At 68.9% G+C, this 456,455-nt stretch carries 396 protein-coding genes, 2 tRNA genes, 5 pseudogenes and 1 riboswitch (2 of these 404 only partly in view); of the genes and pseudogenes, 213 read left to right on the top strand and 190 right to left on the bottom strand.

Annotated elements, in window-relative coordinates:
* On the top strand, window positions 1-138 hold the 3' end of the coding sequence (locus HDC36_RS16040; protein ID WP_179569195.1) for an NAD-dependent epimerase/dehydratase family protein. 786 nt of this gene lie to the left of the window's left edge; only the last 138 of its 924 coding nucleotides appear in the window; its start codon lies beyond the left edge, outside the window; the stop codon is at window positions 136-138.
* 28 nt (window positions 139-166) lie between these two features.
* Here the strand turns inward: HDC36_RS16040 and HDC36_RS16035 are convergent, their stop codons facing one another.
* Window positions 167-649, bottom strand: a complete 483-nt coding sequence (locus tag HDC36_RS16035; RefSeq protein ID WP_179569193.1) for an Mpo1-like protein — start codon at window positions 647-649, stop codon at window positions 167-169.
* A 195-nt stretch (window positions 650-844) separates the two neighbouring features.
* Here HDC36_RS16035 and HDC36_RS16030 point away from each other — a divergent pair, with 195 nt between their 5' ends.
* From HDC36_RS16030 to HDC36_RS16015, 4 genes are read left to right on the top strand one after another with little or no spacing between them, the layout of a single operon-like run.
* Window positions 845-1,423 (top strand): sigma-70 family RNA polymerase sigma factor, encoded by a 579-nt coding sequence (locus tag HDC36_RS16030; protein WP_179569191.1) that lies wholly within the window; start codon window positions 845-847, stop codon window positions 1,421-1,423.
* Between the two features lie 4 nt (window positions 1,424-1,427).
* The gene (locus HDC36_RS16025) at window positions 1,428-1,745 is read left to right on the top strand and encodes a hypothetical protein (RefSeq protein WP_218848428.1); all 318 of its coding nucleotides are present in this window, start codon (window positions 1,428-1,430) and stop codon (window positions 1,743-1,745) included.
* Window positions 1,742-2,041 carry a 4Fe-4S dicluster domain-containing protein gene (locus HDC36_RS16020; RefSeq protein ID WP_179569189.1) on the top strand — a complete coding sequence of 100 codons (300 nt, stop codon included), beginning with the start codon at window positions 1,742-1,744 and terminating at the stop codon, window positions 2,039-2,041. The genes HDC36_RS16025 and HDC36_RS16020 overlap by 4 nt, the downstream gene beginning before the upstream one ends.
* Window positions 2,038-3,294: an MFS transporter gene (locus tag HDC36_RS16015; protein WP_179569187.1), complete on the top strand. Its 1,257-nt coding sequence runs from the start codon at window positions 2,038-2,040 to the stop codon at window positions 3,292-3,294. Before HDC36_RS16020 ends, HDC36_RS16015 begins: the two co-directional genes overlap by 4 nt.
* A 104-nt stretch (window positions 3,295-3,398) precedes the next feature.
* Here HDC36_RS16015 and HDC36_RS23540 read toward each other — a convergent pair whose 3' ends face one another.
* On the bottom strand, window positions 3,399-4,436 hold the full coding sequence (locus tag HDC36_RS23540; RefSeq protein ID WP_255432785.1) for a peptidoglycan-binding protein: 1,038 nt from the start codon (window positions 4,434-4,436) through the stop codon (window positions 3,399-3,401).
* Between the two features lie 72 nt (window positions 4,437-4,508).
* Here HDC36_RS23540 and HDC36_RS23535 point away from each other — a divergent pair, with 72 nt between their 5' ends.
* Window positions 4,509-4,835: a hypothetical protein gene (locus HDC36_RS23535; protein WP_255432788.1), complete on the top strand. Its 327-nt coding sequence runs from the start codon at window positions 4,509-4,511 to the stop codon at window positions 4,833-4,835.
* Here the strand turns inward: HDC36_RS23535 and HDC36_RS23530 are convergent.
* From HDC36_RS23530 to HDC36_RS15995, 4 genes and pseudogenes are all read right to left on the bottom strand, one after another.
* Window positions 4,791-5,066: pseudogene (locus HDC36_RS23530) on the bottom strand (lytic transglycosylase); the annotation flags it as partial. The gene HDC36_RS23535 and the pseudogene HDC36_RS23530 overlap by 45 nt on opposite strands.
* Before the next feature lie 139 nt (window positions 5,067-5,205).
* Complete coding sequence (locus HDC36_RS16005; protein ID WP_179569183.1) at window positions 5,206-5,601, bottom strand: hypothetical protein; 396 nt, start codon at window positions 5,599-5,601, stop codon at window positions 5,206-5,208.
* 256 nt (window positions 5,602-5,857) lie between these two features.
* The gene (locus HDC36_RS16000; RefSeq protein WP_255432764.1) at window positions 5,858-6,340 is read right to left on the bottom strand and encodes a hypothetical protein; all 483 of its coding nucleotides are present in this window, start codon (window positions 6,338-6,340) and stop codon (window positions 5,858-5,860) included.
* 252 nt (window positions 6,341-6,592) lie between these two features.
* Complete coding sequence (locus HDC36_RS15995; RefSeq protein WP_179569181.1) at window positions 6,593-7,519, bottom strand: phosphoribosylaminoimidazolesuccinocarboxamide synthase; 927 nt, start codon at window positions 7,517-7,519, stop codon at window positions 6,593-6,595.
* Window positions 7,520-7,662: 143 nt separating this feature from the next.
* Between HDC36_RS15995 and HDC36_RS15990 the strand changes: the two genes are divergently transcribed.
* The 13 genes from HDC36_RS15990 to HDC36_RS15930 all read left to right on the top strand — a co-directional run bounded on the left by HDC36_RS15990 (window position 7,663) and on the right by HDC36_RS15930 (window position 19,149).
* Window positions 7,663-7,995 carry a DnaJ domain-containing protein gene (locus HDC36_RS15990; RefSeq protein ID WP_145704749.1) on the top strand — a complete coding sequence of 111 codons (333 nt, stop codon included), beginning with the start codon at window positions 7,663-7,665 and terminating at the stop codon, window positions 7,993-7,995.
* Between the two features lie 10 nt (window positions 7,996-8,005).
* Window positions 8,006-8,674 (top strand): ribulose-phosphate 3-epimerase, encoded by a 669-nt coding sequence (gene rpe / locus HDC36_RS15985; protein WP_179569179.1) that lies wholly within the window; start codon window positions 8,006-8,008, stop codon window positions 8,672-8,674.
* 1 nt (window position 8,675) lies between these two features.
* On the top strand, window positions 8,676-9,158 hold the full coding sequence (locus tag HDC36_RS15980; protein ID WP_179569177.1) for a GNAT family N-acetyltransferase: 483 nt from the start codon (window positions 8,676-8,678) through the stop codon (window positions 9,156-9,158).
* Window positions 9,159-9,483: 325 nt separating this feature from the next.
* On the top strand, window positions 9,484-10,422 hold the full coding sequence (yegS, locus tag HDC36_RS15975) for a lipid kinase YegS (protein ID WP_179569175.1): 939 nt from the start codon (window positions 9,484-9,486) through the stop codon (window positions 10,420-10,422).
* 444 nt (window positions 10,423-10,866) lie between these two features.
* Window positions 10,867-12,342 (top strand): anthranilate synthase component I, encoded by a 1,476-nt coding sequence (gene trpE, locus HDC36_RS15970; RefSeq protein ID WP_179569173.1) that lies wholly within the window; start codon window positions 10,867-10,869, stop codon window positions 12,340-12,342.
* Between the two features lie 2 nt (window positions 12,343-12,344).
* On the top strand, window positions 12,345-13,415 hold the full coding sequence (locus HDC36_RS15965) for an aminotransferase class I/II-fold pyridoxal phosphate-dependent enzyme (RefSeq protein WP_179569171.1): 1,071 nt from the start codon (window positions 12,345-12,347) through the stop codon (window positions 13,413-13,415).
* Window positions 13,416-13,436: 21 nt separating this feature from the next.
* A complete protein-coding gene (locus HDC36_RS15960; RefSeq protein ID WP_179569169.1) occupies window positions 13,437-14,213 on the top strand; it encodes an SIMPL domain-containing protein in 777 nt (258 codons plus the stop codon).
* A 10-nt stretch (window positions 14,214-14,223) separates the two neighbouring features.
* Entirely contained in the window at window positions 14,224-14,808 is a 585-nt protein-coding gene (locus HDC36_RS15955; protein ID WP_179569167.1) for an aminodeoxychorismate/anthranilate synthase component II, read from the top strand.
* Window positions 14,805-15,155: a hypothetical protein gene (locus HDC36_RS15950; protein WP_179569165.1), complete on the top strand. Its 351-nt coding sequence runs from the start codon at window positions 14,805-14,807 to the stop codon at window positions 15,153-15,155. The genes HDC36_RS15955 and HDC36_RS15950 overlap by 4 nt, the downstream gene beginning before the upstream one ends.
* Window positions 15,156-15,171: 16 nt before the next feature.
* A complete protein-coding gene (trpD, locus tag HDC36_RS15945) occupies window positions 15,172-16,230 on the top strand; it encodes an anthranilate phosphoribosyltransferase (RefSeq protein WP_179569163.1) in 1,059 nt (352 codons plus the stop codon).
* Window positions 16,231-16,547: 317 nt separating this feature from the next.
* Window positions 16,548-17,363: a hypothetical protein gene (locus HDC36_RS15940; RefSeq protein ID WP_179569161.1), complete on the top strand. Its 816-nt coding sequence runs from the start codon at window positions 16,548-16,550 to the stop codon at window positions 17,361-17,363.
* 269 nt (window positions 17,364-17,632) lie between these two features.
* Window positions 17,633-18,430 (top strand): indole-3-glycerol phosphate synthase TrpC, encoded by a 798-nt coding sequence (gene trpC / locus HDC36_RS15935; RefSeq protein ID WP_179569159.1) that lies wholly within the window; start codon window positions 17,633-17,635, stop codon window positions 18,428-18,430.
* A complete protein-coding gene (locus tag HDC36_RS15930) occupies window positions 18,427-19,149 on the top strand; it encodes a haloacid dehalogenase-like hydrolase (RefSeq protein ID WP_179569157.1) in 723 nt (240 codons plus the stop codon). The genes trpC and HDC36_RS15930 overlap by 4 nt, the downstream gene beginning before the upstream one ends.
* A gap of 4 nt (window positions 19,150-19,153) precedes the next feature.
* Here the strand turns inward: HDC36_RS15930 and HDC36_RS15925 are convergent, their stop codons facing one another.
* Window positions 19,154-19,912 carry a sulfite exporter TauE/SafE family protein gene (locus tag HDC36_RS15925; RefSeq protein ID WP_179569155.1) on the bottom strand — a complete coding sequence of 253 codons (759 nt, stop codon included), beginning with the start codon at window positions 19,910-19,912 and terminating at the stop codon, window positions 19,154-19,156.
* A gap of 48 nt (window positions 19,913-19,960) precedes the next feature.
* Window positions 19,961-20,650 (bottom strand): cAMP-activated global transcriptional regulator CRP, encoded by a 690-nt coding sequence (gene crp, locus HDC36_RS15920; protein WP_046979198.1) that lies wholly within the window; start codon window positions 20,648-20,650, stop codon window positions 19,961-19,963.
* A 149-nt stretch (window positions 20,651-20,799) separates the two neighbouring features.
* On the opposite strand from crp, the gene speD reads away from it, so the two are divergent.
* Entirely contained in the window at window positions 20,800-21,594 is a 795-nt protein-coding gene (gene speD / locus HDC36_RS15915) for an adenosylmethionine decarboxylase (RefSeq protein WP_003476431.1), read from the top strand.
* Between the two features lie 119 nt (window positions 21,595-21,713).
* Window positions 21,714-22,031: a multidrug efflux SMR transporter gene (locus tag HDC36_RS15910; RefSeq protein WP_003470247.1), complete on the top strand. Its 318-nt coding sequence runs from the start codon at window positions 21,714-21,716 to the stop codon at window positions 22,029-22,031.
* Window positions 22,032-22,125: 94 nt separating this feature from the next.
* Here the strand turns inward: HDC36_RS15910 and HDC36_RS15905 are convergent, their stop codons facing one another.
* The gene (locus HDC36_RS15905; protein ID WP_241093113.1) at window positions 22,126-22,641 is read right to left on the bottom strand and encodes a hypothetical protein; all 516 of its coding nucleotides are present in this window, start codon (window positions 22,639-22,641) and stop codon (window positions 22,126-22,128) included.
* 193 nt (window positions 22,642-22,834) lie between these two features.
* The gene (gene coq7, locus HDC36_RS15900) at window positions 22,835-23,479 is read right to left on the bottom strand and encodes a 2-polyprenyl-3-methyl-6-methoxy-1,4-benzoquinone monooxygenase (protein ID WP_179569151.1); all 645 of its coding nucleotides are present in this window, start codon (window positions 23,477-23,479) and stop codon (window positions 22,835-22,837) included.
* Between the two features lie 214 nt (window positions 23,480-23,693).
* On the opposite strand from coq7, the gene rplM reads away from it, so the two are divergent.
* Window positions 23,694-24,122: a 50S ribosomal protein L13 gene (gene rplM / locus HDC36_RS15895; RefSeq protein ID WP_003470250.1), complete on the top strand. Its 429-nt coding sequence runs from the start codon at window positions 23,694-23,696 to the stop codon at window positions 24,120-24,122.
* 2 nt (window positions 24,123-24,124) lie between these two features.
* A complete protein-coding gene (gene rpsI, locus HDC36_RS15890; protein ID WP_003470251.1) occupies window positions 24,125-24,517 on the top strand; it encodes a 30S ribosomal protein S9 in 393 nt (130 codons plus the stop codon).
* Between the two features lie 450 nt (window positions 24,518-24,967).
* Here rpsI and HDC36_RS15885 read toward each other — a convergent pair.
* Window positions 24,968-25,042: transfer RNA gene (locus HDC36_RS15885), tRNA-Gln, on the bottom strand.
* 44 nt (window positions 25,043-25,086) lie between these two features.
* Window positions 25,087-25,163 (bottom strand) — tRNA-Met (locus HDC36_RS15880).
* 120 nt (window positions 25,164-25,283) lie between these two features.
* On the opposite strand from HDC36_RS15880, the gene HDC36_RS15875 reads away from it, so the two are divergent.
* The 3 genes from HDC36_RS15875 (at window position 25,284) to bfr (ending at window position 26,768) form a co-directional block, all read left to right on the top strand.
* Window positions 25,284-25,895, top strand: coding sequence for an RNA pyrophosphohydrolase (locus HDC36_RS15875; protein ID WP_179569149.1), 612 nt, complete (start codon window positions 25,284-25,286; stop codon window positions 25,893-25,895).
* A gap of 79 nt (window positions 25,896-25,974) precedes the next feature.
* On the top strand, window positions 25,975-26,184 hold the full coding sequence (locus HDC36_RS15870) for a (2Fe-2S)-binding protein (protein ID WP_179569147.1): 210 nt from the start codon (window positions 25,975-25,977) through the stop codon (window positions 26,182-26,184).
* Window positions 26,185-26,297: 113 nt separating this feature from the next.
* Window positions 26,298-26,768 carry a bacterioferritin gene (gene bfr, locus HDC36_RS15865; protein ID WP_145704796.1) on the top strand — a complete coding sequence of 157 codons (471 nt, stop codon included), beginning with the start codon at window positions 26,298-26,300 and terminating at the stop codon, window positions 26,766-26,768.
* A 183-nt stretch (window positions 26,769-26,951) separates the two neighbouring features.
* Here bfr and HDC36_RS15860 read toward each other — a convergent pair whose 3' ends face one another.
* The 3 genes from HDC36_RS15860 to HDC36_RS15850 are packed head-to-tail and all read right to left on the bottom strand — an operon-like array spanning window position 26,952 to window position 31,977.
* Window positions 26,952-29,366 (bottom strand): ATP-binding protein, encoded by a 2,415-nt coding sequence (locus HDC36_RS15860; protein WP_179569471.1) that lies wholly within the window; start codon window positions 29,364-29,366, stop codon window positions 26,952-26,954.
* A 35-nt stretch (window positions 29,367-29,401) separates the two neighbouring features.
* Window positions 29,402-31,303, bottom strand: a complete 1,902-nt coding sequence (locus tag HDC36_RS15855) for an EAL domain-containing response regulator (RefSeq protein ID WP_179569145.1) — start codon at window positions 31,301-31,303, stop codon at window positions 29,402-29,404.
* Window positions 31,304-31,344: 41 nt separating this feature from the next.
* Entirely contained in the window at window positions 31,345-31,977 is a 633-nt protein-coding gene (locus HDC36_RS15850; protein ID WP_179569143.1) for a DUF4126 domain-containing protein, read from the bottom strand.
* A 181-nt stretch (window positions 31,978-32,158) separates the two neighbouring features.
* On the opposite strand from HDC36_RS15850, the gene HDC36_RS15845 reads away from it, so the two are divergent.
* Genes HDC36_RS15845 through HDC36_RS15825 form a run of 5 tightly spaced genes read left to right on the top strand, consistent with a single transcriptional unit; the run spans window position 32,159 to window position 35,702 of the window.
* Window positions 32,159-32,893, top strand: coding sequence for a DUF6776 family protein (locus tag HDC36_RS15845; protein WP_179569141.1), 735 nt, complete (start codon window positions 32,159-32,161; stop codon window positions 32,891-32,893).
* Between the two features lie 7 nt (window positions 32,894-32,900).
* A complete protein-coding gene (locus HDC36_RS15840) occupies window positions 32,901-33,356 on the top strand; it encodes a polymer-forming cytoskeletal protein (protein WP_179569139.1) in 456 nt (151 codons plus the stop codon).
* 31 nt (window positions 33,357-33,387) lie between these two features.
* Window positions 33,388-33,774: an iron-sulfur cluster insertion protein ErpA gene (gene erpA, locus HDC36_RS15835; protein ID WP_053836095.1), complete on the top strand. Its 387-nt coding sequence runs from the start codon at window positions 33,388-33,390 to the stop codon at window positions 33,772-33,774.
* Between the two features lie 48 nt (window positions 33,775-33,822).
* Entirely contained in the window at window positions 33,823-34,755 is a 933-nt protein-coding gene (gene nudC / locus HDC36_RS15830; protein ID WP_179569137.1) for an NAD(+) diphosphatase, read from the top strand.
* Window positions 34,756-34,805: 50 nt separating this feature from the next.
* A complete protein-coding gene (locus HDC36_RS15825; protein ID WP_179569135.1) occupies window positions 34,806-35,702 on the top strand; it encodes a hypothetical protein in 897 nt (298 codons plus the stop codon).
* On the opposite strand, the gene HDC36_RS15820 is transcribed toward HDC36_RS15825, so the two are convergent.
* The 7 genes from HDC36_RS15820 to HDC36_RS15790 all read right to left on the bottom strand — a co-directional run bounded on the left by HDC36_RS15820 (window position 35,703) and on the right by HDC36_RS15790 (window position 40,811).
* Complete coding sequence (locus tag HDC36_RS15820; RefSeq protein WP_179569133.1) at window positions 35,703-36,110, bottom strand: DUF2752 domain-containing protein; 408 nt, start codon at window positions 36,108-36,110, stop codon at window positions 35,703-35,705.
* A gap of 5 nt (window positions 36,111-36,115) precedes the next feature.
* Entirely contained in the window at window positions 36,116-36,451 is a 336-nt protein-coding gene (locus HDC36_RS15815) for a CD225/dispanin family protein (RefSeq protein WP_179569131.1), read from the bottom strand.
* Between the two features lie 95 nt (window positions 36,452-36,546).
* Entirely contained in the window at window positions 36,547-36,966 is a 420-nt protein-coding gene (locus tag HDC36_RS15810; protein WP_179569129.1) for a DUF2752 domain-containing protein, read from the bottom strand.
* 85 nt (window positions 36,967-37,051) lie between these two features.
* Entirely contained in the window at window positions 37,052-37,336 is a 285-nt protein-coding gene (locus HDC36_RS15805; RefSeq protein ID WP_179569127.1) for a CD225/dispanin family protein, read from the bottom strand.
* A 55-nt stretch (window positions 37,337-37,391) separates the two neighbouring features.
* Window positions 37,392-37,691, bottom strand: coding sequence for a CD225/dispanin family protein (locus HDC36_RS15800; RefSeq protein ID WP_179569125.1), 300 nt, complete (start codon window positions 37,689-37,691; stop codon window positions 37,392-37,394).
* 94 nt (window positions 37,692-37,785) lie between these two features.
* Window positions 37,786-39,708 (bottom strand): MFS transporter, encoded by a 1,923-nt coding sequence (locus HDC36_RS15795; RefSeq protein ID WP_179569123.1) that lies wholly within the window; start codon window positions 39,706-39,708, stop codon window positions 37,786-37,788.
* Between the two features lie 215 nt (window positions 39,709-39,923).
* A complete protein-coding gene (locus tag HDC36_RS15790) occupies window positions 39,924-40,811 on the bottom strand; it encodes a LysR family transcriptional regulator (protein WP_179569120.1) in 888 nt (295 codons plus the stop codon).
* A 103-nt stretch (window positions 40,812-40,914) separates the two neighbouring features.
* Between HDC36_RS15790 and HDC36_RS15785 the strand changes: the two genes are divergently transcribed.
* Entirely contained in the window at window positions 40,915-42,126 is a 1,212-nt protein-coding gene (locus HDC36_RS15785) for an MFS transporter (RefSeq protein WP_179569118.1), read from the top strand.
* Here the strand turns inward: HDC36_RS15785 and yccS are convergent.
* From yccS to purH, 7 genes are all read right to left on the bottom strand, one after another.
* Window positions 42,071-44,359 carry a YccS family putative transporter gene (yccS, locus tag HDC36_RS15780; RefSeq protein WP_179569116.1) on the bottom strand — a complete coding sequence of 763 codons (2,289 nt, stop codon included), beginning with the start codon at window positions 44,357-44,359 and terminating at the stop codon, window positions 42,071-42,073. The two genes, HDC36_RS15785 and yccS, sit on opposite strands and share 56 nt — an antisense overlap.
* Before the next feature lie 82 nt (window positions 44,360-44,441).
* Window positions 44,442-46,559 carry a TonB-dependent receptor gene (locus HDC36_RS15775; protein ID WP_179569114.1) on the bottom strand — a complete coding sequence of 706 codons (2,118 nt, stop codon included), beginning with the start codon at window positions 46,557-46,559 and terminating at the stop codon, window positions 44,442-44,444.
* Window positions 46,560-46,656: 97 nt separating this feature from the next.
* Window positions 46,657-48,750, bottom strand: a complete 2,094-nt coding sequence (locus HDC36_RS15770) for a TonB-dependent receptor (RefSeq protein ID WP_179569112.1) — start codon at window positions 48,748-48,750, stop codon at window positions 46,657-46,659.
* 235 nt (window positions 48,751-48,985) lie between these two features.
* Entirely contained in the window at window positions 48,986-49,660 is a 675-nt protein-coding gene (locus tag HDC36_RS15765) for a uracil-DNA glycosylase family protein (RefSeq protein WP_179569110.1), read from the bottom strand.
* 124 nt (window positions 49,661-49,784) lie between these two features.
* A complete protein-coding gene (gene purD, locus HDC36_RS15760) occupies window positions 49,785-51,074 on the bottom strand; it encodes a phosphoribosylamine--glycine ligase (RefSeq protein ID WP_179569108.1) in 1,290 nt (429 codons plus the stop codon).
* Between the two features lie 28 nt (window positions 51,075-51,102).
* Window positions 51,103-51,909, bottom strand: coding sequence for a hypothetical protein (locus HDC36_RS15755; RefSeq protein WP_255432784.1), 807 nt, complete (start codon window positions 51,907-51,909; stop codon window positions 51,103-51,105).
* A gap of 70 nt (window positions 51,910-51,979) precedes the next feature.
* Complete coding sequence (purH, locus tag HDC36_RS15750; RefSeq protein WP_179569104.1) at window positions 51,980-53,566, bottom strand: bifunctional phosphoribosylaminoimidazolecarboxamide formyltransferase/IMP cyclohydrolase; 1,587 nt, start codon at window positions 53,564-53,566, stop codon at window positions 51,980-51,982.
* A 78-nt stretch (window positions 53,567-53,644) separates the two neighbouring features.
* Between purH and HDC36_RS15745 the strand changes: the two genes are divergently transcribed.
* The 8 genes from HDC36_RS15745 (at window position 53,645) to HDC36_RS15710 (ending at window position 61,643) form a co-directional block, all read left to right on the top strand.
* Window positions 53,645-54,259: a CDP-alcohol phosphatidyltransferase family protein gene (locus HDC36_RS15745; protein WP_179569102.1), complete on the top strand. Its 615-nt coding sequence runs from the start codon at window positions 53,645-53,647 to the stop codon at window positions 54,257-54,259.
* A gap of 89 nt (window positions 54,260-54,348) precedes the next feature.
* Window positions 54,349-56,103 carry a bifunctional alpha/beta hydrolase/class I SAM-dependent methyltransferase gene (locus HDC36_RS15740; protein WP_179569100.1) on the top strand — a complete coding sequence of 585 codons (1,755 nt, stop codon included), beginning with the start codon at window positions 54,349-54,351 and terminating at the stop codon, window positions 56,101-56,103.
* The gene (locus HDC36_RS15735) at window positions 56,100-57,437 is read left to right on the top strand and encodes a phosphatase PAP2/dual specificity phosphatase family protein (protein ID WP_179569098.1); all 1,338 of its coding nucleotides are present in this window, start codon (window positions 56,100-56,102) and stop codon (window positions 57,435-57,437) included. The genes HDC36_RS15740 and HDC36_RS15735 overlap by 4 nt, the downstream gene beginning before the upstream one ends.
* Window positions 57,434-57,868, top strand: a complete 435-nt coding sequence (locus tag HDC36_RS15730; RefSeq protein ID WP_179569096.1) for a hypothetical protein — start codon at window positions 57,434-57,436, stop codon at window positions 57,866-57,868. The genes HDC36_RS15735 and HDC36_RS15730 overlap by 4 nt, the downstream gene beginning before the upstream one ends.
* Before the next feature lie 13 nt (window positions 57,869-57,881).
* The gene (locus HDC36_RS15725) at window positions 57,882-59,390 is read left to right on the top strand and encodes a TIGR04222 domain-containing membrane protein (protein ID WP_179569094.1); all 1,509 of its coding nucleotides are present in this window, start codon (window positions 57,882-57,884) and stop codon (window positions 59,388-59,390) included.
* Window positions 59,390-60,043 carry a CDP-alcohol phosphatidyltransferase family protein gene (locus HDC36_RS15720; RefSeq protein WP_179569092.1) on the top strand — a complete coding sequence of 218 codons (654 nt, stop codon included), beginning with the start codon at window positions 59,390-59,392 and terminating at the stop codon, window positions 60,041-60,043. Before HDC36_RS15725 ends, HDC36_RS15720 begins: the two co-directional genes overlap by 1 nt.
* Window positions 60,040-60,672 (top strand): lysophospholipid acyltransferase family protein, encoded by a 633-nt coding sequence (locus tag HDC36_RS15715; RefSeq protein WP_179569090.1) that lies wholly within the window; start codon window positions 60,040-60,042, stop codon window positions 60,670-60,672. The genes HDC36_RS15720 and HDC36_RS15715 overlap by 4 nt, the downstream gene beginning before the upstream one ends.
* On the top strand, window positions 60,669-61,643 hold the full coding sequence (locus tag HDC36_RS15710) for a phosphatidate cytidylyltransferase (RefSeq protein WP_179569088.1): 975 nt from the start codon (window positions 60,669-60,671) through the stop codon (window positions 61,641-61,643). The genes HDC36_RS15715 and HDC36_RS15710 overlap by 4 nt, the downstream gene beginning before the upstream one ends.
* Window positions 61,644-61,895: 252 nt before the next feature.
* Here HDC36_RS15710 and fis read toward each other — a convergent pair whose 3' ends face one another.
* The 3 genes from fis to HDC36_RS15695 form a co-directional block, all read right to left on the bottom strand.
* Window positions 61,896-62,168 (bottom strand): DNA-binding transcriptional regulator Fis, encoded by a 273-nt coding sequence (fis, locus tag HDC36_RS15705; protein ID WP_003471008.1) that lies wholly within the window; start codon window positions 62,166-62,168, stop codon window positions 61,896-61,898.
* Window positions 62,169-62,282: 114 nt separating this feature from the next.
* Window positions 62,283-63,206: a DUF3426 domain-containing protein gene (locus HDC36_RS23525; protein ID WP_255432763.1), complete on the bottom strand. Its 924-nt coding sequence runs from the start codon at window positions 63,204-63,206 to the stop codon at window positions 62,283-62,285.
* A 173-nt stretch (window positions 63,207-63,379) separates the two neighbouring features.
* Window positions 63,380-63,748: a helix-turn-helix transcriptional regulator gene (locus HDC36_RS15695; protein ID WP_179569086.1), complete on the bottom strand. Its 369-nt coding sequence runs from the start codon at window positions 63,746-63,748 to the stop codon at window positions 63,380-63,382.
* Between the two features lie 186 nt (window positions 63,749-63,934).
* On the opposite strand from HDC36_RS15695, the gene HDC36_RS15690 reads away from it, so the two are divergent.
* Window positions 63,935-64,402, top strand: coding sequence for a hypothetical protein (locus HDC36_RS15690; protein ID WP_179569084.1), 468 nt, complete (start codon window positions 63,935-63,937; stop codon window positions 64,400-64,402).
* Window positions 64,403-64,450: 48 nt separating this feature from the next.
* On the opposite strand, the gene prmA is transcribed toward HDC36_RS15690, so the two are convergent.
* Entirely contained in the window at window positions 64,451-65,371 is a 921-nt protein-coding gene (gene prmA, locus HDC36_RS15685) for a 50S ribosomal protein L11 methyltransferase (RefSeq protein WP_179569082.1), read from the bottom strand.
* 204 nt (window positions 65,372-65,575) lie between these two features.
* Here prmA and HDC36_RS15680 point away from each other — a divergent pair, with 204 nt between their 5' ends.
* The gene (locus HDC36_RS15680) at window positions 65,576-66,523 is read left to right on the top strand and encodes a hypothetical protein (RefSeq protein ID WP_179569080.1); all 948 of its coding nucleotides are present in this window, start codon (window positions 65,576-65,578) and stop codon (window positions 66,521-66,523) included.
* On the top strand, window positions 66,520-66,876 hold the full coding sequence (locus HDC36_RS15675) for a hypothetical protein (protein WP_179569078.1): 357 nt from the start codon (window positions 66,520-66,522) through the stop codon (window positions 66,874-66,876). The genes HDC36_RS15680 and HDC36_RS15675 overlap by 4 nt, the downstream gene beginning before the upstream one ends.
* 68 nt (window positions 66,877-66,944) lie before the next feature.
* Here HDC36_RS15675 and HDC36_RS15670 read toward each other — a convergent pair whose 3' ends face one another.
* Window positions 66,945-67,706, bottom strand: coding sequence for an SDR family oxidoreductase (locus HDC36_RS15670; RefSeq protein ID WP_179569077.1), 762 nt, complete (start codon window positions 67,704-67,706; stop codon window positions 66,945-66,947).
* Window positions 67,707-67,806: 100 nt separating this feature from the next.
* Between HDC36_RS15670 and HDC36_RS15665 the strand changes: the two genes are divergently transcribed.
* Complete coding sequence (locus HDC36_RS15665) at window positions 67,807-68,700, top strand: AraC family transcriptional regulator (RefSeq protein WP_179569075.1); 894 nt, start codon at window positions 67,807-67,809, stop codon at window positions 68,698-68,700.
* Window positions 68,701-68,932: 232 nt separating this feature from the next.
* On the opposite strand, the gene accC is transcribed toward HDC36_RS15665, so the two are convergent.
* The 5 genes from accC to HDC36_RS15640 form a co-directional block, all read right to left on the bottom strand.
* On the bottom strand, window positions 68,933-70,300 hold the full coding sequence (gene accC, locus HDC36_RS15660) for an acetyl-CoA carboxylase biotin carboxylase subunit (protein ID WP_179569073.1): 1,368 nt from the start codon (window positions 70,298-70,300) through the stop codon (window positions 68,933-68,935).
* Window positions 70,290-70,724, bottom strand: a complete 435-nt coding sequence (locus HDC36_RS15655; protein ID WP_179569071.1) for a four helix bundle protein — start codon at window positions 70,722-70,724, stop codon at window positions 70,290-70,292. The genes accC and HDC36_RS15655 overlap by 11 nt, the downstream gene beginning before the upstream one ends.
* A gap of 20 nt (window positions 70,725-70,744) precedes the next feature.
* Window positions 70,745-71,224, bottom strand: coding sequence for an acetyl-CoA carboxylase biotin carboxyl carrier protein (gene accB / locus HDC36_RS15650; protein ID WP_179569069.1), 480 nt, complete (start codon window positions 71,222-71,224; stop codon window positions 70,745-70,747).
* 93 nt (window positions 71,225-71,317) lie between these two features.
* On the bottom strand, window positions 71,318-71,764 hold the full coding sequence (gene aroQ, locus HDC36_RS15645; RefSeq protein WP_179569067.1) for a type II 3-dehydroquinate dehydratase: 447 nt from the start codon (window positions 71,762-71,764) through the stop codon (window positions 71,318-71,320).
* 344 nt (window positions 71,765-72,108) lie between these two features.
* Window positions 72,109-72,432: a helix-turn-helix domain-containing protein gene (locus tag HDC36_RS15640; RefSeq protein ID WP_179569065.1), complete on the bottom strand. Its 324-nt coding sequence runs from the start codon at window positions 72,430-72,432 to the stop codon at window positions 72,109-72,111.
* A 142-nt stretch (window positions 72,433-72,574) separates the two neighbouring features.
* Here HDC36_RS15640 and gstA point away from each other — a divergent pair, with 142 nt between their 5' ends.
* The gene (gene gstA, locus HDC36_RS15635; RefSeq protein WP_179569063.1) at window positions 72,575-73,204 is read left to right on the top strand and encodes a glutathione transferase GstA; all 630 of its coding nucleotides are present in this window, start codon (window positions 72,575-72,577) and stop codon (window positions 73,202-73,204) included.
* Window positions 73,205-73,456: 252 nt separating this feature from the next.
* Window positions 73,457-74,854 carry an FAD/NAD(P)-binding protein gene (locus HDC36_RS15630; RefSeq protein ID WP_179569061.1) on the top strand — a complete coding sequence of 466 codons (1,398 nt, stop codon included), beginning with the start codon at window positions 73,457-73,459 and terminating at the stop codon, window positions 74,852-74,854.
* A 150-nt stretch (window positions 74,855-75,004) separates the two neighbouring features.
* Here the strand turns inward: HDC36_RS15630 and HDC36_RS15625 are convergent, their stop codons facing one another.
* From HDC36_RS15625 to HDC36_RS15610, 4 genes are all read right to left on the bottom strand, one after another.
* The gene (locus HDC36_RS15625) at window positions 75,005-75,574 is read right to left on the bottom strand and encodes a TlpA disulfide reductase family protein (RefSeq protein WP_179569059.1); all 570 of its coding nucleotides are present in this window, start codon (window positions 75,572-75,574) and stop codon (window positions 75,005-75,007) included.
* Window positions 75,571-77,841, bottom strand: a complete 2,271-nt coding sequence (locus HDC36_RS15620) for a protein-disulfide reductase DsbD (RefSeq protein ID WP_179569057.1) — start codon at window positions 77,839-77,841, stop codon at window positions 75,571-75,573. The genes HDC36_RS15625 and HDC36_RS15620 overlap by 4 nt, the downstream gene beginning before the upstream one ends.
* 4 nt (window positions 77,842-77,845) lie before the next feature.
* A complete protein-coding gene (gene cutA, locus HDC36_RS15615) occupies window positions 77,846-78,178 on the bottom strand; it encodes a divalent-cation tolerance protein CutA (RefSeq protein ID WP_179569055.1) in 333 nt (110 codons plus the stop codon).
* Between the two features lie 356 nt (window positions 78,179-78,534).
* Complete coding sequence (locus HDC36_RS15610; protein WP_179569053.1) at window positions 78,535-80,304, bottom strand: endonuclease; 1,770 nt, start codon at window positions 80,302-80,304, stop codon at window positions 78,535-78,537.
* 274 nt (window positions 80,305-80,578) lie between these two features.
* On the opposite strand from HDC36_RS15610, the gene HDC36_RS15605 reads away from it, so the two are divergent.
* The 5 genes from HDC36_RS15605 to HDC36_RS15585 all read left to right on the top strand — a co-directional run bounded on the left by HDC36_RS15605 (window position 80,579) and on the right by HDC36_RS15585 (window position 88,566).
* Window positions 80,579-80,866: a co-chaperone GroES gene (locus tag HDC36_RS15605; protein WP_003470504.1), complete on the top strand. Its 288-nt coding sequence runs from the start codon at window positions 80,579-80,581 to the stop codon at window positions 80,864-80,866.
* Between the two features lie 137 nt (window positions 80,867-81,003).
* Window positions 81,004-82,653: a chaperonin GroEL gene (gene groL / locus HDC36_RS15600; RefSeq protein WP_179569051.1), complete on the top strand. Its 1,650-nt coding sequence runs from the start codon at window positions 81,004-81,006 to the stop codon at window positions 82,651-82,653.
* A gap of 600 nt (window positions 82,654-83,253) precedes the next feature.
* Window positions 83,254-86,145, top strand: a complete 2,892-nt coding sequence (locus HDC36_RS15595) for a TonB-dependent receptor (protein WP_255432762.1) — start codon at window positions 83,254-83,256, stop codon at window positions 86,143-86,145.
* A 346-nt stretch (window positions 86,146-86,491) separates the two neighbouring features.
* Window positions 86,492-87,565 carry a 3-deoxy-7-phosphoheptulonate synthase gene (locus tag HDC36_RS15590; RefSeq protein WP_179569049.1) on the top strand — a complete coding sequence of 358 codons (1,074 nt, stop codon included), beginning with the start codon at window positions 86,492-86,494 and terminating at the stop codon, window positions 87,563-87,565.
* A 716-nt stretch (window positions 87,566-88,281) separates the two neighbouring features.
* The gene (locus HDC36_RS15585) at window positions 88,282-88,566 is read left to right on the top strand and encodes a GIY-YIG nuclease family protein (RefSeq protein ID WP_179569047.1); all 285 of its coding nucleotides are present in this window, start codon (window positions 88,282-88,284) and stop codon (window positions 88,564-88,566) included.
* A gap of 405 nt (window positions 88,567-88,971) precedes the next feature.
* On the opposite strand, the gene HDC36_RS15580 is transcribed toward HDC36_RS15585, so the two are convergent.
* The gene (locus HDC36_RS15580) at window positions 88,972-90,216 is read right to left on the bottom strand and encodes a hypothetical protein (protein ID WP_179569045.1); all 1,245 of its coding nucleotides are present in this window, start codon (window positions 90,214-90,216) and stop codon (window positions 88,972-88,974) included.
* On the bottom strand, window positions 90,216-91,736 hold the full coding sequence (locus HDC36_RS15575) for an acetyl-CoA hydrolase/transferase family protein (protein WP_179569043.1): 1,521 nt from the start codon (window positions 91,734-91,736) through the stop codon (window positions 90,216-90,218). The genes HDC36_RS15580 and HDC36_RS15575 overlap by 1 nt, the downstream gene beginning before the upstream one ends.
* A gap of 158 nt (window positions 91,737-91,894) precedes the next feature.
* Between HDC36_RS15575 and HDC36_RS15570 the strand changes: the two genes are divergently transcribed.
* Window positions 91,895-94,096 (top strand): hypothetical protein, encoded by a 2,202-nt coding sequence (locus HDC36_RS15570; RefSeq protein WP_179569465.1) that lies wholly within the window; start codon window positions 91,895-91,897, stop codon window positions 94,094-94,096.
* A gap of 704 nt (window positions 94,097-94,800) precedes the next feature.
* The gene (gene glnE, locus HDC36_RS15565; protein WP_179569041.1) at window positions 94,801-97,629 is read left to right on the top strand and encodes a bifunctional [glutamate--ammonia ligase]-adenylyl-L-tyrosine phosphorylase/[glutamate--ammonia-ligase] adenylyltransferase; all 2,829 of its coding nucleotides are present in this window, start codon (window positions 94,801-94,803) and stop codon (window positions 97,627-97,629) included.
* 89 nt (window positions 97,630-97,718) lie between these two features.
* Here glnE and HDC36_RS15560 read toward each other — a convergent pair whose 3' ends face one another.
* The 4 genes from HDC36_RS15560 to HDC36_RS15545 all read right to left on the bottom strand — a co-directional run bounded on the left by HDC36_RS15560 (window position 97,719) and on the right by HDC36_RS15545 (window position 102,575).
* Window positions 97,719-97,946: a hypothetical protein gene (locus tag HDC36_RS15560; protein WP_179569039.1), complete on the bottom strand. Its 228-nt coding sequence runs from the start codon at window positions 97,944-97,946 to the stop codon at window positions 97,719-97,721.
* A 302-nt stretch (window positions 97,947-98,248) separates the two neighbouring features.
* Entirely contained in the window at window positions 98,249-98,842 is a 594-nt protein-coding gene (locus tag HDC36_RS15555) for a queuosine precursor transporter (RefSeq protein WP_179569037.1), read from the bottom strand.
* Between the two features lie 281 nt (window positions 98,843-99,123).
* Window positions 99,124-100,236: a glycerophosphodiester phosphodiesterase gene (locus tag HDC36_RS15550; RefSeq protein ID WP_255432761.1), complete on the bottom strand. Its 1,113-nt coding sequence runs from the start codon at window positions 100,234-100,236 to the stop codon at window positions 99,124-99,126.
* 41 nt (window positions 100,237-100,277) lie between these two features.
* Complete coding sequence (locus HDC36_RS15545; RefSeq protein ID WP_179569035.1) at window positions 100,278-102,575, bottom strand: TonB-dependent receptor; 2,298 nt, start codon at window positions 102,573-102,575, stop codon at window positions 100,278-100,280.
* Between the two features lie 655 nt (window positions 102,576-103,230).
* Between HDC36_RS15545 and HDC36_RS15540 the strand changes: the two genes are divergently transcribed.
* Window positions 103,231-105,117, top strand: a complete 1,887-nt coding sequence (locus tag HDC36_RS15540; protein WP_179569033.1) for a S53 family peptidase — start codon at window positions 103,231-103,233, stop codon at window positions 105,115-105,117.
* 99 nt (window positions 105,118-105,216) lie between these two features.
* Here HDC36_RS15540 and HDC36_RS15535 read toward each other — a convergent pair whose 3' ends face one another.
* Complete coding sequence (locus HDC36_RS15535) at window positions 105,217-106,188, bottom strand: mitochondrial fission ELM1 family protein (protein ID WP_343204354.1); 972 nt, start codon at window positions 106,186-106,188, stop codon at window positions 105,217-105,219.
* Window positions 106,189-106,318: 130 nt separating this feature from the next.
* Here HDC36_RS15535 and HDC36_RS15530 point away from each other — a divergent pair, with 130 nt between their 5' ends.
* Both HDC36_RS15530 and HDC36_RS15525 read left to right on the top strand, forming a co-directional pair.
* A complete protein-coding gene (locus HDC36_RS15530) occupies window positions 106,319-106,909 on the top strand; it encodes a malonic semialdehyde reductase (RefSeq protein WP_179569029.1) in 591 nt (196 codons plus the stop codon).
* A gap of 86 nt (window positions 106,910-106,995) precedes the next feature.
* Complete coding sequence (locus tag HDC36_RS15525) at window positions 106,996-107,634, top strand: YceI family protein (protein WP_179569027.1); 639 nt, start codon at window positions 106,996-106,998, stop codon at window positions 107,632-107,634.
* A gap of 559 nt (window positions 107,635-108,193) precedes the next feature.
* On the opposite strand, the gene HDC36_RS15520 is transcribed toward HDC36_RS15525, so the two are convergent.
* The 5 genes from HDC36_RS15520 to HDC36_RS15500 all read right to left on the bottom strand — a co-directional run bounded on the left by HDC36_RS15520 (window position 108,194) and on the right by HDC36_RS15500 (window position 113,251).
* Window positions 108,194-108,985, bottom strand: coding sequence for a siderophore-interacting protein (locus tag HDC36_RS15520; RefSeq protein WP_179569025.1), 792 nt, complete (start codon window positions 108,983-108,985; stop codon window positions 108,194-108,196).
* 84 nt (window positions 108,986-109,069) lie between these two features.
* Window positions 109,070-109,630, bottom strand: coding sequence for a PadR family transcriptional regulator (locus tag HDC36_RS15515; RefSeq protein WP_179569023.1), 561 nt, complete (start codon window positions 109,628-109,630; stop codon window positions 109,070-109,072).
* Window positions 109,631-110,454: 824 nt separating this feature from the next.
* Window positions 110,455-110,841, bottom strand: a complete 387-nt coding sequence (locus tag HDC36_RS15510; RefSeq protein ID WP_179569021.1) for an STAS domain-containing protein — start codon at window positions 110,839-110,841, stop codon at window positions 110,455-110,457.
* Window positions 110,838-111,278 (bottom strand): ATP-binding protein, encoded by a 441-nt coding sequence (locus HDC36_RS15505; protein ID WP_179569017.1) that lies wholly within the window; start codon window positions 111,276-111,278, stop codon window positions 110,838-110,840. The genes HDC36_RS15510 and HDC36_RS15505 overlap by 4 nt, the downstream gene beginning before the upstream one ends.
* The gene (locus HDC36_RS15500; protein ID WP_179569015.1) at window positions 111,275-113,251 is read right to left on the bottom strand and encodes a SpoIIE family protein phosphatase; all 1,977 of its coding nucleotides are present in this window, start codon (window positions 113,249-113,251) and stop codon (window positions 111,275-111,277) included. Before HDC36_RS15500 ends, HDC36_RS15505 begins: the two co-directional genes overlap by 4 nt.
* 201 nt (window positions 113,252-113,452) lie before the next feature.
* Here HDC36_RS15500 and aceE point away from each other — a divergent pair, with 201 nt between their 5' ends.
* The 5 genes from aceE (at window position 113,453) to HDC36_RS15475 (ending at window position 119,718) form a co-directional block, all read left to right on the top strand.
* Window positions 113,453-116,143, top strand: coding sequence for a pyruvate dehydrogenase (acetyl-transferring), homodimeric type (gene aceE, locus HDC36_RS15495; RefSeq protein WP_179569013.1), 2,691 nt, complete (start codon window positions 113,453-113,455; stop codon window positions 116,141-116,143).
* 112 nt (window positions 116,144-116,255) lie between these two features.
* On the top strand, window positions 116,256-116,450 hold the full coding sequence (locus tag HDC36_RS15490; RefSeq protein ID WP_058360914.1) for a type II toxin-antitoxin system HicA family toxin: 195 nt from the start codon (window positions 116,256-116,258) through the stop codon (window positions 116,448-116,450).
* Window positions 116,451-116,455: 5 nt separating this feature from the next.
* Window positions 116,456-116,668, top strand: coding sequence for a type II toxin-antitoxin system HicB family antitoxin (locus HDC36_RS15485; protein WP_053841641.1), 213 nt, complete (start codon window positions 116,456-116,458; stop codon window positions 116,666-116,668).
* A 497-nt stretch (window positions 116,669-117,165) separates the two neighbouring features.
* Window positions 117,166-117,945: a hypothetical protein gene (locus HDC36_RS15480; RefSeq protein ID WP_179569011.1), complete on the top strand. Its 780-nt coding sequence runs from the start codon at window positions 117,166-117,168 to the stop codon at window positions 117,943-117,945.
* Window positions 117,946-117,948: 3 nt separating this feature from the next.
* Entirely contained in the window at window positions 117,949-119,718 is a 1,770-nt protein-coding gene (locus HDC36_RS15475; protein WP_179569009.1) for a hypothetical protein, read from the top strand.
* Window positions 119,719-119,786: 68 nt separating this feature from the next.
* On the opposite strand, the gene HDC36_RS15470 is transcribed toward HDC36_RS15475, so the two are convergent.
* Entirely contained in the window at window positions 119,787-120,632 is an 846-nt protein-coding gene (locus HDC36_RS15470; RefSeq protein ID WP_179569007.1) for a Dam family site-specific DNA-(adenine-N6)-methyltransferase, read from the bottom strand.
* A complete protein-coding gene (locus HDC36_RS15465) occupies window positions 120,604-122,937 on the bottom strand; it encodes a DGQHR domain-containing protein (protein WP_179569005.1) in 2,334 nt (777 codons plus the stop codon). The genes HDC36_RS15470 and HDC36_RS15465 overlap by 29 nt, the downstream gene beginning before the upstream one ends.
* Window positions 122,938-123,438: 501 nt before the next feature.
* Here HDC36_RS15465 and HDC36_RS15460 point away from each other — a divergent pair.
* Complete coding sequence (locus HDC36_RS15460) at window positions 123,439-124,038, top strand: hypothetical protein (protein ID WP_179569003.1); 600 nt, start codon at window positions 123,439-123,441, stop codon at window positions 124,036-124,038.
* A gap of 209 nt (window positions 124,039-124,247) precedes the next feature.
* Here the strand turns inward: HDC36_RS15460 and HDC36_RS15455 are convergent, their stop codons facing one another.
* On the bottom strand, window positions 124,248-124,628 hold the full coding sequence (locus tag HDC36_RS15455; protein ID WP_179569001.1) for a DUF4124 domain-containing protein: 381 nt from the start codon (window positions 124,626-124,628) through the stop codon (window positions 124,248-124,250).
* Between the two features lie 195 nt (window positions 124,629-124,823).
* On the opposite strand from HDC36_RS15455, the gene HDC36_RS15450 reads away from it, so the two are divergent.
* From HDC36_RS15450 to HDC36_RS15425, 6 genes are all read left to right on the top strand, one after another.
* On the top strand, window positions 124,824-124,988 hold the full coding sequence (locus HDC36_RS15450) for a hypothetical protein (protein WP_343204353.1): 165 nt from the start codon (window positions 124,824-124,826) through the stop codon (window positions 124,986-124,988).
* 159 nt (window positions 124,989-125,147) lie between these two features.
* Entirely contained in the window at window positions 125,148-125,360 is a 213-nt protein-coding gene (locus tag HDC36_RS15445) for a SymE family type I addiction module toxin (RefSeq protein ID WP_179568999.1), read from the top strand.
* Window positions 125,361-125,466: 106 nt separating this feature from the next.
* Window positions 125,467-126,051: a hypothetical protein gene (locus HDC36_RS15440; protein ID WP_179568997.1), complete on the top strand. Its 585-nt coding sequence runs from the start codon at window positions 125,467-125,469 to the stop codon at window positions 126,049-126,051.
* An 84-nt stretch (window positions 126,052-126,135) separates the two neighbouring features.
* The gene (locus HDC36_RS15435; RefSeq protein WP_179568995.1) at window positions 126,136-126,771 is read left to right on the top strand and encodes a hypothetical protein; all 636 of its coding nucleotides are present in this window, start codon (window positions 126,136-126,138) and stop codon (window positions 126,769-126,771) included.
* A gap of 47 nt (window positions 126,772-126,818) precedes the next feature.
* Window positions 126,819-127,703 (top strand): hypothetical protein, encoded by an 885-nt coding sequence (locus tag HDC36_RS15430; RefSeq protein WP_179568993.1) that lies wholly within the window; start codon window positions 126,819-126,821, stop codon window positions 127,701-127,703.
* A gap of 57 nt (window positions 127,704-127,760) precedes the next feature.
* Entirely contained in the window at window positions 127,761-129,566 is a 1,806-nt protein-coding gene (locus HDC36_RS15425; RefSeq protein WP_179568991.1) for a S41 family peptidase, read from the top strand.
* 263 nt (window positions 129,567-129,829) lie between these two features.
* Here the strand turns inward: HDC36_RS15425 and HDC36_RS23665 are convergent, their stop codons facing one another.
* Both HDC36_RS23665 and HDC36_RS15420 read right to left on the bottom strand, forming a co-directional pair.
* Complete coding sequence (locus HDC36_RS23665; protein ID WP_343204356.1) at window positions 129,830-130,162, bottom strand: hypothetical protein; 333 nt, start codon at window positions 130,160-130,162, stop codon at window positions 129,830-129,832.
* A 54-nt stretch (window positions 130,163-130,216) separates the two neighbouring features.
* Window positions 130,217-131,326 (bottom strand): annotated as a pseudogene (locus HDC36_RS15420) (hypothetical protein); the annotation flags it as partial.
* A 353-nt stretch (window positions 131,327-131,679) separates the two neighbouring features.
* On the opposite strand from HDC36_RS15420, the gene HDC36_RS15415 reads away from it, so the two are divergent.
* The gene (locus HDC36_RS15415; protein ID WP_179568987.1) at window positions 131,680-132,471 is read left to right on the top strand and encodes an SPFH domain-containing protein; all 792 of its coding nucleotides are present in this window, start codon (window positions 131,680-131,682) and stop codon (window positions 132,469-132,471) included.
* 115 nt (window positions 132,472-132,586) lie between these two features.
* Here HDC36_RS15415 and HDC36_RS15410 read toward each other — a convergent pair whose 3' ends face one another.
* Both HDC36_RS15410 and HDC36_RS15405 read right to left on the bottom strand, forming a co-directional pair.
* Window positions 132,587-134,437 carry a glycoside hydrolase family 97 protein gene (locus tag HDC36_RS15410; protein WP_218848404.1) on the bottom strand — a complete coding sequence of 617 codons (1,851 nt, stop codon included), beginning with the start codon at window positions 134,435-134,437 and terminating at the stop codon, window positions 132,587-132,589.
* Window positions 134,438-134,650: 213 nt separating this feature from the next.
* Entirely contained in the window at window positions 134,651-137,128 is a 2,478-nt protein-coding gene (locus tag HDC36_RS15405; protein ID WP_179568985.1) for a YwqG family protein, read from the bottom strand.
* Between the two features lie 324 nt (window positions 137,129-137,452).
* Between HDC36_RS15405 and HDC36_RS15400 the strand changes: the two genes are divergently transcribed.
* Window positions 137,453-138,373, top strand: a complete 921-nt coding sequence (locus HDC36_RS15400) for a hypothetical protein (protein ID WP_179568983.1) — start codon at window positions 137,453-137,455, stop codon at window positions 138,371-138,373.
* 255 nt (window positions 138,374-138,628) lie between these two features.
* Window positions 138,629-139,270 carry a DUF4142 domain-containing protein gene (locus HDC36_RS15395; protein ID WP_179568981.1) on the top strand — a complete coding sequence of 214 codons (642 nt, stop codon included), beginning with the start codon at window positions 138,629-138,631 and terminating at the stop codon, window positions 139,268-139,270.
* 39 nt (window positions 139,271-139,309) lie between these two features.
* Here HDC36_RS15395 and HDC36_RS15390 read toward each other — a convergent pair whose 3' ends face one another.
* Together HDC36_RS15390 and HDC36_RS15385 are read right to left on the bottom strand one after the other, a co-directional pair.
* Window positions 139,310-140,719: a M1 family aminopeptidase gene (locus HDC36_RS15390; protein ID WP_179568979.1), complete on the bottom strand. Its 1,410-nt coding sequence runs from the start codon at window positions 140,717-140,719 to the stop codon at window positions 139,310-139,312.
* Window positions 140,716-141,678 (bottom strand): alpha/beta hydrolase-fold protein, encoded by a 963-nt coding sequence (locus HDC36_RS15385; protein ID WP_255432760.1) that lies wholly within the window; start codon window positions 141,676-141,678, stop codon window positions 140,716-140,718. Before HDC36_RS15385 ends, HDC36_RS15390 begins: the two co-directional genes overlap by 4 nt.
* Window positions 141,679-141,886: 208 nt before the next feature.
* Here HDC36_RS15385 and HDC36_RS15380 point away from each other — a divergent pair, with 208 nt between their 5' ends.
* Window positions 141,887-142,858, top strand: coding sequence for a polysaccharide deacetylase family protein (locus HDC36_RS15380; protein ID WP_179568976.1), 972 nt, complete (start codon window positions 141,887-141,889; stop codon window positions 142,856-142,858).
* Between the two features lie 98 nt (window positions 142,859-142,956).
* A complete protein-coding gene (locus tag HDC36_RS15375; RefSeq protein WP_179568974.1) occupies window positions 142,957-143,172 on the top strand; it encodes a hypothetical protein in 216 nt (71 codons plus the stop codon).
* 175 nt (window positions 143,173-143,347) lie between these two features.
* On the opposite strand, the gene HDC36_RS15370 is transcribed toward HDC36_RS15375, so the two are convergent.
* Window positions 143,348-144,637 (bottom strand): acetamidase/formamidase family protein, encoded by a 1,290-nt coding sequence (locus HDC36_RS15370; protein WP_179568972.1) that lies wholly within the window; start codon window positions 144,635-144,637, stop codon window positions 143,348-143,350.
* Window positions 144,638-144,897: 260 nt separating this feature from the next.
* Between HDC36_RS15370 and HDC36_RS15365 the strand changes: the two genes are divergently transcribed.
* The 3 genes and pseudogenes from HDC36_RS15365 to HDC36_RS15355 all read left to right on the top strand — a co-directional run bounded on the left by HDC36_RS15365 (window position 144,898) and on the right by HDC36_RS15355 (window position 147,226).
* Window positions 144,898-145,521, top strand: a complete 624-nt coding sequence (locus tag HDC36_RS15365; RefSeq protein WP_179568970.1) for a DUF2076 family protein — start codon at window positions 144,898-144,900, stop codon at window positions 145,519-145,521.
* 418 nt (window positions 145,522-145,939) lie between these two features.
* Window positions 145,940-146,128 (top strand): annotated as a pseudogene (locus HDC36_RS23520) (transcriptional regulator); the annotation flags it as partial.
* Between the two features lie 273 nt (window positions 146,129-146,401).
* The gene (locus HDC36_RS15355) at window positions 146,402-147,226 is read left to right on the top strand and encodes an alpha/beta hydrolase (protein ID WP_179568966.1); all 825 of its coding nucleotides are present in this window, start codon (window positions 146,402-146,404) and stop codon (window positions 147,224-147,226) included.
* A 58-nt stretch (window positions 147,227-147,284) separates the two neighbouring features.
* On the opposite strand, the gene HDC36_RS15350 is transcribed toward HDC36_RS15355, so the two are convergent.
* The gene (locus tag HDC36_RS15350) at window positions 147,285-148,466 is read right to left on the bottom strand and encodes a glycoside hydrolase family 30 beta sandwich domain-containing protein (protein WP_179569454.1); all 1,182 of its coding nucleotides are present in this window, start codon (window positions 148,464-148,466) and stop codon (window positions 147,285-147,287) included.
* A gap of 508 nt (window positions 148,467-148,974) precedes the next feature.
* Between HDC36_RS15350 and HDC36_RS15345 the strand changes: the two genes are divergently transcribed.
* The 3 genes from HDC36_RS15345 (at window position 148,975) to HDC36_RS15335 (ending at window position 152,453) form a co-directional block, all read left to right on the top strand.
* Window positions 148,975-151,062, top strand: coding sequence for a beta-galactosidase (locus HDC36_RS15345; RefSeq protein ID WP_179568964.1), 2,088 nt, complete (start codon window positions 148,975-148,977; stop codon window positions 151,060-151,062).
* Window positions 151,063-151,237: 175 nt separating this feature from the next.
* Window positions 151,238-151,999 carry an AAA family ATPase gene (locus HDC36_RS15340; RefSeq protein ID WP_218848402.1) on the top strand — a complete coding sequence of 254 codons (762 nt, stop codon included), beginning with the start codon at window positions 151,238-151,240 and terminating at the stop codon, window positions 151,997-151,999.
* Window positions 152,000-152,132: 133 nt separating this feature from the next.
* Window positions 152,133-152,453 carry a DUF3817 domain-containing protein gene (locus HDC36_RS15335; RefSeq protein ID WP_179569450.1) on the top strand — a complete coding sequence of 107 codons (321 nt, stop codon included), beginning with the start codon at window positions 152,133-152,135 and terminating at the stop codon, window positions 152,451-152,453.
* Window positions 152,454-152,555: 102 nt separating this feature from the next.
* Here HDC36_RS15335 and HDC36_RS15330 read toward each other — a convergent pair whose 3' ends face one another.
* Entirely contained in the window at window positions 152,556-153,089 is a 534-nt protein-coding gene (locus tag HDC36_RS15330) for a hypothetical protein (protein ID WP_179568962.1), read from the bottom strand.
* Window positions 153,090-153,438: 349 nt separating this feature from the next.
* On the opposite strand from HDC36_RS15330, the gene HDC36_RS15325 reads away from it, so the two are divergent.
* Window positions 153,439-153,687 (top strand): hypothetical protein, encoded by a 249-nt coding sequence (locus tag HDC36_RS15325; protein ID WP_343204352.1) that lies wholly within the window; start codon window positions 153,439-153,441, stop codon window positions 153,685-153,687.
* A 29-nt stretch (window positions 153,688-153,716) separates the two neighbouring features.
* On the opposite strand, the gene HDC36_RS15320 is transcribed toward HDC36_RS15325, so the two are convergent.
* The gene (locus tag HDC36_RS15320; protein WP_179569446.1) at window positions 153,717-154,808 is read right to left on the bottom strand and encodes a DUF1615 domain-containing protein; all 1,092 of its coding nucleotides are present in this window, start codon (window positions 154,806-154,808) and stop codon (window positions 153,717-153,719) included.
* Between the two features lie 80 nt (window positions 154,809-154,888).
* Window positions 154,889-155,722, bottom strand: coding sequence for an NAD(P)H-dependent oxidoreductase (locus HDC36_RS15315; RefSeq protein WP_179568960.1), 834 nt, complete (start codon window positions 155,720-155,722; stop codon window positions 154,889-154,891).
* An 84-nt stretch (window positions 155,723-155,806) separates the two neighbouring features.
* Here HDC36_RS15315 and HDC36_RS15310 point away from each other — a divergent pair, with 84 nt between their 5' ends.
* A complete protein-coding gene (locus HDC36_RS15310) occupies window positions 155,807-156,700 on the top strand; it encodes a LysR family transcriptional regulator (RefSeq protein WP_179568958.1) in 894 nt (297 codons plus the stop codon).
* Between the two features lie 275 nt (window positions 156,701-156,975).
* Here HDC36_RS15310 and HDC36_RS15305 read toward each other — a convergent pair whose 3' ends face one another.
* A complete protein-coding gene (locus tag HDC36_RS15305) occupies window positions 156,976-157,812 on the bottom strand; it encodes an SAM-dependent methyltransferase (RefSeq protein WP_179568956.1) in 837 nt (278 codons plus the stop codon).
* Window positions 157,813-158,124: 312 nt separating this feature from the next.
* Between HDC36_RS15305 and HDC36_RS15300 the strand changes: the two genes are divergently transcribed.
* From HDC36_RS15300 to HDC36_RS15290, 3 genes are all read left to right on the top strand, one after another.
* Window positions 158,125-159,000 carry a DMT family transporter gene (locus HDC36_RS15300; protein ID WP_179568954.1) on the top strand — a complete coding sequence of 292 codons (876 nt, stop codon included), beginning with the start codon at window positions 158,125-158,127 and terminating at the stop codon, window positions 158,998-159,000.
* 124 nt (window positions 159,001-159,124) lie between these two features.
* Window positions 159,125-160,504, top strand: coding sequence for a D-serine/D-alanine/glycine transporter (gene cycA, locus HDC36_RS15295; RefSeq protein ID WP_179568952.1), 1,380 nt, complete (start codon window positions 159,125-159,127; stop codon window positions 160,502-160,504).
* A gap of 157 nt (window positions 160,505-160,661) precedes the next feature.
* Window positions 160,662-161,573: a CorA family divalent cation transporter gene (locus tag HDC36_RS15290; RefSeq protein ID WP_179568950.1), complete on the top strand. Its 912-nt coding sequence runs from the start codon at window positions 160,662-160,664 to the stop codon at window positions 161,571-161,573.
* 31 nt (window positions 161,574-161,604) lie between these two features.
* On the opposite strand, the gene HDC36_RS15285 is transcribed toward HDC36_RS15290, so the two are convergent.
* Entirely contained in the window at window positions 161,605-161,964 is a 360-nt protein-coding gene (locus tag HDC36_RS15285; protein WP_179568948.1) for a hypothetical protein, read from the bottom strand.
* Window positions 161,965-162,265: 301 nt separating this feature from the next.
* Here HDC36_RS15285 and HDC36_RS15280 point away from each other — a divergent pair, with 301 nt between their 5' ends.
* From HDC36_RS15280 to HDC36_RS15270, 3 genes are all read left to right on the top strand, one after another.
* Window positions 162,266-163,165 carry an AraC family transcriptional regulator gene (locus HDC36_RS15280; protein WP_179569444.1) on the top strand — a complete coding sequence of 300 codons (900 nt, stop codon included), beginning with the start codon at window positions 162,266-162,268 and terminating at the stop codon, window positions 163,163-163,165.
* 54 nt (window positions 163,166-163,219) lie between these two features.
* Window positions 163,220-163,771 carry an RNA 2'-phosphotransferase gene (locus HDC36_RS15275; protein WP_179568946.1) on the top strand — a complete coding sequence of 184 codons (552 nt, stop codon included), beginning with the start codon at window positions 163,220-163,222 and terminating at the stop codon, window positions 163,769-163,771.
* A gap of 80 nt (window positions 163,772-163,851) precedes the next feature.
* Window positions 163,852-165,945: an NHL repeat-containing protein gene (locus tag HDC36_RS15270; protein WP_179568944.1), complete on the top strand. Its 2,094-nt coding sequence runs from the start codon at window positions 163,852-163,854 to the stop codon at window positions 165,943-165,945.
* Window positions 165,946-166,225: 280 nt separating this feature from the next.
* Here the strand turns inward: HDC36_RS15270 and HDC36_RS15265 are convergent, their stop codons facing one another.
* Together HDC36_RS15265 and HDC36_RS15260 are read right to left on the bottom strand one after the other, a co-directional pair.
* On the bottom strand, window positions 166,226-166,756 hold the full coding sequence (locus HDC36_RS15265) for a DUF4410 domain-containing protein (protein ID WP_255432758.1): 531 nt from the start codon (window positions 166,754-166,756) through the stop codon (window positions 166,226-166,228).
* Between the two features lie 105 nt (window positions 166,757-166,861).
* On the bottom strand, window positions 166,862-167,653 hold the full coding sequence (locus HDC36_RS15260; RefSeq protein ID WP_179568942.1) for a transporter substrate-binding domain-containing protein: 792 nt from the start codon (window positions 167,651-167,653) through the stop codon (window positions 166,862-166,864).
* A 290-nt stretch (window positions 167,654-167,943) separates the two neighbouring features.
* Here HDC36_RS15260 and HDC36_RS15255 point away from each other — a divergent pair, with 290 nt between their 5' ends.
* Both HDC36_RS15255 and HDC36_RS15250 read left to right on the top strand, forming a co-directional pair.
* Window positions 167,944-168,930, top strand: a complete 987-nt coding sequence (locus tag HDC36_RS15255) for a hypothetical protein (RefSeq protein ID WP_179568940.1) — start codon at window positions 167,944-167,946, stop codon at window positions 168,928-168,930.
* A gap of 897 nt (window positions 168,931-169,827) precedes the next feature.
* Window positions 169,828-170,601 carry a lytic transglycosylase domain-containing protein gene (locus HDC36_RS15250; RefSeq protein ID WP_179568938.1) on the top strand — a complete coding sequence of 258 codons (774 nt, stop codon included), beginning with the start codon at window positions 169,828-169,830 and terminating at the stop codon, window positions 170,599-170,601.
* A gap of 499 nt (window positions 170,602-171,100) precedes the next feature.
* On the opposite strand, the gene HDC36_RS15245 is transcribed toward HDC36_RS15250, so the two are convergent.
* The 7 genes from HDC36_RS15245 to HDC36_RS15215 all read right to left on the bottom strand — a co-directional run bounded on the left by HDC36_RS15245 (window position 171,101) and on the right by HDC36_RS15215 (window position 180,402).
* Window positions 171,101-171,796, bottom strand: coding sequence for an AIM24 family protein (locus tag HDC36_RS15245; protein WP_179568936.1), 696 nt, complete (start codon window positions 171,794-171,796; stop codon window positions 171,101-171,103).
* 52 nt (window positions 171,797-171,848) lie between these two features.
* Complete coding sequence (gene treA, locus HDC36_RS15240) at window positions 171,849-173,540, bottom strand: alpha,alpha-trehalase TreA (protein WP_179568934.1); 1,692 nt, start codon at window positions 173,538-173,540, stop codon at window positions 171,849-171,851.
* 479 nt (window positions 173,541-174,019) lie between these two features.
* Entirely contained in the window at window positions 174,020-174,802 is a 783-nt protein-coding gene (locus HDC36_RS15235) for a DUF72 domain-containing protein (protein ID WP_179568932.1), read from the bottom strand.
* Window positions 174,803-174,898: 96 nt separating this feature from the next.
* Window positions 174,899-175,372 (bottom strand): SMI1/KNR4 family protein, encoded by a 474-nt coding sequence (locus tag HDC36_RS15230; RefSeq protein WP_179568930.1) that lies wholly within the window; start codon window positions 175,370-175,372, stop codon window positions 174,899-174,901.
* A 60-nt stretch (window positions 175,373-175,432) separates the two neighbouring features.
* The gene (locus tag HDC36_RS15225; protein WP_179568928.1) at window positions 175,433-175,678 is read right to left on the bottom strand and encodes a hypothetical protein; all 246 of its coding nucleotides are present in this window, start codon (window positions 175,676-175,678) and stop codon (window positions 175,433-175,435) included.
* A gap of 32 nt (window positions 175,679-175,710) precedes the next feature.
* Window positions 175,711-178,611, bottom strand: coding sequence for a pitrilysin family protein (locus HDC36_RS15220; protein WP_179568926.1), 2,901 nt, complete (start codon window positions 178,609-178,611; stop codon window positions 175,711-175,713).
* A gap of 339 nt (window positions 178,612-178,950) precedes the next feature.
* The gene (locus HDC36_RS15215; RefSeq protein ID WP_179568924.1) at window positions 178,951-180,402 is read right to left on the bottom strand and encodes a glycoside hydrolase family 5 protein; all 1,452 of its coding nucleotides are present in this window, start codon (window positions 180,400-180,402) and stop codon (window positions 178,951-178,953) included.
* 295 nt (window positions 180,403-180,697) lie between these two features.
* On the opposite strand from HDC36_RS15215, the gene HDC36_RS15210 reads away from it, so the two are divergent.
* Entirely contained in the window at window positions 180,698-182,356 is a 1,659-nt protein-coding gene (locus HDC36_RS15210; protein WP_179568922.1) for a M28 family metallopeptidase, read from the top strand.
* 14 nt (window positions 182,357-182,370) lie between these two features.
* Complete coding sequence (locus HDC36_RS15205; protein ID WP_343204351.1) at window positions 182,371-182,907, top strand: hypothetical protein; 537 nt, start codon at window positions 182,371-182,373, stop codon at window positions 182,905-182,907.
* A gap of 19 nt (window positions 182,908-182,926) precedes the next feature.
* Here HDC36_RS15205 and HDC36_RS15200 read toward each other — a convergent pair whose 3' ends face one another.
* The gene (locus tag HDC36_RS15200) at window positions 182,927-184,519 is read right to left on the bottom strand and encodes an APC family permease (protein ID WP_179568920.1); all 1,593 of its coding nucleotides are present in this window, start codon (window positions 184,517-184,519) and stop codon (window positions 182,927-182,929) included.
* Window positions 184,520-184,798: 279 nt separating this feature from the next.
* On the opposite strand from HDC36_RS15200, the gene HDC36_RS15195 reads away from it, so the two are divergent.
* The 3 genes from HDC36_RS15195 to HDC36_RS15185 are packed head-to-tail and all read left to right on the top strand — an operon-like array spanning window position 184,799 to window position 185,880.
* On the top strand, window positions 184,799-185,221 hold the full coding sequence (locus HDC36_RS15195; RefSeq protein ID WP_179568918.1) for a hypothetical protein: 423 nt from the start codon (window positions 184,799-184,801) through the stop codon (window positions 185,219-185,221).
* 10 nt (window positions 185,222-185,231) lie between these two features.
* Window positions 185,232-185,681: a type II 3-dehydroquinate dehydratase gene (locus tag HDC36_RS15190; RefSeq protein ID WP_179568916.1), complete on the top strand. Its 450-nt coding sequence runs from the start codon at window positions 185,232-185,234 to the stop codon at window positions 185,679-185,681.
* Entirely contained in the window at window positions 185,662-185,880 is a 219-nt protein-coding gene (locus HDC36_RS15185; RefSeq protein ID WP_179568914.1) for a hypothetical protein, read from the top strand. Before HDC36_RS15190 ends, HDC36_RS15185 begins: the two co-directional genes overlap by 20 nt.
* 258 nt (window positions 185,881-186,138) lie before the next feature.
* On the opposite strand, the gene HDC36_RS15180 is transcribed toward HDC36_RS15185, so the two are convergent.
* Window positions 186,139-187,350, bottom strand: coding sequence for an FAD-dependent oxidoreductase (locus tag HDC36_RS15180; RefSeq protein ID WP_179568912.1), 1,212 nt, complete (start codon window positions 187,348-187,350; stop codon window positions 186,139-186,141).
* A 224-nt stretch (window positions 187,351-187,574) separates the two neighbouring features.
* Between HDC36_RS15180 and HDC36_RS15175 the strand changes: the two genes are divergently transcribed.
* The 3 genes from HDC36_RS15175 to HDC36_RS15165 are packed head-to-tail and all read left to right on the top strand — an operon-like array spanning window position 187,575 to window position 190,071.
* Window positions 187,575-188,864, top strand: a complete 1,290-nt coding sequence (locus tag HDC36_RS15175) for a histidine kinase (protein WP_179569438.1) — start codon at window positions 187,575-187,577, stop codon at window positions 188,862-188,864.
* Entirely contained in the window at window positions 188,857-189,624 is a 768-nt protein-coding gene (locus HDC36_RS15170) for a LytTR family DNA-binding domain-containing protein (protein WP_179568910.1), read from the top strand. Before HDC36_RS15175 ends, HDC36_RS15170 begins: the two co-directional genes overlap by 8 nt.
* Window positions 189,625-189,666: 42 nt before the next feature.
* Window positions 189,667-190,071, top strand: a complete 405-nt coding sequence (locus HDC36_RS15165) for a hypothetical protein (RefSeq protein WP_179568908.1) — start codon at window positions 189,667-189,669, stop codon at window positions 190,069-190,071.
* A gap of 752 nt (window positions 190,072-190,823) precedes the next feature.
* On the opposite strand, the gene HDC36_RS15160 is transcribed toward HDC36_RS15165, so the two are convergent.
* Both HDC36_RS15160 and HDC36_RS15155 read right to left on the bottom strand, forming a co-directional pair.
* Window positions 190,824-192,917: a TonB-dependent siderophore receptor gene (locus HDC36_RS15160; protein WP_179568906.1), complete on the bottom strand. Its 2,094-nt coding sequence runs from the start codon at window positions 192,915-192,917 to the stop codon at window positions 190,824-190,826.
* Between the two features lie 485 nt (window positions 192,918-193,402).
* Complete coding sequence (locus tag HDC36_RS15155) at window positions 193,403-194,020, bottom strand: hypothetical protein (RefSeq protein WP_179568904.1); 618 nt, start codon at window positions 194,018-194,020, stop codon at window positions 193,403-193,405.
* 215 nt (window positions 194,021-194,235) lie between these two features.
* Between HDC36_RS15155 and HDC36_RS15150 the strand changes: the two genes are divergently transcribed.
* The gene (locus tag HDC36_RS15150) at window positions 194,236-195,156 is read left to right on the top strand and encodes an oxygenase MpaB family protein (protein ID WP_179568902.1); all 921 of its coding nucleotides are present in this window, start codon (window positions 194,236-194,238) and stop codon (window positions 195,154-195,156) included.
* A 31-nt stretch (window positions 195,157-195,187) separates the two neighbouring features.
* On the opposite strand, the gene HDC36_RS15145 is transcribed toward HDC36_RS15150, so the two are convergent.
* The 9 genes from HDC36_RS15145 to HDC36_RS15105 all read right to left on the bottom strand — a co-directional run bounded on the left by HDC36_RS15145 (window position 195,188) and on the right by HDC36_RS15105 (window position 204,145).
* Complete coding sequence (locus tag HDC36_RS15145; protein WP_179568900.1) at window positions 195,188-196,108, bottom strand: hypothetical protein; 921 nt, start codon at window positions 196,106-196,108, stop codon at window positions 195,188-195,190.
* A gap of 58 nt (window positions 196,109-196,166) precedes the next feature.
* On the bottom strand, window positions 196,167-197,303 hold the full coding sequence (gene rffA, locus HDC36_RS15140) for a dTDP-4-amino-4,6-dideoxygalactose transaminase (protein ID WP_179568898.1): 1,137 nt from the start codon (window positions 197,301-197,303) through the stop codon (window positions 196,167-196,169).
* Between the two features lie 65 nt (window positions 197,304-197,368).
* Complete coding sequence (locus tag HDC36_RS15135; protein WP_343204350.1) at window positions 197,369-198,976, bottom strand: hypothetical protein; 1,608 nt, start codon at window positions 198,974-198,976, stop codon at window positions 197,369-197,371.
* Complete coding sequence (locus HDC36_RS15130; RefSeq protein WP_179569436.1) at window positions 198,969-199,346, bottom strand: EamA family transporter; 378 nt, start codon at window positions 199,344-199,346, stop codon at window positions 198,969-198,971. Before HDC36_RS15130 ends, HDC36_RS15135 begins: the two co-directional genes overlap by 8 nt.
* 85 nt (window positions 199,347-199,431) lie before the next feature.
* Complete coding sequence (locus HDC36_RS15125) at window positions 199,432-200,100, bottom strand: acetyltransferase (protein ID WP_179568894.1); 669 nt, start codon at window positions 200,098-200,100, stop codon at window positions 199,432-199,434.
* Entirely contained in the window at window positions 200,097-200,732 is a 636-nt protein-coding gene (locus HDC36_RS15120; protein ID WP_179568892.1) for a class I SAM-dependent methyltransferase, read from the bottom strand. The genes HDC36_RS15125 and HDC36_RS15120 overlap by 4 nt, the downstream gene beginning before the upstream one ends.
* Window positions 200,713-201,642 carry a glycosyltransferase family 2 protein gene (locus tag HDC36_RS15115; RefSeq protein ID WP_179568890.1) on the bottom strand — a complete coding sequence of 310 codons (930 nt, stop codon included), beginning with the start codon at window positions 201,640-201,642 and terminating at the stop codon, window positions 200,713-200,715. The genes HDC36_RS15120 and HDC36_RS15115 overlap by 20 nt, the downstream gene beginning before the upstream one ends.
* The gene (locus HDC36_RS15110; RefSeq protein WP_179568888.1) at window positions 201,639-202,334 is read right to left on the bottom strand and encodes a WbqC family protein; all 696 of its coding nucleotides are present in this window, start codon (window positions 202,332-202,334) and stop codon (window positions 201,639-201,641) included. The genes HDC36_RS15115 and HDC36_RS15110 overlap by 4 nt, the downstream gene beginning before the upstream one ends.
* A complete protein-coding gene (locus HDC36_RS15105; RefSeq protein WP_343204349.1) occupies window positions 202,331-204,145 on the bottom strand; it encodes a hypothetical protein in 1,815 nt (604 codons plus the stop codon). The genes HDC36_RS15110 and HDC36_RS15105 overlap by 4 nt, the downstream gene beginning before the upstream one ends.
* Before the next feature lie 499 nt (window positions 204,146-204,644).
* Between HDC36_RS15105 and HDC36_RS15100 the strand changes: the two genes are divergently transcribed.
* Complete coding sequence (locus tag HDC36_RS15100) at window positions 204,645-207,656, top strand: EAL domain-containing protein (RefSeq protein WP_179568886.1); 3,012 nt, start codon at window positions 204,645-204,647, stop codon at window positions 207,654-207,656.
* On the opposite strand, the gene HDC36_RS15095 is transcribed toward HDC36_RS15100, so the two are convergent.
* From HDC36_RS15095 to HDC36_RS15045, 11 genes are all read right to left on the bottom strand, one after another.
* A complete protein-coding gene (locus tag HDC36_RS15095) occupies window positions 207,646-208,659 on the bottom strand; it encodes a Rieske 2Fe-2S domain-containing protein (RefSeq protein ID WP_179568884.1) in 1,014 nt (337 codons plus the stop codon). The genes HDC36_RS15100 and HDC36_RS15095 overlap by 11 nt on opposite strands.
* A 64-nt stretch (window positions 208,660-208,723) precedes the next feature.
* Window positions 208,724-209,878, bottom strand: coding sequence for a GGDEF domain-containing protein (locus HDC36_RS15090; protein WP_255432756.1), 1,155 nt, complete (start codon window positions 209,876-209,878; stop codon window positions 208,724-208,726).
* Window positions 209,879-210,220: 342 nt separating this feature from the next.
* Window positions 210,221-211,330, bottom strand: coding sequence for a hypothetical protein (locus HDC36_RS15085; protein ID WP_179568880.1), 1,110 nt, complete (start codon window positions 211,328-211,330; stop codon window positions 210,221-210,223).
* A complete protein-coding gene (locus HDC36_RS15080; RefSeq protein WP_179568878.1) occupies window positions 211,327-212,508 on the bottom strand; it encodes an ATP-grasp domain-containing protein in 1,182 nt (393 codons plus the stop codon). The genes HDC36_RS15085 and HDC36_RS15080 overlap by 4 nt, the downstream gene beginning before the upstream one ends.
* Window positions 212,501-213,349, bottom strand: a complete 849-nt coding sequence (locus HDC36_RS15075) for an MBL fold metallo-hydrolase (RefSeq protein ID WP_179568876.1) — start codon at window positions 213,347-213,349, stop codon at window positions 212,501-212,503. The genes HDC36_RS15080 and HDC36_RS15075 overlap by 8 nt, the downstream gene beginning before the upstream one ends.
* A 166-nt stretch (window positions 213,350-213,515) precedes the next feature.
* Entirely contained in the window at window positions 213,516-214,493 is a 978-nt protein-coding gene (locus tag HDC36_RS15070) for an NAD-dependent epimerase/dehydratase family protein (RefSeq protein ID WP_179568874.1), read from the bottom strand.
* Window position 214,494: 1 nt separating this feature from the next.
* Window positions 214,495-215,511, bottom strand: coding sequence for a 3-oxoacyl-[acyl-carrier-protein] synthase III C-terminal domain-containing protein (locus HDC36_RS15065; protein ID WP_179568872.1), 1,017 nt, complete (start codon window positions 215,509-215,511; stop codon window positions 214,495-214,497).
* Window positions 215,512-215,620: 109 nt separating this feature from the next.
* Window positions 215,621-216,067: a GNAT family N-acetyltransferase gene (locus HDC36_RS15060; RefSeq protein ID WP_218848390.1), complete on the bottom strand. Its 447-nt coding sequence runs from the start codon at window positions 216,065-216,067 to the stop codon at window positions 215,621-215,623.
* A gap of 82 nt (window positions 216,068-216,149) precedes the next feature.
* Window positions 216,150-216,851 carry a glycosyltransferase gene (locus HDC36_RS15055; RefSeq protein WP_179568870.1) on the bottom strand — a complete coding sequence of 234 codons (702 nt, stop codon included), beginning with the start codon at window positions 216,849-216,851 and terminating at the stop codon, window positions 216,150-216,152.
* Between the two features lie 97 nt (window positions 216,852-216,948).
* The gene (locus tag HDC36_RS15050; RefSeq protein ID WP_179568868.1) at window positions 216,949-217,944 is read right to left on the bottom strand and encodes an aldo/keto reductase; all 996 of its coding nucleotides are present in this window, start codon (window positions 217,942-217,944) and stop codon (window positions 216,949-216,951) included.
* Window positions 217,945-218,185: 241 nt separating this feature from the next.
* A complete protein-coding gene (locus HDC36_RS15045; protein ID WP_179568866.1) occupies window positions 218,186-219,268 on the bottom strand; it encodes an aldo/keto reductase in 1,083 nt (360 codons plus the stop codon).
* A gap of 108 nt (window positions 219,269-219,376) precedes the next feature.
* On the opposite strand from HDC36_RS15045, the gene HDC36_RS15040 reads away from it, so the two are divergent.
* Window positions 219,377-220,279: a LysR family transcriptional regulator gene (locus tag HDC36_RS15040; protein ID WP_179568864.1), complete on the top strand. Its 903-nt coding sequence runs from the start codon at window positions 219,377-219,379 to the stop codon at window positions 220,277-220,279.
* A 91-nt stretch (window positions 220,280-220,370) separates the two neighbouring features.
* Here the strand turns inward: HDC36_RS15040 and HDC36_RS15035 are convergent, their stop codons facing one another.
* Together HDC36_RS15035 and HDC36_RS15030 are read right to left on the bottom strand one after the other, a co-directional pair.
* Complete coding sequence (locus HDC36_RS15035) at window positions 220,371-220,940, bottom strand: flavodoxin family protein (protein ID WP_179568862.1); 570 nt, start codon at window positions 220,938-220,940, stop codon at window positions 220,371-220,373.
* A gap of 108 nt (window positions 220,941-221,048) precedes the next feature.
* Window positions 221,049-221,957 (bottom strand): LysR family transcriptional regulator, encoded by a 909-nt coding sequence (locus HDC36_RS15030; RefSeq protein WP_179568860.1) that lies wholly within the window; start codon window positions 221,955-221,957, stop codon window positions 221,049-221,051.
* A gap of 180 nt (window positions 221,958-222,137) precedes the next feature.
* On the opposite strand from HDC36_RS15030, the gene HDC36_RS15025 reads away from it, so the two are divergent.
* Complete coding sequence (locus HDC36_RS15025; protein ID WP_179568858.1) at window positions 222,138-222,944, top strand: class III extradiol ring-cleavage dioxygenase; 807 nt, start codon at window positions 222,138-222,140, stop codon at window positions 222,942-222,944.
* A gap of 99 nt (window positions 222,945-223,043) precedes the next feature.
* On the top strand, window positions 223,044-224,288 hold the full coding sequence (locus tag HDC36_RS15020) for a putative DNA modification/repair radical SAM protein (RefSeq protein WP_179568856.1): 1,245 nt from the start codon (window positions 223,044-223,046) through the stop codon (window positions 224,286-224,288).
* A gap of 148 nt (window positions 224,289-224,436) precedes the next feature.
* On the opposite strand, the gene HDC36_RS15015 is transcribed toward HDC36_RS15020, so the two are convergent.
* On the bottom strand, window positions 224,437-224,808 hold the full coding sequence (locus tag HDC36_RS15015; RefSeq protein ID WP_179568854.1) for a hypothetical protein: 372 nt from the start codon (window positions 224,806-224,808) through the stop codon (window positions 224,437-224,439).
* Window positions 224,809-224,881: 73 nt separating this feature from the next.
* Between HDC36_RS15015 and HDC36_RS15010 the strand changes: the two genes are divergently transcribed.
* Complete coding sequence (locus tag HDC36_RS15010) at window positions 224,882-226,327, top strand: UdgX family uracil-DNA binding protein (RefSeq protein ID WP_179568852.1); 1,446 nt, start codon at window positions 224,882-224,884, stop codon at window positions 226,325-226,327.
* Between the two features lie 128 nt (window positions 226,328-226,455).
* Here the strand turns inward: HDC36_RS15010 and HDC36_RS15005 are convergent, their stop codons facing one another.
* Both HDC36_RS15005 and HDC36_RS15000 read right to left on the bottom strand, forming a co-directional pair.
* Window positions 226,456-226,992: a fasciclin domain-containing protein gene (locus HDC36_RS15005; protein ID WP_255432777.1), complete on the bottom strand. Its 537-nt coding sequence runs from the start codon at window positions 226,990-226,992 to the stop codon at window positions 226,456-226,458.
* A 368-nt stretch (window positions 226,993-227,360) separates the two neighbouring features.
* Window positions 227,361-228,029: a class I SAM-dependent methyltransferase gene (locus HDC36_RS15000; RefSeq protein WP_179568848.1), complete on the bottom strand. Its 669-nt coding sequence runs from the start codon at window positions 228,027-228,029 to the stop codon at window positions 227,361-227,363.
* A gap of 280 nt (window positions 228,030-228,309) precedes the next feature.
* On the opposite strand from HDC36_RS15000, the gene HDC36_RS14995 reads away from it, so the two are divergent.
* The 3 genes from HDC36_RS14995 to HDC36_RS14985 all read left to right on the top strand — a co-directional run bounded on the left by HDC36_RS14995 (window position 228,310) and on the right by HDC36_RS14985 (window position 231,925).
* Complete coding sequence (locus tag HDC36_RS14995) at window positions 228,310-229,947, top strand: Na+/H+ antiporter (protein ID WP_179568846.1); 1,638 nt, start codon at window positions 228,310-228,312, stop codon at window positions 229,945-229,947.
* Window positions 229,948-230,219: 272 nt separating this feature from the next.
* Window positions 230,220-231,167: an ABC transporter ATP-binding protein gene (locus HDC36_RS14990; protein WP_179568844.1), complete on the top strand. Its 948-nt coding sequence runs from the start codon at window positions 230,220-230,222 to the stop codon at window positions 231,165-231,167.
* Window positions 231,164-231,925 (top strand): ABC transporter permease, encoded by a 762-nt coding sequence (locus HDC36_RS14985; RefSeq protein ID WP_179568842.1) that lies wholly within the window; start codon window positions 231,164-231,166, stop codon window positions 231,923-231,925. Before HDC36_RS14990 ends, HDC36_RS14985 begins: the two co-directional genes overlap by 4 nt.
* Before the next feature lie 334 nt (window positions 231,926-232,259).
* On the opposite strand, the gene HDC36_RS14980 is transcribed toward HDC36_RS14985, so the two are convergent.
* The gene (locus tag HDC36_RS14980) at window positions 232,260-232,502 is read right to left on the bottom strand and encodes a DUF3297 family protein (RefSeq protein WP_179568840.1); all 243 of its coding nucleotides are present in this window, start codon (window positions 232,500-232,502) and stop codon (window positions 232,260-232,262) included.
* A 146-nt stretch (window positions 232,503-232,648) separates the two neighbouring features.
* Between HDC36_RS14980 and HDC36_RS14975 the strand changes: the two genes are divergently transcribed.
* Window positions 232,649-233,194: a hypothetical protein gene (locus tag HDC36_RS14975; RefSeq protein ID WP_179568838.1), complete on the top strand. Its 546-nt coding sequence runs from the start codon at window positions 232,649-232,651 to the stop codon at window positions 233,192-233,194.
* Between the two features lie 784 nt (window positions 233,195-233,978).
* On the opposite strand, the gene HDC36_RS14970 is transcribed toward HDC36_RS14975, so the two are convergent.
* Window positions 233,979-234,263 (bottom strand): DUF4031 domain-containing protein, encoded by a 285-nt coding sequence (locus HDC36_RS14970; protein ID WP_179568836.1) that lies wholly within the window; start codon window positions 234,261-234,263, stop codon window positions 233,979-233,981.
* An 8-nt stretch (window positions 234,264-234,271) separates the two neighbouring features.
* Window positions 234,272-234,808 (bottom strand): hypothetical protein, encoded by a 537-nt coding sequence (locus HDC36_RS14965; RefSeq protein ID WP_179568834.1) that lies wholly within the window; start codon window positions 234,806-234,808, stop codon window positions 234,272-234,274.
* A 290-nt stretch (window positions 234,809-235,098) separates the two neighbouring features.
* Here HDC36_RS14965 and HDC36_RS14960 point away from each other — a divergent pair, with 290 nt between their 5' ends.
* A complete protein-coding gene (locus HDC36_RS14960; RefSeq protein WP_179568832.1) occupies window positions 235,099-235,941 on the top strand; it encodes a hypothetical protein in 843 nt (280 codons plus the stop codon).
* A gap of 239 nt (window positions 235,942-236,180) precedes the next feature.
* On the opposite strand, the gene motB is transcribed toward HDC36_RS14960, so the two are convergent.
* The 3 genes from motB to msrB all read right to left on the bottom strand — a co-directional run bounded on the left by motB (window position 236,181) and on the right by msrB (window position 239,303).
* The gene (gene motB / locus HDC36_RS14955; protein WP_179568830.1) at window positions 236,181-237,407 is read right to left on the bottom strand and encodes a flagellar motor protein MotB; all 1,227 of its coding nucleotides are present in this window, start codon (window positions 237,405-237,407) and stop codon (window positions 236,181-236,183) included.
* 10 nt (window positions 237,408-237,417) lie between these two features.
* Window positions 237,418-238,272, bottom strand: coding sequence for a flagellar motor stator protein MotA (gene motA, locus HDC36_RS14950; protein WP_179568828.1), 855 nt, complete (start codon window positions 238,270-238,272; stop codon window positions 237,418-237,420).
* A 566-nt stretch (window positions 238,273-238,838) separates the two neighbouring features.
* Window positions 238,839-239,303: a peptide-methionine (R)-S-oxide reductase MsrB gene (gene msrB, locus HDC36_RS14945; protein ID WP_179568826.1), complete on the bottom strand. Its 465-nt coding sequence runs from the start codon at window positions 239,301-239,303 to the stop codon at window positions 238,839-238,841.
* Between the two features lie 138 nt (window positions 239,304-239,441).
* On the opposite strand from msrB, the gene HDC36_RS14940 reads away from it, so the two are divergent.
* Window positions 239,442-239,840 carry a hypothetical protein gene (locus tag HDC36_RS14940; RefSeq protein WP_179568824.1) on the top strand — a complete coding sequence of 133 codons (399 nt, stop codon included), beginning with the start codon at window positions 239,442-239,444 and terminating at the stop codon, window positions 239,838-239,840.
* 138 nt (window positions 239,841-239,978) lie between these two features.
* The gene (locus HDC36_RS14935) at window positions 239,979-240,356 is read left to right on the top strand and encodes a host attachment protein (RefSeq protein WP_179568823.1); all 378 of its coding nucleotides are present in this window, start codon (window positions 239,979-239,981) and stop codon (window positions 240,354-240,356) included.
* Between the two features lie 356 nt (window positions 240,357-240,712).
* Here the strand turns inward: HDC36_RS14935 and HDC36_RS14930 are convergent, their stop codons facing one another.
* Entirely contained in the window at window positions 240,713-241,192 is a 480-nt protein-coding gene (locus HDC36_RS14930) for an Lrp/AsnC ligand binding domain-containing protein (RefSeq protein WP_179568821.1), read from the bottom strand.
* A gap of 148 nt (window positions 241,193-241,340) precedes the next feature.
* Between HDC36_RS14930 and HDC36_RS14925 the strand changes: the two genes are divergently transcribed.
* Window positions 241,341-242,648 carry a D-amino acid dehydrogenase gene (locus HDC36_RS14925; RefSeq protein ID WP_179568819.1) on the top strand — a complete coding sequence of 436 codons (1,308 nt, stop codon included), beginning with the start codon at window positions 241,341-241,343 and terminating at the stop codon, window positions 242,646-242,648.
* Complete coding sequence (alr, locus tag HDC36_RS14920) at window positions 242,627-243,700, top strand: alanine racemase (protein WP_179568817.1); 1,074 nt, start codon at window positions 242,627-242,629, stop codon at window positions 243,698-243,700. Before HDC36_RS14925 ends, alr begins: the two co-directional genes overlap by 22 nt.
* Window positions 243,701-243,895: 195 nt before the next feature.
* Here the strand turns inward: alr and HDC36_RS14915 are convergent, their stop codons facing one another.
* The gene (locus HDC36_RS14915; RefSeq protein WP_179568816.1) at window positions 243,896-244,465 is read right to left on the bottom strand and encodes a DUF3016 domain-containing protein; all 570 of its coding nucleotides are present in this window, start codon (window positions 244,463-244,465) and stop codon (window positions 243,896-243,898) included.
* A 207-nt stretch (window positions 244,466-244,672) separates the two neighbouring features.
* Between HDC36_RS14915 and HDC36_RS14910 the strand changes: the two genes are divergently transcribed.
* The 5 genes from HDC36_RS14910 to HDC36_RS14890 all read left to right on the top strand — a co-directional run bounded on the left by HDC36_RS14910 (window position 244,673) and on the right by HDC36_RS14890 (window position 249,404).
* Window positions 244,673-245,143 carry a hypothetical protein gene (locus HDC36_RS14910; protein WP_179568814.1) on the top strand — a complete coding sequence of 157 codons (471 nt, stop codon included), beginning with the start codon at window positions 244,673-244,675 and terminating at the stop codon, window positions 245,141-245,143.
* A gap of 19 nt (window positions 245,144-245,162) precedes the next feature.
* On the top strand, window positions 245,163-245,411 hold the full coding sequence (locus HDC36_RS14905) for a hypothetical protein (RefSeq protein ID WP_179568107.1): 249 nt from the start codon (window positions 245,163-245,165) through the stop codon (window positions 245,409-245,411).
* A 189-nt stretch (window positions 245,412-245,600) separates the two neighbouring features.
* On the top strand, window positions 245,601-247,604 hold the full coding sequence (locus tag HDC36_RS14900) for an ATP-binding protein (protein ID WP_179568812.1): 2,004 nt from the start codon (window positions 245,601-245,603) through the stop codon (window positions 247,602-247,604).
* Window positions 247,605-247,674: 70 nt separating this feature from the next.
* Complete coding sequence (locus HDC36_RS14895) at window positions 247,675-247,965, top strand: DUF3247 family protein (RefSeq protein WP_179568810.1); 291 nt, start codon at window positions 247,675-247,677, stop codon at window positions 247,963-247,965.
* 107 nt (window positions 247,966-248,072) lie between these two features.
* The gene (locus HDC36_RS14890) at window positions 248,073-249,404 is read left to right on the top strand and encodes a sorbosone dehydrogenase family protein (RefSeq protein ID WP_179568808.1); all 1,332 of its coding nucleotides are present in this window, start codon (window positions 248,073-248,075) and stop codon (window positions 249,402-249,404) included.
* A 486-nt stretch (window positions 249,405-249,890) separates the two neighbouring features.
* Here HDC36_RS14890 and HDC36_RS14885 read toward each other — a convergent pair whose 3' ends face one another.
* A complete protein-coding gene (locus HDC36_RS14885) occupies window positions 249,891-250,154 on the bottom strand; it encodes a hypothetical protein (RefSeq protein WP_179568806.1) in 264 nt (87 codons plus the stop codon).
* Between the two features lie 142 nt (window positions 250,155-250,296).
* On the opposite strand from HDC36_RS14885, the gene HDC36_RS14880 reads away from it, so the two are divergent.
* Both HDC36_RS14880 and HDC36_RS14875 read left to right on the top strand, forming a co-directional pair.
* A complete protein-coding gene (locus tag HDC36_RS14880; RefSeq protein WP_179568804.1) occupies window positions 250,297-251,370 on the top strand; it encodes a class I SAM-dependent methyltransferase in 1,074 nt (357 codons plus the stop codon).
* Complete coding sequence (locus tag HDC36_RS14875; RefSeq protein ID WP_179568802.1) at window positions 251,367-252,068, top strand: pseudouridine synthase; 702 nt, start codon at window positions 251,367-251,369, stop codon at window positions 252,066-252,068. Before HDC36_RS14880 ends, HDC36_RS14875 begins: the two co-directional genes overlap by 4 nt.
* A gap of 231 nt (window positions 252,069-252,299) precedes the next feature.
* On the opposite strand, the gene HDC36_RS14870 is transcribed toward HDC36_RS14875, so the two are convergent.
* Window positions 252,300-252,848, bottom strand: a complete 549-nt coding sequence (locus tag HDC36_RS14870; RefSeq protein WP_179568800.1) for a DUF1415 domain-containing protein — start codon at window positions 252,846-252,848, stop codon at window positions 252,300-252,302.
* A 72-nt stretch (window positions 252,849-252,920) separates the two neighbouring features.
* Entirely contained in the window at window positions 252,921-253,403 is a 483-nt protein-coding gene (locus HDC36_RS14865) for a YajQ family cyclic di-GMP-binding protein (protein ID WP_179568798.1), read from the bottom strand.
* A gap of 192 nt (window positions 253,404-253,595) precedes the next feature.
* Between HDC36_RS14865 and HDC36_RS14860 the strand changes: the two genes are divergently transcribed.
* From HDC36_RS14860 to HDC36_RS14840, 5 genes are all read left to right on the top strand, one after another.
* Window positions 253,596-254,492: a DMT family transporter gene (locus tag HDC36_RS14860; protein ID WP_179568796.1), complete on the top strand. Its 897-nt coding sequence runs from the start codon at window positions 253,596-253,598 to the stop codon at window positions 254,490-254,492.
* A 112-nt stretch (window positions 254,493-254,604) separates the two neighbouring features.
* Complete coding sequence (locus HDC36_RS14855; RefSeq protein ID WP_179568794.1) at window positions 254,605-255,612, top strand: methionine ABC transporter ATP-binding protein; 1,008 nt, start codon at window positions 254,605-254,607, stop codon at window positions 255,610-255,612.
* A complete protein-coding gene (locus HDC36_RS14850; protein ID WP_179568792.1) occupies window positions 255,609-256,304 on the top strand; it encodes a methionine ABC transporter permease in 696 nt (231 codons plus the stop codon). The genes HDC36_RS14855 and HDC36_RS14850 overlap by 4 nt, the downstream gene beginning before the upstream one ends.
* A 214-nt stretch (window positions 256,305-256,518) precedes the next feature.
* Complete coding sequence (locus HDC36_RS14845) at window positions 256,519-257,322, top strand: MetQ/NlpA family ABC transporter substrate-binding protein (RefSeq protein ID WP_179568790.1); 804 nt, start codon at window positions 256,519-256,521, stop codon at window positions 257,320-257,322.
* Window positions 257,323-257,335: 13 nt separating this feature from the next.
* Entirely contained in the window at window positions 257,336-257,899 is a 564-nt protein-coding gene (locus HDC36_RS14840; RefSeq protein WP_179568788.1) for a DUF1453 domain-containing protein, read from the top strand.
* 81 nt (window positions 257,900-257,980) lie between these two features.
* Here the strand turns inward: HDC36_RS14840 and HDC36_RS14835 are convergent, their stop codons facing one another.
* Window positions 257,981-258,613, bottom strand: coding sequence for an OmpW family outer membrane protein (locus HDC36_RS14835; protein ID WP_179568786.1), 633 nt, complete (start codon window positions 258,611-258,613; stop codon window positions 257,981-257,983).
* A gap of 188 nt (window positions 258,614-258,801) precedes the next feature.
* Here HDC36_RS14835 and HDC36_RS14830 point away from each other — a divergent pair, with 188 nt between their 5' ends.
* Complete coding sequence (locus tag HDC36_RS14830; protein ID WP_179569430.1) at window positions 258,802-259,335, top strand: DNA-deoxyinosine glycosylase; 534 nt, start codon at window positions 258,802-258,804, stop codon at window positions 259,333-259,335.
* A gap of 11 nt (window positions 259,336-259,346) precedes the next feature.
* Here HDC36_RS14830 and HDC36_RS14825 read toward each other — a convergent pair whose 3' ends face one another.
* Window positions 259,347-260,105 (bottom strand): hypothetical protein, encoded by a 759-nt coding sequence (locus tag HDC36_RS14825; protein WP_179568784.1) that lies wholly within the window; start codon window positions 260,103-260,105, stop codon window positions 259,347-259,349.
* A gap of 245 nt (window positions 260,106-260,350) precedes the next feature.
* Between HDC36_RS14825 and aceF the strand changes: the two genes are divergently transcribed.
* The 3 genes from aceF to HDC36_RS14810 all read left to right on the top strand — a co-directional run bounded on the left by aceF (window position 260,351) and on the right by HDC36_RS14810 (window position 264,414).
* Window positions 260,351-262,111, top strand: coding sequence for a dihydrolipoyllysine-residue acetyltransferase (gene aceF / locus HDC36_RS14820; RefSeq protein ID WP_179568782.1), 1,761 nt, complete (start codon window positions 260,351-260,353; stop codon window positions 262,109-262,111).
* A gap of 131 nt (window positions 262,112-262,242) precedes the next feature.
* The gene (gene lpdA / locus HDC36_RS14815; RefSeq protein ID WP_179568780.1) at window positions 262,243-264,048 is read left to right on the top strand and encodes a dihydrolipoyl dehydrogenase; all 1,806 of its coding nucleotides are present in this window, start codon (window positions 262,243-262,245) and stop codon (window positions 264,046-264,048) included.
* Between the two features lie 90 nt (window positions 264,049-264,138).
* The gene (locus HDC36_RS14810; RefSeq protein ID WP_179568778.1) at window positions 264,139-264,414 is read left to right on the top strand and encodes a hypothetical protein; all 276 of its coding nucleotides are present in this window, start codon (window positions 264,139-264,141) and stop codon (window positions 264,412-264,414) included.
* Window positions 264,415-264,574: 160 nt separating this feature from the next.
* On the opposite strand, the gene HDC36_RS14805 is transcribed toward HDC36_RS14810, so the two are convergent.
* A complete protein-coding gene (locus HDC36_RS14805; protein WP_179568776.1) occupies window positions 264,575-265,402 on the bottom strand; it encodes a hypothetical protein in 828 nt (275 codons plus the stop codon).
* 433 nt (window positions 265,403-265,835) lie between these two features.
* On the opposite strand from HDC36_RS14805, the gene HDC36_RS14800 reads away from it, so the two are divergent.
* The 10 genes from HDC36_RS14800 (at window position 265,836) to HDC36_RS14755 (ending at window position 274,207) form a co-directional block, all read left to right on the top strand.
* On the top strand, window positions 265,836-266,201 hold the full coding sequence (locus tag HDC36_RS14800; protein WP_179568774.1) for an ATP synthase subunit I: 366 nt from the start codon (window positions 265,836-265,838) through the stop codon (window positions 266,199-266,201).
* A 27-nt stretch (window positions 266,202-266,228) separates the two neighbouring features.
* A complete protein-coding gene (gene atpB / locus HDC36_RS14795) occupies window positions 266,229-267,023 on the top strand; it encodes a F0F1 ATP synthase subunit A (RefSeq protein ID WP_179568772.1) in 795 nt (264 codons plus the stop codon).
* Between the two features lie 78 nt (window positions 267,024-267,101).
* Window positions 267,102-267,401 carry a F0F1 ATP synthase subunit C gene (gene atpE / locus HDC36_RS14790; RefSeq protein ID WP_046978353.1) on the top strand — a complete coding sequence of 100 codons (300 nt, stop codon included), beginning with the start codon at window positions 267,102-267,104 and terminating at the stop codon, window positions 267,399-267,401.
* 117 nt (window positions 267,402-267,518) lie between these two features.
* Window positions 267,519-267,989 (top strand): F0F1 ATP synthase subunit B, encoded by a 471-nt coding sequence (locus HDC36_RS14785; RefSeq protein ID WP_179568770.1) that lies wholly within the window; start codon window positions 267,519-267,521, stop codon window positions 267,987-267,989.
* Between the two features lies 1 nt (window position 267,990).
* Window positions 267,991-268,518 (top strand): F0F1 ATP synthase subunit delta, encoded by a 528-nt coding sequence (locus tag HDC36_RS14780; protein ID WP_179568768.1) that lies wholly within the window; start codon window positions 267,991-267,993, stop codon window positions 268,516-268,518.
* A gap of 147 nt (window positions 268,519-268,665) precedes the next feature.
* On the top strand, window positions 268,666-270,213 hold the full coding sequence (atpA, locus tag HDC36_RS14775) for a F0F1 ATP synthase subunit alpha (RefSeq protein WP_179568766.1): 1,548 nt from the start codon (window positions 268,666-268,668) through the stop codon (window positions 270,211-270,213).
* Window positions 270,214-270,323: 110 nt separating this feature from the next.
* Complete coding sequence (atpG, locus tag HDC36_RS14770; protein WP_179568764.1) at window positions 270,324-271,187, top strand: F0F1 ATP synthase subunit gamma; 864 nt, start codon at window positions 270,324-270,326, stop codon at window positions 271,185-271,187.
* A 122-nt stretch (window positions 271,188-271,309) separates the two neighbouring features.
* Window positions 271,310-272,716, top strand: coding sequence for a F0F1 ATP synthase subunit beta (gene atpD, locus HDC36_RS14765; RefSeq protein ID WP_179568762.1), 1,407 nt, complete (start codon window positions 271,310-271,312; stop codon window positions 272,714-272,716).
* A 174-nt stretch (window positions 272,717-272,890) separates the two neighbouring features.
* Complete coding sequence (locus HDC36_RS14760; protein ID WP_179568760.1) at window positions 272,891-273,313, top strand: F0F1 ATP synthase subunit epsilon; 423 nt, start codon at window positions 272,891-272,893, stop codon at window positions 273,311-273,313.
* 321 nt (window positions 273,314-273,634) lie between these two features.
* On the top strand, window positions 273,635-274,207 hold the full coding sequence (locus tag HDC36_RS14755; protein ID WP_179568758.1) for a chorismate mutase: 573 nt from the start codon (window positions 273,635-273,637) through the stop codon (window positions 274,205-274,207).
* A gap of 184 nt (window positions 274,208-274,391) precedes the next feature.
* Here the strand turns inward: HDC36_RS14755 and HDC36_RS14750 are convergent, their stop codons facing one another.
* Entirely contained in the window at window positions 274,392-274,775 is a 384-nt protein-coding gene (locus HDC36_RS14750) for a GtrA family protein (RefSeq protein ID WP_179568756.1), read from the bottom strand.
* Window positions 274,776-274,919: 144 nt separating this feature from the next.
* Here HDC36_RS14750 and glmU point away from each other — a divergent pair, with 144 nt between their 5' ends.
* Complete coding sequence (gene glmU, locus HDC36_RS14745) at window positions 274,920-276,284, top strand: bifunctional UDP-N-acetylglucosamine diphosphorylase/glucosamine-1-phosphate N-acetyltransferase GlmU (protein ID WP_179568754.1); 1,365 nt, start codon at window positions 274,920-274,922, stop codon at window positions 276,282-276,284.
* A 120-nt stretch (window positions 276,285-276,404) separates the two neighbouring features.
* Window positions 276,405-277,361, top strand: coding sequence for a right-handed parallel beta-helix repeat-containing protein (locus HDC36_RS14740; RefSeq protein ID WP_179568752.1), 957 nt, complete (start codon window positions 276,405-276,407; stop codon window positions 277,359-277,361).
* A 370-nt stretch (window positions 277,362-277,731) separates the two neighbouring features.
* On the opposite strand, the gene HDC36_RS14735 is transcribed toward HDC36_RS14740, so the two are convergent.
* The 15 genes from HDC36_RS14735 to HDC36_RS14665 all read right to left on the bottom strand — a co-directional run bounded on the left by HDC36_RS14735 (window position 277,732) and on the right by HDC36_RS14665 (window position 296,839).
* The gene (locus HDC36_RS14735; RefSeq protein ID WP_179568750.1) at window positions 277,732-279,084 is read right to left on the bottom strand and encodes a HAMP domain-containing sensor histidine kinase; all 1,353 of its coding nucleotides are present in this window, start codon (window positions 279,082-279,084) and stop codon (window positions 277,732-277,734) included.
* Window positions 279,081-280,418 (bottom strand): sigma-54 dependent transcriptional regulator, encoded by a 1,338-nt coding sequence (locus HDC36_RS14730; RefSeq protein ID WP_179568748.1) that lies wholly within the window; start codon window positions 280,416-280,418, stop codon window positions 279,081-279,083. The genes HDC36_RS14735 and HDC36_RS14730 overlap by 4 nt, the downstream gene beginning before the upstream one ends.
* 157 nt (window positions 280,419-280,575) lie before the next feature.
* Window positions 280,576-281,748, bottom strand: coding sequence for an FtsX-like permease family protein (locus HDC36_RS14725; RefSeq protein ID WP_179568746.1), 1,173 nt, complete (start codon window positions 281,746-281,748; stop codon window positions 280,576-280,578).
* Between the two features lie 17 nt (window positions 281,749-281,765).
* Complete coding sequence (locus HDC36_RS14720) at window positions 281,766-282,998, bottom strand: FtsX-like permease family protein (protein WP_179568744.1); 1,233 nt, start codon at window positions 282,996-282,998, stop codon at window positions 281,766-281,768.
* A 1-nt stretch (window position 282,999) separates the two neighbouring features.
* Complete coding sequence (locus HDC36_RS14715) at window positions 283,000-284,328, bottom strand: ABC transporter permease (protein WP_179568742.1); 1,329 nt, start codon at window positions 284,326-284,328, stop codon at window positions 283,000-283,002.
* A 39-nt stretch (window positions 284,329-284,367) separates the two neighbouring features.
* Complete coding sequence (locus HDC36_RS14710) at window positions 284,368-285,594, bottom strand: FtsX-like permease family protein (RefSeq protein ID WP_179568740.1); 1,227 nt, start codon at window positions 285,592-285,594, stop codon at window positions 284,368-284,370.
* A gap of 38 nt (window positions 285,595-285,632) precedes the next feature.
* On the bottom strand, window positions 285,633-286,934 hold the full coding sequence (locus HDC36_RS14705; protein WP_179568738.1) for an ABC transporter permease: 1,302 nt from the start codon (window positions 286,932-286,934) through the stop codon (window positions 285,633-285,635).
* Window positions 286,935-286,983: 49 nt separating this feature from the next.
* On the bottom strand, window positions 286,984-288,210 hold the full coding sequence (locus HDC36_RS14700; RefSeq protein ID WP_179568736.1) for an FtsX-like permease family protein: 1,227 nt from the start codon (window positions 288,208-288,210) through the stop codon (window positions 286,984-286,986).
* Between the two features lie 64 nt (window positions 288,211-288,274).
* Window positions 288,275-289,573 carry an ABC transporter permease gene (locus tag HDC36_RS14695; RefSeq protein WP_179568734.1) on the bottom strand — a complete coding sequence of 433 codons (1,299 nt, stop codon included), beginning with the start codon at window positions 289,571-289,573 and terminating at the stop codon, window positions 288,275-288,277.
* A 13-nt stretch (window positions 289,574-289,586) separates the two neighbouring features.
* Complete coding sequence (locus tag HDC36_RS14690) at window positions 289,587-290,828, bottom strand: FtsX-like permease family protein (protein WP_179568732.1); 1,242 nt, start codon at window positions 290,826-290,828, stop codon at window positions 289,587-289,589.
* On the bottom strand, window positions 290,825-292,135 hold the full coding sequence (locus HDC36_RS14685; RefSeq protein WP_179568730.1) for an ABC transporter permease: 1,311 nt from the start codon (window positions 292,133-292,135) through the stop codon (window positions 290,825-290,827). The genes HDC36_RS14690 and HDC36_RS14685 overlap by 4 nt, the downstream gene beginning before the upstream one ends.
* Before the next feature lie 13 nt (window positions 292,136-292,148).
* A complete protein-coding gene (locus tag HDC36_RS14680; RefSeq protein ID WP_179568728.1) occupies window positions 292,149-293,363 on the bottom strand; it encodes an FtsX-like permease family protein in 1,215 nt (404 codons plus the stop codon).
* 16 nt (window positions 293,364-293,379) lie between these two features.
* The gene (locus tag HDC36_RS14675; RefSeq protein ID WP_179568726.1) at window positions 293,380-294,702 is read right to left on the bottom strand and encodes an ABC transporter permease; all 1,323 of its coding nucleotides are present in this window, start codon (window positions 294,700-294,702) and stop codon (window positions 293,380-293,382) included.
* A gap of 28 nt (window positions 294,703-294,730) precedes the next feature.
* Window positions 294,731-295,447 carry an ABC transporter ATP-binding protein gene (locus tag HDC36_RS14670; RefSeq protein ID WP_179568725.1) on the bottom strand — a complete coding sequence of 239 codons (717 nt, stop codon included), beginning with the start codon at window positions 295,445-295,447 and terminating at the stop codon, window positions 294,731-294,733.
* 120 nt (window positions 295,448-295,567) lie between these two features.
* Window positions 295,568-296,839, bottom strand: a complete 1,272-nt coding sequence (locus HDC36_RS14665) for an efflux RND transporter periplasmic adaptor subunit (RefSeq protein ID WP_179568723.1) — start codon at window positions 296,837-296,839, stop codon at window positions 295,568-295,570.
* 377 nt (window positions 296,840-297,216) lie between these two features.
* Here HDC36_RS14665 and glmS point away from each other — a divergent pair, with 377 nt between their 5' ends.
* Window positions 297,217-299,046 carry a glutamine--fructose-6-phosphate transaminase (isomerizing) gene (gene glmS, locus HDC36_RS14660; RefSeq protein ID WP_179568721.1) on the top strand — a complete coding sequence of 610 codons (1,830 nt, stop codon included), beginning with the start codon at window positions 297,217-297,219 and terminating at the stop codon, window positions 299,044-299,046.
* A 170-nt stretch (window positions 299,047-299,216) separates the two neighbouring features.
* Here the strand turns inward: glmS and HDC36_RS14655 are convergent, their stop codons facing one another.
* Window positions 299,217-300,347, bottom strand: coding sequence for an NAD(P)/FAD-dependent oxidoreductase (locus HDC36_RS14655; protein ID WP_179568718.1), 1,131 nt, complete (start codon window positions 300,345-300,347; stop codon window positions 299,217-299,219).
* Between the two features lie 100 nt (window positions 300,348-300,447).
* On the opposite strand from HDC36_RS14655, the gene HDC36_RS14650 reads away from it, so the two are divergent.
* Both HDC36_RS14650 and HDC36_RS14645 read left to right on the top strand, forming a co-directional pair.
* Window positions 300,448-301,176: a TetR family transcriptional regulator gene (locus HDC36_RS14650; RefSeq protein ID WP_179568717.1), complete on the top strand. Its 729-nt coding sequence runs from the start codon at window positions 300,448-300,450 to the stop codon at window positions 301,174-301,176.
* A 323-nt stretch (window positions 301,177-301,499) separates the two neighbouring features.
* The gene (locus tag HDC36_RS14645) at window positions 301,500-301,973 is read left to right on the top strand and encodes a hypothetical protein (protein ID WP_179568714.1); all 474 of its coding nucleotides are present in this window, start codon (window positions 301,500-301,502) and stop codon (window positions 301,971-301,973) included.
* 561 nt (window positions 301,974-302,534) lie between these two features.
* On the opposite strand, the gene HDC36_RS14640 is transcribed toward HDC36_RS14645, so the two are convergent.
* The 3 genes from HDC36_RS14640 to HDC36_RS14630 form a co-directional block, all read right to left on the bottom strand.
* Window positions 302,535-303,485 (bottom strand): copper resistance protein B, encoded by a 951-nt coding sequence (locus HDC36_RS14640; RefSeq protein WP_255432775.1) that lies wholly within the window; start codon window positions 303,483-303,485, stop codon window positions 302,535-302,537.
* Window positions 303,486-303,865: 380 nt separating this feature from the next.
* Window positions 303,866-305,689, bottom strand: a complete 1,824-nt coding sequence (locus HDC36_RS14635; RefSeq protein WP_179568712.1) for a copper resistance system multicopper oxidase — start codon at window positions 305,687-305,689, stop codon at window positions 303,866-303,868.
* A gap of 115 nt (window positions 305,690-305,804) precedes the next feature.
* Window positions 305,805-306,245 (bottom strand): CopL family metal-binding regulatory protein, encoded by a 441-nt coding sequence (locus tag HDC36_RS14630; protein WP_179568710.1) that lies wholly within the window; start codon window positions 306,243-306,245, stop codon window positions 305,805-305,807.
* Between the two features lie 246 nt (window positions 306,246-306,491).
* On the opposite strand from HDC36_RS14630, the gene HDC36_RS14625 reads away from it, so the two are divergent.
* From HDC36_RS14625 to HDC36_RS14600, 6 genes are all read left to right on the top strand, one after another.
* The gene (locus HDC36_RS14625; protein WP_179568708.1) at window positions 306,492-306,935 is read left to right on the top strand and encodes a heavy metal-responsive transcriptional regulator; all 444 of its coding nucleotides are present in this window, start codon (window positions 306,492-306,494) and stop codon (window positions 306,933-306,935) included.
* Window positions 306,932-309,382, top strand: a complete 2,451-nt coding sequence (locus HDC36_RS14620) for a heavy metal translocating P-type ATPase (protein ID WP_343204348.1) — start codon at window positions 306,932-306,934, stop codon at window positions 309,380-309,382. The genes HDC36_RS14625 and HDC36_RS14620 overlap by 4 nt, the downstream gene beginning before the upstream one ends.
* A gap of 41 nt (window positions 309,383-309,423) precedes the next feature.
* Window positions 309,424-309,636 carry a heavy-metal-associated domain-containing protein gene (locus HDC36_RS14615; protein WP_179568706.1) on the top strand — a complete coding sequence of 71 codons (213 nt, stop codon included), beginning with the start codon at window positions 309,424-309,426 and terminating at the stop codon, window positions 309,634-309,636.
* Between the two features lie 132 nt (window positions 309,637-309,768).
* Window positions 309,769-310,872 (top strand): PLP-dependent cysteine synthase family protein, encoded by a 1,104-nt coding sequence (locus tag HDC36_RS14610; protein ID WP_179568704.1) that lies wholly within the window; start codon window positions 309,769-309,771, stop codon window positions 310,870-310,872.
* A 61-nt stretch (window positions 310,873-310,933) separates the two neighbouring features.
* Window positions 310,934-312,958 (top strand): M3 family metallopeptidase, encoded by a 2,025-nt coding sequence (locus HDC36_RS14605; RefSeq protein WP_179568702.1) that lies wholly within the window; start codon window positions 310,934-310,936, stop codon window positions 312,956-312,958.
* A 320-nt stretch (window positions 312,959-313,278) separates the two neighbouring features.
* Window positions 313,279-314,160: an SH3 domain-containing protein gene (locus HDC36_RS14600; RefSeq protein ID WP_255432754.1), complete on the top strand. Its 882-nt coding sequence runs from the start codon at window positions 313,279-313,281 to the stop codon at window positions 314,158-314,160.
* 45 nt (window positions 314,161-314,205) lie between these two features.
* On the opposite strand, the gene fabB is transcribed toward HDC36_RS14600, so the two are convergent.
* Together fabB and fabA are read right to left on the bottom strand one after the other, a co-directional pair.
* Window positions 314,206-315,414 (bottom strand): beta-ketoacyl-ACP synthase I, encoded by a 1,209-nt coding sequence (fabB, locus tag HDC36_RS14595; RefSeq protein WP_179568700.1) that lies wholly within the window; start codon window positions 315,412-315,414, stop codon window positions 314,206-314,208.
* Complete coding sequence (fabA, locus tag HDC36_RS14590) at window positions 315,414-315,929, bottom strand: 3-hydroxyacyl-[acyl-carrier-protein] dehydratase FabA (protein WP_179568698.1); 516 nt, start codon at window positions 315,927-315,929, stop codon at window positions 315,414-315,416. The genes fabB and fabA overlap by 1 nt, the downstream gene beginning before the upstream one ends.
* Window positions 315,930-316,135: 206 nt before the next feature.
* On the opposite strand from fabA, the gene dinB reads away from it, so the two are divergent.
* Entirely contained in the window at window positions 316,136-317,197 is a 1,062-nt protein-coding gene (gene dinB / locus HDC36_RS14585; protein WP_179568696.1) for a DNA polymerase IV, read from the top strand.
* Between the two features lie 52 nt (window positions 317,198-317,249).
* On the opposite strand, the gene HDC36_RS14580 is transcribed toward dinB, so the two are convergent.
* A complete protein-coding gene (locus HDC36_RS14580) occupies window positions 317,250-318,197 on the bottom strand; it encodes an MBL fold metallo-hydrolase (protein ID WP_179568687.1) in 948 nt (315 codons plus the stop codon).
* Window positions 318,198-318,335: 138 nt separating this feature from the next.
* Window positions 318,336-318,971 (bottom strand): NAD(P)H-binding protein, encoded by a 636-nt coding sequence (locus HDC36_RS14575; protein WP_179568684.1) that lies wholly within the window; start codon window positions 318,969-318,971, stop codon window positions 318,336-318,338.
* 103 nt (window positions 318,972-319,074) lie between these two features.
* Between HDC36_RS14575 and HDC36_RS14570 the strand changes: the two genes are divergently transcribed.
* Together HDC36_RS14570 and gph are read left to right on the top strand one after the other, a co-directional pair.
* Complete coding sequence (locus HDC36_RS14570) at window positions 319,075-319,977, top strand: LysR family transcriptional regulator (protein WP_179568682.1); 903 nt, start codon at window positions 319,075-319,077, stop codon at window positions 319,975-319,977.
* A gap of 45 nt (window positions 319,978-320,022) precedes the next feature.
* Complete coding sequence (gene gph, locus HDC36_RS14565) at window positions 320,023-320,676, top strand: phosphoglycolate phosphatase (protein WP_179568680.1); 654 nt, start codon at window positions 320,023-320,025, stop codon at window positions 320,674-320,676.
* Between the two features lie 156 nt (window positions 320,677-320,832).
* Here the strand turns inward: gph and HDC36_RS14560 are convergent, their stop codons facing one another.
* Genes HDC36_RS14560 through HDC36_RS14550 form a run of 3 tightly spaced genes read right to left on the bottom strand, consistent with a single transcriptional unit; the run spans window position 320,833 to window position 322,574 of the window.
* Window positions 320,833-321,672, bottom strand: a complete 840-nt coding sequence (locus HDC36_RS14560; protein WP_179568672.1) for an MBL fold metallo-hydrolase — start codon at window positions 321,670-321,672, stop codon at window positions 320,833-320,835.
* Between the two features lie 21 nt (window positions 321,673-321,693).
* The gene (locus HDC36_RS14555) at window positions 321,694-322,020 is read right to left on the bottom strand and encodes a hypothetical protein (RefSeq protein ID WP_179568662.1); all 327 of its coding nucleotides are present in this window, start codon (window positions 322,018-322,020) and stop codon (window positions 321,694-321,696) included.
* A gap of 8 nt (window positions 322,021-322,028) precedes the next feature.
* A complete protein-coding gene (locus HDC36_RS14550; protein ID WP_179568660.1) occupies window positions 322,029-322,574 on the bottom strand; it encodes a sugar ABC transporter in 546 nt (181 codons plus the stop codon).
* A 140-nt stretch (window positions 322,575-322,714) separates the two neighbouring features.
* Between HDC36_RS14550 and HDC36_RS14545 the strand changes: the two genes are divergently transcribed.
* Window positions 322,715-323,614, top strand: a complete 900-nt coding sequence (locus tag HDC36_RS14545) for a LysR substrate-binding domain-containing protein (RefSeq protein ID WP_179568658.1) — start codon at window positions 322,715-322,717, stop codon at window positions 323,612-323,614.
* A 199-nt stretch (window positions 323,615-323,813) separates the two neighbouring features.
* Here HDC36_RS14545 and btuB read toward each other — a convergent pair whose 3' ends face one another.
* The 3 genes from btuB to HDC36_RS14530 all read right to left on the bottom strand — a co-directional run bounded on the left by btuB (window position 323,814) and on the right by HDC36_RS14530 (window position 326,945).
* Complete coding sequence (btuB, locus tag HDC36_RS14540; protein WP_179568656.1) at window positions 323,814-325,685, bottom strand: TonB-dependent vitamin B12 receptor; 1,872 nt, start codon at window positions 325,683-325,685, stop codon at window positions 323,814-323,816.
* Between the two features lie 109 nt (window positions 325,686-325,794).
* Window positions 325,795-326,012, bottom strand: a riboswitch (cobalamin riboswitch).
* A gap of 26 nt (window positions 326,013-326,038) precedes the next feature.
* Window positions 326,039-326,455, bottom strand: a complete 417-nt coding sequence (locus tag HDC36_RS14535; protein ID WP_179568654.1) for a TfoX/Sxy family protein — start codon at window positions 326,453-326,455, stop codon at window positions 326,039-326,041.
* 7 nt (window positions 326,456-326,462) lie between these two features.
* Window positions 326,463-326,945 (bottom strand): GAF domain-containing protein, encoded by a 483-nt coding sequence (locus HDC36_RS14530; protein ID WP_179568652.1) that lies wholly within the window; start codon window positions 326,943-326,945, stop codon window positions 326,463-326,465.
* A gap of 188 nt (window positions 326,946-327,133) precedes the next feature.
* Here HDC36_RS14530 and bioD point away from each other — a divergent pair, with 188 nt between their 5' ends.
* Window positions 327,134-327,829: a dethiobiotin synthase gene (bioD, locus tag HDC36_RS14525; protein ID WP_179568650.1), complete on the top strand. Its 696-nt coding sequence runs from the start codon at window positions 327,134-327,136 to the stop codon at window positions 327,827-327,829.
* Window positions 327,830-328,208: 379 nt separating this feature from the next.
* Here bioD and HDC36_RS14520 read toward each other — a convergent pair whose 3' ends face one another.
* From HDC36_RS14520 to HDC36_RS14510, 3 genes and pseudogenes are all read right to left on the bottom strand, one after another.
* Window positions 328,209-328,580, bottom strand: a complete 372-nt coding sequence (locus HDC36_RS14520; protein WP_179568648.1) for a phasin family protein — start codon at window positions 328,578-328,580, stop codon at window positions 328,209-328,211.
* A 283-nt stretch (window positions 328,581-328,863) separates the two neighbouring features.
* The gene (gene queD, locus HDC36_RS14515; RefSeq protein ID WP_179568646.1) at window positions 328,864-329,223 is read right to left on the bottom strand and encodes a 6-carboxytetrahydropterin synthase QueD; all 360 of its coding nucleotides are present in this window, start codon (window positions 329,221-329,223) and stop codon (window positions 328,864-328,866) included.
* A gap of 179 nt (window positions 329,224-329,402) precedes the next feature.
* Window positions 329,403-330,713: pseudogene (locus HDC36_RS14510) on the bottom strand (DEAD/DEAH box helicase); the annotation flags it as partial.
* A gap of 375 nt (window positions 330,714-331,088) precedes the next feature.
* Between HDC36_RS14510 and HDC36_RS14505 the strand changes: the two are divergent.
* Window positions 331,089-332,078 (top strand): fumarylacetoacetate hydrolase family protein, encoded by a 990-nt coding sequence (locus HDC36_RS14505; protein ID WP_179568642.1) that lies wholly within the window; start codon window positions 331,089-331,091, stop codon window positions 332,076-332,078.
* A gap of 88 nt (window positions 332,079-332,166) precedes the next feature.
* Window positions 332,167-332,826 (top strand): maleylacetoacetate isomerase, encoded by a 660-nt coding sequence (gene maiA, locus HDC36_RS14500; RefSeq protein WP_179568635.1) that lies wholly within the window; start codon window positions 332,167-332,169, stop codon window positions 332,824-332,826.
* Between the two features lie 101 nt (window positions 332,827-332,927).
* Here the strand turns inward: maiA and HDC36_RS14495 are convergent, their stop codons facing one another.
* Window positions 332,928-334,076 (bottom strand): PilT/PilU family type 4a pilus ATPase, encoded by a 1,149-nt coding sequence (locus HDC36_RS14495; RefSeq protein ID WP_179568633.1) that lies wholly within the window; start codon window positions 334,074-334,076, stop codon window positions 332,928-332,930.
* 99 nt (window positions 334,077-334,175) lie between these two features.
* Between HDC36_RS14495 and HDC36_RS14490 the strand changes: the two genes are divergently transcribed.
* The 11 genes from HDC36_RS14490 (at window position 334,176) to HDC36_RS14440 (ending at window position 348,378) form a co-directional block, all read left to right on the top strand.
* Complete coding sequence (locus HDC36_RS14490) at window positions 334,176-334,568, top strand: DUF4398 domain-containing protein (RefSeq protein ID WP_179568631.1); 393 nt, start codon at window positions 334,176-334,178, stop codon at window positions 334,566-334,568.
* Window positions 334,565-335,461 carry an OmpA family protein gene (locus HDC36_RS14485; RefSeq protein WP_179568629.1) on the top strand — a complete coding sequence of 299 codons (897 nt, stop codon included), beginning with the start codon at window positions 334,565-334,567 and terminating at the stop codon, window positions 335,459-335,461. Before HDC36_RS14490 ends, HDC36_RS14485 begins: the two co-directional genes overlap by 4 nt.
* A gap of 337 nt (window positions 335,462-335,798) precedes the next feature.
* Entirely contained in the window at window positions 335,799-336,023 is a 225-nt protein-coding gene (locus HDC36_RS14480; protein ID WP_009575526.1) for a YdcH family protein, read from the top strand.
* A 201-nt stretch (window positions 336,024-336,224) separates the two neighbouring features.
* Entirely contained in the window at window positions 336,225-337,595 is a 1,371-nt protein-coding gene (locus HDC36_RS14475; protein WP_179568627.1) for a pyridoxal-phosphate dependent enzyme, read from the top strand.
* Window positions 337,596-337,677: 82 nt separating this feature from the next.
* Window positions 337,678-338,865 carry a cystathionine gamma-synthase gene (locus tag HDC36_RS14470; RefSeq protein ID WP_179568625.1) on the top strand — a complete coding sequence of 396 codons (1,188 nt, stop codon included), beginning with the start codon at window positions 337,678-337,680 and terminating at the stop codon, window positions 338,863-338,865.
* A 3-nt stretch (window positions 338,866-338,868) separates the two neighbouring features.
* Window positions 338,869-339,702, top strand: coding sequence for an ABC transporter permease (locus tag HDC36_RS14465; protein WP_179568623.1), 834 nt, complete (start codon window positions 338,869-338,871; stop codon window positions 339,700-339,702).
* Window positions 339,703-339,868: 166 nt separating this feature from the next.
* Window positions 339,869-341,059: an ABC transporter ATP-binding protein gene (locus HDC36_RS14460; protein ID WP_255432752.1), complete on the top strand. Its 1,191-nt coding sequence runs from the start codon at window positions 339,869-339,871 to the stop codon at window positions 341,057-341,059.
* A gap of 37 nt (window positions 341,060-341,096) precedes the next feature.
* Window positions 341,097-343,220, top strand: coding sequence for a class I SAM-dependent methyltransferase (locus HDC36_RS14455; RefSeq protein WP_179568619.1), 2,124 nt, complete (start codon window positions 341,097-341,099; stop codon window positions 343,218-343,220).
* On the top strand, window positions 343,202-345,514 hold the full coding sequence (locus HDC36_RS14450) for a glycosyltransferase family 2 protein (protein ID WP_255432751.1): 2,313 nt from the start codon (window positions 343,202-343,204) through the stop codon (window positions 345,512-345,514). Before HDC36_RS14455 ends, HDC36_RS14450 begins: the two co-directional genes overlap by 19 nt.
* Complete coding sequence (locus HDC36_RS14445; RefSeq protein WP_179568617.1) at window positions 345,515-347,839, top strand: glycosyltransferase family 2 protein; 2,325 nt, start codon at window positions 345,515-345,517, stop codon at window positions 347,837-347,839.
* Window positions 347,836-348,378, top strand: a complete 543-nt coding sequence (locus tag HDC36_RS14440; protein ID WP_179568615.1) for a hypothetical protein — start codon at window positions 347,836-347,838, stop codon at window positions 348,376-348,378. Before HDC36_RS14445 ends, HDC36_RS14440 begins: the two co-directional genes overlap by 4 nt.
* Before the next feature lie 44 nt (window positions 348,379-348,422).
* Here HDC36_RS14440 and HDC36_RS14435 read toward each other — a convergent pair whose 3' ends face one another.
* The 13 genes from HDC36_RS14435 to HDC36_RS14375 all read right to left on the bottom strand — a co-directional run bounded on the left by HDC36_RS14435 (window position 348,423) and on the right by HDC36_RS14375 (window position 364,709).
* Window positions 348,423-349,835, bottom strand: a complete 1,413-nt coding sequence (locus tag HDC36_RS14435) for a hypothetical protein (RefSeq protein WP_179568613.1) — start codon at window positions 349,833-349,835, stop codon at window positions 348,423-348,425.
* Entirely contained in the window at window positions 349,832-350,233 is a 402-nt protein-coding gene (locus HDC36_RS14430) for a GtrA family protein (RefSeq protein ID WP_179568611.1), read from the bottom strand. Before HDC36_RS14430 ends, HDC36_RS14435 begins: the two co-directional genes overlap by 4 nt.
* The gene (locus tag HDC36_RS14425) at window positions 350,230-351,534 is read right to left on the bottom strand and encodes an NAD(P)/FAD-dependent oxidoreductase (RefSeq protein ID WP_179568609.1); all 1,305 of its coding nucleotides are present in this window, start codon (window positions 351,532-351,534) and stop codon (window positions 350,230-350,232) included. Before HDC36_RS14425 ends, HDC36_RS14430 begins: the two co-directional genes overlap by 4 nt.
* A 68-nt stretch (window positions 351,535-351,602) precedes the next feature.
* Window positions 351,603-353,837, bottom strand: a complete 2,235-nt coding sequence (locus tag HDC36_RS14420; RefSeq protein WP_179568607.1) for a hypothetical protein — start codon at window positions 353,835-353,837, stop codon at window positions 351,603-351,605.
* Window positions 353,831-356,035, bottom strand: coding sequence for a hypothetical protein (locus tag HDC36_RS23515; RefSeq protein ID WP_255432750.1), 2,205 nt, complete (start codon window positions 356,033-356,035; stop codon window positions 353,831-353,833). The genes HDC36_RS14420 and HDC36_RS23515 overlap by 7 nt, the downstream gene beginning before the upstream one ends.
* A 234-nt stretch (window positions 356,036-356,269) precedes the next feature.
* Window positions 356,270-357,520, bottom strand: coding sequence for a hypothetical protein (locus HDC36_RS14410; RefSeq protein ID WP_179568605.1), 1,251 nt, complete (start codon window positions 357,518-357,520; stop codon window positions 356,270-356,272).
* A 15-nt stretch (window positions 357,521-357,535) separates the two neighbouring features.
* Complete coding sequence (locus HDC36_RS14405; protein ID WP_179568603.1) at window positions 357,536-358,480, bottom strand: NAD-dependent epimerase/dehydratase family protein; 945 nt, start codon at window positions 358,478-358,480, stop codon at window positions 357,536-357,538.
* Between the two features lies 1 nt (window position 358,481).
* Window positions 358,482-359,210 carry an SDR family oxidoreductase gene (locus HDC36_RS14400; protein WP_179568601.1) on the bottom strand — a complete coding sequence of 243 codons (729 nt, stop codon included), beginning with the start codon at window positions 359,208-359,210 and terminating at the stop codon, window positions 358,482-358,484.
* 2 nt (window positions 359,211-359,212) lie between these two features.
* Entirely contained in the window at window positions 359,213-360,517 is a 1,305-nt protein-coding gene (locus HDC36_RS14395; protein WP_179569420.1) for an FAD-binding oxidoreductase, read from the bottom strand.
* 2 nt (window positions 360,518-360,519) lie between these two features.
* Entirely contained in the window at window positions 360,520-361,908 is a 1,389-nt protein-coding gene (locus tag HDC36_RS14390) for a UbiA family prenyltransferase (RefSeq protein ID WP_179568599.1), read from the bottom strand.
* A 107-nt stretch (window positions 361,909-362,015) separates the two neighbouring features.
* Entirely contained in the window at window positions 362,016-363,005 is a 990-nt protein-coding gene (locus tag HDC36_RS14385) for a lysylphosphatidylglycerol synthase transmembrane domain-containing protein (protein ID WP_179568597.1), read from the bottom strand.
* 16 nt (window positions 363,006-363,021) lie between these two features.
* Entirely contained in the window at window positions 363,022-363,963 is a 942-nt protein-coding gene (locus tag HDC36_RS14380) for an electron transfer flavoprotein subunit alpha/FixB family protein (RefSeq protein WP_179568595.1), read from the bottom strand.
* Complete coding sequence (locus HDC36_RS14375) at window positions 363,963-364,709, bottom strand: electron transfer flavoprotein subunit beta/FixA family protein (protein WP_179568594.1); 747 nt, start codon at window positions 364,707-364,709, stop codon at window positions 363,963-363,965. Before HDC36_RS14375 ends, HDC36_RS14380 begins: the two co-directional genes overlap by 1 nt.
* A gap of 236 nt (window positions 364,710-364,945) precedes the next feature.
* Between HDC36_RS14375 and rfbB the strand changes: the two genes are divergently transcribed.
* Genes rfbB through rfbD form a run of 4 tightly spaced genes read left to right on the top strand, consistent with a single transcriptional unit; the run spans window position 364,946 to window position 368,414 of the window.
* Window positions 364,946-366,001 (top strand): dTDP-glucose 4,6-dehydratase, encoded by a 1,056-nt coding sequence (gene rfbB / locus HDC36_RS14370; protein WP_179568593.1) that lies wholly within the window; start codon window positions 364,946-364,948, stop codon window positions 365,999-366,001.
* Between the two features lie 57 nt (window positions 366,002-366,058).
* Window positions 366,059-366,946 carry a glucose-1-phosphate thymidylyltransferase RfbA gene (gene rfbA / locus HDC36_RS14365; protein ID WP_179568591.1) on the top strand — a complete coding sequence of 296 codons (888 nt, stop codon included), beginning with the start codon at window positions 366,059-366,061 and terminating at the stop codon, window positions 366,944-366,946.
* Window positions 366,943-367,500 carry a dTDP-4-dehydrorhamnose 3,5-epimerase gene (rfbC, locus tag HDC36_RS14360; RefSeq protein ID WP_179568589.1) on the top strand — a complete coding sequence of 186 codons (558 nt, stop codon included), beginning with the start codon at window positions 366,943-366,945 and terminating at the stop codon, window positions 367,498-367,500. Before rfbA ends, rfbC begins: the two co-directional genes overlap by 4 nt.
* Window positions 367,497-368,414: a dTDP-4-dehydrorhamnose reductase gene (gene rfbD, locus HDC36_RS14355; RefSeq protein ID WP_179568587.1), complete on the top strand. Its 918-nt coding sequence runs from the start codon at window positions 367,497-367,499 to the stop codon at window positions 368,412-368,414. The genes rfbC and rfbD overlap by 4 nt, the downstream gene beginning before the upstream one ends.
* Before the next feature lie 81 nt (window positions 368,415-368,495).
* Here the strand turns inward: rfbD and HDC36_RS14350 are convergent, their stop codons facing one another.
* Both HDC36_RS14350 and HDC36_RS14345 read right to left on the bottom strand, forming a co-directional pair.
* Window positions 368,496-369,899 carry a mannose-1-phosphate guanylyltransferase/mannose-6-phosphate isomerase gene (locus HDC36_RS14350; RefSeq protein WP_179568585.1) on the bottom strand — a complete coding sequence of 468 codons (1,404 nt, stop codon included), beginning with the start codon at window positions 369,897-369,899 and terminating at the stop codon, window positions 368,496-368,498.
* Between the two features lie 40 nt (window positions 369,900-369,939).
* The gene (locus tag HDC36_RS14345) at window positions 369,940-371,286 is read right to left on the bottom strand and encodes a phosphomannomutase (protein WP_179568583.1); all 1,347 of its coding nucleotides are present in this window, start codon (window positions 371,284-371,286) and stop codon (window positions 369,940-369,942) included.
* A gap of 133 nt (window positions 371,287-371,419) precedes the next feature.
* Between HDC36_RS14345 and HDC36_RS14340 the strand changes: the two genes are divergently transcribed.
* Both HDC36_RS14340 and HDC36_RS14335 read left to right on the top strand, forming a co-directional pair.
* Window positions 371,420-372,157, top strand: coding sequence for a CoA transferase subunit A (locus tag HDC36_RS14340; RefSeq protein WP_179568581.1), 738 nt, complete (start codon window positions 371,420-371,422; stop codon window positions 372,155-372,157).
* Window position 372,158: 1 nt separating this feature from the next.
* Window positions 372,159-372,791, top strand: a complete 633-nt coding sequence (locus tag HDC36_RS14335) for a CoA transferase subunit B (protein WP_179568579.1) — start codon at window positions 372,159-372,161, stop codon at window positions 372,789-372,791.
* A 23-nt stretch (window positions 372,792-372,814) separates the two neighbouring features.
* Here the strand turns inward: HDC36_RS14335 and HDC36_RS14330 are convergent, their stop codons facing one another.
* A complete protein-coding gene (locus HDC36_RS14330; protein ID WP_179568577.1) occupies window positions 372,815-375,646 on the bottom strand; it encodes a rhamnan synthesis F family protein in 2,832 nt (943 codons plus the stop codon).
* Window positions 375,647-375,709: 63 nt separating this feature from the next.
* Window positions 375,710-377,353: an electron transfer flavoprotein-ubiquinone oxidoreductase gene (locus HDC36_RS14325; protein WP_179568575.1), complete on the bottom strand. Its 1,644-nt coding sequence runs from the start codon at window positions 377,351-377,353 to the stop codon at window positions 375,710-375,712.
* A 113-nt stretch (window positions 377,354-377,466) separates the two neighbouring features.
* Here HDC36_RS14325 and HDC36_RS14320 point away from each other — a divergent pair, with 113 nt between their 5' ends.
* A complete protein-coding gene (locus tag HDC36_RS14320) occupies window positions 377,467-378,048 on the top strand; it encodes an alpha-ketoglutarate-dependent dioxygenase AlkB (RefSeq protein WP_179568573.1) in 582 nt (193 codons plus the stop codon).
* Window positions 378,049-378,355: 307 nt separating this feature from the next.
* Here HDC36_RS14320 and HDC36_RS14315 read toward each other — a convergent pair whose 3' ends face one another.
* From HDC36_RS14315 to HDC36_RS14300, 4 genes are all read right to left on the bottom strand, one after another.
* Entirely contained in the window at window positions 378,356-379,024 is a 669-nt protein-coding gene (locus HDC36_RS14315) for an ABC-type transport auxiliary lipoprotein family protein (protein ID WP_179568571.1), read from the bottom strand.
* The gene (locus tag HDC36_RS14310; RefSeq protein WP_179568569.1) at window positions 379,021-379,947 is read right to left on the bottom strand and encodes an MlaD family protein; all 927 of its coding nucleotides are present in this window, start codon (window positions 379,945-379,947) and stop codon (window positions 379,021-379,023) included. Before HDC36_RS14310 ends, HDC36_RS14315 begins: the two co-directional genes overlap by 4 nt.
* Before the next feature lie 3 nt (window positions 379,948-379,950).
* Complete coding sequence (locus HDC36_RS14305) at window positions 379,951-380,772, bottom strand: ABC transporter ATP-binding protein (protein ID WP_179568567.1); 822 nt, start codon at window positions 380,770-380,772, stop codon at window positions 379,951-379,953.
* A gap of 79 nt (window positions 380,773-380,851) precedes the next feature.
* Complete coding sequence (locus tag HDC36_RS14300; RefSeq protein ID WP_179568565.1) at window positions 380,852-381,964, bottom strand: ABC transporter permease; 1,113 nt, start codon at window positions 381,962-381,964, stop codon at window positions 380,852-380,854.
* Between the two features lie 98 nt (window positions 381,965-382,062).
* On the opposite strand from HDC36_RS14300, the gene HDC36_RS14295 reads away from it, so the two are divergent.
* Window positions 382,063-383,322: a threonine/serine exporter family protein gene (locus HDC36_RS14295; RefSeq protein ID WP_179568563.1), complete on the top strand. Its 1,260-nt coding sequence runs from the start codon at window positions 382,063-382,065 to the stop codon at window positions 383,320-383,322.
* A 99-nt stretch (window positions 383,323-383,421) separates the two neighbouring features.
* Here HDC36_RS14295 and HDC36_RS14290 read toward each other — a convergent pair whose 3' ends face one another.
* From HDC36_RS14290 to HDC36_RS14280, 3 genes are all read right to left on the bottom strand, one after another.
* Window positions 383,422-383,898 (bottom strand): H-NS histone family protein, encoded by a 477-nt coding sequence (locus HDC36_RS14290; protein WP_179569418.1) that lies wholly within the window; start codon window positions 383,896-383,898, stop codon window positions 383,422-383,424.
* 283 nt (window positions 383,899-384,181) lie between these two features.
* The gene (locus HDC36_RS14285; protein ID WP_179568561.1) at window positions 384,182-385,876 is read right to left on the bottom strand and encodes a proline--tRNA ligase; all 1,695 of its coding nucleotides are present in this window, start codon (window positions 385,874-385,876) and stop codon (window positions 384,182-384,184) included.
* A gap of 100 nt (window positions 385,877-385,976) precedes the next feature.
* A complete protein-coding gene (locus HDC36_RS14280; protein WP_179568559.1) occupies window positions 385,977-386,369 on the bottom strand; it encodes a DUF4124 domain-containing protein in 393 nt (130 codons plus the stop codon).
* Window positions 386,370-386,449: 80 nt separating this feature from the next.
* On the opposite strand from HDC36_RS14280, the gene pssA reads away from it, so the two are divergent.
* The 4 genes from pssA (at window position 386,450) to HDC36_RS14260 (ending at window position 389,962) form a co-directional block, all read left to right on the top strand.
* A complete protein-coding gene (gene pssA, locus HDC36_RS14275) occupies window positions 386,450-387,226 on the top strand; it encodes a CDP-diacylglycerol--serine O-phosphatidyltransferase (RefSeq protein ID WP_179568557.1) in 777 nt (258 codons plus the stop codon).
* An 8-nt stretch (window positions 387,227-387,234) separates the two neighbouring features.
* The gene (locus HDC36_RS14270; RefSeq protein WP_179569416.1) at window positions 387,235-387,732 is read left to right on the top strand and encodes an alanine acetyltransferase; all 498 of its coding nucleotides are present in this window, start codon (window positions 387,235-387,237) and stop codon (window positions 387,730-387,732) included.
* Window positions 387,729-388,220, top strand: coding sequence for a ribosomal protein S18-alanine N-acetyltransferase (rimI, locus tag HDC36_RS14265; RefSeq protein ID WP_179568555.1), 492 nt, complete (start codon window positions 387,729-387,731; stop codon window positions 388,218-388,220). Before HDC36_RS14270 ends, rimI begins: the two co-directional genes overlap by 4 nt.
* A gap of 590 nt (window positions 388,221-388,810) precedes the next feature.
* Entirely contained in the window at window positions 388,811-389,962 is a 1,152-nt protein-coding gene (locus HDC36_RS14260; RefSeq protein WP_225209903.1) for a pectate lyase, read from the top strand.
* A 63-nt stretch (window positions 389,963-390,025) separates the two neighbouring features.
* Here the strand turns inward: HDC36_RS14260 and HDC36_RS14255 are convergent, their stop codons facing one another.
* From HDC36_RS14255 to HDC36_RS14240, 4 genes are all read right to left on the bottom strand, one after another.
* On the bottom strand, window positions 390,026-390,478 hold the full coding sequence (locus HDC36_RS14255) for an isoprenylcysteine carboxylmethyltransferase family protein (RefSeq protein WP_179568553.1): 453 nt from the start codon (window positions 390,476-390,478) through the stop codon (window positions 390,026-390,028).
* 21 nt (window positions 390,479-390,499) lie between these two features.
* Entirely contained in the window at window positions 390,500-393,352 is a 2,853-nt protein-coding gene (locus HDC36_RS14250) for a valine--tRNA ligase (RefSeq protein ID WP_179568551.1), read from the bottom strand.
* A 125-nt stretch (window positions 393,353-393,477) separates the two neighbouring features.
* Entirely contained in the window at window positions 393,478-393,903 is a 426-nt protein-coding gene (locus HDC36_RS14245; RefSeq protein WP_179569412.1) for a DNA polymerase III subunit chi, read from the bottom strand.
* Between the two features lie 121 nt (window positions 393,904-394,024).
* Window positions 394,025-395,509: a leucyl aminopeptidase gene (locus HDC36_RS14240; RefSeq protein WP_179568543.1), complete on the bottom strand. Its 1,485-nt coding sequence runs from the start codon at window positions 395,507-395,509 to the stop codon at window positions 394,025-394,027.
* Window positions 395,510-395,617: 108 nt separating this feature from the next.
* Here HDC36_RS14240 and lptF point away from each other — a divergent pair, with 108 nt between their 5' ends.
* Genes lptF through HDC36_RS14225 form a run of 3 tightly spaced genes read left to right on the top strand, consistent with a single transcriptional unit; the run spans window position 395,618 to window position 398,113 of the window.
* On the top strand, window positions 395,618-396,703 hold the full coding sequence (lptF, locus tag HDC36_RS14235) for an LPS export ABC transporter permease LptF (RefSeq protein WP_179568541.1): 1,086 nt from the start codon (window positions 395,618-395,620) through the stop codon (window positions 396,701-396,703).
* A complete protein-coding gene (gene lptG / locus HDC36_RS14230; protein ID WP_179568539.1) occupies window positions 396,700-397,806 on the top strand; it encodes an LPS export ABC transporter permease LptG in 1,107 nt (368 codons plus the stop codon). Before lptF ends, lptG begins: the two co-directional genes overlap by 4 nt.
* Window positions 397,807-397,810: 4 nt before the next feature.
* Window positions 397,811-398,113, top strand: a complete 303-nt coding sequence (locus tag HDC36_RS14225; protein WP_179568537.1) for a hypothetical protein — start codon at window positions 397,811-397,813, stop codon at window positions 398,111-398,113.
* Window positions 398,114-398,180: 67 nt separating this feature from the next.
* Here the strand turns inward: HDC36_RS14225 and HDC36_RS14220 are convergent, their stop codons facing one another.
* The gene (locus tag HDC36_RS14220) at window positions 398,181-398,657 is read right to left on the bottom strand and encodes an RDD family protein (protein WP_179568535.1); all 477 of its coding nucleotides are present in this window, start codon (window positions 398,655-398,657) and stop codon (window positions 398,181-398,183) included.
* A 148-nt stretch (window positions 398,658-398,805) separates the two neighbouring features.
* Between HDC36_RS14220 and xerD the strand changes: the two genes are divergently transcribed.
* The 18 genes and pseudogenes from xerD to HDC36_RS14120 form a co-directional block, all read left to right on the top strand.
* Entirely contained in the window at window positions 398,806-399,780 is a 975-nt protein-coding gene (gene xerD, locus HDC36_RS14215; RefSeq protein WP_179568533.1) for a site-specific tyrosine recombinase XerD, read from the top strand.
* Between the two features lie 126 nt (window positions 399,781-399,906).
* Entirely contained in the window at window positions 399,907-400,707 is an 801-nt protein-coding gene (locus HDC36_RS14210; RefSeq protein ID WP_179568531.1) for a DsbC family protein, read from the top strand.
* 210 nt (window positions 400,708-400,917) lie between these two features.
* A complete protein-coding gene (gene purL / locus HDC36_RS14205; RefSeq protein ID WP_179568529.1) occupies window positions 400,918-404,997 on the top strand; it encodes a phosphoribosylformylglycinamidine synthase in 4,080 nt (1,359 codons plus the stop codon).
* 1,069 nt (window positions 404,998-406,066) lie between these two features.
* A complete protein-coding gene (locus tag HDC36_RS14190) occupies window positions 406,067-414,286 on the top strand; it encodes an ESPR-type extended signal peptide-containing protein (protein ID WP_218848347.1) in 8,220 nt (2,739 codons plus the stop codon).
* A 161-nt stretch (window positions 414,287-414,447) separates the two neighbouring features.
* Complete coding sequence (locus tag HDC36_RS14185; protein ID WP_179568527.1) at window positions 414,448-416,337, top strand: S8 family peptidase; 1,890 nt, start codon at window positions 414,448-414,450, stop codon at window positions 416,335-416,337.
* 359 nt (window positions 416,338-416,696) lie between these two features.
* Complete coding sequence (gspE, locus tag HDC36_RS14180) at window positions 416,697-418,427, top strand: type II secretion system ATPase GspE (RefSeq protein WP_179568525.1); 1,731 nt, start codon at window positions 416,697-416,699, stop codon at window positions 418,425-418,427.
* A gap of 121 nt (window positions 418,428-418,548) precedes the next feature.
* Entirely contained in the window at window positions 418,549-419,763 is a 1,215-nt protein-coding gene (locus tag HDC36_RS14175; protein WP_179568523.1) for a type II secretion system F family protein, read from the top strand.
* Between the two features lie 643 nt (window positions 419,764-420,406).
* The gene (gene gspG / locus HDC36_RS14170; protein ID WP_179568521.1) at window positions 420,407-420,841 is read left to right on the top strand and encodes a type II secretion system major pseudopilin GspG; all 435 of its coding nucleotides are present in this window, start codon (window positions 420,407-420,409) and stop codon (window positions 420,839-420,841) included.
* A gap of 79 nt (window positions 420,842-420,920) precedes the next feature.
* Window positions 420,921-421,370: a GspH/FimT family pseudopilin gene (locus tag HDC36_RS14165; protein ID WP_241093847.1), complete on the top strand. Its 450-nt coding sequence runs from the start codon at window positions 420,921-420,923 to the stop codon at window positions 421,368-421,370.
* Window positions 421,367-421,783 carry a prepilin-type N-terminal cleavage/methylation domain-containing protein gene (locus tag HDC36_RS14160; RefSeq protein ID WP_179568513.1) on the top strand — a complete coding sequence of 139 codons (417 nt, stop codon included), beginning with the start codon at window positions 421,367-421,369 and terminating at the stop codon, window positions 421,781-421,783. Before HDC36_RS14165 ends, HDC36_RS14160 begins: the two co-directional genes overlap by 4 nt.
* Window positions 421,780-422,430 carry a type II secretion system protein J gene (locus HDC36_RS14155; RefSeq protein WP_179568511.1) on the top strand — a complete coding sequence of 217 codons (651 nt, stop codon included), beginning with the start codon at window positions 421,780-421,782 and terminating at the stop codon, window positions 422,428-422,430. Before HDC36_RS14160 ends, HDC36_RS14155 begins: the two co-directional genes overlap by 4 nt.
* The gene (locus HDC36_RS14150; RefSeq protein ID WP_179568509.1) at window positions 422,427-423,287 is read left to right on the top strand and encodes a type II secretion system protein GspK; all 861 of its coding nucleotides are present in this window, start codon (window positions 422,427-422,429) and stop codon (window positions 423,285-423,287) included. The genes HDC36_RS14155 and HDC36_RS14150 overlap by 4 nt, the downstream gene beginning before the upstream one ends.
* The gene (locus HDC36_RS14145) at window positions 423,284-424,408 is read left to right on the top strand and encodes a PilN domain-containing protein (RefSeq protein WP_179568507.1); all 1,125 of its coding nucleotides are present in this window, start codon (window positions 423,284-423,286) and stop codon (window positions 424,406-424,408) included. Before HDC36_RS14150 ends, HDC36_RS14145 begins: the two co-directional genes overlap by 4 nt.
* Window positions 424,389-425,174 carry a type II secretion system protein GspM gene (gspM, locus tag HDC36_RS14140; RefSeq protein WP_179568505.1) on the top strand — a complete coding sequence of 262 codons (786 nt, stop codon included), beginning with the start codon at window positions 424,389-424,391 and terminating at the stop codon, window positions 425,172-425,174. The genes HDC36_RS14145 and gspM overlap by 20 nt, the downstream gene beginning before the upstream one ends.
* Window positions 425,164-425,949 (top strand): type II secretion system protein XpsN, encoded by a 786-nt coding sequence (gene xpsN, locus HDC36_RS14135; RefSeq protein WP_179568503.1) that lies wholly within the window; start codon window positions 425,164-425,166, stop codon window positions 425,947-425,949. The genes gspM and xpsN overlap by 11 nt, the downstream gene beginning before the upstream one ends.
* Window positions 425,950-425,960: 11 nt before the next feature.
* On the top strand, window positions 425,961-428,258 hold the full coding sequence (gene gspD, locus HDC36_RS14130) for a type II secretion system secretin GspD (protein ID WP_179568501.1): 2,298 nt from the start codon (window positions 425,961-425,963) through the stop codon (window positions 428,256-428,258).
* 6 nt (window positions 428,259-428,264) lie between these two features.
* On the top strand, window positions 428,265-429,098 hold the full coding sequence (locus tag HDC36_RS14125) for a glycosyltransferase (RefSeq protein WP_179568499.1): 834 nt from the start codon (window positions 428,265-428,267) through the stop codon (window positions 429,096-429,098).
* Between the two features lie 147 nt (window positions 429,099-429,245).
* Window positions 429,246-429,435, top strand: a pseudogene (locus tag HDC36_RS14120) (glycosyltransferase); the annotation flags it as partial.
* A 268-nt stretch (window positions 429,436-429,703) separates the two neighbouring features.
* On the opposite strand, the gene HDC36_RS14115 reads toward HDC36_RS14120, so the two are convergent.
* The 4 genes from HDC36_RS14115 to HDC36_RS14100 form a co-directional block, all read right to left on the bottom strand.
* Window positions 429,704-430,441 (bottom strand): UTRA domain-containing protein, encoded by a 738-nt coding sequence (locus HDC36_RS14115; RefSeq protein WP_179568497.1) that lies wholly within the window; start codon window positions 430,439-430,441, stop codon window positions 429,704-429,706.
* A 348-nt stretch (window positions 430,442-430,789) separates the two neighbouring features.
* On the bottom strand, window positions 430,790-431,371 hold the full coding sequence (pnuC, locus tag HDC36_RS14110; RefSeq protein WP_179568495.1) for a nicotinamide riboside transporter PnuC: 582 nt from the start codon (window positions 431,369-431,371) through the stop codon (window positions 430,790-430,792).
* 209 nt (window positions 431,372-431,580) lie between these two features.
* Window positions 431,581-433,743 carry a TonB-dependent receptor gene (locus tag HDC36_RS14105; RefSeq protein WP_179568493.1) on the bottom strand — a complete coding sequence of 721 codons (2,163 nt, stop codon included), beginning with the start codon at window positions 433,741-433,743 and terminating at the stop codon, window positions 431,581-431,583.
* Window positions 433,744-433,896: 153 nt separating this feature from the next.
* Window positions 433,897-435,045 (bottom strand): phosphotransferase, encoded by a 1,149-nt coding sequence (locus HDC36_RS14100; protein WP_179568491.1) that lies wholly within the window; start codon window positions 435,043-435,045, stop codon window positions 433,897-433,899.
* Window positions 435,046-435,414: 369 nt separating this feature from the next.
* Between HDC36_RS14100 and HDC36_RS14095 the strand changes: the two genes are divergently transcribed.
* The 13 genes from HDC36_RS14095 to wecB all read left to right on the top strand — a co-directional run.
* Window positions 435,415-436,260 (top strand): glycosyltransferase family 2 protein, encoded by an 846-nt coding sequence (locus tag HDC36_RS14095; protein WP_179568489.1) that lies wholly within the window; start codon window positions 435,415-435,417, stop codon window positions 436,258-436,260.
* Between the two features lie 171 nt (window positions 436,261-436,431).
* Window positions 436,432-437,400 carry a hypothetical protein gene (locus tag HDC36_RS14090; RefSeq protein WP_179568487.1) on the top strand — a complete coding sequence of 323 codons (969 nt, stop codon included), beginning with the start codon at window positions 436,432-436,434 and terminating at the stop codon, window positions 437,398-437,400.
* Window positions 437,401-437,449: 49 nt separating this feature from the next.
* Window positions 437,450-439,339 carry a glycosyltransferase family 2 protein gene (locus tag HDC36_RS14085; protein WP_318241329.1) on the top strand — a complete coding sequence of 630 codons (1,890 nt, stop codon included), beginning with the start codon at window positions 437,450-437,452 and terminating at the stop codon, window positions 439,337-439,339.
* On the top strand, window positions 439,287-440,801 hold the full coding sequence (locus tag HDC36_RS14080; RefSeq protein ID WP_179568485.1) for a hypothetical protein: 1,515 nt from the start codon (window positions 439,287-439,289) through the stop codon (window positions 440,799-440,801). The genes HDC36_RS14085 and HDC36_RS14080 overlap by 53 nt, the downstream gene beginning before the upstream one ends.
* Window positions 440,802-440,815: 14 nt before the next feature.
* Window positions 440,816-441,772, top strand: coding sequence for a glycosidase-like protein (locus HDC36_RS14075; protein WP_225209905.1), 957 nt, complete (start codon window positions 440,816-440,818; stop codon window positions 441,770-441,772).
* Between the two features lie 240 nt (window positions 441,773-442,012).
* Window positions 442,013-443,194, top strand: a complete 1,182-nt coding sequence (pncB, locus tag HDC36_RS14070) for a nicotinate phosphoribosyltransferase (RefSeq protein WP_179568483.1) — start codon at window positions 442,013-442,015, stop codon at window positions 443,192-443,194.
* Window positions 443,195-443,410: 216 nt separating this feature from the next.
* Window positions 443,411-443,869: a cellulose biosynthesis protein BcsD gene (locus HDC36_RS14065; protein ID WP_179568481.1), complete on the top strand. Its 459-nt coding sequence runs from the start codon at window positions 443,411-443,413 to the stop codon at window positions 443,867-443,869.
* A gap of 50 nt (window positions 443,870-443,919) precedes the next feature.
* Window positions 443,920-444,342, top strand: coding sequence for a hypothetical protein (locus HDC36_RS14060; protein WP_179568479.1), 423 nt, complete (start codon window positions 443,920-443,922; stop codon window positions 444,340-444,342).
* Window positions 444,343-444,437: 95 nt separating this feature from the next.
* Entirely contained in the window at window positions 444,438-446,588 is a 2,151-nt protein-coding gene (gene bcsA, locus HDC36_RS14055; RefSeq protein WP_179568477.1) for a UDP-forming cellulose synthase catalytic subunit, read from the top strand.
* 47 nt (window positions 446,589-446,635) lie between these two features.
* Entirely contained in the window at window positions 446,636-448,954 is a 2,319-nt protein-coding gene (gene bcsB, locus HDC36_RS14050) for a cellulose biosynthesis cyclic di-GMP-binding regulatory protein BcsB (protein ID WP_179568475.1), read from the top strand.
* Window positions 448,951-450,114 carry a cellulose synthase complex periplasmic endoglucanase BcsZ gene (gene bcsZ / locus HDC36_RS14045; protein WP_179568473.1) on the top strand — a complete coding sequence of 388 codons (1,164 nt, stop codon included), beginning with the start codon at window positions 448,951-448,953 and terminating at the stop codon, window positions 450,112-450,114. The genes bcsB and bcsZ overlap by 4 nt, the downstream gene beginning before the upstream one ends.
* A complete protein-coding gene (locus HDC36_RS14040; protein WP_179568471.1) occupies window positions 450,102-454,643 on the top strand; it encodes a cellulose synthase subunit BcsC-related outer membrane protein in 4,542 nt (1,513 codons plus the stop codon). Before bcsZ ends, HDC36_RS14040 begins: the two co-directional genes overlap by 13 nt.
* 894 nt (window positions 454,644-455,537) lie before the next feature.
* Window positions 455,538-456,455, top strand: partial view of a UDP-N-acetylglucosamine 2-epimerase (non-hydrolyzing) gene (gene wecB, locus HDC36_RS14035; RefSeq protein ID WP_179568469.1) — the 5' portion only. The gene runs 267 nt beyond the window's last position; 918 of the gene's 1,185 nt are visible here — the first part of the coding sequence; its start codon is at window positions 455,538-455,540; the stop codon falls past the right edge of the window.

The following is a 456,455-nucleotide window of genomic DNA, read 5'->3' as shown; positions in this document are numbered from 1 at the left end:
CTGCGCGGCATGAACCGCGCCGCGCTGCAGCGCATGGGCGAGGACCTGGTGTTCGATCTGGCGCCGGCGCAGCGCGATTTCGGCTACGCGCCGCGCGCCTTCGCACCGGATGCGGCGATGCTGGGCGTGCCGCGCTGAGGCGCGGGCAGCAGGCCCGGCGCCAGGTTCAGTAGCGCCAGTCCATGCGCCGATAGAGCTTGGCCAGCACCCAGGCCGGCCCGATCAGCAGGTACACCAGGTCGGTGAGGAAGCTGGGCTTGTGGCCTTCCAGCTTGTGCCCGACGAACTGCGCGATCCAGGCCACCACGAACACGCCGATGGCCAGCCACAGCAGGCCGTGCAGGCCCAGGCGCGCCTCCAGCAGCCGGCACAGGCAGCCGCAGAAGAAGAAGGTGGCCAGCATGCCGTAGCCCAGCTGCCGCGACAGCCGGTTGTAGAACATCCACGCCGCGAACATGCCCAGTGCCGCCCACAGCCCGCTCTGGAACCAGCTGCCGCCGACCGGGATGCACCACAGCAGCGCCACCACCGACCACAGGATCGCCGGCACCGCCAGCACATGGATGCGCTGGTTGGCGGCATTGCGGTGATCGTCGGAATAGCTGGCGAAATAGCGGTCGATCGGGCGCGCGTAGGCGGTGGTATCCATCTTCCCTCCCAGGAATCGGGCCAGCATAGCGCCATCCAGGCAGCGACGCGGAGACAGCGGGCGGCACAAGCCGGCGCACCTCTCGCAGCGGGCGCCGGCGCCTGCGGCCGGGTCCGTTTTGCGACGGCTTGCGGCACGCGCGAAAAAAACCGGCGCCGGCCACAATATCGGCCGCGCTGCCACGTCTGCAACAGCATGAGCCCAACGAACCCAGCGCCCGAGACCGACCGCGCCATCGCCGCGACGGTCCTGCGCGAGCGCTCCAGGCTCGGCAACTTCATCCGCCGCCGCGTGCTCGACCGCGCCGAGGCCGAGGACATCCTGCAGGACGTGCTGTCCGAGTTCGTGCAGGCCTACAGGCTTCCCGCGCCGATCGAGCAGGCCAGCGCCTGGCTGTTCCAGGTGGCGCGCAACCGCATCATCGACCGCTTCCGCAAACGCAACGCGCAGCCGCTGCAGGAGTACCGCGACGACGCCGGCGAGGACGCCGACGACGACACGCTGCGCCTGGATCTGGCGCTGCCGGCGCCCGGCGGCGGACCGGACGCGGCGTATGCGCGCGCGCGCCTGCTGTTGGCCTTGCAGCAGGCGCTCGACGAGCTGCCGCAGAGCCAGAGCGAGGTGTTCGTGGCCCACGAATTCGAAGGCCGCAGTTTCAAGCAGATGGCGGCCGACAGCGGCATCGCGATCAACACCTTGCTGGCACGCAAGCGCTACGCCGTGCTGTACCTGCGCGCGCGCCTGCAAACGGCTTACGACGAACTCGAATCCTGAAGGAGTGAACGAGATGGCATTCAAAGCGAGATATCTGGGCAAGGCGGTGTTCGTGCTGGCGGCGTTGGCCGTCCTCGGCGCGGTGGTCATGCTGCTGTGGAATGCGGTCGTGCCGTTCGCGGTGAGTGGCGCACACCCGATCGACTATCCGCATGCGCTGGGATTGCTGGTGCTCAGCCGCATCCTGTTCGGCGGATTCCGCGGGCACGGTGGCTGGCACAGACACCGCCACTGGGAGAAATGGCAGGCGATGACGCCGGAAGAGCGCGAGCAGTTCAGGCACGCCATGCACCGCCGCCGGCACCGGGGCGAACGCCAATGACGCCTCTTGATAGTGCGCTGACCGTCTGCAGGCAGCCGCCCGGGACGGTGGCGCCGATCGTCGAACTGGCGCGCTGCGAGGGCAAGGGCGATTGCGTGCAGGTGTGCCCGGAGCAGGTATTCGAACTGCGGCGCATCGATGCGGAGCTTGGATGGCGGCCCCGGTTCAAGCTGCGCGTGCATGGCATGCGCGTGGCGTATACGCCCAAGGCCGACGCCTGCCTCGGCTGCGGCCTGTGCGTCGCTGCGTGCCCGGAACATGCCATCAGCCTGCGCCGCCGGATGCCGCAGCCATGAGCGCCGACGCCGCCGTCGTCCCATCCGGCTTCACCGCCTACCAGAAAGTGGTGGCGGGCATGCTGGCGTTCCTGCAGTTCGCGGTCATCCTCGATTTCATGCTGATGTCGCCGCTGGGTGCCACCATCATGCCCGCGCTGCGCATCGGCCCGACCCAATTCGGCCTGGTCGTGTCCGCGTACGCGTTCAGCGCCGCGGCGTCGGGCTTGCTGACGGCAGGTTTTGCCGACAGGTTCGATCGCAAGAAGATCCTGCTGTTCTTCTACACCGGTTTCGTGGTCGGCACCGCGTGGTGCGGCTTGGCGCAGAGCTTCCACAGCCTGTTGCTGGCGCGCATCGTCACCGGGCTGTTCGGCGGCGTGATCGGCTCGGTGGTGCTGGCCATCGCCACCGACCTGTTCCCCGCGCAGCTGCGTGGCCGGGTGATGGGATTGATCCAGACCGCCTTCGCCGCCAGCCAGGTGCTGGGGATTCCGATCGGCCTGTACCTGTCCAACCGCTGGGACTGGCATGCGCCATTCCTGGCGATGGCCGCGCTCGGCCTGGCCGCCGGCCTGGTCGTGGCGTGGAAGCTGCAACCGGTCGCCGGACATCTGCAGGCGCCGCGCGAACACGGCGCATGGCGGCATCTGCTGCGCACCCTCGCCGTGCCGCGCTACCAATTGGCGTTCGCGACGACCGCGCTGCTGAGCACCGGCGGCTTCATGCTGATGCCGTTCGGCAGTGCGTACCTCGTCGGCAATCTCGGCATCGACCTGCACAGTCTGCCCACCATCTATCTGATCACCGGGGTCTGCGCCATCGTGTTCGGCCCGTTGATCGGCAGGGCGACCGACAGCTTCGGCACCTTGCGTGTGTTCACCTTCGGCACCGCGCTCAGCATCCTCATGGTGCTGATCTACACCCATCTTGGCCGGGTCTCGCTGCCGGTGCTGATCGTGGTCAATGTGCTGCTGTTCGCCGCGATCTTCTCGCGCATGATTCCGTACCAGGCACTGGCCGCCTCGGTACCGGCGCTGCAGCAGCGCGGGGCGTTCAACGCGATCGGTGCCTCCGTGCAGCAACTGTCCGGCGGCCTGGCATCGCTGATCGCCGGGCACATCGTCACCATGGGGGCCGACGGCAAGCTGCAGCACTTCCCGGTGGTGGGCTACGTGGTCGTCGCCGTGTCCCTGGTGGCCTGGGTCCTGCTACGCGGCCTGCAACGGAGCATGCCGCGCGAGCCGGCCCTGCAGGGCACTGCGGCAGGTTGAAGCGCGCGGCGCGGCGGACGCGCCGCGCGTCACGCCGAGTACCTGCACGCTGCCGGCGCGCGTGCTGTCGCACGCGAGCGCCGGCAGCGCGGAAGCGACAGGCGTCAGCGCCCGCCCTGCACGATCCGTTGCTGCTCTTCCTGCACGTTCTGCTGTTGCGCCGCATGGCTGGCCAGCAACCGCGCATTGGTCTGCTCCAGCGGCGGCGCAGGCTGTTGCAGGTCCACCACCGCGCGGAAACCGGGCGTGGTGCCGAGCACGTAGGCCTTGTCGTCCTGTACAGTGATGCTGCGCAGCTTGTCGGCGCTGTCGATGCCGCTCTGCTTGGCCTGCAGCGCCACATTGGCGGCGACCTCGGGCGTGGTGCCTTCCGGCATGCGCTCGCGTACCGCCTTGACCAGTGGATCGGCCTCGGCAGGCGTCTGGCGCTGTGGCGCCTGTGCCTGCTCCTGCGGAGCGCGCAGTTGTTCGCGCAGGCTGCCCAGCGTCTGCGTCCCGGCCTTGCCGTCGACCAGCAACCCATGCGTCTGCTGGTAGGTGCGTACCGCGTCGCGCGTGTTGTCGCCGAAGCGACCGTCTTCGGTCAGCGGCTTCCCGTGCGCATCGCGCACGCCAAGCTGGTTGAGTTGCTGCTGCAGCGTGCGGACGCCCTCGTTGTGGTCGCCGTGGACCAGCGTCCCGGTCGCGGCATGGTGCTGGCCACGCTCGCCGGCCTCGACCTGGCGGCCCTGGTTCCACCAGGTTTCCGGGCTGATCGTGGCCCCGTTCGGGCCCTTGATCTGGTAGTGCACGTGCTGGGCGTACTGGTTGGGCCCTTCGGGACCGCGTCCGCCCATCGTGCCGATCGGATCGCCGGCGTTCACCGTCTGGCCCTGGCGCACCGAACGCGAGTCCAGGTGCAGGATCTCGTGCGAATTGCCCTGCGCATCGAGGATCTTCACCGTGCCGTACTGGCCGCCGGAGAAGGTCACCGTGCCGGCGATCGGCGCATGCACCGTTGGGTGCTGCTTGTTGAGTCCGGCTTGCCCGCCTTCGTAGTTGAAGTCGGTGCCGCCGTGCGCGCCGCGGCTGCCGCGGTGCTCGCCGTAGTGGCCGGTAATGTGCGCATCGGTACCACCTTGGCCGGGTAGCATGCGTTCCATGGTCTGTTGGAAATCGCTGCGGGAAGTGCGCGATTCGCTTGGCGGCGCCGTTGCCGCCGGCTGGTTTGGCGCGTGTCCCTGCGTCTGGGCGCGGTGCTGCTCCACGAACTGCTCGTAGCGCTCCAGGTAGGGCGTGATTTCGCGTCGGGACAGGGCAAGGCCGCCATGGTTTTGGGTGGGGCCGTCGTGGTGGTATTTGTAAATGTAGTCCTCGCCCTGGCCACGGCTATGCGCGAGATTGCGGTTTTCGACGAAGTGCTGCACCAGCGCCTGCGACTGTGTCTGCACATCGAAACGATTGGTCCCGTTAATGCCGTAATGGGCGCCGGTGCGATCGATGAACTGGCCCAGGCCAGAAGCCGATGTGGTCCCCGCCGCCGCATCGGGATTGAAGCCTGATTCGACCCGGGCGATTGCAAGCACGTAAGCGGTTTCTCGCGCTGAAAGTCCGGCATCGTGGGAGGCGTCTATCAGGCTATCTATCACCCTGGACTGGGTTTGCGGGCTGGCGTCGCCCCAGCGGCGGGATTCGCCATGAAGTCGGCCATCTTCGCTGTCGATGGGTTCGCGATAGTGGCTCCAGGGTTTGAGTTGGTCGCTGCGGTAGGCGTTGCCGCGCGGTTGCACCATGTCGGTGTAGATCGTGTCGTCGGTCATATCGTGCGTTCCTTTCTATGAGACAGATTCTTCCTTGCGAGGGGTGCTGCTCCATGTACTGCGTACTGCATCGGCCACGTGCCGCCATCGGCGGCGCATGGACATCCTTGGCTCAGGGCTGGAAGGGCATCAGTTCCGGGTGCTTCAGCCCCAGCTCTTCAAGCTTGCCTTCGTACTCGTCGTTGTTCGGGCTTTGCTGGTGGTCCTGTTCGCGCAATGGCGGCGTGGCGTGATTCAGCAGCCGTCCCTGCGTGTCGTAGAGGAAGAACCATTCGCAAAACTCGCAACCGTAGGGCAGTTCGCCGTACTGGACGACGAAATAATCAGTTCCTGTCTTGTCTTGTGCGCAGCCCAGGCCCACCGCGGTGTAGTCCGCCATCTCAGGAGGTGGCGCCAGCGTCTGGCGTTGTCCGCCACGCTCCAGCTCCACACGCGTCACGGTGGGAGCCTGACTCTGGGAAGGGACGGTGGTCAGGTGCAGGCGTGCGCCGGGGCATTCCTTGATCATGCCGGTCTGTCCTTGTATGGCCGATGGCGTCGAAGCAGGGGAGGGCGAACGTGAGGGCGCCGCTGGCGGTGCCTCGGCGATTCGGTCTGCGGCGTCAGGCCTGGCACCGCATGCGGCGAGCCCGAGCCAGGGAGTCAAACCAAGGGCAAGCAGGATGGAGATGGAACTTCGCATCGGATCGCCTCAATGTCGTCTCCGCGCGGGAGACGTCGTACGAAACCGTTCAGCACGAAACCGTCAGGGACGGCGGATAGGCTCACAAGGATTGGTCGTCCACCTTCACCAGCGTCCAGCACGGGCGCTGGGCGAAGTGGTAGACCTGCTGGTCGCCGGTGTCCGCCGTGCGCACCAGCACCCGGCGGCCGTCGGCTTCCTCGGAGACGGTGACCTCGCGGCCACCGTTGCGGGCCGCCTCCAAGTTCGGAATCACCGGCCACTCGACATCGTGTAGCGGGACGGCGCTGGTCACCGGCTTCGGCTCGGGTTGGGCCTCCGGATCGAGCCGGATCATCGTCAGCGGATCAGCCGTGGCCTTTTCCTGCACCGCGATGTCGGCGCTGAAACGCTTGAGGAAGCTATCGAAGTCCGCATCCGGACAGGCAGGCGCCGCCGGTGCCGGCGCGACTGCTGGCGTGGGCGCAGGGGATGCGATGGCTGTTGGGTCGCCCTGCTGCGGCTTGCAGGCGGAGAGCGCCAGGGCCAGGCCAAGGGTGGCGAAGAGAGTGCGTACGATGACCAACGGATCCTCCTGATCTGGTTGGATGGCATGACCACGTGCAGACGGTGAGTCTCGTCAGAGAAGGGTAAAAAGTCGGTGAAATCCATCGCGTTGCGGGGTGCGCTCGAAGCGCCGCTGGCCCTTGGCACGCGGGCGTTCGCGGTCGTGCCCAGATGGGCTGCGAACCCGGTGCAAGCCTTTATCCGCGAGCGGCAGATTGGTAAAGAGGAGGGCAATCCCGCGCCCCCCTCCACCCGGCGGCTATCGCCGGCCTCAGTCGATCGAAATCCCCGCCAGCCGCTGCAGCGCCTCGGCGTACTTGGCGCGGGTACGGTCGATCACGTCCTGCGGCAGGCTGGGGCCGGGCGCGGTCTTGCCCCAGTCCAGCGTCTCCAGGTAATCGCGCACGAACTGCTTGTCGTAGCTCGGCGGGCTGGTGCCCACTTGGTACTCGTCGGCCGGCCAGTAGCGCGAGGAATCCGGGGTCAGCATCTCGTCCATGATGTACAGGCGGCCGTCGGCGTCGGTGCCGAACTCGAACTTGGTGTCGGCCAGCAGGATGCCGCGCTCGGCGGCGAAGTCTGCGGCGAAGCGGTAGATGCGCAGGGTGGCGTCGCGTACGCGCTCGGCCAGCTCGGCGCCGACGGTCTTGACCATCGCGTCGAAGTCGATGTTCTCGTCGTGGTCGCCGACCGCGGCCTTGGTCGAGGGGGTGAAGATCGGTTCGGCCAGCTTCTCGGCCTGGCGCAGGCCGTCGGGCAGCTCGATACCGCTGACCTTGCCGGTGCGCTGGTAGTCCTTCCAGCCGCTGCCGATCAGGTAGCCGCGGGCGATCGCCTCCACCGGCACCGGCTTGAGCTTCTTGGTCACCACCGCGCGCCGCGCGTACAGCGCCGCGTCCACGCCGGCGGGCAGCACCGCGGCCACGTCGATGCCGGTCAGGTGGTTGGGCATCAGGTGCTCGGTCTTCTTGAACCAGAAGTTGGAGACCTGGCACAGCATCTCGCCCTTGCCGGGAATCGGGTCGGGCAGCACCACGTCGAACGCGGACAGGCGGTCGGTGGCGACCATCAGCAGGTAGTCCCCGGGCGGGGCGTCGGCAGGCAGGCGCTCGCGGGGGATATCGAATACGTCGCGGACCTTGCCCCGGTGACGCAACGGCAGGCCGGGCAGATCGGATTGCAACAGCGTGGTGGACACAGGCACTCCTACGGACTTCGCAATGGCGGCTGTCCCGGGACCCGGCGGGCCCGCGGCTCGACAGCGGGCCGCGTAGTGTACGGCCGGAAAGCCCCGCTGTGCCGTAAAATGCGAGGCCTTGTCCGCCGAGCCCGCCCTCGCCCATGCACTGGTACGGAAAACTGCTCGGCGCCATCGCCGGGGCGCTGCTGTTCCGGCCCAATCCGGTGTTCGGCGCGGTGCTCGGGCTGCTGGTCGGGCACGCCTTCGATGCTGACTGGTTCAAGCTCGGCCAGCGCGACGACCCCTACCGCGAGCTGGGCGTGCGCCGCGACGCCACCGACGCCGAGATCGAACTGGCCTATCGCCGGCTGATTTCCCAGTACCACCCCGACAAGGTCGCCGGCGCCAGCCCGGAGCTGCGGGCGCGGGCCGAGAAGAAGGCCAGCCAGCTCAACACCGCCTACGACCGTATCCGCACCCTGCGCAAGCGCTGAGACCTTCGCCATGTCCGACTGCATCATCTCCCCGTCCATCCTGTCCGCCGATTTCGCCCGCCTCGGCGAGGAAGTGGACAACGTCCTCGAGGCCGGCGCCGACTGGATCCATTTCGACGTGATGGACAACCATTACGTGCCCAACCTGACCATCGGCCCGATGGTCTGCCAGGCGCTGCGCAAGCACGGCGTCACCGCGCCGATCGACGTGCACCTGATGGTCGAGCCGGTGGATCGGCTGATCCCGGACTTCGCCGAGGCCGGCGCCAGCCTCATCAGCTTCCACCCCGAGGCCAGCCGCCACGTGCACCGCAGCATCCAGCTGATCAAGTCGCACGGCTGCAAGGCCGGGCTGGTGCTCAATCCGGCCACGCCGGTGGACATCCTCGACTGGGTGCTCGACGACCTGGACCTGGTGCTGGTGATGTCGGTCAACCCGGGCTTCGGCGGGCAGGCCTTCATCCCGTCGGCGCTGGACAAGCTGCGCGCGATCCGCGCCCGGATCGACGCCAGCGGCAAGCCGATCCGGCTGGAGATCGACGGCGGGGTCAAGCCCGACAACATCGCCGCGATCGCCGCCGCCGGCGCCGACACCTTCGTCGCCGGCTCGGCCATCTTCAACGCGCCCGACTATGCCGCGGTGATCGCGCAGATGCGGGCAGCGGTGGCGGCGCGCTGAGATGGCCGCGCTGCACATCCGCCCGGCCACCGCCGACGATGCGGCGCTGATCCTGCGCCTGATCCGCGACCTGGCCCGCTACGAGCGCGCCGAGGACGCGGTGCAGACCGACGAGGCCGGCCTGCGCGCCAGCCTGTTCGGCCCCGGCGCCACCGCGCACGCGCTGATCTGCGAGGCCGACGCGCAGCCGATCGGCTACGCGGTGTACTTCTACAACTACTCGACCTGGCTCGGCCGCAACGGCCTGTACCTGGAAGACCTGTACGTGGCCCCGGAACACCGCGGCAGCGGCGCCGGCAAGGCCTTGCTGCGGCACCTGGCCCGGCAGGCGCTGGCCGAGGGCTGCGGCCGCTTCGAATGGTCGGTGCTCGACTGGAACCAGCCGGCGATTGATTTTTACCAGGCCGCCGGCGCGCAGGCACAGGACGAATGGACCGTGTACCGCCTGCAGGGCGAGGCGCTGGCCAGGTTCGCGGCCGGCTGAGCGGCGGCGCAAAAGAAAGAACCGCACTGTCGCCAGTGCGGCCCCTGGGAGAAATCGGAGGCTGATCCTGCCTCCATCCGTCGTCCTTGCTATGGCCTTCCATGTTCCGGGCGATCGGTGACGCAGGTATGACAGCGCGGCCGACATCGCGCCGCGTGCCGGGCGCTAGGCCAGCGACCGATCGCGGCAGGCCGGCCAGGGCCGATGTCTCACCGTGGCGCGCTCCGGGCACGGCGGGCATCGCCCGCGCGCCGGCGCGCCGCGCATTCACGATGTCCGCATCCGTCGCCGGCTAGGCTGCAGGCCTGATCTCGGGAAGGTCCGCATGGCAGCACCGCACTGGCGTCTGATCCTCAATGGCAAGTCGGCGGGCGACGAGCCGCTGCGCGAGGCCGTGTCCGCGCTGCGCGAGCGCGGCATCCGACTGCAGGTGCGGGTGACCTGGGAGGAGGGCGACGCCGAGCGCTACGTGGCCGAGGCCGTGGCCGACGGCGCCGACTGCATCGTCGCCGCCGGCGGCGACGGCACCTTGAGCGAGGTGGCCAGCGCCCTCGCGCACCATGACGCCGCGGCTGCGGCGCTGCCGGCGCTGGGCCTGGTGCCGTTGGGCACGGCCAACGATTTCGCCACCGCCGCCGGCATTCCCGACACCCCGCTGGCGGCGCTGGAACTGGTCGCGCAGGCGCCGGCGGTGGCCATCGACCTGCTGCGCATCGAGGCCGAGCACGGGCCGCACTGGTGCGCCAATGTCGCCAGCGGCGGCTTCGGCACCCAGGTCACGGTGGAAACCGACGAGGGCCTGAAGAAGATGCTCGGCGGCCTGGCCTACCTGATCACCGGGATGGGCAAGCTGGGCCAGATCGATCCGATCCAGGCGCGGTTCGAGGGGCCGGATTTCGCCTGGGAAGGCGAATTCATCGCGCTCGGCCTGGGCAACGGACGCCAGGCCGGCGGCGGCCAGGCGCTGTGCCCGGACGCGTTGCTCGACGACGGCCTGCTCGACCTGACCATCGTCCCGGAGATGAGCGGCGAAGTCGCCGCGACCCTGGGCACGCTGGTCACGTCCGGCAAGCAGGCCGCGCTGGAGCGGGTCGCGGTGCGTGCGCAACTGCCGTGGGTGCGCATCGACGCGGCCATGCCGCTGACCTTGAACCTGGACGGCGAACCGGAGACCTCGCGGCACTTCCGCATCGATTGCGTCGCCGGCCGCCTACGCATGCACCTGCCGGCCGATTCGGCGTTGCTGCGCGGCCGGGCGGGGTAGCGGCCGCGCCGGGCGCTGGCCTGGACGGGGTGCCGCGTCGCGACTGAAGTCGCTCCTACAAGGACTCGCGACCGGCGTTCTGGTGCGCTGTGGGAGGGACTTCGGTCCCGACTGCATCCAGCCCAGGCAGTGCTTTCGCTTTCCAGGCTGCAGTCGCTCCCGCAATGGGACTTGCGGCGCGGCGGCCGGGTGCAGTGTGGGAGGGACTTCAGTCCCGACTGCATCCAGCCTAAGCAGTGCTTTCGCTTCCAGGCTGCAACAGCCCATGCAGCGCAGCGCCGATGGTCCCTTCTGCAACCGTTGCCAGTCGCCGCAGTTGCGGTAAAGTAGCCGCCGTGTCCAGCCTGACGACCCAGCGTTCCTTCACTTCCGCTCGCCGTGCGTGGCGATGGTGGCCTGTAGCCGTCGTCCGCCCCGCCACCGAGTCCCGGAAGGAAAGTCGTCTTGATCACCCGCGAGCTGTTCCAGCGCTACGCCGCTGAAGGCCACACCCGCATCCCCGTTGTCCGCGAAGTGCTGTCCGACCTGGACACGCCGCTGTCGGTCTATCTCAAGCTCGCCGACGCCCCGCATACCTACCTGTTCGAATCGGTCGAAGGCGGCGAACGCTTCGGCCGCTATTCGATCATCGGCCTGCCGGTACGGCGCGTGTACACCTTCAGCGGGCATACGCTGGAAGTGCGCGATCACGGCGAGCTGATCGAGCGCCGCGAGGTCGCCGATCCGTTCGCCGAGGTCGAAGCGCTGCGCTCGGCGCATTCGGTGCCCAAGCTCGACGGCGTGCCCGGCTTCACCGGTGGCCTGGTCGGCTGGTTCGGCTTCGAATGCATCGGCTACATCGAACCGCGCCTGGCCAGCGGCGACAAGCGCAACGAGCTCGACACGCCCGACATCCTGCTGATGCTGTCCGAAGAGGTCGCGGTCTTCGACAACCTCAAGGGCCGCCTGTACCTGATCGTGCACGCCGATCCGCGCGAGGCCGACGCCTGGGAACGGGCGCAGGCGCGGCTGGACGCGCTGACCGCCACGCTGCGCCAGCCCGGCGCCGGCTACCCGGTACCGCTGGCGCGCGACGTGCTCGACGAAAGCGACTTCGTGTCCGGTTTCACCCGCGAAGGCTTCATCGCCGCGGTGGAGAAGTCCAAGGAATACATCCGCGCCGGCGACATCTTCCAGGTGGTGCTGAGCCAGCGCCTGAGCGTGCCGTTCAGCGCGCGCCCGGTGGACGTGTACCGCGCGCTGCGCGCGCTGAACCCGTCGCCGTACATGTATTTCCTCGACGTCGGCGACACCCAGGTGGTCGGCTCCTCGCCGGAGATCCTGGTGCGGCTGGAAGCCGGCCAGGTCACCGTGCGCCCGATCGCCGGCACCCGCCCGCGCGGCAAGACCGTGGAAGAGGACCTGGCGCTGGAAGCGGAGCTGCTGGCCGATCCGAAGGAGCGCGCCGAGCACCTGATGCTGATCGACCTGGGCCGCAACGATGCCGGCCGGGTGTCGCAGGCCGGCACCGTCGCGGTCGGCGAACGCTTCGTGATCGAGCGCTACAGCCACGTCATGCACATCGTCAGCGAAGTCACCGGCACGCTGCTGCCCGGGCTCAGCTACGCCGACGTGCTGCGCGCCACGTTCCCCGCCGGCACCGTCAGCGGCGCGCCGAAGATCCGCGCGCTGGAAGTGATCCGTGAACTGGAACCGATCAAGCGCAACGTCTATGCCGGCAGCATCGGCTACCTGGGCTGGCACGGCGATGCCGATACCGCGATCGCGATCCGCACCGCGGTGATCAAGCACGGCCGCCTGCACGTGCAGGCCGGCGCCGGCATCGTCTACGACTCCGATCCGCAGAAGGAATGGGACGAGACCATGAACAAGGGCCGCGCGCTGTTCCGCGCGGTGGCCGAGGCGGCGAAGGGGCTGTGAGCGTGTCCGCGCCGAGCCCGCGGATCAGCTTCCGCAACGACTACAGCGAAGGCGCGCATCCGCGCCTGCTCGCCGCATTGGCCGCGGCCAGCGCCGAGCAGAACGGCGGCTACGGCCTGGACCGGCACAGCGAACGCGCGGCGCAGCTGATCCGCCGCGAGATCGCCTGCGCGCACGCCGACGTGCACCTGCTGGTCGGCGGCACGCAGACCAACCTTGCCGCGATCGGCGCCTTTCTGCGTCCGCATCAGGCGGTGATCGCCGCCGCCAGCGGGCACATCGCCACGCACGAGACCGGCGCGATCGAGGCCACCGGGCACAAGGTCCTGACGGTGGCGGCGGCCGATGGCCGGCTGAGCCCGGCGCTGATCGCGCCGCTGCTGGCCGAGCACGGCAACGAACACATGGTGCAGCCGCGGTTGGTGTACGTGTCCAACACCACCGAGCTCGGCACCATCTATCGCAAGCATGAGCTGCAGGCCTTGCGCGACGTCTGCGACGCGCATGGGCTGTGGCTGTTCCTGGACGGCGCGCGCATCGGCAGCGCATTGACCGCCGAGGGCAACGACCTGAGCCTGGCCGATGTCGCCGCGCTGACCGACGCGTTCTATATCGGCGGCACCAAGAACGGCGCGCTGCTCGGCGAGGCGCTGGTGATCGTGAATCCGGCATTGCAGTCGGACTTCCGCTACCTGCTCAAGCAGCGCGGCGCGCTGCTGGCCAAGGGCATGGTGCTGGGCACGCAGTTCGCCGCGCTGTTCGAGGACGGCCTGTTCTACGAACTGGCCGCGCACGCCAACCGCATGGCCGCGCGCCTGCGCGAAGGCCTGGCCGCGGCTGGCGCGCAGTTCGCGTCGGATTCGCCGACCAACCAGCTGTTCGTGACGCTGCCGGCCGACGCCGTCGAGGCCTTGGCGCAGCGCTACGACTTCGAGCGCTGGCAGGCGCTGGCCGACGGCCGCTGGGTGATCCGTTTCGTGACCTCGTGGGCGACGCGGGCCGATGCGGTCGACGCGCTGTGCCGCGATTTCGCCGCGCTTTCGTACCCCGGCGCGCGACGCGCGGCCGGCTGACATTCGCCAAGGAGAGCAAGGATGAAAACGAACACGATCGGTTGCTGGGTCATCGCGGTGCTGCTGGCATTGCCGGCGTTCGCCAGCGCGCAGGTCAACAGCCTGCCGTCGCAGCCGCACCTGCTGGTCAAGGGCGAGGCGCAGCGCGAAGTGGTGCCGGATCGCTTCGGGGTCAAGATCACGCTGAGTGCAGTGGATGCCGACCCGGGTGCGGCGCGCAAGCGCGTGCAGGCCAATGCGGCGAGCGTGCTGGTCGCATTCAAGCAGCAGCATGCGCTCGCCGACAGCGTGCAGGCGACGACGCTGTCGATCCAGCCGGAGCAGCGCTACGAAGACAACAAGCAAGTCTTCAGCGGCACCCGTGTGCAGCGCACCCTGTCCGCCGACTTCGGCACGCTGGGCGAGGTGCGCGACTTGCTCGGCAAGCTGCGCACCAGCGAGGAGCTGCAGGTGTCGGGCATCACGCCGCGCTACAGCGGCGAGGTCGCGCTGCGTGCGGAACTCAAGCGCCAGGCGGCCGAACAGACCCGCACCTCGGCGCAGGCACTGGCAAAGGCCTATGGCGTGCGCCTGGGTGGCCTCTACACCATCTCCGAAGTGGCGCCGAACTTCGCCTACGGCATCCAGGCCGGTCGCTGGCCGACGGAGCGGATCGCCGTGCAAGTGACAAGCAGTCTTGCTGCGCCGGGGTTCAACTTTGCAGAACCACGTGCCGCGGACGGCGTGGCCGAATCCCTCGAAGCCGGCAACCTCACCCTCTCCGAAAACGTCTATGCGGTCTTCCTGATCGCGCAATGAGTCCCCCGCCATGCTGCTGATGCTCGACAACTACGACAGCTTCACCTACAACCTCGTGCAGTACCTGCAGGCGCTCGGCGCCGAGGTCAAGGTGGTGCGCAACGACGCGCTCAGCGTGGACGAGATCGAGCGGCTGGCGCCGGAGCGCATCGTGATCTCGCCCGGCCCGTGCACGCCGAACGAGGCCGGCGTGTCGCTGCAACTGATCGAGCGGCTCGGCCAGCGCACGCCGATCCTCGGCGTGTGCCTGGGCCACCAGAGCATCGGCCAGGCCTACGGCGGGCAGGTGGTGCGCGCCGGCACCATCATGCACGGCAAGACCTCGCGCATCCGCCACGAAGGCCGCGGCGTGTTCGCCGGCCTGCCGGACCGCTACGAGGCCACCCGCTACCACTCGCTGGTGGTGGAGAAGACCACGCTGCCGGACTGCCTGGAAGTGACCGCCTGGACCGAAAACGAAGACGGCACGATGGAAGAGATCATGGGCCTGCGCCACCGCCAGTTCCCGGTCGAGGGCGTGCAGTTCCATCCCGAGTCCATCCTCACCGAGCACGGCCACGCCTTGCTGCGTAACTTTCTGGAGCGTCCGCAATGAACCGATACCTGTCGTTGTTGTTGGCGGCCAGCGCCATCCTGGCCATGGCGCCGGTCCGAGCCGCTGCGGTGCCCTCGACCATGCAGTGCGCCGACCAGGCCGTGGCGCAGGCGCGGCGCCTGCTGAATTTCCATGTCGGCAACGACGAGCGCGCGGAGGTGCCGGGCCCGGCCCGGCCGCTGCCGTCCATCGCCAATCCGGCCAATGCCAAGCAACGCTTCGACGTCCTGGAAGTGATGGGCTACGTCTACAAGGGCGAGTACCGCATGCGCCTGCTCTATTACCGGATGCGCGAAGGCGACTGCGTGCTGATGGGCCAGGAAATCCTCGAGCACGCCAGTCTTTGAACGTCCAGGAACCGCCATGACGCTGACCCCCCAGCAAGCCCTGCAACGCACCATCGAGCACCGCGAGATCTTCCACGACGAGATGGTCGGGCTGATGCGGCAGATCATGCGCGGCGAAGTGTCGCCGATGATGACCGCGGCGATCCTCACCGGGCTGCGGGTGAAGAAGGAGACGATCGGCGAGATCGCCGGCGCGGCCGCGGTGATGCGCGAGTTCTCGCGCACCGTCGAGGTCGCCGACCGCACCCACATGGTCGATATCGTCGGCACCGGCGGCGACGGCTCGCACACCTTCAACATCTCCACCTGCGCGATGTTCGTGGCCGCCGCGGCCGGCGCCAAGGTGGCCAAGCACGGCAACCGCAGCGTCTCCTCCAAGTCCGGCAGCGCCGACGCGCTCGAAGCGCTGGGCGCGGCGATCGAGCTGCAGCCCGAGCAGGTGGCGCAGGCCCTGGACGCCACCGGCATCGGCTTCATGTATGCGCCGGTGCACCACCCGGCGATGAAGGTGGTGGCGCCGGTGCGGCGCGAGATGGGGGTGCGCACCATCTTCAACATCCTCGGACCGCTGACCAATCCGGCCGGTTCGCCGAACATCCTGATGGGCGTGTTCCATCCCGATCTGGTCGGCATCCAGGCGCGCGTGCTGCACGAGCTGGGCGCCGAGCGCGCGCTGGTGGTGTGGGGGCGCGACGGCATGGACGAACTCTCGCTCGGCGCCGGCACCCTGGTCGGCGAATTGCGCGACGGCGAAGTGCGCGAGTACGAAGTGCATCCGGAGGATTTCGGCATCGCCATGTCGGCCAGCCGCAACCTCAAGGTCGCCGATGCCGCCGAATCGATGGCGATGCTGCTCGGCGTGCTCGACAACGTGCCCGGTCCGGCGCTGGACATCGTCGCCTTCAACGCCGGCGCGGCGCTGTACGTGGCCGGCGTGGCGGCCGATATCGGCGCCGGCATCGGCTTGGCACGCACGGCGATCGCCGACGGCCGCGCGCGCGCCAAGCTCGATGCGTATGTGGCGTGTACGCGGCGCTTGGCGGGTCTGCAGGACGCGGCGTCCGCTGCCGGCTGAACGCGACGGAGCGGCAAAACGGTCGCCGCGTCGCCGCCGCGGCCATCCATGCCGTCGGCAATGCAGGCTTGGTGCGCGCCATGTCGTTCGCGCGTCATGCGGATGAGCGAATGTGCCGGTGGCGATGCGGGTGCAGGGCGGTGCGCTGGCCGGCGCGATAAGCTGCTGTCCGCTGCGCATCGGCGGCGCACCCCGACACGAGGATTTGCATGGCCAACCGATCCTATCTCTACAGCCTCGGCAACCGGCCGACGTCCTACTACGACCGGCCCGACACCATTTCCAGCCTCTCGGAGTGGGCATACGACGTGCCGTTCGTGTACCGGCTGCTGATGTCGGCCGATCCCCAGCTATGCGCCTCGCTCGTGGCGGAAGGCCTGGATGACGACGAGGACGATGACGAGAACAACGACGAGGATGTCGTTGAAGCCGCCGATCAGGAGGCCGACGAGGGCGAAGACGAGGGCGAAGACGAAGAGGAAGACGAAGACCAGCCCCCGCGCCTGCATGCGATCAGCAGTCCGTTCGCGCCGGGCCTGGAGCGGGTCAGGCGCTTCGCCGAGATCGTGAAGGTGATCGCGGCGACGGCTGCGCCTGCCGCACCGCCCGCTCCGGCGCCGATCGCCGCGCCACCACCGGTGTCCTGGCTGGGGCGTCTCGCGCGGATGTTCTCGGCGACGCCGGTATCGGCACCGATCGAGGCGCCGGTGCGCGCGCCTGCGACGGTCGAGCACCTGCCGGGCTGGCTGGACGAAACGATCGCGTTCCTGGAAGAGAACCGCGACGCGTTCCTGCTGCTGGAGACCGTCGAGCTGGACATGATGTCGGCGGCCGAAGAAGCGGAACTGCGCGCATGCGTCGAGGAGGAGATCGAACGCTGCCGCGCCGTCGGCGCCGCCTTCGAGGCCTTGCCGGCCGACACCCACGAGGCGGCGCGCCTGCTGCGCCGCCTGGCTGTCGAACAGGGCGCACCGCCGCTCGATGTCTTCCACGGCCTGCGCTTCGACGACGACTGCGACAGCACGCGCACCGGCGCCACCGAGCGGCCGCTGGGACTCACCAACTGGTCCGAGGTGCTGTACTTCGAATTGTCCGACCGGGAGGAGCTCGACGCACGCGAGGAAAGGGACTGACGCCGCAGACCGCGCCGCAGGTTGCGGTGGGCCGCGAATGCGGCGCGGCTGTCGCCGCGGTGCCACGGCAGCAGGCGGTGCCACAACCGAACCGGCGCGGGAGAGGCACATACATCCGCGCGGCAGCTGTCCGCTCGCGCTTGCCGGCCCCAGAAAGCCGATGCCCATGCTGCTGGCCGCGTCCCGAATCCCCAATCCCCAATCCGGCCGCATGACCCCGGCCTTCACCATCTTGACCGATAATGCCCGTCCCCCAGGATCCAAGCCCTATGAGCAGCGACATCCTCCGCACCATCCTCGCCCGCAAGGCCGAAGAGATCGCCGCGCGCAGCGCGCGCGTGCCGCTGTCCGAGCTGATGGCGCGCGCCGAGGCGGCGCCGCCGGTGCGCGGTTTCGCGCGTGCGCTGCAGGCCGCGATCGCCGCCGGCGACCCCGCGGTGATCGCCGAGGTCAAGAAGGCCAGCCCTTCCAAGGGCGTGATCCGCGCCGACTTCCATCCGGCCGACATCGCGGTCAGCTACGAATTCGGCGGCGCCGCCTGCCTGTCGGTGCTGACCGACGAGGACTTCTTCCAGGGTCACGACCGCTATCTGCAACAGGCGCGCGAGGCGTGCACGCTGCCGGTGCTGCGCAAGGACTTCATCATCGACCCGTACCAGGTCTATGAGGCGCGCGCGCTCGGCGCCGACTGCATCCTGCTGATCGTCTCCGCGCTCGACGACCTGCAGCTGGCCGAACTGTCGGCGCTGGCGCTGCAGCTGGGCATGGACGTGCTGGTCGAAGTGCACGACATCGACGAGCTGGAACGCGCGATCCAGGTGCCGGTGCCGCTGATCGGCATCAACAACCGCAACCTGCGCACCTTCGAGGTATCGCTGCAGACCACGCTGACAATGCAGGACGCGGTGCCGCGCGATCGCCTGCTGGTCACCGAGAGCGGCATCCTCGGCCCGGCCGACGTGGCGACGATGCGCGCGGCCGGCGTGCACGCGTTCCTGGTCGGCGAAGCCTTCATGCGCGCCGAGGAACCCGGCGAGGCGCTGCGCCAGCTGTTCTTCGAACCATGAGCGAGGCCTATCCCGCGCCGCGCGCCGATGCGCCGCTGGTGGTGTTCGATTTCGACCACACGCTGTACGACGGCGATTCGGGCAGCCACCTGTTCGCCTGGCTGATCCGGCGCAACCCCGTGCGCCTGGCCGCCGCGCTGCTGGCCACGCCGCTGCTGGGGCCGCTGGTGGCGATGCTGCCGACCCGGCGCACCGGCATCTCCGGCTACGTGTGGATCGCCAGCTTCGGCCTGCACCGCGCCCGCGAGTTCAATCGGGTGATCGACCAGTACGTGCTGCAGCACGAGGCGCGAATCCGCCAGCGCCTGCTGCCGCACGCGCTGGAGGTGTTCGCCCGGCACCGCGCCGCCGGCGACCGGGTGGTGGTCGCCACCGGCGCGCCGCCGGAACTGGCGCGCGCCATCCTCGGCTTCGTCGCCCACCAGGACGTGCCGGTGGTCGGCAGCCTGATCGGCCCGCGGCTGGGTGCGGTCACCGCCACCCGCCACTGCCACAACGAAGAGAAGATGCGCATGCTGCGCGAGCTCGGCTATGGCGAGATCGCCACCGCCTACTCCGACAGCACCGCCGACCTGCCGCTGCTGCACGCCGCCGCGGTGCCGGTGGTGGTCAATCCGAAGGCCTCGGCCGTGGCCCGCTTCCGCCGCGAACTGCCCTCCGGCACGCCGATCCTGAACTGGGGTTGCCGCGACCGCGCTGGCGACGCCTCGCCGCAATAACGGGCTAAGCCCACCAGCGATGCAGCGTGCTGCCGATCTGGTACAGGCTGATCCCGAGCACCAGCAGGCCCACCGCCACCAGCACCCAGCGTTCGCGCACCCGCTTGACCAGCACCGCCGCCAGCGGCGCGGCCAGCATGCCGCCGACCAGCAGCCCGAGCACGATTTCTAGGTGCTGGACGCCCATCGTCAGCAGGAAGGTCAGCGAGATCGACAGCGTCACCAGGAATTCGGCGGCATTGACCGTGCCGATCGTGGTGCGCGCCTGGCCGCCGCGCGCCAGCAGGGTCGAGGTCGCCACCGGCCCCCAGCCGCCGCCGCCGCTGGCGTCGAGCAGGCCGGCGACGAAGCCCAGCAGCGGCACCCGCTGCACCTGCTGCCGCGGCAGCGCACGACCGGCGGCGCGCAGCAGGATCAGCACCGCCAGGCCGAGCAGATACAGATGCACGAACGGGCGGATCACATCGCCCGGCAGCTGGGTCAGTACATAGGCGCCGAGGATGCCGCCGGCCATGCCCGGCAGCGCCAGGCGCAGGAACAGGCGCTTGTCGACATTGCCCAGCGCCAGGTGCGACAGGCCCGAGGCGCCGGTGGTGAAGACTTCGGCGCTGTGCACGCTGGCGCTGACCGCCGCCGGCGGCAGGCCCATACTCAGCAGCACGGACGAGGACACCAGGCCGAAGGCCATGCCCAGCGCGCCATCGACCAGCTGCGCCGCCAGGCCGACCAGCACGAACCAATAGAAGGTCTCGCTCAGAACCATCGCGGTGGACCGCCGCCGCTAGCGCGGCGCGCGGTCGCGGCCTTGCGCTCAGCGCGCGCCGTACAGCACCACGGTTTTGCCACGGGCGTGCAGGATGCCGTCGACCTGCAGCTTCTTCAGCACCCGCCCGGCCATCTCGCGCGAGCAGCCGACCAGCCGCGCCAGCTCCTGCCGCGAGACGCGCAGCTGCATGCCCTGCGGGTGGCTCATCGCCTCCGGCTCCTGCGCCAGGTCGTGCAGGGTACGCACGATGCGGTCGGTGACGTCCAGGAATGCCAGACGGCTGGCCTTGCGCGAGGTGTCGAGCAGGCGCTTGGACAGCTGCACGCCGATCGCGTACAGCACCCGCGGCGCATCCGCCGACAGCGAGCCCAGGAACAGCTGGTGCAGCCGTTCGTAGCTGATCTCGGCCAGTTCGCATGGAGTGCGGGTGCGCAGGATCACCTCGCGCTGGTCCGATTCGATGAACAGGCCCATCTCGCCGACGAACTCGCCGCTGCCGAAATAGCCCAGCACCAGCTCGCGGTCGTCATCTTCCTCGGCGATGATGCTGACCGAGCCGCTGACGACGTAGTACAGGGTGCCGGCCGGATCGCCGGGCCTGAACACGTCGGTCCGCGCCGGATAGCGACGCCGATGGCTGTGCGCCAGGAAGCGGTCGATGGTGGCGGTGTCCAACGTCAGAGGACTTGGAGCGATGCGCACAGGTGTTGCAGTGGAGGTGTTTCCGGGACTCATGGCGGCTTCGCTACTACGTGAGTCCCGAAGCTTAACGGGACGCGTTGTCTGCGGCAAACGAGCGCCAATCCCCACGTTTCGCTACGGGCGCGTTTGGCCCATAATTGCTGCCCTTTCTACCCCATCCATCTTTTAGAGGATTCACGCCCGTGGTCAAGCCGTTGCCTCGCCTGAGGCTGCAAGGTTTCAACAACCTCACCAAGGCGTTGAGCTTCAACATCTACGACGTCTGCTACGCGGTTTCCGAAGAGGAGCGCCAGCGCTACATCGAGTACATCGACGAGCAGTACGACGCCGACCGACTGACCGAGATCCTCACCGATGTGGCCGAGATCATCGGCGCCAACATCCTCAACATCGCGCGCCAGGACTACGATCCGCAGGGCGCCTCGGTGACCATCCTGATCTCCGAAGAGCCGGTGATCGACAAGAAGCTGGCCGGCAAGGAGATCATCTCCGACGCGGTGGTCGCGCACATGGACAAGAGCCACATCACCGTCCATACCTACCCGGAAACCCACCCGCAGCACGGCATCGCGACCTTCCGCGCCGACATCGACGTCGCCACCTGCGGGGTGATCTCGCCGCTGAAGGCGCTCAATTACCTGATCGAGCGGCTGGAATCGGACATCGTGATCATGGATTACCGCATCCGTGGCTTCACCCGCGACGTGAAGGGCAAGAAGCACTACATCGACCACAAGATCAATTCGATCCAGAACTTCCTGGCCAAGAACATCAAGGCGCGTTACGAGATGTTCGACGTCAACGTCTATCAGGAGAACATCTTCCACACCAAGATGCACCTGAAGGACTTCGATCTGGACCAGTACCTGTTCGAGGAAAAGGCCAAGAACCTCTCGTTCAAGGAGCGCATGCGGATCGAGGCGCTGCTCAAGCGCGAGATCGAGGAACTGTTCCACGGTCGCAATCTGGCCGAGTAGCACGTCACATTCGGCGGGACGGCCCGCCCCGCGGCGTTTGCGCTGCGACCCCTGCCGACGGCGGCCCGATGTGCAGACATCGGGCCGTTTTTGTTTTTATTTGTCTACGGAGACAGACAATGCCATGGATCTACCTGCTGCTCGCCGGCCTGTTCGAAATCGGCTTCGCGCTCGGACTCAAGTACAGCGAAGGCTTCACCCGGTTGTGGCCGACGCTGGGCACGCTGGCCGGCGCCGGCATCAGCCTGTGGCTGTTGACCCAGGCGCTGAAGCACATCCCGCTGGGCACGGCGTATGCGATCTGGACCGGGATCGGCGCGTTGGGCACCGCGGCGCTGGGCATCGCGCTGTTCGGCGACAGCGCCTCGCCGGCGCGGCTGGCCTGCATCGGGCTGATCGTGGCCGGGGTGATCGGCCTGAAGCTGGTCCAGTCCTGAGCGCTGCCGGGTTCGCCGCCTGAGAAGCAAGCCCATGCCCTAACGCGTGGGCTGGCGCAGCGGCGCCTGCGCGGCGCGCGCGGTCCGAAACCGCTCAGGCCACGGCGGGACGACGGCGGCGCGTGCCGAGCACGCGTCCGATCAGCACCTGGTGCGCGGCTGCGGCCAGCAGCGCGGCGATCGACAGCGCGATCGCCAGGCGGGTCAGCACGCCGCCCAGGTTGCCGGCGTGCTGCAGCTGGTCGAGGCGGCCGAAGCGCGACGGGTCGGCATTGGCGTAGGCGATCTCCACCGTGGCGCCGTCCAGCAGCAGCGGCGCGGCCTCGGCGCCGCTGGCCTCGAACGTGCCACGGTGCAGTCGGCCCTTGCTCTCGAAGACATAGTGGAAGCGGTAATGCACCAACGGCTCGGCATGCACGCCGAAGGCGCCGTCGGCGATCACCGGCACCGTGGCCACCGAGTGGTCGGACAGGATCGCGCTGGCGTGGCGGTAGTCGCCGAGCAGGTGGTACAGCAATGCGCCGCCACCGAGCGCGAACAGGCTGGCGAACAGCAGGCGCGAGAGCCAGCGGGTCCGTGGCGAGGCAATGTGAATGGAGCGTGCGGGCATGTCGGTCGAAAATGCGCGCGCGAGCGGCATGGCTCGGCGCAGTGCTGCGGCGGAGACGGGCGGTGCCGGGATGGAACCGCCGGTCGCCGGAACAGGGCAAGCCGACGTGGAATCAGTCAGCTTTCGTTCACTTTAACCCGAATGCGCCGGCAATGCCAGCGCGAGCGTCCGCGGCACGCGTGCCACGCCGTGTTCAGAGCCGGTAGGCGACCGCTTTCATCAGCCGCGAGGCCGCGGCCATCAGGCTCGGAATCGGCGCCGGCAAGCGCCGCGCGCCGGCCTGTTCGGCGTGCTCGGCATGGCGCGCCTCGTCAGCCTTCATCACCTTCAGGACGTCGCGGCTGCGCAGGTCGGCCGGCGGCAGCGTCTGCAGGTGCTCGTCCAGATGCGCCTCGACCTGGCGTTCTGTCTCCACCACGAAGCCCAGATTCCAGCCGTCGCCGCGCAGCCCGGCCAGGGTGCCGATCGCATAGCTGCCGGCGTACCAGACCGGATTGAACAGGCTCGGGCGGCTGTCCAGTTCGCGCAGCCGTGCCGCGCACCAGGCCAGGTGGTCGGTCTCTTCCTGCGCCGCCTCCAGCAGGTGCGCGCGGGTCGCCGGATCGCGCGCGACCGCGGCCTGGCCGAAGTACAGGCCCTGCGCGCAGACCTCGCCGACATGGTTGATGCGCATCAGCCCGGCGGCGTGGCGGCGTTCGTCCGGCGCCAGCACCACGTCGGCGGTGGCCGCGGCCGGGTAGGGGCGCTGTGCCGGCGGATTGCCGAACACCGTCTCCAGGGCGCGCTGGGCCTCGACCAGGGCGCGGTCGAGCGGGGTATGCAGGCGGGGAGCCGTCATCGAGGGGCCGGGGGCGGTAGGGGGCTTCGATTTTCCCCTCGGGCCGCCGCGATGCCAAGCGCGGGCGCCGCCCGTGGCGGCTCCGCCAGGGGTGGACTTGCAAGCGGCGGCGGCGGCGCGTAGAATTTCGCCTCTTGCGTTTTTGCAATTCACAACGCGTGGCAAAGTTCAGGCAGCGTGCTGCCGGAATCCGCCCGACCAACCGAGTCTTCTAATGAGCACCTTCACCGCTAAGTCCGAGACCGTCCAGCGCGACTGGTATCTCGTCGACGCCGCCGGCAAAACGCTGGGCCGGCTTTCCACCGAATTGGCCCGCCGTCTGCGCGGCAAGCACAAGCCGGTCTATACCCCGCACGTCGATACCGGCGATTACCTGGTGGTGATCAACGCCGAGAAGATCACGGTCACCGGCAACAAGCTCAACGACAAGAAGTACCACCGCTTCACCGGCTACATCGGCAACCTGAAGACCGAGACCTTGGCGCAGGCGCTGGAGCGTCATCCCGAGCGCGTCATCGAGATCGCGGTCAAGGGCATGCTGCCGAAGGGTCCGCTGGGTCGCGCCATGTACCGCAAGCTCAAGGTCTACAAGGGCTCCGAGCATCCGCATACCGCCCAGCAGCCGCAAGTTCTGGATATCTAATCATGGCTATCACGCAAAACTACGGCACCGGCCGCCGCAAGTCCTCCACCGCCCGCGTGTTCCTGCGCAAGGGCACCGGCAACATCACCGTCAACAACCGTCCGCTGGACGAGTTCTTCGGCCGTGAGACCGCGCGCATGATCGTGCGCCAGCCGCTGGAGCTGACCAAGAACACCGAGAGCTTCGACATCTTCGTCACCGCCGCCGGCGGCGGCACCACCGGCCAGGCCGGTGCGATCCGCCTGGGCATCGCCCGCGCGCTGGTCGAGTACGACGAAACCCTGAAGTCCGAGCTGCGCAAGGCCGGCTTCATGACCCGCGACGCTCGCGAAGTCGAGCGTAAGAAGGTCGGTCTGCACAAGGCCCGCCGCGCGACCCAGTTCTCCAAGCGCTGATCCACCGCGCCTGGCGTGGAATCCTTCGGGATTCCCCTGGGAAACACGCAAAAGCCCGGCTCCGGCCGGGCTTTTGTCGTTTCGGGGAATCGGTGCTGCGCCTTGGTGGTTGCTGCGCGGTCGAAATTGAGTCGGGCGATGGCGGCCGCCGGGACCGCACGCGTCCGAGCGTGGCGTCCAGGGCATGCGTCTTCAGAAGTATCGGCAGTCGGGCACGCCCCCCCCCGCACGAGAGTCGAGGCTTTACCTCCAACCTGCATCAAAGTGTCTGGTGAAAAGCCCCCTTGGAGTCCAAGGGGGCGCGCCGACAGGCGCGGGGATGTGGGGGCGGAAGGGCTGGGGCCCGCATCTTGCGCAGCAAGGTGCGGGGCGCAGGCGCGTAGCGCCTGCGCAAACCCCGCGCCAAACAAAAAAGAAAGGCCGATCAAAGATCGGCCTTTCTTTTTTGTTTGGCTGCCCCGGATGGATTCGAACCACCGAATGCCTGAGTCAGAGTCAGGTGCCTTACCGCTTGGCGACGGGGCAATGTCGCAGATTGCAATTATCGCACGCCTGCTGCGTGGACACCATGGTGGCTATGGGTGGACTCGAACCACCGACCCCAGCATTATGAGTGCTGTGCTCTAACCGGCTGAGCTACATAGCCTTGGTGAACCGCCAATTCTTATAGTAAATGGGGCGGCTGTCAACGGGTTTTTGCCGCGCTTGTGGGCCGGCCGCAGCCATGGCAGAGTCGGAGCCAGTAGATTTTTCAGGAGTCCGCATCGTGATCGATCCGGACGGCTATCGACCGAACGTGGGCATCGTGCTGATGCGGCCGGACGGTCAGGTGTTCTGGGCACGTCGCGTGCGCCGGGATGGCTGGCAGTTCCCGCAAGGCGGCATGAATACCGACGAGACCCCGGTCGAGGCCATGTACCGCGAGTTGCGTGAAGAGACCGGGCTGTTGCCCGAGCACGTCGAAGTGCTCGGCGCGACGCCTGGCTGGCTGCGCTATCGGCTGCCCAGCCGCGCCATCCGCCGTAACGAACGCCAGGTGTGCATCGGCCAGAAGCAGGTCTGGTTCCTGCTGCGGATGCAGTGCGACGAGAGCGAATTGAACCTGGAGCTGACCGAGACCCCGGAATTCGACCATTGGCGCTGGGTCGATTTCTGGTATCCGGTGGAACATGTGGTGCTGTTCAAGCGCGGCGTGTATGCCCGCGCCCTGCGCCACCTGGCGCCGTTGGCGCAGAGCATCGCCGGGCCGGGCATCCGCGCCATGCCGACCCTGGCGCAGGAAGCGTGGATGCCCGGCAACAACGCCGGCCACGAGCGCCCGCGCAAGCGGCCGCGCAAGCGCGGCGGTCCCCTGGTCGCCCGTATTAATAACGATTAACGGTCGGAATTGACAACCATTCTCACTTTGGTTTGAATGGCGGCAGGCGCAGTCCGCGCCGTCCGCCGCCAACGCCATCGTGTACGTCTGCATCTGCAATGGGGTCACCGATCGCCAGATCCGCGAAGCCGCCGATGCCGGCTGCCGCACCGTGTCCGAGCTGACCATGCGCACCGGTTGCGGTGCCACCTGCGGTTCCTGCCTGGACATGGCTGGCGACCTGCTGGAACGCGCGCTGCTGCGCGACCTGCCGTTGCCCATGCTGGGCGGCATGGCCCGCGCCGCCTGAAAGCGGCGTCCGCGCGGCGCGGATGCGCAGCGGGATGATCACGATTCGCGTTCCTTCACGGCCGCGGCCGATTCGCTAAAGTCTGCGCTTTCCACGCATTAGCGAGCACTGCGATGAAGGGCGACAGCAAGGTCATCGAGTTCCTCAACAAGGTCCTCTACAACGAGTTGACCGCGATCAACCAGTACTTCCTGCACGCCAAGATGCTGAAGAACTGGGGGCTGAAGGAACTGGCCGAACACGAGTACAAGGAATCGATCGACGAGATGAAGCACGCCGACAAGCTGGCGGACCGCATCCTGTTCCTCGAGGGGCTGCCCAACTTCCAGGCGCTGGGCAAGCTGCGCATCGGCGAGAACCCGAAGGAAATCCTCGAGTGCGACCTGGCGCTGGAACAGGACGGCACCACCACCTTGCGCGAAGGCATCGCCTACGCCGAGTCGATCCAGGACTACGTCAGCCGCCAGCTGCTGGCCGACATCCTGGAGTCGGAGGAAGAGCACATCGATTGGCTGGAAACCCAGCTCGATCTGATCGGCCGCATCGGCGAGCCGAACTATCTGCTGACCAAGCTCGAGGACTGAGCGGCGCTTCCGCCTGGCCGTGTTGTGGCCAGCATTCGGGCGGGCCTCGCCCGGCGTGGGTAGCCCAAGGGATGCTGGCACCCCTGTAGGAGCGGCTTCAGCCGCGACAGGCCCTATCCGAAGGTACCCATAGGATCTGTCGCGGCTGAAGCCGCTCCTACACAGGCAATGGGTATGGGCCGCTTATGGCGCCGTGCTTTCCGCGGCGTCGCGCAAGGTGTTGCGGTAGCCCTTCAAGGCCAGCCGCGCACGCGCGAATTCGGCGATGACCAGCGCCACCGCGACCGCGGGGCGCTCCAGCTGATGGGCGCGCACGCCGGTCTCGATGCGCGCGGCGGCGGCCGACAGTGCCAGCGCGCCGACGTTGGCGGCCGAGGACTTCAGCGTGTGCGCCGCGTCGCGCAACGGGTCCAGCTGCGGGATCGCGGCGGCCTGCTCCAGGCGCTGGATCAGCTGCGGCGCATCGTCCAGGAACAGGTCGACGATCTGCGCGGTGGTCGCGCTGCCGGCGAGTTCGCGCAATTCGTCGAGCACCGCGATGTCCAGCACCGGCAACGGGGTCGGCGGCAGCATCGGCGCCGTGTCGGCGCCGTTGGCGGCGGGCGTGGGCGCGACGGACGGCGGCGTCGGCGATGCCGCGCTTTCCGTGGCCTCCGCCTCCGCCGGCAGCGCGGCATCCACCGGTGCGGCATTGGCGGCGCGGTGCGGCAGCCAGCGTTGCAGGCATTCCGCCAGCAGTTCGCGGTTGACCGGCTTGGACAGGTAGTCGTCCATGCCGGCCTCCAGGCAGCGCTGGCGGTCGCCGGCCATGGCATTGGCGGTCATCGCCACGATCGGCAACCGCGGCCGTCCCGCCGCCGCTTCGGCCTGGCGCCACTGGCGGGCGGCGGCGTAGCCGTCCAGGACCGGCATCTGGCAGTCCATCAGCACCAGGTCGTAGGGCTGCGCGTCCAGTCGCGCCAGCGCGGCAGCGCCGTCTGTGGCGCTGTCGCTGCGGTAGCCGAGGACGTCGAGCAGCTTCTGCGCGACCAGCAGGTTGACCGGGTTGTCCTCCACCAGCAGCAGGCGGTAATCGGCGGGCAGCGAGGCCGGGCCGGCCGCGATGTCCAGGCCGGGTTCGGTGGCGATGGCCGGGGTTGGCGTTGGTTCGGCGGCGTGCGCGGGGTAGAGCGCGGCATCGGACGGGGCCAGGCCCACGGCGCCAGCGGGGGCCGCCGCAGGCACCAGCGCCAGCATTCCGCGTAAGTCCAGATCCGCCGCCTGCCGCGACAGCAGCGCGCCGTGCGCGCGGATCTCATCGGGAATCTCCACTTCCCCGTACAGCCAGATCAGGCGCACGCCATGCGGCGCCGGCAGGCGCCCGACCGCGCGCTGCAGGGCGCGTGCGCTCTGGCGCAGGCCGTCGAGGTCGCCGATCACCAGGTCGTAGGGCGGGAGCGCGGCGCCGCCGGCGCGCAGCCGCTCCAGCGCTTCCTGGGTCGAGTCGACCTTGCTCAGCTGCACGCCCCAGTTCGGCAGCAGCCCTTTCAGGCGCTGGTACAGGCGCAGGTCGGCGCCGACCAGCAGCGCACGCAGCCGCGGCAGGCCGCCCTGGAGCTGCGGCAGGTCGCCGATCACCTTCAGCAGCGGGATCTCGAACCAGAACGTGGCGCCCTGGTCGCTGCCCGATTCCACGCCGATGCGCCCGCCCATCAGGTCGACGATGCGTTTGCAGATCGCCAGCCCCAGGCCGGTGCCGCCGTACAGGCGGGTGGTGGAGGCATCGGCCTGGGTGAAGGAGCGGAACAGCCGTTCCTGCTGCTCGGCGCTGATGCCGATGCCGGTGTCGCGCACCTCCAGGCGCAGCAGGTGCTGCGCCTGGGTCTCGCCGAGGCGGCGCACGCGCAACTCCACGCTGCCGCGCGCGGTGAACTTGATCGCGTTGCCGATCAGGTTGCTCAGCACCTGCCGCAGCCGCACCGGGTCGCCGCGCACCGGCAGGCGCACCGCCGGATCCAGCTGCAGGGTCACGCGCAGGCCCTTGGCCTCGGCCGAGCGCTGCATCAGCTGCAGCACGCCGTCGAGCAGTTCGCGCAGGTTGAAGCTGGTGATCTCCAGCTCCAGCCGGTTCGCTTCCAGCTTGGAGTAGTCCAGGATGTCGTCGACGATGCGCAGCAGTTGCAGCGAGGAGTCGTTGGCGGCGCGCAGCATCTCGCGCTGCTCGGTGCCGAGCTGGCCGCGCGCGATCAGTTCCAGCATCGGAATGATGCCGTTGAGCGGGGTGCGGATCTCGTGGCTCATGGTGGCCAGGAATTCGCCCTTGGCCATCGCCGCGGCCTCGGCGGCCTGCTTGGCCTGCACCAGCTCCCGTTCCAGGCGTTCGCGCAGGTGCACGTCGCGCTGCAGCGCGTCGCGTTCGGATTCGGCCAATGCGGCGCGCGCCAGCGCCGCATCCAGCGCGCCGGCCTGCTGCTGCGCGCGCCAGCCGGCCACCACCGCCAGCAGCGCGGCGCTGCCGATGCACAGCGGGGCCAGCAGATGCCACGGCGGCGGCGGGGCCAGCAGCGGCACCGCCAGCAGCGCGCCGGCGACCGCGCTCGCCGCGCTCGACGCGGCCAGCCACGGCAGGGGCCGGCGCCGGCGTGCGGGCATCGCTACAGCACCGCGTTCTGGAAATCGAAGTTCAGTTCGTCGCCGACCGACTGCACCAGGTTGCCCTGGATGAAATCGACCCCGCCCATCCACATCGCCGCGGCCGCCTGCGCTTCCTCGATCTGCTGGCCGATGATCAGCAGCCCGGCGCGGTGCGCCAGGTCGATCGCGGCGCGCAACTGGTCGCGCAGTTCGGCATCGGCATGCGCGTTGGCGAAGCGCGCGGACAGGCGCAGGTAGCCCAGCGGCAACTGGTTGAGCAGCGCCTCGGCCTCGGCGCCGGGTTCGAACTGGCTGAGGCAGAACTGCACGCCCAGCGGCATCAGCCGGGCGCAGAACTGCTGCAGCGTCACCGTGTGGATCAGCGCATCGTCCAGGCGCAGGTCGATCACCAGCGAGGTGCCGGTGACGCCGCGGCGGCCGATCGCCTCGACCAGCCAGTCGGCGAAGGCGCCGCGCGCCAGCGTGCGCGAGGACTGCGACACGAACAGGCGCAGCGGCGGCGTGGCGTGCTGGTACAGGTGCAGCAGGCCGAGCGCGTGGTCCAGCACCTGCTGGTCGAGGTCGGCGATGCGCCCGCCGGCCTCGGCCGCGGGCAACACCTGCCCGGCCGACAGCAGCGTGCCGTCGCGCTGGCGCAGGCGCAGCAGGACCTGGTACTGCGCGGTATCGCCGCCGGCCACGGCGACGATCGGCTGGTAGGCCGGCTCCAGCTGGCCTTCGAACATGGCGATGCGGCCGAGGTCCTCTTCCTCGCGCGGCGGCGCGTACGCGGCCACGCCCTGCGGATGCAGGCGCGCCTGCAGCGCGGTGCGTTCGACCGCTTCCAGTGCGCTGCCGGCGTCCTCGAACCCTTGCGCCAGGTCGGCATAGCCGATCGCGCAGCGCAGGTGCACGGCTTCGTCGTCGCGCAGCGGGAACGCATGGCTGGCCAGGGCTTCGCGCAAGGCTTGCGCGCGCTGCCGCAGCGCGTCCAGGTCGTTGTCCTGGGCCAGCAGCAGGAAGCTGTTGTCGTTGAGCCGGGCCAGCGGCTGCGGCGCGGTGACGCTGGCCAGGCGGCGTCCGGCCTGGGTCATCAGGCGTTCGAACGCGGCGTAGCCGTAGCGTTCGCGCAGGCCCAGCGCGCTGGCGATCTCGATGAAGAACAGGCCGCCGCCGGCGCGCGCGCGCAGCGACTCGCCGAGCAACTGCAGCACGTGGGTGCGGGTCGGCAGGCCGGTCTCGGGATTGTTCAGCGGCACGCCGTCGCTGGCGCTCTGCTGCGCCTGCTGGCGCGCGCGGCGGATGCGGTTGGAGACCGCGGCGATCAGGTGCCGCGGCCGGATCGGCTTGGTCAGGAAATCGTCGGCGCCGCTGTCCAGCACTTCGTATTGCAGCTCCGGATCCGGGTCGCCGGTCAGGAACACGATCGGCAGCAACTGGTGCTGCGGCTGCTGGCGGATCAGCGCGGTCAGGCGCATGCCGTCCAGGCCGGGCATGTGCAGGTCCATCAGGATCAGGTCGGGGCGGTAGTCGGCGATCGCCTGCTGCACGCCTTCGGCCCGCATCTCCACCTGCGCCTGCATGCCGGCGCCATGCAGCACGCTCTGCGCGAACAAGGCCTGCGAACGGTCGTCCTCGACGATCAGGATGCGGTACGGCGCGTCCAGCGGCGGCGGCGGCGCGGCAGCGTCGCTTGCCGCGCTCGGCGCGGCCGCGGCGGTCTGCTCGCCGGGGGCGGCGGCGGAGGCGGTGCCGTCTCCCGCGCGCGGCGCCATGTCGAGGTCGGGCGCCGGCGCTTGCGCGTCCGGCACCGCGTCGGCGGCCCAGCGCCGCCAGTAGTGCGGTGGCGGGGTCTCGGCACGGACGTTGCGCGAACGCGGATCGTCGCGGCTGGAAAGTGGTGCGGTGTCTCTTGCGGCCATCGCGTCTTTATCCTGGTGCGCGCGCAATTATGCGATGAAGTTCACGAAGACAGGGAGCCATCTCGGCTCGGCCTGGCGACGGCGGCGTCCGCGGGCGCCGCCAGCAGGCGGCGGACGCCGCGCCACAGCGTGCGCCACACCCACCACACCAGCAGCGCACCCAGCACGCTCGCCCCAAGCAATACGGCCAGCGCCAGCCACGGATGCACCAGGGCCAGCGCGAGCGTGGCCAGGACCACCGAATCCTCGGTCAGCGAGGCGATCCAGTTGCTGGCCGGCTCCGGCGACGTGTTCAGCAAGGCGCGCGAGCCGGCCTTCAGCACGTGGCTGGTGAGCGCGACGCCGGCACCGGTGGCGAGCGCGCCGGCGCCCAGTTGGCCGTCCTGGGACAGCGTGGCCGCGGCCAGGAACGCGCCGGCCGGGATCCGGGTCAGGGTCTGCAGCAGGTCCCAGACCGAATCCACGCCGGGAATCTTGTCGGCGAAGAACTCGGCCAGCGCCAGTGCGCCGGAGGTGCCGAGCACCCACCACGACTCGGTGGCCTGCAGCGCCGGCGGCAAGTCCAGCCAGCCGAGCAGGCCGGCCACGCCGATCCCGAACACGGTCAGGTAGACGCGGATGCCGGCCAGCCAGGCCAGCAGGATGCCGATTACGAAGAGGTGGGCGTCGGTCATGGCGAGGCGCTCCTGCAGATGCGCGGGTGGCGGCCACTATCGGCCAAGCGTGCAGCGAAGGCCAGCGCACGGGCCGCGCGTGCCGGCAACGGCAAGCTACGGCGCGTGGCTTACACTAGCCGGCCGGCCGACCCCCCGCGAGGATCGACGCCGCTGCCGCCTCGGTGGCGCGGCTTTGACGATGAACCGACCCGTGCCCCGTTTCCAGATCGTGCCCAACGGCGCCGCGCCCGCGCGCGGACGTGGCCTGTGGCTGCTGATCGCCATCGTCTGGCTGCTGTCGCTGGCAGGAACCTGGCTGCTGGCCAGCCGCCAGGCCGCGCCCGAGTTGGGCGAGGTGAGGACGCAGCTGCGGCAGGCCGACGCCAAGCTGCAGGCGCAGCAGCGGCAGATCGACACGCTCAACCAGCGCCAGGCCACCCTGGCCCGCTCCGACCAGATCAGCCGCGCCGCCAACAACGAAGTGCAGAGTTCGCTGGCCGAGCGCGACGAGGAGATCGCCGGGCTGCGGGCCGACGTGGCCTTCTACGAGCGCCTGGTCGGCGCCACCAGCCAGCGCAAGGGCCTGACCGTGCATTCGGCCGAGTTCTCGGCCGAGGCCGGCGGCACCTGGCACTACAACGTGGTGCTGACCCAGAACCTCAACCGCGGCGCGATCAGCCAGGGGCAGATGCGCCTGGCGGTGGAAGGCGTGCGCGGCGGCAAGCTGGCCAGCGTGGGCTGGGACGAGCTGCACCAGAAGAGCGGCGTGCCCGGGCAGGACTATTCGTTCCGCTATTTCCAGCAGTTGGACGGCAGCGTGATCCTGCCCAAGGATTTCACCCCGCAACGGGTGCGAGTATCGCTGTCCGGCGGAGGGGCGCCGGTCACCCAGAGTTTCGATTGGACACTGGCCGGCAACGGCAAAGGGGAGTAGGCAGCTTATGTTCGGAAGCAACAAGAACGGCCGCAGCAGCGGCCAGACCGTGGTGGATACCCTGATCGGCGCGCAGGTGGTGATCCGGGGCGACCTGGTGTTCAGCGGCGGCCTGTACGTGGAAGGGCGCATCCTCGGCAAGGTGCTGGCCGAGGACGGCGCGCCGGCGACGCTGACCCTGTCCGAGCACGGCAGCATCGAGGGCGAGGTGCGCGCCCCGATCGTGATCATCAACGGCCAGCTGACCGGCGACGTGCATGCCGCCGAGCGCGTGGAACTGGCGCCGAAGGCGCGGGTGCAGGGCAACGTGCACTACCAGGTGGTGGAGATGAACGCCGGTGCGCAGCTGACCGGACGGCTGATCCATGCCGGCAGCATGGCCGCGCTGGCGCCGCCGGAGCGGGCGCACGAAGAACCGCAGGCCGAGCTGGCGCAGCGCGCGCTGACCGCGGCGGATGCTTGATTCGGCTCCCGGCCGCCCCCATCCTGCAGCCATGAGCACTCTCGTTTCCCTGCCCAGCGCCGCGCCCGCCCCCGACTACCAGTCGCTGGAGCGGCCGCTGAACTTCACCCAGGCCGCCGCGGCCAAGGTGCGCGAGCTGATCCGCGAGGAAGGCAACGACGCGTTGGCGCTGCGCGTGTACATCCAGGGTGGCGGCTGTTCCGGGTTCCAGTACGGCTTCGAGTTCGACGAGAACCGCGCCGAGGACGACCTGTCGGTGCGCACCGACGAGGTCACCCTGCTGGTCGACCCGCTGAGCCTGCAATACCTGATGGGCGCGGAAGTGGATTACAGCGAAGGCCTGCACGGCGCGCAGTTCGTGATCCGCAACCCCAACGCCAAGACCACCTGCGGCTGCGGCAGCAGCTTCAGCGTGTAGACACGCTGCGGCTTGCGGGATGCGCGGTTTGCCTGCACCCTGCGCCGCATGCCCGAACTGACGCCTGTTTCCTTCGCGTTCGCCGACGCGGTCATCGACCGCGCCGACGCGCTGCGCAACGATCCCGAAGCCCTGCGCCGCGCCTGGCCCAGCGCGCGCCTGCTGCTGCTCGATGCCGATGGCAATGCCTACGCCGATGCGCACGGCCAGCCGCTGGCGCTGACCGGCGCGGCGCTGGGCGACGTGGTCGAGCAGGCGATCTTTCTCGGCCTGCGCGATGGCGATGCCTGGTTCGCGGTGGGCGCGGGCATGCGCGACGCCGACATCGACCCGCCGCAGCGCATGGACCTGCGCCGCGCCGCCGCCGAGTGGCCGGCGTTCGCGTCCGGCCTGTTCGCCTATGCCCGCGGCATGCTGCACTGGCAATCGCGCACCCGCTTCTGCGGCGTCTGCGGCGGCGCCATCGGGTTCCGCCGCGGCGGCTTCCTCGGCGTCTGCGCGCAATGCGCCAGCGAACACTATCCGCGCGTGGATCCGGCGGTGATCGTCGCGGTCAGCGACGGCGCGCGGCTGCTGCTGGGGCGCCAGGCGAGCTGGCCGGCGCGGCGCTATTCGGTGATCGCCGGCTTCGTCGAGCCGGGCGAGTCGCTGGAGCAGACCGTGGCGCGCGAAGTGGCCGAGGAGACCCAGGTGCGGGTCCGGCCCGGCAGCTGCCGCTACTACGGCGCGCAGCCATGGCCGTTCCCCGGTGCGCTGATGCTCGGCTTCAGCGCGCTGGCCGAGCCCGACCTGCCGCAGGTGGATGGGGAGCTGGAAGACGCCCGCTGGTTCGAACGCGACGAGATCGGGGCCGCCCTGCAGCGCTCCGCGGCACAGGGCGACAGCGCCGACGACGGCCACGGCCTGCGCCTGCCGCCGGGCATCTCCATCGCACGCGCGCTGGTCGTGGACTGGTATCGCCGCGGCGGCACGCACGCGTAGGCCGCCCGGCGTCCGCTGCACACGCTTCAGAACGGTCCCGGAGGACCTGCATGTTCACTACCCTCGTCGCTGTGATCGTCGCCCTGGTGCTGGGCCATGTCGCGCCCGGCATGGTGGCCTCGCTGCGCCGTTTCGATGCCTATGGCGACTGGCTGTCGTGGCTGGATGCGCACGCCGGCGAAGGCAGCGGCTGGCGCGGCCGCTACGGCATCGCGCTGGCGCTGCTGCCGGCCTTGCTGCTGGTCGGCCTGCTGCAGTGGCTGCTCGCCGCGCCGCACCTGGGCCTGCTGGCGCTGCTGTTCGGGGTGCTGGTGCTGGCCTTCAGCTGGGGGCCGCGCGACCTGGATACCGATGTGGAAGCGGTGATCGAGGCCGACGACGTCGCCGCGCGGCGCGTGGCGGTCGCGCATCTGCACGCCGATGGCGGGCCGCCGCGCGAGGATCCGGCCGGGCTGGTGGAGGCGGTGGCGGTCAGCGCATTGCGGCGCTGGTTCGCGGTGCTGTTCTGGTTCCTGCTGCTGGGGCCGTTCGGCGCGCTCGGCTATCGCCTGCTGGCGCTGGCCGCGGTCGGCCCGTACGCGCCGCGGCTGCCGTTGGCCACCGCGCTCGGCGCACGCACCGTGCTGGCCGCGATGGAGTGGCCGGTGGCGCAGCTGATGACCTTCTCGCTGGCGCTGGTCGGCAATTTCGAGACCGTGTTCGGCGCCTGGCGTGCGGCCGGCGGCAATCGCTGGCAGCTGGACAGCGGCTTCCTCGGCCCGGTGGCCTGCGCCAGCGTGCGCGGTGAACTCGACGAGGAGGCGCACGACTACAGCGATGCCGGCATGGTGGTGCCGGTGCTGCGGCGCCTGCCGGAATTGCGCGACGCGATGAGCCAGATCTGGCGGGTATTGCTGCTGTGGCTGGTGGTGCTGGCGTTGCTGGTGATCGCCGGCTGGGTCAGCTGACTAACCCGGCGCGAGCAGGGTGAACGGAAACCACGGCAGGTTGCGCGCGATCCAGTAGCCGGGCAGCGCCAGCAGCCAGAAGTTCGGCCGCGACAGCAGCGCGACCACCGGCGCGAACCATGCCGCGCGCCAGCCCGCCTTCCACGCGATCAGGCCCGGCAGCACGGCCAGGCCCAGCATCGCCCCGGGATTCATCGCGAAGGCGCCGAGCGGATCCAGGTGCACCAGGGCGTGCAGCGCGCGGGTCATGCCGCAGCCGGGACAGTAGTAGCCGGTGAGCGCATGGAACAGGCACGGCGCGAACGGATTGTCCGCGGCGCTGGGATCGAACCGGTACAACAGCGCGCCGCCGGCCGCCGCGAGGGCGGTGGCGGCGCCGAGACACGCCCGTTGTTGCCAGGCGCGCATGCCGATCAGCTCATGTGCTGCATCTGGTTCACGTATTCCATGTAGCTCTGCATGCCGCCGGTCGCGACCATGCCGATGTTGATCAACAGGCCGATGATGGCCAGCGCGGTGGTCACCCAGCACCAGGTCTTGGCGCTGTTGGAGGCGCGCCGCGCGCCGTCCAGGTCGCCCTGGTTGAGCAGCCCGTTGACCTTGCTGGAGAACACGATGGCGACGATGCCCGGAATGATCGACGGACAGCACAGGCAGAACCCGAGCACCGTGGCGATGATCGCCCAGGCTAGATGATTGGGAATCGCGCCGGGGGCGGGCGGCGGCGTGACGGGGCTGACGGTGCTCATGTGTGGATCTCCTTGAGGGGCTATGCGCTGGGCATGGGGCCAAGTCTAGACGAGGTGGTCGCCGCGGCTCCATCTTTCGGCGCCGCGCGATGCGCTCAGTGCGGCGCCAGCAGGGTGAACGGGTACCACGGCAGATTGCGCAGCACCGCGTAGCCGAGCAGCAGCCACAGCCACAGGCGCGGATCGGCGAGGATCTTCAGCAGCGGCGCCAGCAGGCGCATGCGCAGCCCGGCGGCATTGAGCGCCATGATCGCCAACAGCGGCAGCGCCACCACCAGCAGCGGATTGGTCGCCATGGCATGGGCGATATCCAGGTGCACCAGTGCATGCAGGCAGCGGGTGCTGCCGCAGCCTGGGCAATACAGGCCGGTGAGCGCGTAGAACGGGCACGCAGGCAACGGATTGCCCGGCACATTGGGATCGACCCGGCGCAGCACCAGCGTCGCGACCACGGCGGCGCCGCTCAGTGCGGCCAGCGGCAGCCAGCGGGGCAGGGGGCGTGCGCGCAGGAACATCGGCAACGGAATCGTCGGTAACGGAATCGTGGAGCGATCGAACAAGGCCGCCGCGGCGCGCGGCAACGGCGGCCCGGATCGTCGATCAGTACGTGGTCGACGACTGCTGCATCATGCCCAGGCCACCCAGGGCGAAGATGAAGATCAGGTACAGCACGACCAGCACCACCCAGGCGATGACCGAGTAGATCGCCCACTTCTTGGCCTTGTCGGCCGATTCGCGGGCGCCGGCAACGTCGCCGGCGGCGAGCTTGGTGTTGACCTGGGCGGCGAACACGATCGAAACGATGCCCAGCGGTAGGCAGCAGAACAGCGTGCTCAGGATCGCCCAGACCAGATTGTTGGACACTTGCGGTGCGGTGGTATTCATCCGTGTTACTCCGGTTGCGTGGTGGAACGAAGAAAAAACGAGAAAGCGGGCGGACTCACTGCCCCAGCGCGCTGCTGAGGATCGCGATGCCGCCGAACAGCAGGAACCACAGCGCGAGCAGGATCGGCGCGGCCAGCGCCGACCACATCGCCCACAGGCCGGCCTTGCGCGAGGCGTCGCGTGCGCCGGCCACATCGCCGGCGGCGCGCTTGCCGTCCACCTGCGAGGCATAGACGATCGACACCACGCCCAGCGGCAGGCAGCAGAACAGCGTGGACAGGATCGCCCACACCAGATTGTTGGGGACGTAGATGCCCGCGCCGTTGGGCGGTGGTGGCGGCAATACCTGACTCAACTGATCGACCCCTGCAATGGACGCCGCTGCAGTACGCAGGCGTCTCCCCGGCGCCTAATCTACCCGAAGCGGCGTTTCCCGGCACCCCGCAGGTTCACGCGGCGTCCCCGCGCAGCTGCCGCACCTGCGCTTCCAGCAGCTCCGCGCTGACCTCGGCGGCCGCCACCGGCGCGCCCGCGATCACCTCCACGTGCGCGCGGAAGCGCCGCGGCACGCGCATGCGCCGCAGCCGCGAATCGCGCTTGCTCCACATGCTGGTCCACATGTTGCGCAGCGCCATCGGCACGACCGGCACCGCGCGGCGCTCGACGATCTTCTCCACGCCGGACTTGAACTTGGCGATCTCCCCGTCCTTGGTCAGCGCGCCCTCGGGGAAGATGCACACCAGTTCGCCCTCGGCCAGCGCCGCGTCGATCTCGTCGAACGCGCGCTGCATCAGCGCCGGGTCCTCGCGCGCGCCGGCGATCGGGATCGCCTTGGCGGTGCGGAAGATCCAGCGCATCACCGGGATGTTGAAGATGCGGTAGTACATGACGAAACGCACCGGGCGCGGGATCGACGCGGCCAGCACCAGCGCGTCCATGTAGCTGACGTGGTTGCACACGATCAACGCCGCGCCCTCGTCGGGCACGTGCCGCTCGATGCCGTGCAGGCGCAGCCGGTACAGCGCGCGCACCATCACCCAGCTGAGGAAACGCATCAGGAATTCGGGGACGATGCTGAAGATCCAGATCGCCACCACCGCGTTGGCGATGGCCAGCGCCAGGAACACCTGCGGGATGCTCAGCCCGGGCATCGGCACGCGCATGCCGAACAGCGTGAGCTGTTTCATCTGCAGCGCGATGCCGACCATCGCGGCGATGACGATGAACATCGAATTCTGGATGTTGAGCCCGGCGATGACCCGCGACAGTTCCGCCTTGGGCGTGCGGCTCTGGATCAGCGCGAACAGCGGCACCACGAACAGGCCGGTGCACAGGCCGATGCCGACCAGGTCGAGCATGATCCGCCAGCTGCCGGCCTGGTGCACGAACTGGCCGATGCCCAGCCCGGCCTGCAGCGCGCCGCCGGGGCGGGCGAAATACAGGTCGAGCATGAACGCGCTGATGCCGAACGCGCCCAGCGGCACCAGGCCGATCTCCACGGTGCGTCCGGACAGCTTCTCGCACAGCAGCGAGCCGGTGCCGGTGCCGATCGAGAACAGCGCCAGGGCGAAGATGTACAGGTCCTGCGCGCCGCCGAGATTGAGTTCGGCGTAGGTCGGCAACTGCGCGGTCAGCACGGTGCCGATGAACCAGAACCAGGACACGCCGAGCACCGCGTTGCGCACCGCCAGCTGGCGCCGGGTCAGGCGCATGATCGCCAGCGACTCGGGCAGCGGATTCCAGTTGATCTTCAGGTCCGGCGCGCCGGCATCGACCTTGGGAATGAGGCGCGCGACCAGGTTGCCGGTGACCGCCAGCGCGATCACCGCGGTGGCCGCGGCGACCGGGCCGTGGCTGCCGGCGATCTGGAAGATCAGTCCGCCCAGGATCATGCCGCACAGGATCGAGATCGAGGTGCCCATCTCGACCAGGCCGTTGCCGCCGGTCAGTTCCTCCGGCTTCAGCACCGAAGGCAGGATCGAATATTTCACCGGGCCGAACAGGGTGGACTGCAGGCCGGTGCAGAACAGCGCGACCAGCAGCACCGCCATGTTCTCGGTCAGAAAGCCGACCGCGGCCAGCGACATGATCGCGATCTCCATCGTGGTGGTGATCACCACCAGCCGCGATTTCTCCAGCTTCTCGGCGATCTGCCCGGCCAATGCGGAGAACAGGAAGTACGGCAGGATGAACAGCGCTGGCGCCAGATTGGTGTACAGCGTGCGCTGCTCGGGGGTGACGCCCAGATAGAACAGCAAGCCGATGATCGCCTGCCGGTAGACGTTGTCGTTGAACGCGCCCAACCCCTGGACCACGAAGAACGGCAGGAAGCGGCGCTGTTTCAGCAGGGCGAACTGGCTATGGCCGGACATGCAGGCTCCTTTGCGAACGCGCGCAGCCTAGCAGGTTCGTTGCGCGGCGGATGCGGCGCCGTGGGGCGCGGCGTGCCGCGATGCGGGCTGTGTCGGCGGTGGCGTCTGCGGGGGGAAGCGCGTGCTGGCTTTTTGCAGGCGGCGTCATGGTGGCGTGCTCCGTTCGTCGCGGCTGAAGCCGCGCCTACAGGGGGCTGCGGTGCGAGGCGATCCGGTTAGCCGGTTGCGACGGCGCCTGCCTGCTGCCGCAGCAGCGCGATCAGCGCGCGTGCGGCCGGGGTCGGGTCCGCGCGCCAGGTGGCGTAGGTCAGGAAGCGGAAGCGCTCGCGCAGCGCGATCACCGCCACGCCGTGCATCGCCGCGGCCATGGTCTGCGGCACGATCGCCAGGCCCAGGTCCTCGACCACCAGTTGCCGTTGCAGATCGGCATGGGTGACCTCGTACTGCAGGCGCTGGCGCAGGCCGGCCTCGGCAAAGGCGCGGTCGATGATGCCGCGCACGCCGGCGCCGGCGATCAGCCCGGCCATCGGCGCGTCCTCCAGTTCGTGCAGGGACACTTCGGCGCGCGCGGCGAAGCGGTTGCCGGGCGCGGCGATCAGCGCCAGCGGTTCCTCGTGCAGCAGCAGGCGCTGCTCGGGCAGGACGATATGCGGGCCGACCCCGACCAGGGCCACGTCCAGCCGGCCTTCGCCCAGATCGAGCAGCAGCGCATCGCTCATGCCGGTGCGCAGGTGCACGTCCACCGCGCTATGCGCGGCGCGGAAGCGGCGCAGCAGGGCCGGTACCTGCACCGTGGTCAGCGAGGAGATCTGGCCGATGTGCAGGCGCCCGCGCACGGTGCCGAGCGCCTGCGCCATCTCCTCGTGCAGGCGTTCGGCCGCGCGCAGGGTTTCGCGGGCGTTGTGCAGGAATACCTCGCCGGCGGCGGTCAGCCGCACCTGCCGCGCACCGCGCTCGAACAGGCGCGCGCCCAGCGCTTCCTCGATCTTGGCGATCTGGTGGCTCAGCGCCGACTGCACCGTGTGGCAGCGCCGCGCGGCGGCGGTGAAGCTGCCCTCCTCGGCCACGGCGACGGCGAACTCGAGTTGGCGCAGGGTCAGCATGGCATCTGCAAACGAGATGGATCGAGTGAAAACAATACATTGGAAAGATCGATGGCGCTTGCCCAGACTGGCGCCATTCCTTCCGCACCCTTGGATTCCGCTCATGGACAGCTCCCCGCATCCGCCGTTGCACCGTGGCCTGGTGCTGCTGATGGCCGCCGCCACCGGCCTGGCGGTGGCCAGCAACTATTACGCGCAGCCGCTGCTGGAAGTGCTGGCGCAGACCTTCGCGATCGACGTGCGCAGCGCCGGCGCGGTGGTCACCACCGCGCAACTGGCCTACGCCGCCGGCTTGCTGTTGCTGGTGCCGCTGGGCGACCGCTTCGAGCGCCGCAGCCTGATCGTGGGGCTGTACGCGCTCAGTGCGGTGGGCCTGCTGATCAGCGCCGCCTCGACCAGCTTCGCGCTGCTGCTGCTCGGCACCCTGGTCACCGGACTCAGCTCGGTGGCCGCGCAGATCCTGGTGCCGTTCGCCGCCACCCTGGCCGCGCCGCACGAGCGCGGGCGGGTGGTCGGCACGGTGATGAGCGGCCTGCTGCTGGGCATCCTGCTGGCGCGCACCGTGTCCGGGCTGCTGGCCGGCGTCGGCGGCTGGCATGTCGTGTACTGGGTGGCCGCGGCGCTGATCCTGCTGGTGGCGGCGCTGCTGTGGCGCGCGCTGCCGCGGCATCCGGGCAATCCGCGACTGTCCTATCCGCACCTGATCGGTTCGGTGCTGGCGCTGTTGCGCGACGAACCGGTGCTGCGCGCGCGCGCGATCCTGGGCGGGCTGATCTTCGCCGGTTTCAGCATGTTCTGGACCACGCTGGCGTTCCTGCTGTCCGGTCCCAGCTACGGCTACGGCACCGCGACGATCGGCCTGTTCGGCCTGATCGGCGCCGCCGGCGCGTTCGCCGCCAACCTGTCGGGCAAGCTCGCCGACCGCGGCGCCGGGCACTGGGTGGGCTGGGGCGGGCTGGCCATGCTGCTGCTGTCGTGGCTGCTGCTGGCCGCCGCGCCGCACTCGCTGTGGCTGCTGATCGCCGGGGTGCTGCTGCTGGACGTGGCGGTGCAGGGCGTGCACATCGGCAACCAGCACGTGATCTACCAACTGGATCCGAAGGCGCGCAACCGCATCACCTCGGCCTACGTCACCTGCTATTTCATCGGCGGCGCGATCGGTTCCAGCCTCGGCACCGCCGCCTACGCCTACGCCGGCTGGCGCGGGGTGGTGGTCGGCGGCGCGGCGCTGGCGGTGGCGGCGCTGCTGTGGATGGGCGTCAGCGTGCGGCCGGCACGGCCGCCGGCGGCGCTGGCGCCGCTGCCGGAGCGGTGACCGCGTGCGCGGCGGCGCGCAGCTTGGGCAGCAGGCGCAGGGTCAGCGCCAACTGGTTGCGCACCAGCCGCCGCTTGGCCTCGTCGATCCCGTCCTCGTGCTCCAGCGCATCGGCCATGCCCACCTCGGCCGATTCGTCGGCCGGCGGTAGCGCCTGGCGCTGCGCCAGCGCGTCGGCGATCGCGCCCAGGGTGTCCTGCAGGTAACCGCCGGCGCGGTCGATGGCCGGATCGGCCTCGCCGGCCAGCGCGGCGCGGTGCGCGCCCAGCGCCGACAGGTAGCCGAGCAAGGTGTTGGACAGCGCCAGGAAGCGGAAGCCCGCATCCAGGTTGCGGCGGTAGCGGCCGGGTTCGCGCAGCATGTTGGACAGCGCCACCGACAGCGCGGCGTCGGCGTTGTGCATGTCGCGCCGGGCGATGCGGTAGGGCAGGTCGTCGCGCATGCCGCTGCGGTATTGCTCCAGCACCTGCGCCAGGTAGCGCGCGCAGCTGGCCAGCACCGTGGCCATCACCTGGTTGAGGCGCCGGCCCTGCCAGTCGGGCAGGATCAGGAACGAGGCCGCCGCGGCGATCGCGCAGCCGATCAGCGTATCCACCAGACGCGGCCAGATCAGCACGAAGCCGTCGCCGAGCAGGTTGAAGCAGAACAGCGCCATCACCGTGATCGCGGCGGTGGCCAGCATGTAGCGGTCGGTGCGGGTGACGAAGAACAGCAGCGCGCCGAACAGCGCGAACAGCAGCTGCAGTTCGGTGCCGGGGAACAGCTGCATCAGCGCCCAGGTCGCGATCAGCCCGATCAGCGTGCCGGCGATGCGCTGCGCCAGGCGCAGCCGGGTGGCGCCGTAGTTGGGCCGGCACACGAAGGCGGTGGTGAGCAGGATCCAGTAGCCGTTGCTGGCGTGGATGGACTGCATGATGGCGTAGCCGACCACCAGCGCGATCGCCATGCGCAGCCCGTGCCGGAACAGCACCGAGCCCGGGGTGAGCTGCTGGCCGACGCGCACCAGCATCTCGCGCAAGGTGTGCGGCGAGGAGTCGCGCAGGCGGGTGTCGAGGGTGTCGCTGGTGGTGTCCGATTGCGCGGCCTCGGACAGCCGCCGCTCGATGCTCTGCAGGTTGGTGACCAGCAGTTCCAGCGAACCGAGCAGCCGCGCCTGGCGCGGGTCGGCCTGGGCGTGCAGGAAGTCCAGCGACTGGCGCAGGTCGGTGGTGGCCTGCTGGGTCTGCTCGCCGTATTCGAACGGCTGGCGCATCCGGATCGCTTCGCCCAGCGCGGCGCAGGCCTTGCCCTGCAGGGCCAGCAGGCGCTGGCAGCGGTACAGCACGTCGCTGTGGAAGAACGCGTCGGTCAGCGCCTCGTAGGGATAGTGCGAGGAGCTGGCGCGTTCGTGGAAATCCTGCGCCATGTAGTACAGCCGGAAGTACAGGCCGGACTGCACGCCGGGCCGGCCGGAGCGGCCGAAGCGGCTCATGATCGCGGTCTTGGCCGCGTTCAGCGCCGCCACCACCTGCGCGTTCTGCTCGGCCAGCGCCAGCCGCCGCGCGTGCAGGTCGCTCTGTCGCACCGGTTCGAACAGCGCGGCCTTGAGCCGCAGGTAGCGGCCGAGTTCGAAGAACAGCCGCGACAGCCGCTCGCGCACCGGGCGGTTGGCGAACAGGAGCGTCCACAGGATCGACAGCAGCCCGTACCAGGCCGCACCGAGCATCAACAGGCCGATGCCGTGCCAGGCGCTGCCGCCGACGTGGCCGGAACGGCCGCCATGGTCGATGCCGATCATCGCGTAGATCGCCAGCGCCACCGTGGCCTGGGCGATGGAGGCGTAGCGTTCGCCGAGCGCGCCGAGCAGGGTCAGGGCGAAGGTGGACAGCGCCATGCCGGCGACGAACGCCAGCGGATACGGGAACAGCAGCACCACCGCGGCCGCGGCGGCGGCGAAGCACAGCAGCGACAGCAGCACCGACTTGATCCGGCCCAGCCAGTTGTCGTCGGTCTCGGCGATGGCGCTGGCGATGGCGCCGAGGAAGATCGCCGGCAGCGCGGTCAGTTGCTGCTGCTGCCAGCACACGCCCATCGCCACGCCCAGGGCGATGAACACGCGCAGCCCGTAGCTGGCCTTTTCGTGGGCCCACAGGCGGCTGAGGCGGGTTTCGATCGAGGATTTCGGCACGGCGACACGATAACGCAACGCTGGCCGCGATGATGCTTGCCGACGCCGAAGTGGGTCGGCGAGCATCGGCACTGCGTCCGCGGTGCGGCCGTCGCCGCTGTCCTGCGGTCGCCGCTGCGCCTTGCCGCGGCAAGGCGCAGCGCGGCGCTCAAAGTTCGAACGTGGCGCTCAGCGACCAGGTGCGCGGCTGGCCGTAGCCGTTGCCGTCGTTGGTCCAGTAGCGGCGGTCGGTGAGGTTGGTGAGTTCGCCGCGCAGCGTCAGCGGCGTGGCGCCCCAGTGCGTGCGATAGCCGAGGCCGGCATCGAGCAGGGTGAAGGACGGCAGCTTCAGGTCGTACAGGTCGTTCCACATCGACGCACCGTACGGCTGCGAGCCGTAGTGCTTGGCGGCCGCGTGCACGCTCAGCCCGGGCACGGCGTCGAATGCGTACGCGGTGTCGAGCGTGGCCTGGAACCTGGCCACGCCGGCGGGGGTGCGGCCGACCGCGGCGGCCTCGTTGCGCAGGTATTCGGCATCGACCCAGGTCGCGCCGGCGCCGATGCGCCAGTTCGGCGTGGCCTGCACGTGGCCGCTGAGGTCGAATCCCTGGTAGCGCACCTCGCCGTCCTGCACGTAGTAGTTGGCGGCATTGCCGTATTCGGCGCCGCGCTCGATGCGGAACCAGGCCGCATCCAGCGCCCAGCGCGCATGCTCCAGCTTGTAGCCCAGCTCGTACTGCTTGCTTTCCAGCGGCGGCAGCAGCGTGTTGCGGTTCTCGTAGAGCTGGCCGACGGTGCTGCCCTGCTCCAGCGATTCCACGTAGCTGGCGTACACGGTCTGGTCTTCGCGCGGCTTGAACAGCAGCGCCACGGTCGGGGTGTTGACCGACTTCTGGTAGCGCGCGGTGTGCGTGCCGTCCACGTCCCAGCTGTTCTGTTCGTAGCGGGTGTGGCGCAGGCCCAGCAGCAGCGACCAGTGCGCGCCGACGCTGAGCGTGTCGCTGGCGAACAGCGCGTTCTGCTCGACCCGGTCGCTGCGGTAGGTGTCGCGCGAATGGGTGCTGTGGTAACTGAGCGCGCTGTCCTCGTACAGGTTGGAGGTACCCAGCTGGTACCACAGGTTCTGCTTGGCCCAGCCGCTGTCGGCCTGTTGCCAGCTCGCGCCGGCGACCAGCTGGTGGTCGATCGGGCCGGTGCTGAAGCGGCCTTCGAGCAGGCCCTGCGCCAGGTAGTTCTCGGCGAGGTTGCCCAGGTCGTAGATATACGTGTTGGTGTCGCCCTCGCGGTTGAGCACGTAGTCCCAGATCTTGTTGATCGAACTGCGGTACTTGCTGTAGCTCAGGTCCAGGCGCGCGTTCCAGGCATCGTCGATCCGCCAGCGCAGGCCGGTCATCGCCGACTGCATCTCGGTGTTGAAGAAGGTGTCGCGGATGGCGCGGTCGCGGCGCGGGTCGAGGCGGCGCGGCAGGGCGCTGTCGCCATAGCCGTAGAAGGTGATGGTCGGCGCTTCGTTCTCCAGCTTGCGGTCCTGGTAGAGCAGGTCGGCGGTCCAGGTGAGATCGTCGCTCAGGCGCGCATCCAGCCCCAGCGAGGCCAGCGTGCGCTCGACGTGGGTGTCGTTGTAGGTATCGCCCTGTTCGCGCAGCACGTTGAGGCGGTAGCCGAAGCGGTCGTCCTCGCCGAAGCGGCGGCCGTTGTCGAGCTGCGCGCTGTATACGCCGCCGTCGCGGTAGCCGACGCTCAGGTCCAGCAGCGGGGTGTCGGTGGGCTTCTTGGTGATGTAGTTGACGATGCCGCCAGGGGCGCCGAAGCCGTACATGAAGCCGCTGGCGCCCTTGAGCAACTGCACCTGCTCCATGGTCTCGCTAGGCCACTCGGCGCCGTAGGTGTACAGCGGCATGCCGTTGAGCTTGTAGCCGTTGCTGTAGCTGACCGGCAGGCCGCGCACCTGGATGGTGGTGTACCAGCTGCTGTTGTAGGCGCCGACGTTGCCGGAGACCGACGGATCGGTCATGAACATCTGCGCCAGCGAGTTGACCTGGCGCTCCTGCAGGGCGTCGGCATCGATGCGGGTGATCGAGAACGGGGTGTCGCGCGCGGGCCGTTCGCCCAGGGCGCCGGCCGGCGCCTCGGCGCGCTCGGCGTTGACCCGGACCGCGTCCAGCTCGGTGGCCTTGCGTTCGGCGGGGTCGGCATCGGTCTCGGCCGCTGTGGCATGGGCGGATGCGCAGAGCGCGGCCACCAGCGCGAGCGGCAACAGGGAATGGCGTGGGAGTCGGGTGGGCATGACGGGTTCCGTTGGTCGGGGAAGAGGGCGTCGTGCCTTGCCGCTGGGGCTGGGTGGACGAAAGGCGCGGCGGCCGCTGCGCAGGCCGCCGCGCGGTTCACAGGTCGAACTGCACGCTCACCGCATAGGTGCGCGGCGCGCCGACGCTGTTGGTGATCCAGTACTTGCGGTCGGTGAGGTTGTCGATGCTCGCGCGCCAGGTCAGCGGATGCCCGTGCAGGCGCATGCGATAGCCGGCGCCGACATTGGCCAGCGTGTAGTCCGGCAGCTTCAGCGTGTTGGCGGTGTCGTACCAGACGTCGCCGAAGTAGCGCAGCGCGGCATAGACGCTGAGTCCGTCGATGCCGGGGAACGCGTAGTCCACGTGCGCCACGCCTTGCCAGCGCGCCGCGAAGCTGACCCGGTGGCCTTGATCGGCGGCGTTGTCCGGCGAGAGTTTGTCGTAGCGCGGATCCAGCCAGGTGGCGCCGGCGCCGAGGCTCAGTTGCTCGGTGAGGCGGTAGTCGCCGCTCAGTTCGATGCCGTCGTACAGGGTGACGCCGTCCTGCTCCAGATATTTGCCGGCCGCGGTGATGCGGTCGATGCTGGCGCCGCGCTCCAGCCGGAACGCGGCCGCGTTGGCGTTCCAGCGCGGATAGGCGATCTTGGCGCCGATCTCGTACTGCTTGCTGATGGTGGGGTCGAGCACCTGGCCGGCGTTGATGTAGTCGTCGCCGACGCGGCCGCCGGCTTCCAGCGATTCGATGTAGCTGGCATACAGCGTGACCGTGTCGGCCGGCTTGTACATCAGCGCATAGGTCGGCGTGACCGGATAGGTGTGGTACGTGCCGACCTGTTCGTAGTCGTTGTAGCGCCAGCCGGCCAGCAGCGACCAGCCCGGCGCGAAGGCGACGGTGTCGCTGACGAACAGCGCCTTCTGCAGCGTCTCGCTGCTGCGGGTCATCACCCGCGAGGCGCTGCTGTAGTGGGTCATGCCCTGCCAGTCGTAGAGGTTGCCGCGGCCGATGGTCTGCCACACGTAGGGGCGGTCCCAGCCGGTGGCGTCCTGGCGCGAGGCGCCGGCCACCAGCTGGTGGCTCAGCGGTCCGGTGGCGAAGCGGCCCTGCAGCATCAGCTGCACCAGCTTCCACTCGCTCCTGCCGCCCAGCTCGTAGGCGTTGACGGCGTAGTCGCCGTTGCCGTCGTCGATGTAGGCGAAGATCTTGTTGACGTCGTTCCACGAGGTGGTGACGCCGTAGTTCAGGCTGGCCTTCCAGCCGTCGGCGAAGCGCCATTCCAGCCCGGTCGACAGCAGGCGGGAGCGGGTGTCGTAGTACGAACCGGTCACCGAGCGGTCGGCGTCGCCGGCGATCGCGCGCGGCACCGCGCTCAGGCCGATGAAGTAGTACTGCAGCGCTTCCTCGGACAGCTGGCGGCTCTGGTAGACCAGGTCGGCGGTCCAGGTGAGGCGATCGCTCAGGCGCGCGTTCAGCGCGGCCGAGACGACCTTGCGGTCGACCTCGCCGCCGTTGTACGTCTCGCCTTTCTCGCGGAAGGCGTTGAGGCGGTAGCCGAACATGTCCTGGTTGCCGAAGCGCCCGCCCGCGTCGAGCTGGGCGCTGGCCACGGCGTCCGAGCGCCAGCCGAGCCTGGCCGACAGGGTGGTGTCGTCGGTCGGTTTCTTGGTCAGGTAATTGACCAGGCCGCCGGGCTGGCCGAAGCCGTACAGGAAGCCGGCCGGTCCCTTCAGCAGTTCCACCTGTTCCATCGCTTCCAGCGGCCATTCGCTGCCCCAGGACGAGACCTGCAGGCCGTTGACGCGGTAGCTGTCGTAGCTCAGGCCGAGCCCGCGGTTGATGATCGGCGAACTCCAGCCGCTGGAATAGGCGCCGACCTGGGTGACCACCGACGGATCGTTGAAGAAGGCATTGCCCAGCGACACCACCTGGCGCTTGTCGAGGTCGTCGCGGTCCAGCACCTGGATCGCGAACGGCGTGTCCTGCACGTTGCGTTCGCCCAGCGCCCCGGCATTGGCATGCACGCGCGCGGCGGTCACGCTGACCGCGTCCAGCTCGGTCGCCTGCTCGCTCTCCGCGTCTCCGGCATGGGCGTCGCAGGCCAGCAGGAGCGCGGCGGCGAGCGCGGCCAGGCGCACGCCGCGATGGAATCGGCAGGGGAGCACATGCGCGGCGTGCGCGGACGGACAAGACATCGGCAGCATCCTTTTCTGCGGGCAGCAGCGTGCCGCCCGCGATCGGCGAAAGCGGTGGGAGAGGAAGGGGGATGGCTGACCGCTGGATGTCCCGGATGCGGGAAACTGGCTCCGTCGACGCGGAGCCATGCGCTGGCTAATGCGAATTGTTCTCTTTTGTGAAGCTCAGGTCAACGGATCGTTGCTTGGACGCGCTCCAGCATGGCGGCCGGCACGGCTGTGCGGGCGCTCGCGCTCACACCGACAGTTGCCGCAAGCGTGCTTCGAGCAGCGCCGGGAAGCGTTTGAACCAGGTCTGGTTGAGCGGCGAGGGATGCGGCAGCGGATGCAGGGTGAAGCGGCGCGCTGCGCCGGTCTCGGTCCGCAGGCCGATGTCGATGTGCGCGTCGAAGCGCGACGGGTCGGCCCAGAATGCGTCCAGCTGCGCGCGCACGTCCCTGGGCTGGTCGATGCCGAACCACAGGAACGCTTCGCGGCCGAGGGTGACGATGTCGCGGCCGCGCCATTGTTCGATCAGCAGGCGCCGCATCAGCGGATGGAAGCGCCGCTTCACCTGCATCGACCAGGCCTTGTTGCCGAGCGGCTTGTACGGCACGGTGTTGATCCAGAAGACATCGCGGCCGACCGCGAGCGAGGCCGCGAAATCGGGCATCGCCTCGCCGCCGTGCAGGTGCCGGTACAGCGCCTTGCGCACCAGCTGGCCGCCGCTGCCGACGAACGGTTCGCCGTATTCGACCTCGGTGCGGCCTGGATCGCGGCCGAAGACACACAGCCGCGCGTTGCGGCGGCCCAGGCCGATGATCGGCTCGAGCGGGTCCTTGGCGTAGTCGGCGTAGACCTTGGTGTCGATGCCGTCGGTCTGCGCCGCCAGCGCGCGGAATTGCGTGCGGAGGTCGGGATCCAGCGCCATGGAATGTCCTCGAATGCCGATGGTGTCAGCTGTAGGAGCGGCTTCAGCCGCGACAGATCCTATCCGCAGGTGCCCATACGATCTGTCGCGGCTGAAGCCGCTCCTACAGAGGGCGGCGTGGCCCCTACGCGCTGCGTTCGCGCGCGATCGCGCGCCAGCCGATGTCGCTGCGATGGAATTCGCTGGGCCACCGGATCTGCGCCACGCCGGCGTACGCATTGCGCTGCGCGTCCGACACGCTGTCGCCCAGCGCGGCCACGCACAGCACGCGGCCGCCGGCGCTGAGCACGCGGCCCTGGCCGTCCAGCGCGGTGCCGGCATGGAACACCTTGGCGCTGGACGGCACCTGGTCCAGCCCGGAAATCGCTTCGCCGGTGACCGGCGTTTCCGGATACGGCGCGGCCGCCAGCACCACCCCCAGCGACGGGCGCGGATCCCACTGCGCTTCGGTCGCATGCAGGCGGCCGTCGATCGCCGCTTCGATCAGATCCACCAGGTCCGACTGCAGGCGCAGCATCACCGGCTGCGTTTCCGGGTCGCCGAAGCGCACGTTGAACTCGATCACCTTCGGCGCGCCGCTGGCGTCGATCATCAGCCCGGCATACAGGAAACCGGTGAACGGTACGCCGTCGGCGATCATGCCTTGCACGGTCGGCTCCACCACCTCGCGCATCACCCGCGCGTGCACCTGCGGCGTGACCACCGGCGCCGGCGAATACGCGCCCATGCCGCCGGTGTTGGGGCCGGTATCGCCGTCGCCGACGCGCTTGTGGTCCTGGCTGGTGGCCATCGGCAGCGCGGTGGCGCCATCGACCATGGAGATGAAGCTGGCTTCCTCGCCATCGAGGAATTCCTCGATCACCACGCGCGCGCCGGCATCGCCGAAGGCATTGCCGGAGAGCATGTCGCGCACCGCGGCTTCGGCCTCGTCCAGGGTCATCGCCACGATCACGCCCTTGCCCGCGGCCAGGCCGTCGGCCTTGACCACGATCGGCGCGCCTTTGTCGCGCACATAGGCCAGCGCCGCGTCCACCTCGGTATGCACTTCGTAGAACGCGGTCGGGATGCCGTGGCGGGCGAGGAATGCCTTGGCGAAGGCCTTGCTGCCTTCCAACTGCGCGGCCTTGGCGCTGGGGCCGAAGATGCGCAGGCCGGCGGCGCGGAAACGATCGACCACGCCCAGCACCAGCGGCACTTCCGGGCCGACCACGGTCAGCGCCACGGCTTCGTCCTGGGCCAGCTTGAGTAAGCCATCCAGGTCGTCCACCTTGACCGCCACATTGCGGCACTTGGTTTCAGTGGCGGTGCCGGCATTGCCCGGGGCCACCAGCACTTCGCTGACGCGCGGGGATTGGGCCAGCTTCCAGGACAGGGCGTGTTCGCGGCCGCCGGAACCGATGACGAGGATTTTCAAGGCGTGTCTCGTGAGGTCGAAGGAAGGACTATTCGCAGGCTTCGCGCTGCATCGAATCGGGGAACGGATAGGCCCAGCGCTTGGCGTCGAACGCGAACACCTGGGTGGTGCCGAGCTTCTTGCCGCAGGAGATGCCGCGTTCCTCGATGGTCACCGGCCACACCCGCGCGGCGCGATCGCTGTCGTCCACGTCGAGTTCGAAGTCCACGTCGAACAGCTGCGCCTGGCATTGCGCGGCGGTCTGCTGCGGATCGCGGCCGTCGTCGCTGCAGTCCAGCGCGCCATGATTGTCGATGTGCTGGCGCACCGAGCCGGCGTTGACCAGGCCCTTGGGGCCGGGCAGCACCAGATCCTGCGATTCCAGCACGGTGCCTTGCCCAACCCAGCTGCTGTAGACCAGAAAGCCGTAGAAATCGCTGCCCAGCCGCAGGATGTCCACCGCGCCCGGATCGCCATCGCTGCCGAAGCCGTCGCCGAGCTTCTCGGCCACCACCGCCAGGCCCTGGCCGGCGTCGCGCAGGATCAGGAAATCGATCAGTCCCGGATTGGCATGGCCGCCGTCGCTGAGCCGGTGGCAGACCGCCAGCAGCTCCTGGATCTGGTCGCCGACCACCACCGGCTGTTCGGCGCAGACCTCGCTCTGCACCGCGTTGCCGTCGGCCTGGCCGGACCAGCTCTCCGACAGGCGCGCCTGCTTGCCGTAGCGCGTCTGCAGGAACGCCTGCAGGCGTTCGGTGCGCGGCACATGCGCAGTGGCTGCAGGCGCTGCGGCTGGCGTCGGTGCGGCCGCCGGCGCGGCCGGCGTTGGCGTGGCGGTCGGTTTGCAGGCCGCCATGCCGAGCGCGAGCAGCAGCGGCAGGCCGTGGCGCAACGGGTTGGATTTCATCGTTCGGATCCCTGGCCGCTCAATGGCGGAAGTGGCGCACGCCGGTGAACACCATGGCGATGCCATGCTCGTCGGCGGCGGCGATCACCTCGCCGTCGCGCATCGAGCCGCCGGGCTGGATCACCGCCTTGATGCCGGCGGCCGCGGCCGCGTCGATGCCGTCGCGGAACGGGAAGAACGCATCGGAGGCCATCACCGAACCTTCCACCACCAGCTCCGCATCGGCGGCCTTGATGCCGGCGATGCGCGCCGAATATACCCGGCTCATCTGCCCGGCGCCGACGCCGATGGTGCGGTGGTCCTTGGCGTAGACGATGGCGTTGGACTTGACGTACTTGGCCACCTTCCAGGCGAACAGCAGGTCGGCGAACTGCGCCTCGGTCGGCGCCAGGCGGGTGACCACCTTGAGGTCGTCGCGGCTCACCACGCGGTCGTCGGCGGTCTGCATCAGCAGGCCCGAGCCGATGCGCTTGGTGTCGACGAAACCGCCGGACACCGGCGCCAGCGGAATGCGCAGCACGCGCACGTTGGCCTTCTTCTTCGCGTACTCCAGCGCACCCTCTTCGTAGTCCGGCGCGATCAGCACCTCGACGAACTGGCGGTCGAGGATAACCTTGGCGGTGGCCGCGTCCAGCGTGCGGTTGAAGGCGAGGATGCCGCCGAAGGCGCTGGTCGGATCGGTGGCGTAGGCCAGTTCGTAGGCATCGCCGCAGGCCGCGCCCACCGCCACGCCGCAGGGATTGGCGTGCTTGACGATGACGCAGGCCGGCGCGTCGAACTGGCGCACGCATTCCCAGGCCGCGTCGCTGTCGGCGATGTTGTTGTAGCTCAGTTCCTTGCCCTGCAGCTGCGCGAACGTCGCCAGCGAGCCCGGGGCCGGGTGCAGATCGCGATAGAACGCGGCCTGCTGATGCGGGTTCTCGCCGTAGCGCAGGTCCATCACCTTGACGAAGCTGCCGTTGCTCTGCGCCGGGAACGCGGTGCGGCACACGCCGGCCTCGTTGTGCTCGACCACCGCCGACAGGTAATTGCTGATTGCCGCGTCGTACTGCGCCACGCGGTTGAACGCGGCCACCGACAGCGCGAAGCGCTTGGCCGCCGACAGCTGGCCGTCGTGCGCCTCCAGTTCGGCGAGCAGGTCGGCGTATTGCGCCGAATCGGTGGCCACCGCCACGCGCGCGAAGTTCTTCGCCGCCGAGCGCAGCATCGCCGGGCCGCCGATGTCGATGTTCTCCACCGCCTCGGCGAGCGTGCAGTCGGCCCTGGCGGTGACCGCCTCGAACGGATACAGGTTCAGCACCAGCAGGTCGATCGGGGCGATGCCGTGTTCGGCCATCACCGCGTCGTCGGTGCCGGCGCGGCCGAGCAGGCCGCCGTGCACCAGCGGGTGCAGGGTCTTGACCCGGCCGTCCATCATTTCCGGGAAGCCGGTCAGCTCGGACACGTCCTTGACCGCCAGCCCGGCCTCGCGAATCGCCTTGGCGGTGCCGCCGGTGGACAGCAGTTCCACGTTGCGCGCGGCCAGCGCGCGGGCCAGGTCGATCAGGCCGGTCTTGTCGGAAACGGACAGCAATGCCCGGCGCACGGGCAGGAAATCGGAGGACATGGGGGCAGGGCACACATCGGAGCGGGGAGCCGATATTGTAGGCTGCGCCGCCCCGGCATGGACCCTCAGGACCCCGCAATGGTTTCGATCTACGCATTGAAAGGACGCTTCCAGGACCTGCTGCGCCCCGGGGTGCGTGGCCTCTACCGGCTCGGGGTGACCGCCAACCAGGTCACCGTAGGCGCGGCCGCGGTGTCGCTGCTGGTCGCCGCCTGGGTGTTCTGGCGCGGGCCGGTGCAGCCGCTGTGGTACGCGCTGCTGCCGGCGTGGATGCTGCTGCGCATGGCCTTGAACGCGGTCGACGGCATGCTGGCGCGCGAGTTCGGCCAGCAGTCCAAACTGGGCGCCTACCTCAACGAACTGAGCGACGTGATCGCCGATGCGGCCCTGTACCTGAGCCTGGCCAGCGTGCCCGGCGCGGGTGCCGGCTGGCTGTGGGCGCTGGCGCTGGCGGCGGCATTGACCGAGTATGCCGGGGTGTTGGGGCTGATGGTCGGCGCCGGACGGCGCTACGACGGACCGATGGGCAAGAGCGATCGCGCCTTCGCCATCGGCCTGCTGGGGCTGCTGCTGGCCGGCGGCTGGGTCGGGGCGAAGACGGTGGACGGGTTCGCGATCGTGCTGGCGCTGCTGTGCGCGGCGACGGTGCTGCGGCGCGTTGCCGCCGGCCTGCGCGAGGGGGCGCCGCGCTGAGCCGCGCGGCGCAGGCCGCGGCAACGACACGGAAGCGGTAGCGGCACTCACGGCAACGGCAAGTACGAACGACAGGGAATCGGCAACGGATGCGGCAGGTCAGCGAAAGCGAGTTTTGCAGTTTCGACGGAGCGCGGTTGTTCTACCGGCATTGGCCGGCGATGGCGCCGGCGGCGGTGCCGCGTGCGGTGGTGCTGCTGCATCGCGGCCACGAACATTCGGGGCGGGTGCTGCACCTGGCGGACGAACTGGGGTTGGACGACTGCGCGATGTTCGCCTGGGACGCGCGCGGCAACGGCCGCTCGCCCGGCGTGCGCGGCGATGCGCCCGGCTTCCCGGCGCTGGTGCGCGACCTGGACCGCTTCATCGCCCACATCGGCGAGGCCCACGGCATCGCGGTGCAGGACATCGTGGTGATCGCGCAGAGCGTGGGCGCGGTGATCGCCAGCACCTGGGTGCACGATTACGCGCCGCCGCTGCGCGCGCTGGTGCTGGCCTCGCCGGCGTTCAAAGTCAAGTTGTACGTGCCGTTCGCGCGGCCCGGGCTGGCCTTGATGCACAAGTTGCGCGGCAATTTCTTCGTCAACAGCTACGTCAAGCCGCAGTGGTTGACCCACGACCCGGCGCGCGTGGCGAGCTACCGCGACGATCCGCTGATCACCCGGCCGATCTCGGTGCGGGTGCTGCTGGGCGTGTACGCCGCCGCCGACCGCGTGGTCGGCGACGCGCAGGCGATCACCGTGCCGGTGCAGTTGCTGGTGTCCGGCGACGATTTCGTGGTGCACCGCGGCCCGCAGGACCGTTTCTACGAGCGGCTGTCCTCGCCGGTGAAGGAGCGCCACCTGCTGCCCGGGTTCTTCCACGACACCCTGGGCGAGCGCGACCGCGCGCCGGCGCTGGCGCAGATCCGCCGCTTCGTGCGCGAGCGCTTCGCCGAGGCGCCGGCATTGCCGAGCCTGCTGCAGGCGCACCGGCGCGGGCCGACCTTCGAGGAAGCCGAGCGGCTGTCCTGGCCGCCGCAGAAATACAGCCTGCAGGACCTGCGCTGGCGCTTCGTGCGCGCCAACCTGCGCTTCGGCGGCACCCTGTCCGAGGGCGTCGCACTTGGCCTGCGGACCGGCTTCGATTCCGGCAGCACGCTGGACTACGTGTATCGCGACCGCGCCAGCGGCAAGGGCCCGCTGGGGCGCTTCATCGACCGCAATTACCTGGATGCGATCGGCTGGCGCGGCATCCGCGTGCGCCGCACCCATCTGCACGAACTGCTGCGCCTGGCCATGCAGCGGCTGCGCGACGCCGGCGCGCCGGTGCGCGTGCTCGACATCGCCGCCGGCCACGGCCGCTACGTGCTGGAAGCGCTGGCCGGCGGCGAACAGCGCGCCGATGCGATCGCGCTGCGCGATTTCAGCGACTTGAACGTGGAGCGCGGGCGCGCGCTGATCGCCGAACTCGGCGCCGCCGACATCGCCCGTTTCGAGCAGGGCGATGCCTTCGACCGCGACGCGCTGGCGGCATTGCAGCCGCGGCCGACGCTGGCGGTGGTGTCGGGCCTGTACGAACTGTTCCCCGACAACGACCAGGTGCTGCGTTCGCTGCAGGGCGTGGCCGCCGCGGTCGAACCGGGCGGCTATCTCGCCTACACCGGCCAGCCGTGGCACCCGCAGCTGGAATTCATCGCCCGCGCGCTGACCAGCCACCGCGGCGGCGCGGCCTGGGTGATGCGCCGCCGCACCCAGCAGGAGATGGACGAACTGGTGCGCGCGGCCGGCTTCCGCAAACTCGAACAGCGCATCGACGAATGGGGCATCTTCACCGTGTCGCTGGCGCAGCGGATCGCGCCGTGAGCGAAGCGGCGCCGCGGCCGTGGCGGCGGGCGCTGGCGTGGCTGGCGCTGCTGGGGCCGTTCTTCTTCCTCAGCTACGGCCTGGCCAATACGCTGGCCGAGCGTCGCGCCTATGTGCCGTCGCTGCCGTTCGCGTGGGAAACGCAGATCCCGTTCTGGCCGTGGACGATCGTGCCGTACTGGTCGATCGACCTGTTCTACGTGATCTCGTTCTTCGTCTGCCGCACGCGCGCCGAACTGGATACCCACGCCCGGCGGTTGCTGACCGCGCAGCTGCTGGCGGTGAGTTGTTTCCTGCTGTGGCCGCTGCGTTTCAGTTTCGAACGGCCGCCCAGCGAAGGCGTGTTCGGCTGGCTGTTCGCGGTGCTGCTCGGCTTCGACAAGCCGTTCAACCAGGCGCCGTCGCTGCACATCGTGCTGCTGGTGGTGCTGTGGGTGCGCTATGCGCAGCATCTGCACGGGCTCGCGCGCGGCGCGCTGCACGCCTGGTTCGCGCTGATCGGGCTGTCGGTGCTGACCACCTACCAGCACCATTTCCTGGACATTCCCACCGGCCTGGCCGCGGGCTGGCTGTGCGTGTGGCTGTGGCCGCAACGCATCGCGCCGCCGTGGAGCGCGCTGGCGTTCGCGCGCGATCCGGCGCGTTGGCGGCTGGCCGTTGCCTACCTGCTCGGCAGCGCGGCTTGCGTGGCCCTGGCTTACGCATTCGGCGGGACGGCTTGGTGGCTGCTGTGGCCGGCGCTGTCGCTGCTGCTGGTCGCGCTCGACTACGCGTTGCTTGGCGCGCTCGGCCTGCAGAAGCGCGCCGATGGCCGCCTCAGCCTGGCCGCGCGCTGGCTGTACGCGCCGTACCTGGCCGCGGCCTGGCTCAATGCGCGCGCCTGGACCCGGCGCGATCCGGCGCCGCGCGAGATCGCCGACGGGGTCTGGCTGGGGCGGCTTCCCGGCCGCGGCGAGCGCGCGGCGTTCGCCGTGGTGGTCGATGTCTGCGCCGAACTGTCGCTGCGCGATGCCGGTGCGCACGACCGCAGCGTGCCGATGCTGGACCTGGTCGCGCCGCCCGCGCCGGCATTGCGCGAAGCCGCCGCCGCGATCGAGGCCGCACGCCGCCATGGCCCGGTGCTGGTGTGCTGCGCACTGGGCTATTCGCGCAGCGCCGCCGCGGTCGCCACCTGGCTGCTGCACAGCGGTCGCGCTGGCGATCTGGATGCCGCGCTCGCGCTGCTGCGCGCACGCGCAGCGCGGGTGGTGCTGGGGCCTGCGCAGCGCGATGCCATCGCCGCCGCATGCGCCGCGCCGCACCTGCCGCCGCGCGCCCTGGAGCTGCCGGCATGAGCATGCCGCTGGAACTGCGCACGATGGCCGCACTGCTGCGGCAGGCATCGCCGCTGGACCGGCTGTCGCTGGTGCTGTTCGCCGTCGCGCTGCTGCTGGGCGCGTGGTACGCCAACGTCAGCGCGTCGCTGGCGGCGATGCTGTGCCTGCTCAGCGTGCTCGCCGGCGTGGTGCAGCGCTACTGGGCCGCGCGCGTCGGCCTGGATGCCGCGCTGCTCGACGCGGTGCTGGCCGAAGCGGACCTGGACCAGGCCGGCACCGATCTCGACGCCGCCCTGCACCGGCTCGGCCTGCTGCGCCGCTTGCCGCCGCCGCGCGACTGGCAATCACGCTGGCGCGGCATGCGCGGCTTGTTGCTGCGGCAGATCGCCAGCCTGGCGCTGCAGCTGCTGGCGCTGCTGGCGGCGCCGATCGCGGCGCAGTTCGCATGACGGAGCGCAGGCCATGACCGCCTCCACCGATCCGGCGCCGCTGCCCCACGCCGACGCCGCGCAACAAGCGCTGTGGCAGCGGCTGCAAGCCTACCGTTTCGGCGAGGCCGACGACGCCTTGCCGGTGTTCGTGCGCCGCGTGGCCAGGGAAGCCAAGGTCTCACTGACCGTGGCCGCGCAGGCGGTCGAGGAATACCGGCGCTTCTGCTTCCTGGCCTGCAGCGGAGCCGAGGACGTCACCCCCAGTGCGCTGATCGACCAGGTCTGGCATACCCATCTCACCGATACTCGCGAATACTGGCAGCAGTTCTGCCCCCACGAGTTGCAGACCACCCTGCATCACCGGCCCGGCCGCGGCGATGCCGCCGACGCCGAGCGCCACGCCGCGCAATACCGGGCCACGCTGGCGCGCTACCGCTGCTATTTCGGCGAACCGCCGGCCGCCTGCTGGCCGGCACCGGCCGGGGAGCGCGCCGCGCGGGCCGCCACCTCCGACGATCTCCACGCGCGCCGCTGGGACAGGCCGCGCGCATCCGGCAAGGCGCTGTGGCTGTGGGCGGCGGCCACGTTGCTGCTGGGCTGGTGGCTGGGATTGGACAACCCGGCCGTCTCGCCGCTGCACTGGCGCGGCAGTGCCTTCATCGTGCTGTTCCTGGCGGGGATCGGCCTGGCCTGGGCGCTGGCCGCGCGGTTGCGGCGCGCGGTGCGCGGCCTCGGCCAGCGGCACGCGGCCAGCGTGGTCGATCACGCCGAGCTGGCGTTCCTGGCCGGCGGCAGCGAGCGCGTGGCTGACCTGCACCTTGGCTTGCTGCAGATCTGCGGCGCGGTGCAGCTGCGGCCGACGTTGTCGACGCTGACGCGCCGCCGCAGTGATGCGACCGCGCTGCACGTGGCGGACGGCGTGGCGGTGCCGGCGTCGCTGCAGCGCGCCCTGCAACTGGTCCGCGCCAACCTGACCTTGTCGCTGGCGCTGCAGGCGCTGCGCGACGACGCGATGCCGCTGCGCCAGGCGCTGATCGGCAAGCGCCTGCTGCTCGGGCGCGGCCAGGCTTGGTGCGCGCGCCTGCTCGGCGCCGCGCCGCCGGTAGCGCTGTGGGTCGTGGGTGCGCTCAAGATCGAGATCGGCTTGCAGCTGCAGCGCCCGGTCGGCTTCCTGGTCGCGGCGATGGTGGCGGTGACGCTCATCGCACTGGGCTTCCTGCTGACCCCGCCGCGCCGCAGCGTCGCCGGCGACCGGCTGCTGGCCGCGCGCGATGCGGCATGGCGCGCCGGGACGGTCCTCTCCTCCACGACGCCCGGCACGCACCTGGCCACGCCGCTGGCGCTGGGCGGCACCGGCGTGCTGATGAGCACGGCGTGGGCGGACTATCACGCGCTCCGATCGCCAGTGGTCGCCAGCAACGGCGGAAGCGGTGGCGGCAGCAGCTGCAACACCGGCGGTGGCGGTGGCGATGGCGGCGGCAGCAGTTGCGGCAGCAGTTGCAGCAGCGGCTGCGGCGGTTGCGGTGGAGGTGGCGACTGATGGCCCGAGCGACCCTGGCACAACGCCGCGCGCAGTGGCGCGCGCGCCTGGCGACGGCGCTGCGCGCACGTGGCGCCACGCCCAACGGCCTGTCCTGGACCGCCACCGGCTTCGCCGCGCTGGCGGCGCTGATGTTCTATTGCGCCTGGCGCGAGCCGCCGCGCGATGCGGCCGGCTTGCTGCTGCTGGCCGCGCTCGGCCTGCAGGGGCGGCTGCTGTGCAATCGCCTGGACGGGCTGATGGCGCGGCAGGCGCAGATGGTCGGCCGCGCCGGCGAGGTCTACAACGAAGCGCCCGACCGCCTGTCCGACGTCGTCGTGTGCCTGGGCGTGGGCTACGGCCTGCAGCACGTGCTCAGCTGGGGCGCCGACCTGGGCTGGGCCGCGGCCTTGTTGTGCGTGGGCACCGCCTACGTGCGCATGCTCGGCCTGGCCTGTGGCGTCAGCGAACCCTTGCAGGGGCCGATGGCGCGCGTGCAACGCATGCACTGGCTGTCGCTGGCTGCGCTGCTGGCGGCCGTCGTTCTGCTGCTGCACTACACGGCCGTTGCCGAAATGATTCTGGTCGCGACCATGGCGCTGCTGATCGGCGGCGCGGCCTTGACCATCGTGATGCGTCTGCGCGCCATCGTGCGCGAACTGGAGTGGACATGATCGAGCGTCTGATCGCCCGCGGCTGCAGTGCCGCGATCCGCATCCTGACCGGCGCGCGTGCGTTCTGGCGCGGCTGCATTCCCTCCAGCGAGCGCCGCGTGTACTACGGCAACCACGCCAGCCACGGCGACTTCGTGCTGATCTGGTCGTCGCTGCCGGCGGCGCTGCGGCGCGAGGTGCGGCCGGTGGCCGCGGCCGAATACTGGCAGCGCGACGCGCTGCGCCGCTACCTGATCCACGCGGTGTTCAACGGCGTGCTGATCGAGCGCGAGGCCGCACAGCGCAGCCGCGATCCGATCGAATGCCTGTGCGAGGCGGTCGATGGCGGCGGCTCGCTGATCCTGTTTCCGGAAGGCACGCGCAACACCGAGGAAGGCGTGCTGCCGTTCAAGAGCGGCATCTACCACCTGGCGCGGAATCGGCCGGAGCTGGAGTTCGTGCCGGTGTGGATCGACAACCTCAAGCGGGTCATGCCCAAGGGCAAGTGGCTGCCGCTGCCGTTGCTGTGCACCACCACCTTCGGCGAGCCGCTGCGGCTGGGCGCCGGCGAAGACAAGCAGGCGTTCCTGGAACGCACGCGTGCGGCGCTGCTGGCGCTGTCGCCGGAACAGATGGAGGCCGCACGATGAACGCGATCGCCTTCAGCGACCATCTGCAGCAATCCTCGCTGCGGCAGCAGACCATCTGGCTGTTCCTCGGCATCGCCGCGGTGCTGCTGCTGGCCACGCTGATTTCCGAAACCCTGCGCTGGCGCGCGCGCGGGCGCCCCAGCGCGGTGCTCGACAACCTGGTGGCGCGGATCCGCGCCTGGTGGGTGATGGCCGCGGTGGTGGCGCTGGCGTTCGTGTTCGGGCGCATCGGCGTGATCGTGCTGTTCGCGCTGGTGTCGCTGTTCGCGCTGCGCGAGTTCATCACCCTGGCGCCGACCCGGCGCGGCGACTACTACGCGTTGCTGGCCGCGTTCTACATCGTGCTGCCGTGGCAGTACTGGCTGGTGTGGAGCGGCTGGTACGGGCTGTACACGCTGCTGATCCCGGTCTACGCGTTCCTGGTGCTGCCGATTCTGGCCACCATCGGCGGCGACACCACGCGCTACCTGGAGCGCACCGCGAAAGTGCAGTGGGGGCTGATGATCTGCGTATTCTGCATCTCCCACGTGCCGGCGCTGCTGAACCTGGAAATCCCCGGCTACGAGGGCCGCAACCTGCTGCTGTTCGCGTTCCTGGTGATCGTGGTGCAGTCCTCGGACGTGCTGCAGTACGTGTGGGGCAAGCTGATCGGCAGGCACCTGATCGCGCCGAAGCTGTCGCCGTCCAAGACCGTGGAAGGCTTCGTCGGCGGCATCCTGTCGGCGAGCCTGCTCGGCGCGGCCCTGTGGTGGATCACACCGTTCTCGCCGCTGCAGGCGTTCGCGCTGGCGCTGGTGGCCAACCTGATGGGCTTCTTCGGCGGCCTGGTGATGTCGGCGATCAAGCGCGACCGCGGCATCAAGGACTGGGGCCACATGATCGAAGGCCACGGCGGCGTGCTCGACCGGCTGGACTCGGTGTGCTTCGCCGCGCCGGTGTTCTTCCACCTGATCCGGTATGGGTGGGTGTGAGAGGCCGGGATTGGGGATTGGGGATTGGGGATTCGCGGTGACCGGGCCGCCTCCTGTAGGAGCGGCTTCAGCCGCGACGCCTTACCGGTAACGCGTCGCGGCTGAAGCCGCTCCTACAGAAGAGCGCACAGATTGAAATGAAAAGGCCGCCTTTTCGGCAGAAAAGGCGGCCTTTTTTATCAGCGGTCTGACAGCGGATTTGCGCGCAGACGTAATCCTGCAGCCCGAATCCCGAATCCCGAATCCCGGCTCTCAAGCCAACCCGTATTCCTTCAACTTCTTGCGCAGCGTGGCGCGATGGATGCCCAGCATCGCCGCGGCGCGGCTCTGGTTGCCTTCGCAGTGGTTGAGCACTTCCACGAACAACGGGATCTCCATCTCGCGCAGCACGATCTCGTACACGTCGTCGGCGTCGCAGCCATCGAGGTCGCGCAGGTAGCGGCGCACGGACTGCGCCACGTGTTCGCGCAGCGGCGGCTTCGGCGCGCCGCGACTGGAGTCAGGACGAGTGGTGGCAGCGTTCAAGTTCGGCGGGTCCCCGGATGACGGCGGCGCCGGAGGGCGGAGGGCCGGCGCGGGGGGACGAGTCTAGCGCGTGGCCTGCCTCGCTGCCATGGCGGATCGTGGTGTCACAGCGTTTCAGTGGAAGTCGAAACTGAATGCCGCGGTTCCCGCGGCCGGTTCGCGCACCTGGAACGCCACCTGCGCGCTCTGTCCGGGCGCCAGCGTCGCCGCATCCGGGCGGGTGCGGCCCAGGTACTCCTCCGGGCGCAGCACGCGGCTGCCGATGGTGCGGCCGTCGGCATCGGCCAGCGACAGCTGCAGCAGCGGCCAGGCCTGCGCCCAGCGCGCGTCGTTGCGGAAGGTGGCCTGGATCTGCAGGGTGCCGGCGCGTCCGGGCAGTGGCCGCACTTCGCGGCTGAGCATGGTGAACGCGCTCGGCTCGCGCCACGGCGGCAGGCTGCAGCGCAGCGCCTGGCACACGCCGGCCACCCACGGCCGCCAGCGCGCGTCGGCGCCCAGCCGCTGGCGGTCGGCGACCAGGATCTGCAGCGCCAGCAGCAGGCCCAGCCCGACCAGCGCGATCCACTGCCAGGGCGCGGCGCGCAGCACCGGCCGGCGGGGCGCGCTGGGCTGCATGAAGCTGGGAGCGGCGGCGGTTGCGGTGGCGGCGGCGGTGGGTTCCGGTTCCGGCGGCGGCGGCGGCGGCGGCGCCAGCTCCAGCTCCAGCTCCAGCTCCGATTCCGGCTCCGACTGCGATTCGAGTACGCCAGGCGCGATCGACTCGCCGCTCACCGAAGCGGGCGGCGTTGCGGAGGCCCCGGCGGCGCGCGAGGCGTCCGTCTCCGCCATCGACACCGGCGCAGGCGTGGACAGTGGCGCGCCGGCGGCATCGGCATGCGGCGTCGCGCCGCCACCGGTGTCGCCCATCTCGGCGGGGCTGGCCGCCGCGTCCGCCGCGGGACCGGCCGGCGCGGCGCCATCGGCCTGTTCCGGCGCCGGCCGCTGGGGCTGGCGCAGCAGGGTCGCGAGGCTGGGGCGGGGCGGGGTGGGATCGGGCATGCGTGAAGGCGACGGCGGCAACGAGAACCCTATTCAAGCACGCGCGGGAGCGGGCTGCAGCGCGGTCGTGGCTTCTGCAGGAGCGGCTTCAGCCGCGACAGGCACCTTCGGCAAGTTCCTGTCGCGGCTGAAGCCGCTCCTACAGGAACGCCGGGCGGGGGCGCCTGCTCCGCTCAGCGCCGGTGCTTGCCGGCGCCGATCAGGTCCAGCAGGCCGGCGCGCTGGCGTGGGCTCAGGGTCTCGAAGCTGTCGAGCAGGCGTGCCTGCTGGTCGGACAGTTGCCGGTAGTGCGCGGCTTCCTCGGCGACGGACAGCGGTTCGCCGAACACGCGTTCGCCGCGGCCGGTGGCCAGGTATTCGAAGGTCAACCCGCTGCGGCGGGCCAGGGCGATCAGGTGCTCCACCGCCGGCGCGGTGCCGTCGGCCATCTCCCACTGCGCCACGGCGCTGCGGGTCACCGACAGGTCAAGCGCGAGCGCTTCCTGGGTGAGGCCGGTCAGCTTGCGCGCTTCGCGCACCCGTTCGTACAACCTGCTGCTCACGCTCACCTCCGCGGGGGAGGCGAGATATAGCCGCGCCGACTGGGAAAGTTGGTTCGTACGGCTTTCAATGAGCACTTTGTTGTTGATACTGTCGTCGACGATGGCTGTGCGCAGTGAAGACGCCGCATCGTCCGCGCCGTCTCTGCCGCCGCCGCCCGACCCGCTGCCATGGACCAGGACGCGCCGATGCACACGCAGGATGCCCCGCTGCAAGACGCCCAGCACCCCCGTTTCGCGCTCGCGCCGCTGCGCGCGCGCAGCCGCCCGCGGCCGCCGCCGGGGATCGGCGCGCACCGCTACCGGATCTGGGCCGATGCCGGCGACGGTCGCCGCGCGGTCAGGCAGGGCTGGTCATGGCAGGTGTTCGCGCTGCCGTATCCGCCCGCGCCGCCGTCGCGGGTGCCGGCGCTGCTGTGGCTGCTGGTGCACGCCGCGGGCTGGGTGGCGCTGGTGCAGGCGCTGGGCGCGTCGGCGCTGATCGGCGTGCTGCTGGAACTGGTCTGGCGGCTGCCGCGGGCGCGGCGCGGCCATCGCTGGCACGAGCGCCGCCTGCGTGCGCAGGGCTGGCGGCCGCGGACCCGGGTGCTGGCGATCCATGCCGAGGCGGCCTTGCTGACCGCGGCGATCCGCAGCCTGGCCGCAGGCCGCGGGTGAGCGCTGGATCCGGCGCGACCGCGTGAGCGGACCCGCCGGTCCGCGGACTCAGGCGCGGCGCACGCCGTCGATGCGCATCCAGTCGCCGTCCTGCTCCGTGCGCAATTGCTCGAACCACGGTGCGTAGCGCTGCAACAGCTCCTGTTCCTGGCCATGCAGGATCCCGGACAGGGCGATGCGCCCGCCCGGCGCGACGCGTTCGGCCAGGGTCGGCGCCAGCGCGTCCAGCGCCGAGGCCAGGATGTTGGCGACCACCACCGGATAGGTGGTCACCGGCTCGTCGGCCGGCAGGTGCACCGCCAGGCGCGCGCCGACGTCATTGCGCTCGGCGTTGTCGTGCGTGGCCAGCAGCGCCTGCGGATCGTTGTCCACGCCCACCGCCGCCGCCGCGCCCAGCTTCAGCGCGGCCAGCGCCAGGATCCCGGAGCCGCAGCCGAAATCGAGCACGCGCGCCTGCGCCAGCGCGCCGTCGGCGGCCAGGGCGTCGAGCCAGCGCAGGCACAGCGCGGTGGTCGGGTGGGTGCCGGAACCGAACGCCAGGCCCGGGTCCAGCCGCACCACCGCGGCATCGGCGCCGCGCGCTTCTTCCGGCAGCTCGTGGTTCCACGGCACGATGAAGGTGCGGGTGCCGAAGCGCATCGGCTGGAACTGGTCCAGCCAGGCGCGTTCCCAGTCCTGGTCGTCGACCTTGCGGAACGTGGCCTGGGCCCAGTCCAGACCCGGATCGAACGCTTCCAGCGCGGCCAGCAGCAGCAACGCGTCCTGTTCGGCGGGGAACAGCGCGCTGAGTACCAGCGTGCCCCATAGCGGGGTCTCGCCGACCCCCGGTTCCAGGATCGCGCGCTCGTTGCTGGTGTCGGCCTCGGCGTCGAGCAGGGTGACCGCCAGCGCGCCGACGTCCTCCAGCGCGTTCTCGTAGCGGGGCTGGGTGGCATCGGTGCAGCGCACAGTCAGTTCGAGGAACGGCATCGGTCGGGCACGAGGAGGAGTGACCGCGCATCTTAGACGACCGCGGCGGCGGCCCGGCCCGGCGCCGGCCGCGCGCCGTGACCGCGGGCGCCATTGTCTGCCATGGCCCGCCATCGGCTGCGCTAGACTGCGACATTGCGGCGGCCCCCGGTTCCAGCGGACGCGGCCGCCCTCGTCGCCTGCTGCCCCCGATCGCCTACGCGCATGCCCTTCGCCGTGTCCCGCAAAACCTGGCTGTTGCTGGCGCCCGCTGCGCTGCTGCTGGGCGTGGTCGGCTATCGCGCGGTGCTGCTGGCGGCGGCACCGGCGCTGCCGGTGAGCGCGGGTGCCGCCGCGGCCACCCCGGCGACCGTGGGCGTGTCGGCGCAGGACCAGCGCAGGCCCACCTCGGTTCAGCTATTGCCGGCGTCGTCGCCCGACCGGCGCACCGCGCTGGAACGCAGTCCCGACCTGTACCGCACCGCGCAGCAGCTGTCCGCCGCCGCCGCGCAGGGCGATGCCGATGCGTCCTGGCTGCTCAGCCGCATCTACGACTATTGCGCCGGCTATGCGATGAATCCGGCCGGCTATGCCGCCGACACCCGCGCGATCGATGCGGCGCAACTGCCGACCTCGGGGCGGATGGTCGCTGCGCGCGCGCGGGTCGGCCGCCGCTGCGCCGGCTTCGTGCCCGGCGACGGCCTGACCCGCCAGGCCATCGTCGCCCAGCGCGTGCAGGCCGCACGCGGCGGCAACCTGGCCGCGGAGGCGGCGCTGCTGACGCTGGGGCAGCCGCTGCAGTCCTCGGCCGGCTACAAGCGCGACCTGGTCGAACGGGTGCGCGCCTCCGGCGATCCGGATGCGTACATGGCGCTGGCGCCGGCGATGGGCCTGGCCGCCAGCGGCGACGACAGCCTGGACGAGCGCATCGCCGGCACCGCCTTCACCGAACTGGCCTGGCAGCTGGCCGCCTGCCGGCTGGGGCTGGATTGCGGCCCGAACAGCGAGTTGATGACCCGCTATTGCGCCAACGGCGGGATCTGCTCGCAGGACCCGACCCAGGATTTCAGCAGTTTTGTTTACGACGCCGCGGTGCCGCGGCAAGGTACGGACACGATGAACGACATGGTCAACCGGCTGGTGGATACGACGGCGAGAGGAGCGGGGTCATGAATTACCGGCGATGGCTGCACGGCGCCAAGTTCTGGTTCTGGGTGCTGGCCCTGGTCGCCTATTCGGCGGCGGCGGCCGGCTTGCTGCTGATCGACACGGCCGAGCAGCGCTACCGCGGCCTGTCCAAGGTCGAGCTGACCACCGCGCACGCCGACCCGGACCTGCGCCGCGCCGGTGCCGCGCAGGTGGCGGCGATCTACCGCGCCCGCAGCGGCATGCCGTTCTCCACCCTGAGCCCGGGCAGCACCTTCCAGATCGTGTGGCCGGATGGCTCGACCGAGACGGTGATGATCGTCAGCCCGACCTCGACCCTGGGCGCCGAACCGGTGCCGGGGACGCAGCAGGCGAAGTAGCCGGGATTGGGGATTCGGGATTCGCAAAGGCGGGTTTGCGGTTCCCGTGAGGTCTTGCAGCTTGGTGATCAGCGCTCCTTGGCGGGCGCCGGCTGCGCGGACAGGGCCAGGGCGTCGGCGCCGGCGGGGTAATGCAGGCGGTCGCTGGCGTCGTTGGCGGCGTCCCAGATCGCCTGGGCGACGTCGCTGGCCATGGTCACCGCCGCCGGTTGGCCCAGGCTCGAAAACACTTCGCGGGCAAACGGCGCGTAGGCGTCCGGGATCAGGCCCTGCATGCGCTGCTGCCCGTTGGCGGTGAACCGGGTGGACGGGCCGTAGCCGGGCTCCACCAGCTTGACCCGCAGGCCGAACGCCTGGAGTTCGTGGCGCAGCGACGCGGTGAAGCCCTGCACCGCGGTCTTGCTCGCCGTGTACGCGGCCACCAGCGGGAACGGCGCCAGCGTGGCGCTGGAGGTCACGTTGACGATGACGCCCGCGCCGCGCTGGCGAAACCGCGGAATCGCGGCCTGGCACATCGCCATGACGCCGAAGGTGTTGGTCTCGAACACCTCGCGCACGGTCGCCATCGGCGTGGCTTCGAACGCCCCGAACAGCCCGATGCCGGCGTTGTTGACGAGCACGTCGATGGGGCCGGCCGCTTCCAGCGCCAGCGCGATGCTGTCGGGCTGGGTCACGTCCAGCGCCAACAGGCGCAGGTCGGGCGAGGCCGGCAGCAGCGCCGGGTGCGGCTGGCGCATGGTGGCGACGACGTTCCAGCCTTGGGCCAGGAAGTGGCGCGCGGTTTCCAGGCCGTAGCCGGAGGAACAGCCAGTGATCAGGACGGTCTGCATTGCGTTCTCCAGGAGTGAGTGGACTCGGGAGGAAACGATAGGTCAGCCGCATCGGATGATCGATAATGCAGAATCCGTTTTGTTTTAGCGAAAGTCCGAAATGCACGATCCACTTTCCGACCTCGTCCGCCTGCTCCAACCCCGCGCGGTGTTCGCCAACCTCATCAGCGGCAAGGGCAACTGGGCGGTGCGCTATGCCGAGTACGGGCAGCCGGGGTTCTGCATCGTGCTCGAGGGCATCGCTGTGCTGGCGGTGGACGGGCATCCGCCGATCACGATCGGCGCCGGCGATTTCGTGCTGTTGCCGACCACGCCGGCGTTCACGCTCTCCAGCCAGGTGCCGGCGCCGCCGGTGTTCATCGATCCGAAGGTCGTTCCCGGCGGGCAGGGCGAACGGCGCCACGGCGAACCGGACGGCGCGCCGGACATGCGCTCATTGGGCGGCGCCTTCCTGTTCGACAGCGCCCATGCCGGGCTGCTGGTCTCGCTGCTGCCGGCGGTGGTCCACGTGCGGGGCGCCGGCCGCCTGATGCAACTGGTGCAGATGGTGGGCGAGGAATACCACGACAGGAAGCCGGGCAGCGAGTACGTGCTTTCGCGGCTGGTCGAGATGCTGCTGGTCGAGGCCCTGCGCTGGACGACCGCGGGCAATGCGCCGCCGGGCCTGCTGCGCGGCCTGGGCGACGAACGGCTGGCGATGGCGCTCACGCGGATCCATGCCCGCATCGATCACGCCTGGACGGTGGGCGAACTCGCGCAGGCGGCGGCGCTGTCGCGCTCCACGTTCTTCGAGCGGTTCGTCCGCACCGTCGGCGTGCCGCCGATGGAATATCTGCTGGGTTGGCGCATGCAGGTGGCCAAGGATCTGTTGCGGCGCGAGGGCTTGGCCGTGGCCGAGGTGGCCCAGCGCGTCGGCTACGGCTCGACCAGCAGCTTCAGCGTCGCCTTCAGCCGCCACGTGGGCGAAGCGCCCAGCCAATACGCCAAGCGCTGACGCAAAACGCGGCGGCGATGCCGATGGCAGTCTTTTGCAACGCCATCTGCGGGCAATCCGAAGTGGCCGGATGCGATTGGCACTGTGCCGCGCAACGCGCATCCGGCGAAGGCTTGCCCAAGGCGCGTCCTGGCAGCGACGGGAACCGGTCGCCTGCCATCACCAGGAATGGATCAGGACCCGGGTCCGCATTTTTACGAATCCCGACTCCCGACTCCCCAATCCCGGCCTCTCACACCAACGCGATCGACTTGTTCTTGCGCTCGGCCAGGCGCTTTTCCAGGTAGTGGATGTTCTGCCCGCCGGCCTGGAAGCCCTTGTCGCGCATGATCCGCTGCTGCAGCGGGATGTTGGTCTTGATCCCGTCCACCACCATCTCGCTCAGCGCCACGCGCATGCGCGCGATCGCGGTCTCGCGGTCGGGGCCGTGCACGATCAGCTTGCCGATCATCGAGTCGTAGTTCGGCGGCACCTTGTAGCCGCTGTAGATGTGCGTGTCCACGCGCACGCCGGGGCCGCCGGGCGGGTGGAAGCCGGTGATCAGGCCTGGGTTGGGCATGAAGGTTTCCGGGTCCTCGGCGTTGATGCGGCACTCGATCGCATGGCCGCGCAGCACGATGTCGCTCTGCTTGATGCTCAGCTTGTGGCCGGCGGCGATGCGCAGCTGCTCGCAGACCAGGTCGATGCCGGTGATGCGCTCGGTCACCGGGTGCTCGACCTGGATGCGCGTGTTCATTTCGATGAAGTAGAAGCGCCCGTCCTCGAACAGGAATTCGAAGGTGCCGGCGCCGCGGTAGCCGATGCGCACGCAGGCGTCCACGCAGACCTTGCCGATCTCGCTGCGCAGCTGCTCGGTGATGCCCGGCGCCGGCGCTTCCTCCACCACCTTCTGGTGGCGGCGCTGCATCGAGCAGTCGCGCTCGCCCAGGTGGATGGCGTTGCCCTGGCCGTCGGCCAGCACCTGGATCTCCACGTGGCGCGGATTCTCCAGGAACTTCTCCATGTACACCTGGTCGTTGCTGAAAGCGGCCTTGGCCTCGGACTTGGTGGTCTCGATCGCCGCCTTCAGCGCCGCCTCCGAATGCACCACGCGCATGCCGCGGCCGCCGCCGCCGCCGGCGGCCTTGATGATCACCGGGTAGCCGATCTCGCGCGCGACCTTGGTGTTGGCGACGATGTCGTCGCCCAGCGGGCCGCCCGAGCCGGGCACGCACGGCACGCCGGCGGCCTTCATTGCGCGGATCGCCTCGACCTTGTCGCCCATCAGGCGAATGGTGTCGGCCTTGGGCCCGATGAAGATGAAGCCGGACTGCTCCACGCGCTCGGCGAAGTCCGCGTTCTCCGACAGGAAGCCGTAGCCGGGATGGATGGCCTGCGCGTCGGTGACCTCGGCCGCGGCGATCAGCGCCGGGATGTTGAGGTAGCTCTCGGCCGAGGACGCCGGGCCGATGCACACCGACTCGTCGGCCATGGCCACGTGCTTGAGGTTGCGATCGACGGTGGAATGCACCGCGACCGTGCGGATGCCGAGCGTATGGCACGCGCGCAGGATGCGCAGCGCGATTTCGCCGCGATTGGCGATGACGACTTTATCGAGCATGGGATTCGGGATTCGAGATTGGGGATTCGTAGAGGGCGCCGGGCTCGCGCAGATGTCGCGAATCGTCCAGCGTGCGGATCAATGCGTTGAGCCTGGAAAAGGTGCGGTTCAAGAGATCGAGGGTTGCCGCGTCCGGCGAACCGAACTGCAGCCGTGTCGCGATCTGCATCTGCGTATCCAGCTCGGCCAGCGAGCCTCGCGCCATCGACAGATAACGCAGGTACTCGGCAGTGGACCGCCGCGCGGCGCCCTCCGCGATGTTGGAGGGAACGCTGATCGCCGCGCGCCGCATCTGTGCGGTCAGTCCAAAGCGTTCGGCATCGGGGAAGCTCTGGGTGAGATGGTAGGTCGCTTCGACCAACGTCATCGCATCGCGCCACACCGTGAGGCGCTCGTGTGGCCGCTGTTGCGAATCCCAAATCACGAATCCCCAATCCCGGCCGCTCAGCCAATCACAAACAACGGCTGATCGAACTCCACCGGCACGCCGCTTTCGCTGAGGATCGCGACGATGGTGCCGGAGACGTCGGCTTCGATCGGGTTGAACATCTTCATCGCCTCGATGATCGCCAGGGTCTCGCCGGCCTTGACCGCCTGGCCGACGCTGACGAAGGCCGGCTTGTCCGGCGACGGCGAGGTGTAGAACGTGCCGACCATCGGCGCGCGCAGCACGTGGCCTTCGGGCAGGGCGTTGCCGGGCTTGGCGGTGCCGCCGGTGGAGGCCTCGGTGGGCGAGCTCATCGGCATCGGCGCGGCAGCGGGCGGCGCGGCGGGGGCCGGCGCGGCGTACTGCGGGGCGCTGGCGATCATGCCCTTGGGCGTGCGCGCCAGGCGCACGCTTTCCTCGCCTTCCTTGATCTCGATCTCGGCGAGATTGGACTCTTCCAGCAGGTCGATCAGCTTCTTGATTTTACGGAGATCCATAACGGCCTCTTGAGGTGAATCGGGAAATGACCGGGCACGCGGCCCGGCGAACTCGGATAGGGGCGTACGCCGCCGGGCGCGCGCGACAGGTGTTCATGCGGCCACGCCCAGCCGCGTCAGCGCCGCGTCCATCGCGTAGCGGTAGCTGTCGGCGCCGAAGCCGCAGATCACGCCGACCGCGTGGTCGCTGAAATAGCTGTGGTGGCGGAACGGCTCGCGGCTGTGTGGGTTGGACAGGTGGATCTCGATGAACGGGATCGCCACCGCCGCCAGCGCGTCGCGCAGCGCCACCGAGGTGTGGGTGAACGCGGCCGGGTTGATCAGGATGAAGGCGGTGCCGTCGCCGCGTGCGGCCTGCACCCGGTCCACGAGCACGTGCTCGGCGTTGGACTGCAGGCTGTCCAGCTGGTGCCCGGCGGCCGTGGCCTGCGCGAGCAGCGCCGCATCGATCTGCGCCAGCGTCGCGTGCCCATAGACCCCCGGCTCGCGGGTGCCGAGCAGGTTGAGGTTGGGGCCATGCAACAGCAGCAGTCGCGCCATGGAAGACAAAGCAGCGGAAAGGGCGGCAGTCTGCGCGAAGCCGGGATTACTGTCCAGTTCGGCGAAGTTGCGCGTGTTTTAAACGGATGTTTGGTTCTGCGGTGCGCGCCGCGGGTGGTTCGGGTGCGAACGCAGGCGTCGTCCGCGCTGCCTGTTTGCCTCCTGGCCCGTCTCATCGGCCAGTGCAGTCCAAGGTCGGGCGCTGCGCGCCACGTCGAGGACGCGTGCGCGGACGACGGCGCACGGTATGCGCTACGCGCCACCGCAGGCTCGGACATGCGTCCTCCCAGGTCAAGCACGGGGCACCGGCGATCGCGCGCATCGCCGTCCCCAGCCGGCATCGCTCAGCTGGCGGACCGTGCCTTGACCCACAGCCCGAACTCCTGCATCACCGCGACCACCGGTTCCAGGCGACGCCCGTCCCCGGTCAGCGCGTATTCGACCTTGACCGGCACGGTGGGATAAACGGTGCGCTGGATCAGCCCCGCTTCTTCCAAAGCTCTCAGATCCAGGGTCAGCATGCGTTGCGAAATGGCCGGAATGTCGCGGCGCAGTTCGTTGAACCGCTTGGGCCCGTCGAGCAGGTACGACACCAGCAACAGGCGCCATCTTCCGCCGAGCAGGCGCATGGCCTCTTCCACGGAGCAGCCGGAAACGTTGTCCTTCATCGCAGCTTCCTCGGTGCGCGCGCACTAGGTATAAATTTTGTACCTAGACAACATTATAGTGCCTTCTTCCTTTTCTATACCTGGTTTCTAGAATGCGTCGGGCCGCGCTCGCGAGCGCTGCGCCCACTTTCTGGAGATCGCAATGAAGCTGTACTACATCCCGGCCGCCTGCTCCCTCGCGCCGCATATCGTGCTGCATGAGCTCGGCCTCGAGGCGACGCTGGTGCGGGTCGATCACCGCAAGCACCTGACCGAGGACGGCGCGGATTTCCGTCGGGTCAATGCGATGGGCTACGTGCCGGCGCTCGAACTCGACGACGGCAGCGTGCTGCGCGAAGGTCCCGCCATCGTCCAATACCTGGGCGACCGCACGCCGGAACGCGGTCTGGTGCCGCCCAATGGCAGCATGCAGCGCTACCGGCTGCAGGAGTGGCTGAACTTCCTGGCGACGGAGATCCACAAGGGCTTTATTCCCCTGCTGTACGCGCGGCTCGCCGGCCAGTACGTGGACACCGCCCGGCCGAAGCTGGAGCAGCGCTTCGCCTGGATCGATGCGCAGCTCGCCGGGCGCCGGTTCCTGATGGGCGATGCCTTCACCGTCGCCGATGCCTATCTGTATGCGTTGACCGGCTGGGGCCAGGCGTCCTGGCTGACCTCGCACTACAAGGCGGACATCCACTTCGACGCCTTGCAGAACCTGCAGGCATGGTACCGGCGCGTGCACGCGCGGCCGTCGGTGCAGCAGGCGCTGAGCGAAGAAGGGCTGCAGTAGGCCGCCCGCTCATCGATCCTTGCGCATCTGCGCGCGATGCGGGAAACGCACCATGGCGTGCCGGCGATTTCCTCGCATCGCGCGACGATCGCGCGGTCCCGCGCCAAGGTCCAGCGGACACCGCTTATGGGCCAAGCGCATGTGCTGATATCCGATCGGCATGCACCAAGTGCCGCGCATTAACCGGCGATTTACACCCACGGCCGGCATCCCGGGCACAAAGGACGCCCCGACCGACCACGAGTGCGAGCCATGCGAATTGCGATCATCGGCGCAGGATTCTGCGGCAACGTGCTGGCCGCGACGCTGGCCAGGCAGGGCGCCGCCAGCCGCATCACCCTGATCGGCGTGGCCGACACCTACGGCCGCGGCATCGCCTACGGCGCGGCGCGGCCGGAACATCTGTTGAACGTGCGCGCCAAGGATCTCGGCGTGGATCCGCAGGATCCGGGCGGCTTCGCCGATGCCCTGCAGCTCGACGCCGAGAAGCGTCTGCAGTTCCTGCCGCGGCTGCAGTACGGCCGCTACCTGGAGCAGCATCTGGACAGCGCGCTCGCCGCGTCGGCGGTCGAGGTGGCGCGGGTGAGCGAAGAGGCGGTGGCGGTGGAACGCGGCCCGGACGGTTTCCGCATCTTCCTGGCCAACGGCGAGGACGTGGTCAGCGACGTGGTGGTGCTGGCGATCGGCGCGCTGCCGCCGGCGGCGCTGCCCGGCATCGGTCCGCGCCTGGCGGTGCACCGGCGCTACATCGGCTGGCCGTGGCAGGACGGGGTGCTGGACGAGGTGCCGCCGCAGGCGCGGCTGCTGCTGGTCGGCACCGGCCTGACCATGGCCGATGTCGCGCTGACCCTGCGCCGCCGCGGCCATCGCGGCCCGATCACCGCGTTGTCGCGGCGCGGCCTGGCGCCGCAGGCGCACCTGGCCCAGCCGGGCGCGGCGGTGACGCTGCCGCCGAGCGTGGCGCAGGCGCTGCGCAACCACGACCTCGCCGGCCTGGTGCGCAGCCTGCGCCAGCTGACCACGGTGGTGGAGGACTGGCGCTGCGTGGTCGACGCGCTGCGCCCGCATCTGCAGCCGTTCTGGAAAGGCCTGGCGCCGGCGGCACGCGCGCGGTTCCTGCGCCATCTGCGCCCGTACTGGGAAGTGGCGCGGCACCGGCTGGCGCCGGCTGCCGCGAGCGCGCTGGCGCAGATGCAGCAGCAGGGCCAGTTGCGCATCCGCGCCGGGCGCCTGCTGCGCGCGCGGTTGGGCGAGACCGCGGTGGAGGCGGTGATCCGCGACCGCGCCAGCAGCAGCGCGCGCACCGAAGACTTCGACGTGCTGATCCGCGCCACCGGGCTGGACACCGACGTCGCCCGCACCAGCCATCCGCTGATCGCGACGATGCGCGATGCGGGCCTGCTGCAGCCCGATCCGCTGGGCCTGGGCCTGGTGGTGGACGAGCGCCTGCAGGTGCGCGACGGCAGCGGCCACCCGGTCGCCGGACTGTACTGCCTGGGACCGCTGCTGCGCGGCGGCCTGTGGGAAATCACCGCGGTGCCGGAATTGCGCGCCGGCGCGCAACGTCTGGCCGCGGAACTGGCGGCGCTGGGGCAGGTACGGGTTGCTGCCGGCGGCGCCGGCAGCGAGGCACAGCGGCAGGCGGTATAGCGCAATCCCGATCCAGGCGACGATTCCCCGTCTCTTGTAGGAGCGGCTTCAGCCGCGACAGGCATTGCCAGGAAAGCCCGTCGCGGCTGAAGCCGCTCCTACAGGGGCGAGTGCGCGAACGGGCATAGGGCCGATTGCGCAAACGAGCGGCTACGGCAGCCGCGCCCAGCGCTCCGCTTCGCCCGGCGTGAACGGCCCCAGCTTCTGCCGCACGATGCGGCCGTCGGCGTCGATCAGCACGCTGTAGGGCAGCAGGCCCTGGGTGTCGCCCAGGCGCACGCTGGCATCGGCCGGGCCGGGGGTTTCCAGCCCGATCGGGTAGCCGATCGGCACCCGCTGCAGGAATGCGCGCACATCCTCGGGGCGGTCCAGGGCGATGCCGAGCACCTGCAGGCCGTCGGCCGGCTGCGCGCGCGCCAGGCGGTCCAGTTCCGGCATCTCGCGCACGCACGGTTCGCACCAGCTGGCCCAGACATTGACCAGCAACGGGCGGCCGCGGAACTGGGCCAGGCTCAGGTTGCCGCCGTCGAGGGTGGGCAGGCGCAGCGCCGGGGCCGGATCGCCGGGGCGGGCCGCGGCAACGCCCGCCGGCGGCGCGCTGCCGGTGGCGGTCGCTGGCGGCGCTGGCGTCGGCGACCGCCACCAGACCTGCGCGGCGGCCAGGCCCAGCGCCGCCGCGATGGCCGCCACCGCGAGCAGGCGTGGCGGCGTGGCGTTCATCGCGCCGCGCGCAGCAGGGCGTCCTCGGCCACCGCCTGGCTCAGCACCGGCGGCAGCACGGTCGGCGGTGCGCCCGGGCCGTAGACCACGTACAGCGGCACGCCCACCGCCTTGTGTTCGGCGAGGAAGGCGCTGATGCGCTGGTCCTCGTTGGTCCAGTCGCCCTTCATGTACACCGCGTCGACGCGCTTGAGCGTGTCGCGGAAGGCATCGCTGCTGAGCACGTTGCGTTCGTTGGCCTTGCAGGTCACGCACCAGTCGGCGGTCATGTTGACGAACACCACGCGGTTGTCGGTGCGCAGCCGGTCCAGCATCTCCGGCGAGAAGGCCACGGTGTTGCGCTCTGCGGTCACGCTGGGCGGCGCCAGCCGGGTCACGCCCCATACCGGCAGCAGCGCCAGCAGCACCAGCAGCGAGGCCAGGCGCAAGCCGAGCTTGTGGCTGCGCCAGCGCGCGCGCTCGATCCACCACAGGCCCAGGGCCAGCAGCGTGGCGCCGACCAGCAGCAGCGCCACCGCATCCACGCCGCGCTGCTTGCCCAGCACCCACAGCAGCCAGATCGCGGTCAGGTACATCGGGAACGCCAGCACCTGCTTGAGCGTCTCCATCCACGGGCCGGGCGTGGGCAGGCGCTTGGCCAGCGAGGGGATGAAGCCGACCAGCAGGAACGGCAGCGCCAGGCCCAGGCCCATGGTCAGGAACACCAGCATGCCGATCGCCGGCGGCGCGGCGAACGCATAGCCCAGCGCCAGGCCCATGAACGGGCCGACGCAGGCGCTGGACACCACGCAGGCCAGCACGCCGGTGGAGAAGTCGCCGACCGGGCCGCTGCGCGAGGACAGCGACTGGCCGAGGCCGCCGAGGTTGGCGCTGAGCGTGAACACGCCGGACAGGCTCAGGCCCATCGCGAACATCAGGTAGGTCAGCACCGCGACGAAGCCCGGGCGCTGCAGCTGGAAGCCCCACAGCAGATGCGCGGCGACGGCGATGCCGCCGACCACGGCGAAGGACGCCAGCACCCCCAGCGTGTACCACAGCGCATGGCTGCGGGCGCGCGCATGGCTTTCGCCGCTGTGCGCCAGGCCCAGCACCTTCAGCGACAGGATCGGCAGCACGCACGGCAGCAGGTTCAGGATCAGGCCGCCGCCCAGTGCCGCCAGCAACACCCACAGCAGGTTCTGCGGCGCGGCCGCCGGCGCGGTGCTGCGCGCGGCGTTGTGCACCGAGGCATCGGGCGCGCTCGCCGCGTCGGGCGCGGTCACCGGCGCGGCCGCCGCGGCGCTGGCGTCGGCCTGGCGGCTGTCCAGCGGCGTCACCAGCAGTGGCGCCACTTCGGCCTGGTCGGTCGGGCTGAGCTTGCCCTTGGGCAGCGACAGCTTCACCCGCCGGGTCATCGGCGGATAGCAGATGCCGTCGGTCTGGCAGCCCTGGAAGGTGGCGACCAGGGTCGCGTCGGCGGCATCGGCGCGCTGGCGCTGCAGCGGCACGCTGACCTCGGTCTGGTCGAAATACACCACCACGTTGCCGAAGTGCTCGTCCTGGTGCGAGCGGCCCTGCGGCCAGCGCGGCATGCCGGTGCGGATGCCGGCCGCGCCTTCCAGCGCCAGCGCGGTGCGGTCGCGATACAGGTAGTAGCCCGGCGCGGGGGTGAAGCGCAGCAGCAGGGTGTTGCCGTCGCCGACGATGGCTTCGAAGCCGAACGCCTGGTCCGACGGCAGCGGCAGGCCTTGCACGGCGCCGGCGCCGAACAACGGCTTGGCGGCGGGGCCGGCCGCGCCCGGCGCGCTGCCCGGCAGCGGCGAGGACGTGGCCGCCGTTGCGTCGGCCTCGGCCGCCGGCAGCGCCACCGTGAGCACGCGCTTCTGCGGCGGATAGCACACGCCGGCGTCGGCGCAGCCCTGGTAGCGCACCTCCACCTGCAGGCTGGTCGTGGCGGGATCGGCGACGCCGCTCTGCACCGCGTTCAACTCGCCGCGGTAGGTCTCCACCTCGCCGAAGTACGGGTCGGTCTTCTTGTGCCCGGCCGGCAGCTGCACGGTCGGGTTGGCCTTGAAGCCGCTCAGCACCCGCACCGCGATCCGGTGCCGGTACAGGTAATAGCCGTTGGCGATCTTCCAGTGCAGTTCGATGCGGCCGCGCTCGGGCGCCTGTGCGCTCAGCACGAAGGCCTGATCGACCGGCAGCAGATCCTTTTCGCTGATCGCCAGGGCGGGGAAGGCGGCCAGGGCCAGCAGGCACAGGGCGGCGATACGGTGCAGCACGGTCATCGGCTTACGGTTCCTCACGGGTTTCGGCATACACCCACTGCAGGTAGGCGGGCAGGCCGCCGGCGACCTCGACCTCGATCAGTTCGGGGACGTCGAAGGGGTGCAGTTCGCTCAGCCGCCGCTGCAACGCGGGGACGCGGTCGGCGGCGGTCTTGATCAGCAGCAGCACTTCCTCGGCCTGCTCCACGGCGTCCTGCCAGCGATAGGTGGCGTGCACGCCGGGCAGACGGCTCACGCACGCGGCCAACCGTTCTTCGACCAAGACCTGGGCGATCCGCGCGGCGCTGGCCGGATCGGGGCAGGTGCTGAACAGCAAACGGAGTGGGGGCGAAGACATGCGGCCGACAGTATAGGGACGCCGGCAGGGCTTTGCCGGGCCTGGTTCGGGCATGAGTGCGCGCCCGCGGGCGCGCGGTTGCAGGCCTGCGCGGGGCGGCCGCGGAGGGCGCTGGCCGGGCATGGCACTGGGCCGTGCGGCAGCGACCCGCTGCGCAGCGGGAACGGCGTGGCAGTTGGGTGGTTGTGGCGGCGGCGGGAAGGCAGGGCCGCGACGGTGCCGGGGGCGCGCGGCAGCGGCGGCCATCTACCGCCGAGCCTTCATTGCATGTACGGGCGACGCCGGATGGCCCCGGGGCCACCCGGGTCGCTCGCAGACCCTCCGGCGCGCCGCGATCGGCGCGCCGGAGATCCGGCTCAGTTGAGCAGCTGGCAGGTCGCCGGCTTGGCCGAGGTGAACAGCGAGGAGGTCGCCCACTCCGGGTGATCGATGAACGGATTGCGGTTGCCCTGGAAGCTGTACACCACTTCGTTGCGGGCACGCTCGGCGTCGTCCGGCGGATCCTGCTGGCTCCACGCGATCAGCGTCGACAGCAGGCCCATGTAGGCCGGCGAGGCCGAGGTCTGCACGATCTTGCTGCGGTCGTCGGTCAGTTCCAGATCCGGCTCGGACTGCCCGGTGGCCGCGTCGGTGCCGCCTTCGTAGCGGATCGCCATGTACATGACCGCGCGCGCCATGTCGCCCTTGCGGTGGTTCCACACTTCGAAGCTGCCGCCATTGCCGTCCGGGGTGCGCACCCAGTTGGAGTTGCCCGGGTAGCTGCCGCTGCCGCCGCCGAAGCCGGCGTTGGCCTCGGTGATGCGCTCGCCGCAGTTGCTGTCGCAGTTCGCGTACGGCTTGTTGCCGCGGTCGGCGTTCCAGGTGGAGTCGGTCAGGTACAGCATGTGCGTGTCGGTGTACGGCGCGTAGGGCAGGCCCTTGTCGCCGCTGGCGGTGCCGAAGCCCAGCGAGTTCGGCCAGCTGTGCTCGCGGTTGTATTTCAGCCCGCTGCCGCTGCCGGCGCGGTCGGTGACCTTGGCGTAGCTGCGGTTGCGGTAGGCGTCGAGGATGCGCCCGCTGTTGTTCGGGTCCTCGTCGGCGATCTCCAGGATGGTCCAGGTGCTGGTGCCGGAGCTGCTGCTGTACGGGTAGACGGTGTGGCCCTTGATCGTCTCGTGCAGCGAGCAGCGCAACTGGCTGGCGTTGGAGGTGTTGACCCGCGAGTAGTAGCCGCTGGTACCGCCGCCGCTGCCGCTGGCGACGCTGAAGGCGATGCTGCTGTCCTGCGCCGGATGCGCGCCGCCGGCGTCGCTGATCCTTGCCGCCAGGATGCTCAGGCTGCAGCTTTCGCCGGCGGCCAGGGCGGTGTTGGTGGAGATCGCGAACTGGCTGCCGCTGCTCGGGTAGCTCAGCGCCACCGTGCCGGACTGGCTGCAGCTCAGGCCGAACGCGCCGCTGGCCAGGGTCACCGCCTCGCTGAAGGTCACCGCCAGGTCGCCGGCGGCGGGGAAGTTGCTGGCGCCCTGCGCTGGCGTGGTCGCGGTCACCGACGGCGCGGTATTGCTGCTGCCGCCACTGAAGGTCTGGCCGCTGTTGCAGGCGCCGAAGCTGCTGGCCGAACTGCCGGCCCAGCTGAAGTCGGACGCGGCGCTGCCGTTGCTGCCGCGCAGCTGCAGCGAGGTGCCGGCCGCGGTGCTGTTGCTCTCGCTGACCGGCAGGTTCTGGCTGGTCAGGCCGGCGGCGGGGCCGCCGCCGCCGGTGATCGCGCCCTCGTAGCTGAGGAACTGCACCACCTGGCCGCTGCCGTCGACCAGCGCCAGGCCGTCGTTGGGGCCGTTCTGCACGCCGTTGCTGGCATAGCCGACGGTGGCGATGCGCACCTGCCCGCCGCAGGTGACCAGGCTGCCGGCCGGCACCGAGGTGGTGGCATAGACGGCCGCGGCGCTGGGGTTGCTGCCGTTGTACAGGTAGACCTTGTAGCCGCTCAGGCTCTCGCCGGCGGTGGCGACGATCTCCACGCCCTCGCCGGTATCGCCGGCGGCGGTGGCATCGTCGTAGTGCAATTCGTTGATGAACACGGCGGCCTGGGCGTGGCCGGCCAGGGCCAGCAGACAGGCGAGAGGTAAGGCAACGGCGGATGGCTTCATCGACAACTCCTTTTGGATGGTCCCCCCTGGGTCTGCGAGCCTAGCCTGCTCCTGTGACAGCGTTGCGGAATCCGGGTACCAGTTCCGCGGCCGGGAGGGCGCCGAAGCAAAATTTTTTTGTCGCCAGCCCTTGAAAGGGCGCCGGCCAGCACCACATCTTGCGCATCCCGGCGTACCGGGTTTTTTCGCGAGCGTTGCTGGCAGTCGTCACATGCGAGTGCTAACATCGCCAGCCTTTCCTAGACCAATCAATCACTTAAGAGGGTCTCTCTCAATGAGCATCAAGCCGCTTCACGACCGCGTCGTAGTCAAGCCGATCGAAGCCGACGAAATTTCCGCCGGCGGCATCGTGATCCCGGATTCGGCCAAGGAAAAGTCCACCAAGGGCGAGATCGTGGCCATCGGCAGCGGCAAGCCGCTGGACAACGGCAGCGTCCGCGCTCCGGCGGTCAAGGTCGGCGACAAGGTCATCTACGGCCAGTACGCCGGCTCCAGCTACAAGGCCGAAGGCGTCGAGTACAAGGTGCTGCGCGAAGACGACATCCTGGCGATCGTCGGCTAAAACGCCGCCGATCGCGGGATTCGGGAGTGGGGATTCGGGATTCGCGCTGCGCTCGTCGCGCCGCGGTCCCGGATCTCCCCCGAAGCTCGCTCTCAGCCAATCCCTAATCCCAAATCACGAATCCCGGAGTTACACACATGGCTGCCAAAGATATCCGTTTCGGTGAAGACGCTCGTTCGCGCATGGTGCGCGGCGTCAACATTCTCGCCAATGCCGTCAAGGCCACCCTGGGCCCGAAGGGCCGCAACGTCGTGCTCGAGAAGAGCTTCGGCGCGCCGACCATCACCAAGGACGGCGTCTCCGTCGCCAAGGAAATCGAACTGGCCGACAAGTTCGAGAACATGGGCGCGCAGATGGTGAAGGAAGTCGCGTCCAAGACCTCCGACAACGCCGGCGACGGCACCACCACCGCCACCGTGCTGGCGCAGGCGCTGATCCGCGAAGGTTCCAAGGCGGTCGCCGCCGGCATGAACCCGATGGACCTCAAGCGCGGCATCGACCAGGCCGTCAAGGCCGCCGTGGCCGAGCTGAAGAAGATCAGCAAGCCCACCGCCGACGACAAGGCGATCGCCCAGGTCGGCACCATCTCGGCCAACTCCGACGAGTCGATCGGCAACATCATCGCCGACGCGATGAAGAAGGTCGGCAAGGAAGGCGTCATCACCGTTGAAGAAGGCTCGGGCCTGGACAACGAGCTGGACGTGGTCGAGGGCATGCAGTTCGACCGCGGCTACCTGTCGCCGTACTTCATCAACAACCAGCAGAGCCAGTCGGCCGACCTGGACGACCCGTTCATCCTGCTGCACGACAAGAAGATCTCCAACGTGCGCGACCTGCTGCCGGTGCTGGAAGGCGTGGCCAAGTCGGGCAAGCCGCTGCTGATCGTGGCTGAGGAAGTCGAAGGCGAAGCGCTGGCGACCCTGGTGGTCAACACCATCCGCGGCATCGTCAAGGTCGTCGCGGTCAAGGCGCCGGGCTTCGGCGATCGTCGCAAGGCGATGCTGGAAGACATGGCCACCCTGACCGGCGGCACCGTGATCTCCGAGGAAGTGGGTCTGGCGCTGGAGAAGGCGACCATCAAGGACCTGGGCCGCGCCAAGAAGGTGCAGGTCTCCAAGGAGAACACCACCATCATCGACGGCGCTGGCGACAGCTCGGCGATCGAGTCGCGCATCAAGCAGATCAAGGCGCAGATCGAAGAGACCTCTTCGGACTACGACCGCGAGAAGCTGCAGGAGCGCGTGGCCAAGCTGGCCGGCGGCGTGGCGGTGATCAAGGTCGGCGCTTCGACCGAGATCGAGATGAAGGAAAAGAAGGCGCGCGTCGAAGACGCCCTGCACGCGACCCGTGCGGCCGTGGAAGAAGGCGTGGTCCCGGGCGGCGGTGTGGCCCTGGTGCGCGCGCTGACCGCGATCGGCGAGCTGAAGGGCGCCAACGAAGATCAGACCCACGGCATCCAGATCGCGCTGCGCGCGATGGAAGCGCCGCTGCGCGAGATCGTCACCAACGCCGGTGAAGAGCCGTCGGTGATCCTGAACCGGGTCAAGGAAGGCACCGGCAACTTCGGCTACAACGCCGCCAACGGCGAATTCGGCGACATGGTCGAGTTCGGCATCCTGGATCCGACCAAGGTGACCCGTTCGGCGCTGCAGAACGCCGCGTCGATCGCCGGCCTGATGATCACCACCGAAGCGATGGTGGCCGAAGCGCCGAAAAAGGACGAGCCGGCCGGCGGCGCTGGCGGCATGGGCGGCGGCATGGGCGGCATGGGCGGCATGGATTTCTGATCCGCGCCGGCGCAAGCCGACCTGCAGTACGCAATGAAAAGGAGCCCCGCAGCGATGCGGGGCTTTTTTTATGCGTTTGCGGGGCATGCACGCGCCGCAAACGCATGTCGTTGCATGCGATGCGCCGTGCGCGCATGGCCGAGTAGTCGTGGCGAATCGCGGCACGGCGGAGCGTAGGAGGCAGGGCGATTGCCCGCGGCGACGCATGCCGCACAGCACGCAGCGAAGCCTCGCGCGCGGAGGGCGGTGCAAGGGTTCGCTGCGCGGCCGGTGGCGGCGCATCCCGCGTAAATCGGCGCCTCTCGCAACGAATCGCGCATAAAGCGGCATCGTCTACAAGATCCATGTGGCGACGTGTTGACAACGTTGTCGCCGCATTGCAGGTTAGGTCCGCGAGCGCGTCAGGGGATAGGCGCGCCCGCACCGCTCGTCTTCCTTCTGCGCGCCGATGAGGCGCAACGCAGCGCGTGCCATCGCACGCGTGCGGCTGCGCTGTGGGCAACGACACGAGGCTCCTCGTGTGGTCGCGGGACGGAGACGCGCATCGTCGCCGCCGTCGTCCGTCGGCGTTCCACGCCAGCCCGCAGCAGGGAGATCCGCATGCCTCGTCACCCCTTCACCACTCTCGCGCTCGGCATCGTGCTGGCGTTGCATGGCGCGCCCGACGCGCTGGCGCAGGACGCCGCCGACGATGTCGCGCCCAAGGCCGCCGCCACCGACCTGGGCCAGGTCGTGGTCACCGGATCGCGGATCAAGCGCTCGGAAGTGGAGGGCGCCGAACCGGTGGTGGTGATCAGCGCGCAGCAGATCCAGCAGGAAGGCTTCCTCACCGTGTACGACGTGCTCAACACGTTGAACCAGCAGGGCAGCGTCGAGGCCGATACCAAATACGGCTCGCACACGCCCAACGCCTCGCCGGTCAGCCTGCGCGACCTCGGCCCGGGCCGCACCCTGTTGCTGGTCAATGGCCACCGCGTCGCCGATTACCCGCAGCCGTATGCGGGCGAGAGCAACTTCGCCAACTACAGCAGCATCCCGTCGGCGGCGGTGGAGCGGATCGAGATCCTCACCGGCGGCGCCTCGGCGATCTACGGTTCCGATGCGGTGGCCGGCGTGATCAACGTGATCCTGAAGAAGGGCTACGAGGGCAACCAGGTGCGGCTGCGTGGCGGCACCGCCACCGAAGGCGGCCGTGACGTGTTCGACCTGTCCTGGGTCGGCGGCACCAGCGGCGACAGGTGGAACCTGACCTATGCGCTGCAGTGGACGCGGCGCGATCCGCTGTCGGTCGGCGAACGCCCGAAGATGGACGACCAGGACGACGAGTCCTACAGCAACTGGACCGCGCAGGCGCGCAAGTACGGCTTCAATTCCTACACCGGCCTGACCCTGCTCGACGCCGACACCAACCAACGCCTAGCCCCGCCCAGCGGCACCTGCGCGCGTTTCGGCGGCCAGTTCGTCGATTCGCAGCGGCTGAGCTACGACTACAACAGCGATACGCTCACCAATCTCGGCGGCTACTGCGGCATGGCCCACGACTACGCCGACTGGCTCGCGGCCAGCGGTGGCGACAGCGGCTCGGCCTATCTGTACGGCACCTTCGATTTCGACAACGGCATGCAGGCCTGGAGCACGCTGTCGGTGAACAAGAGCATCGGCTACTGGACCTACGATCCGCCCTACGTCTATCTGGGCCCGTTCCACGACACCGGCACCGACCGCAACCTGTACGCGATCCGCCAGCTGACCCGCTACGAATCCGGCGGCTGGAAGAACCTGGCCAACACCACCAAGGAGCTGTCCTGGGATCTGAGCGCCGGCCTCAAGGGCACGCTGGCCGACCGCTTCGACTGGGAAGTCGCGCTCGGCCGCGCGCGCTACACCACCGACGAATACGTGCGCACCGTGGACACGCAGAAGGCCACTGACTACTTCCTCGGCGCGCAGTTGGGCAGCACCGCCGACGGCACGCCGATCTACGACCTCAACGAGGAGCGCTGGTACCAGCCGCTCAGCGGCGCGCAGTACAACGACCTGGCGGTGAAGGCGCACAACCGGGCCGATTCGTGGGTCAACCAGGCCAGCGCCAACATCACCGGCGAACTGTTCCAGGGCTGGGCCGGGCCGATCAAGTTCGCCGCGGTCGGCGAGGTCGCCAAGCAGGGCTACCGGCTCGATCCGGATCCGTGCGCCAACACCTGCTATCCGCTGGACGTGGTCGACTACGGCGGCGGCGAACGCCTGCGCTATTCCGGCGGCATCGAGTTCGACGTGCCGCTGCTGTCCTCGCTCAACGCCAGCCTGGCCGCGCGCCACGACCGCTACGGCGACTACAAGTCCTACAACAGCGACCTGGGCTCGGCGATCGGCAAGCAGAGCGACACCACCTGGAGCGCCGGCCTGGAGTGGCGTCCGCTGAGCACGCTGCTGCTGCGTGGCAGCCTCGCCACCAGCTTCCGCGCCCCGGACATGCACTACGTGCTCGGCGAACCCAGCTCCACCCAGCAGACCGTGATCGACCAGTACCGCTGCATCCAGCAGGGCTACTACCTGACCGGCGGCTGCAGCGCCGAGAACGCCGACGTCTACTACCTGATGCAGGTCAACCGCCGCGGCACCCCGGACCTGGAATCGGAACACGGGCGCTCGGCCACCGCCGGCTTCGTGTGGGACATCGCCGACGGCCTGTCGCTGACCGTCGATTACTACAAGATCCGCCTGCAGGACATGATCAAGGACCTCAACCGCGATGAGATCCTGACCGCCGAAGCGGGCTGCCGCACCGGCCTGACCACTGCCGGCGGGGTGTGGGTCAACCCGGGCGGCGCCGAATACTGCGCGCGCATCGTCTCGCGGGTGACGCGCGACGCCGCCGGCCGCGTCGTCGATATCGAGCAGGGGCCGATCAACATCGCGCAGATGCAGGTCTCCGGCGTCGATGCCTCGCTGAAGTACCGCGTGAACACCGCGCGCTGGGGCAACTTCAGTTTCGGCCTGGACTACAACAACCTGATCAGCTATCGCGAGCAGACCTACCGCACCGACGCCTACAAGAACCTGCGCGACCAGAAGATCCGCAGCAAGCTGCGCGGCAGCGTGCACTGGGAGAACGGCGGCCCGCTGGACCTGACCGTCTACGCCAAGCGCTTCGGTTCCACCCAGGCGGTGAACTGGGGCACCTGCACGCGCTTCGACGACGGCTACCAGCCGAGCCCGTCGGACGAATGCCGGGTCACCGACAGCGCCAACCCGCACTTCGGCGACAGCACCAGCCGCTACTTCGGCCGCGTCGGCCCGGCGGTGTACTGGAACCTCACCGCCGGCTACCGCATCACCCCGAAGATGAAGGTGAACCTGTACGTCAACAACGTGCTCAACACCACCGGCTACGACAACAAGGAGCGCTACTACGGCTACCAGTTCTACAACACCACGCTGTACGACGCGATCGGGCGCGAGGTGGCGGCGGAGTATGTGTTCGATTTCTAGAGGCCGGGATTGGGGAGTCGGGATTCGGGATTGGGAGACGTCGCGAATCGCTGGGGCCGTCGGTCTTTGCGACTCCCCAATCTCCAATCCCGAATCCCGGCTCCATCCAGTTGCCAATGCAACTGTGGCGCCGCCAAAAATCCTGTGCTATCAATGCATCCCATGAACGCCAACCGCAGCTTTTATTTTTGGTACTACGGTTTTCCGATGCCGCTGGCGGAGGAAGGAGTGCGTTCACCCTGAAGGAAACTTCAGCCGCATCCCCGAAAGCCGCCAGCGAACCTGGCGGCTTTTTTCATGCCGCCGGACCTGGTCCCCCACCCAGAACCCGACCGAGAGATTCCCCATGGCTCCCCATACCGACGATCTGCGCATCCGCAAGATCGAACCGCTGACCCCGCCCGCCCACCTGCTGTCGCTGCTGCCCTGCGACGAAGAGGCCTCGCAGACCGTGGCCGCCTCGCGCGCGGCGCTGCACGAGATCCTGCACGGCCGCGACGACCGCCTGGCGGTGGTGATCGGCCCGTGCTCGATCCACGATCCGGTGGCGGCGATGGAGTACGCGCAGCGCCTGCGCCCGCTGCGCGACACCTACGGCGATGCGCTGGAGATCGTGATGCGGGTGTATTTCGAGAAGCCGCGCACCACGGTCGGCTGGAAGGGCCTGATCAACGACCCCAATCTCGACGGCAGCTTCGACATCAACAAGGGCCTGCGCCTGGCGCGCGGCCTGCTGCGCGACATCAACCGCCTCGGCCTGCCGGCCGGCGTGGAATTCCTCGACATCATCTCGCCGCAGTACATCGCCGACCTGGTGGCCTGGGGCGCGATCGGCGCGCGCACCACCGAAAGTCAGGTGCACCGCGAACTGGCCTCGGGCCTGTCGTGCCCGGTCGGGTTCAAGAACGGCACCAGCGGCGACGTCAAGATCGCGGTCGATGCGGTCGGCGCGGCCTCGCATCCGCACCATTTCCTGGCGGTGACCAAGGACGGACAGACCGCGGTCGCCACCACCACCGGCAATCCCGATTGCCACGTGATCCTGCGCGGCGGCAAGCTGCCCAACTACGACGCGGCCAGCGTCGCCGCCGCCGGCCAGGTGCTGGAGAAGGCCGGATTGCCGGCACGGTTGATGGTCGACGCCAGCCACGCCAACAGCGGCAAGAACCCGGACAACCAGCCGAAGGTGATCGAGGACATCGCCGCGCAGTTGGAGGCCGGGCAGACCCGCATCGTCGGCGCCATGGTGGAGAGCCACCTGGTCGGCGGCCGCCAGGAACTGGTGGAAGGCCAATCGCTGGTCTATGGGCAGAGCATCACCGACGGCTGCATCGATTGGGACAGCTCGGTGCAGGTGCTGGAGCGCTTGGCGCAGGCGGTGCGCGCACGGCGCCAGGCGCTGTTGTCGCAGGCGGCCTGAGCGGCGCGGCGGAGCGGCAGGCATCGGGCCAGGAGCCCGATGCGTGTCGCCCGAAAGATTCGCCGCTATCACGATGCCCGCCGTGGCCAGAGCAAAGTGGCAAGCACCACACGGCACGCGTGCGCTCTTTTGCACGCATGCCGCGCTTCTGTAGGAGCGGCTTCAGCCGCGACGAGCGAAGCCGCGATCGCTCCAACTCCGGTGACGGCAGGGGTGGAAGCCTCTTCCGCAGCGCGTGTAGCAGGGGGCGCACGTCTTTGTAGGCGGCTTCAGCTGCGCCATGCCGGCGTCGTCCAGCAAAAGGCTGGGTGCGCTTCCGATCCGGTGCGGGCACGGGTCATCGAAGCGGTGTTGATCTGGTGGCGGATTGCAGGCAACGCCCAGGGTGTCCGTTGCATGGCGCCCAAAAAGACCCGGCCGTGCCGTCGAATCCAAAGGGAGAGAGCCTCTTCATCGACGGCATCCGGCCGGTGGTGAATTTATGCGCCCGTGCCGTGGCTGCGGTTTGCCGGCGTGTGCCAGCGGCTGGCAAGGTGTTCGGGTTGCGTTAAAGCCGGTTTCGGGACGGTTCAGCGCCGCGACGCGGTCGCGATGATCGGCATCGGATGAGTCGGATCAGATCGGATGGGCAGAGGCATGCCCTGAGGTCGAGCGCATAGGGCAATGCAGCGCTCGCGAACGGTGGCGCAAATCGCGCGCTGGCCGATAATGCGTGCATGGCCGACTCCCCGCCCTGGTTCCTGTATCTGCTCGAATGCCGCAACGGCAGCTACTACGCGGGCATCACCCTCGACCTCGAGGCGCGCTACCGGGCGCATCTGCGCGGCACCGGCGCCAAGTACACCCGCGCCAACCCGCCGCTGCGGCTGCTGGCCAGCCGCGCCTATCCGGACCGCGCCGCCGCCTCGCGCGCCGAATACGCGCTCAAGCAACTGCCGCGCGCGCGCAAGCTGGCGTTCCTGAGCGAGCCTGAAGGGGTTTCGCTGTCAATTGACGCGTAACGGAGGCTGCGAAGGTTTCGGCCTCGATCGCGTCTGCGACCGGCCAGCATCGCTGCTTCGTTCGTCGCGACTGAAGTCGCTCCTACAGGAACTTGCGGCGAGCCTGCTGGGTGCACTGTGGGAGGGGCTTCAGCCCCGATGCGAAGTTCCTTGAACTGCCCGGCATACACCACCCAGGAGCATGCCGCCGGTTTCAGGAGCGCTTTCAAGCGCGGCCTGCTTCGGCGGGTGGAGCGGCCCCGGGCGGGGGGGGGGGGGCGAGTGCACGCTGGTCGGCGACTTCGGTCTGACCGGTTCCTCGGTCAGCACGTGGTGCAGGCAATCCGGCTGCTCTGCCAGTGCCGCGATCAGCTGGCGCGCATGCCGGATCACCAGGGTCTGCGCGTGCCGCCTACTCGGGCTGCGCTAGGTCGCGCCGATCGTTTGCTCGCCTCGGAAGGCATACGGCATTAACGGCTTCATGCGGTTGACCAGCAAATGTTGCAGGGCCTGTCGGTCATCGGCGAGCAGTACTTCGGTCTCGGCGAGGAAGCGCCGACTGTCCAGTCCTTCGCTCCATCCCAGTTCGCGATGCGCGGCCTCGCAGGCCTCGATCATGGTCTGCATCAGCCTGAAGACTTCGACCGAATCCGCTGCATGCTCCGCATCCGCGTCATCGGGTGCGGCGAAGTAGTCGCGATTGAAGGTGGCCATGGTGATGCGAAGGCGCCAGAACGGGCTGTAGTAGCGCTCGGATGCCGCGGTCTCGTCGAGCAGCAGGAACAGACAGGTCGTGCCGAGCAGCATGCCGCAGAAGAAGTTTTCGTTCGGCGAGTCGTCAGGGCCGAACTGCGGATAGTCGAGTTGGCGCCAGAGCACGGATGCCAGCCTTCCGGCGGTCTCGTCTGCATCCAGTTCTAGCAGTCGACGCTGGCTGGGAGGCAGGCGCTCGCAATGTACATCGCCTTGTATGTCGCACTCCTCCAGTAGCGCATCGTCACCGGACACATCACGCGTGAGTTGCAGATGGCCGCGATAGAAGTGCGCCAGCTCGTGCGTCAGCACCGTCACCGCCGCGTACAGCGTCGCCATGAGCACCAGCGGGTTGCCGTGCAGCGGCACCAGCCATGGCCCGTGCCTGGAGGGCGGGGCAGCAGCGCTGGACGCAGGAACCGCCGGTTCGCCACCGAAGGTCCGTACGAAGGACGGCGTCTGCAGGACAGCGCTGACGCGATGCGCCAGCTGCAGGAGAAGTCCGGCGTTGATGACGATAAAGATTGTGTGCTGTTTGGAGTCGAAGCTGGATTTCACGCAGGCGTTGACCTCCAGCGTCGGCGCGATGAATACGCTCAGCCGCCATGGCCACGCGGCGTCGCCCTCGCGAGGCGCCTTCGCACCGACGATGCGCTCGGCAACGCGCAGGAAGGCCACCACAATCGCTTCGAAGCAGTTGCGCTGCTTGTCGCCGAGTTCCAGCCCATTGAGGAAGTCCGCATCGAATCTGCTTCCTCCGCAACGAAAATGGATCCATTCGGCGGCCTCCATGTGCAGCGGTACGGGAAGATCGCCGACATGACACGTGCCGCGCGCAGGGTCCAGAAAGTCATGCAGGCGCAGCCTTTCCTCGCGTTCGGGTTTCAGTCCAAGCCTGCTCAGCAGTGCGTCCAGCATCACGTTGATACCCGCATCGTCCCGGTCTCCAACCAGCGCTGATGCCAGGACAGCGCCTCGGGCAGCAGGTGCGGGGTGTGCTTGCCGTAGCTGTCGTGCAGCGCGCGGTCGAAATAGTCTTCCAGCTGCGCGCGGTAGCTCGGGTCCACGCAGTGGTCGATCAGTTGCCGCGCGCGGTGCCGCGGCGGCAGGCCGCGCAGGTCGGCCAGGCCGTGTTCGGTGACGATGATGGAGACGTCGTGCTCGGTGTGGTCCACGTGGCTGACCATCGGCACGATCGCCGAGATGCTGCCGTGCTTGGCGGTGCTGGGGCTGAGGAAGATCGACAGGAAGCCGTTGCGGGCGAAGTCGCCGGAGCCGCCGATGCCGTTCATGATGCGGCTGCCCATCACGTGGGTGGAATTGACGTTGCCGTACAGGTCGGCCTCGATCATGCCGTTCATGCCGATGCAGCCCAGCCGCCGGACCAGTTCCGGATGGTTGGAGATCTCCTGCGTGCGCAGGATGATGCGCTCGCGGTAGAAATCGATGTTGCGCTTGAACTCCTCGTTCGCCTCCGGGCTCAGCGCGAAACCGGTGCACGAGGCCACCTTCAGCACGCCGCTGCGCAGCAGGTCGAGCATGCCGTCCTGGATCACTTCGGTGAAGGCGCTCAGGTCGCGGAAGCCGCTGCTGGCCAGGCCGGCCAGCACCGCGTTGGGGATGTTGCCCACGCCCGACTGCAGCGGCAGCAGGTTGGCCGGCAGCCGGCCCTTGCGCACTTCGTGCTTGAGGAAGTCGATCAGGTGCGCGGCGATGCGCTCGCTGGTGGCGTCGGCCGGGGTGAACGGGCTGTTGCGGTCCGGGCCGCGGGTGCGCACCACCGCCACGATCTTGTCCGGGTCGCAGCGCAGCGACGGTTCGCCGATGCGGTCGTCGGCGTGCAGCAGCGGGATCGGTTTGCGCTGCGGCGGCAGCGCGGTGCCGTAGTACACGTCGTGCATGCCGTCGATGCCGGCCGGCTGCCAGTCGTTGACCTCGACGATCACCTTCTTGGCCAGGTCCAGCCAGGTCTTGTTGTTGCCGATCGAGGTGGACGGGATCAGGCTGCCGTCTTCGCGGATGCCGGCCACTTCCACCACCGCGGTGTCGATCTCGCCGTAGAAGCCGAACCACACGTGCTGGGCGACATGGCTGAGGTGGATGTCGATGTAGTCCAGGGTGCCGGCGTTGATCCGTTGGCGCGCGTCCGGGTCGGTCTGGAACGGCATGCGCAGGGCGATGCCCTCGGCCTTGGCCAGTGCGCCGTCCAGTTCCGGCGCGGTGGAGGCGCCGGTCATCAGCCGGATCTTGAACGCCTGGCCCTGCAGGTGCGCGGCCTCGATCCGCTGCGCCAGCGCGATCGGCACCGCCTTCGGGTAGCCCGAGCCGGTGAAGCCGCTCATCGCCACCGTCTCGCCGGGCTGGATCAGTGCGGCGGCGGCCTCGGCGGTGACGATGCGTTCGCGCAGGCGCGGGTGGAGGATGCGTTCGGCGGACATGGGGCAACCGTGCAGGGAAGGGAGACCCCGATTATCGCGGATCGCGCCCGGAGTGGGTTTGCGGCGATGGTGCAATGGCGCGCCGCGGTCCGGCTTTCACGCGCCCCACGCCGCGCCGCGGCGATAGTGCGGCGGTGCCGCCCTTCGCCCGCCTCTCGTTGAATGCCGCCTTCGAACGCTACCGGCGCTTGCCGCGTCCGTGGCGCCTGCTGCTGCGCGGGCTGCTGATCGCCTATCTGCTGTACCTGCTGCTGGGCAACGTGTTCCTCAACACGCCGCTGTTCGACATGGCGACCAACCGCAAGCCGGAAAAATTCCGCATGCAGACCGGTCCGGCGCTGACCGTGCTGCCGGGCTTCGTCACCGCGTGGGACGTGCGCATGCGCGGGCATGTGCAGCGCAGCGTCTGGGTCCTGCGCGCGGATCGCGCCAGCGCGCGCATCGCGCTGTTGCCGCTGCTGCACCGCGAGGTGCGGTTGCCATGGATGGAGGCGGTGAACGTGATCGGCGAGATCGACCGCGTCGACGACGCCATCCCGCCGCCGCCTCAAAGCGACCAGGGCTGGACCCTGCGCTTTGACGCGATCCACAGCGGCACGCTGCGCCGGGCACGCATCGGCGAACTGGCGATCGAAGGCAAGGGCCACGGCACGGTGGGGTTCCTGAAACAACTCAAGGGCGGGCCGTCGGAACTGTTCCCGTCGCAGATCGTGTTCGACGACGCCAGCGTGCGCTACGGCAAGCGCCAGATCGCCGACCAGGCGCACCTGGACGCGCGTTTCTCGTTCCCGCGTCACTACCGCGCCCAGGCGCCGGGCCTGCGCAAGCTCGGCATCGCCGACCTGGCGCTGCAGTTGCACGGGCGCAGCGTGGCACTGCGGATCGACACCGCCGGGACCCACACGCGCTTGAGCACCGAGCCTGGGCTCGGCCATGTGGACGCGAACCTGCGCATGCGGCGCGGCGAACTGCAGCCGGGCAGCAAGCTCACCTGGCGGGTGCCGCTGCACGCCGGCGTCGGCGCCACCGACCGCGGCGTGCTGGCGCTGTTGCTCGACGTCGATCGCGACATCCGGTTGCGCGCGCGCCTGCCCGGGCAGGTCGATCCGCGCAGCATGCTCGATGCCGATATGCGCATCGCCGGGCGCAGCGTGCCGTTCGCCGAGCCGGCGGCGCTGTTGCCGCGCGTGTCCGGCACGGTGCAAGGGCGCTGGCATTTCGAATCGCTGAACTGGATCAGCGACCTGCTGGTACGCAAGCCGTGGTTCCGGCTCGACGGCGGCGGCGACGTGTCCGCCGATCTGCGCCTGGCGCACGGCGCGCTGCAGCCGGGCAGCCGCCTCGACGTGCCCGACGTGCAGGCCGTGGCCGATGTGCTGCGGCTGCGCATCCGTGGCCAGGCGCAGGCGGTCGGACGCATCGTCGGCACTGCCGCGCAGCCGCGCACCCAGGTCGACGTGCGCATGCGCACCTTCGCGCTGGCGCCGCTGGCCGAACCCAAGGCGATCTTCGTGCAAGGCGAGAACCTGCGCCTGGACCTGGAGGGCGATGGCGCGCTGGCGACGCTGAAGGAATCGTTGCAGGCGCGCATGCGCTTCGACGATGCGCGCGTGCCCGACCTGCGCGCCTACAACCGCTACCTGCCGGCATCGCAGGTGCGCGTGCTGGGCGGCAGCGGATCGCTCAGCGGCGACCTGCACCTGGACGCGGCCGGGCAGGTGGGCGAAGGCAATGTGCGCGTGCGCGGCCGCCAGGCGCGGCTGCAGGCGGCCGGACTGGCGCTGGCGGGCGACCTGGATCTCGATGCGCGGCTGCGGCGCGCGGAACTGCAGGGCAAGCGCTTCGACCTGAGCGGCAGCACGCTGCGCCTGCAGGGCGTGCGCTACGGCGACGGCGCCAAGCAGCGCGACTGGTGGGCCACGCTGCGCGTGCCGCAGGGACGCATCACCGCAACGCAAGCCACGCAGGCCGATGCGCAGGTGCAGATCCAGATGCGCGATGCCGGTCCGGTGCTGGCGGTGTTCGCGCAGCGCAGCGATGCGCCGGCCTGGCTGCTCAAGCTGGTCGACGCCGGGCAACTGGATGCGAGCGGCCAGCTGCGCTGGCGCAAGGACGCGCTGTGGCTGGATCGCTTGCAGGCGGAAAACCAGCGCCTGTCGCTGCGCGCGCGCCTGCGCGTCGGCGATGCCGGCACCCAGGGCGAGCTGTATGCGCGCTGGGGCGTGCTCGGCGTCGGCGTGGCGCTGCGCGGCGAACAGCGGCAATGGCATCTGCTCGGCGCGCGCGAATGGTACGAGCGGCAACCGGCGTGGTTATCGGACACGCTGCCCGCTCCAGCCCCGACGCCGTCGGCGCCCTGACCCGGCATAAGCCGTGATCCTCTTCGTGCGTGGTCGTCATCGCGTCGCCAGATGCACCGCCGACGAGAGACGGTAGGAGCGGCTTCAGCCGCGACGAACGAAGCGATAGACCTTCATGACTCCAGCCTCTGTCAGGCCGAAGCACTTCCACCGTGCACCTAGTCACTTCACTGCACGTCCCTGTGGGAGCGACTTCAGTCGCGACGAACGAAGCGATGGACCCTTCCAACTTCAGGCCACTGTCGGGGCTGAAGCCCCTCCTACAGTGCACCCAGCAGCCTCGCCGCAAACCCCTTGCCGACTTCAGTTACGACCGATCGCCAGATCGCCCACGGCGCGTTCGCAGTAGCAACGCCCCCCGTGAAGACAGTGCGTCGCCGCATACTGCATCGCAGCAGAATGTACCGCCCGGTTTCATTTTGCAGTGCAGCGTGCAATGTGCGAATAAAGCGCCCAAGATCAACCTGCATCCCGACGTGGGGGAGGGAGCAAGGCCCGCTGGCAGTTCGCTGCAAGCGGGCTTTTTTTTGCCTGGAGTTCGGACAGCGCATGTTGCCATGCGGCCGTTCTGCCAGCGCCAACCCCAGCGATTGAACGCAGGCAGCACGGCGCAGCGCCGTTCCTGCCGGCGGGCTGGCCGCAAACGTCGTCCGGGCGACATGCGGCCTCTGTCTGCCGACGCGCCGGAATGCCAGAATCGACGGATGTCCGCCTCCTCCCCGCTTGTCCCCGACACCGTGCAACCCGTGCTCGACCGCAACCTGGCGCGCTTGCGCCAGGCCGTCGGCGCGCGACCCTGGCCCGATCGCCCGGGCTTCGACGCCGACCTGCAGCGTGCGGTGCTCGCCAGCGAGTTCCTGCTCGATACGCTGTGCCGGCAACCGACCCTGCTCGAGCCTCTGGCGCAGCCCGATCCGCCACCGTTGCCGGTGCCGCAGCTGGATTCGGCGCAGCCGGCGGCGTGGCCGGCGCAGCTGCGCCGCTATCGCGCGGCGGCCTCGGCGCGGCTGGTGTGGCGCGACGTGCTGGGCCTGGACGACGTCGATGCGACCCTGGCCGGCAGCACCCAGTTGGCCGAGACCTGCCTGGGCATCGCGCTGCAGGCGCTGGAAGGCGAATTCGCCACGCGCCACGGCGTGGTCCGTGCCGCCGACGGCAGCGCGCAGCGGCTGGTGGTGTTCGGCCTGGGCAAGCTCGGCGGCGGCGAACTGAACTTCTCCTCGGACGTGGACCTGGTCTACGCCTATCCGCAGGGCGGCGAATCCGATGGTGCGCGTGCGCTCGCCGCCGAGGAATATTTCGCGCGCCTCGGGCAGCGCCTGGCGCGGCTGCTGGACGAGACCACCGCCGACGGCTTCTCGCACCGGGTGGACCTGCGCCTGCGTCCGTTCGGCACTGCCGGGCGGGTGGCGCTGTCGTTCGCCGGCATGGACCACTACTTCCAGCGCGAGGGCCGCGACTGGGAGCGCTACGCCTGGCTGAAGGCGCGCGCGGTGGCCGGCGACATCGCCGCCGGCGAGGACTGGCTGCAGACGCTGCGCCCGTTCGTGTACCGGCGCTACCTCGACTTCACCGCGCTCGACGGGCTGCGCGAGATGAAGGCGGCGATCACCGCCGAAGTCGCGCGGCACGATCGTCTCGACGACATCAAGCGCGGTCCCGGCGGCATCCGCGAGATCGAATTCCTGGTGCAGTCGCTGCAGCTGATCCGCGGCGGCCGCGAGCCGGCGCTGCGCGAGCGCCGCCTGTTGCCGGCGCTGCAGGCGCTGGTCGCTGGCGGCCAGGTCGCGGCCGCCGATGGCGCGGCGCTGGCCCACGCGTACCGCTTCCTGCGCCAGGTCGAAAACCGCCTGCAGATGCTGCGCGATGCGCAGACCCATGCGCTGCCGGAAGACGCGCTGGACCGCGCGCGCATCGCGCTCGGTCTCGGCTACGCCGACTGGACGCAGCTGTATGCCGCGTTGCAGGTGCAGCGCGACCGCGTCGCCGCCGAATTCGCCGAGTTGCTGGCGCCGCGCGTGCAGGCCGTGGCGCCGGATGCGCTGGCCAGTTACTGGCGCGGCCTGCCGGACGAAGCCGGCACGCAGGTGCTGGCCGCCGCCGGCTTCGCCGATGCCGAGGGCGCCGACCAGGCGCTGCGTGGCTTCGTGCAGTCGCTGGGCGTGCGCACGCTGTCCGATGCGGCGCGCGCGCGGCTGGACCGGGTGCTGCCGGCGTTGCTGCACGCCGCCGCGCGCTCGCCGCAGGCCGATGCCGCGCTGCACCGGGTGCTCGGCCTGCTGCAGGCGATCCTGCGCCGCGCCAGCTATCTGGCCTTGCTCGACGAACAGCCCAGCGCGCTGGCGCGGCTGGTCGATGTGCTCGCGCGCAGCGCGTTCCTGTCCGAACGGCTGGTCGCGTATCCGTTGCTGCTCGACGAACTGCTCGACAGCCGCGTCGCCGGGCCGATGCCGGACCGGGCGGCGATGCAGCGGCTGTGCGACAGCGCGGTCGCTGCGGCCGGCGACGATCCGGAAGCCGCCCTGCGCGGCCTCAACGAAGCGCGCCAGGCGCTGAGTTTCCGCATCGCTCTGGCCGCGCTGGACCGGCGCCAGCCGGCGGTGCACAGCGCCCGCCAGCTCGCGGAACTGGCCGAAGGCGTGGTGCTGACCGTGCTGCGCCTGGCCCGTGCCGAACTGGTCGCGGCCCACGGCGAAGTGCCCGGCGGCAGTTTCGCGATCGTCGGCTACGGCAGCCTCGGCGGCATCGAACTGGGTATCGGCTCGGACCTGGACCTGGTGTTCCTGTACGACCATGCCGCCGGCGCGGAGGCCTCCAGCGGACCGCGCCCGCTGGAGAGCGGGCGCTGGTTCGCGCGGCTGGCGCAGAAGGTGATCGCGTTGCTCGGCGCGGTCACCGGCGGCGGCCGCCTGTACGACATCGACGTGCGCCTGCGCCCGGACGGCGGCAAGGGCGCGCTGGTGTCGTCGCTGGCCAGCTATACCGAGTACCAGCGCGAGCGCGCCTGGACCTGGGAGCACCAGGCGCTGGTGCGCGCGCGTGGCGTGGCCGGCGATGCCGTGTTGCTGCACCGCTTCGAGCAGGTGCGAGAACAGACCCTGGCGCGTTCGCGCGACGCGGCGCAGCTCCGCGAGGAAGTGTTGAAGATGCGCGCACGCATGCGCGCCGAACTGGATCGCAGCGATGCCGCGCGCTTCGACCTGAAGCAGGGCGCCGGCGGCCTGGTCGATCTGGAATTCCTGCTGCAGGCCGGGGTGCTGCTCGGCGCCGCGCAACAGCCCGAGCTGACCGTGCCGCGCGCTACGCCGGCGCTGGTAGACGCATTGGCGGCCAGCGCATGGTTCGATGCGCCGACCGCCGTCGCGTTGCACGAGGCGCACGCGACGCTGGTCGATGCCGGCTTGGCCTGCACGCTGGACCGGCGCCCACGGCTGACCGCAATTACCCCCGCGATCGAGCACGCGCGCGCGGCGATCGCCGCCGCGGCGCAGGCCAAGGGACTGGCATTCGAGCCAGGGCGCAGCGGCCGATAGCGCGGCGGGCCAGCCGACGGTCCGCCGGATCCGCCCGGCCTGCCCGGACGTGGATGTCAGGCCCCTGCGGCGAACATGGGGCCTGCCCGTCATCTGGGGTTGATTCGCTTTTTGAGCCAGAGCGCCCTGATGAGCATGAGGACAAGCAAAAGAAAGCCGGAGAGTCCTTGCAGCAATTCCGGCCAGCCGGGGCCGAGGTCGCATGCGGCCGCAAATTTTTGCCAAAGAACGCCTGCGCAAAGCGCATTCAACAGCGAGGCGAGCAATAGCGGAAGAAGCAGTGGATCGCGGAGCATGCGGCTGTAGTTCGATGTCATCTGTCTTCGCTTCCTTTCGTTTTTGAGGTGGCCGATGCGCGTCCGGGTCGCGGCGCCGTCGATGCGTCGCGGGGAAGCATTCGAGGCGTGTTTTGGGTCCGAGTCACATGCGCGACCGCATGTGGCAGCGTGTTCGACCCGTCGTACTGGCTCGGCGACGATGTTGCCGAAGTCGGCCTGGCGTGGCGAGTGCCGCCGGGTCGGTGCATTGGCGCTTGCGTGGCTTCGCGTTGCCAGGCCGGGACGTTGCGCAAACGTGGGGGCTGTTTCCATGGCGGCCGCCAAGCGGATCGCGATTCGCCCTAACGCTGCGGCGCGCGCGTGGCCGATGCATCGGCGGCGGCCGGCGGCGCCGTCCGCCACAGCAGCGCGCGGAACGGCGCCAGCAGGAACACGCCGATGCCCAGCTTCACCGCCAGGTCGCCGGCGGCCCAGCTGACCCACGGCAGCGCCGAGCCGGCGAAGGCGACCGACCAGAAGATCGTGGTGTCCAGCGTCGCGCTGCAGGTGGTGGCGACGATCGGCGCGCGCCACCAGCGGCCGCGGCGCAGGCGGTCGAACACGGCGATGTCCAGCAGCTGCGCGGCGATGAACGCCAGGCACGAGGCGGCGGCGATGCGCGGGGTGGCGATCCAGATCGACAGCAGCACCGCCAGCGCGAAGCCGCACCAGGCCACGCGCCGCGCCGCGCGCGGGCCGAAGCGGCGATTGATCAGGTTGCTGACCAGGAACGCCACTGGATAGCTGAAGGCGCCCCAGGTCAGCCAGTCGTTGATCGGGAACTGCACCAGCACGTTCGACAGCAGCACGACGGCGCCCATCGCCAGCACCGCCAGCAGCAGGGCGCGCGGGGTCAATGCGGCGAACGCGGGCGATGGCGGGGAGGGGGGATGCATGGGCGGTTGCGCTGCGGGTGAGGCGAAGCGGCGCATTATCGCGATGCGGCGGCGTCGCGGCCAGCGCGGCATGCCGGCGGACCGCGGGTGCTCCCTGTAGGAGCGGCTTCAGCCGCGACCGGGCTTCACCAGTAGGATCCGGTCGCGGCTGAAGCCGCTCCTACAAGGGAGAAGTTCGCCGCTCTTTTGTGGGAGCGGCTTCAGTCGCGACGGGCATTACCGGGAAAGCCCGTCGCGACTGAAGTCGCTCCCACAAGGGGCAAGCCGCCGAGGAAGTGTCCTCAGCGCTCGTGCGGCACAGCCGTCCCATCCACCGCCGCGCGGCCCAGCGCCGGGTCGTCGGTGAAGAAGGCATCCACGCCCGCGGCAATGAACGCGCGCATCTCGGCGATGCTGCCGGCGGCATTCACCGCGGCCGGACCGCGCGCATCCTGCAGGTGCTTGGGCAGGAAATAGTTTTCCGGACGGAACGTGTACGGCACCACCTGCAGCCCAGCCGCATGCGCATCGGCGACGAAGGCGGTAGGCGCGGCCAGCGCGCCGTCGGCATCGACCGGGATGATGGTGCGCAGGTTGGGACTGACCAGTTGCGCGTACCTGGCAATTTCGCGCAGGCCCTGCGCGCTGCCCATCTGCGCATAGGTCGGGCCATCGCGCAGCTGGTCGCCGGGGCGGTCCTTCGGGTCGCCCAGCAACTGCACCAGGCGCACGTTCGGATGGTCCTTGCCGAGCTTGCGGTGCAGGGACTGCAGGTTGCCGATCTCGAACGACTGCACGATCACCGGCGCGCTGCGCGTGTACGCATGCGCGTCCAGCGTGGTCAGTACCTTGTCCTCCATCGCCAGGCCCAGCGACTGGAAATAGGTGCCGTGCTTGATTTCCGGGATCAGCCCGATCGGGCGTCCGCGCGCGGCCGATTCGGCCGCGGCGAAATCGATGATCTCGTCGAAGGTGAGCAACTGGAACTGCCCGTCGAAGGCGGTGCCGCGCAGTTGCGGCAGGCGCTCGCGCGCGCGCAGCGTCTTCAGCTCGGCCAGGGTGAAGTCTTCGGTGAACCAGCCCTCCACGCGCTGGCCGTCGATCTGCTTGGCCGTCTTGCGCGCGGCGAACTCCGGATGCGCGGCGACGTCGGTGGTGGCGCCGATCTCGTTCTCGTGGCGCGCCACCAGTGCGCCATCCTTGGTCGACACCAGGTCCGGCTCGATGAAGTCGGCGCCGTCGGTGATGGCCTTCGCATACGACGCCAGCGTGTGCTCGGGGCGCAGCGCGCTGGCGCCGCGGTGACCGATCACCAGCGGCTTGTGCGTACCCGCAACCGCGACCGTTTCGGCCGCGGCAGTCAGCGACGACAGCGCCATCGAACATCCCAGCATCCAGACCATGGGTTTCATCATCGCATGCGCTCGGCGGCCAGGTGGGGGCAGGATGCGCGCGTTCAGAAGCGCGCGTCCAGGGTCAGGAACACCTGCCGCGGCGCGCTGGCATGGAACGCCAGCGACCGCCCGTTCGGATCGCTGTTGCTGAAGGCGGTGAGGTTGGAGGCATAGCGCTTGTCGGTGAGGTTGGTCACGTTGAGCGACAGCTTCAGGTCCTGCAGGAACGACACCGCGCCGAAGTCGTAGCCGGTGCCGGCGTCGAATGCGGTGTAGCCGCCGAAGCCCTGGTCGTTGGTGTAGGTGTAGTAGCGCTGGCCGGTGTACTTGCCGCGCAGGTTGGCGTTCCAGCCGTTGTAGTTCCAGCTGATCTCGCTGGTGACCATGCGCTTGGGCGTATCCACCGTGTACTTGCCGGCGGTGGGGATGGTCACGCCGTTCTGCACGTAGTTGTCGTCGTAGGTGGAGCGGTTGATCGAGGCCGAGTTGTACCACTGCAGGTGCGCGGTCGGCTTCCAGATGAAGGTCAGCTCGCCGCCGCGGCTGCTGACCGAGCCGACGTTGAAGAAGCGCGTGGTGCACGCCGGCGTGGTGCCCTGCTGGATGCTCGGGCAGGGATTGAGCGAGAGCAGGCGGTTGTCGAAGGTCACGTCGTAGCCGACCAGCGAGGCCTCGAACTGGTCGCGCACCAGACGGTAGCCGGCCTCGAAGGTCTTGGACTTCTCCGGTTCCAGCGCGCCGACGCTGGCGTCGAACGAGGCCTGGGTCACCAGCAGCGGGCCGCCGGCGCCGCCGCCCTGGAACGCGGCGATGTTCTCGGCATAGGAGGCGAACACTTCCTGGCCTTCGGCCAGGCGATAGCTCACGCCCACCTGCGGCAGCAGCGCTTCGCTGGCCTTGAGCGTGCCGTTGGCCACCGGCGATTCCACCGCGATCCCCGGCGTCTCGCGCGCGGTCATCGTGGTGTGCGGGCTCTTCGCGCCCACGTCCAGGGTCAGGCGCTCGTCGAGCAGCTTGAAGGTGCCCTGCACATAGGCCTGCTTGGTGGTGATCGTGTAGTCCTGCGAGAACAGCCGGCGGTCCGGGCCGCTGAGGAACAGGTCGTCGTCGATCGGGCCGTCGATCCAGTAGAAGTTGCGCTCCACGTGGTGCTTGTTGCGCTCGTACCACAGGCCGGCTTCCAGGTGGTGCGGGCCCAGGTCCCAGCCCAGCGAGGCGATGCCGCCGGTGCGGTTGATGGTGTAGTTGGTGCTGCGGATCGAGATCGGCAGCGCCTGCGGCGTGCCCGGATTCGACGCCTGGCCCGGCGACCACCAATGGCCCTGGCCTTCGTTCTCGTGGTGGTAGACCTGGGTGTGCACGCTCACCGTGTCGGACGGCTGGAAATCGCCGGCCAGGTAATACAGGTCGTCGTTGCGCAGCGCGCGGCTCTGGTAGTACGCGTCGTCGATGTTGTCCACGCCGCCGCTGTAGGCGCAGCGGCTGGCGTCGCGGGTGGCCGGCGCGCAGTAGGCCGCGGCCAGCGCGCGCTGCCAGTCCGGCGCGTACAGGTTCCAGTCCCAGCCCAGGCCGCGGTGCAGGCCGCTCTTGGACAGGTAGGCGTAGTCGGCCTGCGAGGTGCGCGAGGTATCGACGAAGGCGGTGATCTTGCCGCTTTCGAACTGGTACACGCCCTTGCCGTTGAACTGGGCGGTGCTGGTCGGCGATTTCGGGTCGGCCCACATGTCGGCGCTGGCGTAGACGCCGGACAGGTACGCCGAGAAGCCGTTGTGCTCGCCGGTGTCCAGGCGCAGGTAGGTGCGGCGGTTCTGGTCCGAGCCGACCGTCTGCGACAGGCGCACGCCGGTTTCGGTGGACGGATCGTCCGAGAAGTACTGCACGGTACCGCCGAGGTTGCTGGTGGACGCGGTGCCCAGGCTGCCGATGCCCGAGGCCAGTTCCACGCCGCCGAAGTTCTCGGCGATCAGCGCGCGGCTGATGTTCAAGCCGTTGTAGTTGCCGTAGGCGTTGTCGCCCAGCGGCAGGCCGTCGAGCGTATAGCCCAGGCGCGTGCCGTTGAAGCCGCGCAGGCTCACCGTCTGCGATTCCTCGTTGGCGCCGAACGCATCGTTGGATTGCACGTTGACGCCGGGAATGCGGTTGAGCAACTTCTGGATGCTGGTGCCCGGCGGCAGCACCGCCACGTCCTGGCGGGTGATGCGCTGCACCTGGCGGGTCTCGCCCTGGCCGATCACCGAGACCGTATCGAGTTGGCGGGCGTCGGTCGCCGCGCTGTCGGCCGGCGCATCTGCCGCGTGCGCCGTCAGCGGCGACAGCAACGTGGCGAGGATCGCGGCGCTCAGCAAGTGATGGGTAGGCATGCGTGGGGGATTCGCTAAGGAGGTCCGGCGAAGATGCGACAGCGAGATTTCAGAACCGCGTCATGCGTGTTGCGGTTGTCATGCAATGCCGACACAGGCGACACATTTGCCGGGTCGTCTGCTGTGCTCCGGTGTCGCTTCCATGAAACTAAACGGACGCAAAACAGCAAGTGCGATCGTTCGCGAGCCGCGGTGCGTGCGCCTCCGTTTTCCGACGAAAAACACGCATCGCCCGCACATTTTTTTCGAAGGCATACAGGCGCTTCGATGCTGCCGATGAAACATTGCCGATGCATTTCTTTCCAGGATCGCAAATGCGGTGCGCCGTCAAAGTTTCGACGCGTGGCTTCATCAATGATTGCGGCCACCTCCTCGTCTGGTCTTCGCGCGTGACAGTTCCGAAACAGGTATCGGACGGCTGGACGGCATCGCCGCCAGCAGGCCCGTTGCACACGCGAATGCCGCGCGCATTCGCTGGGGAGCCTTCACCGCACCTGCGTGCGGCCGTGGTGGCCGTCCAGATGCCGTAGTCGATCGCGAGTGGCTGTTGGTGCGCAGCGGCCGCTGCGCGTATGCGGGTGTTTCGTTCCCACGCGACGCCGCCTGCCCCTGTTTGCGGGCGACGCCTTATCGTTCCATCCACGGAGAGAGATGCATGATCGATCGTATTCGCCGCCAGCCGCTGCTGGCCGCCGCGTTGTCCGGGTGCGCGCTCGTGTTCGGCAGTGCCCATGCCGCGCAGGACGCCACGGACGCCAAGCTCGCCGCGATGTCCGCCACCTTGCGCAGCGCGCCCGTCAGCTTCGACGTGCACCTGCCGTTGCGCGACCAGGCCGGCCTGGACGCCTTGCTGGCGGACATCCAGGATCCGGTGTCGCCGCAGTACCACCATTGGCTGTCGCGCGCCGAGTTCGAGCGCCGCTTTGCACCGTTGCCTGCGCAGGTCGACCGCGTGCGCGCGGCCCTGCAGGCCGCGCACATGACGGTCACCCAGCAGGGCGCGAGCCTGCACGTGAGCGCCAGCGCCGACAACGTCGAGCGCCTGTTCTCCGCACCGCTGGCAGTGGATCTGCCCGAAGGCGGGCATGCCAGGCTCGCCGCGGCCGGCACCCTGCAGCTGCCGGCCGCGCTGCGCGACAGCGGCGCCGTGGTCACCGGCCTGACCGGCGGCCTGCCGCTGCACCACGTCCATTCGCAGCGGCTGCGGCAGGTCGATCCGGCCAATCGCAATGGCCGCCTCGGCGTCTACGCGTACAACGATCTCAAGCAGGCCTACGGCTATCCGTCATACCAGAGCATGATCGGCCCGCCGGGCCAGCAGCGCCGCCTCGACGGCACTGGCACCACGATCGCGGTCCTGATCTCCAGCGACGTGCTGGATTCGGACGTGGATGCGCTGTTCAACGAAGAGAAATTCAGCCGCTATGGCGCCGGTCACGTCAATCCGAAGCTGTACGCGCGCCGTTACGTGGCCGGCGCCAAGCCGGGGATCAACGAGGAGGGCGGGGCCGGAGGCGAAGCGGCGCTGGACGTGCAGATGGCGCTGGCCGGCGCGCCGGGCGCGCATGTGCTGCTGTACGTGATTCCCGACCTGACCGACGCATCGCTCGCCGCGGGCTACCGGCAGATCGTGCAGGACAACGAGGCGGACGTGGTCAGCTCTTCGTTCGGCGCCTGTGAGCTGTACTACACAAAGGCGTACAACGACGGGAAGGACGTCACGGCGAGTTTCCGCACGCTGGATGCGATCTTCAAGCAGGGCAACGCGCAAGGCATCACCTTCATCGCCTCCAGCGGCGACAACGCCGGCGTCGCCTGTGCCGATACGCACTATGCGGTCGATGGCAAGAACGGCAACTTCGTCGCCGGCGTCGAGCATCCCGCGGCCGACGCGTATGTGACCGCGGTCGGCGGCGGCAATCTGTCCACCAACTACCAGAAGGGATCGGCGGATTCCAGCTACCGCTCCGAGAGCGCCTTTGCCGATCCGCTGCTCACCCAGGACTACTACGGCGTGGGCGCGCTGCTGGCCGGTGGCTACTGGGGCGCCGGCGGCGGGGTGAGCACCCTGTTCCAGCGCCCGGCCTATCAGCTGCGCGCGCTGGGCGGCACCCGCACGTCGATGCGCGCGCTGCCGGATATCGGCATGCTGGTCGGCGGTTGCCCCGACACCGCGAAACAGCCGTGCCGGGAAGGCAGGGGGCTGTACGCCAGTTCGGTGCTGTCGGTGTACAAGGGCGAGTTCTATTCGACGATCGGCACCAGCGTCGCCGCGCCCGAGTTCGCAGGCGTGGCCGCGCTGCTGGTGGAGAAGCAGGGGCGCCAGGGCAATCTCAACGATTACCTGTACCGGCTGGCGGCCAACTACCCGCAGGCGTTCCATCGCGATATCCCGGGCAACAATGGCGTCGTCGACAACGACATACCGCTCAAGGGCAAGTACAACTACACGGCCGGCCTGGGGACACCGATCGTGCGCGCCCTGATCGGTGCGCTGGACGCCGCTCCGGCCGGCGCGCCGCGCTCGCCCAGCAATCCCTGACCGGACGGCAACGCAACGACGGGGCCGCAGGTGCGCCAATGCTGGCGCACCTGCGGCCCGGTTGCGTCAGCGCCGGCATTGCGCGCCGACGGGATCGTTTCAATCGAGCTGCAGGCGCTCGCGGATGCGCATGGCGATGCGTGCGGTTTCGCGCAGCGGTTCGATCGTGCCCGCAACGGCGCCATGCCCGTCCGGTGCATCGGCGAGGCGGCCACGCGCGCGCAGCGCGGCATGGAAGTCGCGTGCGCGACCGCGCGCCGACGTCGGCATCGCCACCGTCACCGGCACCCGCGTGGCGCAGGCTTCCGACAGCAGGTTCACCGAATCGGGCGTGCACACGATGCGCTCGGCCCAGCCCAGCAGGCCGGCGTAGGGGTTCGCGCCAGCGTCTTCGCCGCACCAGACCACGCCCGGCACACCGGTGAACGCGTTGCGCAGCGCGGCGGCCACTGCCGGCGGCGTGCGTCGCGAGGTGCTGGCGAGCACGCTGCCGCCGCTGTCGCGCAGTTGCGTTGCCAAGTGTGCGAACACCGACGCCGCCGCCTCCGCCGTCCACGGCGCCAGCGCGGCGGGGCCGCCGACCAGCACCGCGGTGCGCGGCGACGACAGCGCGCCGAACTGCGGGAACGCTGCGCGCGCGGCGGCCAGCCAGGCATCGTCGATCGGATGCAGGCTGCCGAGCAGGGTGAGCACGTTGTCGCCGCGCAGGCGATCGTGTTCGGGCACCACCACCACGTCCCAGTGCCGTGGCGACAGGCGCGGATCCAGCACCTGCACCACGGCGCTGCCGCGCGCGCGCAGCAGCCGCGTCGCCAGCGCCGCCTGGCGGCCGCAGCCGATCGCCAGCGCCGGCGGTTGCCGCAGCAACGCGGCGAAGGCGGGACCATAGGCCTGCGCGGCGCCGGGCAGCCGCCGCGGCGCCAGCCAGCGCCAGGGCATGTGCGGTTGCAGCACCAACGCCGGGGCGGGCAGCATTGCGGGTCCAGCCAGCGCCGCGGCGAGCGCTTCGGCCTGGCGTGCGTTGCCGGCGCGGCCGTCGCTAATCGCCCAGGGCGCGCCCGATCGTTTCACGTTTGGTAGTAATCCGTTGCATTGCGGCTGGGTGTTGCGGCTATCGTGCCACTCTACACTGGCCGCCTTGCGCCGAAACCGCCCACCACCGGGGCATCGGCCTTCCCCCGACGACAAAAGGTACTTCCGCATGTCCGACGTTCTGCACGATGCCGCCCTGGATCAACTGTTCCGTACCGCCCGCACCCAGAATGCCTTCCGCGACACGCCCGTCGGCGAAGACACCCTGCGCGCCCTGTACGAGCTGCTGAAGTGGGGCCCGACCGCGGCCAACGGCAGCCCGGCGCGGTTCGTGTTCGTGACCTCGGCCGCGGCCAAGGAGAAGCTCAAGCCGGCGCTGTCCGAAGGCAACCTGGCCAAGACCCTGGCCGCGCCGGTGACGGTCATCGTCGCCCACGACGAGGATTTCCACGAGAAGCTGCCGTACCTGTTCCCGCACGCCGATGCCAAGAGCTGGTTCGACGGCCCGCGCGAAGGCCGCCGCGAGTCGGCGTTCCGCAACGGCACGCTGCAGGGCGCCTACCTGATCCTGGCCGCGCGTTCGCTGGGCCTGGATGCCGGCCCGATGTCCGGCTTCGACAACGCCAAGGTCGATGCGGCCTTCTTCGCCGGCACCGCGATCAAGTCCAATTTCCTGGTCAACCTGGGCTACGGCGATCCCGCCGGTCTGTTCCCGCGCCTGCCGCGGCTGAGTTTCGACGAGGCCGCACGCATCGAGTAAGCCGGCTCGTTCCGCTGCACCCTCACACCGCTGTGCCTGCGCTTGCCGCAGTTTCCCAACCACCGATTTCTCCAGGAGCTCCGCCCATGAACAAGACCCGCACCCTGCTGCTTCCGCTCGCCCTGGCGCTGGCCGTCGTCGTCGCCCAGCCCGTCAGCACCGCCTTCGCCGCGCCGGCCGCCGCGGCCGCCACCGCGATCAAGGGCACCACCGGCACCTACAAGCTCGACCCGTCGCACACCGACGTGCTGGTGCAGTGGAGCCACTTCGGCTTCTCCAACCCCAGCGCGCACTTCGGCGACGTCGACGGCACCCTGGTCTACAACGCCGAGAACGTGGGCAAGTCCAGCGTCCAGGTGACCCTGCCGCTGTCGGGCCTCAACAGCTTCACCGCCAAGTTCGACGAGCACCTGAAGAGCGGCGACTTCTTCGACGCCGCCAAGTTCCCGACCGCCACCTTCAAGAGCACCAAGGTCGCCGCCGCCGGCACCAACAAGCTGAGCGTGACGGGCGACCTGACCATCAAGGGCATCACCAAGCCGGTAGTGCTGGCGGTGACGCTCAACGGTGCCGGTCCGCACCCGATGAAGAAGGTGCCGGCGCTGGGCTTCGATGCCAGCACCACGATCAAGCGCAGCGACTTCGGCCTGGGCGCGTACGTGCCGAACGTCAGCGACGAGGTCAAGATCCGCATCACCACCGAGGCGCTGCAGGACGCGAAGTAAGCCTGCGTGTTGCGCTGATGGCGGCGGCCTGAACCAGGCTGCCGCTTTCGAGGAAAACGCCCACCGCTTGGTGGGCGTTTTCGTTTGCGCTGGCGTGGATGGAGATGCCGGCGGCCGCTGGCCGGATTCTGCGGCGATGCGCAGCCGTGGGCGTTGTCAGTTGGCTGCAGTCGGGACTGAAGTCCCTCCCACAAGGGGTCATGCCTTTTTGTGGGTGGCATGCCTTCGTGGGTAGGAACCATGCCTTCGTGGGTAGGAACCATGCCTTCGTGGGTAGGAACCATGCCTTTTGTGGGAAGGAGTCACGCTCTTTTGTGGGAGGGACTTCAGTCCCGACGCATGACACCGCGGCCTCCGCACCGCCCAGCCCTTGTGTAGGAGCGGCTTCAGCCGCGACAGGAGAAGGAAACGTTCGGATCGATCGAACCAAAGAAGCGTCGCGGCCGAAGCCGCTCCTACCGTGGCCGGCCAGCAATCATGTTCTCTGTGGGAGGGACTTCAGTCCCGACCCATGAAAACCACCCGCATCCACATCGATCGAGCGCGCAAGCGCACAGGCCTACGCCTCTTCCTCGCGCCCGGACTTCCAATACCCCGTCGCCCGGATCCATTCCTTAGGCACGTTGAGCCGGCCTTCGACGAACTTGCGCATCATCCGCGCGCGTGCCGATTCGCAGGCGATCCAGTAGAACGCGTCGCCGTCCGGCACTTCGAAATCGCGCAGCGCATCTTCCAGCAACTGGCTGCTCAGCACGGGCACGCCATTGCGTTCCAGCCAGGTGATGCGCACCTGCGCGCGCGACGGCAACGCCTGCCGGTCGGCGAAGCCGGGGATCTCGATCAGCGCCTCCACCTGCGCGCCGGCCGGCAACTCCTCTAGCCAGCGGCCGATCGCCGGCAGCGCGGTCTCGTCGCCGATCAGCACGTAGGTGTCGTAGTCGTCGGCGGCCACGAACGAGCCGCGCGGGCCGCCGACCACCAGCGGGTCGCCCGGGTTGGCCCGCGCCGCCCAGCGGCAGGCCGGGCCGTCGCCGTGCAGCACGAAATCCAGGGTCAGTTCCTGCGTCGCGGCGTCGTAGTGGCGCGGGGTGTAGTCGCGCGCCGGCGAGGGCGCGGCATCGGCCGGGTAGACCGGGCCGCTGTCGGTCATCGTCGGCAGCACGAATGCGCCGTCGGCGTTGGGGAAGAACAGCTTGACGTGATCGTCGGGTCCGGCGCTGACGAAGCCGTCCAGCGCCGGGCCGCCGACCACGATGCGGCGCATGTGCGGGGTCAGCGGTTGGGTGCGCAGCACCTGCAGGTGGCGGATCCGCAGCGGATGGCGCAGCAGGCGGTTTTCATGGGTGTTCATGCGAAAAGGTCCTTGGGGAAAGGGGGAGCGGCGCGTTGCGCCTGCGCAGAAGAAGGAGGTGCGGCAACGGCGTGCGGGCAGCGCTCAACCATCGCCATCGCGTTCCATGCCGTCGGCGGCCTGGGCGAGCAGCTGCGCGACGCGTTCGATCTCCGCCTCGGTCCAGCGGCCGTGCCGGGCCAGCAGGCCATGCTTGATCCGGCGCATCGCCTCGCGCACCGGCGCCGGCACATTGGCGCGGACCAGCGCGCGGGCGCTGTGGTGGGTGCGTTCCACCGCCGCGTCCAGCTGCGCGCGTTGCGCCTGCACGAAGGCCAGGCCATCGGCGGTGATCGCGTAGCGCTTGCGCGCGGCACCGGCATCGGCCTGCACCAGGCCCTGCGCCTCCAGCTGTGCCAGGGTCGGGTAGACGGTGCCGGCGCTGGGCGTGTACAGCCCATGGAACAGATCGGCGACCGCGCGGATCAGCTCGTAGCCGTGGCGCGGCTGGGTTTCGATCATCGCCAGCAGCAGCAGGCGCAGGTCGCCATGGCCGAGCGGGCGGCTGCCGCGGCCGCCGCCGCGGCCATGTGGGCCGCGGCCGGGGCCGTCCTCGTCGAACAGGCGGCGCGGGTGGCGGTGGCTGGGGTCGGTCGGGCGGGGCATCGTTTCGATATGTCTAAGTTTTGCGAAACGATATATCGAATCTGGGTGGCGGGCAAGGCCGTGAGGGCGGGGCCTGTGCAGGTGGGGTGGGGGATCGTTCAGCGGCGCGGCCGGGCAGGTGGCTGGCGCCTTGGTGTTGCGCGGCGTGTGGTGTGCGGGGCGCGGCTTGGTTGGTCGCGTCGCGACTGAAGTCGCTCCCACAGAAGAAGTCGCCCCCACAAAAAGCGCGGGGCCGGAAGTGGTACCGGAAGACAAGGCCGGCCTTGCGGGCAGTCCGCGGTGCGCTGTGCAGCATCGTTGTGGGAGCGACTTCAGTCGCGACGCGGGATCGGTCGGTGCTCGGCTTCGGTGCCTGCCTGTCGGGGCTGAAGCCCCTCCTACAGTGCACCGGTCGGGTTGGTCGCGCACTTTCGACAGTCGCGCGCTTTTTTGTAGGAGCGGCTTCAGCCGCGACCAACGGCGTCGTCAGGCGCTCGGGCTCCGGACGCTGTCGGGACTGAAGTCCCTCCCACAATGCGGCGCGTCGGCGATCTGCAGGTTTCCTCTGTGGGAGCGACTTCAGTCGCGACGCGGGATCGGTCGGTGCTCGGCTTCGGTGCCTGTCTGTCGGGGCTGAAGCCCCTCCTACAGTGCACCGGTCGGGGTTGATCGCGCACGTTCGACGGTCGCGCGCTTTTTGTAGGAGCGGCTTCAGCCGCGACGAACGGCATCGTCAGGCGCTCCGGCTCCGGACGCTGTCGGGACCGAAGTCCCTCCCACAATGCAGCGCGCCGGCGATCCGCACGCTTCCCTGTAGGAGCGGTTTCAGCCGCGACGAACCCAGCTCAGCCGCCCTCGCCCTCCTCGAGCACCCGCCGCTGCATTTCGTCCAGGTAGTCGTCCAGTTCCTGCACCGAGGTGAAGATCTCGTTCAACGGCACCGCCTTGACCACGTCGAACACCTTGCGGATCTGCGGCTGCGGGTTGACCACCAGCACGCGGCCGTCGCGGGTGGCCAGCACCTTGCGCGCCTTGAAGATCGAGCGGATGCCGGCGCTGCTGATGTAGTCCAGGTGCGACAGGTCCAGCACCAGCGTGGTGATCTGCGTGGCCAGCAGCGGCGCCAATGCCTCGTCCAGCGCCTGGTAGGTATGCGTGTCCAGGCGTCCGCTGAGGGTGATGCGCTGGCGCCTGTCCTGGGTGGGGTCGATCTGCAGGCTCAACGTGGTCATGCGGGGAACTCCTGGGGGGCGGGGTCGAAGGGTTGCAGCAAGGTGATGCGCACGACGTTGCGGCCGGCGTCGTGGCGGTAGTCGATGTGGTCGGCGAGCTGCCGCACCAGGTGCAGGCCGAGGCCGCCGATCGGGCGTTCGGCGATGTCCGCGTCCAGGTCCGGTGGCGGTGCGCTGCGCAGGTCGAAGGCCGGGCCGCTGTCGTGGAATTCCAGCACCAGCGCGCCGCTGTCCACCTGCAACGTCACTTCCACCGGCGGCTGTTCGCTGGCCAGGTGGCCGTGCTCGAGCGTGTTGCAGGCCAGTTCCTCCACGATCAGCCGCGCCCGGTTCACGTGGTCCAGGACCACGCCGTGGCGCAGCAGCGCGGCCTCCAGCGTGTCGCTCAGCTGCGCCAGCGTGTCCAGCGCCGGCACCATCTGCAGCCTCAGTTTCATGTGCTTCCCTCCCGCGTCGGATCCTGGCGCAAGCGGATCGCCAGCAAGGTAATGTCGTCGGACTGCGGTGCGGTCGCGGTGAACGCATGCACCGCGGCCAGCACCCGCGCGCACTGCGCCTGCGCATCGATGCCCGCTTCCAGCGCGGCCAGCAGCCGCTCGGGGCCGTAGGCCTGCTGCTGCGTGTCCATCGCCTCGGTGATGCCGTCGGTATAGCTCAACAGCGTGGCGCCGGCGGCCAGGCGCCCGCGCACCACCGGGTAGCGGGTCTGCGGCTCGATCCCCAGCGGCGGCCCCGATTCCACCGCCAGCAACTGCGCATGGCCGTCGGCGCCGAGCAGCACCGGCGGCTCGTGGCCGGCGCTGGACAGCCAGTAGTCGCCGCTGTGCACGTCGATCAGCCCGCACAGCACGGTGGCGAACATGCAGGTCTCGTTGCCTTCGACCATGCGCTGCGAGGCCGCGATCAGGATCGCGTCCGGCCGGTTGTGGCGGCGCGCGGCCACCTCCAGCACGGTCATCGCCCGCGCCATGAACAGCGCCGCCGGCACGCCCTTGTCGGACACGTCGCCGACCACGAACCACAGCAGCCCCGGCTCGGTCTCGAAGAACTGGTAGAAATCGCCGCCGACCATCGTCGCCGGCTCCAGCAACGCATAGGTCTCCAGGTGCTTGTGCGCGCTGTCGAAGGTGCGCCCGTCCGGCAGCATCGCCTGCTGGATGTCGCGCGCGATCGACAGTTCGCTCTGCATGCGCTGCCGTGCCTGCGCCAGCGTGGCGATCTCCGCCAGCTGGCGCTTGATCGAACCGCGCGCGCTGTCGAAGGCGCGCGCCATCACCCCCACTTCGTCCTGCCGCTCCACATGCCGCAGCGGATAGTCGAACTCGCCCTGGCTGAAATGCCCCGCCGAATTGGTCAGGTCCTCGATCGGCCGCGCCAGCCGCGCGGTGTAGCGGTGCAGCAGCCACAGCCACAGCAGCAGCGCGGTGCCGCCGCCCAGCCCCACCCATAGCGCGATGCGGTTGAGCCCGGCCACGATGTAGCCCTCGGACACGGTCAGCGCGAAGGTCCAGCCGGTATCGCCGACCGCCGCGCTCTGGGTCAGGTAGCGCTCGCCATCGGGCGCGGTGTGGGAAAAGCGCACCGGTGCGTGCGCGGCCACCGCCGCGGCCAACGGCGACAGGTCCGGCCGCGCGCGCGCCACGTGCGCCTCCAGGGTGCGGTGGAAACGCAGCGCCGGGTCCGGATGCAGCACGAACAGCCCGTCCGGCGACAGCAGCATCGGCTGCAGCCCGGCATTGGCCGGCAGCTCGCCGACGATCGCCTGCAGCCGTTTCAGCGGCACGTCCACGCTGACCATGCCGATCGCAGGCGCCTGCACGCCGTCGCCGGGCAGGCGCAGCGGCAGGTTGTAGGTGGTGAGGTAGTCGCCGCCGGTGGAGGCGTCGCTGTACGGCTCCGACCACCACGGCGCTTGCGCCGTCAGCGTGCGCCGGTACCAGGGCATGGTCCGGTAGTCGTAGCCCAGCGCATCGGCCGGCTGCTCGGTCACGCGGCCGTTGGCGCGCCGCAGGTGCCAGGCGAAGCCGCGGTCGTCGCCCTTCAGCGTGCCCGGCTCGATCACCAGCAGCGCCCCGGCGATGTCCGGGTCGCCCTCCAGCGTGGCGTGCAGCAGGCTGCGCAGGTTGAACGGCTGGCGCCCGACCGCCGAGGCGCCGGCGGCCAGCGTGCGCCCGCTCACCTGCACCGACCCCAGCGTCGCATCCAGGCTGCGCGCGGTCTGCTGCGCCAGCCCGGCCACCTCCTCGCGCGCATTGCGCACCACCACCTGGCGCGCGCCCAGGTAGAACAGCACCGCCAGGCCCAGCAGCAGCGCCACCTGGATCAGGCTGCCCCACAGCATCAGCCGGGTGCGCAGGCTGTGCCGCCAGGCGACCGCTGAAGCGTCCTGCACTGACGAGAGGGCGGTCATGGCGGCGCTCCGCGGGAGTCGGCACCGATCATAAGCGCAGCCGCGCCCCGCCGCGCGCCGGGTGTCGCGCGCTGTCCCGGGCCAATGTGACAGTCCGTTCCATACGCTGGCGTACGAGGTCCGGCGGGGCGGTTGCGCTACACTTGGAGGCTTCGAAAAACACATGCAATCGCGCGCGTGCGTGCGACCTACGGGAGCGCTATGAACTGGTTGAACGAGGTGCTGCAGAACGATCCGAACCCCACTGAGACCCAGGAGTGGATCGAATCGCTCAAGGCCGTCATCGATGTCGCGGGCCCCGAACGCGCGCATCAGCTGCTGGAGGACATGGTCGAACTGACCCGCCGCTCCGGCGCCTACCTGCCGTTCTCGCCGACCACCGAGTACGTCAACACCATCGCGCCCGCCAACGAGGCCAAGAGCCCGGGCGATGCGGCCATCGAGTGGAAGATCCGCTCGATCATCCGCTGGAACGCCATGGCCACCGTGGTCCGCGCCAACCGCAAGCCCGGTGACCTGGGCGGCCACATCGCCTCCTTCGCCTCGGCCGCCACCCTGTACGACGTGGGCTTCAACCACTTCTGGCGCGCCCCGTCCGACAAGCACCCCGGCGACCTGCTCTACATCCAGGGCCACAGCGCCCCGGGCATCTACGCCCGCGCCTTCCTCGAAGGCCGCATCAACGAGACCCAGCTCGACCATTTCCGCATGGAAGTGGACGGCCAGGGCATCTCTTCCTACCCGCACCCGTGGCTGATGCCGGATTTCTGGCAGACCCCCACCGTGTCGATGGGCCTGGGCCCGCTCAGCGCCATCTACCAGGCGCAATTCATGAAGTACCTGGAGCACCGCGGCCTGATCGAGAAGTCCGACCGCAAGGTGTGGTGCTTCATCGGCGACGGCGAGAGCGACGAGCCGGAAACCCTGGGCGCCATCGCCCTGGCCGGCCGCGAAGGCCTGGATAACCTGATCTTCGTGGTGAACTGCAACCTGCAGCGCCTGGACGGCCCGGTGCGCGGCAACGGCAAGATCATCCAGGAACTGGAAGGCGTGTTCCGCGGCGGCGGCTGGAACGTCATCAAGCTGCTGTGGGGCGGCTACTGGGACGCGCTGCTGGCGCGCGACACCGACGGCGTGCTGCGCAAGCTGATGATGGAAACCGTCGACGGCGAATACCAGAACTGCAAGGCCTTCGGCGGCGCCTATACCCGCGCCAACTTCTTCGGCAAATACCCGGAGACCGCGGCCATGGTCGCCGGCCTGTCCGACGACGACATCTGGCGCCTGAACCGCGGCGGCCACGACCCGCACAAGGTCTACGCCGCCTACCACCAGGCGGTGAACACCAAGGGCATGCCCACCGTGATCCTGGCCAAGACCGTCAAGGGCTACGGCATGGGCTCCTCGGGCGAATCGCTCAACCCCACCCACCAGACCAAGAAGCTGGACGACGACGCCGTGCGCGCGTTCCGCGACCGCTTCAACATCCCGCTCAGCGACAAGCAGCTGGCCGACGCCGAGCAGGTGCCGTTCTACCACCCCGGCCCGGACTCGCCGGAAGTGCAGTACCTGCAGGAACGCCGCGCCTCGCTCGGCGGCTACCTGCCGCAGCGCCGCCGCAAGGCCGACCAGTCCTTCACCGTGCCCGGCCTGGACAAGTACGACCGCCTGCTCAAGTCCAGCGGCGAGCGCAGCTACTCCACCACCATGGCCTTCGTGCAGAGCCTCAACATCGCCCTGCGCGACAAGGACCTGGGCCCGCGCATCGTGCCCATCGTGGCCGACGAAGCGCGCACCTTCGGCATGGAAGGTATGTTCCGCCAGATCGGCATCTACGCCCCGTTCGGCCAGAAGTACAAGCCGGTGGACGCCGACCAGCTGATGTTCTACCGCGAGGACCAGTCCGGCCAGGTGCTGCAGCAGGGCATCAGCGAGCCGGGCGCCATCTCCTCGTGGCTGGCCGCCGGCACCAGCTACTCGGTCAGCAACGTGCCGATGCTGCCGTTCTACATCTACTACTCCATGTTCGGCTTCCAGCGCGTGGGCGACATCGCCTGGCAGGCGGCGGACATGCGCACCCGCGGCTTCCTGCTCGGCGGCACCGCCGGCCGCACCACGTTGAATGGTGAAGGCCTGCAGCACGAAGACGGCTTCAGCCAGGTCATCGCCGGCTCCATCCCCAACGTGCGCAGCTACGACCCCACCTTCGGCTTCGAAGTCACCGTGGTCATGCAGTACGGCATGAAGCGGATGATGCAAGAGCAGGTGGACGAGTACTACTACATCACCCTGATGAACGAAAACTACACCCACCCGGAAATGCCGGCCGGTGCAGAAGAAGGCATCATCAAGGGCATGTACCTGCTGACCGACGCCGGCAAGCCCAAGAAGGGCGAACTGCGCGTGCAGCTGCTGGGCTCGGGCACCATCCTGCGCGAAGCCATCGCCGCGGCGGAGCTGCTGGACAAGGACTTCGGCGTCACCGCCGACATCTGGTCCTGCCCCAGCTTCAACGAACTGCGCCGCGACGGCTTCGACGCCGAGCGCTGGAACCGCCTGCATCCGGAAGGCGAGCAGCGCAAGCCCTACGTGACCCAGCTGCTGGAAGGGCGCCAGGGCCCGGTGATCGCGGCCACGGACTACGTGCGTGCCTTTGCCGACCAGATCCGCGCCTTCGTGCCGACGCATTACACCGTGCTGGGCACCGACGGCTTCGGCCGCTCCGACACCCGCGCCAACCTGCGCCGCTTCTTCGAAGTGGACCGGTACTACATCGCGCACGCCGCGATTGCGGCGCTGGCGAAGGATGGGAAGATGACCGGGAAGGATGTGGCGCGGGCGATCAAGCAGTACAAGATCGATCCGGAGAAGGCTAATCCGGTTGGCGTCTAACCGACCCACCAGGCAATAACGCTCTGCCCCTCTCCCGCCACGCGGGAGAGGGGCCGCAGCGGAAGAGGGCGCTCTTCCCCTGGCCGGCCCCGCATTCGCAAGGACCGCGAACATGCCCCCGAAAATCCGCGACGTGCTGCAACAACTCAAGGACGCAGGCTGGCAGCAAGTCAGCCAGACAGGCAGCCACCGCCAATTCAAGCATCCTGTCTACCCAGGCCGCGTGACAGTGGCCGGCAAGCCGAGCGATGATGTGGCTCCCGGCACCCTTAACAGCATCCTGAAGCAAGCCGGCCTGAAGAGGTAATCGCCATGCGCTACGCCGTCGTTATTGAGCAAGCGGGCAACAACTACTCCGCGTACGTGCCGGATCTGCCGGGGTGTGTGGCGACGGGCGCGACGACCGCGGAGGTGGAAGGATTGATCCGCGAGGCGATCGAGCTGCATCTGGCTGGCATGCGCGAGGATGGGGAAGTGATTCCGCTGCCTTCGAGTCAGGTTGAGTATGTGGATGTGGCTGCGTGATGGGAGAGGACGCTAGCTTTGGTGTTGCGATCGGTCACGAGTGATCGCAACGTGGCGCGCTCCTTTGCCGCCCAGAATCTGTACACCATGCTGCTGGCACCGATGGCTTCGGCCGCTCCGAAACCAGGGCCAATCTACGCCGCTTCTTCGAAGTGGGGACCGGTACTACATCGCGCATGCCGCGATTGCGGCGCTGGCGAAAGATGTGAAGATGACCGGGAAGGATGTGGCTCGGGCGATCAAGCAGTACAAGATCGACGTGGAGAAGGTGAATTCGGAAGGGGCTTTATGCTGCGTTGAGGTCAGACAAAAAAAGCGGCCTTCCGGCCGCTTGTTTTTTTAATGCCCTTGTCTGACTTCAAGGACGATGGTCAAATTGGAACAGCAAATGGAGACGCCCGATGCCATCGATATGGACGCGTAATTCAAGAATTGGGAGTTCTTGGTTAGCCTACAAGCTGGGGCGTAGTCTCGTGCTTGCTAGGCCGGCTTGGGGGATGAAGGAGAGTCTTTTCCTGAAGGGCGCCACGAAGGACTTGATTTCGCTCGAGCGAAACGCTTTGCAGTTTCAGTCCATTTATCTCAGTTGTGCTGAATTAACACTTGGAAAAGAACAGGTCGATCAAGTTCGGCCACTTATCAAATCCGCGTCGGAAGACCTTATTGCAGGGTGCGAGCTCGCTCGACTCGGCTTCCTAAAGCAGGCCTATACTTTATGGCGCTCTTGGTTTGAACAGGCGATATTCGCGCTCTATTTTCTTGAATCTCCTATCAGTCGTATTGCTTGGAAAGTAGAAGAAGAAGTAAATTTTGGGGATAAGCCGAGTCACAGATTAATGCTGCATCAATTGATAGCTGAGTCTGGGGAAAAGCATCAATTTGCGGCGGTCTATAACTCTAGATTTAATGCGACAATGGCCGCCTTTAAGAAGTCGGGCATTCCGGGAGATCAGAAGATACTAAAGCGTACTGAAAGAATATTCACTACTCTCAGTCAAGGGGTGCATGGAACTTTCAGGCCGAAGTTGCCATCTGGTCCAGAAGAATGCGCGAAAGCGCTCGGTCAGCATGGACATCGGGCACTCAAAGAGGCGGCGAATGTAATTGGTGTCTACTGGGTGTGCTTTCTGACAGAAAGTCTGTCTTTGGATGAAAGCATGTTGACGGATTTGAGGTCGGGCTCGTTGGATCCGGCCAATCCTAAATACACTGCAGTGGAAGACATTGGTCTTATTGCAGAGCTCAATCTGCCTTTTTTTTCGATTATTGGGGTCTAATGTATGGCTGATTATTCACTGCAGCTGCAGGCAGACAATCTGCCGATTGATACTGTCGAGCAGCTCGTCGTAGAAGGGCCTTGGGCAGCAACTTTGCAGCGAATGTATACAGCTGAGAATATTTTGCTAGAGGGCTGCCGCGGCGCGGGAAAAACCATGCTAATGCGCACCGCTGCGCATCGGATGAAGGCGCAGTATCAGAGCTCTGGCGATACACTCGCGGTCCACACGACCTTTAAGCGTTACTTGGCGACCATACCGCCTTCCTCGGGTGGAGATGTTGAATCTAGTTCTCTCGATAATTTTAAGGCATGGATTAATTCGAGGATATTGAGCGCCGTTAAGGATGTCGTGATTGATGTAAAGGGGCGTGGTTTTGCCAATAGCATAGGAGATCTCGGGTTAATTGACTGGAACAGCGTTGTTGGGGTCCTTGAGACGACATATCGTGATCCCCACGCTGTTAATGCTCACCTTCAGGCACTTGGGCTAAAGCCGCATGTTGTCGCTGGTCTTCGGGGTTATACATATACATTAGAGATACTGCGCGCTGTTCGCGTTGCGATGTGTGCTGAACTGCTCGTCCTGTTTCTGGATGATGCTGCTCACGCTTTGGATACAAGGGCGCAAGGCGCCTTCTTTACGTGCATTAAATCGCTCTACGATCCAGGTCTGGCTTTTAAAATATCTGTTTATCCGGCAGTGACTCGCTATGGTCTTGATTTCAGCTACGGGCACGATGCTGTCGTTGTGCCATTAGGAGACCTGCCGCGGCCCTCGAATATCCAGGCATTCCGCGATCTGCTTAGTCGGCGAGCTTTGGTTGCTGAGGATAATAGTCGTAGCTTCTTTGATGCGCTACTTGCTAACAACGATTGGGTTGGCATCCTTTTTTATTGTTCTAACGGAAATCCTCGCGGCTTGCTGAAGCTGGTCGCGCAGGTTCAAACGCAGCTTGGATCCCGGCCGATATCCAGTTTGCGATTTGAAGATATTAGGACCGCGATAAATACAGTGACGGACAAGCATCTGGACAACATGGTGCCGGGCGTTATTAAGGATTTGGATCCGCGTTTGCTTAAAGTAGCGGAGCTGCTCCTTTATGAGCTGAGAAGCAAGATAAGCGAAAGTCCTGGGCCATACGAATCTGAAAAGCCGCGTGGCTATCTCGCACTAACTAACTCGATGCAGGTTCCGTACCTTTGTCAAGCAGGAATAAAGCTTTTAGTGGCTGCGAATGTGATAGTTCCAGAGGGGCCTACTCGGCTAAGCAAGCGAGAGGGTGGGACCCTTTATCTGTTGCATCCAGGCTTTATATTTAGAGATAATGTCATATCGACCTACTTTCCTCGAAGAAGTCCTGCTCCTTCCGATTGGCTTATATTTTTTGAGGGAATGACGAGCCGGATTCATGCTGAGGTTGGGCGTGGGGCAGAGCTTTGGCAGGCAATTTCCGATGAAGCAATGCTTGAGCCTAGTGGTGAGTGCTCGAATGGTCACCCGATGGCCGATACGTCGGGCCCATGCGACGTTTGCGGCGCTAGCGGGCAAGGGCGCTCTCCGGTAGCAATGTTGTTGAATAAAAGTATTGAGTTGCTCGATCTTTCTGCGGCCATTAAATCAAGGCTGGTGGATGCTGGGTTTTCGACCGTTCGAGATCTCTTTGAAGCGACTCACGAGCAACTCGATGCTGTCTATTATGTTGGTGAAGCTCGTGCGGCAATAATAAAAAGCACTGTCAGCGCAGCGGTTGACGAATTTGTGGCTGGCTAATGACGCCGCGCATTCCACGGCGCACAATTAAAAATTGACAGAACTAGAGTCTTTATATCTCCTGACTGCTAAGCAAGATTCATTGTGATCACAACCTCTGTAGTGCGTTTCCGGCGTTCTGCTACTGACGCCATAACACTTGAGCGCTCAGCAATCACGACATCAAAATCGGAATAGAGTTCATGAATTGAGGGGTGATCTGCGTTGGTAGCCATAATGGCGGCGCCACGCTCGGCCGCTGCTACAAGCTCGTCTCGTAAACGAATTTGATCTGCCCAAGAGAATAGCTGCTCATTATATTTGATAAATCCGTTATTATTATGCTTTACCGTGTATGGCGGATCGGCAAATATAAAATCACCAGTGCGACATTTTTTTATGACTTGACCGAAGTCGCCATGGGTTAAGTTCGCCGCTTTAAGTTTTGCGCTAATTGATTCAAAATCGTCGGTGTCCATCACTACGGTATTTTTCGTTCCCCGCGGGACGTTAAATTCACCTTTGCGATTGACTCGATATAGGCCGTTAAAGCATGTCCTGTTTAAATATATAAAGCGAGCTGCCCGTGAAAACATGCAGTCGGGGGAGGAGGATCTGACTTGGTAGTAATATTGCTGGTCTTCAGAATGGAAGCGTTGATGACGCGCAAGTAACACAACAACTGCCTTCCAGTCAACCTTGATTGCTTGATATGTCTCAACTAGCTCTCGATTGAAGTCGTTCAACAGTGCCCGCTTTGGAGTTGCGTGGAAAAACATCGCGGCGCTCCCCATAAAAGGCTCCACATAGCGGCCGTCTTTTGGAATCCGTTCTGCAATTCCCTCAATTCGGGCTAGCCAACGCTTTCCGCCGGCCCATTTTAGAAATGGCAGAGTGATATTTTTTTCAGACGATTTCTGGCTTAATGCTTTCATAGTCGTAGCCGTTAATGCGAGTCTGGAGGGTGACGGCTACCAAATTTAAGAGTTCGAAGTCAGCGACGCTGTAGCCACGTCCTGGCGCGGCATGTCCCGGGATTCTTCGTATCTCGTTAAATCTGTCCATCCACTTTAGATTCTTGGCGTTTCCTTTCTGTCCTTCGATTGGGATGTCAAGGACATCTTGGAATAGTGGCCAGCGAGACTTGTGCTCGACAATTTCCTTTAGATCGATAAAGTCGAGGTATGACTCAAGTGGGAGTCGTGAATCGATGTCATATTCTTGGGATCGACCATATGCGCTGCTTTTGATTTTACCCTGTGGTATACCTTTTTCCCAGTATCCGCTCATTTCAGTGCCATAAGCTGAACGGAAAACGCTAAATATATGTTGAATCGTCAATATATTAATTTGCTGGACTTGAAAGTCAGCCAAATTCTTTGATTCTTCAGATTGCGCCTTCTCCCAGTCGCCAAGTCCTTCCGGAGCAAATTTTACGCATTTCTGATGCAGAATGTTAGAATATCTAAGAAAGAGCGTTCTCGGAGCTCCACTCCCGTAGCCAGCTGTGAGGAAGGCATCTATTTTTTCTGGAGATACAGTCTTGAAAAAATCCAAGAGTGGTTCAATAAAATTGATCGCTTTTTCAAGGACCTCGCTTTCGCTGGCTTTTCCTTTAATAGATCCTTCCTCATATAGATGGCGAATTATTTCGCCAAGCAAGAGCGTTAGAGCCTGAATTGAGTCGTTAGTGCAGAGCTTGCCTAGACGTCCACTTTCCCAGCGCGAAACGTCAGCCTCTTGAAACTGTCGGAAATACCCGCTAAGCAGCTTGGTCGCACGTACGAGTGTAGCGTTGTCTGTGCCTCCGCAAATTAACCCTGGGTGATATGCGCCCTTCTCGATCGTCCCGAATAGGCCTGATCGCTTCATTCCAAGTTTGACCTGAGGAACAGTGAGGCATGCGCGATTACTGCCCTTAATTCCCTCAGCTGAGAAGCGACTATATAAAGGGCTTGCGATATCTTTGTTCATGCTTTGAATGGCGCGAGCCGCTAGCGCGCCAATTCGCTCGGTGGGATTGTCAGACCCCCATTTTAGTTGGCCTTCTAGATCATCTAGCAGGTTCTTCGGTACCGACTTTTGCTCATGGTTTATGGTCACAAACATGGCCGCCTCCTCTTCCTTCGAGATGTTTTCAAAGGCGACCACTACAAGTTTTTGATCTAGGTAAAGATCAGGTAGCGACGCGTAGCCGTAAAGCCTATGCTGGCCGTCAATGATCCAAGCTGACTTATAAGTATTGGGAAGATACAGTGCGCCGAAATGGACATCAGTTGCTGTATCTTTATGAGTAATATCGAATCGCGGTGTTTTACTAAAGTTTACTAGAAGGTTGTTTGGGAAAAATCCACCTTCAAGAATATATGTGCTGATAGACTTGAGGCGACTTTTTTGTATGAGCCTTTGGTACGTAGGAAATCCCTCCGGGTCGTCTAGAGTTCGATGATTGACGAAGGCGATCTTAAGCAGCTGTCTAGGAGTCGATACGAAAGAATAAAAGTACTTTCCGCCTAGTTTGGATCTGGTGGCGGAAACTTTTACGTCAGTCATTTCGGGAATGGGCTGGTCTTTAAGGTGCTCAGCAAGGAATTGAAACCGAGCTGCTTTTCCTAATAGGTCTGCCAACTGAGAAAAGTAAGGGAGTTCTTGTTCAGTTACCCTTTTGATATTGTGCTTGGATGCATACTCAATATCGGATTCCGACCAAATTATATTTTCAGTCAAGAAAAACCAAATTATTTTTGGCTTGAATCCAGTGTAAAACGATTTTATCGCGTTCGAAACTTCGCCCTTGCAGGCGGAAAATTCCTCCAGATCTTTTGTTACGCTGCTGCGCTTAAGTCTTTCTGCAGTCTTACAGCGTGTGACGATTACAGTTTCATCGTCCGACGCAAATGTGCTGAACGGTATTTCGCTCGCGTCTTCCTTTTTTTTCTTCGAGAGAACGCGAAATGAACGCCCTGCGTTTAGTTCCTTGTAGCCCATCTTGTACAGGAGAATCCACCATAGATTCTCGACTCTTTCATCTAGAGATTTGTCCCGCCGGATCGTTGCCCGGCCTTTAACTTTCTTGTGAATTGTCCACCCAAGCTCTAAATGAACTTGAATTTGATCAGAGGCGATGCGCTTCTGATCAAATTTCTTTGAGCGAAGGCGATACTCTCTGCGCAGTTCCACAGTCTTGACGAGCAACGGCCAGAGGGCCGCCTCGGACGGAAGTTTGGCATCCTTACCCACGAAACAACCTCCCCTATCTGAATGCAGTTAGTTGGCCGATTGTACGATAGAAAGCGTGCATCAAGTATAGTTAGTTATAGCCTGCAGTCCATGTCTTAGCAGAAATAGCGAGTCGATATCGCGAGTAACGTAGGTAGGCATCAGCCATGGTCGCGAGTCGATCCGTGGATGTAGGAATCACTTCCCCTCACCTTTTTGGGCAGCCGCCATGGAGCGCTCTTTAAAGGCGTAGTGGCTATTGACAACTTCCCTCTCCCGGATGCAATCTCAGTTACAAGGAGCGTCGAAACTCCTCAGACAGCGGTACCCACCTCCGACAAACCGGTGGGTTTTTTGTGCCCGATCCTCGGGCGCAAGCCGACGCGATGCCTGCGTCGGGAGGGCGGCTAATACAACACCCTTCGGGGAAATACGCCCGCCGGCTGTCTGCGGTTTCGAACCTCCCGACTTCCCGTCCGCCCTGCGTGGCGGGCGGACCCTTCATGGAACGAGGAGGCAACGATGGCGTACGACCGGTTGGACGATGAAGACATGCCCGGCTATTTCCTGCCGGAGGAGAGCCAGTTCCGGCTGGCGAAGCTGCGCGATCACGTGAGGTTCCTGGTCCGGCTGGCGCAGCCGCGCACGCCGGACGAGGAGCGTGCCGCCGAGCCCAAGGTGCGCATGGGCGAGCTGGCGGTCTGTCTGGAGCTGTTGGCCGACCAGGTGGAGCTGGTGCTGGACGCGCTGTCCTATCCTGCGCAGCGGACCGACACGATGCACGGCGCCCGGCCCGCTGCCACCGTCGCGATGGTGCCGGACGTGGGCGGCAGCGCCTTCCGTGTCACGCTGGCGCAACTCGACCAACTCACCCTGCTGGCCGAGACCGTCTCGGCCCATGCCCGGGCGGTGGCGGCCGGCGATGCCACCGCGCGCGCCGGCCAGGCATTGCCAGCGATGGGCGACACGCTCTGCGATGCAGCGAACGCGATGCAGGCGCTGCTGCTGCAGATCGAGCGCCAGCCGCTACGCGAACCCACGCCCAACGGCGTACGCGAGGAGCGGGCGGTCTATGCGGTGGAGTGGGCCACGCCGCCTGCGGGAGGCGGGCGGCTGCATTGATCGCGGCATGGGTGGGATGCGGCAGGGATGCGTCGCCGGAGAGGGCTGGCCTCGTGGTGCGGGGCCAGCCCTGGGATGCAGCGAGCGTCAGTGCGCGAGCAAAGGGAGTGAGCAGGAATAACGGGGTCAGGTTCACTTCTGGCTGTAAGTGAACCTGACCCCGTTTCCAACCTGTAAGCGCAGGTCGGCAGGCGCGGCAAACCCGCCTGCTACTTGCAGGCAGTGTCGACGTTGCGCGCCAAGGTCTGGTGGAACTCACGTTCGCCCTTCATCGATGCATCAGCCAATGCCTGGTCGCGAATATGCTTGGCACGCGCACAGGCTTCCGGACTGGGCTGGCCGGTGAAGGTGATCATCTGCGCGCCCATGCTGGGCTGGCCAGTGGCAGGACGCCCCCGAGTGTCATCGACCTGGCGGCGGGGCTGTTCGCCCGAAGCGGCCGGCGCTTGCCACCGTTTCTGCTCCTTGCCCGGCGCACACGGCATTGACTGATAGACAGCGCCGGACTTGCCGTCCGAGCACTTGTAAGCCGACTGCGCCGCCGCCGGCAGCGCCATCATGCACAACGCCACTGCGATCGCTCTGATCATGCCTATCCCCCTGATGCCTATCCCCTGGTCAAGGCTCGGAGCTTAGCCGATCGACCCCCATTCGTGACGAAGGAAATGACGCGAAAAGCCGCCTTCCCGCACAGACGCCCCAAAGACCTCAGAGTAACGGGCTCAGGTTGACCTATTCGGTGGTCGTGGTGGGGTTGCGTGGCCGATGGGCGGGCCCGGCCAGCGGTGGGCGACACGCTCTGCGACGCAGCGAACGCGATGCGGGCGCTGTTGCTGCAGATCGAGCGCCAGCCGCTGCACGAACCCACGTCCAACGGCGTACGCGAGGAGCGGGCGGTCTATGCGGTGGAGTGGGAGACGTCGCCTGCGGGAGGCGGGCGGCTGCATTGATCGCGGCATGGGCGGGATGCGGCACGGATGCACCGCCGGAGAGGTCTGGACTAGTGGTGCGGGGCTTGCCCTGGGATGCAGGGAGCGTCAGTACGCGAGCAAAGGGAGTGAGGCGTCTGAGGCAATAAGCGGCCGTCATGCGACCAGCCAGCCCATCCATTGTGCCCCCCGACCTATCCCGTGTTGCACCGCCACACGGACGACCAGCGCGTCCCGGTCCTGCGCCTGAGCGGCCTGTGGCTGGAGCAGCTGGGTTTCTCCATTGGCAGCAAGCCGCAGATCACCGCCCGGGCCGGCGATCTAGTAGTGTCGATGGTTGATCCAGGTTCGGAGGTGGGCTGCGCCGCGCACTTGCGTTTGCCGTCTGGGTAGTGATGGTATTGTCTGGGCAGGTACCCACAGTTAGCATATTGTTACGGGGTTTCCAGTCGAAAAAGTCGCTTGTTGGACTTGACGCCGAAAAATCAAGGAAGAGTAGATGACGGATAATCAAGCGCTTGCTCCAAGCTGTTGGGCGATATTTGCTGATCTGGTTATCGTGAACTTGCGTGCATTGACTGGAATTGTGGCGTCAGCAATCTTTGGCTATCTGGTGTGGGATAGACACGGTCAGAATTTGATTCTCGCCTTGGCGTTTGGCGGCGGCTGGGGATTGGCAATGCTTTATGGGGTTCAGTTGCGTGGTCTAGTCAGGCGCGATGGATCAGTAAGCTGGACAGGCGCGCTACTGAGTTCGGTGCTTTGGGTCTGTGCTGTTGGGTCTGTTGCATTTTCGCCATCTCTCGTTCTTCCGTTAATTGATATTTCCTCTATTTTAACCGGGGTAATATACATATCTGCGAAATTGGGTTGTCATCGGATTGGATGTTGTGACTGGAAGAAAGGGCGTAGAAGTAGATTTTTTTCACTGCCGATGCTTGAGGCAATTGTCACCACTGTGCAAATTTCTTTGGCACTGCTGATGTTCCGCGATATGCCCAGCGGAATTGTCGCGGCTACCTTTCTTCCTTCTCACATTGCAACTTGGACAGCTTTTAAAATATTTCGTGTGCCGGGCGAGTGAGTGAAATGTGATGGATTCGATGGTTCCATACGAGTCGTGCCGATAGTATCGCTCACGCTGAATCCCAGCGAAACGGAGGTTCCTGTGAATAAAACAGCATTGTTCCCCAGTATTGGATTGTCGTTAATTTCTATTGGCACGGCGGGCTGTGCTACGTACAACACTTCTGTGCGTGCCTATGGAGAGTGCAGCGCAAAGGCGGGCGGAGGCGGAGAGTGTAAAGCCGGTGCCGAAGTTAAATGGGAAAAGAAGGCAGGTGGTGGTGGTGGTGGCGGTGGCGGTGGCGGCGGTGGAAAAGAGAACATAATAAATGCCCTGGCCAGAGCTGCTCTGGATCTCACCGCAGATGCGGCTCAATTTCAGATCGACACTTCTGGCTCTACTATTCCCTATCCCTCGACTGGCACTGTCAGCGTGATGCTCGTCCGGTCCAGTGATAACGTTGTTGTTGCGGCGCAGTCTTTTGCATATGTGAAATCTGGAACTATTATTCGCCTCGCCGACCCTGATGCTGTCAACTCCTGGGCGTACGCCAATGCTGGTGACGCTGATAGCATTCGTTATGAAACAGCATCATTCACTTCCGCGTTCCAAGGCCAGAAAACGATGGCGGTCGCTACAAAGTATGAAGGTCAGTCGCTTGCTTCGTTCACCGCTACGGTCTACGGCAACCCACCTTGTACTACTTACCCATCACCGAACCTGTGCCAACAGCAGTAAGCTGCTCCGTCAAGAGGGCCTCGGCCCTCTTGATGTTAGTCGATTAAATGTGTTTTGGATGGTTTTTATCTGAAGATCGGTCTGTTGCCTTTGAGGAGTTGAATGTTGAACGCTTTGGTGGCTATTTTGGGTGCGGTAGTTCGGGTTGCGAAGAATTGAAATTGGGAAGGGCTTTGCTTGTCTTCGTCCTGGCCATACTCTTTGCCGGACAGAGTGATGGTTCTGCTTTGCCGCATTTTTCTGTGGAGGGAATGAACAAGCACACCATTCGCTCGGGATTCGGTCTATTTATCACTCAGTCTGAAGTCCTTACGCAGGGTGCGCGAGAAAATATTCGTTTCGCTAGTTCGGTGCGGTGTGAAGATCGATACGTGAAAGTGGCTGTCGCAAGCGGAACGAATGTCCCCGTAAAAGATGTCTGCCTTGTTGCGTCCAGGGCGCTTCGCTTCGTACTTGAACAAGCAGCCGTCGATCATGTCTCGGTTGAAATCCGGATTGTTCCGGCGCGCGTTGATTATCACCGGAGCTTCTTTAGATTCGGCAGAGGGCCGAAATTGACTCTAATTGCGCCCCAGATGCGGAACTTGGAAGAGACGTTGGCCAATATCGCAGATCTTGTTGCGCACGAAACGTTCCACGTCAGCATGTTCGTGGCTGGTGATATTGGTCTGTCCGCGAACGAGCGTGCTGCTTACTACTATGGCTTATGTGGCCAGCTTGTGGCGTCGGGGAAGCTCGAGAATTCGGCACTTCCGGGCTTTGCCGTCGACTCCACCGACGAGGATGTTTTTGACTCTTCGGAAAGTGCCGAACTCGTTCGCTCGGAGGTCCTGCAGATATCCAAGGGAGAGGCGATTGCGTCCGACACCTCAGCCGGAGAGTGGCTGCTTTCGCAATGTCGCTCCTTCAGGCCTTCTAGCTCTAAACCTTGAGCTGCGGCGCGCCGGCATGGCGCTTTTGGACGCTTCGCGTCGTGCACAGGAGCTGCGATGAAATTTCCAGGATGGCTTGGTTTGGGGGTTTGTCTGTCGTTGGCCCAGTTGGCCCAGTTGGCCAGTGCCGCCGAAGATCCGGCCATGCAGGCCTACGCGCACGTGACCGAGTTCCGCGACCGTGCCAGTCAGCTTGCCGAACACGGTGCAACGAGTTCGCCTGAAGATCTGCGGCGTGCGCGCGACGCATTGCTCGACGGTCTGCGCTATTTGGACGATCCGCAGGTGCTGGCCTTGGCCGACGGCAGCATGACGCTGCGTTTTCGCCGCTTGAATCTGCTGGGCGATCTGGTGCGCGTGCAGGTGTGGCTCGGCGATCGGGACGCGGCCGTCGCGGCCTGGCGAGCGCTGGACGCCATGGCCTGGCAGGAGGGCCTGATCGATTTCGTGGTGAACAAGGATCCCGCGACGCTGGCCTTGCTGGACGATCCGCGCCTGGCCGATCTCCGGCGGCATGAGGCGCTGGCGAAGCGCGACGCGACGGCACCTGCGCTGGTGGTTCCTTACACTGCGCAGCTGACGGAGGCACAGCGCATTGCCGGGCTCTCGCAACTGTGGATGACCGCACGCGACCGCTTCGTCTGGTTCGATCATGTGCCTGAGCTCGATTGGGATCGCCTGTATCTGGACACCGTGCCGCTGGTGCAGCAGGCGCAGGATACCGATGCCTACTATCGCGTGCTGACGCGTTTCATGGCGAAGTTGCAGGACGGGCATAGCGGCGTGTTCCCTCCCACGGCGCTGGAGGCGCGCTGGTATGCGCGCCCGGGGCTGCGCACCGCGCGGCTGGAAGGGAAGGTGGTGGTCACGTCGGTCACCGACGCGGCATTGCTTCGGCAGGGCGTGCAGCCCGGCGATACCGTCGAGGCGATCGACGGCGAGCCGGTGGAGCGCTACGCCGAGCGCGCGGTGCGGCCCTATCTCAGCAGTTCGACGCCGCAAGACCTCGAGGTGCGAACGTACACCTATGCGTTGCTGTCCGGCGATGCGGCCAAGCCGGTGGTGCTGACGGTCGTACACCGCGATGGGCGCCGCCGCGAGGTGCGGGCGGCGCGCAGTGGCTACAAAGCGCAGGCGGTGGCGGCCGCGCCGCTGTTGACCTTCCGCAAGGACGGTGTCGCCGTGCTGCGCGTGGCGCAGCTCGAGGACGACGCCAGCGTCAAGGCGCTCAGGCAGGATCTGGACAGGGTGCTCGCCGCGCCGGGCTTGATCCTGGATCTGCGCGGCAATGGCGGTGGGAACACCCGGTTCGGATTGTCGATCCTGCGCTTCGTGGCTGAAGGTTCCTTGCCGCAGGTGCGATCCGTCATGCGCGATAACGGATCGTCGCTGCAACAAGCGCGCAGTGGCCGCTTGATCGAATGGCTGCCGGTACGCGATGACGTGTTGATGCCGGAGCCGCGTACCTACAAGGGACCGGTGGCGATGCTGGTGGATGCTGCGACCTTCTCGGCCGGCGAAGACACGGCGGCGGTGTTTCATCTGATGCGGCGCGGCCCCTTGGTGGGGCAAGCGACCGGCGGCAGCACGGGGCAGCCGCTCACGCTGGACTTGCCGGGCGGCGGTTCGGCGCGGATTTGCGTGAAGCGCGACAGCTATCCGGATGGCAGCGATTTCGTCGGCGTCGGTGTCGTCCCCGACGTCGTGGCCAGCCGCACCATCGCCGATGTGCGCGAGGGGAGGGACTCGGTGCTCGAACAAGCGGTGGCGGCGTTGGGGATTGCCGGAAGCAGGCCGATGAAGCTGGGCTCGATATCCAGACCAAGCCGGTCGGCTGCCGATCGAGCACCTGCTGGACAATAGGTCCCGGCCGGCCAGCCCTGCACGCGCAGGGCGGTCAATCTGGTGCGGGTGCGCACATCCGCTGATGCGAAGCGGGCCGTTTCCTTGTGCGGCTAGTGCTGGCGGAAACGCCAGCGATGGATGGACAGGCGTGCGCTGTATCGCGATGCGCAGCGCCATGAGCTGCCCACGCTGTCATGCCCCCACCGCGTGCGTCACCGCCCGCCGCGAATGACGGGCACGAAGCGGTACGCCACCAGCGAGGTGGAATCTGAGGACGGCGCTCACCCCGTTTCCTGCGCACGCAAATGACTGACCAGCAGCGCATGCAGCACCGGCGGCATCGACAGATCGCGCCGGCCTTCGTCCCATTGCTGCAGGAACGGCGCCAGATGGTCGCGATGCCAGGGGCTGAGGCGCCCGCGCGCAGCCTGGCGTGCCCGCAGGCGCTCGACGATCGCCATCGCCGCGGCCTCGTCGCCTCGCTGGAGATGGTGGAAGACGAAGGCCAGCAGCAGGCTGTCGGGGCTGTCGAACAGCACGTAGGGCGGAACCGCGCCGTCGTCGTCGCCCTCTTCCAGCAGATGCAGCAGGGTGTCGACGTCGCGTGCGAACAGCGATTCTGAGAACTGCCGGGTGATGAAATCGAAGTAGTTGGTGTCCAGCGCGGGAAGTGCGGCCGCCAGGCGATCGAGGGTGGCGCGTAGCTGCGCATCGCTGTCGGCAGGATTCAGCACCCAGCCGCCGAACGCGCCGATGTCCTTGCTGTGGAGAATGTGCTGACCAAGGAATCCCGCAGCAATGTCCTGGAAATGCAGGTCGTGCAGCTGGGTGGTGGCGGCACGCTGCTGCCACGCGAGTAGTTGCGCATGCTGCAGGCCCGCCTGGACCATCAGCACGCCCAACTTGGCGTCGTGGGTCGCCCAGAGGAACTGGCGGCTATCGTCGCGCTCCCGGGTCCATCGCCATTGGAAGGCGGTATCGGTGGGCACAGGCGACCAGCCGGCGGCGTGCAGCGCGCTGCCCAAATGCTGCTCGATCAACGCGGGAATCACTTCGCGCACGCGGGCTTGCTGGGCCCGCGCCTTGTCGCGCGCGGTCAGCAAGGCGGCTGGCTTGCGCTTGGGTTCCAGGAAGAAGCGCAGGACGGCGCTGCGTTCGACGTCGCCTTGCTCGATGCTGTCGTTCGACCGCGGCAGCGCAAGCGCCTCGGGCACGCCACGCCGGCGTTTGAGTCCACGACGCGCCGCGAGCGCGCGGATCGCCTGAAGATCGTCCGAAGCGAGCAGGCCATCGAGCGTGGCGGCGATGCCGTCCTCGGCGGTGAAGGTGTCGTCCAGCCAGCCATTCGCCAGCAGCGCGTACCAGTCGGTGAACAGGTCGGTGTCGTCGGCCTCGTCGGCGAGCGCAAGCACGTCACGGAAGAGCTTCGACACTGGCAGCGAGGTGCCGGCCTTGGCCTGCCGGTAGAGCACGCGCGCCTGGCCCTCCCATTCGAGGTAGGCCGCGTCGTCCTCGTGCCCGAGCCAGCCCGGCGCATCGGCTGCCAACGCCTGCGCACGCAGTGCGGTATCGGTCAGCGCCTGCGCCGGCGTTCGTACCAGCACGCCGTGCCGCAGCAGTACGTCGGGCAGTCGGAACCAGGTCAGGCTGGTGTCGTAGCGCGCCTGCAGATCGAGCAGCCCGTGGATCATCTCGGCCTGGCGCGCGCCGTCCAGCGTGCTGCGGTCCACCAGATGGATCGTGTTCTCGACCAGATCTTCGATGGCGTGCTGTGACATCGTGCGTGTCCTCCCTGGAGTCCTTGGCGTCGATCGGAGCTTAGCCGGGCGTCCGCTGGGACGGCATGAACGCTGGAAGTCGAGCGCGGGCAGGGAGCGACGTCGTCGGCGCCGGGTGCATGCCGGACCTGGTGAGCAACGGCAGCATTGCCGATGTGCGTTACGGCCGGGGGCTCGAACAGGCGGTGTCGGGGTTGCGGTCGTGGAGGCCCGGACGCTGAGGTCGATCCGAACGCCTCGCGCGCGCCATGTCCGGTGCCTGGGTCGGCAACCTCTAGTGCAGGTTCGCAGGGATCGGCTAGCATTCACGGCACAACGGGCCGCGGGCCGCGCCGGCCGATCAGGGGACATCGATGAAACACCTTCCACTGGCCGCCGCAATGGCGAGCCTGCTCTGCGCCTGTACCGTGGTCTCGCCCGATCCGGGGCAGCAGGCCGTGCTGGTCGACAAGCCCATTTTCTGGAGCAAGGGCGGCATCCGCCTGGACGACGTGCGCGAGCCCGGCCGGACCTATGCCTGGTGGACCACGTCGGCGGTGTACGTGGATGTCACGCCGCAGACGGTGCAGGTGGCGTTCGACGATTTCTCGTCCAGCGACAACATCCTGTTGGACTTCTCCACCCAGATCCAATACCGCATCACCGCGCCGGCGTTGCTGCTGTCGGGCTTCGGGCAGGACTGGTTCAAGAACAACGTGGCCAGTCAGTACGCGGCGATCGTGCGCGACCAGGTGAAGCGCTACGACATGACGCGGATGATGAGCGACCCGGACACCGCGCGGAAGATCGACGATGCGGTCACCGAGAGCGTGCGCGCGCTGGTCAAGGAGCAGGGCCTGCCGATCCAGATCCAGAACATCACCCTAGGCCGTGCGCGGCCCAATGCGGATGTGCTGCAGCAGATGAACCTCACCGCCGCGCAGCAACAGCGGGTCAAGACCCTGGTCGAGGCCACCACCGCCGAGCGCCAGCGCGAGCAGGAACAGGTCGCCAAGGCCGATGCCGACAACGCGTATCGCAATCGCATGGGGCTGACCCCGGAGCAGTACCTGGCCAGCCAGATCGCCGAGATCAACGCCGAGGCCTGCGCCAAGGCGCAAGCGTGCTACATGGTGCCGTCCGGGACCTCGGTCATTGCCAAGTAGCCTGCCTGGCGTCGCTGCCAAGCGGCTCGTTCGCACGTGACATCCGGGCCTGCAGTAGTCGCAGGCCCGGTACGATCGCGGCCATGCGCCGTCGGAAAGCGTTGTCGAGGCGTGCCTACTGCGCTTTCAGATAACCGACGAATCCGCCACGCGGCGCCAACTCCAACGCGATCGCTCCATCCCGCGTCACGTCTGGGTCCTTGCGCTCCCACGCATCCGGCCGCGCAGGCGCGTCGCCCAGTTCGGTGAGTTTCCAGTTGCCCTTCTTCAGGAAATCCAGCTTCAGCGTCATGCGCGTGGCAGCACCGCCGTTGATCACCGCGATGAACCAGTCGCGGCCATGGCGCCTGGCCATGGCCGCCACCTTGCCCGGCTCGCTGCCGGGCAGCACGAGGGTTTCGTCCCATGTGGCGGGCACCGCTTTGAGCACGTCCAGGGCGGGATTGGCGAGATAGGTCTGCGGGTGGCCGCCCATCGCCAGGAACGGCGAGGTGAACAGGACCATCTGCGCCAGTTCGTGCGCCCAGCTGTTGCCCATCAGTTCCTTCGGTTCGAACACGGTGGGCGTGTAGTCGCCCGGCCCGACGACGTAGCGGGTGAAGGGCAGGATGGTGTCGTGGTCGGCGGCCAGTACGCGGTTGTAGCGGGTGATGTGCCATTCGTGCCCGCGCACGCCCTCGCGGGTGAGGACGTTGGGCCAGGTGCGCTCGGTGCCGGTGGGTTTCATGGCGCCGTGGAAATCGACCATCAGGTGCTCGGCCGCCGCGTCGCGCGCCACGTCCGTATACCAGTTGGACCAGTCGCGGCTGGCCGGCGCCGGGAAATCGACCTTGACCCCGACGATGCCGGTGGCGGCGATCTTGCGCAGCAGCGCCTTGCGCTCGGGCGCATGCTGCACCTCGCGGCTGTGCACCCACAGCCACAGGCCGACGCCTTGTGCGCGTGCGTAGCGCGCCGTATCGGCCAGCGTCTCCCACGGCTGTTTCCATGTGCTCCAGCCGTCGTCCACCAGGTAGTACTCGAAGCCCAGCTGGTGGGTCCAGTCGACCCATTGCCGCTGCTCGTCCTCGCGCGGCTCGCCGACTGCCAGCCATTGCCATGCCGAGCGACCGGGCTTGATCCAGTTCGCGTCGGCCAGGGCGGGCGCTGGCGGCGGGTTGAGGTTCTGCACCAGGGTGGAGTTGACCAGGTCGGTGAGCGTGCGGGCGATGATGGTCACGCGCCACGGTTGCACCACGGCGGCATCCGTTCGCCAGCCCTGCGGATCGGCATAGAGCACGCCGGCCAGGCTGCCGTCCGCCGCGCGCTCGATGGCCAGGTCGCCGTAGTCGACCACCGCCGCTTCGCTCAGGGTGATCCAGAATCCCTTGCTGTGCGCGGTGAGCGGCAGGCCGTAGCGTCCCGTCCCGAGGCTGCGCAGCGACAGGCCGGTGTAGCTGTTCTCGTAATCGGGCAGGAGTGCGGTGGCCCAGACCGGCGGATCGTTCTCGGCCAAGGTCCATCCGGAGCGGTCGGCCTCGACGTGGCTGTCCTTGCGCGCGGGCAGACGCAAACGTACCGCGACGCCGTCGTCGGCGACATGCAGGTCCGCTTCGAAGGCGCGGCCGTGCGCGGTCAGCAACACCGTCGCGGTCGTGGCGCGGTCGTGCGCCACGGCCTTGCCGCCGTTGAGCCGATAGCGTGCATCGGTGGCGCCGCGGCGCACGTTGCCGATCGTACTTTGCGCGCCGAGTTCCAGGCCGTCCACGCGGATCCCCAGCGGCGAGGGCGCGAGCAGCGCCTGGCCGTCGGCCTCGATCGTGTAGCGCAGCGCGCCCGCGTCGTCGCTGAGCACCGCCACGATCCTGCGATCGGGACTGGACACCGACACCGAGTGGGCCTGCACGCCGCTGGACGCCACCATGCCGAAGACGAGTCCGATGCACAGGCCCGCGTCGCGCAGCCAAGTCCGCTCGTTCGATGCCACGTTGCCCCCGGTCCGATTGCGCTGAAGTCCGGCGGCGATCTTATCGAGTTTGCGTGGGGCGCGGTTGCCGCCGCCGGCATGTCACGGCGGTTGCCGAGCGCTTGCCGATTCGGTGCGGTGTTGGCTGCGTTCCTTGCCGCCGATGCCGCGGTGTCGGTTCGGCACTCAGGATGTCACCGCATGCCCGGCGCCAACGCGCAAAGATGCGCGTGCCTAGCTGCTCTCCAGTCCGCAATACACGTTGGAGAAATCGCGCTTGGCGAGGTCGCTCTTGTGGATCACGAAATACAGTTCGCCCGCGTCCCAGAAGCAGAAGCCGGGGTGCGGGTCCGATGCCACGCGCAGCAGCACCATGAAGTCCTCGGCGCGCCCGCGCAGGCGGTTGGCGGCTTCGCTGAGCGGGGTGTCGTGCTGCTTGAATACATGGCTGTTCACGCCGTGCACCGGCTTGACGGTGGATTGCGCCGCAAGGCGGTCGCGCAGCGCTTCGACCAGTTCGTACGCGTCCTCCAGGCCGTCCAGGCCCTCGGCCGCTCCCTGGTAATACGCTTCGTCGGAATAGAAGTGCGGCACGCTGATCCAAGCGGTGGCGCTTGCGCGGTAAGGGAGGGAGTCGTCCTCCATGCCATCGATCTGCGCGGCATCGCGCGTCAGGTCCGCCGCCGTCTGCAGGGCGTCGTTCGGGCCGTCGTAATGGAAGACCCGTGGCGCGAGGTCTTCCTGGTCGGAGATGAAGAAGTACAGCACGCCGGTCCGCGGCAGGTAGCGCTGCAGCGGCGCCAGCTGCGCGCAGTCGAGTTGGGCGATGAACTGCATGGGCCTGGTGCTGCCGTCGGCATCGGTGTGGCGCGGGTAGGGCATGTCCGGCGGCAGGTCGGGCAGTCCACCGAAGCGGGTGTTGCCGCGTGCGCGGTAGTCGTCCGGCGCGTCCGTGGCCAGTGCCACCGCATGCCAGGCCAGCGCCTGCATTCCGGAGCGGTACGGCGTCCATTGCGCATCGCTGGCCAGCGCCTCCTCCAACTGCCCGGCCAGTGTCGCGTCGTTGCGCGCGAAAAAGGTGGCGTCGTCGAAGGCGATGGTGCCTTGACCGTCGGCGCCCTTGTAGCGGTAGTCCAACAGCGCGTGCTTCTTCGGCAGTTCCAGTTCCAATCGCTCGATGCGTTCCAGGCCGGCCGGCAGCGCGGTCAACGGGTTGTGGGTGAGATCCAGCCGCTGCAGCGCCGGCAACGCCGCCACGCTGGCGGGCACGGTCTGCAACCGATTGCGCGAAAGCGAGAGGGTCTTGAGCGTGGCGGGGAACGGCGCCTCGGGCAGCTGCGCGAGGGCGTTGTTGTCCAGCACGCAATACACCAGTGGCAACGACAGCAGTTGCGGCGGCAGTGTGCGGATGCCGGTGCCGGTGATATGCAGGCGCTGCAATCCGCGCAGCGACCCGAGTGCGGCGGGCAGCTGTTCGAGCGCGCTGGCCCTCACGATCGTCAGGTCTTCCAGATTGGACAGGCCGGCCACCGCGTCCGGCAGTTCCCGCACGCCGCTGGCGGCGATGGCGTCGTCGTCGTAGTAGAGGCTGAGCGAGCGCAGCGCCGGATAGGCGTAAAGCGCGTGCGGCAGCGTCGGCCCGGCCAGGTTGGTCAGGTGCACGTGGCGCGGCACGCCGGGAGGCGCGCTCGCCAGCTCGTCCATCGAGGTGAAACGGTAGTGCGACCAATCCAGCGCATGCATCGCCAGCTTGCGCGCGATGCGCACCGGATAGCGAGGGCCCGCGCCATCGGCCTGCAGATAGCCGCTGAAGCCGACCCAGCCCTGTTCCAGCACCAGTTCGCCCCAGAGCTTGAGGTCGTGACGCAGTCCGCCAGACCAGAGATAGGCCTGCTGGTCCGGCGCGCGATCGTCCTCGAAGCGGATCCGACCAGTCGGAATCCCGGCGTGGTGGATGCCCTTCACCGAGAAGCGGAAATAGACCTTGGCCTCGTCCACCAGGTGCGGCCGCGCGGCGGCGTCCGCCTTGCGCGCGCGGGCCTGCAGGTCGATGCTCAGCTCGCCGCCGGTGCTGCTCGCCGTGCCGATGCTGGGCGCGGTCTCGCGCGGGAAGTCGAATGCCAGGTCGTCGATCTGGAACACCTCCACGCCGTCTTCGGGAATGCGGAACGGTTCCGCCGGCGCGGCTACCGGCGCGGGATGCGCATCGTCGGCGTCTTCTTCGTCCTCATCGCCGCCGAACATGTCCTGCATCCAGGTTTCGTGCGCCGCGAGGGCGGCGGCGGGATCGCCGGTCACGCGCAGGCTGCGCAGGGCGGCGTCCAGTACCGGAAAGTGCTCGGCCTCGGTCCCCGCCGGGCAATCGCCCACGATGTCCAGGTACAACGCGTCGTCCAATTGGACCATGACGAACAGGTAGGCATAGCCGTTGCCCTGCGAGGCGATCCGTAGCGCGGCATGGCCGTCGATGTCCAGCGCCTGTTCCGACAGCAGCTCCACGTCGCCGCGCCGTGTGCGGCACTCGGTGCGGAAGTGCGCCCACGGATCGGCGGCCGCGTCGTGCGGGGTCTTGTGCCGCACGATCACGATACCGAGCGAGACCTCGTCGTCGGCGACGGGATAGGCGGCCTTGATGCACTGGCCGATCTGCCGCACGGCGCTGAAGCGATCGGGCAGGTCGATGGAGAGGGCATCGGTCTGGACATGGCGCATGAGAGGGCATGGGGACATGGCGGAGTGTCCGCAGCTTACCGCGCCTTTTTTACGCGTGTCATGCATGCGCAGACGCATGCGAATGCAGGATGGCGCATGGTCCCGGCGATCGTTCCATGCGTCTCGGTGGTGGCGTCTTCGAAGGGTGTCGCTGCGTGTGCTGCAGCCGAGGCATTGCCAGGAAACTCACCGCTTCGTGCAGTTGGGTGGCCTGCCTTTCGCGGCGCATGCGGGTAGGATTGGCAACTGCGCAGAACCGAGTGTCGGTCCATCCGGACGTACGCAGCGGGTTCGCGCAGCCTGTGGTTTCATGGAGACGATCGCTTGCAACCGACTCGGCACGACGATGGACACCGTGCACCCGCCACGCGGCTCTACGCATTGCTTGCGCGCGACGCGCGCAGCGGGGTGATCTTCCGCCGCGGGCCCAGCAAGCAGGTGCAGCTGATCCGCTGGGACCTGCGCGACGACAGCTTCGAACACGGGCAGTGGTTCAAGGGCCGCATCTACGAGCGGCGTTGCGATCTGTCGCCGTCGGGCCGGCTGCTGGTGTATTTCGCGTCCAAGCAGCATGGCGATTTCGTCACGTGGACGGCGCTGTCGCGTCCGCCGTTCTTCACCGCGCTGGCATTGTGGCCGAAGGGCGACTGCTGGGGCGGCGGCGGCATGTTCGAGGACGAGCGGACGCTGCTGTTGAACCATCGTCCGCAGCAAGGCCGCGATCCCTTTCCGCTGCCGACCGGCTTCCAGGTGCCGCACGACATGCAGGTCCGGCCATTCGGCCGCGGCTCGGGCGGCGGCGAAGACCAGCCGATCGATGGCGTGTTGCGGCAGCGCGACGGTTGGCAGGTAGTCGATGTCGGCGAGGGCGAGACCGGTGGCCTGAGTGCCACCACGCTCTATCGCTTCACCCGACCACGCATAGCGGAAAAGGCCGGCGCCAACGGGCGCCGGCTGCAGTCGCTGCTGCATGCTGTCGGTCGTAACAACGAAGCGTGGTACGGCCTGGATCATCGCGTGCTGGACCGGGAGGGCGCGGTGTTGCTTGACCTTCCCGGCAGCGACTGGGCCGATTGGGACGGTGGCGACCTGGTCTTCGCTCGCGATGGCTGTCTGTACCGGCTGGCCAAGAGCGACTTCCGGCGCTACGCCGAGGACGGCGAGCAGGTCGTGCGCCTGCTGCACGATTTCAGCACTGCCCGCTTCGCCGCGCTTGCGCCTAGCGCGGATGCGCGCAAGTACTGAGTAGCAAAGGACGTGTCGATCCTGCGACTCGGGCGCGGTGCGGGTTTCATCGGAGTGCCTGCACCGGCGCGCACGTATCGGGCCGGACCCGGTGCGAGCGTCCAGGCAACGCAGCGGAGATTTGCCTTGCGGCATGTGCACAAAGCGCCCGTCGTCTCGCGAATCGGGAATAGCTGAAGAATTCACGCGCACTGCATGAGGCGTCTTCACCCGGGCAGGCGGATGCTGATACCCCCATTCGAGAGGGAATCGCATATGAAACATTCACTATTGGTCCTGTCCATCGCCGCTGTGCTGACCATGGCGGGCTGCAAGCCGAACAAGGACAACGACACGCCGGCACCGGCGCCGACCGCGCAGACGCCCGCCGCGAGCACCGAGCCGACGCCGGTGGGCGGCACCGCCACTCCCACCACGCTGCCGGTCGGCGAGGCCAGCCCGGCACCGGAGGGCGCGGCGCGCGCGAGTTCGGGCGACGACATCGCCCTGGGCCTGCTGGGCGCGGTCGACAAGAACGAAATCGCCGCGGCAAAGCAGGCGCAGGAGAAGCAGGTGACCGGCGCGGTGCTCGAGTACGCGAAGATGATGGAGAAAGAGCACGCCGAGAACCTGGAGAAGACCAAGGCGCTCGGCACGCTGGCCGAGACGCCCGACGTCAAGCAACTCGAGACCAAGGGCGAGCAGGAGCTGACGACGTTGGGCCAGAAATCCGGCAAGGACTATGCCGCGGCCTATATCGACGCGATGATCGCCGGGCACAAGGATGCGCTGCAGCTGATCGACACGCAGATGATGGCGGCGGCTTCGACGGAGCCGGTCAAGGCGCACCTGGCCGAGACCAAGACCCACGTCGAGCAGCATCTGGCGAAAGCGGAAGCGATCAAGAAGGCGATGTGAGCGCAGGGCGTGGCAGGTCGTCGATCTGCCACGCCTCGCTCATCGGGCCGGCACAGCAGTCGTCGTCGCCGGCGGCATCGTGGCCGGCGACGGTGTCGCGGTGCCGTAGACCCATTCGGCGAAGACGGCCGACAGATCCTGGCCGCTGGCGCGCTCCATCGCGTTCTGGAAATCACGGCTGGTGACGGTCTTTCCGGCATGGCCGCGGGTGAATCCACGGATGCCGTTCCAGAAGGCCGGCTCGCCCAGGCGATCGCGCAGGTGTGCGAGGAACAGCGCACCCTTGCTGTACTGGACCGCGCGGCGCATGCCGAGGGAGGGATAGCTGCCCGACCAGGCGAGCGGCTTGTCGAATCCCGCGGCGCGGGCGCGCTCGAGCCGACGCTGCGCCAGTTCCAGCTCCTGCCGGTAGGCGGCAGCCCCGACCGCCTGTTCCTTCCAGGCCGCGGTCATGAAGGTGGTGATGCCCTCGTTCAACCAGAAGTCCTGCCACGACGCGCAGGTCACCAGATTTCCCCACCACTGGTGGGCCATCTCGTGGGCCACGATCCACGCTGCGGACGGTGCCTGGTTGTCCTCTTCCAGCGCGTCCTGGCCGATCAGGGAAAACGTCGCGGCTTCCTGTGCTTCCTGTCCCGGCACCAGCAGTTGGGTGTAGCGCCGGTCGGGCAGCGCGATGCCGGCCTTGTCGGCCAGGAAGCGCGCGATGCCCGGTGCCTGTGCGAACGCTGCCGCCAGGTCGGCCCCTTGCCCGGTGGCGTCCATGTACACCAGCTCGCCCACGTCGGTGTTGACCGTGGCCTTGGCGAAGGTTCCCGCGGCGAAGCCGAACAGGTAGGCCGAGTAGGGCCGGGTGGAGCGCCAGCGATGCAGGACCAGGCCGTCGCGGCGAGCGCGCAGCGGCAACGCCTTGCCGACGCCCAGCGAGGCCGCGCCTGCCGGCAGCAGCAGGTCGAGCGCGAACTCGGCCTTGTCGCCGGGCGCGTCCTGCAGGCAGACCATCCAGTCGCAGGCGAAATAGCTGCTGTAGACGCCGTCGCCGGCGCGGATCAGGCCGCGCGCCGGCACGCCCTCCAGCGCGAAGCGGAGCGTGGCGGTCGCGCCCTTCTCCAGCGGCACGGGCAGGTCGAAGACAAGGCCGTCGGCGCGCTTGACCACGGTCACCGCGCGCCCGTCCAGCGACGCTGCGTGCAGCTGCAACGCGTTGGGCGAGAACACCAGCTGCGACACCCGCTGCGTGCCGCGCAGCGTGATGCTTTGGGTTCCGGTCACGGCGGTGGTCGCCAGATCGGGATGCAGGGTCACCGCGTAGCGTTCGACCTCGAATCCCGTACCGGGCGCCGGCGCCACCGGCTGTGCGGCCGCGCCCGCCGCAGCCGATGCGGCGACCAGGGCCGCCAACGCGGCGCATGCGTGCCGGCCCGCACGCCGGCGTGGCGGTCGTGTCATCGGGGCGCCTTGGTGCCCAGCAGATAGGTCAGCCCATGGGTGAGCCCGCGCGGCGCCACGCTCAGGTGGTCTTCGTCGTTGAGCACGTCCAACTGCAGCTGCAACGACGGGTAGTGCCGTGCTCGCAGCGTCCGCGTCATCTCCTGCGCATCCGACACCATGTCGTAGTTCTGTCCATAACGCCGCTGCTCGTATTCGCCGACGTACATGTAGACCTGCGCCGGCAAGTCCTTGTGGCTGGCGGCGAAGGCCGTTTCCTGCGCCTGCATGGCGTGCTCGCCGTACCAGTAGGAGGGGCTGCCCAGGATGTAGCCGGAGAACATCTCCGGTGCGGTCAGCAGGATCTGCGTGCCGAGCAGGCCGCCGTAGGAGTGGCCGAGGAACAGGCGCCGGTGTTCGTCGGTGCGATAGCGTTGCGCCACGAACGGCAGCACCTGGTCGCGCAGGTAGGCCATGTAGGCGCCCGCCTTGCCGTGTGTCGCGTCCGGCGCTGCGTCTGCGCCGCCTTCCGGCGTCGGGGTGTAGTCGCGTCGGCGACTGGGCATGGGCGCGTCGCCGATCGCGTAGGAAAGGCCGACCAGCACGAACTCGTCGATGGCCGGCCCTTCGCCGTTCAAGCGGCGCGCGATCTGCCGGACCAGAGGGAAAGAGTAGTCGGCATCGGTGACGTAGAGCACCGGATAGCGGCGGGCAGGCTCGTCGGCATAGGCGCGCGGCAACGCGACGAACACCTGGTAGTCGCGGCCGGAGACCGGGTCGGGCACGTTCCAGACCTGGCTGTCCACGATTTCGTAAGGCTTTCCTTCGCCGCGTTGCCCGCCGGCGACCGAGGCCATGGTGCGCGCGGCCGGTGCCTGTTCCGACGTGTGTTGTGCCGACGGCGACGCCGGTTCCTGCGACCTGTCGGCGCAAGCGACCAGCAGCACCGCACTCAATCCCACCGACAACCACTTGCTCAATCTCGATCTCCTGGGTGCATTGGCGTCACCTGTCCCATGCATGGACAGCGCTGGATCATGCCATGCCGGAACCCGGTCCTGCCGGCGGGGATCTGGACGATGCATCGCCGACGCTGCGCCAGCGATGCGGTGTCGGCCTGCATCGCGGCGCAGGGATGCAAGCTGCCGTACCCGCTAGACTTGGCCGCTCCATGCTCTGGTGCGACCGATGAACCGCTACCGCCGCTTCGTGTTGCTGGCCCTGCTGGCCGTCTTCGGTGTCGCGCACGCGCAGGACGCCGAGCGCCGCATCGCCGCGACCATCGACGATCTGCCATGGCAGCGCATGGGCAAGACGCCGGCCGCGCAGGTGCCGGCATTCCACGCACAGCTGATGGCGTCGTTGAAGCAGGCGAACGTGCCCATCGTCGGCTTCGTCAACGAGGACAAGCTCGAACAGGACGGCCAGTTGCAGCCGCAGCGGGTAGCGATGCTGCGCGACTGGCTGGATGCGGGCTACGAACTGGGCAATCACACCTACGGCCATGTGAATCTGCATGACGTGGGGGTGCCTGCCTACGAGGACGCGATCGTGCGCGGCGAACGCACGCTGCGGCCACTGCTGGCCGAGTACGGACAGCCGCTGCGCTGGTTCCGCCATCCCTACCTGGCGACCGGCCGCAGCGATGCCGATCGCGAGGCGGTGGTCGCCTTCGTCGCCGCGCGCGGCTACCGCATCGCGCCGGTCACCGTGGACAACGGCGATTGGGTGTGGGCTTTCGCCTATGCGCGGGTGCTGGAGACCGAGCCGGACGGCGCGGCGCGCGAGGCCACGCTGCTGCGGCTGCGCAAAGGCTATGTGCCGTACATGCTCAACAAGCTGGATTATTTCGAGGCGCAATCGCAGCGCCTGTTCGGCCGCCGCATCGCGCAGGTGTGGCTGATGCATGCCAACGAATTGAACGCCGTCGCGTTCCCGGAACTGATTGCCGCCACGCGCCGTCGCGGCTATGCGTTCGTCACCCTGGACGAGGCGCTGCGCGATCCGGCCTACCGGCACGCGGAGGGCTATACCGGCGGTGGCGGCATCAGCTGGCTGCACCGCTGGGCCATGGCCGAGCACAAGCCAAAAGACTTCTATGCCGGCGAGCCGGTGGTGCCGGGGTGGGTGTTCGCGCTGGCGGGGATCGAGTCGGAATAGGGCAGCCGGGTCGGTCGGCCTGGGCGCGCGCGCAGCATTCACTTTCCCGCGAACCGCTGTGCCTCACGCTGCCCACCTCGCGTTTTCGGCCAATGCCCATGCCTACCTCCAAGACACCGCCCTGGAAGAAACCCAAGCCGCGCGGCCAGCGTTCGCAACCGCTGTCGCCTGCGCAGAAGGCCGCGGCGCGGCAGCGCGCGGAAGAGAACGGGCGCCCGTATCCGAACCTGATCGACAACATGTGGGCGGTGCGCCTGCCGCGCGGCGAAGGCGCGACGGACGGGGCCGTGGCGGAGGACGCTGTGGAGGACTAGGCGGCGATCTGCGCAGGCGATTGCTGCGTATGGGCGAGTCGCGGTGTGGAACTTGGCAGCGGTGCCGTTCGTGCTTGGGCCATCGCGTGCGGCAGGCGTTGCCGGTAACGCGCGTCGCGACTGAAGTCGCTCCCACCACGATGGTGCTGGCGGTAGCTGCGTAGGCGAACGCGCTTCAGTGCGCCGGCGCTTCCAGCGTGCGCAACACCGTCTTGTCGATGCTGGCGGCCACGCCGATGCTGCGCCCGGCGAGATTGGCCACCCGGTAATGCACCGCCACGCCCAGCACCTGCGTGGCCTGCGCCAGCGAAAGCCCGTAGTCCTGCTGCAGCCACTGCAGCATGCCGGAGGTGGCCACGCGCAATGCGTCGTCGCTGGAGCCGGCCTGGCCCAGGGTCATGATCTGCTCGGGCGATTCGACCCGCGGCATCGCGATCGCGCGATGCTTGATCAGTTCGACCCGCAGTTCCACGTCCAGCGACGTCTCCAGCGCCCACTGCGTGGTCTCGCCATCGCCCTGCAGCGCGTGGCCGTCGCCGAGATAGAGCAATGCGCCCGGCTGTTGCACCGGCAGGTACACGGTAGTGCCCTGGACCACGGCATTGAAGTCCATGTTGCCGCCGCTGGCGCCGGTATCGCCGGTGGACAGGGCGGCGCTGCCGAAGCCGGGCGCCAGCGCCAGGCCGCCGAGCATCGGCCGCAGCGGGATCGCGAAGTGCTTCATGGGCCCTTCGCCGTCGACGGGGCGCGCAAGTGCCGCATCGCGGTCCAGGCGCCAGCGCACGTGCTTGCCGAGTGCGGCGGCCTGCGCGGCAACCCGCGGGGTCTGCAGGCGCCCGACCAGGCCGTCGAGGCTGTCGGCGGAGTCGCGGTTGAGCCGTAGCGAAACCACGTGGATGGCGAGCGTATCGCCCGCTTCGGCGCCGGCGACGAAGAACGGCCCGACCTGCGGATTGCCGAACAACGCGCGGGTGACGCCGCCCGCATCCATGCCGCCGGAATCCAGCGTCTGCGTGCGCAGCGTGTCGCCCGGCCAGAGCACCAGCACCGGCGGGCGATCGGCACTGAAGGTATTGGCGTAGTCGCGGGGCACGAAGTCGTGCGTGCGCGGTGCGGCGGTGTCGCGGGCCGGCACGCGCCAGGCGTCGAACGCATGGAAGGCGCGCACGTCGGCGGCATTGGGATCGGGCTGGTCGCTGCGACCGCGCATGCGTTCGCCCTCGACGCGGCCGTCGAAGCGGTAGACGCTGCCATCGGCGGAGGTGGCCACGAAGGCGAGCGCATCGCCATGGCGGGTGCCGCGAACCGGCGCGTTGTCGAGCCGACCCTGCAGCTGCGTGCCGGTCGCGTCCAGCTCGAGCGTCTGATAGCTGCGGTTGCCCCACAGATCCGTGGCCACGATCCATTGTTCGCCGCCCCATGCAGGCGCGGAGGCGATCAATGCCAGCGCGGGTATCCACTGCATTCTTCGCCACTGCATCGCCGTTCACCCTGCGTAGCCGTATTTGACTACAAGTGTAGTTACTGACGATCGGGTCGGAAATGCCGGAAGTCATGCCGGAATCGACGCGGATGTCGTCGATTGCATCCTGGTGCGAGCGCGCCAGCCTCGGGGCTTTGATGAATGTCGCCGCACCAGGCCGCGCAGCCGCCCTTGGCGCCGGCGCGTCCGTGCCCATGCTGTGCCTGCCGGCATCGAGCCGGTCACCTCTTCCAGGTATTGGTATGACTCCGCAAGAACAACAGCTACTCGAAGATTTCCTGGCCCGCGTGCGCAGCGCCAGCGGCGTGGCGATGGATCCGCAGGCGGACGCGTTGATCCGCGAGCGCCTGGCCGGCCAGCCCGATGCCGCCTATCTGCTGGTGCAGCGGGCATTGCTGCTCGAACACGCGCTGGAGAACGCCAAAGCGCAGATCGCGCAGCTGCAGCAGGCCGCGCCGCCACCGCCGCCGGCTGCGAGTTTCCTGGGCCAGGGTTTCAATGCGGGGCCGCCGCCGTTGCCGCCCGCGCCCGCACCGCAGGCCGCACCGGGCTGGCGCGAGCGCTTGTTCGGCGGCGGCGCCAGCGTGCCGGACCAGGCGCAGGTCGCGGCGCCGGCCGCGCGCGGTCCCAGTTTTCTCGGCACCGCGGCCACCACGGCCGCAGGCGTGGCCGGCGGCATGTTGCTGTTCGAGGGCGTGGAGAGCCTGCTTGGCAGTCACCACGGCGGTTTCCTGGGCGGTGGGTCGTCGCAGCCCACCGTGGTCGAGAACGTCACCAACAACTACTACGACGATGCGCCGCTGCAGGACGCCGACCAGGACTTTTCGGACGATGGCAGCCTGGGGGGCGACGACAACTGGACCTAGGAATCTTGGCGTTCCCGCTCGGCAGGCCCATCGATGAGGCTGCCGAGCGGGCCTTGCACGGCCATGGCGCCCGCGAGGTCCGCCCGGGGATAGTCGTGCTCCTTCCCTAAGACGTGGCTGTCGCATATCCGCACTGCAGTGTCGGCCGGTGGGCGCTGCTTTTTGGTCGGCGCCAGGGTGGGTTTCGCTGCGGCGGACACCACCCTGGCACCAGCGATCCGTCATGCATCCAGTCTTTATTTATTCAAATTTTCCCCTGTTTGCGTTTGCGCAACGAAAGGAAATGACTGATATATAAGTGGATCGGTAGTGGGCATGGCTTGGCTATCCATTCAATGTTCTATTCAGTCACTCCCATGAGTGACTCCCGCCTCCTCGACTCGACCGCGCTGCGGCTCAGCCAGGGAGCCTCGACCGCGACGACGCACGGCGGCTTGGCGTGTACGGCAGGTTCGGCGCGCTGATCGGCAACAACGATATGCCCCTGGGCAATGCGGGCGCCTTGCTTGCCGATACGCGCCCGCTGGCGCTGGCCCCTTCCTACGACATGCTGCCGATGGCGTTGCGTCCTGCGGCGAGCGGCGAAGTGGTCGAGCGCGACTACAAGCTGGCGTTGCCCACACCGGCATACCGCGACGACGGGCGCGCCGCGGCAGCGATGGCGCTGGAGTTCTGGGAGCGCGTCGCACAGGCCGCGGCCACTTCTGCAGACTTCCGCAGTCTGCGGCGAGCGCATTGGCGCAAACCGCGCGAGCGACGCAGCGCATCGGCTGACATCGATGCGGCGCGGCGCCATTGACGCCTTGGCAACATTGCGCTCACGTACGCCGGACATGCCGGCATGGAAGCTTGCGGTTCCTTCCCTTCGTGAGCCACGACCATGACTGCAGCACAATCGCGCGTCCGCCTGCATGTTGAAGACACCGGCGGGAGCGGTCGGCCCGTGGTGCTGATCCACGGTTGGCCGTTGTCGGCCGCGGCATGGCAGGCGCAGGTTGGACCGTTGCAGGACGCCGGTTACCGCGTGGTGGCCTACGATCGCCGCGGCTTCGGCCGCTCGGACAAGCCAGCCGACGGCTACGACTACGACACGCTGGCCGACGACCTGGCAGGCGTGATCGAGGACAAGGACCTGCACGACGCCGTGCTGGTGGGCTTCTCGATGGGCGGTGGCGAGGTCGCGCGCTATGTGGCCAGGCGCGGCAGTGCGCGCCTGGGCGGGGTGGTGTTCGCTTCCGCGGTACCGCCCTACATGCTCAAGACCGACGACAACCCGGACGGCCCGCTGAGTAAGGACAAGGCAGAGGAAATGAAACAGGGACTGAGCGCGTCGCGCGAGACGTTCTTCGACCAGTTCACCCGCCAGTTCTTCAGCGCCAACGGCGCGCTGAAGGTCAGCGAGGCGCAGCGGCAGGAGGCGATCGCGCTGTGCCAGCAGAGCGACCAGACCGCCGCGCTCGGCTGCATGCAGGCGTTCGGCACCACCGACTTCCGCCGCGACCTGGGCGCGGTCGATGTACCGACCCTGGTGCTGCATGGCGACACCGATGCAACGGTGCCGTTCGAAGGTTCCGGGCAGCGCACCCATCGCGCCATCGCCGGCAGCACGCTGGTGGTGTTGCCGGATGCGCCGCATGGCTGCAATGTCAGCCATGCCGACGCGTTCAATGCCGCATTGTTGGCGTTCCTGGCCGGGCTGGACTGAGCGTCCGCCGGCCGGGTGGCAGTGGACGCATCGCCACTGGCGATGCGTCGCGGCTGCGCTAGTTGCTGATGAACGTCGCCACGCTCTGCGGGTCGACATAGAACGCGGTCTGGCCGTTGCTGACCTGGTACGCGCCGCCGTAGCCGACGTTGACGCTGGCCGAGGTGCTGTACTTGGTGAAGCTGGCGGCGCTGCCGCTGGGCAGGCTGACCTTCAGTTCGCGGTACTGGGTGCCGGTGTTGACCGCGACCAGCACGATCTTGTTGTCGGCGCGCTTGTAGGCGGTGACCGCGACATCGCTGTACGGCGCGGCGGTGGCGCCGATCCGCTTGGCGCCGGGACGCACGAAGCGCGCGTACTGGGCCATCGCGTAGCCGCGCTTGCTGACCGCGCCGCCTTCGGTGATCAGGCCGTAGCTGCGGCGGATGTACCACCAGATGTAGGCGCTGTAGTTGGCGGCCATGCTCTTGTGCAGCTCGCTGGCCACGCCGAGCGCGGACGGCCAGGCGTTACCGTCGGTGTTGTCGGTGTAGTGCTCGGTCATCCACAGCTGCTTGCCCTTGTTGCGCGCCAGCGGATAGTCCTTCGGCTGCACCCCGTACAGATGGCCGCCGATGATGTCCACGTGCTGGCTGGCGCTGCTGTTGAGCAACGCATCGGTCAGGTTGGGATTGAAGTTCAACGACTCGGCAGCGAGCACTTTCAGGTTGCCGAAGCTGGCGCCCTGGGCGCTGAGGAAGTTGGTGAAGTCGCTGGCGCTCCATTCCGCCGACTCGTAGTCCGGGTGCCAGTCCGGCTCGTTCTGCACGGACAGCGCGTACAGCGGCGCGCCCTTGCCGGACATGTAGGTGGAGAAGTCCAGCAGGTGCTTGGCGTAGGCGCCGTAGTACTGCGGCAGCAGCTTGCCGCCGTTGTTGAGGCTGTTGTTGGACTTCATGTACGCCGGCGGCGACCACGGCGTGGCCAGCAACACCGCACCATGCGAGCGCGCACGCACCGCGGCCGGAACCTGCAGGCTCCAGCCCGAGCTGGAGGGGTCGATGCGCATGCGCATGATCGACAGGCCAATCTGGCCGTTGTCGCTGCCGAAGGCCAGATCGACCTGCGCCGGCGTGAGGTCGGCGATCCAGCCGGCGCCGCTCATGCCGCCGAATCCCTGGATGGTCTGGTAGGTTTCGCTGGGCGTGACGGTGACGTTCTGCGCCAGGGCGGGCGCGGCGGAAAAGGCGGCCGTGGCCATCGCCAGCAGGGTGGCGAGGATCCGTGGTGTTCTCATAGGTGGCTCCGGGGGAATGGAACAGGGGTTTGTGGCAGGGCGTGACGCTACGCCGTCGACATGACATAGACAATCGGTGCATGCGCCAACTGCGGCAACTGAGATGCAGCGCGCAGGCAGCCAGGGATCGTTTCCGCGAAGCGCGTTGCAGGCGCATGGGACAGTCGCGAGGCTGTCTTGGGACACGCGCCCGGCGCAGGCGGATGCGCTGCGTACTGCGTCCGCCAGCGTCTTGCAAGCCGGTCCCGGCGGATCATGCGGGCGTCGGCGCGCGCTGCCAGGACAGCGCACGCCGCCCAGTACTGCAGCAGGCGACCCTGCGCAGGCAACGGGGCGATTGCCCGTTTTGTGCACAGTTGCGCACCCAAGTTCGACAAGTTGCACAAGTGGCGTCCCCCACGTACGCGCACAATGGGCGGTGGCGACGGCTCGGGGTTGCTCGCCGCCTTTCCCACTATCGACGAGTTCGCCTATGCCATCGCCTTCCTGGTTCCCGCAGCGCGCGATCGCGCTGTTGTTCGGCACGCTGTTCGCAATGGCGGCGGCATCGCCCGATGCCCGCGCTCAGGCCACGCGCTATGCCGATGCCGCGCCGTTGCTGCTGGGCGTGGCCTGGTATCCGGAGCAGTGGCCGGAGGCGCAATGGGAACACGACCTGGCGCTGATGGAGGCGGCGCACGTGCGGGTGGTGCGGATCGGCGAATTCGCCTGGAGCCGCATGGAGCCGCGCGAGGGCCAGTACGACTTCGGGTGGATGGACCGCGCCATCGCCGCGGCGGCGCGGCACCAGATGGTGGTGGTGCTCGGTACGCCGACCGCGGCGCCGCCGGCGTGGTTGACCCAGGCGTATCCGGACACGCTGCGCGTCGGCGAGGACGGCGTGCGCGACGAACACGGCAACCGCCAGCAGTTCTCCTTCGCCAGCGCGCGCTATCGCCGTTTCGCCCATGCCATCGCCGAGCAGATGGCGCAGCGCTATGGCCGCAATCCGCACGTGGTCGGCTGGCAGCTGGACAACGAGTACGCGCAGGCCTCGTTCGATCCGGAGGCCAAGGCGCAGTTCCATGCCTGGCTGCAGCGCAAGTACGGCAGCATCGAGGAATTGAACCGGCGCTGGGCCACCGCGTACTGGAGCCAGACCTACACCGACTTCGCGCAGATCCCGGTGCACGAGGACGGGCAGAATCCGGCCCTGCTGCTGGAGTGGAAACGCTTCGTCAGCGACACCTGGACCGATTACTCGCGCAACCAGATCGACGCGATCCGCCCGCACGCCGATCCGCGCCAGTTCATCACCACCAACACCATGGGCTGGTTCGCTGGTTTCGATGCCTACAAGGTGCACGAGGTGCTTGATATCGCCGCCTGGGACGACTACGTCGCCGGCGAGCGCTACGACTGGGTGGACAACGCGGCGCGCCACGATCTCACCCGCGGCTACAAGCAGCGCAACTACTGGGTGATGGAAACGCAGCCGGGCTTCGTCAACTGGCGCGCGACCAACGTGGCGCTGCGCAAGGGCCAGGTGCGGGCGATGGCCTGGCAGGCCGTTGCGCACGGCGCCGATGCGGTCGCGTACTGGCAGTGGCGCGCGGCGCCGAACGGGCAGGAGGAATACCACGGCACGCTGGTCGGCGCGGATGGCGAGCCGGTGCCGGTGTATGCGGAGATCCAGCAGGTCGGCGCGGAGTTCGCCAAGGCCGGCGCGGCGCTGGCGGGCACCACGCCGCACGCGGACGTGGCGCTGATCAACGATTTCGACAGCCGCTGGGCGCTGGGTTTCCAGAAGCACTCGGCCGACTTCGACCCGGTGGTGCAGATGAAGTCGTTCTACCGCCCGTTGCGGCAGCAGGCGCAGGTGATCGACGTGGTTTCGGCGCTGGCGCCGCTGGATGGCTACAAGCTGGTGGTCGCGCCGTCGCTCAACGTGCTCAGCGAAGCGCAGGCGCAGCGGCTGAAGACCTATGTCGAACGCGGCGGGCATCTGGTGCTGGGCCCGCGCAGCGCGATGAAGAACGCCGACAACGGCCTGCAGTCGCAGCGCCAGCCCGGACCGCTCGGCGCGTTGCTGGGTGGCCGCGTGCAGCAGTTCTATGCGCTGGACAAGCCGGTCCCGGTCGCCGGTGCGGCCGGCGAGGGCAGCGCGAAGATCTGGGCCGAGCAACTGCAGGCGCATACGGCGCAGACCGAGGTGCCGTTGCGCTACGGCCAGGCCAACGGCTGGCTGGACGGCGAGCCGGCGGTACTGACCCGGCGGGTCGGCAAGGGCCGCATCAGCTACGTCGGCGCCTGGCTCGACGACGCCACCCTGGATCGTCTCACCGGCGACTGGCTGCGCGCTGCGCAGGTGCGCGCGCCGCTGGCGGACGTGCCCGCGGACGTGGAAGTCGGCGTGCGCAGCGACGGCCGCCGCCGCGTGCTGGTGCTGATCAACCATGGCAGCGACGCGCAGCAGGTGCGTCTGCCGACGCCGATGCGCTCGCTGCTGGGGACGGGCGCGGCCAGCGACGTGGTGCAGCTGGCGCCGGAGGATGTGGCGGTGCTGGACGACCGTCGCTGAGCGCGATCGCGATGCGCGGCTGACGCCGTGCGGCCGATCCGTACCTGCGGCATGCGCGGATCGACGCAGGAACGGGATGGCGGATGCCCCGCGCTGCGCGCGCATTGCGCGCAGTGCGCATCGTCGCGACACTTGACGCCGTGGCGCCGGCCTCCCGCCGGCCGGGAGGGAACCCGTGCGCGCGATCGATGCCGAGCACTATCTGATGGATGTCACGCTGAAGCAGGACCGCGTGGCCTCGATGCAGGCCTGGCCGTATTCGCTGCCGGCGGTGCGCAACCTGGGCGTGCTGCGCTTCCATCCCAAGGTGACCTTCATCGTCGGCGAGAACGGCAGCGGCAAGTCGACCCTGCTGGAAGCGATCGCGGTGGCCTGGGGTTTCAATGCCGAGGGCGGGACCCGGAATTTCAACTTCAGCACGTTGGCGTCGCATTCCAACCTGCACGAGGCCTTGCGCCTGGGCCGCAGCGGCCGCCGTGCGCGCGATGGATTTTTCCTGCGCGCGGAGAGTTTCTACAATGTGGCCAGCGAGATCGAGCGTCTGGATCGGGCGCCATCGTTCGGCGCTCCCGTCATCGACAGCTACGGCGGCGTGTCGCTGCACGCGCAGTCGCACGGCGAGGCGTTCTTCGCGCTGATGCTGCACCGCTTCGGCGGCAACGGCTTCTACGTGCTGGACGAGCCGGAGGCGGCATTGTCGCCGTCGCGGCAGATGGCGATGCTGACCCGGCTGCATCAGCTGGTGCAGCAGCGCTCGCAGTTCGTGATCGCCACGCATTCGCCGATCCTGATGGCGTACCCGCATGCGGACATCCTGCAGATCGGCGAGGATGGCTTGCAGCGCGTGGCGTACCGCGACACCGAGCACTACCGGTTGACGCGCGCGTTCCTGGAGCAACCGCAGCGCATGCTCGATACGTTGCTCGACGGCGATTGACGCCGTGTTCGCCGCGACCAGGCGCCGACGGCCGGCGCCGTGTCTGTAGAATGATGGTGCCAGCGGGCGTCGCCGCCGCCATCGCGTCGCGGCGTCTTTCTTCCCACTGGAGTTGCCTGTGCCTTCCCATCCGATGTCGCCTGTCGGGCGGCTGTTCGCCGCCGCCGCCTTCTTCGAGGGCCTGACCTGGGCCGGCCTGCTGCTCGGCATGCTGCTCAAATACGGTACCCAGACCACCGACCTGGGCGTGTGGCTGTTCGGCCGCCTGCACGGCGTGGCGTTCCTGGTCTACCTGGTCGCGAGCGTGATCGCTGCGGTGCGCCTGCGCTGGCCGTGGTGGGCGTGGCTGTTGAGTCTGCTGGCGGCATTGCCGCCGCTGGTCACGGTGCCGCTGGAAATGTGGTTCCGCCGCATCGGGCTGCTCGGCTTGCCGCCGCAGGGCGTGCGGCGATAGGGGCAGTGGGGCCAATCACGCGCCGCTCGGCTTTTCTGCTCGGCGCAAGGCATAAAAAAAGCGGCCCATGGGCCGCTTTTTCCTGTCCATTGCCGCCACCGCTCAGCCGCTGGTCACCAGGTGGATGCGGTGCTTCTTGGCGTAGGCATTCTGCGCGGCGTCCAGCGCCGTCGCGTCCTTGTCGAGGGCGTCCGATTCGGTGTTCAGCCGTTCCAGCAGCGGCTGCACCTGCGCCTCGGTGTAACCGTCGGGCAGCGCGGTGATTTCCTGCAGCGTCGCCAGCACCGTGTCGGTGTTCTTGTAGTAGGCCTTCAGCTTGGCGTCCATGTCCTGCGCGTCTTCGGGAATGCCGAAACCTTCGTAGCCCCGGTTGGCGCTGGCGATCTGCTTGCGCGGATTGTTCAGCGCGTTGCGGTGCGGCTGCATCGACTTCAGTTCGCTCGCATCGACCAGCAGCTGCTCGCCGCGCTCGCCGCCGATCCACGGCGCGGTCACCGAGGTGATGCCGTTCCAGGCCGAGACGTTGTAGGTCAGGTAGTCCTCCGGCGACATGTTCTTTTTGCCGGTGGTGGGGTCGCAGGCGGACAGCGCGGTCGCGCACAGGGCCAGCAGGACGAGGGTGAGGAGATTTTTCAAGAGGAGTTTCCTTGGTGAGAACACGCTGTCCGCCGGGCGACCGGCACGGGAGCGAAAGGCAAGGAAATCGACGCATGCGGCATGCCGGGGCGCGGCTGGCGCGATCATCCTTGATGGGTGCAATGGCGGCAGTCCGGGCCGGTAACGCGTTCTGCGCAGGCGATGCACGGCCAGTATAGCGGCTGCGCTGCGCCGGCGCAGTTTCCGCGCGCCGTCCGCTGCGGCGGCTCTAGAATGCAGGCCATCAACGCAGGCAGTGGAGACGATGGGAAAGCGTCGACGACGGCAGCATGGGAGCCCAGTTGCGCGCGGATCCGGCCGCCGGCTGACCGGTTGGTTGCGTTGGCCGGTGTCGCTGCTGGTCGTGGCGCTGGCGGCGGCGAGCGCCTTGTTGAAACTCTGCCTGCTGGTGAAGGCATTGCTGAGCGGCGTGTACACGAGCGGATCGCGCTTCGGTCCGCCGCGGGTGTATCTGCTGGAGGCCGACCCGGGGCGCTACTGGTTCTGGATGGCATGGGACGGCGTCTTCACCGTCCTGTTGCTGTTGGTGGCCGTCGCCATCGCGTGGGTGTTCCTGGTGCTGGACAAGCCGAAGTAGCGTGCCGTCGGCGGGACATGCCGCTGCGGTCACTTGCCCATGCAGCGGCGCCAGCGTTCGGCGACGCGTTGCGCGAACCAGGCGGTGGTGAGGGTACGGGTGATCTTCGGGCTTTCCAGGGTGATGCCGGGCAGGATCGCGCGCGGCAGGGGCTTGCCGGCGCTGCGTTCGGCCAGCGCGAACACCTCGCGGTAGAGCGCGGTGTCGCCGAAATCGGCAGCGTTGCCGCGCTGCAGGGCGCGGCGGATGTCCTTGTCGTCCAGCGCCAGGCGCGAACCCAGGCCGCGCGCGGCACGTTCGGTGGCGCCGGGCTGGTCGATGTCGCTGCCGGGGATCAGCAGATCGCCGTCCAGGGCCAGGGTCGTGCCGCTGGCCTTCGCCAGTGCGGCCTGGAACGCCGCGTTGCGGCTGGCGTACCAGCCGGCGTTGAAGTCGGCGAAGCGGTACAGCAGCGCGTCGTAGTCGCTGGGGTAGCCGAGCAGATGGCGGGTGCCGAACCACACGCCGCCGCGGCGGCCGAACACCTCGTGGCGCACCGTGTCCTGCAACGGATATGGATAGCCATCGGTATGGGCCTCGGCGAAGGCGATGCTCACCTGCATCGGCCCGCCGGTGTGCACCGGGTTGAGGTCGCCGAACAGCCGCTGGCCCAGCGGCACGCTGCCGGCGACGTCCTCGAAGATCGCGCTCAGTTCCTGCTCGGTGCGCGCGGTGGCGATGCGTTCGCCGTAGCTGCGGCCATTCGGTGAGGTCACCGCCAGCGCGGCGTCGAGCATGAAGGCGGGCACATGCAATGCGGATGCGCGGCGGCCGAGTTCGGCGCGCGAGATCTTGCCCAGGCCGGGCACCGGTGGGTTGGCCTGGTAGGTGGATTCCTGTTCGATCACCGCCAGCACCGCGCAGATGTTGTCGGCGCTGGTGGGCAGTTCCTGCGAGGACAACGCCACGTACACGTCGTTGGCCCAACCGCTGCGGTCGGGGATCGCGGCCGGGATGCGCCGTGCGATGTCGGCCTTGATCTCGGTCGGTGTGCGCTCGGGCGCGCGCGGTGCCTGCGTGGCGCAGCCGCCGAGCAGCAGGGTGGCGCACAGGGCGAGCAGGCGGGCGAATGTGGGGGCGATCACGTGCGGCAGGGTTCCGATGGCAGGCGCGGCGCATTCGCCGCACGCGCCATCCTACCGTCCAACGCGGCGCTTCATGTCTAAGGAATCCGCTGGTCGTGCGCGGGCGATGCCGCTGCGGCGCGATCTTCCTCGAACCCCATCACATGCGCTGCGAACCCGACCTTGTCCTGGGCGACCTGCGGCCGCAGCGTCAGCTCCGGAATGGCATAGTCGCCGCCGTTCTGCTTGCGGAACGCGATCGGCGCGGCGCTCCACAGCGTGTCCAGGCGCTGGCCGAGCGTGTCGCGGATCTGCGCGAACCGATCCGCATCCATGCGGCTGCTGCGATAGACCACGAACGGCGGCAGCACGTCGAAGCCGGGGTAGTGCAGGATGCCGTGCTGGATCGGGAACAGCAGGTCGTCGATCGGGCCGTTGATGCCGCGCGGCGCGTAGTGCGATTCCCAGCCGCCGGTGGTGACGATCAGCATCGCGCGCTTGCCGGCCAGCGTGCCCTCGCCGTAGCGGTCGCCCCAGCGCGCGTCGGAATGTTCGCCGACGCCGTAAGCGAAGCCGTAGGCATAGACACGGTCCACCCAGCCCTTCAGGATCGCCGGCATCGAGAACCACCACAGCGGGAACTGCAGCAGCACGGCGTCGGCCCAGCGCAGCTTGGCCTGCTCGGCGGCGATGTCCGCGCTCTGGCGGCCGTTGGCGAACGCGCGTTTGGAGTCCAGCGATGGATCGAAGCGATCGCCGGCCGCGCCGTCCAGGCTGTCCTGCGCATCGAGCGTCGGCTTCCATCGCATCGCATACAGATCCGACACCTGCACCTGGTGCCCGGCGGCCTGCAGGCGTTGCACGGCGACGTCCTTGAGCGCGCCGTTGAGCGATGTGGGTTCGGGATGGGCGTAGACCAGCAGGACGTTCATGGGCGATCTCGGCGATTGGGATGCGCCAAGGTAGGTCGCGGCCCGCTATAGTGGAAATGAATTACGGGAATTTCAGCTATAGCCATGCTTAATTTCGGACACCTGGACCTGAACCTGCTGCTGACCCTGGACGCGCTGCTCGCCGAGCACAACGTGACCCGCGCCGCCGCGCGCCTGCACCTGTCGCAGCCCTCTGTCAGTGTGCACCTGGCGAAATTGCGCGAGGCGCTGGACGATCCGCTGCTGCTGCCCGGGCCGCGCGGCATGCGCCCGACCGCGCGTGCCGAGGCCTTGCGCGCGCCGCTGCGGCAGGCGCTGGAAGCGCTGCAGCGTGCGGTGGCGGCGGATGCATCGTTCGATCCCGCGCAGGCGGGCAGCAGTTGGCGCGTGGCCGCGACCGACTACGGCGAATCGACCATCCTGCGGCCGGCGCTGGCGGCGCTGCGCAGCGCGGCGCCGGGCACGCGGCTGGCGGTGCTGGAAATGGCGCCGTTGCAGATCGCGCGCCAGGCCGAGCAGGGCGAGATCGACCTGGCCCTGCACACCCGCGATGGCGCGCCGCCGAACCTGCGCCAGCGCACGCTGTTCGCCGAGCGCTATGTGCTGGCCGGCCGCGCCGGGCATCCGCGGCTGCAGCGGCGCCCGACGCTGGCGCAGTTCTGCAAGCTCGAACACGTGATCGTGTCGCCGGACGGCGGCGGGTTCAGCGGCGTCACCGACGCGGCGCTGCACGCGCGCGGGCTGCAGCGCCGGGTGGTGCTGTCGGTGCCGCATTTCCTGTTCGTCATCGATGCGCTGCTGCGGACCGATCTGGTGGCGATGCTGCCGGAGCGGTTGGTGCGCGCGCATCCCGGGCTGAAGGTCTGCGCGCCGCCGGTGCCCGTGGCCGGCTACGAAATGGCCATGCTCTGGCACGAGCGCGTGCATCGCGATCCGGCGCATCGCTGGTTGCGCGAGCAGATTGCCGCTTCGGTGTGAAGGCAGCGCTACAGCCTTTTCCAGTGTTTTACATGGTGCGGAAGCGGCTGCGGATAGCGTTGGGTCAGCGGTCGCGATGGGCTGTCTGTCGCGGCTGAAGCCGCTCCTACATGGGCGTGCGGCAAGTCAGCAAGGGCATGGCAAGCCGGTTGAATCCACTGTAGGAGGGGCTTCAGCCCCGACGCTTTTTCCCGATGTCGTCAGGCCCACCGTTGCCGGTGGCCCGAGGCGACTCGGCGCGGCTCCTGCAAGGACCACGATCGAGTCGAGACAGCCTAACGACGCGTCGCCAATACCCCATCCAGCGCCAGGTCCGCGCGGAAGCCGGCCTTCTCCAGGCGTTTGGCCACCTCGCGCGGCACGTCGCGGCCGCTGGTCAGTTTGTTCGGGCTGCCGGTGTAGTGGAACAGCCGCCCGCCGCGACGCAGTACCCGCGCGAGCTGGTCGTAGAACGCCTGCGAGTACAGCTCGCCGGCGATGCCGAAGCGCGGCGGGTCGTGCAGCAGCGCATCCATCGAATCGCTGGCGATGGCGCCGACGGCCTGGCCGACGTCGGCGTGCGCCAGCTGCAGGCGCCCCTCGCTGGCGGCCGGATCCGGCGACCACGGATTGAGCGTGCGCAGCCACAGCACGTCGGCGTTCTTCTCGAACGAGTGCAACTGCGCCACGCCGGCCTCCAGCGCGCAGGCGGCGAAATAGCCCAGCCCGCCGCAGGTGTCGAGCACCCGCTTGCCGCGCGGTTCGATCAGCGCGACCTTGCGCCGCGCGTCCTCGAACGGCGACAGCTGCGCGCTGGGCAGCATCTTGATGCCGTCGATCTCGAAGGTCGGCGCGCCCCATTCGGTCGGCACCAGCTTGATCAGCGCGCCGCCGAAGCGCGACACCGGCGCGAAGTCTTCGCCGTCCCAGTGGTAGATCGTGCGGTCCTTGAGCCTGGACGGATACGGATACGCCTGCCCGCGCCACTGCCAGCTGTCCGCGGCGAGCAGGGCCTGGCCCTCGCTGCGCTGCAGGTCCAGCGACCCGGTCCAGGTGGCGGCGCCGCCATCGCGTGCGGCAAGCAGCGCGTCGGCGAGCGGGCGGGTCAGCAGGGGGCCGGAGGACTGGGTCACGTGGAGGGAGGCGATGCGCCAGCGCGCGCTGCGCGAGGCCGGGTCGTCGAGATGGGGAGGGCATCGTAACCGAGGCCCGGTGCGAAGTCCTGCGCTGGCGCGGCCGCGGCGTGCCAGGCCTGCGGTCGTCGGCATGCGTCGCACGGCATTCGTCGGCGACGGCGGCGCAGTCCGCACAGCGGCACCTGGCGCGCGCGCGTGCTGGTTGCGGCGAACCGTCATGGTGGCCGTGGCGATGGCGACGCATAATGATGCCGTCCTCTCCCCCTCAATGGCCGACGCCGCTCGCGGCGCCAGCGCCCAGGATCCGCGATGCTCAAAGGTGTGCTGCTCGGTTTCGCCTGCTATGCCGCTTATTCGATCAGCGATGCGTTCGTGAAGGGCCTGGAGGGCACGCTGCCGGCGTACGAAGTGGTGTTCTTCGGCGCGTTGCTGATGCTCGCCGCGTTGCCGTTCCTGAAGAAGCGCGGCGACCGCTGGCGCGAGGTGGTGGTGGCGCAGCGCCCCAGCATCTGGCTGTTGCGCGCGTTCACCGGCGCGGTCGGCAATCTGTCGGCGGTCACCGCGTTCACGCTGTTGCCGATGGCCGAGGCGTTCGCGCTGATCTTCCTGATGCCGATCTTCGTCACCGTGCTGTCGGTGCTGCTGCTCAAGGAGGAGGTGCGCTGGCGGCGCTGGCTGGCGGTGATCGTCGGCTTCATCGGCGTGCTGGTCGTGTTGCGGCCCGGCTTCCGGCACCTGGGCGAGGGCCATGTCGCGGCCATCGTCTGCGGCCTGGTCGGGGCGATCTCGGTGATCAGCCTGCGCATGGCCGGGCCGGGCGAGAAGCGCCTGACCCTGTACGGCGCCGGCGTGCTCGGCCCGTTGCTGATGGGCGCGCTGCTGATGTTGCCGACCTTCGTGTGGCCGACCTGGCAGCAATGGGTGCTGCTCGCCGGCTATGGCCTGCTCGCGGGGCTGGCGGCGATCTTCCTGATGTACGCGTCGCGGCTGGCCCCGGTCAGCGCGGTGGCGCCGACCCAGTACAGCCAGATGCTTTGGGCGATCGGCTTCGGCTACTGGCTGTTCCACGACCACCTGGACTGGCCGATGCTGGTCGGCATCGCGCTGATCCTGGGCGCAGGGCTGTTCACCCTGGTGCGCGAGGAAAAAGTCACGCAGTGGTGGCGCCGCACCAAGATCGTCTGAAGCGCCGGCGCCCGGGCGTGGCGCGCCTTGTGCCGATTTCCGCGCGCAACGCGGGCGCAGCGCTCTGGCGCGTGCGCGTCGCATCTTCTATGTTGTCGGATCGTCCCCGCCGATGGCCGCGCCCATGTCCGACCCGTCCGCCCAGCCCGACCATCTCAAGCGCAGCCTGTCCAACCGCCACCTGCAGCTGATCGCGATCGGCGGCGCCATCGGCACCGGCCTGTTCATGGGCTCGGGCAAGACCATCAGCCTGGCCGGGCCGTCGATCCTGTTCGTATACCTGATCATCGGCGCGATGCTGTTCTTCGTGATGCGCGCGATGGGCGAACTGCTGCTGTCGAACCTGGAGTACAAGTCGTTCATCGACTTCTCCACCGACCTGCTTGGCCCCTGGGCCGGGTTCTTCTGCGGCTGGACCTACTGGTTCTGCTGGATCATCACCGCCATCGCCGACGTGATCGCGATCGCCGCGTACGCGCAGTTCTGGTTCCCGGGCCTGGCGCCGTGGATCCCGGCGATGCTGTGCGTGCTGTTGCTGCTGAGCCTGAACCTGGTGACGGTGAAGCTGTTCGGCGAAATGGAATTCTGGTTCGCGCTGATCAAGATCGTGGCCATCTGCGCGTTGATCCTCACCGGCGCCGGGCTGGTGGCCTGGGGCTTCCAGTCGCCGTCGGGGCATGTGGCGGCGCTGGCCAATCTGTGGAACGACGGCGGCATGTTCCCGATGGGCATCGGCGGCTTCTTCGCCGGTTTCCAGATCGCGGTGTTCGCCTTCGTCGGCATCGAGCTGGTCGGCACCACCGCCGCCGAGACCGCCGACCCGCAGCGTAACCTGCCCAAGGCGATCAATTCGATCCCGGTGCGGATCCTGGTGTTCTACGTGCTGGCGCTGATCGCGATCATGGCGGTGACGCCGTGGCGCGAGGTGGTGCCGGGCAAGAGCCCGTTCGTGGAGCTGTTCGTGCTGGCCGGGGTGCCGGCCGCGGCCAGCCTGATCAACTTCGTGGTGCTGACCTCGGCCACCTCGTCGGCCAACAGCGGCATCTTCTCCACCAGCCGCATGCTCTACGGCCTGGCCGAGGAGCGGCATGCGCCGCGCGGTTTCGCCCGGCTGTCGCGCGCGGCGGTGCCGGCGCGCGGCCTGCTGTTCTCCTGCGCGTGCCTGCTCGGCGGCACGCTGCTGGTGTACCTGATCCCGAACCTGGTCACCGCCTTCACCCTGGTCACCACGCTGGCCGCGGTGCTGTTCATGTTCGTCTGGTCGCTGATCCTGTGCGCGTACATCGCCTACCGACGCAAGCGCCCGCAGCTGCATGCGACCTCGGCGTTCAAGATGCCCGGCGGCGTGGTCATGTGCTACGTGTGCCTGGCGTTCTTCGCCTTCGTGCTGGCGCTGCTGACGCTGCAGGACGACACCCGGCAGGCGTTGCTGGCCAGCCCGGCCTGGTTCCTGCTGCTGGGCATCGGCTATGCGTTGAAGCGCCGCGGTGGCGCGCGCGCCTGAGCGGCGGCAGCGTGGCGAGGGCCGGCCGTAGCGCGGCGATGGCGCTGTTCGGCGCGATGGCGCGGCGTTGGCCGCCGCACCGCGTGCCTGCGCCGTTGACGTTCGCTTCAGCCGCGGCGGAGGATGCTCGCGCCCTCCCGCCATCAAGCCGATCCCGATGATCACGATCCACCGCATTGCCGGAACCTCCGCGCAACCGTTCTGCTGGGTGGATCTGTGCCAGCCCAGCCGCGAGGAACTCGCCGAGGCCGACCGGCAGGTGGGGTTCGCCTTGCCCACGCGGGCGGCGATCGGCGAGATCGAGTTCAGCAGCCGGGTGCGCATCGAGGGCGATGTGCTGTTCCTCAACGTGCCGCGCTTCCAGGACGACGACGGCCCGACCGCGCCGCTGGGCTTCGCGCTGTCGCCGCGGATGCTGGTGACCCAGCGCGAGCAGCGCATGGACTCGCTGGAAGCGGTGGCTGCGCAACTGGAAAAGAATCCGTGCCGGACCAGCGACGATCTGCTGCTGCGCCTGCTCGATCAGGTGGTCGGCCGCCTGGCGGACCGGCTGGAAGCGTTGGAGGCGGAGATCACCGAGACCACGCGCGCTGTCTTCGACGAACCCTACAAGTCGCGCGACATGGAACGGATGCTGCGCCAGGTCGGCGGCATGGGCCGGCGGCTCGGCGGCATGCACAACGCCGGGCAGGGCCTGTTGCGCCTGGCCACCTACCTGGACGGCGCCGCGCCGGACTGGTTCGGCGCCGATGCGGCCAAGCGGATCGGCCTGCTGCACAAGGACCTGGTCACCCTGGGCGAGTTCGAGCAGCACCTGGACGATCGCGTCGAGTTCCTGCTCGACAGCGTGCTGGGCATGATCAACATGGACCAGAACAACGTGATGAAGGTGATGGCGGTGGCGTCGGTGGTGGGCATTCCGCCGACGGTGCTGGTCGGCATCTGGGGCATGAACTTCGCGCACATGCCCGAGCTCAAGTGGCACGACGCCTATTACTGGGCGCTGGGCGTGATCGCGCTGAGCGTGGTGCTGCCGCTGGCGTGGTTCCGCCGCCGCGGCTGGGTGTGAGCGCGGCGGCGGGTGCAGGCGCTCGCGATTGCTAGGCGGCGAGGCTGTCCGCCTCGGTTTCCGCCTCGCTGTCGTCGCGCTCCTCGCCGCTGACGTGCTGCACCGGCGCGATGTCCCAGGACACCGTGTCCGGATCGATCAGTGCATGGATCGCGGCGCCTTGCAGTTCGCGCATCAGCCGCCGCGCCGAGGCGGTGCCGTGCGCCACGCTGTCCCACAGCAGCATGTCGACCACGGTGCCGTCGCGGCGCCGCGCGATGCGCCGCGAGCGGAAGCCGGGCTGGCGTTGCAGCCAGGCATCGACCTCGGCGTTGGCGCGCAGGAAGGTGCGCCAGGTGCAGTCCTGCAGGCGGAAGGTGGTGATTTCCAGGGCTTCGCTATGCGCTTGCATCGGCTCAGCCCTGCGCTTTGCGCGGCGCGGCGCAGTGTGGGGAAAGCGGGCGGCAGGGCACGGCGGCGGCGATCGGCGCACAGGTGGGGGAGGAGGGGAGCAGGATGGGCATGGGAGCACTCCGGTAGACGCGACGGGGGATCCGGCCTGAACAGAATGCGAGCGCGGCGCCGTGCCGCGTTATCGCGATCCCGCGGAATTCTTGTCCGATCCTGCAAACCGTGCCGCGGCGGCGAACGCGCCGTCGCAGCATCAGGCAAGCTGTATGTCCCTGGATTGCCCGCCACCGCGCCCGACGCCGATGACCGCGCTCGCCGACCGCTATCAAGAAATCGCCGCACTCATTGCCCGATTGGCCGTCCCCGACGGCGACGGCGATACCGCCATCGACGGCTTGTTCTGTTCCTACCGCACCGCGCCCTCGCCAAAGGCACACACCGCGCAGTGGCCCTGCTTCGCCCTGGTGGTGCAGGGCGAGAAGTGCCTGAGCCTGGGCACGGAGGAATACCGCTACGCGGCCGGCACCTATCTGCTGGTGGCGCTGGACCTGCCGGTGGTATCGCGCATCACCCAGGCCAGCCCGGAGCAGCCATTGCTGGGCTTGGCCATGGCGATCCGCCCGGACCGGCTGCGCGACCTGCTCGAACGCATTCCGCTGCCGGCGCAGGCCAGCGCCGATTGCGTGCGCGGCGTGTCGGTCAACACCGCCAGCGCGGCGTTGCTGGATGCGACGCTGCGCATGCTCCGGTTGCTGGAACAGCCCGACGACATCGCCGCGATGGCGCCGCTGATCGAGCAGGAAATCCTGTATCGCCTGCTGACCGGACCGTGCGGCCCGAATCTGCTGCGCATCGCGCAGGAGGACAGCCCCAGCAACCGTATCGCCAAGGCGATCGCGTGGTTGCGCCAGCACTACGCCGAACCGATACGGATCGAAGACCTGGCGCGACAGGTGAACATGAGCGCGTCTTCGCTGCATCACCATTTCAACGCGGTGACCTCGATGACCCCGCTGCAATACCAGAAGCAGCTGCGCCTGCGCGAGGCGCGGCGGCTGATGGTGGTGGAGCGGATGGACGTGGGTTCGGCCGGCTATCGCGTCGGCTATCAGAGCCCGTCGCAGTTCAGCCGCGAATACAGCCGCCTGTACGGCCGTTCGCCGCGCAACGACCTGGCCGAACAGCTCGGCCTGAGTGGCTGATCGCGCCGACGTGGTCTATCGTGCCCGGCCCGAGTGCATGCCGAGGCCGCTGCGATGGAAGGTTCCGACGAGACCGCGAGCAGGTTCCTGAGCTGGGTGCTGCGGCACCAGCCGCAGGCGATCGGACTGCAGCTCGATGCGCAGGGCTGGGCATCGATCGACGCACTGCTGCGGCTGGCGCAGCCCACGCATCCGTTGACCCCCGCGCAACTGCAGCGGGTGGTGGCGGACAGCGACAAGCAGCGTTTCGCGATCAGCGCCGATGGCCTGCGCATCCGCGCCAACCAGGGGCATTCGCTGCCGGTGGACCTGGGCCTTGCATCCGTGGAGCCGCCGCCGCAGCTGTACCACGGCACGGCGACCCGCTTTTTGGACGCGATCCGCCGCGATGGGTTGCTGCCGGGCCAGCGCCAGCACGTGCACCTGTCGGTGTCGGCGGACACGGCGTTGCAGGTCGGGCAGCGCTATGGACGGGCCGTGTTGCTGACGGTGCGCGCGCAGGCCATGGCCGAGGCCGGGCATGCGTTCCATCGCGCCGACAACGGCGTCTGGCTGACCGCGCAGGTGCCGGTGGCGTTCATCGATTTCGCAGGCGCGCTCGCTTAGGGAGGCCGCCAGCACGCGCGCGCTTCCCTGCGCCGCGCGCTTTGTCTAAGGTGCCTGACCATTCGTCGCGCGGGCAGGATATGAGAAAGACCGGGGTGTGGCTGCTGTTGCTGGCGCTGGTATCGCTCGCGTTGTTCGCTTGGTGGCGAAGCGAACGTCCGCACAGCGTAGCGCGCGCCTCCAGCGCACCGGCGCCGACGCCGTTGGGTTGGCTGGCGCAGCTGCAGTGGGTGGCCGGCGACGGCGTGCGCGGCCTGGCCGATGGCGCCGCGGGACGCGCACGCTTCGCCGATCCCTACGGCATCGTGGTCGATGCGCACGGCGTGCTGTACGTGACCGATGCCGGCGACAACAACCGCATTCGCCGCATCGCCCGCGACGGCACGGTCGCCACCGTTGCCGGCGGCGCCGAAGGCTTCGCCGACGGCATCGCCAGTGCGGCGCGCTTCGCCACGCCATCGGGCATCGCCGTGGACGCGGCGGGCACGCTGTACATCGCCGATACCGGCAACCATGCGATCCGCAAGCTCAGCGCGCAGGGCGTGGTGACGACGCTGGCCGGCGACGGCACGGCCGGCTTCCGCGATGGCCCGGCCGCGCAGGCGCGCTTCAACGGCCCGATGGGCGTGGCGGTGGATGCGCAGGGGCGCGTCTATGTCGCCGATACCTACAACGACCGCATCCGCGTGATCGAGCGCGACGGCCAGGTGCGCACGCTCGCCGGCGGCGATCGCCCCGGCTATGCCGATGGCATCGGCGCCGAAGCGCGCTTCGATACGCCGACCGACCTGAAGGTGGATCGCGCCGGCGTGCTGTGGATCGCCGACCTGCGCAACGACGCGATCCGCCAGCTGCTGCCGGACGGGCGGGTGGTTACCCTGGCCGGCGCCAGCGAGGCGTCGCCGCTATCTCGGCCGCTGAGTCTGGGGCTGACCTTCGATGGCCACGGCTACGTGGGCAGCGACGACGGCCGCGTGCTGCAGGTCACCTCGACCGGACACGTGCTGGTGCTGTCCGGCGAGCGCAGCGACACCCGCCTGGCGCGTCCGGCCGGCGTGACCGTGGCCGCGGACGGCGCGGTCTATGTCACCGATGCGGGCAGCGCGCGGGTGCACCGGTTGCTGCCGACCACGCCGCAGGCCGCTGCCGCCGCCGCGCCCGTGGTGATCGGACCCGCCGCCGCACAGCCGCTGCCGGCCACCCACGGCCGCTGGCCGCTGCGTCCGCAGGATGGCTGGCACGAAGTGGTCGGCACGCTCGGCGAGGTGCGCGGCAACTACCAGGGCGAGAGCCGCGACCATCTGCATGCGGGCCTGGATATCCGTGGCGACGTCGGGCAGACGGTCTACGCCATCGCCGATGCCAAGGTCGCCAGCCCCAGCGCGACCTGGGCGCTGGGCAAACTCGGCGAAGGCATGGCGCTGGACCAGCTCGGCTACATCCACATGCGCGTGGGGCGCACCGCGCAGGGCGCGTTGCTGGATCCGCAGCGCTTCCATCTGCTCGCCGACGACAGCGGCGCGCCGGAACGGGTGCGCGTGCTGCGCGGCACCCGCTTCGCCGCCGGCGACGCGCTGGGCACGATCAACGCGATGGCGCATGTGCATCTGAGCGTGGGCGCCAGCGGCTTCGAACGCAATGCGGTGCTGCTCGGCTTCCGCGACTACGCCGATCACTACCCGCCGCAGATCCAGCGCATCGAGCTGTTCGACGGCAACGGCCAGGCGCTGCCGGCGACGCAAGGACGGGTGCGGGTGGCGCGCGGCAACGGCGGCGTGCAGATCGTGGTGGAGGCCTGGGACCAGGTGGATCGCAACCTGCCGCGCCGGCGCCTTGGCCTGTATGCGCTGGGCTACGAGGTGCTCGATGCGCAAGGCCGGCCGCTGCCTGGTGCCGCGCCGGCGCAGCCGAGCATCCAGTTCGACCGCATGCCCGCCGATGCCGATGCGGTGAAGGTGGCATACGCGGCCGACAGCGGCATCACCGTGCACGGCAGCGCCACGACCCGCTTCCGCTACGTGGTGACCAACACCGTGCGCGACGGCCGCATCGCCGAAGGACGATGGCAGCCGAGCGCGCTGCCCGCGGGCGACTATCTGATCCGCATCACCGCCAGCGACTACAGCGGCAACCAGGCCACGGCCAATCGCGACCTGCGGGTGACGCTGGAGTAGGCGCACGGCACCGCGGCGAGATGCGCGCGCGACACGTTGAGCCATCTGCACAGGCGCGTTCCGGAGCCGATGCTCTTGTCGATCTGCAGGCATGCGCCCTTTTTGTAGGAGCGACTTCAGTCGCGACGGGCATTACCGATAAAGCCCGTCGCGACTGAAGTCGCTCCCACAACGCCGCGTCACTTTCGAATACCCGCGTGGGGCGTGTTCCGGCACAGTCATCGCGCGCGGAGAACGCCAGTTGCGTCCTCCGCACAACGGCGATCGCCAGCGCACCTGCCTACTGCAGCTGCTTGAGCCGTTCGACGATTTCTTCGGCGTGGCGGCCGACCAGGCCTTCGGACGTGCCCCAGGCGCTGGTATTGGTCGACTCGACATCGAAACGCGCAGCGGTCTTGCCATCTGCGCCCGCGACCTCGACCTTGCTCTTGATCTTGTCGCGCCCGGCCATGATGCCGGCCCAGAAACGCGCACCGTTGCTGCGCATGTAGTAATGGTCGATGGTGATCGTCATCTTGCGCGCGTCGGCACTGCCCTCGGCGCCGCGCAGATGCGCCGCGTCCAGTTTTTCGTCGAGCTGGCGCTGGAACATGCCCAGGCTTTCGGCGTCGGTGTCTTCGTTGCCTTTGACCTGGCACCAGTAGGTTTCCGGCGCCGCGGCCTTGTAGCTCTGGCGCACCACGCTATTGGTCGAGCACCCGGCCACCAGCATCACGCTCGCCAGCGCGAGCGCGCTCCATCCGTTCTTCATGAGTGTCCCCTTGTCGATGTCCCTTTCTGCCGGAGCGATCGCCGCCGGCGTCGGCAGCATAGCGCCTTGCCGGCGGGATCGCGAAGGACCGCCGGGCGCTCTCCGCATGCACCGCCGGCACCATGCACTGCAGCGACTGGCGACAGGCTGTCTGCGATGCGGGCGCTAGTCCGCCGCATCTCCCAACCACGGCGCCTGCGCCTTGCGGTACTCGCCGCTGGCCTTGCTCAGGTGCAGCCACTGGTCCACGTAGGCCTTCCAGGCCATGTCGTCGCGCGGCAGCAGGAACGCCTTTTCGCTGTACTGCAGCGGCTGTTGCGGATTCACCGCGCACAGGCCGTGCATGCGGCGCTGCTGGAAGCGCGCTTCGGAAGCATCGGTGATCATCACGTCGGCGCGGCCTTCGAGCAGTTCGCGGAAGATCGCGGTGTTGTCGTCGGACAGGGTCAGCCGCGCCTGCGGCAGTTCGCGGCGGGCGAAGGCTTCGTTGGTGCCGCCGCGCGGTTCGATCACCCGCACCTCGGCGCGATCGATCTGCGCGATGTCGCGATAGCGCTGCTGGTCGGCGCAGCGCACCAGCGGGATCTTGCCGTCCACGTCGAGCACGGCACTGAACCAGGCGTGGCGCTGCCGCTGCAGCGACACCGAGATGCCGCCGACGGCGATGTCGCAGCGATCGGCGAGCAGGTCCGGCAGCAGCGTCGCCCAGCGCGTGGGGACCCAGGTCACCGGCACCTCCAGGCTGGCCGCGAGCGATTGCGCCAGGGCGATGTCGATGCCTTCATAGCCGCCGTCCGCACGCAGCAGGCTGTAGGGCAGATAGTCGCCGGTGGTGCACACGCGCAGCGTGCCGCGCTGCGCGATGCTGTCCAGGTGCGACGGCGCGGCAGTGGCCGGGAGCGCCGCGGCGGCGCTCAGCAGGCAGGCGCCCAGCCAGCGGATCGTTGCGTGCTTCATGGCAGACGGGTTTTCACGACGGGGCGTTCTCCAAACCAGGGGGCGACGCGTGTTGGCTGTACGCCGGCTGTCGCTGCAGCTGCGCCGGCCACCTTAGCCGGTTTCCTCGCGACACGGCGCAGCGTCAAGCGTGGCGGGGGTTTTGCACCCGCAGTCCGGCGGCGGGTGGCAGCACATGACGGCGTTGGACGTCGATTGACACGTTGCGGCACAGGAACTCACGGCACCATAGCGGAGTCCGGAGACAATCCTCCGGTGGACGCATACCTCGCTATGGAATCTCGATCGTCGTGACGTCTGCGCCTGCGGAAGACCGGCTGCTGCACCTGGGCGCGGCCGCCACCACCTTGCTGATCCTGCTGTTGCTCGGCCGCCTGCTGTTGATCGCGCCGGCGGCGGCGCCGCCGCGCGTCCACGACGCGATGCGGCTGGTGTTCGTGCCGCGCCCGGAACCGGTCGCCGCGCCGCCGCCGTCACCGCAGGCCGCCCAGTCCGCGCCGCATGCCGCGGCACGGCGCGCGCCGGCCACCGCGCGCGCGGCGCAAGCGCCGCTGCCGCCACCGACCCGCACTGCCGCTCCCGTGGCCACGCAGGCCGCGCCGATGAGCGCCACGCTGTACACCCGCGACGGCAGCGCGCGGTTGCCGGACGGCGTGGCGGTGGATCCGTTCGCCGAGGCGCAAGGCACCCCGCCGGGCACCACCAATCCGCGCGACCTGGCCAAGGCCAAGCGCCTGCTCGAGCGTCCGAACCCGATCGACTACCGGCCCACCCGCTTCGACAAGGATTGGGCCACCAGCGGCACCCTGGGCGACGTGGCGATGCAGGGCATCGGCGATGCGATGAAGAAGATGCTGCCCAAGAGCACCCACCAGTCGGCGGTGGCGCGGCCGCCGCCGGACGTGCGCTTCAACCCGGCGCTGCACGAGCGCCCGGGCGACCTCGGCAGCGAGGCCACCGGCGATGCCTACAAGGCCGCGCCGATCGCGTTGGAAAAGGCGCCGGGCCTGGACGGCGAAGCCAGCCGCCTGATCCGCAAGGCGATCGGCGAACTGGAGCAGCGCCGCGCGGCCTGCCCGGCGGCGCAGCGCAGCCGCCTGCTGCAGCCGGTGCTGGACAACCTGGACGAACTGCAGCGCGTGGAAAAGGCCATGGCCCACGGCGCCGACCCGATCCTGGCGCAGCAGACCCTGCCGCGCGCCGCCGACAGCGCCTACGACCTGGCGCGGCGCGCGCTGTGGTATGCCGACCAGAAACTGGCGGCGTGCGCGCCGTAGCGGTGGCGCTTTCCCGGCTGCGTGCCGTTGTAGGAACGGCTTCAGCCGCGACAAGCGGCGTGGGCCGGCTATCCGCGCTCGGAAGCAGTCGAGACTGAAGTCCCTCCCACAGTGCATCCGGCCGGCGCGCCGCAAGCCTCTCCTGTAGGAGCGGCTTCAGCCGCGACAAACGGAGTGGGCCGGCTATCCGATCTCGGAAGCGGCCAGGACTGAAGTCCCTCCCACAGCGCACCCGGCCGGCGCACCGCAAGCCTCTCCTGTAGGAGCGGCTTCAGCCGCGACGAACGGAGTGGGCTGGCTATCCGATCTCGGAAGCGGCCGGGACTGAAGTCCCTCCCGCACTGCACCCGGCCGGCGCGCCGCAAGCCTCTCCTGTAGGAGCGGCTTCGGCCGCGACGAACGGAGTGGGCTGGCTATCCGATCTCGGAAGCGGCCAGGACTGAAGTCCCCCCCACAGTGCACCCGGCCGGCGCACCGCAAGCCTCTCCAGTAGGAGCGGCTTCAGCCGCGACGAACGGAGCGGGCTGGCTATCCGATCTCGGAAGCGGCCAGGACTGACGTCCCTCCCACAGTGCACCCGGCCGGCGCGCCGCAAGCCTCTCCTGTAGGAGCGGCTTCAGCCGCGACAAACGGCGTGGGCGGGCTATCCGATCTCGGAAGCGGCAGGGACTGAAGTCCCCCCACAGTGCACCCGGCCGGCGCGCCGCAAGTCTCCTGTGGGAGCGACTTCAGTCGCGACGAGCGGAGCCTGAACTGCAGCGGCGTCGGCAACATGTCGCGGCTGAAGCCGCTCCTACACGGCGCGCGTCAGAAAGCGCCGTCCGCCCGGTCCTCACCTGCGCCGACGTCCGGTGCGCGATGATGCGCGCCCGCCTTCGCCCGTTCCGTCAGCCGCCCATGCCCTGTTCCCGAACGCTACTGGTCCTGCTGCTGTCGTGCTGCGTCGTCGCCGGCGCGCAGGCGCGCACGGTGTACCGCTGCGTGCGCGACGGCACGGTCAGCCTAGCGACCGCGCCGGAGCCCGGCTCCAAATGCACGCCGAAGGAGCTCGACGATGCCGCGATCGCCACGCCCAACCTGTGGGGCAGCATGGGCGTGTTCAGCGGCACCCTGTACGAGCGCGAGCAGGACGGGCGCCTGGTGTACTCCACGCGCAATCTGCCCGGGTCGCGTCCGTACCTGCGCTTCACCGCAGTCACTCCGCCGGGCGAGGCGGCGCATCCGGGACTGGGCAAGGTCGGCGCGCCGCAGTTGAACATGCACGCCAAGCAATTCCGCGCCGCGGCGCGCGCCACCGGTGTGGACGACCCGTGGCTGCGCGCGATCGCGCACGCCGAAAGCGGCTTCGACGCGGCGGCGGTGTCGCCGAAGGGCGCACAGGGCGTGATGCAGCTGATGCCCGAAGTGGCGAAGGAATACGGCGTGGCCGATCCGTTCGCCGCCGACCAGTCGATCGCCGGCGGCGCGCGCTACATGCAGTCGCTGCTGCGCCGCTACCAGGGCGACCGCACGCTCGCCGCGGCCGCCTACAACGCCGGCATCGGCACCGTGGCGCGCTATCGCGGCGTGCCGCCGTATGCGGAAACCCGCGACTACATCGACAAGGTGATGGCGCTCTATCAACGCTACCGCGAAGCGATGGGAATCAAGACGGAAACGCCGGCGCAGTAGCGCGGGTTCCCACGTAAGGCTTGCAGGTCGCGCGGTCGCGCGCTTCCCCGCCGACGCACGCACGATCGAACCTGGCATCCGCACACATGCCGCCACGGTGCGTCCGCGCAGCGCGCGGCAGCGCAGGGAGCATGGTGCACCGACCCGGCGGCTATGCGCGGCATCCGGCCATTCCATCGGCAAGCCAGGCTGACCGTGTGTGCCAGCCCTCAGCGCCTGGCCTGCGGCGCACTTCGTCGTACGGCTGCACCATTCCCGGCGATCGCCTGCGAAACGCAACTGCATGCTCTCGCCGCCGCCGCGGTCAGGCAGCGCGTCCAGGCTGACGCAGGCGCTAGTCTCCGGTGCTCGGCCTCAGCGCCTGGCCTGCAGCGCACTTCGTCGTACGGCTGCGCCATTCCCCGCAATCGCCTCCAAAACGTAGCTGCATGCTCTCGCCGCAGCCGCGGCCAGGCAGCGCGTCCATGCTGACGCCGGCGCCGGTCTCCGGCGCCCGGGCTCAGCTCTTCGCCTGCAGCGCCACTTCCTCGTACGGCTGCACCACCACCCAACCTTCGCCGGCGAAGCGCAGCTGGATGCTCTCGCCGGAGCCGCGCCCGAGCAGCGTGCCCAGGCTGACGTCGGCGACGATCTCCGGGGTCAGCCCGCCGGACCAGGCCACGGTGGCGTTGGGGTCGGTGAACACCGGGCCGCTCTGCGCGTTGACCGGCAGCGTCAGCGGTTCGTAGTGCGAGGTGATGGCGACGATGCCGTGGCCGCTCAGGCGCACGTTGAACAGGCCGCCGGAGAGCATGCCGGCGACCTTGCGCATCATGGTGATCTGGCTGTCGATGCCGGCCTCGATGGCGAGCACGTCGTTGCCGTTGACGAAGATCGACTCGCCGGCCAGGCGCAGCAGGGTGATCTTCTTGCCGGCGTCGGCCAGATAGACGCGGCCCTGGCCCTCGATCTTCATCAGCTGCATGCCTTCGCCGCTGACCGCCTTCTTCAGCAGGTTGCCCAGGCCCTGTTCCAGCAGGCCCTGGCGGGTGAACTTGACCGCGCCCTTGCGCGCGACCATGGCCCCGGCCTTGGCCCACACCAGGCCGTCCAGGCGCACTTCCAGCAGGTGCGGGCTTTCCAGTTCGAACGCGTCCGCCGAGGCGTCCTTCTCGCGCGAGGCCGACAGGAATTCGGCCAGGGTACGTACGCTCATCTTCGATCCTTGGGTCTGGGCAAGGATCGCAGCATACCCGCCGGCCGGCGCCTCAGGGCGTGGCCGGCTCCGGCTGCCGCGCCTGCTGCGCGGCCGGCGTCAGCGCTGGGGCGGGCGCCTGCTTGGCGTACAGGTCCAGCAACAGCAGGGTCACGCCGTTGGTCCAGCCGAAGCCGTCCTGCAGCGCGTATTCGCCGCCGCCGCCGCCCTGCGCCTTGGCGTCGACGCCGTACTTCTCCACCAGCTTGTGCTGCTGCGCGAACAGCGCCTGCACCCGCGCCAGGAAGCGGCTGCCGATGCGCTGCGCCAGCGCGTCCTGGCCGTAGCGGCGCAGGCCGTCCACCGCGATCCATTGCAACGGCGCCCAGCCGTTGGGCTCGTCCCATTGCTGGCCGGTATGCAGGCGGGTGGTGGCCAGGCCGCCGGGACGCAGCAGCTGCGCCTGCACGGTGTCGGCGCTGCGCTTGGCGCGCGCCGGCGAGGCGATGCCGACGAACAGCGGATACAGCGCCGCGGCGGTGACCTGGTCGCGCAGCCGGCGCTGCTGCCAGTCGTAGTCGGCGTAGTAGCCGGCATCGCTCCACAGGTGCTTGTCCATCGCGGTCTTGCGCGCGCTGGCCAGGGCCGCGTAGTCGGTGTCGCAGCCGGCCGCGCCCGGGTTCTTGGCGCAGGCCAGGGCCAGGGTGGTTTCGAGGTGGTAGAGCAGGCTGTTGAGATCGACCGGGACGATGGCGGTGGTGCGGATCGTGGCCAGGGTCTTGCGGTCGCCCAGCCAGCGGCTGGAATAGTCCCAGCCGCTCTCGGCGCCGGCGCGCAGGTCGCGGTAGACCTCGGCGGCCGGGCGGTCCTTGGCCTCGGCGGCGGTGCGCACGTCGTGCAGCCAGGCTTCCGGGCGCGGCGTGTCGCGCGCGTCCCAGTAGCGGTTGAGCAGGCTGCCGTCGGCCAGCCGCACCACGTGCGCCTGCGCGCTGCCCGGCGCCAGCGCCTGCGCGCCCTGCATCCAGTACGCGTATTCCTTCTGCAGCTGCGGCAGGTAGCGCGCATAGGCGGCGTCGCCTTCCACCTTGGCCTGCAGCTGCACCATGTGCGAGAAGAACGGCGGCTGCGAGCGGCTCAGGTAGTAGCTGCGGTTGCCGTTGGGGATGTGCCCGTAGGTGTCGATCAGGTAGGCGAAGTTGTCCAGCATCTGCCGGCTGCGTTCGCGCTCGCCGCTCTCGACCAGGCCGAGCATGGTGAAGTACGAATCCCAGTAGTAGACCTCGCGGAAGCGCCCGCCCGGCACCACGTAGGGCTGCGGCAGCGACAGCAGGCTGCTGTGCGCCGGCACGTCCACCTGGCGCCGCACCAGCAGCGGCCACAGCGCGTCGATGTGCTCGCGCAGGCCGGTGTCCTGGCGGATCGCCTCGGTCTGCACCGGGCCGGATTCCTCGAAGTTGGCGGCGACGAAGCGGCGCAGGTCGAAGTCCGGCTGCTGGCGCTGGGCCAGGTAGTCGGCGTTGATCAGGGCCGGGTCGCGCAGCGGCAGCGCATCGACGAAGTGCTTCTGGTCGTCGAACAGTTCCTGCTGCTGCACCGCCTGGAACAGTTCGGGGTAGGCCAGGTCCGGGGTCAGCGGCGCGGGCGCCGGCGCGGTCTGCATCGCGGTCGGCGCGGGCTGCGCCGAGGCGGTGTCGTAGTTGCCCAGCAGCAGGCCCAGCGACAGGCTCAGCAGCGGCGTGCAACAGGGAGGAGCGGCATGGCTCATCTCGGGTCCAGAGCAGGATGCGTGCGGCATGGTAAACGACCGAAGGAGGAGGCGGGTGACTGGCGGCTGTGGCGGCCGCGCGCTGGCGAGACCTGGAAGCGCGGAGCGATCCGACCGAGCCGCGACGCGATCGGCCGATCTGGCGATATCGGCCATGCGCCGGTGGGCTTGAATCGGAGCGCGTTGCGGAGACATGCCGGAGGCGATGCAAGAGCGGGGCCAATCGGGCGCCGCCGCCTGCCGGGCTTGGCGCCGCCGCTGCGGGCCGGACGGCGCGGTGCGTCGATGTTGGCCGCTGGCCCGAGTCTGCGGACCTGGCGCACGAAAGCGGAGCGCCTTGCATCGGCGGCAGCCGGGTGCCGACACGGTGTGTCGCGGCTGAAGCCGCTCCTACAGGGGCGGCGAGCGAGTGTCCGGTTCCTGCCGCAGCAGGGCGGGCCCTTGTCCCGCAAACGGCGGGCCCCGGCGGGGCGTGGCGGTCAGCCGGCGGTGCCGGCGCCGAGCGCGCGCAGTTGCGCCTGCAGCGTGGCGGCGTTGGCGAGGGCGTGGCCGAGCGCGGTGTTGTCGAAGATCACCCAGGCTTCGTCCGTGTGCGGCGTGGCGGCGGCGACGCGCTCGGCCAGGCCGCGCAGCGTGTCGTCGGCGTAGTCGCTGTAGTAGACGCGCGGCGCGCCGTGCCAGCGCCAGTAGGCCGGGGCCGCGGTGCCGGTGGGTTGCGCGGCGCTGGCGTTCAGCGCCGGATCGGCGGCGACGCGGGCGATGCGGTGGCGCTGCCACAAGGCCTCGGCGCGCGCGCTGAACCAGCTGGCGTGGCGCGGTTCGCAGGCGATGCCGCCGTGCCAGCGGCGCCGCAGCATGGCGAAGAAGGTGGCGGCGGTGCGCGCATCGAAGGCCAGGCTCGGCGGCAGTTGCACCAGCAGGCAGCCGAGCCTGTCGCCGAGGTGGCCGGCTTCGTCGAGGAAGGTTTGCAACAGTGGCCCCACGCCGGACAGGCGCGCGTCGTGGGTGATGGTGCGCGGCAGCTTGGCCGAAAAGCGGAAGTCCGCCGGCACGCTGTCGGCCCAGCGCTGGTAGGTGGCGGGACGGTGGGCGCGGTAGAAGGTGGAGTTGATCTCGACCGCATCGAAGCGGGTCGCATAGCGTTGCAGCTGGCTGGCGCCGTCGCCGACCAGCGCGCGCTGGGTGCTGGCGATCGACCAGCCGGCGCAGCCGACGCGGATGCGCGGAGCGGGATTGGCGATGCGTGGCGGAGCGGTCGGCATCGAACGGGTAGCGGCGGGAAGGATGTCCGGGATAGCAAGCGCTGCGGCCAGGTGCCGTGAAGGGCATTGCTTGCCATGCTCGTTTTGCTGCCCGGTTCATTCCTCGTCCGCATCCTCCTCGTCGATCAGCCCTTGGACGAACTGAAGGAAATCCGGACAGACAGGCCTTTCGGCGTTGGCCTGGTTTTGCTCCGGGCTGAGGTCGCTGTCGAAGGTGTCGGTGGTGAAATAGCGGACGGCTCCCGTGTCCAGATCCAGACAAAAGAAGTTGCCGCCGCAGTCGTTCGCGAACGGCAGCAGGCGTGCGGGCAGAACCTGTTTCTGCAGCATCAACCGGTAGGTGGACAGCAGCGTGTAGTCGCAATGCGCAATCGGTTTGAACGTGGCGACCTCGATCGGCTCGTAACCATCTTCGCCGACCCAATACGCTCGCTCAGGCATGCCGCCGTTGTACTTGAGGTAGTGCGCCCTGAAAGACGCCGGTAGCTTCCGGTCGATGACGGATTCCAGGTGATCCAGGTCCGCTGGGGTGATGGCCGCTTCGCCATCCGAGAATGTGTTTTCAAGCATCGCGATCTCCGATCGGCAGCAGCGTCCAGGAGGCGAGTCTACTTCTGGGAGGATGCTCGGTCAGCCAGCTTTTCCGGAAACAGGAAGGAACGGCTCGCGGCCGTCGTCCTGACCCTGCACTGCTTGGATGTCGAGCGACCGATGCGTGCAGCGCGCAACGATGGCTGCAATCGGCAGCGCGCTTGCGCGCGTGCCTCTAATGCGAGACTGGGGATCGGGCAGCGTATGCACCACTGCGCGCGCGTCGCCACGCCAAGACGTTCCGGCATCGCGGGCGATCCGCCCGCACGCCGCCTTGCCACGCATGGCCGGGACCTCCCGGCCATGCGCGTGTTGCCTTACTGCTTGCCGGCGGCCTTGGCCTTCGCCTTGACCGGCTGGCCGTCGCTGTCCAGCACCTGCACCTCGCCCAGCTTCAGCGCGCGTACCGGCGCCTCGATCTGCTTGAGATCGCCGACGATCACCCAGGTCATCGCCTGCGGCGCGACGATTTCCTTGATCGCCGCTTCCGCCGCGGTCTGGTCGATGCCTTCCAGGCGCGTCTTCAGGGTCTGCACGTAGTCGTCCGGACGCCCGTACTGGACGATGCTCTCGACCGCGCCCAGCACCGCGCCGGTGGTCTCGAAGCTGCCCGGCAGGGCGCGGATGCGCTGGTTCTTGATCTTGGCGATCTCCTCGGCGGTCAGCGGCTTGTCGCCGACCACGGCCTTGGCTTCCTTCAGGATCTCCGCGGCCGATTCGGCGGTCTTGTCGGTCTGCACCGGGGCGAAGAACAGGAACGGGCGCTGGCCCTGCGCATCCAGCATGAAGCTGTTGGCGCCGTAGGCCCAGCGCTTGTCCTCGCGCAGGTTCATGTTCAACCGCGAGGTGAAGGTGCCGCCGAAGGCGCCGTTGGCCACGCCGATGGCGAGGTTGTTCGGCGCCTTGGTCGACGGCGCCAGCAGGCCGGCCAGGATCAGCGACTGCGGCGCGTCGGCGCGGTTGATCAGGAACACGCGCGGCTTGGGCTGTGCGGCGACCTGCGACAGGGTCTTGCTCGGGCGCGTGGCCGCCGGCGGCTGCCAGTCGCCGAACGCCGCGTCCAGCTGCGGGATGATCTGCGCCAGGGTGGTGTCGCCGGCGACCAGGATGCGCAGGTTGTCCGGGCGCAGCCAGCTGTTCTGGAACGCGGTCAGGTCGCTGGCGCTCAGGCTCTTGATCGCCGTTTCGGTGCCGCTGCCGGTGAGCGGCACGCCGTAGGGATGCTGCGGGCCGTACAGCAGCGGCGGCAGGGTGCGCAGCGCCAGGCCCTGCGGCTGGGTCTTCTCCTGCGCGATGGAGGCCAGCCACTGGCCGCGGATGCGTTCGATGTCCTCGGCCTTGAACGCCGGGTTGCGCACGATGTCGGCGAACAGCGCCAGCGACGGTGCCAGCTGGTCGTTGAGCGCGTCGAGCGAGGCGGCGCAGCTGTCCAGCTCGCACGCCACGCTGGTGATCGCGCCCAGGCGCTGGCGGCGCTGCGCCACTTCCACCGAATCCAGACTGCGGGTGCTCTCGTTCATCAGCGCCGCGGTGAAGTTGGCGGTGCCGAGCTTGCCGCCCTGGTCGGCCGCGTAGCCGGCGTCGAACAGCAGTTCGACCTGGGTCACCGGGATGGTGTGGCGTTCGGCCAGCACCACTTCGATGCCGTTCTTGAGCTTGCCGCGCTGCAGCTGCGGGAAGCTCAGGCTCGGGAACTGGGTGGTCTCCGGGATGCCGGCGGCGCGATCGACCTGGTTCTTGCCGACGCTGTAGCTGGCCTTGGCCGGCAGCGTGGGCGCGGGCTTGCCGTCGGCCGCGGGCAGCGGCTTGACCGCCTTGTCCTCGGCCACCGGGTCGAAGCCGTCGCCGGCCGGCAGCACGGTCAGCAGGTAGTCGCCCTTGCCGAACCAGGTGTCGGCGGCCTTGCGCACGCTGGCCGCGGTGGCCGCCTGCGCGCGCTCCAGGTCGTGCTTGTAGGCGCCCGGATCCTTGCGATAGACCTGGCCCTCGGCCAGGATCGCGGCCTTGCCGGTGAAGCCACCGACCTTCTCCAGGCCGCGCACGAAGCCGGCGCGGTAGTTGACCTGGGCGCGCTGCAGTTCGTCGGCGCTCGGGCCTTCGGCCAGGAATTTCTTCAGTTCGTCGGCAATGGCGGCCTCGACCTTGGCCGGGTCCACGCCGTCCTTCACGTCGGCAGTGATCTGCAGCTGGCTGGCCAGCGCGAACGGCTGGATGCTGGCCGAGACGTCGTCCACCAGATTGTCGCGGTACACCAGGCGCTGGTACAGGCGGCTGGTCTTGCCGCCGCCGAGCACGGTGGTGGCCAGGTCCAGCTGCACGGCGTCGTCGCTGCCCAGCTGCGGCGCCACCCAGGTGCGGTAGATGCGCGGCTGCGCGACATGGTCGTGCTGCACGCCGCGGGTCTGCCTGGCCAGCGGGGTGATCCACGGCTGCTGGCGCGGCACCGGCTTGCCGGCGGGGATGTCGCCGAAGTACTGCTCGGCCTTGGCCTGGGCCTGGGCCACGGTGATGTCGCCGGCCAGCACCAGGGTGGTGTTGGCGGCGCCGTAGTTGTCGTGGAACCACTGCTTGACGTCGTCCAGCGAGGCCGCGTCGAGGTCGGCCATCGAGCCGATGGTGTCGTGCTGGTACGGATGGTTGGCCGGGAAGATGTTGGCCAGGATGTTCTCGTCCACGCGCCCGTACGGACGGTTCTCGCCCTGGCGCTTCTCGTTCTGCACCACGCCGCGCTGGGTATCCAGTTCCTTCTGCCCGATCGCGCCGAGCAGGTGGCCCATGCGGTCCGATTCCATCCACAGCGCCATGTCCAGCGCGGTGGTCGGCACGGTCTCGAAGTAGTTGGTGCGGTCGAACCAGGTGGTGCCGTTCATGTCGGTGGCGCCGACCTTCTCGAACGGCTGGAAATAGGTGCCCTTGTGGTTTTCCGAGCCGGAGAACATCAGGTGCTCGAACAGGTGGGCGAAGCCGGTCTTGCCGGCCGGCTCGTCGCCGGAGCCGATGTGGTACCAGATGCTCACCGCCACCACCGGCGCCTTGTGGTCTTCGTGCACCACCACGGTCAGGCCGTTGGGCAGGGTGAAGCGGGTGTAGGCGATCTCCGGCACGGTGGCCTTGGCCTTGGCCGCCAGTGCCGGCGGCGCGGCGCTGGCCGGTGCGATGGCGGCGCCGACGCCAAGAGTGAGGATGCTGGAGATCAACAACGACAAGGGTCGAAGCATGGGGCCGGGCCTGATGAGGAGAATGGGCCAGCATAGTGGGCGCACGCCGGGCTCGGAACGTGACTTATGGCACAGCGGCGGCGGCCAAGACGCGTTCTCCCGCTCGCCTTGCCGAGCGTCGGGAACCGGGAGAGAGTCGGTGGCGATGGACTTGCCGAGCGAGCCCGTCGCGAGCGATCGTCCGGCGCGACCCCGACGCACTCCCGCACCTGGCGAGGTCCGCATCGAAAGCGCGGCGAGCGCGCTGCGTCGCCGCAAGTGCGAACGGCAGCGTCGTGGGACGCTGCCGTTCGCATTGTCACCGCGCAGTGCGCGCGGCGGCGCTTTCATTGCACGCGGTCAGCGCGCGGCGCAGAAGCCGAATTCGGCGGTGGCGCCGGGCGCCAGGGTCTTGTTCCAGTCCACGCCGGATGCCTTGAGCGTGCTGCCGGACTGCGACCAGGTGGCATTCCACAGGTTGTTGACGGTGCCGCCGATCGACAGGCTGACCGCCCAGTTGCCGCTCGCGCTGCCGGTGTTGGTCACCTGCACGCGGTGGCAATAGCCGGCGTTCCAGTCGCTGTCGACGATGGTCTTGGTGCTGAAGCTGGCGCTGCCCGGGGTCGGCGTGGGCGTGGGCGTCGGCGTTGGAGTAGGCGTCGGCGTCGGCGTCGGTGCCGGCGTGGTGCTGCTGGAATCGCCCCACAGTTTCTTCAGCAGGGTGACCTTGTCGGTGCGCACCGAGGACCAGTCGTCGTTGAGGATGCCGCCGGTGTCGCCGCTGTTCGGATTCCACGACCAGTAGAAGCCGCTGTGGATGCCCTTGCCGATCAGGTAGTCGACCAGCGCGTTCTGCCACTTCACGTCCAGCGCATTGCCCTGGCCGTACTTGCCGCCGAACTCGCCGAGCAGCAGCGCGTGGCCGGACTGCACGAACTGGCCGAAGTGCTGCTCCCAGATCGCCGGCATGTTGGCCGGGAAATTGGAGGCGCTGAAATAGGACTGCATGAACACGTCCGGGCCGTACACGTGCGGCGCCAGCAGCAGGCGGTTGGCCGGGATGTTCAGCGCGGTGCAGGCCAGCGGCTCCAGGTTGCCGCCCCAGAAGTGGCCGCCGCTGCTGGAGCAGTTGCCGTTCTCGCCGATGCCTTCGACCACGATCAGCCATTTCGGCGCCACCTTCAGCACCGCCGCCGAGGCGCGCTCGGCAGCCTTGTTCCAGTCGGTGGCGGCGTTGCCGCTGCCCCAGGTGGCGGCGCCGTGCGGCTCGTTCTTCAGGTCCAGGCCGATCACGCCCGGCACGCTTGCGTAGCGCTTGGCGACGAAGGTCAGGTCGGCGAGCCATTGCTGCTCGCTGTAGGAGGAGGTGTACCACAGCTCGGAAATCGCGTTGCAGTCCGGCGTGTGGTGATCGAGCAGCACGTACATGCCGCGGCTGCTGAGTTCGTTGATCACCTTGTCCATCACCTGCAACGCGCTCAGGCCCTGCAGGTCCGGATTGAGGCCGTAGTCGATGCTGCTCGGCGCGGTGCCGTTCAAGGTCTGCGGGCAGAACGGCAGGCGCACGGCGTTGAAGCCCAGGCCCTGCATCTGCGTGATCATGTCCTTCCAGTTGCGCGCCCACAGGCCGTGCACGCTGTGCACGTTGGTCTCGAAGCCGAACCAGTTGACGCCGCGCAGCTGCACGGGATTGCCGCTGTCGTCCACCACCTTGCCGCCGTTGATGGCGTAGCTCCAGGCCGAACCGCTGGCCGCCAATAGCGCCGCGGCCAGCAGGCAGCGGGTGATGCGGGATTTTTTCGACGTCGACATCTCTCTGGTTCTCCGAAAACGGTCGGTCCAAGACGGAACGGCCAAAGGTGGGGGCGCCGGCGGGGCGCATGGCGGCCATCATCGGTAGCCGATGCGGCGGGCGTCGTGATTGCCGGCACAGAAGGGCGGCTTGTCCACGAGCGCTGCGATGCGCTTGGCGAGCGCGGCGATTAGAGCATGCGCAGATGGCAATCCGAGCAGTGCGTCACGTCTTTCCGGGTGGTGCCGGCCCTGCTTGGCCGCTCGCCGCCGGCGTCGCTACACTCGGGCGGGTACATCCATCCAAGGGGCAAGAGTGAAGCGACCGATCATGGGCATGCTGGCGCTGGCGATTTCCGGCGCACTGATGGCGGCGCCGCCGTCGGCACCGAATTTCGACACCAAGCGCATTTCCGCCGACGTCAAGACGCTGTCCTCCGACGCGTACGAAGGCCGTGCGCCGGCCACGCCGGGCGAGGACAAGACCGTGGCCTACCTGAGCGCGCAGTTCCAGGCCGCGGGCCTGCAGCCGGGCGGCGACCTGCAGGACGGCAAGCGCCTGTGGACGCAGGCGGTGCCGCTGCGCCGCGCCGACATCGTCGGCACGCCGCAGGTGGCGGTCGAGGCCGGCGGCCAGCGCCAGGCGCTGACCCAGGGCCAGCAGATCGCCGTGCGCGCCGCGCTCGACGGCAGCAGCCAGGTCGCCATCGACGGCGCGCCGCTGGTGTTCGTCGGCTACGGGGTCAAGGCGCCGGAACGCGGCTGGGACGACTTCAAGGGCGTGGACCTGAAGGGAAAGATCGCGGTGGTGCTGATCAACGACCCGGACTTCGAGACCGGCAAGGGCGCGTTCGACGGCAAGGGCATGACCTACTACGGCCGCTGGACCTACAAGTACGAAGAGGGCGCGCGGCAGGGCGCGGCCGGCGTGCTGATCGTGCACGAGACCGCCCCGGCCTCCTACGGCTGGGCCACGGTGGCCAGCTCCAACACCAACAGCATGTTCGACGTGGTCCGCGACGATCCCAAGGCCGCGCATCCCACGCTCGAAGGCTGGATCCAGCGCGACCTGGCGGTGGACCTGTTCAAGCGCGCCGGGCTGGATTTCGAGGCCTTGAAGAAGCAGGCGCAATCGCGCGAGTTCAAGCCGGTGGAACTGAAGGGCGAGCGCCTGCATGCCGACTACGCGGTGAAGTCGGAGGTCATCACTTCGCACAACGTGGTCGCGCGGCTGCCCGGCAGCACCCATCCGGACGACAGCGTGATCTACACCGCGCACTGGGACCACATCGGCGTCGGCGCGCCCGACGCCAACGGCGACCGCATCTTCAACGGTGCGCTGGACAACGCCAGCGGCACCGCCGCTTTGCTGGAACTGGCCCGCGTGTTCGCCAAGGGCCCGGCGCCGCAGCGCTCGGTGGTGTTCCTGGCGGTCACCGCCGAGGAGAAGGGCCTGCTCGGCTCGGAGTACTACGCGTCCAAGCCGCTGTATCCGCTGGCGCGCACGGTGGCGGTGATCAACATGGACGGCATGAGCCCGTTCGGCCCGTCGCGCGATTTCGGCATCTACGGCACCGCCAAGCTGGACCTGCTCGACGATCTGAAGACGGTCGCCAAGCGCTGGGACCTGCGCTACACGCCGGACCCGAAGCCGGAAGCCGGCTACTTCTTCCGCTCCGACCACTTCTCCTTCGCCAAGCGCGGCGTGCCGGCGCTGTCGTTCTCGGCCGGGCAGGATTGGGTGGATGGCGGGGTCAAGGCCGGCAAGGCGGCGTCGGACGACTACACCGCCAAGCGCTATCACCAGCCCGGCGACGAATGGCTGCCGAGCTGGACCTTCGCCGGCGCCGCGCGCGACCTGCAGGTGCTGTACACGCTGGGCAGCGAGCTGGCCAACTCGCCGCAATGGCCGAACTGGAGCAGCGACTCGGAGTTCCGCGCCACCCGCGACGCCAGCGCGGCGCAGCGGCAGTGAGCCGGGGCTGAGGCGTGTCCGCCGACCCGCCGGACGCCGCGCCGGCGGCGCCGGACACGCTCCACCCGCCTGCGCCTGCGGTCGGGCAAGACCCCCTGCCCGATGCGGCCGATGGCGTCGACCCGCTGCATCCCGGATTGGTGCGCACCGGCGTGGTGCTGGCGTTCCTGATCGGGGGGCCGCCGCTGGGAACGTTCGTGGTGGCGCTGCCGCTGTTGCTGTTCGGCGCATTGGATGGCGGCGACGCGCCGATCGATGCGCTGGCGGGGGCGCTGGCGATCTCGCTGTTTTCCTATCTGTTCGGCGCGGTGCCGGCGCTGCTGACCGGCGCTGTCGCCGCGTGGTACTGGCCGCGGCTGCACGGCTGGCGCGCGCATGCGCGGATCGGCGTGGTCGGGCTGCTGCTGTCGCTGATCTGCCTCGGCATCGCGTTCGCGGTACTGGACACGCGGCGCGATTTCATCGAGACCTTCACCATGGCGTTGCTGTGCAGCCTGCCCGGGTTCGTCGGCGCCACGCTGGTCTCGCGCCTGCTGCAGGCGCTGCGCTGACCCCGCGCCGACGCCGGCCTCAGCCGGCGCTGGCCTGCTGCAGCGACGGGGTGCGCCAGCCGGCGCGCACGCCCCAGAAATAGAAGCCCAGCGCGACCACGCCGACCACGACCAGGTCCGGCCCATAGGACAGGTAGCCATGGCCGCCGAAGGTGGTGCTGCCGGCCCACGACAGCAGCGCGATGGTCGGCAGGTAGGCGATCAGCCAGCTGGCGCCGCGCAGGTGCTTGCCGAAGTCCTTCCAGCCCTGGCGGTGCTGGTAGTAGGCGTACACCGGCAGCGCCACCAGCATCAGCACGATGATCTCGCCGGTCAGCGGCCAGCGCGCCCAGTACAGCAGCTCGGTGGCCAGCACGAACGCGGTGGCGGCCAGCACCGGCAGGCCGAAGATGCGCAGCGGGCGGTGCATCTCCGGCGCGTGCCGGCGCAGCGCCATCGCGCTGATCGGGCCGGTCAGGTAGGAGATGATCGTGGCCACCGAGATCACCGCCGCCAGCGTGCCCCAGCCGCGGAAGAAGAACAGGAACAGGTAGGACACCGCCAGGTTGAAGAACATCGCCGGGCGCGGCACGCCCCAGTGCGGATGCAGCTTGCCCAGTACCGCCGGCAGGGTGCCGTTGCGTTCCATGCCGTAGATCATCCGCGCGGTGGTCGCGGTGTAGGTGATGCCGGTGCCGCTGGGGCTGACGAAGGCGTCCACGTACAGCAGCATCGCCAGCCAATGCAGGTTGACGATGATCGCCAGCTGCGCGAACGGCGAGCGGAAATCGATGCCGTGCCAGCCGGCCTTGGCCAGCAGTTCCGGCGGCACCGCGCCGATGTAGGCCACCTGCAGGATCAGGTAGATCACCGTGGCCAGCGCGATCGAGCCGAGCACCGCGAACGGGATGCTGCGCCCGGGATCGCGCGCTTCGCCGGCCAGGTTCACCGGGCTCTGGAAGCCGTTGAAGCTGAACACGATGCCGGCGGTGGCCACCGCGGTCAGCACCGCGGCGAAATCGATCGTATGCGTGCCGCCGTGCAGGCCGACGCTGAAGTTCTCGCTGTGGAACCCGCTGGCGATCAGCGCCACGCCGGTCAGCGCCGGCACCACCAGCTTGAACACGGTGATCAGGCTGTTGGAGCGCGCGAACAGCTTCACGCTCCAGAAGTTCAGCAGGAAATACACCAGCACCAGCGCCGCGGCGATGTACAGGCCGGGCACCGACAGCTCGCCGGCGCCGCCGGGCTGCTGCACGTACAGATCCTGCGCCCACTGCCACGGCCACGAGGCCATGTACTGCACCGAGGCCTCGGCCTCGACCGGGATCACCGACACGATCGCGATCCAGTTGGCCCAGCCGGCGATGAAACCGACCAGCGAGCCGTGCGAGTAGTGGCTGTAGCGGACCATGCCGCCGGACTCGGGGAACATCGCACCCAGTTCGGCATAGGCCAGGGCGATGGTGGTGACGATCGCCGCGCCCAGCAGCCAGGCCCAGACCGCGCCGGGGCCGGCCAGCCCGGCCGCGCGCCAGGCGCCGAACAGCCAGCCGGAGCCGATGATCGAACCCAGGCCGGTCAGCATCAGGGCGAATGGGCCGACATCGCGGCGCAAGGCGGTTTGGGTCATGGAAGGTTCCTGGCGGCGTCGGCAGCGGGAAACCGGAGATGATCGCAGATGCGGCCGGGCGTCGCACGGCCGGGATTCGGGATTGGGGATTGCGGGATTCGTAAAGGCGATGGTCGCGAAGCGGGGGCGCTATCGGCTTGGATTTTTCCAATCCCGAATCCCCAATCCCCAATCCCGGCACTTCTTACGCAAGCTTTACGCCCCAGCCGCCTACCGCAATGGCGCGCTTACGCGGCACAGGCCTAGAGTCTGCAGCGTCCTTTCCGTTGGATGTGTTCCATGTCGATTCTGGTGATTCAAGGCCCGCACCGCGATGCGCCGGCCATTGCCGTTGCGCGGCGCCTGGCCGGCGCGTCCGGCGCCCGGGTGGTGCCGGTGGCCTGTGCCGATGCGGCGCAGATCGTGGCGCGGCTGCAGCAGGGTGCGCACGACGAGACCGAACTGGTGCTGCTGGACTCCGGCGAGCTGCCGGCCGCGGACCTGGCCGATCACGGCGCGCACCTGCGCGAGGCGCTCGATGCGCTGGGCCATCCCTACATCGAAGTGCACGACGCCAGCGCGCAGGCGCTGGAGCCGCTGCTGCATCCGCGCCACGCGCCGCTGCTGACGGTGATCGCCAATGGCGCGCTCGCCGACAGCTATGCGATCGCGCTGGGCGTGGCCGCGCGCCATCTCGGCGCGCGTGCGGCGCTGGCCAACTGAGGGCGCCGCCATGTCGATCCTGTTGTTGCGCGGCCCGGACTGCGTGGCCGGCCATCGCGGTCGCCCCGCGCGCATTGCGCCGCGGGTGATGCGGCAATTGCTCGAGCACGCCGGCCGTGCCGGCAAGACCCTGGCGGTGCGCGGCTGCGCTAGCGAGAGCGAACTGCTGCAGGCGCTGGCCCAGGCCGACGCGGCGGCGGTGGAAATGCTGCTGCTGGATCCGGGCGCGTGCTCGGACAGCGCCGCCACCGCCGCCGCGGTCGCGCACCTCGGCCGGCCGTACGTGGAAGTGCACGACGATGCCTGCGACCAGCGCGAGCCCTGCCTGTGCGCGGCCTCGCGGCAGCGTGTGGGGCAGGTCGGCGGCTATTGCGCGCAGAGCTACGCGCTGGCCTTGTCGATCGCGCTGGAACACCTGGGCTGCAACGGCTACGAAGGCGATGTCCACGTCGGCACCTGAGCGCGCGCGCCACTACCTGGCCGACTACGATGCCTACAGCTTCGGCCAGCGCGTGGCCTGGGGCACGCTGGCGCACAGCTGGGACGACGCTGCGCCGCTGGACCCGCAACGCCTGCTGCAGCAGCTGCGCGCGCAGGCCGCGCAGCGGCACGGCGTGGACAGCGACGAGATCCGCATTCGCAGCGTCAGCCGGCTGTAGCGCACGTCCACGCCACGCATGCCGGCTGGTCGCGGAGGCGACAGCAAGGCGAGCGCATGCTGGCCGCGAGCGAAGCGCATGCACCGCGCCCGCGGATCCAGACGACGGGGTTTCGGCAATGCCGCGGCCGCCTCGGCGTGACAAGCGAACCAGCGCGCTGCGGCGCGGAGGCGGCGTATCCGTTTACCGAGGCGCTCCGGCTCCTGCGAACCGACGCCGCGGCCACCACCGCGTGGCCGACGTGCGCCGCGGCGCCGCTTACGCGAACAGGGTGGCCAGCCGCGCCACCGCCGCTTCCGAGGCGGCACGGTCGGGAGTGGCATCGGGATTGCCGAAATCGCCATCGGCCTGCGCCTGCACCAGGATGCCGTCGCGGCGCGGCACCACGTTGAGGTTGTGGCCGCGATAGACCAGCCCGTACGTCACTTCCGGCTGCGGCACCAGCCGCGCGGTCTGTCCGCGCACCGGCACCAGGCTGTCGTCGCCGAGCAGGGCGCGCGCGCCGTAGCCGGTGGCGTTGACCAGGGTCTTCTCGCGCAGGTCGGCGAACTGGCGCGGGCTTGCGAACTCGCGCGTCTCGATCTCGCCGCCGGCGGCGAGGAAATCGTCCAGCAGCAGCCGCGCGTAGGCGCTGATGTTGAACACCAGTTGCGTGTAGCGGCGCACGTGCGCCACCCGGAACGGATGCTGGCCTGCCGCCAGCGGCTGCGAGCGCGGGCCCAGGTCGGCCAGATACTGCGCCTCCAGCGGCGGGTAGTCGGGTTCGCCATTGCCGCCATGGCCGCTGGGCTGGTCGAACGGCACATCCGACAGCACATAGCCGTCGCGCCACTCGATCGGGTCGCCGGGCAGGCCGAGCAGGTTCTGGTACATGTCGAACGACGTGCGCGCCATCCGCTCCCAGCGCCGCCCGAACTCGGGCGTGGCGTAGGCGCTGCTGCACACCCGCGAATCCGGCGACCACACCCCGGTGGCGAACGAGGAACGCACTTCCGGCGGCCGCTCCCTGGCGTAGATGCGCACGCGCAGCCCGGCGCGCTGCGCGACCAGCGCGGTGGTCAGGCCGATCGCGCCGCAGCCGATCACCGCCAGCTGGGTCTGGCCGGTGGCGCGCGCCAGCTGCGTGGCGATCGCCGCCGATCCCCACGACAGCGACCAGCCGCTGCCGCCATGGCCGTAGTTGTGGATCACGGTCTTGCGGCCGATGCGTTCGGCCTCGATGCGCGGCCCCTGCGCGCGGAACGGCCGCGTGCACGCGTGCAGCGCGACGATGCGGTCGGCGCTGGCGCGGATCGGCGCCAGCGGCGCCGGCGCCGCGAAGGCGGCCGCGGGGGCGGACGCCGGGGGAAGGCGCGGCAGCGGCGCTGGCTGCGGCACCGCGGCGCCGCGCCGCGGCTGCGCGAGCAGGGGACCGGCGCCGAAGGCGGTGGCGGCCAGTGCGCCGCTGCGCAGGAAGTGTCGTCGGTGCATGCCGGACTCCTGATCGTGACGGGCGAAGTCTAAGCGAGCGTGCGCGCCCGCGTCGCTGCGGCATGCCCGCGATAGGCGCGCGCGGACGCACGGCCGACGCGGCGCCGCGGTTTGGCTCCGCCGATCCGAGGTTCCGTCCGCACGTGCATGGTTTTGTCGCAAGGGGACTGGCGGCCTGCGCTGCCGCGGCTATGCTCGCGGCCATGTCACCGATCCCCGCCGCCATGTTTTCCAGCGTGTCCCTGATTCTCCGCCTGCTGTGCGCCTGGGTCGCGGCGGTGATCGTCGCCGGCTTCGTCTGGAGCGGCCTGTTCTACGGCATGGAAGACCGGCCCGGCTGGTTCTTCGGCCTGCTGGCGATGCTGCTGATGCTGTCGGCGCTGGTCGCCGGCATCACCCATCTGCGCCGGGTCTGGCTGATCGCCGGGCGGCTGGACAACGCCACCCTGTCCAGCCGCCAGCGCCGCCAGATCGAGATCCCGCTGGACACCCGCGAGGCGTTCGCGCTGGTCGATGCGGCGGTGCGCGAACTGCCGCGGGTGGAAGAGGTCGAGAGCGCCGCCGACAGCCTGCAGGTGCGCGCCAAGGTGCGTCGCATCGATCCGTACAACGGCCGCACGCCATCGCGCTGGAACCTGGCCGCACGCTTCGCGGTCAAGCGCAACCAGGTGCTGGCGACGCTGACGCCCGGCGCCGGCACCAGCAGCCTGACCCTGCTGCTGGAACCGGACGCCAGTGCCTGGATCGACCTGTTCGCGGTCGACGAGGGCAGCAACTACGAGAACGCCGAGGCGCTGAGCCGCGCGGTGGCGCGCCGCGTCGCCGAGTTGCGCCGCGACGAGCAGGCCGCCGCCAAGCAGGCCGCCACCGATCAGGAGCTGACCGTGGCGCGGCTGAATCTGCTGCACGCGCAGGTCGAGCCGCACTTTCTGTACAACACCCTGGCCAGCGCGCAGGTGCTGGCGCGCACCGATCCGCCGCGCGCCGACCTGATGCTCGGTTACCTGATCCAGTACCTGCGCCGCTCGCTGCCCAGCGCCGAGGACGCGCTGAGTTCGCTCGCCGAGGAACTGGAACGCACCCAGGCCTACCTGGAGATCCTCAGGATCCGCATGGGCGCGCGGCTGCAGCTGGAACTGCAGGTGCCGGAAGCGATGAAGACCCTGCCGCTGCCGTCGATGATGCTGCAGACCCTGGTCGAGAACGCGATCAAGCATGGCCTGGAACCCAAGCCCGGCGGCGGCACGGTCTGGATCCTGGCGCGCGCGTTCGACGACCACGCCACCATCACCGTCGCCGACGACGGCCTGGGGTTCAACAGCCAGTCCAGCGGCACCGGCATCGGCCTGAAGAACCTGCGCGAGCGCCTGCGCCTGACCTATGCCGGCGCGGCCACGTTCGCGATCGTGTCCAACTTCCCGAGCGGCGTGGCCGCGACGATCACCTTGCCGTATCCGCCGTCGCCGTCGTCACCCCCGCCGCCGCCGCTGCCGTCAGGAGCCGGTCATGGTTGACGCCGTCATTGCCGAAGACGAGGAACTGCTGCGCACCGCACTGGTCGGGCTGCTCGGCGACGTCTGGCCGCAGCTGCGCATCGTCGCCGAATGCGAGGACGGCGCCAGCGCGCTGGAGCGCCTGGCCGAGCACCAGCCGGACGTGGCCTTCCTGGACATCCGCATGCCCGGCCTGAGCGGCATAGAGGTGGCGCGCGCGCTGGGCGAGTTGAGTCCGCGCACGCAGGTGGTATTCGTCACCGCCTACGACCAGTACGCGATCGATGCGTTCGAGCAGGGCGCGGTGGACTACCTGCTCAAGCCGATCGTGCGCGAGCGCCTGCAGGCGACCGTGCAGCGGCTGCAGGCGCGCGCCGCGCAGGGGCCGGACGTGGCGGTGCTGGATGCGCTGCTGCAACGCCTGGGACAACGCCCGCCATCGCCCAGCGCACCGCCGCCGCTGGCCTGGATCACCGCCAACAGCGGCCGCGAGACGCGGCTGATCCTGCTCGACGACGTGGTCTATTTCCAGGCCGACAACAAGTACACCACGGTGCTGACCCGCGACGGCGAAGCGCTGCTGCGCACGCCGCTGCGCGAACTGCTGGAGGTGCTGGATCCGGCCGCGTTCCGGCAGATCCACCGGTCCACCATCGTCAACCTGAAAGCGGTGGCCTCGGTGGTCCGCGACGACACCGGCAAGGGCCGGATGAAGCTGCGCCACCGCGACGAAGTGCTGACCGTCAGCCTGCCGTACATGAGTCTGTTTCGCGGCATGTAAGCGCCGCCTCCCGCATCTCCGCACTGGAACAAGGAATTCGCCATGCGTCTGCTCTCCGCGCTGTGGTCGTGTCTGCTCGGCATCGTCGGATGCCAGGGTCACGCCACCTTCGACCTGTCCACCGACGCCCACCGCGAGACCGTGGTGCACACCAGCGAGCGCGGGGCCGCGGTGATCTTCAGCCGCACCAGCTACCGCGGTGGGCTGGCCACGTTCCGCTGCGTCGACAGCCGCAGCGGGCGCTGCCACTACCAGGTCTACGCCGCCTGCGCGGCGCCGACCGCGGCGGCCGGCAATGCAGCGGCGGCCCGGTGCGCGCCGCGCATGCTGCAGGAGTTCGACCTGCAGGTCGGCCAGCGCCGCGAGATCGGCGGCCTGCCGCGCGACTTCGGCCAATGCGTCGCGCCCGAGGCATCGGCCGCGCCGCAGCCGTGCGCGCAGGGCTGAGGGGCGGCTGGCGTCTCGGGACTGGGGCTCCGCTACTGTTGCGGTTTCTGACTCCGCGCGTCGCGACTGAAGTCGCTCCCACAAGGGCCTTGCGGCCGATCGGCTAGATGCACTGTGGGGAACTTCAGTCCCGACTGTTTCCGAAGCCGGATAGCAGCATGGCTTCGTTCGTCGCGGCTGAAGCCGCTCCTACAGGAAGCTCGCGGGCGACTCCCGGGGTGCACTGTAGGAGCGGCTTCAGCCGCGACAGGTTGCCAAAGTCGCAGCGGCTTTTGACTCCGCGCGTCGCGACTGAAGTCGCTCCCACAAGGTGCTTGCGGCCGACCGGCTAGGTGCGCTGTGGGGAACTTCAGTCCCGACTGTTTCCGAAACCGGATAGCAGGATGGCTTCGTTCGTCGCGGCTGAAGCCGCTCCTACAGGAAGCTCGCGACCGACTCGCCGGGTGCACTGTAGGAGCGGCTTCAGCCGCGACAGGTTGCCAAAGTCGCAACGGTTTCTGACTCCGCGCGTCGCGACTGAAGTCGCTCCCACAAGGGGCTTGCGACGAGCCGGCTGGGTGCACTGTGGGAGGGACTTCAGTCCCGACTGTTTCCGAAGCCGGATAGCAGAATGGCTTCGTTCGTCGCGGCTGAAGCCGCTCCTGCAGGAAGCGCGCGGGCGACTCGCCGGGTGCACTGTAGGAGCGGCTTCAGCCGCGACATGGCGCCGGGGCCGCTGAGCTTCCTGCCAGGAGCAACACGCGCTCGGCAGCTCAATAATCCACGCCCACCGAGAACAGCAGCGTGCGCGGGTCGCCCAGTGCCACGGCGCGCTGCAGGCCGCCGGCGAAATAGTCGCGGTCGAACGCGTTCTTCAGGTTCAACGCATAGCGCCAATGGCCCTGGCGGTAGGCGAGGCCGGCATCGAACACCGCGTAGCCGGGAATGCGATGGCCGTAGGCGGTCTTCTCGCCTTCGGCGCGCGCACCGCCGCTGAAGGTCCAGCCGTCGTCCGCGCCGTGCGGCGCGTACTGCAGCCACAGCGAGCCGCTGTGCTTGGGCACGTTGTACAAACGGTCGCCGACGGTGGTGACGCTCTGTCCGCCGTCGTCGGTGACCACTGCATCGGTGTAGGCATAGCCGGCGAACAGGCTGACCCCGCTGCCCAGGTCGGCGGCGGCGTTGAACTCCAGGCCGCGGCTGCGCTGCTCGCCGACCGCGATGCTGTAGCCGTCGTTGACCGGATCGGTCTGCAGCACGTTGCGCCGGCGCAGGTCGTACAGCGCCACGCTCAGGCTGGTGCCCGCGTCCAGTTCCATCTTCACCCCCAGCTCCACCTGGCGGCCATGCTCCGGATCGAACTGCGCGCCCTGCGCGTCGGTGCCGACGTTGGGATAGAACGAGGTTGCGACGCTGGCATAGGGGTGCAGCCCGCCGCCGGCATCGAACATCAGCGCGGCCGAGCCGGTGGTGGCGCTGGCGTCGTTGCGCGTGTTGGTTCCCGTCAGGTAGTCCTCGCTGAGGTTGCGGCTGCGGTCGTGGCGCACGCCCAGCAGCAGCTGCCAATCGGGCGTGAACTGGATGCGGTCGCGCAGGTACAGGCCGCCGGAGGTGACCACGCTGAGGTTGTCGCGGCTGGGCGTGGCCGGGCAGGTGACCGCGCCGCCATAGACCGGCGCGTACACGTCCAGCGTGCCGACCCGGCAGGTGGACTGCACGTTCCATTCCCAGGTCTTGAACGCGTCCACGCCGGCGGTCAGCGTGTGCTGCCAGGCGCCGGTGGCGAAGCCGCGCTGCAGGTAGGTGTCCTGTACCCAGGTGCGTCCGTCGTAGTGCTGGTCGGTGGCGGTACGGCGCAGCGTGCGCAGGTCGGCGGCCAGGCCGTTGTTGGCGATGATGAAGCCGTCCAAGCCGAATTCCTGCCAGCGCGCGGCGTGGTGCAGGGTCCAGCCGTTGTCGAAGCGATGGTCCAGCACGTAGCCGATGCGGCTTTGGTGGCTGTGGTACGGCGGCTGGGTGGGTTCGCCGGTGAACAGCGAGCGATCGATCTTGCCGTTGGGATTGGCCTCGGCGCTGCCTTCCCAGGGCAGGCCCTGCTGGCGGATGTAGTCGCGTTCCTGGTAGCTGGTGAGGAGCACGAAGTCGGTGCGCTCGCCCAGGTCCAGCGACAGCGCCGGTGCGATCCAGCGACTGCGGAAGTACACGTGGTCGGTGGGATCGTCCGCATTCATCGCCAGGCCGTTGAGCCGCAGCGCGGTCTTGCCGTTGGCCGACAGCGGCTGGTTCAGATCGAAGCTGCCCTGCTGCAGGCCATCGCTGCCCACGCCCAGTTCGGCGCGGCGCAGCGGCGTGGCTTCGGGCCGCTTGCTGACCAGGTTGACCAGCCCGCCCGGCAGCACCTGGCCGTACAGCAGCGAGGCCGGGCCCTTCAGCACTTCCACCTGCTGCATGCCGAACAACTGCTCGGCGACGCGGTTGTTGGAGGCGGTGCGCAGGCCATCGACGAACAGCGAGTCGGACGCGGTCTGGCCGCGGATGATCAGGTCGTCCCAACCGCGCCGGCCATAGGTGTTGGCGACCACGCCGGAGACGTTGTGCAAGGCATCGGCCAGGGTCTGCGCCTGCTGGCTGTCCAGCAGCGCGCGCGGTACCACGGTGATCGAGAAGGGCGTCTGCGCCAGCGGCGTATCCGACTTGTCGGACTGCGCCGGCCTGGTGCTGCGGAAGCCGCTGTCGGCTGCCTCGGCGCGGACCTGCACCGCAGGCAGGGCGGTGGCCTGCGCGGTATCGGCGGTGTCGGCGGCGCGCGCAGCAGTGGAAGCCGCCATGCCGAGCAGGCAGGCGAACGGGAGGGGGTGCAGTTTCATCGAGACCGTGGGGTGGGGAGGGGCTAATCGAGAATGATTATATTTCGCGATGTGGCGATTGCGAAGACCCGTCCGTCGGCGCCGGGCACTCGCCAGGCAAGGGCAAGCCGCGGCCGCGCACGCGGGCGGTCGGGCAAGCGGGGACGTTTGCTGCAGCGGCGGCCGATGATCGAGAAGGCCGGACCGGCACTTACGGCAGCGGCGCATCCAGGGCGCTGCTGGCGACAGGCAGCCCTGAGCTGTCGCCAGGACAGCGCAGGCGCTCCAGCGCGGATGACGCCGGCGCTGGGGGCTGCGGCGCCGATGCCGGCGCTGTGTGCGTCGCGGTGGATGCGTCAGTGCGGTGCCCTGACGACATCAGGGTGCGGCGGTGGCCGCCATGGCGGTGGCCGGCAGGCACCGTCGCGCCCGTCGCCAATGTCGAGGCGGATGCAACGCGCGTGCTGTGGATCCGCACGCGATCGCTGGGATGCGCGTCGGCCGGCTCAGCCGGCGACGCGGAGCACGCCGTTCTGGCCGCCAGGCGGCACGCCCTCGAACTGGATCAGCGCGGCGACCAGTTCGGCATGCAGGCGGATGCGGCCCATCTCGCGCATGATGCGGATGTCCTCGTGACGCAGTTCGCGATTGGCGACCACCTCGCGCTTGTACTCGAGGATCTCCGGATACTTGCGCGCCATGTTCAGCGCATCGGCGACGCACTCCACGGTATCCGCGTCGGCCGACAGCGGCTCGCGGCTATTGAAGGCGGTGAGCCAGCGCTCGAAGCCGGCGGTGCGGTCGAACATGTTGGCGATGAACCAGATCACGAACAGGATCGCGACCCAGGAACTGACCACGATGACGATGCGCGAGAAGGTCAGGTGGTAGTCGTGCTGCCACAGCTGGTTGGTGATGACGCCCAGGATGATCAGCGAAATCGCCTGCCAGCCGATGATCGAGACCACCAGCCACTGCTGCTTGGCCTTGGCCAGCAGATCCACTTCCGAGCGCAGCTGCGCTTCGCTCTTGTGCTGCCAGTGCGCGACCTGTTCCGGGAACGAGCGCTGGTGCAGCGCGTTGTCCTCCAGCAACAACCCCAACCCCTTGAACAAAGCGATCATGACAGGCTCCCTGCAGATGCGGTGGCGGACGGCGGTGTCTCGGGCGATCTTGAAGCAGCTTCTTTCTAGCACAGTGGCCGGAATTGGCATGTTGCAGATGCACATGAAGGCCGTGCGACGCTGCGCTGTTGCGGCCGGGAGCCCTGGGTACCGTCGCCAAGCCTGCGCACACCGGTTTGCACGGCGCATGCATCGCCGCCCGCTACCATGCCGCGATGACCGCCATGCTGCGTACCCTCACCGCTCCCGCCGCCGCCCGGATCCGCCGTTGGGTGCTGGACGTGTTCCCGCGCGGCCAGGGCGGGATCGACTACGACCAGCCGCTCGGCGATGCCGGCCTGTTCGGCCCCGACAGCGTTACCTGGCGCATCCACGCCGAGTTCCCCGGCATGCTCTCCGGCGGCCTGTGCGCGCTGCTGCTGCAGACCCTGCATCCGCTGGCGCTGGCCGGCGTCTACGACCATTCCAATTTCCGCGAGGACCTGGTCGGGCGCCTGCGCCGCACCACCCAGTTCGTCGCCGCCACCAGCTATGCGCCGGTAGCAGAAGCGGAGCGCCTGATCGCGCGCGTGCGCAGCATCCACGCGCGGATCCGCGGCCACGCGCCCGACGGCCGCGCCTATGCCGCCGACGATCCGGCGCTGCTGACCTGGGTGCACGTCACCGAGGCCTACGGCTTCCTGCAGGGCTATCGCCGTTACTGCCGCGCGGTGCCGGTCGCCATCGCCGATCGCTACTACGCCGAGGGCCGACGCGTGGCCGAGGCGCTGGGCGCGCAGGCGGTGCCGGCCAGCGAGCGCGAGGTGCTGGACTACTTCGCCCAGGTGCGCCCGCAACTGCGGGTGGATGCGCGATCGCGCGAGGTGCTCGCGGTGCTGGCCGGGCTGCGCCTGCCGGTGCCGGCGGCGGGCCTGTCGCGCGAGCTGTTCCTGGGCGCCGGCGCGGCGCTGCTGCCGCCGTGGGCGAGCGCGATGCTCGGGCACGGGCGCCTGCAACGCGCCCAGGCGGCGGTCGCGTCGCGGGTGCTGCGGGGGCTGGCACCGCTGTTCCGCATCGCGCTCAACGACGGCATCGCGCAGCGCGCCTGCCGCCGGGTCGGCATCGCGCCGCAGCGCCTGGCGCAGTGGCCGGAATGAGCAGAGTGCTCGGCGCGGGTGTGTGGCTGGCCTAGCCGCGTTCCAGAACCGCCAGCCCGAATCCGCTGCGGCCGTAGTCGTTGCCGTTATAGAGCATGTAGCGTTCGCCCTCGTGATCGAACACGAAGGGATATTCGATCATCTGCGAATCCCAGCCGCTGGGCGAGGGTGCGATCCCCGCCAGATGGTCCAGTCGCTGCCAGCGTCGACCGTCGGCGGACTCGGCGTAGCCGATGCGGTAGGCGGCGCCGCGATACGAGTACCACATGCGCCAGCCGTCGGGATCGCGGATCACGCAGGGACGGGAGATGGCGTATTCGTCGGCATCGGCGTAGTCGATCGCGATCTCGCCGTCGCGACGCCAGGCGATGCCGTCGTCGGACTCGGCGTACTTGAGGTGATAGCGGTGCCTTGGCGTCCCGTCCTGCAGCTCCCAGCCGGTACACGACAGATACCACATGCGCCAGAGATCGTCGCCCGGCATCACGCAGCAGCTCGCGCAAAAATGCGGCTCGGTGGCCGAGCGGTCGACGATCGGCCCGGGCAAGTGGCGCGCGAACGGCTGTTCGGCTCCGGCTGACGTTGCCAGGCCGATCGAATTGCGGAAGGGCACGGTCACGCCCAGGTTCCAGCCGATGTAGTACAGGTAGCGCCGGCCGCGGTGCGTCGCCAGCCAGGTCGCCATCGCGCCGCTGTCGTCGAATTCGCCCAGGCCTCCGGGTTGCAGCACCGGCGCGGTGGCGGCATCGAGGATGCGCTGCGGATGGCGGATATCGACGACGACCCACGAGGTGAAGCTGCGGTTCGCCACGTCGCGGCTGCTGAAATAGATCCGGTAGCGATCGCTGTCGCCGAGGCGCTCGGCAATCGGTACGGCGGCATAGGCATGCAGCCAAGGCGCCTGGCCGCTCGCGTTGAATACCAGTCCCAGCTTCTTCCAGTGCGCGGCCATGTGAATTCCCGTTGTCAGGCGCGGCTGCGGCCGCGCGTCGGCGCGTGTGCGGAAAGGCTCAGCCGAGCGCGCGCGTGAAGACGTCCACCACCCGGTCCTGCTGCGCTGCGCTCAGCCCCGTCCACAGCGGCAGGCGCAGCAGGCGCTTGGACTGCCGCTGCGTGATCGGCAGTTCGCCCGCGGCTCGGCCATAGCGCTTGCCGGCGGGCGAGTCGTGCAGGGGCACGTAGTGGAAGACCGAGCCGATCCCGGCGGCGCGCAGCGTTTCCAGCACGCGCTGCCGATCGGCCTGCGGATGCAGCAGGACGTAATACATGTGCGCGTTGTGCTGGCAATCGTCGGGGACGATCGGGCGGCGGATGCTGCCGTCGCGTTCCAGCGATTCCAGGGCGGCGTGATAGCGGGCCCAACTGCGCAGCCGGTCCTGGGTGATGCGGTCGGCCTCTTCCAGCTGCGCCCACAGGAAGGCGGCGGTCAGTTCCCCCGGCAGGAACGAGGAGCCGACGTCCTGCCAGGTGTATTTGTCCACTTCGCCGCGGAAGTAGCGGCTGCGGTCGGTGCCCTTCTCGCGGATCACCTCCGCGCGCTGCGCCAACGCGGCATCGCGCATCAGCAGGGCGCCGCCTTCGCCGCTGATCACGTTCTTGGTCTCATGGAAACTGTAGGCGCCGATGTCGCCGATCGCGCCCAGTGCGCGTCCCTTGTAGCTGGCCATCACCCCCTGCGCCGCATCTTCGATCACCTTCAGGCCGTGGCGTGCGGCGATGTCGAGGATGGCGTCCATGTCGCAGGCCACGCCCGCGTAGTGCACCGGCACGATGGCGCGGGTGCGGGAGGTGATGGCGGCTTCGATCAGGCGCTCATCCAGGTTCAGCGTGTCTTCGCGGATATCGACGAACACCGGAACGCCGCCGCGCAGGACGAAGGCATTGGCGGTGGAAACGAAGGTGTACGACGGCATGATGATCTCGTCGCCGGGCTGGATGTCCAGCAGCAAGGCGGCCATCTCCAGCGCCGCGGTGCAGGAGTGGGTCAGCAGCGCGCGTGCGCCGGTGTGCCCCTGCAGCCAGTCGTGGCAACGCCGCGTAAACGGACCGTCGCCGGCAAGGCGGCCGTTGAAATGCGACTCGGCGATGTAGTACAGCTCCTTCCCGGTCATGTGCGGCCAGTTGAAGGGGATGGAATCGGTGCTCATTCGATACGTGTCCGCGGTCTTGAAGGAGTGGTCTGGTGGAAGCGAAGCGGCGCAGCCATGGGCCGTCACCGCGCCGCCGTGCATCGGTGGCGGCTGGCCAGCAGCGCGCCGGCATGCCACGCCTGCAATTGCGCCGGCTCGCCTTGGAGGCGCTGTCTGCAATACAGGTCCAGCCACTGCAGGCGTTGCTCGTTGGCGAGGATTGTCACTCCCTCGCGCCGCTGCAGCAGGCCGACGAATCCGCGTCCAGCCCGATCTTCGTGCCTGGCGACGGAGTTCGGCACCAGGGTAAAGGCGCCCAGGGCGTACAACCGGTACCTGTCGTGCTCGGCGGCACGCGTGAATGGCCGGTACACGGCCTCGTAGGGGAAGGTGGCGCCCCACACCACGATCGACCCGTGCGGAAGCGATGCCAGGTCCCCGCGCGCCTGCTCGTCCGCGCGTTGCGCGGTCTGCCATGCGGCGGCGGAGAGCCACGCATTGGCCAAGGCCGCAAGCGTCACGACGGCCAGGATCGCAGGACGTCTGCCGGTGCGGCCTGCATTGCCCAGGAGCAGCGGCGCCACGGTCAGCAAGGCGATCAGCGGCACGTAGACGCGCAGGACGCCCGGCCTGCCCAGCGCACCCATCGCGAATACGGCCAAAGCGCAAAGCAGCCAGGCAGCGGCGACTTTGCGACTGGGCAGCAGCACGCCAAGCAACAGCGCGGCAATCAGCAAGGGCAGCAGGTTCGGGTGCCACAGCGCGCGGATGCCTTGCCAGCCGGTGGCCAATCCGTTTTCGCGAAGCGGCATCGTTCCGGCTTCGGCCAACATGGCTTTCAATGCGACCGGATCGGCGATGCGCGGGTCGGCGAAGAACCAGCGGCTCAGCAGCTCGATGTCGTTCGTCGTATAGCCGTGGCGCGCCAGGATGTCGGGGCGCTTGTTGAGGTAGTCGCCGGCGCCGAAATCGGTGAACGCGGCCCGCACCAGATTCAGGTCGTTGAAGTCCTTCCACGCCGGGGTGGCGTAGGCATGCCGGTCCAGCAGCGCGGCGGCCAGCAGCGCCACGCACAGCGCCGCGGCCGCCCAGCGCGGCGCATGCCCTTGGGTCAATGCGTGCCAGGGCAGCAGTGGCAGCGCGATCAGCACGACCAGCAGGCACTCGTGACTGCGCACCATGCCGCTCAGGAACAGCAGCGTGGTACCCAGCCACAACGCCGGAACGCGCCTCGCGTGGGCATACAGGCACAGGCAAGCCACCGCAGCGACGGCCAGCAGCCCGGCGTTGACGGTGAACTGCGGAAGCAGCACTGGGCGCAGCAACAGCAGAAGCAGAACGCTGCCCGTCACTACCCAGCCGTTGCCCAGGCGCCTGAGACAATGCAGCAGGGTGGTCCCGACCAGGACGAGCGCCGCGAATGTCGCAAGCGTATAGCCATCGATGCCGCCCAGCGTGGGCAGCAGGCGCACGATGTAACCCCAGACGACGTTGGAGAACACCAGGTTGGGCGAGCCGACAGCGGCCATGCCGTAACCATGCGCCAGCATCGCCATGCCGACGTCGTCGTTGGTTTCCCAGCGCGGCGAATAGAGGGTGCATAGCGCCAGCACCGGCAACAGGACGATCAGCAGTGCCCCCAGCCACTGACGCCACTCGGAAGCGGGAGGCTGCGCGAGCGGCTCAGCCACGCGCGGCAACCACGGTCCCGGCCACGATCAGCGCAACGCCAGCCGCGCGTTGCAGCGTCAGCGGTTCGCTCAACAGCCAGCCGCTCAGCAACAGCACGATGACGAAATTCAGGCTCATGAAAGGATAGGCGTGGCTGAGTTCGAACCGGGTCATCGCCGCCATCCATGCCAGCGAAGCCAGGAACGCCGCAGCGAATCCGGAAAAGATCGCCGGGTCGAACAGCAACGACACCAGGAACTTGAGTTTGTCGAACGCCTCGGCGGGCAGGGGGCCCAGCTTGGCGATCCGCCATTTGAGGATCAATTGGCCATACACGGTAAAGGCGATCGTGGCGGCGATGTACAGATAATCCAACGGCCGTGGCGGCATCAGTGGCGCTCCAGCAGGGTGGGGCTCGGCCAGCACTCGGCCGGGTCGGCGGCGCGGCATGTCGCGTCGGCTGCGTGCACGCAGGTCATATCTTCCTCAGACGCGTGCTGGGCACCGGCGATCGCTCGGTGGCGGTGCCGATATAGAGGCCTTCCGGTTCGGCATCGCCCAGCAGCAGGGCGCCGGCGCCGACCACGGTCCTGGCGCCAATGCGGATATGGTCGCGCAGCGTCGCATTCACCCCGATGAAGCATTGCTCGCCGATCTCCACGCCGCCCGAAACGACGATGTGCGAAGCGAGAAAGCAGTGGCTGTCGATCGTCGAGTGATGGCCGATATGGTTGCCGCTCCACAGCGTGACGTTATCGCCGATCTGCACGAATGGCTGGATGGTGTTGTCCTCCAGCAAAAAGCAGTTGTCGCCGATCCGGCCGTCGTTGAGCACGGTGGCGTGCGAGCTGATGTAGCTGGCAAGCCGATAGCCGGCCGCCTTGGCGGCCAGATACTTCTCCTTGCGTATCGCATTGAGCTTGGAATAGCTCAGCGCGATGAAGATCGCGTTGCGTTCGGGCGGATAGGACGCCGCAAGCCGGTCGAACGCCACGACCGGCAACCCGCAAAAGTGGCTGTCGGTGATGTAGTCGGCGTCGATCGTGAAGGCCACCACCTCGTAGTCCGAGTCGGTGCTGAAATAGTAGTGCGCCAGCTGCGCGATGTCGCCGGCGCCGAAGATGACCAGGGGTTTCTTGCTCACGGCGTTTTCCTCACCAGGATCGTGAATTCGTACAGTCCGTAATCATGCAGGAGCGCGACGTTGCGCGAGTAGCGCCGCTTGCACAGATCGAAGTAGCGACAGGGGTCGGCGTAGTACAGGTGTTCGCGCATGCGCTCGGGATCGGAATAGCTGGTCAGGCAATTGAACGCGAAGCCGGCGCGGCTGGTGCGATCGAGTACATCCAGCGTGGTTTCCACGTAGGACTGCCAGCGCGCCGGGTCGTGGCCGAGCCGCACGTTGAAGATGCCGCTGGCCATGCCGTAATCGGCAATGCGGTCCGGTTCCGCGGCGACGACGAATCTGACGTTGGGATCGGCCTCGTGCCGCTTGGCTGCAGCCGCGGCCATGTCGGCGGAGACGTCGAAGCCGGCGTAGTCCACGCCGGCGTGGCGCTCGCGCAGGTAGTCGTAGAGCGCGGCGTAGCCGCAGCCCAGGTCATTCACCGAGAATGCGCCGTCGCTGCCGGCCAGCATGCACAGCTGGGCGAATCGCAGCGTCTGGCTGTCCTCGCCGTTCCAGTCGACGCCGCGCGCCGTCTGCCCATGCTGGGCCAACTTGTCGCTGTAGTAGCCGGCGACGTCGGCGAGCAGCTCAGTCGTGTCGTTGTGCATGGATCTGTCTCACGATCGTATAGGGGCGCTGCTTGGTTTCGGAGAAGATCTTCGACAGGTAGATGCCGATCACGCCGATGAAGGAGATGATCATGCCACCCAGCAGCCAGATCGATGCCATCACCGAGGTCCAGCCGCTGAGCGGCCGTGCCAGAAACGCCCATTGCACCAGCAGGTAGGCGCTATAGACCAGCGCCATCAGGGAAATCGCTACGCCGACGTAGAAGATGCCGACCAGCGGCGTGTTGCTGAACGAGGTGACCGAGTTCACCAGCAGCGAGAGCTTGCGGCGCAGCGTATACGTGGTCTGGCTGGTGCTGTGCTTGGTGACCGGCCACGGGCGTTGCCGGAAGCCGGTGATATGCCATAGCCCGGCCATGAACACTTCGCGCTCGCGATGCGCCACCAGTGCCTGCACGTAGCGCCGGCGCATCAGGCGTGCGGTGACCACGTTTTCCGGCAACGCCATGCCGGTCAGCAGCTTGAATGCGCGATAGAACCACTGTCCGCTCAACCGCTCGAACGCGTTGCCCTTGCGTTGCAGTTGCGTCCCGTAGACGACATCGGCATCGTGCCGATGCAGGTCGTCGGCGAACGCGGCCAGCCATTCGGGTTCTTCCTCCAGGTCGCTGTCGATCAGGAACACCAACTCGCCGGCGGCATGCGCCAGGCCCGTCATCATGGCCTTGTGGTGGCCGAAATTGCGCGACAGATCCACCACGACCACATGCGGATCGGCTTCGCTCAAGGCGATCGCCAGCTCGAGGCTGTGGTCCGGCGAGCCATCGTTGACCAGGACGATCTCGTAGTCGTCCGCGACCAGCTTCTGCGCCGCGAGGCTGGCGCGCCGATGGAAGTCGGCGATGTATGGCGCCGACTGATAGAGCGTGGAGACGATCGACAGCTTCATGGATGCACGTACCTCATGTATCTGTGCGCGTCCGGACCGCAATTGAAGAGCAGGTCGAGGATGCTCACGCCGTGCACGAAGTCGCCCCATAGCTGCGGGTATTCCGGATAGCCGGCATAGTCGAACCAGACCAGCTCGATGCCGTATTGCCGGAAGACGTCTTCGTCGATGTAATCCTTCGCCGCGGGACCGGAAATGTAGGTCGTGGCGCCCACTTTGGCGCACAGGTCGGCCAGGCGCTCGGTCTTCGCGTCCAGTAGCGCGTGGTCAGCGGAACTGCTGATGACGGTGTCGATCTTCAGATAGCCGCATATCGCTTCCAGGAAGCGCCGGTTCATCTGCGACAGGTGAGTATACGGTTCCAGGTAGAGCGGCTGCAGCCAGGCGGCGATCTCGTCGAAGTACTGGGCGCGGCGATAGTTCTGCGCAAGCGCGCGCCAGTGCAGTTCGGCCCATTCGCGCCCATCCAGCTCGGTATCGGCGATGCGCTGATGATACTTGCCCTTGGTCAGGACCGGCACCGTCAGCCATTGCGGGCCCTGCGGGGTCTTGATCTGGTTGCGGTTGCGCCAGTCGCGCCGGGTGTACTGCATGTCGTCGTACAGGATGAACTCGTCGACCGCGGCGATCAGGTCGAAATAGCCCTTCCACGGGATGTAGTTGGATTGCAGGATGGCGACTTTCTTGGTCACTGCTGGTGCCTTGGTGGATGGCTGAATACCGCGTATCCGCCTGCCACGGCGAATGCGCGACGATAGCCTGCGGCGGCGAGCTGCGAGGCGATGGCGGCGTACCGGTCGGCGTTGGCGGGAACCAGGACATGCTGCGGCCCATCCGCGGCGGCGATCATGGCACGGAAGGCCTTCTCCGCTTCCGGCGTGGCGCCATTGCTGTAGAGGTAGAAGGCGGCGTCCAGTCTCTGCTGGAAGGAAACATGCGCCGGGACGCTCGCCATCATCAGGCCGAGATAGTCTTCGCGCATGAAATACTGCGGAAAATCCGACGACAGCAGCAGGATGTTGCTGGCGAGCTGGACCGGGGCGAACACCGAGCCTGGCGCGGCGCGGCGAATGAACTGCTGTGCGGAGGCGCTGTCGTTCGCACCGATTTTGTAGCCTGGCAGGGCGAGCGTCGCGCCGTTGCCGTGCCGCAGCACCGAGGTCGGCCCGATCGTCGCCAAGAGGCCGGCGGCGGCCAGGCACAGCCCCGCCCAGATCGGGCCGGTGCGGCCGGCATTCGCCAGCGGCGCCAGCGCCAGCGCCGCGAGCAGCGGAAACGGAAGCAGGTAGAACATCCGCCAATAGATGTTCTCGGTGGTCAGGTGGAGCATGACGAATTGCGACACCCACGGATTCAGCAGCAGGACGCACAGCGTCGTCACCCAGATGGCGAAAAAGCGGCGATACGCGGAGAACGCGAGCACCAGCGCGAGTGACGCCACGAACAGCACCGGGGTCAGCGGGTAGTCCGGATTCACGATCAGGCGCAGCTGGTCGGCGAACGTCTTCGGGAAGCCCGCGTTGATCTGGCTGCCTGCGGCGATGTTGTCGACTGCGTAGAAGCGAAAGACGATCGCCATCAGCACCACCGGCGCCAGCGAGACACCGTAGCGCAGCGCCGGCAGCAGCGCCGCGATCGAGGCGAAGGATCCGGACGCCTGTACATGGAACGCCAGGGCCAGGGTCAGCGCCAGGAACGGGAGAAACACCATCGCCGTCGGCGTGGCGGCGGCCATGCCGATGCCCAGCGCGAGGAGGATCAGCCATGTGCTCCACCGTGGCTGGCGCAGATAGCGCAGCGAGAAGTAGATCCACGCCGGAACGCCCACGGACAGGAACATGTACTTGCCATGGAAGGCGCGGGCGATGCTCAGATTGCCGTAGGCACGATGCGTTTCCCCAAGCGCGAGCAACAGCAGCAGGTAGAAGGCGCCGCAGATCAGGATCGTCCGGGGGCGCGTTTCGAACAGGCCGATGAGCAAGATCGCCGCGGCGCACATCAAGAACCCGACGATTCCCGGAAACAGCACGTGGTACACGTCCAGATACGGACGGCCGCCGAGCCAGGAAAGCGCTGCCTGGGTGAGTTCGTAGTAGGGGAAAACGCCGGATTGGGGAGTCCGCTCGAGACCGGCCAGCCAGTTCACGCCGGTGTCGACCGGGGCGTCCGGATGCGCGATGTAGTACACCGCCTTCGGGACATAGATGGAGTCGTCGATATCGGGGCGGTTGATCGACATCGCCAGCCAGCCACCGGCCAGCGCAAGCGCCAGCACGCCGACCAGGTGCAGGCGCTGACCCGGCTGGTGCAGGCGCCGATAGTGGACGATCACCCGCACGGCCGTGACCGACAGCGTCGCTAGCGCCAAGCCGCCGATGATGCAAGCGGCGACGGAAAAGCGCAGCGAGAGCTGTTGGGCGAGCATCAACGATGCCGCGGATGCGGCCAGGAAGATCGCAAAGGCGCCGAGGCATGCCGCAAGGATTTCGTGACTTTCGTTCACGAACGTGGCGGGGAGGCGGTTGCGCTGGAGGCTTGCCACTGCGGCTTGGAGTCCAAAAATTGGGGGAACGTGGAGGTTGTGCGCTCGCTTGTGCCAACCACGTCCGCCGAATGGGCCGCTTGCTGGCCCCGCACCCCTCCTGCGCATTTTACCGTCATGCAGGGCTTTTTTTGGGTCTTGGCGGAACCGGAGGCAGCACCCCACGCGGAAAGCGGATCAGCAGGTGCATGCGGACGATATCGCCGCTGACGCAGGGCAGGACGCGCCCTGCGCCAACTCCCGATTGCGCCACATTGGCCGGAGCGCGGGGGGCCATGCTGACGGGCTGTATTGTTCATACATGGCACCGGCATCGCCGGACGTCCCGTACGCCTGTGTCGACGCATCGGGATGGCCGCACACTTCGGCCCGCACCGAGCCTCCGGTCGGTTGGCAAGTACCGGCCCGGATGCTGGAGGGATTCAAGATCGGCACGGTTGAGCCGCTCTATGCAGGACCCATGCAGCGCCGTTTCTCCGCCGCCGACAAGCTCTACGACGTCCGCTTCCGGCAGCGCCTGCGGCGCGCGTTGCGCGCGCCGTTGCGCGCGATCCTGGTCTGGGGCCTGGCGTTGGCGCTGCTGCTGGCGTGCGGGCTGGCCTATGTGCTGGCGCAGGACCGCGCCAACCGCCTGGCCGCGGCGCAGCGGCAGAGCCTGGCGTTGGCGACGGGCGCCGACCGTCTGCTGCAGTTGGAGCTGGACAACCTGAGCCAGGCGCTGCGCGGCGAAGGCATGGGCGCGCAGGCGCTGCTGGCCGACGCGCCGGCAAGCGCGCCGGCGCTGATCGAGGCATCGCTGCGCGGCGTGCTGCTGCGGCATACGGAGCTGCATGGCATTGCGTTGCTGGATGCGCAGGGCCGGCGCCGCTACGGGACGGAGGCCGATCCGGACGTGCGCACATGGGCGCTGGGTTCGCGCCGCAATGGCGATCAGGTGTTCGTCGGGCCGTATCAACGTCTGGCCGACGGCGAGGCGGTGGTGCGCCTGGCGTTGCCGCTGGCGTCGGGCGATTGGGTGGTGGCGAGCTGGCGGGTCGCGGCGTTGCAGCGCATCGTCGGCGGGGTCGATGCCGGCCGCGACGGCGTGGTCGCGCTGACCGATGCGCATGGTCTGCTGCTTGCGGCAAGCAGTCCCGCTGCCGGCACCGGCGGTACCCGCGTGCTGCTGCCGTTGGGCCTGGTGCGCGGGCTGCCGCAGGGCAGTGCGTTGGGCATGCACAGCACCGTGTTCGACCGGCAGCCGCGCATGCTGGCGGTCAGTGGTGGACGTTACTACCCGTTGCTGGCGGTGTCGGGGCTGGCGGTGCGCGAAGCGCTGGCGCCGTGGTGGTGGTTCGCCGGCGCTGCGGCGCTGGTGTATCTGCTGTATCTGCTCGGGTTCGCCTTCCTGCTGGGCAGCTTGCGCCGTGCCGAGGACCGCCAGCGGCAGTTGCTGGAGCGCCTGCGCCGTGGCGACGAGGACCTGCGCCTGGCGCATGCGATGGGCGGCATCGGCACCTGGCGGGTCGAGGCCGACCGGCGCCACCTGCTGCTGGCCGAACAGACCGGTACCCTGTTCGGCGCGCCGCAGCTGCGCATGAGCCTGAGCGCGTTCCTGGCCCGAGTGCACGACGACGATCGCGCGCGGGTCGAGCAGCTGTACGACGAGGCGCTGCACGGCAACGGCGAATACAACGTGGTGTACCGCATGCATTCGCCCGATGGCGGCCTGCGTTGGCTGGCCGCGCGCGGCGCGCGGGTGCAGGGCCGCGGCGGGCTGTGCATGACCGGTGCGGTGCAGGACGTCAGCGAGCGGCTCGAGGCGCAGGCGCGGCTGCTGGACGCCGAGCGTCAGTTCCGCCTGGTGTTCGAGCGCAACCCGCTGCCGTACTGGCTGTTCGCGGTGGACAGCCTGCGCTTCCTGGAAGTGAATCAGGCTGCGATCCGCCAGTACGGCTACAGCCGCGACGAATTCCTGGGCATGACCCTGCTCGACCTGCGCCCGCCCGGGGAGACCGAACGGCTGCTGGCGGACGTGCGCAAGCCGCGCGACGGCTTCGACGCGCCCAGCGTGTGGACCCATCGGCGCAAGGACGGCAGCCTGCTGTCGGTGCGGGTGCACAGCGCGGACATCGACTTCGGCGGCGCGCCGGCGCGCCTGATCCTGGCCGAGGATGTCAGCGAGCGCATCGCCCACGAGCGCGAACTGGCGTTCCGCGCCAGCCACGACGTCACCACCGGGCTGCTCGATCCGCGCGCCCTGGCCGAGGCGCTGGATGCGCGTGGGCAGGCGGGCTATGCGGTGGCGTACGTGCAGTTGCGCGGGCTGGCGCTGATCGGCGACACCCTGGGCCGCGCCGCCGGCGATGCGGTGCGCTGCGCGGTGGCGGCGCGGCTGCGCGGGCTGGGCGAACGGTTCGGCCTGACCGCGCACCAGCCGTCGCAGGATTTCGTGCTGGCGGTCCTGGATCCGCAGCAGCTGCCGCAGGCGCTGCAGGCTCTGCTCGAGGCGATGTCCACGCCAGTGCAGGGCGGCGCCTTCACCCAGCAGCTGCAGGCGCACATCGGCGTGGCGCTGTGCCCGGACGACGCCGCCGGCGCCGAGGAAGCCATCGGCAGCGCCGCGCAGGCCGCGCATGCGGCGCAGGCCGACGGACGCAGCGTCGCCCGCTTCGAGCGCAGCATGTCCGCGCGGATCGGCGAGCGCCTGCGCCTGGCCGGGCGCATCCATCAGGCGATCGCGCGGCAGGAGTTCGAGCTGCATTTCCAGCCGATCCTGCGCGCCGATACCGGCGCGCCGCGGCTGCTCGAGGCGCTGATCCGCTGGCCGCAGGACGACGGCAGCTTCATCGCCCCCGACCAGTTCATCCAGTTGTGCGAGGACACCGGGTTGATCCTGCCGCTCGGCCGCTGGGTGATGCAGGCCGCCGCGCAGGCGCGCCGCCAGCTGGCGCTGCACGGCTGGGCCGACCTGCCGGTGGCGGTGAACGTGTCGGCGCTGCAGTTCTTCGACGGCGATCTGGTCGCGGACCTGGTGCAGGCCTGCGCCGCGGCCGGCCTGGCCGCCGACGGCCTGCACCTGGAACTGACCGAGAGCAGCCTGATGCGGCAGCCGCAACAGGCATTGGACGTACTGCGGCAGTTGCGCGCGCTGGGCGTGGGCGTGGCGCTGGACGATGTCGGCACCGGCTTCTCCAGCATGGCCTATCTGCGCGACCTGCCGCTGGACACGCTGAAGATCGATCGCAGCTTCGTCGCCGAGGTGGATCGCGATGCGCGCAACGCCTCGATCTGCGAGGCCTTGCTGACGCTCGGCCGCAGCCTGGGCCTGCAGGTGGTCGCCGAAGGCGTGGAGAACGACGCGCAGTTGCAGTGGCTGCGCGCGCATGGCTGCGACCAGGTGCAGGGCTACCTGCTGGGCCGGCCGGCGCCGCTGGCGCAGGTGCTCGCCGCGCTCGGCGCGCGCGATGCGCCGGATGCGGTCACAGCATGAGGTCGATGCAGTGCGGCGCGCCCGCTGCCGGCAGCGGCTCGCCGTCCCAGTAGCGGCGCAACGGTTCGCGGACCAGGTCCAGCGCGGTCGAGGCGCCGCGCACGCCCGGAAAACGCCGCAGGTTGTGCGCCTGCAACGCGAGCATGCGCCGGTCCTGCTCGCCGACCTTGCGCAGCAGCGGCCACACCAGCCAGCGCACCGCCCATGCCGGCGCCCAGCGCCCGTCCACGTGCAGGCTGGCGAACACCTCGGTGCTGCGCTCGCCCACCGGGGTGAAGTGCAGGCTGATGCGCACGCGGCCGCCACGGGCATAGCGGTATTCGATCTGTGCGGTACCGGGCGCGGCGAAATGCGCGCGCTCCAGCGTGCGCGGCGATTCGAACAACCGGTAGAGCCAGCCGCTCTGCGCGGCCGCACCGACGTAGTCCACGTGGAAGCCTTCGGCGCCGGTCTGCAGGCAGGCGCGCATCGGCGTGCGCGCACCGCCGCGGCGCACCAGTCCCGGATGCAGCAGGTGGGTGTGCAACGGATCGAGGAAGTTCTCCAGCGCATCGACCACGTGCGCCTCCCAGCGCGTGCGCCACAGGAAGCGCCGCGCCGAAGGTTGCAGTTCCTGCACCAGCTGCGCCGGGTGCGCGTCGCCGTCGGGATCCGGGCGCAGCCAGATCAAACCGTCGTGCTCGCGCGCGGCGAAGGCGCGGACCCGCACTGCCGGCAGCGTCTGTCCGGGCGGCATGCCGGGAATCTCGCGCAGCGAGCCGTCGCGGCCGAAGCGCCAGCCGTGGTATGGACAGGCCAGGCCGTCGCCGCTGGCGCAGCCGGCCGACAGCGGCGCGTGCCGGTGCGGGCAACGGTCCTCCAGCGCGAGCAGGCTGCCGTCGGCGCAGCGCGCGATCGCCGCATGCCGGTCCATGACCGTTACCGCCAACGGCCGCTGCCGCAGCGCGTCGGCCCGGGCCACGGCGAACCAGTGTCGGTACAGCGAGGGATGCCAGTCGTTCATGGCCGCTAGCGTCGCATGCGCGGTGGGCGGATGTCTGGATGCACGCTCGAACGCCGGCGGCGCGCTACGCGACGACCGTCCCGGTGACTCGGTTGCGTCCGCCGCGCTTGGCCGCATACAGCGCCTGGTCGGCGATGACGACCAGCTTCTGCCACTCGATCTGCGCCTGCGCCGAGATGCAGTAGCCGATGCTGACCGTGCAGACCAGCGCAGCGCTGGCCGCAGGCGCGATTTCCTGGCGTTCGACCACGCGCCGCAGGCGTTCGGCGATATCGCGCACCACCGATTCGTCGCCCTGCGGGATCAGCACCATGAATTCCTCGCCGCCCACGCGGGCGAGAAAGTCCGGGCTGCGGATATGCCGGGCAAGCGTGTCGGCGATGGCGATCAGGACCTGGTCGCCGGTCGCGTGGCCCAGGCGGTCGTTGATCGACTTGAAGTTGTCGACGTCGATCATCAGCACCGCGATCGGCGAGTGCCTGCCGCGGGCTTCCTGCGTGGCCGACTCGCCCTTTTCCCACATGACGCGGCGGTTGGCGACGCCGGTGAGGGAGTCCTGCGAGGCGTGGCGAATCAATTCCGCGTTCATCTTCCGGGCCAGCATCCACAGAAACCCGGGGGTGATGATCGAGGTCAACACCATGCGCGCGAGCAGGCCGAATTTCGAAGTCGGGTCGAAGCTCGTGTCCGCGAGCGGATGGATCGACCACCAGACGATGCGCAGCAGCAGCATCAAGGCCCACAGGAAGTGGAACGCGGCAGTGAAGCGCGCCGCGGTGCGTGCCGTCGCGTCAGCATGGCGCCACAAGGCCATGCCGGTGGCAACGGTCAACAGGCCGCGCAGGGTGCAGCCGAAAACCACCATGACCCTGAGATTCTCGCCTCCACTGCGCAGGCAATAGATCTCCGCCGCGCCGATCAGCGCGACCGAGACCAGGATCCAGGGCTGGATCAGCGGCCGCCGCAGATAGGCGTTCACCGCGCACAACTCCAACACCGTGGCGGCATCGATCGTCAAGTTGCCGATCAATCCCAGGGCGGCGGCGTGCGCCGGCAACCCCGTCGGCAGCACGAGTGCGCCAAAGCCAGCCGCGAACGTGGCGTAGCTCAGGCCAAGCAGTAGCAATCCTTTAGTGTGCTTGGCTTTGCGCCCGGTCAAATGGATGGCAAAGAACAGCGCCGACGAAACCGCCGCCAGCATGGCGTTGACGATCAGCAAGGTGCCAGCGTGAACTAGGTGTGCGATCCATTCCACAGGTCCCCCGATCCACACCGCAAACGATTTTCAGATGCCGCCCAGTATAGGGCAGCGAGAATATGCGAGACGCCCGTTTGCAGCGGGTTTCTCGTTGCAAACGTTTCCAGATTGCCTGCGGGACACGACGCCGTTCGTGCGCACGCTGGGTTGGTTTTGCAGGCGCGGCACAGCTCGACGGGAAGAGGCGGTTCGGTACATCCGGGTTCCTGGCGCTTGAGCTGGGCTTGCCCTGATATCGGCGACGGGTGCGCGGCCTTTAGCTCTTTGCCGCTGCGACCATGGCGGCAAAGGCGGGCCGGTCGTTCACAGCCGATAGCGGCGCATCAGCGGCACGCCGATGCGTTCGGTCAGCGCGCCGAGCGCGGCGATCGACTGGCGCCGCCGCAGCGGCAGGTGGCGCGCGTCCACCGCGCTGTACTCGATCACCGGGGTGCCGCCGCGCTGGCGCTTGAAGCTGGCCGCGCCGGCGCTCTGGTTGAGCCGGCGGCCGTGGCGCAGTGCATGTTCGAAGCCGCAGGCGGTGAGCGTGCGGTACAGCGCCAGCCGCTGCGGCTGCCGCAGGTCGTAGCCGACGATCGGCGCGGTCAGCGTCTGCCCCACGCCGAACAGGCCGGTGATGCAGACCAGTTCGCCGTCCTCGCCGCGAAAGCCATCGAAGCGCAGCAGCCCGGCGCGGTGCCAGGCGCGCAGGAAGTCGGCATGGTAGGCCGGATTGCAGCGCGAATACTTGTCCAGGTACAACTGCGCGTACAGCGCGGCGATGCGCGGGTAGTCGGCCTCGCCGATCGCGTCGTTGCCGCAGCGCTGCAGGTCGGTGCGCGCGGTCAGCTTGAGATCGCGCGCCAGGTCGCGGTGCTGCAGCAGCGCCGGCCAGTCGTCGTACAGATACACCTGGCGGCTGCCGATCAGGGTGAAGCCCTGCGCCTGCAGCGCGTCCAGCCACTGCGGCGTGTCCACCCGGTTGAGCGAGCGGAACCACAGTGCGTGGTCCGGCCAGCGTGCACGCGCGGCGTCCAGCAGACCGCCCAGCCCCTCGGGCGGAAGCGGCGGATACAGATTGGTGGACAGCAGCCAGTTGTTGAGGGTGACCGCGCGGTCGATCCGCGCCCAGTCCAGCCAGGCGCCGATGCCGCCGCACAACCCGCGCAGCGGTGCGGCCAACGCGGGCGGCAACAGGCGCGCGGCCTCCTCGGCGGCGTAGTCGGCATAGGTGGTGCGCGGCGAGCACACCCAGGCGTTGCCCGCACGCTCCTCGCTCACCGTGACCGGCACCGACAGCGTGCCGGCCTGCAGCATGTCGATGCGCGCGTACAGGTTGCCGGCCACGCCCTGCGCATCGCGGCCGGCATGCAGGTCGGCGAAACGCTGCGCCTGCACGGCGTAGTCGATGCCGGCCTCGGCGGCGCCGTTCATGGCGGCGGCAGGGCCTCGCCGTCCCATTCGGTATCGCGGGTGGACGCCTCGCGCACGGTGCAGCGCTGGGCCAGCGCCAGCCGCGCATGGCTGCCCAGGTCGCGCAGCGCACCGGCCAGCGGACGCCGGTCGCCGCGCGGCGCGAGCACATCGTCGGCGCGGGCGTAGTCCTCGCGCCACTGGCGGAGCCGGCCATGACGCAATGCGGCCGGCAGTGCGACGCCGAGCATCATCGGGCCGAGCATCGCCGCGCGCGTCGGCGCCGGGCGCACGAGCGCAGCCGGGTCGCGGCGGCTGCCGTCCAGCGCGGCGACCAGCGGGTCGGATGCGGCGAACAGGTGCAGGCCGCTGGTCGCACGCGGGTTGCATTCGATCACGCTGTAGCGGCCTTGCGCCGAGACGATCCAATCGAAGGAGAGTTGCCCGCTGAAGCGCAGCGCGCGCACCAGCTGCGCGGTGAAGCGCTCGATCTGCGGCGCCGGCGCGGCGTCGAAGTAATAGCTGGAGCTGCGCTGCAGCCGGTAGCGCGGGCGGTACACCGCGTGCGCCAGCAGCACGCCGTCGCGCGCTACCGCGTAGGAGCAGCGTTCCTCGCCGGCGCAATAGCGTTGCGCGACCCAGGCGCCTTGTTCGGGCAAAGGCGGCGCGTCGGTGGGCAGCCCATGCGGATGCACGCGCACGTGCACGCCGAAACGCGAGTATTCCGGCTTCAGCACCAGCGGCGCAGTACCGGCCCATTCGCGCGCCTGCGCCAGGCTGCGCACCTGCACGCTGTCCGGCACGTCCACGTCGGCATCGAGCGTGCGGGCCAGATGCAGGAAGTGCCATTTGCTGTGCAGTGCGCGCAGCGTGTCGAAGGCGTCCACCAGCACGTCCAGCTGCGCCGGCAGCGCCTGCCGGTAGCGGGCCAGGTAGAACACCTCCTCGCAGGTGGGCAGCAACAGCGCGATGCGCTGGCGCGCGACCAGCGCGTTGAGGTCGGCGATGTAGGCGGCCGGGGCGTAGCGCGCCGAGGCGATGCGATGGCTGGCGCTGGCCGCGCGCGACCAGCCGGAGATGCGGCAGGCCACGCTGTCGGCCAGGTGCACGCGCCAGCCCTGCGCGGCGAAGCGGCGCGCCAGGTCCAGCGCCACCGGCGCGCGCGCGCCGGTGATCAGCACCGCCGGCGCGCTAGGCACCGCCGGCCTCGTGCGCGGCCGGCCGCCATTGCCGGCAATGCGAGGGCACCATGCGCAGCGCCGGTTCGGCCAGGCGCAGCGCGTGCAGCCGCGCCAAGGTGTCGCGGTAGACGCGGTGCTCGCCGAGCAGGTGGGTGACCAGCGCCGGCGGCGGCGTGCCGTCGGCGATCGCGGCGCTGGACCAGGCCGCATCGGCGACCAGGAACACCGGCCCGTGCGCGTCCTCGAACCACAGTCCGTAGTGGCCGGGCGCGTGTCCGGGCAGCGGCACCAGCAGCACGCTGCCGTCGCCGAACAGGTCGCGCAGCGTGCCGAAGCCGCGCAGCGCCGTGGGCGCGGCGCACGCCGGCAATGCCTCGAACCAGTGCATGCGTGCGCGTGCGCCGTGCAGCAGCGCCGGCAGGAAACCTTCGCGCAGCGCCGCCAATCGCCCGCGCCGTTGCAGATCGTCCCAGGCCTGCTGCGCGCAGGCGATGCGCGCCTGCGCGAAATCGGCCACGCCGCCGACGTGGTCGCCATGGAAATGCGACAGCACGATCCAGTCGATCGCCGCCGCGTCGATGCCGTCGCGTGCAAGCTGTTCGCGCAGCGATTGTCCCGGCGCCAGATGCACCGGCGTCAGCACGCGGTACAGGCGCTCGGGGAAGCGCGCGGTAGCGGCGAGGAAGTGCTGCGAGTAGCCGGTGTCGAACAGCAGGTTGCCATGCACCGGATGCTGCAGCAGCGCCGCCAGCGCCGGGAACTGGCAGGGCGCCAGCGTCGCGCCGCGGCGCGTGGCGCGTTCGGGATGGGTGCAATGCCCGGCTTCGTACAGCCGCCAGCGCAGCGTCGGTGCGCTCATGGGCGTTCCTGTCCGGCCGCGCAGTGCGTGGACGATGTTTCGGTCGCGGCGCTTTGGCGGGCCAGTCGCGTCGGGACTGAAGCCCCTCCCACACCTGCAGACGTGCGCGCGCCTGCGTCGGCGGGCGATGCCGGGCAGGCCTGGCCAGGCGCTTGCCGGGGTTGCTTCACGTGCGCGCCAGGGCCGCGATCCCGGCCTCGGTGGACAGCACCGGCGCATAGCCGAGTTCGCGCCGGGCGCGGCCGATGTCCAGCGTCTGCGAATAGCCGAGCACGCCGATGCCGTAGCGGCTCAGTCGCGGCTCCGGTTGCCCGCGCCGGCGCAAGGCGATCTGTTCGCCGACGGTGGCCAGCGCCAGGGCCACGCGGCGCGGCACCGGCAGCAGGCGCACGCGCAGCTGCAATGCCGCGAACAACGCGGTGAGCAGGTCGCGCACCGCGATCGGCGTGCCGTTGCTGATGTTGTAGGCGCGCCCGTCGCCGAGGTGTTCGGCGCGCAGTGCGGCCAGCGCCGCGGCCACCGCGTTCTCCACGCAGCACACGTCGATCATCGCGCGTCCGCCGTGCACCAGCGGGAACCAGCCGCGCTGCGCCACTGCCAGCAGCCGCGGCACGATCGCATTGTCGCCGTGGCCGAACACCGCGCGCGGACGCAGCACCAATGCCGGCAGCCCGGCCGCGGCGGCGGCGCGCACTTTTTCCTCCGCCTCCCACTTGGTCTGCGGATAGCCGCCGATCCAGCGCGCCGGCGGGGTGAAGTCCTCGGTGACCTGGTACTGGTCGGCGAAGCGGAAATAGATGCTCGGCGAACTGAAATGCACGAAGCGGCGCACCTGCGCGCGCTGCGCGGCGGCGAGCATGCGCTCGGTGGCGACCACGTTGGCCTGGCGGAACAGCTCGGCGCTGGCCCACGGCGCGGACAGCGCGGCGCAGTGGATCACCGCGTCGCAGCCAGCGAGCAACGGTGCCAGATCGTCGCGGCACAGCTCGGCGCGGACCACGTCGATGCGCGGGTCGCCGGCGAAGGCGGCCAGGGCGGCGGCATTGCGGCCGCTGGCGCGGACCTGCGCGCCTTCGGCGGCGAGGGCGCGGACGATGTGCGCGCCGATGAAGCCGGAGGCGCCGGTGACCAGGATGCGCGCCATGTCAGTACCTCAGCACCGCGCCGCCGAACGCCAGCCCGGCGCCGGAGCCGATCAGGCCGATCAGGTCGCCGCGCACGATGCGGCCGTCGGCGATGGCCTGGTGCAGGGCGCTGGGGATCGAGGCCGCCATCTGGTTGCCGCGTTCGCCGATCACGTCGACCAGCGTGTGTGGCGCCAGCCGCAGGGCGACCTGCAGATGCCGCAGCGCCTTGGCGCTGGCCTGGTGCGGCACGATCCGCTGCAACTGCGCGAGTTCGACGCCGGCCTTGTCCAGCAGCCGCTGCAGGAACCCGGGCAACTTCGCCGCGGCGAGCCGGTAGGTGGCGCGGCCGTTCATTTCGAACAGCGAGCCGGCGCGCAACGCGTCGATGCCGTGCTCCAGGCGCAGACGGGTGCCGCCGGCGCGGACCCGGCAATGCGCGATGCCTTCGGAATAGGTTTCCAGGTGCGCGGCCAGCAGCTGCGAGCCGCTGTCGCCGCTGTCCGCGCCCAGCACCACCGCCGCGGCGCCGTCGCCGAACAGCGGCGCGGTGTCCATGTCCTCGCCGTTGAGACCGACGCTGGCGATCTCGCTGGACACGATCAGCACGCGCCGGTAGCGGCCGGCGGCGATCGCGCAGGCGGCCAGGTCCAGCGCGGCGATGAAGCTCAGGCAGGTGGCGTTGATGTCGAACGCGGCCAGTCCGCTGCCCTGCAGGCCGAGGCGCGCGTGCAGCAGCGCGGCGCTGCACGGGATCGCCTGCTCCATCAGGCTGCAGGCGGAGATCACGCAATCGACCTGGTCCGGTTCGAGCTGCGCCGCCGCCAGCGCCGCGCGCGCGGCGCGTTCGCCCATCAGCGAGGCCGGTTCGTCGGCGCCTGCGTAGTGGCGCACGCCGACCCCGGCATGGCGCAGGGTCCAGCCGGCGGGCTTGCCCCAGCGCTGGTCGAAGCTGTCCGAAGCCACCTGCCGCGCCGGCAGATAGTCGCCCGTGCCGAGGATGCGCACCGCGATGGGCCTGCTGGGGTCGACGGTCATTGCGAAAGCTCGCGCAAAGGGGGCGCAGCGTACTGCCAGCGGATCGGCGCCGGCAACCGCGCTTGGGAAGATCGCGCCGCCGCCTGCGGCTGGCGATCTCAGACAGTCCTCAATCGCGCAGCGACTTGGCGAAATATTTGGGCGCTTCGACAAAGCCTTCCCGCCGATAGAAGGCGTGCGCGCGTTCGCGCCGGCCATGGCAGTGCACCTCCAGGCGGTCGCAGCCGCGTTGCCGCGCCAGCGCCTCGCCTTCCGCCAGCAAACGCTGCCCCACCCCGGCGCCGCGCGCGCGATCGTCGACGCAGAAATAGCTGATGCGGCAGATGTCGCCGGCCAATGCCAGCTGCGGCAGGAAATGCAGCGACAACACGCCCAGGACGCCGTCGCCTGCGGCGGCCACCAGCAAGGCCTCGTCCGGATGCGCCAGCAGCTGCGCCAGGCGGGCCTCGATGAAGTCCTCGGTTCCGGCATAGTCCAGCGCCGCCATCAGCGCCACGATCGCTTGCCGGTCCGCCATCGCCGCGTTCCTGATCTCCAGGTTGCCGTTCTCGCTCATCGGCAGAGAGTAGGAAGTCGCCCACGTTGGGCGCAAGCGCTTTGCCGGCCCGACGCAACCTGTGCGGACATGGCGGCGCGGCCTAGCGGCCGCGGCGCTGCCCGTACCAGAAGCCCAGCGCGTCGCGCGAGCGCAGCATGCCGCGGCCGCGGCGCAGCAACTGCAGCAGCAGGCCCAGGTGCTCGCGCTTGCTGAAGCTACGCAGTTTGCGGTCGGAGGTGTGCACCGGCTCGCGCAGGATCGCGAAACGCCCGCGCCGGGCCAGCGCGCGGCTCAGTGCCACGTCCTCGCCGGCGTAGTAGCGCTCGTCGAAGCCGCCGGCGGCGTCGAACGCGCTGCGCGTGCAGAACAGGAAACAGCCGGGGGCGATGCCGGTGCGACGGAACAACCAGCCGAACAGGGCTTGCGCTACGCGTTCGTGCCAGGCGACGTTGCCGAGCAGCTGCACCTGCGCGCCACCGCCGACCGCGCCGGTGTGCAGCGCGCGCAGCGCCGCCGCCAGCAGCGGCGTGTTGACGCGGGTGTCGGCATCGACGAACAGCAGGTAGCGGCCGCGGCTGGCGGCGGCGCCGGCATTGCGCGTGGCGGCGATGTGCCGCAACTGCACGTCCAGCACCTGCGCGCCATGGCGGCGCGCGATCTGCGCGGTGTCGTCGCTGCAGGCGTCGGCCACGACCAGGGTCTCGTAGTCCAGCCGCAAGGCTTCGGCGGCGATATGCAGCGACGCCAGGGTGTCGCCTATCAGGGCGGCTTCGTCGTGGGCGGGAACGATGAACGAGATCACGTCCGGCATCATGCGACGCCGGCGCGGCGCGGGCAAATCGGCCCGCGCCGCGTCCCGGCCGGCCGCAGGCGCGGCGCGGCCGGATCGGAGCAGCGGGTCAGCGCTGCAGCGTCGCCATCATCGCCGGCGGGTAGCGGGTGCCGGCGGCGGCGTCGGCCGGGAAGATCGCCTCGATCTGCGCCAGATCCTCGGCGCTCAGCGTCACCTGCAGCGCGCCCAGGTTCTCTTCCAGGTAGGCCAGGCGCTTGGTGCCCGGGATCGGTACCAGGTCCTCGCCCTGCGCCAGGACCCAGGCCAGCGCCAGTTGCCCGGGGGTCACGCCCTTGGCCTGGGCTAGCGTGCGCACCTGTTCCACCAGCTGCAGGTTGCGGGCGAAGTTCTCGCCCTGGAAGCGCGGCGAATGGCGGCGATAGTCGTCGGCCTCGAAGTCCTCCGGCGAGCGGATCGCCCCGGTCAGGAAGCCGCGGCCCAGCGGCGAGTACGGCACGAAGCCGATGCCCAGTTCGCGCACCGTATCCAGCACCTGGTCGCTCTCCGGATCGCGCGACCACAGCGAGTACTCGCTCTGCAGCGCGGTGATCGGGTGCACCGCATGCGCGCGGCGGATGGTGCCGGCGGCGGCCTCGGACAGGCCCAGGAAGCGCACCTTGCCCTGTTCCACCAGCCGCGCCATCGCCCCGACGGTGTCCTCGATCGGCACGTTCGGGTCCACCCGGTGCTGGTAGTACAGGTCGATGTGGTCCACGCCCAGGCGCTGCAGGCTGCCCTCGCAGGCGGCCTGCACGTACTCGGGGCGGCCGTCGACGCCGCGCACGCTCGGATCGTTGGGATCGAGCTTGATGCCGAACTTGGTGGCCAGGAACGCCTGGTCGCGGCGCCCGGCCAGCGCCTTGCCGACCAGCACTTCGTTGGTGTGCGGGCCGTACATGTCGGCGGTGTCGATCAGGGTGACGCCATGGTCGAGCGCGGCATGGATCACCGCGATCGAGGCCGCGTCGTCGTTGCGGCCGCCGTAGAACGCGCTCATGCCCATGCAGCCGAGGCCGAGGGCGGACACGCGGGGGCCGTTGCGGCCGAGAGTGCGGGTTTGCATCGGGAAACTCCTGTTGCGAAGTGGGAGGGACGGGAGAAGAAAAGACGCGGCGCGGACGCGGTCGTCGCGGGGCAGGGAGGATGCGGGCGTGGCGCGGCGGTGGGTTATCGCGATCGCGCAGGATCCTTGTCCGATCCTGCAAACGTGCCGCCGCGCCGCGATCTGCGCAGGCGCCGACCATGCCATGGCCGACGTTTGCGCACAGTCAGTGCCGCGTTCGGTCACGCGTCGGCGCCGCGGTTCAGATCGCCGGCGTACGCGGGCGCAGGCGGGTGCCGCCGGACACCAGGTGCCGCGGCATCGGCAGACGCACGAACGCGTGCGGGAACGGATGCGCCACCGCGCTGACCGCGTCCAGCCGCTGCAACTGCGCCGCGTCCAGTTGCAGCTCCAGCGCGCCGAGGTTGTCGTCCAGCTGCGCCAGGGTGCGCGCGCCGACGATCGGGATCGCGCCGCCGCCCGGCCGCTGCAGCAGCCAGGCCAGCGCCACCTGCGCCGGCGAACGGCCGATCTCCGCGGCGACCTGCTTGACCACATCGGCGATGTCCAGCGCGCGCTCGGTCAGCATTTCGTGCGCATGCGCGGCATCGCCGCGTTCGGCGCCGGCCTGGCCGTCGGCGGCGCGGCGCTGCACCGCGGCCAGGTCCTGGCGGCTGTACTTGCCGGTCAGGATGCCCATGGTCAGCGGCGACCAGGCCAGCACCGCGAGCCCGAGCGCCTCGGCCATCGGCACCAGCTCGGCTTCGACCGTGCGCTGCGCCAGGCTGTATTCGATCTGCAGCGCCACCAGCGGCGACCAGCCGCGCAGGTCGGCCAGGGTCTGCATCCGCGCCACCTGCCAGGCCGGCGTGTCGGAGATGCCGGCGTAGACGATCTTGCCGGCGCGGACCAGGTCGTCGAAGCCGCGCATCACTTCCTCCACCGGCGTGGTGTCGTCCCAGATGTGCAGGTACAGCAGGTCCAGGTAGTCGGTGCGCAGCCGCTTCAGGCTGGCCTCCACCGACTGCAGCAGGTTCTTGCGGTGGTTGCCGCCGCCGTTGGGATCGCCGGGGAAGGGGTTGAGGGTGTACTTGCTGGCGATCACCAGGCGGTCGCGGCGGCCTTCGGCGAAGGTGCCGAGCAGGGTCTCGGAGCTGCCGTTGGTGTAGGTGTTGGCGGTGTCGATGAAATTGCCGCCAAGCTCGACATAGCGCGCGAACAGGCGGCTGGCTTCGGCGGCGTCGGCGCCCCAGCCCCAGTCGTTGCCGAAGGTCATCGTGCCCAGCGAGATGGGGCTGACGCGCAGGCCGGAGCGGCCGAGCAGGCGGTAGTGGTCGAGCGACATGGAGAGCTTCCTGGCAAGCGGATTGGACCGCGGGAACGGCAGGATGCGCCGCGCGACCAGGCGGATAAACTGGCATAGTCTGCATCTTCCTTGAAGTTGAGCTTCACAATGGCTGCCAGTCCCCTGCCTGCCGTGGTCGCCTTCGCCCGCGTCGCCCACCACGCCAGCTTCACCCGCGCCGCCGACGAACTCGGCGTCTCGGCCTCGGCCCTGTCGCAGACGGTGCGCGCGCTGGAAGCGCAACTGGGCGTGCGCCTGCTGCACCGGACCACGCGCCGGGTGGCGCTGAGCGAGCACGGCGCGCGCTTCCTGGAACGGGTCAAACCGGGTCTGGCGCAGATCGAGGCAGCGTTCCTGGACCTGGACACGGTGCGCGAACGCCCGGCCGGGCGCCTGCGCATCACCCTGCCGCGGGTGGTCGCCGACCAACTGGTGATGCCGTGGCTGCCGTCGTTCCTGGCGCGCTATCCGCAGATCGAAGTGGAGCTGTGCGTGGACCCGGCGTTGGTGGACGTGGTGGCCGAGGGCTTCGATGCCGGCATCCGCCTGGGGGAATGCCTGGCGCGCGACATGATCGCGGTGCCGCTGGGGCCGATGCAGCGCCAGGTGATCTGTGCGGCACCGGGCTATTTCCGGCGCCATCCGCCGCCGCAGACGCCGGCCGACCTGGTCGAGCACGACTGCATCGTGCATCGCATGAGCAATGGCCGGCGCATGGCCTGGGAGTTCACCCGCGACGGCCGCGATTTCGAAGTGGAGGTGACGGGCACCCTGGTGTTCAACGACAGCGGTTTGACCCATGCCGCGGCGCTGGCAGGGCTGGGCCTGGCGCAGGGCTTCGAATCGGTGGTCGCCGCCGATGTCGCCGCCGGCCGCCTGGTCCGCGTGCTGGACGACTGGCAGCAGCCTTTCGCCGGCTTCTATCTCTACTATCCGGCGCGCGAACACCTGGCGCCGAAGCTGCGCGTGTTCATCGACCATCTGCGCGCGGCGAACGCGGCGGCGCAGTAGCCGCCGCGTCCGTTCGTGTGCGGCGCCGACACCGGTCGCGCAACCGCGCAGCCGGCGTCGCCCGCATGGCGGTGGCGATGCCGTGCGCGGCTCAGCCTTTCAGCTTGGCCGCGTATTCGGCCACGCGCTTGCCGAGCAGCCTGGCGGTCTCCAGGTCGCCGGTGCGCGGCGCTTCCTCCGGCGAGGCGTCCGACGGCGAGATCGCCAGCGCGCCGCCGGAGCCGGCGGTCCAGTTGGTGTCGGCCGGGCCGTGCGCCTTGGTGTTGGCCGGCAGCAGGCCGGTGCCGACCCAGACCTGGCCGTGCTGCTGCGACAGGGTCCAGAAGTATTCGATGGTGGAGAACTTGTCGCCGTTGACCGAGGCCGAGTTGGTGAAGCCGGCGGCGATCTTGTCCTTCCACGCCTGCGCGAACCACGGCTTGGAGCTGGCGTCGGCGAACTTCTTGAACTGCCAGGCCGGGCCGCCCATGTAGGTCGGGCTGCCGTAGACGATCGCATCGGCCTGGCCGATGGCTTCCCAGGCGCTTTCCGGCAGGTTGCCGTCCTGGTCGATGCGGTACAGCGTGGCCTCGCCGACGCTGGCGGCGCCGGCGTGCACCGCCTCGGCCTGCTTGACGGTATGGCCGTAGCCGCTGAAATAGACGATGGCGATCTTGCTCATGGGCGAACTCCTGACAGGAAGGGGGATGAAGCGCGGGCATTGTGCGCATGCGCCGCCGCTTCGATCAGCGCCACGTGCGGGATGTTGTGTCCGAGCGGTGGCCGCGGATCAGGGCGCGGCGGCGGCGTGCATCTCGCGTTCGATGCCGACTTCGACCAGGTAATCGATGAAGCTGCGCACCTTCGGCGCCAGGTGGCTGCGGCTGGCATAGACCGCGTAGACGCCGATCGGGGCGAGCCGGTGGTCGGGCAGCACCCGCACCAGGCGGCCGTCCTCCAGCGCGTCCTGGGCGATGAAGTCCGGCTGCAGGACGATGCCCATGCCGGAGATCGCGGCCTCGCGCAGCACGTCGCCGCTGTTGGCGCGCAGCCCGCCCTGCACGCGAACCCGGGTTTCGCCGTCGGGGCCATGCAGGACGATCTCGTCGAGCGGCATGTAGCTGTAGGTCAGGAATTCGTGGCCGGCGATGTCGGCGGCCAGGCGCGGCATGCCGGCGCGTTCCAGGTAGGCCGGCGAGGCGCACAGATACGCCTGCACCTCGCCGAGCTTGCGTGCGATCAGGGTCGGGGTGACCTGGCGGGTGATGCGGATCGCCATGTCGTAGCCTTCCTCGACGATGTCCACCATGCGGTCGGACAGCGACAGGTCCAGCGCGACCTGCGGATAGCGCGCCCGGTAGCCGGCCAGCCGCGGTCCCAGCCGGGCGATGCTGAAGCTGAAGGGCGCGTTGATGCGCAGGGTGCCGGACGGGGTCAGCGCCTGCTCGCCGACCGCCGCCTCCATGTCGTCGAACTCGGCCAGCAGCACCTGGCAGCGCTGGTAGTAGGCGGTACCGACGCTGCTCGGGCTGACCCGGCGCGTGGTGCGGTTGAGCAGGCGCAGGCCCAGCCGCTTCTCCAGCCAGGCGACCTGCCGGGTGACGCTGGCGGTGGACATGCCCAGCGCGTCGGCGGCAGCGTTGAAGCCGTTGCGGTCGACCACGGTGACGAACACGCGCATCGCTTCCAGCGTATCCATTGTTGCCGTTCCCGAAATAGATATCCGGGCGCAGGGTAATTTATCCCCCCTCGTGACGGGAATACCCTGTGGATCTGCCGCCATGGCCCCTGCGATCCAGGGCCACGCGTGCCGGCGCCGCCGGCCCCGGCAGCGTCCCGATCGGCGGACGCCGCGCCTGATCCCTCTGGAGAACCTGTCATGTCCCGTCTGCCCTCGCTGTACATCTCGCATGGTTCGCCGATGACCGCGCTGGACCCGGGTCTGGTGGGCGTGCGCCTGGCCGAACTGGCGGCGTTGTTGCCGCGTCCGCGCGCGATCGTGGTGGCGTCGGCGCACTGGCTGGCGCGGCGGCCGCTGGTCGGCGCGGCGGCGCAGCCGCAGACCATCCACGATTTCGGCGGTTTCCCGCGCGCGCTGCACGAGATGCAGTACCCGGCGCCGGGCGCGCCGGCGCTGGCGCGCGAGGTTGCCGAACGGCTCGAGCGCGCCGGCCTGCAGCCCTACGTGGACGAGCGCCGCGGCCTGGACCATGGCGTGTGGGTGCCGTTGTCGCTGCTGTATCCGCAGGCCGACATCCCGGTGCTGCCGCTGTCGATCCAGCCGGAGCTGGGCCCCGCCCACCAACTGGCGATGGGCCGCGCGCTGGCGCCGCTGCGCGACGACGGCGTGCTGCTGGTCGGCTCGGGCAGCATCACCCACAACCTGCACGACTTCGGCCGCTACGCCGAGGGCAAGGATGCGCCGTACGTGCGTCCGTTCATCGAGTGGGTGGAACAGGCCCTGCTGCGCGAGGATCTGCCGGCCTTGCTCGACTACCGCCGCCAGGCGCCGTTCGCCGAGCGCACGCATCCGACCGACGAGCACTGGCTGCCGATCTATTTCGCGATGGGTGCCGCCGGCGAGCAGGGCCTGGGCGCGCAGCGCATCGACGCCGGCATCGACGCCGGAATGATCGCGATGGACCTGTACCGGTTCGACGGCGGCGCGCAACGCATCGCCGCCTGAGCCGGCGGCGGCCGCGACGGCCTGAGCGGTTCATCGCGGTGAAGGCGAAAACGCATCGCCGTCTCACAGGCTGAGACGGCAAGCGGGCATCGTCCACGGGTGAATACCCTCGAAAAGCTCGCCGTGCTCGCCGATGCGGCCAAATACGACGCTTCCTGCGCCTCCAGCGGTGCGGACAAGCGCCATTCGCTGCGCAGCGGCGGCATCGGCAGCACCGAGGGCATGGGCATCTGCCATTCGTACACGCCCGATGGCCGCTGCGTGTCGCTGCTGAAGATCCTGCTGACCAACTTCTGCGTGTTCGATTGCGCGTACTGCGTCAACCGCGTGTCCAGCAACGTGCGCCGCGCGCGCTTCGCGCCGGCCGAAGTGGTCAAGCTGACCCTGGACTTTTACAAGCGCAATTACATCGAGGGCCTGTTCCTGTCCAGCGGCATCATCCGCAACAGCGACTACACGATGGAGCAGCTGGTGGAGGTGGCGCGGCAGCTGCGCGAGGAGCACCGCTTCGCCGGCTACATCCACCTCAAGACCATTCCCGATGCGGCGCCGGAGCTGCTGGCCGCTGCCGGCCGCTATGCCGACCGGCTGAGCATCAATGTCGAACTGCCGACCGAGCAGGGGCTGACCCAGTTGGCGCCGGAAAAGAGCGTCGGCGGCATCCGCGCGGCGATGGGCGAGCTGCGCTGGCGCATCGAGGAAAGCAAGGAGGCGCGCAAGGCCGAGCGCAAGCTCAGTGCCAAGCCGCCGCGTTTCGCGCCGGCCGGGCAGAGCACGCAGATGATCGTCGGCGCGGACGGCGCCGACGACCGCGCGATCCTGCGCACCAGCCATAATCTCTACGGCAATTACCGGCTGCGGCGGGTCTACTATTCCGCGTTCAGTCCGATTCCGGATGCATCGTCGAAATTGCCGCTGCAGGCGCCGCCGTTGCAGCGCGAGCATCGCCTTTATCAAGCCGATTGGTTGCTGCGGTTCTACGATTTCTCGGTGGAGGAGATCGCGCCGGAGGCCGCCAGCGGCATGCTCGATCTGGACGTGGATCCGAAGCTGGCCTGGGCGTTGCGGCATCCCGAGCGGTTTCCGGTGGATTTGAATACGGCGGCGCGGGAGATGTTGTTGCGGGTGCCGGGTCTTGGCACCCGCAATGTGGAGCGGTTGTTGTTGTCGCGGCGGCATGCGCGGTTGCGGGTCGGGGATCTGGCGCGGTTGCGGATGCCGATGAAGAAGGTGCTGCCGTTCGTCAGTGTGGTGGATCATCATCCGCGCCAACGGTTGGACGATCCGCAGCGGTTGCGGGCGCAGTTGGCACCGGCGCCGCGGCAGGGTGGGTTGTTTGATTGACGCTGTGCTGTGGCGCTGTAGTGGCTGGGTTGTTGCGATGATTGCTGCAACTGCAACTGCAACTGCAACTGCAACTGCAGAGGCAGATGCAGAGGCAGAGGCAGAGGCAGAGGCAGTTGCTGAAGCAAGATCAAGAGCAAGATCAAGATCAAGAGCTTTCGCGCCGGTCGGCGCGAGTCACTTTTGTCTTGGCAAAAGTAACCAAAACCGCTCCCGCCCGACACGAGCCGGTGCGATACAGCCGCACCGGTGCCCTGCGCTCCTCGCGGCGAGCGGCACGGCGCCCAAACTCGCTTCGCTCAAACAGGGGCGCCTCTTCGGCCGCTCGCCACTGCGGTGCTCGGCTCGCTTTAAGGCGGGAAGTTTTAAAAGCAAGATCACCGGCAACAGCAACAGCAACAGCAACAGCAACAGCAATAGCAATAGCAATAGCAATAGCAATAGCAATAACAGCAACAGCAATAACAGCAACAACAACAACAACAACAGCAACCGCAACCGCTGCTGCAACGGCAACCACGGCTGTTGCTGTGGTGATGGTGGTGCTGGTATCTGTCGCCTTCGTGTTGATGGGGGGATGTGGGGGCTGGGTCGTGTTCCAGGCTGAGGTGGTGCCGGCGTGGAGTCTGGAGGCGTGGCGGGCGGCGGCGCGGGCGGCGTGGTGTGCGCGGGTGGCGCCGGAGTCGCTGGTCTGGGAGGGGGATGCGCAGGGCGGGTTGCTGGCCGGGACCGATGTGACCACGTTGCCGGCGACGGTGGCGGCGCCGCGGGTGTCCGCCGAGTTCCTGGCGTTGGCAGGGGCGGTGCTGTGCCATCGCGATCCGCAGCGGCTTGCGTTGCTGTATCGGCTGTTGTGGCGGATCGCGTCGGGCGAGCGGGCGCTGTTGCAGCGGGTCACCGATGCCGATGTGCACCGGGCGCAGCAGTGGGCGCAGGCCGTGCGCCGCGACAGCCACAAGATGAAGGCGTTCGTGCGCTTCCGCGAGGTGCCCGGCGAGGCCGAGGCGTTCGTCGCCTGGTTCGAGCCGGAACATCGCATCGTCGATCGCGTCGCGCCGTTCTTCGCGCGCCGTTTCGCCGGCATGCGCTGGGCGATCCTGACCCCGTACCGCAGCGTGCGCTGGGATGGTGCGGCGCTGCAGTTCGGCGGCGGCGCGCAACGCGCCGATGCGCCGGCCGACGATGCGCAGGATGCGTTGTGGCGCACCTACTACGCCAACATCTTCAATCCGGCAAGGCTCAACCCGGACATGATGCGCCAGGAGATGCCGCAGAAGTACTGGAAGAACCTGCCGGAGACGCAGTTGCTGCCGGGCCTGATCCGCGATGCCGGGCAACGCGTGCGCGAGATGGCCGAGCGCGCGCCGGAGCCGGTGCGCCGGCGCATTCCCGCGCCGCCGCCGCCGCCGGTCGCGGTCGATGCCGATGGCAGCCTCGATGCGCTGCGCGCCGCGGCGCGCGAGTGCCGGCGTTGCCCGCTCTGGCAGCCGGCCACGCAGACCGTGTTCGGTGAGGGGCCGCACGATGCGGCGGTGATGGTGGTGGGCGAGCAGCCCGGCGACGAGGAGGACCTGAGCGGGCGGCCGTTCGTCGGTCCGGCCGGGCGCCTGTTCGATCGCGCGCTGCACGAACTCGGCATCGCCCGCGCCGGGCTGTACGTGACCAACGCGGTCAAGCACTTCCGCTTCGAGCAACGCGGCAAGGCGCGGCTGCATCGCAATCCCGAACGCGCACAGGTCGAGGCCTGCCGCTTCTGGCTGGCCGGCGAGCTGGCGCGGGTGCGGCCGCGCATCGTGCTGTGCCTGGGCGCGACCGCGGCGCACGCGGTGCTCGGCAACGGCTTTGCGCTGATGGCGCAGCGCGGGCAGTGGCAGGCGCTGGCCGACGGCACCCGTGCCCTGGCCACCGTGCATCCGTCATGGGTGTTGCGCCAGCGCGGCACCGATACGGTCGATGCCGCCTATCGAGGCTTCGTGCAGGACTTGCGCGTTCTTGCAGAGCAGATGCAGGCGCCGCGCGCAGCCAGTGCCGGCGACTGACCGTCTGCGCGCGTTCGCCCGTCATTGCAGTGGGCAGGCCGCGCCGTCTGTCGCCATTCGCATGCACGGCGCAAAACGAGGACGGCCAAAGCCGTCCTCGCGATGCCAATGCACTCCCCGAGGTGTGCTTACGGCATCAAAACCTTGTCCACCACATGGATCACGCCATTGCTCTGCATCACGTCGGCGGTGGTGACGTGGGCGGTATTGCCCTTGCTGTCGGTGAGGGTGACCTTGCCACCGCGGGTCTTGGCGACCAGCGTTTCGCCCTGCACCGTGGTCAACTTGGCGCTGCCGCCGCCGGCCTTGATCTGCGCCAGCAGCGTCGCCGCATCGAGCTTGCCGGCGACCACGTGATAGGTCAGTACCTGGGTCAGCTTTGCTTTGTTCTCCGGCTTGAGCAGCGTGTCCACCGTGCCCGCCGGCAGTGCGGCGAAGGCGGCGTTGGTCGGTGCGAACACGGTGAACGGGCCTGCGCCCTTCAGCGTGTCCACCATGCCGGCGGCCTTGACCGCGGCGACCAGGGTCGTGTGATCCTTGGAGTTGACCGCGTTGTCGATGATGTCCTTGGTCGCGTACATCGGGGCGCCGCCGACCATCGGATTCGGCTTGGCCTCGGTCATCGCGGCGTGGTCGTGCATCGCGGCTTGGCCGGTGGCGGCCATGGCGGGCATCGAGACGAGGCCGGCGAGGGCCAGGGCCAGCAAGTGGATCTTCATGGGTTTGCTCCTTTAGGGGATGCGCGGCCAGTCGACCGTGCACACGCTTTACGGGCGCAGCGCTGGCGCGGTTGCATCACGCCACCCAGATAATGATGAATGCGTATCGCGGGCGGGTATGGCCCCCGCGCGCCGAGGGCACTCCGGCAAGCGTGCCTGCGCAGAGGCTGCGCACACGCTGCAGCCGGCAAGACCGCGCGCGGCGACGGGCTCGTGCGGCATGCTGCACCGCAGGTGTTGCGTCGTTGGGGACTCACGTAGTCAGCGCCGCCTGCCAGCGTGGGCAGGCGGCGGACGGACACAGCGCCGTCGGCTCAGCGGCGCTGCAGCACGTAGCTGTTCTCGAAGCCATGCGCGCAGCCCAGCACATGGAAGTCGTTGAAGTAGCCGGTGGCCCTGAGCAGGTCGACCGCGGGCCCGACTTCCGGCGAGTGCTGGTGGTCGCCGTAGTCGTCGAACACCACGAACCCGCCGCTCACCACGCTGGGCGCATACAGCAGGAAATCCAGCAGCACGTTGCGCCCGGTGTGGCCGCCGTCGATATGCAGCAATGCCACTTCGGGTTTCATGTTGTAGAAGTGCTGGGCGCAGAACTCCGAGTAGCCGCGGATGAACTGCGCATTGGGCAGCAGCAGCTGGCGATAGTGGTTGAATTCCTCGAACTGGTTCGGCAAGGCGAACGGGTCCAGGCCGATCACCCTGCGCTGGCGGTTGCTGACCTCGTTCATCAGCACCAGCGACTTGCCCTTCCACACCCCGATCTCCACCAGGTCGCCCGGAATGCCCTCGAGCAGCAGGCACAGATAGCCCAATAGCCGCACATGATCGTGGAACGACAGTTCGCGCCGCGGCATCGCCTGTTCGGCGGGCAGGGTCGCCTGGGCCTGCTCGAAATGCTGGCCGATCAGGGTCCAGATCTGCGAGACGCTGTCGCCGACCGCCTGGTCGTCGATGAAGGTGTTGAGCTCTTGAATGGTCAGCATGGAGTCTCCGACGGCGACGCTGCGCGGGTTTCGGTGTGGGAATGGGGCGGATCGATACTATCGCGTGCCGCGGTGCGGCCGGGTAGCGCAGCTTGCGCCGCGACCGCGACCGCGACCGCGGCACGGCGCCAGCGGGGCGTGTGCGGGCCGCTGCAGGCGCGCCGCCGGCTAAATGCCGCGCGCCGCTGTCACTGGACATCGCGCCTGCGGTGCGCTTTGCTTGCCGCTTCCCCCATTCATGGTGCGGTGCCGGCGGTGCGGCACCGCCGTCCGGACGAGCATGCATTCGATCGAAGTGGTGTTGGCGATGTTGCTGGCGGTGGTGGCCAGCGGCTATCTGGTCCGCGTGTTGCCGTTCTCGCTGCCGTTGCCGCTGGTGCAGATCGGCCTGGGCGCGGTCATCGCCGGGGTATTCAAGAAGGGGTACGCGCTGGAGCCGGAGCTGTTCTTCCTGCTGTTCCTGCCGCCGCTGCTGTTCCTGGACGGTTGGCGCATCCCCAAGCAGGGCCTGTTCCGCGACAAGGGCGCGATCCTGGAACTGGCGCTGGGGCTGGTGGTGTTCACCGTGGTCGGCGCCGGTTTCCTGATCCACTGGATGATTCCGGCGATGCCGCTGGCGGTGGCGTTCGCGCTGGCCGCGGTGGTGTCGCCGACCGATCCGGTCGCGGTGTCCTCGATCGCGGCGCGGGCGCCGATCCCGAAGCGGCTGATGCACATCCTGGAGGGCGAATCGCTGCTCAACGATGCGTCGGGCCTGGTCTGCTTCCAGTTCGCGGTGGCCGCGGCGATGACCGGCGCGTTCTCGCTGGCCGACGCCTCGCTGACCTTCCTGTGGGTGGCGCTGGTCGGCGTCGCCGCCGGCGTCGGCGTGACCCTGGGCGCGAGCCTGGCGCAGCGCTGGATCTGGCGCCAGGTCGGCGAGGAGCCCGGCGCGGCGATCCTGGTCAACCTGCTGCTGCCGTTCGCCGCCTACCTGCTGGCCGAGGCGATCAACGCCTCCGGCATCCTCGCCGCGGTCGCCGCCGGCATCAGCATGAGCTACGTGGAACTGAGCGGCCGCGCCCCGGGCAGCATGCGCGTGCAGCGCTCGGCGGTGTGGGACATGGTCCAGTTCACCCTCAACGGCATCATGTTCGTGCTGCTCGGCGAGCAGTTGCCGGGGATCGTGCAGGGCGCGGTGCACAACATCGACGAGGCCGGGCACCTCAATCCGTGGTGGCTGCTGGGCTATGCGCTGGCGATCTATGTCGGCCTGCTGTTGCTGCGCTTCGTGTGGGTGTGGCTGTCGCTGCGCTGGAACCTGCTCAAGGCGCGGCGCCGCGGCGAGGCGCATCTCAGCCCGCCGTGGCGGATCGTCGTGGCGGCCTCGCTGGCCGGCGTGCGCGGTGCGATCACCCTGGCCGGCGTGCTGACCCTGCCGCTGCTGCTGCCCACCGGCGCCGCGTTCCCGGCGCGCGACCTGGTGATCTTCCTGGCCAGCGCGGTGATCGTCACTTCGCTGCTGGTCGCCAGCGTGGCGTTGCCGCGGCTGCTGCGTGGCCTGGAACTGCCGGAGGAACCCAGCGACCGCCTGGAGGAGGACCTGGCCCGGCGCGAATCCTCGCGCGCGGCGCTGGCGGCGGTGGAGAAACTGCGCCAGCGGCTGGTCCACGACAGCGAACATGCCGATCTCTACAACGAGGCGGCGATCCGGGTCAGCGCCCTGTACCAGCGCCACCTCGACCATGGCGAGGCGATGGAGAGCGACCCGGAAGAGGCGCGGCGGCTGGACGACGTGCTGCGCCAGCTGCGCCACGCCGGCCTGCAGGCCGAACGCCAGGAGCTGTTCAAGCTGACCCGCCAGCGCAAGATCTCCGACGAGATCGCGCGCCGGCTGATCCGCAACCTGGATCTGCTGGAGGCGCGGCGAAAGAATTGAGAGCCGGGATTGGGGATTGGGGATTGGGGATTTGAAGGGCGCTGCGCTGGATGCCGGCCCAGCCGGCGCACGCTGGAGCTTGCCATGCTCGCGACAGCGTGGCTGCTAGGCTCGAATCCCCAATCTCCAATCCCCAATCCCCGCCCCACCTCCACTATCCCGCATGCGGGAGACTGCTTCCGCTCATCGCGGTTTATCGCAGCGTCGCGGACCTCTACCCTGTCGGACGTTCGTCGCGGCGGCCGCTCCGATCCACCGCGCAAGGAGTTCGTGTGTCGCCGATCATTTCCATCCAGCAGCTCACCAAGACCTACAAAGGCGGCTTTCAGGCGCTGAAAGGCATCGACCTGGACATCCAGCGCGGCGAGATCTTCGCTCTGCTCGGGCCCAATGGCGCCGGCAAGACCACGCTGATCAGCGTGGTCTGCGGCCTGGTCAATCCCAGTTCCGGCACCGTGCTGGCCGACGGCCACGACATCGTGCGCGACTACCGCGCCGCGCGCGCCAAGATCGGGCTGGTGCCGCAGGAACTGGCCACCGATGCGTTCGAGACGGTGTGGGCGACGGTGCGCTTCAGCCGCGGCCTGTTCGGCAAGCCGAAGAACCCCGCCTACCTGGAGCAGGTGCTGCGCGAGCTGTCGCTGTGGGACAAGCGCGACAGCAAGATCTCCACCCTGTCCGGCGGCATGAAGCGGCGCGTGCTGATCGCCAAGGCGCTGGCGCACGAACCGAGCATCCTGTTCCTGGACGAGCCCACTGCCGGCGTGGACGTGGAGCTGCGCCACGACATGTGGCAGATGGTGCGGCGCCTGCGCGAGCAGGGCACCACCATCATCCTGACCACGCACTACATCGAGGAAGCCGAGGACATGGCCGACCGCGTCGGGGTGATCAACCGCGGCGAGCTGGTGCTGGTGGAGGACAAGCGCACGTTGATGCGCAAGCTCGGCAAGAAGCAGCTGGCGCTGACCCTGCAGGCGCCGCTGCCGGCGCTGCCCGCGGCGCTGGCGGCGCAGCCGCTGGAACTGTCCGCCGACGGCGCCGTGCTGACCTACACCTACGACGTGCAGGCCGAGCAGACCGGCATCGGCAGCCTGCTGCGGCAACTGGAAGAGCAGGGCGTGGAGATCAAGGACCTGCATTCCAGCGAAAGCTCGCTGGAGGAGATCTTCGTCAACCTGGTGCGCCCGGCCGCCGGCCGCACGGAGGCGCGCGCATGAACCTGCATGCGATCGCCGCGATCTACCGTTTCGAGATGGCGCGCACCTTCCGCACGCTGACCCAGTCGATCGCCTCGCCGGTGCTGTCGACCTCGCTGTACTTCGTGGTGTTCGGCGCGGCGATCGGCTCGCGCATGGGCGACATCGACGGGATCCGCTATGGCGCCTACATCATCCCCGGGCTGGTGATGCTGTCGCTGCTCAACGAGAGCGTGTCCAACGCCTCGTTCGGTATCTACATGCCGCGCTGGGCCGGCACCATCTACGAGGTGCTGTCGGCGCCGGTGGCGTGGTGGGAAGTGGTGATCGGCTATGTCGGCGCGGCGGCGAGCAAGTCGGTGCTGCTGGGCCTGCTGATCCTGCTCACCGCGCGCGCGTTCGTGCCCTACGAGATCGCGCATCCGCTGTGGATGTTCGGCTTCCTGGTGCTGACTGCGCTGACCTTCAGCCTGTTCGGTTTCATCATCGGCATCTGGGCCGACGGCTTCGAGAAGCTGCAGGTGATCCCGCTGATGGTGGTGACCCCGCTGACCTTCCTCGGCGGTAGCTTCTACTCGATCAGCATGCTGCCGCCGCTGTGGCAGAAGATCAGCTGGTTCAATCCGGTGGTGTATCTGGTCAGCGGCTTCCGCTGGGCGTTCTTCGGCAAGGCCGACGTGCACATCGCGGTCAGCGCGAGCATGACCGGGGTGTTCCTGGCGCTGTGCCTGCTCGTGGTCTGGGCGATCTTCCGCAGCGGTTACCGGCTCAAGTCCTGAGCCGGCGCCGTCGCGCGTTGCCGCTGCGACGCTTGTGCGCGGGCCGCCGCCGCGATCCGGCGCGGTGGAAAGGCAAGGCGAGGACGGATCTGGTCGCTACCGGGCCGAAGCCCCACGTGACACGCCCTGTGTAGGAGCGGCTTCAGCCGCGACAGAATAGGTCGGTGACTACGTATCCGGCCTGCGGCGCAGGCGGACGCGATGCGCCAGCCCGACCGTATCCAGACGGGCTGCGGCACACGACAGGATCAGACCAGGACCACCATGAGTGCATCGATCGCCAACGCGGGCAGCCGCCATCGCGCGATGCCGCGCGCTCGCCGCGGCCGCGCGGTCAGTTGCTCTCGAGGTAGTACGCCTCCACGGCGCCCTTGATCTTCATCGTCATCGGATTGCCGCGGCGGTCGCGCGCCTTGCCGACCTGCACGCGGATCCAGCCTTCGCTGACCGAATACTCCTCCACGTTGTCGCGTTCCACGCCGTTGAAGCGGATGCCGACGCCGCGCGCCAGCGCCTCGGCATCGTGGAATGGGCTCTGCGGGCTGATCGCCAGGTGATCGGGAGGGGTATCGCTCATCGTCATGGGTTCGCTTGGCGGCGGGTGGCGCCGTCTTCCGGGGGCGAAGGATAAACGCCTGCGGCGTCGCTGCCGAGTTTCGCCGCGCTTCCGTCGCCGCGCCCGGCGCGTCACACTGCGCGTCCCGCACTGCCCGATCCGCCGCCATGCCCGACAACAGCGCCGACTACGAAGATCCCGACGACCTCAGCGGCGACGCGGACGACGACGATCCGGATACCCAGCAGGGGCTGATCTGGAACCTGCTGCTGCTGATCAATCCCGGCGACGACGAGACCGCGCTGCGCCAGTTCAACGCCTACCGCGAGGCGGCGGGCGAAGTGGAGAGCGATGGCGACGGCTGGCTGTGGACGCTGAAGGACGCCATCGACTGGACCTCCGGCTTCTACGTGGACGGCGGCGATAGCGAAGCGCTGATCGGCGCGATCAACGAACTGGCCGCGCGCTGGAACCTGAGCCTCGACTGGGGCGGCGACGTCGACGACGAGGACTTCCTCGGCGCCCACGACACCGCCTCGCTGCTGGCGGTGGCCTACGACCGCCTGCGCGAGTACGGCTACAGCATCTGGTGCTGGGACACCGGCGGCGACGACCGCGCCGGCTGGATGGCGCTCAGCCGCGACGACGAGGACATGCAGCGCCTGGCGGCGATCCTGGGCATCGACCTGCGCCCGGGCAGCGACCCGTTCTAGGCGCGGCAATCGCGACGCGCGAAGCGGTGGATGTTCCGGCTTTGGATGCGGTCGGGACTGAAGTCCCTCCCACAGTGCACCCCGCCAACTTGCTGCAAGCTCCCTGCAGGAGCGGCTTCAGCCGCGACGAACGGAGTCCGGAACTGCGCCGGCTTGGACGAATGTCGGGGCTGAATCCCCTCCCGCAGCGCACCAGCCAAGCATCCGAAGCATCGCAACAGCGAGCATCCGCAGCTCCCTGTGGGAGCGACCTTACTGCAAGCTCTCTGTAGGAGCGGCTTCAGCCGCGACGAACGGAGTCCGGAACTGCGCCGGCATCGTCGGGTGTCGGGGCCGAATCCCCTCCTGCAGCGCACCAGCCAAGCATCCGAAGCATCGCAACAGCGAGCATCCGCAGCTCCCTGTGGGAGCGACTTCAGTCGCGACGCGCGAAGCGGTGGATGTTGCGACTTTGGATGCAGTCGGGATTGAAGTCCCTCCCACAGCGCACCCCGTCAACTTGCTGCAAACTCCCTGTAGGAGCGGCTTCAGCCGCGACGAACGGAGCCCGGAACTGCACCGGCATCGTCGGGTGTCGGGGCCGAATCCCCTCCCGCAGCGCACCAGCCAAGCATCCGAAGCATCGCAGCAGCGAGCATCCGCAGCTCCCTGTGGGAGCGACTGCAGTCGCGACGCGCGGAGTCGCGAGCCGTAACCGCGCCGGCCGCTGCCGGAAGCGGCGTCCCAACGCATCCGCAAGCCCACGCCACCGCAATGCGCCGTACTCCGATGCCGCCATGCATGTTCAATCGGCTTCGCCGCGCGCCTGCGCGCGGGCCTGGCGGATCAGCGTCTTCATCAGTGCGCGATCGGTGTGCCGCGATACCGGCACCGCGCCGAGCCGGATCGCTTCGTCGCGCAAGGCGGCGGGCACGTCGTAGTGCGCGCCGCTGAGCTTGTTCTGGAAGGCGCGGCGGGGAATGCCCAGCCGCGCCGCCATCGCATGCAGTTCGTCCAGCGTATCGGCAAGCAGATGTCCCCAGCGCTGGCCGCGCCAGGGATGCACCGCATCGTCGATGTAGACCGCCATCGCGACGATCAGGCTGGCTTGTGCTTGCCGTCGGCGTCCGCGTCGGCGTCCGTGGTCGCCACCGCGTCGCTTGCCTTGCCCGCCGATGCCTCGGCATCCGCGTCATCGGCAGCAGCGTCGGTCGCCTCGGCGACGCCGTCTTCTTCGGCGTCCGCATCGCCATCGCTCTCGGCGAACTCGGCGACCAGCGCGTCCAGGTACTCGGCCGCGGTCTTGCCTTCGTCGGCGGCAAGGTCGTCGATCATCTGCTGCAACTGGGTCGAATAGTCCAGGGTGATGGTCTTGCCTTCCTGCTCCTGCACGTTGGCCAGATGCTTGAGCATCGCCAGCATCGGCACCGGGTTGTCGGCGTTGCCCATGGTCTGGCCGCCGACCGACAGCAGCCACTCGTTGCCCTGCAGGCCGATCGCGGCCAGCACGCGGCCACTTTCGTCCTGCAGCACGGCGTGGTTGGCGATGGGCTGGTCGCGGCCCAGTCGGGCAAAGGCGCGCTTGGGTTGCTGCTTCTTGCGCTTGTCGCGCTTGGCTTTGGATTGCTTGGACACGTTCGTCTCGCTCGCGGAGTGACCGCCATTGTAAGCGGGGCGGCCGGGCATGACCTTCGGCAGGCTTGACTACATTTGTAGGCATAGCTAGTTTGACTACAGTTGTAGCTACACAGCCCTGCCACCGCGCTGCCCGCTGCGCGAGCGGCGGATCTACAGCCGGGGCAGCGGTGCATCCGGTACCGAAGTCGGCGACGCGCGACGCGCGTTCGCGTCGCCGCTCGGGCCGCTGGTCGCTACGGCCCAGGTCATCGCTTCGCCCATCCGCCATGCCCACAAGGAGATCCGCCATGCTGCACTCCAACACCCCACTCTGGCGCCGCGGCGCCGCACTGCTGGTTCTGGCCGGCGCCATCGCGTCCACACAGGCGAGCGCCCAGGACGCCGCCACCGACATCGCCGAACCGGCCGAGCCGGCGTCGCCCGCAGTGCCGCCTGTTCCGCCCGTGCCACCGGTGCCGCCAGTGCCGCCCGCGCCCGTGGCCGGCGCGCATCGGCTGACGAACACTTCCACCATCACCCTCCTGTCCGACGATCGCCGCAACGCATCGGTGCTGTTCGAAAAATCCAGCACCAACATGTACGGCAGCAGCGACGACCTGCGCGAGGCGCGGCGCGCGCGCCATGGCGACGAGACGCTGTGGTGGATCCGCAGGGACGGCAAGCGCTACGTGGTGCGCGACGCGGCCACTATCCAGCAGCTGAAGGCGGCCTACGCGCCGGTCGAAGCGCTGGGGCGGCAACAGGGCGAGCTGGGCGAGCGGCAGGGGCGGTTGGGCACGCGCCAGGGCGAGATCGGCCGGCAACAGGGCGTCATCGCACAGGGCCAGGCAGGCCAGGCGATGGAGGAGGCCAGGCGCGCCAGCGAGCAGGCGCGGCTTGCCGCCAGCGGCGGCCAGGCCGCTGCCCGATCCGCGGCACGTACCGATGCCGCGCATGCGGACTTCGCGCAGCAGATGGCGGCCCTGGAAACGCGCCAATCGGCATTGGCCGAGCAACAGGAGGTGTTGGCCCGGCAACAGGAAGTGCTGGCAAAGCGCCAGCAGGTCGCCAACGCGACGCTGCAACGCGACATCGAACGGATCACCCGCCAGGCGATCGCACAGGGCGTGGCGCAACCGCTGCCGCAGTGAGAAGCGCTGCGGCGCGTCGCTGGCTATCCGTCGGGGTTGAAATCCCTCCTGCGATTCACCCGGCCAGTTGGCCGCGAGCCCTTGTAGGAGCGGCTTCAGCCGCGACGAGCGAAGTCGGGAACCGCGACGCCATGGCCGCGAGCTTCTTTCAGGAGTTGGTCGCGACCTGGCTTGATCGGGACAGTTCCGGCCGTGGCCGGAGCCTGCGCAGGCCGGATACAACCCGAGAGGAAACGGCGTCAGCGTTGCGCCGGACTCTCGGCGGCGGCCGTCGCCGTTGCCGGCGACGGCGCGGCACTGCTGCGCGGCGTGTTGCCGGTGACGCTGTTGACCGCGCGGATCGCTTCGCGGGCGGCGTCGGCCGCGGCCTCCGGTGAGGTGGTGCGCGGCGGCGCGATCGTCACCGTCGCCGGCTTGGCGATGCCTGCCGCCGGAGCCGCCGCATTCGCTGCCGGAGTCGCGGTTGGCACCGTCGCCGGAACCGCAGTCGCAGTCGTAGCCCGCGCCGGCGCCGCCGCCGCGCCGCCAGCGCTCAAGTCCGGCACCTTGGTGTCGGCATCGTTCTGCCGCTGGCCCAGCGCCACGGCGTGATCGCTGCCGGCCAGCGCCGCATCCTCGGCGTCCTTGGTCATCACCACGATGCTGATGCGCCGGTTGATCGGGTTGTCCGGATTCTGCTTGTCGAACAGCACCGAGGACGACAGGCCGACCACGCGCGAGACCTTGTCCTCGCCCATGCCGCCGGCGACCAGTTCGCGCCGCGCCGCATTGGCGCGGTCCGCGCTCAGCTCCCAGTTGCTGTAGCCGTTCTTGCCGCTGTACTGGGTGACGTCGGTGTGGCCGGTGATGCTGATGTGGTTGGGCACTTCGTTGATGAAGCCGGACAGCTCGTGCAGGATGTCGCGGGTATAGGGTTTGAGCACCGCGCTGCCGATGTCGAACATCGGCCGGTTCTCCTTGTCCACGATCTGGATGCGCAGGCCGTCCGGGGTCAGGTCCAGCAACAACTGGTCCTTGAACGGCTCCAGCGCCTGGCTCTTGTCGATCGCTTCCTTCAGGTCCTGCATCAGCGTTTCCAGCCGCTGCTTTTCCTTCTCGCGTTGCGCCGTCTTGCTTTCCGTGTCGCCCGCCAGGCTCTTGCTGCCGAACGGATCCTTGTTGTTGCCGCGCTGTATGTCGGCGCTGCCGCCGAGCTTGATCATCGAGGTGCTGGCGCCGCCGGGGCCGGCCATGCCCGGACTCGGCGCCGGGCTCTTGCCCTCCAGCGGGCTGGGATTGCGGAAGTATTCGGAGATCGCCATGCGCTGTTCCTTGGTGGTGGCCGCGACCAGCCACAGCACCAGGAAGAACGCCATCATCGCGGTCACGAAGTCGGCGAACGCCACCTTCCAGGCGCCGCCATGATGGCCGCCGCCCTGGACCTTCTTGACCCGGCGGATGACGACGGTAGCTTTGGCTTCGGGCATGGCGGCAGCGCTACTTGATCGTCTTCAGGTGCGTCTCGAAGTCCGAGAAGCTCGGCCGCACGTTGCTCGGCAGGGTCTTGCGCGCGAACTCCAGCGCGATCTTCGGGTTGTAGCCGCGCAGGCAGGCCAGCAGGGCGGTCTTCACCGACTCGAAAATGCGGCTGTCCTGTTCGGCGCGCGCTTCCATGGCCGCCGCCAGCGGGGCGACGAAGCCATACGCCAGCAGGATGCCGAGGAAGGTGCCGACCAGCGCGGCGCCGACGTGGTGGCCGATCTCCTCGATCGGGCCGCCGATCGAGCCCATGGTGATGACGATGCCCAGCACCGCGGCGACGATGCCGAAGCCGGGCAGGCCGTCGGAGACCTTGCTCAACGCATGCGCCGGCGCCATCGCCTCGTGGTGGTGCTTCTCCAGCTCCAGCTCCAGCAGCGGCTCCAGTTCGTGCGGCTCGATGTTGCTGCCGATCATCAGGCGCAGGCAGTCGGTGATGAAGTCGAGCAGGTGGTGGTCGGCCAGCACCTTCGGATAATTGCTGAAGATCGCGCTTTCGGCCGGTTTCTCCACGTGATCTTCCAGCGCCATGAAGCCGTCGCGCCGCGCCTTGTTCAGCAGTTCGTAGATCAGGGTCAGGGTGGCCCGGTAGTCGTCGGACTTGTACCTCGGGCCCTTGAACACGCCGGCGATGTCGACGAAAGTCGCCTTGACGATCTTGCCGGGGGTGCTGACCAGGAACGCACCCAGCGCCGCACCGCCGATGATCAGCAATTCATAAGGCTGCCACAGCGCGCCGAGCTTGCCGTGCGAGAGCACGTAGCCGCCGACCACGCTGATGATGACGACAAGGAAGCCAACAATGATGAGCATGGCGGAAGCAGCCTGCGAGCCGTGAACGGGGATACCTCCATTTCGGCCCGGCGGCGGCTTTCTGAAGGCGGCGGCACGGCCGCGCCTGCGTGAAGACGCATCTGAAGGCGTCACGTTTGTCGTCGCTGCGGCGGCGTACGCCGGCGTGTGGAGGCCTGGCTTCAGCCGGCTGCGCCGATGCCTTGGCGCGTTTCCTCGAGCGTATAGCCGTGCTCGAACAGGCTGAGCGTGGCGGCATCGCGCGGAGGGTTCCAGCACACGTTGCCTCGGCCTTGGCATGGCGCGCAGCGCTGTCCGCATCGACCCGATGCACGCGCAGGGGACAGCCGAGCATCGGCAGCGGCACACGTTCGCGCGCCGAAGCGAATGCGGTCTGCGCCGCTATCGCCGCGGTGCCCTGGCACGCGCAGCGCATCGGACTGCAGGCCTGCGCCGGCGGCCGGGTGCGGTGCGAGTGGGTTGCGCTGTGGGGCCGTGTCCGCGCGCGCTGCGCGGCAAGATCGGCAAACAACCAAAGGGGGCGCGTGGGTCACCCTCCGCGTCGCGCGGCGCCAGGCCGTCGCCGGTCAGGCCGGTTCGGTGTCGCCGCCGCCGCGCTGCAACGGGTTCGGCAGCGCCTGGCCCTGTTCGGTGAATTGCAGCGACACCGAGTTCAGGCAATGCCGCTCGCCGCTCGGCGGCGGGCCGTCCGGGAACACGTGGCCGAGATGGCTGTCGCAGCGTGCGCAGACGATTTCGGTGCGGATCATGCCGTGGCTGGTGTCGCGGATCTCGCGCACGTGGGCCGGATGGTAGGGCGCGAAGAAGCTGGGCCAGCCGGTGCCCGAATCGAACTTGGCGCTGGAACGGAACAGCGGCAGGCCGCACAGCCGGCAGCTGTAGACGCCTTCCAGCTTGTTGTCCAGGAACACGCCGCAGAACGGCGCCTCGGTCCCGTGCTGCAGCAGCACCCGCCGCTCTTCGTCGGTGAGCCCGGCGATCAACTGCTCGCGTTCGGCGGACGTGGGAGGCGTGAGGTCGAATCGGCTCATGGCAGGGGCCTGTGACGCGGAAGGATGCGCACAAGATGAGGGCGGCGGCGCCGCGATCAAGCCGCAGCGGCGGGGCATCGACGTGGCGCCCCGCTTGCGCTAGCGTCGGCGTTCCGATCACGGTGCTACGGAGCGGTTGTGCATCCTTCCCTCATTCGCCTGGCGGCCATCGCGTTGCTGGCACCGGCGCTGGCGACGGCGCAGAGCCTGAATCCGGCCCCGTCGTCGCCGACCGCCACCCGCCAGTCGACCGCGCTGGAATCGACGCCGGTGCCCAAGGCCGCGCCGGTGCGGTCCAGCCTGGACGATCGCCCGGCGTCCTCGCAGTCGCCCGCGCACAAGCCGGCCAAGGCCAAGCCGGCACCCGCCAACGGCGCCAATGTCGCCGCCGACCGCCGCCCGGTCAAGCTGTACGACCGCGGCGGGCGCGTCATTCCCGGCGCGGTGCAGGTCGGTCCCAACCGCGTGCTGGACACGCGCAGCGGCCGCTACTACAGCACCGTGCCCAGCGGCGACGGCCAGCGCATCGACGAGTAGGCGCCGATCGGCGGCCGGCATGGCCGTGGCGTGAAAGCGCGGCAACGGTCCGTGGTCGCGATCCTCACGAACCGCTTCCTAGACTGGCCCGACGCAGGCGCTCCCGCTGCCTGCGCCGTACCTTCGCTAGGAGAACCGATGAGCAAGCTTCCCGACAACACCCTGGTGGTCGTCGCCGATCGCGTCAGCGCACGCCTGTTCCGCACCAATCTGGCCGGCCAGACCTCGCTGCTGGAGCAGACCGAAGTGCTGACGCCCACGCCGATCGAGGGCGTCGAAGACGGCGACCGGCCGATGACCATGGACGAGGCCGGCTTCGTCCGCCAGCTGGCCGAGCGCCTGTACCAGAGCGCGCTGCGCAGCGACTTCGAGCACCTGGTGCTGGTCGCCGACCCGCAGACCCTGGGCCAGCTGCGGCCGCTGCTGCACAAGGAAGTCCAGAAGCGGGTGGTGTCGGAACTGGCCAAGAACCACGCGCACACCTCGCGCGACGAGCTGGAAAAGCTGCTGGCGTAAGCGCGTCCGATGCGCAGGCCGCTGCGGCATGCGCCCACTCCCTTCTCCTCTCGGGACCATGGTCCCCTTTTCGGGGAAGGTGCCCGAAGGGTGGATGAGGGTACGGGCGCAGCCTTATGCACCCAACTCCGCGAGACGCTTCGCGCCGGACCCTCACCCCAACCCCTCTCCCGATGGGAGAGGGGCTAGGGCTGCTCCCTTCTCCCGTCGGGAGAAGGTGCCCCGAAGGGGCGGATGAGGGTACGGGCGCAGCCTCGTGCACCCAAATGCCGCGAGTCGCTTCGCGCCGGACCCTCACCCAACCCCCTCTCTCCTACGGGACTTCCTTCGGTCGCCGGCAGGAGAGGGGCTTGCGCTCAGTCGGCGATCGGCAGGCTCAGCGTCTCCTTCACCTCTTCCATCACGATGTAGCTCTTGGACTCGCGCACGTGCGGCAGGGTCAGCAGGGTGCTGCCGAGCAGCTTGCGGTACGAGGCCATCTCGCTGATCCGCGCCTTGAGCAGGTAGTCGAAATCGCCGGAGACCAAGTGGCACTCCAGCACGTTGGGCAGCTTCAAGGCCGCGCGGCGGAACTCCTCGAAGATGTCGCCGGACTTGTAGGCCAGGCTGATCTCCACGAACACCAGCAGGCTGGCCTTGAGGAAGTGCGGGTCCAGCCGCGCGTAGTAGCCGGTGATGGCGCCATCGCGTTCCAGCCGGCGCACCCGCTCGGTGCACGGCGTGGTCGACAGGCCGACCCGCTCGCCCAGTTCGGTGAAGGAAATACGCCCTTCCTGCTGCAGAATGCGCAGGATCTTGCGGTCGATCTTGTCCAGTTCGCGGGCGCGTGCGGCCATGGCGCGGGTCTCGGTGGGCTGGGACAGGGGATTACCCTGCCGGGGATTCTAAAATCAGCGGAAAATCCTGGCTTGCGCTCCATATACTGCGCCTAAACCCATCCGTGGCGCCATTCAGCCAGGGATTTGATCCGACAGAGGTAAGCGCATGCGGGTTCTGGTTCTCGGCAGCGGTGTGATCGGCACGGCCACGGCGTGGTATCTGGCGCGCAGCGGCTGCGAGGTGACGGTGGTCGATCGCCAGCCCGCGGCCGCGCTGGAGACCAGCTATGCCAACGCCGGCCAGGTGTCGCCCGGCTACGCCTCGCCGTGGGCCGCGCCCGGGGTGCCGCTGAAGGCGCTGAAATGGTTGTTCCAGCGCCACGCGCCGCTGGCCATCACCCCCACCGGCGACATCCGCCAGTACCTGTGGCTGGCGCAGATGCTGCGCAACTGCACCGCCGAGCGCTATGCGATCAACAAGGCGCGCATGGTGCGGCTGTCCGAGTACAGCCGCGACTGCCTGGACCAGCTGCGCGCCGACACCGGCATCGCCTACGAAGGCCGCCAGCTCGGCACCACCCAGCTGTTCCGCACCCAGGCGCAGCTGGACGGCGCGGCCAAGGACATCGAGGTGCTGCGCGAGTACGGCGTGCCCTACGTACTGCTCGACCGCGCCGGCATCGCCCGGATCGAGCCGGCGCTGGCCAGCGCCCCGGCCACCCTGGTCGGCGCGCTGCGCCTGCCCAACGACCAGACCGGCGATTGCCGCCTGTTCACCCAGCGCCTGGCCGCGCTGGCCGCCGCGGCCGGCGTGCAGTTCCGCTACGGCGAGACGATCGACGGCCTGCATGCCGATGGCGACCGCCTCGACGGCGTGCGCATCGGCGGCCGCCTGGAGCGCGCCGATCGCTACGTGGTCGCCCTGGGCAGCTATTCTCCGCAGCTGCTCGCGCCGCTGGGCATCCGCCTGCCGGTGTATCCGTTGAAGGGCTATTCGCTGACGTTGCCGATCCGCGACGCGGCGCTGGCCCCGATGTCCACGATCCTCGACGAAACCTACAAAGTAGCGATCACCCGCTTCGACCAGCGCATCCGCGTCGGCGGCATGGCCGAACTGGCCGGCTTCGACCTGTCGCTGCCGGCGCGGCGCCGCGCCACCCTGGAAAACGTAGTGAACGACTTGTACCCGCGCGGCGGCGATCTGGCCCGCGCCGAATTCTGGACCGGGCTGCGCCCGGCCACGCCCGACGGCACCCCGGTGGTCGGCGCCACCGGCTACCGCAACCTGTTCCTCAACACCGGCCACGGCACCCTGGGCTGGACCATGGCCTGCGGCTCCGGTCGCTACCTGGCCGACCTGATCGCCCAGCGCCGGCCGCAGATCAGCGGCGAGGGCCTGGACATTTTCCGTTATTCGCGTGGCGCCTCGGCGCCCGTCGCAGAGGCAAGTTCGTGCGCCCAGCCCGTGCGTTGATCGATCTGCAGGCGCTGCGCCACAACTACCGCCTGGCCCGGCGACTGGGCGGCGGCAAGGCGCTGGCGGTGGTCAAGGCCGATGCCTACGGGCACGGCGCGGTGGCCTGCGCGCGCGCGCTGGAAGCGGAGGCCGACGGCTTCGCGGTGGCCTGCATCGAGGAGGCGCTGGAGCTGCGCCAGGCCGGCATCGCCGCGCCGATCCTGCTGCTGGAAGGCTTCTTCGACGCCGACGAACTGCCGCTGATCGCCGAACACAGGCTGTGGTGCGCGGTGGCCTCGCCGTGGCAGGTGGAGGCGATCGCCGCCTATGCCGCGCCGCAACCGCTGTGCCTGTGGCTGAAGCTGGACAGCGGCATGCACAGGCTGGGCCTGGCGCCCGACGAATTCCGTGCCGCGCATGCGCGGCTGAGCGCGCTGCCGCAGGTCGAGCGGCTGGTGCTGATGAGCCATTTCGCGCGCGCCGACGAACTGGACAGCGCGCGCACCCTGGAGCAGGCCGAGGTGTTCCGCCAGGCCACCGCCGGCCTGGCCGGCGAGACCAGCCTGTGCAATTCGCCGGGCCTGCTGGGCTGGCCGCAACTGCACAGCGACTGGGGCCGGCCCGGGCTGATGCTGTACGGCGCCGACCCGTTCGCCGCCGGCGCCGAGCTGCCGGGCGAGCTGCGCCCGGTGATGACCCTGCAGTCCAAGGTGATCGCGGTACGCGAGCTGGCGGTCGGCGAGCCGGTGGGCTACGGCGCGCGTTTCGTCGCGCCGCGGCCGACCCGGGTCGGCGTGGTGGCGATCGGCTATGCCGACGGCTATCCGCAGTTCGCGCCGAACGGCACCCCGGTGCTGATCGACGGGGCGCCCGGCGCGCTGATCGGGCGGGTGTCGATGGACATGCTGACCGTGGATCTCACCGAGCACCCGCAGGCCGGGCTCGGCAGCGAGGTGCAACTGTGGGGCGCGCAGCCGCGCATCGACACCCTGGCGGCGCGCTGCAGCTCCAGCGCCTACCGCCTGCTGTGCGGACTCAAGCGCGCGCCGCGGCAGTACCTGGACAGCTGAGCGGCCGCCGGCGCCTGACCGACGCCGCACCTTGTAGGAGCGGCTTTAGCCGCGACAGGCGGAGCGACAGACCTCCGGCGTCGGATACCGTCGGGGCTTAAGCCCCTCCTGCGTGCACCCAGCACCCTCACCGCGAGCGCCTTGTAGGAGCGGCTTCAGCCGCGACAGACAGGCCCCCGAAGACACGCCACCCGCTCAGCGCTCGGCCACCGCCGCCTTGTCGCGGAACTGGCGACGCAGCCAGTCGTCGAGCATCCGCTTCTCGTAGCGCAGCGGGTCGGTGTTCAGGCCGATCGAACTGTTCATCAGGTAGCTGCTGTCGAGCAGCTTGCGCTCGCCCTGCTCCAGCACCTGTCCATCGGCGCCGTACAGGGTGAACGTCAGGCTGATCCGCGGCGGGTAGATATCGCGCATCACCCGCACATCGTTCCATTGCGGGCCGTGCCAGGACTCGTAGTCGCCGGCGCGCTTGATGTCGGTCAGCTCCACCTCCAGCCGCTGGCCGGGCGCCAGTTGCTTGCTGGCGCGCTGCTGCAGGTAATCGGCCAGGTCGCGCACCCAGTCGCCGCGTTGCGCTTCCCAGCGATTGCGGCTGTAGCGCAGTTCGCTGAAGGCGGCGGGGTCGGTCCAGCGCACCTGCACCGGGCTGTCGCCCTCGGTGCTGCGCGCGGCCTGCGGATCGGTGACGTTGCGGACTTCGGCGGAGGCGCCGCCCGCCACCAGGCAGGCCAGGGCCAGCGCCGTCCAGGCATATCGGATCTTCATCGCGGATCTCCACGGAAACGGCCCCGCCAGTGTGTGCCTGCGCGGGCGCCGCCGCAATCGCGCCGCGCCCGCCGGCCGCCATCGTTCTCCGCCGGTTCATGAGCCCCGGCATGTGACGTGCGGTTCACGCTGCGTCGCCGCGTGCTTCACGCCGCCCGCGCGACCATCCGCACATTCACACATGAACACGATTCGGGGATCGATCGCATGAAGATGCCGCTGTTCCACCAGGCCCACGCAGCGTCGGACGTCCGCCTGCAGTTCATCGACTGGGCCAAGCGGCACGGGCACAGCCCGGCGAGCGGTGCGGCCAGTTTCGTCGATCAGCAGGCCGACCTGGATGCGGCGGCGCGCCACCTGCGCCTGAACCCGGGCGAAGACGTGCGTCAGGAACTGCGCCGCTACCTGGCCTCGCTGGGCGAGCAGCAGGACGTGGCCGTGCAGTTTCCGCCGATCTATGCCTACCGCAGTCCGCAGGGACAGGCGTTCCGCTATTCGCTGACCCTGGTCCTGGCCGAGAGCGGGGTCGAGTGGAAGGCGCGGGTCTGGACCGGCCTGGAATACCTGGGCCTGATCGTGGGCCGCGGCGCCGGCCCGCGCGCGAACTACACGCGCCTGGCGCGGATGGCGGTGGAGCACGAACTGGCCAGCGACAGCCCGCGTTTCACGCTGGGCTAGAGAGACAAGGAGACCACGCATGTCCTATGCAATCGCGCCCGACGACGTCGCCGCGCCCGAACAGTGCCGGCAGCAATGCCGCGAACTGGGGGTGGTGCGGGTGCAGCAGATGCTGGATCAGTCGCCACCGCCGCCGTGGCGGCAGGAGGCCGAACGCTGGCTGGAAGAGCAGGCGCTGCGCAGCGCGCGGTTGACCCAATGGGGCGTCATCGCCGGCATCGCGCTGTCCCTTCTGGGGATCGTGCTGGTCGTCGCTTTTCTCTGGTGACCCGGTGCGGCTGCAGCACCGGCCAGTCTGGCCGGCTTGACGGCAGCGGAGCGGCTTAACAAGATGCGGGGTCTGTCGCGCTGTTCCGGGCTGAGCATTTTCCGGTCCTGAGCCATCGTCATCGCGCCGCAGGCGCGGAGCGCGTCGTCGCCTCTGCCACCGCAGGCCGTCTTCAGAGCAAACTCCCTCATGCATGTCAGCACCGAATCTTCCTCCACGTCGCGCACGCAGGCGTCGGGCCTGCACTACCGCGAGATCTTCGACAAGATCGACTCCGGTTTCTGCGTGGTGCAGGTGCTGTTCGACGAAGCCCGACGCGCCGTCGATTACGTGTTCCTGGAGGTCAATCTGGCGTTCGAGCGCGAGACCGGCATGCGCGACGTGATCGGCCGGCGCATGCGCGAGCTGTCGCCGACCCACGAGGAACACTGGTTCCGCGCATACGGCGAGGTCGCGCTGAGCGGGCGCTCGACCAAGTTCGAGAACTACGCGTCCGCGCTGGGCCGCTGGTGGGCGGTGGATGCGTTCCGCATCGGTGCGCCGGAACAGTGCCTGGTCGCCGTGCAGTTCCTCGACATCACCGAACGCAAGCGCGTGGAGCGCGACCTGGCCGAGAGCGAGGCGCGCTTCAGCGCGCTCGCCGAGGGCCTGCCGATGCCGGTCTGGGTGCTGGACGCCACCGGCCAGTTGCGCTTCACCAATACCGCCTACGCCGAATTCTTCGGCATCGACCTGCAGGCCGATGACGCGCAGCCGGGTTGGGGCGACGTGCTGCATCCGCAGGACGCCGGCGTGTTCGCCTTCGAACTGCGCAGCGCGCTGGAAGAACAGCGCAACCTGCGCGCGCTGGTGCGGGCGCGCCGCCACGACGGCGCCTGGCGCTGGGTGGAAATGACCGCGGTGCCGCGCTATTCGGCCGAGGGCGAGTTCATCGGCCTGGCCGGCAGCAGCCCGGACGTCACCGAGCGCCGCGACATCGAACTGGCCCGCGAACAGCTGCTGGAATCGGAGCGCAGCGCGCGCAACGCCGCCGAGAGCATGGCGCGGCTGAAGGACGAATTCCTGGCCACGCTGTCGCACGAGCTGCGCACCCCGCTGACCACGATCCTTGGCTGGAGCGACCTGCTGCTGCAACGGCTGCCGCCGGGCGATCCGAGCAGCAAGGGCCTGTCGGTGATCGCCAGCAGCGCGCGCGCGCAACAGCGGCTGATCTCGGACATGCTCGATCTCAGCAGCATGCTGCTGGGCAAGGTGCAGCTGGAAATCGAGACGCTGGACCTGACCGAACAGGTGCGCGAGGCGCTGCGCGCGCAGGAGCCGGTAGCCGAAGGCAAGGACCAGGCGCTGAGCCTGCGCGAGCCGCCGCAGCCGTGCCTGGTGCTGGGCGATGCCACGCGCCTGCAGCAGGTGTTCTGGAACCTGTTGTCGAACGCGATCAAGTTCACCCCGGCGCATGGGCGGATCGAGCTGGTGATCGACCTCGATGCCGATGGCGAGCACGTGACGGTGGCGGTGCGCGATTCCGGCGACGGCATTCCGCCGGACTTCCTGCCGCACCTGTTCGGCCGGTTCCGCCAGGCCGACGGCACCACCACGCGTCTGCACGGCGGGCTCGGCCTGGGCCTGGCGATCGTGCAGCAGCTGGTGGAAATGCATGGCGGCCAGGTCAGCGCCGCCAGCGACGGCCGCGGCTGCGGTTCGGTGTTCACCGTGCGCCTGCCATTGCACCGCAATACGCCGGGCAAACGGCCGCTGCGCGAGGTGCGCGCCTTCGCGATGGCAGAGCAGGTGGTGGAGGCGTACGCGCTGAAGGGCATGCGCCTGTTGGCGGTGGAAGACCAGCCGGACATGCTCGAATACCTGCGGCGGCTGCTCGAGGAGCAGGGCGCCGAAGTGGTCGCGGCCGGTTCCGCCAGCGAGGCGCTGGCGGTGCTCGACGATGTCGGCCACGCCCGTATCGACGTGATGGTCACCGATATCGGCATGCCTGGCATGGACGGCTACGGCCTGATCCGCACGATCCGCGAGAACATGGGCCTGCAGGCGGCCGAGTTGCCGGCGGTGGCGGTGACCGCGCTGGCGCGCGACGACGATCGGCAGCGCGCCTTGCAGTCCGGTTTCCAGGAGCATCTGGCCAAGCCGTACAGCGTGGCGCAGTTGGTGTCCGCGGTGCGTTTCGCGCGGCAGGGGTAGCTCCGGCGTTTTTCCCGGGCATTCACGCCATGGCCGCTAGCGTTCCCGGTTTCCCTCGCTGGAGAGGCGCATGAGCAAATACGCCGACGCGGTGCACACCGATCCGGAAACCATCGCCGCGCTGCAGGCATGGTTGCCGCACTTGCCGGAACAGGCGCAGGTCCTGGTGCTGCTGGACGACGGCACCCAGGTCAGCGGCACGGTCTCGGTGCGGCCCACCTTGCAGACCTTTCGCGACCACCACGAACACGAGGGCATCAACGGCGTGCTGCGGCTGGACGATCTGCTGGATCCTGCGCAGCAGCACTACATCTGGCTGGACCGGATCCGCGAAGTGCAGCCGTTGGCCCCCGCATCGTGACCGCGGTATGCCGGCGCGTCGCCGCAATTGACATCTATTTCACGTTTGCCGAGCGCGTGCTGTGCATCATCGGTGGTCCTGTCGCCACCCTGGAGAGTTGAGCAGCGATGCGCCTTCCCTCGTCCCCGGCCCGTTGGGCACTGTGTCTCCTGTCCGCTGCCGCGTTGAGCGCTTGTGGCGATACCGCCAAGCATTCCATCGAGGAGGGGATGGGGCCCGATCCGGTGTTGCCCGATCCGGTCAAGCGCATGATTCCCACGGTGAAGGTCGCCGAGGTCAAGCGCTGGGCCGATGGCGCCGCGCCGGTGCCGGCCGCCGGCCTGGCGGTGCAGGCCTTCGCCCGCGACCTGGACCACCCGCGCTGGCTGTACGTGCTGCCCAACGGCGACGTGCTGGTGGCCGAGACCGCCGCGCCGCCCGCGCCGGAAAAAGAGAGCAGCGGCCTGCGCGACAAGATCCAGGGCGCGATGATGGCCAAGGCCGGTTCCACCGTGCCCAGCGCCAACCGCATCACCTTGCTGCGCGACGCCGATGGCGACGGCGTGGCGGAGGTGCGCACGCAATTCCTCAAGGGGCTGTATTCGCCGTTCGGCATCGCCCTGGTCGGCGACCGCCTGTACGTCGCCAATGCCGACGCGCTGGTCAGTTTCCCGTACAAGGACGGCGACACCCAGATCAGCGCACCGCCGAGCTTCGTCGCCAACCTGCCGGGCGGCATCAACCATCACTGGACCAAGAGCCTGCTGGCCAGCCGCGACGGCAAGAAGCTGTATGTCGGCGTGGGGTCCAACAGCAACGTCGCCGAGAACGGCATGGACGCCGAGCTCAATCGTGCCGCGATCCTGGAAGTGGATGCGCAGAGCGGCGCCACCCGGGTGTTCGCCAGCGGCCTGCGCAATCCGGTGGGCCTGGCCTGGCAGCCCGGTGCGGACACGTTGTGGGTGGTGGTCAACGAGCGCGACGAGATCGGCAGCGATCTGGTGCCCGACTACCTGACTTCGGTGCGCGAAGGCGGCTTCTACGGCTGGCCGTACAGCTACTACGGCCAGCACGTGGACGAACGCGTGCAGCCGCAGAACGCGGAGATGGTGGCCAGCGCGATCAAGCCCGACTACGCGCTGGGCGCGCATACCGCCTCGCTGGGCCTGACCTTCTACGAAGGCGCGCTGCTGCCGCAGGCGTATCAGGGCGGTGCCTTCATCGGCCAGCACGGCTCCTGGAACCGCGATCCGCCGTCCGGGTACAAGGTGATCTATGTGCCCTTTGCCAACGGCAAGCCCAGCGGCAAGGCGCAGGACGTGCTGACCGGCTTCCTCGATGCCGAAGGCAAGGCCCAGGGCCGTCCGGTCGGGGTGGCGGTGGACAAGCCTGGCGCGTTGCTGGTGGCCGACGATGTCGGCAACGTGATCTGGCGGGTGACGCCGAAGGCCGGGCCGTAACCTGCGCTGGTCGGTGGCTGCGCCCGGCTCTCTTGCAGGGCCGGGCGCAGTGCCGAAAGCTCCCTCGCGCCACATCCCATCGTTGGCATGCCGGTAGCGACACGCGCTCTGTCTTTTATTGCGGACTCAGGATCGTCGCGACCATCGGCGCGCATGGCGTTGATGACCGATGTGTCTGTACTTCGGCAAAAGCAGGCGGCTTGTTGCGTTGGCTCAAGCTTGCCTGTGGCCATTCGCCGCAGCTGACCAGGCGGCGAGCCTCAGCGCGCAACTCCGCAGAGCTGTGAGTCGCCGTATCTTCATGCGGCGATTTGATTCCGATCGAAAGAACCGCCGATCGAATGTAGGAGCGACTTCAGTCGCGACGGGCTCTACCGATAAGGCCCGTCGCGACTGAAGTCGCTCCTACAAGTAACCGCATCTGGGTCGAAATACCCAGTCCTGGCAAGTCGCCGGAGCGAGCGATCCAGCGCGCTCCGCTTCGCCCTAATGCTCCACCGGCGCCGGCTCCACGCCGAAGCGGCGCGCATAGCCGCGCTCGCCGACCACGCGTTCCACCTCGGCATCGCCGAGTTCGGGCGCGGCATAGACCGCGTAGACCACGCTGCCGTCGTCGCGCTCGCCGCGCTGGTGCAGGCGGTAGCGCGGGCGTCCGGTGCCGGTGTTTTCCGGATAGTGCAGCGGCGGTTGGCTGCCTTCCAGATCCACTTCGCTGTTGTCGACGACGCCACCGATGAACACTGCGCGCATATGCCTCTCCATCTGTCGGGGTTCTTTGCAGCCTAGGCGCGCCAATGTTGCCGTTGCATCAATGATGTGTTCGTTTAGCGCAAAACCGGGCCGGCGCCGGGCTGCCGGTAGAATGCGCGCTCCCCGACCGATTCCGATCCCGATGCCGGCTCTGCAAGACGCTCCCCTCGACACCCTGTTCCTGCCCTTCGCCCAAGGCGCGCTGCGCTGGCCGGCCGGCAAGGTGCTGTTCCTGCGCGCGCGCGACGGCTGGGCGCTGCGCCAGCACGCGCAGCCGGCGCAGCTGGTCTGCGAGCAGGGCTACCGCCCGTTCGCTACCGCCCTGGAGCAGGGCGGCTGGCAGGTCCGCGCCGAGGATGCCGACGACCACGACGACGCCGGCGGCTATGCGCTGGTGCTGGTGCTGCCGCCGCGCCAGCGCGACGAGGCGCGGGCGCTGCTGGCGCGCGCGCTGGTGCTGGCCGCGCCGGGCGGGGTGGTGGTGGCGTGCCAGTCCAACAACGAGGGCGCCCGTTCCGGCGAGGACGACCTGCAGCAGCTGGCCGGCCTCGGCGGCAAGCTGACCAAGCACCACTGCCGGGTGTACTGGACCGCGCCGCTGCACGGCGGCCACGACGCCGCGCTGCAGCAGCGCTGGGCCAGGCTGGACGCGGCGCGGCCGATCCTGGACGGGCGCTTCCGCAGCCGCCCCGGCGTGTTCGCCTGGGACCGCATCGATCCGGCCTCGGCGCTGCTGGCCGAGCACCTGCCGGCCGACCTGACCGGCCGCGGCGCCGACCTGGGTGCCGGCTATGGCTACCTGTCGGCGGAATTGCTCGCGCGTTGCCCGAAGATCGCCGCATTGGACCTGTTCGAGGCCGATGCGCGCGCGCTGGCGCTGGCGCGATCGAACCTGGCGCAGGCGCCGGCCGCGGTGGAGATGGGCTACCACTGGCACGACGTGACCGCCGGGCTGCCGGCGCAGTACGACTTCATCGTCACCAATCCCCCGTTCCATGCGCCCGGGCGCATGGAGCGCCCAGACATCGGCCGCCGCTTCATCGCCGTGGCCGCGCAGGCGCTCAAGCCCGGCGGCAGGCTGTACCTGGTCGCGAACCGGCACCTGCCGTACGAGGCGGTGCTCGACGCCAGCTTCGGCGAGACCCGCGTGATCGCCACCCGCGACGGCTTCAAGTTGATCCTGGCGGTGCGCGCCCGCGCCACGGTGCGCCGGTGAAGCTGGTCAAGCACCTGGCCAACCTGGGCTACGGCAGCCGCAAGCAGGTCACCCTGATGTTCCGCGAAGGCCGCATCACCGATGCCGACGGCGAGGTGCTGTACGCCGACGACCGCGTCGAACATGCCGCGATCCGGGTCGACGGCGAGGCGCTGGACCCGCCGCCGGGGCTGATCCTGGCGCTGCACAAGCCGGTCGGCTACACCTGTTCGACCAAGGATCCGGGCCGCATCGTCTACGACCTGCTGCCGCCGCGCTTCCGCCTGCGCTCGCCGTTGCTGTCCACGGTCGGGCGGCTGGACCGCGACACCAGCGGCCTGCTGCTGATGACCGACGACGGCGCGCTGCTGCATCGCATCGTCTCGCCGAAATCGCAGCTGGCCAAGGTCTACGAAGCGACCCTGGCCGAGGACCTGCGCGGCGACGAGGCGGCGCAGTTCGCCAGCGGCACGCTGCTGCTGGACGGCGAGACCACGCCGCTGCTGCCGGTGCAACTGGAGGTGCTGGGCCCGCGTCAGGCGCGCATCACCCTGTACGAAGGCCGCTACCACCAGGCGCGGCGCATGTTCGCCGCGGTCGGCAACCACGTGGTGGCGCTGCACCGCAGCCGCATCGGCGGCTTTGCGCTGGAGGACGCATTGCCGGCGGGACGGTGGCGGGCGCTGGAGGCGGAGGATTTGCAGCGGGTATTCGGGTGAGGTGCCGGGGTTCGATAATCGGGATGCGGGATTCGGAAAAGCCGGCGTCCTTCCGCCTGGTGCAATGGCCACCCAGGTGCTTGAAGTGGACGAGGTGTTGTGGGAGCGACTTCAGTCGCGACGGGCTTGATCGGTAACGCCTGTCGCGACTGAAGTCGCTCCCACAACGATGGGTTCCCGCGATTGAGTGAAAGAGCTCGCAGCGATGCGGGACCGGGAATGATCCGCGCTTCACTCGAACAAGCGCTTCCAACCATCCAGGCCGAGCTTCTCCAACGTCTGCAGATTGCGCTCCACGATCACGTCCGCATCCGGGAACGCGGCCACCGCGCGTTCCACGCTGTCCTCGCGCAGCAGGTGCAGGGTGGGGAAGGGCGCGCGGTTGGTGTAGTTGCCGATGTCGTCCGGCGCGGTGCCGGCGAACTGGTAGTGCGGATGGAAGCTGGCCACCTGCAGGATGCCGTGCAGGTCCAGCGCGTCCACCGCGGCGTCGGCGTTGTCCAGGAAATCGTTGTAGTCCAGGAAATCGCCCAGCACCTGCGGGTGCACGATCAACGTCGTGTCGACCTGCTCGGCCGGCGTGTCGCGCAGCAACAGCAGTTCCTCGCTCAACTCTTCCAGCAAGGCCTCGGGCGTGGTCGCGTCGCTGAGCACGTAGCGGATCTGCTGCTTGACGTGCACCGCCTTGGCGAACGGGCACAGGTTCAGGCCGATCACCGCGCGTTCCAGCCATTGCCGGGTCAGCGCGATCGGGTCAACGGTGGGGTCGAGGTCGTTCAAGGCGATTCCGGCGGGCGAGGGCGGGCGGCGATCGGGCGGGGCGGATGCGGCGCGCATGGCGCCGCCCGCGGCTCAGTCGCGGAAATTCTCGAACTGCAGCGGCAGTTCGAAGTCGCTCTTCTTCAGCAGCGCCATCACGTCCTGCAGGTCGTCGCGCTTCTTGCCGCTGATGCGCAGCTTGTCGCCGTTGATCTGCGCTTCCACCTTGAGCTTGGCGTCCTTGATCGTGGCGACGATCTTCTTGGCCAGCTTCTGCTCGATGCCCTGCTTGACCGTGACCTTCTGCCGCGCGCCGGCCAGGTTGGTCTCCACGTCGCCGAATTCCAGGCAGCGCACGTCGATGCCGCGCGCGATCAGCCGCGCGCGCAGAATGTCGGTCATCTGCTTGACCTGGAAGTCGCTGGGCGCGGCCTGGTTAATAACCTGGTCGTCGAGCTCGAAGCTGGCCTCCACGCCCTTGAAATCGAAACGGGTCGACAGCTCGCGGTTCGCCTGGTCGATGGCATTGGTCAGTTCGTGCTTGTCGATTTCGGAGACGACGTCGAAGGAAGGCATGGCAGGTCCTCGGGAAAGACCCCCTATCCTACCGATCTCGCTGCAGCGCCGCTGCCCGCCGCCGCGATCGGCAGTTCGGCGCGATGCGCCGCAGCGCGGCAGCGGTGCGCGCCCGGCGTCAGCGCAGCCGCTGCCACGACGTGACCGTCTGCACGGGTGGGCGGGGCGCCCGATCGCGGCGATAATCCGCGCATGCCCAGCTCACGTTCCAATACCGCGGCCGCCGCCTGGATGATCGCGGCGGTCGCCTGCTTCGCGCTGATGGATGCGGCGATGAAGCTGCTGACCGCGCACTATCCGGCGCTGCAGGTGGCCACGCTGCGCGGCGGCGCCTCGCTGCCGTTCGTGCTGCTGTGGGTGCTGGCCACCGCCGGCCCGCGTTCGATCGTGCCGGTGCGCTGGGGCCTGCACCTGCTGCGCGGCGTGCTCGGCATCGCGATGATCGGCTGCTTCGCCTGGGCGCTGCGCAGCCTGCCGCTGTCCACCGCCTACACCATCTACTTCGTCGCGCCGCTGCTGGTGACGGCGTTGTCGGTGCCGCTGCTGGGCGAACACGTCGGCCCGCGGCGCTGGGCCGCGATCGGCATCGGCCTGGTCGGCGTGCTGGTGGTGCTGCGCCCGGGCGTGGGCGGCTTCGTCTCGCTGCCGGGGCTGATGGTGCTGCTGGCGGCCACCGCCTACGCGCTCGCGGCGGTGCTGGTCAGCCTGCTGGCGCGCACCGAGACGCCGCAATCGCTGGTGGTCTGGTTCCTGCTGATCATGGCGCTCGGCGCCGGCGCGCTGGCGTGGCCGGCCTGGATCCCGCTGCGCCTGGCCGATGCCGGCTGGATCGCCACGCTCGGCCTGGCCGGCGCGCTGGGGCAGGTAGCCTTGACCCAGGCGTTCCGCCGCGGCGACGCCTCGCTGATCGCGCCGCTGGAGTACAGCGGCCTGATCTGGGTGATCCCGTGGGACTGGCTGCTGTGGCGCAAGCTGCCCGACGCCTGGACCTGGGTGGGCGCGGCGATCATCGTCGCCAGTGGCCTGTACCTGCTGCACCGCGAGCGGGTCCGCGCCACTGTGCGGCCGCCGCCGCTGGCGCATCCCTAGCCCTTTGCCGTTGCCGGCGGCGTTCCGGGCGCAAGCGTTAGAATCGAATGGAATAACGCCTGCAGGCCTGGCCTGCTAGGCTTTGCGCCCCCTTCGCTGCCGGCCCCGCGCGGTGATCCAGTTCGAGCACCTGCACAAGTCCTACTCCGTCGCCGGCCAATCGGTCGTGGCGCTGCATCCGCTCGACCTGGAGATCCGGGCCGGCGAGGTGTTCGGCATCATCGGCCATTCCGGCGCCGGCAAGTCCACGCTGATCCGGCTGATCAACCGGCTCGAGGAGCCCAGCGGCGGGCGCCTGCTGATCGACGGCGAGGACGTCACCGCGCTGGACCGTGCCGGGCTGCGCACGCTGCGCCGGCGCATCGGCATGATCTTCCAGCACTTCAACCTGCTGTCCTCGCGCACGGTGGCCGGCAACGTCGCCTTCCCGCTGGAACTGGCCGGCACCGCGCGCGCGCAGATCGACGCGCGGGTGGCCGAACTGCTGGCCCGGGTCGGCCTGGCCGAGCACGCCAACAAGTATCCGGCGCAGCTGTCGGGCGGGCAGAAGCAGCGCGTCGGCATCGCCCGCGCGCTGGCCACCGGGCCGCAGATCCTGCTGTGCGACGAGGCCACCAGCGCGCTGGATCCGCAGACCACCGCCTCGGTGCTGAGCCTGCTGGCGCAGATCAATCGCGAGCTGGGCCTGACCATCGTGCTGATCACCCATGAGATGGAAGTGATCCGCCGCGTCTGCGACCGCGTGGCGGTGCTCGATGCCGGGCATCTGGTCGAGAGCGGGCCGGTCACCGAGGTGTTCCTGCACCCGCGCCATCCGACCACGCGCCGCTTCGTGTCCGAGGCCGAACACGTGGACGAGGGCGAACTGCATCGCGACTTCACCGCGGTGGCCGGGCGCATCGTGCGCCTGACCTTCCTCGGCGGCGACACCTACGCCCCGCTGCTCGGACGCATCGCGCGCGAGACCGCGGTTGACTACAACATCCTGTCCGGGCGCATCGACCGGATCAAGGACACCCCGTACGGCCAGCTGACCGTGGCCCTGGTCGGCGGCGACCTGGACGCGGCGCAGGCCGGGTTCGTCGCCGCCGGCGTGCATGTCGAGGAACTGCGCCGATGATCCCGTTCGCGACCGCCGCCACTGGCTTCTTCCGCAATCTCGACGCGGGCAAATGGGCCGAGATCGGCCGCGCCACGCTGGACACGCTGCTGATGCTCGGCGGCTCGTTGCCGCTGACCCTGCTGATCGGCCTGCCGCTGGGCGTGCTGCTGTTCCTGACCGGCCCGCGCCAGACCCACCAGCGGCCGCTGCTGTACGGCACGCTGGCGCTGGCGATCAACGTGCTGCGCTCGGTGCCCTTCATCATCCTGATGATCGCGATGATCCCGTTGACGCTGTGGGCGATGGGCACCTCGCTGGGCGTGCGCGGCGCGATCCTGCCGCTGGTGGTGGGCGCGGCGCCGTTCTATGCGCGGCTGGTGGAAACGGCGCTGCGCGAAGTGGACCGTGGCGTGGTCGAAGCCAGCCTGGCGATGGGCGCGACCACCTGGCAACTGGTCACGCGGGTGCTGTTGCCCGAGGCGCGGCCGGGGCTGATCGCCGGCGCCACGGTGACCACCATCGCCCTGATCGGCTTCACCGCGATGGGCGGCGCGATCGGTTCCGGCGGGCTCGGCGACCTGGCCTATCGCGACGGCTACCAACGCTCGCACGCCGACGTGGCGCTGATCACCGTGGCGGTGCTGCTGTTGCTGGTGCAGGGGCTGCAGATGCTCGGCGATCGGCTGGTCGCGCATTACAGCCGGCGCTGAGTACCACGCGTTTGCCCGGATCGCGCTTGTGTCCTATGTCTTCTGTAGGAGCGGCTTCAGCCGCGACCGGGTCTATCGGTGAAGCGGTCGCGGCTGAAGCCACTCCTACAGAAAAGCCAGGCAGCCTTTTCTCCGCGCGCAGCGGCTGGGTCTGCTAGCTTGCCCGCATGGCGGCCTGGCCGCTCCTCTTCCCCACGTTTCCGGATTCCCGCCCATGACCAAACTCCCGCTTCGTCTGCTGCTCGGCGCCGCCGTGCTCGCCCTGGCCGCCTGCGGCAAGTCCACCTCCGCGACCGACACTGCGCGGCTCAGCGTCGCCGCCACCGCGGTGCCGCATGCGGAGATCCTCGAGGTGGTCAAGCCGCTGCTGGAGAAACAGGGCGTGACCCTGGACGTGCGCGTGTTCAACGACTACGTGCAGCCAAACGACCAGGTGGTGCAGAAGCAGATCGACGTGAACTACTTCCAGACCGAGCCGTACCTGGATGCCTACAACCGCGATCGCAAGAGCGATCTGGTCACCGTGATCGGCGTGCACATCGAGCCGTTCGGCGCCTATTCGCGCCGCTTCAAGTCGCTGGCCGAGCTGCCGCAGGGCGCCGACGTGGTGATTCCCAACGATCCCAGCAACAACAGCCGCGCGCTGATCCTGCTCGACAAGGCCGGGGTCATCAAGCTCAAGGATCCGGGCAATGCGCTGTCCACCCAGCGCGACATCGTCGCCAACCCGAAGCAGCTGAAATTCCGCGAGCTGGATTCGGCGATGCTGCCGCGGGTGCTGGACCAGGTCGACCTGGCGCTGATCAACACCAACTACGCGCTCGACGCCGGGCTCAATCCCACCCGCGACGCGCTGGCGATCGAGAGCAAGGACTCGCCGTACGTGAACTTCCTGGTCGCGCGCGCCGACAACAAGGACGATCCGCGCGTGCAGAAGCTGGCCAAGGCGCTGACCAGCCCCGAGGTCAAGGCCTTCATCGAGCGCAAGTACCAGGGCGCGGTCCTACCGGCGTTCTGAGCGGAGCCCGCGCATGCCGCTGTTGCTGGCCATTCCCCTGGCGATCGTGATCGCGCTGGCAGTGACCGCGGTGCTGTTGCCGTTGTCGCTGCTGCAGCGTTTCCGCTACGGCACCTCGCGGCGCCAGGCGCGGGCGTGGCTGGCCAGCGTGCAGTTCTGGTCGGCGCTGGTGTCGAGCCTCGTGTTGCTGGGCTTCGCGCTGATCGCCGCGCACTGGTGGCCCGATGCGGCGATGTATGCCTGCATCGGCTGGGTGGCAGGCCTGGGGCTGGGCGCGCTGGGCATCTGGTTGAGCCGGTTCGAACCGCTGCCGCAGGGCCTGTACTACACGCCGAACCTGTGGCTGGTGCTGGCGTTGACGCTGCTGGTGGTGGCGCGCATCGGCGCCGGTCTGCTGCAGGGCTGGCGCAGCATGAGCGAAGGCGCGGCATGGCCGGCGCAGGGCTGGATGAGCCACGCCAGCCTGCTTGCGGCGGCGGCGCTGTTGCTCGGCTACGCGTGCGCGTATGCGTGGCTGTTGCGGCGCAAGGTGCGCCATTTCGATCGCTATCGCGGCTACGACCGTTCGCCGCGCTGAGCCGCGCGCGCGCAGATGCGTGAAGCCACAAAAACAAACGGGCCCGAAGGCCCGTTTGCATGTGACGCGGAGCAGGCGTGCTTAGAAGCGCGCGCCGACGCCGAAGCTGACCAGCCACGGATCCAGCTTCAGGTCCTGGCCGGTGCCGCTGCCGGCGACCTGCACTTCCGGACGCGAATGCATGTAGCGAGCATCGGCGCGGGCGAACCACGTCGAGTTGATGTTCATGTCCACGCCGACGGTGCCGATCGCACCCTTGGCGGTGTCCAGGCCGACGTGCTGGCCGCTGGCCGACAGGCCGTCGATCTTCTCGTTGCTGAAGTTGGACTCGTAGTAACCGACGCCGACGAACGGACGGAACACGTTGTCCGCCTGGCCGAAGTGATACTGGCCGCTCAGCGCGATCGGCTGCTGCTCGACGGTGCCGACCTTGCCCACGCCGCTGGCGCTGACGCGGTGGTTGAACTTGTCGGCGGCGCCCCACAGTTCGACGGCCCAGTTGTCGTTGATCAGCCAGCTGGCGCTGATGGTCGGGGCCGGGCCGCCGTCGACGTCCAGGCCGTTGGCCGGCTTGGAATGGGGGTCGAGCAGGGTCGCGCTGCCGACGACGGCGAAGCGCTTGCCGGATGCGGTGTCGCCGTCCTGCGCAAATGCGGCAGGCGCGAACGCAAGGGCGGAAACGACAGCCAGGCTCAGGATTTGAATGGACCGCATGGGAATCTCCTCAATCTTTTTTTTGTGGGGCCACAGGAGTGGGCGCGCACACCGTATCGATGAGAAGATGAATCGACGCCGACCTCGGCCGAGCGGATGCAGGCATCGTTCAGACACCGGCGTTGGATGCTTGAAATAACGAGGTTTTAAGACTTGGCGATGTTCACCCAGATGCGCGCGACGTGACGATGCAGGACGTGTTGCAGGGCCTGCCTGCGCAGATTCGCGACGATTGCCGGGTGCTGATTCTCGGCTCGATGCCCGGCGCGATGTCGCTGCAGCACGCGCGCTACTACGCGCATCCGCGCAATCGCCTGTGGCCGTTGCTGGGCGCGCTGTGCGGCTTCGATCCGCAACTGGACTACGCCGCGCGGTTGCAGGCGATGCAGGCCTGCGGCGCGGGCCTGTGGGACGTGATCGGCCAGTGCCGGCGCAGCGGCAGCCTGGATGCGGCGATCGTGCGCGGCAGCGAAGTGCCCAATCCCTTGCCCGCGCGCATCGCGCAGTTGCCGCAGTTGCGCGCGATCGCCTGCAACGGCGCCGCGGCGGCGCAGGCGTTCGCGCGTTTCGTGCAGCCGCAGCTGGCGCCGCGCGAACCGCCGCTGACGGTGCTGGCGCTGCCCTCGACCAGCCCGGCCAACGCCGCGTTCTCGCTGCCGCGGTTGCAGCAGGCCTGGGCGCCGCTGCAGGTCTGGCTCGCGCCGCCGTCGGCGGCGCGCTAGCGGAGGACCACTCAGTGCAGCGCGCGTCGCGCCGGCGCGCGCAGCCGTAGCCACAGGGTCTGCATCAGCAACACCGCAGCCAGCGCCAACGCCACCCACGCCGCGCTGCGTGCGCCGTCCAGGCCGCTGCCGGCCTGCTTGACGTAGACCGCGGCCAGCGCCCACAGCGCCGCCGCGACATAGGCCAGGTTGCCGCGCATCGCCCGGTTCAGGCCGAGCAGCAGCGCACCGGCCAGCGCGAACAGCACCAGGCTCCACGGCAGCATGTGTTCGGTGGACAGCCAGCGGTAGGCGACGATCACCTGTGCGGTGTTGAGGAAGGCGGCCAGCGACAGCCAGCCGGCGTGCAGCGACAGCGGCAGCCAGGCCCACAGCGCCTGCCACGGCTCGGCGCGCGGATCGCGCGACAGGCGCAGCGCGGCCAGCGCCAGGCACGCCAGCGCCGCCCAGATCACCGCCAGCGCCAGCAGGAAATGCTGCTGCGAGAACACCGGCATCCACAGCGCGGTCAGGCCGAAGCCCAGCGCCGCCGGCAGCCGCACCTGCGCCAGCGCGCTGTCGCGCCGGCGCCGCGGCGACAGCTGCCACAGGCCGAAGGCCAGGTCGAGCAGGAAGATCGGGCCCCAGATCGCGAACGCGTAGCCGGCGGCGACGATCAGGGTCGGGTAGCGGTCGGAGATCGCGCCGTTGGTCGGGCCGAACGCGCCGCGTTGCGAGAACCAGGCGACCAGCGGCATCGCCAACGACATCAACAGCACGAACGCACGCATGGCGGCACTCCGATCGGGGTGCGGCGCATGCTAGGCGCCTGCCCGTGAAGGCGGCGCGCCGCGCGTGGCGGCGATGACCGCGGGACAATGCGCAGGCGTACAGTCCGCCGCGAACGCCGCAGACACGCGCTTCCCGGTGCCACGGCGCGCCCGCTGCGGGTTTTTTTGCCCGGCAAAGGTTGGCGCTGCGGCTGCGGGCCGCCACAATAGGGGTTTCCCCCTCATTAGTTGCCGGAGTTGCCCGCATGGCCGAAATCAAGGAAGCACTTGTCCCCGATATCGGTGACTACAGCGACGTCCCGGTAATCGAAGTGCTGGTGGCGGTCGGCGACACGGTGAAGAAGGACCAGAGCCTGGTCACCCTGGAGTCGGACAAGGCGACGATGGAAGTGCCGTCGCCGTTCGCCGGCGTGGTCAAGGAGCTGAAGGTCAAGATCGGCGACAGCCTGTCCGAAGGCAAGCTGGTGGCCTTGATCGAAGTGGCCGAGGACGGCGCCAGTGCCGCCGCACCGGCTCCGGCGGCGGCCAAGGCCGCGCCAGCGCCGGCCAAGCAGGAGCCGGCGCCGGCCGCGCAGCAGGCGACCAAGCCGGTCCCGGCAGGGAATGCCGGCGGCGGCATCGTCGAGGCGCGCGTGCCGGACATCGGCGACTACAGCGACGTGCCGGTCATCGAAGTGCTGGTCGCGGTCGGCGACACCGTGGCCAAGGACCAGAGCCTGGTCACCCTGGAATCGGACAAGGCGACGATGGAAGTGCCTTCGTCGGTGGCCGGCGTGGTCAAGGAACTGAAGGTCAAGGTCGGCGACAGCCTGTCCGAGGGCAAGGTCGTGGCGCTGATCGAAGTGGCCGGCGCCAATGCCGACGCGCCGGCGGCAGGCGCGATCCAGCCCAGCGCCGAGACCGGCGGCGGGGTGGAGCCGGTGCCGGCCTCGGCCGCGCCGGACAAGCTCGCGCAGCGCGAGATCGCCCAGGTGCAGGGCTCGGCGCCGACCAAGGCGGGCGCGTCCGCGCCGTCGGCCGGCACCCCGAGCAGCCCGCCGGTGGAGTTCAACGCCGACAGCGTGCTGCCGCAGAAGGTTCCCTACGCCAGCCCGGCGGTGCGCGTGTTCGCCCGCGAACTGGGCGTGGACCTGTTCCAGGTCAGCGGCACCGAGCACGGCGGCCGCATCACCAAGGACGACGTGCAGCGCTACGTCAAGGCCGCGCTGGCGGGCGGCGTGCCGGCCGCAGCGGCTGGCGGCGCGCCGTCGGCCGGCGGCGGCAACGGCCTGAACCTGCTGCCGTGGCCCAAGGTCGATTTCGCCAAGTTCGGCGAGGTCGAGGTCAAGCCGCTGTCGCGGATCAAGAAGATCTCCGGCGCCAACCTGGCGCGCAACTGGGCGATGATCCCGCACGTCACCCAGTTCGAGCAGGCCGACATCACCGACCTGGAAGCTCTGCGCGTGGCGTTGAACAAGGAGAACGAGAAGGCCGGCATCAAGCTGACCATGCTCGCCTTCCTGCTCAAGGCCAGCGCCGCGGCGCTGAAGCAGTTCCCCGACTTCAACGCCTCGCTGGATGCGGCCGGCGAGAACCTGACCCTGAAGAAGTACTTCCACATCGGTTTCGCCGCCGACACCCCGAACGGGCTGGTGGTGCCGGTGATCCGCGACGTGGACAAGAAGGGCGTGGTCGAGCTGGCGCGCGAGAGCGGCGAACTGGCCAAGAAGGCGCGCGACGGCAAGCTCGGCCCGGCCGAGATGAGCGGCGGCTGCTTCTCGATCAGCTCGCTCGGCGGCATCGGCGGCACCGCGTTCACCCCGATCGTCAATGCGCCGGAAGTGGCGATCCTGGGCGTGTCCAAGTCGGCGATCCAGCCGGTGTGGAACGGCAAGGAATTCGCGCCCAAGCTGATGTTGCCGCTGTCGCTGAGCTACGACCACCGGGTCATCGACGGCGCTGCGGCGGCGCGCTTCACCACCTACCTGAGCCAGGTGCTGGCGGACATGCGCCGCGTGCTGCTGTAAGTCCTGCCGCAACGGCGCCGCGCCCGGCGCGGCCCGTGTTTCCCCCACCCGCGTGCGCCGCGTCCATCGCGGCGCCGCCGTAGAACTGCAATCGCCCGCCGGCGCGCCGGCCGGGCCACAGGAGAAGCTGCATGGCGGTCATTGAGGTCAAGGTCCCGGATATCGGCGACTACAGCGAGGTTCCGGTCATCGAAGTGTTGGTCGCGGTCGGCGACACGGTGAAGAAGGATCAGGGCCTGCTGACCCTGGAGTCGGACAAGGCCACGCTGGAAGTGCCGTCGGCGGAGGCCGGCGTGATCAAGGAGCTGAAGGTCAAGCTCGGCGACGTCCTGTCCGAGGGCGCGGTGATCGCGCTGCTGGAAACCGAGGACGCCGGCGCCGCGCCGGCCGCCGCGCCCGCGCCGGCCAAGGCCGAGGCGCCGGCCAGCAAGCCGCCGGTGGCGCCGTCGCATCGCGCCCCGGCCGAGCCGCCGGCGCCCAAGCCGGCGCTGGCCAGCGGCAAGCCGGCCGACATCGAATGCAAGATGGTGGTGCTCGGCGCCGGCCCCGGCGGCTACACCGCCGCGTTCCGCGCCGCCGACCTGGGCCTGGACACGGTGCTGATCGAGCGCTACGCCAGCCTCGGCGGCGTCTGCCTCAACGTCGGCTGCATTCCGTCCAAGGCGCTGCTGCACGCGGCCGCGGTGATCGACGAGGTGGCCCATGCCGGCGACTTCGGCGTGACCTTCAGCGCGCCCAAGATCGCCCTGGACAAGCTGCGCGCGTACAAGGAAAACGTGGTCGGCAAGCTCACCGGCGGCCTGGCCAGCATGGCCAAGCAGCGCAAGGTGCGCACCGTCACCGGCGTGGCGTCGTTCGTGTCGCCCAACGAGCTGGAGATCGTCGGCGCCGACGGCAAGACCCAGTTGCTGCGTTTCGAGCAGTGCATCATCGCCGCCGGTTCGCAGGCGGTGAAGCTGCCCAACTTCCCGTGGGACGACAAGCGGGTCATGGACTCCACCGACGCGCTGGAACTGCAGGAGATCCCCAAGACCCTGCTGGTGGTCGGCGGCGGCATCATCGGCCTGGAAATGGCCACCGTGTACAGCGCGCTGGGCAGCAAGGTCACCGTGGTCGAGTTCATGGACCAGCTGATGCCGGGCGCCGACAAGGACCTGGTCAAGCCGCTGGCCGACCGGCTGAAGAAGCAGGGCGTGGAGGTCTACCTGAAGACCAAGGCCACCGAGGTCAAGGCCGACAAGAAGGGCATCACCGTGTCGTTCGAGGCCGCGGCCGAAGGCGAGCAGCCGGCGCTGGGCGCGACCAGCTACGACCGCGTGCTGGTCGCGGTGGGCCGTTCGCCGAACGGCAAGAAGATCGGCGCGGAGAAGGCCGGGGTGAACGTCACCGAGCGCGGCTTCATCCCGGTCGACCGGCAGATGCGCAGCAACGTGCCGCACATCTTCGCCATCGGCGACATCGTCGGCAATCCGATGCTGGCGCACAAGGCCACCCACGAGGGCAAGCTGGCCGCGGAAGTGGCGGCGGGCGAGAAGAAGGAGTGGGTGGCGCGGGTGATCCCGTCGGTGGCCTACACCAACCCGGAAATCGCCTGGGTCGGCGTCACCGAGACCGAGGCCAAGGCCAAGGGCCTGAAGGTCGGCGTGGCCAAGTTCCCGTGGGCGGCCAGCGGCCGCGCCATCGGCATCGGCCGCACCGAGGGCTTCACCAAGCTGATCTTCGACGAGGACACGCACCGCATCGTCGGCGGCGCCATCGTCGGCGTGCATGCCGGCGACCTGCTGGCCGAGATCGGCCTGGCGATCGAGATGGGCGCGGAGGCCGAGGACATCGGCCACACCATCCACGCGCATCCGACCCTGAGCGAGTCGGTCGGCATGGCCGCCGAGGTCTACGACGGCACCATTACCGACCTGTACATCCCGAAGAAGAAGTAAGCGGCTGGCGCACGCGCGACGCCGACGACGCCCCGTTCGCGGGGCGTCGTCCTGTCTGCGCGGCACCGCGCCGCGATTGCGGAGAATGCGATGCACACGCAGTCGTTGTGTTCCGAACTGCAGGCGCTGCTGGAGCGCGAGCTGGGCCAGGGCAACCGCATGCAGGAGCCGCCGCATCGGACCGACTGGCCCGAGTCCGGCTCGGTGTTCGTGGCCTTGCGGCACGATCTGCGCAGCGCCGTGGGCAGCCTGCCCGCGGCGGTACGCCATTCGGTGTGCCGCGATCCGCACTACGGTTGGCACGACGAGTGCTACTGCGAGATTCACCGGCACCTGCTGGTGGCGGGCGTGACCAAGCCGCCGTGAGCGGTGTCCGCCGCACCCGCGCCGGCATCGCCGTCCAGGCCACCGCAGGATTCGACTGCCTGCCAACCGGCCCCATAAACGACAAACCCCCGCATCGCTGCGGGGGTTTGCGTTGAAGCTCTTTGCGAGTCCCGAGTCCCGAGTCCGAGTCCCGAAGGAATCAGAACGCGAAGGTCACACCGGCCACCGGGCCCTTGAACTCCTGCTTCAGGCCGACATTGGTCAGCGAGGCGGAGTTGGAGTCGGTCTCGCGGTCCACGTCCAGCTTGAACCAGTCGTAGCCGGCGAAGATGCCGAAGTTCTTGGTGAAGCGGTACTCGGCGATGGCATTGGCGCGGCTCAGGTCGCCGTCGTACTTGCCGAAATCGCCCCACTTGGTGTTGACGTACTGGCCCTGCACGCTGAACAGCCAATGCTCGTTCGGCTGCGCGGTGAAGCGCAGGCCGACCACCGGCGCGGCGCCGTCTTCGCTCTCGTCGATGAAGGTGCCCGAATACAGGTCGCCCAGGTCGGCGTAGGCATTGGCCTGGACCTTGGCCCACTCGGCGCCGATCTGCAGGCCCATGCTGAACTGCGGGGTGTCGATCACCGAGTAGTCGTACACCAGGCTGGCCACCTGGTACTTCATCTCGCCCTTGACGAAGCTGCCGGCCGGCACGGTGACGCCGTCGTAGCTGAGGTTCTCGCCCAGTTCCTCGCGGCGGTCCTTGTCGTACTTGAAGTAGTCGAAGATCAGGCGCTGGCGGGTGCTGATGCGGAACACGCCGTCCACGCGCGGCTCCCATTCCTTGCCGCCGAAGTCGAAGTCCTGCGAACCGGAGATCTCGTTGCCGGCGATGGTGGTGTTGCCGCGCAGGGTGTTGTCGTTGTCCACGTTCATCGCGCCGAGGCGGATGGTGAAGCGGTCGTCGGTGTCTGCGGCGTGGGCGGGAAGGGCGTAGGCGGCGGCGAGCGCGCACGGCAACGCAAGGGCGAGCAAATGTTTCATAGGGGGCGAAGCTCCGTCATCTGGGGATGGATGCGCCGATGGCGAGCGCCACCGCGTGCCGCAACTATCCTTAAAACCGTGTCCACCATCCGTGAAGGTATGGAGGTGGCATCGGTCACGGAATCGCAGGCAAAAAGAAGAGCCCCGGTCGCCCGGGGCTCCATGGGTCCGCGCTGCAAATCGACGAGGATGGGCGCAGTCCCTGCATGATCGGACCGGAGGCGGGAGGAAAAGTTCCCACGCAAATCCCTGTTGCGATGCATCAATGCAGGCCGCGGTGCGGGTCCGCGACGTGCTATCGTTGGCGGCTTGGCTGGATCCGGGGACGGCCGCGACCTTTGGCGGTTGTCTCGCAAATTGTCCCATTGCTATAATTCCGCGGCTCGACGGACGCGAAGACGTCCTCAACCCACCACCAACTGCAGGATTTTCTGTGCTGAACTCCGTTGATGCGGGTCGGCGGCTGATGCTGCGCGCAGCGATTTACCCGCTGGTGGCGGTGGCCGTGGTTTCCCTGGCGTTCCTGCTGCTGGGGCCGAAGTACGCCATGGGCGCTGCCGCAACCGGGCTGGCGACGGTGGCGGGAGGATGGCTGGCGGCACGCACCGCGTTGAGCGGCGGCGTGCAGGCGGCTGGTGCGGCGATGGCGCGGTTGATCGTGGCCATGGTGCTGAAGTGGGTGTTGGTATTCGCGGTACTCGCGCTGGGCTTTGCCTGGTGGCGGCTGCCTCCTCTGGCCCTGTTGGCGGGTATCGCCACCGGGCTGATGTTCCAGGTTCTGGCTCTGGCCAGACGTTGATCGAATCACGATAAAGGCTCAGGACTCATGGCGGGCGAGGAAGCAACCCCTACCTCCTACATCCAGCACCACCTGCAAAACCTCACCTTCCAGGTGCAGGAGGGCGGGTTCTGGCAGGTGCACGTCGATACCCTGGTCATGTCGGTGCTGTCCGGCCTGCTGATGGTGTTCGGCTTCTGGATCGCCACGCGCAAGGCCACCGCCGGCGTGCCGGGCAAGTGGCAGGCGTTCGTGGAGATCCTGCTGGAGTTCGTCGACCGCCAGGCCAAGGACACCTACCACGGCACCAGCAAGCTGGTGACCCCGATCGCGATCACCCTGTTCTTCTGGATCCTGATGATGAACCTCATCAAGATGATCCCGGCGGACTTCATCGCGATCCCGCTGAGCTGGGCCGGCGTGCACTACTGGAAGCCGGTGCCCACCGCCGACGTCAACGCCACCCTGGGCATGTCGATCAGCGTGTTCTTCCTGATGATCTTCTTCTCGCTGCGCTCCAAGGGCGTGGGCGGGATGACCAAGGAATTCCTGACCGCCCCGTTCGGCAAGTGGATGCTGCCGTTCAACCTGATCCTCAATATCGTCGAGTGGCTGAGCAAGCCGATCTCCCTGGCGATGCGACTGTTCGGCAACATGTTCGGCGGCGAGATCGTGTTCCTGCTGATCTGGGTGCTGGGCGGTGCCGGCATCGTCGGCGCACTGGCCGGCGGCGCATTCGGCTTCGGCTGGATGCTGTTCCACCTGCTGGTGATCCCGCTGCAGGCTTTCATCTTCATGATGCTGTCCATCGTGTATCTGAGCCTGGCGGAAGACAGCCACTGACGTTTCTGCTTCACGCGTTTTAAGCAACCCTTCGTTCGATTCACCATCCTCAAGCAACTTTAGTTCTCGGAGAAAACCATGTACTTCGCCGTCCTGACCAACCTCGCCCAAGTCCAGAGCTCCACCGTCCTCGCCGTCGGCATCATGATCGGCCTGGCCGCGCTGGGTGCCGGCCTCGGTCTGGCCATCATGGCCGGCAAGTTCCTGGAGTCGGCCGCGCGCCAGCCGGAACTGATCCCGGTGCTGCAGGTGCGCATGTTCATCACCGCCGGCCTGATCGACGCCGCGTTCATCATCAGCGTCGCGGTCGGCCTGCTGTTCGCGTTCGCCAACCCGATGATCGGCGAGTTCGTGTCGCGCCTGCCGCAGGGCGGCTGATCCAGTAGCACCGGCGGACGGTCGCAGCGATGCGGCCGCCCCGCTGCGGATGAAGGTTCGGACGCGCCCGCCGCGATGGCGGCGCGTCCACCCCGTCACTTTGGCTGAGCGTACCCAATGAATATCGGTCTCACCCTCTTTGCCCAGGCGCTGGCGTTTGCCGGTCTGATCTGGATCGTCGCGACCAAGATCTGGCCGCCGCTGATGCAGGCCATCGAAGAGCGCCAACAGAAGATCGCCGAAGGCCTCGCCGCCGCCGATCGCAGTCAGAAGGATCTGGCGCAGGCGCAGGAAAAGGTCAACGAAGCGCTGAAAGACGCACGCGTCAAGGCCAACGAGATCATCGATCAGGCCCACGCGCGCGCCAACCAGATCGTCGAAGCGGCCAAGAACGAGGCGATCGCCGAGGCCAACCGGCAGAAGGATCTGGCCCAGGCCGAGATCGACGCCGCGGCCAACCGTGCGCGCGAGGACCTGCGTCGCCAGGTGTCGCTGCTGGCGGTGAGCGGTGCGGAAAAGCTGCTCAAGCGCGAAATCGACGCCAACGCCCACAAGGCGCTGCTCGACGAGCTGGCGGCGGAGATCTGAGATGAGCCAGGCCCTCACACTGGCGCGTCCGTATGCCCGCGCCGCGTTCGCCGCGGCCAGCGATGCCGGCAAGCTCGCGCCCTGGTCGCAGGCCTTGGCGTTCTCCGCCCAGGTCGCCGCCGATCCGCGCGTGGCGGCGTTGCTGCACAACCCGCAGCTGCAGCGCGAGCAGGCGGTGGCGCTGCTGGCGCCGCAGGTGGCCGACGAGCAGTACGCGCGCTTCCTCAGCCTGCTGGCCGAAGGGCAGCGGCTGCCGCTGCTGCCCGAGATCGCCGGGCTGTACGATCAGCTGCGTGCCGAGGCCGAATGCGTGGTCAAGGCCAACGTGACCTCGGCCACCCAGCTGAGCGACGCGGAGGTGGCCTCGTTGAAGGTGGCGTTGAAGCAGCGCTTCGGCCGCGAGGTCGAGATCACCACGGCGGTGGACGCTTCGCTGATCGGCGGCGCGGTGATCGACGCCGGCGACGTGGTCATCGACGGTTCGCTGAAAGGCAAGCTGTCGCGCCTGCAATCCGCACTGGCCCACTAAGAAGCGGGAATGGCGAATAGAGAAGAGAGAACCCGGCCCGGCGGCGACGCCACCAGCGATTCCCGATTCCCCATTCCCGATTCTCAAAGAAGCTAACCACACGTCGCCATCCGCCTTCGCGCGGTGGACGATCCGAAGGAAACCAAGATGGCAACCACGCTCAATCCCTCCGAAATCAGCGAACTGATCAAGAACCGCATCGAGCAGGTCAAGCTGACTGCGGAGTCGCGCAACGAAGGCACGGTCACCAGCGTGTCCGACGGCATCGTGCGCATCTTCGGCCTGGCCGACGTGATGCAGGGCGAAATGATCGAACTGCCGAACGAGACCTACGCCCTGGCGCTGAACCTGGAGCGCGACTCGGTCGGCGCCGTGGTGCTCGGCGACTACGAGAACCTGCGCGAAGGCGACGTGGCCAAGACCACCGGCCGCATCCTGGAAGTGCCGGTGGGCAAGGAACTGCTCGGCCGCGTGGTCAACGCGCTGGGCGAGCCGATCGACGGCAAGGGCCCGCTGGGCACCTCGCAGACCGCGCCGGTGGAGCGCGTGGCGCCGGGCGTGATCTGGCGCAAGTCGGTCGACCAGCCGGTGCAGACCGGCTACAAGTCGGTCGACGCGATGATCCCGATCGGCCGCGGCCAGCGCGAGCTGGTCATCGGCGACCGCCAGACCGGCAAGACCGCGCTGGCGATCGATGCGGTGATCAACCAGAAGACCACCGGCATCAAGTGCGTGTACGTGGCGATCGGGCAGAAGGCCTCGACCGTGGCCAACATCGTGCGCAAGCTGGAAGAGAACGGCGCGCTGGCGCACACCATCGTGGTCGCCGCGACCGCCTCCGAATCGGCGGCGATGCAGTACATCAGCGCCTACGCCGGCTGCACCATGGGCGAGTACTTCATGGACCGCGGCGAAGACGCGCTGATCGTGTACGACGATCTGTCCAAGCAGGCCGTGGCCTACCGCCAGATCTCGCTGCTGCTGAAGCGCCCGCCGGGCCGCGAAGCGTATCCGGGCGACGTGTTCTACCTGCACAGCCGCCTGCTGGAGCGCGCCGCGCGCGTGTCCGAGGACTACGTGGAGAAGTTCACCAACGGCGAAGTGAAGGGCAAGACCGGTTCGCTGACCGCGCTGCCGATCATCGAAACCCAGGCCGGCGACGTGTCCGCGTTCGTGCCGACCAACGTGATCTCGATCACCGACGGCCAGATCTTCCTGGAAACCGACCTGTTCAACGCCGGCATCCGTCCGGCGGTGAACGCCGGCATCTCGGTGTCGCGCGTCGGCGGCGCCGCGCAGACCAAGATCATCAAGAAGCTCTCCGGCGGCATCCGCATCTCGCTGGCGCAGTACCGCGAGCTGGCGGCGTTCGCGCAGTTCGCCTCGGACCTGGACGAAGCCACCCGCAAGCAGCTCGAGCGCGGCCAGCGCGTCACCGAGCTGATGAAGCAGAAGCAGTACCTGCCGATGTCCATCGCCAACCAGGCGCTGTCGATCTACGCGGTCAACGAAGGCTTCCTGGACGACGTGCCGGTCAACAAGATCGGCGCGTTCGAGGAAGGCCTGCACGCGCACTTCGCCAACACCGCCGGCGAGCTGATCGCCAAGGTCAACGACAGCGGCGACTGGAACGGCGAGATCGAAGCGGCGTTCAAGAAGGGCATCGGCGAGTTCAAGACCACGGGCAGCTGGTAAGTCAGCAGCAGGGATTCGGGATTAGGCATTAGAGATTCGCAGGAGCGGGATACGGGGGGCTTCGGCCAATCCCGAATCCCGATTCCCGAATCCCACGAGCGGAGCGAGTAATGGCAGGCGGACGCGAAATCAAAACCAAGATCAAGAGCGTGCAGAACACCCGCAAGGTGACGCGCGCGCTCGAGATGGTCTCGGCCTCCAAGATCCGCAAGGCGCAGGATCGGATGAAGACCTCGCGCCCGTACGCGCAGGCGATGAAGCAGGTGATCGGGCATCTGGCGCAGGCCAGCACCGACTACACGCATCCGTTCCTGGTGCAGCGCGACACGGTCAAGCGCGTCGGCTACATCGTGATCTCCTCCGATCGCGGCCTGGCCGGCGGCCTCAACAACAACCTGTTCCGCAAGATGCTGGGCGAAGTGCGCCAGTGGCAGGACAAGGGCGCCGGCATCGACGTGGTCACCATCGGCCAGAAGGCCTCGGTGTTCTTCCGCCGGCTCAAGGTCGACATGGTCGGCAGCGTCAGCCACCTCGGCGACGTGCCGCAGCTGGAACAGCTGATCGGCGTGATCAAGGTGATGCTGGATGCGTTCACCGAGGGCAAGGTCGACCGCGTCTACCTGGTCTACAACCGCTTCGTGAACACGATGACGCAGAAGGCCAGCTTCGACCAGCTGTTGCCGCTGCCGGCGGCGGAGAACCAGGTCGCGCACCACGACTGGGACTACCTGTACGAACCCGATGCCGCGACCGTGCTGGAGCACGTGATGACGCGCTACATCGAGTCGCTGGTGTACCAGGCGGTGCTGGAGAACGTGGCCTCCGAGCATGCCGCGCGCATGGTCGCGATGAAGGCGGCCAGCGACAACGCCAACAAGCTGATCAGCACCTTGCAGCTGATCTACAACAAGGCGCGCCAGGCGGCGATTACCCAGGAAATTTCCGAGATCGTCGGCGGCGCAGCCGCTGTGTAGCCGGGAATGGGGAATGGAGAAACGGGAATGGTCGAAGCAGCAGCGCTTGATCTTCCCATTCCCGATTCCCCTTTCCCCATTCCCGACACCAGATTCGCATAGACATTAGTGGAGTTATCCAAATGAGTCAGGGCAAGATCGTTCAGATCATCGGCGCGGTCGTCGACGTCGAATTCGCGCGTGCCGATGTGCCGAAGATTTACGACGCACTGAAGGTCGAGGGCACGGCCATCACGCTGGAAGTCCAGCAGCAGCTGGGCGACGGCATCGTGCGCACCATCGCGCTCGGTTCCACCGACGGCCTCAAGCGCAACCTGCTGGCGACCAACACCGGCCGCGCGATCTCGGTGCCGGTCGGCCCGGGCACGCTGGGCCGGATCATGGACGTGCTGGGCCGCCCGATCGACGAGGCCGGCGACGTGCAGGCCACCGACCATTGGGAAATCCACCGCGCCGCGCCGAGCTACGAAGACCAGTCCTCGGCCACCGAGCTGCTGGAAACCGGCATCAAGGTCATCGACCTGATGTGCCCGTTCGCCAAGGGCGGCAAGGTCGGCCTGTTCGGCGGCGCCGGCGTCGGCAAGACCGTCAACATGATGGAACTGATCAACAACATCGCCAAGGCGCACTCGGGTCTGTCCGTGTTCGCCGGCGTGGGCGAGCGTACCCGCGAGGGCAACGACTTCTACCACGAGATGAAGGACTCCAACGTCCTGGACAAGGTCGCGATGGTGTACGGCCAGATGAACGAGCCGCCGGGCAACCGTCTGCGCGTGGCGCTGACCGGCCTGACCATGGCCGAGTACTTCCGCGACGAGAAGGACGAGAACGGCAAGGGCAAGGATGTGCTGCTGTTCGTCGACAACATCTACCGCTACACCCTGGCCGGTACCGAAGTGTCGGCGCTGCTGGGCCGCATGCCGTCGGCGGTGGGCTACCAGCCGACCCTGGCCGAGGAAATGGGCGTGCTGCAGGAGCGCATCACCTCGACCAAGACCGGCTCGATCACCTCGATCCAGGCCGTGTACGTGCCCGCGGACGATTACACCGACCCGTCGCCGGCGACCACCTTCGCCCACCTCGACTCGACCGTCGCGCTGTCGCGCAGCATCGCCTCGCTGGGTATCTACCCGGCGGTGGATCCGCTGGATTCGACCTCGCGCATGATGGATCCGAACGTGATCGGGCACGAGCACTACGACACCGCCCGCCGCGTGCAGATGACCCTGCAGAAGTACAAGGAACTGAAGGACATCATCGCGATCCTGGGCATGGACGAGCTGTCCGAAGAGGACAAGCAGTCGGTGTCGCGCGCGCGCAAGATCGAGCGCTTCTTCAGCCAGCCCTTCCACGTGGCCGAAGTGTTCACCGGCTCGCCGGGCAAGTACGTGTCGCTGAAGGACACCATCCGCGGCTTCAAGGGCATCGTCGAAGGCGAGTACGACCACCTGCCGGAGCAGGCGTTCTACATGGTCGGCAGCATCGAAGAAGCGGTCGAGAAGGCCAAGAAGATGGCCGAGAAGGCCTGATCTGGATCCCGGCCGCGTGGCGGCCGGAATCCGGGAATGGGGAATCGGGAATCGAGAATCGCAAAGGCGGGACACGTGGCATCCGAGGCATCGCGTAGTGGTTAAGAGAAGGCAGCTCGCTTCTCCCATTCCCGATTCCCGGCTCCCGATTCCCGCCTCACCCAGTGAGGCACCATGAGCACCATCCGTTGCGACATCGTCAGCGCCGAGCATGAGATCTACCACGGTGAAGCGACCCTGGTGGTCGCCACCGGCGAGCTGGGCGAGCTGGGCATCGCGCCCAAGCACGCGCCGCTGATCACCCGGCTCAAGCCCGGCAAGGTGGTGGTCACCACCGCCAGCGGCGAGCAGCTGGATTTCGCCATTTCCGGCGGCATCCTCGAGGTGCAGCCGCAGGTGGTGACCATCCTGGCCGACACCGCGATCCGCGCGCAGGACATCGACGAGGCGTCGGTGCGCAAGGCCAAGGAAGACGCCGAGCGCATGCTGGCCAACCGCGGCGAGGGCATCGACGTGGCCGAGGCGCAGGCCAAGCTGGCGGAAGTCACCGCGCAGCTGCAGGCGCTGGAACGCCTGCGCAAGAACCTCAAGCACTGAGTCTCGCGGCGCGCGCCGTCTGGCGCAGGCATGCGACGAAGACGCCGGCGACTGCCGGCGTTTTTCGTTTGTGGGCCACGTCCGCTGTACGCCGTGCCGTTTCGCAGCGGCGAGGAGCGCAGCTGCCGTCTCGCGCGTAGCGCCGGCATCGCCGCAACAGTGACGCGGCGCACGGCGCAGGCTTTATCGCCGCTGACTCGGCGGCGCCGGCGCGTGCCAGGCGCGGCGCGATGCAATGAAAACGTCCTCCGGCTTCGGCAAGATGGCCGCCCGATCTGCGGATTCATTCCCCCACGCAGACGGTTTTTCAGGAGAGACCCGATGACCGCTTCCGTCGCTGCCACACTCCCGCGCGTGCTGAGCGCGCTGCTGGCCGGCACTGCGATGCTGGGCTGCGCGATGCCCGCGCGCAGCGCCACGCCGCTGGAACCGCTGCTCGACCGCATCGTCGAGCGCAACGCGATCGGCGACCAGGTGGCGCTGAGCAAATGGGACAGCGGCAAGCCGGTGCTGGACGCCACGCGCGAAGCCGCGGTGCTGGCCAGCGTGCGCGAGCAGGCGCCGGCGCACGGCGTGGATGCGGACGATGCGGCGCGCTTCTTCGGCATGCAGATCGAGTCCAACAAGCTGGTGCAATACCAATTGCTGGAACGCTGGCGGCTGCGCGGCCGCGCCCCCGACCAGCCGCGTCCGGACCTGACCGCGTTGCGTGCGCGGCTGGACCAGCTGCAGGGCGAAATGCTGGACGCCTTGCAGGCCAGCGCCGCGGCGCGGCAGGCGCCGGAGTGTCCCGCGGCGACCGCGCGCGCGGCCGAGGCCTATGCGTTGCGCTGGCAGCTGGACCAGGTCCATCGCACCGCGCTGGTGCGCAGCCTGGGCGATTTCTGCCACTGAGCGAGGCGAGCGGGGCGCAGTCGTCCCGATTGCACCGGCATGCGGCCTGCGCGGTCGAGGGCGTGCGGGCCGCGCCATGCGCAGCGGCCTGTTTTTTGTAGGAGCGTTCAGCCGCGACGGGCGTTGCCGAGAGTGCCTGTCGCGGCTGAAGCCGCTCCTACAGGGGTGTGCTGCGTGCCGCGCCTTAGCGGTACACCACGTGCCGCCCCACGAAGAACGACAGCACCGCCAGCAGGCCTTCGACCACCGGCTTGGCCAGCCAGGCCAGGCGCAGGCCCAGCGCGTCCACGCACAGCGCCACCAGCCAGGTGCTGAGCAGGGTCATCAGGATCCACACCGCCATGAAGCGGCCGAACCGCTGCCAGCCCAGGCGCGCGCCGTCGCCGCTGGCGAAGGTGATGCGGCCGTTGAGCCAGAAGCCGAGCAGGGCGCCGCAGACGCGGCCGAGCACGTTGGCCGGGATCGGCGGCATGCCGGCGGCGGTCGCCGCGACGAACACGCTCCAGTCGATCAGCAGTTGCAGCAATCCGATCACGACGAATTGACTGCCCTGGCGCAGCAGACTCATGGAAGCCCTGGGTTGGGATCAAGCGCGCATGCTAGCGTCTGCCACGCAGATGTAAATGCCGCGGCGTCGCGACGCTGCGGGCGTTGCGGCACGCTGACGCGGCTGCCTCTAAAATCCCCGTCTGACCCGGAATGGAACTTCCCCATGAGCCTGCCCCTGCACGTCGTGATCCTTGCCGCCGGCGCGGGCAAGCGGATGAAGTCCGCCAAGCCCAAGGTGCTGCAACCCATCGCCGGCCGGCCGATGCTGGCCCACGTGATCGACACCGCGCGCCAGCTGCAGCCGGCGGCGATCCATGTGGTCTACGGCCATGGCGGCGACGCGGTACGCGCGGCCTTCGGCGACCAGCCGGATCTGCTGTGGGCCGAGCAGGCGCAGCAGCTGGGCACCGGACATGCGGTGCAGCAGGCGATGGCCGAGGTGCCGGATGCGGCCACGGTGCTGGTGCTGTACGGCGACGTGCCGCTGATCCGCGCCGACACCTTGTTGCGCCTGCTGCACTCGCCGGGGCGGCTGGCGGTGCTGGTGGCCGAACCCGACGACCCCAGCGGCTACGGCCGCATCGTGCGCGACGCGGCAGGCAAGGTCGCGGCGATCGTGGAGCACAAGGATGCCGATGACGATCAGCGCCGCATCCGCGCCATCAACACCGGCATCGTCACCGCCGAATCCACCGCGCTCAAGCGCTGGCTGGCGCAATTGCGCAGCGACAACGCGCAGGGCGAGTATTACCTGACCGACGTGTTCGCCGCCGCCGCCGCCGAATTCACCCCGGCGGAGATGGTGCTGGTGGCCGATCCGATCGAGGCCGAGGGCGCCAACGACCCGTGGCAGCTGGCGCAGCTGGAGCGCGCCTGGCAGCTGCGCGCGGCGCGTGCGCTGTGCGAGCAGGGGGCGCACCTGCTCGATCCGAACCGGCTGGACCAGCGCGGCCGCGTGCGCGTGGGCCGCGACGTGTGCATCGACGTGAACGTGGTGCTGGAAGGCGAGGTGGAGCTGGGCGACGGGGTCAGCATCGGCCCGTTCGTGCGGCTGAAGGACGTGGTGCTGGGGCCGGGTACCGAAGTGCGCGCGCACTGCGACCTGGAAGGCGTGGTCACCGAGGGCGCGGTGATGATCGGCCCGTTCGCGCGACTGCGGCCGGGCACGGTGCTGGCCGACGGCGTGCACATCGGCAACTTCGTCGAGACCAAGAAGGCGGTGCTCGGCGTCGGCAGCAAGGCCAATCATCTGAGTTATCTGGGCGATGCGACGATCGGCAGCGGGGTCAACATCGGCGCCGGCACCATCACCTGCAACTACGACGGCGTGAACAAGTCGCAGACCACGATCGGCGACGACGTCTTCGTCGGCTCCAACAGCGCGCTGGTGGCGCCGCTGACGATCGGTGCCGGCGCGACCATCGGCGCCGGGTCGGTGATCACGCGCGACGCGCCGGCCGGCCAGCTCACCGTGGCGCGGGCGCGGCAGGCGACGCACGAAGACTGGAAGCGGCCGAAGAAGAAATAGCCGCCAGCGCGCGCCCGGCGGCGCGTGACAGGCATCGCAGCCGCACGCGCGGAGCCGCGCTAAGGTGGCGCGGCTGGCCGGATCCGGCGCCAGCGTCGCAACGCTCCATGGAGGTGTTCGATGTCGGTCCGACGCATGCGCTGGTGGGTCCTGGTGTTGCTGATGGCGGCGAGCGTCGTGCACGCGCAGACCTTCCGCCTGTACCTGGCGCCCGACGGCGACGATGCCGCGGCCGGGACCAGCGCCGCGACCGCCTTGAAGACATTGAGCGCCGCGCAGCAACGGCTGCTGGCGCAGCCGCCGCCGGCCGCGGTGGAAATCGTGGTCGCGCCCGGGACCTATCTGGGCCAGTCGGTACGCTGGACGTTCCGCAACGGCGCGCCGCTGCGCATCGTCGCCGCCTCCGGTGCAGGCACGATGCCGCACTTCGACGGACGCGGCGGCGGCACCTGGTTCACCCTGCGCGGCGGCGGCAACCAGCGCACCCAATTGCAGTTCGTCGGCCTGGAGGTCAGCGACTACTGGATGGCGATGGATCTGGGCAGCAGCAACGCGGCCGCCGACGGCAACGCCGGCAACGAGATCCGCGGCATGCGCTTCACCCGCATCGGCGGCATCCACGGCCAGGGCGATCCGGCGTACTCGTATGCGGCGATCCGCTTGCAGAACTCGCGCGACAACGTCATCGCCGACAATCAGTTCAGCGCGATCGAGAACAGCAAGGAAACCTCCGGCTACATCCATGCGCTGTATCTGGCGCGGCATTCGACCGGCAATACCGTCGAGGGCAACAGTTTCACCGACGTCAACGGCGACGTGGTGCGCACCCGCGATGCGTCCGACGATACCCAGGTGCGCGGCAACCATTTCGTGCACGCCGGCAAGTACGCCGCGTTCTCCGACTGGTTCGATCCGGAGCAGGGCGAATGTCCGTCGCAGGGCGGGCGCTTCGTCGACAACACGGTCGGCGCGGGCTATTACGGCGCGATACCCGCGACCGCCACGACCGGAGCCGACGACGCCTGTGGCGCGCTGGGCGCGCCGCGCATCGTCGAGAGCGGCACCGTGCACGAGTGAAACTGCGTGCCGCAACGGCGAATCTGCGGCGTGCAGCGCGATGAGGGAATTTGTGGGAGCGACTTCAGTCGCGACGGGCGTTACCGGTAGAGCCCGTCGCGACTGAAGTCGCTCCTACAGTGGCAACATCACGTGGCATCGCCTGGATCGAAATGCGCTAGCTCGCCGATGCCAGCGGCAACGGCACCGCCACTCCGGCGCGATTCCCGCCAGCGCCACGGCCGGCGCCGACGCCGCGCATCGTCGAGAGCGGCACCGGACACGATTGAGCACGTATGCACCCTTGTAGGAGCGGCTTCAGCCGCGACAGGTTCTACCGGAAATGCCTGTCGCGGCTGAAGCCGCTCCTACAGGGATGCGTGAGGCGTCATCAGCCCGCCGACGCCAGCGGCAACTGCACCGCCACGCACAGCCCGCCTTCGTCGCGGTTCTGCAGCGACAGGCGGCCGCCGTGCGCTTCGACGATCTCGCGGGTCAGCGCCAGGCCCAGGCCGGTGCCGTTGCGCTTGGTCGAATAGAACGGCATCAGCGCGTTGTGCAGCACCGCTTCGTTCATGCCGCTGCCGCGGTCCAGCACCTCGATGCGCAGCCATTCGGGGCGGGTGGAGACGCGGATGCGCACGCTGTCGGCCGGCGCCAGGCCCTCGGGACTGGACTCGTGCGCGTTCTTGACCAGGTTGAGCAGCGCCTGCTGCAGCTGCGCCGGGTCGACCCGGCTGTGCAGGTCGGGCGCTTCCAGTTCCAGCGCGAACGGGATCTGCTGCTGCAGCCCACCCAGGAACTGCGCCCAGTGCACGGTCTGCAACTGCGGCTGCGGCAGCTTGGCGAAGCGCGCGTAGCCGCGGATGAAGCCTTCCAGGTGCCGCGCGCGCTCTTCGATGGTGCCGAAGACTTCCTCCAGCCGCTCCACCTTCTGCCGCCGCACCAGCTCGGCGCCGGAGTGCGCCAGCGAGGCGATCGGCGCCAGCGAGTTGTTCAATTCGTGGCTGATCACCCGGATCACCTTCTTCCAGGTATGCACTTCCTGGCGACGCAGTTCGGCGGTGAGCAGGCGGATCAGCAGCAGTTCGTGCGGGCGGCCGTTGAGGCGGAAGCGGCGCCGCGACAGATGGTAGACCTGCTCCTCTTCCGGATCCTCGTCGTCGTCGATGGTGAACAGGCTGTCGCCGCCGCGCGCCACGGCCTCGCGCAGCGCCGGCGGCATGCCCAGCAGCAGGTCGTCCAGGCGCTGGCCTTCCAGCTTCCAGCCGCCGTGCAGCAGCTTGCGCGCGGCCAGGTTGGAGAACACCACGCGGCGCAGGCCGTCGCCGCCGTTGGAGGTCAGCAGCATCGCCACCGGCGTGTTCTGCACCATGGTGTCGAGCATCAGTTCGCGCTGCGCCAGGCCCTGGCGTTGCTCGCGCAGGATCTCGCCCAGCTGCCGGTGCGCGGCGACCATCTCGCCCAGTTCGTCGTCGCCGCGCCAGTGCACGCCGAAGTTGTATTCGCCGTCGCGGTAGCTGCTGACGGTCCCGGCCAGGGCGCGGAACAGCGAGCGCATCGGCGCGGTGGCGCGGCGCAGCGTCCACCACATCAGCACCAGCAGCGACAGCGCCGAGAAGGTCACCACTTCCCAGCCGCGGTCCATCCAGTACGCCAGCAGCCACGGCATCGCCGCGGCCAGCGCCAGCACCGGCAACAGGCGCAGGAACAGGCCGACGGTGAACGAGCGGCGCAGTTTCATTCGCGCGGGATTCCGTAGCGGTCCATGCGCCGGTACAGCGCCTGCCGGCTCATGCCCAGTTCGGCCGCGGCCTGGGCGATGACGCCGTTGGCGCGGCCGAGCACCGCGACGATGCGCTCGCGGTCCGGTTCGGCGCCGGGTGCGGCACGCTGCGCTGCGGGCTTGGGCAGGTTGAGGTCGGCGGCCTCGATCACGCGGCCGCCGGCCAGCAGTTCGGCGCGCTGGACGACGTTGCGCAGCTCGCGCACGTTGCCGGGCCAGGCGTGCCGCTGCAGCGCCTGGGCGGCGCCGGCCGACAGCGGCTTGGCGCCGGACAGGAAGTGCTCGGCCAGCGGCAGGATGTCGCCGGGCCGGTCGGCCAGCGCCGGCAGCGACAGCTCCACCGCGTTGAGCCGGTAGTACAGATCTTCCCGAAACATGCCGTCGCGGATCATCGCGGTCAGGTCGGCATTGGTGGCGCTGATCACCCGCACCTTGACCTGGCGCTCGCGGTTGGAGCCCAGCCGTTCGAAACGCCCGGTCTCCAGCACGCGCAGCAGCTTCATCTGCCCGGCCAGCGACAGGTTGCCGATCTCGTCCAGGAACAGGGTGCCGCCGTCGGCGGCCTCGAACTTGCCTTCGCGGACCTTGTTGGCGCCGGTGTAGGCGCCGGCCTCGGCGCCGAACAATTCCGCTTCGATCAGTTCGGCCGGAATCGCGCCGCAGTTCAGCGCCACGAACGGACCCTGCCGCATCGGCGAGTTGGCCTGGACGATCTCGGCGATCTTCTCCTTGCCGCTGCCGTTGGGGCCGGTGATCAGCACCGGCAGTTCCGAGCGCGCGACCTGGCAGGCCAGGGCGATGGCGCGCTCGCTGGCCGGGTCGGCGAACACCGCGCCGCGCAGGTCGTAGCGCTGCGCCAGCTGCTGGCGATGGCGGCGTTCGCCGTCGCGGCGCCGTTCCAGTTCGCGCCGCGCTTCGGACAGTTCCAGCAGGTTGTTGACCGTGGTCAGCAGCTTGCGGTCGTCCCAGGGTTTGGCCAGGTAGTCGGCGGCGCCGGCCTTGACGAGTTCCACGGCGCTGCTGAGCTGGGTCCAGGCGGTCAGCAGGATCACCGGCAGGTCCGGGTGGCGCGCGCGGATCGCATCGAACAGCGCCACGCCTTCCTCGCCCGAGGTGGTGTCGGCGGTGAAGTTCATGTCCTGCAGCACCAGGTCGATATCGCCCTCGGCCAGGCGCTGCAGCCCGGCATCCGGACTGTCTGCATGCACCGTCTCGATGTCGTGCAGCGAGAACAGCACTTCCAGCGCGGTGGCGACGGCGGGGTTGTCGTCGATGATCAGGATGCAGGGCATCGGGAACCTTGTCGGATGGCTTGGGCGGAACGGGCGAATGCCGGACGAAGCGGCATCATCGCAGTCCCGGTGTGGCTTGTCGTGTGTGCCAGCGGCCATCGGCATGCGGCCGATGCCATCGCGGGCGCGGGCGATGTGGCGACTACGCGCATGCCCATCACCGATACGCCGCAGGCGACAGCCGCGCCGCGCGAACGGCCGGTCCGCGCATCGCCAGCCAGCCGGCAGCGAGCAACAGCGACGCGATGGCCAGGGCGGGCAGTGGCGGCGGCGACAGCGCTGCGGCATCCGGCAGAACCCGGCGCAGCAGCGCGGCGACGCCCGCGCCGATGGCGACGCCCAGGCCGCACAGCAGCAGGTTTTCCTGATGCAGCTGCCGGCGGATCTGCGCCGCGCGCGCGCCCAGCGCGCGACGCAACGCGATCTGCCGGTAACGCTGGCGCACCATCAGCTCGCTGATGGCGTAGACCGTCGCGGTCGTGGCGAGCAGCCACAGCGCCGCACCTGCCGCCAGCAGCATCAGCCGCTGGCGATGCAGGCGCCGTTGCTGCGAGCGCAGTTCGCCGGCGCTGCCCAGCTCGTGCATCCGCCCCGCTGCGATCCGCTGCGCATCCGCCCCCAGGCGCGCGCGGAGCTGCGTCGGATCGCCGTGCGCGATGCGCAGCACATACAGCGCGTCGCCGTCGTCGCGCAGGCGCAGCGCCAGGATGGCGCCGTCCTCGTCGCCGGTGCCCGGCGCGCGCAGCCGCTCGACGATGCCGACCACCCGTGCCGGCGGCCGGCCGCCCAGATACACCGCCTGTCCCACCGCGTCGCGGCCGGGGAACAGCCTCGCTGCCAGCGACTGGGTCAGGATCACCCGCTGCGCCAGGTCCAGCGCGGTGGGCGAGGCGAGGTCGCGGTACTCGTCGCTGGCGAAATCGCGGCCGCGCTGCAGGCGCAGGCCCAGCGCCGCCACGAGTCCGGGACCGCCGAGGTAGGTGGTCACGCGGAACTGTCCGCCGGCGCCGTCGGCGCGCGGTCCCATCAGCGTGCTCCAGTGCTCGGGTCCGAACGGCAGCTGATTGATCGCCGCCACGTGCAGGACGCCGGGGATCGCGCGCAGTGCCGCCGCCTGGCGCTGCGCTTGCGCGGCGGACACGCGGCCGTTGAGCCGCAGCGTCAGCAGATGCGCATCGTCGTCGATGCCGCTGGAGGCGTGCATCCGCGCATGCGCCTGCGACGCCAGCGTGCCCATGGCGAGCAGCACCGGATAGCCGAGCGCCATCTGCAGCACGATCAGCATCGCCAGCAGCGGGTGCCTGTACGGCGAGATCAGCAATCGATCCATGATCCGACGCGATCCGCTCAGGCGCTGCGTGTGGCGACCGCGGGCGGCACGGCGGCGGCGCGTTGCGCCGGCCACAGCACCGCCAGCTGGCCGAGCGCAAGCAAGGCCATGGCCGCCGCCGGCAGGTAGCCCGGCGGCAGGCGCGACAGGTCGTAGTGGCGCATCAGCGCCTGGTTGAGCAGCACTGCCAGCGCCATGCCCAGCACGCTGCCGCTGCCGACGATCAGCAGGTTCTCGGTCTGGAAGTAGCGCAGGATGTCGCGGCGGGTCGCGCCGATGGCGCGGCGAATGCCGATCTGGCGCGTGCGCTGCTGGACCCAGAAGCTGGCCAGCCCACCGATGCCCAGGGCGGTGACGAACAGCAGGCCCGTGGTCGCCGCGAGCAGCAGCCCGATCATGGTGGCATCGCGCTGGAAGTAGCGCTGCCGCACCTGCGCGAAACTGCGCCGCCCCTCGTTCGGAATCAGCCGCAGCGGGCCGGCCTTGGCCAGCACGCCGGCCGCGGCGGCCAACACCCGGTCGCGGTCTTGCGGGGCGCTGCGCAGCAGGTATTGCGTCTGCGAGCCCATGGGACGCTGTGGCGACAGCGCGACCAGGCGATCGACCGCGGCGCCGCGCAGCATCGGGCGCAGCAGGTCGTCGACCACGCCGACGACGGTGCTCTGGCTGTCGCCGTAGAGCGTTTTGCCGACGGCCGGCTGGTCCGGCCACAGCCGTTGCGCCAGCGCGCGGGTGACGATCAGCGCGCTGGGGGGCGCGGTGGAGTATTCGTCGGCATGGAAATCGCGGCCGGCGACCAGGTGCGCGCCCATGGCCTGCACGAAACCTGGGGAGCCGACGTAATACGTGGCCTGGATGCAACCGGAAACGTCCATCGATCGCTGCGCGTTCGCACGTTCCAGCGCTTCCCGGTCGGCGCAGCCGCCATAGTCGTTGGCGCCGCCGGACAGCGGCATGCTGGCGCCGATCGCGGTCGCCGCCTTGACCCCGGGAATCCTGCGCAGCGCCAGCAGGTCGGCTTGCTGCTGGGCCTGCGCATTGTCGCTGCCCTGCAGGCCGCGCACCGAGATCAGCGAGAGTTCGTCCTCGGGCAAGCCGCTCGGGGTCCGCAACCGTTCGATCCGGCCGCCGATCAGGAACACCGCGTTGGCGACGAAGGCGCAGGTCAGCGCGACCTGCAGCGTCAGCAGCGCGGCGGTGAGGCGATGGTGATGCAGGCTGGAGAGGATGGGGCGGATCGGCAGGTTCATGTCAGATGTCCTTGATCTGCAGGGCGGGGTTGATCCGGCTGGCCCGCCAGGCCGGCAGCAGGCCCGCCAGCAGCGCGGCGACCACCGCCAGGGCCACGGTGGCCAGCAGCATCTGCAGGTCCATCCGCGCGATCCTGGCGTAGTCGTCCGGGCGCTGGCGCACGCTCCACAATCCCAGTTCGGCGATCGCGGTTCCCAGTGCGCCGCCGAGCAGCCCGATCAGCGCGGCTTCGCTGCCGAACTGCAGGAGCATGTGGCCGCGCCGGGCGCCGAGCGCGCGGCGCACGCCGATCTCGCTGCCGCGGCGAAGGAACTTCGCCAGCAGCAGGGCGATGACGTTGACCAGGCAGATCCACAGGAAGCCCAACGCCAGCAGCGTCTGCAGGCGCACGTCGTCGGGCACCATCCGCAGGTGGCGCAGCCAGTCCATCAACGCATACAGCCGGGCACGCTGCGGCGGGCGCTGGAAGCGTCCGCTGGCGTGCTGGGTCGCGGCATAGTCGTAGAGGAAGCGCTGGTAGGCGGCTACCTGCTGCGGCGTATCCAGCTGCACCCAGAACTGCAGCCAAGTGGTGGAAGGGTCCTTGAGGCGCGCCTGGTCGCTGCCACTGAACGCATCCCAGCTGCTGACGCTGCTGCTGGTGTCCAGGCCCAGCTCCATCGCGGTGGCCAGCGGGAGGAAGAAATCGTCCTGCTGACCGAAGCCGCCCTTGCTGTTCGGGTCGGCATAGAACAGCGGTTGCGGATTCCATTGTCCGGCCACGCCGATCACCTGGAAGCCGATCCGCTGTTCGCCGAGCGCAACCCTCTGGCCGATCGGATCGCGTGCGCCGAACAGGGTGTCGGCCAGTGCGCGGCTCAGCACGATGACGCGGGCATGGTTCTGGTCGTCGCTTGCGTTCCAGCCGTGTCCGCGTTGCAGCGGTATGCCGAACAGGGCGAAGAATTCGGCGGTGGCGTAGCGGCCGCTCAAGTCGAGCGGCGGACTGGTTGCGCGCTGCGGCCACAGCAGCGCCTGCCCGCCCGCCATTGCCGCCTGGTGGGTAGCGCGGTTTGCCCGCAGCAAGGCCATTGCGTCGGGCCAGGTGAGGTTGTCCGAAGGGTTGCCCCATTCCTGGCTCTCGGGGTAGCTGGCCGGCAATGGATCCAGGTGCGGGGCGTAGAGCGTGCCGCTCCTGCCCGGCAACGGATCGCGCGACATCACGTGCAGTACCGTCAGCATGGTCATGCTCGCGCCGATGCCCAGGCCGATCGCCAGCACCATCAATGCGGTGGCGATCGGCGTGCGCAGCAGACTGCGCCAGGCCATCGTCAGGGAGTAGTACAGCATCCGGACGTTCCTCGGTTGCGTGTCGTCGTCTGCGCTAGGTCAGGCGCTGCGCGTGGCCACCGCCGGCGGTACGCGGGTGGCGCGGCGCGCCGGCCCGAGCACCGCGAGCTGGCCGAGCAGCCACAGCGCCAGCGCGCCGACCGGCAGGTACCACAGCGGCAGCCGCGGCAGTTCGTAGGCGTTCATCAGCCACAGATTGGCGGTGTAGGCCAACAGCATGCCGAGCACGATGCCGGTGCTGGCGAGCAGGAAGTTCTCGGTCTGGAAATGCAGCAGGATCTGCCGGCAGGTCGCGCCGAGCGCGCGGCGGATGCCGATCTGCTTGGTGCGCTGCTGCACCCAGAAACTGGTCAGGCCGACGATGCCCAGCGCGGTGATCATCAGCAGGGCCACGCAGACGCCGACCAGCAGCCAGGCCATGGACCGATCGTTGCGATAGTAGGCCGCGCGCGCCTCCTGCAAGGTCCTGCTGTCCTTGTTCTGGACCATGCGCCTGGGGCCGTGCGCCAGCAGGGCGGTACGCGCCTGCTTCAGTACTGCCTCGCGCTGCGCCGGGTCGTCGACCCGCAGCAGGTAGGTTCCATTGGTGTAGGGCATGTTCACCGGGAACAGCATCGCGTCCTCGTAATCGGCTGCGATGCCGAAGTCGCGCGGCTGCACCAGGCGTTGCACGATGCCGACGATGCGATGCTCGCCGAAGACATGGATGCTGCGGCCCAGCGCGGTCCCGTCCGGGAACAGGCGCTGCGCCAGCGCCTGGCTCAGGATCACTGCCGGCAGCGTGCCCTTGTCGTTGGGATCCTGCAGCCGTGCGTAGTCGAGGAATTCGTCCGCATTGAAACGGCGGCCGGCGACGAGCGTGAGCCCCAGCGTGTCCAGCAGCTGCGCATCGCCGAAGTAGTTGGTAGCGCGCAAGGTGCTGCGTTGCTGGTCGGCGCTGAGCGAGATGCCGCTGGACCCGACCGTGCTGCCGAACAACGGCTGGTTGACGACGCTGGCGTTGCGCACGCCGGGGATCCGGCGCAGGGCATCCAGATCCTCGCGGGTCAATGCGGCACTGTCGTCTTTCCTGTCCACGCTGCGGATGCGCAATTGCACGATCTGCTGTTCGACCGCCCCAGTGGGCCGCTGCATGCGTTCCAGGCGCAGGTTGATCAGGAACAACGCGTTGCACACCACGGCGCAGCTGAAGGCGATCTCCAGCACGATGAGCAGTGCGGCAATCTTGTGCTTGCGCAGGCTGGAGAGGATGGGGTGGATGTGCACGGCTGATGGTCCTGAAAGGGATGGAGGCGCGCGGCGCGTCATTGCGACTTGAGTTGCAGGGCGGTCTGCACGCGCATGGCCTGCCATGCCGGCAGCGCACCGGCCAGCAGACTGCTGGCCAAGGCCAACACCAGCGTGACCAGCAGCATGCTGCCGTCCATATGCGCCAGCGCGGCATAGTCGGCCGGTTGCCGCCGCACCAGCCACAGGCCGATCCAGGCGAACAGCAGGCCGAGCGCGCCGCCGGCCGCGCCGATCATCCCGGCCTCCACCAGGTGCTGTGCGAAGATCGCGCGGCGCGACGCACCGAGCGCGCGGCGCACGCCGATCTCGCCGCCATGGCGCATGAACTTGGCCAGCATCAGGCCGACGGTATTGAGTAGGCAGATGCCCAGGAACACCAGCGCCAACCACAGTTGCAGGCGCACGTCGGCAGGCACTGCGTGATTCCTGTCCAGCCAGGTCATCACGTCGCTCAGACGGATGTCCGCCGAATGGCTGAAGCGCCCGGCATCGTGCTGCTGGCGCGCGTAGCTGTCGAGATAGTCGCGGTACGCGGCCTGCTTGCCGGCGTCGCCCAGTTCGACCCAATACTGGATCCACACGCAGGGGGCGTTCTCGCCGTTCGGGCCGTTCGGACTGTCGCCCCAACAATCCATCGTGCCTCTGCTGCCGAGCTCCAGGTCGCGCGAGGTGGTGAACGGAACGAACACGTCCTCGCTGTCGGCGTAGGTCTCGTTGGTCATGTCGTAGAAACGCGGGTTCATGCTCCAGTCTTCGGTCACCCCGACGATGCGCAGCACCGTGTCGCCGATCTGCAGGTCCTTGCCGACGCTGTCGATGTCGCCGAACACCTGCTCGTTCAGATGCCGCGAGATCACCGCGATTCGCGCACGCCGGCCATCGTCCTCGGCGGTCCAGGCATGGCCGTAGCGCATCGGCACGGCGAACATCGGGAAGAAATCGGCGCTGGTGTAGCGCGCCTCCACGGAAAACGGGGTCTGCTCCGCGCGCGCGGGCACCACGGTGACGCCGCCGGCGGACATCATCGCCTGGCGGTCGCCGCGCTTGTCGCGCAACAGCGCTTCGGCATCGCGGCGGGTCAGCTGCAGCGGTTCGGTCGCGCCCGGCTCGTACTTTTCGTCCGGATAGACGTTCATTTCCACATAGAACAGTTGCCCGCTCTTGCCCGGAATCGGGTCGGCGGCCAGGACGTGGAACACGGTCAGCGTGGTCATCGACGCGCCGATGCCGACCGCGATGGCGAGCACCATCAACGCGGTCAGCAGGCGGTTGCGGCCGAAGCTGTGCAGTGCCAGTTTGCAGTAGTAGCCGAACATCGGGAGTCCTGGAAAAAAGGGCCGGCATGACGCCGGCCAAGGGGACGCTTCAAGCGCTGCGCGTGGCCACTGCCGGCGGTACCGCCGCGGCGCGGCGCGCCGGCGCGAACACCGCGATCTGGCCGAGCAGCCACAGCGTGATCGCACCGAAGGGCAGGTAGTACAGCGGCAGCCGCGGCAGTTCGTACTTGCCCATCAGCCACTGGTTGATCGCGTAGGCCAGCAGCATGCCGAGCACGATGCCGGTGCTGGCCAGCAGGAAGTTCTCGGTCTGGAAGTAGCGCAGGATCTGCCCGCGGGTGGCGCCGAGCGCGCGGCGGATGCCGATCTGCTTGGTGCGCTGCTGCACCCAGAAACTGGCCAGGCCGACGATGCCCAGCGCGGTCACGATCAGCAGCGCGATGCACACCGCACCGAGCAGCCAGACCATCGCGCGGTCGCCCTGGAAGTATTCGTCGCGGATCTCGGCATAGGTCTGCTGTTTCAGCACCAGGCGGCTGTTGTCCACCTTCATCAGCGCCGCGGTCGCCGCGGTGAGCACTTCCTGGCGCCGCGCCGGGTCGGTGACGCGCAGCACGTACAGGCCCTTGGTGTAGTTCAGGCGCAGCGGCAGCAGCATCGCGTAGTCGATCTCGGCCAGGCCGCTGGTCGCGGCCGGCCGCGCCAGCGTGTCGACGATGCCGACCACGCGCACCGGGATCTGTCCGGTATAGAGGGTCTTGCCGAGGGCATTCTGCCCGGGGAACATCTTCTCCGCGGTGGCGCGATTGAGAATGATGGCGGTACCTTTTTTCTGCGCGTCCCTGTCGGTTTGCGCGATTTCCAGATCGAGGTATTCGTCGGGCGTGAAGTCGCGCCCGGCCACCAACTGCAGCCCCAGGGTCTGCAGCGTGCCTTCCTCGGCCATGTACTGCGCCGCGTTGAGGGTGGGCCGCTCCTGGTCCGGGGTCAGCGCCAGGCTGGTGTTCCAGGAGTAGTGCACGAACGGCACCTGGTTGAGCACGGTCGCATTGCGCACGCCGGGTACGGCGCGCAACGCGGCCAGGTCCTCGCGGGTCCTCGCGGCGGCGTTGACCTGCTGGCCGATGCCGCCCAGCGAGATCGTCACCAGTTCCGACTCGGCGATGCCGCTGGGCCGGTGCAGGGTCTCGATGCGGTTGCCGATCAGGAACAGCGCGTTGCACACGATGGCGCAGGCAAGCGCGATCTCCAGCACGATCAGCGCGGCGGCGGTCTTGTGCCGGCGCAGGGTGGAAAGGATGGGGCGGATGTCCATGGCGATAACCTTGTGAGGGACCTTCGTTGGCGGTCTGCCCGCCGCAGTGCGGCGGGGGGGATGGTCAGGACGATTTGAGCTGCAGCGCCGGCGCCACCTGGATCGCGCGCCAGGCCGGCAGCAGGCCGGCCAGCAGACTGGCGGCCAGGGCCAGGGCGAAGGTCAGTGCCAGCATCGTAGGGTCCAGATGGGCGAGCTTGGCGTAGCTGGAGGGCTGCTGGCGCACGGCCCACAGGCCAAGTACGGCCAGGCCGAGACCGGCGATGCCGCCGGCCAGGCCGATGGTGCCGGCTTCGACCAGACACTGCGCGAAGATCGCACGGCGCGAGGCGCCCAGCGCGCGGCGCACGCCGATCTCGCCGCTGCGGCGCAGGAACTTGGCCAGCAGCAGACCGACGGTATTGAGCAGGCATACCAAAAGAAAACCCATCGCCAGCCACAGCTGCAGGCGCACGTCGCCCGGCACCACTTCGTTGTGGTCCAGCCACTGCATCACGTTGCGCAGGCGCACGTTATTCGGACGCTGGAAGCGGCCGGCGGCGCGCTGCTGGTTGGAGTAGTTCTCGAGGTAGGCCTTGTAGTCGGCGGTCTGCGTCGGGCTCTCCAGTTCCGCCCAGTACTGCATCCAGGAGCAAGGCGCATTGAGCGAGGTCTGATCGCCGTTGCTGTCGCCGAAGCAGTTCATGTTGCCGTTGCGCTCTATCTTCAGGTCCATCGCCACCGAGAACGGCAGGTAGGCCTGTTCGTCCGAACCGTAGGTGTTGGTGATGTCGTAGAAGCGCGGATTGGGAGCCCAGGTGTCGAGCACGCCGACGATGCGGAAGGTGTTCTGGTCCATGCGCAGTTCGCGGCCGACGCTGTCGGCGCCGTCGTACAGTTTTTCGTTGAGCTTCTTGCTGATGACCACCACGCGCTCGTGCCGCTCGTCTTCCGTGCCGGTCCAGCCGTGGCCGTACAGGAACGGCGTGTCGAACATCGGGAAGAAGTCCGCCGAGGTGAAGCGCACTTCCGACTTGAACGGTTTCAGCCCGCTCTTGAGCGGTTCGATCGCCGCCGACCCACCGGTCATGATCGCCTGCCGCTTGGCGCGTTTCTCGCGCAGCAGCATCTCCGCGTCGTAGCGCGTGTTCTGGAAGTCCGGCTCCTCGCCGGGCTGGAAGCCGGCTTTCGGCTGCGCATCGACCTGCACGTAGAACAGCCGATCGCTCTTCTGCGGGATCGGGTCGCCGGAGAGCACGTAGAACACGGTCAGCGTGGTCATGCTGGCGCCGATGCCCAGCGCGATGGCCAGCACCATCAGCGCGGTGAGGACCTTGTTGCGGCGGAAGCTGCGCAAGGCGAGGCGGAAGTAATAGCCGAACATGGGTGGCTCCGGGTCAGGCGCTACGGGTGGCGGTGGCGGGGGGGACGGCGGCGGCGCGCAGCGCGGGGCCGAGGACGGCGAGCTGGCCGAGCAGCCATACCGCCACGATGCCGGTGAGCACCGTGGGCGAGGACAGCCGCTCCAGTTCGAAGCGTTGCATCAGCCATTGGTTCATGACGTAGGCGAGAACGGCGCCCAGCGCGGCGCCGCCGCCGACGATCAGGAAGTTTTCCAGCTGGACGTAGCCCATGATGTCGCGGCGGGTGGCACCGATGGCGCGGCGGATGCCGATCTGCCGGGTGCGCTGCTGTACCCAGAAACTGGCCAGCCCGCCGATGCCCAACGCGGTGACGGTGAGCAGGATCAGGATGATCGCCAGCAGCATGCGCGCCACTGCGCTGTCGCTCCTGAAATAGTCGGCGCGCAGTTCCTGCATGGTGGCGACCTGGTGTTGCACATAGGTCGGGTTGGCATGCTGCATCGCCGCCGCCGCGCGTTGCAGGACCTGCGGCAGTTGCCCCGGTTTGCTGCGGATCAGATAGCCGCCGCCCCAGCCTTCGGCGCCGACGCGCAGTTCGGTCAGCAGCGCGTCTGCATCGTCGTCGTGGCCGGCGATCACGCCACGCAGCGGTGCCATCACCCCAACGACATCCAGCCGTACCGCCTGGTTCCACATCGTGGTGTAGATCTTCTGCCCCAGCGGCGAAACGCCAGGAAACAACTTGGCGGCCAGCGACGGGGTGATCAGCGTCGGCAGCTGGCGCTCGCCATGGTTGGTCTCCGCGAACGTCTCGGCGGCAGTCGGTAGCTCGGCGTCGTGCAGGTCGCGGCCGGCGACGATGCGGATGCCCAGGGCGCGGTTCAGGCCCTGGCTGCCGGAGAACAGCGTCGCGTGCGCCGCCGGTTGCGTCGCCTGCGCTTCCCGGAACAGTTGCACCCGGTTCGGATTCCATAGCGGCGGTGCGCCAAAGGCGGCCGCTTCCACGCCGGGCACCGCTTGCAACACATCCAGGCTGCGCCCGACGCTGCTCTTGCTGTCTTGCTCGCCGATCACGGAGATGCTCTGGATCAGGCCGATGTCCTGCTCCATCGCCCCGGTCGGCGTGTCCACCCGCTGGTAGGTGCGCGCGATGATGAACACCAGGTTGCACAGCACCGCCAGGGTCAGGGCGATCTGCAAGACCATCAACACCACCGCTGCACGATGGCTGCCCAGCGCGGAAAGAATGGGGCGTGCGTGTCTCAGCGCGGTCATAGCGATTTCACCTGCAGGGCGGGAGCGATGCGCGAAGCGCGCCATGCCGGCCATACGCCGGCCGCCAGGGCCGACAGCACCGCCACGGCCAGCGCGAGCGCAAGCAGCGAGGGGTCGGCATGCGCCTGTTGGGCGTAGGCCACCGGTTGCTGGCGCACCAGCCACAGGCCGATCCAGGTCAGCGGGATGCCGAGCAGTCCGCCTAGGCAGCCGATCAGCCCGGATTCGGCCAGGCATTGCAGGAACACCGCGCGGCGGCTGGCGCCCAGCGCGCGGCGCACGCCGATCTCGGCGGCCTTGCGCATGAACTTGGCGACCAGCAGGCCGACCGCATTGAGCAGGCACACCAGCAGCACGCCGAAGCCGATCCAGCTCTGCATGCGCACGGTGGCCGGCACCACCCGCTTGTAGTCGAGCCAGTCGAGCAGATCGCGCAGGCGCGTGTTGGGCGCGCGTTCGAAGCGGCCCAACTGGCGCTGTTGCGCGCTGTAGTCGTCCAGCGCGGTGCGGTAACGCTGGACCTGCGCCGGCGTGTGCAGTTGCACCCAATACTGCACCCAGGTGCATTGCGTGCTCTTGGGATTGTGCAGGCCCGCTTCCTGGTCCCGGCCCCAGCACTGCATCGGCCCATAGCCGTAGTCCTGGGGCAGGTCCAGCCAGGTCTCGAAAGGCACGTACAGCGCTTCCGGCGCCTTGTACGCGCCCGAGTTGAGATCGTAGAAACGCGGCTGCGCATCCCAGGTGTCGATCACCCCGATCACCCGGAACGGGCGGGTGGCGATGGTCAGGGTCTTGCCGACGCTGTCGGCGCCGCCGAACAGGGTGTCGTTGAGCGTGCGGGTCAGCACCACGACCTGCGCGCGCTGCGCATCGTCGCCACGGCTCCAGCCGCTGCCGTAGAGGAAGCGCATGCCGAACATCGCGAACAGGTCGGCGGTCGCTGCGCGGGTGGTGAGCATGCGCAAGGGGCTGGCCGGCACGGTCTGGCGGACCGGAAGCCAGTTCGCGCTGGTCATGGTCTGCGCCGGCGCGGCGTGCAGCCGGTACAGCGCGTTCGCGTCCTGCCAGGTCAGTTCGTCGGGCGGCTCCTGGTCGGCACCCGGCAGGTCGCGCGGACGCGGGTCAAGTTGCGGATGGAACAGCGTGGCGCTGTGGCCGGGCAGCGGATCGCCGGACAGCGTATGCAGCACCGTGAGCATGGTCATCGAGGCGCCGATGCCCAGTGCCACGGCCAGCACCATCAACGTGGTGAGGATCTTGTTGCGGCCGAAGCTGCGCAGGGCGAGGTGAAGGTAGTAACCGAACATCGTGGGTCCCGGGTCAGGCGCTACGGGTGGCGGTGGCGGGGGGGACGGCGGCGGCGCGCAGCGCGGGGCCGAGGACGGCGAGCTGGCCGAGCGCGCACAGCAGCGCGGCACCGGCCGGCAGGTAGGTCGCCGGCAACCGATCCAGTTCGAAGAAGCGCATCAGCAGGACGTTGCCGGCATAGGCCAGCAGCATGCCCAGCACTACGCCGGCGCCGACGATGAGCAGGTTCTCGGTGTGAAAGTGCTGCAGGATGTCGCGGCGGGTGGCGCCGAGCGCGCGGCGGATGCCGATCTGCCGGGTGCGTTGCTGCACCCAGAAGCTGGCCAGGCCGACGATGCCCAGCGCGGTCACCAGCAGCATCGCGGCGATGACCGCCACCAGCAGCTTGGCCATGGCCCGGTCGCTCTGGAAGTAGCGCTGGCGTAGTTCGTTCAACGGCCTGCTGTACTCGCCGTCCAGGACCGCGTCGGGCGCCGCGCGCGCCACCGCGGTGCGCGCCTGTTCGACCACGCGCGGCATCTCGCGCGGATCTGCGCGCAGCACGTAGACGCCGGATTGCGACGCCTCGCGCACCGGGATGAGCACCGACCAGTCGCTGCCGATCGCGCCATCCTCGCTGCGGCCGGGATCGGGCCGCGCCAGATGCGGCAGGGTGCCGACCACGCGGTAGTGGCCGCCGGCCCAGAATTCGCGGCCCAGCGGATCCTGGCCATGCCACAGGTGGTCGGCCAGGGCACGGGTGACCCACACATCGGCCGTGTCCGGGGCGAAGTGCTCGAACGGCTGGTAGTCGGCGTCGGTGAACGCGCGGCCGCTGTCCGGCTTGAGGCCCAGTGCGGCAACGGCGCCGGGGCTGGCCGTATAGAAATGCGGCACGCCGCCGACCTCGGTGCAGGCCTGGTCCAGGCAAATGCCGTTGTTGCCTGCGGCCGGAGCGAACGGGACGGTGTTGATGGTGCCTGCCGCGCGCACCCCGGGGATGCGGCGTGCGGCATCGAGCACGCGCGCATTGAGATCGGCATGGTTGCAACCGTCGCAGCCGGACAAGGACAGCAGCCCCAGCGCGGCTTCGTCGACGCCGCTGTCCAGATGCATCAGATCCAGCCGGTTGCCGATCAGGAAGAACGCATTGCACAGCACCGCGCAGGCCAACGCGACTTCCAGCGCGATCAGCGTCGCGGCGATGCGGTGGCGCGACAGGGCGCGCAGGATGGGGGCGATCTGCATCATGGCGTGGTCCCGGTCACAGCGTCTTGAGCTGCAGCGCCGGCGCGATCCGGCTTGCCCGCAAGGCCGGGAACAGGCCGGCCGCCACGCTGCAGCCGACGGCCAGCACGAAGGTGCCGGCGAATGCCAACAGGTCCAGGCGTGCCAGATCGGCATAGGCGGCCGGCTGCTGGCGCACGCTCCACAGGCCCAGCAGGGTCAGCAGCCAGCCGCCGATGCCGCCGATCAGCCCGATGACGCTGGCTTCGGTCAGGCACTGGGCGAAGATCGCGCGCCTGGACGCGCCCAGCGCGCGGCGCACGCCGATCTCGCCGCCGCGGCGCAGGAACTTGGCCAGCAGCAGGCCAACGCTGTTGAACAGGCACAGGCCCAGGAACGCCACGGCCAGCCAGCTCTGCAGCCGCACGTCGCCAGGCACGACCCGGTTGTGGTCCAGCCACTGCGGCAAGGACAGCAGGCGCGCCGTGTCCTTGCGGCCGATGCGTCCGGCCGCCTGCTGCTGGGCGGCGTAATCGGCCAGCAGGCGGCGGTAGTCGGCCACCTTGGCCGACGTATCCAGCTGCACCCACAACTGCACCCACACGCACGGTGCAATGCGCAGGTCCAGCGGCTGCGCCGGCGTGCCGAAGCAGGTCCACGGCTCGATGTGGCCGTCGTTGATCTCCAGGCTGGTGGACAGCGGCGTGAACACGTCCTGCGGCTTGCCATAGAAGCTGCCGGTATCGCCATGGGAAAAGCTGCCGCCGGCCAGCGTGTAGAACTGCGGCGACGGCCGCCAGGGGGCCAGTACGCCGACGATGCGGACCGCATTGCCGCGCACCAGCAGGCTGCGTCCGACGCTGTTGCGGCCCTCGAACAGCTTGTTGTTGAGATCGGCCGAGATCACCGCCACCCGTGCACGGTCCTGGTCGTCGCGCGCACGCCAGCCGCTGCCGTAGGCGAACGGCACCTGGAACATCGGAAAGAAATCGGCCTGGGTGGACAGCATCTGCGCCATGAACGCCGGACCGTCGCGATCGGGCGCGCGCAGCTTGATCTGGCTTTCGGCCACGATGGCCTGGCGATCGGCGCGCCCGGTCTTCCACAGGTCCATCGCGCTGGGATAGTCGAGCTTGTCGAACGGCTGCTGGCCGGTGCTGCCGGCAGGGCGCGGATCGAGCTGCGGGTAGAAGATCCGCTGGCTGCGCCCGGGCAACGGATCGCCGGACAGCAGCCGCATCACCGTCAGCGTGGTCATCGCCGCGCCGATGCCGACGGCGATGGACAGCACCATCAACGCGCTCAACACCGGACTGCGGCGCAGGCTGCGTAGCGCAAGTTGAAGGTAGTAGCCGAACATGCCGTCTCCGTCTGCCGTTGCCGCGCCGTCAGCCGTTGGCCGCGGCGCCGTGGCCGGTATGCCCCAGCACCGGTTCGCGCTGCAGGTCGGTGGCCTGGCCGTCGACGATGTGCACGTTGCGCTGCGCGCGCGCGGCCAGTTCCGGATCGTGGGTGACCATGACGATGGTCGAGCCCTGCGCGTTGATCTCTTCCAGCAGTTCCATCACCCCGCGCGCCATCTGCGAGTCCAGGTTGCCGGTCGGTTCGTCGGCCAGCAGCAGGCGCGGGCTGCCGGCCAGCGCGCGCGCGATCGCCGCGCGCTGTTGCTGGCCGCCGGACAGCTCGGACGGATAGTGCTTCATCCGCGAACCCAGCCCGACCCGGCCCAGCGCCTCTTCGATGCGCTGCTTGCGCTCGGCCGCGGCCATGCCGCGGTAGCGCAGCGGCACGTCGACGTTGTCGAACAGGTTGAGGTCGGGAATCAGGTTGAAGCCCTGGAAGATGAAGCCGATCTTCTGGTTGCGCATGCGCGAGCGCGCGTCGTCGTTGAGGTTGCTGACGTCCTGGCCGTCGAGCAGGTACTGGCCGCTGGTGAAGGTCTCCAGCAGGCCGGCGATGTTGAGGAAGGTGGTCTTGCCGGAGCCGGACGGCCCGGTGACGGCGACGAATTCGCCTTCGCGCACATGCAGATCCAGCGAACGCAACGCGTGCGTCTCGACCTGTTCGGTACGGAAGACCTTGGAGACGGAGCGCATTTCGAGCATGACGTGGTTCCTTGGTGGTTGAGCGGGGAATGGGAGAGATCGAGATTCGGAATCAGCGGGCGGAAAAGGAAAACGGCAGGGGCCTACGAATCCCCACTCCCGAATCCCCAATCCCAGCTTCTAATGCACCGTCACCTGCGGCGCCTCGCCGAACAGGTCGCTGCCGGAGACCACGACGCGGTCGCCCGGTTGCAGGCCCGAACGCACCTCGACTTCGCCCAGGCTGGTGACGCCGAGCTCCACCGGGCGGCGGATCGCCGAGTTGCCGTCCATCACGTAGGCGTAGCGGCCGCCGGATTGTTCGACGAACGGGCCGCGCTCGAGCTTGAGCACGTTCTTGCGGGTATCCAGCAGCACCCGCGCGCTCATGCGCTGGCTCTGGCGCAGGCCCGGCGGCTGCTTGTCGGTGAAGCGGATGCGCGCGTTGACCTCGCCGTTGACCACTTCCGGCGACACCGCCGAGATCGCGCCGGCGAACGGTTCGCCTGCGCCGCTGGTCAGCTGCGCCGGCATGCCGATCGCCAGGTCGCGGGCGAAGCTCTCCGGCACCTTGATCTCCAGTTCGAACTTGGACAGGTCGACCACGCTCAGCACCGGCGCATTGGCGGCGACGTTGGTGTGCTGCGACACCTGTACCTGGCCGACCTGGCCGTCGAACGGCGAGCGCAGGGTGAGCAGATCGACCTGTCGCTTCACCTCGGTGACCACCGCGCGCTGGCGCTCGGCGAGCAGGCGCTTGTTGCGCGCGTCCAGGCCGGCGCCCTGGGTCTGCAGGCCGGAGTCCTTCTGCGCGTGGCTCATCGCGATGTCGGCCTTCTTCAGCGAGTCCTGCGCCTTTGCCAGTTCGACCGCCGGCACCGCGCCGCCGTCGTAGCCGCGCTGGTAGCGCTCCAGGTCGCGGCTGGCCGCCTGCCGTTCGATCTGCGCCTGGTCCACCAGCTTGCTGGCGTTGGCGCGGGCCAGCACCGCATCCAGGTCGGCGCGGCCGGCCTCGGCTTCCAGGCCGGCCAGCGTGGCCTCTTCCTGGGCGAGCTTGCTGCGCAGTTCGGGGCTGTCGATCTCGGCCAGCTCCTGGCCTTGCTTGACCACGTCGCCGGCGACCACCTTCAAGGTCACGGTGCCGCCGGAGATCGCGTACAGGGTGGGGCTGTTGGCGGCGATCAGGCGCCCGTCGGCGGAGATGTCGCGGACCAGGTCGCCGCGGCTGACCGTGGCGATGCGCACGCGCTGCGCGTCGAACGAACGGCTGCCGGCGATCCAGCCGCGCGCGGCGAAGGCGATGCCGAGCAGCACCGCCAACCCGATCAGTGCGGGCCAGAACCAGCGGCGCCAGGCGGCGGCGGAGCGGGGGCGGGCGAGAACCTGGTCCTGGGCGGAAGTGTCGCGGATCATCGGTCGGGTCGGCGCAGTGAGAATGAACGAATCCAAAGCACGTCGCGTGCCAATCGCAAGTGTTTGAAAGGATTGCGGTTCCATTGCAACGGACGGCTGTCCGCGTGTCCGCGGACACGTTCGCGGACACCGTGTCCGCGGCCGGGCCGGACGGTCGGGACAGGCCGCGTTGCCGCGATCCACGTCTGGAGCGTGTACGGCGCCGGGCACGGCGGTCCCCGCTCGGTCGCGCCACGTGCGGATGCGTCGTGCCGGTCCCTGCTACCCGAGCCTTACCGCCAGGGCATGCGATGGCGCATCCAAGTCGCGTCGGCGGGTCCTATAGGACATTCAGCGGACAAAGCTAGAATGGCGATCTTTCGATGCAGGGTGCGGCTATGTGCGGGATCGTGGGTGCGATTGCGGAACGGGACGTGGTGCCGGTGCTGATCGAAGGCCTGAAGCGGCTGGAGTACCGCGGCTACGACTCCTCCGGCATCGCCGTGGTCGCCGGCGACGGCGTGCGCCGGGTGCGCCGCACCGGGCGCGTGGCGGAGATGGAAAGCGCCGCGCTGGCCGAGGACCTGCACGCCACGCTGGGCATCGGCCACACCCGCTGGGCCACCCATGGCGGCGTCACCGAGGCCAACGCGCATCCGCACGTCAGCCACGGCGACCTGGCGCTGGTGCACAACGGCATCATCGAGAACCACGAGCAGCAGCGCGAGCGGCTGCGCGCACTGGGCTACGTGTTCGAGTCGCAGACCGACACCGAGGTCATCGCGCACTTGATCCACCACCACGCCGCGCAGGGGCTTTCGCTGCTGGCGGCGCTGCAGGCTGCGGTGAAGGAACTGACCGGCGCCTATGCGCTGGCCGCGGTCAGCAAGTCGCGCCCGGACGTGCTGGTGTGCGCGCGCATGGGCTGCCCGCTGCTGGTCGGCCTGGGCGAGGGCGAGAACTTCATCGCCTCCGACGTGTCGGCGGTGATCCAGGCCACGCGCCGGGTGATCTTCCTGGAAGAGGGCGACACCGCCGAGTTGAGCCGGACCGGCGTGCAGGTGTACGACGCCGAGGACCGGCCGGCGCAGCGCGAGGTGCACATGTCCGAAGTGTCGCTGGCCTCGCTGGAACTGGGCCCGTACCGCCACTTCATGCAGAAGGAGATCCACGAGCAGCCGCGCGCGCTGGCCGACACGCTGGAAGCGCTGTTCGACGCCGGCGGTTTCGACACCACGCTGTTCGGCCGCAACGCACATGCGTTGGCCGACATCGACGGCGTGCAGATCCTCGCCTGCGGCACCAGCTACTACGCCGGGCTGACCGCACGCTACTGGATCGAGGCGATCGCCGGCCTGCCGTGCAGCGTGGAGATCGCCAGCGAATACCGCTACCGCGCCGCCTACGCCAACCCGCGCCAGCTGATCGTCACCATTTCCCAGTCCGGCGAGACCCTGGACACGATGGAGGCGCTGAAGTACGCCAAGTCGCTGGGCCACGCCAAGACCCTGTCGATCTGCAACGTGCCGGAAAGCGCGATCCCGCGCGCCAGCGCGCTGGTGCTGTACACGCGTGCCGGCGCCGAGATCGGCGTGGCCTCCACCAAGGCCTTCACCACCCAGTTGGCGGCGCTGTTCCAGCTGACCTGCGTGCTGGCCAAGCTGCGCGGGCGCCTGAGCGAAGCGCAGGAAGCCGAGTACCTGGAACAGCTGCGCTACCTGCCGGGCAGCGTGCAACACGCCTTGAACCTGGAACCGCAGATCGCGGTGTGGGCCGAGCGTTTCGCCGACAAGCACAACGCGCTGTTCCTGGGCCGCGGCCTGCACTATCCGATCGCGCTGGAAGGCGCGCTCAAGCTCAAGGAAATCACCTACATCCACGCCGAAGGCTACCCGGCCGGCGAGCTCAAGCACGGCCCGCTGGCGCTGGTGGATGCGAACATGCCGGTGGTGGTGATCGCGCCCAACGATGCGCTGCTGGAGAAGGTGAAATCCAACATGCAGGAAGTGCGCGCGCGCGGCGGCGAGCTGTTCGTGTTCGCCGACCAGGACAGCCACTTCAGCGAATCCGAAGGCGTGCACGTGATCCGCACCCCGCGCAATGCCGGCCTGCTCAGCCCGGTGGTGCACACCATCCCGGTGCAACTGCTCGCCTACCACACCGCGCTGGCGCGCGGCACCGACGTGGACAAGCCGCGCAACCTGGCCAAGTCGGTGACGGTGGAGTAGGTGCGGGCGTGCGTCGCCCGGGCCGGCCTGCGTGCCTTCGCAGGCCAGCCCGCACCGCGCATGCAGATCGGCGGTACAGCGCTGGTTCGAGACGGCCGCAGCCGATGGCCGCGGCCGGCACGGCCGGGTCGGCGCGATGCGGCACGGCGGCTTCTGCGTAACCGATTCGGCTACCCGGCAACGCTGTCGAAGAACGCGACCAGGCCCTGCGGCGCATCGGCGTCGAAGAACATCGTCAGATTCTGCGCCGACTCTTCGGCAAAGGCCGCGCTGCGCGGAAACAGTTCGCTCTCGTACGCGGCCAGCGCGGCGTCGATCGCGCCGGGATTGGCGACGATGGCCTTGCCGAGTTCGGCGCCGTCGTAGAGCGCGAGATTGGCGCCTTCGCCGGCGAACGGCGACATCAGGTGCGCCGCATCGCCGAGCAAGGTCACGCCGGGCGTGCGCGCCCAGCGGTGCTCGATCGGCAACGCATGGATCGGGCGAAGCACGGGGGCGGTGTCGCCGTCGGTGACGAGTGCCGTCAATGCCGGGGCCCAGCCATCGAATTCCGCGGCGACGCGGGCCAGTGCGGCCGCCGGGTCGGCGAAGTCGAGGCGGGCGAACCAGTCCTGCGGCCGGTTCAGCGACACGTAGGTCTGCAGGGTGCCATCGGCATGGCGGTGGGCGAGGATGCCCTTGCCGGGCGCGACCGCCATCAGCGTGCCGCCGCCGATCACCTGCGCGCTGGCGGGGTGGCGCGTGTCGCCGTCGAACAGGCAGGTCTCGATGAACGAGGTGCCGGCGTAGGCAGGTACTGCGGCGGACAGCAATGGGCGTACGCGCGACCAGGCGCCGTCCGCACCCACGAGCAGATCGGTGGTCGCGCTCGCGCCGTCGGCGAAGCGCAGCAGATGCCGCCCGTCGGCGAGCGGGGCCGCCGTGGCCAGCTTGCATCCCCAGCGGACGGTGCCCGCGGGAAGCGCGTCGAGCAGGAGCCGGCGCAGGTTTCCGCGATCCACCTCGGGCCTGGCGCCGCTGCCCACGTCGGGTCTGTCGATCAGGATGGCGCCTTGGCTGTCGACGATCCGCTTTGCGTCCGCACCGGGAAGCACCAGGCCGAGGAAGGCGTCGTAGAGGCCCGCCGCCTTGAGCGCGCGCTGGCCGTTGTAGGTGTGGATATCGAGCAAGCCTCCCTGCGGGCGGGCATCCGCCGAGACCTCGGCTTCGTAGAGCGTTGCGGCGATGCCGTGCACGTGCAGCACGCGGGCAAGCATGAGCCCGCCGAGCCCGGCGCCGATGATTGCGATGGGGGTGTGCATCTGAATCCTTGGTCGAGTGGATGCGCCGGGACGGGCGCGAGTGCTTATGGAACGTCGTTCCACATGTTGGAATGGCGTTCCATTCGTGTCAAGATGAGGCATGGCCAAGACAACGCGCGGCACCCCGCGACGCGAGGCATCGCTCTCGCGCGAACAGATCGTGGAAGCGTCGATCGCGTTGCTGGACAGCGGCGGCGAGGGCGGCCTGACCTTCCGCGCGTTGTCCGAACGGCTCGCCACCGGCCCCGGTGCGCTCTATTGGCATGTCGCGGACAAGCGCGATCTGCTGACCGCCGCCTGCGACGCCATCGTCGCGCGCACCTTGCATGCGCCCTCCGCCGATGCCACGCCGGAGGCGGCGATACGCGCGCTGGCGCTGGGCATGTTCGATGCGATCGATGCGCACCCGTGGATGGGGTCGGCGCTCAACCGCGCGCCCGGCGAGTCGCCGATCGTGCGCATCGTCGAGCGCATCGGCCAGCAGCTGCGCGCGCTCGGCGTGCCGGACCACGAGCAGTGGGCCGCGGTCTCCGCGTTGTTGAGCTACATCCTCGGCGTTGCCGGGCAGAACGCGGCCAACACGCAGCTCGCGCGCACGCGCGGCATCGTCAGGTCCGATTTCCTGGATGCGGTGGCGACCGCGTGGTCGCGGCTGGATGCGGACGCGTACCCGTTCGTGCGCGGCATGGCCGGACAGCTGCGCACGCATGACGACCGGATGGACTTCCTGGCCGGCATCGACCTGATCCTGCATGGTCTGGCGGCACGGCGTACCCAGGCGCAGCCGGCCATCGCACCGGCCCGCAGGATCGCCACCAAGAAGAAGTAGCGGGGTTGCGGTCGCGTCGCGGTGCCGGCGCGGCGCGTGCAGCGGACCGGTGCTGGTCAATATGCTGGCGCCATGCGACGTCGTCACGGTCGCGAGCCTCTCTAGTTGCCGGACCGCCGCTGGTCGTCGGTGCATGCCGCACCGCTTTCAGGCGCGGATGTTCGGTGATTGCGGCGCCGCACGGCATCCGCATATCCGCCGGGCTTCCGCGGCGTTCGCCGTGCACGCAGGCCGGATTGGCAGCCGTCGCGGTCGGCTGCCAACGCAGTGGCCCGGGTTATGCATAAGCTCCTGGCGAGGGTTCCCACCACGCAGGAGGACGCATGTACGAGTCTTTCAGACAGGGGGCGCCGGCCGAGCTGTGGCAGGCGCTGGTGCACGAGGCAGGGCAGCGGCTGGGCCGGCCGCTGGACGAATCGCGCGAGAGCTATCTGGTGTTCGTGTTGTTGCGCTACCAGGCCGACGGACACCTGTTGTCGCGTACCCAGGCGCTGGCCTGGCTGCATGCGCAGGAGCAGGTCGGGCGCGCCCGCGCCGACGCGCTGCGCGAGGTCGGCGACGGCTGCCTGCTGATCGCCGGCCTGTTTCCCGGTGTGGCCGCGCGGCGCCGGGTCAGCGTGGACTACTTCATCGATCTGGGCCGCGGCGCCTATTACGAAGTGGCCGAGACCCGCGCCAGCGACGCGGGCCTGTTCGGGCAGCTGGCACGTAGTTACCAGGAGCTGGTGCGCACGCTGGGCGCGCTGCGTCCGCCGCGTGGTTGGCAGATCGGGGAGGATGGTTCGTTGCGCGCTTGAGCGGCGGAAACCCCACGAGGAAGTGTTCGTGGGTCGCCGCGGCGTCGCATGCTGCAATTGATGCCAATACAGCGGAGGCGGTGTTGTAGGAGCGGCTTCAGCCGCGACAGGATCCATCGGGAAGGCCTGTCGCGGCTGAAGCCGCTCCTACAGGGTTCAGGCGCTCGAACGGCCGCTCAGAACCAGACGCATACGCCGGCGACGACGCACGTCTCGCGTGCGGCTTCTCCCGCGTCGCGGCGATAGTCCGCCTGCAATTGATGCCAATACAGTGGAGGAGGTGTTGTAGGAGCGGCTTCAGCCGCGACAGGATCCATCGGGAAGGCCCGTACAGGGTTCAGGAGCGCTCGAACGGCCGCTCAGAACCAGACGCGTACGCCGGCCACGACGCGCGTCTCGCCTGCGGCTTCTCCCGCGTCGCGGCGATAGTCCGCCCGCAATTGATGCCAATACAGCGGAGGCGGTGTTGTAGGAGCGGCTTCAGCCGCGACAGGATCCATCGGGAAGGCCTGTCGCGGCTGAAGCCGCTCCTGCAGGGTTCAGGAGCGCTCGAACGGCCGCTCAGAACCAGACGCGTACGCCGGCGACGACGCGCGTCTCGCGTGCGGCTTCTCCCGCGTCGTGGCGATAGTCGGCGGTCGTGCCGAACGCGCGCTCGTGGACCACGCCCAGATACGGCGCGAAGCGGCGGCTGATCTCATAACGCAAACGCAGCCCGGCCTCGACCGTGGACAGGCCGCTGCCGATGCCGTGCGCGCGATCGTCGGCGAACGCCGCCTCCGCTTCCAGCCGCGGCTGCAGGATCCAGCGGTTGGTCAGCAGCACGTCGTACTCGCCTTCCAGGCGCGCACTGGCGCTGCCGCCTTCGCCGACGTACAGCGTGGCCGCGACCTCGAACTTGTACGGCGCCATGCCCTGTACGCCGAACGCGGCCGAGGTGCGCGCATCGCCCGAGGCGAAGTCCTGTCTCACGCCAACCAGCAAGTCCCACCAAGGCGACACCGCGTGGCCGTACAGCGCTTCCAGGTCCGCCGCTTCGGTGCGGCCGCCGCCGCGCTCGCCTTCGCTGCGCAGCCACAGCCGGTCGATGTCGCCGCCGTACCAGGCGCTGGCTTCCCAGGCCTGGCCGCTGCCGCGGTCGTTGTCCCAGCCCTCCAGCCGGTCGAACAGCAAGTAGCCGGTGCGCGACGGCGCATGCAGCATCGTGTGCGTACGCAGGACCGGGAACGCGGCGGCGCGGTCGGCGTCGGTGAGCGCAGGGATCGGCTCGCGCGGTAGCGCCGACGCGGGCGCACCGGCGCAGGCGCACGTCGCCGCCGTACTGGAGTGAGCATGGCGCGCGTCGGCTTTTGCGGGTCCCCGCTCTCCGGTGCCTGGTCCCGGCTCCGCAGTCCCCGGCTGCATCCCGGCGTGGTCGTGCATGGCGTTGTCGGCCTGCGCTGCGGTCGGCGTGCCGTGCTTCATTGTGGCCGGGTGCATGTCCATGTACTGCATGTCTGCATGGTCCGGCATGGCATGGTCGGCATGGGCTTCGCGATCCATGTCCATGTCCATGTCCATGCTCCCGCTGCCCTCCGTCGGCGCGGCCGGAGCATCGGCGGCCTGTGCGGCGTGGCCCATCGCAGCGTGATCCATGCCGGCATGCGCCATCGCGGCGTCATCGCCGTTGGCGACGGCGGGCGGCGATGGCGGGGTGTGCATATGCGTTTCATCGTCGGGCGGCGGACACACGCATGCCGCAGCTGCGGATGTGGATGCAGGTCCGCTGGCCGATGCTGCGATGTCGGCATCGGCGACTCCAGGCACATGCACATGCTGCGCTCCTGCGGCCCCGTGCGCGAACAGCAGCGCCAGGCCGATGGCCTGCGCCAGCGTGGCGAGCGGCGTGGCGTTCATGCGTCCACCCGCACTTCGCGCATCATGCCGCCGTCCATGTGGTACAGCAGATGGCAGTGGTAGGCCCAGCGGCCCAGCGCGTCGGCGCGCACGCGGTAGCTGCGGCGCGTGCCCGGCGGCATGTCCACGGTGTGCTTGCGCACCTGGAACTGGCCGGCGGCGTTCTCCACGTCGCTCCACATGCCGTGCAGGTGGATCGGGTGCTGCATCATCGTGTCGTTGACCAGCACGATGCGCAGGCGCTCGCCGTAGTTGAGCCGCAGCGGCTCGGCGCTGGCGAACGGGATGCCGTCGAAGGACCAGGCGAACTTCTCCATGTTGCCGGTCAGATGCAACTCGATCTCGCGCCCGGGTTCGCGGCCGTCGGGATCGTCGAACAGGCTGTGCAGGTCGGCGTAGGTCAGCACCCGGCGGCCGTTGCCGCGCAGGCCGATGCCCGGATCGTCCAGCTTCGGCGCGGTGGCGGAGGATTGCATGTCCACCAGCGGATTGCCGCGTTCGCTGGACGGATGCGTGGGCGCCGCGCCGGCGTCGCCAGCCGCATGCGCGCTGTGGTCCATCGCGGCATGGTCCATGCCGGCCATGCCCATGCCGGCGCCGCAGCCGCCTTCCATGCCTTTCATCGGCGCGCCACCGCCATGGTCCATGCCGGAATGCCCCGCCATGTCGTGACCCATGTCCTGCATGCGCAGCAGCGGGCGCGGATCGTTCGCCGGCACCGGCGCCTGCAGTCCCTGGCGCACGGCCAGGGTGCCGCGCGCGTAGCCGGTGCGGCCCATGTCCTGGGCGAACACGGTGTAGGCGTCCTGGCCGCCGGGTTCGACCAGCACGTCGTAGGTCTCGGCCGCGGCGATGCGCAGTTCGTCCACGCTCACCGGGTGCACGTATTGCCCGTCGGCGGCGACCACGGTCATCTTCAGCCCGGGGATGCGCAGGTCGAAGTAGGTCATGCTGGAGGCGTTGATCAGGCGCAGCAGCAGCTTCTCGCCGGGACGGAACTCGCCGGTCCAGTTGCCGCCGGGGGCGACGCCGTTGAGCAGGTAGGTGTAGGTGTTGGCGTTGACGTCGGACAGGTCGCTGGGCGTCATCCGCATGCGTCCCCACATGCCGCGGTCGGCGAGGGTGGCGCGCAGGCCGTCTTCGCGCGCGTCGCGCAGGAAGTCGCCGACGGTGCGCTGGTAGGTGTTGTCGTAGGACGGCATCTTCTTCAGCCGCCGGAACAGCGCCGCCGGGTCCAGATCGGTCCAGTCGGAAAGCAGCAGCACGTGTTCGCGGTCGTAGTGGTAGGGCGGCGGCTGCAGCGGGTCGATCACGATCGCGCCGTACAGGCCGGCCTGTTCCTGGTGCAGCGAGTGGCTGTGGTACCAGTAGGTGCCCGACTGGCGCAGGGCGAAGCGGTAGCGGTAAGTCTCGCCCGGGTAGATGCCGTCGAAGCTCATGCCGGGCACGCCGTCCATGTTCGCCGGCAGCAGGATGCCGTGCCAGTGCACGGAGGTTTGCGTGTGCCCCGGCAGGCGGTTGGCGACTCGCACCTCGACGGTGTCGCCTTCGCGCCAGCGCAGGATCGGCGCCGGCACGCTGCCGTTGACGGTGATGGCCGGGCGCTCGCGCCCGGTGAAGTTGACCCGCGCGCTGCCGATGCTGAGGTCGAAGTCGGTGCCGTGCAGCTGATACGGCACGGCGCCATTGCGGGCCAGCGTTGCGGCCTGGGCGTGCCGCAGCGACAGGCCGCCGATGCCGGCGGCGGCGCCCAGCGCCAGTCCGGTGACGAAGCGGCGCCGCGACGGCAGGGCCGGCAGGCCGGAGGAAGGTGGTTTCATGAGCGAGCCTCGATGCGATGCGATGCGCGACCGCGTAGGCGGTGCGTGCGCAGAAGCGACGGCGCGCGGAGGCGCGGTCGCCGTGGCGCCGCCCGAGCGGGCGGCGGCGTCGCGATCAGGCGCTGGGAGGTCGCTCCAGCCGCGGCAGGCCGGGCGCGCCGCGGCCATCCTGGCGGCCGCGCTGGAACAACTGTTGCGCCGCGGCCGGCAACGCCAGCGGCAGCGCGATCAGCGCCGGCAGCGGCTGCGCATGCGGGCACTGGCAACCGGCCGCGGTGCCGCAGCAGCCGTGCTTGCTGCCCTTGCTGTGACCGTCGCCGTCGTGCTCGTGTTCATGCACCTGCGCCGGCGTGGCCTCATGACAGGGCATCGCCGCGCTGGCGACCTGCGCGGCATGCAGATGCTTGCCAGCATGGCGTTCGGCCATGGCATGGTCCGTGCCTGGCGCTGCGTCGGCCATGCCGTGCATGCCCGGCATCGCCACAGCCGTGCCGGCGCCATTGAGCAGCAGGCTCAGGCACAACAGCAGGCGGGTCAGCAAGGCGAAGATCGGCACGGAACACGCAAGGCACGCGAGGGGATACGCGGAGAATACTGTAGTGATGGCTGCGGGCAAGCGCCGGGATGGCGCGGCGGCTCGCCATCGGCGCACCCTGGAGCCGGGTCCAGGGCGCGCATCCATGCCCGGCGAAGGCCTGCGGGGCAAGGATTTCGAGTCAACGTGAGCCGCCAATGAACAATTCGCGCGCAACGGCGACAATGGCTTGACCCTGGACCGGCGTCCAGGGAGTAGCTTGCACGCATGAATCCGGTCGCCCCTCCGTCCCGCTTCACCATCGGCGCGCTCGCGCGCCAGGCCGACGTCGCCATCGACACGGTCCGCTACTACGAGCGCCAGGGCCTGCTGCCGGCGCCGCCGCGGCGCGCGTCCGGCTACCGCGACTACGATGCGGCCGCGGTGGAGCGGGTGCGTTTCATCCGCCGCGCCAAGGACCTGGGCTTCTCGCTGGAGGAGATCGGCGACCTGCTCGCGCTGCAGGACGATCGCCTGCATGGCGTGGAAGGCATCAAGCAGCGTGCGAGCAAGCGCCTGCACGAACTGGATCGGCGCATCGCGCAGCTGACCGAGATGCGCGATGCGCTGGCCGTACTCGTCGCCGAATGCCCGGGCAGCGGCGAACCCGCCGGCTGCCCGATCCTCGGCGACATCCGCGGCGACGCCGCGCCGGGCAAGCCGCAGCCGTGAACGCGCCGGCCGCCAACACCGCCACGGTGAGCCTGCCGGTGCACGGCATGCGCTGCGCGTCCTGCGCCGTCGGCCTGGAGCAGGCGCTCAAGCAGCTGCCCGGGGTCGATGCCCAGGCCAATTACGCCGCCGCGCGCGTGCGCCTGGACTACGACCCGCAGCAGGTGGATGCGCAGGCGCTGCTGCAACGCATCGGCCAGGCCGGCTACACGGTGCCTACGCAGATGCTGACGCTGGACCTCAGCGGCATGAGCTGCGCGTCCTGCGCGGCCGCGATCGAAACGGTGCTGGCGAACACGCCCGGGGTGATCGCCGGCAGCGTCAACCTGGCCTCGGCCAGGGCGCGCGTGGAGTACGTGGCGGAACTGGTGGCGCCGGCCGGCATCGTCGAGCGGATCGGCAGCGCCGGCTTCGGCGCCAGCGTCGTGCACGAGATGGATCAGGCCCAGTTGCAAGCGCGCGAACAGGCCGAGCGCCGCGCCTGGCATCGCGAGCTGGGCCGCTTCGCTGCCGCGGTGCTGCTGACCCTGCCGTTGTTCGTGCAGATGTTCGGCATGCTGGACATCTCCGCCATCGCGCATGCGCTCGGCGGCCAGCACGCCGAGCCGCTGCCGCGCTGGCTGCAGCTGCTGCTGGCCACGCCGGTGCAGTTCTGGCTCGGCGCGCGCTTCTACCGGGCCGGGTTCGCGGCCTTGCGCAACGGCCGCGCCAACATGGACGTGCTGGTCGCGCTCGGCACCAGCATGGCCTACCTGTACAGCGCTGCGGTCACCGTGTTCGGCCTGGCCGGCCAGCACGTGTATTTCGAGGCAAGCGCCTCGATCGTCACCCTGATCCTGCTCGGGCGCTTGCTGGAAGCGCGCGCCAGGCGCAGGACCTCCTCGGCGATCCGCGCGCTGCTCGACCTCAAGCCCAAGACCGCCAAGGTGGAGCGCGACGGCGCGATCATGGAAGTCGACGCCGCCGAGCTGATCGTCGGCGACGTGTTCGTGGTCGCCGCCGGCGAGCGCGTGCCGGTGGACGGCGAGGTGCTCGACGGCCGTTCCAGCGTGGACGAGGCGATGCTGTCGGGCGAGGCGATGCCGGTGGCCAAGGAGCCGGGCAGCCGCCTGTTCGCCGCCACCGTGAATCAGTTCGGCATGTTGCGCGCGCGCGCCACCGGGGTCGGCGCCGACACGCTGCTGGCGCAGATCATCCGCATGGTCGATGCGGCGCAGGGCTCCAAGGCGCCGATCCAGCATCTGGTCGATCGCATCGCCGGCGTGTTCGTGCCGGTGGTGATCGCCATCGCCGCGCTCACCCTGGCCGCGACCTGGTGGCTCAGCGGCAGTTTCGCCACCGCGCTGGTGCATGCGGTGGCGGTGCTGGTGATCGCCTGTCCGTGTGCGCTGGGCCTGGCCACGCCGACCGCGATCATGGTCGGCACCGGCGTGGGCGCCCGGTCCGGCATCCTGATCCGCAACGCCGAGGTGCTGGAGCGTGCGCGTGCGTTGACCACGCTGGTGCTGGACAAGACCGGCACCCTGACCGAGGGCCGGCCGCAGGTGACCGCGATCGGCGTGGCGGACGGCGGCGATGCGACGGCGCTGCTGCGCCTGGCCGCTGCGCTGGAGGTCGGGTCGGCGCATCCGCTGGCCGATGCGATCGTGCGGCGCGCCGCCGCCGACGGCGTGCGCGGGACGCCGCCTCTGCCGGCGGCGGCGGTCGAGACGCTGCCCGGCAAGGGTGTGCGCGGCCGCGTCGATACCCGCGAGGTGGCGCTGGGGTCGCTGGCGTGGCTGCGCGAGCTGTCCGTGCAGGCGCCGGATGCGGCGCTGCTGCAGCGGGCCGAGGCGGCGCAGGCGAAGGGCCAGAGCGTGGTCGCGGTCGCGCTGGACGGCCGCCTCGCCGGTTACATCGCCATCGCCGATCCGCTGCGCGACGGTGCCCTCGAGGCGGTGGCGCGGCTCAAGGCGCGCGGCATCGACGTGGTCATGCTCAGCGGCGACAACCGCCATGTCGCACAGGCCGTGGCCGCGCAGGTCGGCATCGCGCGGGTGCTGGCCGAGGTGTTGCCGCAGCACAAGGCCGAGGAGGTGCAGCGTCTGCGGGCCGAACCCGGCGCGCACGTCGGCATGGTCGGCGACGGCATCAACGACGCGCCGGCGCTGGCCGCGGCCGACGTCAGCTTCGCCATCGGCGCCGGCTCGGACATCGCCGTGGAGGCGGCCGACGTGGTGCTGGTGCATGGCGACCTGGACGGCGTGGCCACCGCCATCGACCTGTCCGCGGCGACCTTGCGCAAGATCCGCCAGAACCTGTTCTTCGCCTTTTTCTACAACGTGCTCGGCATCCCGCTGGCCGCGTTCGGCCTGCTCAATCCGGTGCTCGCCGGCGCGGCGATGGCGCTGAGTTCGGTCTCGGTGCTGGCCAATTCCCTGCTGCTGAACCGCTGGCGGCCGCGCTGAGCGCGGTGCCGGACAACCCCACTCCAACGAGGACACCCGCAATGCGCCATCTCCAACTCACGGTCCAGGGCATGACCTGCGGCGGCTGCTCCGCGCGGTTGCAGCGGGTGTTGCAAGCCAGCGCCGGGATCGCCGCGGCGCAGGTCGTGCTCGACGGCGGGCGCGTGGACCTGGAGTACGACGAGGCCCGCACCGACGCCGCGGCGATCGAGCGCGCCATCGTCGATGCCGGCTTCGGCGTCGCGGCCCCCTGAGCGGCGCCGCGCCACCCGGGGGCGACGCCACAGCCGCCAGGTGAACGTCGCCACGCCCCGGCGCCCGGCGCAGCCCCGGGGCATGGGGTGGGCGTGTATCGTGGACGCGATTTTTCCGTCCTGCGCACCGCCATGACTCCTCGCGATTGGGTGGCCAACGCCATCCAGAAGATCGAAGCCGATTTCAACCGTTCGGCCGACACCCACCTGATTCCGCTGGACCTGCCCGGTTTCCCCGGCATCGACCTGTATTTCAAGGACGAGTCCAGCCATCCCACCGGCAGCCTCAAGCACCGCCTGGCGCGCTCGCTGTTCCTGTACGCGCTGGCCAACGGCTGGCTGCGCGAGGGGCGCCCGGTGATCGAGGCCTCCAGCGGCTCCACCGCGGTGTCCGAAGCCTATTTCGCGCGCCTGCTGGGATTGCCGTTCATCGCGGTGATGCCGGCCGCGACCTCGCCGGAGAAGATCGCCGCGATCGAGTTCCAGGGCGGGCGCTGCCACCTGGTCGAGCGCGCCTGCGACCTGCACGCCGATTCGGTGCAGCTGGCCCGCGAGAGCGGCGGCCACTTCATGGACCAGTTCCTGTACGCCGAACGTGCCACCGACTGGCGCGCCAACAACAACATCGCCGAGTCCATCTTCCGGCAGATGCAGGAAGAACCGCACCCGGTGCCGGAATGGATCGTGTGCAGCCCCGGCACCGGCGGCACCGCCGCCACACTGGGCCGCTACGTGCGCTACCGTCGCCACGCCACCCGCATCCTGTGCGCGGATCCGGAAGTGTCGGTGTTCTTCGAAGGCTATTGCGAAGCGCTGGCCGGGCGCGACTACGCCGGCCTGGCCAGCACCGGCGGTTCGCGCATCGAGGGCATCGGCCGGCCGCGGGTGGAATCGAGCTTCATCCCCAGCTGCGTCGATGCGATGGTCAAGGTGCCCGATGCGCTGAGCCTGGCGGCGATGCGCTACGTGAGCGCGCGCCTGGGCCGGCGCGTGGGCGGCTCCACCGGCACCAACTTCGTCGGCGTGCTGCAGGCGGCGACGCGGATGCGCGAGCACGGCCGCAGCGGTTCCATCGTCACCATCCTGTGCGACAGCGGCGAGCGCTACGGGCACAGCTACTACCGGCCGGACTGGTACCGCGAGCACGGCATCGACGTGGAGCAGGCCGACGCGCAGCTGGCCGCGGCGGTGGCCGGCGCCGGGTTGCCGCCGCTGGCTTGTGCCGCGTTGTCCTGACCGCCATATCCCGACCATGGCCGGCGCCGCCGGCCCTTTCCCCGCTACCGAGATTCCCGCGATGACCAATCCCCTGCTCGATTTTTCCGGCCTGCCGCGCTTCGATGCGATCCAGCCCGAGCACATCGGCCCGGCGATCGATGCGCTGCTGGCCGCCGCCGACGCCGCGGTCGCGCACGCCGAGCAGGTCGCGCCGGTGAGCTGGGACAGCTTCGTGGTGCCGCTGGACGACGCCACCGAGCGCCTGTGGCGCGCCTGGGGCCAGGTCAACCACCTGCAGGGCGTGGTCAACACCCCGGCGCTGCGCGAGGCCTACAACGCCAACCTGCCCAAGGTGACGCGCTTCTCCAGCGCGCTGGGGCAGAACCTGGCGCTGTTCGCGCAATACCGCGCGCTGGCCGCCACGCCCGAGGCCGCCGGCTACGACGCAGCGCGGCGCAAGGTGCTGGACAACGCGCTGCGCGATTTCCGCCTGGGCGGCGCCGAACTGGGCGATGCCGACAAGCAGCGTTTCGCCGCGATCCAGGAAGAACTGTCGGCGCTGTCGGCGAACTTCTCGCAGAACGTGCTCGATGCCACCGATGCGTGGTCGCTGCCGATCGACGACCAGGCGCGTCTGGCAGGCCTGCCAGACGACGTGATCGCCGCGGCGCGCGCGGCGGCGGAAAAGGACGGCCAGGCCGGCTGGAAGCTGACCCTGCAGATGCCGTGCTACCTGCCGGTGCAGATGTACGCCGACGACCGCGCGCTGCGCGAGACCCTGTACCACGCCAATGCGATCCGCGCCTCGGAGTTCGGCGACGCGGCGCTGGACAACAGCGCGGCGATCGAGCGCATCCTGGCGCTGCGCGGCGAACTGGCTGGCCTGCTCGGTTTCGCCAGCTACGCCGAATATTCGCTGGCGACCAAGATGGCGCAGAACCCCGACGAGGTGCTGGGCTTCCTGCGCGACCTGGCCGCGCGCGCCAAGCCCTTCGCGCAGCGCGACCGCGCCGAACTGGAAGCCTACGCCCGCGAGCATCTGGGCCTGGACGAACTGCAGGCCTGGGATATCGCCTACGCCAGCGAAAAGCTCAAGCAGGCGCGCTACAGCTTCTCCGAGCAGGAAGTGAAGCAGTATTTCACCGAGCCGAAGGTGCTGGACGGCCTGTTCGGCGTCATCAACGACCTGTACGGCCTGCAGGTGCAGGCCGACAGCGCCCCGGTGTGGCATCCGGACGTGCGCTTCTTCCGCGTCAGCGATGCGCGCGGCCGCCTGGTCGGGCAGTTCTACCTCGACCTGTACGCGCGCGAGGGCAAGCGCGGCGGCGCCTGGATGGACGACTGCCGCAATCGCCGCGACCGCGCCGACGGCGTGCAGACGCCGCTGGTATACCTGGTGTGCAACTTCGGCCGCGGCGGCGACGGCAAGCCGGCCACCTTCACCCACAACGAAGTCACCACCCTGTTCCACGAGATGGGCCACGGCCTGCACCAGTTGCTGACCCAGGTCGGCGAACTCGGCGTGGCCGGCATCAACGGCGTGGAATGGGATGCGGTGGAGTTGCCCAGCCAGTTCATGGAGAACTTCTGCTGGGAGTGGCCGCGGCTGCAGGCGATGACCGCGCACGTGGACAGCGGGCAGCCGCTGCCGCGCGCGCTGTTCGACAAGATGCTCGCGGCGAAGAACTACCAGAGCGGCATGTTCACCGTGCGCCAGCTGGAGTTCGCACTGTTCGACATGCAGTTGCATCACAGCTTCGACGCCGCCGGCGACAGCATGCTGCAGCTGCTCGAACGCGTGCGCGACGAAGTCGCGGTGAACCGGCCGCCGGCATGGAACCGCTTCCCGCACCAGTTCAGCCACATCTTCGCCGGCGGCTACGGCGCCGGTTACTACAGCTACAAGTGGGCCGAAGTGCTCAGCGCCGACGCGTACGCCGCATTCGAAGAGGCGCCTGACCAGTTGGCCGCCACCGGCGCGCGTTTCCTGCAGGAGATCCTGGCGCGCGGCGGCAGCCGTCCGGCGCTGGAGAACTTCACCGCGTTCCGTGGCCGCGCGCCGGAACTGGACGCCTTGCTGCGGCACAGCGGCATGGCCGGCTGATCCACATGCGCCGCGCCGCAGTGCATGCGGCGCGGCGCGGCGAGGCGCAAGCGGGGGCGACAGCGCACACATCCGCTTGTTGCGGCTTGCAATTCGACGACGCGCTTGAGCGCGTTCACGGCGGCGTGAGCGCACTTTCGCGCATGTCGTCGGTTCATTGCATCTCTTCCGGCCTCACATGCGGCCAGGCATGGCGGGCCCGATCGGGTTGACAGGTCCTTAGCGCATCGGCGTGCTAGAACATTGCCGAACACGATGGCTCGCACGAGCCCATGGAAGAAGCGCCGGCCACAGGGCCGGTCAGACACAGGAGGTTGGGCATGAAACGCTGCATCTGGATCGCGCCGTTGCTGCTGGCCGCCGCCGCGCCGGTACTGGCGCAGAGCAATGGCGGGTTCGCCCGCAGCGGCGCCAATCTGCGCGCAGGCCCGGCCAACGACTATCCGCGCGTCGCCACGGTGGTGGGCGGCGACAGCCTCACCGTCTACGGGTGCGTCAACGATTTTTCGTGGTGCGACGTGCGCTGGCGCGAGGCGCGCGGATGGTTGCCGGCCGGCGTGATCGAGTTCGACGCGCGCGACGGTGTCTTCGCTCCAGCCATCGGATTCGCCATCGATTCCTATTGGGACGCGCATTACCGTGGCCGGCCATGGGCCCGCGACCGCGCACGCTGGCGGCAGCAAGCGCAGGCCTCGCCATCTGCGCCGGCGCCGATGCCCGAGGCGCTCAAGCGCCAGCTGATCCCGCAACGCATCGCCGACACGCGCGGCTACCCGCCGGCGCCGCCCGCCGTGGAAGCGCCGGTGCAGTCGCAATGGGTGCCGCCGGGCGAGCGCATGTACCAGGCGCCGCCGCCGGATGCGCTCAACCCCAAGCGCAACAAGGAGCTGGCGCGCGAGTTGGAGCGACAACGGCGCGTGGCCGAGGAAGACGAGGCGAGGGGCATCACCCCGCCGCTGGGCAAGGTGCCTCCACCGCCCGCGCCTTCGTCGTCGAACGAAGCGTGGTGGCCCCCGTCACCGGCCGCCGTCGAGTGGGTCACGCAGCATCCGCCGAAACCGGCCGCGGCTTCGCCGCCGCCTACGCCACCGCCGCCACCGCCCAAGGCATCACCGCCGCCGCCCGCGCAGGTACCGGCCAAACCGGAACGGAGCAAGGACGACAAGGCCAGCCACCGTGGCGTGAAGGAACTGGAGCGCTGAACCGGCGCAACCGGCGCAGCGCGTCGCCGGCGCGCACGGGTCCGATCAGCGCTTGCCGAACACCAGCGCGGCGTTGGTGCCGCCGAAGCCGAAGCTGTTGGACATCACCGTGCGCAAGGTCGCCTCGCGGCTCTCGCGCACGATCGGGAAGCCCTCGGCGCGCGGGTCCAGCGCGTCGATGTTGGCCGAGCCGGCGATGAAGCCGTCGCGCATCATCAGCAGGCAGTAGATCGCCTCGTGCACGCTGGCCGCGCCCAGCGAATGCCCGGACAGCGCCTTGGTCGAGGACAGCGGCGGCACCGCATCGCCGAACACTTCGCGTACCGCGCCCAGCTCGGTGACGTCGCCCAGCGGCGTCGAGGTGCCGTGCGTGTTGAGGTAGTCGATCGGCGCGTCCACGCCCTGCATCGCCATCTGCATGCAGCGCACCGCGCCTTCACCGGACGGGGCGACCATGTCGGCGCCGTCGGAGGTCACGCCGTAGCCGAGCAGTTCGGCATGGATGCGCGCGCCGCGCGCCACCGCGCGTTCGTAGTCTTCCAGCACCAGCATGCCGCCGCCGCCGGCGATGACAAAGCCGTCGCGCTCGGCATCGTACGGACGCGAGGCCACCGCCGGGCGGTCGTTGAAGCCGCTGGACAGCGCGCCCATCGCGTCGAACATCAGGCTCATGGTCCAGTCCAGTTCCTCGCCGCCGCCGGCGAACATCACGTCCTGCTGGCCGTGGCGGATCAGGTCCGCGGCCGCGCCGATGCAGTGCGCCGACGTCGCGCACGCCGCCGACAGCGAGTAGCTCACGCCCTTGATCTTGAACGCGGTGGCCAGGCTGGCCGAGACCGCCGAGCACATCGTGCGCGGCACCATGTACGGGCCGACCTTGCGCACGCCGCGGTTGCGCAGCAGGTCCGCCGCTTCCACCTGCCAGTGGCTGGAGCCGCCGCCGGACCCGGCGATCAGGCCGGTGCGCACGTCGCTGACCACGGCCTCGTCCAGGCCGGCATCGGCGATCGCATCGCGCAGCGCCAGATACGCGTACGCGGACGCATCGCCCATGAAGCGCTTGAGCTTGCGATCGATCAAGGCTTCCAGGTCCAGCTGCACGTCGCCGGCGACCTGGCTGCGCAGGCCGTGTTCGGCCGCCTCGGGGTTGGCGCGGATGCCGGCGCGGCTGTCGCGCAGCGCGCGCGACACCGTGTCCAGGTCGTTACCCAGGCATGAGGTGATGCCCATGCCGGTAATCGCGACGCGGCGCATCAGAACGCCTCCGTCGAGGTGAACAGGCCCACGCGCAGATCCTTGGCGGTGTAGATCTCGCGGCCGTCCACCGACATGCGGCCGTCGGCCACCGCCATCACCAGCTTGCGGTTGATGACCCGGCTGATGTCCAGTTCGTAGACCACCTGCCTGGCGGTCGGCAGCACCTGTCCGCTGAACTTCACTTCGCTCACGCCCAGCGCGCGGCCGCGGCCGGGCGCGCCGATCCAGGTCAGGAAGAACCCGGTCAGTTGCCACAGCGCATCCAGGCCCAGGCAGCCGGGCATCACCGGATCGTCGATGAAATGGCAGCGGAAGAACCACAGGTCCGGGCGCACGTCGAGTTCGGCGCGGACCACGCCCTTGCCGTGCGCGCCGCCGTTGTCGTCGATGTGGGTGATGCGGTCGAACATCAGCATCGGATCGTTGGGCAGGCGTGCGGCCTCGGCGCCGAACAGTTCGCCGCGCGCGCTGGCGAGAAGGTGTTCGCGTGAATACGAAGTGAGGCGGCTCATGAGCGAATTTCCCAGGGCAGACAGTCGAGGCGCGCAAGCGTGCACGACGCTCGCGCTTTCAATCAAACGTTTTATCCGTACGCACGCGTAGCGTAGGCAGTGCTGCAATGCGGCGCGCTGAGCGAAATCAAGGCATGCGTTCGCAGCGCATGCGCAGGCCTGGCTTATCATGCGGCTACCGTTCGCTGGCGTAGGGTGCAGGGCCGATGCGCAAGATCATTCACGTCGACATGGATGCGTTCTACGCGTCCGTGGAGCAGCGTGACGATCCCGCATTGCGCGGCAAGCCGGTGGTGGTGGCCTGGCGCGGCATGCGTTCGGTGGTGTGCGCCGCGTCGTACGAGGCGCGCGTGTTCGGCATCCGCTCGGCGATGCCGGCGTTGCGCGCCGAGCGCTTGTGCCCGGACGCGATCTTCGTGCCGCCGGATTTCGCGCGTTACAAGGCCGTGTCGCGGCAGGTGCGCGAGATCTTCCAGCGCCACACCGACATGATCGAGCCGCTGTCGCTGGACGAGGCCTATCTCGACGTCACCGCGCCGAAGGGCGAGCTGACCACCGCCACCGAGATCGCGCAGACCATCCGCGCGCAGATCCGCGAGGAAACCCAACTGACCGCCTCGGCCGGCATCGCGCCGAACAAGTTCCTGGCCAAGATCGCCTCGGACTGGCGCAAGCCCGACGGCCAGTTCGTGATCCGCCCGCACCAGGTGGAGGCGTTCCTGACGCCATTGCCGGTCGGCAAGGTGCACGGCGTGGGCAAGGTGATGCAGGCCAAGCTGGCGGCGCTGGGCATCGTCACCGTCGGCGACCTGCGCACGCACGGCGAAGCGGAGCTGGAAGCGCATTTCGGCAGCTTCGGGCTGCGCCTGTATCAGCGTGCGCGCGGCATCGACGAGCGTCCGGTGGAATCGGACCAGCAGGTGCAGTCGATTTCCTCGGAAGACACCTTCGCCGAAGACCTGGCGCTGGACGCGCTGGAGCCGGCGATCCGGCAACTGGCGGAAAAGACCTGGAACGCGACCCGCCGCACCGAGCGCGTCGCGCGCACCGTGGTGCTGAAGCTGAAGACCGCGCAGTTCCGCATCCTGACCCGCAGCTTCACCCCGGAGCAACCGCCGGAATCGCTGCAGGCGCTGACCGATATCGCGCTGGCCTTGCGCCAGCGCGTCGACTTGCCCGCGTCCACGCGCTACCGCCTGGTCGGCGTGGGCCTGGCCGGCTTCCACGAGCGCGAGCCGGGGCAGGCGCAGGGGCGGCTGTTCCGTTGAGCCGCGCGCCGGCGCCGGCGGTCGTGTGCGTCGCCGCGCGCCGGCAGTTCGTTCATGGCCAGCGCAGTTCGCCCTTGGCCACCTTCGCGCTGAGCTGCAGCGTGTCCACGCCGTCCAGCTGCGGATAGCGCTGCCGCATCGCCGCGACCAGCGCGGCCGCATCCTTGGCCTTGGCGGTTTCCTCGTCGAAGGCGCGGATGTAGTCGGCGGTGAAGCGCACCGCGGCCAGGTCCTGCGCCGCGCCCGGCACGAAATGTCCGGGAATCACCCGCTGCGGCTGCAGCGCCTGGATCCGTTGCAGCGTGTCCAGCCACTGCGCATGCGATGCCGGGGTCTGCGTATCGGCCATCCACACGTGTTCGCCGGCCACCACCGGGATCCCGCCGAGCACGGTCTTGATCGACGGAATCCACACGAAGGTCCGGTCCGGGGTCGCGCCGTCCAGGCCGACGATCTGCAGGTCGTGGCCTTCCAGCAGCAGGCGGTCGCCGTGCAGCGGCTGCGGCAGCACGATGCGCTGCGGCGCGTCGGCACCCAGCTTCGGCGCCCACACCTGCAGCTTCTGCGCCTGGGTCTGGCGGATATGCGCGACGGTCGCCGGGCTGGCCAGCAGCTTGGCCTGCGGGAACGCCTGGGTCAGCACGTCCAGGCCGAAGTAGTAGTCCGGATCGCCGTGGCTGACGTAGATCGTGGTCAGGCGCTTGCCGGAGGCGCGGATCTGCGCGACCAGGGCGCGCGCATCGGCCGCGGAGAACTGCGCATCGACCAGCACCGCGTCCCGGGCGCCGCTGACCAGCACCGAGGCGACGCCGAAGATCGCGTTCGCGTCCGGGTGGTAGACCTGCACCTGCAGCGGCGCGGCGGCCGGCTGTGCGGCGCTGGCGGCGGCAGTCGCGGCGTGGGCGGCGGTGCCGGTGGCGGCGTGCGCGGCGGCGGCGCCGGCGAGACCGAGGGCAAGGATCAGCGTAGCGCTCAGGCGCGACAACGAAAGGGACGGCATGCGGAACTCCATCGGAGAAGGCGACGCCATGCGTCGGCATGGCGTGCGGGAAGCGGGCCGCGACCGTGCTGCGGCCGCGGCGGGGGGCGACTGCGCGGCGCCATCGGCACGCGCGCAGCCGCCTGCCCGGCGTTGCGCTCAGTACGCGGCGGTGGCGATCTGGCGCAGGTACTGCGGGCGTTCGATCTCGTCGACGAAGGCGCTGGCGTAGTCGGCATAGCTGATCGCGCTATGGCCCTGCGCATCGCTGAGCAGCGCGGTGGCCTGGGTGCGCACGCCGCCGCGCTGGTCGCCGGGGCCGATCTCGGCGGCTGGCGCGAAGAAGGTCCACTCCAGATCGGTAGCGGCCTGCAGATGCTGCAGGGAGGCGCGGTGAGCCAGCGCGTAGGGCTTGTAGGCGTCGGGGAAGTTCGGCGTGTCCACCAACTGCACGCCCGGCGCCACTTCCAGGCTGCCGGCGCCGCCGACCACGAGTAGGCGCTGTACGCCGGCGTCGCGGGCGACCTCGATCAGCGCCTGGGCGACGGCCGGAATGGTATCGGCGGCCGCGGCGCTGGGGCCGTAGGCGCTGGCCAGCACGTCGTGGCCGCGCACCGCGGCGGCGAGGGCGGCGCGGTCGTCCAGCGACGCGAGCACGATGCTGGCGCCGTCCAGTTCCGACGGCAGCGGTTGCGTGCGGCGGACCAGCGCGGTGACCGCGTGGCCGCGGCGCAGGGCTTCCTGGGCGATATGGCGGCCGATGTTGCCGGTGGCGCCGAACAGGGCGATGTGCATCGAGGTTCTCCGGGGAGGGTGGACGGGATGCGCATAGCCTAGTCCTGGCAATTAGCGCGATAAACGGCGTATAAGTCGCCAATTTGTTGCATGGAACGATCAAATGGACCGTCTGACCGCGATCGCGGTGTTCGTCGAAGTCGCCGAGCGCGGCAGTCTCACCGCGGCCGCCGAGGCGCTGGACCTGTCGCGGGCGATGGTCTCGCGCCATCTGGCCGAACTGGAGCGCTGGCTCGGCGCGCGCCTGCTGCACCGGACCACGCGGCGGGTGACCCTGACCGGTGCCGGCGAGACCGCGCTGGCGCGGTTCCGGCCGATGCTGGCGATCGGCGCCTCGCTGCGCGACGAGCTGGCCAGCGACGACCCGGAGCCGCACGGACAGCTGCGCGTCACCGCCTCGGCCTCGTTCGGACAGGCGCATCTGGCCGCGGCGGCGGCCGAGTTCGTGGCGCGCTACCCGCAGGCGCGGGTGGACATGCTGCTGGCCGATCGCACGGTCAACCTGGTCGAGGAGCGCATCGACCTGGCGGTACGCATTTCCCACCGCGTCGACCCTGGGCTGATCGCGCGGCGCCTGAGCGTGTGCCGCTCGGTGCTGTGCGCGGCGCCGGCCTATCTGCAGCGGCATGGCGCGCCGCACAGCGCCGCCGACCTGGCCGCGCACAACTGCCTGGGCCATCACTACGTGGGCAGGCACGAATGGCCGCTGCGCTACCGCGGCGAACCGGTATCGGTGGCGGTGAGCGGCAACTTCACCGCCAACGAAGCCACCGTGCTGCTGGAGGCGGTGCGCGCCGGCGCCGGCATTGCCATGCTGCCGACCTACCAGGCCGCGGCGCTGCTGCGCAGCGGCGAATTGCAGCGCGTGCTGCCCGACCACGAACTGGACACGATGGACATCTTCGGCGTGTACGCCTCGCGCCGGCAGCAGCCGGCGATCGTCCGCGCGTTCCTGGATTTCCTGGTCGCGCGTTTCGGCGAGGTGCCGTACTGGGATCGCGACTGAGCGCGGCGCCTACAATGCAGGCCGCGTTTCGCACAGAGGACTGAAATGACATTTCCGTACGCGCTGGTGGTGTTCGATCTGGACGGCACCCTGGTGGACAGCGGCGCCGATATCGCCGAAGCGCTCAATCGCACCCTGGCCGACTTCGGCCTGGCGCGCGTGCCCGAAGCCACCGTGCTCGGCTGGATCGGCGAGGGCGTGCGCAAACTGGTCGAGACCGCATGGCGGCATGCGCACGACGCCACCCCGATCGACGCGGTAATGCCGGCTTTCATGCGCCACTACGAAGAATGCCTGTTGCGCAGCCCGCGCCTGTATCCGGGCGTGGCCGAGGCGCTGGCGCAGTTGCGCGCGCGCGGCGTCACGCTGGCGCTGTGCACCAACAAACCCTCGGCGTTCGTGCAGCCGCTGCTGCGCCATCTCGGCGTGGCCGATGCGTTCGCCGCGGCGCTCGGCGGCGACAGCCTGCCCGAGCGCAAGCCCAGCCCGCTGCCGCTGCTGCACCTGGCGCAGCAGTTCGCGCAGCCGCCGGCGCACTGCCTGATGGTCGGCGATTCCGGCACCGACCTGCAGGCCGCGCACGCCGCCGGCATGCCGGCCGCTCTGGTGCGCTACGGCTATCCGCGCGACCTGGACCTGGCCACGGCCGACGTGGTGTTGCTGATGGACGACATGCGCGAGCTGCTGGCACTGGGGTGATGCGGGCTGCCAATCGCGCTCAGGGGACCGTTTCGCCGCCTGCAACGTAACCGCCGCGGCGTGGCCGCGTTGGCCGGCGCCGACCCGGCGGTCGTCGCCTCAGCCATCACGGATCTGCCGCGACCTCCCGATCCGCAGACGGAGAAGACGCCGCTCTCATGCCGCGTAGGTCACAGCATAGGCCGCGTTGGTTCGCTCGATGCGTGCGAAGCCGAGTTCGCCGAAGTGCATGCCGGCGATCAGGAGCCGCTCCGTGCTGACCAGATCCAACAGCCGCGACCGCGTCGCGCCTGCAAGCACCGGATCCTGGTCGAAGACGATCGATACCTCCGGATGCGGCACCTGGATCTGCGGGAAATGCACGATGTCGCCCCAGACCAGCAGACTGCGATCGCCGGCGTCGAGCCGATAGCCCGTGTGTCCGGGCGTGTGCCCTGGCAGCGGCAGGGCGGCGATGCCAGGCAACACCTCGCCTGCATCGAAGATGCGCAGCCTGTCGCGATAGCCGTCGAACACCTGGCGCGCGAGCAGGAAATTGCCGCGGGCGCGCGCGGCAGCGCGGCTCAGGTTGCCGTCGTCCTGCCAGAACGCGATCTCCCGCTGTTGCACGACGAGTTCGGCGTTCGGGAAGGCGACGTCTCCCGATGCCGCGATCAGTCCCCCGACATGATCGGGATGGGCATGGGTCAGCAGGATCGCATCGATCTGTGCGGGGCGCAGACCTGCCAGCGACAGGTTGTCCAACAGCCGGCCGCCCCATTGCTTGAAGCCGCCGGCACCGGCATCGATCAGGATCGTGCGGCCGCGACCACGCACCACGTAACAGTTGATATGGACTGCGGAAGCGTCTTCCGCCCGCCCATCGGTCTGCAGTTGCAGGGCGTCGGCCGGGTCCACGTTCAAGAGCGCGTCCAGGCCGACGCGCAGATAGCCGTCGCTGATGGCGGTGATGGTGAAATCGCCGATCCGCTGGCTCGGAAAAACGTCCTTCGTCATCGCATTTCTCCGGATCGCCGATCAGTTGCGTGCATGGATGCAGTGCGCCGCGTAGCCGAAACAACGGATGCGGGCCGCGAAGCCGGTCGCTCGCCGGATGGCGTCATCGAGCCCTTCCATGAACTGCGCCATGACCGTTGGCGTGCGCGTCGCGGCGAGCCGGTAGCGGACGTCCGCGAAGATGGGGTGGCCGCGACCATGCAGGACCGGGACGTAGATGACATGCACGTTCTCCACAGCGGCGAGAAGCAGGCCCGTGCAGAGGTCGGTGCATTGCTCGGTCAGGCCCGAGAGCGCCGTGTCCGGCGGCATCGTGTGCGCCGGCAGGAAGAGGGTGACGTTCGGCATCGGTCGTCCTAGCGCGCCACGTCGGAGGCGCTGCCGTGGCCGCTGGTCAATTGCGCGGTCATCGGCGCGTAGACGTGCACGTCCTCCGGCAGCCGATCCATCGCAGGCAGCCTGGTGCGGTCTAGCGTCGCCAGCCAGCGGCGCTCCGGACATTTCTCCAGTTCCACCGCATGCATGGCGCATGGAGTCAGTCCCAGCCCGATCAGCGGCTCGGCGCCGGTGGCACTCGACAACAGGACTTCGTGGCTGCCCACGGCGGGGGCCCGATCGAGGCCGGCGTAGAGGTTGCGATGCCAGTCGACGATGTGCTGTTGCCAGCGTGCGAAGTTGCCGCCGCCCTTCCGGCGATAGTCCTCGCCGGTCAGGATGTGCAGGCCATCGATCGCGTGCACTGCCAGATAGGTGGGGTAGCCGCGGCGCAAGGCCTTGAAGCGTTGCGAACTGTGGAAGCCCTCCACCGAGATGAGCGCCGGCAGCTTGTCCAGGCTGTAGAAGTCGTTCCATTCCGCTTCGCTGGCGGGATCGGCAAAGCTGCATTCCACCGTGTAGATCATTGCGTCGGCCTTGCCTTTCGTTGATGTCCGCTCATGGTAGGCCGGCGTTTTCAGCGCGAATATCGATATTCGATCACGCTTCAGTGACTCGATGTCATGGTGGACGGGTCGAATGCCGTATCACCGCGTTGGAGCCGTACATGCGCCGCAAGATTCCCAGCCACTCCGCGCTCATGGCATTCGAGGCGGCTGCCCGGCATGCCAGCTTCGCGCGTGCGGCCGAGGAACTTGCCTTGACCGAAGGCGCGATCAGCCGCCAGATCGGCCGGCTGGAAGATTTTCTGGGCGTCACCTTGTTCGCCCGGATCGGCAACCGGGTCAGGCTCTTGCCGAACGGCGAGCGCTATGCGGCACAGGTGCGCGAGACGCTCGACCGGCTGGAACGCGACAGCCAGTACCTGATGGGCCAGCGCAGCGACGGGGCCAGCCTCGACATCGCCGTGCTCCCGACCTTCGCCACACGCTGGCTCATTCCCCGCCTGAAACACTTCCAGACCCGGCACCCGAACATCACCGTGCATCTGGCCGAGCGCATGCAGCCTTTCGTCCTGGCCGGCAGCGGTTTCGATGCGGCCATCCATTTCGAGCACCCGGCCTGGACGGGGATGCGCACGCATCGGTTGTGGCAGGAGGTGCTGGTGCCGGTCTGCCATCCGGCGCTGCTCGCTGGAAAAGACGCCGCGACGGCGCTCGACGCGTTGCCACGCCTGCATCGCCGCCAGAACCCGGACGCCTGGCAGCGCTATGCGCAGGAAACCGGAATGGGGCTGACGCATCCGGCGATCGGCGCCCGCTACGATCTCCACGCGATGTCGATCGAGGCGGCGCTGGCCGGTCTCGGTGTCGCGCTGGTACCACGCCTCTATGTCGCGGCCGAGCTGGCCGCCGGGCGGCTCGTTGCGCCATGGCCCGACGGCACGTCGATCTCCAAGACCTTCTGTCTTGTGCTGCCGGAACCGATCCGGTTGAACGATGCGCCAATCCAGATGCTGGCGGACTGGCTCATCGAGGAAGCGCGGACGTCGTCCCCCATGCCCTGAAGGCGGTGCCTGGGCCATGCCGCGCGACGCACGGCGAAGCCTATGGCGCGGCGTCAGACGCGACGGATGTTGCCAGCGGCGCCGGTGGCGCCCGATCGCCGAACCCGCGTTGGGCGAGACACGTCGCGTCGCGCGCGGATGCCTGCGATGAATGCATGCGCAGCGGGCCACGCCGTCCGGCGTAGCCCGCTGCGGGGGCTCAGCGCGCCGCCGGCGCGTAGCGCAGGGTCAGCGCGTACTCGCGGCCCGGCTGGTTGTACCAGCTGATGGTCTGGTAGTCGCGATCGAACACGTTGCTGGCCTTGGCCTGCAGCGTCCAGTCCGCCGCGAACGCGTATTCCACGCGCAGGTCCAGCGTGCCGTAGCCGGCCAGGCGCACGCTGTTGGCCGCGTCGTCGTAGCGGTGGCCGCTGCCGAACGCGGTGACGCCGAGCTTGACCGGGCCGAAGCCGCGGTCCACGTCCAGCCGCGCGGTGTCCTGCGCGCGCCGCGCCAGCCAGTTGTCGCGGTTGGCGCCGTCGCTGCGGTTGCGCGGATCGGTGTGGCTGAGCTGCGCCGACAGTTCCCAGCCGGCCAGCGTCGCGTAGCCGGTCAGCTCGGCGCCGCGGATCCGCGCCTTGTCCACGTTGACCGGCAGGAAGGTGGCGGCATCGTAGGAGATCAGGTCGTCGACCCGGGTCTCGTAGACGTTGAACGTCCAGTTCCAGCTGTCGGCGTACTGCGCCACGCCCAGGTTGCCGCTCTTGGACTTCTCCGGCTTCAGTTCCGGATTGCCGGAAAACGGGTAGTACAGGTCGTTGAAGGTCGGCGCCTTGAAGCCGGTGCCGAGGCTGGCGGTGAGCTTGAAGCCGCCGTCCAGCGCCAGGCCCCAGCCGAGGCTGCCGGTGGTGTGCTGGCCGAACTGCTCGTTGTCGTCGCTGCGCACGCTGGCCTGCACCTGCTGCGCGCCGAAGCGGCCCTGGTACTCGGCGAACACGCCGGTGTTGTCGCGCTGGTCCACGTCGAAGGCGGTGGTGCCGGTGACTTCCTCGCGCTGCCAGTCGGCGCCGGCGCTGAGCAGATGGCCTTCGGCCAGGCCGAAGTCGCCCTGCAGCGAGGCGGTGTCGCGGCGGCTGTCGAAGGTGCTGACGAAGCTGCGCGTGTCGCTGCCGGCGGCGTGGTAGTAGCTGTCGGCCTGGTCGGTGTTGCGGCCGAGCTGCGCGGCCAGGTGCACGCGCTCGGACGGGGTCCAGTCGAGCTTGCCGCCGAACACCTGCTGGGTGTTGTCGGCCTCGTTGCCGGCGAACAGCGCATCGCCGTCGTACTCGTTGCGGCTGTCGATGTTCAGCGCCTGGCCTTCGATGCGCAGCGTGTCGCTCAGCGCATAGCCGCCGCGCGCGCTGAGCGAGGTGTTGCGGTAGCCGTCGCGGTCCGGCTCGTCGACGTAGCAGCCGGCGAACAGGGTGGCCGAGCCGTTGCAGGCATTGATGCCGTCGGTCTTCTGGTAGCCGCCCTGCACCGACAGCCAGCCGCGCTCGCCGCGGTTGCTGAAGCCGGCGCTGGCCTCGCGCAGGCCGTTGCTGCCGGCGCCCAGGCTCAGGTTCTGCTGCAGGCCCTGGCCGCCGCGGCGGGTGAAGATCTGGATCACGCCGCCGATCGCATCGGAGCCGTACAGACTCGAGCGCGGGCCGCGCACGATCTCGATGCGGTCGATCTGGCTCAGCGGCAGGTCCTGGAACGCGGCCAGGCCGGCGCTGGCCGAGCCGATGCGCACGCCGTCCACCAGCACCAGCACGTGATCCGATTCGCTGCCGCGCAGGCTCAGCGTGGTCAGCTTGCCCAGCCCGCCCTGGTTGGAGACGCCGATGCCGGCGCGGCCCTGCAGCAGCTGCGCCAGCGACGTGGCCTGGCTGCGCTCGATCTCGGCGCGGTCGATCACCTGCGCCGGGACCACGCTGTCCTCGACCGAGATCTGGGTGCGGGTGGCGGTGACCAGGACCTGGTCCAGGTCGGTGGCGGCATCGGCGGCGAGCGCCAGCGAGGGCAGGGACAGGGCGGACGCGATCGCGACCGAAAGCAGGCGGAACGACATGGGGCAACTCCGGCGCGCGGACGCGCTGTGACGGCGAAGGAGTCGCGAACGGAAGGTGCAAGCGGACGGCGCCAGACGCGGCGCGGCACGCCGCGACGCCCTCCGCATCGCAACCAGTGAACTGCAAGGCCGGTCTCCGGGCTGGCGATCTGGGAGTCGGACTCCCGGCTGCGACGCCTTCCCATGCCCGAGGCACAGTGGCGCAAGTCGTCAGCGCGGATCGCTTACCGTTGCGGGGGCAGCGCCGGCCTTGTCGCAAGACGCACCGGCTTCCCGTTTCAACCTGCAGGCCGGAGCCGGCAGGTCACCTTGAAGCGGCGCGATTGTACGCGATCGCCGCTGTTGCGCGCGGATCAGCCGTCGTCGCGCTCGCTGGCGTGGCCGTCGTCGCGTTCGTGGTCGTCGGATGCGTCGTACGCGTCCTGCGCATAGGGCGTGTCGCTGCGGTCGCCGTCGCGGTCGAAATGGGTGGTCGCCACCGGTCCGGCCACCGGCAGGCCGCGCTGCGCCGGCAACTGCGCCGCCGCGGCGTCCAGCTCGCCGAGCAGTTGCGCGCGCCGCGCCTCGGGCAGTTCCTGCCAATGGCAGCCGGTCAGCGCCCCTTCCAGCGAATACAGCAGGTTGAGGCTGGGCTTGAAGCCGGCGCGCTTGACCTTCAGGAACGCGCCGACCGCGCCGGCCGCGGCCAGGTCCTGCTGCGTGCGCAGGCCGACCTGGCGCAGCCAGGCCGCGCTCTTGGGGCCGATGTTGCGCAGTTTTTCGGTGCTCATCGCCGGCTCATCGCAGTGCGTCGACGAAGACCTGCGCGATCGCTTCCAGGCCGTGCTGGTCGTCGGCATCGAAGCGCGCCAGGTCCGGGCTGTCCAGGTCGAACACGCCGATCAGCTCGCCAGCGCGCAGCAGCGGCACCACCAGTTCCGAGCGCGATGCCGCATCGCAGGCGATATGCCCGGGAAAGGCCTCGACGTCGTCGATGCGCTGGGTCTGGCCGGTGCTGGCGGCGGCGCCGCACACGCCCTTGTGCAGCGGGATGCGCACGCAGGCGGGCAGGCCCTGGAACGGCCCGACCACCAGTTCCTTGCCGTCGTACAGGTAGAAACCGACCCAGTTCAGCCGCGGCAACGCGTGGTATACCAGCGCCGCCAGGTTGGCGGCATTGGCGATGCGGTCGGGCTCGCCGCTGACCAGGGAACGGGCCTGGGCGAGCAGTTGGGCGTACTGTTCCGGCTTGCTGCCGGTGAGCGAAGAGGAAGCGAACATCGCGCGAGTCTAGCAGCGGCCGATGGCGGCCTGTGCGCCGGCGCCTGTCGAGGCGCGAGGCAGAGCGGTAGCCCGAGGCGCCAGTCCCGGGCGCACCGGCGAAAGGCCGGGCAGCGCTGACGCGGCGCGGCGCGCCGGCTATCCTGCGCGCCCGCGCCGCATGCGCCGACCTCGAGGATCCTGCCACGATGCGCTTCCCCGCCTTCTACGTCACCGGCACCGATACCGGCATCGGCAAGACCGTCGCCAGCACCGCACTGCTGCACGCGTTGCGCGCGCGCGAGCAGACGGCGGTGGGCATGAAGCCGGTCGCCAGCGGCTGCGAGCGCAGCGCGGACGGCTGGCGCAACGAGGATGCGCTGGCGCTGCAGGCGGCGAGCATGCCGCGCCCGGACTATGCCGACCTCAACCCCTACGCCTTGCCGCTGCCGCTGGCGCCGGAACTGGCCGCCGCCGATGCCGGGGTGTGCGTGGAAATGGGGCCGATCGCCGACGCCTTCGCGCGGTTGCGTGCGCAAGCCGACGTGGTGGTGGTGGAAGGCGTCGGCGGCTGGGCGGCGCCGCTGTCGGCGACCCTGGAGCAGGCCGATCTGGCGCGCGCGCTGGCGCTGCCGGTGGTGCTGGTGGTCGGCCTGCGCCTAGGCTGCCTCAACCACGCCCGGCTCACGGCCGCGGCGATCGCCGCCGACGGCCTGCGCTGCATCGGCTGGATCGGCAACGAGATCGATCCGGCGATGGAGCGCATCGACGCCAACGTGCGCATGCTGCAGGAGCGGCTGCCGATACCGTGCTGGGGACGCTTGCCGTATCGGCCGCATCCGGACCCGGCGGCGCTGGCGGCGTCGCTGCGCCCATGGCAGGGCGCGCAGACAGCGCAGGACTGAATCGGCGCCTGGGCGGAAACGCGCGCAGCGCAGGAACCGCTTCCGGGAGGAAAGGCCTGTTGTAAAGAAGAGGCTTCAAGCCCTGACGCCGGACTGGAACTTCGGGCCGAGGCCCAAGAGCTGGGAATGGGGAATCGGGAATCGTAAAAGCGGGCTTCCGTGGTCGGGATTTTGGCAAGACGCGCGGGAATGCCCGCACTTGCGCCCCCCGATCCCGCCCGCTCTTCGACAGCCGCAGGCTGTCCATCCCGAATCCCAAATCCCGAATCCCGGCCATAAAAAAGACCCGGTAGAGGGAGGGATCTACCGGGTCTTGGCTGCGCGGGGGGAGGGACCCGCGCGTACCACTGGTCAGTCGTGCGGCTGCGCCGCAGTGGACTTATTTGGTCTTGGCCTTCGGTGCGGCCTGGTCGCTGGCCGCCTCGAACTGGCTCTTGGCAAGCTGGCCGATGGCTTCGGAGGTCTTCAGGCCCAGGCCGAACACTTCCTGGTTGGCCGTGGCCAGCCGCTCGAAATTGTCGCGGGCGACCTGCAGGCCCTTCGGCCACAGCGACTGCACGCTGCCGAGGTCGCGCGCTTCGGTGAGCTCGCCGAGGAAGCCGGTGGTCGCGGTCACGTTCTTCTCGAAGGTCTTCAGCTGCACGCCGAACACGCTCTCGGCGCTTTCCAGCGCCAGGCGGTTGGCGCGCGAGGCGGCGGCGGCGAACTGCTGGGTGTAGCTGCTGAACTGATCGTTGAATTGAGCGGACATCATGCAACTCCAGGGGAATGCCGATTTGCTGTTGCAGTGCAACATACGCGCATTCTGCTGCAATGCAACAAAATTTTCTGAAGCCGCTCAGGTTTCGTTTAAACTGACTTTCAGATCAATGGGTTGGCGCCCGGTTGGCCAGCTCCGGCACGGCTCGTCCGCCCATCGGATAGCCACCGATTGCGCCCACCGGCCGCTCGGATCGGACCGGCCACCCGACATCCGTCAGGTCCCGTCATAACCGCCCTTGCGAATCCCCAATCCCCAATCCCGACTCCCCGCCTCAAGCAGGACCGCGATACCGGCAACCAGAGGTGCAGGTCTCGTGGACCACCACCTCGCTCAGCAGCGGCAATGCAGGCTTGAGCCGTTCCCAGATCCAGATCGCCAGGCGTTCGCTGGTCGGGTTCTCCAGTCCCTCGATGTCGTTGAGGTAGTGGTGGTCGAGGCGGTCGTAGATCGGACGGAACGCGGCCTTGATGTCGCCGAAGTCCATGACCCAGCCGGTGTCGGCGCCAGGTTCGCCGCTGACGTGCAGCTCGATCCGGAACGAATGCCCGTGCAGCCGTGCGCACTTGTGGCCGGGCGGGACGTTGGGCAGGCGGTGCGCTGCCTCCAGGGTAAAACTCTTGAAGATGTCCATGGCGTCATTGTAGGTGGCGTGGGAATTGGCCGGCGCATCGCCGGTACTGCTGCGGTCCCGCGACAGCGGCGCGTCGCGAAAACACGAACGCCGCCCGGAGGCGGCGTTGGTGGTGCTGCGGTCGGCTGCGCTTAGCGCGCGGCGCTGGGCTGGCCGCCGCTGCGACGGCGCTCGCCCTGGCGGCGTGCGCCGCCCGGCTGGGCGCCGCCGGCCGGCTTGGCGCCGGCATGCGCGTGCGGGCGCGGCGCGTCGCCGTGCGGACGCCGTGCGTGCGTGCTCTTGCGCGGCGGACGCTGGCCGCCCGGACGCTCGTCGGCCGGATTGTTGTTGCCCCAACGGATCGGCGTGGACGGCTCGAAGCCCGGTACGTCGCGGATGTCCATCTCGCGCTTGAGCATGCGCGAGATCGCACGCAGCAGCTTGGCCTCGTCCTGCGCCACCAGCGACACCGCCTCGCCCTGCGAGCCGTTGCGGCCGGTGCGGCCGATCCGGTGCACGTAGTCCTCGGCGACCATCGGCAGGTCGTAGTTGATGACCTTCGGCAGCTGGTCGATGTCGATGCCGCGCGCGGCGATGTCGGTCGCCACCAGCACGGTGATGCGGCCGGCCTTGAAGTCGCTCAGCGCGCGCAGGCGCTGGCCCTGGCTCTTGTTGCCGTGGATCGCGGCGGTCTTCAGCCCGGACTTGTCCAGGAACATGGTCAGCTTGTCGGCGCCGTGCTTGGTGCGCGCGAACACCAGCGTCTGCATGCGCGAATCGGCGGCCAGCAGGTGCAGCAGCAGCTCGCGCTTGCGCGTGCCGTCGACCGGGTGCACGCGGTGGGTGATGGTGTCGGCGACGGTGTTGCTCGGCGTGGCCTGGATTTCCTGCGGGTTGTGCATGAACTCGCGGGCCAGCTGCTTGATGCCTTCCTCGAAGGTCGCCGAGAACAGCAGGGTCTGCCGGTTCTGCTTGGGCAGCTTGGCCAGGATGCGCTTGATCGAGGGCAGGAAGCCCATGTCGAGCATGCGGTCGGCTTCGTCCAGCACCAGGATCTCGATGCCCGACAGGTCCACGCTGCGGCGCTCGAGGTGATCGAGCAGGCGGCCCGGGCAGGCGATCAGCAGGTCCACGCCGCGACGCAGCGCGTCGAGCTGGTTGCCCATGCCGACGCCGCCGTAGATGGTGGTGCTGGGGATGCGCAGGTACTTGCTGTAGCCGCGCAGGCTGTCGTGCACCTGGGTGGCCAGCTCGCGGGTCGGAGTCAGGATCAGCGCGCGCGGCTTGCGTGCGCCATTGCCGACCGGCTGCGGCGAGGTGCCCAGGTGCTGCAGCAGCGGCAGGCCGAACGCGGCGGTCTTGCCGGTACCGGTCTGCGCGCCGGCCATCAGGTCGTGGCCGGCCAGCGCCAGCGGAATCGCCTGCAACTGGATCGGGGTGGGGGTTTCATAGCCCTGCTCGGCCAACGCACGCAGCAGGAAGGGCGCCAGGCCCAGGGATTCGAACGACATCGAGGAAAGCTCCGGATAACGCGCCGTCGCCGGGACATGCCCGGCGGGAAGACGCAAGTTGGGTGAGGCTCGGAGCGTTCCCGTGAACCGCGCTGCGAGAGGGTGGATCAACCCGGAGCAGACAGCGCTCGGGTTTGTCGGCACCACGAAAGGCGTCGGGCGGGGCGGGCGAGCGGATCGAAACGATCCTGGCCTCGCCGGCGATCCCTAAGGGAAACGGACGGCCGCATGCAGACCTGGCCAGTCTACGCTGAATTGGCGCGTTGCACAAAAGTCGCAGTGAACCATCCGACAGTCGGCAATTCCGTTTCAGTTGCAACCAATATGCGGTCTGGCCGTACAATCGCCCGATCAGCTCCCCAGCACTGGACGGACATGAAGCTAGGTTCCCTGAAGGAAGGCGGCCGCGATGGCACCCTGATCGTCGTTTCCCGCGATCTGACCCGCGCCGTGCGCGCCACCGGCATCGCCACGACCCTGCAGCGCGCGCTGGAGGACTGGAGCAATCTTGCGCCGCGCCTGAACGCGCTGTCCGAGTCGCTCAACGACGGCAGCGCCGACGGCCAGTTCGACCTGGACCTCGCCGCGCTGGCCGCGCCGTTGCCGCGCGCCTACGAATTCCTCGACGGCAGCGCCTACTTGCCGCACGTGGAGCGGGTGCGGCGCGCGCGCGGCGCCGAGGTGCCGGAGAGCTTCTACACCGATCCGCTGATGTACCAGGCGGTCAGCGCCGGTTTCTATGGCCCGCGCGATGCGGTCAAGGTGGTCAGCGAGGACTACGGCATCGACCTGGAGGCGGAGATCGTGGTGGTCACCGACGATGTGCCGATGGCGGTCGATGCGCAGCAGGCCGCCGCGCATATCCAGCTGGTGGGGCTGGTCAACGACGTGTCGCTGCGCAACCTGATCCCGGCCGAACTGGCCAAGGGGTTCGGCTTCGTGCAGTCCAAGCCGCGCTCGGCGCTGTCGCCGGTGTTCGTGACCCCCGACGAGCTGGGCGAGGCCTGGCGCGGCAACAAGCTGCATCTGCCGCTGTTGACCCACATCAACGGCGCCTGGTTCGGCGCGCCGGAAGCCGGCGAGGACATGCAGTTCGACTTCGCCCAACTTGTCGCGCACGCGGCCAAGACGCGGCCGCTGGCGGCCGGCGCGGTGATCGGTTCGGGCACCATCGCCAACCAGGACACCACGCGCGGCGCCTCGTGCTTCGCCGAGCTGCGCGTGGTGGAAACGCTGCGCGACGGCCAGCCGAGCACGCCGTTCATGAAGTTCGGCGACGTGGTGCGGATCGAGATGCTGGACCGTGACGGAGTGAGCATCTTCGGCGCGATCGAACAGCGCATCGAGCCAGCCTCCCGGCCCTGAGCCGGCCAGTGGCGGCACCGAGACGACCGGCGGTGCCGCTGCTACTGTGTCCACCGGTATCGTGATCGTCCGGACGGGAGGGCAGAGCGTGGAAGAGGCGTTGCAGCTGTACACCTACTGGCGTTCCAGCGCCGCCTATCGCGTTCGCATCGGCCTCAATCTGAAGGGGCTGGCCTACCAGGCGTTGCCGGTGCACCTGCTGCGCGACGGCGGCCAGCAGCATTCGCCGGAGTACGCGCGGCTCAATCCGCAGGAACTGGTGCCCACGCTGTGCCACGACGGCCAGGCGATCCGCCAGTCGCTGGCGATCCTCGAATACCTGGACGAGCGCTGGCCGGAGCCGCCGCTGCTGCCCGACGCGGCGATCGACCGTGCCCGTGTGCGCGGGCTGGCGCAACTGATCGCCAGCGACGTGCATCCGCTCAACAACCTGCGCGTGACCCAGTTCTTCGAGAACGTCTGGAACGTACCGCAGTCCGAACGCGAAGAGTGGATGCTGCACTGGATCGTGCTGGGCTTCGATGCGCTGGAACAGTTGCTTGCCGAGTCGCCCGATACCGGCAGCTACTGCCACGGCGAGCAGCCCGGCATGGCCGATTGCTGCCTGGTGCCGCAGGTGTTCAACGCGCGCCGCTTCGGCGTGGACATGCAGGCGTATCCGACCATCGCCCGGATCGAGCAGGCCTGTCTGGCGCTGCCGGCGTTCGAAGCGGCGCGCCCGGAGCGGCAACCGGACGCGCAGGGCTGAGGCTGGCATCCTGCTTCTGTAGGAGCGGCTTCAGCCGCGACAGGGTCTTGCCGGATGCTGTGTGTCGCGGCTGAAGCCGCTCCTACAGGAGTGCGGCTGTCTCAACCGAAGCCGTGCGTGATCCGCGGCGAGCTGACGCCGCCGCTGTTGCCGGCGTCGTAGTCGGCGTAGGGATCGTGTTCCCCGCTGGAGCCTTCGGACAGGCGGAATTTCAGCGCCAGGCCGTCGCGCGAGTCGGCCGCGCGCAGCGCCTCCTCCTGCTCGATCTGGCCCTGCTTGACCATCCGGAACAGGCACTGGTCGAAGGTTTCCATGCCTTCCTCCAGCGATTCCTCCATCGCCGCCTTGATCTCGTGGACCTGGCCGCGGCGCAGCAGGTCGCGGATCATCGGCGTGTTCAGCAGCACCTCGGTGGCCGGGCGGCGGCGCTCGTTCTTGTCCTTGACCAGGCGCTGCGAGACCACCGCGCGCAGGTTCAGCGCCAGGTTCATCAGCACGTTCTTGTGCGCGCTCTCCGGGAAGAAGTTGAGGATGCGCTCGATGGTCTGGTCGGCGTTGTTGGAGTGCAGCGTGGCCAGGCACAGATGCCCGGTCTCGGCGAAGGCGATCGCCGCCTCCATCGTCGTCGCGTCCAGGATCTCGCCGATCAGGATCACGTCCGGCGCCTCGCGCATCGCGTTCTTCAGTGCGTTGTGGAAGGCGTGGGTGTCCAGGCCGACCTCGCGCTGGTTGACGATCGACATCTTGTGCTTGTGCAGGTATTCGATCGGATCCTCGATGGTGAGGATGTGCCCGGTGGTGGTGCTGTTGCGGTGGTCGATCATCGACGCCAGCGAGGTGGACTTGCCGGAGCCGGTGGAGCCGACCACCAGCACCAGCCCGCGCGGGGTCATGATCACGTCCTTCAGCACCTGCGGCAGGTGCAGTTCCTCGATGCTGGGGATCTTGCTGCGGATCGCGCGGATCACCATGCCGACCTCGCCGCGCTGCTTGAACACGTTGACCCGGAAGCGGCCGGCGTCCTGCAGCGCGATGGCCATGTTCAGCTCCAGCTCGCGCTCGAACTGCGGCACCTGGCCTTCGTCCATCAGCGAGTAGGCGATCTTCTTGACCATGCCCGGCGGCAGGCCGGTGGCGCCGAGCGGGTACAGCTTGCCTTCGATCTTGATATAGACCGGTGCTCCCGTGGTCAGGAACATGTCCGAGGCGTTCTTTTCGGTCATCAGCTTCAGGAAGTAGCCGATATCCATGCGCAATGGTTCCCCAACAATCCGCGGCCGCCCGTTGCAAGCGCGCCACAGGCTTCCGACAATGGCCGTGCTCGACGTCTCCGCCTACGGCCCCCCTTGATGAAAACTAGCTTCGCACAAATCCGTTGCCCGCAGTACGTGATGGCGTGCGCATTGGCGCTGTTTGCCACGCCCGCCGCCTTTGCCCAGGTCGCCTCGCCGGAGCTGCAGACCGCGCAGCAGGCGGTGCAGCGCGCGATCCAGGCCGACGCCGACCAATACGCCCCGGACCTGATCGCCACTGCCCGCCAGGGCCTGGAGCAGGCGCAACAGGCGGCGCTGGACCGCCGCCAACGCAAGATCGCACCGCAGCTGGCGCTGCGCGTGGCGGCCGACGCCGACCTGGCGCGGGTGCGCAGCGAGGAGGCGGTGGCGAATGCGCAACTCAAGCAGCGCAAGGCCGAGGTGGCCGACCTGCAGCGCAGCTTGAACACCGGGGAGGCGCGTCCATGAGCCGCCGCCTGGGAATGGCCGGCCGCCTGGCCGCGCTGCTGTTGCTGGTCGCGCCGCTGGCCGCGTTCGCCGCCGACGATCCGGAGCTGGCGGTCCTGAACCAGCGCCTGGTCGCGCTGCAGGCCGATCCGCTGAGTGCCGACGTGGCCGCCTACGAGCGGTTGCAGGCGCAGCAGGCGGTCGCCGCGTTCGCCGCGGCCAAGCGCAAGGAGCAGGACGACGCGCGCTATCTCGCCGAGCGCCGCGTCGAGATCGCCGAGACCGCCGCGCGCGCCGCCCTGGCGCGGCGCCAGGTCGACCAGTTGGAGAAGACCCGCAGCGACTTGCTGGTCGAGGCCAGCCGCCGCGAAGCCGCGCGCGCGCGCCAGGAAGCCGAGCGGCTGCGGGTGCAGGCGCAGATCCAGGCCGAAGAAGCCGAGAGCCTGCGCCAGGCCGCCGAGGCCGAGCAGCTGGCGCGGCAGGATGCCGAGCAGGCGCTGACCAACGTGGCCGGGCAGCAGACCGCCAAGCTCAGCGCCGCGCAGCAGAAGTCGGCCAAGCTGGCGCGCGAGGAGGCCGAACTGGTCGCCGGCGCCAAGCTGCCGGCGTCGCGTTTCGAGCCGCGCGGGGAGGTCTTCACCGTCACCGGCGGGGCGTTCGCGGCAGGCAAGGCGGCGCTGTCGGCCGATGCCGCCGGCCAGGCCAAGGCGCTGGCGCAGTATCTGCAGATCGGCGCCAAGGGCCGGGTGCGGATCGAGGCCTACGACGCCGATGCCGGCGTGGCGCAGAAGCGTGCCGACGCGTTGCGCGAGGCGCTGGTCGCCGGCGGCGTGACGGCGAGCCGGTTGCAGGCGGTCGGCAAGAAGGCGCCGGCGACCAAGGCGCGTGCCGCCGAGGTGGTGATCGCGCCCTGAGCGGGGTTGGCCGGTGCAGGCCCTGGAGCCCGTTTAACGCGGTTTTTCTCTGGGCCTGAGCGGCGAGCAACTGAATGCGGAAAGCGCGCGCTGCTGCCCTTGCCGGAACTGGTGGGGAGGCGTAGGGTCGAACTCCCAGGCGACACACCGTCGCCTGGTTCCACGGAGACTCCGGGCCGATGAAGCAGTGGCACGCACCGCAGCGAGACGTTCCAAGGGCAGCAGGCCCGGGCGTTGCGGTGGAGTGGCTGGCGACCCGCGCGACTCCGCTCCCAGGCAACGCCCCGTGCCGTTCCGGCCGGGGCGTTCTTGTTTCCAGCTGAAGGAGGCTATTCCTATGTTCGAAGGGCAACCGCAGACCGAAATCGACGCGTTGATCAAGTCCGATCCGGAGTTCAAGCAGCTCTACCAACGCCACAAGACCCTGGACAAGAAGTGCATGGACGCCGAGCTCGGCGTGCTGCCGATCGACGATCTCACCCTGTCGCAGATGAAGCGGGAAAAGCTCGCGGCCAAGGAAAAGCTGTTGCGGCTCTACGACGAGCAGCAAAAGCCTCACTGATTCCTCCCTCCCACGACAAGCGTTCAATTGTCGCGGGCGGTGGCCGGCCTCCTCGTCGGCTTGCCACCGTCCGCGTCATCTCCTCCGAAGCCGCGATCGCGGCTTTTTTCGTGCCGGTTCGGCGCTTTGTCTGACATTCCGGCGCATACCGCGGATAATCACCGGTCCAGCCGCTATGACGGCGCGATGCATCCGGACGCGATGGCCATTCACTCTTCCGTACTCGACCTGATCGGCGACACCCCCATCGTCAAGGCCAGCAAGCTCGACACTGGCGTGTGCGAGCTGTACCTGAAGCTGGAAAGCGCCAACCCCGGCGGCTCGATCAAGGACCGCATCGGCCTGTCGATGATCGAGGCGGCCGAGCGCCGCGGCGAGCTGAAGCCCGGCGCGGTACTGGTCGAGGGCACTGCCGGCAACACCGGTATCGGCCTGGCCCTGGTCGCCCAGCAGAAGGGCTACAAGCTGATCCTGGTGGTGCCGGACAAGATGAGCCGGGAAAAGATCTTCAACCTCAAGGCGATGGGCGCCGAGGTGGTGCTGACCCGGTCGGACGTGGCCAAGGGCCACCCCGAGTACTACCAGGACCTGGCCGCGCGCCTCGCCGCCGAGACGCCGGGGGCCTATTTCGTCAACCAGTTCGGCAACCCCGACAACCCGGCGGCGCACGAGTTCGGCACCGGTCCGGAGATCCTGCGGCAGATGGACGGCAAGCTGGACGCGATCGTGTTCGGCTGCGGCAGTTCCGGCACCATGACCGGCCTGTCGCGCGCGTTCGCCGCCGCCTCGCCGCACACCGAACTGGTGCTGGCCGACCCGGTCGGCTCGATCCTGACCGAGTACATCGAGCAGGGCACGGTCAGCGAGAAGTCCGGCAGCTGGCTGGTCGAGGGCATCGGCGAGGACTTCCTGCCCGACATCTCCGATTTCTCGCGGGTCAAGAAAGCCTATTCGATCAGCGACGCCGAGAGCTTCCATACCGCGCGCGAACTGCTGGCCAAGGAGGGCATCCTCGGCGGCTCCTCGACCGGCACCCTGCTGGCCGCCGCGCTCAAGTACTGCCGCGCGCAGACCGAGCCCAAGCGCGTGCTGGTGTTCGTCTGCGACACCGGCAACAAGTACCTGTCGAAGATGTACAACGACTACTGGATGCTGGACAACGGCTTCCTGGAGCGCCCGCAGCACGGCGACCTGCGCGACCTGATCCTGCGCCCGTACAGCCAGCGCGACACCGTGGTGGTCGGCCCCAACGACCTGCTGACCACCGCCTACCAGCGCATGAAGCTGTACGACGTGTCGCAGCTGCCGGTGATGGATGGCGACCAACTGGTCGGCATCGTCGACGAAAGCGACGTCTTGTTGCACGTTTACGGCGACGAGGCGCGGTTCCGCGACCCGGTGGCCACGGCGATGGTCAGCAAGCTGGACCGGCTCGACGTCAAATCGCCGATCGAAGCGCTGCTGCCGGTGTTCGACCGCGGCCAGGTCGCCATCGTCATGAACGAAGGCGCCTTCCTCGGCCTGATCACCCGCATCGACCTGCTCAACTACCTGCGCCGCCGCGTCCAGTGACGGTGCCTCGTGGACGGCTCCCGATACAGGGGGCCGTTCAGACCTCGCTGCTAGAATCACGCCCCTTCTCCGGGAACCCCTCATGACGGACCACACGTCCAACCCCAATGGCGACGGCCCCGCGCTGTCGCTGGCGACCCTGGCGATCCATGGCGGCCAGCATCCGGACCCGTCCACGGGCGCGGTGATGCCGCCGATCTATGCGACCTCCACCTATGCCCAGTCCAGCCCCGGCGAACACCAGGGCTTCGAGTACTCGCGCACCCACAATCCGACCCGCTTCGCCTACGAGCGCTGCGTTGCCGCGCTGGAAGGCGGTTCGCGCGGATTCGCGTTCGCCTCGGGCATGGCCGCCACCTCCACGGTGATGGAGCTGCTGGACAGCGGCAGCCACGTGGTGGCGATGGACGACCTGTACGGCGGCAGCTACCGCCTGTTCGAGCGCGTGCGCCGGCGCACCGCCGCCCTGGACTTCAGCTTCGTCGACCTGACCGATCCGGCCGCGTTCGAAGCGGCGATCGGACCCAAGACCAAGATGGTGTGGATCGAGACGCCCACCAACCCGATGCTGAAGATCGTCGACATCGCCGCGATCGCCGCGATCGCGCGCAAGCACGGCCTGCTGGTGGTGGTGGACAACACCTTCGCCTCGCCGATGCTGCAGCGCCCGCTGGAACTGGGTGCGGACATCGTGGTGCATTCGGCGACCAAGTACCTCAACGGCCACTCCGACATGGTCGGCGGGATCGCCGTGGTCGGCGCCAATGCCGAACTGGCCGAGCAGCTGGCGTTCCTGCAGAACTCGGTGGGCGGCGTACAGGGCCCGTTCGACAGCTTTCTGGCGCTGCGCGGGCTCAAGACCCTGCCGCTGCGGATGCGCGCGCATTGCGCCAACGCGCTGCAGCTGGCGCAGTGGCTGGACACCCACCCGGCGATCGACAAGGTGATCTACCCCGGCCTGGCCTCGCATCCGCAGCACGCCCTGGCGCAGCGGCAGATGTCCGGCTTCGGCGGCATCGTCTCGATCGTGCTCAAGGGCGGCTTCGACGCGGCCAAGCGCTTCTGCGAACGCACCGAGCTGTTCACCCTGGCCGAATCGCTGGGCGGCGTGGAAAGCCTGGTCAACCATCCTGCGGTCATGACCCACGCCTCGGTGCCGGTGGAACGGCGCGCCCAGCTCGGCATCAGCGATGCGCTGGTGCGGTTGAGCGTGGGGGTCGAGGATGTGGGGGATTTGCAGGCCGATCTCGATCGCGCGCTGCGGAGCTGACACATGCACGACGTGCTGCAACGGGCGAATCGCATTTCGCCGACCGGTCCGTTCCATGCCTGGCTGCACTATCCCAGCCTGACGATGGAGATGACCCGGCGCGACGTGCTCGGACGCTATCGCGGCGCCAGCTTCGGTCTGCTGTGGTCGCTGATCAGTCCATTCATGATGTTGATCATCTATACCTTGGCGTTCGGCTACGTGCTGAAATCGCGCTGGCCGGGGACCAGCGGCAACATCGCCGACTTCGCCATGCTGCTGTTCCTCGGCCTGATCGTGCATGGCCTGTTCGCCGAATGCCTGACGCGTGCGCCCACCTTGGTCATCGGCAATTCGAACCTGGTCAAGCGGATCGTGTTTCCGCTCGACGTGCTGCCCTGGACGATGGTGTTGTCGGCGCTGTTCCACGCCTGCACCAATTCGCTGGTGTTCGTCGTGCTGAACCTGATCGTGCGGCACGAAATGCACCCGACGCTGGTCTTCCTGCCGATCGTGTTCCTGCCGCTGGCGGTCGGATTGCTCGGCCTGGGATGGCTGCTGTCCTCGCTGAGCGTCTTCCTGCGCGACATCGGGCAGATGACCGGCGTGATCGCCACGGCGACGTTGTTCCTGTCTTCCGCCATCGTTCCGGTGAGCACGCTGCCGCCGAAGTACCAGTTCGTCTTCCACCTCAATCCCTTGACCTTCATCATCGACGAGGCGCGCGACGTCGCATTCTGGGGGCGCGCGCCGGATTGGGCGGGCTTGGGGATGTATACGCTCGGCGCGCTGGCGTTCGCCTATTTCGGTTACTTCGTCTTCCAGAAGACGCGCCGGGGGTTCGCCGATGTCCTCTGAACTCTTGACCGTGGCGCAAGCGGACAGCCCGATATCCAGCGACGCCGACCTGGTGGTCGATGCGCGCGGCGTCGGCAAGTGCTACCACATCTACGACCGGCCTTCGCACCGCTTGCTGCAGGGTCTGGTGGGCGGTTCGCGGCGCTACTACCGGGAATTCTGGGCATTGCGCGGCGCCGATCTGCAAGTGCGCCGCGGCCAGACGGTCGGCCTCATCGGCCGCAACGGCTCGGGAAAATCGACCTTCCTGCAGATGATCGCAGGCACGCTGACCCCGACCGAGGGCAGCATCCAGGTGCAGGGGCGCGTGGCGGCATTGCTGGAACTGGGGAGCGGCTTCAATCCCGAATTCACCGGGCGCGAGAACGTCTATCTCAATGCGGCCATCCTCGGGTTGAGCAAGGACGAAGTGGATGCAAGCCTCGATCGCATCCTCGCATTCGCCGACATCGGTGCGTTCATCGACCAGCCGATCCGCAGCTATTCCAGCGGCATGGTCGTGCGCCTGGCGTTCGCGGTGCAGGCGCAGGTGCACCCGCAGCTGCTGATCGTCGACGAAGCCTTGTCGGTCGGCGACGCGAAGTTCCAGGCCAAGTGCTTCGCGCGGCTCAAGCAGCTCAAGGACGATGGCGCTTCGATCCTGCTGGTCAGCCACTCGGCCGATCAGATCGTGCAGCACTGCGAGTTCGCCCAGTTGCTCGATAGCGGCCGCATCCTGCGCCAAGGCAAGCCCAAGGATGTGGTCAACGCCTACTACAACTTGCTGTTCGGTAGCGGCGATACCGATGCTCCCGCGCCCGACGCGGGCGAGCGGGTCGCAGACGCGCCGTTCGAAGAGAGCGTGCCGTTCTCCGGCGAGGGCGGTGGCTACGAGTCGCGCCCCAACTACAATCCCCATGAGTTCCGCTGGGGCGACGGTGCCGTGCGCATCACCGACTTCGAATTGCGATCGGCGCAAACGCTTTATCCGCCGATTCTCGAGTCCGGCCAGGAATTGCGCCTCGTGGTCAGAATGGTGTTCGAGCGCGAGGTGATCAGGCCGATCGTCGGCTTCACCCTGAAGACGGCCGAGGGCGTCGTCGTTTACGGTACCAATACCGAGTACAAGCCGCTGCCTGCGTTCACCGCTGGCGGCGCTGCCGGCAGCGCGGTCGATGTGGTGGCCGCATTCCGCTGCGACCTGGCCGATGGCGACTATTTCCTTTCTGTCGGCGTGGCCAGCCGCGGCGAAGAGGATGTGGTGCCTCATGACAGGCGCTACGACAGCATCCATTTCAAGGTGATCAACGCCGATTTCTTCGGTATGGGCGGGCTGGACATGCGTCTGGAAGTCGCAAGCCCTCGCCAGGCTGTTTGATCGATCACGCCGACGATGATTCAAGAGGACGCATTGCATGATTGATTCATTGGCAGTCGCTGGTTATGTCATGCCTGCGGACGTCGCCGTATGGCGCCGCGAGGGCTACGACAGCATCGGCTACAGCGATGGCGACAACTCCGAAGATGGGCTGTTGGCGACGTTGCGCGCCGCTGCCGACGTCAGCGTGTTTTCTTCCGAGCTGGCGGCCGCTTGCGTCGACTGGCCGAGCCGCTATCACCTGTCCACGGAACGCGCGAACCTGCTGCGACCGTTCGCGCAGCATCTTCAGCCGGGTGCGAGGGTTCTCGAAATCGGCGCCGGATGCGGTGCGGTCACGCGCTATCTCGGCGAGAGCGGGGCGGACGTGCTGGCGCTGGAGGGCTCGTTGCGGCGCGCACGCATCGCCCGCGAGCGCACTCGCGAGTTGCGCAATGTCGTTGTGGTGGCCGAACGCTTTCAGGATTTTTCCGTCGCCCAGCGCTTCGACGTGGTGACCCTGATCGGCGTGCTGGAGTACGCCAGTCTGTTCTCCGACGCGCAGAACCCCGCGCTGCACATGCTGCAGGCCGCAAGGCAGCTGCTGGCGCCAGGAGGGCGCCTGATTCTGGCCATCGAGAATCAGCTGGGCCTGAAGTATCTGGCCGGCGTGCCGGAAGACCATCTGGGGCAGCCGATGGTCGGGTTGGAGGACCGCTATCAATCGCGCGGCGCGCGCACATACGGGCGCAACGAACTCGACGCGCTGCTTCGGCGCGCCGGCTATGCGCGCAGCCGTTTTTCCGCGCCGTTGCCCGATTACAAGATGCCGGCCACGATCCTGACCGAGCGCGGCATCTCGGCCGACCCCGCGCTGTTCAATGCCGGCGCGCTGGCGGCGCAGGCGGTTCGCCGCGATCCCCAGCTCACGCCGACGACATTCAATCTTCAGCGTGCCTGGCCGGTGGTCGCGGCCAACGGCTTGGCGCTGGATCTGGCCAATTCGTTCCTGGTGGAAGCCGTGGCCGACGACTCGGCGATGGCCGAGCAATCGGCGCTGGCGTATCACTACAGCACGCAGCGGCTGGGCGCCTATGCCCGGGAAACGCTTTTCGTGGCGGAGCAGGACCAAACGGTGCGCGTGCATGCGCGCAGATTGTCCGACGCGCCATCGGCAGAGACCGGGGTTCGCTTGCAGGTGCAGAGCGCGACCGACTATTTCCAGGGTCCCTTGCTGGTCGACACAATTCGCGCGGTACTGAGCCAGCCTGGCTGGACCCGTGCCGAGCTGGTCGCGGAAGTGCGGCGCTATTTGCAGGCATTGGCGCAGGTGCTGCACGACGAAGGGCATGCCGTTGCGCTGGACAGCGTCGACAGCGTTCTGCCCGACGACTATCTCGACGCCACGCCATCGAATTTGCTGTGCGCCGCCGATGGCCGGATCGTCTACTTCGATCGCGAGTGGGTCGCCGAATGCCCGACGCTCGGCTGGCTGTTGTTGCGCTCGCTGTTGTTCACCTATGGCGGCAGTGTCGTGGCGCCGATGGCGGAAGGCGAGCCGATCACGTTGCGGGCCCTGCTGCTGGATGTGGTAGCTGAACTGTTCGCTGCCTCGGCGGCGAATGGTTTCGATCTCTGGCTCGAGCGCGAATTGGCGTTTCAGCGCCAGGTCACGGGCAAGGACCAGCGCGAAGCGATCGAACGCATGCTCGATGCGCCGGTGCCGCGTGCCGCAGCTCCGGTTGCTGCCGCCGGTCACCAGCATGCGGAGATCGCCGATGGGTTCGCGTCGCTTCAGCACTCGCTCAACCTGGCGGGCCAGCATGGCGTGAACATGTATGCCTCCATCGAAGCGCTGCACACGGCGCTTGGAGACGGTCTGGCGCAGACGGTGCCGGCGTTGCAACGGATTGAGGCCGTCGTCCAGCAGTTGGCCGAGGGCCAGGGCGCCTTGCACGACCGAATCGTCGCCACCGACGATCGTCTGGTCGATTCGATCCAGCACTGGAGCACGCAGCAGGGTGAATTGACCGCCCGGCTCAGCGATGCGCTGGACCGGATGGAGCGTGGCGATGCACTACGTGCGCTGGAAGCCAAGGTGGATGCGCTCGCTGCCGTCCAGGGCCAGCAGATGGCCATGCTTGCGCAGCTGCAAGGACGCAGATGGTGGAAGTTGCGGTGACCGTGGCGGACCTGAGCCAACGACCGCCGGTGCGAATGCGCTGGGACGCGACGCCGTTGGCCGATCTTGCCTGCCTAGCCGCTGGCGAGGTCACGACCTGGGAATCCGTCGGGTCCGATCCGCAATTCGCGCTGGCCCAGCCGGCGCTGCCGCTTGCCGCCGGCTGGTACCGGCTGCGTGGTGTCTTGCGCGAATTGGATGGACGTCTGGCCAACCCCTGTCTCTATCCGGACTATGGCAACGGGATTGCCGAAGACACCCGGATCGATCTCGCGCTGGCCGCTGGCCGCGGCAGCTTGGATGTCGTGGTGCAGTTCTCCGAGCCATTGCAGGCGCTGAGGTTCGACCCGACAGACGCCTATGCGAGATTCGAACTGGGGCCGCTCGAGAGTTACCGGTTGAGCGAGCGCGAAGCCTTCTGGTTGCTGCTGCGCGGCGGTGTCGGTGAACGGCTGCGCGATGCGCCACAGGAAGCGCTGGAACTGGTCGGTGACGCGCAGTCGCAGTGGCGCGAGCAGGGCGCGGACGCATCGTTGCACGCCTTGCTGCGCACGGAGCGTGCTGACACGACGGCGCGTGATGCCGGCTATGCGACCTGGGTGCTGCGCGAGGATCGGCGACTGGCCGAACTGGTGTCGACGTCACGCAGCGACATGCGTGCCCTGGCTCCTGTTCTTTCGTTGGTATTCCACGATCGAGCGGGAGCGGATTTCTCGGCATGCCTCGATGCGCTCGGTTCCCTGGCAGGGCAGGCGGTCGAGATCGTGGCCGATGCCCTGCAGTTGGGCGAGTGGTCCGTGGACCGTGCGCTGCCATCGCCGCAGATCGTGGATGCTGCGACTTTGCTCGGTGCGCGTCTGCGCGCTGCGCAAGGCGCCTACGTGGCGGTGCTGGCGGCGGACGATCGCATCCATCCGATGACCGCCAAGGTCCTCGCCGAGATGATCTCGCTTCCTGCGGCCGCCTTGGTCTACAGCGACGAAGACAGGGTGGATGAAGCTGGGCGGCGTTTCGCGCCGCTGTTCAAGCCGGCGTGGGACCGCCTGCGTTGGTACGAGCAGGATTATCTCGGGCGCAGCGCGTTCGTACGCAGGGATGCGCTTGTAGATGGCCTGCTCGATGGCCTCGACCCGGATGCGCCGTGGTTCTCGCTGCTATGCGCGCTGATCCACGAGTGCGACGCGATTCCGTTGCACTTGCCGCACATGTTGCGTCACGTGAACGGCGACGTCGGGCCGATCTGTGCCCCGTTCGCACGTAGCGAGGCGGATGCGACGGCGCGCGTGCGCGTGCTCGGCCGGGCATTGCAGTCCCAGGGCGCACGGATCCATGCGGTGGACCGGCAACGCTTGCATGTGCGATATGCGCTGGACGCCGAGCCGGACGTCGAGATCGTCATCCCGACGCGCGATCGCATCGATCTTCTCGAACAGTGCATTTCCACTCTGCTCGCCAGGACGGAATATTCTCGCTATCGCATCACGGTGGTGGACAACGGCTCGGTCGAAGCGCAATCGCATGCCTATTTCGAGGCGATCGGCCAAGATCCGCGGGTCCGGATATTGCGTTACGACCGCCCGTTCAACTATTCCGCGATCAACAACTACGCCGTGGCGCATTGCACTGCGCAGATCGTGGTCTTGCTCAACAACGATATCGAAATCACCGATGCGCAGTGGCTGCAGGAACTGGTGCGGCTGGCCTCACGCCCGGGGGCGGGGGCGATCGGCGCGAAGCTGTTCTATCCGGACGGGTCGCTGCAACACGCTGGTGTCGTACTGGGAATCGGCGGTGTCGCCGCCCATGCCTTCGCCCACGCGCCGCACGATTTCGCCGGCGAGTACGGACGCGCTCTGCTGACGCAGCGCTATTCGGCGGTCACTGCGGCTTGTCTGGCAGTGACGCGCGCGGCCTATATCGCGGTGGGCGGCCTGGATGAATCGATCGCGGTGGCGTTCAACGATGTCGACTTCTGTCTGCGGCTGCGCGCGCACGGTTACGACAATGCGTGGACGCCGCACGCCCAGGCCTACCATCATGAATCGGCCAGCCGGGGCATCGAGGACGATCCGGTCAAGCAGGCGCGGTTCGCCGGCGAGGTCGCCACGATGCAGGCGCGTTGGCAGCAGGTGCTCGGTGACGATCCGGCCTATAGCCCATGCCTGTCGCTCGATGCGCCCGCGTTCGCGCTGGATCCTGACCGTCACGCGCTGGCGCTGGCACGGGATTTACATCCCGTTTATCCTATAGAGTACGCTCCCCCGGTGATCCGAGGGACTTTTCCCGAGAGCTAGATGTCCGAAACGATTGCACTTAGCGTCACTCCGTTGCAGCAGATTGCGCCGCTGGCTCCCGAATTTCCCACCACGGCAGCGCACGCTGCGGTGTGGCGCGCCTCCGGCAGCGATCCTCAGGTGGAACTGCGGTGGCAGGGCGAAGCCCTGGCTGGCGGCTGGTATCTGCTCGCTGGCGAACTGTCGGTCTATCGCGGGCGCATGTTCGCGCCGGTGCTGTATCCGACGTATCGGGTCAGGCACAGCGGCGAGGCCGAGCGCATCGATCTTCCTCTGAACATACCCAGCGGCGAAACGCGGCGGTTCGAGATCGTGGTCCGTCTGGTGGAGTCGACCACCGGCATCCGCTTCGATCCCTCCGTCGCGCCGATGGATTTCAGTCATTCCGCTCTGCAGCTGCAGCGCATCGAGCGCGGCGACGCCATGCGGCGCCTTTTCGGCGCATCGTTCGACCGCCGCGAAGGCGGCGTGAACAAGCTGCGGCTAGTGGCGCGAACGGCGATCGATCTGTTGACCAAGGGCGTCCGCAGGATGGCCGATCGGCTCTATCACGAATACTCGACCCGCATGCTTTCGGGGTCTTTCTCCGACTATGAAGTGTGGCAGGAGTTCTACGATTGCCGCGATGCCGCGTGGAAGGCGGCGGCGGATGCAGAACTCGCCTCGCTGACGCGCAGGCCGCTGGTTTCGGTCATCGTGCCGACGTACAACACCCCCGAGCGCTGGTTGCGGCGCTGCATCGAAAGCGTACGCGAGCAGGTCTATCCGAATTGGGAGTTGTGCATCGCCGACGATGCCTCCACCGATCCAGCGGTGATGCAGGTGCTTGCCGAGTATGCCGAACGCGACGAGCGCGTGCGGTTCCAGCGACGGGAACAGAACGGACATATTTCCGCAGCGTCGAACACGGCCCTGCAGATGGCCAGGGGCGAGTTCGTCGCATTGCTCGACCACGACGACGAACTGCATCCCTTGGCCCTGCTCAAGAGCGTCCACGCGTTCGAGAATAATCCGCAGTGGCAGATGTTGTTCACCGACGAAGACAAGATCGACGTGGAAGGGAAGCGTTCGGATCCCTACTTCAAGTCGGACTGGAATCCCGATCTGTTCCTTTCACAAAATTGCGTCTGCCACTTGACGGTCTACCGTGCCGAACAGGTGCGCGCGGTCGGCGGTTTCCTGGAGGGATTCGAAGGCGCCCAGGATTGGGACCTGACGTTGCGGATCACCGAGAGGCTTCCTCACGATGCGATCGGGCATCTTCCGCTGGTGCTGTATCACTGGCGCATGATCAGCGGCTCCACCGCGATGGCGCCGGGTGAAAAATCGTATGCGCATCTTGCCGCGCTGCGCGCGGTGCAGGCGCATCTGGACCGGACCGGCAACGGCGGGAAGGTGCTGGAGATGGCGAGCTACAGCGGCTATTTCCGGATTGCGTATCCGCTGCCGGAGCCGGCGCCGCTGGTCAGCCTGTTGATTCCCACCCGCGACCGCATCGACCTGCTCAAGCAGTGCATCGATTCGATCCTGGAACGCACCGACTATCCCAACTACGAGATCGTGGTCATCGACAACGACTCCCAGGAAGAGGCGTCCAGGGAGTATTTCGCGCAGGTCCAGCAGGATCCGCGCGTGCGCGTGTTGCCGTATCCGCATCCGTTCAACTACTCGGCGATCAACAACGCCGGCGCGCGTGTTGCGCGCGGCACGGTGCTGGGCTTGCTCAACAACGATATCGAAGTCATCAGTCGCGATTGGCTGGACGAGATGGTCGGGCACGCGCTGCGCCCCGAGATCGGGGTGGTGGGCGCGATGCTGTACTACCCGAACAATACGATCCAGCACGCTGGCGTGATCCTCGGCATCGGCGGCGTGGCCGGGCACTGCTATGTGGGCATGGCGCGTGGCTGGCCGGGCGACAAACACCGCGGTGGCTTGGCGCAGAGTCTGAGCGCGGTGACCGCAGCCTGTGCGATCGTGCGCCGTTCGGTGTTCGAGCAGGTCGGTGGCCTGGACGAGCAGCTAGAAGTGGCCTTCAACGACGTCGACTTCTGCCTGCGCGTGCGCGAGGCCGGCTATCGCAACCTGTGGACCCCGTTCGCCGAGCTTTATCACCACGAATCGGCTTCGCGTGGCTACGAGACCACCCCGGAGAAGATCGCCCGCTTCAAGCGCGAGGAGAGCTTCATGAAGGCGCGCTGGGGCAAGGCGTTGCAGCAGGATCCTTACTACAACGTCAACCTCACGGTGGAATCCACTCCGTTCACGCTGGCCTATCCGCCACGCCCTTGGGAGCCGCAACTTCCGGGTCGAGCGCTTGCATGAGCGCGCGACGTTGTGTCGCAGGCGTCGGGATGAGGAGCCGGCTGCCTTGGTTTGCGCTGGCGGTCGGCGTGATGCTCGCCGGGTGCCATAGGCAGCCGCCGATTTCCGACGAAGGCATCGCTGCGGCGACCGAGCCGGCATTCGCGAAATATGCCGGGCCGGTCTCCGACTTGCCTGCGGGGGGGCGCTGCAGCCTGGATGCGGTCGACGGCAAGCCGGCCCAGCAGGCCCGGGTCAGGCCGCGCGGCTGGGTTACGTTCGGCGGCTGGATGGCCGATGCCGCGGACGCGGTGCCGGACGGGGCGACCCTCGTGCTGAACTCCGCTGCGGCGTCGTACGCGGTTCCCATCGTAGCTGGGGGAGAACGACCGGATGTCGCCCAGGCGTTCGGCAAGCCGGCGCTGCTGCGATCGGGTTACAACCAAAGAGCATGGTTGCCTGCCATCCAGCCCGGAAGCTATCGCGTCTTCCTGTTATATGGACGCGACAAGGCGGCATCGGCATGCGCGATGGGAACGCTCGTCGCTGGAGAGCCTTGAGCGCCGCTTCTAGTGCCGCAATTGCTGGCGGTCGCTAGCCGCTGCTAGCGCACATCGTTCGGCGAGGCGAAGCTTTCCAGTTGCCTGGGCCGGTCGCTGCCGGAAAGCGCCTGGAGAAGATACGGATCGTGCAGGAGCTGGTGTAGCCGCTGCGAATTCGGATAAGGCAGCGGCAACTGCCCGCTTTCGAACGTTACGTCATCCTTGGAGGCGACGTAGTACAGCACGCCTTGCGCCTGAGCTTGCGTCGCTTCGTGGCGTGCGCGCAGCGCCTCCATATCGACGTGGAATCGCTCGGCCCAGCCACCGAATACGGTCAGCATAAAAAGCGCTGCCACCGCATAAGTTCCGCGTTGGGCCAGCGCGGTAAAGGTATGGCGGAGCTGCACTAGGCGGATGGCGAACCAGGCATTTGCGAACAACCCGGGAATGAGGATCTCCGTATAGCGCGGGGACAGCTCCACCAGGTCGTGTCCACGGCCGTAGGCGATGGCGGCCGCCTGCAGGCCGCCCCAGGCCAGCAAGCCGGCCATTGTGATGTCCGTCTTGCCGGCCGGTCGGGCATGGAGCGTCAACGCCACGCCGAGAACGCCCGGGAGCCAAAGCAGCAGCGCAGGCGCGTGCATGCCGCGCACCGGCCAGCTCAACACGCGCGTCAGGCCGCCAAGCAGTTCGAGCGCGGATTGCGCGCGCATGACCGCGTGCTGGGGAATGACCGGCATGGCTTTGTAAGCCGCCACGGCGATGGCCATCAGCAGACAAATGGCCAGTACCGGCGCCCACTTGCGCCCCGGCAGCAGCCAGGCGGCCAGCGCATACGTGATCGCCGCTGCGACCGGCGTCAGCAGGCCGGATGCCATCGTGAGCACGCTGATCACGGAAAGCGTGACAACGCCGCCGATGGCGACGACACGATCATGTCTCGCTGCAGCAAGCGAGATCGCCAAGACCGCAAACAGGATCAGGAAGTAGAACTGGCTCTGGAAGCCGACCAGGAAGTTCTCCCAGGAGTAGGGCAGAACCGCTGCGCAGATCGCCACCGCGACCAACAAGAAACGCGAGCGCAGCGAGGCGCCGATGCGCATGCCGTGCCAGACCAGAATGGCGGGAATCATTGCGTAGATCGCCGCGCTGATTCTGGCTTCGTAGATGTTGTTCCACTGCCCGGTTGCGAGATAGCTCGCCAGCGTCACCAACTTCGTCGGCAGAATCCGATGTTCGTTGTGCGCATGCAACAGCTCGGCCAAGCCTAGCGAGCCCGACAGCAGCGGTTTCAGCAGATTGTCGCCTTCCCCGTCCCATTGATCCCAGAACGGCATGCTGACGGCAAAGTGTTCGATGTAAAGCAGACGCGCAGCGAGTGCAATCAGGCCCACTGCCACGGCTATCAACCATGTCGGATAGGGCCGGCCCTGGCCAAGGCCGCCGCTTGCATGGCGCATGGCGACACCGTTCATGCCGGCCGCTCTTTGAAGGTGAGGGCCTTGTGGCCAAAATAGCTGGTGAAGACCGGTACCGCGACGCCGATCGCGTGCGCCAGCGTTTCAGGATGGAAGCGCATGCCCATCGCCGGAAAAATCCAGCGTGCGAAGACCAGGCTGCAGACGAGCGTCTGCAACACGGCAGCGATATTGATCAGCGTGAACCAGATGGCCTGATGTTTCAGGCCAGTGCTGGCGGCTTCGAAGACGAACATGCGGTTGAGCACGAACGCCGTGAGCATGCCGATGAGATAGGCCACCACGATCGACCCTGTGTACGGCATGACATGGCCGAGCAGGATGCGCGAGCCGAAGTTGGCGGCGGCAGCGGTTCCTCCCGCCAGCAAGAACTTGATGAACTTGCGCGATGTCATGCGCGAAGCACGGCTTCTGCCAGGCGGTCAGCCGCCTGCAGGCTCTCGGAGATCGAACGGTCTTCGGGATAGTAGTAAGCAGTGTCGGCCATGAAAAACCCGTTCAGTGGCGTCCGCATCGCCGGGAGGCGATCCTGGAAGCCCGGCGGGCAGATGGTCTGCGCGAATTCATAGCGGTGGCAGTGGGTTGCCAGGACCCAGTCGCGCTGGAATGACGGATTCAGCTTCGGCAGATAGCCAAGCACCTCTTCGATCAGCGCTTCGTTGCTCATGCTCCATTTCGGATGGGTCTTGGGCATGTAGAACGGGGCATACAGGATCTTCTGCCCTGGCGGTGTGGTGGGGTTGAGGTTGCTGTACTCGATCACGCCCGGAATCGCGATGCCCGGGTCGCTGATGTTCATCCAGAAGTTTTCGCTGACCGGCTGCTTCAGTTTCAGAATGACGCAGGCGACCGGGATATTTTCGATGGCACGGATCTGGGCGCTGAAATCGGACGGCAGGCCAGGCACCATCGCCGGCACGTATTGGATGGGGGCCGTCGAGACCACACCATCGTAGGGCAGGAACTGGCCGCCGGCGCGGACGCCACTGACGCTGCCGTTTTCGCTGACCACTTCGTCGATGCCCTGCGACAGCAGGATGCGGCCGCCGCGGGCGGTGATGTCTGCGGCCATCTTGTCCAGCAGGGTCATCGAGCCGCCATCCAGGTAGCCAAGGCTCTCGTGCATGAGGCTGCGCCGCGACAACGCGATGCGCTTGATACGCGTGCCGATCCAACTGGCGGAAAGATTGTCCTTGTACTCGAAGAACTTCAGCCTGAATGCGTCCTTCCACATCACGTCGTACGCTTTGTCGCCGATCCACTTGCGGATCCACGTGGTCGCGTTGACCTTGTCCAGCGCCGTCCAGTCCTTGATGCCCTTGGTGTACATGACGTGCAGGGCGTAGCGGAACTTGCTGATCGGCCCGAGATGTGGAAAGCCCAGCAATGCGAACGGCGTTCCCCACTTGTAGAGCTTTCCGTTGTAGAAATAGCCCATCTTGGTATCTGTCCAATGCAGCTTGTCCGACAGGCCGTAACGGCCCAGCAGAGCGAACAGCGGATCGTCGGTCTTGCAGATGAAATGATAATAGCGTTCGATGGGAAGGCCATCGAAATCGAAGGTCGCGGACATGCCGCCGATGCGGTCGTCGCGTTCGTAGATATCCACGCTGTGGCCGGCGTCGAGGAGCCGAACGGCTGCCATCAGGCCCATGGGGCCGGCGCCGACGATCGCGTAGTTTTTCTTTGAGGTCATGTCATTGGCTTCAGTAGAGGGTCGCCAGCGCCGGTAGTCACTGGGGGCGCGGCAGGCAGGAGGCAAGTTTAGCGTGTCATCGCCATGGGTGATGCGGTGGCGGGGTGCGTTGGGTCCGCAGGGCCGGGGGCGCCATATGGAGCACGCCAGGCGTGAAAGGCCAGGATCAGCGGCGTGGCTGCGCTCAGTCCGAACAGGAACCAGCCGTCCCACGCCACGGACGCCAGACGGAATGCCGGATTCAGCAGGAAGCCGGAAAGGGCCACCCACATTGACTCAAGCGCGACGATCGACATCATCGTGGCGAAGGCGGCTTTGGATACGGGCCATGTGGCGCAGGCGTAGACGATCACAAATGGCGTCAGCACTTCCAGGCAATTTCTGCCCAGCCCATCGGTGCTGTATCCCCAATAGATCAGCATGGTAGCCAGCCCGGCCCCGAAGATGCAGTTGCGCAGATCGCGCAGGGCCGCATCCGGCGGCGAGCGCACCAGCGCCGCATAGGCGAAACCAAAGGCACCGAAGCCGAGTTGTCCAGGCAGTGATTTCGCGTACTGAATGGTCCATCGCAAGGAATCCTGCACAGGACCGAATATCCAGTCGTGCATGGCGTCGGAAAAGAAGAACGCGGCGGGAGTCAGTGTCATCCACAGGTTGGAGACTCTTGCCGCTAGCCAACTGCCTATTCCGAGCGCCGGCTTGATGCCGCGTCCGTCGGCAAATACGTAGCTCATGAACGCATCGCCATGGCCCAACTGCCACTTGTAGTAGAGCCAGGGGAGCATGACCAGCAACAACATGCCCAGGAACCGACTGCTGGCCGCCGCGCTGCTTCGCCAGAACCCGGGGCCGCGCCGTTGGGCAACAAGCAGTAGGCCAATGGCGGGCAACATCAAGGCGCCCACCGGATGGCTCAGCCAGGCGAGCGCCGCAAATATCCCCGCGCGTGAGTAACGGCGATTCAGGACGTCGCCGACGACCAGCATGACGAAGTAGGCAGCCAGCAGCTTGGGCCACAGGAACACCACGTTGATGGTCAGCAATGGCGCCAGCGCCAGCCAGAGCGCGGCGCGGTGGCGCCGCTCGGCGGGCACGTTCAACGCACCCATCAGGTGCAGCGCCCCGAGGATGGGGAGCGCATTGAGCATCCATCCGAAGAGCCTCGCCAGGTCCACGCCCGAGTCCACCCCAGGCCATTGGACTCGCGCCGAGGACGGTGGATCGCCCGGGGCGGCACCGAAAAGCTGCAGCAAGGTGTTGATGCCCAGCGGCACCAACGGACCGCGCGAGCCGATGGACCAGTCGCCAAAATACTCGAATCTCTTTTCATCGCCATCGTAACGATGAAGGAGATAGACGGCGGTGCCGTAAGGAATCACATGGTCCGGGGGAGAGGCGACCATTCTGCCGGGAAGCTCTCCGTCGCCGCCGTATTCCTGCGCGACACCCTGGGGATTGAGACCGATGCTGATCGCCTGCAGCAAGGCCAACACGATCGCAATAATGAAGATGCGATCTCCCGACCTTGGCGTTCCGGGGCCGTCACGCCTGATCCGACGGCGGTACAGGAGCGCGACGGCAAAAAGCAAATAGATGCCGGCCAAGCCGGCGCGAAACCACTGCGCGGCCGATGCCGGCAGTATCCACAAAGCCAGGCCGTTCAACGCAAGCAGGATGATGCCTGGAACCGGCAGCAGGCTGAGCGGCAATGGGCCGATGCATGATCGCCATAACAAGCCCGGCAGCAACAGCAGGCCGGCAATCGCAACCGCATGCAGGGCGACGATCGCATAGGCGCTGGCATCGCCAGCGAGATGGCGCCGCTTGCCTAGGCCGAGACCGCCCCAGCCAAATCCGCCTGTCGCGTCATCCGTCAGCGTGAAGGTGATGTCGCCTGGGCCCCAGCCGGATGGCACGGAAAAATAGAGGGGTTGCCATTGTTCGTCGTCGCTCTTCTCTGGCAGAAGCGCGATCGGGGCTTGGCCGCTTTGCTGGGCGAGAAGCCGCACCGAACCGCCCTTGATGTAGCCGGCGGTGAACAGTTGCAGTCGCTGCAGGGATTTTCTCTTGACGGTTACCGCTAGCGTCGCGCGCGTGGCGTCGCCTTGTGCGCAGTAGGTGATGGCCGATATGGCCACGCGCTCACTCGGGCGTAGGCTTCCCGATGAAGCGGCACGGCATCCCCCATCTATGGCCGGTATCGTCACCGCGGCGGCCGTGCCCGCACTGCACCACAGCAGTGCGAACGCGAGCGTTGCCTGCGCCAGGCGCAGCGCCGAGCGCCGCAATGCAGGGGTCAACACCGGCGGTTCTCGTCGTCCATCGCTTCCGGTGAAGCCAGGCTGCAGGCGGCGAGCAAGCCCCCGGCCAATGCCAGCGTGGCACCGATATGGATCGCGCAGGATGCGCCATCAAAGGGTCTGTCGAAGGCGTAGGCAAGTGCAGCGACCGCCACGTTGAGCGCGACGACGGCATAGAGCGCCGGCGAAAAGCACTGAGCCAGCATGAGCAGTATCACCAGCATGCTCATCAGGAAGCTGAAGTAGGCGCCCTGATGGATGACCGTCTGTCCAGGTTCGTAGATCACCAGGATCCAGAACAGGAACGACAGTGCGGCGGCGAGCGCCAGGTCGGAGGGAAACCGCACCGGGCGCAGGCTGCGACGCTTGGCGAACGCATAGGCAACACAGGGCAGCAGCCACAGCGGCGAAGCGAACCACATGGAATAGGCGCCGTAGAAAAAGCTGTTCTCGACGACGGTGGCGATCGCGGCAGGACTGCGATTCCAAAACAGCGCCAAGGCGTCGCCGAAAAAGCTGAAACTGCCGTGCATCAGGCTGTTCAGGTTGGAGGCGCGCCCGGCGAGCCATTGGCCGAGGCCGAGATCGGCATAGGCGGCGCGCAGTACGTGGAAGAAGGAATCGTGGGTGACCGGGACGTGGCCGGCGAAATGCCATTTCAACAGTCTGTCGCCTGGCGGGTCGATGAGGCGCTGGTAGGCGACCCAAGGCAGGTAGGCCGCCACCGCAAGGGCGCCGGTCTTGACCAGCACCGGCAACGCTTGCCCGCGCTTCAGTAGCAGGAACGCGGCCGTGGACCCCACCAGGACGAACAGCGCTCCGCCATGCGACAGCATGGCCAAGGCTGCCGCAAGCCCGGCCATCGACCAGCGTGCCGGCCTGGCGATGCTGGCCGGTCCGAACAGGGCGATGTGGAAGATGGCGCAAAACGTCGCCGCGAAGAGCTTGGGCCATACGAACAGGCCGTTGAGCAGCACCAGCGGGGAAAGCGCGAGCGCGAAGACGATCGCGGCCCGTTGCGAACGCCGCGGCAGCGTGCCGACCAGGACGAGCAGCGGCACGAGCACCAGCGCTTGCGCCCACGTTGACAGGGCCTGATAGATCAGGCCGCCGTGCGGCAGCCAGGAATGGAAGAACAACAGATACAGGCCCGATTGCAGCGGCGGCCGATCGCTGCTCAGCCAGTCGCCGATCATCGGCACGTCCAGGCGCCCGGCCGAAACCATGTCGGCGAAGGTGAGCGGTAGCCACGAGTCCATCGGCAGGTTCCGCCAACGATTGGCGGCGATCTGCCAATCCTGTCCGTCCCATGAAAACGGATAGAGACCGATCCAGAGAATCAGCAATGCCAGCAGGAACGAGGGAAAGAAGAGGCGGTGCAGCGCGACGGCATCGGCAATCGGCGCCCGCCCCCGGCGCAGCCGCAGCGGCAACGCGAGCAGCGGCAGGGCAGCAGCGCCGTAGGCGATGATTCCGCCGAGGGCGGGAGATGCAATGTAGCTCGCAATGACGCAGCCGGATGCCGCGCCGAGCGCCAGCACCGCGCAAAGCGCACGCGCCGGCGCAGTCCACGTTCGCGGCAGCAGCCAGCCGGCGAGGATCAGCCACAGATGCGCGGTCAGGATCGCCAATGCCATTGGCAGCGCGTGGGTGGGCAGCGTCGTGGCCAGGCCGGCACGATCAAAGCCCATGCCTGCCCAGCCGAACGTGCCGGTCGCATCGTCGACGAGCCGAAGGTAGAACGCGTGCGCCTGGGCCGCCTCGGGCAATTGGAATGTGACCGGCTTCCAGCTGTCTCCGATCTTGTCTGCCTTCAGTGCCGAAGTGAAACTGCCGTCGGTGGCGACCGCCAGGACGCGAACGCCCTCTGTACCGGGATACCCCGCCATCATCACAGTGACGCGGCGCGTCCCGGCGGGATATGCCGTTGTCCTGATCTCGCCGGTGGAAGCGTCGCCCTGGTCGCAGTAGGTGATGCGCCCGTCGATGCTCGGCGCCTGCTTGAGATAGGGAGACTGCTTCGGCGGGCAGCCGCCGCCCTGCACGAGGCCAGGGTGCGGAGACTGCTGGCATGCGAGCAGCGACACGCTCAGGATGACAATCGCATGCCATTTACGAAATAGGCGGAACATGGACATTTCTTCGAAAAGTGAAGTTGCAGGGGCTCTGGCAAGGGGGGCGCGGATGCCGTCGCGCAGCATGCGAAGCATTCGTTTTCCCGGCGGCATTCGGGATGAGACCGGAGCAACCGGCGTCCATGCACCCAAGAAGGGAATATACAGTCAATGAAAATGGCTTTGTACGCCGCACCCCACGCAGGTATTGGCCCGTGCTCCCCTGCAAACGCCAGTCAAATCGTTGTCGCTTCCTATCCATCGGAGACCCGTCCACGCGCCGTGCCCATCAGGAAAATGGCGCATGCGGTAGCACTGGTATCATTCCTTCGTGGTGATGGTGGCTTCCCAGCCCTCGGGATTGAACTTGATGGTATGCGAGCCCGGCTCATCGAGTTTGCGCAGTTCTGCAGCGGGTCCGTAGTCGACAAAGCGCGGCCGCAGCATGTGGTCCTTGTTCAACAGGCAGATAAACAGCAGCAATAGCAACGTGCATCTGGCGCCCTGCCTTTCGCTGCCCAGCAGATCCTTCAGAACGATGAAGAAGACCCACCAGAAGACGATTTTCAATGCGAGGAAATAACGGTCGCCGTGGAGCAGCGACAGCAGCGGTTCGACGGTGACCTTGTGCGCTGCGGCCAACACCTCGAGGATCGCAAAGGCCAAGGAGAGAAGCACGCCAATACGGGCTACAGGGGCGAGCCTGCTGAAAAACAGGATGTACATGCCGGCTGCCGCATAGCCGATCGGCCAGAACACCGGCCGAAGCGGGTTGTAGCCCAGGATATGCAACGGAGCGGCCTGCCCAAGCGAGCCGACCACGAGGCGGGCGAGGGAGGTGTACTGGGGGTGTTCCGGCGCCGATGTGTACAGGAACGACAGTTGAATCACCGCGCACGCCGCCACCACCGCCCAGGCGCCGAAGTCGCGCTGCTCGAGGTACTCGGTAGCGATGGAAAGCAGGTTCGAGCGTCTGGTGACGCGCAGGGCGAGGAAGCCGAGCAAGCTCAGCGCCATCAGCGCAAGGCAGATGATCGAGAAGGGGCCGGTTAGCGCGGCGATGGCGAAAACACCCTTGAGCACATGCCTGGCGATCGGATTGCTGGCCTTCGTGGCGATGAAGCAGTAGGTGATCAGCGGAAATTGCAGGAACCATTGGATGTTGGTGATCGTGCCGAACACCTCCCCATTCGTCGGGGTGAACAAGAACACGCTCAGCACCAGATACGGCGGAATCAGCGGGCGCAGGTTCTTTACGCAAATGAAAATCGATGCTGCGGCAATGGCGATCGCGCTGGCGTTGTAGATGAGCGGCGTGTATGCCGCGCTTACGAAGGACGCGAACCATGTCACCAGCCGCGGCGCGGCGTGCAGATAGCCTGCGTATGGTCTGAACAGCAGCAGTCCCTGCTGCTCTATCTGGTCTTTCAGGAAAAGAACGGCGTCTTCCGCCCACAACTGCGGATGCGCCAGGGCGTCATTGGATTTCAGGCAGACCAGGGCAAAGGCAAGGAAGAAAAGGCCGAGATCGTATCTCCTCAGATCGATCCGGTAGTCGCTGCGCAGGTTCATCGACGTCGGGTCTCTTCAGCGCTGCAGCACGATGCGGCTGTAGCGCGGATCGGTATAGCTTTCACGGATCGCATTTTCGAACGGCGTCTGGCGCACGCCGAATACCGCTTCGGTATCGATGCCCTTGAAGTCGTCGCCGGCGCTGAGCGCCTTGAGCTGGTCGGCGGTGAACGGCGGCTTGGAGCTGAAGAGCGAATACACGCGCAGCAGGAAGGCGAAGAACCCGATCGGGATATGGACGATCAGGGTATGCAGCTTCTTGACCCGCTTGATCGTCTTGATGATGTCGACATAGTCCACGCGCGTATCGCCGACGATGTCGTAGACCTCGCCGTCGGGCTCGCGTTCGATGCATTTGGCGATGCAGCGGCAGAAGTCGCGCTCGTACAGCGGTTGGCGCATGAACTTGCCGTCGCCGGGAATCGGGAACACCGGGGTCTTGGCCATGAAGCGCGACAGCCAGCCCAGGTGCTTGGGGTCGAACCAGCCGAACATCAGGGTCGGGCGCAGCACGCAGTGGCGCAGGCCGCTGGCCACCACCATCTCTTCCTGCGCGCGCTTGGTATTGGTGTAGTCGTCCTTCGCCACCGAGTTCACCACCGAGGAACTGATGTGGACCATATAGGGCACGTTGGTCGCGCGGCAGGCATCGAGCACGTGCGAGGTGGCCACCAGGTTGTTGCGGGTGAACAGCTCGGTGGTCTTGCCGGTGATCTGCGCGTGCAGCTGGGCGACGCAGGCGGCGCCTTCGAATTCGCGCGCCCAGTCGCCGGGCTCGGCCAGGTCCGCATGCACCACGCGCACCGCCGGATGCAGCTCGCGCAGGATCTGCAGGTTGTGCGCGTGCTTGTCGATCGCCACCAGTTGGGTGTAACCCTGCTGCTCGAGTTCGACGATCAGGTTCTGTCCGACCAGCCCGGCGGCACCGGTGATGACGATCTTGGCGTGTTTGTCGGTCATGTCAGAGCTTGATCCTGCGGAAAACGAATTCGGGGATGGACTTGATGATGAACATGATCGCCCACCAGAAACCCGGCAGGTAGGCGACGGCACGCCGGCGATCGACGACGCGCACGATGCCCTTGGCGATCTGGTCGGGCTTGGCCCACAGCGCGCCCTTCTTGAAGGCGGCGGTCATCGGCGTGTCGACGAAGCCCGGCTTGATCGTCAGCACGTTGATCCCGGCCGGGCGCAGGCGCTGGCCGAGGCCGCTGAGATAGGCGCTGACCGCGGCCTTGGCGCTGCCGTAGAGGTAGTTGCTGGCGCGGCCGCGGTCGCCGGCGACCGAAGAGATCACCGCCAGCGTCGCGCCGGCCGCCAGACGCGGCGCCAGCGCCGCGCACAGCGCAATCGTGGAGGTGCCATTGGTGGCGAACTCGCGCAGCGACAGCTCGACCGAGGCGTCGCACGCGGCCTGGTCCGGCAGGGTGCCATGCGCGATCAGGACCACGTCCACGCCGCCGAGGGCCGCCCATGCCGCGTCGAACGCTGCGCCGTGGTGCGCGCCGTCGTTGACGTCGAGCACGCCGACGCTGCTCTTGGCGCCGCGCACGGACAGGTCTGCCGCGATCGCCTCCAGGCGCGCGGCCTGGCGGCCGAGCAGATGGATCGCCGCGCCGCGTGCGGCGTAGCGTCGGGCAGTGGCTTCGGCGATGGCCGAGGTGGCACCGATGATGAGGACGCGTTGCATGTCTACTCCGTGACCCGGCGCCAGAAGCCGGAAGAAAAACGTGGGTCGAGATAATCGGCGAATTCCTGCCAGCGGCCGTAGGCGCGCTGGAACGACGCCGCGCTCATGCGCGCATCCTTGGCAGGGTACAGAGCGCCGCCGGCCGCGTCGACGATGCGGTCCAGCCGCTCCAGCAGCCGGAACACCTCCGGGCCGCTGTTGGGGAAATCCAGCGCCAGGGTGGTGCCCGGGCGCGGAAACGACAGCATGCCGAGCGAGCGCGCGTTGCCGAATTCCTTCAGCACCGCAAGGAACGAGCCGCTGCCGCTGCGCGCGATCTCCGCCAGCAACGCGTCGATCCCATCGCGCGAGGCGGCCGGCGGCAGCACGCACTGGTACTGCAGGAAACCGGCCGGGCCGTACATCCGATTCCAGTTGCGGATGCCGTCCAGCGGATAGAAGAACGGCAGCAAGTGGCTGACCGAGCGCTTGCGCGGCGCAGGCTGGCGCCAGAAGTACAGCGCGTTGAACGGCCGCAGCGACAGTTGGTTGACCAACGAGAACGGCGGCGTCAGCGGCATCGGCAGGCCTGCGCCGGGCGGTTTGGGCCGTTCTTCTGGCAACCCCGGGCAATGGTCGGCGCGGGTGAAGTGGCCGCGGCCGCGCGCGCGGCCGCTGGCCAGGCAGTCGATCCAGGCGACGCTGTATTCGTGGCTGTCGGCGGAGGCCGCGGACAAGGCGAAGAACTCGTCGAGCGAACCGAAACGGATGTTCTCCGTTTCCAGGGCCGCGCTCGCGACCCGGCGCAGCTGGAGTTGCGCCCAGGTGATCAGGCCGGTCAATCCGAGGCCGCCGACGGTGGCCGCGAACCAGCCTTCGGCATCGTCGTCGGGGCTGCACACGCGGCGCGTGCCGTCGCTGCGCAGCAGCTCGAACGCGCGCACATGGTGGCCGAAGCTGCCGGTGCGGTGGTGGTTCTTGCCGTGCACGTCGTTGGCGATGGCGCCGGCCACCGTCACGTAGCGGGTGCCCGGGGTGACCGGCAGGAACCAGCCCTGCGGCAGCGCCAGGTCGATGATCTCGGCCAGGGTGACCCCGGCTTCGCAGCGCAGCAGGCCGGTCGCCGGATCGAATGCGATGAACCGGTCCAGGCTACGCGTCGCCAGCAAGGTGCCGTCCGGATTCAGGCAGCTGTCGCCATAGCTGCGGCCGTTGCCGCGCGGCAGCGCATGGCCATCGAACGCAGGCAGTTCCGCCGCCCGGTCGGTGACCGGCAGCAACACCTGCCTCGCCTTCGGATAGCGTCCCCAGGATTGCCCCGCGTCCACCATCAGATGGCGCTCAGCGCGAACAGTCCGCACAGCACCACCACCACCTGGCTGACCCGGTCGGTGGCGGCGAACACGATCGGGTCGTCGTGCATGTCGCCGCGGTGCGCGATCACCCACACCCGGCTCACCCAGTACAGCAGCACCGGGCACACCAGCCACAGCACTTTCGGGTGGCGGTACAGTTCCACGCTCTCGGGGCTGTTGATGTACAGCGCCATCACCATCACCGCGATGTAGCCGGCCGCCGCGCCCATCGACTGCAGCAGCGACAGGTCTTCCACCGAATAGGCGCGCCCGCTGGCCTTGGTCTTGCCGCTGCTCAGCATCGCGTGCAGCTCGGTATAGCGCTTGAGCAGGGCCAGCGACAGGAAGATGAACATCGAGAACGCCAACAGCCAGAACGACAGCTCGACGCCGATCGCCATCGCGCCGCCGATGATCCGCACCGTGTACAGCGCCGCCAGCAGCACCACGTCGATCATCACGATCCGCTTCAGCCGCAGCGAATACGCCAGCGTCATCACGTAGTAGGCCAGCAGCACCAGGGTGAATTCCAGGCTGCAGGCCAGCGACAGCGCGAGCCCGGCCACGGTCAGCGCCGGCGCGGCGAACAGGCCGTGCAGCAGGGGAAGGCGGCCGGCGGCGAAGGGGCGCTTGCGCTTGCGCGGGTGCTGCCGGTCCGGGGTGAGATCGAGTAAATCGTTCAGCACGTACACGCCGGAGGCGCACAAGCCGAACGCGACCAGCGCGATCGCCGCCTGCAGCACCGACTCCGGATCCAGGAAGCGATGCGCGGTCAGCAGCGGGACGAACACCAGCAGGTTCTTCAGCCACTGGTGCAGCCGCAGCGCCTTCAGCCAGGCGCGGGCGCGCGGCGGCGCGGGCCAATGCGCATGCACCGTGGTGCGCTGCGCGGCGGCCTTGCTGAGCGCGTTGCCATTGTTGACGACCCAGGCCCCGCCGGCTTTCTCCCATACGTGCAGGTCCACGCTGCCGTTGCCGGCATAGTCGAAATTGCCGGCACCGAACGTGTCGACCAGGACATCGGCCTTGTTGCGCCCGGAGAGATTGCGTTTGCCGTCGCTGGCGATCACCTGTTCGAACAGGCCCAGATACTCCGCGATCGGCGTCACCAGCAAGGCATCGGATGCGGTGCACAACACGCGCGGACGCTGCGTGGTGGTACGCAGCAGTTCCAGGACCTTTTCGTTGTAGGGCAGGGTCTCGGCCGGCAAGGTGACGCGCGAGGCCAGTTCGCGCTTCAGCGCCGCCTTGCCGCGCAGCAACCACAGCGGCAGCAGGAACAGGTACAGCGGATTGCGTGCCAGCAGCGCCAGCACCGATTCGTAGAGAATGTCCGAGTTCAGCAGGGTGCCATCCAGATCCACGCACAGGGCGCGCCCCGAAACTGCCGGATGGTGGGGCGGGGAACTGGTAGGGGCAGACATTCGATGGCCTGGCGGTCCATTGCGGGGCCGCGATTATACCTAGCGAATCAGGCGCTCTCGCCGCGGGGCAGGAACTCGGCCCTGATCATCGCCAGCGCGCCGACCAGAATGGCGTACCACAGCGTGACCAGGCGCGCGGCCACCGCCACCGCGATCGCGTCGGCGGTGGCGATGCCGAGGCGGTCGAGCATCAGCACGATCGCCAGTTCGGTGGTGCCGACGCCGCCGGGCACGAAGGACAGCGCGCCCACCAGCATCGCCAGCGGGTAGATGCCGAACGCCACGATGGGATCCAGCTCCAGGCCCATCCCCAGGCACAGGCCGACGAACACCGAGGAGGTCAGGCCCCAGGCCATCAACCCGGCGACCATGCTTTGGCCGAACTGGCGCGCACCGAGGCAGCCGCGCAGTTCCAGCGCTGCGGCCAGCGCGAACTGGGCCAGGCGCTGCAGCCAGCGCCCGGGCATCCAGCGCACCAGGCCGGTCAACCGGTCCAGCAGCGGCGGCCAGGCGGCCGCGCCGAACAACAGGCCCACGAAGGCAAGGACCACCGCCGCCAGCACACCCAGCGTAGGGAACACCGGAGCGGCCAGCAGCGACAGCGCCAGAATGACCAGCAGGTCGGACGCGCGCTCGAACACGAACACGGCGATGGTGCGCCGCGCGGGCACGCCCATGCGGGCAAAATAGCGGATACGCAGCAATTCGCCGGCCTTGCCCGGCGTCGCGGTCAAGGCGAAGCCGGCCAGATAGCCGGCCAGCCCGGCGAAGAACGGGACCGGATGGCCGTAGCGCTGCAGCAGCCAGCGCCAGCGCCAGTACCGGAACAGGTAGCTGGCGCTGACCGGCAAGGTCGCCAGCGCCATCAGGTGGCCGACCTCGCTCAATCGCGAGAACGTGCCGTTGCCGCGGTCCACCCAGAACAGCGTGGCCACGTAGCCCGCGCACAACAGCAGCACGAACCCGGCCAGGTGGTCCATGCGCCGTCGCCGCGGCATCGGCATGCCGTCGGCGCCGGAGGGCGGCAGCGAAGTCATCGGAACCGCATCGGCGTCAACCCAGTGCCGTTTCCAGTTCCGGGAGCAAGGTGAACAGGTCACCCACCAGCCCGATGTCGGCGATCTCGAAGATCGGCGATTCCGGATCCTTGTTGATCGCGACGATGGTGCCGGCGTCCTTGATCCCGGTCAGGTGCTGGATCGCGCCGGAGATGCCGACCGCCACGTACAGGTCCGGGGCGATGATCTTGCCGGTCTGGCCGACCTGCAGTTCGTTGGGCACGTAGCCGGCATCCACCGCCGCGCGCGAAGCGCCTACCGCGGCGCCGAGCTTGTCGGCCAGCTTGTAGATGATCTGGAAGTTCTCCGCCGAGCCCACGCCGCGGCCGCCGGAGACCACGCGCTTGGCGCTCTGCAGGTCGGGGCGGTCGGAGCTGCCCGCGGCCAGGCCGACGAAGCGGGTGTGGGTGGGCAGCGTGGCGCCGACGCTGGCCGCTTCGATCGCCGCGCTGCCGCCCTGTGCCGCTTCCGGCCACGAGGCGCTGCGCACGGTGGCGACCACGGTCTGGTCGGCGGGCGCCTGCACGCTGATGATCGCGTTGCCGGCGTAGATCGGGCGCTTGAAGGCATAGTCGCCATCGACCGCCATCAGGTCGGAGATCTGGTTGACCCCGAGCAGCGCGGCGACCACCGGCATCAGGTCCTTGCCGAAGGTGGTGGAGGGACCGAACACGTGGCTGTAGCCCTGCGCCAGCTGTGCGATCTGCGGCCCCAGCACCTGCGCGATGGCGTGTGCGTTGGCCGGGTCGGCGACGGTGAGCACACGGCTCACGCCGGCGATCTGCGCGGCCTGTGCGGCGACCGCGGCCGGGTCGGCGGCCAGCACCACGATGTCGATGGTTTCCGGCGACAGCGCCTGCGCGGCGCTGACCGTCTTGGCGGTGGCCGCGTTGAGCTGGCCGTTCAGGTGTTCGGCGACGACGAGGATCTTGGCCATTACAGCAACCCCTTCTGCTTGAGTGCGGCCACCAGTTCGGCGGCGTCCTTGACCATCACGCCGCGGCTGCGCTTGGGCGGCGGCGCGTAGTGGGTGGTGGCGAGGCTGTCGTTGGACTCCACGCCCAGGTCGGCGAAGGCCAGGGTCTGCAGCGGCTTGCTCTTGGCCTTCATGATGTCGGGCAGCTTGATGAAGCGCGGCTCGTTCAGGCGCAGGTCGGTGGTGACCACCGCCGGCAGGTCCACTTCCAGCGTTTCCAGGCCGGCGTCGACTTCGCGGGTCACGGTGGCCTTGCCGTCGGCGACCACCAGCTTGCCGGCGAAGGTCGCCTGCGGGCGGCCCCACAGCGTGGCCAGCATCTGCCCGGTCTGGTTGGCGTCGTCGTCGATCGCCTGCTTGCCCAGGATCACCAGGTCCGGCTGCTCCTGCTCGACCAGTTTGAGCAGGGTGCGGGCCGCGGTCAGCGGCTGGATCGCGGCATCGGTGACGACGTGGATGGCGCGGTTGGCGCCCATCGCCAGGCCGTTGCGCAGGTGCGCGGCGGCATCGGCCGGAGCCAGGGTGACCACCACCACCTCGCTGGCGATGCCGGCGTCGCGCAGGCGCAGCGCCTCTTCCAGGGCGATTTCGTCGAACGGATTGGGGGAAAGCTTGACGCCCTCGGTCACGACGCCGGAGCCGTCCGGCTTGACCTGGATGCGGACGTTGTAGTCCACCACGCGCTTGTAGGCGACGAGGATTTTCATCTTGTACGAGATCCTTCAGCAGTGCGGGAAGGCCCGGCCGCGGCGGCTGGCACGGGGCAGTCGGTGGATTCTAACCGGCGGCGATGGACCATGCGAGGGCGTATGGTGGCGGTCGGAGCCTGCTGCCTCAGTCTGAACCCGGCCCGGCAGGCGCAGGCGACCATCCCCGGCAAAGCGTATATCCTGTGCGGTTTGAGCAGCGGCGCGCCTCGCAGCGCCGACCAGGAGACGTGACAGTGGCTACATGGCTAGTAACCGGCGGCGCCGGGTTCATCGGCGGCAATTTCGTGCTGGAAGCGGTGTCGCGCGGGGTGCGCGTGATCAATCTGGACGCATTGACCTATGCCGGCAATCTGAACACGTTGGCGACGCTGGAAGGCAATCCCGACCACGTCTTCGTGCAGGGCGATATCGGCGACCGTGATCTGGTGGCGCAACTGCTGCGCGAGCACCAGCCCGACGCGGTGCTGAACTTCGCCGCCGAGAGCCATGTGGACCGCTCGATCGACGGCCCCGGCGCCTTCATCCAGACCAACGTGGTCGGCACCCTGGGCCTGCTGGAAGCGGTGCGCGACCACTGGAAGGCGCTGCCGGAAGGACCGCGCGCCGCGTTCCGCTTCCTGCACGTGTCCACCGACGAGGTCTACGGCACCCTGGGCGAGACCGGCAAGTTCTCCGAGACCACGCCGTACGCGCCCAATTCGCCGTACTCGGCCTCCAAGGCCGCCTCCGACCACCTGGTGCGCGCGTTCCACCACACCTACGGCCTGCCGGTGCTGACCACCAACTGCTCCAACAACTACGGTCCGTACCACTTCCCGGAAAAGCTGGTGCCGCTGGTGATCGCCAAGGCGCTGGCCGGCGAGCCGCTGCCGGTCTACGGCGACGGCAAGCAGGTGCGCGACTGGCTGTTCGTCGGCGACCACTGCGCGGCGATCCGCACCGTGCTGGCCAAGGGCCGGGTCGGCGAGACCTACAACGTCGGCGGCAACTCCGAGAAGCAGAACATCGAGGTGGTACAGGCGATCTGCGCGCTGCTCGACGCGCGCCGCCCGCGCGCCGACGGCCAGCCGCGCGCCAGCCAGATCACCCATGTCGCCGACCGCCCCGGCCACGACCGGCGCTACGCGATCGATGCGTCCAAGCTGAAGAACGAGCTGGGCTGGGAGCCGCAGTACAGCTTCGAGCAGGGCATCGCCATCACCGTGGACTGGTACCTGGCCAACCAGGCCTGGGTGCAGGGCGTGCTCGACGGCAGCTACCGGCTGGAACGCATCGGCACGGCGGCATAACGCGAGTCCCTCGCAAGAGCCCGCACATCGATGTGCGGACTTCCTAGGAAGCACCTCATGACCCAACGCAAAGGCATCATCCTGGCCGGCGGCTCCGGCACCCGGCTGTATCCGATCACCAAGGGCGTCAGCAAGCAGCTGCTGCCGGTGTACGACAAGCCGATGATCTACTACCCGCTCAGCGTGCTGATGCTGGCCGGCATCCGCGAGGTGCTGATCATCAACACCCCGCACGAGCAGGCCTTGTTCCGCGCGTTGCTGGGCGACGGCTCGCAGTGGGGCATGCGCCTGGAGTACGCGGTGCAGCCGAGTCCGGACGGGTTGGCGCAGGCCTACCTGATCGGCCGCGAGTTCATCGACGGCAAGCCGAGCTGCCTGGTGCTGGGCGACAACATCTTCCACGGCCATGGCCTGACCGAGACCCTGCGCCGCGCCGACGCGCGGCAGCACGGCGCCACCGTGTTCGGCTATTGGGTCAACGATCCGGAGCGCTATGGCGTGGCCGAGTTCGACCAGGCCGGCAAGGTCATCGACATCGCAGAAAAGCCGGCCCAGCCGCGCTCCAACTATGCGGTCACCGGCCTGTACTTCTACGACGGCCAGGCCAGCGAGCATGCGGCCGCGTTGAAGCCCTCGCCGCGCGGGGAGCTGGAAATCACCGATCTCAACCGGCGTTACCTGGAGGCGGGCGAACTGCACCTGGAACCGCTGGGCCGCGGCTACGCCTGGCTGGATACCGGCACGCACCAGTCGCTGCACGAGGCCTCCAACTTCATCGAGACCATCCAGTCGCGACAGGGCTTGCAGGTGTGCTGCCCGGAAGAGATCGCGTTCGGCCAGGGCTGGATCGATGCCGCGCAGCTGGAGAAACTCGCCGCGCCGCTGTTGAAGAACGACTATGGCAAATACCTGCATGAACTGGCTGTCCGAGGAATCGTTCCGTGAAAGTGATTGAAACCAATCTGCCCGGCTGCGTGGTGATCGAGCCGGCGGTGTTCGGCGACGAACGCGGCTATTTCTTCGAGACCTGGAACGCCGAGCGGTTCGGCCAGCACGGGTTGCCCACCCGCTTCGTGCAGAGCAACGTCTCGACCTCGGCCAAGGGCGTGCTGCGCGGGCTGCACTATCAGTGGCCGCGCCCGCAGGGCAAGCTGGTCAGCGTGCTGGAAGGCGAGGTCTACGACGTCGCCGTGGACATCCGCCGCGGCTCGCCGCACTTCGGTCGCTGGGCGGCGGTGGTACTGAGCGCGGAGAACAAGAAACAGTTCTGGATCCCGGAAGGTTTCGCGCACGGCTTCGCGGTGCTGTCCGAGCGCGCGGTGTTCAGCTATCTGTGCACCGACGTGTACGTGAAGGAAGCCGACGCCGGCGTGCGCTGGGACGACGCGGCGATCGGCGTGGACTGGCCGATCAGCCAGCCGGTGCTGTCGGCCAAGGATGCGGTGGCGCCGTTCCTGGCCGACATCGCCGAAGACCGCCTGCCGGTGTACGCGCCGTGACCACGCTGGTGTTCGGCGCCAACGGCCAGGTCGGCCAGGAGCTGTTGCGCGCGCTGGCTGGGCGCGGGCCGTTGCTGGCGACCACGCGCAGCGGCCGCCTGCCCGACGGCAGCGCCTGCGAAACAGCCGACTTCGATCAGCCGCAGACGCTGGGCGCCTTGCTGGACCGGCTGCAGCCGACGGCCGTGGTCAATGCGGCCGCCTATACCGCCGTGGATCGCGCCGAACAGGACCGAGACGCCGCGTTGCGCGCCAATGCCGAGGCGCCGGCCGCGATTGCCGGCTGGTGTGCGGCGCATGGCGTGCCGCTGGTGCATTACTCCACCGACTACGTGTTCGACGGCCAGGGCAGCCGCCCGTACCCGGAAGACGCGCCGACGGCGCCGCTGGGCGTGTACGGCGCGACCAAGCTCGCCGGCGAAGACGCGATCCGCGCCTCCGGCGCGCAGCACCTGATCTTCCGTACCGCCTGGGTCTATGCCGCGCATGGCAGCAACTTCCTGCGCACCATGCTGCGCGTCGGCGCCGAACGCGACGAACTGCGCGTGGTCGCCGACCAGGCCGGCACGCCGACGCCGGCAGCGTTGATCGCCGACGTCACCGCGCACGTCCTTGAGCAGCGCGCTGCCGCGCAATCGGGTACCTGGCACCTGACCGCTGCCGGCGAGACCACCTGGCACGGCTTCGCCGAGGCGATCTTCGAAGAGGCGCTCGTCGCAGGCCTGCTGGCGCGCGCGCCGCGCGTGCTGCCGATCGCCACGGCCGAGTATCCGACGCCGGCCAAGCGTCCGGCGTATTCGCGGCTGGACATCTCCAGGCTGCAGCGCGATTTCTCGCTGGTGTTGCCGCAGTGGCGCGACGGCCTGCGCCAAGTGATCGGCGAACTGGCCGCGCAGGCGCCGCAGTCCGCATAGCGCGGCGCATGCCGGCCTGAAAGGCGGAAACGAAAAAAGCCGGGCATCGACCCGGCTTTTTTCTTTGCGTTGCAGCAGGACTCAAGTGCGCCCGTAGGTGTCCTCGAAGCGCACGATGTCGTCCTCGCCCAGGTAACTGCCGGACTGCACCTCGATCAGTTCCAGCGGCAGCTTGCCCGGGTTCTTCAGGCGATGGGTCACGCCCAGCGGGATGTAGGTGCTCTGGTTCTCGGTGAGCAGCAGCACTTCCTCGCCACGGGTGACCTCGGCGGTGCCGCTGACCACGATCCAGTGCTCGGCGCGGTGGTGGTGCATCTGCAGGCTCAGCGTGGCGCCGGGCTTGACGGTGATGCGCTTGACCTGGAAACGCTGGCCGTTGTCGATCGAATCGTAGGCGCCCCACGGGCGATACACCTTGCGATGCCAGGTGGCCTCGGAGCGGCCGCTGGCCTTGATCCTGGCCACGATCTCCTTGACCTCCTGGATCCGCTCGCGGTGCCCGACCAGCACCGCGTCGTCGGTCTCCACCACCACCACGTCCTGCAGCCCGACCATCGCGATCAGCCGCGAACCGTAGGCGTAGGTGTTGCGGCAATCGATCTCGATCACGTCGCCGTGGTGCGCATTGCCCTGCGCGTCCTGCGGCGAGACTTCGAGCAGGGCCGACCAGGAGCCGACGTCGTTCCAACCGGCGTCGAGCGGCACCACCACCGCATCGGCGGTCTTTTCCATCACCGCGTAGTCGATCGAGTCCGACGGACTGGCGGCGAAGGCGTCCTTGTCCAGGCGGGTGAAATCGGCGTCGCGCTTGGACGCTTCCCAGGCCTTGCTGCAGGCATCGGCGATCGCCGGCTGGAAGCGGCGCAGTTCTTCCAGGTAGCGCGAGGCGCGGAACAGGAACATGCCGCTGTTCCAGTAGTACTCGCCCGAAGCCAGGTAGCCCTGCGCGGTGGCCAGGTCCGGCTTCTCGACGAAGCGCTCGACCGCGCTGACGCCGTTGCCGGCGCCGGCCTTGATGTAGCCGTAGCCGGTTTCCGGCGCGGTCGGCTTGATCCCGAAGGTGACCAGCTTGCCCTGCTCGGCGGCGGCGGCGGCCGCGCGTACCGCGGCCTGGAAGGCCGCTTCATCGCGGATCACGTGGTCGGAGGGCAGGACCAGCAGCAGCGGATCGGCGCCGTTGCGGGTGGCCTCCAGCGCCGCCACGGCGATCGCCGGGGCGGTATTGCGGCCCTTGGGTTCGAGCAGGATCGACTGCGGCTTCACGCCGATCTGCTGCAATTGCTCGGCGGCGACGAAGCGGTGCTCTTCGTTGGCGACCACGATCGGGGCGTGCCCGGCCACGGGCGCCGCGCGCAACCACGTGGCCTGCAGCATGCTGTGTTCGCCGACCAGCGGCAGGAACTGTTTCGGATAGGACTCGCGCGACAGCGGCCAGAGCCGGGTGCCGGAACCGCCGGACAGGATGATGGGTAGGACGTCGCTCATGGGCGGGGGAACTCCATAGTGCGTCTGGGGGGAGGGGAGATCAGTCGCGCAGCAGGTCGGAAATTTCCTGCGTGCGCGCTTCCAGCAATGCCGCATCGCCACGCGTTTCCACGTTCAGGCGCAACAGCGGTTCGGTATTGGAGCTGCGCAGGTTGAAGCGCCAGTCGGCGAATTCGGCGCTGATGCCGTCGGTATAGTCCAGCGCCGGCGCGTGCGTGGCGAAATGCTCCATCACCCGCGCCACCGCGGCCTTGGCATCGGCGACCTTGAAGTTGATCTCGCCGCTGCACGGGAACTTCTGCATGCGCGCCTCGACCAGGTCGGCCAGCGAACGGCCCGATTGCGACACCAGCTCGGCGATCAGCAGCCACGGGATCATGCCCGAGTCGGCGTAGGCGAACTCGCGGAAATAGTGGTGCGCGCTCATCTCGCCGCCGTACACGGCGTTTTCGCTGCGCATCTTCTCCTTGATGAAGGCATGCCCGCTCTTGCACAGCACCGGCACGCCGCCGGCGTCCTCGACCATCTCGATCGTGTTCCAGGTCAGGCGCGGGTCGTGCACGACCTTGCCGCCCGGCTGCTTGGCCAGGATCGCCTGCGCGAGCAGGCCGACCAGGTAATAGCCTTCAATGAAGCGGCCGTTCTCGTCGAAGAAGAAGCAGCGGTCGAAATCGCCGTCCCAGGCGATGCCGAAGTCCGCGCCGTGTTCCTTGACCGCCTTGGCGGTGGCCTCGCGGTTCTCGGGCAGCAGCGGATTGGGGATGCCGTTGGGGAAGTGGCCGTCCGGCTCGTGGAACACGCGCACGAACTCGAACGGCAGGTGCGGCGCCAGCAGATCGACGATGGCGCCGGCGCCGCCGTTGCCGGCGTTGACCACCAGCTTCAGCGGCTTGAGCGAGCCGATGTCGATGTAGCTCAGCAGGTGCGCGATATAGGCGGACTTGTCCGTGCGGCTGTGCTCGGCCGCGGTCGGCGTGCCGGCGGGCGCGGTGTCGGCGGCCACGGTGTCGCGGATCGCGAACAGGCCGGTATCGGAGCTGATCGGGCGCGCATTCTCGCGCACCAGCTTCATCCCGTTGTAGTCCATCGGGTTGTGGCTGGCGGTGACCATCACCCCGCCGGCGGCCTGCAGGTGGTCGGTCTGGAAATACACTTCCTCGGTGCCGCACAGGCCGATGTCGATGACCTCGCGGCCGCTGGCGCGCAGGCCGGCCGACAGCGCGTCCTGCAGCCCCTGGCTGGCCAGGCGCACGTCGTGGCCCACCACCACCGGCCCGCCCTCCAATTGCCCCGCCAATGCCACGCCGATGCGGCGGGCCAGGTCCTCGTTCAGTTCGTCGGGAACGCGACCGCGGATGTCGTAGGCCTTGAATGCGGGAAGCGACATAGGGGAGGGACCTTGCATGGGGGAACCTGGAGTGTAACGTTCCGGCCCTTAATCGGTCATTGCGGCAGTGCGCAGCGGGCCGCGCGCGGCGACCGGCTAAACTACTTGTCTACTTCCGATGCGGAGCTGGCGAATGGGCGACACCTCTACCCGGGCGACCGGACGGCGCGGCAAGCTTTTCCCCGACGCGGCCACGGCGCTGGCCGACGTGGTGGGCGACGGCCAGACCCTGGCGGTCGGCGGGTTCGGCCTGTGCGGCATCCCCGAGGCCTTGATCGCCGCGCTGCGCGACAGTGCGGTAACCGGCCTGACCGTGATCTCCAACAACGCCGGCGTCGATGGCTTCGGCCTGGGCCAGCTGCTGGCGACCCGGCAGATCCGCAAGATGATCTCGTCCTACGTCGGCGAGAACAAGGAATTCGAGCGCCAGTACCTGGCCGGCGAGCTGGAGCTGGAGTTCAACCCGCAGGGCACCCTGGCCGAACGGCTGCGCGCCGGCGGCGCCGGCATTCCCGCGTTCTTCACCGCCACCGGCTACGGCACCATCGTCGCCGAGGGCAAGGAGACGCGCGAATTCGACGGCAAGCACTACGTGCTGGAGACCGCGCTGCAGGCGGACGTGGCCCTGGTCAAGGCCTGGAAGGCCGACGCGGCCGGCAACCTGGTGTTCCGCAAGACCGCGCGCAACTTCAACCCGGCCTGCGCGATGGCCGGCAAAGTCTGCATCGCCGAGGTCGAGGAGGTCGTCGAGACCGGCAGCATCGATCCGGACCAGGTGCATCTGCCCGGCATCTACGTCGACCGTATCGTGCACAACCCGCATCCCGAGAAACGCATCGAACAGCGCACCCTGCGCCAGAAGGACGCCTGACATGGCCTGGACCCGCGACGACATGGCGCAGCGCGCCGCCCGCGAACTCACCGATGGCGCCTACGTGAACCTGGGCATCGGCCTGCCGACCCTGGTCGCCAACCACATCCCCGAGGGCGTGGACGTGTGGCTGCAGTCGGAGAACGGCCTGCTCGGCATCGGCCCGTTCCCGGGCGAGGACGAAGTCGACGCCGACCTGATCAATGCCGGCAAGCAGACCGTCACCGCCCGCGCCGGTGCCAGCTATTTCGGCAGCCACGATTCCTTCGCGATGATCCGCGGCGGGCATATCGACCTGGCGATCCTCGGCGCGATGCAGGTCAGCGCGCGCGGCGACCTGGCCAACTGGATGGTGCCCGGCAAGATGGTCAAGGGCATGGGCGGGGCGATGGACCTGGTCGCCGGGGTCAAGCGCGTGGTGGTGCTGATGGAGCACGTGGCCAAGGACGGCAGCCACAAGCTGCTGCCCGAGTGCGACCTGCCGCTGACCGGCGTGGGCGTGGTCGACCGCATCATCACCGACCTGGCGGTGTTCGACGTGAGCGCGGAGGGCCTGGTGCTGGTCGAGGCGGCCGACGGCGTGGACGAAGCGGAACTGGTTGCCAAGACCGGGGTCGCTTTCCGCAGAGCCTGACGCTACCGCGGCGCGGACGCCGCTCAGATGGTCACGGCGACCCGGCCGCGGCCAGTGAACGCGTCGCCGACCGCCAGGCCTCGCGCCCAGTCGCCGGCCTGCCAGCGGCCCTCGCCCAGGCAGCGCAATGGCGCCTGGATCAATGCCCGGTCGAACGCGAATTGCCAGGTCTCGCTGCCGCCGACGGCGCAAAGGTCGGCGACGAACGCGAGCGCGCCTTGCTGGACTGCGGCGACCGTGGCGAAGTGCGTGGGATCCAGTTCGTTGTCGGCGAAGACGGGTTCGACCTTGCCATCGCCGCGCAACGCGAAGTGCGAGAACTGGCCGTCCGGTGCGGTCAGGAAGGTTTCCAGCAGCAGGTCGTGTTGCAGGATCGCCGAGGTTTCCGCATCCGCGTTGCGGCCATCGAAGTAGCGGGCTTCGGCCCAGCCGCTGGCCTGGACCTGCGCGATGCCGTCGTTCACCGCGAAATAGCCGCCGCCCAGCGCGGTTCCGGTCAACCTGCCCAGTTGCGCCTGGATGGTGCCTGCGTAGCCCAGGTCCGCCACCATGGCTGGCGCGTCTTCGACCGTGGCGTGCCAGTAACGCAGATAGCTTTCGCGTTCGACTGCGGCGACGTCGAGCAGCGCCGGCATCGCAGGCGCCAGTTTTTGCAGCAAAGCGGTGCGCATCTCCGGCAGCATCACCATGCCGCGCATGTCTGCGGCTCCTAGCTGCGCTGCGATCGCGCATGTCGCTGCAATGCCGAGCCGTGCCTGCAGCAGATCCTGCAGGCTGCCGGTATAGGTACTGCCGAGCAATGCTTCCAGGTCGCTGGCCTCGCGCAGCGTCGGCACGCCGGTGCCGCGGCGCGAGGCCAGCAGATAGCGGCCGCGCAGCGCGGCCAGCGGCGGACATGCCGCCTGGAGCTGCGCAAACGCCTTTTGCAGCAGATAGCCTTCCCGGCTCAGGAACAGGATCTGGCCGATGCCGCGCGACAGCGCCACGCGCGACAGCCACAGCAGGTAGTCGGCGAGCAACGGGCCGAACACCAGGTAGCCGAGCGAGGTCGGCGACTCCAGGCGCAGGCGGTGGCCGAACTGCTCCGGCCGGGCATCGGCCAGATCCGCCAGGTGGCCACTGAGCAGGCCCAGCCACAACTGATCCTGCCAGGGACTGGATGCGCCGGCGGCAGGCCGCAACGGGCGCAACGCCGGGACCACGTCGAGCAAGGCCGCTGGCCGCAGCACATGCACGGGCGTGAGATAGCCATGCATCTGCGGGCGCTGGATATCCGCCTGTTCGTTGTCGCCGACGTGCAGCCAGTGCCGCGCCGCCACGCCTTCGCGCGCCGGCAGCCGTTCCCAGGCCTGGTCGTCGTCCTTGCGCCAGCCGGTTTCGCAAGACACGTACCAGGCTTGCGGCAGTCCACGCACTGCCGATGGCAGCACCCTTTGCAGGTCGGCGCTGTCCAGGTACATGTCCGACACGGCGACCAGGCGCCGGCCGTTGCCGGCGAGCGCGGCGGCAGCGGCGACCAGCGCCGGACGCGGCCGCAACAGGCGCGCTTCGGTATCCAGTTCGAGTTCCTGCAGGGCGTGCAGGGGAAGGTCCTTCGCCTCCGCGAGGTGCGCCATCGCGGCATAGATGGCGTCCAGGTCGACATCGCGCCCGGCCGCTGCGCGCGCGCGCGCTTCGGCACGCTCGCGCAACATGGCAAAGTCGGCGACGCCCAGCGTTTCGGCCGCCAGATGGGCGAGATAGGCGCGCGCGCCGGCAGGGGTCAGGAAGGGGCGCGTCACCAGGGTGTCGAACACGTCCAGCGATACCACGTGGGCATCGATCGCCGAGAGCGCCACGCGTGTGGCCAGCGGCATCTGGAAGGCCTGCATCCAGTTGCGGCTTCCTTCCGTGCTCAGCGCGAGCGTTCCGTCCGCTGGCAGAATGCCGGCCAGCAGCCCGTGCTGGCGCGCCACCGCCACGAACATCCGCTCCAGGGCATGCTGCAGCGTCCCGTCGATCTGGCCGCGCTCTTCCGGGAAATCGTGCAGGTTCAAGCCCAGTGCGTAGATCGGCCGCAATGCCTCCACGCGCGCCCAGAACATCGAGCCGGCCGGGAAATCGATGTAGGCCGTCGCATCGATGCCGACGCCCAGTCGCTGGCCCAGTTCGCGACAGGCCTGCAGGTTGCTCAGCCACGTATGCGCCCACAGCGGCACGCCGGCGAAGCTTTCCGGATACACGATGCCCAGCCGCGGTTCGGCGGCGAACATGCCCAGAATCCAGCCGATCCGCTGCGCCGAACCGAACAGGGACGCGGTCAGGTAGTTGCGCCAATCCTGGCGCTCGTTGCCGGTATACAGCGATTTTTTGCTATGCCAGTGCGCCACGATGTCGAGCGCGAGGATGTCCTCGCGGAACGTCACGATCAACGGCGCCAGGTCGCGGCCACGATTGGCGACCTTGCGCACGTGCAGCGTCTGCAGGTTGGGCAACGACGCCAGGCGCTGTTGGGCCGCGGCCTGCGCGTCGGCGTCGATGACCGATACCATCAGCACGTACGGCACCGGCATGGCGGTCAGCGCCTGCGCCAATTCACCCAGCAGGTCGGGATAAAAAACGTGGGCCATCACGCCCACGCGCAGTTGCACGCGCTCGATCGGCGTCGGCGCGGGAAACGCGACATCCGATGGCGGAGGTGCCGACGTTTGCGCGTGCGCGGCATTGCGCAGACGCCGCACGAAGCCGGCAAGGCCCAGCGCTCGCAGGACCTTCCAGCTGCGCTCTGCAACCGCGACCAGGCCGCGCCAGCCGCCGCCGTGCCGCTCGACGGCCGCACGCGCGGCAAGCCCGGCCTTGCGCCAACTGGCTTTCATCGCGACGTCACGTGGCGAAGAACACGGCGGCGCAGCAGGAGCATCGTGTCGGAAGCGTGTGGCTCACAGGTTCTGGTAGTTCGGCCCGGAGCCGCCTTCCGGGGTGACCCAGTTGATGATTTCGTAGGGGTCCTTGATGTCGCAGGTCTTGCAGTGCACGCAGTTGGCGGCGTTGATCTGCAGGCGCTTGCCAGCCGCGTCGTCGACGATCTCGTACACCGCGGCGGGGCAGAAGCGGGTGCAGGGGTTGCCGTATTCCTCGGTGCAGCGGGTCACGCAGATCTGCGGGTCCAGCACCTGCAGGTGCACGGGCTGGTCCTCGTCGTGTTCGGTGGCGGCGAAGTACACGGCCTGCAGGCGGTCGCGCGGCGCCAGGTCGCGCTGCACGTAGTCGCGCTTGGGCTGTTCGTGTTCGCCCAGCCGGTCCAGCGACGACCAGTCGGCGGTCACCTTCAGCGTCCACGGCGAGGCGCCCTTGACCAGGGTCTCCCAGGCGCCGTTGAGCAGGCCGAACCACATGCCCTTCTTGAAACCGGGCTTGATGTTGCGCACCTGGCGCAGTTCGGCCATCACCTCCGAGCCGCGCAGCCGCGCGTCGAAGCCAGCCGGATTCAACGCCGCACCGGCGGCAAGGTGTTCGGCGGCGAGCATGCCGCTGCGGATCGCCTGGTGGGTGCCCTTGATCTTGGGCACGTTGAGCAGGCCGGCGCTGTCGCCGATCAGCAGCGCGCCGGGCATCTCCACCTTCGGCAACGACTGCCAGCCGCCGCTGGCGATGGCGCGGGCGCCGGCCGACAGGATGGTGCCGCCTTCCAGCAGCGGCTTCATCAGCGGATGGTTCTTCCATTGCTGGAACGCCTCCCACGGCCGATATTCGGGGTCGTGGTAGTCCAGGCCGCTGACGTAGCCCAGCGCCACCTGGTTGTTCTCCAGGTGATACAGGAAGCTGCCGGCATAGGTGGCGTTGTCCGCCGGCCAGCCCAGGGTATGCACGATCTTGCCGGGCACCACGCGGCCTTCCGGCAGCTGCCACAGCTCCTTGATGCCGATCGAATAGGCCTGCGGGTCGCTGTCCGCGTCCAGCGCGAAGCGCTTGACCAGGCGCTTGGTCAGGTGCCCGCGCGCGCCTTCGGCCAGCACCGTGACCTTGGCGCGGATATCGATGCCGGGGGTGTAGCCGGGCTTGTGCGACCCGTCCTTGGCCACGCCCATGTCGCCGATGCGCACGCCGAGCACCGTGCCGTCGTCGGCATGCAGGGTCTCGGCGGCGGCGAAGCCGGGATAGATTTCCACGCCCAGCGCCTCGGCCTGCGGCGCCAACCACGCGCACAGCGCGCCGAGGCTGACGATGAAGTTGCCGTGGTTGCGCATGCCCGGCGGCACGATCGGGAACTTGCGCCCGCCGTCCTTGCTCAGGTGCCAGAACTCGTCTTCGCCGGCGGGCACGCAGATCGGCGGCGGGCTGTCGCGCCAGCCGGGCAGCAGCGCGTCGAGCGGCGCCGGTTCGATCACCGCGCCGGACAGGATCTGTGCACCGACCGTGCTGGCCTTCTCGATCACGCAGACCGAGATGTCCGGGTTGAGCTGCTTGAGCCGGATCGCGAACGCCAGCCCGGCCGGACCCGCGCCGACGGTGACCACGTCGTATTCCATGACGTCGCGTTCCACTGGCTCCGGCACGTTGGCGCCGCCCTCCAATTCCGTCATCTGGTCCGCTCCCGTTGGCTCGATCTGGCTGTCTGCATTTTCAGGCTTTGTGCGTGACGGGGCAAATTCCGCACGCTGGCGTATGGTGCCGGCCGGCATGCTAGCGTGGCGCGATGCAACTCGATCTGCCCGGCGCCGACGTCCGCTGGCTGCCCGGCTGGCTCGCCCCGGCCGAGGCGGCGGCGCTGTTGGCGCACTTGCTGGCCGGGGTGGCCTGGGAGGTTCACCGCATCCGCCTGTTCGGGCGGATGGTGGATTCGCCGCGGCTGAGCTGCTGGATCGGCGACCCGGAGGCGAGCTACCGCTATTCCGGTACCCGCTTCGCGCCGCATCCGTGGCCGCCGGCGTTGCAGCCGTTGCGCGAACGGCTGGCCGCGGAGACCGGAGTCGCGTTCAACAGCGTGCTGGCCAACCGCTATCGCGACGGCCGCGACGCGATGGGCTGGCACAGCGACGACGAAAAGGAATTGGGCGCGCGTCCGCTGATCGCCTCGCTGAGCCTGGGCGCCACGCGCCGCTTCGTGCTGCGCCATCGCCAGGAGCCGGCGCTGCGCCACGCGCTGGAACTGAGCGCCGGTGGCTTGCTGTTGATGGGCGGGGAGACCCAGCGCCTGTACCGGCATGCCTTGCCGCGGACTGCGAAACCGGTCGGCGAGCGGATCAATCTGACGTTTCGGAAAATCGCCGCGCGTTAGCGGCCACGAATTCCCTTCTCCCCTCGGGAGCATGGCCTCCTTTTCGGGGGAAGTGCCTCGAAGGGGCGGATGAGGGTACGGGCGCAGCTTGGTGCATCCAACTCCGCGAGTCGCTTTCGCGCCGTACCCTCACCCCAACCCCTCTCCCGATGGGAGAGGGGCTAGACGTTCCCTTCTCCCATCGGGAGAAGGTGCCCCGAAGGGGCGGATGAGGGTACGGGCGCAGCCTGGTGCCCCCAAACTCCGCGAGACGCTTTGCGCCGTACCCTCGCCCCAACCCCTCTCCCGGTGGGAGAGGGGCTTCGGATCAGCGGCGCGGTGCCGGTGCGACCTTCGGCACCGGCGCCAGGGCCGTGGCCGCATCGGCCTGGCCCTGCTGCAGGGTCCAGCCGACCACATCGCCGGTCACCTGCGACAGCGCCTGGCTGAAGGCGTCGGCGACCTGCGCCTGCGCGGTGCTGGCGGCCGGTTGCGCGGCGAGGAAGGTGCGCGAGGCGACCACGCGCTGGTCGGGCGTGTACAGCAACTTGGCGTTGAGCTCGATCGTGGCCGATGGCACGTCGTGGCCGGCGTAGTCGGATTCGAAGCGGCGCAGGTCCAGCAACAGCTTGTAGTCGGCGCGGATGCCGGTGCCGAGCCGGGCCACGCCGGGAATGCGGCCGGAATCCTCGAACGCGCGGACGAGGGTGTCCTCCAGCATGTCGGTGGCCGGCTGCGCCCAACTGACGCCGCTGTAGACCTGCAGTTCGCCCGGGGTGGGGCGCACCGAGATGCGCGGGCTGTCGACCACCCGCGCGGCGCTGGGCTTGGCGATCGCCAGTTGCCAGGTTACCTGCGGCCATGACGGATCCGGCGCGACGCGCACGTTGGGCGCGTAGATCGTCACCGGATCCTTGCTGCCGCCGGTCAGCGCGGAGCAGCCAGCGAGCAGCAGGGCCGGAAGGGCGAGCAGCAGGAGGGCGCGCGTCGGCTTCATTTGGGTTTGAACTCCTTCGGGGCGTCGCGGCCGAGCAGGTAGCGCGCGGGGTTGTTGTCCAGGCGGTCGCTGACCCGGCGCAGGTCGCGGATCAGCCCGCGCAGTTCGGTCAGGGTCGGGCCGAGCTGGCCCAGGCCGTCGTTGGCGAAGCTGTTGATCGCCGCGCGGTTCTCGCCCAGGATCTTGTCGGCGTTGCCGGATGCCGAATCGAGCTTGCTCAGTGTGCTTTCCAGTTTGTCCAGGATCGGCGGCAGCTGCTGCACCAGGTTCTGGTCCAGGCGCTGGATGGTGCCGTTGGTGGTCTTCAGGGTCACGTCGAGATTGCGCGCGGCATCGCGCGCGCTGAGGATCAGCGATTGCATGCCTTCGTCGCGGTCGGCCAACGAGCCGCTGATCGTTTCCAGGTTGTGCAGGGTGGCGGTGATGCTGGCCACGTTGCGGTCGCTGAGCACTTCGTCCAGGCGCTCGACGATGCGGTTGGCGGTGTCGGTGATGTTCTGCAGCGCCGACGGCGTGGTCTGGATGATCGGCGCGTCGCTGGTGTCGATGGAGGTCAGCGACGGCGCCTCCGGGGTGCCGCCGGAGAGCTGGATGATCGACGGCCCGGTCAGGCTGGTGATGCCCAGTTTGGCGCGGGTGTCGCTCTTGATCGGCGTGGTCGAGTTCAGCCGCACCCGCGCCACCACCTGGCGCGGATCGTTCGGCGCCAGGGTCAGTTCGGTGATCGAGCCGACCGCGATGCCGTTGTACTGCACCGGGCTGCCCACCGACAGGCCGGTCACCGCCTCGCGGAACACTACCCGGTATTCCTGCCAGGTGCGGTCGGACGAATACTTGGCGGCCCACAGCCCGAACAGCAGCAAGGCCAGCCCGGCCACGATGGTGAAGGCGCCGATCAGGACGTAGTTGGCTTTGGTTTCCATGGCTCAGTGGGTCTCGGTCCAGGCGGTTTTGGCGTCGCGCGCCGCGCGCGCGCGCGGGCCGTGGAAATAGTCCTGGATCCAGGGGTGGTCGACCTGCTCGATCTCGGCCAGCGGCGCGGTGGCGATGACCTTGCGGTCGGCCAGCACCGCCACGCGGTCGCAGATAGCGTACAAGGTGTCCAGGTCGTGGGTGATGAGGAACACGGTCAGACCCAGCGCTTCCTGCAGGGTGCGGATCAGGCGGTCGAAGGCGGCCGCGCCGATCGGGTCCAGCCCGGCGGTGGGTTCGTCCAGGAACAGCAGCGGCGGGTCCAGCGCCAGCGCGCGCGCCAGCCCGGCGCGCTTGCGCATGCCGCCGGACAGCTGCGAGGGCAGCTTGTTGATCGCATCGGCCGGCAGTCCGGCCAGCTTCACCTTCAGCAGCGCCAGTTCGTAATGCCAGCTGTCGGGCAGTTCGCCGAAGTGCTCCTTCAGCGGCACCTGCACGTTTTCGCCCACGCTCAGCGAGGAGAACAGCGCGCCGTCCTGGAACAGCACGCCGGTATTGCGCTCCACGTGCAGGCGGTCTTCGCGGCGCCGGGAGTCGGTGTCCACGCCGAGCACGCGGATGTGGCCGGCATCGGGCTCGCGCAGGCCGAGGATGCTGCGCATCAGCACCGACTTGCCGGTGCCCGAGCCGCCGACCACGCCGAGGATCTCGCCGCGGCGCACGTCCAGGTCCAGGTCTTCGTGCACGGTCTGGGTGCCGAAGCGGTTGAGCAGGCCGCGGACCGAGATGGCCAGTTCTTGGTCGGGATTGGGGATTGGGGATTCGGGATTGGTCAAGGCAATGGCTCCCGGCCAGGCAGCACGCGGCGCCCGCCTTCAACGAATCCCCAATTCCCAATCTCCAATCCCGGCTCCATCACCACCCCACGTTCATGAACCACAGCGCGGCGATCGCGTCGATGATGATCACCAGCGAGATCGTCTGCACCACGCTGGAGGTGGTGCGCTCGCCGACCGATTGCGCGGTGCCTTCCACGCGCAGGCCTTCCAGACAGCCGATCAGGCCGATCACGATCGCGAAGATCGGCGCCTTCGACAGGCCCACCAGCATGTGCCGCAGCTGGATGGTGTCGTGCATGCGCGCCAGGTACATCTGCGGCGGGATGCCCAGGTCGAAGGCGCCGACGGTGACGCCGCCGGCCAGGCCGGCGATCATCGCCACGAAGGTCAGCAGCGGCAGCATCACCAGCAGCGCCACCAGCCGCGGGATCACCAGCAGGTCCATCGGGTCCAGACCCAGGGTCTGGATCGCGTCCACCTCTTCGCGCGCCTTCATCGCGCCGATCTGCGCGGTGAACGCGCTGGCGGTGCGCCCGGCCAGCACGATCGCGGTCAGCAGCACCGCGAATTCGCGCAGGAAGGCGATGCTGACCAGTTCCACCACATAGATCTCGGCGCCGAAGTCGCGCAGGATGGTCGAGCCCAGGAACGCGATCACCGCGCCGACCAGATAGGACAGCAGGGCGACCAGCGGCACCGCGTCCAGCCCGACCTGTTCCATGTGGTGCACGGTGGAGGTCAGGCGGAAACGTCGCGGTTCGTGCACCAGCCGCAGCACCTTGACCAGGGTCTCGCCGAGGAAGCCGACCAGGGCGACGATCTCCTTGCCGTTGCGGTGCACCGCGTAGCCCAGGCGCTCCAGCGCCGCGGCGAAGCCGTAGTCGCGCTTGCGCTTGGGGCGGTCGTCGGCGACGTCCTCGATGGTGCTGACCAGCGCCTGGTGGTCGTGGCGGAAGTTCAGTGCCTCGTGGGCGATGCCGTTGCGGGTGGCGTAGCGCATCAGCTGCAGCACGCCGGCCGAATCCAGCTGGCCGATGCCGCTGGCGTCGATGCCGGTGGTGCCGGCCGGCAGCGTGCGCAGCACGTCGGACGACGCCAGCGCGGTGGCCAGCGTCCAACTGCCGGATAGCCGCACCCGCGTGGGGTCTCGGTCGTCCTGGCTGAGTGTTGGCGGTTGCGGTTCGATCATGGGGTGTCCGGGCGCGAGCATACCTGTTTCGCCTGCACCGCAATGTCGTCGTGCGCCACAGGGTGGCTGTGCGCGGGGTTCGCGCCATACTAGCCGACATGCAAGCCGCGCCCATCGCCACTCCCTCTGCCAGCGCCACCTATGCGCAACGGATCGCCTTCGTCTCCGAGATCGCCGGCCGCCTGCACACCTACGGCACCACCGCGCAACGCCTGGAGGCGGCGGTGGTGGCGTTGTCGCAGCAGTTGGACCTGGATTGCGAACCCTGGTCCAACCCGACCGGGCTGATCCTCAGCTTCAGCGATCCGACCAAGGCGATCGGCTCCAGCGACATCACCCGCGTGGTGCGGCTGGCGCCGGGCGACAACGATCTGCACAAGCTCAGCGTCGCCGACAGCATCGCCGACGACGTCGCCAGCGGGCGCATGAGCGTGGCCCAGGGCCATACCGCGCTGCGCCAGCTGGACCGCCCGCCGGGGCGGCGCTGGAAGGCGATGCAGGTGCTCGGCTTCGGCCTGGCCGCGCTCGGCGTGGCCGGGCTGTGGCGGCTGCCGTGGCTGGACATCGCCACCGCCACCGCGATCGGCCTGCTGATCGGCGCACTGACCCAGCTCACCGACAAGCGCCCGGCGGCCAAGGAGGCCAACGAGGCGCTGGCGGCGCTGCTGGCCGGCGTCGTCGCCGCGCTGGTGGCGACCTTCGTGGCGCCGCTGAACCTCAATTCGGTGATCATCGCCTCGCTGGTGGTGCTGCTGCCGGGGATGGCGCTGACCAATGCGGTCAACGAACTGACCAGCCAGCACTGGGTGTCCGGCACGGCGCGCTTCGCCGGTGCGGTCACCACCATCCTCAAGCTCACCGTGGGCGCGGTGATCGCGGTGACCCTGGCGCAGTTGCTCGGACTGGAGCCGCTGGTGCACGCGTCGCGGCCGCAGGCGGTATGGGTGGAATGGGCGTCGCTGCTGGTCGCGGCGTACGCGTTCGCGTTGCTGTTCAAGGCCAACGGCCGCGACTATCCGTGGGTGATGGCCGCCTCGGTGGCCGGCTACGCGATCGCGCGCTTCGCCGGCGAGGCCTGGGGCAGCCCGGTCGGGATCTTCCTGTCGGCGATGTCGCTGACCGCGGCCGGCAATCTGTTCGGCCGGCTGGTGCAGCGTCCGGGCGCGCTGATCCGCCTGCCCGGCATCATCATGCTGGTGCCCGGCAGCGCCAGCCTGCGCGGACTGCTGACCCTGGTGCAGCAGCACGACGTGTCCGGCGGGCAGTCGGCGCTGCTGGCGGTGACCAATATCGTGATGGCGCTGGTTGCCGGCCTGCTGTTCGGCAATCTGCTGGTGCCGGCGCGGAAGAATCTCTAGCGGCATCGCCCTTGCGGCAGGCATGAAAAACGCCGGCTTGCGCCGGCGTTTTCTTGAATAACCTACCGATCCCAATCCGTTGCCGGATCGGTTTCCCGATCAGTTTTTCGGGGCAGCGGACTTGCCGGCTTTCTTGGCGACCTTGGCGACTTTCTTCACCGCTTTCTTCGCGGTCTTCTTGGCCGGCGCAGCCGATTTGGCCGGTGCGGCGATCAGGAAGTCGTCGACCTTCTTGCCCTTGGCCACCTGCTCGGCCAGCCAGCGCGGCTGCTTGCCGCGGCCGGTCCAGGTTTCCGCCGCATTGGCCGGATTGCGGTATTTCGGCGGCACCTTGCCCAGCTTGCGGCCCGGCTTCGGACCCGGCTTGCCGGCAGCCGGCTTGCGGCCGCGCTTGGCCGGAGCGGCGCCATCGAAGACTTCGTCGATGCTGTAACCGTGCGACTTGGCCAGGCGTGCCAGCTGCGTGCGGACCTTGGCGATGGGCGTGCGCTTGGCGACGATGGTCTGTTGCTTCTTGGCCGTCTTGATGAGAGCGCCCAACTGCTTGGCCGACAGGCCACTGAGATCGATGGTCATTTGTACTCCGGAAAATGGGTGATGGGCATACAGCCATTCCCTGGCTAGAGCGGAATCATAATATCGCTTTATCGGATTGACAAATATTCCGGGTATTTCGATAGGCACGCCGATCGCTGGATCGGTGTGGGTGTCACTTATACGCACGGAATTCCGATTGTCAAATCAACGCGGGGTAACGCCGCTGATTCGATCGGCATATTGACCCGGCAAATGTCGAGGCCGCGTCGTGACGAATCGCGGTGCAAGAAAAAAGGCCGGGATATATTCCCGGCCTTTCCGATTAACCCTGCAGGCGCGCCAGCAATCCGGCGCGGTCCAGGTTCTCGGCGTCGCCGCCGCTGCGCGCGCGATATTCGAAGGTGCCGGCGGCCAGCCCGCGCTCGGAGACCACCACGCGGTGCGGGATGCCGATCAGTTCGATATCGGCGAACATCGCGCCGGCGCGCAGGCCGCGATCGTCGAGCGCGGCGTCCAGGCCGGCCTGCTGCAGTTCGGCCAGCAGCGCCTCGCCGGCCGCGTCGATCGCCGGATCGCGCTTGGGATTGATCACGCACACCGCCACCGACCACGGCGCCATCGGCTGCGGCCAGCGGATGCCGGCCTCGTCGTGGTTCTGCTCGATCGCCGCGGCGACGATGCGCGAAATGCCGATGCCGTAGCAGCCCATCGCCATCGCCACGGTCTTGCCGTTCTCGTCCAGCACGGTGGCGTCCAGCGCCTGCGCATACTGGCGGCCGAGCTGGAACACGTGGCCGACTTCGATGCCGCGCGCCAGGCGGATCTCGCCGCCGTCGTGCGCGCGCTCGCCTTCGACCACGTTGCGCAGGTCGGCCACGGTGTCCGGCTCGGGCAGGTCGCGGCCCCAGTTGACCCCGGCCAGATGGAAGCCGGTCTCGTTGGCGCCGACCACGAAATCGGCCATCGCCGCCACGTCGCGGTCGGCGACCACGCGGATCGGCTGGCTGGGGTTCAGCGGTCCGAGGAAGCCCGGCTCGCTGCCGAGGTGGGAGCGGATCTCGGCCTCTTTGGCCATGCGGTAGCCGGCCAGGCCGGCGACCTTGCCCAGCTTGATCTCGTTCACCGCGTGATCGCCGCGCACCAGCGCCAGCACGAACGCGTCGCCGGCCATCACCGCGACCGACTTGACCGTGCGCTGCAGCGCGACGCCGAGCAATTGCGCCACGGCCTCGCAGGTCTTCTGGGTGGGCGTGGCGACCTTGCGCAGTTCCTCCTGCGCCGCCGCGCGCGGCGCCGGATCGGCGGCGACCGCGGTCTCGACATTGGCCGCGTAGTCCGAACCGGTGGAGAACGCCAGCGAATCCTCGCCGGACTCGGCCAGCACGTGGAATTCCTGCGAGGCGTCGCCGCCGATGTCGCCGGAATCGGCCTGCACCGCGCGGAACTGCAGGCCCAGGCGGGTGAAGATGCGGCTGTAGGCGGCCTTCATGTTCTCGTATTCGCGGGCCAGGTCCTCGTCGCTGACGTGGAACGAATAGGCGTCCTTCATCAGGAACTCGCGCGCGCGCATCACCCCGAAGCGCGGCCGGATCTCGTCGCGGAACTTGGTCTGGATCTGGTAGAAATTGACCGGCAGCTGCTTGTAGCTGCTCAGTTCCTGGCGCGCGAAATCGGCGGCGGCCTCCTCGGCGGTGGGGCTGTAGCAGTATTCCTGCTCCTTGCGGTCCTTCATCCGCAGCATCAGGCCGCCGAACTTCTTCCAGCGCCCGGTGGCTTCCCACAGTTCGCGCGGCTGGATGGTCGGGAACAGCACTTCCACCGCGCCGGCGCGGTTCATTTCCTCGCGCACCACCGCTTCCACCTTGCGCAGCACGCGCAGACCCAGCGGCGACCAGGTGTACAGGCCGGAGGCGAGCTTGCGGATCATGCCGGCGCGCAGCATCAGCCTGTGGCTGACCAGTTCGGCGTCGGCCGGAGTTTCCTTGGTGGTGTGCAGGTGGAACTGGGAAAGGCGCATCGAGGGGCTTCGCTAACGGCGGGCGCCCATTTTGCCAGTCATTGCCGGCGCTGCGGGGATGTGCGGCGGCCAGCGCCGCGTCCGTGCCGCCGCGGCGCGCTCACTCCGCGGCGGCGGGGGGCGCGCAATAGGCCTTGATCGCGGCCTCGGCCAGGCCCTTCTGCGCGTCGCGCTGGGCGTCGTCCAGCTCCGCGTCGGGCTTGCCGTCGCCGTCGCGGTCGGTCATCACCTTGCCCGGCTTGCCCAGGATCTCCAGGTTCTTGCGCGCGCTCAGGCAGTTGGCGTTCTCGGCCGGGGCGACGGCTTCGGTGGCCTCGACCGGGGCGTCGCCGTGGCGGTCGACCCGCCGCGCCTGGTACTTGCCGCCGGGCGGAGGGCTCTGCGAATAGTGGGTGACGCCCTGCGCATCCTTCCATTGGTACAGGGTGGCGGCGCCGGCCACGCCGCTGGCGGCGAGCAGGGACAGGCAGCAAAGCCGGGTCAGGGCGCGCATCACGTTCTCCGGGGGCACGAGGGCGAGGGCCGATTGCAGCACCCGCCGTCGGGCCTGGCAAGTCGATTAAACTGCCCGGCATGGACCCATCCCGACCGCCTCCCCGTTCGCGCACCATCTATCTGCTGCCGAACCTGTTCACCACCGCCGGCCTGTTCTCCGGTTTCTACGCCATCATCGCCGCCGCCAACGGCCAGTTCGTGCACGCCAGCGTGGCGGTGTTCGTCGCCGCGGTGATGGACGGGCTGGACGGCCGGGTGGCGCGGCTGACCGGCACCAGCAGCGAATTCGGCGTGCAGTACGACTCGCTGGCCGACCTGGTCAGCTTCGGCATGGCCCCGGCGCTGGTGATGTACCACTGGTCGCTGTCGGCGCTGAAGTTCGACGGCAGCGTGATGGGCCGGGTCGGCTGGTCGGTGGCGTTCCTGTACGCGGCCTGCGCCGCGCTGCGCCTGGCGCGCTTCAACACCCAGGTCGGCACCGTCGACAAGCGCTGGTTCGTGGGCCTGGCCAGTCCGGCCGCGGCGGGGCTGATGATGGCCTTCGTGTGGGCGTTCGCCGACGGCAACCTGGGCTGGGACGGCGAGCAGCTGCGCTACGTGGCGCTGGGCGTGACCGTGGTCGCGGCGCTGCTGATGGTCAGCCGCATCCGTTTCTGGAGCTTCAAGGGCGGCGCCGCCAAAGGCCCGCGTGCCGACCGGGTGCCGTTCCTGATGCTGGTGCTGGCGCCGGTGGTGATCGCGGTGCTGGTCATCGACCTGTCGCGCGCGCTGCTGGCGATCGGCGTGCTGTACGCCCTGTCCGGCCCCTGCTACTGGCTGTGGCGGCGCTGGCGCAAGCTGCCGGACGCGACGTGAGCGAGGCGATGGCCAACGCCGCGCCGCTGTGGTCGGCCGAGCAGCACGGCTGGCTGCAGGCATTGGGCCATACGCTCTATGTCGGGGCCGACGCCGACGTCGGCGCGGTGGTCGCGCAGCCGGCGCCGGCCGAGGAGCGCGATGCCCCTGCCGCCGGCGTGGCTGCGCCGGCCAGGGCGTCCGCGCACGCGACACCGGCTCACGCGCCGCGCGCCGCAGCGCCCGCGCCTGCGGAGCCGTCGCCGCGCGGGCGGGCGCCGGCCGCGCCCGCGGACTATCCGGAGCCGCAACGCGCGGCGCCTGCGCCGGCTGCGCGCCGCGCCGGCCTGCGTCTGCCCGATCGGCTGCAGATCGCGTTGTTGCGCGCCTCCGGGCGCAATCCGAACGATCCGGCCACGCAGACGTTGATGGCGACCTGGCCGCTGGCCGAACTGCGCGGCAATGCCGCCGCCAAGCGCGCGCTGTGGCCGCAGCTGCGCGCGCTGCGCAAGCAGGCGCCGCGATGAGCGCGCTGGGCACGGCGTCCTCGCCGGCGGCGGCCACGCTGCGCACGTTGCGCGAGACCGACCTCGACACGGTGATGGAGATCGAGCGCCGCGCCTATCCGTTCCCGTGGACGCGCGGCATCTTCCGCGACTGCCTGCAGGCCGGTTATCCGGGCTGGGTGCTGCTGGAGCAGGGCCAGATCGTCGGCTACGGCGTGATCAGCGTCGCCGCCGACGAGGCGCACATCCTCAATGTCTGCATCGCGCCGGAGCGGCAATCGCGCGGCTACGGCCGCCTGCTGCTGCGCGCGCTGATCAAGTACGGCGCCGACCTGGGCGCACGCCGCGTGTTCCTGGAAGTGCGCCCGTCCAATCCCAGCGCGATCGCGCTGTACCACAGCGAAGGTTTCAACGAGATCGGCCGCCGCCCGCGCTACTACCCGGCGGCGAACGGCCGCGAGGATGCGCTGGTGATGGCGATCGAGCTGTTCTTCGAAGGCATGTCGTAACCCGCGACGGCCTGCTGCCGCCGCCGCTCTGCGGCCGGTGTGCGCCGTTTCACTTCCGACGATTGGAGCATTTCGGCTTTGGCCGTTTTACGGCCGGCGGAATGCTGTGGGAGCGACTCATGGAGATCCAGGGCCATCGGTCGCGATGGACGTGATCGGTGTTGCCAGCCGCGACCGATAGACCCGGTGTCGCCCGCCGTCGCTCTGCCGATGCCTGCCGACGATGCCGCCTGCGGCACGGGTTTTTCCAGCACGTTCGGAATGCATCGCGCATTCGCGCAATGTCGCGACATGTCGTCGGGACAGCGTTGTTGTCCCGCAGCGGGAGCGGATGCGGAAGCGGCATCGCCAGTGGGTTTTGTTAGATGCCTTCCCCATATCGCAGCGTTGGATCCGCACGCGCTGCATTTGTCTCTTCCCAAGCCGAACGCGCTCCCTACAGTGCGCGCCTCTTCGGCGCTGCCTGATTCGACGGCATGAGGCGCAGTTGTCCGAAGGGACAGCGAATGCGCGCGCGTCGCTTGCGTTTTCCGCGCTGCGGAACCGCGCCACGCGTGCGACGACTCCACCCATGCTTACGAGGTTCCAGGATGAAGACACAGTCACTCATCGCATCCCCGCGCACGCTCACCCACGCGATTGCGCTTGCAGTCTGTCTGGCGGGCGCGACCGGCAGCGCCTACGCCGATGCCAGCCTGGAGGTCGCCAGCACCGGGTGGGCGACGCAGAACGGCGGCACCAAGGGCGGCTCCAAGGCCGCGGCGGCCAACGTCTACAGCGTCAGCACCGCCGCGCAGCTGAAGACCGCGCTGAAGGCCAGCGTCGGCAGCAACGGCCGCATCATCAAGATCAGCGGCATCATCGATGTCAGCGAGGGCACGCCGTACAGCACCACCGCGGACATGAAGAGCCGCGCGCGCCTGGACGTCCCCACCAAGACCACGCTGATCGGCGTCGGTTCCAATGCGCAGATCCGCGAAGGCTATCTGTACGTCAAGGCCAACGACGTGATCATCCGCAACCTCACCATCGAGAATCCGTGGGATCCGCAGCCGGTGTGGGATCCGGACGACGGCAGCGCCGGCAACTGGAATTCCGAGTACGACGGCCTGACCATCGAAGGCGCCAGCAACGTGTGGGTGGACCATGTCACCTTCACCGACGGGCGCCGCACCGACGACCAGAACGGCACCGCCAACGGCCGCCCCAAGCAGCATCACGACGGCGCGCTGGACGTCAAGAAGGGCGCCAACTACGTGACCATCTCGTACTCGGCGTTCAAGTCGCACGAGAAGAACAACCTGATCGGCTCCAGCGACAGCGCCTCCAGCACCGACAGCGGCAAGCTCAAGGTGACCATCCACAACACGCTGTTCGAGAACATTTCCGCGCGCGCGCCGCGGGTGCGGTTCGGCCAGGTGCACCTGTACAACAACTACCACGTCGGCAGCACCAGCCACGCGGTGTATCCGTTCTCGCATGCGCATGGCGTCGGCAAGGAGTCGAAGATCTTCTCCGAGAACAACGCCTTCGACATCAGCGGGGTCAGCAGCTGCGACAAGATCGCCGCCAACTACGGCGGCAGCGTGTACCGCGATTTCGGCTCGCTGCTCAACGGCAAGGCGCTGACCTGCTCGTGGAACAACAGCATCGGCTGGACCCCGCCGTACACCTATTCGCTGCTGCCGGCGAACCAGGTGGCGAACGACGTCAAGGCCAAGGCGGGCGCCGGAAAGCTCTGAGTGTTGAAGACCGCCGCCCGCGATGCCGGGCGGCGGTCGATTGTCGCCGTTGTGAAGTTCCCTCTACAGCCAGCGGCGCACGCGCCGGCAATAACCCGCGTAGTCCGCGCCGAAACGTTCGCGTAATGCCTCTTCTTCGCTCGGAATCTGCACGCGATCGACGTACAGCAGGTAGAGCGCCAGGGAAAGACCTGCGGCCGGATGGCCGAGGCACAGTAGCCAGCCCAGCAGTATCAGCGCATGCCCCACGTACATCGGGTTGCGCGAATAGCGATGCAGCCCGGATTGCACCAAGGCGCTGGCGCGCTGCGGGTGCAACGGATTGACCGTGGTCCCTGCGCGGCGAAAATGCAGCTTGGGCGCCACGTTGGCGACCGCTCCGGCAACGATCATCGCTGCGCCCAACGAGCGTTGACCCGGCAGCAGCAACGTCGCCGCCGGCCAGGCATGTGCGGCAACCCATGCGCACAGCGCGCCGGCGACCACGATCAGCGGCGGCGGCACGCGCAGCTTCATGCGCTTGGGATTGTCCGCGACTTACAGCTTGGCGCGCTGCTCGCGCAGGCCAGCCAGTTGCGTGGTCCAGTCGGCCAGGCGCGCGCGTTCCTGTTCGACCACCGCCGCCGGTGCGTTCTGCACGAAGGTGGCGTTGCCGAGCTTGCCGTTGCACTTGCCGATCTCCGCGTCCACGCGCTTGATCTCCTTGTCCAGGCGGGTGCGTTCGGCATCCAGGTCGACCAGTCCTTCCAGCGGCACCAGCAGCCGCAGTTCGCCGACGATCGCCGCCGCGGCCGGCGGTGCGTCCTGCGCCGCGTCCAGCCACTGGATCGCCTCCAGCCGCAGCAGGAACTTCAGCTGCGAGGCGAAGCGTTCCACCCGCGCGCGGTCTTCGGCGTGGCCGCCCTGCAGCAGCAGCGGCACCAGCCTGGACGGCGGCACGTTGAGTTCGCTGCGCACCCGGCGCAGCGCCGAGACCATGGCCTTGAGCCATTCGATATCGGCTTCGGCACCGGCGTAGGCGCTCACGTCCAGGTCGCCGGCGCGCGGATACGGCTGCAGCGAGATGGTCGGCGCGGCGATGCCCAGGCGCGGCGCCACCTGCTGCCACAGTTCCTCGGTGACGAACGGGGTCAGCGGGTGCAGCAGGCGCAGCAGCGTCTCCAGCACCTGCAGCAGGGTGTGGCGGGTGCTGTCGGCGGCGACCGCGTCGTCGCCGTTCAAGGCCGGCTTGGTCAGCTCCAGGAACCAGTCGCAGAACTCGTTCCAGGCGAACTCGTACAGCGATTGCGCGAGCAGGTCGAAGCGGTAGGCGGCGTAGTGCGCCTGCGCTTCGGCGGCGACCTTGTCCAGCCGCACCAGGATCCACTTCTCGGCATCGGTGACCGGCGCGTGCTGTGCCGAGTCCCGGGTCCCGAGTCCCGAGTCCCGTCCCTCCGTGTTCATGAGCACGAAGCGGCTGGCGTTCCACAGCTTGTTGCAGAAATTCTTGTAGCCCTCGGCGCGGCCCAGGTCGAACTTGATGTCGCGGCCGTGGCCGGCCAGCGCGGCGATGGTGAAGCGCAGGGCGTCGGCGCCGTGGGCGATGATGCCCTCGGGGAATTCCTTGCGCGTGGCCTTCTCGATCTTCGGGGCGTCCTTGGGCTTCATCAGCCCGGTGGTGCGCTTGGCGACCAGGTCCTCGATGCTGATGCCGTCGATGATGTCCAGCGGATCGAGCACGTTGCCCTTGGACTTGGACATCTTCTGCCCGTCCTTGTCGCGGATCAGGCCGGTGATGTACACGTCGCGGAACGGCACCTGGCCGGTGAAGCTGTCGGTGGCCATGATCATCCGCGCCACCCAGAAGAAGATGATGTCGAAGCCGGTGACCAGCACGCTCGACGGCAGGTAGCGCTCGTAGCCGCGCTCGGCCATCGCCTGCGGATCGGGCCAGCCCATCGTCGAGAACGGCCACAGCTGCGAGGAGAACCAGGTCTCCAGCACGTCGCTGTCCTGGTGCAGGGCGACGTCGGCGCCAAGGCCGTGCTTCGCGCGCGCCTCGGCCTCGTCGCGACCGACGTAGCAAGTGCCGGCGTCGTCGAACCAGGCCGGAATGCGGTGGCCCCACCACAGCTGGCGGCTGATGCACCAGTCCTGGATGTTCTCCATCCAGTGCCGATAGGTGTTGATCCAGTTCGGCGGCACGAACTTGACCTGGCCCGACTCGACCAGTTCCAGGCCGCGTTTGGCCAGCGCGTCCATCTTCACGAACCACTGGTCGGTGAGGTAGGGCTCGATCACCTGGCCGGTGCGGTCGCCGCGCGGCACCTGCAGCTTGTGCGGCTTGGTCTCGACCAGGATGCCGAGGTCTTCCAGGTCGGCGAGCACCGCCTTGCGCGCGTCGTAGCGGTCCAGGCCACGATACTTCTCCGGCGCGTTGTCGTTGATCGCCGCGGTCGGGGTGAACAGGTTGATCATCGGCAGGCTGTGGCGCACGCCGACCTGGTAATCGTTGAAATCGTGCGCCGGCGTGACCTTGACCACGCCGGTGCCGAACGCGCGGTCCACGTAGTCGTCGCCGATCACCGGCACCTGGCGGCCGATCAGCGGCAGCGTCACCGTCCTGCCGATCAGGTGCGCGTAGCGCGCGTCCTGCGGGTGCACCATCACCGCGGTGTCGCCGAGCAGGGTTTCCGGGCGCGTGGTGGCCACCACCAGGTAGTCGCGGGTCTCGCGCAGGGTCTCGTTGCCGTCGGCGTCGTGCTCGACGTGCTCGTAGCTGGCGCCGTCCTCGAGTTTGTAGGCGATCGACCACAGGAAGCCGTCTTCCTCCACGTTCTCCACTTCCAGGTCGGAGATCGCGGTCTTCAGCACCGGGTCCCAGTTGACCAGGCGCTGGCCGCGGTAGATCAGGCCCTGTTCGTGCCAGCGCACGAACGCCTCGACAACCGCCGCCGACGGCTGCGGGTCCATGGTGAAGGTGCTGCGCGACCAGTCGCTGGAGGTGCCCAGGCGGCGCATCTGCCGCTCGATGGTGTCGCCCGACTGCGCCTTCCACTCCCACACCTTGGCGATGAAGCCCTCGCGCCCCAGCGAGTCGCGGGTCTCGCCCTTGCCTTCCAGCGCCAGGTTGCGCGACACCACCATTTCGGTGGCGATGCCGGCGTGGTCGCTGCCGACCTGCCACAGCGTGTCGAAGCCGCGCATGCGGTGGTAGCGCACCAGCGCGTCCATCAGCGTCTGCTGGAAGGCGTGGCCCATGTGCAGGGTGCCGGTCACGTTCGGTGGCGGCAGCAGCACCGTGTACGCCTCGCCCTGCCCGGACGGCTTGAAATAGCCGGCCGCCTCCCACTGGGCGTACAGGCGCGATTCGAAGGAGGTGGGGTCGTAGCTGGGGGCGAGGGTGGTCATTGAGGAGCCGGGATTGGGGATTCGTGATTCGGGATTGGTGAAGCGCAGGGACGGGGACTGAGACGTGGCCGATGGAAGTGACGTGGAGACTAATCTCGAATCCCCACTCCCCAATCCCGGCTTCATCACATGTCGTACTTGCTGACCTCGAAGCCCAGCGCCTTGTACTGTTTCCAGCGTTCGCGCAGCGGTTCGCGCGCGGCGGGGTCGGCCGGCACCACTTCCAGCACGCGCTCGCAGGTGCCGCGGTAGGCGTCGTCGCGCAGGTTGATCACCAGCGCGCGCGACGGCGCTTCCACGCCGGGCGGGACGATCAGCACCTGCGCCTCTTCCTCGTCGGCATCGGCGCCGGCGATCTGGTGCGGGATGTAGGCGTCGTCGTCGAACGCCCACAGCAACTCGTCCAGCTCCTCGGCCTGCGCCTGGTCGCGCGCCATCACCAGCGTCCACAGGTTGGCGTCGTTGGCCTTGCGCGCCAGCTCGCACACCAGCCGCAGCGGCTCGGTCAGGAAGCGCGGCTTGGCGATCAGGTAGAAATCGGCGCGCATCAGAGCGGGGATTCGTTATTCGGGATTGGGGATTGGCTAACGCAGGTCACGATCGCCGGCGGAAGGTGCGGGAAGGGGGAAATGGGGAGGCGCTTTTCGCGAATCCCCAATCCCGACTCCCGAATCACGCCGCGCCGCCTGCGGCGCGGTCGAGCAACCACTGCGACAACAACCCCACCGGCCGACCGGTGGCCATGCCGCGCTTGCCTTCGTCGCTGGCCACGCCGGCGATGTCCAGGTGCGCCCAGCGCTGGCCTTCGGTGAAGCGCGACAGGAAGCAGCCGGCGGTGATGGCGCCGGCCCAGCGGCCGCCGATGTTGTAGACGTCGGCGAAGCTGGAATCGAGCAGGCCCTGGTATTCGTCCCACAGCGGCAGGCGCCAGGCGCGGTCGAACACGTGTTCGCCGGCGGCCAGCAGTTCGTTGGCCAGGTCGTCGTGCTTGCTCATCAGGCCGGCGGTCTGGTGGCCGAGGGCGACCATGCAGGCGCCGGTCAGGGTGGCCACGTCGATCAGCGCCTCGGGGTTGAAGCGCTCGGCGTAGGTCAGCGCGTCGCACAGGATCAGGCGGCCTTCGGCGTCGGTGTTGCCGACCTCGATGGTCTTGCCGGACATGCTGGTGATCACGTCGGAGGGGCGGTAGGCGTCGCCGTCGATCGCGTTCTCCACCGCCGGCACCACCACCACCAGGTTCAGCGGCAGGCGCGCGGTCGCCGCGGCGACGAAGGTGCCGATGACGTTGGCGCCGCCGCACATGTCGTACTTCATCTCCTCGATGCCGCCCTGGGTCTTCAGGTTGACGCCGCCGGTATCGAAGGTGATGCCCTTGCCGACCAGCACGTAGGGCTTGGCGTCGCCGCCGCCGTGCCACTTCAGCACCAGCAGCCGCGGGCGGTTGGCCGAGCCGCGCGCCACCGCCAGCAGCGAGCCCATGCCCAGTTCCTGCATCTGCGTCTCGTCGAGGATCTCGGCCTCGGCGCCGTCGACGCCGTGGGCGAAGGCGGCCGCGGTCTCGGCCAGGTAGGCCGGGGTGCACAGGTTCGGCGGCAGGTTGCCGAGCTCGCGGGCGAACTTGACGCCGGCGGCGATGGCCTGGCCCTGGGCCAGCGCGGTGGCGTCCTCGCCGAGCACGGCCAGGCTGGCCAGGCCGCTGTCGTCGGGCTTCTTCTTGCCCAGCGTGGCGGTGTAGCGGTAGCAGGCGTGGTCGCTGGCGATCACCGCCTGGCGGATCGCCCAGGCCTGGTCGCGGCCCTTGATCTCCAGCTCGGACAGGGTGAACAGCGCCTTGGCGGACGGCCCGCTCTTCAGCGCGCGCGCCGCGTCGCCTACCGCTTTCAGGTACTGCGGCACGCCGAACTTGGCGGCCTCGCCCAGGCCGACCACCAGCACGCGCGGCGCGGTCACCCCGGGCAGGTCGTGCAGCAGCGCGCTGGCGCCGGTCTTGCCGCTGACGTCGCCGCGGCCGGCCAGGGCCGTCAGGCGTCCGCCGCTGGCCGCATCCAGGGCCTGGGCGGCGGGCGACAGACGCTTGTCGGCGAACATGCCGACGACGATGCAATCGAACGCCGCGGTAGCCGGGGCGTCGTGGTTCAGGGTGAATTCCAGGGCCATTGATCAGATTCCGTTGGCAAATCCGTACAATCGCGGGCTGTTTACGTCCAGCCGGGTTAGGCTGGCTCCGCCGCGAACGAATCCGAGAGTTTAAATCAACCCACCCCCATGCCGAAGCTCGATCGATACCTGCTGCGCGATTTCATCCAGAGCTTCTTGGCGACCCTCATCGTGTTGCTGGTGGTCAGTGTCGGCGGCGTGCTGGTCGACATCCTGGGCAACATCGCCGATGGCCGCATCCCGGCCAAGTTGCTGTTTTCCCAGTTGGGCCTGCAGTTCGTGGTGTATCTGCCGCTGATCCTGCCGCTGGCGCTGATGCTGGGCCTGCTGCTGGCGCTGGCGCGGCTGTACCGCGACTCGGAAATGGCGGTGATCACCGCCATCGGCGTCGGCCCGCGGCGCCTGCTGCGGCCGATCCTGATGCTGGTGGTGCCGGTGGTGGCCCTGGTCGGGCTGTGCTCGCTGTGGCTGGGCCCCTGGGCCGACCGCACCTCCGACCGGCTGATCGACGAGGCCAACCGCAGCCTGCTGATGGCCGGGCTGGAGGCCGGGCGCTTCACCCCGCTGTCCGACGGCGGCATCGTCTACATCAGCACCCTGTCCGGCGACGGCACTAAGCTGGGCAAGGTGTTCATGCAGCGGCAGAAGGACGACCGCCTGGACGTGGTCACCGCGCAGCGCGGCGCGATGTTCTTCGAGGGCAAGGCCGACCGCTACCTGCGCCTGGAGGACGGCTACCGCGTGGAAGGGCCGCTGGCCGGCGACGGCATGGACTACCGGCTGATGCGCTACGTCAGCAACGACGTGGCCCTGCCGGACCGCGATGAGGCGCGCAAGGACGACGATCCGGAACTGCTGCCCACCGCCAAGCTGATCGGCGACCCGCGGCCGCAGGCCAATGCGCAGCTGCACGCGCGCATCGCCCCGCCGCTGCTGGCGCTGGCCTTCGCCCTGCTGACCCTGCCGCTGTCGCGCAGTTCGCCGCGGCAGCAGCGCTACGGCCGGATCATGCTGGCGTTCCTGGCCTACCTGGTCGGCACCAACCTGATGTTCATCGGCACCCAGTGGCTGAGCACCGACAAGCTGCCGCGGGCGCTGGGCCTGTGGTGGCTGACCGTGCCGCTGCTGGTGCTGGCGGTGTGGACCTATCTGCGCGACGGCCAGCTGTCGCGGCCGCGGAGGCAGACGGCATGAGGCTGCGTCCCAACCTGCACGACGTCTACGTCGGCCGCGCCGTGCTCGGCACCGTCCTGCTGACCTGGGCGGTGCTGCTCGGGCTCGACGTGATCATGGCCTTGTCCAACGAATTCAAGGACATCGGCAAGGGCAGCTACAGCCTCGGCCACGCCGTGGCGTTCGTCGCCTACACCGTGCCGCGGCGCGCCTACACCCTGTTCCCGACCGGCGCGGTGATCGGCGTGCTGATGGGCCTGGGGCAGCTGGCGGCCACCTCCGAACTGACCGCGCTGCGCGCGCTGGGCCTGTCGCGGCCGCGGCTGAGCGTGGCCGCGGCGGCGACGATGCTGCTGCTGACCGTGGCGATGGTGTTCAGCGGCGAGACCCTGGCGCCGTGGGCGCAGAACCAGGCCGACACGATCAAGGCCAACGCCAAGTACAACGGCAACATGAGCATGGCCCGCTATTCCGGGGTGTGGGCGCGCGAGGGCGACACCTTCCTCAACGCGCAGGCCGGCGAGGAACACCTGGAAGGCAACGGCGGCACCTGGCTGGAGCTGCGCGACGTGCGCCTGTACACGCTGGACCAGGACGGTCGCCTGGCCTCGCTGACCCACGCCACCACCGCCGAGCACCGCAGCAGCGGCTGGACCCTGAAGCAGGCCTACCGCGACACCTTCGCCGAGCGTTCGGTGCAGCGCGAGAAGTTCGACAGCCTGCCGTGGGCCTCGCGGCTGGACGCCGCGGCACTGGCCTCGGGCCTGGCCAAGCCGCGCAACCTGTCCGCGCACGACCTGCACACCAGCATCGAGTACCGGCGCCGCAATGGCCTGGACGCGCGCGACTACGAGGACCAGTACTGGAGCCGCTGGTTCTATCCGGTCAACGTGCTGGCGCTGTGCTTCGCCGCGATCCCGTTCGCGTTCGGCGCGCTGCGCAGCGGCGGCATGGGCAAGCGCCTGTTCCTGGGCATCCTGTTCGCGCTGGTGTTCTGGCTGCTGCAGCTGTTCTTCGGGCGCATGGCCGGCGCGCTCAAGTTCGACTACCGCATCGCCTACGCATTGCCGCCGCTGGTGATGCTGACCGTGTCGTGGCTGTTGTTCCGCAAGCGCAGCAGTTGAGTCGATGCGCCGGTTGAGCCTGCTCGGCGTGGGCCTGTGCCTGCTGTATGCAGTGCCGACCGCGTTGTGCGTGTGGGGTGCCCAGGGTGCCGACGACAAAGGGCACTTCGTGTTGCTGCAACTGCCGTTGACCCCGCAGTTGCTGGTGCTGGATGCGCTGGGCGCCGACGCGTGGTTGCGCGGCATGTCCTGGATTGCCGGTTACGTGTTGCTGGTGCCGCCGCTGCTGCTATTGCTGTATTTGGCGGGACATCTGCTGGGGGCGACGTTGCGCCGCATCGCGATACGCCTTGCGCGACCAGGCTAAGCGGAGCGCCTTGCGTCGCAGTGGCATTGACGCGGCAATCGGGTTCGCCGCGTGCCCATGCGTGCGGTCAGGGCGTTTGCTTCGGAAGTCGTACCAGCTGCGTGCCGCTGGCACGGTCGTGCCACGTCAACCGCTCGCGATCGAACAGCGCCCACCAGAACCCCAGCCCCCCCAGCAGCAGCGACAGCGTGCCGACCAGGTAGCGCCGCCACAGCGCGCCCCAGCTCGGCGTTCCGCCATCGGCGCCATGCAGGCGCAGCCGCCACGGGCGCATGCCCAGGGTCTGGCCGCCGCGGCGCCAGCTCAGCGTCGCGTACAGCCCGGCGGCCAGCCAGCAGCACAGCCACAGCAGCCACTGCAAGGCGCTGAACGGGGCGATGTTCTCGCGCGGCGCATGGCCTTCGAGCGTGTAGCCCAGGGTGAACAGTGCGGAAATCGCGAACCACAGCGCCAATACCGGCCAGGCATCGTAGAACAGCGCCAGCAGCCGCCACGGCAGCAGCGCGCGCGGACGGGAAGCGGTGGCGGTGGATGCGGCGGTCATCGCCACAGCTTAGCGGCAGCGCCATCGGTGCGTCACCGGCTGGCGCCGCGATCGGCGCAGCCCCGCATTGCGCCGCGCGAAGTCCGCGCTAGGCTTTCCCGAGTCCCGAGTCCCGAGTCCCGAGTCCCGAGTCCCGTAAGCTCTCCCGATGCCCGAACTCCGCACCCCCGCCGAACGCCGCCAGCAGGCGCAACGGCTCGCCCCGCTGCGCGATGCCGATGCCGCCGCGATCCAGCAGTTCCTGGACACGGCCTGGGCCGAGCAGGGCCTGGCGCGGCAGAGCCTGGACAGCTACCGGCGCGACCTGGAGGGCTTCGCGCGCTGGCGCGACGGCGCCGGCGGCGGCCTGCCCGGCGCCGATCGCCAGGCATTGTTCGATTACCTGGCCTGGCGTGCCCGCATGGGCTATTCGCAGCGCAGCAACGCACGCTGGCTGTCGTCGCTGCGCGCGTTCTTCGCCTTGCGCCTGCGCCGCGGCGAGCGCGGCGACGATCCGACCGCACTGCTGGACCCGCCCAAGCTGCCGCGCTCCCTGCCCAAGGCCTTGGCCGAGAGCCAGATCGACGCGCTGCTGGCGACCCCGGACGACACCGCCCCGGCCGGCCTGCGCGACCGCGCCATGCTCGAGCTGATGTACGCCGCGGGGCTGCGCGTCAGCGAACTGGTGAACCTGCCGGCGAACGCGGTGAACCTGCGCCAGGGCGTGCTGCGGGTCACCGGCAAGGGCAGCAAGGAACGCCTGGTGCCGCTGGGCGAGGAATCGCAGCACTGGCTGCAGCGCTACCTGGACACGGCGCGGCCGGCGCTGGCGGCGGGGCAGGCGGTGCCGGCCAGCGACGGCACCGTGCCGATGTTCATCGATGCGGCGCGGCGTCCGCTGAGCCGGCAGCAGTTCTGGGGCCTGGTCAAGCGCTATGCGGCGCTGGCCGGCATCGACCCGGTCTCGGTCAGCCCGCACGGCCTGCGCCACAGCTTCGCCACCCACCTGCTCAACCGCGGCGCCGACCTGCGCGCGCTGCAGATGCTGCTCGGGCACAGCTCGCTGTCCACCACCCAGATCTACACCCTGGTGGCGCGCGAACACCTGCAGAAACTGCACAGCAAGCACCATCCGCGCGGCTGAGGCGCCCCGGGCGGTGCCCGCGTCCGCTTGCGCTTGCCGCGTCCAGGGCCGGCTCAGCCTGTCTACATGGAGCGGACCAATCGGTATGCGACAATCCAGCCGATTCGCAGCCCTCATGGATAGCCAATGCTCCGTTTTGCTCTTTTTGCGCTGCTGGGCGCCACGTCCCTTTCCGCCTGCGCGCAGCCGGCTTCGCCTACCGGCGCCGCCCCGGCCAAGCCGGCCGCCGCTCCTGCCGGCACCCCGGGCGACCAGCGCGTGCGTGCGGCGCTGCTGCAGCTGGATCCGAACTTCAAGCCCGACTTCATCGGCGCCGCGCCGTTCCCGGGTTTCCGCGAAGTGGTGGTCGGCGGGCAGGTGCTGTACGTGTCCGACGATGGCCGCTACCTGTTCCAGGCGCAGCCGTTCGACATCCAGGAAAGGCAGTTCGCCTCCAGCGAGGGCCTGCTGAACTACCGCCGCAAGCTGCTGGAGTCCGCGCCGCGCACCGAGCGCATCGTGTTCGCCCCGGCCAACCCGAAGTACACCATCAGCGTGTTCACCGACATCGAGTGCGGCTACTGCCGCAAGCTGCACAGCCAGATCGCCGAGCTCAACAAGCAGGGCATCGCGGTGGAGTACCTGGCGTTCCCGCGCATGGGCCTGGGCAGCCAGGACTACAAGGACATGGTCGCGGTGTGGTGTGCGGCCGACAAGAAGAAGGCGCTGACCGAGGCCAAGGCCAACGGCAAGGTGCCGAGCGCGGCCAACTGCAAGAACCCGGTGACCATGCAGTACAACCTGGGCCAGCGCCTGGGCGTCAACGGCACCCCGGCGATCTTCGCTCCGGACGGCACCCAGCTCGGCGGCTACCTGCCGCCGGCGCAGCTGCGCGAGGCGCTGGACAAGCGCGCGGCCGAGGCGGGTCGGGCGGGCGGCGGCCGCTAAGCGGCCGGATTGGGCATTCGGGATTGGGGATTCGCAAACGCGCGTCCCCGGCATGCGAGCGTTGCCGCGGGCATTCGTGTCGTGTGCGTTAGTTATTGATTTTCTGGGAATTTTCCCGGTCGCCGAAAACAGCTTTTGCGAGTCCCGAGTCCCCGGTCCCGAGTCCCGGCTACACTACGCAGCCCGTTTACCTCACACGGTTCCCCGGACATGATCGTCCTCGAGGGCGCTTCCGCCCTTTCGCCGTTCCGTCGCGCTCGGCTCGAAACCCGCCTGCAATCCGTCGTTCCCGGTCTGCGCATCGCAGGCGCCTGGCACGTCTACTTCATCGACAGCGACGCCGACGGCGCGGTGGATACCGCCGCCGCGCAGCGCATCCTGCAGGCGCAGGACGCGCCGATCGCGGCCGAGGCCGGCACCTGCTCGCGCTACGTGGTGCCGCGGCTGGGCACGCGCTCGCCGTGGTCGAGCAAGGCCACCGAGCTGGTGCGCGGCGCCGGCCTGGCGATCCGCCGCGTGGAGCGCGGCACCCGCCTGGACCTGGCCGGCTGGCCGGACGACGCCAGCCAGCAGGCGGCGCTGGCCAAGCTGCTGCACGACCCGATGACCCAGTCGCTGCTGGACGGCGCGGCGCAGGCGCAGGCGCTGTTCCAGGCGCCGGCGCGCGGCGACGTCGAGCGCATCGCGCTGGACCAGCTGGAAGCGGCCAACGCGCGGCTGGGCCTGGCCCTGGCGCAGGACGAGATCGACTACCTGCGCCAGCGCTTCGGCGAACTCGGCCGCGATCCTGCCGACGTCGAGCTGATGATGTTCGCGCAGGCCAATTCCGAGCACTGCCGGCACAAGATCTTCAACGCCAGCTGGAGCATCGACGGCAAGGAGCAGGACCGCTCGCTGTTCCGGATGATCAAGCACACCCACCAGCAGACCCCGCAGCACACGCTCAGCGCGTACAGCGACAATGCGGCGGTGGTGGAAGGGCATCCGGCCGCGCGCTACCGCCCGGACCCGGCCAGCGGCGAATACCGCAGCGAGGCGGTGACGCCGTCGGCGTTCTGCATCAAGGTCGAGACCCACAACCACCCGACCGCGATCGCGCCGTTCCCGGGCGCCTCCACCGGCGCCGGCGGCGAGATCCGCGACGAGGGCGCCACCGGCCGCGGCGGCAAGCCCAAGGCCGGGCTGACCGGCTTCAGCGTCTCGCACCTGCGCATCCCGACCCTGCCGCAGCCGTGGGAGGGCGAGCGCCCGTTGAACCCGCGCATGGCCCCGGCGCTGGAGATCATGCTCGAGGCACCGCTCGGCGGCGCCGCGTTCAACAACGAATTCGGCCGGCCCAACCTGCTCGGCTATTTCCGCAGCTTCGAGCTGCCCGAGGCGCAGGACCTGACCCGCGCCTACGACAAGCCGATCATGCTCGCCGGCGGTCTCGGCGCGATCGACCGCATCCAGGTCGAGAAGATCCGCCTGCAGCCGGGCGATGCGGTGATCGTGCTCGGCGGCCCGGCGATGCTGATCGGCCTGGGCGGCGGCGCGGCCAGTTCGGTGGCCTCCGGCGACAGCGCCGAGGACCTGGATTTCGCCAGCGTGCAGCGCGACAACCCGGAGATGGAGCGGCGCGTGCAGGAGGTCATCGACCGCTGCGTGGCGCTGGGTGCGGACAATCCGATCCGCTGGTTCCACGACGTCGGCGCCGGCGGCCTGTCCAACGCCATTCCCGAGTTGCTGCACGACTCGGGCGTGGGCGGCATCGTCGACCTGGACCGCGTGCCCAGCGACGACCCGTCGCTGTCGCCGATGCAGCTGTGGTGCAACGAATCGCAGGAACGCTACGTGCTCGGCGTGCCGCAGGCGCGCCTGGCCGAATTCGCCGCGATCTGCGAACGCGAGCGCTGTCCGTTCGCCGCGGTCGGCGTGGCCACCGCCGAAGAGCGGCTGGTCGTAGGTTATGGCGTCCTCGGCGGCGGGAATGGGGAATCGGGAATCGGGAATGGTGAACAGCCTGCCCATCCCGCTTCTACCCATTCCCCATTCCCCATTCCCCATTCCCAGCATCCAATCGACCTGCCGATGGACGTGCTGTTCGGCAAGCCGCCGAAGATGCACCGCGATGCGCGGCAGCCGCCGGCGCCGCGTTGGCCGGAGCTGGATACCGACACGCTGGACCTGCGCGAGGCCGGGTTGCGCGTGCTGGCGCATCCGGCGGTGGCGGCGAAGAGTTTTCTGGTCACGATCGGCGACCGCAGTGTCGGCGGCCTGACCGCGCGCGAGCAGATGATCGGTCCGTGGCAACTGCCGCTGGCCGATTGCGCGATCACCCTGGCCGGGTTCGATACCTACGCCGGCGAAGCGATGGCGATCGGCGAACGCACCCCGCTGGCGCTGCTCGATGCCGCCGCGGCGGCGCGCATGGCGGTCGGCGAGGCGATCACCAACCTGTGCGCCGCGCCGGTCGAGGCGCTGGACCAGGTCAAGCTGTCGGCGAACTGGATGGCCGCGGCCAACCACGCCGGCGAGGACGCGCGGCTGTACGCCGCGGTCAAGGCGGTGGGCATGGAACTGTGCCCGCAGCTGGACCTGAGCATTCCGGTCGGCAAGGATTCGTTGTCGATGCAGGCGCAGTGGGCAGTAGCCGGGATTCGGGATGGTCAGCCTGCGGCTGCCGAAGAGCGAGCGGCATTGGGGATTGGTGGAAGCGGGTCGACGGGCACGGACAGTGCCGTTGCCAATCCCGAATCCCCACTCCCCAATCCCGGCTCCACCGCCACCCACAAGTCGGTATCGCCCGTCTCCCTCATCGTCTCCGCGTTCGCCCCGGTAGCCGACGCGCGCGCGCAGCTGACGCCGTTGCTGGCGCGCGAGGCGGAGAGCGAGCTGTGGCTGATCGGGCTGGGCGGCGGCAAGCAGCGCCTGGGCGGGTCGGTGCTGGCGCAGGTGCATGCCGAGGGCGGCTTGCCGGCATTCGGCGGCGCGGTGCCTGACCTGGACGATGCGCAGCGCCTGCGCGCGTTCTTCGAACTGATCCGCGATGCGCGCGAGTCCGGCTTGTTGCTGGCCTACCACGACCGCAGCGACGGCGGCGCCTTCGCCACCCTGTGCGAGATGGCGTTCGCTTCGCGCCAGGGCCTGGAGATCAACCTCGATGCCTGGGGCGACGATCCGTTCCGCAGCCTGTTCAACGAGGAACTGGGCGCGGTGGTGCAGGTCGCCAACGAGGACCGCGCCGCGTTCGCCGATCTGATCGAGCGGCATGCGCTGACCGAGTGCGCGCAGCGCATCGCCCGTCCCAGCACCGCCGCGGTGGTGCGCGTGGGCTTGGCCGGCAAGACCCTGGTCGAGTGGCGCTGGGAAGAGCTGTTCGATGCGTGGTGGTCGGTGAGCCACGCCATGCAGAAGCTGCGCGACAACCCCGACAGCGCCGACGAGGAGCGCGCGGTGGCGCGCGATTTCGCCGCGCCCGGCCTGAGGCCGAAGCTGGCGTTCGACCCGGCCGAGGATGTGGGAGCGCCGTTCGTCGCCAGCGGGCAGCGGCCCAAGGTGGCGATCCTGCGCGAGCAGGGCGTCAACGGCCAGATCGAGATGGCCAATGCGTTCGAGCAGGCAGGCTTCCGCGCCTTCGACGTGCACATGAGCGACCTGATCGCCGGCCGCGTGGACCTGGCCGAGTTCGTCGGGCTGGCGGCCTGCGGCGGCTTCAGCTACGGCGACGTGCTCGGCGCCGGCCGCGGCTGGGCCACCTCGATCCTGGAGCGGCCCGCGCTGCGCGATGCGTTCGCGGCGTTCTTCGCGCGCCCCGACACCTTCGCGCTGGGCGTGTGCAACGGCTGCCAGATGCTCAGCCAGCTCAAGGACATCATTCCCGGCGCCGAACACTGGCCGCGTTTCCTGCGCAACCGCAGCGAGCAGTTCGAGGCGCGTACCAGCCTGCTGGAAGTGGTGGAGTCGCCGTCGATCTTCCTGCGCGGCATGGCCGGCTCGCGGATCCCGGTGGCGGTGGCGCACGGCGAAGGCCGCGCCGAGTTCGACAATGCCGTGGACCAGGCCGCCGCGCGCGTGGCGCTGCGTTTCGTCGACGGCAACGGTGAGGTCGCACAGCGCTATCCGCTGAACCCGAACGGCTCGCCCGACGGCATCACCGGCCTGACCAGCGACGACGGCCGGGTGACGATCCTGATGCCGCATCCCGAGCGCACCCCGCGCGCGCTCAACCTCAGCTGGCATCCCGAGGGCTGGGTGGACGCTTCGCCGTGGCTGCGCATGTTCCGCAACGCGCGGGTGTGGGTGGGCTGAGAGCGCCCACCTGCCGCGTCCGCCATCGGCGGGCGCGGCGGCATGGTGCAGGCGAGCACGCCCTGCGCCGGCCCGGTGCAGAGCGCTATGCACTCAGCGGCTGTTCCTTCTCCCACCGGGAGAAGGTGGCCCGCAGGGCCGGATGAGGGTACGTGCGCAAGCCTCGTGCGCTCAATTCCACGAGTCGCTTCGCGCCGGACCCTCACCCCCAACCCCTCTCCCGGTGGGAGAGGGGCTAAAGCACACCGCGCCGTTCCCTTCTCCCCTCGGGAGAAGGTGCCCCGCAGGGGCGGATGAGGGTACGGGCGCAGCCTCGTGCACCCAACTTCGCGAGTCGCTTCGCGCCGTACCCTCACCCCACCCCTCTCCCGGTGGGAGAGGGGCTAAAGCACACCGCGCCGTTCCCTTCTCCCGTCGGGGGAAGGTGCCCCGCAGGGGCGGATGAGGGTACGGGTGCAGCCTCGGCGAACTGTCGGAGCCGTCTCGTATCGCCCAGTGGCGGCCAGGCCGCTGCAGCCTGAAACCGGCTGAAGAAAACCTCGTTTCGCACCCCTCGGCGGCGGACTGACCGCGGCCTTCCGCTGCCGGCCAACAGCTGCATTCTGCGCAGTTGCGCTTGTGCACGGCGGAACACGGCCCTCGCCCTCAGGCCAGCGGCAAGCCTTCTCCGCCATCACCCCGATGCGCGTCAAACCCTTGGCGCAACAGCGAATGCCGCGCCGGCCCAATGTCAACGCATGGCAAGTGCCGTGCCGAGAATTTGGCGGAATGTCTTGTTTTGATTGAAATTTATCGAAATATTAACAATTAAGTTGTAAATCCGAGATCTCCATCCCTGGTCGTGCCGTTTTTAGTCAAAAACTTGACGTACTCAAGATACGGGGTTAACACTCCAGACAGTTCCGCATTTCGTCTTGGTTCATCAAGGCAGACGGGCAGCGACAGGCGCCAGCCTGTCGCGCTGCGAGTCAGGGATGCGGCGCATATACCGACAGGGGGTCGGCCGGCTGGAATGCCGGGCGAGGGTGGCTTTTTGACCAAAAACCAGCCTATTGAGGAGCAGTACTCGATGAATCGGATTTATCGCAAGGTCTGGAACAAGGCGTTGGGGATGTGGACCGTGGCCTCGGAACTGGCCAGCGGCGATTCCCGCGGCCAGCTCGTTCGCGAAGGCAGGGCTGGGCGCGCGCAGGGCCTGGCCTTGTCGGCCGCGATCGCCATGGCGCTGGGCGCCGGCGGATCCGTGCTGCCCTCGGCCGCACAGGCGCAGGCGCTGCAGATCGGCGACGGCGCCAGCGCCAGCGGCGACTACGCCACCGCGGTCGGCGCCGAAAGCAACGCCAGCGGCGAACAGAGCACCGCCACCGGCGCGGCCAGCAACGCCAGCGGCGACGGCAGCGTGGCCAGCGGCGCGCTCAGCGAAGCGAACGGCCTGGAATCCACTGCCCTCGGCTACTACAGCACCGCCAGCGGCATCGGCGCGACCGCGCTCGGCGCCGAAAGCGTCGCCAACGGCACCGCCACCGCGGCGGTCGGCCTGGGCGCCACCGCCGATGCCGACTTCGCGACCGCGGTCGGCGGCTTCGCCACCGCGACCGGCTACAACAGCACCGCGCTCGGCAATGCCGCCGTGGCGCAGGGCGAGAACAGCGTGGCGCTGGGCGCCGATGCGCTCGCCGATCGCGACAACAGCGTGTCGGTCGGCAAGGCCGGCGGCGAACGCCAGATCACCAACGTCGCCGCCGGCAGCGAAGCCACCGATGCGGTCAACGTGGCCCAGCTCGACGCGGTCAAGCAGACCGCCGACACCACCGCCAAGTATTTTCAGTCCAGCGGTAGCGCCGACAGCGATGCCGGCGCCTACGTGGAAGGCGACAACGCACTGGCCGCCGGCGAAGCCGCCAATGCGATCGGCAACGGCAGCAGCGCGCTGGGCAGCGGCGCCACCAGCGTGGGCGGCAATGCCACCGCGGTGGGCAGCAACGCGACCGCGACGGGCGCTTCGGCGACCGCGGTCGGCGGTGCGCTGTCGATCGTCGACGAGAACGGCGAGGTGCTGCTGGAAGGCACCACCAGCGCCGCGGCGCAGGGCGCCAGCGCGTTCGGCGCCGGTGCGCAGGGCAACGGTGCGTTCTCCACCGCGCTCGGTACCGCCGCGCGCGCCGACGGCGTGCAGAGCACGGCCACCGGTTTTTCCGCCGAGGCCGGCGGCCTCGCCAGCACCGCGAACGGCGGCTTCAGCCAGGCCGGCGGCGATTTCGCCTCCGCGTTCGGTTACGGCGCCAATGCCAGCGGCGGCAGCGCCGTGGCGGTGGGCGAGTCGAGCCTGGCCAGCGGCGAATCCAGCACCGCGGTCGGCGGCAGCGTGCTCGGCTTGTTCGCCACCGAAGCGCAGGGCGAAGGCGGTTCGGCGTTCGGCGCCGGCGCCTGGGCCAACGGCGCGTTCTCCACCTCGATCGGCTGGCTGAGTTCGGCCGACGGCGACTCCAGCACCGCGCTCGGCGGCGCCTCCTGGGCGCAGGCCGAGGACTCCACCGCGCTGGGCTACGGCGCCAAGGCCGCGGCCGCCGGCAGCGTCGCGCTGGGCCAGGGCTCCACTGCCGATCGCGCCGACACGGTCTCGGTCGGCAGCGCCGGCAACGAGCGCCAGATCGCCAACGTCGCCGCCGGTACCGAGGGCACCGATGCGGTGAACCTGGACCAGCTCGATGCGGTCGCCAACGTCGCCGACACCACCGCGCGCCTGTTCTCCGCCAACGGCGAAGGCAGCGCGCTGGCGCAGGGCGAGGAGGCCACCGCCTCCGGTTCCAACGCGCTGGCCGACGGCGACTATGCCACCGCGCTGGGCTCCAGCAGCTTCGCCGGCGGCACCGCGGCGTCCGCGATCGGCAGCGGCGCGGTGGCCAACGGCCAGAACGCCAGCGCGCTCGGCGCCAACGCCACCGCCGACGGCGAGTCGGCGACCGCGATCGGCGGCGTCGCCACCGTGTACGAGTACGACGAGAACGGCTTCATCGTCGGCAGCCGCGAGCAGACCACGCAGGCGCTGGGCACCGCGGCCACGGCGGTCGGCGGCGGCGCGCAGGCGCTGGATCCGCTGAGCACCGCGGTCGGCACCGGCAGTTCCGCCAGCGGCGTGCAGAGCACCGCGCTGGGCTACCACGCGCAGACCTTCCAGGACGGCGCCACCGCGGTCGGCGGCCTGTCCGAAGTGTCCGGCGCGCTGGGCACGGCAGTGGGCTACGGCTCGCGCGCCGCGGGCGACTACGCCACCGCGACCGGCATCGGCGCGCGGGCGACCGCGACCAGTACCGTGGCGATGGGCATGAATGCCCTGGCCAGCGGCACCGACAGCGTCGCCATCGGCGGCGTCAGCACCGCCGCCGAAAGCGCCGGCAACAGCGTCGGCATCGCCGCGGCGACCGGCGTCGGCGGCGTCGCCCTGGGCGCGGGCGCGCAGAGCCAGGGCGACTACGCGATCGCGCTGGGCTACAACGCCAACGTGTTCCCGAACCTGGAGAACGGTACCGCCGACTCGGTGGCGATCGGCCACAGCGCCGGTTCGTTCGCGCCGCACACCGTCTCGCTCGGCGCCCATGCGCTGTCCGCGGGCGAGGGCGGAGTGGCGATCGGCCAGGCGTCCACCGCGTGGACCGCCAACAGCGTGGCCCTCGGCGCCGATGCGGTGACCTCGATGTTCCACGACAGCAGCACCGCGATCGGCGCCAACAGCGCGGCCAACGGCACCGACGCGACCGCGATCGGCTACGGCGCGCGGGTCAGCAGCTGGCTCGAGGACGCGCAGAACCGTTCCGCATCCAGCGCGGTCGCGCTCGGCGCGTATTCCTACGCGGACCGCGACAACAGCGTCTCGGTCGGCGACGTGGCCAGCGGCCTGACCCGGCAGATCACCAGCGTCGCCGCCGGTACCGAGGCCACCGACGCGGTCAACGTCGCGCAGCTGCAGGCGGCGGGCAAGTACTTGCAGGCCAGCGCCGGCAACAGCGACGCCGGCGCCTATGTCGAAGGCGACGATGCGCTGGCCGCGGGCGAGGCGGCCAATGCCATCGGCAACGGCAGCACCGCGCTCGGCGGCGGTGCCGATGCGCTGAGCAGCGGCGCCACTGCGGTGGGCAGCGGCGCGGTCGCGGCGGGGCAGAACAGCGCCGCGTTCGGCACCAACGCGCAGGCCACCGGCCCGGCGGCGGTGGCCGTGGGCGGTGTGGCGGTCGACGAGAACGGCGACCCGCTGATCACCAACGGCGGCGTGGCGGTGGACACCGGCGCGACCAGCGCCGGCGTCGGCGGCACCGCGCTGGGCGCCAGCGCCGATGCCGGCGGCTTCGCCGCCTCGGCGGTGGGCGTGGGCGCCTACGCCAGCGGCGCGCAGGCCTCGGCCTTCGGCGCGGTGGCCAATGCCACCGGCGACTACGCCACCGCGGTCGGCACGCAGAGCGCGGCGACCGGCGCCAGCAGCGTCGCCGTCGGCGGCCCGGCCGACCTGATCCCGGGCCTGGGCCTGTTCGTGCAGACCCAGGCCAGCGGCGAGAGCGCGGCGGCGTTCGGCGCCGGCGCGATCGCCTCGGGCGATTACAGCCTCGCCAGCGGCAGCCTCAGCGAGGCCTCCGGCCTGGAAAGCACCGCGCTGGGCTACTTCGCCTATGCGCCGGGCGCCTTCGCCACGGCGCTCGGCGCCGAGTCCTGGGCCAGCGGCGCCAACAGCACCGCGATCGGCTACTACAGCACCGCGCTCGCCGCCGACAGCGTGGCGCTGGGTTCCAACTCGGTCGCGCGCCGCGCCAACACGGTGTCGGTCGGCGATGTGGGCAGCGAACGGCAGATCGCCAACGTCGCCGCCGGCAGCCAGGCCACCGACGCGGTCAACGTGGCGCAGCTGGACGCGGTGAAGCAGACCGCCGAGACCACCGCCAAATTCTTCACCAGCAGCGGCAGCGGTACGGTCGGCGCCTACGCCGATGGCGAGGGCGCGGTCGCGGCAGGCGATGCGGCCAACGCCTACGGCAACGGCGCGGCCGCGTACGGCAGCGGCGCCGCCGCGATCGGCAGCGACGCGGTCGCGCTCGGCAACGGCAGTACCGCCGGCGGTACCGGCAGCACCGCGATCGGCGGCCAGGGCCAGGCCTTCGACCAGTACAACCAGCCGATCACCGATGCCGACGGCAACGCGCAACTGATCGGCGCCAACGCCGGCGAGAACGCCACCGCCATCGGCGCCGGCGCCCAGGCCACCGGTGCGCTGGCGACCGCCACCGGCTACGGCGCGCAGGCCACCGGCGACCACAGCACCGCCGGCGGCTACAAGGCGCGTGCGACCGGCAGCTACAGCCTGGCGCAGGGCGACAACGCCTGGGCCAGCGGCGACGACGCCAGCGCCAGCGGCGCCTATGCCTGGGCCACCGCCGACGGCGCCTCGGCGTTCGGCGCCTCGGCGTGGGCGACCGGCACCAATGCCTCGGCCTTCGGCACCGGTGCGTGGGCCAGCGGCAGCGGCGCCACCTCGATCGGCTTCAACAGCTGGGCACCGGGCCTCAGCGCCACCGCGGTGGGCCGCGGCGCGTTCGGCTACGGCAACTACAGCGTGGCGATGGGCTTCCAGGCGCTGGGCAACCAGGTCAACACGATCGCCCTGGGCACCAACAGCCTGGCCGATGCGGAAAGCGCGGTGGCGATCGGCGCCGGCAGCGAGGCGACCGCCTCCAACGCCGTGGCGCTGGGCGCAGGCTCGGTGGCCGATCGCGCCTACAGCGTGTCGGTGGGCAGCGCCGGCAACGAGCGCCAGATCACCAACGTCGCCGCCGGCACCGAAGCCACCGACGCGGTCAACGTCGCCCAGCTCGATGCGGTCAAGCAGGCGGCGGAAACCACCAGCAAGTACTTCCAGGCCAGCGGCAGCGACGCCAGCGATGCCGGCGCCTATGTCGAAGGCGACAATGCGCTGGCCGCCGGCGAGGCGGCCAATGCGATCGGCGACGGCAGCACCGCGCTGGGTGGCGGCGCCAACGCGCTGGCGGCCGGGGCCACCGCGATCGGCTTCAACGCGGTGGCCAGCGGCAGCGATGCGGTCGCGCTCGGCAGCGACAGCCAGGCGCTGGGCCAGGACAGCATCGCCATCGGCAACGGTGCGCTGGCCAGCGAGATCGGTGCCAGCGCCAGCGGTGCCGGTGCGCAGGCCAGCGGCACCTACTCCACTGCCACCGGCAGCGAGGCGGTGGCGTCGGACAACCAGGCCACGGCCACCGGTTTCCGCAGCAGTGCCTCGAACATCGGCGCCACCGCGCTCGGCGGCTACAGCGAAGCCAGCGGCTACCTGTCCTCGGCGCTGGGCTATGGCGCGCTCGCCGCCGGCGACTACGGCACCGCGGTCGGGGTCGCTTCCACCGCCTCCGGCACCAGCAGCGTGGCGGTGGGCGAGTACAGCGTGGCGTCCGGCGAGGAGAGCGTCGCGGTCGGCGGCACCTCGTTCTTCGGGCTGATTCCGGCCGAAGCCTCCGGTGCCAACTCGTCGGCGTTCGGCGCCGGCGCCGGCGCCACCGCCGACTTCAGCACCGCCATCGGCAGCCTGGCCTACGCCAGCGCCGCCGATTCCAGCGCCTTCGGCTACGGCGCCTATGCCTCCGCCAGCAACAGCGTGGCGCTGGGCGCGCTGTCCGAGGCCGATCGCGACAACACCGTGTCGGTGGGCAGCGTCGGCAGCGAACGGCAGATCGCCAACGTCGCCGCCGGTACCGAAGCCACCGATGCGGTCAACGTCGCGCAGCTGGATGCGGTCAAGCAGTCCGCCGATGCCACCGGCAAGCAGTTCAAGGCCAGCGGCGGCGCAGAGCCGGCCGACGACGTCGGCAGCTATGTCGAGGGCAATTACGCCACCGCCGCCGGCGAGGCGTCCAACGCCTTCGGCACCGGCGCCTCGGCGTTCGGCAGCGGCGCGCTGGCCGGCGCGCAGTACGCCACCGCGTCCGGCTACAACGCCACCGCCACCGGCGAGTCCAGCACCGCGATCGGCGGTTCGCTGTACTACACCGACGACGCCGGCAACGTGCTGCTCGACGGCACCACCACCGCCAGCGACGTCGGCGCCACCGCGCTCGGTGCGGGCGCGCAGGCCACCGCCGCGTTCAGCAGCGCCAGCGGCGCCGGCGCTACCGCTGCCGGCCTGCAGTCCACCGCCAACGGCTACAAGGCCGAAGCCACGACCGACTACAGCACCGCGGTCGGTGCGTTCAGCAGCGCCAGGGGCACTCGCACCAGCGCCTTCGGCTACGGCGCCGAGGCGGCGGGCGACTACGCCTCGGCACTCGGCTGGGGCAGCACCGCGTCCGGCGCGTACGCGTCGGCGCTGGGCTACAGCTCGCGCGCCACCGGCGAGGATGCGACCGCGCTCGGCGCGTCGGCCTGGGCCACCGCGGCGCAGACCACCGCGGTGGGCCAGTTCGCCTGGGCCACCGCGCAGGGCGGCACCGCGATCGGCCAGGACGCCTACGCCTACAGCGGCATCAACGCCACCGCGCTGGGCACCAGCGCCTGGGCCAGCGGCAGCAACAGCGTCGCACTGGGCGCCGGTTCGCGCGCCAGCGAGGCCAACGTGGTGTCGGTGGGCGGCGGCAACGGCGTCAGCGCGCCGGCCACGCGTCGCATCACCAACGTCGGCGCGGCGGTCAACGCCACCGATGCGGTGAACAAGACGCAGCTCGATGCGGTGGCGGCGGCCGCCGGCGAAACCAGCGCCAACTTCCAGAGCTCGGGCAGCGGCGTGGCCAGCGCCAGCGGCGTCAACAGCACCGCAGCCGGTGCCGGCGCCACGGCCAGCGGCCTGCGCAGCACCGCGCTGGGCGTGGACAGCCTCGCCAGCGGCGCCGGCGCGACCGCGTCGGGCGCCAGCAGTTCGGCCAGCGGCGCGCGCAGCACCGCCGTCGGCCTGCAGACCAATGCGATCGGCGAGAACGGCGTGGCGCTGGGCTACAACAGCTTCGTCCGCAACAGCGGCAGCAATGGCGTGGCGATCGGCGCCAATGCCGGCGTGTCGGCCGACAATGCGGTCGCGCTCGGCGCCGGTTCGCGCGTCTACGAGGCCGACACGGTGTCGCTGGGCAGCGGCAACGGCCGCGGCGGCCCGGCCACGCGGCGCATCGTCAATCTGACCGCGGGCAGCATCGCCGCCGGCAGCACCGAGGCGATCAACGGCAGCCAGCTGTACCAGTCGCTGAGCAACATGGCCACGTTCCTCGGCGGCGGCGCCGGACTCGGCGCGCAAGGCCTGTTCGTGGCGCCGACCTACGTGATCCAGGGCGCCAGCTACAGCAACGTCGGCGATGCGCTGGCGGCGCTGGACGGCAAGGTCAGCGAACTGGATGCGCGCAGTGGCGGTACCGCCAGCGTGGCACGCAATGCGCGTGTCGCCAGCGTGGCGTCGGTGGCCGAGGCGGAGTCGACCGTGGCCAGCGCGCAGGCGGTGTCCGAGTCGGCGACCGTGTCCGGCACCGCGTCCACCGCGCAGGTCGGCGAGACGGCCGTGGCCGATGCGGGGACGAGCGCGACGGCGGTCGGCACCGCGGCGCGCGCCAACGACGTCACCGGGACCGCGATCGGCGGCAGCGCCTATGCGCACGGCCCCAACGACACCGCGATCGGCAGCAACGCCAAGGTCAACGCCGACGGCAGCACCGCGGTGGGCGCCAACAGCCACATCGCCGCGGTGGCGACCAATGCGGTGGCGATGGGCGAGGGCGCCAGCGTCACGGCGGCCTCGGGCACCGCGCTCGGCCAGGGCGCCAGCGCCACGGCGCAGGGGGCGGTCGCGCTGGGCCAGGGCTCGGTCGCCGACCGCGCCAACACGGTGTCGGTGGGCAGCGCCGGCAACGAGCGCCAGGTCGCCAACGTTGCCGCCGGCACCCAGGCTACCGATGCGGTCAACAAGAGCCAGCTCGACAGCGGCGTCGCCACCGCCAAGTCGTACACCGACACGCGCTTCAACACCATGGCCGACAGCTTCGACGTGCTGCGCGGCGACGTCGATGCGCGGTTGCGCGACCAGGACCGCCGCATCGACCGGCAGGGCGCGATGAGCGCGGCGATGCTCAACATGGCCACCAGCGCGGCGGGCATCCGCACCCAGAACCGGGTCGGCGCCGGCGTCGGTTTCCAGAACGGCGAGTCGGCGCTGTCGGTGGGCTACCAGCGCGCCTTCAGCGAGCGCGCCACGCTGACCATCGGCGGCGCGTTCAGCGGCGACGACAGCTCGGTCGGCATCGGCGCCGGCTTCGGCTGGTGAGCCATCGCGGACGGCGGCGCGTGCCGCCGTCCGCCCACGCAATGGCCTGAGGGGGCAGACCTAAGGACCTTGGCTGGGCCGGCCAACGGATTCGGGAAAAAGGAGCTTTTTTACGGCCGCAACAGTCGCCTGATCCACGAAACTTTGAAGAGGACGTCAACGTGATCGACAAGCAAAATCTCCGTATCAATGCCATCGCCGCCGCCATGCTGGCGATGTCGCTGGGGGCCTCGAGCGCATTCGCGGCCGGTGCCGCGTCGCTGCCGGTCAAGCAACCGGCCAAGGCCGCGCCGGCCGACGCGCAGACTTCCAGCCGCATCGTGGTGCGCTACAACGCCGGCAGCGCCGCCGCCAGCGACCGCAGCGCCAAGCTGTCGGCGGTGCAGTCGGCCGTGACCCGCGCCAGCCTGGGCGGCAGCAACGGCATCTCGCGTGCCGCGGCCGCCAGCGTGCGCGCCGAATACGTGCGTACCCTGGGCGTGGGCGCCGACCTGATCCGCCTGTCGGGCAAGCTGAGCAAGGCCGACGTGGACAAGGTAGTGGCGGAAATCGCCGCCGACCCGGCGGTCAAGTACGCGCAGGTGGACGTCAAGCTGCAGCGCACCGAGCTGCCCAAGGCGACGCTGGAGCAGCCGCAGCTGGTGCCCAACGACCCGCTGTACGCGCAGTACCAGTGGCACCTGAACAGCGCCACCGGCGGCATCAACTCGCCGGCCGCCTGGGACGTGTCCAAGGGCGATGGCGTGGTCGTCGCGGTGCTGGATACCGGCATCCTGCCGAACCATCCGGACGTGGCGGTGAACCTGCTGCAGGGCTACGACTTCATCTCCGATGCGGAGACCTCGCGGCGTCCGACCGACGCGCGCGTGCCGGGCGCGCTGGACTACGGCGACTGGGTCGAGAACGACAACGAGTGCTATGCGGGCTCGCTCGCCGAGGACAGCTCCTGGCACGGCAGCCATGTCGCCGGCACCGTCGCCGAGGCCACCAACAACGGTGTCGGCATGGCCGGCGTCGCGCCGAACGCCACGGTGCTGCCGGTGCGCGTGCTCGGCAAGTGCGGCGGCTACCTGTCCGACATCGCCGACGCGATCACCTGGGCCTCCGGCGGCACCGTCGCCGGCGTGCCGGCCAACGCCAATCCGGCCGAGGTCATCAACATGAGCCTGGGCGGCAGCGGCACCTGCGACACGCTGTACCAGGATGCGATCAACAGCGCGGTGGCGCGCGGCACCACGGTGGTGGTGGCGGCCGGCAACAGCGCCGGCAATGCGGCCAACTTCCGTCCGGCCAGCTGCGCCAACGTGATCGCGGTCGGCGCGACGCGCATCACCGGCGGCATCGCCTACTACTCCAACTATGGCGCGGCGGTGGACCTGTCCGGTCCGGGCGGCGGCGGCAGCGTCGACGGCAACCCGGGCGGTTTCGTCTGGCAGAACGGCTATACCGGTGCGACCACGCCGACCTCGGGCAACTACACCTACATGGGCATGGGCGGCACCTCGATGGCCTCGCCGCACGTGGCGGCGGTGGCGGCCCTGGTGCAGAGCGCGGTGATCGCCGCCGGCAACGCGCCGCTGACCCCGGCCGCGCTGGAAACCCTGCTCAAGCAGACCGCGCGTCCGTTCCCGGTGTCGATCCCGACCAGCACCCCGATCGGTACCGGCATCGTCGATGCCAAGGCGGCGCTGGACAAGGCGCTGGAAGTGCCGTGCGACCCGCAGACCGAAGAGTGCGCGCCGCCGGCGACCGCGCTGACCAACAAGGTGGCGGTGGCCGGGTTGACCGGTGCGGCAGGCAACGAAGTGCTGTACAGCTTCGAGGCCGAGGCCGGTGCGGTGCTGAGCTTCCTCACCTACGGCGGCAGCGGCAACGTGTCGCTGTACGTGAGCTTCGACAAGGAGCCCAGCACCACCAGCTACGACGCCAAGTCGGCGCGTCCGGGCAACAACGAGACGGTGCGCTTCACCGCGCCGCAGGCCGGCACCTACTACGTCAAGCTGGTCGGCACCTCGAGCTACAGCGGCGTCAGCCTGGTCGCGCGCCAGTAAGCGTGCGCTGGACGGCGCCGGCAACGGCGCCGGAGTGACCCAGGAAACCCGGCTCCGGCCGGGTTTCCTGCGTTTTGGAGCTGAAAACCTCGAGCGCGCCGGTCGCTGCCGTTGCCGGCGCAGCGGCCGCTGCGCAAGCGTGCGCCACTGTCCGTTGCGCTTGTGCGCTGCAACGCCGGTGCCGCGCGCGGCGTGCACACCGCGCCGCAACGCGCGATGCTGCGCGCCGCGTATGTCACGCCAATGACGGCGTGCCGCGCCGCCACGGCGTCGTAGACAGTGCGGCGGGCCGATGCGGCGCGGGCGGGCGGCAGGTCGCGCCGAACTGCTAAAGTCGCCGCACGCTCTGGAGGGATTGTGTGAACGCGCTCGTCAAGGACACTGCTGCCGCTGTCGATACGCCCGAGGCGCGCATCGTCGATGCGTTGCTGGCCAAGGGCCGGCTCAAGGAGGGCGACCTGCTGCGCGCGCGCCAGTTGCAGCGCGAATCCGGCGGCGGCCTGCTGTCGCTGCTGGCGCGGCTGGGACTGGTCTCCGAACGCGACCACGCCGAGGTCAGCGCCGAAGTGCTGGGCCTGCCGCTGCTCGACGCCAAGCAATTGCCGGCCACCGCGCCGGAGCACCTGCCCGAGGCGCAGCCGCTGTCGCTGCGCTTCCTCAAGCAATTCCACGTGTGCCCGCTGGGCGAGCGCGACGGCGTGCTGGAACTGTGGATGTCCGACCCGCACGAGGCCTATGCCGCCGATGCGGTGCGCCTGGCCACCGGTTTCCAGGTGCTGCCGCGGGTTGGCCTGCGCTCGGAGATCGACGACCTGATCGAGCGCTGGTTCGGCCAGGGCCGCAGCGCGATGGGCGCGATCGTGGAGACCGCCGACGGCGACAGCACGGCGGCCGACGACATCGAGCACCTGCGCGACCTGGCCTCGGAAGCGCCGGTGATCCGGCTGGTGAACCTGGTGATCCAGCGCGCGGTGGAACTGCGCGCCTCGGACATCCACATCGAGCCGTTCGAGAACCGGCTGAAGGTGCGCTACCGCGTCGACGGCGTACTGATCGACGGCGAAAGCCCGCCGGCCAACCTGACCGCGGCGGTGATCAGCCGGGTCAAGATCATGGCCAAGCTCAACATCGCCGAACGCCGCCTGCCGCAGGACGGACGCATCATGCTGCGCGTGCAGGGCAAGGAGCTGGACCTGCGCGTGAGCACCGTGCCCACCGCGCACGGCGAGAGCGTGGTGATGCGCCTGCTCGACCGCGAGACGGTGGTGTTCGACTTCCACCGGCTCGGCTTCACCGACGCGTTCCTGCCGCAGTTCCGCAAGGTGCTGGAGCAGCCGCACGGGATCCTGCTGGTCACCGGCCCGACCGGCTCGGGCAAGACCACCACGCTGTACACCGCGCTGAGCCAGCTCAATACCGCCGACGTCAAGATCATCACCGTCGAGGATCCGGTCGAATACCAGATCGAGGGCATCAACCAGATCCAGGCCAAGCCGCAGATCGGGCTGGATTTCTCGCATGCGCTGCGCAGCATCGTGCGCCAGGACCCGGACATCATCATGATCGGCGAAATGCGCGACCTGGAAACCGCGCGCATCGCGATCCAGTCGGCGCTGACCGGCCACCTGGTGCTGTCCACGCTGCATACCAACAACGCCGCCGGCGGCATCACCCGCCTGCTCGACATGGGCGTGGAGGACTATCTGCTGACCTCCACCATCAACGGCATCCTGGCCCAGCGCCTGGTGCGGCGGCTGGAGCCGACCCATGCCGAGCGCTATGCGGCCTCGCCGGAGGAGATCGAGAAGTTCGAACTGCGCCGGCTGCAGCCCGAGGGCGACATTTTCCTGTTCCGCCCGCGGCCCTCGGCGATCGCGCCGACCGGCTACCTGGGCCGCACCACGATCATGGAATTCCTGGTGATGAACGACGCGCTGCGCCGCGCGGTGATGCGCCACGCCGGCATGGGCGAGATCGAACAGCTGGCGCGCGAGGCCGGCATGCGCACGATGTACGAGGACGGCATCGGCAAGGCGCTCAGCGGCCAGACCACGATCGAGGAAGTGCTGCGCGTGACGGAGGAAACCTGATGCGCGCGGTAGCTGGCGCAGGCGCGGCGTGCAGCGGCGCGGTGGCTCCGCGGCAGTCGCGCCGGCATGCGCGCAGCCCGCTTTCCGACTCCCCATTCCCCATTCCCCATTCCCAGCCCTGATGCCCCTGTACCGCTACAAAGCGCTCAACCCGCACGGCGAGATCCTGGAAGGCCAGATGGAGGCCGCCAGCGACGCCGAGGTGGCGCTGCGCCTGCAGGAGCAGGGGCATATGCCGATGGAGGCCAAGCTCGCGGCGCAGGGCGGCGGCACCTCGCTGCGCGGCCTGTTCCGGCCCAAGCCGTTCGACGGCGCGGCGCTGGTGCAGTTCACCCAGCAACTGGCGACCCTGCTCGGCGCCGGCCAGCCGCTGGACCGCGCGCTGACGATCCTGCTCGAACTGCCCGAGGACGAGCGCTCCAAGCGCACCGTCGGCGACATCCGCGACGCGGTGCGCGGCGGCGCGCCGCTGTCCACCGCGCTGGAGCGGCAGCACGGGTTGTTCTCGCGCCTGTACATCAACATGGTCCGCGCCGGCGAGGCCGGCGGCAGCCTGCACGACACGCTGCAGCGCCTGGCCGAATACCTGGAGCGCAGCCGCGAGCTGAAGGGGCGGGTGATCAATGCGCTGATCTATCCGGCGATCCTGGTCAGCGTGGTCGGCTGCGCACTGCTGTTCCTGCTCGGCTACGTGGTGCCGCAGTTCGCGCTGATGTACGAGAGCCTGGACGTGCAGCTGCCGTGGTTCACCCAGGCGGTGTTGAGCGTGGGCCTGTTCGTGCGCGACTGGTGGATCCTGTTGCTGGTGGTGCCCGGGCTGGCGCTGCTGGCGGTGGACCGCAAGCGCCGCGATCCGGTGTTCCGCGCCAGCTTCGACGCCTGGCTGCTCAAGCAGCGCTTCATCGGCGTGCTGATCGCGCGGCTGGAAACCGCGCGGCTGACCCGCACCCTGGGCACGCTGCTGCGCAACGGCGTGCCGCTGCTGGCCGCGCTGGGCATTTCGCGCAACGTGCTGTCGAACCTGGCGCTGACCGCCGACGTTGGCGCCGCGGCCGACGACGTCAAGAACGGCCACGGCCTGTCGGCGTCGCTGTCCAAGGGCAAGCGCTTCCCGCGGCTGGCGCTGCAGATGATCCAGGTCGGCGAGGAATCCGGCGCGCTGGACACGATGCTGCTGAAGACCGCCGACACCTTCGAACAGGAAACCGCGCAGGCGATCGACCGCCTGCTCGCCGCGCTGGTGCCGTTGATCACCCTGGTCCTGGCCTCGGTGGTCGGGCTGGTGATCATTTCCGTCCTCGTCCCCCTGTACGACCTCACCAATGCGATTGGGTGAGGCCATGCGTTTGCGAACCACTGGTTCGCGCATGGCCGAACGCCCGGCCATGGATGGCCGGGCAGGTCTGTCCGGGTGCAGCCCTGTTGCGCCATGGACGGCGACGCCCATGCCAGAAGCATCCTCGCGCCGCGCCATGGCGCATGTTGCGCCGAACGCCCGGCCACGGATGGCCGGGCCGGTGGTTCCGGCGCACGTGGCGTCGCGCCAGGGATGGCGGCGTGAACCCAAGACGCAGCGAATTGCCGGATTGAAGGAGGCCATGCGTTTGCGAACCACTGGTTCGCGCATGGCCGAACGCCCGGCCATGGATGGCCGGGCAGGTCTGTCCGGGTGCAGCCCTGTTGCGCCATGGACGGCGACGCCCATGCCGGAAGCCTCCGCGCACCGCGCCATGGCGCACGTGGCGCCGCGCAAGGGAGGGCGGCGTGAACCCGTCGCGCCGCGCACGGTCCAAGCGATGGCGACAGCCATGACCAGGTCATCTGTGCGCCACGTCATGCGCGAAATGCGGCATGGGTCGATCGCCGCCGCGCCAAACCCGTTCCCGCGCATGAAGCGCAGCTGCACGCACCGCACCCGATGGCGACCCTTGTCACCGCGTTCGGTTACATAAGGTTTTTCACCGCAAGGATCCGATGCAATGCGAAATATCCGTTCCCTGACCCGTTCCCCTTCCGCCGCGCGCCAGTCGGGCATGAGCCTGCTGGAAATCATCATCGTCATCGTGCTGATCGGCGCGGTGCTGACCCTGGTCGGCAGCCGCGTGCTCGGCGGCGCCGATCGCGGCAAGGCCAATCTGGCCAAGTCGCAGATCCAGACCATGGCCGGCAAGATCGACAACTACCAGCTCGACACCGGCAAGCTGCCGTCCAAGCTCGACGACCTGGTCGCCGCGCCGGGCGGCGTCAGCGGCTGGCTCGGCCCGTATGCCAAGCCCGCCGAATTGAACGATCCGTGGGGCCACCCGATCGAGTACAAGGTGCCCGGCGACGGCAAGCCGTTCGACCTGATCAGCCTGGGCAAGGACGGCCAGCCCGGCGGCAGCAGCTACGACGCCGACATCAAGTACGAGTGATCCCGGCGCCGTGATCCACGCCCCTGCCGGCGTTCCCCAGCGCGGTGCGCACGCGTGCGTACCGCTGGCGCGTGCGCGCATGCGCGGCGTGTCGCTGCTGGAGATGCTGCTGGTGGTGGGGCTGATCGCGATCGCCGCGATGCTGGCCGCCTCGGTGCTGACCGGCGGCATCGACGGCATGCGCTTGCGCTCGTCGGCCAAGGAGATCGCCGCGCAACTGCGCTACACGCGGGCGCAGGCGATCGCCACCGGGCAGCCGCAGCGCTTCCTGATCGATCCGCAGGCGCACCGCTGGCAGGCGCCCAACGGCCGCCATGGCGAGATCCCGCCGTCGCTGGCGATCCGCTTCAGCGGCGCGCGCGAGGCGCAGCGGCGCGAAGACGAAGGCGCGATCCAGTTCTTCGAGGACGGCGCCGCCACCGGCGGGCGCATCGAATTGCTGACCCGCAAGGCCAGCTGGCGCATCGACGTGGCCTGGCTGACCGGCGAGGTCAAGGTCGGGCGTCCGCCGCAGCAGGGCATGCCATGAAGGCGCAACGCGGCTACACGCTGATCGAGGTGATCGTGGCGTTCGCGCTGCTGGCGCTGGCGCTGACCCTGCTGCTCGGCTCGCTGTCCGGCGCCGCGCGCCAGGTCCAGCGTGCCGACCAGCTCAGCCGCGCCACGCTGTACGCGCAATCGTTGCTTGCCGCGCAAGGCGTGGAGCAGCCGCTGCAACCCGGCCGCGAACAGGGCAGTTTCGAGCAGGGCCATTACCGCTGGACCCTGGACGTGGCGCCGTACGTCGATGCGCGGCGCCCGCCGGACACGACGCTGACGCCAGGCGCGCCGACGCTGCTGCAACTGAACCTGCAGGTGCGCTGGGGCGATGCACCGGCGCAGGCGCTGCAGTGGAAGACGCTGCGCCTGGTCAGCGCGCAGGGCAACGGGGTGCCGCAGTGAACCGCGCGCCGCGCCGCGCCGCCGCGCGCGGCTTCACCCTGATCGAGGTGCTGCTGGCCACGGTGCTGCTGGTCGGCGGGCTGACCCTGGCGTTCGCCACGCTGCGCTCGGCCACCGCGATCAGCGGCCGCGGCGAGACCATCGCCGGGCGCAGCGAGCGCATGCGCGCGGTCGAGGGGTTCCTGCGCCGGCGCCTGAGCGGCGCGCAGGCGCTGGCGCTGGACATCGACAGCCGCACCCTGCAGCCGGTGCGCTTCGTCGGCGAACCGCAGCGCATGCAGTTCGTGGCCGATCTTCCCGATTACCTGGGCCGCGGCGGCCCCTACGTGCACGACCTCAGCGTCAGCGGCGATGGCGGCCGGCAGCGCCTGGCGATCGCGCTGGTGCAGGTGCAGGCCGGCAAGCAGATCGCCGAGGACAAGCCGCGGGCGCCGGAGCCGCTGGCCGAGGGCCTGCGCCAGGTGCGCTTCCGCTACCGCGGCATCGATCCGGAGCGCGGCAGCATCGGTCCCTGGCAGGAGCGCTGGGAGAAGACCGACCAGTTGCCGCTGCTGGTGTCGATCGAACTGAGCAGCGACGATGGCATGGTGTGGCCGCCGCTGGTGGTGGCGTTGCGCCAGGCCGGCGGCGCGGAGGCGCGGCAATGAGCGCGGCACCTCGGCAGGTGCGCGGCGCGGCGTTGGTGCTGGTGCTGTGGCTGATCGCGCTGCTGACCGCGCTGATCGGCGCGTTCGCGCTGACCGCGCGCACCGAGGGCCTGCAGGGCAAGGTGCTGGGCGACGGCGCGGCGGCGCAGGAGCGCGCCCGCGCCGGGCTGGAGTACGCGCTGACCCGGCTCGCCGGCACGCCGACGCAGCCGGGCTGGCGCGCGGACGGGCGCCGCTACCGCTGGCAGTACGAAGACGCCACGGTCGACCTGCGGATCACCGACGAGAGCGGCAAGGTCGATCTGAACCTGGCCGACGCGCCGCTGCTGGCGGCGCTGGTGCGCGCGGTCGGCGGCGATCCGCAGCGCGCCGACCGCATCGCCGCGGCGATCGTGGACTGGCGCGACCCGGACAACCTCAGCCAGCCCAACGGCGGCGCCGAGGACCCGGACTATGCCGCCGCCGGGCTGCCCTACGGCGCCAAGGACGCGCCGTTCGAGAGTCTGGCCGAACTGCAACTGGTGCTGGGCATGGATGCGGATCTGTACGCCAAGCTGCTGCCGAACCTGACCCTGTACAGCGGGATTTCGCGCCCGGCGCCGGATTTCGCGCCGGCGCCGGTGCTGACCGCGCTGGGCCTGGATGCGCAGCAGGTGCTGGCGCAACGCGAGCGCAACGACCCGGCGCAGGCCGCTGCGATGGGCGGGGGCGGCGGCACCTACAGCATCGAAAGCCGCGCGCAATTGGCCGCGGGGCGCGTGGCGGTGCTGCGCGCCGTGGTGCGCCCAGGCTCGTCGGCGCTACCGGGCTCCGCCTACACTGTGCTGCGATGGGAAGAAGGATCGACCGTTCGATGACTGCGTGGCGGGACACGATGGACAAGCTCGGCGTGCGCATGGCGCCCGGTGCCGGCGGCGTGCTGGCCTGGTGGCAGCGTTCGCTGATGGCGTGGCTGCCGCCGCGCTGGCAACTGCAATTGGGCTGGTCGCAGGCGCGGCTGCTGCTGTGGCGCGACGGCGAACAGCTGTACGTCGCGCGCCAGATCGATGCCGAACTGGGCACGCCGCTGGCGTTGCCGTGGCCGCTGCTGCCGAGCGACCTGGAGGCCGTGCTCGGCCCGCGCCTGGCCGCCTTGCCGCGGGTCTGGCTGCTGCCGGCGCAGTCCGCGCTGCAGCGCACGCTGCGCCTGCCGGCCGCGGCCGCCGACCACCTGCGCGACGTGGTCCGGTTCGAGATCGACCGGCAGACGCCGTTCCAGGCCGACCAGGTGGTCTACGACGTGCGCCTTGGCGCGCGCCGCGACGATGCGCAACTGGACGCCGAACTGGTGGTGGCGCCGCGCCGCGTGCTGGACGAACTGCACGCCAGCGCCGGCGCGCTGCGCCCGACCCTGGCCGGGGTCGATGTCGCTGGCGCCGACGGCGCGCCGCTGGGCGTGAACCTGCTGCCGCCGGAGCAGCGCCATCGCCGCGCCGATCCGATGCGGCGCTGGAACGCGATCCTCGCCGCCACCGCGCTGCTGGCGCTGTTCGCCGCCGGCTGGCAGTTGCTGGACAACCGCCGCGACGCGCTCGAGCAGTTGCGCGCGCAAGTGGACAGCGGCGCGCAGCGCGCGCGCGGCGTGGCCGCGCAGCGCCAGCAACTGGTCGACCTGGTCGAAGGCGCGGCCTTCTTCGACCAACTGCGCGCCGAGCGCCCGACCGCGCTGGAAATCTGGAACGAACTGAGCAAGCGCCTGCCCGAGGGCACCTATCTGGAAAAATTCTCGGTCGAGGGCGACCAGTTGCAGCTGATCGGCCTCAGCAGCGAGGCGTCCTCGCTGGTCGGCCGGCTGGAGGGCTCGCCGCTGTGGCGCACGCCATCGCTGACCGGCGTGCTGCAGGCCGATCCGGGCAGCCACCGCGACCGCTTCACCCTCACCGCCGAACTGGCCGGGACCAAGCGCAAGGAGGCCGCCAATGCCGGTGCAGGTCGATAAGCGCGACCGCTGGCTGGCGCTGGGCCTGCTGCTGGCGGCGCTGGCGCTGGCCTATCTGCTGCTGGTGCATCCGTGGTGGACGGTGCCGATGCGCGAGGTCGAGGCGCAGATCCAGGAATTGCGCCAGCGCGAACTGCGCGTGCGCATGCAGTTGCAGCAGGCGCCGCAGGTGGCGCAGCGGCTGCAGCAGGCGCAACGCGATCTGGCCGCGCGCCCCGGCTTCCTGCGCGAGACCTCGGCCGAGCTGGCTTCGGCCGGGCTGGTGCAGCGCCTGGAAAGCGCGGTGGCCACCGCCAGCCCCGGCAACCGCAGCTGTGCGATCAGCAACCGTTCGCCGCTCGCCGCCGACAACCGCCGCGACCGCTTCACCCGCGTCGCGGTGCAGGTGCGGCTGCGCTGCGGCACGCCGGAACTGGCCGCGGTGCTGCACGCGCTGGAGAGCGGCACCCCGGCGCTGTTCGTGGACAACCTCAACGTGATGGCGCAGCGCTACCAGCTGTCGCCGGGCGAGAGCGGCAACGGCCTGGATGTGGCCTTCGAACTGGCCGGCTATCTGCGCCCCAACGCGATGCTGCCGCCGCCCGCCGCCGCGGGCATGCCGCCAGGCATGCCACCGCCGCCGCCACCCGGCGCGCCGGCGATGGACGCCGGCACGCCGGCCGGCCCCGGGCCGAGCGAACCGGCGCCCGCGCAAGCGCCGCCGGCCATGCGCGATGCGGCCACGCCGCAGCCGCCGCAGCAAGTGGAGGGCGCGCATGCGAATTGAAGCGATCGGCCTGCGCACCGTGTGGCTGGCGACGCTGGCGCTGTGGGGGCTGCTGATCTGGGCGCTGGGCCTGGCCGGCCTGGGCCAGCGCATCGTGCCGCTGCCCGACGATCCGGGCATGACCCAGCGCCTGCCGAGCTTGCCGGCGGCGTCGGGCGAGCGCCTCGGCGATTATTCGCGCTACGCCGAGATCGCCGCGCGTCCGGTGTTCGCCGAAGACCGCCGGCCGCATCCGTTCTTCCTCAGCGCCGACAACGGCCAGGGCGCCGCGCCGAGCGTGCGCCTGACCGGCGTGCTGCTCACCGACAGCTTCAAGATGGCCACGCTGACCACCGAGCAGGGCGAATCGCTGCGCCTGCAGGAAGGGCGCGACCCGGTGAAGGGCTGGCGCCTGCTGTCGCTGGAACCGCGCCGCGCGGTGGTCAGCGGCGGCAGCGGCACCCAGACCCTGGACCTGCAGGTGTTCGACGGCAAGGGCGGGCAGCCGCCGACCGCGCTCGGCCAGGGCGCGCGGCCGCCGGGCATGCCGCCGTTGCCGGGGCCGCCACCGCCCGCGGCTGCGCCTGTGGTCAACAACGCCCCCGTCAATCCCGTCGCCGCCACGCCGCAGGCGGGCGCCAACGGGACGTCGACAACGCCGGCACCGAGCGCACCGGCGGCCGCGCCGGCGCCGTCGTCGGAACAGTTGCAAGCCATCCGCGAACGTATCGAAGCCCGCCGCCGGCAGTTGCAGCAGCAGCGCCAGAACGGCACCACCCCCGGCCAGAACCCTTGAAGAGTGATCGCATGACGCCGCGCTTGTTTTCCCTGTTCCTCGCGATCGGCCTGGTGGCCGGCTGCGCCACCACGCCCTCGCCGGACGTCCGCCGCGGCGCCGCGATCAATCCCAACGTCGGCGCCGCCGGCAGCACCAGCACCACGACCGACGGAACCACGGGCACGGCCGATCCCAACGACGTGCCGGACCGCGTCGCCCCGGTGATCCGCCGCGGCAGCGGCAGCATGATCAATTCCAGCGCCGCCGCCGCGCCGGCACCGTCGCTGGCCAACGCCAGCAGCGGCAGCGCCACCTTCAACTTTGAAGGCGAGTCGGTGCACGCGGTGGTCAAGGCGATCCTCGGCGACATGCTCGGGCAGAACTACGTGATCGCGCCGGGCGTGCAGGGCACCGTGACCCTGGCCACGCCCAAGCCGGTGTCGCCGGCGCAGGCGCTGAACCTGCTGGAGATGGTGCTGGGCTGGAACAACGCACGCATGGTCTACAGCGGTGGCCGCTACAACATCGTGCCCGCCGACCAGGCCCTGGCCGGCACGGTGGCGCCGAGCACCGCCTCGCCGGCCAGCGCGCGCGGCTTTGAGGTGCGCGTGGTGCCGCTGAAGTTCATTTCCGCCAGCGAGATGAAGAAGGTGCTGGAGCCGTACGCGCGGCCGAACGCGATCGTCGGCATCGACGGCTCGCGCAACGTCATCACCCTCGGCGGTACCCGTGCGGAACTGGAGAACTACCTGCGCACGGTGCAGATCTTCGACGTGGACTGGCTGTCGGGCATGTCGGTGGGCGTGTTCCCGATCCAGTCGGGCAAGGCCGAGCAGGTCGCCGCGGACCTGGAAAAGGTGTTCGGCGAGAACAGCAAGACGCCCAGTGCCGGCATGTTCCGCTTCATGCCGCTGGAGAACGCCAACGCGGTGCTGGTGATCACCCCGCAGGCGCGCTATCTGGACCAGATCCAGGAGTGGCTGGACCGGATCGACAGCGCCGGCGGCGGCAGCCGGCTGTTCTCCTACGAACTGAAATACATCAAGGCCAAGGACCTGGCCGACCGCCTGGCCGAAGTGTTCGGCGCCGGCGGCAACCGCAGCGATTCCAACGCCTCGCTGATGCCGGGCACGCAGCTGAGCCAGATGGGCGGTGGCGGCCTCAACGGCAGCAGCGACGGCAGCCTGGGCGGCAGCAGCAGCCTCAACGGCAGCAGCGACAGCCTGTCCTCGAGCAGCGGCGGTTCCTCGTCCGGCAGCAGCAGCGGCGGGCTGGGCAACGGCAGCCTGCAGCTGTCGCCGCGCACCTCCGGCAACGGCAGCGTGACCCTGGAAGTGCAGGGCGACAAGGTCGGCGTGTCGGCGGTGGAGGAGACCAACACCTTGCTGGTGCGTTCCACGCCGCAGTCGTGGCGCTCGATCCGCGACGTGGTCGAGAAGCTCGACGTGATGCCGATGCAGGTGCACATCGAGGCGCAGGTGGCCGAGGTCAGCCTGACCGGCGATCTGCAGTACGGGGTGAACTGGTTCTTCGAGAATTCGGTCAACGCCTCTGCCGACAGCACCGTGAGCAACAGCACCGGGCTGGGCGTCGGCGGCGGCCTGCCCAGCGCCGCCGGGCGCAGCATCTGGGGCGATATCGCCGGCAAGGTCGGCAGCAGCGGCCTGGGCTGGACCTTCCTCGGCAAGAACGCCGCGGCGGTGATCAGCGCGCTGGACAAGGTCACCAACCTCAAGCTGCTGCAGACCCCGTCGGTGTTCGTGCGCAACAACGCCGAGGCCACGCTCAACGTGGGCACGCGCATTCCGATCAACTCGACCTCGATCAACACCGGCATCGGTACCGACAGCACCTACTCGTCGGTGCAATACATCGATACCGGCGTGATCCTGAAGGTGCGTCCGCGGGTGACCAAGGACGGCATGGTGTTCCTGGACATCGTGCAGGAAGTCAGCACGCCGGGCGCGCGCCCGGCGGCGTGCACCTCGGGCACCTCCACCGTGGCCAACAGCTCGGCCTGCAACGTGGACATCAACACGCGCCGGGTCAAGACCGAGGCGGCGGTGCAGAGCGGCGACACCATCATGCTCGCCGGCCTGATCAACGACAGCACCACCGACGGCAGCGCCGGCGTGCCGCTGCTGAGCAAGTTGCCGGTGGTCGGCGCCTTGTTCGGACAGAAGTCGCAGCAGAAGAGCCGCAACGAAGTGATCGTGCTGCTGACCCCGACGATCGTGCGCAACCCGCAGGAAGCGCGCAATCTCACCGACGAGTACGGGCAGAAGTTCAAGGCGATGCAGCCGCTGCCGGCATCGGGCAAGAAGTAGGCGCAGGTGACCCTGCCCATCGTGCTGCTGCCGGTCGGCGTCGACGACGCCGCGCTGGACGCATGCCTGGGCGCGCTGGAGGCGCATACCCCGGCCGGTACCCGGGTGTGGCTGGCCGACGACGCGCAGGCCGGGCCGCGCGGGCAGCGCGTGGTCGAGGCCTGGCTGGCGCATACCCGCCTGCAGGCGGACTACACCCGGCGCCCGCGCATGCTCGGCGAGGTCGCGCATCTGGACGAGATGCTGCGCGCTTGCGGCGCCGCCGACGTGGTGGTGCTGGCCGCGGACGCGCAGCCGCTGCCCGGCTGGCTGCAGCACCTGGGCGCGTGCCTGGCGCGCGATGCGGCCATCGCCAGCGCCACGCCGTGGAGCAATGCCGGCGAAGCCTGCGCCTGGCCGCGGCTGGGCGAGATCAATCCGCTGCCCGACGATGGCGAACGCCTGGCCCGCGCCTGCGCGGCGCTGCCGCCGGAGCATCCGGAGCTGCCGTCGGCGGTGTGCCATGCGGTGGCGTTGCGCGGCGCCGCGCGGCAGCGCGCCGGCGGCCTGGACGCGAGCAGTTACGGTTCCTGGTACGCGGCGCTGATCGACCTGTCGCTGCGCATGGCCGGACTCGGCTGGCGCAACGTGCTGTGCGAAACAGCCTACGTCGCGCGCAGCGGCGAAGGCCGCGCCGCCGACGGCGACATGGATGCGCTGGCCACGCGCTGGCCGGCCTGGCACGCGCGCCTGGCCGGCTTCCTGATGCACGATCCGCTGCGCGCGCGCCGCGAGGACCTGCAACGCCTGTACGCCGACCTGCCGCCGCCGGACCCGCAGCGCGCGCTGTTCGATACCTAGCCTGCGACAATTGTAGGAGCGGCTTCAGCCGCGACAGATGGCCGGCAACGTGTCGCGGCTGAAGCCGCTCCTACAGGTGCATGTCTGCCATGCTCCCGCCAACGCGCAGGCCGGCCTCACTCCGGTGGCGCCTGCACCTCAACCGTCACTTCCTACGTGGCGCACAGCGGCGAAGGCCGCGCCGCCGCCGGCGACATGGACGCGCTGGCCGGCTTGGCACGCGCGCCTGGCCGGCTTCCTGATGCACGATCCGCTGCGCGCGCGCCGCGAGGACCTGCAACGCCTGTACGCCGAGCTGCCGCCGCCGGACCCGCAGCGCGCGTTGTTCGACGTCTAGCGCGTTTTCGACGCGGGCATCTGCAATCGGCCAATCTGCGGAGTGTTGTCAGTCGGCGGAGTGTTGTGGGAGCGACTTCAGTCGCGACGGGCTCTACCGGTAAAGCCCGTCGCGACTGAAGTCGCTCCCACAAGGTTCAAGAGGTCCGTAATGGTCGTTGGCTTGGGCACACCCGCCGCGCGCGGCTTGATCGGCGCATTCGCGATGCCATTGCCGGGCCGGGCGGACGCGACCGCAACCGCCCGCCACCGCCGGACGCGCGCCGGCCTCACTCAGGCGGGGCCTGCACGTCCACCGTCACTTCCAGCACGTCGTGGCGCCAGGACTCGATGTCGAATTCCACCGCGCGGCCGTCGGCGGCGTAGCTCACCCGCTGCAGCCGGAAGCACGGCGTGCCGGCGGTGGACTGCAGCAGCGCGGCCTGCTCGGCGACCAGCGTGGCCGGGTACATCGACAGCCGGCTGCGCGCCTGGCGCAACCCGAGCCGTTGTCCCAGCACCGCGCTGAGCGAGCCGGCCAGGTCGTGATCGAGCAGGGTCGGCGCCCATGCGGCGAGAATCGCATTGGTCTCCAGCAGCACCGCGCGGCGGCCGATCCAGCGCCGGCGCTGCAGCACGAATACCTCGGCCCCGGCATCGTCCAGTTCCAGGTGCCGCGCCAGCGTCGCGCCGGCCGACTGGCGGCGCGCGCCGAGCAGTTCGGTACGCGGCGTGCCGCCTTGCGCGGCGACGTACTGCATGAAGCCGGCGATGCTGGTGGGATCGTGGCGCACGCGCGCTGCGCTGACGAACCAGCCGCGCCGGTTCTCGCGGTAGATGTAGCCTTCCGATTCCAGTTGCTGCAGCGCCTCGCGCAAGGTGATGCGGGTGCAGCCGAACAGCGCGGCCAGTTCGCGTTCCACCGGCAGGCGCTGGTCCGCGGCCCATTCGCCGCCGACGATGCGCGCGAGCAGTGCATCGACGATGCGCTGGCCGAAGCCGGCGGCGGGATTCAACGGCGTGGGCATGGGGTCTCCGTGGCGGTGTTGCACTGTTCTTGCCCATGGTCGCAGGCAACGACGCTGGTGGGAGCGGCTGCGGTCTCGACAGGCCTCGCTTGCAAAGCCCGTCGCGGCGGACGACCCGGGCCATCCGCAGCCGCTCCCACAACGCTCCGCTCACTGCAATGCCAGGGTCGAGCGGCTCCAGCATAGCGATGCCGCGCGCGCTCGTGGCACTGCGGCGCGACCGGCACGCCGGGCTAACGCAGGCTGGCGTGAATCGTCTGCGCTTGTTGCGCGCCGGTCACGACGATCGTCCCGGCCTGCACGCCGACGCCGTCCTGCGTGGATCGCAGCGCATGCGGATGGGCCGGCTCATGGCGACGACTGCGCGGCGACGGCGCGCCGCAGGTCCGCCCGCCACAGCCGCAGGCCGTAGATCGCCAGCACCACGAAACCGGCGTACAGCGCCGCGGTGGGATACAGCCCCTTGTAGACGAAGACGCCGACGTAGACGCAGTCGAGCACGATCCACAGGGTCCAGTTGGCGATGCGCTTGCGCGCCGCCCAGAAGCTGGCGACCAGGCTGAAGGCGGACAGCGCCGCGTCCAGCCACGGCAGCGCGGCATCGGTATGGCGATGCATCAGCCAGCCAAGCGACAGCGCGCCGGCGGCGCCCGCCAGCAGCGACAGCGCCGCTTCGCGCCGCGGCAGCGGGCCGACCTGGACCTTGCCGTGCTCCAGCCGGCCCTGGCTCCAGCGCCACCAGCCGTAGCCCTGCAGGAACACGTAGACGCCCTGCAGCAGCATGTCCGAGTACAGCTTCCATTGGTAGAACAGCCACGCGTACAGCAGCACCGCGACGACGTTGACCGGCCAGCACCAGCGCACCCGGCGTGCGGTCAGCCAGACGCCGAGCACGTTGACCAGCACAGCGAGGAGTTCGAGAGGGGACATTGTTGGAAGGCCGGGATTGGGGATTGGAGATTAGGGAGTGGAGAGGTTCCGCGAGTGCGAAACAATGCGCTCGTTTGTGGGAGCGCTTCAACCGCGACGGGCTTTCCAGGAAGTCCTGTCGCGGCCAAGGCCGCTCTTAAGACAGTGACGCTTCGTGTCCCGCTCCCGGCCTTTACGAATCCCCAATCCCGAATCCCCACTCCCGGCCCTCAAAAATCGAACTGCAGCGCCAGCCGCGCCGTGCGCGGCGCGCCCAGGAACAGATAGTCGTCGCCCATGTAGTCGCCGACGTCGCGCCAGTAGCGCTTGTCGGTGAGGTTGTCCACGCTCAGCCGCAGCGTGGTCGGCAGCGTGCCCAGCCGCGTCGCGTAGCGCGCGCCCAGGGTGTAGACGGTGTAGCCGCCGACGGCGACGCGGCCGCTGCGGTCGGCGTACTTGGCGCCGCTGTACTGCGCGCCGCCCAGCAGCGCCAGGCCGCTCGCCCCGGGCACGTCCCAACTGGCCTGGGCGCTGGCGCGCAGCCTGGGCACGTTCAACGCCTGGTGGCCTTCGTAGGCCGGCGTGCCGGTGTCTTCGGCGCGCGCGCGGATGCCGGCGACGCTGGCCTGCAGGTGCAGCCGCTCGCCGATCGCGCCGTCGGCCGACAGTTCGATGCCGCGGTTGTGCAGGCGGCCCTGCTGCACATACAGGAAGCTGCCGTCGGCCTGCGGCTGCGCGTACTGGTAGGCCTGGCGGATGTCGAACACGGCCGCGCCCAGCGCCAGGCCGTCGCGCTCGTATTTCAGGCCGGCTTCGGTCTGGTAGGCGCTGGTCGGGGCGAGGATCGCATCGGCGTTGCTGGCGAACCACGACGCGGTGCCGCCCGGCGCCAGGCCCTTGGCGAAGCTGGCATACAGCGACAGCGTGTCCTGCGGCTTGAACAGCAGCGCCGCCTGCGGCAGCAATTCCGAGCGGCGGGTGTGGCGGGTCAGCGCGCCGTCGCGATCCCAGGCACGCTCGTCGTAGCGCACCTGGCGCGCGCCCAGCAGCAACTGCCAGGCCTCGCCGATGCCGATGCGGTCGCTGGCCAGCAGCGACTGCTGGGTGCTGTCCAGGCGCCGGCGCTTGGGGCCGAGTTCGGCGTCGGCCTGGGCCAGCAGCGGCGGATCGGCGTCGATAGTGCCGCTGCCGATCCATTCGTTGATCGAGCCGTGCTGGTCGATGGTGCGTTGCAGGTAGTCCACGCCGATGTTGAGCTGGTGCTGCAGCGCGCCGGTGGCGAACGTGCCGGACACGGTCGCCTGCACCTGGTCGTTGCGGCGCGTGTCGTCGGGGCTGCGGTAGTCGTAGAGGTCGTAGTCGCCTTCGCGGCTGAAGTAGTTGGGGATCGCGTCGCTGGCGCAGCTGGCCGCGCCGTAGCAGCCCCAGGCGAAGCTGGAATAGTCGTCGATCACCGCGCGGCTGTGCGCTGCCGCCAACTGCGCGCGCCAGGCGTCGTTGAAGCGGTAGTGATAGCGCAGTTGCGCGTTGAGCGAGTCGATGCCGACCGGCTTGGACCAGGGCTGGTAGGCCAGCAGCCGGTGCACCGACACGTCGCCGGGCACGCGCTCGCCGCCGAGCAGTTGATAGCCGGGCACCGAGCGCTGTTGCCGGTCCTGGTATTCCACGTCCAGCTGCAGCGCCGATTGCGGATCGATGTTCCAGTCCGCGGCCAGCGACAGGAAATTGCGGTGGCCGTCGGCATGCTCGACGTAGCTGCGGATGTCCTCGTGTGCGGCGTTGACGCGCAGCCCGAACTGGCGGTCGCGGCCGAACCAGTCGCCCAGGTCCAGCGCGGCGTAGCGGCCGCCGTCGTCGTCGGTGCCGAGCGTCAGCGTGCGCACCTGCTGCGGGCGCTTGGTCGTGTAGTCGATCACGCCGGCCGGTTCGGTGAGGCCGGACTGCAGCCCGGACAGGCCCTTGAGCACCTGCACCTGCTGCTTGTTTTCCAGCGCCACGTTCTGCTCGCCGGTGACGGTCAGGCCGTTGATGCGGTAGCTGTTGGCGGCGTTGAGCGAATAGCCGCGCACCACGAAGTTCTCGTAGTAGCCGATCGGCGCATAGCTGTCGCCGACCGAGGCGTCGGCGCGCAGCACCTCGCTGAGCACGCGCACCTGGCGGTCGTCCAGCTGCGTGCGGTCGATCACCCCGATCGAGGCGGGCGTGTCCAGCAGCGCGGCGTCGCCGTAGCCGCCCAGCGTGGAGCGGTTGCGCGGCTGCTCGCCCTGCACGTTGACCGCGTCCAGTTCGACCGGCGTCTGCGTGTCCGCATCGGCGGCGCGCGCCGGTGCGGCGGTGGCGGCCAGCGCCAAGGCCAGGGCGAGCGGCGCGAGTGCGGGGAAGGCGTGGGACATGGGAGAACCTCTAAGCGGGAGTCGGAACGGAAAGGACGGATGCCGCTGCGCGCGGGCAACGGCGGAGGCGTGGGCGGGCGCGCTGCCGGCCGCGCGGCGCGGCATGCGCGCGCACCGGGCGCGCCGGCGCGCGCGGCAGCGAACGCGAAACGCTCATCGCGCGGCGTCCGCGTGCCGCTGCAACTGCCGCAGCAGGCGCTGGCCTTCCTCGCCGCCGAACCAGTCGGCATGGCCGAGCAGGTAGCGGCGATAGGCGATCTCGGCGTTCGCGTCGGAGCCGGTGATGCCGGCGAAATAGTCGATCTCGGCGAGCGCGAAGTCGGCATGCGCGATCGGCAACAGCGCGGCCAGCAGGCGCAGCTGCGCCGCGTCCAGCGGCAGCAGCTGCGCGTAGCCGTGCAGCAGCGCGTCGAGCTGGTCGAGATCGGCGGGCGCGCGGCCGCCGATGTCCAGATCCAGCCACGGCACCAGGTTGCGTTCGATCGCGGTGGCCAGGTCGAACAGCGCGAAGTTGCGGTCGGCCAGGCCGAAATCGAACACCGCGCTGACCTCGCTCGCCGCGCCGTGGCCGCGCCACAGCAGGTTGGAGGCGTGCCAGTCGCCATGCGTCCACAGCGGCGGCGCTGGCGTTCGCAGCAGCGGCCAGGCGCGCGCGTGCCAGGGCAGCAGATGCCGGCGCAGGTCGCCGCGCCAGTCGCGCCGCTGCAGCCAGGCGGCCAGCGCCGGCCGCGCGCGCAGGTCCTGCTGCAGCGCCTGCAGCGGATCGGCGCCGCCGAACAGGCGCAGGTTGGCGACCAACTGGGTGGTGCTGCGCGGTGGCGCCGTGTAGCCGGCCGCGGCCTGGTGCAGCAGCGCGAGTGCGCGTCCGGCGGCCTGCGCATGGGCGGTGTCGGCGAACGGCCGCCACGACGCCGTGTCGCGGTACAGGTCTTCGCCCGCGGCGGCGCGCTGCACTTCGTAGGTCCAGTCGCCGAGCGCGATCGCGCTGGTGCCGTCGGGCGCGCGCAGCAGTCCCGGCACCGGCATGCCGCGTGCGCGCAGGTGCTCGATGAAACGGTGCTCCTCGTCCAGCGTGCGCGCATCGCGCACGCTGCGGTGATGGCGCTTGACGAACAGCGTGCCCACGGAAGTCTCGACCTCGGCCGCGGCGGAGAACGGGCGCGGGCTGTGCCAGCGCACGGCGCGGACCGCGTCGGGCAGGCCCATGTGCCGCAACAGCGCGTCGACCTCGTCGCTGCGCAGGGGCGGCCAGTCCGCCGCGGCCGGGGCCAGGCTCATGCCGTGGATCTGGTGCGCGCTCATCGGGCCTGTCCCGGCGGCAGGAACGCAGGCGTGGCGTCGCAATGGCGCGGCGCTTCGCGCCTTTCGGGCGTTGGTCTAGACCAGTGATGCGGAGGTTTGCGGCTGCGGCCGACGGCGACATCGGTCGAAAAGCGGCGACGCTGCCGGGCCATCGGCATGCACGGCCGCCAGCGAACTGGGCGGCCGATGCATCTCGATCCTGGCGGCAGCGCGCGGTAGTGGGCGCTAGCCGTCATCTACACCGCGCAAGGCATGGAACCGGGGATTCTACCGCGTCGGCGCGGCGCCCACGCCGCCGAATCGCCGCGCGCGAACGCCGGCCAGGTGCGACGCCTTCTGCGCGCGCGGCTTTGCCCGGATAATCGGCGCATGAGCGAACAGCAGATGGCCGTGGTGGTGGTGACATACGAGAGCGGCAGCACCATCGACGCCTGTCTGCAGCGGCTGCGCGCGGCGGCGGACGTCGCCCAGATCCGCGTGGTCGACAACGCCTCGCGCGACGACACCCTGGCGATCGTGCAGCGCCACGCGCTGGAGGATCGGCGCGTGCGCTTCATCGCCAACCCCGACAATCCCGGGTTCGCCAGCGCCTGCAACCAGGGCGCGGCGGCCAGCGATGCGCCGTGGCTGGCGTTCGTCAATCCGGACCTGATGGTGGAGGCCGACACGCTGGCGCTGCTGCGCGCGCAGGTCGCCGCGCTCGGCGACGCGCTGCTCGGGGTCGAGCAGGTCGACGAGCACGGCCGCGCCGACGCCGCGGTGCGCCGCCGCGATCCGGACTTCGCGGCAATGCTGCGGCATCCGCTGGCCGGTTCGCGGTTGGCGCTGGCGGCCGATCCGGCGCAGCCGTTGCAGCGCGTGGACGCGATCTCCGGCGCGCTGATGCTGCTGCCGCGGGCGCTGTTCGACCGCATCGGCGGCTGGGACGCCGGCTACCGCCTGCATGCCGAGGACCTGGACCTGTGCCGCCGCGCGCGCCAGGCCGGGGCCACCGTGGCGGTGTGCAACCGCCTGCGCGTGCTGCACGTGCGCGGCGTTTCCAGCCGCAAGCGGCCCTGGTTCGTGGAATGGCACAAGCACCGCGGGCTGTGGCGCTATTTCCGCAAGTTCGAGGCGCCCACGCGCACCGCGCCGGTGCGTGCGGCGGTGTGGGCGGTGATCTGGCTGCACGCCTGGGTGACCTTCGCCAGGCTGTGTTGGCGCCGACCTGGCTGAACGCAGCACCAGGCTGGTGCGTGCGCTGGCGCAGGCTGTATGCGTGATGAGCAATTCATTTATCGCGTGATTTGAATCACACAGGAAAGGTGCTACGTTCCTGTCGCGGTTCCGCTACGGAATCGTTTCCTGCTCCCTGTTCCAGGGGCCCCCCTCCAGGAAACAATTGCGATGAACCAGTCGTACGGCGAGCGCCCGCGCTCGTGGTCGCGCGTATGCGCGACTCCCTCTTCCGTGGCCGGCGATGGCCGCGCCCGGCACCGACCTGACCGGCGCGCACGCAGGCTGTCGACGCTGGCGCTGGGCCTGGCCGCACTGGCGACCGGACCGTGTTTCGCCGGGGCCTGGGTGCAGGACGACGGCGCCGCGCTGGCGATCCTCAAGGCCAGCCATAGCGACGGCGGCGCGGTCTACAACAGCCACGGCCAGGACCAGAATTTCCCCGATGCCGGACGCAGCCGCCAGGACCAGCTGAATCTCTATGCCGAGTACGGGCTGAGCGCGGACCTGACCCTGGTCGGCAACTTCTATTTCAGCAAGGTCGGCTATCGCAACGACAGCGGCTACGGCAACCAGCACACCACCGGCTGGGCCGACCAGGAAATCGGCCTGCGCTACCGCCTGGATCCGGACGGCCGCGACGGACCGTGGCAGGGCGCGCTGCAGGTGCTGGCGCTGATCCCCGGCTACAGCCGCCAGGGCGCCGACGATCGCGACCATCCGGCGCTGGGGCAGGGCGACTACGGCGCCGAACTGCGCTACAGCGTCGGCCGCGGCTATCGGGCCGGCAACCACGACGGCTACGTGGACCTCGGCGCGGCGGTGCGCCTGCGCGGCGGCGACTCCGCCGACGAGGCGCGCCTGGACATCAGCAGCGGCCTGGCGCTGGCGCCACGCTGGATGCTGATCGGCGAACTCAACGTGATCCAGGGCCTGGGCAACGGTAACGGCCCCAATCCGGTCTACGCGCCCGGCACCCCGATCCGCGGCAACAACTACGACCTGACCAAGCTGCAGGCCTCGCTGCTGCACACGCTGCCCGGCGGCACCCAGGTGCAGCTCGGCTACCAGCAGCCGGTGGCCGGGCGCAACACCGGCGGCGCGGGTGGCCCGTTCGTCGCCGCCTGGTGGCGGTTCTGACGTGGCCGCGGTGAACCATCCGGCGACGAGCCGCACCGCCGGCGACGCGATCGGCCCGCTCGGCAGCGTGCCCGAGCCGCGCGGCTGGCAGACCCCGATCGGCACCGCGCTGGTCGAAGCCGGGGTCATCGATGCGGCGCAGCTGCAGGACGCGCTGGCGTTGCAGGCGCGTTGGCGTTCGCGCCTGGGCGACGTGGTGCTGGCCCAGCGCGGGGTCACCGCGCTGCGCTTCTACACGGTGCTGTCGGCGCATTTCGGGCTGAACTTCGTCAACCTGCTGCAGCAGCCGATCGACTCCGCCCTGTTCGAGCCGGAGCGCCTGGCCGACTATGCGCAACGCCTGGTGCTGCCGTGGCGGATGGAAGAAGGCCGGCTGGTGCTGGCGGTGGCCGATCCCGGCCCGGAGACCTTCGCCTGGGCGCGCAGCCAGTACGGCGCTGACGTGCGCTTCGTCGGTACCTCCAAGTTCGATGTGGTCTGGGGCCTGCAGCAGCAGGCCGATGCGCAGCTCACCCACGATGCGCTGAACCTGCTCGCCGAACACGCGCCGGAGCATTCGGCCAAGCAGGTGGTGACCCGCAAGCAGGTGGTGTCGCTGTGCACGGTGGCGGCGCTGTTGCTGCTGGCGCTGGCGATCTGGCCGGTGCCGAGCCTGATCGCGATCAACAGCGTGGTCGGGATCGCCTTCGTGGCCACGTTCGCGCTGAAGTTCGCGCTGGCCTGGCTGGGCGCGCGGCGCCGCATCGAGATCAAGGTCACCGACGCGGAAGTGGCCGCGCTCAGCGACGAGGACCTGCCGGTGTATACGGTGCTGGTGCCGATGTACAAGGAGCCGGACGTGTTGCCGATCCTGGCCAACGCGCTGCGCCGGCTCGACTACCCGACCTCCAAGCTGGACGTGAAGCTGGTGCTGGAGGCCGACGACACCGAGACCATCGAGGCGGCCAAGGCGCTGGGCCTGGAGGCGTTCTTCGAGATCATCCGGGTGCCGCCGTCGCAGCCCAAGACCAAGCCGAAGGCGTGCAACTACGCGCTGCAGTTCGCGCGCGGGCAGATGCTCACCATCTACGACGCCGAGGACAAGCCGGAGCCTGACCAGCTCAAGCGCGCGGTCGCCGCGTTCCGCAAGTCGCCGGCCGACGTGGCCTGCATCCAGGCGCGGCTGAACTACTACAACGCCGACGAGAACTGGCTCACGCGCATGTTCACGCTGGAATACACGCTGTGGTTCGACTTCTACCTGCCGGCGCTGGAAACCCTGCGCATCCCGATCCCGCTGGGCGGCACCTCCAACCACTTCCGCCTGGACATCCTGCGCAAGGTGCGCGCCTGGGACCCGTACAACGTCACCGAGGACGCCGACCTGGGCGTGCGCCTGACCCAGCAGGGCTACCGGGTCAGCGTGGTCAACTCGACCACGTTCGAGGAAGCCAACGTCAGCATTCCCAACTGGATCCGGCAGCGTTCGCGCTGGCTCAAGGGCTACATGCAGACCTGGCTGGTGCACATGCGCGATCCGGTGCAGCTGTACCGCTCGGTCGGTTTCCGCGGCTTCTGGGGTTTCCAGTTCTTCGTCGGCGGCACCTTCTTCACCGCGCTGATCGCCCCGCCGATGTGGCTGATCTACGGCATCTGGGCGCTGACCGACACGCATGCGTTCAATCCGTTCTTCCCGCCCGCGCTGCTGTACCTGAGCCTGCTCAACCTGCTGCTGGGCAACGGCTTCCTGATCTACATGACCTTGCTGGCGGCGTTCAAGCGCGACTACTTCCGGCTGGCGCCGTACGCGCTGACCGTGCCGCTGTACTGGCTGCTGCAATCGGTCGCCGCCTACAAGGGCCTGTGGCAGCTCATCCACAATCCGTTCTACTGGGAAAAGACCACCCATGGCATCAGCAAGCACATGGCCGAAGAGCGCCGCGCCGCACTCGACGACTGAGACGCCGCGGCGCCCGCGCGGCGTCGCGGTGTTCGTGGTCACCGCCGCGTTGCTGGCGCTGCTGTGCCAGCGCTTGCTGGCGCACGGCTACATGAGCGACGACGCGATGGCGCAGTACGCCAAGCTGCTGCTGTTGCGCGACGCGGCCGGTTTCCGCACCGAATACCTGGGCTTCCTGTACGCGCAGGCCTCGCTGTACCTGGGCCTGGTGATCGGCGGCGTGCCGGGGCTGTCCACGCCGTTGTTGCCGTACCTGGCGGATGTGCTGGCCGGCGCGGCGATGGTGACCCTGCTGTGGCGCGACCTCGCCGCGGGCCTGGGCCGCGCCTGGGCCTGGGGCCTGTGCGCGGCGCTGGTGCTGCAGCCGTTCTTCCTGTGGCCGACGCTGTCGGGCAACAACCAGGGCCTGGGCCTGCTGGTGTTCTACCTGACCTGCCGCGCGCTGCGCCATTTCCGCGACGATCCGGAAGCCTTCGCCTACCTGCGCCTGGCGCTGGGCCTGTGCCTGCTGTTCTTCGTCGACGAACGCGCCTGCTTCCTGGCCGTGGCGATGGCGCCGTGGCTGGGCGTGATCGCGCCGCAGGGCATGCTGCGGCGTGCGCCGCTGTCGTTCTACCTGGTGTGCTACCTGCCGTTCCTGTTCGCGGTCGCGACCTGGATGTACCTCAACTATCTGTTCTTCGGCGATGCGCTGCTGTTCGTGCGCGACCAGCATTCGGCGTTCCGCGGCAGCTACGCGCAGGCCGCGCTGCAGCCGTGGCTGCAACAGGCCATGGCGCGGCCGTGGTGGCCGCCGCTGTACCTGGCGCTGGCCGGCCTGGTCACCACGCCGCTGCTGTTGCTGGTGCGGCGCACGCGCCTGAGCAACACCTGGCGCTGGGTGCTGGTGGCGACGGTCACCGTGATCGGCGCCGGCACGCTGGCGGCATGGGCGCGCTTCAGCGCGCAGCCGCTGGATTTCCTGGCGCTGATGGTGGTGCCGGCGGCGCTGGTGCTGGGCGACCTGCGCCGCGAGTTGCGCTGGCCGGCGTTGGCGCTGCTGCTGCTGGGCGCCGTCGCCAGCGGCTGGGTCATCGCGCAGACCGCCGCGTCGACCACCCGCGACTGGGCGACGGCCCTGCGCGCGCCGGTGCCGCCGCGGCACCCGGACGAAGCCCGGCTGGGCGCCTGGCTGGCCGAGGCGCGGCTGCCGACCCTGCTCGACGATCGCGCCGGCTACGCGGTGATCGTGGCGCGCGGCGATGCGCAGGGCCTGATCCTGCCGTTCGACCCACGCTTCAAGCGCGCGCTGGACGACCCGCGGCAGATGCCGGCGCAGGTGGTGGTGGCCGATCCGGCCAGCCAGGCCGGGGTCCTGGACAGCGTCAACCGGCGCCTGCCGCAGCTGTGGCAGCAGGGCCTGCCGGGCTACAGTCTGGTCTACCGACAAGGGTCCTACCGGGTATGGCGTCGATCGCCGTGAGGTGGCTGCTGGGCATGCTGTTCGCGACGAGCGTGTGCGGCTGCGGCGCGGCCACGCCCGCGGCAGCGCCGTGGATGGGCGCCAACGTCAAGGTGTCGGCGCAGGCGCCGTGGGGCAGCGACGCGGCGCAGCGCTCGCTGCAGCAGTTGGCCGATGCCGGCGCCGAGCGCGCGCTGCTGGTCGCCTTCGTCTGGCAGGCCACGCCGCAGTCCGACGATCCGGTGCTGGGCAGCGACAGCACTCCCGAACAGGTGCGCGCCGGGCTGCGGCAGATGCGCGCGGCCGGCCTGCAGCCGGTGCTGAAGGTGCATCTGTGGATTCCCGGCCATTGGGCCGGCGACGCCGCGCCGGCCGATCGCGCGGCGTGGTTCGGCGCCTACCGGCGCGCGCTGCTGCAGCTGGCGCAGGTCGCCGCCGACGAGCGGGCCGAGGCCTTGATCGTCGGCACCGAATTGCGCGGCCTGCAGGACGCGCCGCAATGGCCCGAGCTGGTCGCGGCGGTGCGCCAGGTCTACCGCGGTCCGCTCGGCTATGTGGCCGACGGCCTGGAGCAGGCCGAGCGGTTCGGCTACTGGGAGCGCTTCGATTTCGTCGGCACCAGCCTGTATCCGGCGTTGTCGGCGGTGCCGGCGCAGCGCTTGACGCAGATGCGCGCGGCGGCCGCGCGGGTGCAGGCGCTGGGCACGCGCAGCGGACGCCCGGTGTGGGTGGCGGAACTGGGGCTGCGCTCGGCGCGCGGCAGCCTGGCCGCACCCTGGGAGAGTCCCGAGCAACGCAGCGCCGCGGTGGACACCGCCTTGCAGGCGCAGGTGCTGCAGGACTGGCGCCGGGTGTTGGGCGAGCAACGCATCGCCGGCATCGCGCTGTGGTGCTGGTACACCGATCCGGACGCCGGCGGCGCGCACGACAGCGATTTCACCGTGCAGCACAAGCCGGCGCAGGCGGTGCTGGCGCGCAGCGCTGCGCACTGACGCTTCCTGTAGGAGCGGCTTCAGCCGCGACCGAGACTTGCCGGTAACGCCCGGTCGCGACTGAAGCCGCTCCTACAGGGGGCTAGCGGCGTGCTGGCTGGGTGCACTGTGGGAGGGGCTTGAGCCCCGACAGTTTCCGAAGCGGGTGGGGTTCCCTGCTTCGTTCGTCGCGGCTGAAGCCGCTCCTGCAAGGGAAGGAAAAGGCGGGAGCCGGCAACACGCTGGGCGCATAATCGCGCGATGATCATCGATTCGCTGCTCGACACCGACCTCTACAAGTTCACGATGATGCAGGCGGTGCTGCATCAGCATCCCGGCGCGCAGGTGGAGTACCGCTTCAAATGCCGCACGCCGGGCATCGACCTGGCGCAGTTCATCGGGCAGATCTCCGACGAGATCGACGCGCTGTGCGCGCTGCGCTTCCGCGCCGAGGAGCTGGACTACCTGCGCGGCCTGCGCTTCATCAAGCCGGACTTCGCCGATTTCCTCGGGCTGTTCCATCTGGACCGCAAGTACCTGCAGCTGCAGGCCTCGGCCACGGTGCCGGGCGAGATCGAGCTCAGCATCCGCGGGCCGTGGCTGCACACCATCCTGTTCGAAGTGCCGCTGCTGGCGATCGTCAACGAGGTCTGGTTCCGCAACACCGGCGGCGACCACCACGACGAGGGCCTGCGCCGGCTGCGGGCCAAGATCGCGCTGTTGCGCGACAGCAGCGGCTACGGCGGCTGCGCGATCGCCGACTACGGTACCCGCCGCCGCTATTCGCGGGCCTGGCACGGCGAGCTGTTGCCGGTGCTGCAGCAGACCCTGGGTGCGCAGTTCGTCGGCACCAGCAACGTGTATTTCGCGCATCGCTACGGGCTGACCCCGCTGGGCACGATGGCCCACGAATACCTGCAGGCGTTCCAGGCGCTGGGTCCGCGGCTGCGCGATTCGCAGGCCGCGGCGCTGGAATCGTGGGCGCGCGAATACCGCGGCGACCTCGGCATCGCCCTGTCCGACGTGGTCGGGCTGGACGCCTTCCTGCGCGATTTCGACGCGTACTTCTGCAAGCTGTTCGACGGCATGCGCCACGATTCCGGCGACCCGTTCGAGTGGGGCGAGCGCGTGCTGGCGCATCTGCAGCGGCACCGGGTGGACCCGCGCGGCAAGGTCCTGGTGTTCAGCGACGGCCTGGACATCGACAAGGTGATGCGGCTGTACGCGCATTTCCACGGTCGCTGCATGCTCGCTTTCGGCGTCGGCACCAACCTCACCAACGACCTGGGGCCGACCCCGCTGCAGATCGTGATCAAGATGGTCCGCTGCAACGGCCAGCCGGTGGCCAAGCTCAGCGACTCGCCGGGCAAGAACCTGTGCGACGACCCGGCATATCTGGCCTATCTGCGTCAGGTCTTTGACGTGGCGGCCGATCACCCATAGTGGGACGTGTGCCTGCCTGCCTCGGGACGGTTGCGACGAAAATGGCGGGAGATTGGGCTGGAAGGGACTTTGCTGTGGCGCAGCAGTGGGCTACCATTGGCGGTGAAAGTGAGAACTGTGTCGCATTAGTGGCAATGTTCGCCATATTGGCATCGCGCTTGCTGGATACCCTTGCGAGGCACTCGCCGTGCCATTTTTCCATCAGAGGCAGCACCGATGAGCTCTCCCGAGCTGCAGACGCATTTCCGCACCCAGGCCTGTTCGCGGCAGTGGCGCGGTTTCCTGCGCGCGTTGGCCCAGGAGTTCGCGGCGGAGCTGTCGACGGAGGACCTGGCGCTGCTGATGGCGCGGATCGGGCGCCGTTTCGCCGGCGAGCATCCGATCGGGGCCTGCGCGACGCTGGACGAGGTGCAGGCCGGGGTCAACCGGGTCTGGGAGGGGATGGAGTGGGGCTATGCGCGCTTCGAGGAGCAGGCCGACCGGGTCGACCTGGCCCATGTCGGCTCGCCGTTGCAGATCGCCCTGGCCGGGGAGACGGCCGGGGCGGATGGATTCCTGGAAGGGGTGTACCACGCCTGGTTCGAGCAGGCCGGCATGTTGGCGGGTCTGGGGATCCGCGCGGTGCCGGCCGTCGAGGAGGATGTCCGTCGTTTCGTGCTGTGCCGGGTCGCCTGAGCGGGCCATCCGATTCCACCGGCTACAAAAATCATCTTAGGGGGTGATCGATGTCCAAGAAGACCGACCATGCGGGCGCCGATGCGGCCGACGACATTTCCAGCCTGTTCGCCAAGCTCGGCAGCCAGGGCGCCAGCGCGTACCAGGATTTTTCCGGGGCGCGGCTGAGCGCGCCGGAGCCTGCCGCCGCCGAACCGCCGGCGGCGGCACCGCTGCCGCCGGCCGCGGCACCGGCGCCGACGCTGTCAGTGGTGCGTGCGCCGGCCGAGCCCAGGCTGGCGGTGGCGCCGCCCGCCGCCCGGCCGGTCGCGACCGAGCCGGTGCGCGCGCCGCAGGCCAGGCCCGCGTTGCCGGAGCCGGCACCGGCCAGCACGGCCACGCCGTTGACCCGGTTGTTCCAGCGCCTGCTCGACAGCGACCGCGCGCGCGTGCCGGCGCCCGACAGCCCGCTCAAGCGTTTCCAGAACCGCTGACCCGCGCGCGGCCGTTGCTGCCGCGCATCGTCGTCCTGTCGCCGCGCGGAGGGGAAAACGCGCGCCGGCTTCGCCCCCTTCGTTAGGAATCGCTGATGAGCGCTGCGTCCGCATCGCGTACCGGTCAACCCATGCACACACTGGCCACCTGGTCGCTGTGGGCGCTGGGCGCCTTGTTGTTGGTGTTCGTGGTCGCCATTCCGATGGACGTGCCGCAGCAGCTGCTGTTCTCGCTGGTGGTGTTCGCCGCGGCGATGCTGCTGCGCCGCAGCGGCAGCCGGCTCGCCGTGCTGATCATGATGGCGCTGTCGCTGGCGGTGTCCTCGCGCTACATCTGGTGGCGCATCACCCAGACCATGGGCGTGAGCAGCGCGGTCGATCTGAGCCTCGGCCTGGGCCTGCTGCTGGCCGAGGTGTATGCCTTCACGATCCTGGTGCTGGGCTATTTCCAGGTGCTGTGGCCGCTGAACCGGCGCCCGGTGCCGCTGCCCGCCGACCAGAGCCAGTGGCCGACGGTGGACCTGTTCATTCCCACCTACAACGAGCCGCTGTCGGTGGTGCGCTCCACCATCCTGGCCGCCAGCGTGATGGACTGGCCGGCGGACAAGCTCAACATCTATCTGCTCGACGACGGCCGCCGCGACGAGTTCCGCGAGTTCTGTGTGCAGGCCGGCATCCACTACGTCACCCGCACCAACAACTTCCACGCCAAGGCCGGCAACATCAACGCCGCGCTGAAGAAGTCCAGCGGCGAGTACGTGGCGATCTTCGACTGCGACCACATCCCGACCCGCTCGTTCCTGCAGGTGGCGATGGGCTGGTTCCTGCGCGACCGCATGCTCGCGGTGGTGCAGATGCCGCATTACTTCTTCTCCGCCGATCCGTTCGAGCGCAACCTCGGCAACCACGGCAAGGTGCCCAACGAGGGCGAGCTGTTCTACGGCCTGCTGCAGGACGGCAACGACCAGTGGGACGCGACCTTCTTCTGCGGCTCGTGCGCGGTGATCAAGCGCAAGCCGCTGGAGGAAGTCGGCGGGGTGGCGGTGGAAACGGTCACCGAGGATGCGCACACCGCGCTGAAGCTGCACCGGCGCGGCTACCGCAGCGCCTACATCACCGTGCCGCAGGCCGCCGGCCTGGCCACCGAGAGCCTGTCCGGCCACGTCGCCCAGCGCATCCGCTGGGCGCGCGGCATGGCGCAGATCGCGCGGCTGGACAACCCGCTGCTCGGCAAGGGCCTGCGCCTGTCGCAGCGGCTGTGCTACGCCAACGCGATGCTGCACTTCTTCTACGGGCTGCCGCGCATCATCTACCTGACCGCGCCGCTGGCCTTCCTGTTCTTCGGCGCGCACGTGATCCACGCGTCGGCGCTGATGATCCTGGCCTACGCGTTGCCGCACATCATGCAGGCCAACCTGACCAACCTGCGCACCCAGGGCAAGTTCCGCCACCTGCTGTGGAACGAGGTCTACGAGACCACGCTGGCCTGGTACATCCTGCGCCCGACCCTGGTGGCGCTGTTCAATCCCAAGCTCGGCAAGTTCAACGTCACCCCCAAGGGCGGCCTGGTCACGCGCAGCTATTTCGACCGGCAGATCGCCAAGCCCTACCTGTTCCTGCTGGTGCTGAACCTGGCCGGCCTGGCCGCCGGGGCGATGCGCCTGGTCTACACCGACGCCACCGGCGAAGCGCAGACGATCTGGTTCAACCTGGCCTGGACCGTCTACAACGTGCTGCTGCTCGGCGCCACCATCGCCACCGCCAGCGAAATGCGCCAGGTGCGCCGCTCGCACCGCGTGCCGCTGGACATCCCGGCCACGCTGTACCTGCCCGATGGCCAGGAACTGGCCTGCCGCACGGTCAACTTCTCCACCGGCGGCATGGCCCTGAACCTGGTCGAGACGGCGCCGGTGGAGCCGGATACGCTGGTCGACGTGGGCCTGTCGCACCGCAATGTCGAACGGCGCCTGCCGGCGATCGTGCGCCACGACCGCGACGGACACATCAGCGTGCAGTTCCGCGCCATGTCGATCGAGCAGGAGCGCTGGCTGGTGGCCTGCACCTTCGCCCGCGCCGACATCTGGGTGTCGCAGTGGGGCCGTCACGACCGCGACAATTTCTGGAAATCGATGGGCCAGGTGTTCGCGGCGAGCATGCGCGGCTTCCAGCGCCTGGGCCAGCATGTCGGCGACAGCGTGCGCGGCGGCTTCCGTTCGCGTCCGGCCGGCGAGGAATCCGCGCCGTGAGCCGCGTTCCCCCGTCTTTCCTTTCCTCTTTCTTCCGGTTGCCCTCGATGCGCCTACCTGCCTTGGCCGCGTGCTGTCTCACCATCCTGTCCGGCCTGGCGCTGGCGCAGGAACCGACGCTTCCCGCCACTCCGGCGGCGCCCCCCGCCGCCGCCGCGACGGCCGCGGTGCCAGAACCGGCTGCGCCGGCGCCCGCCGCACCGACCCTGGGCGTGCAGGAACGGTCGGCGACGCTGAAGCAGCTCGGCATGGACTACGAAATCACCCTGCGCGGCATCCAGGGCAGCGCCGGCGTGGCGTTCAGCGCGCGCACCGACGAAGTGGTCGAGGCGGCGACGCTGCACCTGAGCTACAGCTACTCGCCGGCGCTGCTGCCGGAGCTGTCGCACCTGAAGGTCACCGTCAACGGCGTCACCGTGGCGACCCTGCCGGTGACCCGCGAGAACGCCGGCAAGCTGCAGCAGACCGACGTGCCGATCGATCCGCGCCTGGTCAGCGACTACAACCAGCTCAACCTGCAGTTGATCGGGCACTACACCCGCGAATGCGAGGATCCCGACCACACCAGCCTGTGGGCCAACATCGACCCGGCCACGCGGCTGTCGCTGAGCACCACGCCGCTGGTGCTGGCCAACGACCTGGCGCTGCTGCCGGTGCCGTTCTACGACAAGCGCGACACGCGCCGGCTGGAACTGCCGTTCGTGTTCCCGCAGCGGCCGGACCTGGCCACGCTGCGCAGCGCCGGCATCGTGTCCTCGTGGTTCGGCGCGCAGGCCGGTTACCGCGGCGCGGTGTTCAACGTCTCCATCGGCGACGTGCCGGCGACCGGCAACGCGGTGCTGTTCGCCACCCCGAACACGCTGCCGGCCGAACTGGCGACCGCCGAGAACGGCCTGGGCGAGATCGCCGGCCCGACCCTGGCGGTGGTCACCAATCCGCGCGATCCGGCGGGCAAGCTGCTGCTGGTGCTCGGCCGCAACGACAACGACCTGCAGCAGGCGGCCACCGCGCTGGCGCTGGGCACGCCGTTCAACGGCGCCGTGGCCAGGATCGGCGAACTCAAGCAGGCGCAGCCGCGCAAGCCCTACGACGCGCCGAACTGGATTTCCAGCGACGGCCCGGTGCGCTTCGCCGACCTGGTCGCACAGACCTCGCAGCTCAATGTCACTGGCTACCACCCGGACCTGATCCGGGTCGGCCTGCAGCTGCCGCCGGACCTGTTCGTGTGGCAGCGCGACGGCATCCCGGTCAATCTGCGCTACCGCTACACGGTGCCGGACGTGCGCAACAAGTCCGCGCTCAACGTCAGCATCAACGATGCCTTCGTCACCACGCTGCCGCTGAGCGGGCGCCCGTACGCCGAATCGCTGCCGCTGCAGTGGTGGCACGACCTCAAGGCCAAGGGCGCGATGCCGGTGGAGCAGAAACTGCTGCTGCCGACCGGCCCGTTCTCGGCCAACAGCCAGCTGCGCTTCCACTTCTTCTTCGACCGCCCGCAGGCCGGCGAATGCAAGAACACCTTCCCCGACGTGTCCGGCGCGATCGACGCCGATTCGAGCGTGGACCTGAGTTCGTTCCACCACTACATGGCGATGCCGAACCTGGCCGCGTTCGGCAATGCCGGCTATCCGTTCACGCGCCTGGCCGACCTGTCCGAATCCACCATCGTGGTGCCGGACGAAGCCAGCGACCAGGACGTGTCCAACCTGCTGACCCTGCTCGGCAAGCTCGGCGCCTCCACCGGCTATCCGGCGTTGCGCGCCACCCTGATCCATGCCGGCGAAGTGGACCAGCACGCCGACAGCGATCTGCTGGTGTTCGGCTCCTCGCGCTCGCAGCCGCTGTTCCAGCGCTGGAGCGAGCACCTGCCGATCGGCGACGGCGCCACCGGCCGGCGCTTCTCGATGACCGACTGGGTGATGGACAAGCTGCCCGGCTTCCTGTCCTTCGATGCGCGCCGCACCGACCTGCCGACCACCGCCGAAGTGGCGGTGAAGCCGGCCCCGGGCGACGTGGTGCTGATGGGCTTCGAGTCGCCGCTCAAGCCCGGGCGCAGCGTGGTCGCGCTGCTGGCCGAGGATCCGGCCAGCGTCGGCCAGCTGTTCGACGCCTGGTTCGAGCCGGCCACGCTGAAGGATTTCCAGGGCAGCGTGGTGCTGCTGCAGCAGGGCAAGATCCGCAGCCTGGCCGGCAACCAGGCCTATTACGTCGGCCACCTGCCGCTGCCGACCTGGGCGCGCTGGTACTTCTCGCAGCATCCGCTGCTGCTCGGCCTGGCGGTGGTGCTGCTGAGCCTGCTGCTGGCGCTGGCCGCGCGCGTGGTGCTGCGCCGGCATTCGGCGCAACGGTTGCGGGAAGGGCAATGACCCCGCACGCGCGACAGCGCCGCCGCGTGCTCGGCGGCGCGCTCGCCGCGGGCGCGGCGGCGCTGCTGCCGTCGCTGCCGGCCACCGCCGCTGCGGCCGCCTGCGCGCCGTGGCGCGAGTGGACCGGCTTCGTCGCCAAGCATATCGACGACAGCGGGCGGGTGATCGATTTCAGCAATGCCGATCAGCGCAGCACCTCCGAAGGCCAGTCCTACGCGCTGTTCTTCGCGCTGGTGGCCAACGACCAGGTGCTGTTCGACCGGGTGCTCGGCTGGACCCGGCACAACCTCAGCGGCGGCCGCCCGCAACAGGTGCTGCCGGCCTGGCTGTGGGGCCGCGCCGACGACGGCAGCTGGCGCGTGCTCGACGACAACACCGCCAGCGACGCCGACCTGTGGATCGCCTACGCGCTGCTGGAGGCCGGGCGGCTGTGGAAGCGGCCCGGCTACACCCAGGCCGGCATGCAGACGCTGGCGCTGGTGCGACGCCAGGAACTGGCCGACTTGCCCGGGTTCGGTGGCATGCTGCTGCCGGCGGTGAAGGGCTTCGCCAAGCCGCCGCGCTGGACGCTCAATCCCAGCTACCTGCCGATCCAGCTGCTGCGCCGTTTCGCCGCTGCCGATCCGAAAGGACCGTGGGCCGGGCTGGCGCAGCGCAGCGCACGCCTGCTGCGCGACAGCGCGCCGGTCGGCTTCGCCCCGGACTGGATCGGCTGGGACGGCCGCGCGTTCGCGGTCGATCCGGACAAGGGTGCGCTGGGCAGCTACGACGCGGTCCGCGTGTACCTGTGGGCCGGCATGCTCGATGCCGGCGAACCGCTGCGCAAGGCGCTGCTCGAGGACCTGTCCGGTCCGCTGCAGCAATTGCAGGCGCAGGGCCATTTCAGCGAGAAGGTGGACACGCGGCTGGGCGTCGGCAGCGGCACCGCGCCGCCCGGCTTCGCCGCCGCGCTGCTGCCGTACCTCAGCGCGCTGCGCCAACCGCTGCTGCTGAAGGCGCAGGCGCAACAGATTCCCGCGCCCGGCGACGCCGCCGCGGCGAAACTTCCCTATTACGATCGGGTGCTGGTCCTGTTCGGGCGCGGCTGGCTCGATAACCGCTATCGCTTTTCCGCAGACGGCCTGCTGCAGCCCGCCTGGAGAACCCAATGTTCCGCATGAAACTCAAGCCTCTGTACCTGGCCGGCATGATCGACCTGTGCCTGCTCGCCGGCAACGCGCACGCGCAGGCCGGCAACGCCACCCAGCAACTGGTCAGCCAGGGCAACTACTGGCACGACCAGGGCCGCGACGATCTCGCCGCCGACACCTGGCGCAAGCTGCTGCGGGTCGACCCGAACCAGCCCGATGCGCTGCTCGGCCTGGCCCAGATCGACCTGGCGCAAGGCCGCCAGGGCGAGGCGCGCAAGCGCCTGCAGCAGCTGCAGAAGACCCATCCGCAGGCGCCGCAGACGCAGCGGCTGAGCCAGGCGATCGGTGGCAGCGGCGACAGCGTCAACCTGCGCAACGCGCGCCGCGCCGCCTCGGCCGGCCGCTACGTGGAAGCGGTGCGCGAGTACCAGGCGCTGTTCGACGGCAAGGCGCCGCCGGACCACCTGGCGCTGGAGTACTACCAGGCCCTGGCCGGCACCCCGCAGGGCTGGGACGGCGCCCGCGACGGCCTGCGCCGCCTGGTCGCCGCGCAGCCCAACAACGGCGCCGCGGCGCTGGCGCTGGCGCAGGTGCTGACCTACCGCGAGCCGTCGCGGCGCGAAGGCATCGCCCAGCTCGGCGCGATGAGCAAGCGTCCCGACGTCGGCGGCCCGGCGCGCGCCGCCTGGCGCCAGGCGCTGCTGTGGCTCAATGCCGGCAACGCCGATGCGCCGCTGTACCAGGCGTTCCTGGCGGCCAATCCGAACGATGCCGAGGTCGCCGCCAAGGCCACCAAGCTGGGCGAACAGCGTGCCGCGCAGGCCGGCGATCCGGCCGGCGAACAACTAGGCGAGGCGTTCAAGGCGCTCAACGCCGGCAACCTGGCCGTGGCCGAGCAGCGCTTCACCCAGGTGCTGCGCGCGCGTCCGCGCGATGCCGACGCGCTCGGCGGCCTGGGCTCGGTGCGCCTGCGCCAGCAGCGCTTCGGCGAAGCGCAGGAACTGCTGCGTCCGGCCGCGGCCGGCAACGGCAAGTGGCGTTCGGCGCTGGACAGCGCGCGCTACTGGCTGCAACTGCAGCAGGCGCAGGCCGCGCGCGGCCGCGGCGACAGCGACGAGGCGCTGCGCCTGACCCAGCAGTCGCTCAAATTGCAGCCCAACGAAGCCACCGGCTACGTGTTGCTCGGCGATCTGCAATCGGCCAGCGACGCGGCCGCGGCCGAACGCAGCTATCGCCAGGCGCTGGCGCTGAGCGCCGACAATGCCGGCGCGCTGCAGGGCCTGATCGGTCTGTACAGCCGCCAGGGCCGCGCCGACGAGGCCAGCGCGCTGTTCGCCAGGCTCAGCCCGGCGCAGCGCGAGAAGGCCGGCGGCGAAGCCACGCTGCGCTCCAACGTGCAGCGCGCCCGCGCCAAGCAGGCGCTGGAGGCCGGCGACACGGTCTCGGCGCAGAGCGAACTGGAAGCGGCGATGGTCGAGCGTCCCGGCGATCCGTGGGTGCGGCTGGACCTGGCGCGGCTGTACCAGCAGGCCGGGCGCCCGGACCAGGCGCGCAGCGTGATGGACGGCCTGCTCGCGGTGCACGGCGACATGCCCGAGGCGCTGTACGCCAATGCGCTGCTGGCGCAGGAGCGCGGCGACTGGGCCAGTGCCTACGCCAGCCTGGAACGCATCCCCAGCGCGGCGCGGACCGCGGAAATGAGCGCGCTGCGCAATACCGCCTGGGTCGAGCAGCAGGCCGCGCAGGCGCGGCTGCTGCAACAGCAGGGCCGCGCCGGCGAGGCGCAGCTGCTGCTGGCGCGCACCGAGGCCGCGCTCGGCGGCGCGCTGGAACAGCCGGCGCTGCTGGCGTCGATGGCTGGCGCCTACGCCGACATCGGCAGCAACCAGCGCGCGCTGACCCTGGCGCAGCGCCTGGTCGCGCAGAACCCGAGCACCGAGGCGCGGCTGCAGTACGCCAGCGTGCTGCTGCGCGCGCAGCAGGACGCCGAACTGGCGGCCACGCTGCGCCAGTTGCGCGATACCGACATGACCGCCGAGCAGCAGCGCCGCTACCAGGCGCTGCGCAGCGGCTACACGCTGCGCCAGGTGGATGCGCTGCGCGAGCTGGGCAACCTGGAAGCGGCCTACGACGCGCTGGCGCCGCTGCTGGCGCAGCAGAACCAGGATCCGAAGGCGGTGGCGGCGCTGGCGCGGCTGTACGCCGCCGCCGGCGACCAGCGCCAGGCGCTGGTGCTGTACCAGCAGCAGCTGCAGCAATCGCCCAACGACCTGGACACGCTGATCGCCGCGGCCAATACCGCCGCCGCGCTGCGCGACCTGGACAGCGCCGAGGACTATCTGCAGCGCGCACTGGCGCAGGCGCCGGATTCGCCCGCGGTGCTGAGCGCGGCCGGCCGCGTGTACCGCAGCGCCGGCAAGAACCGCAAGGCCGAAAGCTATTTCCGCGCCGCGCTGGCGGCGCAGGCGCGCGAGGCCGGCCAGCACGACAACGGCCTGCCGGCCGCCAACGGTCCGGCCTCCTTCGCCGGCGCCGGGCGCCCGTTGAACCCGTTCGCCGGCATGAGCGGGCGCATGCCGCGCAGCCCGGCGGTGGTCTCCGACAGCCTCGGCGGCGGCTATCCGGCGCCGGCCTATGCCGCGGCCGGCCAGGCCGCGCTCCCGGCGATGCCGGCCGCGGCCGGCGCGGGCCAATACCCGTCAATGCCGGCCGCGGCCGGCGCGGCCTATGCCAGCGGCGGCGACGACCTGCCGCCGCCGGCCAGCGCCGGCGCTGCCGGCGGCGTGCAGCTGGCGGCGCTGCCGGTGCCGGGCCAGCGTGCGCCGGCCGCGGCCAGCCTGGCCCCGTCCTACTATCCCGACGACCGTGTCGCCACCACCGGCAGCGCGCGCCAGGCGCAGGCGCTCGCCACCCCGGCGCGCACCGGCACCGTGCTCGACGAACTGCGCGAAGTGCAGTCGGAAAACAGCGACAGCCTGGCCGCCGGCGCCACCTACCGCGCCCGCGACGGCGAGGCCGGGCTGGGCAAGTTGAACGATCTGGAAGTGCCGCTGCACGGCGAATTCGCGGTCGGCGAAGGCAAGCTCAGCGTCGATGTCACCCCGACCCTGCTCGATGCCGGCACGCTCGACACCGCCTATTCCACCGCCAGCCGGTTCGGCGCCGGCCCGAGCGCGGCGATGGGCGATGCGCTGGCCGCCGACCGCACCCCGATCGACGACCTGGTCGGCAGCGACCTGTACCAGTTGCTGCTCACCGAGGGCGACACCAACGCCACCCGCAACGCGTTGCGCACCTATGCGGTCAACACCGGCCTGTACAACGAGCTGTACAACGACACCGACGCCACCTTGACCAACGCGCAGCGCGAGGCCGCGGCGCTGCAGGCGCTGTATGCCGAGCCGCTGTCGGCGTTCCTGCTCGGCAACATCGCCGCGGACGTGTCGATCAGCACCCTGGCCAGCGCGATCCTCGGCGATGCCTCGCGCAGCGCCGATCTCAGCGCCGCCGACATCGCCCGCTTCCAGGCGCTGGCGGCCAACACCACCGCGGCCAGCCTGACCCCGGCCGGCTTCAGCCAGGCGCTGTACACGATGGCCGCCAACGGCTCGGCCTCGCGGCGCATGGACCAGGACGCCAGCGGCGTCGGCGTGTCGGTGAAGTACAAGCGCGGCGGCTTCGCGGCCGACCTCGGCAGCACGCCGGTGGGCTTCCCCGAGCAGCGCATCGTCGGCGGCGTCGGCTACCGCGGCCAGATCGGCGAAAACCTGACCTATTCGGGCCAGGCGTTCCGGCGCGCGGTCAGCGACAGCCTGCTGTCCTTCGCCGGCGTCGACGACGGCCGCGCCGGGCTGCGCTGGGGCGGCGTGACCAGCAACGGCGTGCGCCTGTCGGCCACGCTCGACAACGGCCTGCTCGGCGGCTACGCCAACCTGACCGCCGATCGCCTGGTCGGCCACAACGTCGCCGACAACGACCACCGCCAGGTGGACCTGGGCGTGTACGTGCACGCGCTGGAGACCGAGAACCAGTCGCTGACCGCCGGCCTCAACCTGACCGCGATGCAGTACGACAAGAACCTGAGCGGCTACACCTACGGCCAGGGCGGCTACTTCAGCCCGCAGGACTATGTCGACCTCGGCTTCCCGGTGCACTGGAGCGGGCGTTCGGCCGGGCGCAAGGTCAACTGGAGCGTGGACGCCAGCGTCGGCGTGCAGCATTTCCGCAGCGACGACAGCAACTACTTCCCGACCAGCGCGCAGATGCAGCAGGACGCCTACGACGCCGCATCGCTGGCCGCGCTGCTGGGCCTGGTGGACACCTACACCGCGCCGGTCTACGCCGGGCAGAGCAAGACCGGCGTGTCCTACAACGTCGCCGGCGCCGCCGAGTGGCAGCTGGCTCCGCAGTTGTTCCTGGGCGGGCGGCTGATCTTCAACAACGCCCGCGACTACAACCAGTTCAGCACCAACCTCTACGTGCGCTTCGTGCTCGACCGGCTCGGCGCCGGCCTTGGCCGCCGCCCGCAGGTGCTGGCCTCGCCGTACGTGGGCGAGTAAGCGGGGGCACGTAGGGCGCTCGCGTTTGGCGGGCTGGGCGCACCGCAGGAGGGGCTTCGGCCCCGATGCGGCCCGGCGCCGTCAGGCCCGCGGCGTCGCTCGTCGCGACTGAGGTCGCTCCCACAGGGGGCTTGCGGATGGCGGGTTGGGTGCACTGTGGGAGGGGCTTCGGCTCCCGACCCGGTCCGGCGCCGTCAGGTCCGCGGCCTCGCTCGTCGCGACTGAAGTCGCTCCCACAGGGGGCTTGCGGATGGCGGGTTGGGTGCACTGTGGGAGGGGCTTCGGCTCCCGACCCGGTCCGGCGCCGTCAGGTCCGCGGCCTCGCTCGTCGCGACTGAAGTCGCTCCCACAGGGGGGCTTGCGAATGTCGGCTGGGTGCACTTGTGGGAGGGGCTTCAGCCCCGACGCGATCCGGTCCGCGGCTTCGCTCGTCGCGACCGAAGTCGCTTCCCGCGGACTCGCGGATGGCGGGGCCGGGTGCACTGCAGGAGGGGCTTCGACCCCGACACCGTTCGCGTCGCGGCATCGCCTGAGCGCCTCGAAGCGCAACCGCCCGCTTCGACGCGGGGGTCGGCATCGGCCTCGGCCTCGGCGATGCCCGGGACCGACGTCGTTGCAGTGCACCATCCCAGCCGATCTACCGCCAGCGTCTGACCGCGGGCAAGCGCCGCGCCTGGCGGCGCATGTGCCTGTGCGACGCCCGGCCGTGACTGGCCGACCGCCTTGCAAATTCAAGCTTTCAGCCCCTCGGGACGACGGCGCAAAGCCGCGGCGCGCGTGCCGATGCTAGCGGCGACCGCGGGCATCCCCCTGCGATCCGCACGATTTGTACACATCAGTTCGCACATTTTGTGTGACGATGGTCACTGTTGTTTGTGGCCAATGGAGTGGTGGGTGAAGGTTCTTTGCGTTTTTGGTACGCGCCCCGAGGCGATCAAGATGGGGCCGCTGGTCCGCGCGCTGCACGCCGCGCCGGAGATCGACTCCCTGGTCTGCATCACCGGACAGCATCGGGCGATGCTGGATCAGGTGATGGCGTTGTTCGCGATCCAGCCCGATCACGACCTCGATGTGATGGTGGCCGACCAGACCCTCAACGGCCTGTGTTCGCGCTTGTTCGCCAGGCTCGATGCCCTGTATGCGCAGGTGCAGCCGGACCGCGTGTTGGTGCACGGCGATACCAGTACCGCGATGACCGCCGCGCTGGCCGCCTTCCATCGGCGCATTCCGGTCGGCCACGTCGAAGCGGGCCTGCGCACCGGCAATCTGCAGCAGCCGTGGCCGGAAGAAATGAACCGGCGGGTGATCGACGTGGTCGCCGACCATCTGTTCGCGCCCACCGCCAGCGCGCGCGACAACCTGCGGCAGGAAAACCTGTCCGGCCGCATCAGCGTCACCGGCAACACCGTGATCGATGCGCTGCAACTGACCGTCGAGCGGCTCGAGCGCGATGCCGTGCTGCGCACCACGGTGGATGCGCAGTTCCCGTTCCTGGATGCGCAGCGCAAGTTGCTGCTGGTCACCGGGCATCGCCGCGAAAGTTTCGGCGACGGCTTCGCCAACATCTGCCGCGCGCTGGCCGAACTGGCGCAGCGCAAGGACCTGCAGATCGTCTACCCGGTGCATTTGAATCCGAACGTGCAGGGCCCGGTCCGCGCGCAGTTGGGCGGGCTGGACAACGTGCACCTGATCGCGCCGCAGGACTATCTCGCCTTCGTGCGGCTGATGCAGCACGCGCACGTGGTGCTGACCGATTCCGGCGGCGTGCAGGAAGAAGCGCCGGCACTGGGCAAGCCGGTACTGGTGATGCGC

Origin of the sequence: Xanthomonas sp. JAI131 (genome assembly GCF_013410075.1) — a bacterium.
Lineage (GTDB): Bacteria > Pseudomonadota > Gammaproteobacteria > Xanthomonadales > Xanthomonadaceae > Xanthomonas_A > Xanthomonas_A bonasiae.
The sequence above is the reverse complement of the archived record's forward strand: the minus strand, read 5'-3'. Positions and strand labels throughout refer to the sequence as shown.

Coding starts and splice junctions, on each gene's coding strand:
- HDC36_RS14860 (WP_179568796.1), top strand. CDS start 253,596: ATGCCCAGCTCACGTTCCAATACCGCGGCCGCCGCCTGGATGATCGCG.
- HDC36_RS14445 (WP_179568617.1), top strand. CDS start 345,515: ATGTCCGAAACGATTGCACTTAGCGTCACTCCGTTGCAGCAGATTGCG.
- gspM (WP_179568505.1), top strand. CDS start 424,389: ATGCCGGTGCAGGTCGATAAGCGCGACCGCTGGCTGGCGCTGGGCCTG.
- HDC36_RS15785 (WP_179569118.1), top strand. CDS start 40,915: ATGGACAGCTCCCCGCATCCGCCGTTGCACCGTGGCCTGGTGCTGCTG.
- HDC36_RS15790 (WP_179569120.1), bottom strand. CDS start 40,811: ATGCTGACCCTGCGCCAACTCGAGTTCGCCGTCGCCGTGGCCGAGGAG.
- HDC36_RS14600 (WP_255432754.1), top strand. CDS start 313,279: ATGAAACGCTGCATCTGGATCGCGCCGTTGCTGCTGGCCGCCGCCGCG.
- HDC36_RS14635 (WP_179568712.1), bottom strand. CDS start 305,689: ATGAAACCACCTTCCTCCGGCCTGCCGGCCCTGCCGTCGCGGCGCCGC.
- HDC36_RS15035 (WP_179568862.1), bottom strand. CDS start 220,940: ATGAGCAAGATCGCCATCGTCTATTTCAGCGGCTACGGCCATACCGTC.
- HDC36_RS15130 (WP_179569436.1), bottom strand. CDS start 199,346: ATGCCGCCACGGCCGTTGGATTATCTGTACATCGCCGCCACGATCGCC.
- HDC36_RS14740 (WP_179568752.1), top strand. CDS start 276,405: ATGTCGGTCCGACGCATGCGCTGGTGGGTCCTGGTGTTGCTGATGGCG.
- HDC36_RS15580 (WP_179569045.1), bottom strand. CDS start 90,216: ATGCTGGACGCACTGCTGAGCAGGCTTGGACTGAAACCCGAACGCGAG.
- HDC36_RS15195 (WP_179568918.1), top strand. CDS start 184,799: ATGTCGATTCTGGTGATTCAAGGCCCGCACCGCGATGCGCCGGCCATT.
- HDC36_RS14980 (WP_179568840.1), bottom strand. CDS start 232,502: ATGAGCGATACCCCTCCCGATCACCTGGCGATCAGCCCGCAGAGCCCA.
- HDC36_RS15415 (WP_179568987.1), top strand. CDS start 131,680: ATGAAACACCTTCCACTGGCCGCCGCAATGGCGAGCCTGCTCTGCGCC.
- HDC36_RS15265 (WP_255432758.1), bottom strand. CDS start 166,756: ATGCTGCCGACGCCGGCGGCGATCGCTCCGGCAGAAAGGGACATCGAC.
- lptG (WP_179568539.1), top strand. CDS start 396,700: ATGAGGCTGCGTCCCAACCTGCACGACGTCTACGTCGGCCGCGCCGTG.
- gspD (WP_179568501.1), top strand. CDS start 425,961: ATGACGCCGCGCTTGTTTTCCCTGTTCCTCGCGATCGGCCTGGTGGCC.
- HDC36_RS15315 (WP_179568960.1), bottom strand. CDS start 155,722: ATGAACGTCCTGCTGGTCTACGCCCATCCCGAACCCACATCGCTCAAC.
- HDC36_RS14840 (WP_179568788.1), top strand. CDS start 257,336: ATGCCGCTGTTGCTGGCCATTCCCCTGGCGATCGTGATCGCGCTGGCA.
- HDC36_RS15000 (WP_179568848.1), bottom strand. CDS start 228,029: ATGCTGACCATTCAAGAGCTCAACACCTTCATCGACGACCAGGCGGTC.
- HDC36_RS14060 (WP_179568479.1), top strand. CDS start 443,920: ATGTCCAAGAAGACCGACCATGCGGGCGCCGATGCGGCCGACGACATT.
- HDC36_RS15910 (WP_003470247.1), top strand. CDS start 21,714: ATGCCATGGATCTACCTGCTGCTCGCCGGCCTGTTCGAAATCGGCTTC.
- HDC36_RS15185 (WP_179568914.1), top strand. CDS start 185,662: ATGTCCACGTCGGCACCTGAGCGCGCGCGCCACTACCTGGCCGACTAC.
- lptF (WP_179568541.1), top strand. CDS start 395,618: ATGCCGAAGCTCGATCGATACCTGCTGCGCGATTTCATCCAGAGCTTC.
- HDC36_RS14785 (WP_179568770.1), top strand. CDS start 267,519: ATGAATATCGGTCTCACCCTCTTTGCCCAGGCGCTGGCGTTTGCCGGT.
- HDC36_RS15430 (WP_179568993.1), top strand. CDS start 126,819: ATGTGTTTTGGATGGTTTTTATCTGAAGATCGGTCTGTTGCCTTTGAG.
- HDC36_RS14580 (WP_179568687.1), bottom strand. CDS start 318,197: ATGCCGTCCCTTTCGTTGTCGCGCCTGAGCGCTACGCTGATCCTTGCC.
- HDC36_RS15190 (WP_179568916.1), top strand. CDS start 185,232: ATGTCGATCCTGTTGTTGCGCGGCCCGGACTGCGTGGCCGGCCATCGC.
- cycA (WP_179568952.1), top strand. CDS start 159,125: ATGTCCGACCCGTCCGCCCAGCCCGACCATCTCAAGCGCAGCCTGTCC.
- HDC36_RS14340 (WP_179568581.1), top strand. CDS start 371,420: ATGGGCGACACCTCTACCCGGGCGACCGGACGGCGCGGCAAGCTTTTC.
- HDC36_RS14295 (WP_179568563.1), top strand. CDS start 382,063: ATGCAAGCCGCGCCCATCGCCACTCCCTCTGCCAGCGCCACCTATGCG.
- HDC36_RS14625 (WP_179568708.1), top strand. CDS start 306,492: ATGAATCCGGTCGCCCCTCCGTCCCGCTTCACCATCGGCGCGCTCGCG.
- fabA (WP_179568698.1), bottom strand. CDS start 315,929: ATGAGCCGCCTCACTTCGTATTCACGCGAACACCTTCTCGCCAGCGCG.
- cutA (WP_179569055.1), bottom strand. CDS start 78,178: ATGTCTTCGCCCCCACTCCGTTTGCTGTTCAGCACCTGCCCCGATCCG.
- HDC36_RS15040 (WP_179568864.1), top strand. CDS start 219,377: ATGGCTGCCAGTCCCCTGCCTGCCGTGGTCGCCTTCGCCCGCGTCGCC.
- HDC36_RS15230 (WP_179568930.1), bottom strand. CDS start 175,372: ATGCTTGAAAACACATTCTCGGATGGCGAAGCGGCCATCACCCCAGCG.
- HDC36_RS15235 (WP_179568932.1), bottom strand. CDS start 174,802: ATGCCGACCGCTCCGCCACGCATCGCCAATCCCGCTCCGCGCATCCGC.
- HDC36_RS14605 (WP_179568702.1), top strand. CDS start 310,934: ATGACCAATCCCCTGCTCGATTTTTCCGGCCTGCCGCGCTTCGATGCG.
- HDC36_RS15825 (WP_179569135.1), top strand. CDS start 34,806: ATGTTCACTACCCTCGTCGCTGTGATCGTCGCCCTGGTGCTGGGCCAT.
- HDC36_RS14475 (WP_179568627.1), top strand. CDS start 336,225: ATGGCCATTCACTCTTCCGTACTCGACCTGATCGGCGACACCCCCATC.
- rpe (WP_179569179.1), top strand. CDS start 8,006: ATGTCCGACTGCATCATCTCCCCGTCCATCCTGTCCGCCGATTTCGCC.
- HDC36_RS14910 (WP_179568814.1), top strand. CDS start 244,673: ATGAAGATGCCGCTGTTCCACCAGGCCCACGCAGCGTCGGACGTCCGC.
- dinB (WP_179568696.1), top strand. CDS start 316,136: ATGCGCAAGATCATTCACGTCGACATGGATGCGTTCTACGCGTCCGTG.
- HDC36_RS15220 (WP_179568926.1), bottom strand. CDS start 178,611: ATGCTTCGACCCTTGTCGTTGTTGATCTCCAGCATCCTCACTCTTGGC.
- HDC36_RS15425 (WP_179568991.1), top strand. CDS start 127,761: ATGAAATTTCCAGGATGGCTTGGTTTGGGGGTTTGTCTGTCGTTGGCC.
- HDC36_RS14530 (WP_179568652.1), bottom strand. CDS start 326,945: ATGTTCGCTTCCTCTTCGCTCACCGGCAGCAAGCCGGAACAGTACGCC.
- HDC36_RS15555 (WP_179569037.1), bottom strand. CDS start 98,842: ATGCATCCCCCCTCCCCGCCATCGCCCGCGTTCGCCGCATTGACCCCG.
- trpD (WP_179569163.1), top strand. CDS start 15,172: ATGACGCTGACCCCCCAGCAAGCCCTGCAACGCACCATCGAGCACCGC.
- coq7 (WP_179569151.1), bottom strand. CDS start 23,479: ATGACGGCTCCCCGCCTGCATACCCCGCTCGACCGCGCCCTGGTCGAG.
- gspG (WP_179568521.1), top strand. CDS start 420,407: ATGCGAAATATCCGTTCCCTGACCCGTTCCCCTTCCGCCGCGCGCCAG.
- HDC36_RS14685 (WP_179568730.1), bottom strand. CDS start 292,135: ATGTTCGGTTACTACCTTCACCTCGCCCTGCGCAGCTTCGGCCGCAAC.
- HDC36_RS14400 (WP_179568601.1), bottom strand. CDS start 359,210: ATGCAACGCGTCCTCATCATCGGTGCCACCTCGGCCATCGCCGAAGCC.
- nudC (WP_179569137.1), top strand. CDS start 33,823: ATGCCCGAACTGACGCCTGTTTCCTTCGCGTTCGCCGACGCGGTCATC.
- HDC36_RS14655 (WP_179568718.1), bottom strand. CDS start 300,347: ATGCACACCCCCATCGCAATCATCGGCGCCGGGCTCGGCGGGCTCATG.
- msrB (WP_179568826.1), bottom strand. CDS start 239,303: ATGAGCCGATTCGACCTCACGCCTCCCACGTCCGCCGAACGCGAGCAG.
- HDC36_RS15050 (WP_179568868.1), bottom strand. CDS start 217,944: ATGCAAACCCGCACTCTCGGCCGCAACGGCCCCCGCGTGTCCGCCCTC.
- HDC36_RS15675 (WP_179569078.1), top strand. CDS start 66,520: ATGAATTACCGGCGATGGCTGCACGGCGCCAAGTTCTGGTTCTGGGTG.
- HDC36_RS15585 (WP_179569047.1), top strand. CDS start 88,282: ATGGCCGACTCCCCGCCCTGGTTCCTGTATCTGCTCGAATGCCGCAAC.
- HDC36_RS23525 (WP_255432763.1), bottom strand. CDS start 63,206: ATGCCCGATCCCACCCCGCCCCGCCCCAGCCTCGCGACCCTGCTGCGC.
- HDC36_RS15390 (WP_179568979.1), bottom strand. CDS start 140,719: ATGACACGACCGCCACGCCGGCGTGCGGGCCGGCACGCATGCGCCGCG.
- HDC36_RS14615 (WP_179568706.1), top strand. CDS start 309,424: ATGCGCCATCTCCAACTCACGGTCCAGGGCATGACCTGCGGCGGCTGC.
- HDC36_RS15720 (WP_179569092.1), top strand. CDS start 59,390: ATGGCCCGAGCGACCCTGGCACAACGCCGCGCGCAGTGGCGCGCGCGC.
- HDC36_RS15950 (WP_179569165.1), top strand. CDS start 14,805: ATGAACCGATACCTGTCGTTGTTGTTGGCGGCCAGCGCCATCCTGGCC.
- HDC36_RS14495 (WP_179568633.1), bottom strand. CDS start 334,076: ATGGATATCGGCTACTTCCTGAAGCTGATGACCGAAAAGAACGCCTCG.
- HDC36_RS14535 (WP_179568654.1), bottom strand. CDS start 326,455: ATGAGCACCGAAAAACTGCGCAACATCGGCCCCAAGAGCGCGGCCTGG.
- HDC36_RS14260 (WP_225209903.1), top strand. CDS start 388,811: ATGAAGACACAGTCACTCATCGCATCCCCGCGCACGCTCACCCACGCG.
- HDC36_RS15060 (WP_218848390.1), bottom strand. CDS start 216,067: ATGAGCGAGAACGGCAACCTGGAGATCAGGAACGCGGCGATGGCGGAC.
- aceE (WP_179569013.1), top strand. CDS start 113,453: ATGAACTGGTTGAACGAGGTGCTGCAGAACGATCCGAACCCCACTGAG.
- HDC36_RS15855 (WP_179569145.1), bottom strand. CDS start 31,303: ATGGCCGCAAGAGACACCGCACCACTTTCCAGCCGCGACGATCCGCGT.
- HDC36_RS14080 (WP_179568485.1), top strand. CDS start 439,287: ATGGCATCAGCAAGCACATGGCCGAAGAGCGCCGCGCCGCACTCGACG.
- HDC36_RS15335 (WP_179569450.1), top strand. CDS start 152,133: ATGTCGCCTGTCGGGCGGCTGTTCGCCGCCGCCGCCTTCTTCGAGGGC.
- HDC36_RS14645 (WP_179568714.1), top strand. CDS start 301,500: ATGTACGAGTCTTTCAGACAGGGGGCGCCGGCCGAGCTGTGGCAGGCG.
- HDC36_RS14735 (WP_179568750.1), bottom strand. CDS start 279,084: ATGAAACTGCGCCGCTCGTTCACCGTCGGCCTGTTCCTGCGCCTGTTG.
- glnE (WP_179569041.1), top strand. CDS start 94,801: ATGTCCGCCTCCTCCCCGCTTGTCCCCGACACCGTGCAACCCGTGCTC.
- HDC36_RS16015 (WP_179569187.1), top strand. CDS start 2,038: ATGAGCGCCGACGCCGCCGTCGTCCCATCCGGCTTCACCGCCTACCAG.
- HDC36_RS14690 (WP_179568732.1), bottom strand. CDS start 290,828: ATGACCGCGCTGAGACACGCACGCCCCATTCTTTCCGCGCTGGGCAGC.
- HDC36_RS14425 (WP_179568609.1), bottom strand. CDS start 351,534: ATGACCTCAAAGAAAAACTACGCGATCGTCGGCGCCGGCCCCATGGGC.
- glmU (WP_179568754.1), top strand. CDS start 274,920: ATGAGCCTGCCCCTGCACGTCGTGATCCTTGCCGCCGGCGCGGGCAAG.
- HDC36_RS15815 (WP_179569131.1), bottom strand. CDS start 36,451: ATGAGCACCGTCAGCCCCGTCACGCCGCCGCCCGCCCCCGGCGCGATT.
- HDC36_RS15280 (WP_179569444.1), top strand. CDS start 162,266: ATGACCGCGCTCGCCGACCGCTATCAAGAAATCGCCGCACTCATTGCC.
- HDC36_RS14850 (WP_179568792.1), top strand. CDS start 255,609: ATGATCCCGTTCGCGACCGCCGCCACTGGCTTCTTCCGCAATCTCGAC.
- HDC36_RS14480 (WP_009575526.1), top strand. CDS start 335,799: ATGTTCGAAGGGCAACCGCAGACCGAAATCGACGCGTTGATCAAGTCC.
- HDC36_RS15175 (WP_179569438.1), top strand. CDS start 187,575: ATGTTTTCCAGCGTGTCCCTGATTCTCCGCCTGCTGTGCGCCTGGGTC.
- HDC36_RS15775 (WP_179569114.1), bottom strand. CDS start 46,559: ATGCCCACCCGACTCCCACGCCATTCCCTGTTGCCGCTCGCGCTGGTG.
- HDC36_RS14325 (WP_179568575.1), bottom strand. CDS start 377,353: ATGACGGAATTGGAGGGCGGCGCCAACGTGCCGGAGCCAGTGGAACGC.
- HDC36_RS15285 (WP_179568948.1), bottom strand. CDS start 161,964: ATGCAAGCGCATAGCGAAGCCCTGGAAATCACCACCTTCCGCCTGCAG.
- HDC36_RS14175 (WP_179568523.1), top strand. CDS start 418,549: ATGCCCCTGTACCGCTACAAAGCGCTCAACCCGCACGGCGAGATCCTG.
- HDC36_RS14715 (WP_179568742.1), bottom strand. CDS start 284,328: ATGCTGTACTACTCCCTGACGATGGCCTGGCGCAGTCTGCTGCGCACG.
- HDC36_RS14750 (WP_179568756.1), bottom strand. CDS start 274,775: ATGAGTCTGCTGCGCCAGGGCAGTCAATTCGTCGTGATCGGATTGCTG.
- HDC36_RS15145 (WP_179568900.1), bottom strand. CDS start 196,108: ATGGCCGCGCACTGGAAGAAGCTGGGACTGGTATTCAACGCGAGCGGC.
- HDC36_RS15955 (WP_179569167.1), top strand. CDS start 14,224: ATGCTGCTGATGCTCGACAACTACGACAGCTTCACCTACAACCTCGTG.
- HDC36_RS15595 (WP_255432762.1), top strand. CDS start 83,254: ATGCCTCGTCACCCCTTCACCACTCTCGCGCTCGGCATCGTGCTGGCG.
- HDC36_RS14040 (WP_179568471.1), top strand. CDS start 450,102: ATGTTCCGCATGAAACTCAAGCCTCTGTACCTGGCCGGCATGATCGAC.
- HDC36_RS15150 (WP_179568902.1), top strand. CDS start 194,236: ATGACCGCCATGCTGCGTACCCTCACCGCTCCCGCCGCCGCCCGGATC.
- bioD (WP_179568650.1), top strand. CDS start 327,134: ATGCGCTTCCCCGCCTTCTACGTCACCGGCACCGATACCGGCATCGGC.
- HDC36_RS15905 (WP_241093113.1), bottom strand. CDS start 22,641: ATGCCCGCACGCTCCATTCACATTGCCTCGCCACGGACCCGCTGGCTC.
- HDC36_RS15610 (WP_179569053.1), bottom strand. CDS start 80,304: ATGAAGCCATCCGCCGTTGCCTTACCTCTCGCCTGTCTGCTGGCCCTG.
- HDC36_RS14285 (WP_179568561.1), bottom strand. CDS start 385,876: ATGCGCCTTTCCCAGTTCCACCTGCACACCACCAAGGAAACTCCGGCC.
- HDC36_RS23515 (WP_255432750.1), bottom strand. CDS start 356,035: ATGCTGCGCGACGGCATCCGCGCCCCCCTTGCCAGAGCCCCTGCAACT.
- HDC36_RS15930 (WP_179569157.1), top strand. CDS start 18,427: ATGAGCGAGGCCTATCCCGCGCCGCGCGCCGATGCGCCGCTGGTGGTG.
- HDC36_RS14970 (WP_179568836.1), bottom strand. CDS start 234,263: ATGGCGGTCTACATCGACGATGCGGTGCATCCCTGGCGCGGCCAGCGC.
- HDC36_RS15490 (WP_058360914.1), top strand. CDS start 116,256: ATGCCCCCGAAAATCCGCGACGTGCTGCAACAACTCAAGGACGCAGGC.
- HDC36_RS15395 (WP_179568981.1), top strand. CDS start 138,629: ATGAAACATTCACTATTGGTCCTGTCCATCGCCGCTGTGCTGACCATG.
- HDC36_RS14115 (WP_179568497.1), bottom strand. CDS start 430,441: ATGCCCACGCCGTTGAATCCCGCCGCCGGCTTCGGCCAGCGCATCGTC.
- atpA (WP_179568766.1), top strand. CDS start 268,666: ATGGCAACCACGCTCAATCCCTCCGAAATCAGCGAACTGATCAAGAAC.
- HDC36_RS14890 (WP_179568808.1), top strand. CDS start 248,073: ATGCGCCTTCCCTCGTCCCCGGCCCGTTGGGCACTGTGTCTCCTGTCC.
- HDC36_RS14095 (WP_179568489.1), top strand. CDS start 435,415: ATGAGCGAACAGCAGATGGCCGTGGTGGTGGTGACATACGAGAGCGGC.
- HDC36_RS14065 (WP_179568481.1), top strand. CDS start 443,411: ATGAGCTCTCCCGAGCTGCAGACGCATTTCCGCACCCAGGCCTGTTCG.
- xpsN (WP_179568503.1), top strand. CDS start 425,164: ATGCGAATTGAAGCGATCGGCCTGCGCACCGTGTGGCTGGCGACGCTG.
- HDC36_RS15100 (WP_179568886.1), top strand. CDS start 204,645: ATGCAGCGCCGTTTCTCCGCCGCCGACAAGCTCTACGACGTCCGCTTC.
- yegS (WP_179569175.1), top strand. CDS start 9,484: ATGGCAGCACCGCACTGGCGTCTGATCCTCAATGGCAAGTCGGCGGGC.
- HDC36_RS14675 (WP_179568726.1), bottom strand. CDS start 294,702: ATGTTCGGCTACTACCTTCAACTTGCGCTACGCAGCCTGCGCCGCAGT.
- HDC36_RS14220 (WP_179568535.1), bottom strand. CDS start 398,657: ATGACCGCCGCATCCACCGCCACCGCTTCCCGTCCGCGCGCGCTGCTG.
- HDC36_RS14075 (WP_225209905.1), top strand. CDS start 440,816: ATGCTGTTCGCGACGAGCGTGTGCGGCTGCGGCGCGGCCACGCCCGCG.
- HDC36_RS14150 (WP_179568509.1), top strand. CDS start 422,427: ATGAGCGCGGCACCTCGGCAGGTGCGCGGCGCGGCGTTGGTGCTGGTG.
- HDC36_RS14935 (WP_179568823.1), top strand. CDS start 239,979: ATGAGCAAGCTTCCCGACAACACCCTGGTGGTCGTCGCCGATCGCGTC.
- gph (WP_179568680.1), top strand. CDS start 320,023: ATGACATTTCCGTACGCGCTGGTGGTGTTCGATCTGGACGGCACCCTG.
- HDC36_RS15540 (WP_179569033.1), top strand. CDS start 103,231: ATGATCGATCGTATTCGCCGCCAGCCGCTGCTGGCCGCCGCGTTGTCC.
- HDC36_RS14190 (WP_218848347.1), top strand. CDS start 406,067: ATGAATCGGATTTATCGCAAGGTCTGGAACAAGGCGTTGGGGATGTGG.
- HDC36_RS14310 (WP_179568569.1), bottom strand. CDS start 379,947: ATGGAAACCAAAGCCAACTACGTCCTGATCGGCGCCTTCACCATCGTG.
- HDC36_RS14330 (WP_179568577.1), bottom strand. CDS start 375,646: ATGAAAGCCAGTTGGCGCAAGGCCGGGCTTGCCGCGCGTGCGGCCGTC.
- HDC36_RS14985 (WP_179568842.1), top strand. CDS start 231,164: ATGAACCTGCATGCGATCGCCGCGATCTACCGTTTCGAGATGGCGCGC.
- HDC36_RS15005 (WP_255432777.1), bottom strand. CDS start 226,992: ATGGCCGCCACCGGCCAAGCCGCGATGCACGACCACGCCGCGATGACC.
- aceF (WP_179568782.1), top strand. CDS start 260,351: ATGGCCGAAATCAAGGAAGCACTTGTCCCCGATATCGGTGACTACAGC.
- HDC36_RS15355 (WP_179568966.1), top strand. CDS start 146,402: ATGACTGCAGCACAATCGCGCGTCCGCCTGCATGTTGAAGACACCGGC.
- HDC36_RS14730 (WP_179568748.1), bottom strand. CDS start 280,418: ATGCCCTGCATCCTGATCATCGACGACAACCCCGCCGTCGCCACCGCG.
- HDC36_RS14490 (WP_179568631.1), top strand. CDS start 334,176: ATGAAAACTAGCTTCGCACAAATCCGTTGCCCGCAGTACGTGATGGCG.
- pnuC (WP_179568495.1), bottom strand. CDS start 431,371: ATGTCCCCTCTCGAACTCCTCGCTGTGCTGGTCAACGTGCTCGGCGTC.
- atpE (WP_046978353.1), top strand. CDS start 267,102: ATGTACTTCGCCGTCCTGACCAACCTCGCCCAAGTCCAGAGCTCCACC.
- accB (WP_179569069.1), bottom strand. CDS start 71,224: ATGGATCTCCGTAAAATCAAGAAGCTGATCGACCTGCTGGAAGAGTCC.
- HDC36_RS15765 (WP_179569110.1), bottom strand. CDS start 49,660: ATGGCGCTGGATCCCGACCTCCGCACGCAATTCCGCGCGCTGGCGGCG.
- HDC36_RS15925 (WP_179569155.1), bottom strand. CDS start 19,912: ATGGTTCTGAGCGAGACCTTCTATTGGTTCGTGCTGGTCGGCCTGGCG.
- HDC36_RS14640 (WP_255432775.1), bottom strand. CDS start 303,485: ATGCCGGACCATGCAGACATGCAGTACATGGACATGCACCCGGCCACA.
- HDC36_RS15990 (WP_145704749.1), top strand. CDS start 7,663: ATGCACTGGTACGGAAAACTGCTCGGCGCCATCGCCGGGGCGCTGCTG.
- HDC36_RS14375 (WP_179568594.1), bottom strand. CDS start 364,709: ATGAAAATCCTCGTCGCCTACAAGCGCGTGGTGGACTACAACGTCCGC.
- HDC36_RS15375 (WP_179568974.1), top strand. CDS start 142,957: ATGCCTACCTCCAAGACACCGCCCTGGAAGAAACCCAAGCCGCGCGGC.
- pncB (WP_179568483.1), top strand. CDS start 442,013: ATGATCATCGATTCGCTGCTCGACACCGACCTCTACAAGTTCACGATG.
- HDC36_RS14470 (WP_179568625.1), top strand. CDS start 337,678: ATGACGGACCACACGTCCAACCCCAATGGCGACGGCCCCGCGCTGTCG.
- HDC36_RS14725 (WP_179568746.1), bottom strand. CDS start 281,748: ATGGATCGATTGCTGATCTCGCCGTACAGGCACCCGCTGCTGGCGATG.
- HDC36_RS14440 (WP_179568615.1), top strand. CDS start 347,836: ATGAGCGCGCGACGTTGTGTCGCAGGCGTCGGGATGAGGAGCCGGCTG.
- HDC36_RS15725 (WP_179569094.1), top strand. CDS start 57,882: ATGACCGCCTCCACCGATCCGGCGCCGCTGCCCCACGCCGACGCCGCG.
- HDC36_RS15225 (WP_179568928.1), bottom strand. CDS start 175,678: ATGCGTGGCAAGGCGGCGTGCGGGCGGATCGCCCGCGATGCCGGAACG.
- aroQ (WP_179569067.1), bottom strand. CDS start 71,764: ATGGCGCGACTGCTGCTGTTGCATGGCCCCAACCTCAACCTGCTCGGC.
- rfbA (WP_179568591.1), top strand. CDS start 366,059: ATGACCCAACGCAAAGGCATCATCCTGGCCGGCGGCTCCGGCACCCGG.
- crp (WP_046979198.1), bottom strand. CDS start 20,650: ATGAGTCCCGGAAACACCTCCACTGCAACACCTGTGCGCATCGCTCCA.
- HDC36_RS15310 (WP_179568958.1), top strand. CDS start 155,807: ATGCTTAATTTCGGACACCTGGACCTGAACCTGCTGCTGACCCTGGAC.
- HDC36_RS14380 (WP_179568595.1), bottom strand. CDS start 363,963: ATGGCCAAGATCCTCGTCGTCGCCGAACACCTGAACGGCCAGCTCAAC.
- HDC36_RS14760 (WP_179568760.1), top strand. CDS start 272,891: ATGAGCACCATCCGTTGCGACATCGTCAGCGCCGAGCATGAGATCTAC.
- HDC36_RS15165 (WP_179568908.1), top strand. CDS start 189,667: ATGCGTCTGCTCTCCGCGCTGTGGTCGTGTCTGCTCGGCATCGTCGGA.
- HDC36_RS14905 (WP_179568107.1), top strand. CDS start 245,163: ATGTCCTATGCAATCGCGCCCGACGACGTCGCCGCGCCCGAACAGTGC.
- motB (WP_179568830.1), bottom strand. CDS start 237,407: ATGCCCGAAGCCAAAGCTACCGTCGTCATCCGCCGGGTCAAGAAGGTC.
- HDC36_RS14250 (WP_179568551.1), bottom strand. CDS start 393,352: ATGACCACCCTCGCCCCCAGCTACGACCCCACCTCCTTCGAATCGCGC.
- HDC36_RS14680 (WP_179568728.1), bottom strand. CDS start 293,363: ATGCAGATCGCCCCCATCCTGCGCGCCCTGTCGCGCCACCGCATCGCC.
- pssA (WP_179568557.1), top strand. CDS start 386,450: ATGGACCCATCCCGACCGCCTCCCCGTTCGCGCACCATCTATCTGCTG.
- HDC36_RS14845 (WP_179568790.1), top strand. CDS start 256,519: ATGACCAAACTCCCGCTTCGTCTGCTGCTCGGCGCCGCCGTGCTCGCC.
- bfr (WP_145704796.1), top strand. CDS start 26,298: ATGAAGGGCGACAGCAAGGTCATCGAGTTCCTCAACAAGGTCCTCTAC.
- HDC36_RS15160 (WP_179568906.1), bottom strand. CDS start 192,917: ATGAAACTGCACCCCCTCCCGTTCGCCTGCCTGCTCGGCATGGCGGCT.
- HDC36_RS14100 (WP_179568491.1), bottom strand. CDS start 435,045: ATGAGCGCGCACCAGATCCACGGCATGAGCCTGGCCCCGGCCGCGGCG.
- HDC36_RS15215 (WP_179568924.1), bottom strand. CDS start 180,402: ATGTCGACGTCGAAAAAATCCCGCATCACCCGCTGCCTGCTGGCCGCG.
- HDC36_RS15170 (WP_179568910.1), top strand. CDS start 188,857: ATGGTTGACGCCGTCATTGCCGAAGACGAGGAACTGCTGCGCACCGCA.
- HDC36_RS15270 (WP_179568944.1), top strand. CDS start 163,852: ATGAGAAAGACCGGGGTGTGGCTGCTGTTGCTGGCGCTGGTATCGCTC.
- HDC36_RS15120 (WP_179568892.1), bottom strand. CDS start 200,732: ATGCACAACGACACGACTGAGCTGCTCGCCGACGTCGCCGGCTACTAC.
- HDC36_RS16035 (WP_179569193.1), bottom strand. CDS start 649: ATGGATACCACCGCCTACGCGCGCCCGATCGACCGCTATTTCGCCAGC.
- HDC36_RS14960 (WP_179568832.1), top strand. CDS start 235,099: ATGCTGCACTCCAACACCCCACTCTGGCGCCGCGGCGCCGCACTGCTG.
- HDC36_RS15500 (WP_179569015.1), bottom strand. CDS start 113,251: ATGACCGCCCTCTCGTCAGTGCAGGACGCTTCAGCGGTCGCCTGGCGG.
- HDC36_RS14255 (WP_179568553.1), bottom strand. CDS start 390,478: ATGAAGCTGCGCGTGCCGCCGCCGCTGATCGTGGTCGCCGGCGCGCTG.
- HDC36_RS14975 (WP_179568838.1), top strand. CDS start 232,649: ATGCCCGACAACAGCGCCGACTACGAAGATCCCGACGACCTCAGCGGC.
- HDC36_RS15840 (WP_179569139.1), top strand. CDS start 32,901: ATGTTCGGAAGCAACAAGAACGGCCGCAGCAGCGGCCAGACCGTGGTG.
- HDC36_RS14280 (WP_179568559.1), bottom strand. CDS start 386,369: ATGCGCGCCCTGACCCGGCTTTGCTGCCTGTCCCTGCTCGCCGCCAGC.
- HDC36_RS15510 (WP_179569021.1), bottom strand. CDS start 110,841: ATGACCACGTTGAGCCTGCAGATCGACCCCACCCAGGACAGGCGCCAG.
- bcsB (WP_179568475.1), top strand. CDS start 446,636: ATGCGCCTACCTGCCTTGGCCGCGTGCTGTCTCACCATCCTGTCCGGC.
- treA (WP_179568934.1), bottom strand. CDS start 173,540: ATGAGCCATGCCGCTCCTCCCTGTTGCACGCCGCTGCTGAGCCTGTCG.
- HDC36_RS15025 (WP_179568858.1), top strand. CDS start 222,138: ATGTCCCGTCTGCCCTCGCTGTACATCTCGCATGGTTCGCCGATGACC.
- HDC36_RS15155 (WP_179568904.1), bottom strand. CDS start 194,020: ATGATCGCTTTGTTCAAGGGGTTGGGGTTGTTGCTGGAGGACAACGCG.
- HDC36_RS14650 (WP_179568717.1), top strand. CDS start 300,448: ATGGCCAAGACAACGCGCGGCACCCCGCGACGCGAGGCATCGCTCTCG.
- HDC36_RS15525 (WP_179569027.1), top strand. CDS start 106,996: ATGAACAAGACCCGCACCCTGCTGCTTCCGCTCGCCCTGGCGCTGGCC.
- rimI (WP_179568555.1), top strand. CDS start 387,729: ATGAGCGCGCTGGGCACGGCGTCCTCGCCGGCGGCGGCCACGCTGCGC.
- HDC36_RS15485 (WP_053841641.1), top strand. CDS start 116,456: ATGCGCTACGCCGTCGTTATTGAGCAAGCGGGCAACAACTACTCCGCG.
- HDC36_RS14575 (WP_179568684.1), bottom strand. CDS start 318,971: ATGCACATCGCCCTGTTCGGCGCCACCGGCAACATCGGCCGCCATATC.
- HDC36_RS14405 (WP_179568603.1), bottom strand. CDS start 358,480: ATGACCGACAAACACGCCAAGATCGTCATCACCGGTGCCGCCGGGCTG.
- HDC36_RS15710 (WP_179569088.1), top strand. CDS start 60,669: ATGAACGCGATCGCCTTCAGCGACCATCTGCAGCAATCCTCGCTGCGG.
- HDC36_RS14450 (WP_255432751.1), top strand. CDS start 343,202: ATGGTGGAAGTTGCGGTGACCGTGGCGGACCTGAGCCAACGACCGCCG.
- HDC36_RS15030 (WP_179568860.1), bottom strand. CDS start 221,957: ATGGATACGCTGGAAGCGATGCGCGTGTTCGTCACCGTGGTCGACCGC.
- btuB (WP_179568656.1), bottom strand. CDS start 325,685: ATGTCGTTCCGCCTGCTTTCGGTCGCGATCGCGTCCGCCCTGTCCCTG.
- HDC36_RS15560 (WP_179569039.1), bottom strand. CDS start 97,946: ATGACATCGAACTACAGCCGCATGCTCCGCGATCCACTGCTTCTTCCG.
- atpG (WP_179568764.1), top strand. CDS start 270,324: ATGGCAGGCGGACGCGAAATCAAAACCAAGATCAAGAGCGTGCAGAAC.
- HDC36_RS14700 (WP_179568736.1), bottom strand. CDS start 288,210: ATGGACATCCGCCCCATCCTTTCCACCCTGCGCCGGCACAAGACCGCC.
- HDC36_RS15630 (WP_179569061.1), top strand. CDS start 73,457: ATGCGAATTGCGATCATCGGCGCAGGATTCTGCGGCAACGTGCTGGCC.
- HDC36_RS15095 (WP_179568884.1), bottom strand. CDS start 208,659: ATGAACGACTGGCATCCCTCGCTGTACCGACACTGGTTCGCCGTGGCC.
- HDC36_RS14825 (WP_179568784.1), bottom strand. CDS start 260,105: ATGCGTGCGTTCGTGCTGTTGATGTCGTTGGCGATGCCGCTGGTCGCC.
- HDC36_RS14900 (WP_179568812.1), top strand. CDS start 245,601: ATGCATGTCAGCACCGAATCTTCCTCCACGTCGCGCACGCAGGCGTCG.
- HDC36_RS15475 (WP_179569009.1), top strand. CDS start 117,949: ATGGCTGATTATTCACTGCAGCTGCAGGCAGACAATCTGCCGATTGAT.
- HDC36_RS14895 (WP_179568810.1), top strand. CDS start 247,675: ATGAGCAAATACGCCGACGCGGTGCACACCGATCCGGAAACCATCGCC.
- HDC36_RS15365 (WP_179568970.1), top strand. CDS start 144,898: ATGACTCCGCAAGAACAACAGCTACTCGAAGATTTCCTGGCCCGCGTG.
- HDC36_RS14505 (WP_179568642.1), top strand. CDS start 331,089: ATGAAGCTAGGTTCCCTGAAGGAAGGCGGCCGCGATGGCACCCTGATC.
- HDC36_RS14320 (WP_179568573.1), top strand. CDS start 377,467: ATGCAACTCGATCTGCCCGGCGCCGACGTCCGCTGGCTGCCCGGCTGG.
- HDC36_RS14485 (WP_179568629.1), top strand. CDS start 334,565: ATGAGCCGCCGCCTGGGAATGGCCGGCCGCCTGGCCGCGCTGCTGTTG.
- motA (WP_179568828.1), bottom strand. CDS start 238,272: ATGCTCATCATTGTTGGCTTCCTTGTCGTCATCATCAGCGTGGTCGGC.
- rpsI (WP_003470251.1), top strand. CDS start 24,125: ATGGCTATCACGCAAAACTACGGCACCGGCCGCCGCAAGTCCTCCACC.
- trpC (WP_179569159.1), top strand. CDS start 17,633: ATGAGCAGCGACATCCTCCGCACCATCCTCGCCCGCAAGGCCGAAGAG.
- purL (WP_179568529.1), top strand. CDS start 400,918: ATGATCGTCCTCGAGGGCGCTTCCGCCCTTTCGCCGTTCCGTCGCGCT.
- HDC36_RS15075 (WP_179568876.1), bottom strand. CDS start 213,349: ATGAGCGCACCGACGCTGCGCTGGCGGCTGTACGAAGCCGGGCATTGC.
- accC (WP_179569073.1), bottom strand. CDS start 70,300: ATGCTCGATAAAGTCGTCATCGCCAATCGCGGCGAAATCGCGCTGCGC.
- HDC36_RS15045 (WP_179568866.1), bottom strand. CDS start 219,268: ATGTCGCTCGACCACTACCGCCTGCTCGGCCGCTCCGGCCTGCGCGTC.
- HDC36_RS15515 (WP_179569023.1), bottom strand. CDS start 109,630: ATGCCCCGCCCGACCGACCCCAGCCACCGCCACCCGCGCCGCCTGTTC.
- HDC36_RS14300 (WP_179568565.1), bottom strand. CDS start 381,964: ATGATCGAACCGCAACCGCCAACACTCAGCCAGGACGACCGAGACCCC.
- HDC36_RS14705 (WP_179568738.1), bottom strand. CDS start 286,934: ATGTTCGGCTACTACTGCAAACTGGCACTGCACAGCTTCGGCCGCAAC.
- HDC36_RS15755 (WP_255432784.1), bottom strand. CDS start 51,909: ATGGCGGCCTGCAAACCGACCGCCACGCCAACGCCGGCCGCGCCGGCG.
- HDC36_RS15275 (WP_179568946.1), top strand. CDS start 163,220: ATGGAAGGTTCCGACGAGACCGCGAGCAGGTTCCTGAGCTGGGTGCTG.
- HDC36_RS14885 (WP_179568806.1), bottom strand. CDS start 250,154: ATGCGCGCAGTGTTCATCGGTGGCGTCGTCGACAACAGCGAAGTGGAT.
- HDC36_RS14345 (WP_179568583.1), bottom strand. CDS start 371,286: ATGTCGCTTCCCGCATTCAAGGCCTACGACATCCGCGGTCGCGTTCCC.
- HDC36_RS14610 (WP_179568704.1), top strand. CDS start 309,769: ATGACTCCTCGCGATTGGGTGGCCAACGCCATCCAGAAGATCGAAGCC.
- HDC36_RS23540 (WP_255432785.1), bottom strand. CDS start 4,436: ATGGAACGCATGCTACCCGGCCAAGGTGGTACCGATGCGCACATTACC.
- HDC36_RS15670 (WP_179569077.1), bottom strand. CDS start 67,706: ATGCAGACCGTCCTGATCACTGGCTGTTCCTCCGGCTACGGCCTGGAA.
- HDC36_RS14090 (WP_179568487.1), top strand. CDS start 436,432: ATGAACCAGTCGTACGGCGAGCGCCCGCGCTCGTGGTCGCGCGTATGC.
- HDC36_RS16005 (WP_179569183.1), bottom strand. CDS start 5,601: ATGATCAAGGAATGCCCCGGCGCACGCCTGCACCTGACCACCGTCCCT.
- HDC36_RS14145 (WP_179568507.1), top strand. CDS start 423,284: ATGACTGCGTGGCGGGACACGATGGACAAGCTCGGCGTGCGCATGGCG.
- HDC36_RS14210 (WP_179568531.1), top strand. CDS start 399,907: ATGCTCCGTTTTGCTCTTTTTGCGCTGCTGGGCGCCACGTCCCTTTCC.
- HDC36_RS15180 (WP_179568912.1), bottom strand. CDS start 187,350: ATGCACCGACGACACTTCCTGCGCAGCGGCGCACTGGCCGCCACCGCC.
- HDC36_RS15455 (WP_179569001.1), bottom strand. CDS start 124,628: ATGATCAGAGCGATCGCAGTGGCGTTGTGCATGATGGCGCTGCCGGCG.
- HDC36_RS15085 (WP_179568880.1), bottom strand. CDS start 211,330: ATGAACGGCGCCGCCGAGGCCGGCATCGACTACGCCGTGCAGGCGCAG.
- HDC36_RS15845 (WP_179569141.1), top strand. CDS start 32,159: ATGAACCGACCCGTGCCCCGTTTCCAGATCGTGCCCAACGGCGCCGCG.
- HDC36_RS14350 (WP_179568585.1), bottom strand. CDS start 369,899: ATGAGCGACGTCCTACCCATCATCCTGTCCGGCGGTTCCGGCACCCGG.
- HDC36_RS14290 (WP_179569418.1), bottom strand. CDS start 383,898: ATGACCATCGATCTCAGTGGCCTGTCGGCCAAGCAGTTGGGCGCTCTC.
- atpB (WP_179568772.1), top strand. CDS start 266,229: ATGGCGGGCGAGGAAGCAACCCCTACCTCCTACATCCAGCACCACCTG.
- rplM (WP_003470250.1), top strand. CDS start 23,694: ATGAGCACCTTCACCGCTAAGTCCGAGACCGTCCAGCGCGACTGGTAT.
- HDC36_RS15200 (WP_179568920.1), bottom strand. CDS start 184,519: ATGACCCAAACCGCCTTGCGCCGCGATGTCGGCCCATTCGCCCTGATG.
- HDC36_RS14560 (WP_179568672.1), bottom strand. CDS start 321,672: ATGACGAAGGACGTTTTTCCGAGCCAGCGGATCGGCGATTTCACCATC.
- HDC36_RS15575 (WP_179569043.1), bottom strand. CDS start 91,736: ATGTCCGCCGAACGCATCCTCCACCCGCGCCTGCGCGAACGCATCGTC.
- prmA (WP_179569082.1), bottom strand. CDS start 65,371: ATGCCGTTCCTCGAACTGACTGTGCGCTGCACCGATGCCACCCAGCCC.
- HDC36_RS14805 (WP_179568776.1), bottom strand. CDS start 265,402: ATGAAACATTTGCTCGCCCTTGCGTTGCCGTGCGCGCTCGCCGCCGCC.
- HDC36_RS14160 (WP_179568513.1), top strand. CDS start 421,367: ATGAAGGCGCAACGCGGCTACACGCTGATCGAGGTGATCGTGGCGTTC.
- HDC36_RS14545 (WP_179568658.1), top strand. CDS start 322,715: ATGCGCCGCAAGATTCCCAGCCACTCCGCGCTCATGGCATTCGAGGCG.
- HDC36_RS14165 (WP_241093847.1), top strand. CDS start 420,921: ATGCGCGGCGTGTCGCTGCTGGAGATGCTGCTGGTGGTGGGGCTGATC.
- HDC36_RS15065 (WP_179568872.1), bottom strand. CDS start 215,511: ATGACCGTCGACCCCAGCAGGCCCATCGCGGTGCGCATCCTCGGCACG.
- HDC36_RS14830 (WP_179569430.1), top strand. CDS start 258,802: ATGCAGGACGTGTTGCAGGGCCTGCCTGCGCAGATTCGCGACGATTGC.
- queD (WP_179568646.1), bottom strand. CDS start 329,223: ATGGACATCTTCAAGAGTTTTACCCTGGAGGCAGCGCACCGCCTGCCC.
- HDC36_RS14270 (WP_179569416.1), top strand. CDS start 387,235: ATGGCCAACGCCGCGCCGCTGTGGTCGGCCGAGCAGCACGGCTGGCTG.
- lpdA (WP_179568780.1), top strand. CDS start 262,243: ATGGCGGTCATTGAGGTCAAGGTCCCGGATATCGGCGACTACAGCGAG.
- HDC36_RS15590 (WP_179569049.1), top strand. CDS start 86,492: ATGGCTCCCCATACCGACGATCTGCGCATCCGCAAGATCGAACCGCTG.
- HDC36_RS15520 (WP_179569025.1), bottom strand. CDS start 108,985: ATGAACACCCATGAAAACCGCCTGCTGCGCCATCCGCTGCGGATCCGC.
- HDC36_RS14930 (WP_179568821.1), bottom strand. CDS start 241,192: ATGGCCGCACGCGCCCGCGAACTGGACAAGATCGACCGCAAGATCCTG.
- HDC36_RS15960 (WP_179569169.1), top strand. CDS start 13,437: ATGAAAACGAACACGATCGGTTGCTGGGTCATCGCGGTGCTGCTGGCA.
- groL (WP_179569051.1), top strand. CDS start 81,004: ATGGCTGCCAAAGATATCCGTTTCGGTGAAGACGCTCGTTCGCGCATG.
- HDC36_RS15370 (WP_179568972.1), bottom strand. CDS start 144,637: ATGCAGTGGATACCCGCGCTGGCATTGATCGCCTCCGCGCCTGCATGG.
- HDC36_RS15405 (WP_179568985.1), bottom strand. CDS start 137,128: ATGCGCCATGTCCAGACCGATGCCCTCTCCATCGACCTGCCCGATCGC.
- HDC36_RS15770 (WP_179569112.1), bottom strand. CDS start 48,750: ATGTCTTGTCCGTCCGCGCACGCCGCGCATGTGCTCCCCTGCCGATTC.
- HDC36_RS14670 (WP_179568725.1), bottom strand. CDS start 295,447: ATGCTCGAAATGCGCTCCGTCTCCAAGGTCTTCCGTACCGAACAGGTC.
- HDC36_RS15070 (WP_179568874.1), bottom strand. CDS start 214,493: ATGGCGCGCATCCTGGTCACCGGCGCCTCCGGCTTCATCGGCGCGCAC.
- HDC36_RS14570 (WP_179568682.1), top strand. CDS start 319,075: ATGGACCGTCTGACCGCGATCGCGGTGTTCGTCGAAGTCGCCGAGCGC.
- HDC36_RS15620 (WP_179569057.1), bottom strand. CDS start 77,841: ATGACCGTGCTGCACCGTATCGCCGCCCTGTGCCTGCTGGCCCTGGCC.
- HDC36_RS15730 (WP_179569096.1), top strand. CDS start 57,434: ATGAGCATGCCGCTGGAACTGCGCACGATGGCCGCACTGCTGCGGCAG.
- HDC36_RS14455 (WP_179568619.1), top strand. CDS start 341,097: ATGATTGATTCATTGGCAGTCGCTGGTTATGTCATGCCTGCGGACGTC.
- bcsA (WP_179568477.1), top strand. CDS start 444,438: ATGAGCGCTGCGTCCGCATCGCGTACCGGTCAACCCATGCACACACTG.
- rffA (WP_179568898.1), bottom strand. CDS start 197,303: ATGAGCACCGATTCCATCCCCTTCAACTGGCCGCACATGACCGGGAAG.
- HDC36_RS14835 (WP_179568786.1), bottom strand. CDS start 258,613: ATGCGGTCCATTCAAATCCTGAGCCTGGCTGTCGTTTCCGCCCTTGCG.
- HDC36_RS14465 (WP_179568623.1), top strand. CDS start 338,869: ATGCACGACGTGCTGCAACGGGCGAATCGCATTTCGCCGACCGGTCCG.
- HDC36_RS15470 (WP_179569007.1), bottom strand. CDS start 120,632: ATGAAAGCATTAAGCCAGAAATCGTCTGAAAAAAATATCACTCTGCCA.
- HDC36_RS16020 (WP_179569189.1), top strand. CDS start 1,742: ATGACGCCTCTTGATAGTGCGCTGACCGTCTGCAGGCAGCCGCCCGGG.
- HDC36_RS15715 (WP_179569090.1), top strand. CDS start 60,040: ATGATCGAGCGTCTGATCGCCCGCGGCTGCAGTGCCGCGATCCGCATC.
- HDC36_RS15820 (WP_179569133.1), bottom strand. CDS start 36,110: ATGCGCGCCTGGCAACAACGGGCGTGTCTCGGCGCCGCCACCGCCCTC.
- HDC36_RS15530 (WP_179569029.1), top strand. CDS start 106,319: ATGTCCGACGTTCTGCACGATGCCGCCCTGGATCAACTGTTCCGTACC.
- HDC36_RS14995 (WP_179568846.1), top strand. CDS start 228,310: ATGCATTCGATCGAAGTGGTGTTGGCGATGTTGCTGGCGGTGGTGGCC.
- HDC36_RS14695 (WP_179568734.1), bottom strand. CDS start 289,573: ATGTTCGGCTATTACTTCCGCCTCGCCTTGCGCAGCTTCCGCCGCAAC.
- HDC36_RS14240 (WP_179568543.1), bottom strand. CDS start 395,509: ATGGCCCTGGAATTCACCCTGAACCACGACGCCCCGGCTACCGCGGCG.
- HDC36_RS15250 (WP_179568938.1), top strand. CDS start 169,828: ATGCCCTGTTCCCGAACGCTACTGGTCCTGCTGCTGTCGTGCTGCGTC.
- purH (WP_179569104.1), bottom strand. CDS start 53,566: ATGTCCTCCGATTTCCTGCCCGTGCGCCGGGCATTGCTGTCCGTTTCC.
- HDC36_RS14810 (WP_179568778.1), top strand. CDS start 264,139: ATGCACACGCAGTCGTTGTGTTCCGAACTGCAGGCGCTGCTGGAGCGC.
- HDC36_RS15605 (WP_003470504.1), top strand. CDS start 80,579: ATGAGCATCAAGCCGCTTCACGACCGCGTCGTAGTCAAGCCGATCGAA.
- HDC36_RS15300 (WP_179568954.1), top strand. CDS start 158,125: ATGCTCAAAGGTGTGCTGCTCGGTTTCGCCTGCTATGCCGCTTATTCG.
- HDC36_RS14315 (WP_179568571.1), bottom strand. CDS start 379,024: ATGAAGCCGACGCGCGCCCTCCTGCTGCTCGCCCTTCCGGCCCTGCTG.
- atpD (WP_179568762.1), top strand. CDS start 271,310: ATGAGTCAGGGCAAGATCGTTCAGATCATCGGCGCGGTCGTCGACGTC.
- HDC36_RS15260 (WP_179568942.1), bottom strand. CDS start 167,653: ATGAAGCACGCAACGATCCGCTGGCTGGGCGCCTGCCTGCTGAGCGCC.
- HDC36_RS14335 (WP_179568579.1), top strand. CDS start 372,159: ATGGCCTGGACCCGCGACGACATGGCGCAGCGCGCCGCCCGCGAACTC.
- HDC36_RS14520 (WP_179568648.1), bottom strand. CDS start 328,580: ATGTCCGCTCAATTCAACGATCAGTTCAGCAGCTACACCCAGCAGTTC.
- HDC36_RS14385 (WP_179568597.1), bottom strand. CDS start 363,005: ATGACTTCGCTGCCGCCCTCCGGCGCCGACGGCATGCCGATGCCGCGG.
- HDC36_RS15440 (WP_179568997.1), top strand. CDS start 125,467: ATGACGGATAATCAAGCGCTTGCTCCAAGCTGTTGGGCGATATTTGCT.
- HDC36_RS15625 (WP_179569059.1), bottom strand. CDS start 75,574: ATGAACGCCACGCCGCCACGCCTGCTCGCGGTGGCGGCCATCGCGGCG.
- HDC36_RS14780 (WP_179568768.1), top strand. CDS start 267,991: ATGAGCCAGGCCCTCACACTGGCGCGTCCGTATGCCCGCGCCGCGTTC.
- HDC36_RS14435 (WP_179568613.1), bottom strand. CDS start 349,835: ATGAACGGTGTCGCCATGCGCCATGCAAGCGGCGGCCTTGGCCAGGGC.
- HDC36_RS14225 (WP_179568537.1), top strand. CDS start 397,811: ATGCGCCGGTTGAGCCTGCTCGGCGTGGGCCTGTGCCTGCTGTATGCA.
- HDC36_RS15795 (WP_179569123.1), bottom strand. CDS start 39,708: ATGTCCGGCCATAGCCAGTTCGCCCTGCTGAAACAGCGCCGCTTCCTG.
- glmS (WP_179568721.1), top strand. CDS start 297,217: ATGTGCGGGATCGTGGGTGCGATTGCGGAACGGGACGTGGTGCCGGTG.
- HDC36_RS15380 (WP_179568976.1), top strand. CDS start 141,887: ATGAACCGCTACCGCCGCTTCGTGTTGCTGGCCCTGCTGGCCGTCTTC.
- HDC36_RS14665 (WP_179568723.1), bottom strand. CDS start 296,839: ATGATCCGCGACACTTCCGCCCAGGACCAGGTTCTCGCCCGCCCCCGC.
- HDC36_RS15680 (WP_179569080.1), top strand. CDS start 65,576: ATGCCCTTCGCCGTGTCCCGCAAAACCTGGCTGTTGCTGGCGCCCGCT.
- HDC36_RS15665 (WP_179569075.1), top strand. CDS start 67,807: ATGCACGATCCACTTTCCGACCTCGTCCGCCTGCTCCAACCCCGCGCG.
- HDC36_RS15810 (WP_179569129.1), bottom strand. CDS start 36,966: ATGTTCCTGCGCGCACGCCCCCTGCCCCGCTGGCTGCCGCTGGCCGCA.
- HDC36_RS14915 (WP_179568816.1), bottom strand. CDS start 244,465: ATGAAGATCCGATATGCCTGGACGGCGCTGGCCCTGGCCTGCCTGGTG.
- HDC36_RS15480 (WP_179569011.1), top strand. CDS start 117,166: ATGAAGGAGAGTCTTTTCCTGAAGGGCGCCACGAAGGACTTGATTTCG.
- HDC36_RS15460 (WP_179569003.1), top strand. CDS start 123,439: ATGGCGTACGACCGGTTGGACGATGAAGACATGCCCGGCTATTTCCTG.
- HDC36_RS15980 (WP_179569177.1), top strand. CDS start 8,676: ATGGCCGCGCTGCACATCCGCCCGGCCACCGCCGACGATGCGGCGCTG.
- HDC36_RS15115 (WP_179568890.1), bottom strand. CDS start 201,642: ATGAAGCTGTCGATCGTCTCCACGCTCTATCAGTCGGCGCCATACATC.
- yccS (WP_179569116.1), bottom strand. CDS start 44,359: ATGCTCGCCGACCCACTTCGGCGTCGGCAAGCATCATCGCGGCCAGCG.
- HDC36_RS14410 (WP_179568605.1), bottom strand. CDS start 357,520: ATGAACCTGCGCAGCGACTACCGGATCGATCTGAGGAGATACGATCTC.
- HDC36_RS14865 (WP_179568798.1), bottom strand. CDS start 253,403: ATGCCTTCCTTCGACGTCGTCTCCGAAATCGACAAGCACGAACTGACC.
- HDC36_RS15550 (WP_255432761.1), bottom strand. CDS start 100,236: ATGATGAAACCCATGGTCTGGATGCTGGGATGTTCGATGGCGCTGTCG.
- HDC36_RS14550 (WP_179568660.1), bottom strand. CDS start 322,574: ATGATCTACACGGTGGAATGCAGCTTTGCCGATCCCGCCAGCGAAGCG.
- HDC36_RS14430 (WP_179568611.1), bottom strand. CDS start 350,233: ATGACATCGCGCAAGTTCATCAAGTTCTTGCTGGCGGGAGGAACCGCT.
- HDC36_RS15740 (WP_179569100.1), top strand. CDS start 54,349: ATGCGGCAGGTCAGCGAAAGCGAGTTTTGCAGTTTCGACGGAGCGCGG.
- HDC36_RS15805 (WP_179569127.1), bottom strand. CDS start 37,336: ATGAATACCACCGCACCGCAAGTGTCCAACAATCTGGTCTGGGCGATC.
- HDC36_RS15850 (WP_179569143.1), bottom strand. CDS start 31,977: ATGACCGACGCCCACCTCTTCGTAATCGGCATCCTGCTGGCCTGGCTG.
- fabB (WP_179568700.1), bottom strand. CDS start 315,414: ATGCGCCGCGTCGCGATTACCGGCATGGGCATCACCTCATGCCTGGGT.
- erpA (WP_053836095.1), top strand. CDS start 33,388: ATGAGCACTCTCGTTTCCCTGCCCAGCGCCGCGCCCGCCCCCGACTAC.
- xerD (WP_179568533.1), top strand. CDS start 398,806: ATGCCCGAACTCCGCACCCCCGCCGAACGCCGCCAGCAGGCGCAACGG.
- HDC36_RS14925 (WP_179568819.1), top strand. CDS start 241,341: ATGCGGGTTCTGGTTCTCGGCAGCGGTGTGATCGGCACGGCCACGGCG.
- HDC36_RS14105 (WP_179568493.1), bottom strand. CDS start 433,743: ATGTCCCACGCCTTCCCCGCACTCGCGCCGCTCGCCCTGGCCTTGGCG.
- HDC36_RS14720 (WP_179568744.1), bottom strand. CDS start 282,998: ATGAACCTGCCGATCCGCCCCATCCTCTCCAGCCTGCATCACCATCGC.
- HDC36_RS15745 (WP_179569102.1), top strand. CDS start 53,645: ATGGTTTCGATCTACGCATTGAAAGGACGCTTCCAGGACCTGCTGCGC.
- HDC36_RS15690 (WP_179569084.1), top strand. CDS start 63,935: ATGCACACGCAGGATGCCCCGCTGCAAGACGCCCAGCACCCCCGTTTC.
- HDC36_RS15245 (WP_179568936.1), bottom strand. CDS start 171,796: ATGAGCGTACGTACCCTGGCCGAATTCCTGTCGGCCTCGCGCGAGAAG.
- HDC36_RS14555 (WP_179568662.1), bottom strand. CDS start 322,020: ATGCCGAACGTCACCCTCTTCCTGCCGGCGCACACGATGCCGCCGGAC.
- HDC36_RS14755 (WP_179568758.1), top strand. CDS start 273,635: ATGACCGCTTCCGTCGCTGCCACACTCCCGCGCGTGCTGAGCGCGCTG.
- HDC36_RS15545 (WP_179569035.1), bottom strand. CDS start 102,575: ATGCCTACCCATCACTTGCTGAGCGCCGCGATCCTCGCCACGTTGCTG.
- HDC36_RS14880 (WP_179568804.1), top strand. CDS start 250,297: ATGCCGGCTCTGCAAGACGCTCCCCTCGACACCCTGTTCCTGCCCTTC.
- gstA (WP_179569063.1), top strand. CDS start 72,575: ATGAAGCTGTACTACATCCCGGCCGCCTGCTCCCTCGCGCCGCATATC.
- HDC36_RS15290 (WP_179568950.1), top strand. CDS start 160,662: ATGATCACGATCCACCGCATTGCCGGAACCTCCGCGCAACCGTTCTGC.
- HDC36_RS15505 (WP_179569017.1), bottom strand. CDS start 111,278: ATGAAACTGAGGCTGCAGATGGTGCCGGCGCTGGACACGCTGGCGCAG.
- bcsZ (WP_179568473.1), top strand. CDS start 448,951: ATGACCCCGCACGCGCGACAGCGCCGCCGCGTGCTCGGCGGCGCGCTC.
- HDC36_RS16030 (WP_179569191.1), top strand. CDS start 845: ATGAGCCCAACGAACCCAGCGCCCGAGACCGACCGCGCCATCGCCGCG.
- HDC36_RS15345 (WP_179568964.1), top strand. CDS start 148,975: ATGCCATCGCCTTCCTGGTTCCCGCAGCGCGCGATCGCGCTGTTGTTC.
- HDC36_RS15640 (WP_179569065.1), bottom strand. CDS start 72,432: ATGAAGGACAACGTTTCCGGCTGCTCCGTGGAAGAGGCCATGCGCCTG.
- HDC36_RS15350 (WP_179569454.1), bottom strand. CDS start 148,466: ATGGCCACGGCCGCCTTTTCCGCCGCGCCCGCCCTGGCGCAGAACGTC.